Below are 461,373 nucleotides of genomic sequence, written 5' to 3' on the forward strand. Positions count from 1 at the left end.
AAAGGAAGAATCCACTTCGACAACATCAAAATGGGTTGCATATGTTTTCAATTTCTGCTGCCTGGTTTTCGTATCCGGATATAATTTATCGTGATCTCCCCAACCGGTCACACCGACTTGTATTGTCAAACCTTCTCCTCCTTCCGACAATATACGATTTATTATATTGTAATGTAATCGTATCAAGCCATCAACGAAGAGCAATGCCTTGTCATGAAAAAACATTAAATGTCGCAAATTGACGAAAGAAGACATAATAGAACCTTTCAATCAAATCAGAAAGCGATTACTTTCCCAATATAACCCCATTTTTACGTACTTGACGCATTTTTCAAAATAAGCTATATTTGTGTCAAGCAAACAAGATGAGCGGAATAAGAACGATGGCAGCTTGTTAGAAGAGCTAAGAAATTCCGCCCTTCTAACAGACTGCCTTTTTCAATTCATGCACGTCTTATTTGTATTATTACATGCGTTTTCTGTGAAACGTCTTTTAGGAGGATAAGGAATATGCCAAACGGTATTGTAAAGTGGTTCAACGCTGAAAAAGGTTACGGATTCATTCAAGTAGAGGACGGTAACGATGTGTTTGTACATTACTCCGCCATCCAGGAAGAAGGCTTCAAGAATCTTGAAGAAGGTCAGGAAGTATCCTTTGAAGTAATCGAAGGAGAAAGAGGCCCTCAAGCAGCTAACGTAGAAAAAGTCTAATATAATCGTAAGCGGCAATCCAATGGATTGCCGCTTTTTTGTACACACTTCCTTCCATAAGTTGCATCCGTTTGGAAAAGCGCGTATACTCTTCCAATGTCTAAGCTATTTTCACTAGGAGGAGCAGCATTGAATAACGATTTACTATGGATTGTCTTTTCGATTATAAATTTTGTCCTGCTGTTAATCATGTATCGGCTGTTCGGGCGTCTCGGATTGTTCGTATGGGTCGGTATGGCTACAGTATTGGCAAATATTCAGGTGACGAAGACAATCGAGCTGTTTGGTTTAACAGCTACAATGGGAAACATCATATATGGAACCATCTTCTTGGCTTCAGATATACTGAACGAGAATTATGGTAAGAAAATAGCCAGAAAAGCTGTCGGACTAGGCTTTGCTACCCTTATCATCATGACGATCATCATGCAGGTTGTTCTTGTATTCGACCCGGCGCCAAGCGACATTGCGCACTCATCTCTCAGCACGATTTTCGGATTCCTACCTCGAGTCGCACTTGGGAGCCTGATTGCATACGGCATCAGCCAATATGTTGATGTCTGGCTGTATGCATTGCTCAAGCGAATGCTGCCAGATGATAAATATCTTTGGGTGCGAAACAATGGAAGTACGATGCTCAGTCAGCTGCTGGATACGCTCGTCTTTTGCACAATTGCATTTGCAGGGACATATGAAGGCTCGGTATGGATGGAGATATTCATCTCGACGTATTTGTTGAAATTCGTGGTCAGCATCATTTCGACACCGTTTCTTTACGGCGCAAAACGGATGTACAGACAAATCAACGATTAGGGGGAATGGATATTGATCGAGGTATATACGGATGGTGCGACTAGTGGTAATCCAGGGCAAAGCGGTGCAGGTATCGTAATTATAAATGATGGAACACGCCAGACCTACAGCGTACCGCTCGGTATGATGACAAATCATCAAGCCGAGTTTTGGGCCATCATCAGAGCACTGGAAATCTGTCAGAGCGATTACCCCGACGATATCATCTCCTTACGCTCGGATTCCCAAGCGGCAGTACAAGCAATCGATAAGGAACATACGAAGAACAAGGAATTCCAGCCACTATTGGAACAAATCATGCAGCTTAGTCGGCAGTTTCCTTATTTCTTCATTAAATGGATACCAGAAAAACAAAACAAAGCAGCTGATCAGCTTGCCCGGGAAGCAATTCGGCAGAATCAATGATATTGAAGCTGAAATCCTTTTCTCGCAAGCAGATTTTCTGCTTGTTTTTTTGTATGTATCTTATCTTCCCCTATTAAATCGAGCACACTAAGATAGAAGCTGCCGTCAAAGGCATGCTGGAAGCGCAACGTCATTTGCACAGCAAAAATAACCTTCCAATCAGGAGCATTGGCATAATTTTTGCCAAAATAAATGAATTGTACGTCTTCGTCAGTCAGTTTGAATCCTTTTGCCCATAAATCGTCCAGAAAATAGGCCAAGCTATGTTTCGTCAACTTGCAAAACCCCTTTATCAGAATCCGACTATTATTATAGCATTCTTGTTTCCGGTTTCAATGATTTTATGATAATTCTATTTTATTGGATTTATTAGATTTTTCTAACTTGCGCAACATTTCTACTAAGTATTTACAATTCAAAAAGTTAGCATTAAACTAATAAAGCCAATTAGAAAGGGGATGTTAGCGTGAAAAAGCTTATGTATTTGCTAGCGTTAACGGCTATCGTAGCCATCTTTGCAACAGGTTGTTCAAATGCTGATTCACAAAGTAAGTCAGACAGCGGTTCAGAAAAAACAGAAACGACCGATGTCAAAAAGGAACTTCTGCATACGCAAATGGATTTCACAGCAGAATTCAGTCCTAACTATGCACCGATCGCAGCTTATCAAACTGCACTAGCTGACGAAGAGTCCACAGACGATGTTATCAAAACGTCTGCTGAAGCTGCTAAAAAAGCAGCTGATGAAGGTGCTGCAAAGCTTGCAGATTACAAGTTGGAAAGCAATCTTCCAGATGAAGAGAAGGAAGCCTTCACTGCTTCACTTGAGTCTTTGAAAGCATACTTCGAGGAAATTAGTAAAGCAATCGATGCTTCTCAAACAGAGCCTAACTTAGATGCAGCTCAGAAACAATTCGATACTTTCCAGTCCGACTTAGAAGGACTCTATAAAGATGCTGGATTGCAAGTACCAGATATGACAACAGCTCTAAGCTAAAAAAAACGATGCAGATCGCTCTGCATCGTTTTTTTTATAATTGATAGATTTTACTGTATTTCTCAGTTAGATAGCTTACAAGATGATTGGGATTCAATCCTTCACCCGTTACATCCTGCAGCAATTCCAAAGGTTTCTTAGCTTTACCGTATTGATGGATTTGTTCCGTTAACCATTCTTTGATCGGAGCGAAGTCCCCTTTTTCAATCAGACTGTCCGTATCCAAAGACTGCTGCATCTTGGCATGGAACTGCGCTGCGTACATATAACCTAGTGCGTATGAAGGGAAATAACCGAAGTCCCCTCCTGACCAGTGAATATCCTGCAGCACACCTTGGGAATCGCTTTCTGGCACAATACCAAGGTACTCTTCCATTTTACTGTTCCAGATTTCAGGCAGATCTTTCACCTCGATCTCATCTTTGAATAGTGCTTTCTCCAGTTCATAACGGATCATGATATGCAATGCGTACGTCAATTCGTCTGCCTCAATCCGGATGAATGAAGCTTTTACCTCATTCACTGCCTGATAGAATGTCTCAAAATCAATGTCCTGCAGTGATGCAGGCGCATAAGTTTTGAATTCCTCAAAATGGCCTTTCCAGAATGCCTCGCTGCGTGCGACGAAGTTTTCCCAGAATAAAGACTGAGATTCATGAATTCCCATGCTCGTTCCGCTTGCTAAAGGTGTCGAAGCTAATTTTTCCGCTATGTTCTGTTCGTACAGCGCATGACCGCCTTCATGAATCGTACCGAAGACAGCCATCCGGAAATCTTCTTCATCATAACGCGTCGTGATACGGACATCTTTCGGGTTCAATGTGATTTCAAATGGATGAATTGTATCATCCAGTCTTCCAGCTTCAAAGTCATAGCCCATTTTTTCCAGAACAGAAATAGTAAAAGCTTTTTGCTGTTCCTTCGAGAAATGGGTCTGCAGCACACTAGTGTCTGGTTTCACGTTTGACTGTTTGATTTGTTCAAGTAAATTTGTAAGGGATTTACGCAATGCTGGGAACACTTCATCCAGCGTCTCCATTGTCACGCCAGGCTCATACATATCGAGCAGAACGTCATAAGGATGCTGATCAGCATTCCAATAAGAAGCGAATTTCTTTTTGTAGGCAACCAGTTCCTCCAGATATGGCTGAAGCAAATTGAAATCACCTTTTTCTCTTGCTTCTCCCCAAACAGATTCGGCTTTGGACTGAAGCATGATATATGCTTTAAATTCTGCTTCAGGAATTTTCTTGTTTCGATCGTATTCTTTTTCACTCTCAGCTAATGATTTGACCAGAATTTCGTCCTCTGCGATCGGCTTCAGTTCCTCTATCAGTTCTTTCAGTTTGTCAGATGTGGATAGACGATGCGACTGCTGTGATAAATAGCTGATCGCTTCTGCCCGATATTCCATACCAGCTTTCGGTGCTTTCGTCCGCAAGTCCCAATGCATGAGGGCTATTGCTTCTTCATACGCTTTTTGTTCCTTGATCAAGTCCCAATATTGCTGTGTTGCATCTGACATACTATCCGCTCCCTTATTTAGATATGTTTACCGAAATACTGATAATAGTCGGTTTTGATAAAACCATTGAAAAGCTTGCGTTTCTTCGTTGCCTGCTTGCCGTAGAATGTTTCGAAACCTTCGTGAGATGTCAAGATATAACCGCTCCATGAAGGGTTAGCCTTCATGATGGAGCCGAGCTCTTTGTAGGCTTTTTCCACCTCAGGGCGATCTCCCATTCTTTCCCCATAAGGCGGATTCGTTATCATGTAGCCATTATCCTGCTTCGGATTCCAATCTGCCACCTGCATCTGTCTCCAGTTGACTAATTCCCCAAGGCCTGACTCAATACTGTTTGCCTTCGCGATTTCCACCATTTTATGATCGATATCCGAACCTGAAATATGAAGTTCCTGATCATAATTGGCTAAGTCCTCGGCTTCTTCCAGTGCCTTTTCCCAAAGGTCAGATTTCACCCAATGCCAGTTTTCGGCATCAAATTCACGGTTAAATCCAGGTGCAATGTTCTGCCCTATCAGTGCTGCTTCGATAGCAATAGTACCGCTTCCGCAAAACGGGTCGTGAAGCGGGAATTCCGGACGCCAATTCGTCAATAGCACCATTGCGGCTGCAAGTGTTTCCTTGATAGGAGCTTCGCCTTGCCCGACGCGATAGCCACGTTTATGCAAGCCTGTCCCGCTAGTGTCCAGAGTAAGGCTAACCGTATCCTTCAAGATAGCCACTTCAATCCGGTGTCTTGGCCCGGACTCCTCCAGCCAGGAAGCAATACCGTGCTTTTGCTTCAGCCTCTCTACAACAGCCTTCTTTACGATACGCTGACAATCCGGGACACTATATAACGTCGATTTGACGCTTTTTCCGATAACCGGGAATTCTCCATTTTCCTGTATGTACGTTTCCCAAGGTAATGCCTTCGTCTGTTCAAAAAGCTCATCAAAAGTAGTCGCTTTGAATTCCCCAACAAGCACTTTGATACGATCAGCTGTCCGCAGCCACAGATTGCAGCGTGCAATGGCGGACGGATCTGCCTGGAATATTACTTTACCATTGTCTACTTGAACATCTTCATAGCCCAGCTGCTTCACTTCGCGTGCAACGACAGACTCCAATCCCATCGCCGCAGTGGCAATCAGGGTCACTTGCCTTTTCATCATGTAAAACCTCGCTTTTATGTATTAAAAAGCCCTCTCTAGCTGAAACCAGTTAGAAAGGGCTGTTTGTTGTATACAGTGGACCAAATGAATGTTCTGTAAGCCATGTTCTGTACCGATGCACTGCGAGCGGTGGTCAGCCTCGTACAACGGCAGTAATCATCTATCTACAAGCTCATCACTTGTCCCTTTTTAGGTTGAATTCCCATAATCAAGGGTGCCCCTACCAACATTTGGGTTGCTCACTCGTGGGGTTTACCTCGTTCCACTCAGCAAGTTTCCAAGCTGACTACGTCACTGTGGCACTTTCAAGACATGTCAGCCATATCCGAAGACTTAGGCTTTCTGCCTGCCGTTAGCATTGCTGCTACCTTGGCTTATGAATTCGCCAAGCACGAACACTACAAGCATCTCAGCCTGTGTGAGCATGGACTTTCCTCTGCATCACTGCAGCGATTACTCAAACATTCATTTTTAAGTTGCTAACCTATTGTACGCGGTTCGACGTCAATAGTCAAGACCGCCCAGCATCAAACATCATTCTCAGCGAATTTTTTTCCGAAAACGGCCTTCTCCAAATTGGACAGACGTTTAAGGATGTCATAATTCACTTGATGATTTGTCTGAGTCTCTCGCTCACGTACCGGAGCAGCCGGCTGTGGAGCTTGTTCTTTCGGTTGCTGTACAGATCTGGTTGATCTCACAGTGTCGTTTGAGGACTGCTGCTGTCTCAGACGTTCGTTTTCGCTTTTCAGTCGATCGATTTCTTTTTGGAATGTTTCGTAATCCTGAATGATTTTGTCCAAATACTCATCGACTTCATCTTGGTTATAACCACGCATACCTGTTTTAAAATTCTTTTCAAAGATATCTTTTTGTGTCAGTTGGATGTTTGCCAAAGCCATACACAAGTCACCTCATTTATACAATTGTATATATGTCCATTCTTTCAAAATCAGTTGAGATTGTCAATTTTCTTCTCATGTCTGATCCCAATATGAAGGATCATTCATCTGTTCCCTCTCAAGTGTGTCCTGCAAATCCAGCGCAGTTATATAGTAGAGCTCATAATCATGCGCTTCTTGATAGCTGCGTGCTTCTTTGAGGAAGAAGTCGATACTGCCTGTCTGATTTTCGTCATACATGACAAGTGCACCCTCCGTTTTGGACAGCATCCATTTATCTCGTGCTTTGAATTGGTAAGGTCCCTTATAATCACCTTCATATATCGGCTGATAGAAATCAGCAAGCATGATCAGTTCCTGATACTCTTCCTGCAAATCTTCTGACCAGCGTGCGTCCTGATTATCAAAAGGGGGGATGACAGCAAGCTGTATATCATATTCCTCTTCCTTCAGATCAAGTACAACCTGGGCTGCCCAAAGCTCCACACCCGTCTGTCCGGACAGAAGCACCCATTCCAATCCAGTTTCAATCAGACCGATTAGCTTGTCCCGTATGGTTTGCTTGATATAATGCACACGAGGATCACTCATCTTAAAGATTCCCATTTCGTAGTGCTTGTATCCAGTCACATATAAATTCTTCATCTGGGACATGCGCTCCTCTTCTTTTCACTGTTTCTATCTAAACATAAAAGAGCTGGCTGACGCCAGCTCTAATACGGCTATTAGTACCACTTTTTCTGAGTTGGTTTAGGTTTCGGTGCCATTTGCGGCTGCTGCTGTGGCTGAGGCTGCGGCTGGTACATTTGCGGGCTAACCTGCTGCGGCATTGGCATAGGTGCTGGCATCGGCATTGGACCACAGTCATGACAAGGGTTCGGTCTTGGCGGACTATTATGAGTAGGGCTAAGATGTGTCTGCTCCATCGATTTTTCATTGGCAAAAGAAGTCGTATGCGGATACATGTGGACGTTCTTCACCTTATGATGGTTCACCACTGTAGTATGAACTGGGTGTATATGCTCAATTACCTCTTCAGAGTAAGTGTGTTGTACATTGTTGATGACAGGATCGACAATAGTCTTCGTTCCGCAGTGCACTGGACCACAATGTACTGGGCGCGGAGGAGGACAGCAATGTCTTTTACGCATGTTCTTTCCCCTTTCTGTATTGGATTCTCTATAACATATGAAAGGGCGAAAGAACATGTACTATGACAAAAACCTATATTTCAGGCGTTTCGACTGATTAACCTGTCCGTATTTCTTAATGACTCCAAATTTTGAGCCCCGATTCCGAACATGCTGATCCTAAGCTCAAGTTCCAGCTGTTCGAATCGTTCCAGCAGTGCCTCTTTCGAATCCACAGCTTCCGGTAAGATGGAACGACCGTAGCCTGCCATATCAGCTCCTAAAGCTATCGCTTTAGCTGCATCAACGCCAGTCGTGATTCCTCCGCTTGCAATCAGGCAGTCAGGGGCTTTTGGCAATCTGCTCAGCTGCTCGATGCATGTAGCTGTCGGAAGACCCCAATCAAGAAATGCTGACGCAGCTCTTTGCTTTATAGGGTTCTGAGAACGATATTTCTCCACTTCGATCCAAGAAGTCCCTCCTGCTCCCGCTGTATCAATGAATTGCACGCCTGATTCAATCAGCAGGCTGCATGTATCAGGAGCGATCCCAAAGCCCACTTCCTTGATGCCGACCGGTACAGATAATGTATCAGCCACTCTTGCGATTTTAAGCAGAAGGCCGCTGAAGTCTGTATCCCCTTCATCTTGGAAAATTTCCTGCATGCTATTAAGATGGAGCACGATAGCATCTGCACCTGTCAAACTTACGATTTGACCGCATTCCTCAGGTCCATAGCCGTAATTCAGCTGGACAGCACCGATATTTGCGAAGATTGGAATGGTAGGCGCTTCTTCCCGCAGCTGAAAGCTTGCGGCAGCTGCCTTATTTTCCAGCGCCACTCGACTGGAACCAAGCCCTAATGCCCAGCCTTTTTCTTCAGCAGCTCTTGCTAAATTCCGATTTATCTCATGTGCACGGGGCGTGCCGCCGGTCATACTGCTGATCAAAAAAGGTACTTTCACCTGTTTTTGAAGAAATGTGGTGCTAGTATCAATAGTATTGAAGCTGATTTCAGGAAGAGCTTGATGCTCGAATCGGTAAGTTTCAAAGCCGGTTGAAATTCCTTTTCCTTGTACTTGTTCATTCAACGTAATATGTATATGTTCATCCTTACGGTTATGTATAGATCTTTCTTTCATCCTGTTTCCCCCTGGCTCAAAACCTATCCCTGTAATATTGCTTGTGCTGTCAATTTCCCGCTCAAAGTGACCATTGGTGTACCGCCTCCTGGATGTGTCGAACCACCAGCAAACCAAAGACCTTTAATATGAGTATCTTTATTCGGTATCCGGAAAAAGGCTTGCTGGAATTTGTTCGAACTCATCCCATAGATAGCCCCCCGAAAAGCGCGAGTCCGCACCGCTAAATCAGCTGGTGTCTGGAGCTTTTCAAAGATTATATTTTTTGATAAAGCAATCAGACCCTTCTCTTCAAACTGCCGGATAAGCTGTTTTTTATACCATTCTTTCTCATGCAGCTGGTTCATGCCAGTAAGATATGGTGCATTTGCAAGAATGAACAAATTGCTCATATTGGCAGGTGCCTGTTCGGGTTCACTTGCTCCCGAAAAACAAATATAAAGTGTTGGTTCTTCGACATACTGCTTCTTCTTAAAGATCGAAGAAAATTCTTTCTCATAATCGGAAGAAAAGAAAACATTATGATGAGCTAATGCAGCGTAGCGCTTTTTAACACCTAATAGCATCGTAAAGCCCGACAAGGAAGGTTCGAACTTCTTTATTTTATGATCAGGGAAATGCGGCCGCTCAGACTCATCCAATAGTCCGCTGTACAAGCTTAGGGCATCTCCGTTTCCGATAAGCGTATCACAAGCATAGTCACCTTTGGTAGTCGTAACCCCTGTCACGGTACCTCGGCTTGTCTGTATACTGGTCACGTCGGTTTCTTTTTCAATGTGAACACCTAACTCCACAGCCAGCTTTTCAAATGCTTCCACGAGTTTGTATGTGCCGCCTTTAATGCCATACACTCCTTCCCCCGCTTCCAGAAATGCCAGCATGGCAAAGATGGATGGTGCTTGATAAGGAGAGGACCCGACATATGTCGCATACCTGCCGAACAGACGTAATGTATTCGGATGCCGGAAGTATCGTTTTAATAGAGATTGAAACGATTGTATCGGGCGAATTTTAGCAAAATTGCGCAAAAGCTCCGGCTGCAGTTTTTCCTTCAGTAGAAATAGAGGTTTATGAAGAAATGCCCTTTCAGAAATTTGAAACAGCTTCTTGCTTTCAGCAAGAAAAGCAGGATAAGCCCTTGCGTCAGCCTTACTATAGACGGCCAGCTGTTCCTGCATCTTCTCAACGTCTGCTGTCAGCTCGACAATGCTCCCATCAGGAAAAAAATTCTTCCCAATTGGTGTAATTGGGTAGAAGGACAAATAATCTCGGCTGTCCCTTCCTGTATCATGGAATACTTGTTCAAAAATGTGCTTTAGCGTGATTGTACTTGGTCCTAAATCAAAATGGAAACCATCCTGGTTAACCTGTTGAAGCTTGCCGCCAAGTGTTTTATTCTTTTCAAGTATTCTTACATTCCAGCCAGCATGGGCAAGATATATACTGGTCGTTAAACCACCTAATCCGCCCCCGATGATGATAGCACGTTTCATTCGTAATATCTCCTGCCTTTCCATTCATATCCCTCTTTTTGTTTATGAATCCTTACTGCATCCAGAGCAAGCAAAATAAAACAGGTACATGCAATTGGGTAGAGAAAGAATGTATACCAGCTTGTCTTAGCTTGAAAATCAATGAAAAATTTAATGATAGCTCCGATCATATAAGCCAAAGCTGCTGCAAGCGCCGTTTGCTTAGTGCCAATCAATAGAGCAGAAACAAAGCAAACTGTCGGTACAACATATATCAGTGCATATAACACACATATAAATAAAGTAAGGAATATATTGCTTCCCGTCCCCGTGAAAATATTTTTCCGGAATCCGAGCCACACAGAACGGTTAGCCTCGTACATTCGCATACTGGCGAATTTTTCACCGCGCAGCAAAGCGACTGGAAACTGAGACCGTTTCATCAGACGCATAAGTTCGATATCATCCACTATGGCAGATTTGATAGCAGCATGACCGCCAGCATTCTGATAACTTTCCTTGTGAATACAAATGAACGCACCGTGAGCTGCAGTGAATTTAGGATCTTGGGCTTTCGTTACTTGTCGAATTGGTAAGTGGCAAATGACGAGGAAAACCATGAATGGTACAAGCATGCGTTCAAGAAAAGTATGAACACGCTGCCTCGGAAAAGCAGATATCATATGATAACGACCGTCAAGATATGGCTGAAGCAGCACAAGCCCACTTTTCTCCACTGTCACATCCGCATCGAGAAACAGCAGCCAGTCCCCTTCCGCATATTGCCCCAATTGATGACAAGCATAGTTTTTACCTGTCCAGCCCGAAGGCAGCTCCTTGCCTTGAATTAGTTTCAAGTTCTTTAGCTTATGCTGGAATTGCTGCACAATAGCAGCTGTTCCATCCGTTGACTGATCATCCAATACAAGAATTTCTTTTATGTAGTCCTGTTGCGGTATCAGACTCTCAAGTAACTGTCCAATGTTATCTGCTTCATTTCGTGCGGGTACCAGTATGCTCAATGGCTTGACCGCAGGACTTCTTTGCGTGAAGCTTTTCGGAAAAGCGGTGCTGTTATACAGCACCCAAATCAGCTGAAGTAGAAGCAGGAAGTTGATTATTAATAATAGTACAAGCATAACGCATCCCCTTCCTAGCTGATCTGTTCCTGGGACTCCATGCGCAGCTCCCCGATGATCGTCTGTTTATGCTCGTCTGCTTGTTCTTCCAGTAGTTTAGATAAATACATACTGACACTGGAACGTGTCATGCTTTCCCAGTTCTCCTGAATCGGTTTACCGAAGTGCAAGGAAGCAATGGGCTTCTTTTCTTCCCCGAAATGATAATGTAAAGTAACCGGGACGACCGGTACCTGCTTCTGATGCAGCAAATAACCTATTCCCGTCCCAAAAAGATATGGTCGCTGGTCTTGATGCAAAATCTGACCCTGGGGAAACAGCCAAACGCAGCTGCCCGTTTCCAGCAGCTGTGTTGCATATTGAAGGGAAGCGACAACATCGCGAATTCTTGTTTTGTTAATGGAGAAGGCACCGAGCTTGCGAAAGAAGCGATAATTTTCCAGTCCTTCTTGGGCCATCAGCATATAATGATTGCCTCTCAAATGATCTTCCACAACCTGGAAGATTAGCAGTCCATCCCACCAAGAACTGTGATTTGCAATATAAATGACGGGTACTTCTGGTGTCTGGACATGTCCGGTAGCTTCAACACGTTCAAAGTTACGAGGAAGCAAATAATACCGTTGATAAGCAGCGAAAAGTTTAATGAACCATCGCTTTTTTTCTGCTTGAATCAAACACTCTCCTCCCTTCTGTAACAAGAATGAACAGAATGGCCAGACAAGCAACAAGGATGAAACCTTTCTTCAGAGCCAGCAGACCGAAAAACAGGAACATCAATTCCAATAATCGATACGACTGAACTGACGGCTTCACTCCCCTTTGCAATGGAAACACTAATGACAGAATAGCAGCCAGGAAAAACCATGTAATAAAATTCGTTGCCGGAATCCCATAATAAAAACCGCCATTATCCCATTGCCAAAAGTCCCAAGCTAATGCGACAGGATCAAGTATTAAATCAATGAATACGACCCATATACCAGTTTCCAAAGCCCGCAGCCACTTATTTTGCTGTGTACTGATCATAGTGCTGTTAACGATAAAACCAACCCAGGCAATGGCGATTGTAAAGGGTACTCCCAACACATGATACCCGAGCATGGTCGTATATCCGTAATCGCCGAACGGAAATCCTGTATAAACACTTAGTGCTTCAATGAGCAGTGTAGTAACACCGATGATTAACAGAACAGCGGTCGTTTTGATCTTTTTCGTGTTATGGAAGAAATATGCTTTGCTTTCTGCCAGAACGGATGCCGTATAAAGAATCATAAAAATACTATTAGCAAAGTAGAGCCATTCCGGCAGCTCCCAGAATAAAAGAAGCACCAGTCCTATAAACAGCCAAACAGCAAAGATACGATACATCATGTAATCGATTCCTTTTTCCTCGCCTTTTTGGCAGCTTTGTAAAGTGCTAGTTTACGTGACTGCGGTACATATGCACGCTTATGGAATACATCATAATCATTTTCCTTGATTGCATCCATGATTGCTGCATAATAGCTGCTTGCCAAGGTGATTGCAAATGCACTCGATTCGGGATACGTATTCAAACCTTCCAGACCCTCTTCAAACCAATTGTCAGCAGTAGTTATCAAGTCATCAATCACCTGATTGAACGAAAACGATAGTTCCTGGGCATAAAACGCTTCTTCTGTATAGTCATAGGCTGACATGATAGACAGCGGAACATATCGTCGACCGCGCTCCAAGTCCTCTCCGATATCCCGCAGGATATTGACAATTTGCATTGCCTTACCAAGCTTGATTCCTGCTTGAACAATTTGCTCTGACGGGTAATCATGCAATACCGGCAGCAGCATTTCGCCGACAGATCCGGCTACGTGGTAGCAATAGTTTTCCAGCTGTTCAAATGTTTTGTAATGCGTATGCTCCTCATCCATGCGCTGACCCTTTATCTGGGTGAAGAACGGCGCTGGTTCCAGATTTGGAAAAGTGTCGAACAGCCAGCGAAGGGAAGGCCAGATAAAATGCCCTTCCGCTTGGCTGAGATGGTGAAAGTTCCACTCCAGCTCGTCCAGCGTATAAGCGCTGTTTTCAGGTTCATCCATGCTGTCATCAATCATCCGGCAGAAAGTATAAATAACAAAAACAGCTTCCTTACGCGGAGAAGGAAGCTCGCGAAAAGCTTGATAAAAGCTCGCGGAGTGCTGCTTCATCGCCTTCTCACACGCCTTTGCGTACGGTTTCTTGAGCATAGTCTCCCACCTCACTCTTTATTAGGTCACTTAAATTCTTCGCTCCTTGCATGACGATCGGTACACCTCCGCCTGGATGGACAGAAGCGCCGACAGCATAAAGTCCTTCAATATCGAATGGTTTGTTCTGCGGGCGGAAGCCTCCTGATTGAAGCAGGTTCGGAGCTATTCCAAAGCTCCCTCCTTGATACAGCCCAGCTTGACTTGCATCGGCCGGGGTCCTTACCTTCAGCCATTCAATTGATCCCAACAATTCTGGCAGCAGCGTCTGCTCTGCTTTGTGAAGAACACGTTCAACGAGTAAGTCTTGCTGCTGATCCCAATTGATATGGTCGCCGGATGGAACTGGGACTAGGAAATATAATGCCGATTTTCCGGCAGGAGCACATGACGGATCTATTGAACACGGATTGAATACATAAAAGGACGGGTCATCTGGGATAGTCCTGGACTCAAAAATAGCTTTCATATTTAGCTGGAACTGTTCAGGTAGCACAAATTGATGTGTTTGCAGCTCTTCCCATTTTCGATTGGTACCTGCATAAATGAGCAGGCAGCCACTGGAGGCAGCAGGCTGCTTTTTCTTTTTTGCTTTATTATCATCAAGTAAAGAATGAATGGCAGGAAAGTCACCGTTGAACACTACATTATCAAAAGGCTGGTATACTCCGTCCATCTCGATACCGCTTACTCGTTTCCCATTCTTCCGGATTTTTTCCACTTTCGAATTGTATTCAATAGTGACACCGCGTTTTTCACAATAAGAAACCAACGTTTCGATCAGTCCCGCATAGCCTCCTTTCACATACCAGATACCGTGCTCATGCTCGCTATAAGAAATGAGGCCATAAATTGCAGGAGTCGTATAAGGAGAACCTCCTATATACAAGGATTGGAGTGCATAAGCATCTTGCAGCTTCGGTTCAGTGAAATAATCACTGATAAAAGAATGAACATTACGGTAAGCTTTTGATTTATAAAGGAAACGCAGGTTGCTTGTCGTAAAGAAACGTAACCTGTTCGAAAAGCCCCGCTCCAAAAATTGACTCACCCCAAATCGGTATACGTTTTTCATATCGCGCATGAATTGATCAAATTGTGGCGCAGAATTTGGAAACTTCTCCAGTAATTCTTCTTTCTGCTTTGTAGGATCGGCATATTTTGTATACGCAGTACCATCCGCGTAATGAATCCGGTAAAGCGGATCACATTTAATCAGCTCAAGATCCTTCTGGGGAATAGCGCATGACTCCAATACACTGCGAATCATATCGGGCAGAAGGACAATTGTCGGACCTTGGTCGATTCGGAACATGCCGTCAGTTTCGTACTGCATACGCCCACCGGGATTCGACTGCTGTTCAAAGATCGTAACCTCATGTCCCTGTCTTTCCAGAAGCAGTGCAGTTGTTAGCCCACCGATACCTGCACCGATAATTGCCGTTCTCACATCGGCACCTTCTTCCGAGAGAAATTTATCATCCGATAAGTTTTCACTCCATTATTTTTCTCCACTAGATCGGCACTGATCTTTGCTGACTGAAAAATGGTTGGCAGTCCGCTGCCCGGATGCGTTCCTCCACCAACAAGGTAACAATGGGATAGCTCTTTCACTTGATTATGAGGTCGGTTGTACATCATTTGATCAAGTGAATGAGCAAGATTAAATACTGCTCCATGCTGAATATTCATCGCTTCCCAATCTGACGGGGAGATACAATGCTCTGTTTCAATCAGAGCCTCTATATTCTCAATACCGGTTTCACGAGCAAGGATATCCAGCATTTTCTGCCGTATACGAGGACTTGCTTCGTTCCAATCAATGTCAGCCTCCGTATTCGGCACTGGCATCAGCAAATATGCTGTAGACTTTCCAGCAGGTGCCGTTGTCGGATCAAGTTTCGTCGGATAGTGAATGTAGACGGACGGATCCTTTGAAAGAACGAACTGTTCTGTCATCTCTTCTACATTCTTTTTGTAGTCATCTGCAAAGACAACCATATGATGAGGAAGGTCGACTTCTTGCTTCAAACCTAGATAAAGCATGAAGGTTGAGCAGGAATATTTTTTATTCTCCGTTTTCTTCCGGAATTTCTTCTTCCACCTACCATCAAATAAATGATGCATGCTATAACTGTAATCCGCATTGATAATTACTTCGTCAGCATGTACGACATGACCATCTTCCAGACGAATACCTGTTGCCCGTTTGCCTTCTGTAAGAACTTGAGCAACAGGTTTTCCGGTATGGACAATGCCTCCGTACTCCTCAATCACCTGCCGCATCGCTTCACAAATTCGATTTACGCCACCTATGGGATGGTACAAACCGAACTTATGCTCAAGATAAGAAAGTATCGTGAATGTACCAGGACACTTCCAGGGTGACATTCCTAAGTATTTTGCTTGGAAGGTAAAAGCATATTTTAATCGTTCATCATTAAAATAGGTAGAAAGCTTACTATATACTGTCTGAAACATATCCAGTTTCGGCAGCGCATGCAGCACGTCCTTAGTCAGATACGTGCGTTTATGTACGAAAGGACGGCGCAGAAGTTTTTCCACTCTGTCGAACTTCTCCCCCTCTTTTTCCATGAACTGAATGAATCCTTCGCTTTCGCCAGGAAAGACCCGCTCGATTTCATCCAGCATATCTTGTCTGTCGACTCGCGGTGTAAAAGTGACGTCCCCAAACCGAAGCGTATATAATGGATCTAGTCGATGCAGCTGAACGTAATCGTTAAGATTTCGATCCGCTTCCTCGAAAAGCTCCTCCAGAAGCTGAGGCATCATGAAGAAGGTCGCACCAAGATCAAATTGGAACTCGCCTTGCTTCAAACGTGAAGTCCGGCCGCCAATCACATCATTTTTCTCATATATTTCTACGTTATACCCTTTGGCTGCAAGCAGCATCCCAGCTGTCAGCCCCCCAGGACCAGCTCCGATAACTGCTACTTTTTTCTTAGTCAACGGTCAGACCTCCATTTCAATAGTCCCCTTTACCCCGTTCGCCTTATGAAGAAACCTATCGAACGATAAATAAAAAAAAGAAAAAAGGACCCAAAATGTAAAAACACTTTGGGTCCTTGAATCAATGTTGATTGTTACTGCGCAGCTTTTTCGTCAGAGTAGAGATCTTCTGGCTGGAATGAAAACGGTAGCAGCTCTTCCATAGTAACTGTCTTTGAAACGCCATTCATGTTCGAAATGTGGATGACAGCATCCTGCGGGAAGAATTCAGCCATTACCTGGCGGCACGATCCGCATGGCGGAACTGGACGTTCTGTATTCGCAACAACTGCGATTTCAGAGAACTCCCTTTCGCCGTTTGCAATTGCTTGGAAAATTGCTGTTCGTTCAGCACAGCATGTAACTGGATAAGCAGCATTTTCGATATTGCATCCTTGATAAACTTTTCCTGCCTTTGTCAGTACTGCAGCACCTACTCCAAATTTAGAATAAGGTATATATGCCCGTTCTCTTGCTTCTTTAGCCAGATTAATCAATTCTTCTTTCGTCATTGTTTTCTCCCTCTCCGTTGTATCCTTCAATTCGGTCCAAATCTTCATCTAGCAATTGGATGACGTAGCCGATTGATTGATGATAATCCATATATCGTTCTGACTTGATGTCTATGTAATAACTATGCAGAATGATTAAATGGACATTTTCTTCTGTAGACTGTACCTGCTGCGGATGCACACTGACCTCGCGCTGCTGGACAAATTCCTCCGCAGCCTGATGCCACTTCCTAAGCAGCAGATACATTGGTTCTGTTTCCTTCTTGACCATCTCAAAAAAAGCTTTATCATGCTTTTCGCTTGGAGGCTCATGCGTAAGGAAGCGCTCTTTCAAACGTGCCATCAAGTCGGATAGCTGCTTATTATATATCTGTAATGTAGTCAATATAACCCCTTCTCTGCTTATCGTGTTGTTCTATTATACAAGCAGTCAGGCTAATTTACCATGCTCATGATCCCATTTATCATGCTTTTTATCCAGCTGGGACTCTGCTTGGAGCACTCGTTCAATAAGAGGCTGTTTTAACGTCGTCCTGGAACGGTTCGCCTGTACGGTGAGTCTTTGGTCCAATTTCCGATATGCGCCAGTCAGCTGGAACAGAGCCAGCTGCAATTCTTCTTTGGTCACACCATTTTGCTTGTTCATCCGTATGCCCCCTTTTTCCTTACTGTTTCTGCCCATTTAAGACTTCTCCTGCACAGTTGACAAAACAACAAAAAATACGGGCACATTCGCATGATTCAGAGCTGTTTCGCTCATCCTAACTATAAAGGAGGGTGAAAGATGAAAAAGCAGGAAAGAAAGACATCGACTGGCCAGAAACGGCCGACAGCCCGCACTGCCGGCGACGGGTATGATAAAAAGCTTGATGGACCAAACCGTCCTTCCATATAAGTGTAAAAAGCAAAGCGGTCAATTGATCGCTTTGCTTTTTTTCTTGATCAATGCCGCAATCTTCATCAATCGCCTCTTCCAATAAAAGACGGTTCCGGTTGGACGATGACGCTTTTTTTTCTCAGGGGTCAGCCAACTTCGTTTGATGCCCCCATATCTGTACCAGTCCGTACGAATAATATCTTTGTGTGTAATGACTGGATAGCACGCTCGTAGTGGACAACTGCCGATTGTTCTAAATCTGCCATAGCGCTCATAATCATCTCGAGACCCCGTGTAAGGAACGCGTTTGGCAAATTGTACAAATGCGGGATAAAGCTGGTCGTCAAAAAGGAGCTGGCTCAACTTCTTCCCCATCTGTATTCGCTCATCCACACTTGTAAAATGGTGAGCATACAGTCCGTACAACTCCCCATCCATTGTCGGGAAGAACACAGTATTCAAACGAAAAAAATCTTGAAGCTGATATGGCCAGCGGCGGAAGACATGCTTTTTATAGAACGGCTGGACGATGACAGGCGAGCCGATGACATGCTGTTCGTTGACGATAAGGCAGTACAGCAGCTGCTGCATGTCACCTTCTTTTATGAATTGCTTCCACGTTTCTTCCATAAAAGCAGACACACGAAAATGATGAAGATGTGCAATCATGTCAATTTGTCCTTTTTTATGTGACTCATACAACAGCAACTGCGGATAAGCATCAGAGAAGATGAGCCAATTGGCACGTTCGTAAAGAGAAAAAAGCTGTTTTCTTATGCGTGCTGACAGTAAGTCCTGAAACATATCCAAATGTAAATCTGTCATATTCCAGCCAGCGTTCCTAGAAACCATGGAAGCCAGGAATGCCCACTTTATCTCTGGATTCCGTTCATAAAAAGCTTGATAAGCCATCGTTCTTCGGATATTATCTAAGTTTGCAGCGGCTGTTTTCTCTTCGATGGAAGAAAGCAATTGTGCTATGTCAGTAATTGTCATCGAATTGCCCCTTTTTTCAGTTGAGTTACAGACACAAAGTGAAGTATTCTAAGGATTATGGTATGATCATTCCTATAGTGGGGGGAGAAACCGTGCAATATCCTAACGGGAAAAAGATCATCAGACAAACTGCTGCATCGAGGCTCACACAGCCTGTCGACTTCGGCAACAGAGGGATGACTTTAGAGGAAGATATCAATGAGACGAACGAGTATTATCTCGCTCAGCAAAAGGCTATCATCCACAAAAAACCTACCCCAGTGCAGATTGTCCAGGTCGACTATCCAAAACGAAGTGCAGCGGTCATTAAAGAAGCGTATTTCAAACAAGCATCCACTACGGATTATAATGGCGTATATCGCGGAAAATATGTAGACTTCGAAGCCAAGGTCACAAAAAACAAGACTAGTTTCCCGCTCTCCAATTTCCACGAGCACCAGATTTCCCACATGGAGCATGTATGCAGCCATGGGGCTATCTGCTTCGTCATTATGCGTTTTTCCGCACATAATCAAACATTTTTTTTCGAAGCAGAGAAACTTTTTCCGTGGTGGAAACGTCAATATGATGGAGGCAGAAAATCCATTCCCTACGAAGTGATTTGTGAGCAAGGATTTCTGATTCCAATGAAGTATCAGGCAAAGGTCGATTACTTACACATTATCGACCAGCTTCATTTTAGAACGGAGGAAGAGGAGTAATGGCAGAAAAGGGCCAATCTCGTGCATCAAGAAGAAAACAGAAAAAGAAGAAAAAACCTATTTGGAAGAAAATATTACTTACGATTGTATTAATAGGTGTATTATGTGTTGTCGCAGGTGGTAGTGTATTTGCTTACTACGCTGCTACAGCTCCTAAGCTGGACGAAGAAAAACTATCTGACCCTGCTTCCAATATTGTCTATGACATGAATGGCGATGAATTTGCGGAATTAGGTTCGGAAAACAGACGAAAAGTAACCTATGACGATCTGCCGCAGCAGCTGATCGACGCAGTAACTGCAACAGAGGATTCCAGATTCTTCGAACATAACGGAATCGATATAATCCGTACTGGTGGCGCGCTTGTCTCCAACTTTAAGAATGGATTCGGCGCTGAAGGCGGAAGTACGATCGACCAGCAGGTCATTAAACGTTCCTTCCTATCCCCAGAGAAAACAGTAAAACGTAAAATGCAGGAATGGTGGCTTGCCTTCCAGCTTGACCGTCAATACTCCAAGGAAGAAATCCTTGAGATGTATTTGAATAAAGTATTCTACGGCCAATATGCATACGGAGTGGCTACAGCTGCAGAAACGTATTTTGGTAAAGAGGATCTAAATGATCTTACACTGCCGGAAACAGCCTTACTAGCTGGTCTGCCGCAGCGTCCTACTGCTTACAACCCATTTGAAAACCCTGATCTTGCTCAGGAACGTATGAACACCGTGCTTGATTTGATGGTACAGCATGAGAAGATCACCCAGGCTGAAGCAGACGAAGCGAAAAAGACGAAAGTCGAAGATTTACTTACTGAAAAGCAGCCGCAATCTAATAAGTACGGAGCCTTCCTGGATCAAGTGCAAAAAGAGCTCAGTGAACGCTTTGAAGATACAGACCTAAACCTTGATGGGATGAAGATTTACACAACTCTGGATCCAGATGCACAAGAGACTGTGGAAAACGCTTTAAGTGATGAAAGCGGCATTTCATGGGTAGATGATAATCTTCAAGCTGGAATCACGCTGCTCGATACAAAGAGCAGTGCTATCCGTGCGATTGGCGGAAATAAAAATAATGAGCTTGGCGGGTTTAACTACGCAATACAAGGATCCAATCAGCCAGGTTCGAGTATGAAGCCGATAATTGATTATGCTCCCGCTATTGAAAATGGCGTGTATACATCTACTTATGAGCAAATTAATGATGAACCAATAACTATTGAAGAAGCTGGGGATTGGAAACCAAATAACTATGATGACCAATTCCATGGTTGGATGAGCGCAAGAACAGCGTTAGCAAAATCATATAATATTCCAGCCATTAAAACTTTCCAGGCAGTCGGTCTTGATAAAGCGAAGGAATTTGCCAATGGCCTTGGTTTGGAGTTTAAAGACGATACCATTCATTACTCTGATAGTATCGGCGGTTCTTCTGAATTTAGACCTATTGATTTAGCCGGTGCATATGCTGCATTTGGTAATGAAGGTATCTATACAGAACCGTACTCTATCAGTAAGATTGAATTCAGCGATGGCAGTACGTTGGATATGAAGCCTGAATCTGAAGCTGCAATGAGTGAATCTACTGCTTATATGGTGACTGACATGATGCGTTCTGTTATGACAGAAGGTACAGGGACATTAGCTAATGTTGCAGGCCTCGATATTGCAGGAAAAACTGGTACAACAAATAAAGATGGTCAAGAAGGCAGCCCTGACTCATGGATGAATGGATTGACCACAAACTACACGCTTTCCATCTGGACTGGTACACCGAATGATACTGTGATTGCAGGCGGCAGTGCCGGTACAAATGTCGCAAAATACTTGTTCAAGCAAATCATGACAGAAGTCCATGAAGGTAAGGACACGGAAAGCTTTAAAAAACCCAGCAGCGTAGTGGAGGCGAAAGTCGAAAGAGGCTCTCGCCCTGCTGCTTCTCCTAGTGCTGGCACCCCCTCTTCTGAAATCCTGACGGAATTATTCCTGAAGGGTAATCTTCCTGGTGCTACATCAGAAAGATATGAAGAAAAAGAAATAGCTCCGGTTACCGGACTTTCTGCAAGCTATGATGAAGCAAGCAACAGCATTAATATCAGCTGGAACTACGATGGCGATGCAAACTTCAGTGTAAGTGCCGATCCAAGCGGCTCTACATCCACATCTGACACTTCAGCGGTAATTGATAACGTTCAAGCTGGACAAACCTACAACATTGCAGTTACAGCATCAGTTGATGGTGAGACTAGTGAGGCAAAATCAACTTCTGTCACCGTCCCAGGTGGAGAAGAAAACGCAGAAGAAGAAGAAGAAAATCCTGCTGAAAATGCTGAGGATCAGCAAGATCAGAACAATGAAGATCAGCAAAATGAGGACGAGCAGAACCAAGATCAGAATGATGAACAGAATCAAGACCAAAACGCCGATGAAAACAATGACCAGAACAATGGTAACGGTAACGGAAATGAGAATAACAACGGCAACGGTAATAATAATGGAAATTCTGATCAAGGCGGGGAATCAGGCAATACCGAGGAAGAAGAAAACCCTAATGAAGGCGGTCAGGAAACTGATCCCGGCGGAGATGCTGAATCGGAAACTGATCAAGGTAATACAAACGAGCAGCAATAACAAAATATCAAACAAAAAAAGACAGTCACTTCAATTTGGAGTGACTGTCTTTTAATTTGCTTCGGCCTTTAGACGTTTCTTGCCTTCTCGGCAAATATCGTTCAAGGGACATGCCAGGCAGTTAGGGTTTCTTGCTTTACAATGATAGCGTCCGAAAAAAATCATGCGGTGATGTGTATCGCTCCACTCATCACGTGGTACCTTTTTCATCAATGTGTTTTCTACTTCGGTTACATTGTCCTTCCAGCGGCAAAAACCGAGCCGTTTGGATACACGCTCAACGTGGGTATCTACAGCAATGGCAGGCTCGTTGAAAGCAACCGATGCTACCACATTGGCTGTCTTGCGCCCTACTCCAGCTAGCTTGACTAATTCATCACGTGTGTCTGGTACAATTCCATCATATTGATCAAGCAGCGTCTGACAAAGCTTCTGGATATTCTTCGCCTTGTTGCGATAAAGACCGATAGAACGAATATCATGCTGCAGCTCTTCAAGTGGAACAGCTAGATAGTCTTCCGGTGTCTTATATTTTTCGAACAGATCTTTCGTTACTTTATTGACAAGGTTATCGGTACACTGCGCAGACAGCAGTACGGCGATCACCAGCTCGAATGGATTACGGTGGACCAGTTCACATGCTGCTTCCGGGAACATGTCTCGCATCACATCCAATGCTCGTCGTATCTGTGTTTTGTTCAGCATTGTATGCTTTTCCTCCTCAATCTTCTTCCAGCCAGTTATAGTAAATACTTACATCGCGGGCTGGTGCTTGCTGCTCTGAACGTACTGCAGCTGCTGTAGGCCGCTGGTTCTCATGAAATGATTTACTTTCCTTGCGAGCCTGGTCTACGGATCGGATACCTTTACGCTTCCATTCACGCAAAATACGATCTATATAGCGGAAATTCAATTTACTCATCAGTACTGCTTCTCGCAAAGCAGCTTTAATGAGGGATGGCGGCTGCATGTCTTCATCGAGCCATAATGTGACCGTTTCGATTTCAAAAGGTGACAATGGACGGCCGAATTCCTGCTCAAAAAGAATGAATATTGCAGCCTCTTCTTCTTTGTCTGTATTCTTTTCAGGTTCAGGATACACGGTTTCTGCAAACGCGAGATGCCATAATCCGTTCAGACTGTAAGCTTGGCTTCGCACATTTTCTTCCTGCACATCTTCAATCTGCAGCATATTACGCTGAACCAGCTTGCGTAAAACTAAGGCTACATCTCTTTCGGAAAGCGTTACTTTTTTGGCAAGTTGATCTGTAGTCGGAAACATGATACCTTGCTGCTGGAAAAAGCAAATATGCAAAATGACCATCATTTCCGTTTCATTCAAGCCAAGGGATACATATCTATTCATCAAAATACCGGGAAAGGAAAATGGATTTCCCAGCATTCGTTGGTAATTCAAGTCGTTATTCATCTGGGTTCTCCTTCCATTAATAGGACAATCCCTCGTCATTCGACAAGGGATCGTCAGGTAATCTATTTATTATGGGTATAGACGGTTCAAAAGACGTGGGAATGGTATAGTTTCGCGAACGTGCTCCACTCCGGAAAGCCAAGCAACTGTCCGCTCCAGACCAAGACCAAAGCCTGAGTGTGGTACACTGCCGTACTTGCGTAATTCCAAGTACCAGTTGTACGCATCGCTAGTCAGATTATGTTCTTCGTAGCGTTTTTCCATCAATTCAAGATCATCGATACGCTGAGATCCGCCGATGATTTCGCCATAGCCTTCTGGAGCAATTAAATCTGCACAAAGCACGACATCTTCCCGATTCGGATCTGGCTTCATGTAGAATGCTTTGATTGCAGCTGGGTAATGCGTGATGAATACTGGCTTGTCGAAGCTTTCAGCAATCGCAGTCTCATGCGGTGCTCCGAAATCTTCGCCCCACTCAATATCATCAAACCCTTTTTCCTTCAGTAATTCGATAGCTTTGTCGTACGTGATGCGCGGGAATGGCGCGGTAACTTTAGCCAATTTCTCTGTATCGCGTCCAAGGATTTCAAGGTCCAGTTTGCAGTTCTTCAGTACAGAAGCAACTAGGTGGCTGATGTAGTTCTCCTGGATTTCCAAGCTTTCTTCATGTTCAACGAAAGCCATTTCCGGCTCAATCATCCAAAATTCGATCAAATGACGTCTAGTTTTGGATTTTTCTGCACGGAATGTCGGACCAAAGGAGAATACTTTGTTGAATGCCATTGCAGCTGCTTCCATGTAAAGCTGTCCGCTTTGTGATAGATATGCTTCTTCGTCGAAGTATTTTGTATGGAACAATTCCGTCGTACCTTCTGCAGAGGAACCTGTCAGAATTGGCGGATCGATTTTCGTATAGCCATTTTCATGGAAGTATTCATACGTTGCACGGATGATTTCATTACGGATTTTCATCACCGCATGCTGTTTTTGGGAACGAAGCCACAGATGGCGGTTGTCCATCAAGAATTCAGTTCCATGCTCTTTTGGTGTGATCGGGTAATCTGTTGCTGCATGGATTACTTCCACATCACTGACCTGGATTTCATAACCGAAGGAAGAACGGCTGTCCTCTACTACTTTTCCTGTAACATAAAGGGATGTTTCCTGTGTCATGTTCTTGGCTGTCTGGAACACTTCCTCAGATACGTCGCTTTTCACGACGACACCTTGTACAAATCCAGTTCCGTCACGCAGCTGTAAAAATGCAATTTTACCGCTGGAACGTTTATTGCGGAGCCACGCTCCGATTGTTACTTCTTCTCCTACATGCTCACTAAGCTTTGCGATAGTTGTCTTCAAAAAGAACCCTCCATTGTCTGTCCTACATATGTAGTTGTATTATTGATATTGGTTAGATAGAGCATAGCTTTCCAGCTGCTCGGTACCATCTAGTGTGTAATAACTGTAGCCGAGGCGATCCTGTCCATCGCGGAATGTAAATTCCCATGCTGGTGCATCATCGTACAATCCAAGCCGGACATCATCCAATTGACAGTCCGCTCCGCACGCTGACTGCCAGCTAGTTTCTGCTTGCTGTTCATCAGCAGTATCTGTTGTATAAATGATCTGCTTAGGATCCTTCTCGCCCTTTTTGACATAAGCGATAGCATCTTCTCCATCAGCTTGCTTGCCTTTGACGACATGATGCACATGTTCGCCATTGAAACGTGTCACTTCATCTGCGGTTTCTAGATCCGTATTATCAAGTGCAAAGTCCTCTGAAGCTTCAAAGCCCTCTGTTCGTGCATTTTGTGCTGTGCTATAAACGTATATACCGCAGCCGAGGACAATGATCAAAACTGCTAAAGCACTGAAAATTGTGATCTTTGCCCATTTAGGTACGGTAAATCGTGAATATCGCCGTATCATGATCTTCCTCATCCAATGCTAATCCGAACATTAAGTCCTTCTCTTTCAGTGTACGGTTCAGTGAGTCAACCAGCTTGTACAGGTCGCTGCTGTATTGTACACGTACAGTGGACAATGTCTCCATCTTATTATTTTCCATCATCGTTACCTCCGAGCAATTCATTTACATGATTTGTTACTCATAGAGATGGCTTTCTGCAGCAAACTAATGTATGTTGAGAAGCAATCCAATTCTTATTATACCAGTTGTACTGGTGTAATTCTAAGACGAGTTCAAAGTTTTTTCAACAAAAATCTTCCTTCTCCCCAGCAGTTGTGCGTCCTAGTGGCGCACTTTTTTTATAGCCATTCCTCTGCTAGCTCCAAAAGTTCAGCTGTACTCTTATAATGTGTAGGTACATCTGGTATCGAAGCCGTGAAGTAACTGCCATATCTTGTCTTCATCATCCTGTCATCACAAACGAACACAATCCCTCTATCACTGGATGACCGAATCAGCCTGCCGAATCCTTGCTTGAAGCGGATGACTGCATTAGGTAATGCAAGCTCCATAAAGGCATTCTTTCCTTCTGCCTTCAATTTGGCTGCCTTTGCTTCATAAATTGGATGATCTGGAGGCTGGAATGGCAGCCTTACAATGACGAGACAGCTTAAATCTTCACCAGGAATATCGACGCCTTCCCAGAATGAACTGGTTCCGAACAGGATGGCCTTCTTATTGCTTTGGAAATTCTTTTTCAGCCGATCACGACTGCCGCTCGTAATACCTTGGGCGATCAAAGTATAATCCTGATCCTCTGTCAGTTCCTTCACAAGTCCATAAGCTTTTTTCAGCATATCATAGGAAGTGAACAATACTAGCATCCGCCCATCCGTAATGGCAGCAAGGCTCAGAATCGATTCACAAACCGCATAAATGAAAGGATAGTTATCCTTGCCTCGGACATCCGGAAAATCATTTGGGACAAGCAGCTGTACTTGCTCCTGATAAGAATAAGGAGAATCGAAACGTCTTGTTACGGTTTGTTCATCCAAGCCTAGCTGTTCCTGAATGAAAGCAAACGATTGCTTCATTGTTAAAGTTGCACTTGTGAGCACAACACTCTTCTTTTCCGAAAAGAAATGTTCCAGTAGCAAATCTGCAATTTCTAATGGTTCACTGTACAAGTAAACAGCGTTGCGCGCGCCGTACATATCGACTTCTATCCATTTCACTTCCTCATCGTCATACATAAGGAACATCCGTTCAATCGCATCAATGATAGTCTGCAGCTGATCCACTGCATTCCGAATGGAATCAGCAATCTTTTTATCCCCCTGCTTATCAGCGGATTTTGTCAGCTGAAGCAAATGGTGGATACAGTCTCGCACACCAAATAATAATCTGTTGCTCATTTCAGCTATTACTAGGACCTGCTTTGTCTGCCGAACATCCTCGAGCCGCAGCTGTAATCTGCCGATGTCGTTGGTTCCGAGCTTCTTTTTATGCTGGGACAAGACAAAATCATGGATGTAGCGGAACATGTCATCTGCTTCTTCTTTCGTCTGATCCCATAAACTTTGCCAAATCAGCATCTCTGCTTGTGTATTTGGAAGCTCATCCGTTGCTGTCTCATATACTTTATTCGCATGAGACAGCATGTGGTGGATGCTGACGTAATCCAATGCCAATCCAAAATGCTTCGCGGCTGTCGCCTCGAAATGATGTGCCTCATCGATAATGGCTCGCTGATACGATGGTAGGAGCTGGTATTCTTCTTGCATATCACTGCAAAGCAGCGCATGGTTCGTCACGATCACATCTGCCTGCCATGCTGCTTTTTTTGCCCGCTGATAAAACGAACGGGAAAACCATGGCGAAAATGGATCTTGCGTATCCTCTGCATCCGCAGACATATGCAGGAAAAACCGCTTCCCGCTGGAAGGCAGATTCACTTCATCAATATCACCAGTTTCAGTCATTGTCAGCCATACAAGTAAAATCGCTTTTGTAAGTACGATATCATAATTATCATTTGCTGTTTGCTGAAGCTCTGATTCGAAGCGGCTGAGACTTAAATAATGCTGCTTTCCCTTCAGCAGTGCAGCTTTAAAGGAAAACGGCAGAATACGCTGTAAAAGCGGAATTTCCTTGTCCATCAATTGTGCCTGCAGCTGCGTCAAATGAGTGCTGATAACGATCCGACTCTTTTCTTTTACTGCTGTGTATACTGCTGGCATAAGATAAGCAAGTGATTTTCCAGTACCCGTTTCTGCTTCCAGGAGAGCGTGTTTATTTGATTGGAAAACATCAAAGATCTGTTCACTCATCTCCAGCTGACTTTTTCTCGGCTCATAGCCCTTCATTCCCTCTGAAAGCCAGCCACTCTTTTGATACAGCTGATCCGCTATCTCACCGAAAGACTGGGTAATAACAGATACAGTATCATTTTCTTCCTGGACTTTCCGAAATGCCAGCCCTCGATAAACCTCAAGCCCATCGTCTTGTGTATCCTCGAATGCAAGTTCCTCCAAACGGTACTCAAGTAAGCCGCGTAAATCGCTCTTCAATGAGCGTTCGAGTGTTAGTAGATGAGAAATTGTCTCATAAGGCAGCTTTCCTAGCTCATCAAGAAGAGACAGCAGGAGTTCTGCCGTTACAAGCGTATCGGACAGCGCACGGTGAGGCTGATCATGTTCAAAAGAAAGGTGCTCACTAAGAACGCTTAATTTGTAGCTCGGTGCCGTTGGCAGTAGGATACGCGCCAACTCGACCGTATCCAGCACTGGGCGCTGGATTGGAGTAAGTCCCGCCTCTTCCAGAGCGCTGTTCAGAAACCGCAAATCAAAATTCGCATTATGAGCGACCACATAGCTATCTTTGAAGAAAGCAGAAATCTCTTCTGCTACATCTTCAAATTGCGGAGCACCAGCTACATCTTCATCCGTAATACCTGTCAGTTGGGAGATGAAAGGTGGAATCGGCATACCGGGATCCAGCATCGTCTGAAATTGATCTGTGATCACACGTCCTTGGATGACGACAATCCCGACCTCTATGATTTTATCGCCATTCGACGGCGCATGTCCTGTTGTTTCAAGATCCACCACTACAAATTTTTCCATACTCCACCCTCCATACTGCTTAGAAAAGAAAGACTCTTATCACAGATAAGAGTCTTATCGTACGATTCTTTTATGCCGTTACATCATAACAGTAAGCGGCGGTTCTTCCTCGATGATTTCCTGAATTGTATTATCTTCGTTCATCAGGGCGATCTTTGGCTTGAAGTCAGCCAGTTCTTCTTCAGATAGCATGGCATAGGAAACGATGATAACTACATCATCTTTTTGTACAAGACGTGCAGCTGCACCGTTTAGGCAGATGACACCGCTATGCCGCTCACCGGGGATGACATATGTTTCGAGACGAGCTCCATTATTATTGTTCACAATCTGCACTTTTTCATGAGGAAGTATGCCTACTTGTTCCAGAATGTGCGTATCGATCGTAATACTGCCAACATAATTCAAGTTTGCTTCCGTGACACGAGCACGATGTATCTTCGCCTTCATCATTGTGCGAAACATCTTATTATCCCCCTATATTAAAAACGGTCCATGATGGAGCCATCAGCTTCTAATACTAGATTGTCGATCAATCTTGCCTTGTCGAAATAGACAGCTGCAGCAATGATGATACGTGCATCTATTTCCCTGACAGGCTTCAAGGCCGGATATGACAAAATTTCAACGTAGTCTATTCTACCACTTGTTTGGCTGTTTATAAATTCTTTTACTGCAGATGCTACTTTTTCAGGATCCTTTGTTCCATCTTGGATGCTTTGTTTAGCTTGCTGCAGTGCGCGGTGAATAGCTGGAGCTTCTTGTCTCTCTTTCTCTGATAAATAGACGTTGCGGCTGCTTTTCGCTAATCCGTCTGCCTCGCGTACAGTCGGTACCGGAACCACTTCCAGCGGGAAATTAAGGTCGTGCACCAAAGCTTGTACAACTGCTACTTGCTGTGCATCCTTCAGCCCGAAATACGCTCTGTCCGGCTGAATTAAATGGAAAAGCTTCGATAAGACAGTAACCACACCATCAAAATGACCGGGTCTTGATCTGCCGCAGAGCACGTCTACTCTGTCAGCAACATGTAGTTTGATTGTACTGCTGCCTGGATACATGTCCGCTGCTTCTGGCATGAAGACGATATCGACGCCTTCTGCTTCCGCGATAGCCTGATCACGGACTGCATCTCGCGGATAAGTCTCAAAATCCTCGCCCTCACCAAATTGCAGCGGATTTACGAAAATGCTAAGCACGGTAATATCGTTCTCCGCCTTAGAGCGCTTCATCAAGGATTGATGCCCTTCATGCAAAAAGCCCATCGTCGCCACATAGCCAACTGATTTCTGCTCTTTCGCAAGCTGTGCCCTTTCTTGCTCTAACGCTTCTAGTGTCGAAATGATCTTCATATTCATTCTCCTAGTTTAGGTAATGCTGCTTCGTCCATTGTGAAGCTCTGATCGTCATTTGGAAAAATACTATTCCTTACATTTTCCCGATAAGTGGTGAAGACATCTGTGATAGTCTCGTTCAGGTCCGCATAGCTTACAGCAAATTTCGGCAGTCGATCTACTCCGTACCGGCTTACATCATGGAAAACGAGAACTTGGCCGTCAACATCGACACCAGCTCCTATTCCGATGACCGGGATGGAAATATCTTTAGCAATAAGCGCTGCTAACTGCTTCGGAACGCATTCCAGTACAACGGCAATCGCTCCGGCTGCTTCAACTTTGCGTGCATCCTCCAGCAGCTGTTTTGCTGTCTGTTCGTTTTTCCCTTGTACTTTATATCCACCGAGTATATGGACTGACTGCGGTGTCAGACCAAGATGACCGACAACCGGAATACCGCCTGTTGCTAATGCCTTGATGCTGTCTAGGATGACCTGATTTGCTCCTTCCAGCTTCAAAGCCTGTGCTCCGGTTTCCTGGAAGATGCGTTTCGCTTGCGGTATAGTTGCCTCAACCGATACATGATAAGTCATAAATGGCATATCTACTACAACAAACGTATCGTTTCCGCCGCGAGTGACGGCTTTTCCATGATGAATCATATCCTCCACTGTTACCGGGATGGTGGAGTCATATCCGAGTACGACCATACCTAATGAGTCGCCGACAAGGAGCATATCGATACCTGCCTGCTGCGCCAATTTTGCCGTTGGATAATCATAGGCAGTGACCATCGTAATTTTCTCGTTGTTTTCTTTCATCTTCTGAAAATCGAGTCTTGTTTTCATTTCGTTACTCCTCTCTCCATTCCAATTCAGCTGAATACAAACGCTGTGTACTGCCATCATCATTTTCAAGGATAAGCTCGCCGTCTTCCCCGATTCCCTTGAAAACTGCATAAAAGACAGTTGATGGAGTAGTTGCTTTCACACGGTGCCCGAGTCGTAAAGCATACTGCATCCATTCGTTCCTGATGATGTGGAAACCTTTTTTTATGTATAGCGAATAGACATCCTCGAACTCTTTCCAAATCAGATGAATGAGCTCTTGCCGCTTCCATTCCTTATCTGTCTCGATACGCAATGATGTTGCTTTATCGTGGATATCCGGCGCTATTTCCGCCGCAGTCTGATTGATGTTGATTCCGATACCCAGTACGATATGCTGAATATAATCCTGCTCTGCCTGCATCTCGGTCAGTATTCCAGCGAGCTTCTTGCCGCCCAGATAGATATCATTCGGCCATTTAATGCTAGCATCAATATCGTTCTGGCGGAATACGCGTGTGATGGCAACTGCTGCAGCCAACGTCAGCTGTGCTGCTTCCCGGGGTCCGAATTCAGGCCGGATGATTAAACTCATCCATATACCGGTTCCGGCTGGTGAATGCCAACTGCGTCCTTTTGTTCCCTTACCGCTTGTCTGCTGATCAGCGATGACAACAGTACCGTGAACTGCACCTTGATCCGCCAAAGATTTCGCCAAAACTTGGGTAGAATCAAGCTCTTCTTCAAAGATGATCTTGCGTCCGATCCATTCCGTATCCAGCTTCCAGTTCAGCGTATTTTTGCTGAGTTTGTCCGGCGATCGCTTAACTTGGTATCCTTTACGAGGAACAGCATCTATTTCATAGCCGTCTGCTTCCAACGCTTTCATATGCTTCCAGACTGCTGCCCTTGAGATACCGAGCTGTTCGGATAGGTTCTGGCCAGAAACATACGACGTCTTATGTTCCTGGAGAATTCTTATAAGACGATTACGTGTCGTGTCCATGGTAGACCCACTCCTTCAGCTGTTCTTTATCATTTGGCACCCTGTTTTCCACCACAGCTTTCTCCGCAGCGAGCAGCAGATCACGGATCCAGCTTCCTTTCTTTCTTTCTGGGAACCAGCTGATCAAGTCTGAACCGGAAATAGCCAATTCCGAACTATTTCGAATCGGAAGTGAATTTCTCAAAGTTGATAACTCATCCTGAATATCTATTTCCTTATAAATTTTCACAAGACGGCAGTAGCCAGTATCCAGATGAACTGGCAACTGATATACCGCCCATGCATCCAGGTCGCTTTGCAGTATGCGCACCAAATTTTGAGCGTCTTGTTTAACAGCATTGGAGAGCTTCCACTCTTTTACCCAATCAAGCACTGGCCTTGTGCTTAATAAAGAACAAAGCGCGACCCATTCTGCTAAACTGCCGAGAGGCACCATTTTGTTGGAAAGCTCACCCATTAGCTCAGGGTGATCCTTAAAAATCGGCATTGCTTCCCATAATCCCGAATCCTGCAGGAGCTGCACAGCTGTCTTCACATGTTTGCCGCGGCATAATTTCTCCATTTCAATCGCTATACGTTCAATTGCAATTCGTGCTAACCACAGACGCTGGTCCTCCATCACTTTTCGTGCATCATAATCCAATTTGTACCCTAGCTGAGAAACAAACCGGACACCGCGCATCATACGCAGAGGGTCTTCTTGAAAACGATCAAAGGCTTTGCCTACCGTAACAAGCTCCTTCTTTTCGATAGCGCTCCTGCCATCGAAAGGATCCACTAACTCCCCTGTTCTGGCCATCGCAATCGCATTAACTGTATAATCACGACGTGCAAGATCAGCTGTTACATCCGTCACAAAGTTCACGCTATCAGGATGCCGGTAATCAGAATATGCGCCTTCTGTTCGGAAGGTTGTAATTTCGAAGCTTTCCTGCTCAAAGCGCACAAGAACAGTTCCATGTTCGATACCAATTGGTATGACTTTATCAAAGACTTTTATTACCTGATCCGGCGTAGCTGATGTAGCAATATCCAAATCGCCGACAGCTTTTCCGATAAGGTAATCCCTCACCGCTCCTCCGACCAGATATGCTTCATAACCATGCTGTTCGAGTTGCTGTATGACCCGGAAGGCTTTTTCAAATATCTTCATTGCAAAACCTCTTCATATATTGCTTCGTATTGAGCAACAATTTGATCAGAATGGAAGTTTTCCGCAGCATAATGAATGGATGCTTCGGAAAATTGCTGCCACAGCTTTTCATTTGTCAGCAAATCCATTGCAAAGGAACCCATTTGCTCTACATCTCCCAGCTGCGTTATAAAACCATTCTTACCGTGCTGGATAACTTCTGGTATGCCGCCGACATCTGTTCCGATACACGGCACCCCACAGGCCATTGCTTCTAAAAGAACCAAACCAAAGCTCTCTTTTTCAGAAGGAAGCAGCATGATGTCCGCCATATTTAACAGGGCAGCAACATTATTACGCTTACCTAAGAAAAGTACTTTATCTTCAAGACCGCGCTGCTGCACATCTCGCAGAATATCTGAATACTCGGGTCCGTCCCCAATCAGCATCAGCTTGGCATCCAGCTTCTCCTGTACATACGAAAAAACCTGTACAACATCCTGTACACGTTTCACTTTACGGAAATTGCTTATATGTACGAGTACTTTATCATCTTCCTTGATACCGAATTGCTGCCTTATGTCACGCACATCAGCCGGACGATACACTTCTTCATCGACAAAGTTGTAGACAACGTCGATTGCGCTAGTGACATCAAGCATTTCTCTTGTTTGCTTTACGAGACTTTGTGATACCGCTGTGACGACATCACTCTCTTCAATTGCATGAATGATCATTTTGCGCAGTCCATTATCAATTCCAAGCACCGTAATATCCGTTCCGTGCAGGGTTGTGACAATCTTTACATCCCGCTTGGCAATTGCCTTAGCTAAAATCGCACATATAGCATGCGGAACAGCATAATGGACATGCAGAATATCGAGCTGTTCTTCGTCGATTACTTCAGCCATTTTATTAGCCAGCACCAAATCGTATGGCGGGTATTGGAAGACAGGATAATGACTCATCTCGACTTCATGGAAAAATACATTCGGAAGCAGCATATCCAGCCGGAAAGGGACACTGGATGTAATGAAATGAATGTCATGTCCCTTTTTAGCTAGTTTTTTCCCGAGTTCTGTTGCAATGACGCCCGATCCGCCAAGCGTCGGATAACAAGTGATACCGATTTTCAGCTTTTTCATAGCTCCGGCTCACGATCGCGTATGATCTTGCGCCAATCGAAATCTCCACGGTCCAATCCGCGAATAAATATTTCGGCCGCTGCCAGATTGGTTGCCAGCGGAATACGATGCACATCACATAAGCGCATTAGTGCACTTACATCAGGTTCATGCGGCTGGGCAGTGAGTGGATCCCTGAAAAAGATAATCAGATCCATTTGATTCGTTGCGATCCTTGCACCAATCTGCTGATCGCCTCCAAGCGGGCCCGATTGGAACAATTCCACAGGTAATCCTGTTGCTTCTTTGATGCGAGTGCCTGTCGTGCCTGTAGCATACAGGGTATGTTTCTTCAGCATTTCTTTATATGCGACCGTAAAACGGACCATCTCAGGTTTTTTCTTATCATGGGCAATTAAAGCAATATGCATGTCTATCGCCTCATTCCAATATATTTTCTAATCCGTATGCTAGTATGTCCATCTTCATGACACGGTCCACTGCCAGCTCTACACCTGACATAAAGGATGCGCGGTTGAAACTATCATGTTTAACTGTGAATTGCTCGCCTGGTGCACCGAAAATAACTTCTTGGTGTGCAACGAGTCCAGGGAGACGGACACTATGAATCCTCATGCCGTCCACATCTGCACCACGTGCTCCAGCTATCGTCTCTTTCTCATCCGGATGTCCTTGTTTTGCTGGTTCACGTACTTTCTGGATCAGCTGAGCTGTTTTCACAGCCGTACCGCTTGGGGCATCCAGTTTTTGATCATGATGCTTTTCAATAATTTCTACTGTTGGGAAGTATTTTGCTGCTTGCTTGGCGAATTGCATCATAAGTACTGCCCCAATTGCGAAGTTTGGTGCAATAATTGCTCCTATACCTTTTTCTTCACTAAGCTTCCCTAGCTCTTCTACTTGTTCTTCCGTAAAACCAGAAGTACCGACTACCGGACGCACACCATGTTCAATAGCGAGCTTCATATGTTTGTAGCCTGTTTCCGGAATGGTCAAGTCGATAAGTACATCTGCCTCTACTTCATCTAAACACGCCTCAGCATCTTCGTAAATGACCGCATCGCTCGCTGGCAATCCTTCGATATCACTGATCCGCTTTCCTCCGTTTTTTCGGTCAATTGCTGCCACTAGCTCAAAATGAGCCGTCCGATCGACAAGCTGCAATGCTTCTGATCCCATTCTGCCTCTTGGTCCCGCTACAATAATTTTAATCGTATCTTTAGTCATTATGTATGTCCTCCTGTGTCTTCTTCGTCCATCTGTCTTTATCCCTTGTTTCGAATTTCGTCATCGATTTTTCGAATGCTTCCGATAGATCGATATTCAAGGAATTAGCAAAGCATGTCATCACGAATATAATATCTCCGAGTTCATCTGCTACTGTATTAGCTTCTTCACTAGCTTTTTTCGGCTTTTCTCCATATGTATGGTTCACTTCCCTTGCAAGCTCTCCTACTTCTTCCGTCATTCTGGCAAGCATGCTGAGCGGTGAAAAATAACCTTCTTTAAATTGGGAAATATAAGCGTCGACACGTGCTTGTATTTCCTTTGTCGTATATGTAGTATTCATTCGCGATCTTCCTTTCGCTATATCATTACCATGTTAGCTTAAAAATACGGCATTTGACAAATGTTTTTACCTATCTGACAGATTTGTAGGGATAAGGATAGTTGTCTATAATATAGAAGGAATTGTCATCTTAGGAGGTAGATTATGTTCAGACTGCGTATAAAGAACATCCTGTTCATTCTGTTAGGCGCGGCTATCTTTTCGTTCGGTATCGTCCATTTCAATATCGCCAATAAACTTGGGGAAGGCGGATTCACCGGGATAACGCTTATTTTACTATTCGAATTCGATTGGGATCCAGCAATTATGAACCTGGTGCTGAATATTCCATTGTTCCTGATCGGCTGGAAGTTCCTTGGCCGGACAACTTTCGTTTATACAATCATCGGGACAGTGGCAGTTTCCTTGTTCCTGCGTTTATTCCAGACATATTCGTTTAATATTGACTTAGGTAACGATTTGCTGATTGCTTCACTTTTAGCTGGTGTATTCATAGGAGTCGGTCTCGGTATCATCTTCCGCTTCGGCGGTACAACCGGAGGAGTCGACATCATTGCCCGACTTGCTAACAAGTATGCCGGCTGGACGATGGGACGGACGATGTTTCTCTTTGATGCCGTTGTTATTGTTACATCGGTTCTTACCTATCTTGATCTGATCCGCGGTATGTATACACTCGTTGCTGTCTTCGTTGGCGCTAGAGTCATCGACTTTATCCAAGAAGGCGCCTACTCGGCAAGAGGTGCAACTATCATTTCGAGTCAGAGTGCAGATATAGCCAATCAGATACTAAAGCAAATGGACCGGGGTGTAACGGTCCTTGATGGCAGAGGAAGCTTCACAGGCGAAAAACGCGATGTGCTTTATTGTGTCGTCGCCCGGAACGAAATTGTCCGACTGAAAGCGATTATCACCTCAGTCGATCCACATGCCTTTGTCGCCCTTAGCGAGGTGCATGATGTCATGGGAGAAGGATTTACACTGGATGAAAATAAAAAACCGTATAATACCGACTGACGTTTTGCATGCATTTTGATACTTGAATTGGTAAAGTGGAGAAGAATAAACGAGAGAGGTGAGATCGTGGAACTTACTGGAAAGAAAATACTATCGTTTGTCAGTGATGATTTCGAGGATCTGGAATTGTGGTATCCAATACTTCGGCTGCGCGAAGCAGGAGCGGAAGTGTATTTAGCTGGTGAGTCAGCAAATACTGTTTATAAAGGAAAGTATGGGGTTCCAGCAACTTCTGATTTGACGTTTGATGAAGTTGATCCGAATCAATATGATGCCTTGCTCGTCCCTGGCGGATGGTCACCGGATAAACTTCGCCGCTATCACAGTGTATTGGAAGTCACCCGTCATTTCCACACACATAAGAAAGCAATCGGTCAAATCTGCCATGCCGGGTGGGTGCTTATCTCTGCCGGCATATTGGAAGGTGTAAATGTCACTAGTACTCCTGGAATAAAAGACGACATGACGAATGCAGGAGCGATATGGCATGATGAAGCTGTTGTCGTAGACGGTCATATTGTCAGCAGCAGACGGCCGCCTGATCTGCCCGACTACCTCCGAGAGTTGATCAAGGTCATACAAGCACAATAAAAAAGGCATCCCTCGGGATGCCTTTTGTTAATCTTCGTTATTGCTGACAAAGAACATAAGGATGAAGCGTACAAGCTCGGCTACAGCTACTAGAGCTGCCGCAACGTAAGTCATTGCTGCCGCGTTCAAAACCTTTTTAGTTGAGCGCTCTTCATCGTTCCGGATGATTCCTGTTGAAACCAATTGTGTCATTGCACGGTTAGAAGCATTGAACTCAACCGGCAGAGTAACAACCTGGAACAATACCGCGATAGCAAAGAACGCAATACCAAGTCCGACGAATTGAAGGGATCCAAAGATAGCACCTGCTATGATAAGGAACATGGAAAGGTTGCTGCCCCATGCAGCTGCCGGAGCAAGAGCTGTACGGAACTTCAGGAATCCGTATCCTTCTGCGTGCTGAATTGCGTGTCCAACCTCGTGGGCGGAAACCGCTGCTGCAGCCATGCTGTGACCATGGTAGTTGTCAGTGGATAAACGAACTACTTTATGACGCGGGTCATAGTGATCAGATAACATACCGCGTGTTTCTTCAATTTGCACATCATATATTCCATTATCATCTAAAATCTTTCTTGCGACCTGTGCACCTGTCATTAGAGATGACGTTTCTACTTTCGAATACTTCTTATACGTGCTTTTTACCTTCGATTGAGCCCATAAAGGGATAATCAGAAGAAGTGCTATATAGATTATATAAGCACCTAGTGACATATACATTCCTCCATAAAAATATTTGGAACTTATTAAGGTCAATTTTAGTCAAAAATTCGAAAAAAATCAACTATTAGGATCGTTGTTCACACTTTTGTCATTTTCAGCTCGATACTTCTTATAACCAACATAAACAAGTGTTCCTACAATGCTTGCACTAATACCAAGTATTCCCCAGAATCGTCCTGTTCCATAACTGTTTTTATCAGGTACGGTAACACTGTACAAATATGCAGGCAGTGCTTCGAACTGTTGATCAAACGTTTGACCTGTTTTGTCGGAAGATGACGACAGAGCCTCTGTATGCGGCTGCAGAAGTAGTTCAGCAAGATTGGCAAGTACAAAAAAAGAGGCTGTCAGAACAATGACGAGAAGCAGCTTTTTCATAAGCATCCCCTCTTTTTTAAATGTTCCTACAGCCTATGCTTAAAAACGTATTTGTATGTCGGTATGTGCCTTATTTGTTTAGATTTCGTAAAGAAGATTTCCGCTGCGTGGCTATGTATCCAACCAGGATGGAAACGATACTGAGCCAGAAAGTGAAATAGCCGATATTATCGCTATAATCCATCAAGTTGCCGTAAATAGGCATCATGTCGAATACATAATCGATGATATCATTATGTAATACGACGATGGCAGCTACAGCAAGATGCCGTAACTTCACTCGGTAAAGCGGTGCATACAAAAGACCTTGAATCGCCATTCCCAAATGAGAGGCAATCAGCATATACCCCTGCCAGGAAAGTGACCCTGCTACGGCTATGGTGAGCAAATTCATGACGACCGCCCATATACCGTATTTGAATAATGAAACAACTGCCAGCGCTTCGATATAGCCATTTTGTCTTCCAATCAGGTATAACCCAAGGAAGATAGTGAAGAAGAGACTGGCTGTCGGGCTATCCGGTACAAAGGGAAGGAAAATCGCCGGTGTAATCTCAAGCTGCCAGCCATACCATATGTACCCATAGATCGTCCCAATAAGATTAATGATAAACAATATCAGCATGCTGTAACGGTGAAATAGAAGACGATACATTCTGTGTATTTCCTTTCATGGAGTATTTTCTTTTATGTATTCCAGCCTGCTTCTTAATAAGCAGTCACTTTATTTTAGCAGAATCTCTCTTCTCTATTGGAATTTTCAACTAGAAAGATAAAAAAATAGATGCGCTGTTATAGCGCATCCAGTTAAATATGTTCAATTGTGTCTTCAGCTTCTTCTTTCAATTGTCGCATCGCCTTACTTAATAACCGGAATTTATCTTCGTCTCTCTTATCAAGAGCTAAATCAATTGCTTCTTGCAGCTTCTTCTTCTTGTATTGATGGTGTGACGCATCAAGAAGTTTCGCTGCCAGCTGCCGGTCTTCTTTCGTCACATAATGATCTTCCGGCAAGAAAGGATTGTCTTCCAGCACTGCGACATATTCCATACTTTGATGGGAATTCTTGAAATTGAGTTGAATATAGACAGGGTCTTTCTTGTTCATGCGAATATCATGGAATGATTTCTCTGCATCGGTTGTAACGATGTTGTCCTTGTAGAAACGGAACGGCACTTCTTCAGAACAATGGGCGGATATGATGATTCCTCTGGGACTGAATCTTGCTTCACGGATGAAATGCACATTATCAAGAAACGAATCATGATTGATCAAGTAGTTCAAGATCCAGACACTTTCCCTGCGCTTCAATTGGTAATTATCTAAGAACCAGCGAATGAACGTCTTCTTATCCTGCATGGTAACGGAAATATTCATATGTGCCCCCTCCCAGAAAGCGAAATGATTTCAATTCAATGCATTTATTGAGACAAGAGCCGGTTGATATTCTCCTCTACTTCGATATCTGATGGCTCCAGGCGAAGATACTCTTTTAGTATTTCGACAGCCTCTTGCATCCTCCCTTCTTCCAATAGGAAATATCCGTATTCTTTTAGAAAATCGCTATCATCTTTGAAGTTAGTATATGCTTCCCCATATGCCTTTAATGCCTCATCAAACATTTCAGTTTCATTATAGGCACGCGCAAGCTCCCAACGGTACGCTGCATCTTCTTCATCTGTCTCCAGGATATGCGTCAATAATTCGATGATAGCCTCGTGGTCTTCATCCAGCTTGAAATTCTCAATCAAATAGAGAATCGCTTCTTTATAACCCGGGTCGAGTGCAATTGCATGACGAATAAGGAAATAGCTGCGATCATTTTTGCCAAGCTGTCTTGCAAGACGGCCAGCAGTGAAATAGAGCTTCTGGTTATACTCATCCAATGACAATCCTTTTTCTGCCGTTTCGAATGCCTTCTCCATCAAGCCCTCTTCTTCATAGGCCTTGGCAAGATACTCATAGACAGACAGATAATCCGCTTCCTCTTTAAGAAGTTTCTCCCATGTACTGATAGCAATATCATATCTGGCTAGCTTGAAGGCCGTGAACCCAAAACTGAACAGCTGTTCCACATCATCGACATCGGTTTCCTGGTAATAAGTCAATGCTTTCTCGAATTCACCTGTAGCAGCATAAGCTTCTGCGAGGCGAAGGGCGATATCGATATCACCCATGGCAGTCTGCTTTTCGTAGACTTTTTCATAATAAGTGATTGCTTTCAAGTAGGATGCAGTCGATAAAGCAAGCTCTCCTAATGCCAAATCAATGACAGGTTCAGATGGGTCGAATCGTTTTGCTGCCAGCAGTTTTTGCTCAGCGACTTCAAATAAACCTTGTGCCTCATACAAATCAGCAAGCTGCATTTGAGCTGGGATAAAATAGTCCTCATCCTCCACAATCTGATCAAGCTTATCAATTGCTTCCTGGTCTTCATTCAGATCAATGAAAAGTTCAGCAAGCATCATCTTAAGCTCCATTTCATCCGGGAACATTTGCTCGAGCTGAAGCAGGACTGCTTTTGCTTCTTCATGCATGCCCCACTGCATATATAATTCTGCTATCGTGAATTTCTCTTCCTCATTGGCAGCCGGTAAATAAGCCTCTAATGTATCCACCGCTTCTTGTGGCTGATCATTCTCCATATAAGATATTGCTTTTCTAATTTCTTCCATTTTCCACACTTCCTTCTATTTACACGCCTCTCGGCTTATCGATCTGTCTTCAGTGTAACCTAAAGCAATAGCTTTAGAACAGCAAAAAAGTCTGATTCCCGTTTGGGAATCAGACATAATCAATCCTGCAGCGCACGTAGATCCGCAAAAAATGATGGGTAAGAGATATTGATGCTGTCAGCATCACTTAGTACTGTCTCCCCTTTTGCAATCAAACTGGCAATAGCAATCATCATACCGATTCGGTGATCACCGAAAGAATCAGCAGTTGCACCCGTAAGGGATTGATTTCCAGAAATTTTCATTCCATCAGGTGTCGATTCCACTTCAGCACCAAAACTCCGCAGTGTAGCTGCTATCGCCTCGATTCGATCGGTTTCCTTGAAACGAAGTTCCTCCGCATCCTTGATGATTGTTTCCCCATCAGCCTGTGTTGCCAGTAATGCCAAGATAGGCAGCTCATCGATAAGCCGGGGAATGATGTTTCCGCCAATCTCTGTACCTTTCAAAGGACGATATCGTATTGTGATATCTCCGATTCGCTCACCAGCTTGAATGTCATGCTCTATGATTTCCATATCGGCACCCATTTGCTGCAGCACATCCAAAATGCCAGTACGTGTTTCGTTCAAACCGGTATTCGTTAGTATGATTTCACTGCCTGGAACAAGACATGCAGCAACAAGGAAGAAAGCAGCCGAGGATATATCTCCGGGAACATAGACATCCGTTCCAATGAGCTGCTGACCGCCTTGAACTTTGACAGTCGTACCTGTTACATCAATACTTGCTCCAAAGCTTTTCAGCATCTGTTCGGTATGATCCCTCGTCTTGACATCTTCCGAAATCTGTGTTTCGCCGTCTGCCAATAAACCTGCAAGCAGCAAAGCTGATTTCACTTGTGCACTTTTTACTGGGGTGTGGTATGTAAGAGCTGAGAGATTTTGTCCGTCAATGGCCAGCGGCAAATATTTCCCTTGCTCACGCCCATTTATTTTTGCCCCCATCTGTCGCAAAGGAATCACAACACGATCCATCGGTCGTTTAGTAAGTGATGCATCCCCGTATGCTGTTATATGAAATGGCAAGGCTGCAAAAACACCAAGCAATAGGCGCGCCGTTGTTCCAGAATTACCAAAGTAAATCGGAACAGTCGGTTCTGTAAAGCTGTCTTTCCCTGCGCTATCGATGATAACCGTGTCCCCATCCTGTTCAATCGAGACACCAAGCGCTCGAAAAGCATCTATCGTCCGAAGACAATCTTCTCCAGTCAAGAAATGACGGACAGTAGTTTTTCCTTTGGACAAAGCACCGAAAATGATGCTTCGGTGGGAAACCGATTTATCGCCTGGTACGGTAATAGAACCAGAAAGTCCCTTTGCTGTAGGTTTGAGTCGTACATCTGTCACTGCTTCCACCTTCAATCTTCTATCTTTACTTCATATCCAAAAACTTCCAGCACACCTTTTGCCTTCAGCTGGATTTTCTGCTCTGAAAAGCTGAGGCGAAGAACACCCGTCAGTCCTTCGCGCAGCTCAAGTATTTGGATATTCACAATACTCAAACCAGCGTCAGCGACAATGGTGAGAACTTTCTGCAAAGCTCCGGGCTGGTCAGTAATATCGACATACAAATCGTAATACCCTGGGATTGCACCTTTTTTCCGAGGTTCTAAACCGTCCCGATATTGCTTCGCCTCTTCCAGGTAGGTATGAATCTGCTGTCCCTGATCTTCTGCCAAAAGCTTTCGAAAAGCCTGCATTTCCTCAATCCAATCGTCAAGCAGGACCCCCATCTTCTCTTTGTTCTGAAAGAAAATGTCCTGCCACATCCCCGGATTGCTCGAGGCAATCCGGGTGATATCACGGAATCCGCCTGCAGCGAGTTTAGGAAGGAAGCTATGTTTCGCTTCCCATTTCTTTGCCTGCTGTACCAGTGCAGATGCAATCAAATGAGGAAAATGAGAAACAACTCCGGTCATCTCATCATGCTCTTCTGCCGATAACGTGATAAAACTACTTTTCGTACCATCAAGCAAGTTCTCCAACCGCTTGATATCACTTTCTCTAGCCCGCTGAACAGGTGTCAAAACATATATGGCATTCTCAAACAAATGCGCTTTTGAAGACTCTATTCCGTGTTTATGGGAACCTGCCATCGGGTGGCCGCCGACGAAGTATACTTTGTTGGACTGAAGGGACGCAGCCTGCTGGAAGATCGGACCCTTAACTGATGAAACATCGGTTACAAGCACATCTTTTTCCAGTTTCATACTATCAAGCTCCTTAAGTAGCTCGACAGACTTGGAAACTGGTGCAGCAAGTATAATGATATCTGCCTTGCGTGCAGCTTCTTGGAAAGAAGACGACGCTTCATCGATGATCTCATGCTTTAGGGCATACTCCAACGTACTTTCCCTTTGATCTACTCCGATAAGATGAACTTGCTTGTGCGTTTGGATATTACGAGCAAGTGAGCCGCCGATCAAACCAAGTCCCGCGATTACGACCGTCTCCATCTTAGCTTTCTTTCACGCTAGTCAGGAATTGATTAAGTAACACAGTGAATTCCGTCATATCTTGTTCATTACCAATTGTGATTCGGACACTGTTCGGAATACCGAGAGCGTCGCCGGAACGAATGATAAACCCTTTGGAAAGCATATGCTGGAAGACAGTATCTCCGCTAACAGGCAGATCGTATATCAAGACGAAGTTTGTATGTGACTCATAATATTTGATTTGGTGAGCATCACAGAATGCCAGGAAGTTATGCTTCACTTGGTTATTCTTAGCGATGGAATCCTTGATGAATTCTTGATCATCAAGTGCCACAATTGCTGCCTTTTGTGCAATTGTCGTATTATTGAACGGACTTCTTACTACGTTAATCTTATGAATAACTTCCGGATGACCGATTCCGTAACCAACGCGCAATGCAGCTAAGCCATACGCTTTAGAGAAAGTGCGCAGTGTGATCAAATTCGGGTATTCACTCAAAGCAGCTAGTGTATCAAAATAGTCATCTGTTTCCAGAAACTCGACATAAGCCTCATCCGCTACTACCAGAACCTCTTTTGGAACTTGACGAAGGAAGTTTTCAAAGTCTGCTTTGGCAATATGGTTTCCTGTTGGATTGTTAGGTGTACATAGCCAAACAATTCCTGTTTTCTCGTCGATTGCTTCTAGCATTGCTGGAAGGTCGTGGAACCCGTTCTTTGTTTCAATTGCCCGGACTTCTGCCCCTTCAATCAAAGCATGATGCGGGTATTGCGAAAAAGAAGGATGTGCCATTACCGTGTTAAGGCCAGGCGCAAGGAATGTGCGGCAAAGCATCATAATGATTTCATCAGAACCCGCTCCGAGAACGATTTGATCTAAGCCTACGCCAAAGCGCTCTGCCAATTTCTCTTTCAATGCTGTACCATATCCATCAGGATAGATCTCTTGTTCATCTGCGAATGTCGGCAAAGCCTCTTTTACTTTAGCTGAAAAACCGTAGGGATTTTCATTGGATGCGAGTTTTACGATGCGGTCCAATCCAAATTCCTTCCGAACCTCTTCCATCGGTTTTCCTGGTTTGTAAGCTGTCAATTCATTCAAAATCTGTTTTGCTCTCATTGATGCTCCTCCTTTAAGTCGGGACGTAATTTGATTGCTTCCTCATGATAAACATGATGAATGTCCTTCTGTGCCAAGTCAGTCCGTGCTGTCAGCATCACACGAATGCATTTAGGCAGCCCGCCTTCGATTGCCAGCTCCTGCATACACATGACAGGTACATATGTCCAGTCATCACGAAAGACGCGCAATGCTTTTGCCGGAAATGTTTTTGTCAAATCGGGAGTAGCCGAAATGAGTACTTGGACAACATCCTCCGGGTCTATCGCATTCTTCGAGACTATTTCATCCAGCATAGCTGCAGTTGCTTCGATAATTTGTTTCTCATCATTCTCAGCTACAGTTGTTGCTCCTCTAAAACCTCGTATCATGCTCTGCTCATCCTCTCAAGGAATGATCTAACAGCGTCATGAAGCGTATCATGATCGATTTTTTCAGTCACCGGTTCTCCGATTTCACGAAGCAGCACCATGTGTACTTCTTTGTTCTCCGATTTTTTATCCATTTGCATTCTCTTAACGAGTCTTTCGGGAGAAAGATCAGGCAATTGCAACGGATAATCGTTTCGTTCCATCCAGCTGCGGAATTCCTCTAAACGCAAATCAGCTCCGAATCGTTTCTCACTCAACTCCAAAGCAAACAGCATACCAATTGCGACAGCTTCTCCATGAGTGAATGTGCCGTAGCCTGCTTCAGCTTCAATTGCATGTCCGAGTGTATGACCGAGATTCAAAAACTTGCGCAGGTCATTTTCTTTTTCATCTGCCTCAACGATCTTCGTTTTCACACGTATTCCATAAGATAAATCCTGAATAAGCAGTTCCTGATTTTCTTTGTCTAGTTTTTCACGTTCCAGCAGCTGACTAAGAAAGGCAGCGTTTCCGATATAAGCTTCCTTGATTAGCTCAGCATAGCCGCTTCGCACTTCTTTTTCTGGTAGTGTGGTAATAGTGTCTACATCGTAGACGACAGCAACTGGAGGATAGAAGCTTCCAATAAGATTTTTTCCAGTTTCATGGTTGATCGCAACCTTACCTCCGACACTCGAATCATGGGCAAGGATTGTTGTCGGCAGCTGAACGAAGTCGATGCCTCGCATATATGTACTTGCCACAAACCCAGCTAAGTCACCAATAACTCCTCCGCCCAAGGCTAGGACCAGGGCCTTTCGGTCAAGCTCAGCCTCGAACATACTATCCAATATGTCGAAATATACATCCTTACTTTTAGCCGCTTCCCCTGGCTCGATGATTTTCTTTGTTATCCTAGCATCTGGCAAGAGCGAAGATACATAATCATCCAGATAATGAGGTGCTATACTAGTATCGGTTACAACAAATACATTTTGATAGGACTTAGGCAGGAACTCAGACAATTTATGCCTGATTCCCGCACCTATAGAAACTTTGTAACTTGACTGACTTGCCTTTACTGTTATCTGTTCCATCAGAACACCCGGATTTCTTCCCGGTAGTTTTTGATTGCTTCCTGAAGCTTTGGAAACTGATCATTCGGGAACTGTTCCAAAATCGCCTTTGCTATCTCGAATGCCACTACATGCTCCATTACAAGAGCTGCAGCCGGAACGGCACAGCTATCGGAACGTTCGATACTGGCATTGAACGGCTCCTTAGTCTCTATATCCACGCTCTGAAGCGGTTTATAAAGAGTCGGGATTGGTTTCATGACACCTTTGACAACGAGTGGCATACCAGTTGTCATGCCGCCCTCCAGTCCGCCAAGACGATTCGTTTTGCGGTAATAGCCATTTTCTTTATCCCATGCAATTTCGTCATGTACTTGACTTCCTGGAAGTCTTGCTGCTTCAAAGCCGATTCCGAATTCCACACCTTTGAATGCATTGATGCTCGCGACAGCACCTGCAATACGTCCATCAAGTTTACGGTCATAGTGCACGTAAGATCCAATACCTGCTGGCAGTCCTTCTACAAAGACCTCCACGACACCGCCGATAGAATCTCCGTCTTTCTTTGCTTGATCAATCGCATTTACCATCTGTTCTGAAGCCTGTGGATCAAGGCAACGTACAGATGATGCTTTTGAAATACTATTTCTTTCTTCATATGTATAATCTGGGAATTCAACTGCTTTAATGCCCGCTATCTCTTTTGTATAGCCAACAATATTTATATCCAATTCTGCAAGAAGCTTTTTAGCTACTGCACCAGCTGCCACGCGTGCTGCTGTTTCACGAGCAGATGAACGCTCCAATACATTTCGCATGTCGCGATGGCCGTATTTCAAGGCACCGTTTAAATCCGCGTGTCCGGGTCTTGGACGTGAGACGATTCGACGCACAGCTTGCGGATCTTCCACTGGGTCCTCACCCATTACATCTACCCAGTGCTTAAAATCATCATTATGTATGACAAGTGCGATAGGAGATCCTAGTGTATATCCATGACGGACACCACCTACAATGTCGACCAAATCTTTTTCAATCTGCATTCGCTTGCCCCGGCCATGACCTTTCTGCCTCTCAAGCAAGGATGCGTTGATATCATCGGTAGTCAACGGTAAATAGGAAGGAACACCTTCTACAATTGTTGTAAGCTGTTTACCATGTGATTCACCTGCAGTTAAGTAGCGCATGTATATTCCTCCGTTGTCTCTGTTCTTTGTAATTTTATTTACTATAACATAACTTGTTTCTTAAGTGGGAACAATTCTGACAATATTTTCGAGCAGTAACTTATCGTTATTTTCGGCTGCGCTCCTCGAATACGTGACGCAATGTGCCGAGACGGGCTTCCGCTTTTTTAGAGGCAGCTTCCACGGTATAACCGTCTTCCAACAATTCCTTCATAAGGACAATTTTCTTGATCATATAATAATCGAACCGCCTTGTCGTATTCGTCTTTTCCTCTACGCTATCGATATAACCTTTATCTTCCCAGTATCTAAGCTTTCGAATCGGAATATCAGTGATTTTAGCTGCGTCTCCAATAGTTACCGCCATCTGCCGCAGCAGTTTATAATCAATTTCATCCATTCAAAATTTTGCCCCCTCCATGCAGCTTTAGCATCATTATACGTCATTTAATCCATTTGACAACTTTTGAAGATAATATATAATTATTGGAGATTAGTTACAAAAGGAGTACGAACATGATTGTCAATTCAAAAATTCATCGCGTTCTTTGCAGCGCTGTCACTGCTGCCATAATGACCGCCATTATTTCTTTTACATTAACAGCAGTGAATTCAGGATTACAAGCTTTCCAATTATCAAACTGGCTGCGTGCTTGGATCATTGCTTTTACTTTAGTATTCGCCATCTCTTTCTTTCTTCCGGCATTCGTCAATCGACATGTGTCGAAGATAATACGGATTAAAGAATAAGAAAACAGACTAGGAAGTGTCCTAGTCTGTTTTTTGTTTTTGATAGAAAAATGTGTCGACCGCTCCCAAGCCATAGATGCCGGGATTGAATATTTGTTCGGTACTGCCGACAAAGAGATAACTATCAGATGCCAAGGATTTACTGAATTTATGGTATATATCTGCCTTCGCTTCTTCTGTGAAGTAAATAAGTACATTCCGGCAAATGATTAAATCGTAATTCGTATCATAAGCATCGGCCAGCAGATTATGCTGCTTGAATTGAATATGCTGCTTTAATTCGTCTTTTATTTGGAATACGGATCCGTCTTGATTGAAATAAGCGGATTTGATAGCTGCTGGCATTTCTTTCAATGCCCTTTCATTATACTTTCCGAGCTTAGCGGTATCCAGCACACGCTGATCTAAGTCGGTTGCATGGATGGTGTACGAAGTTCCCTTAGCGTAACGATCAAGAAGGATTGCTAATGTATATGGTTCTTCACCGGTAGAGCAAGCGGCACTCCATATTTTCAGCGGCTTCTTTTTCTTGAGCAGTTCGGGTAATATCCGTCGCTCCAACACTTCCCAGCGCTGATAGTTACGGTAGAATTCAGAGACATTAATGGTCATGCGATCAAGGAACTCATCCATCAAAGCAGCGTCATCCTTAATTGCCTGGAAATATGCCTTAAAATCTTTAAAGCCTCTCTTTTCACGAAGCGTCGTCAAACGCCTCAGCATCTGCGCTTCTTTATATTGTGATAAATCGATACCCGTATGTGCTTTGATTTGCTGTACAAAGTAATCATAATCTGTTGCCACGTCATGTTCCCCTGTCTATATGTATCTAGTTCTATTTTACTGTATAAAGACGATTGTTGGTAGAAGAAAATAAAAAAAATGCAGGCATGTACGCCTGCATTTTTCATTTATTCATATAGCCATTTCGCTGTTGCTTGTTCATATGAAACCAGTTCATCGGCTTTAAACATATTTGCGATTTCCCGTTCAGCACTTTCTGCGCTGTCAGAACCATGGATAAGGTTACGGCTCATCTCGACTGCATAATCGCCTCTGATAGTCCCTGGCGCTGCATCTGTTGGTTTAGTTGCCCCAATCATACTTCTCGTCAGTGCGACAGCATCCTTGCCTTCCCAAACCATTGCAAATACCGGACCGGATGTAATATAGCTGATCAAAGAACCGAAGAAGGGTTTGCTTTCATGTTCTATGTAATGCGTCTTTGCTTGCTCTTCTGTTACAACCATTATCTTACCTGCCAGAAGCTTCAAGCCCTTCTTTTCAAATCTTGTTACGATTTCCCCAATCAATCCACGTTGTACGCCATCCGGCTTAACCATCAAAAATGTTTTTTCCATACTAAATACAGCTCCCTTTTCTGAACTTTACTGTCATCATACCAGTTATGTAAGCGTTTTACAATCAGGAGCTGCGCTTACCTATATGTCTAGCAATTTGTTTCAGTGTATTGCGATCTCTTGTTGGCGGCAATTTATCCAATTCCTGATATGCTTTCTGTAAGTAGCGGTCACTGATTTCCAACGATCGCTTGATGCTGTCTGAATCTTTTATGTGCTGGATAAATGGCTGCAAAGTTTCCTGATCCAAGGCTTCCGGATTGCGAAAGACCTGTGTAAGCCGTTCTTTGAAGAAACGATCTTCGCATGCAAGCAAAGCAGGAAGTGTCATATTCCCCTGCAGTAAATCACCGCCAGCAGGCTTGCCCAAATCAGCTTCAGATGCAGTGAAATCGAGCACATCATCGATGATCTGATAACTCATACCCACATAATAACCGTACCGATACAATGCACGCTCATGCTGAAGTGATGCACCGGATGCAATTGCACCAAGCCGTGCACTGGCTGCAATAAGTATCGCTGTCTTACGGCGTATACGCCGGAGGTAATCTTTCAAGTGCTGCTCAATCCGGTATTTATCCCGAATCTGTTCCACTTCACCGATACAAAGCTCGACAATCGTGTGCGCAAGAATCTGGTGCGCCCTTGGCTCTTCCAGCTTAGAAAGGTACTCCAGGGAACGAGCGAAGATATAATCACCCGCATACATGGCCACCTTATTGTCCCATTTCGCCTTTACGGTCGGTTTCCCACGTCGGAGTTCCGCATCGTCAATGACATCATCGTGAACAAGCGAAGCCATATGAATCAATTCGAGTGCGACGGCCACGGTTTGGATCCGAGGCAGTTCATACGTTCCGAACTTACCGCTCAGCAAAACGAAAACCGGTCGGATCCGCTTGCCTCCGGCTCGGAGAAGCTGTACCGACGCATCCTCCAGGACAGGATGCTCCGCGCGAATCGTGTTTGTCATCGCATCCTCGATTCTGTCCAAATCCTTTTTTAAATATGAGTAGATCATCGGTAATTTCATTCACGTCACCTTCATCCGTCCAGACATTTTACCAGTCAGTCCCTTACCGCCGGCTTTTCTCCCATATGCATAGCTGCTACGCCGCCTGTATATGTCTTAATCTTCACATTCGTCAGTCCAGCTTGCTGGAATAGCCCGCGAAGTTCCTTCTTGCCTGGGAAATCCTTTGCAGATTCCTGCAGCCAGCTGTATTCATCATAACTCTTCGCCAGAAGCTTACCTAATACTGGCATGATTCGTTTGAAATAAAAATAATATACTTGTTTGAAACCGAACATCGTCGGCTGTGATGTTTCCAGGCAAACCACTTTGCCACCAGGTTTGACCACCCGATACATCTCCTTCAATACTTGGAGATAATCAGGGACATTACGCAGGCCGAAGCCGATGGTCACGAAATCAAAAGAATTATCCTCAAACGGCAGCTCCATTGCATTTCCCCATGTGAACGATAGCTGATCGATTGATTTTTCCGTGTTTTTCTTTTCTGCTACTGAAAGCATATTCTTGCTGAAGTCAAGACCTGTCACTTGCCCTTTCGGACCAACAGCCTTAGCAAGCGAAAAGGACCAGTCACCAGTTCCACAGCAAACATCCAATGCTGTATCTCCTGGCTGTACCTGCATTTTCTTCATCACACTCCGTCTCCAAGCACGGTGACGCCTGAAGGAAATGACAGAGTTCATAAAATCATAGCGGTCATATATCTTTTCGAAAACGTGGTGTACACGCTGTTCTTTCGTTTCTTGTGCCATAATTACCCTTCTTCCAGAAATAACTCTTCCTGCCGATTCCCCTGAAGCAGCAGCTTGCGGGATAACTTTGCAAAGACCGGCGGCAGTATATCCAGTCTAGCTAGAAGCCGATCTTTAGCAGCTTCTATCTCCTGATGTATCGCTTCCATCACAGTCAGTCCGCTCTTTTCCGTTTCTAGAATTGCAGCAAGCTTTGAAAGCAAGGACGTCTGTTTCTTTTCCCTGGCCTCCTGCTGTAGTCTGCTAATCAGGAAATACTCATTCAGCGGCTCAAGTATTGCTGTATCCATATAACGGGAAGCTGCAGTTCGGAACAAGCTGCTTTCCAGCCGTCCTAGCTTTGTAAAGAACGCTTCCGTTGCAGTCGTATCATAATGCAATGACATTTTCTGTTCGTTGATTTCTTTAATGCTGGTTGCCAGCAGCGCCACCATATCAATTTCTTCCAGACCGGCAAGAATCTGATAATACAGCGCACTATAATAATTACCAGCCAATACAGTCAGCTGTCGGTTTTTCCGTTCATCAGCTGTCTCGTCAGATTTAGTGGTTACGATCACTTTATCGTGTGTGTCCAGCGCCATCTGGATTAGCATGATTGTGATCACGTAGTCTGTCTGCTGCTTATCGGGCAGGTTCGTTTGACCAAATAGCGTCTGCAGTATCAGCAGCTTATTTTCGTCCAAGAATGGCGCTTCCGTATTCTTGTCCAGATAAGTCTGCTGCATGCGCTTCTCTATTTTATTTCGTAATGTGTGTAGCTCTTCCATGGATGCATAGGACAAAACAATCACCTGCGCCCTTTTTCGTATTTCAAACTGTATAAAAAGTATTATAGCATAGCAAGTCCTATTTCGTCTTGTCTGCAAGCTTGTCAAATAAAAATGAGGGACACCTGATGTATTCAGGCATCCCTCATCACAGCCCATATGTAATTACTTCACGTTATCCTTAAGGGCCTTGCCGGCTTTAAACGCTGGCACTTTGCTCGCCGGGATTTCGATTTCTTTCCCAGTCTGCGGGTTACGGCCTTTACGTGCAGCACGCTCGCGTACTTCGAAGTTACCGAAACCGATCAATTGTACTTTGTCACCTTGTTTAAGAGAATCCATGATTGAATCGAAAACTGCGTCAACAGCTTTCGTAGCATCCTTTTTAGAAAGATCGCTTTTCTCAGCAACAGTATTGATAAGATCTGTTTTGTTCATCATTACACCTCCCTGACATTACCTTGAACAGTAAAGACAATAGCATTTGCTATCATTTGTTCACTATAAAGATAGGTTTTATACCTATCAATACCGCTCACGGAGCGATATCAACGCTTATAATATACGACTTAGCGTCATAATTCAACACAAAACGCCAGAAAACCTTAAATTTATCGCATTTCAGCATATTTTTTTGACAAAAAAATAAAGCGGCTCATTTGCCGCTCATAGAATGATCGCTATCAATCCGCCCGATCCTTCGTTAATGATTCTTTCCAATGTTTCTTTCAATTTATATCTGGCATTTTCCGGCATCAAACTGATTTTGCCTTGAATTCCTTCTCTTACAATGCTGTTGAGGGAACGGCCGAAGATGTCTGAATCCCAGATGGAAAGCGGGTCTTCCTCGAAGTCCTGCATCAAGTATCGAACCAGCTCTTCGCTCTGCTTCTCTGTTCCGATAATCGGTGCAAATTCGGAATGAACATCTACTTTGATCATATGGATACTCGGCGCAACAGCCTTCAGACGAACTCCGAAGCGAGAGCCTTGGCGGATGATTTCAGGTTCATCCAAAGCCATATCCTGAAGACTAGGTGCCGCGATACCATAGCCTGTCTGTTTTACCATATGCAGCGCATCGGATACTTGATCATACTCACGTTTCGCATGGGAGAAATCCTGCATCAGCTGCAGCAGGTGATCTTTTCCGCGAATTTCTTCCCCGACAATTTCCTTCAGTACTTGATCGTACAAAGCATCCGGAGCATGTAAATCGATTTCTGCTACTCCTTCGCCCAGTTCCATTCCAGCAAGATTTGCTCTTTCGATATAATCATATTCATCAAAGTACCCCACAACACGATCAACATCACGAAGCCGTTTGATATCCTTGACTGTTTCCTGGATGGCTACTTGATAATTGGAACGAAGCCAGTGGTCTTCTTTCAGCACCATCACCCAGCTCGGCAAATTGACGTTCACTTCCAGGACCGGGAATTCATACAGCGACTCCCGAAGCACATTATATACATCATGTTCCGTCATGCTTTCTACACTCATCGCGAGTACTGGGATATCATATTTTTCACTCAATTCCTGACGGAGCAGCTCGGTGTTTTGGTTATGCGGTGTTACCGAATTGATCACCATGATGAACGGCTTGCCAACTTCCTTCAGCTCAGATACGACTCGTTCTTCCGGCTCCACATAGTCAGTTCGCGGAATTTCGCCGATCGAACCGTCTGTCGTCACAACGACACCAATGGTGCTATGCTCCTGAATCACTTTGCGGGTTCCGATCTCAGCAGCATCATGGAATGGGATAGGCTCCTCATACCATGGCGTGTTGATCATACGCGGCCCATTTTCATCTTCAAACCCTTTTGCACCTGCCACTGTATATCCTACACAATCGACGACCCGGACACTTACTTCCAGACCTTCGTCCACTTGAAGGGAGACAGCGTTGTTCGGAACGAATTTCGGTTCTGTCGTCATGATCGTCCGACCAGCTGCACTTTGCGGCAGTTCATCTTGGGCTCGGGCCCGCTCTGCTTCATCCTCCATGTTAGGCAGGACAACCAATTCCATGAACTTCTTGATAAAAGTCGATTTCCCTGTTCGGACAGCCCCTACCACCCCAAGGTAGATATCGCCGTTTGTCCGTTTCGAGATATCCTTAAAAATATCTACTCTTTCCAAAAGATCCCCTCCCGATCTACTTTCGATGCATGGACAGTCTTAGCTACATACACTAGCAGTTTATGATGTTGTCCTATCCAAATATGCTAGAAATAATGGATTCCTTGCCTGCTGGCATCAAAGGGCGGTTTTGCAGGAAAGGACGAACAGCATATTGCCCTCTGCGGATAATCTATGCCCTGCAGTCGGGGATCATACCAATAAAAAAAGAAGAAGCAGACGCTTCTTCTTGAAATAGACTAAATTATACCCAAGGCAACCTAGAAAAATATGCTGGTGCGAGTTAGTTTATGCGTAAAGGGCAAGGAATGGTAAGTTGTTCTGCCCAATTGCTGCTGTTAGTTTTTGAATAATTTGCTTAGCGTGTTCATATCAGTCGGCATATTGTTACCGATGATGGCTTTGACGATTTTATCTTCTTTCGCCTGTGTAAGCGGCTTGCCTGCCATTGCAGCCAATTGCTTCACTAAACCACGCACTGTTGCTTCGTCTTGGAAATTCGCACTTTTAACAGAGTTGGCTACCTTGTAGATATCATCAGCCTTCACATTCGATTTTTTCTGAATCTGATCAATCAAGTTCTTTTGAAAGTCTGCCACGTTCATTCCTCCTTGCAGTTTAGCTACGAAACAGTATATGCAAGGAGAGAAAAAATGTTAGCGGGCATTCAATACATCTTGAAGATCATCCATTTCATGTTTTGGCAAACGTGTCATAAGCTGATCAACAATGTCCTTGGCTTTTGCACCATGGAAGAGGACTTGATTGATTCCCTGGGTGATTGGCATATCGACACCAGCCTTGTCAGCAAGCTCAGCCACAGCTTCGGTCGTTCGGACACCCTCTACAGCCATACCCATTTGGGCGAGCGCTTCATCCAATGTCATACCTTTACCGAGCATATTACCAGTACGCCAGTTACGGCTATGGACACTCGTACAAGTCACAATGAGATCCCCCATGCCGGATAAGCCAATGAATGTGAGAGGATTTGCTCCTAGCTTTGTTCCAAGGCGGGCAATTTCTGCGAGACCCCTTGTGATCAATGCTGCTTTCGCATTATCCCCATAACCCAGGCCATCGGAAATACCTGCTCCAAGGGCAATGATATTCTTCAAGGACCCGCCAAGTTCCACGCCGACCATGTCCGTGATGGTGTAAACGCGGAAGTATTCATTCATGAACAGCTCTTGGACCTTCTTCGCTTCTTCCATTTCGACAGAAGAGGCACTTAGCGTCGTCGGCTGTCTTTTCGCTACTTCCTCTGCATGGCTTGGACCGGACAAGACAACGACTGGACGATGTGTGACATGCTCCAGTTCTTCTTCGATCATCTGGGAGACGCGTTTACTAGTTTTTGGTTCAATTCCCTTCGTAGCATGCGCAATAACGGCTTCAGCAGGAATGTGTCCCGCAAGCTTCGCAGCCACTTCGCGCGTTGCTTTTGCAGGTACGACGAGGATCACAGCAGCTGCATCATGTACAGCCTCTTCTATATCTGCATAAGCAGTAATAGCCTCAGGAAGTGTCACTCCAGGCAGGTATTTCTCATTCTGGCGCTTCTCGTTAATTTCAGCAACCTGATTCGGATTATGAGACCAGAGTCTCACATCATGTCCATTGTCCGCCAAAACCATGGCAAGGGCGGTTCCCCAGCTGCCGGCACCGAGTACTGCTGCTATCTGTTGTGTCATAAAAATCCTCCTCGTCCCTGTTTATGATCTTCTTCTAGGGAAAATCTTTATTGGTGTACCAGTGAATCCGAATGCTTCTCTGATTCTATTCTCAAGGAATCGAACATAAGAGAAGTGCATCAGTTCCGGATCATTGACGAATACAGCAAACGCTGGCGGCTTGACTGCCACTTGCGTAGCATAAAGCACTTTCAGACGCTGGCCTTTGTATGTCGGAGCTGGATTCATTGCCAAGGCATCCATGATAACGTCGTTCAGAACATTTGTCTGAATACGTTTCGCATGATTTTCACTTGCTGTCAGAATTGCAGGCAATAGTGTATGGATCCGTTTTTTCGTCTTAGCAGACAAGAAGACGATTGGTGCATAATCCAAGTAAAGGAAATGCGCGCGAATTTCGTCTGTGAATTCCTTCATCTTCTTCTCATCGGATTCAACCGTATCCCATTTATTGACGACGATAACGATTGCTTTACCAGCATCATGCGCATATCCGGCAATTTTCTTATCTTGTTCGATGATGCCCTCTTCTGCATTAATAAGTACGAGGACTACATCGGATCGCTCAATCGCTTTTAATGCACGGAGGATACTGTATCGTTCAGTTGTCTCATATACTTTTCCGCGTTTACGCATACCTGCGGTGTCGATGATGACAAAGTCTTGTCCTTCTCTTGTGAAGGATGAATCGACTGCATCACGCGTCGTTCCTGCAACGTCACTTACAATTACACGTTCTTGATTAAGCAGTGCATTCACTAGGGACGATTTCCCGACATTCGGTCTGCCAATCAAGCTGAAATGAATTGTTTCTTCATCTTCCTGCATCTCGGCACGCTCAGGGAAATGCTGGACAGTTGCGTCAAGCAAATCACCCAGCCCTAAACCATGTGTACCAGAGATTGGGAATGGTTCGCCAAAGCCAAGGCTGTAAAACTCATAAATCTGATCTCGCATTTCCGGGTTGTCCACTTTATTGACAGCCAGTACAACAGGCTTATTGGAACGGAATAGAATCTTCGCTACTTCTTCATCCGCTCCCGTGATACCTTCGCGCCCGTTCACCATGAAAATGATGACATCTGCTTCTGCAATGGCAAGTTCTGCCTGCTCACGGATTTCCACTAGAAATGGTGCATCTCCGATTTCGATACCGCCGGTGTCAATTATGTTAAACGGCTGGTTCAGCCATTCAGCTTCCGTATAGATTCTGTCACGTGTCACACCAGGTGTATCTTCCACAATGGAGATCCTTTCCCCGGCCAGACGGTTGAATATTGTTGATTTTCCTACGTTTGGTCTGCCTACAATGGCAACTACTGATTTCCTCATGAAAGGAACATCCTTTCCTACTTTCCTTTATGTGCTGGTTCTTCTGTTGCAACCTAACTGTTTTATTCTAGCAAAAGCGCCATAGGGAAACAATATTTTTCGACATCATGTTCGTCCGGGAGTCCATTTCGACTTATTTCGCAGATACTTTCTCAGCATACCAAGCAGTTTTGCTGAGATTATTAACAGCAGTATCGTTCCCAGTACATCCATTGCTTTAAAGCTGCCAGCATCTTGCTGCAGACCATAAATATCCAATAATAACAGATAAATGACTTCTCCGATAGCAAAGCCCAAGCAGCTAATGCCAAGCTGTAAATGGAAATTCCGAGTCAGATAGAGGACAAGGGCAAATAATGTCAATGAAAACAAAAGGATACGCGGAATAAGCAGTGCGACGGGATTTGTCAGTTCCCAAAGCAGCATTCCCGCATAAGCAATTCCTACACAAATGCTCCCAAATGTCCCCCTTCCAACTCGCTTACTGGAAAAAATGAATAGGTAGCCAATGACAGCAAGCAGAAAAACGGTAGCAAAAATTCGATGTCCAGCAAAATTAACGGAAAAACCAGATAATGAAATGGTAAGCAATATAGCGAATGCAAAAAGTGTCCGAGCCAATGAATGACGCATGAAAAAGGTTACCAAGATCCAGCTGATCCATGTAGCCCAATAAAAGTAAAACCCGTCCATTTTTCACTCCTCCTTGTATCAGCATTATGACAAGTGAGGAGAAAAACTATACACGGATGACAAAAAAAGACCAAGGCTGTCCTTTGGGGACAGCCTTGGTCTTTTAAGATTATTGCTTATACTTATTCAATTTGTCACCGAGAATATCTCCAAGCTGGAAGCCGGAATGCTCTTCTTCTTTTTCGTATTCCTTGATGACAGCATCGTTTTCATCTTGTTCTAATTCCTTGATGCTCAAGCTCATGCGTTTTTCGCTTTCGTTGACATCAAGAACTTTCACTTGCACTGTTTGACCTGGCTCAAGTACTTCCTGCGGCGTACCGATATGACGGTTAGCAATTTGGGAAATGTGGACAAGGCCCTCAACACCAGGGAATACTTCAACAAATGCACCGAAGCTTACCAAGCGCTTTACTTCGCCTTCCAGTACATCCCCTGCTTGTGCTCGATCACTGATGTTCTCCCAAGGTCCTGGGAGTGTCTCTTTCAGGGATAGGCTGATGCGCTCGTTTTCTTTGTCGACGCCAAGGACTTTGACTTTGATTTCTTGACCTTCTGTCACGACATCAGATGCCTTTTCCACATGCTCATGTGAAAGCTGGGAAATGTGTACGAGACCGTCAATTCCGCCGCCAATGCTGACGAAGACGCCAAAGTCAGTCAAACGCTGTACTGTACCGTCAATTACTTGGCCAGCTTCTAGGCTGTCAAGCACTTCCTGTTTCTTGGAAGCTTCCTCTTCCTCGGCTACCGCACGGTGAGATAGGATGACACGGTTCTGTTCGCGATCAAGCTCGACCACTTTCAGCGTAAGCGGTTTTCCTTTGTACCCTTCAAACTCTTCCACAAAATATGTTTCCACGAGAGAAGCAGGGATGAATCCGCGAAGGCCGACATCTACAACAAGACCGCCTTTGACGACTTCCTTGACTTCAGCTTCGAAGACTTCTCCGGATTCGAATTTCGCTTCCAGGTCATCCCATGCAAGCTCAGCAGTGACTGCACGCTTGGATAGAACGACTTCTTCGTCATCTACTTTTTTCACTTTAAGTGTCAACTCTTCACCTTCACTCACTGCATCAGCAGCACGCTCAACATGAAGACTGGATAATTCGCTGATTGGCAGGATACCTTCCACTTTGTAGCCAATGTCTACCAAAGCTTGTTTATCTTCCACTTTCACCACTTTACCGGTTACAGTATCGCCTACAGACAATTCCTTGAAATCCGTAGCTTGCTCATTCATTTCATCCATCAAAGAGACCTCCTTCAGTTTACGAGACAAAACATTAGTAAAAAAACATAGAAATGTCCTTTTTTCTAACTTCTAACATTTGATGATATTTGTCAAGTGATAGGGCATCTATCCGACATGCTTATTCATTAGAAGTTGTATTTCATCCATGATCACCTGTGATACTTCTTTAGCCGGCGCTTTACGCTCTCTCAGCTCTTCCATATCAATTGGCGGTCCATAGATTACTTTCAATGCTTTTACCCCTTTATAGGAGCCAATAATCGCACAAGGTACAACTTTCGCTTCCGAGCGCATGGCAAAGAAACCTATTCCAGGAAGGGGCTCCCCTAGCTTACCGTCCTTACTTCTAGTTCCTTCTGGGAACAAACCCATCGTCTTGCCTTCGGCTAATATGTCCAATCCTACACGAAGTGCTCCACGATCCTGCATGCCCCGCTTCACTGGAAAAACATTCAAGTTCTTCATAAGCCAGCCAAGCGGCTTAGGCTTGAAAAGCTCACTTTTTCCCATGAAGGCGATGTCACGCGGACAAGTAATACCAAGTATAGGCGGATCGAAATTGGAGATATGATTGGAACAGACCAGAACAGGTCCTTCTTTAGGAACATGTTCCTTGCCATATACTTTTATACGAAACATCGGGTAAAATGCAGCACTAAGGATCATTTTACCTATGGTATATAATGACATAATCCCTACTCCTTATCTTCCGAGAGCCTCGTGTACGGCTTTAAGGATTTTTTCTACAACACCATCAATCGATAGTGCAGTTGTATCGATTTCAACAGCGTCTTCCGCTTTGACTAATGGAGATGCTTCCCTTTCAGAATCGAGCTTGTCACGAAGACGAATTTCCTCTTTCAGCTGTTCCAGATCTGCCTCGAATCCTTTGGCGATATTTTCTTTATAACGGCGCTCTGCACGTTCCTCTACAGAAGCGATCATGAAAATCTTCACTTCAGCATCCGGAAGGACTCGAGTCCCAATATCACGGCCATCCATGACAATACCATTATCGGCTGCAAGTTTCTGCTGTCGTCTCACCATTTCTTCGCGTACAAGCGGATGCTTAGCGACAATGGAAACATTATTTGTCACTTCATTCGAGCGGATTGCTTCGGTTACATCTTTACTATTTACAAGTACTTTTTGACCTTCTTCATGCTGCATCAAAACAATGTCAATTCCTTGCAGCAAGGATAGTAAAGCTTCCTCTGATTCCAAATCAGCTCCAGCTTCAAGTGCAGTCAGTGTAAGCGCTCGGTACATGGCACCAGTATCCACATATACAAATTGCAATTTTTTAGCTACTAATTTGGATACCGTACTCTTGCCTGCAGCTGCAGGTCCATCAATTGCGATAGCGATAGTTTTCGTCATTCAATTCAATCCTTTTTCTCATCATAATCGGAAATAAAACCTAATAAAGCATAACACAGGAAAGCGGCTTGGTCTATTTGAAGTCTACCTGATTCGAACCCCTTTTTTCCGCTGTTCCCGCTGACGCTCAAAGCAGAAACGGATGATTGCTTGTCTGTCCCGTTCCTGGATTTCATCGAACTGAATGCTAGCGATTATTTTGCCGGATTTCTCATTACGGACGATTCGAATGATATTTCCTGAGGCTGTCAGAAAAGCAGGACCCTCTTTCTGCAGAGAGTAGGCAATATACAGCGTTACGCTCATCCCCTCCTTGAATCCATGCTTCTCAGGCAGCAGCAAAGACAGCCCCCCTCCGCTTATATCAAGTGTAATGGATGAAATCGGGGGTATACCAGCTTCGTTGCTGTGAAGAGCCACATCCGTACTCGTCATAATTCGCACATATTGGCGGCGCTGAATCTTCCGGATAGTATCTTCCTTCGGCATTGATAGTTTCAATGCCGGAACTTTCAGCATTTCTCTGCCCATTATTGATGTTCCGAATGTAAATGCATTCTCGTCTTCTGTCACATATAATGCTCTAAAAGCAGTACCGACTGGAAAAATATCTGTCCGTTTTGTCTGTTCGTTAACCGGATAATCGATATAAATCGCATCTTCTTCCAAATCGATTACTTTGGCCCGATATCGAAGCCATTCGTCCCGATTTAATGTATCTGTTTTCTCTAATACTAAAGTACTACCGATTTTCAGCAAGCACCTCGCCTCTTCCCTTGAATCGTTCTTTCTTCCTATTATTACAAAAATATTCAAAAAGGGGAAGGCTGTTTGCCATTCCCCTTTACGTACTTTGCAGAAAACGTGCTTCTGTTGTTGTTTGTTTCTCGATTTCTTCTTCTTTTCCTGTATTGGCATTTACATAAATTCGGTAAGTTTCGTCATTCCTAGTACCCATTATTTCATAGACGAGTGTTTCTTCATGGGTATCGTTCTCGATCAAAGCAAGATGAGTCTCCTGAACCTTAACATTTTGATTGAGTTTTTCCGTTGCTTGATCTTCTGTAAGCTTTGGTTTCTGTAAATCACGCTTATGGTGATTCATAAAATAGTCACGGGCATTATAGCCTAGAATATCTCCATTATCGAGTGCTACTTTCACTTGCACAATATCTGCATATATACGAACGTCGTTTTGGACAGGTACAAAGAAGAAGATACCGACAGAATCATACTGGCTGCTCTGCACCATTTCCATATCCGCCAGTTTCTGCTCTTCCAAGAAGTCCTGTGCCTTTTGCTGGGCATCGTGCAATCCCAGTTTCGGCTCCTCCCGATCCCGCTGCATCATTAGTGTAAGAATGTGACCGCCTTTTTGACTGATATCTGCATAGCCGCTTTCGCCATCCTTTTGATAGGAGAGACTATATAGAGGTACATCAGAACCTTTACCTGATTTTCCGCCTTCTATGCCGCTTATCGTATTCAAATCAAAAGCTTTTGCAGCAACTGTCTTTGCTTGTTTTTGATTGATTCGTTCACCGGTCACGCCTTCAAATTTATGCTCTTCGTTGGAGGCTGGCAATGCACCGTTATTGAAATCTTTTTCGTCAGAAAATCCTCCTGAGGTATCATCTACATTTTTAAAGCTTGAAATGATGGTATTATCTGAATGATCTGGTTCATCATCTGATAACGCAAGCTCCACATCAGTCCAGTGCAGGTTATCTCCCAGAACTGTATTTTGGACATTCCGCAGCTCATTTTTAATTTGCCCCGCATTATCATGCAGCTTCTCCAAGCGCTGCATTTCTTCTTCAGACAATGGTTCCTTGTCCAAATCCCGGACAGCTGTTTTGTACGTAAAATCACCAATGTTCGTTAAAAATTTCTCTGTTTTTTCAAATGGTAGTAGTGCTAATGGAAGCTGGCCGACGTCTGTATGTGCTTCAGATGATAAACGCCAGATTTCCGCTAATTGTGGGGAAAGGGAATCTCTGGAGTTCATTGCCAGTGTCGCTCCGATCTTATCGTGCAGCGTATCAATCCGGTACGTCAGCTCGTGGAAAGAACGCTGATAATTATTTTCTGCTTGCATCTTGATATCATTCTTTTCCTGGCGTTCATTATAGCCCCAAAAAGCTGTTCCTGTGAGTGCCAAAGCCAGAACGCCGATAATAACCCATTTGTACATCCTTCGCTCTCCTTTCTACATACAGAAAATGTGTTCACCGATCGTTTTAATCTGAGGTCTGCCCCAAATCCATGGCGAAGTTGCCGTGTTTGGGTTGAAGTAATAAATGGCTCCTCCGGAAGGATCCCAGCCGTTTATTGCATCCAATACTGCTTGTTCCGCTGTTTCATCAGGTGTCAGCCATATTTGGCCATCTGCAACAGCTGTGAAAGCTCTCGGTTCGAAAATGACACCAGAGATGGTGTTAGGGAAAGAAGGATCTTCCACCCTGTTCAGAATGACTGCTGCTACTGCTACTTGCCCAACATACGGTTCTCCTCGCGCTTCTCCATGGACAGCATTAGCCATTAGTTTAATATCATTCTGAGAATACCCATTTGGAACATTGACTGCAGACGTAGTTGGAGCATTAGCATTAGTATTGCCTCCGCCTCCGCCTCCATTACCACGCTTCTTCACCTGATTTTCCTGCGGTGTTCCACCATAATAAGTGAATGTATTACCTTCTTGAATCTGACGCATAACGAAGGCTTTGTCGTACTTCGTCATGGAAACTAGCTTGTCTTTCGCCTGCTGGCCTGCAACACCGTCAATCTCCATTCCGAATTCATATTGAAAATTACGTAGTGCCCAGTACGTGCTCCACCCGAAAACACCATCAATTGTTTTATTGTAGTATCCTGCATATTGTAAGCGAGCTTGCAGTTCCACTACGTCGTCACCTGTGGCTCCATGCTGGATCACCTGATCGGAAAAGGCTTTAGTCTCTACAGGTGCCGATAGGATTGCGCCTATCAATATCAGACCGGCACATAACAATTTGCAAAGCCGAAACTTTTTACTTTCCATCTGTCTTTTTCCTCCAACCTAACTATGATCTGATACCGATAGCTTTCTTCTCGTGTGCTCATATTATGCAACAAAAAAAGAGCCAGGCAGATTCACTGCCTGACTCTTTTATTTCGTTGTATGTATCTGTTCAATAGGATGCTGAATTGCTGATCGCACTTTACGAAGTCCGATTATCCAAAGGATGATCATGAAGGGAACCAGTACGTAAATCCAGTTGAATGTAACAATCAGTAAAATATAATCGTATAATCCGTGCAGCAAAAACGGGATCAGCATCGCTCCGAAAATACGCAAACGAGGATGATAACTGCCGAATTTAGCTCTTCCGAGATAATATCCCATCAGCACTCCAAAAAGAGCATGGGAAGAAACCGGGAAGAGCGCCCGAGTGAAAGCATAGTCTACCCCATGCGCAAATAAGTAGAGTACATTCTCCACCGTAGCAAAGCCCAAGCTGATACTGACACCATAAATGATCCCATCATATACCGAATCCATCTCAGTGTGCCGGAAAGCTGTGTACAGGAAGATGAACCATTTGAAGAACTCTTCCATGAATCCGACAGTGAAAAATGAGTAAACGATCGGATGCGTGCTTAATCCTTCGGCTTTCATCGCATATTGGATGAACATGATAGGAAAAACAAGCAGAGCGCCATATAGGAAAGTCCGCAGTACCATGCTGAGCGGCTCGGGCTCCAGACGATCCTTCAAATAGAAGAAGGTGAGAAGCGCGAGGGCTGGCGCAATAGCTGCGGAAAGGATGGTAAGCATGATAGCACCTCTTCCAACTAACAATCTTCCCTTATCGTACCATGTGGTCTATTTTTTTGGAATATGTTACTGGAAAGAACCAGGAAATAATTCCTGCGGTCTATATAAGCCTGTCGGTCTGATCCGATGCCAAAGCAACAGCAAGCTCGATTCGGGCTTTCTTACTATCTTGATCCTTTCCTAACAGAACACCAGCCTTATACAGATCATAGGCACTTCCCTCATAATCATATGTCGTATAGACATTACCTTCTTCAGAAGCAGTCGTTAGAATGATTTTGATACCATCCTGTAAGGCTTGAAGGATTTCTTCTTTCATTTTTGGAGCTACTTGTCCTCGCCCAACGCCCTCTAAGACAATGCCTTTTACCCCTGCTTCACGCGCTGCTTTAAGAAATTTGCCGTCCGCCTGCAGATAGCACTTGATAATATCCACGTCAGGAAGCCTGCTTTTCAGCTCATACGTATTCCGTTTGACCGGTTTTTGATAGAGATACACTTTATCATTGTCAATAATACCTAAATATCCGAACCCGAAAGCATTGAAGCCTTGGATATTGGAGGCATGCTCTTTTTTAACATATTTTGCTGGGAAAATACGCTCATTGAAGACAACAACAGTTCCGCAATCCAACAATTGGTCATCAAAAGCTGTCAGAACAGCGTGGCGCAGGTTGATGAACACATCAGAACCAAGTTCGTGGATAGCACGCTGTGAACCTGTGACGACAACTGGACGGGCATCCGCTATGGTCAAATCAAGGAAATAAGCCGTTTCCTCCAGCGAATCTGTGCCATGTGTGACAACAACCCCTTGGACTTGCGGATCCTTTAGCTGCTGTTCGATTATTTCTTTTAATGACAGCAGGTCATCAAACGTAATGTGCATACTCGGTTTCTGAAGTGCACTTACCACTTTGACTTCGATATGATCCGGCAGATCAATTTGGCTGCGCAGTTCCTCACCCGTCATTTCACCGGATGCAAGTTTTCCGCTTTCTTCATTCGGAACACTGGCAATTGTGCCGCCAGTAGTGATCAATACAACTTTCCCTTTTTTCATCTATTTTCTTCCTTTCAGTTACGCGAAGCAATTGATTGGGCAATCTGTCCACCATGGAAACGTCCATTTTCGATGAATACTTCGTTATTATTATTCCCAGCTGCGATTACTCCCGCAATGAAAATACCCGGTACGTTCGACTCCATCGTTTCCGGATCATAGTCAGGCTTTCCTGTTTCTGGATGAATGGAGATACCCATGCTTTGCAGTAGCTTCAGATCGGGCCGGTACCCAGTCATCGCAAAAACGAAATCAGCGTCGACCGATTGAGTCTCGCCTTCTGCTTCATAAATAACCTGTGTATCGGTGATCTCTTTAATATGTGCATTGAATCTATGGTCGATGTATCCATTACGAGCCAATGATTCGTATTCTGGCAGGATCCAAGGCTTTACACTTTTGGAATATGTACTGCCGCGATAGAGTGCTGTAATATTCGCACCTGCTTTATGAAGTTCTAACACAGCATCGACGGCGGAATTTTTCCCGCCAATTACCGTCACATTTTTACCGAAATAAGGATGAGCTTCTTTAAAATAATGGAATACGTGCGGCTGATTCTCACCAGGCACATTCATCAAGTAAGGCTGATCGTAGTATCCGGTTGCTACAATAACATAATCTGCTTTATAGTGTTTTTCTTCCTCCTTTATCGTCTTCGTAGTTAACGTAAAGTCATGAACACTTCCAGACACTTGCATCACTCGCTCGAAAGTATGTATACGCAAATTCTGTCGCTGAGCAACTGTTCGATAATAAGCCAGCGCCTGGTTCCTGACAGGTTTCTTCATTTCGGTAACAAATGCTATATCGCCTACCTCCAGCCGTTCACTGGAGCTGAAGAAGGTCTGGTGGGTAGGATAGTTATAAATTGAATTTACGACATTGCCTTTTTCGATAAGAAGCGGTTCGATACCAACTTTTTGCAGCTCAATTGCTGCGGATAATCCGCATGGACCGGCTCCTATAATGATTGCTTGTTCTTTTTGCATTGTACTGCTCCTTTCTATCCCTCTTCCCGAGAAAAGAGAAAGCTCTTATCCTTTTTGTTTCAGGATAAGAGCATAATTTCCATTATGATTAGATCCAGCCTCTGAATCTGGATGCTTCCGCCATTTTCCGGACACCTACCATGTATGCAGCCAGTCGCATATCGACCCGTCTAGTTTGTGCAGTCTGGTATACATTTTGGAACCCTTTCAGCATCACTTTCTCTAATCTTTCTTCTACTTCCTGCTCCGTCCAATAAAAGCCCTGATTGTTCTGCACCCATTCAAAATAGGAGACCGTCACACCGCCTGCCGATGCAAGCACATCCGGAACTATCAAGATACCGCGTTCGGTCAAGATCTTGGTCGCTTCAAACGTTGTCGGTCCATTTGCAGCTTCAATCACAATCTGAGCTTTAATTTTATGTGCATTGTCTTTGGTAATTTGGTTTTCTACCGCAGCTGGTACAAGTATATCGCAATCAAGCTCCAATAATTCCTGGTTGGAAATTGTAGACTTGAACAAGTTGGTCACTGTTCCGAAACTGTCCCGTCGATCAAGCAAATAGTCGATATCCAGGCCATCCGGGTCATGAAGCGCCCCGTAAGCATCTGAAATACCGATTACCTTAGCGCCAGCTTCGTGCATGAATTTAGCTAGGTAACTGCCAGCATTTCCGAAGCCTTGAATGACAACACGTGCTCCTTCGATTCTGATGCCTCGCTGCTTGGCAGCTTCCTTCAAGCAGATTGTCACGCCTTTAGCTGTAGCTGTTTCCCTGCCATGTGAACCTCCCAATACAATCGGCTTTCCGGTGATGAACCCTGGATTGTTGAATTCATCCATCCTGCTGTATTCGTCCATCATCCATGCCATTATCTGAGAGTTGGTCATCACATCCGGTGCTGGTATGTCCTTCGTCGGACCGACAATCTGACTGATTGCCCGTACATATCCACGGCTGACACCTTCCAGCTCCCGAAAACTCATTTCACGGGGATCACAGATGATACCGCCTTTACCGCCTCCATAAGGTAAGTCGACGATACCCGCTTTCAGACTCATCCAAATGGACAATGCTTTTACTTCATTCTCGCTCACTTCCGGATGGAAACGAACGCCACCCTTGGTTGGACCAACTGCATCGTTATGCTGAGCCCTGTACCCTGTGAATATCTTCGTACTGCCATCGTCCATTCGAACTGGAATACGGACTGTCATTAACCGCACTGGTTCTTTCAGTAATTCATAGACTTCCTCGGGATAGCCAAGTTTCTGCAAAGCCGTTTGTACGACCCTCTGTGTCGATTCTAATACGTCCCTATGCTTGTTGTTGGTAGATTCCGCAGCGTTGTCGGCCACTGTTCTGTACCTCCTAAATGTTTCCCCATCTTGTTTAGCGATATTACCACATCGAATCTTCACCTCCATTCTAACAAAAAAGCAGCCAGATGGATAATGAGAAACGTGTATTTAATCAAAAATCAAAAAGATACCGGCGGATGCTCCGGTATCTTCGGCAACTTATGCAAAATACGTGCAGATCTGCCGTATTGCATCCTTATCGAAAATCTTTTTGCCGTATTCATTCAGCCGAACCGAGGTAACAATACTCGGGTTAGCGAATTCCGACATGACTGCAATCAAGTTTTCCCGCGCTGCAGGATGGAGCAGCGTTCGAATTTCCATATAGTAAAGATCGTTCATAAAGTACACAGCGGCATCTTCAATGCCGATTTGGTCCAGCTGACGTGAAACGCTGATGATGTCCTCAAAATCTGTGAATGAGAAGATAAGCTCCCTGCTTTCGTCAAGTGTCACTTTCATCTCGATATAATCCTCTTCTTCTTCGAAGTCTTCCGTCTGTGGATACTGTGTTACGATGATCTGCATCCCTTGTGCTTGAAGAATATGCACTTGAACAAGAAGTGTGCCTTCCAATTCGAAGCCCAATTCATCGCTTGCTTCATACATCATATCGTGAAAAAGCTGATGAACGCCTGGAAGATCATGCCACAGATCTTCTTTAGTCAAGCCTCTCTCGATTAAATCGTCGAAGGTAAGAAAGATCTTGAATTGATTTAATGAAACGCGCTCTAACTTCATCACTTTTCCCCCTTGGATGCCATTCTAGATATAGATAGCATATGATTCGCTTTATGTTTTGTACGCGGCACTCTCCCAATGGGAGCGTCCATTTTCGTGATAGTTTACAACCTCGAACAGAAAGGATTTGTACGTATAGTTAGTATATTAATCTTTGAGTTAAAAATACCCTTGTTGTCCAAACTGAAAACGGACTAAAATAGGGCTGGTATCGACAGCGGCACATCTGCGTACAACAGAATAAATCCTATTACTGCCAGCACGATGACCGTCAGGAGGATGAACCTGGCAATACCTCCATTCCAGCGCAGGCGGAAGCTTGTCCGCTGCCCGTCATGGACTGTCCGGCGTGGGGGTAAATTAAGAACATCGATACGCTGAACTGCTGGTTCCGATTCTTCTTGATCGGGTTTAAATTCCTCGGCACCCTGAGTCTGTGTCACGGATGCCACCAGCTCCTCCAGATTCTGATCCTTCTCTTCTGTCTTTGCCATGAAGTGTCCATCCTTCCATTTCCGTTTTACTGCTGCAGGAGGTGATACAGCTGCTCCCGCCAGCCAGTACGTTCCGGCTGTGCATTCATCAAACCTGCCTGCCATTCCGCAAGGGTATCACCGCAATTATCGCAGCATCTGCCTTTTGCTGGGCGCACTTCAGACTGAAAGTCAGCAAAAAGCACTTGGCGTCTGCATGTATCTGTATAAACCCATTCCTTCATACGCTGCAGCTGCTTCAGCTTATGCCTTTTCCTGTCTCCAACAAACTTCTCTATCTGGTTAAGGAATTCCTTCCAGGCATTTGCCTTATAATGCAGATGATTTCCCTTAACTATATCATGTTTCTCCATTTGATAAAGTAAAAATCGCCATTGCGTCTCACTAATCGGAATATGCTGGATGAGCAGCTCGTAAGATGGAAGTTCTGTCTGACCTGCTTTTACGCGCTGATAAAGGAAACGCAGCATTTGCTGAATCGAAGCTTGCTCTGGAAGGTCCTGCTCAATCAGATGGATGGGTATTTGCCAATCGCCTGGACTATAAAGAACAACACTTACACTTTCCTCGCCATCACGTCCCGCTCTGCCGACCTCCTGAATGAAAGATTCCTTATCACTTGGCAAATGATAATGAACGATCAGACGAACATCTTCTTTATCCACTCCCATACCAAATGCACTCGTACAGCAGATGATTTGCAGCTGGCCGGCAAGGAACTGCTGCTGGATCAATATCCTGTCTTCATTCTCCATGCCTCCGTGATAGTACGCACACGGCATGTCCGGCATATTTGCCCGAATGATAGCTGCCGTACTTTCGGCCATATTTCGACTTGAAAAATAAATGATTGTCGGAGCTTGAATCTTTCTCAGCAAAGCTAGCATCGTTTCATTCTTTTCCTGCTGGTCCTGTACTTCCTTGACGAAGTAAGAGATATTTTCCCGATCCATCGGATAGATATGTTTATCCATGTCCAAATCCCCAAGCAAATGCTGAATATCCGCTTGGACTTCTGGAGTAGCAGTTCCCGTCAATGCAAGTACTGGCGGACTGCCCAGGTTTCGGATCACTTCTGCCAAGCGAAGGTAATCCGTCCGGAATTCCTGCCCCCACTGCGAAATACAATGGGCTTCATCCACTACAAACATTTGTATATGCAGTGTCTGCAGACGATTAATCAGGAATTCGTTTTGCAGCATCTCCGGAGAAACATACAGCAGATCGTAATGCTGAAGTTTCCGCATGATCTGCTGCTTGTCTTCAAAATCGAGAAAACTATTCAGTGCAGCCACTCGCTTGAAACCTCTGGCACGCAGCTGTTTCACTTGATCTTCCATCAGAGACAGGAGGGGAGAAACAACAATGACTTGTCCGCTCCGCATGAAAGCAGGCAGCTGATAACAGATAGATTTCCCCGTTCCTGTCGGCAAAACTCCCAATGTATGATGGTTTTCTAGGACACTGCCTAGTATTTCCTCCTGCCCAGTACGGAACTGATCGTAGCCATAGAACTTCTGCAATGCCTTTTGCAAATCTGCTTTCATGCTTTCACCTCCTGTTCTTTCCGTAATGCTAATGCCAATCTGATCTGAAAATAATCATATTTCCCTTCCAGCAAAGCATGTATTTGTTTTAGTTTGTTTGTACCAGCCTGCATAGCGCTCGCTAAAATGATACTAGCATCGTTATCGGAAATGAATTTACTGGAAAGTGCTTCTCCATCTATCCAAGTGATTTCCACAATATGATCTTTAATTGTGTTCTCTGACAAACCTCTGACTAAAGCGATCTGTTCTACTGACATACCACGTTCAAGCATTGTCCGAGTCTTTTGCGCAGTAGTTGTGATGGAACGGATCTGCTGCTGCGTTCTATCCATGAGTGCAGCAAGATATGGATAGGCTGCCCCATCGCTGTCAGCATGCTGTAAAAAATGGTGGACAGTCGATGTCTGATATAGGAGCACATCTGTTTCATGCACGTGATATTTTTCTGCCAGCTGAACAGTAGTCAAGCCGATATGATGGTAGCCGGTCAATCGGTCAACGAATAAATCTGCCTGTATTTGCGGCAGTTTCCCGAGCAATCCATATAGCTCCTTATATACTCCGTTTCGCCAATCGTCCAAGTGATGCTGTTCCTGTCGATACAACTGCTTTATCCAATGTTGGATAGCTGGATTATCCGTTACAGGTATATACTGCTTCTCCTCTTTCGCTTGATTGGAAAGCAGCTGAACGAGCAGAAGCAGCCGATATAAGAATGGCTCTGTTTGAGTCTGATAGGTCATACCATTGAAATATGGCAGATTTTTTAGTATATCTTGGCTTTCTTCCTGCATGGCATTCTCGGCCACCTGGTCGAAAAACTGTCTGGATAGCTTCGGATAGATGCCAAACAGATGGGTAAGACCGTACATATGGGCATCCTGCAATGTTTGGGCGGAACGCTTGCCTTGCAGAAGATGATAGATGGACGCCGAACTCCGTTCATGCCTGATGGGCTGAGCGGCATGTATGATGATAGAAGCCAGAAGCATGGCAATCAACCTTTCTGTAAGCTTGTATTCCGTTTCGGGACGCGCTACACTTAGTATAAAGCAAGAAGCAGCTTTGTTGAAAGCGGAAGGGGGAAAGCGGGATGGCAATGTATACATATGTCGATCAGGATACTTGTATCGCCTGCGGTACATGCGGAGCTGTCGCGCCCGATGTATACGATTATGATGATGAAGGTCTGGCATTTGTCCTGCTCGACCGCAATACTGGTACCTTTGCTGTACCGGAGGAATTGCAGGAAGATGTAACAGAGGCATTTGAAGAGTGTCCGACCGAGTCGATTAAACTAAGTGATTTGATTATCGCAAAAGAAGCATTATCCCATATATGAAGAACCACTTCCCTTTAAGAGGAAGTGGTTCTTTTTCCTTCTGCAGGAATCCACTTACTGAACAGCTTTCGCAGAACAGGGTACAAAATGAAAAAGAAAATTCCATTACCGATTGCATGCATCGTATCGAAACTTATGCCCGCAAGATAGTACGCCAGAAAATGTTCCATTATGAATACATTCGGCAGTGATATCAATAAGCCGTACACGTATCCTGCCAAGACGCTGGCAGTTGTCATGACAATCAGTGGCGGCTCTTTCCACAGCTTGCCTATCAGTCCGAACATCAGACCGATTAATCCCCAAGCCACTATCTGCCACAATGTCCATAACCCCATACCCAAGATCATATTGGATAAAAGCGTGGACAAAACAGCAATAATGACACCTGCAGCTGGACCCAGCAAAAGCGAACAAATGATGATAACACTCGTCATCGGCTGCATGTTCGGCAGAAACGGAAACAGCACATTCGCATATATCCTGCCTACCGCTGCAAGTGCCGTCAGCATTGCCAGCAGCGTCAGCTTACGTGTGGTAAACATTAAGTTGCTTGAAGATCGAAGACAACATCGTCGCCGTCTTTCAATTCAAGCTCATTCGCTCCGACTTGTGACATTTCCCCATTAACCGTGAAAAGCCAGTATTTATTGGCATTTTCATCCTGGGAATGACCATCAATTGCCGTGATGAATCCACCATCTTCCTCGATTTCAAAGTTCTCTTTCATTACATCCAATAGATTGTCGCCTTCCCCGAAGCTGACTTCCTTGGATGAGATCTCTTCTCCATCTTCAGATAAGGTGATAGTGACCTGCTGTTCGGTCTTCTGCTCTGCCTGCTGGTTTTGCTGCGGCTGTTCGGTAGTCCCGCAGCCAGCCAGTATGCCTGCTGCCAGCAATAAGGCAGATAACATATGTAGTGCTTTTTTCATAAAAAAATCCTCCCTTTTAATAAAGGAAAGAGCATCAGAAGCTGCCGCTCCAACCGCTCAGTCCTCGAAGCGGTGAAACACAAGCACACAGGGCAGGTCTGCTGACTGATACCTTCATCTACTAAGAACCCTTCCCATCCATTAGGACAGTGGATATGTTCTTTTCGGCGGTAATCACAGCTGCGAGGACAGTCACGGAATCACACCGTGTTCCCTATCAAGTCTGTTCGACACCTTGTACGCTTTGATTCAGCTTATTTTATCATATTATGTCAGGTTTGTATCCTGAGGGAGACGAATAGTAAAAGTTGTTCCCTCACGCAGTTTACTCGTCACTTTGATAGTACCATTGTGAGCTTGAATGATATTTTTAGCGATAGCAAGTCCTAAGCCATTTCCGGTTTTAGCGGTTTTTCTTGTTCTAGATTTGTCAGCCTTGTAGAATCGTTCGAATACAAAAGGCAAATCTTCTTCCGGTATCCCGCTCCCCGAGTCTTTGACGATTATAACAAGCTGATCTTTATCGTCGGATACCAATACCTGTACAGCACCTGCATGCTCTGTATGGGTGATGGCATTATCAATCAAATTCGTCAGTACTTGCTCCAGTGCATCAGGCGCAAAATGATAGGTGCGTTTATCCACTGCATTGACGAGCCCAAGTTTGATTTCCCTTTCATCGGCCAAGCCTTGGAACTTACGGACAATCCGCTCCAGGAAAGGATTTATTTCTACATCTTCCATCACGAGATTTGTATCGCCTGCTTCCATCCGAGCAAGGTCAAGCAGCTGATTGACAAGTCTTCCGATTCGCAAAGATTCATCGTGGATGATTTGAGCCAGCTCGTTTTTTGCTTCGACTGTATCGGCGATATCATCGATGATTGCTTCACTATAGCCTTGCAGTAAGGAAATCGGAGTGCGCAGTTCATGCGTGATATTCGTTATAAAATCTTCGCGAAGCTTATTCAATCTTCGTTCCTGTGTCATATCCCGAACGACAGCGACCGCACCGCGAATAGCTGCATCATCATAAAGGGGCGTTGCTATAATCACCCATTCGCGTCCCTGGATCGTCACCTCTCGTGTAACCTCCGATGCAGTTGAGACAACACTTTCCATGATTTCAAGCCAGACACCTGGCACTTCATGAAATGTTTCGCCATTCTCAAACTGCCAATCATGGATAAATGCTTCAGCCGGCGGATTCGTCACGGTTAGTTCACCCTGCCGATTGATCATGACGACGCCATCCACCATGGCATTTACAACACGGGCAAGATGCTCTTTTTCCTGGCTTAGTGCGTTGATATTGAATTCCAGCTGTTTACCCATCTTGTTCAAAGCAGTTGCTAGCATGCCTATCTCGTCATGTGTAACGACAGGCACTTCTGTCCCGAATTCACCTCTGGCGACGTTCAGTGCTGCATCCTGCATTTTAATCAGTGGTTTCGTGATTCTGGATGATAGGAAAAAGGCAAACACGGTTGTCAGCACGAATGCGATCCCTGCTCCTAAGAGGATGATCTGTGTCGTCTGATTACCTGTCTCTTTTACGACAGATAGTGATTGATAGACATAAACCGCACCAGAACCATCCTGCAGCGGTGTACCGACAACGATTACACTTCTATCGGTATTAGGCAAGATAAGCTGTTTGGAAACATCTTCTCCTTCTGTTACAGCTTTATTTAATGTATCATCATTCAGCAGCCATTGCTGGTTAACATCAGGCAATGGCTCCGCCTCATCTGGATTTGATATCCAAAGCTCATCATTCTGTAGGATAGCTATGCGGGAATTCGGATCCTGCACACGTTCTGCAGTATCGTAGACGGTATTTCGGTCATCAATTTCTTCCAGTAAAATAGACACCTTCGTAGCTGTCTGCATGAGGCTTTCTTCGGCCTCTTCAATATGGAAATTACCAAAAAACTCCAACAGAAGGAATGTAAGCAGACCAAGGACGACTGACACAAGTACCAGGATAGTCAGCCATAACTTGTTAACAACACTTCCCCACAGCATCAGCTTTTATCCGCTTCGAATTTGTATCCGACACCCCACACTGTCACAATCATGCTAGCAGCTTCTTCTGAAACCTTGCTTAATTTTTCACGTAACCTTTTGACATGTGTATCTACTGTACGCAAGTCTCCGAAGAACTCATATTTCCAAACCTGTTTGAGCAGCTCTTCTCGGCCGTACACTTTATCTGGTGTCGAAGCAAGGAAGTGCAGCAATTCATATTCCTTTGGTGTCAATGTAACTTCCGAATTATCCGCCGTCACACGGTGGGCATCCTTATCGATAGTAAGATGAGAGAATACAAGCAAATCCTTCGCTTTTGCATCGGTATGCAAATATTTAGTCGTGGAAGACCGTCTCAATAGTGCTTTTACACGCAGGACGACTTCACGAGGGCTGAAAGGTTTCACGATATAATCATCCGCACCGACTTCAAAGCCTTCTACTCGGTCAGCTTCTTCCCCCTTGGCTGTCAGCATGATGATCGGCGTGCCTTTTTCTTTGCGGATCTCCTGACAAACCTCTATTCCATCCTTGCCGGGCATCATGACATCCAATAGGATTACATCATAGTCTGTCTCGTTTGCCATTTGAAGCCCCTGGTCTCCGTCAGCTGCTTCATCAAGCGTGTAGCCTTCCTTCTCCAGATACATGCGCACGAGTCTGCGGATTCTTTCTTCATCGTCTACTACAAGAATATGTGCTTCTGTTTCCATGGTCCTTCCCCTTTTCTCTTTTTATGTTAAGCATACGCGTGTAATCCTACGATAAGCAAATTTACTGCCAGCAAATTGAACATGATGATACAAAAGCCGATCACTGCGAGCCATGCTGATCGTATGCCCTGCCAGCCTCTCAGCATACGTATGTGTAAATAAGCAGCATAAAAAAGCCACGTAATCAGCGCCCATACTTCTTTTGGATCCCAGCCCCAAAAGCGATCCCATGCCTGCTGGGCCCAGATCATCGCAAAGATAAGCGCACCAAGTGTGAAGATAGGAAAACCGACTGCTACAGAACGATAGCCGATATCATCCAGCATATCCTTAGGCATTCTGCGCACTAGCGGCTGCAGTGCTGCTCCGATTCTCCTTTTAGTAAAGAGACAAATGAGAACATAAAGTACACAACCAGCGAGCAAGGACAAGCAGATTGTATTTAGCTTCATTGCCGCATTTTCACCGCGCAGCCAGTCGGGAACAGATATACCGATCGGAAATGGTGAGGATATCGTATCATTTGGAACAAAGACAGGCGGCAGCTGATAGATGATGCTTGCCTCTGCTGTCGTCACACTAGCAGTATATCCGAATGTTCGGAAAAGAATAGCGAGCAGCATGTAGCCTGCAACTGATAATATAACTACGATTATGCTTTCAATCAGCCATACCCTCTTATGCTGTTTGTCTTGATTCGTTTCATGCAGGATATAAAGAAAACCAGCGAAAAAGCTGACAGCAAGTACGGCTTCCCCTAGTGCAGCCGTTGTTACATGAATATACAGCCAATGACTTTGCAGCGAAGGCACAAGCGGTGCTACTTCCCGCGGAAACATGGCTGCACATCCAATGATCAGTATACTGATCACCAATGCCGTTACCGCTAAAATCGGGTAGCGGTAATACCGATACATAATCAGCAGAACCAATATGAGCATCATGCCAAAGAAGGTCATGAATTCAAATAAATTGCTTACCGGTGCATGTCCGCTGTACACCCATCGAAGGATGAAAAAGCCGAGCTGTGCAATCCATCCGGCAGCAGTGACAGACCAAGCAATCCGCTCAATAAGGTCATGCCTATGCTTTGCCGCTGACCATGTGAATAAGATGATACCAAGCAGGTAACTGATAAAAGCAGCTTCCAGCAAATGACCGCTAATGATAGATAACTTTTCCATCAGCTGCTCTCTCCTTTATCATAATTGTCGAAGATACTATCCAATTCTCTTTCAAAGGAGGACGCATGCTTATTCGTATGTCCTGCAATAAGATAGGAGCCATCAGGTTGTCTTTGAAGCCAGATCCTGCGATGCTGCCAATAAAGTCCCTGGACAAGACCAATCATGAAAATGAGTCCTCCGAGCAGGAATACTGGTAAAGTCAAATCGCGTTTCACGGACAATCCAGTTACATTATGCGTATCATAATCCACTGCACGTACGTTGTATTTGTTCGTTTCTGTCTCCGAAACAACCTCATCAATTGCTATGAAAAGTCTTTGCGTATTATCGCCTTCTGAAATATCAAAAACGAATGCAGGATTTCGAGGGTATTTAGATGCAGTAGTCATTTTGTCCCTGTCCAATTGATAGTCCGGATAATAATCAACTAATGTTGCTTGAAGACCGTTATCAAGCGTATAATTCGCTTGGGGATTATCGGTATCGACTTTAAAATCAGCTGATGTACCTTCTTCATTTTCAGCGCGGAGAGTCAAACTGCTGAATTCATTCAGCTGATAGCCTGATTGATAGATCGTAAACCCAGCTGCTTTGACTGGATGATTCACGGACACCTTCAATTGTGTCAATACCTTCAAACCAGGAGTATCGCCGGCAATATGATCCTCACCTTCGTAAACAATGATATCTGTTGTGAAGCTTTTCGGAATCGACCTGCCTTCTTGTTCGATAGCAGCTTTGAACTTTGGATCATCCTTATCGTATGTATCGACATTGAATTGTTCATTTTTGATAAACAATGATTGATCGGTATCGGGTACTACCGCTGTTTCACCATCCCTTATCCATACAAATTCATCTTGATAAAAATAAGGAAACAGCCTAAGGAAAGCTGCCAGCAGCACTAGGAGCAGCCCGATATGATTCACATATGGACCCCACCTGGCAAACCTGTTTTTTTCAGCCAGATAATCCTGTCCATCTTGGCGGATACGATAACGTCTTGCCCGTATTTGCTTTAACAAGATCTCTTGATCACTGATTTCCATATTCCGAACATACACTTGACTTATCAGGAAATGTTTTTTGCGCTTCACTGGCTGCAGCTTCAATGCACGGTACAAAGGGAAAAACCGGTCGATACTGGCAATCAGGATACTTGCACCAAGCATCCCGAGGAGCGTCATATACCACCATGAGCTGTATAACTGATCAAAACCGAATGCATAATACAGACTCCCGAAGTTGCCATATTCTGATTCGTAAAATTCCTGAGCCAGTCTATCAATAGGTATGTATGCCCGCTGCGGAAGAATGGTGCCGAGCGCCGTTGCAAGCAAAGTCAGGAAGAGGATATACATACCGTTCCGCACAGATGCGAAAAAACGCCAAACCTTATCGATCATTGTCTGGTTGCTCTGCTGGGAGCGGCGGTCTGCATTTTCATAGCGCATGTCCATTTTTTCGTTTACGTAGCTTCCGCAATGGTCGCACTTTTCGTTTTCATGCTTACATTTAGAACATTTCTGCACAAACATCGCCTCTTTTCTCAAGGCACAATCTCATCTAAATATTCCTCCAGCCGCTCCGTTTCCAACGGCCCATAAACAGTCCTGCTGACTGTTCCATCTGCTGAGATGAAAAACGTAGCCGGCAGTGCATCTACTCCATATGCTTCCATCACTTGTCCATTATCCTGCAAAATTGGAAAAGTAAGATCATACTGCTTTCGGAAACGATCAATGACAACGCTGCTTTCGTCCACATTGACAGCAGCAAGAATCACATCTTTGTTTTCATATGTATGGGATGCCTCTTCGAACAAAGGCATTTCCTGCTTGCAAGGCTCGCAATAAGTTGCCCAAAAATTGACTAGGACACCTTTGCCGCGCATATCAGATAGTTTGAACTCTTGGCCACTCTGCATATCCGTCAGCGTGAATTCAGGTGCCTGTTGTCCTGCTTCCACCTTTTCTGCCTTTCCTTCTCCCAACAGCTGCCAGCACGCTGTCAAAACAAGGCCAGCCAGTAAGACAAGCACAGTCAGACGTACAATGAAACGCCTCTTACGAATAGGTGTCATGTATCCTCACCTCTTTGCCAAGTATAGCACGTCTTCCAGCCTGCAATTTTGACAAATTATTTACTTTTTTCTTTGTATTCCATTTTGAACCGATGTACTTCTTCCGGGGTCAGCTTACGATATGCACCCGGCTGAAGCCCTTCAAGTGTTAAGAAACCATATCTTTCTCGCTTTAGTTTCTGAACAGGAAATTGAATTCTTTCCATCATTTTTCTCACCTGACGATTGCGCCCTTCATGCAGGATAATTTGAACAAGGCTTGTATTCTTCTTTCTGTCAGCACTCATCAGCTTCGCATAAACAGCTTTGCATTTATGTCCGTCAATCATAATGCCGCGTTTCAGCTGTTTTAACTCATCCGGGCTAGGTATGCCTTTGACTTTGGCAACATACACTTTGTCGATCTTCTGGCTTGGATGCATGAGCATATTGGCAAACTCTCCGTCATTCGTCAGAAGCAGCAAACCTGATGTGTCATAATCAAGACGGCCAATTGGATAGACTCTTTCCAATACTTCCGGCATCAAATCGAGCACTACTTTCCGGTCTTTCTCATCCTGCACGCTTGAAATGACGCCGCGTGGTTTGTAAAGCATATAATAGACAGACTTTTCCTTTTCAAGCGGTATTCCATTTACTTCTACAGTGTCTCTATCGGTCACTTTGATACCAAGTTCCTTCACAACCTTGCCATTGACCTTGACTTTGCCTTCCAAAATCATCGTCTCGGCTTTTCTTCTTGATGTAATCCCGCTGTGGGCAATTACTTTCTGCAGGCGTTCTGCTTGTTTATCCATTTACTGATCCTCACTTTTTATCATCAGGAACAAAAGAAAGAGCGTTAACGGTTGTCAACGCCTCTCATGCTCCGAATATAATCGTTACTACTATTATTGATGCCATTATACCAATAACATCAGCCAACAGTCCAACTTTTAATGCATCTCCCATCTTACGGATACCAACGGCACCAAAATAGACAGTCAGCACATAAAAGGTGGTATCCGTACTTCCCTGAAGCACGGAAGCCAATCTGCCAATGAAAGAGTCCGGACCATGGGTTGCAATCAGTTCTGTTGTCATTCCGAGTGCTGCTGTTCCGCTGATCGGCCTTACGAGTGCCAGCGGGACGATATCAGCAGGCATTCCGATAAAGCTCAAAAAAGGTGTAATCAGACCGATAATGGCATCCAATGCACCAGAAGCCCGAAGAATCGCAATCGAGACTAGCATTCCGAGCAGAAAAGGGAGTATCGAGATAGCCAAACCGATACCTTCCTTGCCACCATCCACAAACAGTTCGTAAGTAGGGAGTCGTTTCGCAGTCGCGATAGTTAGTACAACAAGAATGAGACAAGGAATGATCCACATACTGGCGGTAGTAAGCAGACTCATAAATGCCGCTCCTTCCGTCTCCTGATTTCATAAAAGAGCCTATCAATCAGAATGGCTCCAATGAAAGAGATGATAGAAGCCAGTAAGGTAGCGCTGACAATCTCGGTCGGTGATTGCGAATCATATTTCATCCGCACAGCAAGCACAGTCGTTGGAATCAGCGTCAAACTGGATGTGTTGATAGCCAGGAAGGTTATCATCGAACGGCTCGCTTTGGGACTGCCGCTTAGCTTCTTCATCTCTTCCATCGCTTTTATTCCCATTGGTGTCGCTGCATTCCCCAAACCAAAGAAATTAGCAGTCAGGTTGGACAGGATATATCCCATTGCCGGGTGATCCTTCGGAATGTCTGGAAACAACCTGGCAATGAACGGCTTGGACAGCCGTACCAGACCTTTTAAAAGTCCGGCGGCTTCTGCTATCTTCGTCATGCCGAGCCAAAACACCATCACGCTGATCAAACTGATGGCAAGTACGACTGCATCATCTGCACTTTTGAATATTGCCTTATTCACTTCATCCATCGTCCCATTGATCATGGCATAAATAATACCGCCGATCGCCATGATTGCCCATATATAATTCACCATAAGCGGACACCCGCCAGATCGTCAAACACTTGCTTTGTCTTACCGGCCAGTGTCGGTTTCTCTGGAACTGCGAAAATTGGCACTGTACCGATTTTCTTTTCATTCAGATAATAAATATCCGCACCGATCTGCTGGTTTTCCTTTTGCTTGTCCGGTTTCAGAAGCTGTGTATTCGTATGCGCTTGTTTCTTTTCCTGTTCGGAAAGCGGATAGATTAGAGATGTGCCTGTCCCAGACTGTTTCAGCTTGGTAAGCTCAAATTCATCGAATCCCCATTCAAAAAGATTCATATGATCCCGCCAATCATCCGGGTCATTTATCGTAACAACCACCAGTTCCATTCCATCTTTTTCAGCGGTACTCACAAGTGTCCGACCTGCCTTTTTCGTATAACCTGTCTTACCGCCGGTAGAGTATTCGTAATAACGCGTGAGCATTTTATTTTTGTTTCCCCAGGCATACATCTTGGTATCTGCTTTATATGTTTTCGTTCCGCTGATCTTACGGAATGTCTCATTTTGCATCGCATACTTCGTCAATAACGCCATGTCATAAGCGGAACTGTGATGTGTCTCTGTATCCAGGCCGTGCGGATTATCAAAATGGGAATCCTGCATGCCAAGCCATGCCGCTTTCTCATTCATCAAGTGGGTAAACCCTTCTTCACTGCCGCCCACATGTTCAGCTATGGCTACGGCTGCGTCATTTCCGGATCGAAGCATGAGCCCATAAACAAGATCTTTTAACGGGATTTCCTCTCCTTCCTCTAGATAAATAGAGGATCCCTCCGTATATACAGCATTTTTGCTGATATGGACCTCTTCATCCATCTTTCCAGATTCTATCGCGATAATAGCAGTCATGATTTTTGTGATACTGGCGATTCTTTTCGGCTCAGATGCGTTTTTTTCATATAAAACCCTGCCAGTAGAAAGCTCCATCAGAATTGCTGCATCTGCAGATACGCCAGGTTTTGACGCCGCTTGCCCTGGCAGGAGCATCGCACAGAGGATTATGGCAGTCATTACAACCAGAACGCGCTTGAACATGTTTCAAACCCTCCCTTAATCATCTATCATCAGTGTATGCACAGAAGACAAGCTTATGAATAAGTGAAAAACCCCTATCCTTATTTGGATAGGGGTTTTTCTTAAAATGGTGCCCAGTTCACTTGCTTGGCAGTTTGGAATCTTTGGGCCACATTCGCCCAATTGACGACGTTCCACCAATTTTCCACGTACTTCTTTTTCTCTGTTTTATACTGCAGATAATAGGCATGCTCCCACATATCCAAGACTAATAAAGGAATAGTATCTGCCAAACTGAAGTGCTGATGCTTTTCAAGCGTCTGAATAGCTAGGTGGTGCGACCTGGGCTCCCAAACTAGAGTGGCCCAGCCGACCCCTTCCACACTGTCAGCAGCCTTTGAGAACATTTCCTTGAACCTCTGGAAGGAACCAAAGTCTCTCTGGATCTGCTGCGCCAGCTGTCCGGAAGGTTCTCCGCCGCCATTAGGCGACATATTGTACCAGAAAATCGTGTGGAGGAAATGACCAGAACCATGGAAGGATTGCTCTCTTAAATAATGCTTATAGTCCGAGCTGGTTTTGTTCCCCCGATTCAGGTAAAGCATTTCTTCTGCTTTATTCAGACCATCAACATAGGATTGGTGGTGTTTTGTATAATGCAGTTGCATGATTTCCCTGCTGATGTGCGGCTCCAGTGCATCAAAGCGGTAAGGAAGCGGCGGAAGCCTGTGCTGCCCCCAGCTGACACTATTCTGGCGGCTGGCTTGCCCTACCCGGGCTGCAATCCTCTCTGCATCCTGACGAAACTGCAATACTGCTTCCTGTGCAATAGTTTCGGAGTCTAAAAGCGTATGCTGCAAATTATGCTGCAGCTCACGAAGGTCGGCTTCCCATTCCTGTATTGAAGTCTCCCCCACATGTACTTGCATTGCCTTGCTCCATTCCAGCAATGCTTCCAGATAATTTCTGTTGTTCAAGATCACTCACCTCGCCCTAGCATATGTGCCCATTCAGCTAAGGGAATCTTGTCAATTCGATTCGGCAGGGAAATCTTCGAAGAACAGGTCTGCGGCTCCTTCCGGGTCATCGGTTCCTTCCGGCAGAGGAGGCAGATCATCCAATGTATGCAAACCAAAGTAAGCAAGGAAAGCAAGTGTCGTAACATATAAAATCGGTCTGCCTATACCTTCCTTACGTCCGCTTTCTTCTATGAAACCTCTGGCAACAAGTGTTTGAATCGGCCTCTCGCTTTTAACCCCGCGCACTTCCTCGACCTCGACTCTTGTGATTGGCTGTTTATAGGCAATGATAGCAAGCGTCTCGAGCGCCGCTTGAGATAATTTGCTGTTTTGCGGCGAATCCAGCAGTTTCCGATGATAAGCTGCGTGCTCTGATTTGGTTGTCAGATGGTAGGCACCTTTCATTTCCATGATGGATAAACCGCGATCTGGTGATTCGTAGGCTTCCCTCAGAGATGCTAATTCCTTTTCAACTTCTTTTTCTCCTATTTCCAATGCATGCATGAGCTGTTTTTTTGTCAACCCTTCATCTCCAGCTGCAAACAATAGCCCTTCCAAAATACTGTTATACGGTACTTCCATCGTGCATCCCCATTTCAAATACGATTAACTCATCAAAATGCCGTTTTTGCTTACAGAAAATCTGCTGTTTTTTCATCAATTCCAATATAGCCATAAAGGTAACGACGATGTGCTGCTTCGTCCGTTCCGGAAATAATTCGAAGAAATCGACCCCTTCTTTTCTGGCTTTAACAGATTGCAGCACTTCTCCCATCCGATCCTCCAGCATAATTTCTGCGCGCTGAATTTTCGTATCGAGCGGCTGACTCCATTCCCTTCTGCGGAAAACACGCTGCAAGGCAGCTACCATATCATAAACAGTAACTTCACCTGGCTCGAGCGGTTTCAGTTCCGGCTTGTCCGGAAGCGGAGCTGGCGGCCGAGTATAAAGCTTGTCAGCAGACCGCTCTTTCTCTTTTAAATCTTCTGCTGCTTCCTTGAACTTACGATATTCGATCAAGCGGTTCATCAGCTCATCCCGTGGGTCTTCTTCCTCCATCGCTGATTCTTCATCAAGTGTTGCTTGATTCGGCAAAAGCAGCTGGCTTTTCATAGCCAGAAGCGTTGCCGCCATCACCAAATATTCACTGGCAATGTTCAATTCTAATTGCTGCATCGTATGTATATAGTTCATATATTGCTCGGTGATCACAGCCACCGGTATATCATAAATATCGATTTCGTATTGATTAATCAAATGCAGGAGCAGATCGAGCGGGCCTTCAAATCCATCCAGTTTCACACTGTATCCTTGCACAAAATCTCCTCCTTCCGAAAAAAGTTCACTACCGCCCATACCCAGACTAACTTTCCGTCATACCTTATACCGTAAGATAAATGTTCAGACATCTGGCTTTTATCTGAGTCTTAACTTATAAAGGAGGAATTTCACCATGGGTAGCTACGGCGGAGGATTTGCTTTGATCGTTGTGCTTTTCATTCTTCTAATTATCGTAGGTGCTGCTTGGCTATAAGCCGAGCGCACAAAGAAAACCAGCCCTCTTAGGAGGCTGGTTTTTATTTTAAGCTTCTGTTTCGCATTTCTCAAGGAAATTCTTTGTTTCATCCGTCGCAGTGACTTGATGCATCGGCGAATACATATTACGTAATTCACAAACCATCTGTTTGCCGATGCCATTGCCCCGGTGAGATGGATCGACCGAAATATGCTGCACGATAGCCTTATCCTCATCGATTACGACTCCCAGCGCCCCGAGGATATCATCTTCATCTTTCCAAAGAAACAAGTGCCAATTCGGATTGTTATTGTATTCCTGAATTGTCTGCTGCAATTTTTTCACTTCTTTTACATCGGGCATGAAAGATAAAAGTCCCATTGCGATTTTTTCCATTGACTTCTTGTATCGTATTAGCATAATAACCCCTCATTAAGAAAATAACCTTCTGGCCATAGAGAGAAGAAAAAGCAAACTAGCCCCCATCATGATCCAGAAAAGCACCTTCTCTTGTTTGTCACTATCCTGCAACTGTTTTTCAACTCCTGCCGTACGTAGTCTTATTTAAAACCTATCTACGTTTTTTGTCAACTTTACTTCCTGTATTTCTCCCATATACTTTCTGCCGGACTACAACAAGGAAATTCCATGATAGTTTCTCCTACATTCCATACTCCATACAAAGGATAGAAGCAGAATCTGGCGAGAGTGAGGGTTTATGTGGTAGAATCATCACGAGTACATACTCACTTCAATTTAGGAGGACAAGCAAATGGCTAAAAAAGGTTACATCCTGATGCTGGATGGCGATAAAATTGAATTCGAATTATATCCGGAGGAAGCACCAAACACAGTAGCGAACTTCGAGAAGCTCGCAAATTCCGGTTTCTATAATGGCGTAACGTTCCACCGTGTCATCCCAGGCTTCGTAAGCCAAGGCGGCGACCCGACTGGCACTGGTGCCGGCGGCAGCGGTACGACAATCAAATGTGAAACAGAAGGAAATCCCCATAAGCATGAAGCCGGCAGCTTGAGCATGGCGCACGCTGGTAAAGATACAGGCTCCAGCCAGTTCTTTATCGTGCACGAGCCACAGCCGCATTTGAACGGTGTTCATACTGTATTCGGAAAAGTAACTTCAGGTCTTGAAGTTGCTCGTAACATGAGAAACGGCGACACAATGGAAACTGTAGAAGTTTTCGACGAAGAATAAAAAAAAATCCTGTATGCATGATGCATACAGGGTTTTTTTATTCATAAGAAAGATCCAGCCTTGTCAATTCCTCGGCTTCTTCTCTTCTGACAACTAGTCTGTCAACTCCATCTTCCACAAAGACAACAGCAGGTCTGCCAAAGCGGTTATAGTTGTTTGCCATCGCATAGCCATATGCTCCAGTACTGAAAACCGCAAGCAAGTCTCCAGCCTCTGCTTTTGGCAGATCAATATCCCAAATAAGCATATCACCTGATTCACAGCACTTACCTGCAATGGAAACTGTTTCTATTGCTTCCTCATCTGCGCGGTTAGCGATTTTCGCTTCATATACAGCTTTATAAAGTGCAGGACGTAGATTATCCGTCATTCCGCCATCGACAGAAACATATTTGCGCACACCAGGAATCTCTTTTACTGAACCGATTGTATAAAGTGTAACTGCCGCATTCCCTACAATCGATCTCCCTGGCTCAATCCAAATTTCCGGCATGTCGATTGACACTTCATCGGCTGCTGCTTTGATTCGTGTTACCAGTGCATGGATATAATCAGACAATGGAAGCGGTTCGTCGTTTTCCGTATAACGGATACCAAAGCCGCCGCCCACATTAAGTACTGCAGGTGCATATCCATAATCAGTCTGCCAAGCTTTTATGAGCTCAAACAGTCTGTCTACTGCCATCAGGAAACCGTCAGTTTCAAAGATCTGGGAACCGATATGACAATGCAGCCCCTTCATTCTGATCACTTCGCTATCCTTTACTCTGCGAAACGCTTCTTCAGCTTGTCCATTACTGATATCAAAGCCAAACTTCGAATCCTCATTGCCAGTCAAGATATAATCATGTGTATGTGCTTCGATGCCTGGTGTGACGCGCAGCAGGATATCCATCTGCTTTCCTTGTTCCTTCAATACTGCTTCCAATAAGGCAATTTCATGGAAGTTATCCACAACCACACAGCCAATATCATGTTCAACAGCCATGGAAAGTTCTTCATAGCTCTTGTTATTGCCATGCAGATGGATTTTCTCAGTCGGAAAATCGGCTTTCAAAGCAGTATGCAGCTCGCCGCGGGAAACCACATCCAAACTGAGTTTCTCCTGCTTCGCTACCTGCACCATCGCAACTGAAGAAAAAGCCTTACTGGCATATGCTACTTGCGCTTTGACCCCCAATGTTTCAAACGCTTCGACAAATGCCTTGGCATTGTTTCGGATAATACCAACATCATATACGAATAAGGGTGTACCATATTTTTTAGCTAATGTGACGGCATCCACTCCGCCTATTTCCAAAATGTGCTGATCATTGATAACAAAAGGATGCTGCATAAAATAACCTCCAAACAACGGCTTCATCGGATAAGCATAAAAACGAAAGCCCATCTTTCCGCATAGGAAGAAGATGAGCTTTCGCATCACACGCTACACTACCCGTACTGTCGTAAAAAATAGATAGAGTAAACGTACCATATTCTCATTTTTCTAGCAACTAAGAATTCGGCGCCCTAGTTTTATCAGGAGAATTGGTAATGGTTGGACGATATTTTGTAAGCGGAACCGGTGTACGGTATGCAATTTCTAACAGTGCTTTCAAATTGAAAGGAATGAACGGCCACATATATGGCGTATTAAGTGATTTGGTGCTTACAAGAATCAATATAGCCAATGTGATACTGATGACGAACCCTGGAACCCCGAATATAGCAGTTGCAACCAGGAAAAAGATTCTCGTTATTTTGTTTGATACGCTGAGCTCAAAGCTAGGCGTTACAAAGGAACCGACAGCAGAAACCGCTACATAAAGGATTACTTCGGGTGTGAACAACCCTACATTGATGGCTATCTCCCCGATCAGGATAGCTGCGATTAGACCCATTGCCGTAGAAAGCGGGGTCGGAGTATGGATCGCAGCAAGTCTGAGGAATTCAATACCAAGATCCGCTAGCAGTATTTGCAGGAATAATGGTATATGTCCATCATCTTTATTGGGACCGATAAAATCAATGCTTTGCGGCAGCAATTCCGGATGAACCGTGATCAGATACCAAAACGGCAGGAGGAATAGTGAAACAAAGATACCTATCAGTCGGACCCAGCGTATGAAGGTTCCTGGTGCTGGTGATTCCCTGTATTCCTCAGCATGCTGCAAATGGGAAAAATAAGTTGCAGGTGTGATGATGACACTTGGTGACGTATCAACAATGATAAGCACGTGTCCCTCAAAAAGATGGACGGCGCCAATATCTGGTCTCTCAGTATATCTGACAAGCGGAAACGGTCTATTTCCTTGCTTTACGAGATACTCTTCCACTGATTTATCCGACATTGGAAGTCCATCGATTTCGATTTCCTTCAATTCTTTTTTTATCAGCTTCACTAAATTAGGGTCAGCAACGTCCTCGATATAAGCGATACAAATATCTGTCTTCGATCTTTCTCCTACTTGCATCATTTCCAGCCGAAGCCGTTCGTCACGAATCCTTCTGCGTGTTAAAGCAGTGTTGATAATGATATTTTCCGTATACCCGTCACGAGGACCACGAATGACTTTCTCCGTGTCGGGCTCTTCGGGCTGTCTTCCTGGATAGGATCTTGTATCGACAACAAAAGCAAAGTCACAGCCGTCGATGAATACAACGATCAAACCTGATAAGAACTGATCGACACAATCATCAATGCTTTCAGTCCGCTTCACTTGCATGTGTACCAGTCGGTTTTCGATGATTTCAGGGATTTTGTTCGTGTTTTTTTCGTCATCATTGATACTCATCAATTTAGAAAGTACACGCTGCACAACTTCAGCATCTGCAAGACCGGTAGTATAGTAAATCTCTACTTTTTTCTTGAGAATGATCAAGGTACGATGACCGACGTCGAAGGAGACACCTACACCTACACGTTCCTTCATAAACTCATTTACGTCATCGACCTTAGACGGAATGGGCATTTTTTGTTCATCTGCCATTTCTGCTTCCCTCCCTTTCTAGAATGAGGCGGATCGCTTGTTCTGTTATTGGGGAGCCAATCTCGATTGCGTCTTTCCCATGCATTTTCCCGATATCTCCGATCGCGACTACTAAAGGGAGATCAAGCTGGTCAAGCAGATATACCGTATCGCCATTAATACGTCCGATTTCCTCTGTAATGACGCCTTCCTTATCGACGCCGAATGGCTGTAAATCCCCATCCTGGTCGATGGAAAAGCTGACGCGGCTCCACTCCCGGTTCTGCGTATGAGATGCAACCGCCAAGGCACCAATCACATCAATTTCCGCATCATCTATAATCGATTGAAGCAGCAATTCACCACTGCCTACACCCGGTACACCTCCATCATCAAGCAGGACATAAACCGGTTCGACTTCAGCAGCATGGATGGCATCGATTATGGCTTTCGCATCCACTGTCATCGGATTATCAGCCAAGTAAGATAAAGACGTTCCGCCTATTTTACCAGCTAGGTAATCGATTGTGCGTTTTGCATAAGCGTCTCCGTCTGTAATCAGTATTACTCTCTTCATAAAGGGCTCATCCCCTTGGTTTAAAGAATACAGACACTAGAAACCCGAAAAGAATCGCAGCAGCAATACCCGCGGATGTCAGCTGAAACATGCCTAGTGCAATGCCCCAAAAACCATGTTTGTCAGCTTGTTCCATTGCACCATGAAGTAAAGAGTGGCCGAAACTGGTGATAGGGACCGAAGCACCGGCACCTGCGAATGAAATCAGATTATCATACAGATCAAACCCATCCAGCACACAGCCTAGTACGACGAAGGTACTCATCACATGTCCAGCATCCAATTTAGCAACATCCAAAAGCAGCTGACCCACAACACAAATTAATCCGCCGACTACAAATGCCCAAAAAAAGTCCATGCTTATCCCTCCTCCCTTACGAGAACGACACTATGTGCAATTGCTGGTATGGATTCCTTCTGCCGCAGCAATGTCGGGTTCATTAATGCACCCGTTGCAGTCACCAGTATCCGTTTATAAGTTCCCTTCCGCATCTCATCCAGAAGATGGCTATACGTTACAATAGCAGAACAAGCCGTACCGCTTCCGCCAGCGAGCATTCCTTGATCGCTGTTATAAAGCAAATTGCCGCAATCTTTATGTACGGCATCAATGTTTATTCCATCACTGCGGAGCATATCTTTCAAAATAGGCGAACCGACACTCGACAAGTCACCAGTCACGATCAAATCATAATCCGCAGGTGTAGTGCCAAAATCACTAAAATGTCGTTTGATTGTGTCATATGCTGCCGGAACCATTGCGCTTCCAAGGTCGAATGCATTTGTTGCACCAAAATCGACTACCTTGCCAATAGTTGCCCCTTCAATTCGGATTTCGCTCTTTTCACGGCTTATCAGCGCACAACCAGCTCCAGTTGCTGTACTCGTTGATGTAGCAGGTTTCTGATTGCCATATTCAGTCGGGAAACGGAATTGCCGCTCCGCTGTTGCATTATGGCTGCAGACAGCTGTCAAAATGCGGTCTGCTACGCCTGCATCGACCAATTGGGACGCTACCGCCAGCGTTTCCATACTAGTGGAACAGGCTCCGAACATACCGAGGTAGCTCATATCCAAATCACGTGCTGTATAGTTAGCACTCACATTTTGGTTTAAAAGATCACCAGCGATGAACATATCAATATGCTGCTGCTTCAAACCAGCTTTCTCCAGCGTTATTTGTATAGCATCCTGCAGAAGCTTTCTTTCTGCCATTTCCCAGTTATCTTCTCCGCAGTAAAGATTATCGTAGGATTTATCAAAGGAGCTTCCTAAAGGACCTCTCGCTTCCTTCGGTCCTACACTTGTTCCTGTTTCCTGAATATAAACCCGCTGGTTCAGCGTCCAGGACTGCTTGCCTGTTTTCACCATTTTCCTTATCCCCCGATCAGCTGGCTGAATACATACCGGATGATTCCGACGATATAAGCCGACGTAACCCCGAATACAATAACACTGCCAGCAAGTTTGAACATATTGGAACCTACTCCAAGCACATACCCTTCCGATTTATATTCCAAGGCAGCACTGGTCACGGCATTGGCGAATCCGGTTACCGGAACCGCTGATCCTGCGCCGGCGAATTGTGCGATTCGGTCATAGACCCCGATCCCTGTCAATATCGCAGATATAAGTATCAGTGTTGTGACAGTGGGCGTTCCGGCCTCCTGCTGGGACATATCAAAAACTTGCATGTAAAATTTAGTCAGCAGTTCTCCAATAAGACAGATAAAACCGCCGACAAAGAAAGCTTTCAAACAATTTCTCACATAGGGGACTTTCGGATAATACGTTTTCGCTGTATTGCTGTAATTTTCTTTCTTGAACTTGGAATCCATGATGTCACCTCTTTGATTAATAGGAAAGTAAAAGCCATTGGAACAAGGATCCGGTGATTTTCCCCAGGACGATTGCCATGAAGAACCAGATAAGACTGCCATCCAGACCAATTCGTCTAGTCAGTATTGGAAATACATTCAATACTTCTGTCAGAGCCGCAGCAAGCATTCCGACGAATATTCCATGCAAAAGACCCCACAGCGTGATCAGCAGAATCGGCGCATGAAAATGGAAATAGTGGAAAGAAAGAATCGTTCCGGCAAAAGCACCGGCAGTTACACCTGCTTCATAAGAAATCAGGAAATGATGGGTTTTACTTAGCTGCACCAACCTTGGAATAATACCTAGTACAGTCAAAAATGCGACAAATCCTGCTCCAGTTGCTAGCCCGGCACTGAGTCCGATCACCAATTCAACTATGGCGATCCACATGCTGCTGTTCCAATTCGTTTTCGTGATAAGCTACATAAACATCCATATCACGCTGATATTTGTGCATCTCCACCTCAAGCGGGCTAGGCTCTTCATTCAAACGTTTTTTGAATACATGGTTGAAAAAGAGAATCATCCCAACTCCGATGCCAATGCTGTACGGAATTTGCAGCCATAGCGGATGCACAAGCCTTTCCCCTGTCAATAAGAAATGGATTTGCTGCTGCACCGGCTCCATCGCAACATCAAAATGGAAATTCATGATCGTCATTGCCGATCCTATGAACAAAAGCAGCCAGATAAGAATGACGAGCGGCCATACAATGCGTTTTGTTGTATGCTGGACATGGACAATGGTCTGTTCAGCACCGATCAGCTGCAGTTCATGCTCAGGGAATAGCTTCATCAGCTGCTGGAAGACCGAGAAGCAATCGAGGACAACAATATTGCTGTCTTTCTTCGTAATCCGGTGGATCACCGTGTCAAGCATGCGCTCCTTATAGTCTCCAGCATTTGCGATATGTGCGATATCTTTGAGCTTGATCACAGATTCTGGATCAGTAGTGATTTTCCGGATGAACCGGATATATACAATAGCTGGCATAATGCACCTCTCCTCCTATGAAGAAGGGTTTCTGTACTTAGTATGGGAAAAGCGAAGGAAAACATGCTGGTAATTACAGGCAATAAAAAAAGCTTCTGCACGAGGTGCAAAAGCTACTTCTCCAGCTGCTCTTTGATGGCAGCCAATATTTTCTTTTCAAGCCGGGAAACCTGGACTTGGGAAATTCCAAGCCGTTCGGATACTTCCGATTGCGTCTGATCTTTGTAAAATCGCAAATATACGATAAGACGCTCTCTTTCACCAAGTGATTGTATCGCTTCTTGCAAGGCAAGCTTATCGAACCAGTTATCATCTTGTTCGGCAATCTGATCCAATAAGGTGATTGGATCTCCATCATTTTCGAAAACAGTCTCATGAATTGAATGAGGCAGCTTTGCAGCCTCTTCCGCATGGATGATATCCTCCGGCTCCAACTCCAGTTCCTTGGCAATTTCCTGGATGGTCGGTACTCGATTGAGTGTTTTTGTCATTTCTTCTTTTTTCTTTCTTACTTTATTAGCTGTTTCTTTCAGCGAACGGCTAACCTTCAGACTGCCATCGTCTCGAATGAAGCGCTGAATCTCACCGATAATCATCGGAACCGCATATGTCGAAAATCGAACGTCATATGACAAATCAAATTTATCAATCGATTTGATTAATCCGATACAGCCGATCTGGAACAAATCATCCGGATCATAGCCGCGATTTATAAAACGCTGGACGACAGACCAGACGAGCCGAACATTTCTTTCAACAAGGATGTCCCTTGCTTCTTTATCACCATTCTGACTTAACTGGATGTATGTTTTTACTTGCTTATCGGTCAATTGCTCTTTTGCCTTCTGCTGTTTTAAATATACATCCATCTGCCCCACCTACTGACTCATGGCTTTGCTTCGATTGAACTGCTTATTCATCGTTACTGTTGTGCCTTCACCTTCAGTAGAATGCACATACACATGATCCATGAAATTTTCCATGATGGTAAAACCCATACCGGAGCGTTCCAGATCTGGCTTTGATGTGTAAAGGGGTTCCATTGCTTCATCGACATCCGGAATACCGACGCCTTCATCCTGGATAATCAATTCCACTTCATCATCAGATAATGTACAAATTATTGTAATCATCTGATCTGGATCTGAATTATAGCCATGGATGATGGAATTAGTTACAGCTTCAGATACGACTGTTTTGATTTCGGTAAGCTCGTCCATTGTCGGGTCCAGCTGAGATACGAAGGATGCAACTGTTACACGGGCAAAAGCTTCGTTCCTGCTTTGACTTGAAAAAGAGAACCGCATCATATTCGTGTTCATGATAATACCACCCCGAAAGTTTCCAGCGCATAGCGCTCATTTTCTTCAAATCGGATAATCTTGAATAGCCCGGATAGCTGAAACAGTCTGTCTACAGCCGGTGTCAGACTGCAGACGACCATTTCCCTTCCTTCTGCTTTCAATTCTTTATATCTGCCGAGAATAACACCTAGACCCGAGCTATCCATAAATGAAAGAGATTCCAAATTCAGGACCATATGCTTGATTCCAGGCTGCTGCAGGGCAAGCTGCCAGCTTTCCTTTAATTCGCTCGCAGTGTGATGATCGAGCTCCCCGTTTAGACGTGCCAGCAAGATGGATTCCTTCAATTCATAATCAACTGTCAACCCCATAGCTTTTCTCCTCCCTTGTCTGCATATAGATTTCTGCAGAAAAAGGCGAATACCTTTCGAGTGACAAAATTAGAAGAAACTCGTAGGTCTTAGTCAGAATCAGCGGAATTTCACCACATCATCAAAGCTGCGTTTGATCAGCAGCCAATAGCTCGCCTTTGGTACGTCTTCTTTCATGATAAGAGGCGTTGAAGAAATACGTTTTCCATCAGCCTTTACTTCCAGCACACCTACTTGTTCCCCTGCTTTCAGAGGAAGGGAGAGCTCTGGTTTATATACGATTTTCGTCGACAATTCTCCAAGATTTTCTCCTTTTTTGACAAGCAGCGATACAGGTGCAGCTGTTACAACTGGAACGTCCTTATCGCGAGCCTTCAGCATATCAAGCTTGGCCACAGTCTGATCCTGTTTGTAAAGCTGCTTTACTGTGTATTGGTTAAAGCCATAATCGAGCAGCTGAGACACTTCATTATTACGCTGTTTTGGAGTCTCGGCACCCATTACGACCGCGATCACCCTCATCCCATCCTTCTTTGCAGTTGCGGTTAGACAATATCTTGCTTCTCTCGTGAAGCCGGTTTTCAAGCCGTCGACTCCAGGATAGAATTTCACGAGCTTGTTCGTATTGACGAGCCAGAATGGATCGTCAGAATCCTTGCGCAGATAATCTTCATAAATACTTGTGAATTCAGTGATTTCTTCATGTCCAAGCAATGCTCTGGCCATCAATGCCATATCCTTAGCTGTCGAATAGTGATCTTCTGCAGGAAGACCGGTAGCATTTTGGAACTTCGTATGAGTCAGTCCGAGTTCTCTTGCCTTCTCGTTCATTTTTTGGACGAATCCATCCTCGGTACCTGCAATCTTCTCCGCCAATGCCACACTTGCATCGTTACCTGATGCAACAGCTACACCTTTTAAGAGATCCTTCACTGTCATTTCTTCTCCAGGTTCAAGGAAAATTTGTGAGCCGCCCATGCTCGCTGCGTACTCACTCGCTCTGACTTTTTCATCATATCGAAGCTTGCCAGCTTCGATTTCTTCCATAATCAAAAGCATCGTCATGATCTTCGTCATACTGGCAGGAGGGAGTTGTTCCTCCATATTCTCACCAGCCAGGACACGACCGGTATCTCGTTCAATCAAGATTGATGATTTAGCTGTCTTCTCCTCTTGTTTTGCAGCGAAAGTCTGTGGCGGCAACGCCATAAGACTGATAACGAACGCGATCAGCAAACTTACTAGACTCATTTTTTTCATTTAAGGTTCCTCCGTTTACGGTAATACAGTTAGAATCTCCCAAATGAAATGATTTATTAATAATTTGTACACAAAAAAAGCAGCCCTTCAAAAGGACTGCTTTAACATTAGGAAATGACGTCGTAAATCAGTTCCATTTTTTCTGGCTGCGCTGCATTGATTGTATATGAAGCCAAGACTTTACTTACAGAATCAGCAGCTTGTGCATCACGTGCATGCAGGATTGCTATCGTTTCGCCTTGCTCAACAGCATCTCCTTGCTTTTTCTTCAGGGTGATACCAACTGCGTGATCGATGTCATCGTCTTTTGTTGCACGGCCAGCCCCTAGGTACATCGCTGCGGTTCCGATTCCTTCAGCATCGATACTGTGAACGAAGCCAGCAGCAGGTGCTTTGACCTCAATATGATGATCCGCCTGAGGGAGAAGCTCCGGATTATCGACAAGCGCTGTATCGCCGCCCTGAGCCCCAATGAACGTACGGAAAGCTGCTAGTGCAGTTCCGTTATCCAAGCAGGCTTCCAGATGCGTACGTGCTTCCTCGTAGCTTGAGAACTTATTAGCCAAAAGCGCCATATGAGCTGCCAATTCAACGGAAATTTCACGTAGATCTGTTATCTTCTCGCCGCTTAATACTTGGATTGCTTCTTTTACTTCGTTGCTGTTTCCGACCTCAAAACCGAGCGGCTGGTTCATATCCGTAATGACTGCTACAGTCTGTCGACCGAGGTTCTTCCCGATTTTAACCATTGTTTCCGCCAATTTTTTGGAGTCATCCAATGATTTCATGAAAGCACCAGATCCTGTTTTCACGTCCAGGACGATCGCTTCCGCACCAGATGCCAGCTTTTTGCTCATGATGGAACTAGCGATTAGCGGAATCGCGTTAACCGTGCCTGTAACATCACGCAGCGCATATAGCTTTTTATCAGCGGGTGCCAAGTTGCCCGTCTGACCCGCAACCGCAAGTTTGTTTTCATTCACCAATCCCATGAATTGCTCGCGGCTCAAATCAATTGAGAAGCCTTCGAAGGATTCAAGTTTATCTAATGTCCCGCCAGTGTGACCCAAACCGCGGCCTGACATTTTCGCAACTGGAATTCCGATGCTAGCGACTAGCGGCCCAGTAATCAAGGTGATTTTGTCTCCTACACCGCCTGTGCTATGTTTATCGACCTTTTTACCTTCGATGCTGCTAAGGTCAAATGTTTCACCGGAATTGGCCATCTCTTCTGTCAGCCAAGCTGTTTCTTCTTCTGTCATGCCATTAAAATAGACAGTCATCAAGAAGGCAGAGGCCTGATAGTCAGGAATGTCTCCTTTTGTATAACCATGGACGAAAAAGGCTACCTCTTCTTTGGAGAGCGTGCCGCCGTCTCTTTTCTTTGTAATTAAATCAACCATTCTCATATCCGTTCACCTGCTTTATTTTATTGGAAGCTGCTTGACAATTTCTTTTACGAAACGAAGAAAATCTTCCCTTACTTGACTCGTTGTCTCCATTACTTCATCATGTGTAAGCGGTTGATCTAAGATACCAGCTGCCATATTGGAGATACAGGAGATACCCAAGACTTCCATTTTTGCATGACTTGCAACAATAACTTCCGGAACCGTAGACATACCCACAGCGTCCCCGCCCCAAACACGGAGCATCCGCACTTCGGCACCTGTTTCATAAGAAGGACCTGTGTTGCCGACATAAACGCCTTCCTTCACTCCAAGACCGATTTTAGCAGCTACTTCACGCGCATAGCCAAGTAGCTCTTTGCTGTAGACAGAAGACATATCCGGGAAACGGGCTCCAAGCTCTTCGTCGTTTGGTCCAATAAGCGGATTTGTTCCCATATTGTTGATATGATCCGTGATCAGCATCAAATCGCCCGGCTCGAAGCTTTCGTTGATTCCGCCGGCTGCATTGGTGACAATCAATGCTTGTACACCAAGAGCCTTCATCACACGGACAGGTAAAGTTACTAGCTCCATCGGATACCCTTCATAGAAGTGGAAGCGGCCTTGCATAGCAATTACATCCTGCCCTTCCAGCTTGCCAATGACAAGCTGTCCTTTATGTCCGCTGACCGTCGATACTGGGAACCCTGGAATATCACCATAAGGTACGACCGTCGTTTCTGTGATTTCATCAGCCAGTACTCCAAGCCCTGATCCAAGAATGAGACCTATCTTAGGTGTGGCAGTCAATTTCTCTTTAATATAATCTGCTGCCTGTTTGATTGCTTCTGCCTGCATGTTCATTTCCCCTTTTTCAATGCTTGTAAAAAGCTTGTTCCGTGCTCTGGCATTTCGATACCGAAATTATCTGCTATCGTTGCAGCGATATCTGCAAATGTATTGCGCAGTTCCAATTCCTCACCTTGATCCGCTCCAGTGTGGTAAGCAATCAATGGCACATATTCCCGTGTGTGGTCTGTCCCAGGGGCAACAGGGTCATTACCATGATCAGCTGTAATAATAAGCAAATCGTCTTCTTTCAGTTTATCAAGTACTTCCGGAAGCCGTTTATCATAATCCTCAAGCGCCTGTGCGTAGCCCTCCGGGTCGCGGCGATGACCGTATTTTGCATCGAAATCGACCAGGTTCAGGAAGCTGATGCCTGTAAAGTCTTCATCCATACTTTCGACAATCTTCGTCATACCATCATCATTGTCCTTTGTACGGACGGACTTTGTCACGCCTTCGCCATCGTAAATATCGGAAATCTTTCCTAATGCAATGACATCGAATTTCGCATCCTGCAAACTATTCATCGTCGTTCTGCCAAAAGGCTTCAAAGCATAATCATGGCGGTTCGAAGTACGTTCAAAAGCGCCTGGTTTACCGATGAATGGACGAGCGATGATACGTCCTACCATATAGGGATCATCCAATGTCATTTCACGAGCGATCTCACAGATTTTGTACAGCTCATCTAGCGGGATGATATCTTCATGGGCAGCGATTTGCAAAACGGAATCAGCAGACGTATATACAATCATATCGCCCGTTTCCATATGCTGTTCACCGAGCTCATCCAATATCTCCGTACCGGAAGCTGGTTTATTTCCGATGATACCGCGACCAGTCCGCTGCTTCAGTTCATCAAGCAGCGCATCTGGAAAACCATCCGGGAACGTGCGGAAAGGCTGATCTATACGAAGGCCCATGATTTCCCAGTGTCCAGTCATTGTATCCTTGCCATTTGATGCTTCCTGCATTTTTGTATAGAAAGCTTTTGGCTGTTTGGCAGCTTGTATACCTTCTACTTCTCGAATGTTGCCAAGACCAAGTGCTGCCATATTCGGCATTTGCAATCCGCCGCGGTGAGAAGCGATGTGGCCGAGCGTATCCGCTCCTTTATCACCGAAAGCTTCCGCATCCGGTGCTTCCCCGATGCCGACAGAATCCATTACTATAAGAAATACGCGTTTAAAATCCAAGTTAAATGCCTCCTAGTTTATTGCTCAAGCCCGAGGATGATGTGTTTTGTAAATATCCTTCAGTCTTGTTTTTGTCACATGCGTGTAAATCTGTGTCGTACTGATATCTGCGTGACCGAGCATTTCTTGAACAGCACGCAAATCAGCCCCATTCTCCAACAGATGCGTCGCAAATGAATGGCGCAGTGTGTGAGGGGTGATTTCTTTCTGTATCCCAGCTTCCCGGGCTATCTGTTTCAATACTTTCCAAAATCCTTGTCGCGATAATGGGTTTCCATGATGATTCACAAACAAGATGTCGCTTGCTTTGGACTTCAGCAGCATTTTACGGGACCGGTTTAAATAGTCTTCCAGTCTCGCCTTGGCCATATCCCCAAGCGGGACGATCCGTTCCTTTGATCCTTTCCCGAAACAGCGGACAAAGCCCATTTCCAGATGAAGATCATCCAGTTCCAATGCCAATAGCTCTGAAACCCGCAGACCTGTTGCGTAAAGTGTTTCCAGCATCGCACGATTCCGGATCGTCAATATATCTGTTCCTGGACATGTGAGCAGCTTGTCTACTTCATCGGAAGAAAGTATCTTCGGCAGCTTCCGTTCTTTCTTCGGTGTATCGATATGTATGCTCGGATCTTCCTTCAGTCCGTATTCGCGCAGCATAAATTGATGGAAGAGTCGAATGCTGGATAATGTACGTGCTATCGTCGCAGCTGATTTCCCCTCATCATGCAGCCAGCGCAAATAAGCAGTCAGCTTGGCACGAGTCACTTGTGCCCACTCTTTCACTTCATTTTCCTGGAGATATCTTGCATATGTACGCAGATCTCGGGCGTAGGATTGCAGTGTATTCTCCGAAAGACCCCGTTCGATCTGCAGATAATGGATAAAATCATCCAGCGCTTCTTGCATGTATCCTACTCTCCTAACCGGAAAAATAACGTCATCCTATCCACTAGACTTTCCTGCTCCATTGCTGCTACTTTCACTGCATTACCCTCTGGAGGGTCATAACGGTGATAGCTCTCGTATTCACTATGGATGAATCGCAATCCAAAATAGAAGAATGCGGAGCAGGCTACAAATACGAGCAGAAGCTTACAAGTGTCGAAGACGAACCGCTTCATGTACATTTCCCCTTTCTTGAGACTTGTCTTTGTAACAGACTATGCCAAAGAAAGCGGAATTTATACGTACAGGATAACGTTACCTCATTCCCGTTGTTTTGTAAATTGGTTAGTGAAACGAAAGAAAGCCTTTTCCATATACTTGGAAAGGCTTCATCTGCTTATGATGTTCGATTCACTTGCACAGCGGCTGCTTCGAGCTCTTCTTCCTTCTCACTAGCCTGACAGACGCGGCAGATACCGTGGAATGTAAGCCGGTGATCTTTTACTTTGAATCCCCAATCACTCTGGACAATCTTCTCTACGTCCTCCAGCAAGTCTTCATCAATCTCCTCAACGGATCCGCATTCCATACAGACAAGGTGGTGATGGAAGTGCGTTGCCCCTTCTTTGCGAAGGTCATAGCGGGAAACGCCGTCCCCGAAGTTTATTTTATCAACAATTTTCAATTCTGATAATAATTCCAGTGTACGGTATACAGTAGCCAAACCGATTTCCGGTGCCTTTTCCTTTACGAGGAGGTAGACGTCTTCAGCGCTTAAATGGTCCTCTTCTCGCTCCAGCAGCACACGTACCGTCGCTTCCCGCTGCGGTGTCAGCTTGTAGCTCTGCGCATGTAATTGCTTCTTTATGCGTTCAATGCGGTGTTCCAAGTGAATTCCTCCCTCGTAATCCCACACTTATTATATACTGATTGCGAAAAAGGTGTCAAATTGTAATTATTATAAACAGCTAATTATAATCATTCTTATTAGTTTCACTCACAGCAAATCATTTACAAGCATTGACAGAAGCGGGTTTGCAAGGAAAGTTTCAATGATGGATGCTGCAGCAGACCCTGCAATAAGCATCAGGAAAATGGTACTGTATTGGAAAAAATAGCGTCTTAATGATAATGGTGACCGTTTGGCAATGAGCTTACGCAAAAGTGTAACAGAAAATAGCATCGCGCTAGTGCCAGCTATGAGATAAAGCGGAATGACTACTAAATTCTGCGGAGCAACAGCTGCTGCTGCAAGCATCAGGCCTTTCCACCCCAGCTGATTGACAAGGAATCCTACACTGAATCCCATCATCAGTCCTTTGCTGAACAGCAGCATCCAGATGATCGGTATCCCGATGATGGAAAGCCCAAGTACATACAGGAACAGCAGAAACTTGAGATGAGCGAGAAAACTCGACTGGAGGATCTCCTGCTTGCTGATCACCTGTCCTTGCTGAAGCTGTGCGAAGAATCGTTCCAAATAGTAAAACAAATCTTCCTTTTGCGTAAAGTTCATGCTGTTGACAACAATCGCACCGAATATGATTCCAATCAGGAATAGTACAAGCATGAACAAGTAGCTTGTTGCATGCTGTTTTACATGATGAAAGAGAATAAACTCCCGCTGTTTCATCTTATCTGCCTCCGTATTCTAGTCTAGTTACTAGAATCTATGACGGAAGCTTGTCTGATAGAACTGTTAGTTACTAGCGCGTTTCAAGCGGAGATGCAGCAAAGCATACATAGTTTTCGCATCATGAATCCGCTCCTCTTTTACAAGTTCCTCCGCTTCTTCCAGCGTCAGTTCCATCAGCTCGACAAATTCGTCCTCATCACCAGCTACCTTTTCAGTAAGGAGCTCGAGATTATCAGCTTCGTATACATGAAGCAATTCATCGGCAAAGCCGGGAGATGTATAGAAGGAGCCAAGTTTTTTCAATTTTTGAGTTGTATAGCCTGTCTCTTCTTCAAGCTCTCTTACTGCCGTCACTTCCGGTTCTTCACCAGGCTCCAGCTTGCCTGCCGGAATTTCAATTATCGATTTTTCCAGCGCTTTTCGGTATTGCTCGACAAATATGATTTTTCCTTCTTTTGTTATCGGAATGATAGCTACAGCGCCAGGATGCTTAACCAATTCCCGTTTGGAAGTATTCCCGTCCGGCAAGGAAACTGTATCCACTCTCAAGGAAATCACCTTTCCTTCATAGATGGAGGATGTATCGATTGTCTTTTCTTCGAATTTCTTCATTATGTACACTCCTTTATATCGCTTCTTCCATCTTACCATAGCTTGACCAGGACACATAAGTTGTCTGCTGAACTGCTTACGCTTACACTAAATACGTAGGAAAAAAAGGAAGGTGGGACTATATGATGCAGAAAAGACGAGTAGGCACTTCTGATCTTCAAGTTTCTGAAATCTCATTCGGGACGATGAGCATCGGTACAGACGAACAGCAAGGAATACGGCTGCTTCACGAAGCGCATGATTTAGGTATCAATTATTTCGACACAGCAGATTTATATGATCAAGGCAAAAATGAAGAGATTGTCGGTAAAGCTTTCAAAGGCAGACGAGACAAAGTGGTTCTTGCCAGCAAAGTCGGAAACCGGCTTGATCCCGGAGGCGAGTCGTGGCATTGGGATGCGAGCAAGGAATATATTATTTCGCAGATCAAAGAAAGCCTTCGCAGGTTACAAACGGATTATTTAGACCTCTATCAGCTTCATGGCGGAACGATGGAGGATGATATTGACGAGACAATTGATGCATTCGAAACGCTGAAAAAAGAAGGACTCATCCGCTATTACGGTATTTCTTCCATTCGACCGAATGTCATCCGTGAATATGTCAAACGGTCGAATATCATCAGCGTCATGATGCAGTACAGCTTGCTGGACAGAAGGCCAGAGGAACAAGTACTTGATTTACTGGCAGATAATGAAATCAGTGTATTTGCGCGCGGCAGTGTTGCTAAAGGCATGCTGAGTGACAAAGCCAGTGAAAAGGTAAAACAAAAAGGAGCAGATGGCTATTTGACTCACACATACGACGAGCTGCTGGCTGCCAGCGAAAAACTGCGTGTGCTGGCTGAGCAGGAGGATACTTCCGTCACCTCTCTAGTTGTGCGTTATGTTCTTCAGCATCCTGCTTTGGCTAGTGCCGTTATGGGAGCAAGTTCATTGGATCAGGTAAAGCAGAATGCCGCACTCTCCACTGTTCCATTATCTCATGAAACTTACGATTTGCTTCAGCAAGTCACCCGATCAATTCAGTATACGAGCCACCGATAAAGAAAAGCCGGAAGTCAGCAGGAATCTCCCCTGCTAGCTTCCGGTTCTTCATCTAGAAAATCAGTATGTGTCAGATGTGCCTGCGGAATCAATGCATTCAAAAATCCTTCTTTACTGGATAGACGGAACACATTATTACTGAAATCCAGCTTCACTTCCTCGGCGAAATATACCTCCTGCTGCTTATCCACCAATGCCGGTATTGTCTCGCTCTCCACCTCGATGTCCCTAGAGCGCGGTTTTTCAGCAAGTCGGACTGTCGGAATGCCATTCGATTTACATCCTACTCCTACCGTATCAAAGTATAAAACCAGGTATCGATGTGCCTCTTCCCGCAATGCTTGTACTTTTTCCCAGGCTGTGTCTGTGATCGTTAATTTCATGTTATGCTCCTCCTTATTTCTTGTTGAATTGACCGCCGAGCAATTTCTCTGCCACTCCCGGCACCAGCTGATACACCTTACTTCCGATGCCCATCCAGCCAGGCAGATTGATTTCACGCTTGTTCTTCCCGATACTTGAGATGACTTTACGAGCTACTTTATCAGGCTGCAGCATATAACGGGCGCTCGCCTGGCGATATCTTCCGCTCGGATCAGCTGTATCAAAAAAGTTTGTATCCATCGGTCCTAGATTAACAGTCGTCACATGGATCCCATATGGCTTCAGCTCCTGGCGCAGTCCATTACTGAAGCCGATGATGCTGTGTTTACTTGCACCGTATACTGCAGCTTTTGGCGTGACTACTTTACCAGCCATCGAACCGATCATGATTACATGTCCTGCTCCCTGCTTCAGCATACCTGGCAGTATGGCTGCTGAAGCCTCCATAGCTGCCAGGGAATTGACTCGCATCGTCGTTTCTATCTGTATTGGATCTGTATCTTTAAAGAGACGGAAATACCCCACTCCCGCATTATTGATCAATACATCAATATGCTGATTCTCCCTTACAATCTGCTGCAAGGCAGTACGCCATTCTTCAGGGTCATTCAGATCCGCCCTGTAAATCGTACTATTTATCTGGAATCGCTCTTTCAGCTCAATAGCTAACTGCTTTAGCTTTTCCTCGGATCTTGCAACAAGCAGCAATTGATAGCCGGCAGCCGCAGCTTCAACGGCCAGTTCCCTTCCAAGGCCGCTTGAGGCTCCTGTTATCAACAGGCTTTTCTTACTTGCTCCCATATGCAGTACCTCTTTCTGTTTACCCTTCTTACAGGATGATTATGTACGGAAAGCAAACCGGATGGCACTTTCCATCAAGTCAGGCAGCTTGCCAAAACTATAGGTTACTTCAAGCCGCTCTGTCCACTGATGTGCATCCTTACCGTATGGTCCTAAATGAAGCACTGGCATTTGCAGCCCTTCCATCAAGTCAGCTGGCAAAGTGAAGCCTTTCTGCTGCAGCGGCATGTTAGATATTAAATCCTGAATCGCCGTACGCGATGTAGGCTTGCCAATGAAACTTGAATCTGAAAGACCCGGGAAAAACTGTACTTCTTTCAAATCAGCCGAAAAGGTCGCTTTTGCCTCTGATTGGATATTAGAAATCAATTGCCTTACATATGGATCTTTTTTAGAGGAAACCGCAGGATAAAATGGCGGGCTGTAAAAAAGAACGATGACAGGTGCCAGATCATGACACATGCTAACCAGCTCTTTCACAAGCTTAGTCGAAAAATCCCGGTCACCTTCCTTACGCGTCGTTACGAGCCTGTTTTGTCTTCTTTCCACTTCCGCCTTCCCGAACCGTTTGACCGCATGCGCATAAAGTTCTTCATAAAACATAGTCTTAATTTGGAATGCTATTGGCTGAAAAGCACTCGATTTAACCGCAGAAAGATTTGCTTTCTGTTGATAATGTGTCTCTATTTTCCTAGCAGCTCGCTCCATTGCTTGCTTTAATTTCATATTGATCTCTTGAATGGATTGTTCTAAAAACAGTACGTTGTACATCGTGACTGCAGATACAGGCGTCTGCACAGAATATGCTTCTTTCAAATCGCGCAGCATCAAGCTAACTGGCGGCGGAGTCACTTCTCCGTCCACTTCTTCTATGAAGGATTCCTGAAGCTCCAATTCCTGTGACAAATAACTGATCATAAGATTAGCATTCAAACCACCAAACGGTTCACCAACATGCGTTTCCTTACCATAGCAAAAGAAACCTGGTAGCACTTTTCCTATGGATCCGCTATACATATAATTACCTGTATCACCTGGGTATTTGCTGAACACAGGTTCTCCGTTCATGCATAATTTGTATACCAGCTCCTCCGTTATCTGCAGCTGCTGCAAAATTTCAAGGGCGCGCAGCATTCCGGCAGAATTCACTTCTTCGTCGGGCACAGTCAACAATAGGATATTTCCGTCGAACGCAGCATCCATCGCGCGTTCCAGCATAGAAAGATGGATTGCCAGACCAGCTTTCATATCCATCGTTCCTCTGCCAAAAAGCCATTCTCCCTGCTGCATTTCCTTTTTTATATAAGAAGGCAGTTCCACTTCATCATTCAAATAAGCCGCAGTCAGGTCATGCACCTTTGTGGCAAGATGCTGGTAGGTGCCAAAGTCCTCTGTTCCGACGACATCAAAGTGACTGAGCAAGATAATAGTATCTTTTTTGTCAGATTTCTTAACTAATGCTGTGAGGAGCTGACGGCCGTCCTTCAGCGGATGAAGCTGCAAATGAGCTGGGTTCTGCTGGAAATAAAGCTTTTGTTCCAGAAGGGCATGAACATGCTCAGGAAAACGGATTTCTTCTGGAGAACCTGTAATACTCTCAATTTCAACAAGCTCTGCCAGTAGTGCTATTAATTCGTCCTTCGATTGCCACTGTTTCATGCATGCACGTCCTTTCAAATTGACTTTTGCCAGTTTTTCTCGCACAATTCAACTATACGTCCAAGTTCGGGGTGAAACCATGTCTACCAAAATATTTGCACATCGCGGTGCCAGCAAATATGCACCGGAAAATACGATGGCCGCTTTTCGGCTGGCAGAACTGATGCAGGCTGATGGCATCGAAACCGATGTGCAGCTGACGAAAGACCAAATACCAGTCATCATTCATGATGAAAGCATCAATCGCACGACCAATAAACGTGGTTTGATTCGGAAGCTTACATATGAAGAATTGCTCCAGGCGGATGCTGGAGCTTGGTTCTCACGCGACTATGCTGGTGAAAGAATCATATCATTAGATGTGTTTCTGCAATGGATCAAAAAGACTCCTATGCTACTCAATCTGGAGCTGAAAACGAATAAGTATCCATACCCTGGTATCGAGGAGATCGTCTTGCAGCGCCTTTCGGATCATGGAATGAAAGACAGGACGATCATATCAAGCTTTAACGCGGATACTATCCGTCGTATATCTGATCTGGATGATGGTATAGATACAGGCTTTCTTACTTCAAGGCGCCCCCGTCAGCTTTTTTCATTGATGGAAGAAATCGGAGCGAAAGCCTTACACCCAAAATACCGTTTGCTGAACAAGAAACTTATTCAAGAGTGCGAGCAGCATAATGTACCGATTCGGGTATATACAGTCAACCAGCCAGTTTATATACTACGTGCTCTTGAAGCGAAATGTGATGTTATCATCTCGGATGTGCCAGATCGTGCACTAGAATTGCAAAAGGGCTATATCACTAGTTAATCAAACAATCGGAGGTCCTACAATGGCTACACCTAAATTATTTCAACCAATCACATACAAAAACTGTACCTTTAAAAATCGCATTGTCGTCTCCCCGATGTGCATGTACAGCGTCGAAGAAAAAGATGGCAAAGTCACCCCTTTCCATATCACCCATTATGAAAGCAGGGCGATTGGGCAAGCTGGACTTGTTTTCTTGGAGTCTACGGCTGTTACACCAGAAGGAAGAATTTCTGATCAGGATCTTGGCATCTGGTCTGATGAACATATAGAAGGACTTCGCACCATCAGTGAAAGAATTCAAGCGCATGGCAGCAAAAGCGGCATCCAGCTTGGTCATGCCGGCAGAAAATCAAGAGCGGAAGATCCAATTGTCGCACCAAGTAATTTGCCATGGGATGGTGAATCCGTCGCACCGGAAGCTTTGACAGAAGAAAAGATAAACGAATTGGTCGATTCTTATCGTAAGGCTGCAATTCGTGCGAAGGAAGCAGGATTCGATGTGATTGAGATCCATGCTGCTCATGGCTATTTGATCAATCAGTTTCTATCTCCACTTACAAACAAGCGAATTGATGCCTATGGCGGAGCCCGTGAAAATCGGTACCGTTTTCTCCGAGAAGTACTCGATGCGGTCAAACAGGTTTGGGATGGTCCATTGTTCGTCCGTATTTCAGCGGATGAATATGCAGAAGGCGGAAACGGTATAAATGATTTCATTTACTACAGCATTGAAATGAAACGACAAGGTGTCGATTTAATCGATTGCAGCACAGGGGGAGTCGTTCCAGAGGGTCCATCCACTGTGTATCCGGGCTATCAAGTAGTTCATGCAGAACGGATACGGAAGCATGCTCTTGTCGATACTGCAGCTGTCGGCTTGATTACAAACGGACAAATGGCTGAGGAGATATTGCAAAATGAACGCGCCGATCTTGTCTTCATTGCGCGCGCTATGCTGCGAAATCCTTATTGGCCGCTCGAAGCTGCCGAACAGCTGAATTATAGATTGGAAGCACCAGCCATGTATAAACGAGGCTGGTAACTGCAGGAGGCTTTTATTATGGAATTACATTTTCTTGGAACAGGTGCAGGATTGCCGTCAAAAGATCGGAATGTGACGAGCATCTGTCTGTCAATGCCACAGGAGCGGCAAGCAGTTTGGATGTTCGATTGCGGCGAGGCCACCCAGCATCAGCTGCTTTACTCACCGTTAAAGCCGGGTAAAATCGAAAAAATCTTCATCACCCACATGCATGGGGATCATATATATGGATTGCCTGGTTTGTTATCAACCCGTTCGTTCCAGAAGTCCGACCTGCAGCTGGAAGTCTACGGCCCGCAAGGCATCAGGGAATTTATCGAAGTCTCCTTGCGTGTCAGCGGAAGTAATGTGGCAAGTTCCCTCATCATCCACGAGATTGAACCCGGGCGAATTTTCGAGGATGAAGGCTGGACAGTCGATGCCGTTAAGCTTTCCCACGGTATTCCATGTCTCGGATATATTGTGGAGGAAAAAGCCGTGCAAGGAGAACTTAAAGTGGACAAGCTCAGACAAATGGGCATCTCCCCCGGGCCGATTTATCGCCAAATCAAAGATCAGGAAATCACTGACTTGCCTGATGGGCAGCAAATCAAAAGATCGGATGTTGTCGGTCCGGATAAGCCAGGCAGGAAAATAGTTATTTTAGGTGACACAACCTATCTGCCAGAGCTTAAGGACTCTGTGGAAGATGCTGATATTCTCGTTCATGAGGCAACCTTTTCAGCAGATGAACCGGAAATGGCGAAGGCTTACGGGCACTCTACAGCTATACAAGCAGCAAGCTTGGCCAGAGATGCAAATGTGAAAAAATTAATCCTGACGCATATATCTGCACGATATCATCAAGACGATGCACAGATATTGGCAGAACAAGCTCGGACTGTTTTTCTGAAAACAGAGCTAGCAGAAGATATGCGCGTTTTCGATATACCAAAAAATAGCAGCGATTCATAAGAATCGCTGCTATTTTGTATAGTCATCAAGAAAATCCTTTTGAAAGCTTGTCCTCATGCTATCTGACGACGATGAGTGTAAAGTACGGAATGGATTTTTCCCAAACTTTGCTGTCAGCTGGTCGATAACTTGATATAGCCCCTCTTTTGATGCTTCTTTTTCATATGTGAACAAATCTAGCTGTTTCCCGACTTCTTTCTTCTCTGCCACATCAAATACACTGACCCCTAACAGACGGATTGGTTCCCCGTTCCAATGCTTCTGCAGCAAGGACTGCGCATGACTGAATACCTCATTCGCCGACTCCATGAAATTTGGGAGTTTCATACTGCGCGTGATCGTCTTACGATCATGATAACGGATCATCAGCTGAATACCTTTTGCGATTGCTTCCTTCCTATGCATCCGTTTTTCCACACTTTTGGACAAATCCAGCAGAAGTTTATCCAATTCTTTATCATCTGTCGTATCGTGCGGAAGCGTCTGCGAGCTCCCGATGCTTTTGAAGCTGTGCACTGCTTCTGGATCGACCGGTCTGTCATCCAAGCCATTGGCCCGATTAGCCAGCCTCTCCCCGTTTACACCGAAAACACGTTTCAACTGGTAGATGTCCTTTTGAGCTAAGTCACCAATCGTCTTAATACCGAGTGAGCGCATCTTCTCTGCAGTCTTCTCTCCGACCCCGTGCATTTCTTCGATTGGAAGCGGCCATAGCAGCTCAGGTATATCACGCTTTCGCAATACTGTGATACCAAGCGGCTTCTTCATGTCCGAAGCCATCTTTGCTAGAAATTTGTTCGGAGCGATCCCGATACTGCAAGGTAGATCCAGCTCTTTCATGATACGTTTCTGAAGCGATTGGGCGATCTCCAACGAAGATCCCAAATGGGCACAATCCGTCACATCCATATATCCTTCATCTATGGAAACCGGTTGAATGACTGGCGTAACTTCCTGCAGGATTTTGAACATTTCACTGGATGCTTTCCGATACCGTTCAAAGTTTGGGCGCAGCACGAGCAATTCCGGACATAGGCGTCTAGCTTCCCAAAGTGTCATCGTCGTACGAACACCCCTCTTCCTCGCTTCATAGCTGCTGGTTACGACGATACCTTTCCGCTCGGCAGGATTTCCGCAGATTGCAAGCGGTTTTCCACGGAGTGATGGATCGAATGCCATTTCAACCGAAGCATAAAAACTATTCATATCCACATGGAAAATCGCCCTTCCTTTTGGCTGCATGCTGTCCCTCCTCTCAATGCGAACTGTCGTTCTTATTATAACATGTTTGCATATAAAATAGGAGGCATGAGCCTCCTATTATCAACTGTTCGCTACCTCACGGATGATGCTAGCAACCATTTCAGCTGTTTTAACCAATTCGCTTACTGGTATGCGTTCATTAGTCGTATGAATTTCTTCATAGCCGACAGACAGATTGACAGTCGGGATACCGAAGCCGGCAATCACGTTTGCATCACTGCCGCCGCCGCTTCTTGTAAGGTTACTGTCACGGCCGATGCTTTTCGCAGCTGTGCGAGCTACTTCAACGACTCGGTCGCCAGCTTTTTGTTTGTAGCCTGGATACTCAACTTTGATTTCTACTTCCGCACGTGCACCCATACTTTCAGCTGTTTGTTCAAATGCCTGCTTCATCTTCTGCACTTGCGCTTCCATTTTGCTTGCTTCAAGCGACCTAGCTTCTGCCAGAATTTCGACATAATCACAAACAATATTCGTCTGTTTGCCTCCAGCGAATCTGCCTATATTCGCAGTAGTTTCATCATCGATTCTACCAAGCGGCATTTTAGAAATTGCTTTGGCAGCTACAGTGATGGCTGAAATCCCTTTTTCAGGCGCTACACCTGCATGCGCAGTCTTGCCATATACTTTCGCAAGCACAGAGGCACGAGTTGGTGCTGCAACAACGATGTCACCAACTGGGCCATCACTATCAATGGCATACCCAAACGAAGCAGTGAGCAGGGATGAATCAAGCGCGCGGCTTCCAATAAGACCAGCTTCCTCACCTGCTGTTATCACGAATTGAACAGTGCCATGCGGCAACTCCTGTTCCTTATAAACTTTGATTGTTTCAAGAATAGCAGCGAGTCCAGCTTTATCATCAGCACCGAGAATCGTTGTTCCGTCACTCGTAATGTACCCGTCTTTGATCTGTGGTTTGATACCTTGACCGGGAACCACTGTATCCATATGAGAAGTAAAATAGATCGTTTCAGCGGATTCGACATTCCCTTTCCAGGTACAAACCAAGTTATTTGCTCCATGGCCGGTTTTCGTCATTGAGTCATCTTCTTGCACTTGTACACCTAGTTCAGTGAATTTTCTTTTCAACACTTCAGCAATCTCTTTCTCGTTACCTGTCTCCGAGTCAACTTGAACCAATTCAAAGAACTCTTCAACTAAACGATTTTCATTTATTTTTATCATGATTATGTACTCCTATTCTATCTATTGGTTTCTCCTTGTCCCCTTACCCGCTTCCCTGTACAATGGACATAAACAGATAAGGGGGCTCCATTCCATTGGCCAAGCATAATAAAAAAAGATCCAAACAAAATATCGCAATGAAATTCATGGTTTACTTGATGATATTCACGATGCTTATTTCCACTCTCGCAATCACCCTGAGCTATTTTGTCTTCTAGGAGACAAAATAGCTCCATCTTCTATCCCAATTTCTTCAAATGACTTCCAGCCTGTCATTATTCTTACCTTCGTCCCGACAGGAACCTGTTTATACAATTCTTCAACATCTTCGTTTCGCATCCGTATACAGCCTGCTGAGACTCGGCTGCCGATGGACTCCGGTCTATTCGTCCCATGAATTCCGAAAGTACGACCTTGCGTATCATTAGCGTTAAAACCGATCCATCTGCTTCCTAGCGGGTTGTCTTTGTCTCCGCCAGCAATTCCTTTTCGGGAGTAGCCAGGGTATTCCGTTTTGAACAAAGTGAGAAATATCCCTTCCGGTGTCGACTCCGGCTTCTTTCCAGTAGCTACCGGATAAACCTTGATTACTTCCCCATTATCCAAAAAAGCAAGCTGGTTTGTTGTTTTATTAACAATGATTAGCGGCCTTCCCGGCATAGGATTCTCACCGAATGGCCATAACGGAGACAAAATTGACAGACAGGTGAAAGCTATTAGCAACGTGCGCATAAGCACATCCCCTTTTCAAATGGTGATGTGCTTATTGTTGCTCCTTCTGTCTATTTCTATGTTGCACATCGCTTTCTTTGAACGATTGTTTCAGCTCCAGGTAATTCTCCATTTCATACAACAACTGTAACAAGTGGGCACGCGTTTCGAATTCCTCTCTTGTCTTAGGGAGGGGATCCTCATCAAAAGACTGCCGTAATGACTCGAGTTCTTCCAGGAACAAGACTGCTGTATTACCCGGGTGCACGGAATCAGCAAGACCGGAAAAGAAATGAGCCAGCTGCCCACACTGGGAATAAGACGTCTCCGGAAGCCTGCTGATTAGCGGCAGGATTCTTTTCAATATGGCAAATTGCTTCGTACGCATCTCAAAGTAATCATAATACGGATGCTCTGACCTGAGCACATGATTCTCCACATCCCTGCCGACTAGCTGGTTTGCTTCCTTCAGTACCTTTTCGGTCTGAGTGATTTCTTCTCCTGACCACGACTGGTCACCATCACGCAGATACAAAGCAATCTCTTCTAAGATCTTCGTAAAATTACGCTCCAGAATAATCTGCTTCCGACGGATCGTTGCTTCCAGGCTGGGCATATACAAGTTCACAATGAGAGCCACGCCTATTCCGACTGTTATGAGTATAATCTCATTGATGATCAAATCCAGCGTGATATTATGGGAATTGTATAAGTGCAAAATGATAACAGCACTTGAGACGATTCCAGGCGAGACTCGCACCATGACAGTGACCGGAATGAAGACAAGCAGCAGAATGCCTATGCTGATCGGGTGGAAGCCGATTGTCTCGAATATGACGAATGAGAGTACGATTGCCAGCAGACAGGCGGCCACTCGATGCCAAGCGGCCAGAAAAGATTTCTTCCTTGTTACTTGGGTACACAAAATCGTCAGGATACCTGCTGAAACACTGTTTTCCAGCTGCAGAAGCTCCGCTATCCATATCGCAAGCGGTGTTCCTACGGCCGTCTTAATCGTTCGGTAACCTATTCTCACAATGGTACTCCTCATCAAAAGTGATCAAAAGCAGAATAGCCCCTCATCCAGATGGATGGGGACTTTTTCTGTCAAACTTCTTTACAATGCTCATCGAACAATGATTGCAGTTTATTGACTACCTCCATTGGCTCATGACCTTCGATGTCATGACGTTCGATCATTGTAACGATTTCGCCGTCCTTCAAGAAAGCAAATGACGGAGAGCTTGGCGGAAAGCCAGTGAAATATTCCCTTGCTCTTTCAGTCGCTTCTTTATCTTGACCTGCGAAAACTGTCACAAGCTGATCAGGGCGTTTGTCATAATGCAGACTATGCGCAGCTGCCGGGCGAGCAATTCCGCCGGCACATCCGCAAACGCTGTTGATCATTACAAGTGTCGTCCCGGAGTTCTTAAGTGTGGAATCCACTTCTTCCGGTGTAGTTAATTCCGTATATCCTGCATCGGTAAGATCCTTCCTAGCAGTTGTTACGATATCATTCATATACATTCTGAAATCTGCCATCGGTATTCCTCCTTTTACACTGTTTTAAGTGTATCAGCAATTTCAGTCTCTTTCAATTTCTATGACCTTCTCAGTAAACCGGCATCGTTGACTCGGATACGTTCTCCAGAATCTCTTTCACTCTAGCCATGAATTGTCCGCAAATGAGCCCATCAAGAACACGATGATCCAAGCTGAGACACAGATTCACCATATCCCGGGCAGCGAACATATCATTGATGATGACTGGTCGCTTTACAATCGATTCCACTTGCAATATCGCTGCTTGCGGATAATTGATGATCCCCATGCTTTGGACTGAACCAAAGGAGCCAGTATTGTTCACCGTAAACGTTCCTCCTTGCATGTCAGCAGCTGTCAGTTTGCCTGTACGAGCTTTCTTGGCAAGGTTTGTAATTTGTTTTGCGATACCTTTTACGCTTAGATCATCTGCCGATTGAATAACCGGAACAAACAATTCCTGGTCTTTCGCTACTGCAATGGAAATATTGACTTCGTCGTGCTGGATGATTTTATCGCCAGCCCATGAGCTATTCAGCTGCGGGAATTCTTTTAGCGCCTGCGCGACAGCTTTTACGAAGAAACTGAAGAAAGTAAGTGAATATCCTTCTTTTTCTTTAAAGGTATCCTTCACCTTATTACGGTAGGCAACCAGATCGGTAACATCTACTTCCACCATCATCCATGCATGCGGAATTTCAGTTGCTGCTTTAACCATATTGTTTGCGATGGCTTTTCTAACACCTGTAACTGGTATGGATTTACCAGCAGCATCTGTTTGTGTCACTTGTGCTGATTCAGTTGTCTGCTCACGAACAGATGATGGAGCCTCTGCAGCTGCTGTTTGCTTCTGCTCTTGTTTTTGCGGCTTTTCACCGGAGGCAATGATTGCTTCGACGTCCTTACGGGTGATTCGTCCGCCTTTTCCGCTGCCTGTAATTGCTGTAAGGTCTAGTTCATTTTCTTGCGCAAGCCGCATGACCGCAGGCGAATAACGTGATTTCATCGCAGTATCAGCAGAAGTGTTGCTGATTGTTGATTCTTCTGCTGAAGGAACTGGATCTGCTGTTGCTTCCTTTTTATCCCCTGCTTCTTCTGTTTCGATTGTACAAATCAGAGCCCCTACTTCGACCGTATCACCTTCAGATGCAATCAATTCTTTGATTACACCCGTGAAGCTGCTGGGGATTTCTGCATTGACTTTATCTGTCATTACTTCTGCAATGGCATCATATTTACTTACTTGGTCGCCTGGTTTGACAAGCCAAGTATTGATCGTTCCTTCTGTAACACTTTCACCAAGCTTTGGCATTGTTATTTTTTCTATCGTCATCATTACACCTCGTTTAGAATTCCGCTAATTCCCGCATGGCTGCTTCCACTTTTGCAGGATTGACCATGAAGTATTTCTCTGTACTAGGCGCATAAGGCATCGCTGGCACATCCGGTGCCGCCAGTCGCTGAATCGGAGCATCCAAATCGAAGAGGCAATTTTCTCCGATGATAGCTGCAACTTCTCCAATGATCGATCCTTCTTTGTTATCTTCTGTTATCAGCAAAACTTTCCCAGTCTTGGAAGCTGCCTCGATGATTGCCTCTTTATCAAGTGGATATATGGTACGCAAATCGAGGATATGTGCTTCTATACCTTCTGCAGCAAGCTTTTCGGCTGCCTGCAGTGCGAAATGAACACATAACCCGTACGTGATAACGGTAATATCGGAACCCTCGCGTTTCACATCTGCTTTTCCGATCGGCAGTGTGTAAGGATCAGCGGGCACTTCACCCTTGATAAGACGATAAGCACGTTTATGCTCAAAGAACAATACTGGATCCGGGTCTTGGATAGCTGCTTTCAAAAGACCTTTTGCATCATAAGGCGTCGAAGGCATCACAATTTTCAATCCAGGCTGGTTTGCGAAAACCGCCTCTACGGATTGGGAATGATACAAAGCACCATGTACACCTCCACCATATGGAGCACGTATCGTAACCGGACACGTCCAATCATTGTTAGATCGATAACGGATTTTCGCTGCTTCTGAGACGATTTGGTTAACTGCCGGCATGATGAAATCAGCGAACTGCATTTCAGCAATCGGCTTTAACCCATACATAGCAGCACCTACTGCAACACCGGCTATTGCCGATTCAGCTAGCGGTGTATCCAATGCGCGGTCTGCCCCGAATGTATCATATAAGCCATCTGTAGCTCGGAACACACCGCCTTTTTTTCCGACATCTTCTCCTAATACGAATACTTTTTCATCTGCTTCCATTTCTTCACGCATCGCCTGCGTAATTGCCTGGATATAGGACATTACTGGCATTGTTTCTCCCCCTTAATCGGCATACACATGAAGCAATGCGGATTCCGGTTCCGGATCTTCAGCATGCTCAGCATAGTCTGTTGCTTCATTTACGATTTGTTTGATTTCTTCTTCCATTTGGTTTTCCAATTCTTCCGTCAGCACGCCAACTTCACGAAGATACGCACCGAATGTCAGCAAGCCATCTTTTTTGCGTTCTGCCTCGACTTCTTGCTTTTCACGGTATGTCATATCATCGTCATCACTGGAATGCGGTGTAAGACGGTATCCCACTGTTTCGATGAGCGTCGGTCCTTCCCCATTCAGTGCACGCTCACGCGCTTCTTTCACTGTTTGATAAACAGCTAAAGGATCATTTCCGTCAATCGTGTATCCAGGCATGCCATATCCTTGAGCACGGTCGGACACATTGACGCAGCCGAGCTGTTTTTCCTGCGGAACACTGATGGCATATTTATTGTTTTGAACCATCGTTATGACTGGTAATTTATGAACACCTGCAAAGTTCAAACCTTCGTGGAAATCACCTTGGTTTGAAGAACCCTCACCTAATGTCACAAAGCTGACGAGCTGTTTCTTCTCCATTTTGGCAGCTAGCGCAAAACCGACAGCATGCGGCACCTGTGTTGTCACTGGTGAAGAACCAGTGACGATTCGAGAAGATTTTTTCCCGAAATGCCCAGGCATCTGACGACCGCCTGAGTTAGGGTCTTCGGCTTTCGCAAACGCGGAAAGCATCAAATCCTTTGCAGTCATACCAAATGGCATTACCAATCCTAAGTCGCGGTAATAGGGCAAAAGATAATCAATCTCCCTATCCAGCGCCATTGCAGCACCAACCTGTGCAGCTTCCTGTCCTTGACAAGAGATAACAAACGGTATTTTACCGGCTCTGTTCAAGAGCCACATACGTTCATCCACTCTTCTTGCCAGGAGCATCCATCTATACATTTCCAATACTTTTTCGTCTGATATTCCAAGAGAAGCATGTCTTGTTTCTGACATCGCCGCTCCCCCTTTCTTCAATATCTTAGCCATGGATTTGCTCTCCATCGACCGCAAGTGCCGCTTCTCCAATAATTTCCGAGAGTGTCGGATGCGGATGGATCGTCTGACCAATTTCCCAAGGTGTCGCATCAAGCAGTTTGGCAAGCGCAGCTTCTGAAATCATGTCAGTCACGTGTGGACCAATCATGTGAACACCAAGCAAATCGTTCGTCTTTTCATCGGCGATTATCTTAACAAAGCCTTCTGTCTCACCATATACCAAAGCTTTTCCGATAGCTTGGAAACTCATTTTCCCAGTCTTGACACTATGACCTTCTGCTTTCGCTTGTGCCTCTGTCAATCCGACGCTTGCCGTTTCTGGAAAGCTATAGACACAAGCCGGAACCATGCTGTAATCCAAGCTTTCCGTCTGAACACCTGCAATATGCTCAACCGCAATCATGCCCTCCCTGGAGGCAACATGTGCCAGCTGCATACCGCCAATCACATCACCGATTGCATAAATATGGGATTCATTCGTTTGGTAAAAATTATTTGTCTGGATAAACCCTTGCTCTGATAACTGGATATCGGTATTTTTGAGCCCGATGTCCCCGACATTTGCTGTACGGCCAACAGAGACGAGAATTTTATCAGACACAAAAACTTGCTCTTCCCCATTCATCTGTGCTGTGACTGTCACGCTGCTGTCACCAGCTTCAGCACTCTCCACTTGCACATTCGTATGGATTACGATGCCTCGCTTTTTAAGCTGCTTAAACATTTCCTTGCTGATCTGTTCGTCCTCTGTTGGAAGAATACGGTCCTGATACTCGAGTATGGTAACCTTTGTACCGAGATCATGAAGCATCGATGCCCACTCGATCCCGATTACACCTCCGCCGATAATTGTCATGCTTTCCGGAAGTTCCTGCAGCGCCAACGCGCCTTCAGAACTAAGGATTTTTGATTCATCAAAATCGATACCCGGTAAGGAACGCGGAGAGGAACCTGTCGCAACGACTACGTTTTTCGGAAGTAGAATTTCATTTTCACTGCCGTCAGCAAATTCCACAGAAATCGTTCCTGCCGTTGGAGAGAAGATGGAAGGTCCGAGAATACGGCCGTATCCTTGGAAGACGTCAATTTTCCCTTTTTTCATCAAATGCTGAACCCCGCGATGCAGCTGATCGATGATTTTTTCTTTTCTTTGCTGTACCCCTGAAAAGTCCAGACGCACATCTGATGTTTGTATACCGAAAGCTGCTGCTTCCTTTGTCTGCCGGTAGACTTCAGCCGAACGGAGCAATGCCTTGGATGGGATGCATCCTCTATGCAAGCAAGTTCCGCCAAGCTCTGCTTTTTCCACTATTGCTGTTTTTAACCCTAACTGGGAAGCACGGATGGCGGCCACGTAACCGCCCGTACCGCCTCCTAAGATGACAATGTCATATTCTCTTACCATTGTTTCTGCCTCCTATACGACATAAACTTTCGCCGCTTCTTCTTTTCGCATGACACGAAGCGCGCCTTCTGTCAGGGCACGAAGCTCGTTTTCGCCTGGATACACAAGCACATCGGCAATCCAGCTCACCCGATCCTTCATCATCAAGATGAACAGCTCGTCATGTGCAAGACCTCCAGTCACTGCAATGGCATCTACTTCCCCTGAGAGAACAACGCTCATTGCCCCGACCTCTTTCGCTGTTTGATACACCATGCCTTCAAAAATCATCTTTGCCTCTTTATCACCTTTTTTGATCCTGTCAGCGATAAGTCTTCCATCATTTGTACCGAGGTAACCCATGAATCCGCCCTTGGTCGTCAGCATTTTCATCAGCTGATCCTTTGTGTAGGAACCGCTCAGCGCCAGCTCTATTAAATCTCCGGCAGGAACTGTCCCTGCCCGTTCAGGCGTATAAGGCCCTTCCCCGCTCAAACCATTGTTCACATCGATCACGCGTCCATGATGATGCGCACCGACAGTAATGCCGCCACCAAGGTGAACGACAATAATATTCGATTCCTCGTAGCTCTTATCTTTGGCAGCTGCCGCTTTTCGTGCAATAGCCTTATGGTTCAATGCATGGAAGATGCTCTTTCTCTCCACACCAGGCAAACCGGAAAGCCGTGCCAGCGGATCCAATTCATCAACCACGACAGGATCGGTGATGAAAGCCGGTATCTGAAGGCTGCTTGCGATTTCATAAGCAATCAATCCTCCCAAATTGGAGGCATGTTCACCATTATAGCCCGTTTTAAGATCAGCAAGCATCGCTTCGTTCACACGGTATGTACCGCCCTCAAGCGGACGGAGCAGTCCGCCGCGTGCACAGACCGCAGTTAGCTTGGACACGTTAATACCTTCGAAATCCAATGCATCCAAGATGATTTGTTTCCGAAATTGGTACTGATCCATTACTCTTTCATATCCGCCGATATCTTCTAAATCATGGCGGATCACTCGTTCAAAAATGTTATGCTCGTCATCAAACACACCGATTTTCGTAGAAGTAGAACCTGGATTAATAGCTAAAATACGGTTTTCTGCTTTCTGCACGCGGTTTCCCCCTCGTTTTTATCTTCTGCTTAAAGTATGATGACCGTTACGCAGGAATTGGCTTCTGGATCTGCGCATTGTTTCAATTCTTTCTTCAGCCATTCTATCAGCAGCAATACTAGTCGGAATGTCATCACGCTTAGCGATTTCGAATACGCGCTGCAAGCTGTCATAAATTGTCTCTACTTTACGAAGCGCACGCTCTCTGTTATAGCCATGCAATTCGTCCTCAACGTTGATAACACCGCCAGAGTTGATCACATAATCTGGTGCGTACACAATGCCGCGTTCGAATAGGATCTGTCCATGATGTTCTTCTTTCAGCTGGTTGTTCGCAGCTCCAGCTACTACTTTCGCTTTCAATACACGCAATGTATCATCATTGATTACTGCGCCTAGAGCACAAGGAGCAAAGATATCACATTCGACACCATAAATATCATCAGGATCTACCGCTGTTGCTCCGAATGTTTCTACTGCTTTTTGTACGGCTTCCTTGTTAATGTCAGTAACAATCAGCTTGGCACCTTCTGCATGGAGATGCTCACACAAAGCATAAGCAACATTCCCAATACCTTGGACAGCAATTGTTTTTCCTTCCAAGCTGTCATCACCAAATGCTTCTTTAGCAGATGCCTTGATTCCTTTGTATACGCCATAAGCTGTTACTGGCGACGGGTTGCCTGAAGATCCAGATTCTGCAGAGATACCTGTTACGAAATCCGTTTCAGTATGGATAAGTTCCATATCCTCTACTGTAGTACCAACATCCTCTGCTGTAATGTAGCGTCCATTCAAAGATTGTACGTAACGTCCGAATGCACGGAACATCGCTTCGTTCTTGTCTTTTTTCGGATCCCCGATAATAACCGTTTTTCCTCCGCCAAGATTCAGTCCAGCTGCAGCATTTTTGTACGTCATGCCTTTTGCCAGACGAAGTGCATCAACGATTGCCTCTTCTTCAGTTGCATAAGTCCACATTCTAGTACCGCCAAGAGCCGGACCGAGAGTTGTATCATGAATTGCGATGATCGCTTTCAAACCGGATTCTTTGTCCTGGCAAAGGACTAGCTGTTCGTAATCGTATTGTTCCAACGTTTCAAAGATCTTCATCTTAGTTCCTCCTAGGCAAGTGATGCTGCCGCTATCGCGAAGCATATTGCATAATATTTACTAGTGCTGTCGTCCGCTCGAGATGTAAGGATGACAGGTGAATTTGTTCCGATAAGTAAAGAAGCACTTACGGCTCCTGCTGTATAAGTGAATGATTTGTAAAGCATATTTCCGCTTTCGATTTCCGGTACCATTAGGATGTCTGCATCTCCCGCAACAGGTGAATCTATTTTCTTGATGGCAGCAGATTGGGCAGATAATGCACTATCGAGTGCGAGAGGCCCGTCAATCTGGCAATCCTTAATCTGTCCGCGCTGCTGCATGACAGATAGCAGCGCCGCATCAGTTGTCGCCGGCATGGCCGAGTTCACCTTTTCCGTAGCGGCAAGTGCGGCGATCTTCGGTTCTGCGTGGAGCATCTTAACATAGATAGATACGGCATTATCCAAAATCTTCTTCTTTATCTCCAGCGATGGCGCGATATTTATACCTGCATCCGTCAGGAAAAGCAATTTATGATAAGAAGGAATATCGAAAATGGCGAGCTGGGACAGGATGCTCCCTGGTTTAAGCGTCGTTTTATCTTTCAATATCTTACCTGCCAGCACGTCAGTACTGACAATTCCTTTCATCAGCAAATCCGCTTTGCCTGATTTCCAGGCTTCTATTGCCATATCTGCGGCTCTGTCTGCAGATGATGCATGAATACACGTGATTTCCTCTTCTGTCAGCTGTTCTTCCTTTATATACTGCTTTAGCCGGTCAATATCTCCATACAGCAGAAACGTTGCCAGCTGCTGATCGGTCGCTTTTTTTACTGCCTTAAGAATGGAAGGGTCGTCCGCAGCTGCGATTGCAATCGAAAATCCTTGCTTCGCAGCTGCCATTTTTTCAAGAGCGGTAAACTTATGCATCGTATTCTTCCTTCCCCCATTATGAAAAATCTTGCATGCCACTTCTATCAAAATCATATTTATCCATCTTATAGTATAGATTACGAATCGACACTCCAAGCTGATCTGCCGTCGCTTTTTTGTTAAAGTCGTTCGCCCGCAAAGCAGATTCAATCAGCTTCTTCTCCAAGTTCTCCACCTGTTCCTGTAACGTGCCCGCTAAGGATTGCTGATCCAAGGAAGACATCTGCAGATGCTTCGGAAGGATAACATGTTCCGTCTTCTCCATAAATGTCATCGCTTGGGCTATGGTTGTTTCCAGCTCTTTTACATTATGGAACCATTTCTTGTCTTTCAATACGTCTATTGATGCTTCAGAAACAGATTGAACCGAACATTGCAGCAGCTGATTCTGCTTGTGGACAATTGTGGATAACAATCCTTCGAAATCTTTCATCCGTTCGACTAAAGCCGGAATATAGATTGTTATACGCTTCAGTCTTTCAAAAAAAGGCTCATAAAATCTCTTTTCAAATACTGCGCGTTCTAAAGGATGACGAGCACTGACTATTATCCTGACGTCCACTTTTTTTGATTTACCGGAAGTGCGCTGCAGTTTACCTGTAGCCATGAAATCCGAGAGCTTCTCCTGAATACGAAGCGGCATACCATCAACATCATCAAGAAACAGCGTACCGCCGTCACTTTTTTCTATCATTCCAGTAGAGTGACTGTTGCGCAGAGATCCGAAAAGCTGTTTTTCCAAACTCTCTTCATCACCGACTGTACAATCGATACGGATAAACGGCCGATGACGTCGTTTGCTTTCATTATGAATGATAGCTGCAAACATACCCTTGCCTACACCGGCATCTCCACGCAAAAGACAAGGCGCATCCGCATTGACAGCGAATTTGACTTGTTCAAGTGTTACCTGCATCGTTTCCGAATCAGATATGACATCCTTCAGTGTGTACTTGTTTTCCAAACTGCGGATAATCTTCCGGGCCCGCTGCACTTCATCCTGCAGTTCATGCAGCTCCGAGATATCGTGCAGGACCCCCACGCTCCCGCGCAGTTTCCCATCAACAATGATTGGTGCCGCATTGACCATCATTTCCTTACCATGCTTACCGACACGCATCCGGGCACCCGTAGCTGGTCTGCGTGTCCGAAGAACCTGCATATGCAAGCTCTCCCCTTCCATGATGTCTGTCACTGCCGGTTTTCCGACAATCTGTTCAGGAGTATATCCTGTCAGACGCGTATAGGCAGGATTAACAATCAAACCAATGCCATTTTCATCTACGACACTGATTGCCTCCTGCGAGGAGTCGATGATAGCTTCCAGCATTGACTTCACTTCTCTAACATCAGTAAGCTTTTCTGCCAAAGCAACGATATCGACCGTTCTCTTCATAACTGTAAAAGCACCGGTTACTTCCTCTTGATCATTTTCCATCGGAGCACAGGTATAGACAATTTCAATACCGGAAGGGAGTCTTAGCTGTTCATCCACATAACGTTCCCTTTTCCGAATGGTTTCTGGCAGCTTGGAATCTGGCATAACAGTTGCTATCGGTTTCCCCAACAATTGACTCTTCTTGCTGCCAAGCAGTTTTTCAGCTGCTTCGTTTATATATATAATTTCGTCCTGGCGATTGACGCACAAGACCCCCTCATGCAAGTACTCCAGCGTTTTACTGCGAAACTGCTGGTTATTATATGTAGAAGTATTCTCTGTCTCTTCTTGAGTTGCGAATGCTAGTATCAGCTGTGCACTTTGTCCGGATATGATCTCCGCCTTGCAGGTAGTCGGTTCAAGATAATCCGCTAATCTCTCTGATGTTTCCAGCACAAAGTCGACATGATCAAGCGCTTCCGCTATCACGTCTTTCCAAAGAGGGATATCTAATCGCTCAGCTTGATATTTCACAATGGCGCTAGGCTGTTTGACTAGCATCCCGATTATCCGGAAGCCTTTTTTTCGTTGGAACAGCTTGATGAATTGGACTGCTTCTTCTCCGGCCCCAACAACGAGTAAATGTTTCAATATGATCACATCCTGCAAAGTTTTGCACATATATAGACTAAACTAGTCTGCAGAAATTAGCAATAATAAGATTTTTGGCATGCAAGGAGTGGCTTTTTATCCGAAGTTATAACTAAATCATACCCCTGACGCAGTCTTTTATTCCGTCAAAAGACCCCAAATATATCCGCGTACTTTTGCGTATTTCGTATTGCAAAGAATTTCATTTATGTATTTCTTTGTTTCATTCGTCCAACGAAGCAAAATCCCGACGCTATTAAAGGATCACCATACCTTGCATAGGCGAAACTTTTAAAGCATTCGTCCTTTGAGCGTCATACAATAGCTTCTTTTATTCTGCAGTATGGAGTAGGTATGGTATTGCCGATATCGCAGTAGTGACCTACAGCTACCACTGATTCTGTATAAATAGATTATTGAGCTGGCAAAAAAAGAATGGCCGAAGAAGGTTTTAGCAACCAAGCAAACAGTAATTCTTGGGGTTTTCGGAGAATTGAAGTAAAAAGAAGAAATAGAAAGCCCTTTCAAAAGATTGAAAGCACTATTAGATAATTGCAATTAAGTTACCTGAAAACACGAACGAAAGAGCAACCCGACTCCAGCTCTACAGAGATAAAGTAAAAAATCCGAACAACGCCAAAGAAGACGCTGTCCGGATTTTTTAATTCTGGAAAAATGCTTGATACAAAGATTGCACTGCTTCATTAATCTGACGTGCTTTGACACCGAACATCAAGGATACTTCAGAAGAGCCTTGGTTGATCATTTCGATGTTTATATTCGCATCACTAAACGCCTTCGTCGCAGTACTTGAAACGCCAATTGTCTCAATCATACCTTGTCCGACAATCATGATCATCGCCAGATCACGATCAATCGATACTTGATCTGCTTTGAGTTCCTCTTTAAGACGACGGACAACTACCGCTTCTTTGTCTGGAGGCAGCTGACTTTCACGCAGAATGACACTCATATCATCGATACCAGATGGCGCATGCTCGAAGGAAATATTTTCTTCTTCAAGTATTTGCAGCAGTTTCCTTCCGAACCCTAGCTCGCGGTTCATTAAGTATTTGCTGATATAGATACTCAAGAAGCCTGTATCACTGGCGATTCCGATTACTGGATTACCGGACACTTTCCTTTCGGCAACTATCATCGTACCAGGCGCAGATGGATTGTTTGTATTTTTCACACATACTGGTATTTTAGCTTGGAAAGCAGGAATCAGCGCTTCATCATGGAAAACTGAAAAACCTGCATAAGACAACTCTCGCATTTCCCGGTATGTCAACGTGTTGATCTCTTTTGGATTATCGACGATATTCGGATTTACACTGTACACGCTATCCACGTCGGTGAAGTTTTCATATAAGGAAGCTTTCACTCCCGCACTTACGATAGAACCAGTAATATCCGACCCGCCTCTTGGGAATGTTGCAAGCTTCCCTTCTTTTGTGTAGCCGAAGAAACCTGGAATGACAAGCACTCCATCACGGTCACGAAGCTTGTATAAAAGCTCAAAGCTCTCATCCAATATTCGAGCACCGCCTAACTCTTCTCTCACTAACAAACCAGCTTCTTGGGGATTCACATAAGCTGCTTGCACTCCTAATTTATTGAGATAAGCACTGAATACTTTGGCAAGAGAATCTTCACCCGTTGCCTTCAACGCATCCATTGTATTAACTGCAGGTATCGAATCAGCCAGGATTCCTTTTAACTGATCCTCTATCTGCTCGATCAAGTTATTATCCAGCTCCAATTCCTCAACGATGACCCGGAAACGCGACAGCACCTTTTCTACCTGTGTACTGACGTCTTCCCCTTTGCTATGTGCTTCTCCTATTGCAATAAGTAAGTCCGTCACCTTCGTATCAGCTTTGTCGCGTTTACCTGGCGCAGAAACGACAATGAATTTCCGCTCCTGATCAGCTTTCACGATTTGTGCTACTTTGCGGAGCTGTTCCGCACTTGCTACTGAACTACCACCAAATTTTGCTACCTTCATGTGTCTCTCTCCATTACGCTTTTTCTTTACTTAGGTAAAATAGTATCACAGAGTTTCTTCCGCTGGCTAGGTGAAAGACATAATTTTGAGAAAAAAGTGACGACATTAGTTTACATAATAATAATACCGTTAACTGTTGTCGTCACTAAAGATAGAAATCCAGCAATTCTAAGGTAAAGAATTACAAAATGACATACTCTATATCAAGCAATATGGATATCTTCTCCAACTGAGAAGCAATGTGCCCGATCGCCAGCGCGCAATGATGTGTCGGAGCTTCCTTGAACCATCTGGTCATATACGCATCTGGATGCTCATCGAAGCTGATATGCGTCTGCGTATTTCCAATTTGCATGATTGGACCATCTATTGCTTTTCCTTCACTGATGATGAATCTGACTTTCCCTTCAACTGTCTGGGTGACATTTAATGTTGTAATCGGACCAGCTTTCACTTTTGCCTCTACTGCCACTCCAGTTCCCTGCTTTCCATGATAAAGACCCATTCCGCGCAATATAGGCTTATCCTTTGCTATAGCAATATGGAACGGACCATCATGCCCCAGCAGGATCGTTCCTTCTGCATAGTCCGTGAGCACAATTTCGGCAAAACTTCCTCCCGCATCGAGTAAGTCGCAGATTTTCATTGCTATATTTGTCTTCAAATCCCCTTCTCCAGCACATGGTATATGCTTGGCTGTCAGAAGACTGTTCCCAACAATCATTCCTGCCTGTAACGCTTCTTCCGAACTTCCTGGCGCACCGTGATAATAGTAAGTCAAAGCATCCAAGTTTCTTTGATCAGCAAGCCCCTCCTCCGCTGCAGCTACTTGAGCCGCCCAATTCAATTGGTTTTCTGTGGGCTTCTTGGCAATCGGATCACTGTGCGAATCATCACTGATTGTAAACACATTTTCTATTTCGGCCCTTTTAGCCTCCACTTCTTTATCCGACACTTGCTCTAACTGCTCTTTCAAATCGCCAATTTCCAATACGTCTACATGAATGCCAAGCTGTGCCTGCAGCATTGTAAAATCAATATACATATCAAGCATACCGCTGTATGTGTTTCCGAGAAAACCGAAGTTACTATATTGCAGGCTGCGCTTCACAGATGCAGCCATCGTCCACTCCTTGATTTGTTTCCAAGCAGCGATTGCCTCCGGTTCCTCAGCTGTCACTTCATTTGCTTTGGAAACAGATGGAGTCTTCCAAAGCCCAAGCAAACCATTCACAACATGGTACGGAATGTTTGCACGGTGAAAAGCATTCGCGAATTCAGGCACTGGGCAAGCGCCGCAATGCGCAAGCCATTCCTCAGTAGACGTCTCTGCATAATTGATTTGACGAGTCGGCTGGAGATTCAGGAAAATGACAGGCGCAGAACAAATTCGATGAATCGGCAGGATGGAAGCACTCGTACAATACGTTGCTGCATGGCAGAAAATAAGGTCCACCTGATTCACTTGAAAATATTCTCCTGCCGTCCTGCCAGCTTGCTCAGAATCTACCAAACCGAAATTGCATACATCTGCCCATTGCTCGATTTGTTCGCTTACATGCTGGTTATACCCGAGCAAACGTTCCTTCAATGACGGAAACTGACCCCAATAAGCCTTTAATCCTACCGAATATAATCCAATTCTTGCTTTCCTCATGCATTCTCCTCCTAATGGTCGTAGATATTAAACTTGCCAGCTATTAATGATTCCGCTTTCAAAATACATCGCCAGCTCATTGAGCCAGCTGACCTTTTCCTCATTAGGATTCGGGATAGGTTTTTCTTAGAAAATCCACCGAATCTCCAATCAAGTCTCTTAAAACATCCTCATCAATATCTGCTGTTTTATTAATATACACACATGCCTTCCCAGTCTTATGCTTACCAAGCTTCTGCAAGTGCGCTTCCCTATCAGGTTCACCAGGAGCCAGATACAAACTAATATTGGCCTTTCTCGGTGAAAACCCAACAAGCGGGGCGTCACCTTCGTGTCCGGTTGCATAACGGTAGTGATAAGAACCAAAACCAATAATGCTCGGTCCCCACATTTTGGCTTCAAAGCCTGTTGTGTCTGTAAAAATATCCAGCAGCTTATAAGCATCTTCTCTTTTTTTAGGATTCTCTACAGCTTCGATGAAATCTAGCACGCTATTGTCTGTTTCCTTTGTTTTTAATTCATATCCCAATTGTTTGTCCTCCTCTATTTTTTATTTTATAAGTAATGGCGTTAGTATTTAATTTGTCTCCTTTTTACTTTTGATGATCTTCCTTTTGAACTGTTAGAGCCGTGGCAATAAAGAATCTATACATATGCGGAACGTTGTGCTCTCTGTTCTTATCTTATTTCCTTGGAATTTATATTTTCCTGCAACAAGCGCTTTTCATCACTATCTTATATAAATCCTCCATTAACACGCAATGTGTGCAATGGCTTTTCCAATCCCCGATGCAGAGGCAGTAATAAGAGCTTTTTTACCTTTCAATCCTAAATCCATGTTCAGCCTCCTCCTTTTGTGTTAGATCCATGTTATACGCTATAGCTTGAGAAGCAAGGGATAGGCTATTCCAATGGTTTTAAGTCCTTATATGTATAAAAGCCGGAGATCTAGTCCCCGGCTATTGTTCTTAATATACATCCTTCCATTCATCGATATTCGATTTATCAAATTTGAATGGGTCTCCAAGCATGATTTGTGTGCCTTCTCCATCCTCGACGACCTCCACTTCACCAAGATCACGTAAATCTACTTTCTCTCCTAGTTCACCAGAGATGTTGCCTTCACCCAATTCATAAGCAGCGTAAGCAGCACCCTTCCCTACATCGATCGGATTCCACAAATACATCCAAGGGCTGACTCCGCTTTCAATGTAGGTCGCCATTTCACTCGGCAAGCCAAGGCCGGTCAAAGCGATTTCGCCTTCCAAACCTTTGTCTGTAAGCACTTTACCTGCTGCAGCAATACCAACAGTCGTTGGTGCGATGATTGCCTTCAAATCAGGATAAGATTTAAGCAACGCTTCTGTTTCAGATACACTTTTATCACGCAAATCGTCTCCGTAAGCTACTTTTACAAGCTCAATATCTTTATATTCATCTTTCTCAAGTTCCTTCTTCATCCACTCGATCCATGTATTCTGGTTCGTAGCCTGGCTCGTTGCGCTTAGAACTGCGATCTGGCCTTCGCCGCCGATCATTTCAGAAACTGCTTCGATTTGTACGCGGCCAATCCGTTCCGGGTTAGCTTGGTTCACATGGATATCACGACTGGCAGCGTTGACTGCTGAATCGACGGACAAAACTTTGATTCCTTGATCCTTTGCCTTTTTCAATGCCGGCTCCAATGCATCTGGATCATTCCCCGCTACCGCGATGACATCCACCTTTTGCGTGATAAGCTGTTCAATAATCTGAATTTGGCCTTCCGCAGTTGGCTGATCTGGTGAGCGCAGAATTACTTCTCCGCCTAATTCCTCGATTGTGCTTTCAAATCCGTCCAGCATTTTCTCACCATATGGATTTCCTGTATTTTTAAATACGAAAGCATATTTCTTTGGTCCATCGTCTGACCCTCCACCAGATGCACCACTTGATTCTGGTGCTCCTTGGCTGCAGGCAGCCAGCAAACATACTAATAGCATCATAGCGATCCATTTGCTCCACTTTTTCATCTCGGTCTCCCCTTCTTATCTATTAGTATCAGCAAGCGCTGGAATACTCACTTCTTTTTCATCATCCCGCCTAGCTTCGGAATGGCAACTGACAGGATGAGCAATGCTCCTACAATGATCAAAAACATTTGACTTGGAAGATTGATAAGCCCAAGTCCATATTGTAAATAGCCGATGATGAAGACGGCTATGACGACACCGAGCACCCGCCCTTTGCCTCCTGCCGTACTTACACCGCCAAGTGCCGCCATTGCAATGATATCCAATTCATACATGGTAGCAATGTTCGGCCGCGTACTGCCCATCCTTGATGTAAGGAATATTGCCGTCACTGCAGCCAGCAACCCTGCCAGCATAAAGACGATCACCTTGACCTTATCTACTTTGATACCAGAAAAAAGGCTGGCGGTCGGATTGTTTCCGATAGCAAAAACCTTTCTTCCAAAAGTCGTCTTGTGCAGTACGATACCGAATAGTAGAGCCAACGCTGCGAATACAATCAGCAGAAACGGTATTCCGAAAACATAACCCCATCCAAAGAATCCGAACCATTCAGGAAAACCTCCTGCTGCTTGGTCTTCCAAAATGATGTAAGCAATTCCCCGGTAAAGGATCATGGTACCGAGTGTAACGATAACTGCCGAAAGCTCTTTGAATTTCACGATCAAAAGTCCATTGACCAGGCCGCATATAGCTCCCGTTGCCAGACAGGCAATGATGGCAACTTCCATCGGCAGACCTGCACTTGTGTAAAGCGTGGCCATGACGACTGATGATAAGGCAACAGTTGAACCTACAGAAATATCGATATCCCGCATGATCATAATCATCGCCATCGGAAAGACGATTAACGCCTTATCGAGGAAAACCATCGTCCCATCCCGCAGACTCGGATAATTCAGGAAGTAAGGTGACAGATTGCTTCCAAGCAGGAGCACTGCAACCAAAATGACTAAAAGCATCCACTCCCATTGGAAGAAAAGACGTTTCCAGGAGAACGGCAGATTCGTTTCCAGAGTACGAGGTTGATATGTTTGTTTCTTTTGTTCCATCAGCCAGCCCTCCTAAGCAGATGAGTTCGTTCGACACGGCGTTTCACGATGGCATTTACGATAACCGCTAGCAGGATGATAAGCCCTTGGATGCCGTTCTGCCAAAACGGTGACACATTCAAAAGCGGCAGCGCATTGTTCAAAATACCTAATAATATTGCTCCGAGCAGAACACCAGCGAGCTTACCAGAGCCGCCAGCGATGCTGACACCACCCAGAATACATGCAGCAATGACTGTTAGCTCATAACCCGAGGCTGTATCTCCTTGGGCCGAGGCAAACTTGGATACCCACAACACACCACAGAGTCCAGATAATCCTCCCATGATGGTATAAACCAGGAATAAGATACGTCCTTGTTTAATACCGCTCACAGCAGCAGATTGCGGATTACTGCCGACCGCATAGATTTGCCGACCAGTACTTGTGTAATTGAGAAAATAAAAGAATACGAGGCAGAAGATCGCCGCAATCCAGATCAAATGATTCAGTCCAAGGAAAGTTCCGGTTGCAATTTCAACAAAGCCTTCCGACATTTGATAAGAGCTAACCCACTCTCCATCACTCACCAAAAACGTAAGACCCCGAAAGATGTTCATCAATGCTAGTGTTGCTATGATTGGCAGCAATCCGACTTTTGCAATCAGCAATCCGATGACCATTCCGCAGAAAGCACCAATTATGGTGCCTATAAGAAGGCAAAGGAACGGGTTTACAGAAGGATTAGCTGCCACAAGCTGCGCAGTCAGCATACCGGAAAGCGCAATAACAGCTCCTATCGACAAATCGATTCCCCTTGTGATCAGAACGATCATCATGCCAAGCGCGAGGATGACAAGGATTGACGTATTGGTCGCCATGTCAAGGATGTTTTCTCCCGTCAAAAAAGAAGGATTGCGTAACTGTACCCCGATACATAAAATGACGATGAAGAATAACAGTCCGAGCTCCCGGAATTGATAAAACAGTGCCAGCGGATTTTTCTTCTCCAATTCTAAATTCTCTGTTTTGATTTCCATTGTGACCCCTCCTTCTTTAACCGCTTTTCTCCTGTACTTGCTCTTCGCCCATTGCTGCTTCCAAAATCATCTCCTGCGTAATTCCCCTGTTAACGAAGTCGGCTGCAATCCTGCCTTCTTTCATTACTAAGATCCGATCGCTCATACCAAGGATCTCAGGCATTTCAGAAGAAACGAATAGAACCGCATAACCTGCCTCTGCCAGCTGCTGGACAATTTCATATATGGCTGCCTTTGCTCCGATATCGACACCTTTCGTCGGTTCGTCCAGCAAAATCACTTTCAAGTCCTTTGTCAGCAGTTTCGCTACAGCTACCTTCTGCTGATTGCCTCCCGAAAGGGAACTAACCAAGTCAAAGATACTCGTGGCCTTGATATGCACTTTTTCACCGAATTCTTTGGCCTGCTGTTTCTCCTTATCACTGTGGATCCACGTAAAGGTCGATAAATCAGTTAAATTGGCTAGTGTTATATTCTTTTCAATACTCCAATCCACAAGGAGACCTTGATCCAATCGATCTTCTGCCAAGTAGCCGATGCCATTTTTCATAGCTTCCTGGGGATTTCTAATGCGTATCGGACTGCCGCTCAATAAAATTTCTCCCTTATCAAAGGCTGTTATGCCGAATATAGCCTGGCATACTTCTGTTCTCCCAGCCCCAACCAGACCAGTCATACCGAGTATCTCGCCGCTTCTGATAGAGAAGCTGATATCATCGAATTCACCTAGCTTAGACAAGTTCTTCACTTCCAAAACTGTCTCTCCTGCGCTCGTCTTCTTATCAGGGAAAATCTGATTGATTTCCCTGCCGACCATCGCGACAATCAATTTTTCATTCGAAATGTCTTCTACATCCCAAGTGCCGATATAATTGCTGTCGCGCAGCACTGTCACACGGCTGGCGAGTCGATACATATCCTCGAAACGGTGTGAAATGAAGATGACAGAAGTGCCTTCATCCCGCAGCTTTTCGGTAATACGATACAGCTCTTCACTTTCTCTAGCCGTCAGTGCTGCTGTTGGTTCATCCATGATGATTATTTTCGCCTTTGTACTTATCGCCTTAGCTATCTCGACAATTTGCTGCTGTGCCACGCTTAGCGTATTCATTTGAGCTTTAGGGTCCAAGCTGCTGCCCAACTCACGCAACAGCTGCCGCGCTTGCTTATGCATCTCCCGCCAATTCAGCGTCTTCCATGCAGGGTGCCTGATTTCATGATTCATAAAGATATTTTCGGTTACAGACAAGTCAGGATAACTTGTCACATGCTGATAAATTGCCGCAATTCCTTGCTGTTGAGCTTGTTTAGGATTCTGAAAAGACACTTGCTCGCCCTCCAAAAGAATCTCGCCTTCTGTTGGTTGATGGACGCCAGTGATGATTTTGATGAAAGTGGATTTTCCCGCACCATTTTCACCCATCAAGGCGTGGATTTCACCCCTCTTCAGCTGGAATTGCATATCGTTCAGAGCCTTCACACCAGGAAAGGCTTTTGATATCCCTTTCATTTCAAGTACATATTCACTTGTCATTTCTTGACCTCCTTCACTGCTGAATGCGCTTACATAAAGAGTATGAAAAAAGTCCCGCTTCGAGAAGGGGACGTCTTTCGGAATAGGAGGTTATTCTTCTGTTATTGTCTTATCGACGCAAGCGTCGATATTCAGAAGGAGCAAATCCTGTATGTTTCTTAAACAGTTTGCTGAAATATTTGTGATCATGGTATCCGACAGAATCAGCGATTGTCGTCACTTTATCATCTGTATCCTCCAACCTGCGTTTGGCAAGCTCAAGCCGCTGTTTAGTGACATACTGCAATACAGTTTCTTTCGTGTGCTTTTTGAAATAGGCACAAAAGTAGGTTGGATTCATATAGACATGTGCTGCTACTTGTTCAATCGTTATCGCTTCTTGCACATGTTGATGGATGAACGCTTTCGCCTGCTCCACAGCAGCGCGATCTGAATGTTTATCCAATTTTGTACACATGCCTGCCAGATCTCTAGTCCAATTTTCAAATCCTTGAAGCACTTCCGGTGCTGATAAAGCTTGGTTCGTGTTCCTCCCTAATTTCTGCAGCATTCGGTTAACGTCATTGACTGGCAAGCGCTTGCTGACATCATGCAGCATTTCGATACCCGCTGATTGTAGGATTGCTATTACCGACTCAAGCGACTCAGCTGCGGAGAGTCCTTCTTTTAACTGTCTTAAAGCAGTATCCAAATCATCGAATACAAACTGCTTAAAAGCAAAACGCAGTGTATGCAAGATATTCTGGATGTTCACATTAATGGTTTCTGTATATGGAACTTCTGCAGAAACAGGCTGGAGTTTTATCTCCATTTGCTCTGCTTCCATCGCCGCAGGAAGCAATTCCAATTCGTGCAGTATCTGTCCTGGTGAAGCTGTTACATTGAAAAAGGAACGATGAGACAAAGTCCGAACAAGATGATCGATAATTTTAGATGTATGTCCCTCCGCTGTATGTACAAGTAAACCAAAGCTTTGTTCCTGATCCCACCACCACCAAAAGGAAGGAGCCGACCATTGGTTTGACAGCTCTGCATTCAATATCCGGACAAACGCACTAAGCTCCTGATGGAATCGAACAGGGTCTCGTTTCACTTTTTGCTGATGGAAGTTTTGAAGCTGTAATCGGCACGTGTAATACGTTCCTGACGGGAAAATCTCAGTCCACTGTGTGTCTGCCAAGCTGCTTTCGCCCGAAAGTGCTCGGAGCAGCTGAAGCTGCTCTTGTTTCTGACTTTCCCGTTCTAGCTCTTGTTCCATTTCTTGCTTTTTAACATATAGCAGCTGCAGCCGATCTTGCAGCTGCTTCCTATCGATTGGTTTCAAAAGATAATCAGCAACTTGATTCCGTAATGCTTGCTGCACATACTGAAAATCATCGAAACCGCTCAAAACAAGAAATTCTCCTGTGTAGCCTGCCTCTTTTAACTCTGTAATCAGCGTTAATCCATCCATGATCGGCATCTTGATATCTGTCAAAATGACTTCAGCTGCCTTCCCATGTTTCCAGCCATCCAACGCCTCTTGCCCATTGGCATATGTACCAATGATGGTGCATTGCGGCTGATCATTGATGAACCGCTCTAGCCCCATACGGATTCGATATTCATCTTCCACGATCATGATTTGCAAATTATGCATCGAGACTTCCCCTTTCCGAAACATGGCGAAATGGCAAGTAAAGCCTTACAGTTGCACCCTTTTGATTGTTCTCCAATGAGACACCGTAGTCGTTTCCATACAGCATCTTGATTCGATTGGCAACATTGCTTAACCCATAGTGCGCAGATTTTGACGTTATACCTGGTTCCAGACTAAGTTCTTCTTCGAGCTCTGCTTTGACTGCCGGATCGAAGCCTGGCCCATCATCGTTTATTGTCAAAATGAGCATATCAGGTGTTTGATTCATCTTGATATCAATATGAATAGCAGTCTTGGTTTCCAGGCCATATTTAATGCTGTTCTCTACAATCGGCTGAAGTATGAATTTTGGAACCTGCACAGAAGCTGAGATGTCAGGATAATTCGTCTTCCAAGTGAGCCTGTCATAAAAACGGAACTGCTGGATGGACAGGAAATCCTCGACATGCCTCATTTCATCGACAAGTGATACAAATTTGACGCCATTATCCAAAGAATACCGCAGCATTCTGCCAAGCGTCGTTATAATATCGATGACCTCTTCCTGCTCTCCAGCTTCTACCGCGTAATTGATCGTTTCCAGTGTATTGAAAATAAAATGTGGATTGATCTGTGTTTGGAGCGCATACAATTCAGCTTCCTGCTGTTTAAGTTTGATCATATAATTCTTCTGGATCAAATCACGTATTTCCATAACCATATGATTATAACTTTCTGTCAGCCTGCCAACCTCATCCTGTTTCGTAACCGGCAGCGTTTGCTGAAACTTTCCGCTTTGGACGCTGCGCATGTTATCCATCAGCCGCTTAATAGGCTGTGAGACATTATAGGCAACAAATGTATACAAACACACACTGAATAAAATGAATAGAAGAAAAAGAACAATCGATATGGTGCGTGTTTGCTGCTGTTTGGCAAACAGCTTTTCTGTGGGTATTTCATAAATCAAAGCATAATCCTGCTGTATGGCTGGAGTGATGCCGATTAGTTTTCCATCCTGCAGAAAGCTTCCGTTATCTATCGGATAAAGATCCTTCGGAACAATTTGATCGCTTTTCTCCCTTTTCGAATCATAAGCTATTCTTCCGGATTCCTGTTCCAAAAGCATGATTCTGGCAGCGTTTTGTTCTTTAATCGTACCTGTGATGCGATCGACAAACGCTACATCCAACGCAAGAAACATCGTACCCAGATAAGCTTGGTTATCACGATCCTGCAGCGGCACTCCAATTAACAGATAATCAGCATTATTCTCGAAGACAAGATTTGTATCCTGCGGAAGAAGAATCATACTTCCTTTTTCAAGCTCTAAGCTTTGGCCATAAACAGCTGCTTCACTTTTAGAAAAACCGCTATAACTTTTGGCTGCGGCTGCGAAAACCCTGTTTTTAGAGAAGACGAAAACCCCGAGCAAATCAGAAGAACTGCTATGAAGGAAACTGCTGGATAGATAACGTTCCATCATGTATTGCTCCTGCATTGCTTCTGCATGGGACTGGAAACTATCCTCTCTCAATATTTCTATCATCTGCTGTGATTGATAAAGTCTTTCGGGCATATTCGCAACATCCTGTACATTACGGTCAATCTGCTGACTTGCCTGCTCAAGCATTTGCGGTACGAGCGCCCCGATTTGTTCTTCTGCTGCATGTGTATATGCTGTGTAGATAAAAAAACCGAGCAGTGCGACTGGTATGATGGTAAGCAATGTATAAGAAAGCAGCAGTTTATGCATTAATGACAGATTACGGATTTTCTCTTTAAAAATCATATTGATCCACATTCTCCGCCGTAAAGTCTATCGGTTCCCCCATAATGATCTGCTCTCCCTTTACTTGAATCCTGCCTACACCGTCAATGAGCATGCCGTCTTCAATTACCGCATCCTCTTGCATCAGCTTCGCAATCATGACGGTCAAGTAACCGAGTTTCTTCGGACTCCACATGGTGATTCCTTGGACATTGCCTTCTTTCAAGTGTTCATTCATGTCACGCGGGGATGCCAAACCGACGATAGCGATATCATTTGATAAATTTTCTTCCTTCAAAACGGCCGCTGCTGCTGGAGGACCAAGAGAAGCGATCCCAATTATGCCCTTCAAATCTGGATAGGCTTTCACTACTCGTTTAGATTCCTGGTATGCTGTGACAGGACTATCATTCGTATACGCTACTTCTCGAAGAATCAGATTCGGATAATAGGCTCGATTATGCTGCTTGATCCAATGCAGCCATTCTTCTTGATTGAGCGAAGACTGTGAACCAGAAAGAACGATATACTCGCCTTCTTCCCCGATTTGAGCAGCTAGGCTGTCCAGCAAATGCTCACCTAACATTTCTGCATCTACCATGTTGATAAAATAGTCCCTGGCTTCGGGATGAGCATCCGCATCCCAAGTCAGAACCGTTATACCTTGCCGTCTGGCTTCTGCCAATACAGGTGTCAATCTATCTGGATCTATGACACTTACTGCCAAAACGTCAACATCTTGTTTTATGAATGTACGGATGATTTCTTCTTGCTGAGCAGGATCAGCTGTTGCTGGTCCTTTAAAATGAACAGTAGCACCAGAGGACTTCGCCGCTTCCTCCACTCCCTGTTGTACAGCCTGGAAATAAGGAATTTCCTTCACTTTCGGCACAATGGCAATATCGATTTGTTCCGTTTGTTCCGTTTGTTCCGTTTGCTCCGGATGCGGCTCTGACGGCGTTTCCTGCACATAGAGTATTTCCTTTTTATTGCAAGCGCTTACAAAAATCAACAGAATAAGCAGGACGAGCGATTTCTTTTGCATAGTACCATCCTTAGCAACCCCGCAAAGCTTACCTTGCGGGGTCAGTTGATTAGTTCACAGCCTGGAACTCCATGTTCTGTTTTTCAAAATAGCTTTTAGTAGCAGAATCGATTCCTGCATCCGTGTAGACTTTTGAAATCCGCCCAAGTTCGGTAATAGTCGCAAAAGCCCTCTTCCCGAATTTACTTGAATCAGCTAACAAAATTGTTTTGCCTGCGATCTCGATCATCTTTTTCTTTACGATAGCCTGCTGTTCATTCGAGTCACTCAGACCATGTTCGAGATGCACGCTTTTACAGGAAAGAAAGGTTTTATCCACATAATAAGTTGTCAATGACCTTTCTGTCAGCGGACCTACGAAGGATAAAGATTTCGATAGCAGCTGTCCGCCGAGCGAAATGACTCGTATTTGGTCCTTTAAACTGCAAGCAAGCGCCACCTTGATACTATTGGTTATGATCGTCAGTGGCATATTTGGCAATTCCTTTGCCATATACCATGCTGTTGTACTGGCATCCAGTATGATCCGCTCTCCAGTCTGAATTTCGGAAACTGCTGCTTTGGCAATTGCCTGCTTTTCCTGCATACGCATCACTTCACGCGCTTCATGGGCAATCTCGGTTGCCCCTTCCTCGATGCGTACTGCTCCGCCATGACTGCGATGCAGCAGCTGTTCCCTTTCCAGCTTCTCAAGGTCACGCCGTATCGTCTCCTCGGTTACATGAAAAAGAGAACTGAGTTCGGTAACTCTAACACTGGCCCGCTCGTTGACCAGTTCTACGATCTTCCTTTGTCTTTCTGCAACTAACATCCCTTTTCCTGCCTTTATCACGTTTTGATTATAGTGTAGCATAATCTAACGTGTTACCGCTGAGCCATTTCGTTTCTTTCGTACTCCTGGACATGCTGCAGCCAAGCCGTCCCGCGCGGTACTTGCATTTCCTGGCAGAAATAATCCCATACTGCGCCAAATGGATAACTTTTCAGCTCTTCCATCAGCATAAGTCTTTCTGTGAATTGTCCCTTCTCTTGATATTCTTTCAGCTCTGCATGCGGTGTAAGCAATGCATAAAGAAGAGCTTTCTGCATATTGCGGGTACCAATTACCCAAGCAGCAACACGATTGATACTGGCGTCAAAGAAATCAAGCCCGATCCGTATTGTATCCAGCGTGTTATTGCGAACCAGCTCATGGGCAATCTCCTTCAGCTCGTCATCAAACGTCACTACATGGTCGCTGTCCCAGCGTACCGGACGTGATACATGCAAAGCAATTTTATCTGTAAATGGAAGCGTACCGCTGAGCTTGTTCGAAACCATTTCCGTCGGATGATAATGCCCAGTATCCATCAGCAAATGTTTGCCGCGAGTCAAAGCGTAACCCATGTAAAATTCATGAGAGCCGACAACATAGGACTCCGAGCCGATGCCGAACAGCTTGCTTTCTACAGCATCGATATTGTATTTTTCATCAATTTCGACAGCAAAAATCTGATCGAGTGAGCGCTTCAGGCGTTCTCTTGGTGTTAGCCGATCACTTGGTACGTCCTTATAGCCATCTGGGATCCAGATATTCGTAAGGCTGGCTGAACCAAGCTCTTTTCCGAAATACTCCCCGATACGGCGTGATGCGATGCAGTGCTCTATCCAAAATTGGCGGATTTCTTCAGCCGGATGGGCTAGGGTTAGACCATCGGCCGCTTTTTCATGGGAAAAGATCGTCGGATTGAAATCCAGTCCTAAATCATGCTGCTTTGCCCACTCTACCCAGTTCCGGAAATGTTCCGGCTTAATTTCATTACGCTCCACGTGCTGACCGTTTGTTTCCGCGTAAATTGCGTGCAAATTGATACGATGCTTGCCTGGAATGAGACGTAATGCCATTTCAAGGTCTGCGCGCAGTTCTTCCGGCGTTGTAGCTTTTCCAGGATAATTACCTGTCACATCGATTCCGCCTGACAGCTCATTCTGCTGCACTTCGAACCCGCCGATATCATCTCCCTGCCAGCAATGGATACTGATTGGTACCGTTTTCAATTTGTTCAATGCAGCTTCTACGTCGACACCTAATGCCTCGTACATCGATTTTGCCAGTTCATACGCTTTAATTACTGTCATATGTTTTCCTCCTCAATCTAAATGAAATACTTCGTTCACCGTTTCACTGACCGGACTATGATCAGGGTTCGTCTGCATGATATCCCGCATATATGTCCACCATCGCTGACACACTTCTGTTTGGGCTATGCTAGCATGCTTTTCTTCTGATTCTGCTTCCAAATAGGCGAATAACATAGCAGTTGGTTCATGCAGGAAGATACTGTAGTTGCTGACACCATGCTCCTTCAAAACCTGCTCCATTTCTGGCCATAGCTTATCATGACGTTCTTTGTATTCATCGAATTTATCCCGGTAAACATACATCACACTAGCTTTTCGAATCATGTATTGTCCTCCTTTTTTCCCCGGTTACATCACGACCGTCTGGCAAGAAAGTCTCGACTGGAAAGGATTCACGGATAAGCTGTCGGCCAGCATCCAAAGAATCCAGCTCACCTGCGGCTATCATCTGTACAATCAAATTCCCAAGAGCTGTCGCTTCTGTAGGACCAGCAACTACTTGTAATCCGCTGTAATCTGCTGTCAGCTGATTCAGCACATTATTCTGTGACCCTCCGCCGACTATGTGCAGAGTTTGAATGCTTTCTCCTGTCAGAGCTTCCAACTCCTTCAAAGCTTCGCTGTAAGCAATAGCCAGATTATGGAACACTGTCAGGCTGAGCTCTCCGATACTTACAGGTACAAATTGATCCGTTTCTCGGCAATAGTCCTGGATTTCCTCAATCATGTTGTCTGGCTTTAGAAATCTTGCATCATTCAAGTTGACTGAAGCTATCTGTTTCAGGTTAGTCTGCTTTGCTTCCTCAACCATCTCACCAAAATTATAATCAACCGGATATACTCTTCTGATTTCCTGTATCACCCACATGCCGATGATATTTTTCAAGTACCGATACGTGTTGTTAATGCCCCATTCATTCGTAAAATTCTTCTCTAAACTCCTGTCCTCCAGGATCGGCTGTTTTCGCTCAGTCCCAATCAGTGACCAGGTGCCGCTGCTAAGATATGCCCATCGTTCCCCACTAGCAGGCACCCCGGCGATTGCAGAGGCTGTATCATGCGACCCTATAGCAATAACAGTACAAACAGGAAGGTCATATTGTTCTTTTAGAGTGGCGCTGAGATCACCGATAATTGTGCCGGCTTCAATGAGAGGAGCAAACTGTTCAGAGTGGAAACCTGTTAAAGCAAGCAAATCTGTATTGTAATCCTTCGTAAGCGGCTGTAACAGCTGCATTGTAGAAGCATTGGTCGCTTCCATCACTTTTTTCCCGGTAAGTCTGTAGTTCAGATAATCCGGAACAAGCAAAATCGTTTCTGTTTTTTGAATCAGCTCTTCACTTTCTGTGAAGAGCTGATATATTGTGTTGAAGGGCTGAAACTGGATGCCTGTTTTTCGGTAGATTTCATTTTTTGATACCTCTTCCCACACCTGTTCCATCACACCATCTGTCCGGGAATCCCGGTAAGCGATCACATCACGCAATCGCTCACCATTCTCCCCTAGCAACACGTAGTCCACTGCCCATGTATCAATTCCGAGCGTACATGTGGCGATACCTTGCTGCTTTGCTATTTCCAACCCTCTTAAAATCTGTTCTTCCAGATGATCAATATCCCAGCAGAGGTGGTCTCCTTGTTTCTGATAGCCATTCGCAAAACGGTGGATCTCTTGGATGACGAGCTTTCCGTCTTTTAGTTCAGCAGAGACCAGCCGCCCGCTTGACGCACCGATATCAACCGCAATATGCATGCGATATCCCCCTATCTAGTGAAGGCAGCCGGTACGCCGCCGTCCACTGTTATCATGCAGCCAGTTGTTTTTTGCGCTGCATCTGAGGCGAAGAAAGCAATGGATTCCGCGATATCACTTGGATAAATATTCACACCAAGTGTCGTCCGTTTACGATAATGCTCTTCCAATTCATCTGGTGAAATATTATAAGCAGCTGCCCGTTCCTCACGCCATTTAGAACCCCAGATCGCAGACCCCTGCAGCACAGCATCAGGAAGGACACCGTTTACCCGAATCCCATAGCTGCCGCCTTCTGCAGCAATACATCTAGCCAAATGCATTTCCATTGCTTTCACTGCACTGTAAGCCGCTGCATTCTTGCCGGCATAAACAGAGTTTTTCGATCCGACAAATACCATACTTCCGCCAATACCTTGCTGTTTCATCAATCGGAAGGCTTCACGGGCAACGAGGAAATATCCTGTACCTAATACATCCATATTAAGCTGCCATTCTTTTAATGTCGTTTCATCGAATGGGCTGCTTGTAGCAAGACCTGCATTATTGACGATGTGATCTACTCCGCCAAATTGTCGAACCGCTTTCTCGAACGCTTCAGTGATAGCAGTTTCATCGGTTACATCCATTTTGACCGCTATTGCACGTCCCGCTCCATATGTTTCATTTAGCTCTTGAGCGACCTTTTCTGCACCTTCAAGATTGATATCGGTCACAACCGCATGAGCACCACCCTCCAGGAAGACGCGCAATGTTGCACTGCCGATACCGCCGGCACCGCCTGTGACGAGAACGACTGAGCGGCTGAACCTTGCTTCAGGTGGTGCCAAGGACAGCTTATACAGCTCCAATGGCCAGTACTCCACAGCAAACGATTCTGCTTCAGACAAGGAAACAAAGTCACCGAGTGCTGTTGCTCCTTTCATCACTGCAATTGCACGATGATACAAAGCAGCACTGATATCAGCAGCTTTCTTGTCCTTGCCTGTCGTCACCATCCCTACACCCGGAATGAGCACAACTCTAGGTACAGCTTCGAACATCACATCTCCCTCAGAAGCGAGGCGATTGAAATAATCCTGGTATTCTTTCGCGAAGTTTTGGATGCCTTCTTCTACTTTTCGAAGCAATGTCTCAGCATCCTCAGCAGATGGATCGAATGCAATGTACAAAGGCGTACGCTTTGTATGTACAAGATGATCCGGACACGCCGCTCCTATCTGACTCAGCTGCTGTGCTTGTTCGCTGTTCACGAATTCGAGCACATCTTCGCTATCGTCGAAGCTTAGAATCATTTTCTTTTCTCCGCTCACTGCACCTCTGATGACTGGCATCACTTTCGTAATAAGCTGTTGTCGTTTTTGTTTATCCAAAGCGGCAACCTTCTCTCCGCCAAAAGCTTTTGTTTCCGATTGCTTTTGTCGAATATAGCTTTCTGCTTCATTAATGACAGCAATCGTCCGATCATAACTCTCTTTCGCTGTCTCTCCCCAAACGACCAAGCCATGCTTTTCCATCAGAACAAGTTCTGCCTGCGGGTTTGCTGCAACTGCTTCTGCAATCATTTTAGACAAAGTGAATCCTGGCCGGATATAAGGAACCCAGACGAATCGCCCACCGAATATTTCTTTCGCGATTTCCTCTCCATTATCTGCACAGCATAGACTGATGATGCTGTCAGGATGTGTATGGTCAACATGCTTGAATGGCAGGAACGCATGCAGCAGTGTTTCAATAGAAGCACGCGGATGACTAGCATCAATCATGCATTGACTTAAATAAGCAACCATTTCTTCATCAGACATCGAATCCCTTTCAATCAATGGGCGAATATCCTCCATCCGCAAACCGGTGAAATTATGCGCGCCCATGGATGCTAAATCAGAACCGCTTCCTTTCACATACATAACTTCTATCGGACGTCCGCGGAAGTCCTCGATCGTAGTTTTCATGGATGTATTTCCGCCACCCCAGTTACAGACAGAACGATCACTTCCAATTAAATTCGATCTATATACGAGTTCATCGAGCCCTTCGACCTGATTTGCATTAGATTCATTCCATTTATTCTGTACCAACTTTACCACTCCTTCTACAATTGATGAAGCGCTTTCAAATTATGAATTCATTATATAACAGATTTACTTCCGTGTGTGTATTTATCTTTATTTTTATTTGTTTATTTTTGTTTTGCTAATTTCTCGCATGACGCCGTCTCTCTTCTACGCTTCCATACCGCTCTTCCTGAATTTCCTCCAATGATTTTCCTCTTGTTTCTGGTGCCATGATTAAACCAACGACGGCTGCGATAACTAGGAATCCAATCATAATCAAACCAGCTGCCTGGAATCCAAGAGAACTAATCATTAAAGGAACAACAAGAGAAATCAATCCAACCGCTATCCGTGCCAGTGCAAAGATGAAACCTTGTGCCTTTGCCCGGTAACGTGTATGGAACAGCTCTCCAGCCCAAAGGCCATAAAATGCCTGTGCCCCGAATCCAGCTGCAATCCCCCAAAGAACGACAAATGTGAACAGCTCAAACATGCCCATACCGCCAAACGTAAGAACCAGCCAAGCAGCGATGCCCATACCCGCTCCGATTCCATAAAGAAGCTTACGATTTACCCGGTCACCGAGCTTGATGAAGACGAAATAAGTCGCTGCCACAGTTAACGTCCAAAGGAAGCCTTGCAATAAGTTGGCCTGTGATGCAGATAAGCCGCCGACTGTTTCGTAAATATAAGGCATGAAATAGCCCATGACCCCCGCAACAAGATTCCAGAAAACATAAATACCAACAAGCAGTACAATCGCTTTTAGATTTGCTTTAACGGTAAACAATTGCTTCCACGAAACATCCTGCTTACCTGTTTCTTTGCGACTCTTTTCTTTTTCTTCCGTCCAGATTGTCGACTCATTGATCTGCTGCTGCATGATCCATGTTATGAGAGCCACGACAAAGAGCTGTGCAAAGATGATTCTGCTGCCAAGCAAACCTAAAGGCGCCAGCAAAACTGACAGAAACAGCGTAATCGCAGGACCAATTGACCAAGCAAATTGTCCCCAGCCGACACGAGCCGCCCTCTCTCCCTTGGGAGCTTCTTCCGCTATGTATGTCCAAGCAGCTGGAATTGCCGCTCCGACAGCGATTCCTGTCACAACATAACCTACAAGCAGCATCGGGAAATTAAATGAAAAAGTAATCATCAAAATCCCCAGCATGTACACAAGCAAATCATACTTATAAATAAACTTCCTGCCGAACTTGTCCACTAAGATACCGCCAAGAAAAGCCCCAATCGCCGATCCAAAGCCATTGGCACTCAATGCACCTAGCAGACCCAGCTTTGCATCATTCAAATTCAGGTACTCCATCCATAAAGTCAAACCACCAGCTCCAGCAACAATTGAACCAGCCTCCAAATAGTTGGACATCGCAACTGTAATTGTAGCCTTTAAACTTCCTTGTTTTGCTGCCACTGTTCATTCCCTCCTATACATTGCAGCGGTAGTTAAAACCGCTCTTTTTATAAAGCGCTTACATATCGCCTTATGACAGGATTATACACTAAATTCTTTTGTTTGTGTTTATCTATCTTTATTTATTTTGTTTCATTACAAAAAACCAATCCAAATACAGATAATAATATAGTCAGTTTACATAATTATATTATGATTAACTAACAACATGAAAAAGCTTGCATTATCAATAACCTGATAATGCAAGCTTTTTCTTCTCCAAATACTAACGAGATTACTTTTGTGGTTAGAACATCCTTACGAAGATTACTCCAGCCAAGATCATAAGAAGACCAACTATCTGTATGATATCAATCTGAGCTTTATAAGAACCCATCAATCCCAATCGCTGAATCAGCAAACTTCCAGCAATTTGTCCAAAGAGAACTAAAACAACAGTCTGCCCTGTCCCCACTTGACCTACTAAGTAAATGTTAATTAATACATATGCTGCTCCTAAAAATCCACCTAGCCAGACCCACCACGAGGCTTTTTGCTTTATTGGATTTTTTATCCCTGCAAAAGTGCGTTCTTTCAAGGCGACTACAATAATCAAAGTAAGTGCACCAATGAAAAAGGAGACAAAAGCAGCTTGTATAGAGGAATGCAGAACAATGCCAAGCTGCCCATTTATCGCTACCTGAGTTGACATCAGCATTCCTGATGCTATTCCGACTAGACGCCAGATCCACAGATTCAGATTTTTTTCTTTCTTCTTTTCCCCTCTTGATCTGAACTCCTGTATGGCAATAGCAAAAAACACACCAATTATGACTAAAGCTATACCTATTATCCGATACATATCAAATGGTTCCTTCATAGAATGGAACCATCCAAAATTATCGATCAGCATACCCATAATAATTTGTCCTAAGATAGGCATAATGGCTGTTTGTACACTGCCCAATTTAGGGAAAAGCAAAATGTTGACAGTAAGAAAAATTACTCCGAGCACACCGCCGAGCCAAATCCAAACCGGCTGCTGGGAAATGAATCCCCATGATATTCCAAGCGGTGAACCTGTTATCAAAGTTATAACGGCCAAAGATAGAGCCCCAATCACGAATGAGATCATGGAAGCCAAATACGGAGAAATAACAAACTTCCTCAATTGCGAATTCACAGCTGTTTGAAATGACAATCCTGTACCAATTAGAATCCCTATTAATGCAGTAATCATAGAATAAAACTCCTCGAAAAAATTATTTTATCACTTTTTCTGACAAAATAAGGAGGAGGTAATGAATTATAATACTTGTTGTTCTTCGTATGTATCTTCCTCTCCTTGATGATAGTCCTATTGTATACCCTTGGAATGGCTGTTAGTCAACTATTCCAAAAGGAATAACCAAAATAAAAACGCCTCCCTTTATCGGCGATCGATAAACAGAAGCGTTAACACTTTAAAATATAGTATTTATAGCTAAAGCAAAGCCGTTTTCGGTCTATTTGGATTACGATCGATCTATTTCAGCTTCAACTGGCACGATGCTCAAGCCGCAGTCGATCTGCTACCATTGCTATGAATTCAGAATTCGTCGGCTTCGCTTTTGAGATGCTGACAGTGTATCCGAACAGGGAGGAGATGGAATCCATGTTTCCGCGGTTCCAGGCTACTTCGATAGCATGGCGGATTGCTCTTTCCACTCGGGAAGCTGTTGTATTATATGTTTTGGCAATGTCCGGATAAAGAACCTTCGTAATCGAACCGAGCAAGTCAATATCATTATAGACCATTGTGATTGCTTCACGCAGGTACATATAACCCTTGATGTGTGCCGGCACACCGATTTCATGGATGATATTGGTAATGCTTGCTTCCAAATTCGGTTTTTTATCACGTTTTTTCTCTTTTGTGACACGAATCGGACTTGAATCATAACTTCCGCCATGTCCGCTTACCTGACGGATCTGTGCTGCCAGGTTCTCAAGATCGAAGGGCTTAAGGATGAAATAAGCAGCACCGAGATCCACAGCCTTCTTTGTCACTTCTTCTTGACCGAAAGCCGTTAACATGATCACATGCGGCATCGGCGCGGATGTTCTTTCCCTCAATGTACGAAGAACAGCCAGTCCATCGACATGCGGCATGATGATGTCGAGTACGACGACATCAGGCTGGATATCTTCCAGCATATCTAAACAATCTTTTCCATTATAAGCTGTTCCAATTACCTCTATATCGGATTGGTCTTCAAAGTATTCCTCCATAAGCTGCACAAGTTCTCGATTGTCATCGACCAAAACTGCTTTTATCTTATCCATTCCCAGCTTCCTCCCTTAATATCCCTTATGATTCCACGTTATAGTTTCGACACATCAAGGTCAATTCCTGCCAAATTGAAAAAAACCTCACTTTTATTTCCAAAGTATGAAATACCGCCCATCATTCGACAGCATACGACGCAGAGTGTTCCGAACAGGTGTTTCTTGTCTTTACAGTATACCGTATGACTTGAAAAAGAAAAAGACAATCCTATTCGAAAACGAACAGGAATTGCCTTTTTCAGCTTGCTTTTTTATTACTTTTGTAAATGTCGATGCCTGCTTCCTGCAGCATCCATTCAATATGGACACCATAACCGGACGTCGGATCATTAACGAATACGTGCGTAACTGCTCCAATAAGCTTACCATCCTGAATGATCGGGCTTCCACTCATTCCTTGCACGATTCCACCTGTTTTAGCAAGCAGACGTTTGTCTGTAACTTTGATGATCATACCTTTTGTTGCAGGATGATCCTGTGGTACGCTATTGACGATTTCCACGTCGAATTCTTCAATCTTCTCGCCATCGACTACAGTTCGGATAACTGCTGGTCCTTTCTTTACGTCCTCGCTAAAAGCAATTGGAAGTGCTTTTTCCTCTTCATTTTGACGCATATCACTTTCCAATTTGCCGAAAATACCAAAAGGGCTATTCTTCGTGATGGTTCCGATATAATTGCGGTTCATGCTGAATTCAGCGAGTTTTTCCCCAGGTTTGCCATTGTTTCCTTTTTGAATGCTTGTTACATTAGATCTGACGATTGTACCGTCATGAATCTCAATAGGCTTTTGTGTATCCATATCCGATATGACATGGCCTAATGCACCATAGTTCTTCGATGCAGGATCATAGAAGGTCATCGTACCAATACCGGCTGCTGAATCACGGATATAGAGACCCATTCGGTACTGTTTGTCTTTATCATCCAGCGCGGGATTAAGCTCAGTAGTCAAAACTTGGCTGCCGCGTTTCACTTCAATGCTGACAGGCTTACCTTCTTTGCCAGCTTTTTCGATCAGCGGAGCAACTTCTTCCATCCTGTGGATTTCCTTCTCATCGATCTTCAACAGAATATCCCCAGTATAGATAGCCGCATCTTCTCCAGGAGATACACTTGCTTCGGCGGTTCTTACTTGGTGGTGACCGACTACAAGAACACCTAATGTATGAAGCTTGACTCCTACTGAATGTCCTCCAGGTACAATGCGGATATCTGACAATACATCAACAGATACCTTTTTTACAGGTATACTTCCTACCGTGTAGACGAGATCTTGTTTGCCTGTTGACTGGCCCTTAAAGGCATCTTGATCAATGGCTTCTATAGCCTTACCGTCACCAAAGGCTGGAAGAGCATCAGAAGGATCGTTATTTGAAAACAAAGTCATTGTTTTGGGTATGCTCAAAAAGGACTGTACTGGCTTTGTCAATGGTGCGGCTAATACTAGAGCCAGCAGACAAAGACCAATGGCGATGCGCAGTGCTGCTACCTTATTCTTCATTTTCTCATCTCCTAGAAGTCCTACCCCACAGCAGTTCATGCTTGTTTATGTACTTCTAGTTTGACTTTTACAGAGGCTTTTTAAACCCAGAAAACATCAGAAAAAGCGCCTATCTTTTCCTTTATTTAAAACGAAAAATCCTGCCATGTATGGCAGGATTATGATTGTTTGTATTGGCCGGCAAGCGTTATCAGTTCTCTTGCATGCTCTTTGGTCTTTTCTGTAAGCACTGTTCCGGTCATCATTCGGCTGATTTCTTCGACAGCAGTGTCTTGACCGAGCTCAGTCACTGACGTATGCGTGCTGTTGTTTTCTACATGCTTTTCAATTAATAAATGCGTATCCGCCATGGAAGCTACCTGCGGCAAATGCGTAATACACAATACCTGAGAACCAACAGAGATACCGTAAATCTTCTCCCCTATCGCCTGGGCAACACGCCCGCTGACACCTGTATCCACTTCATCAAAAATGACACTCGTCACACCTTGATGTCTGGAGAAAATACGCTTCAGAGCTAGCATGATACGGGATAATTCCCCTCCTGAAGCTACTTTGTGCAGCTCCTTCAATGGTTCTCCCGGGTTGGTAGAGATATGGAATGTAATCGCGTCAAAGCCATCTGCTGTCAATTGGACAGGCATGCCATTCAATTCTGGATCACCAGACCTACCAGCCTTTAACTGTACGTCGACATGGAAACGCGCTTTCTCTAAATACAGATCCTTCAGTTCATCATGAATTGCGTCTGTTAACTGGACAGCTGCTTGTACACGCAGGTCATGAAGCTGTTTTGCCTCTAGCATTGTGTCTTCACCAAGATCGGCAATCTGCTGCTCCAGCTGATGAATGTGGGAGTCACGATTTTGAATCTGATCGATTTCATCCTCGATATTTGCTGCATATTCCAGGATTTCTTCGACCGATTGTCCATATTTCTTTTTCAATCGGTTTATTTCATTCAAGCGCATTTCAATTTCATTCAAGCGTTCCGGGTTGTAAGAAAGCGAATCAAGCTGACTGCTCAGCTGGAATGTGAGATCCTCCATCAGATAATATTGTTCACTGATCATCTGATAATGCTTCTGGATATCTTCATCATAAGAACTAGCCGATTCAAGACTAGCCAAAGCATGCCCAACCCAGTCCAAACCCTTTTGCTCTCCGTATAGCGCATTATATGCATCATGAAGGGCTTGATAAATACGTTCATAATTCATTAGCTTTGTACGCTCTTCAGTAAGCTGTTCATCTTCACCAGGCTGAAGTGCTGCTTCTTTCAATTCATTGTATTGAAATTTCAGCAGATCAAGACGCTGGGCCATTTCCTGTTCATTCGTATTCCATTCTTTATAGCGTTTTTTCAATTTTTGAAGTTCTTTGAATTGAAGCGTATAGGCTTCCTTTGCCTTGCCGATTGCTTCTGCATCATATAAATCCAAAAGCTCGATATGCTTTTCAGCATCCATCAAGGATTGGGTTTCGTGCTGGGTATGGATATCGATCAATGATTTGCCGAATTCACGCAATATAGCCAAAGTCACCAGCTTGCCATTTACACGGCAAATACTTTTTCCGCTTGTCGTCATTGTACGTTCCATAACAACCATTCCATCATCAATATCCACACCAAATTGGGCACCTACCGCATAAATAGGGTGATCGGGTGAGTCAATGATAAAAAGACCTTCCAGCTCTGCTTTTTTCTGGCCGTGGCGGATGAATTCAACCGATCCTCTTCCGCCGCTAAGCAGCTGGACTGCATCAATGACAATAGACTTACCTGCTCCCGTTTCTCCAGTCAGCACAGTAAGCCCTTCTTTAAAATGTATCCGTATGTGGTCAATAATTGCAAAATCCTTAATCGAAAGTTCTGTAAGCATGGTATCCCCTCATTTCACTTCCGTTTACAGCATGGCCAGCAGTTTGTCTTTCACAAATTCTGTATCAGCTTCTGTACGGCAAATGATCAGAATCGTGTCATCCCCACTGATCGTACCGAGAATCTCATCCCAATCCAGATTATCCAAAAGAACTGCAAGTGCATTCCCATTACCAGGAAGTGTTTTAAGTACAATAAAATGACTTGTCGTATCGATACTTACAAAAGCATCCATGATAAGCCGCTTGAGTTTTTCAAGCGGATTGAACCGATTGTCAGCAGGCAAGCTGTATTTGTAAGCTCCCTCGAAGGTTGGAACTTTGACAAGGTGCAGTTCCTTGATATCACGGGACACAGTAGCCTGTGTCACATTGAAACCTAAATCCTTCAGATGGTCAACAAGCTCATCCTGTGTTTCAATATCGTTGTTTGTGATCAACTCGCGAATTTTGATATGTCGTTGAATTTTACTCATTGTCTTCCTCCATCGCTTCCTCCGACACGCCTTTCTTCGCGGATAGTTGCTGATGCGCATCGTCGACGACTGCTCTAATTGCCTCTGTATCAGGGAATTCATCTGCAGTATCCTTTTCCAAAGCTAAGTGAGCCAGGAATTCGATATTACCGTCCCCGCCAGTTATTGGTGAAAAAGTCAGTCCTTCATACTGAAAACCGAGCGATTCACTGAATTTCAATGTATCCTCCAGTACTTCTAAATGCACTTTCCGATCTCGTACGATTCCTTTTCTGCCTACTTGCTCACGACCTGCTTCGAACTGTGGTTTAATCAACGCGACAACATCGCTGCCTGGCGCTAGAATACCCTTCAATGCAGGCAAAATCAATCGCAGGGAAATGAAAGAAACATCAATTGACGCGAAATTCGGCAGTCCTTCTGTCAGCATATCTGGTGTGACATAACGGAAATTCGTTCTCTCCATTACTACGACACGCGGATCATTCCGCAACTTCCAGTCAAGCTGATTATATCCGACATCAATCGCATAGCTGCGCGCAGCACCGCGCTGCAAAGCACAATCAGTGAAACCGCCCGTCGAGGAACCGATATCAACCATTGTCCGGCCTTCGACGCTGATTGCGAAATAATCCAAAGCCTTCTCCAGCTTCAATCCGCCTCGTCCTACATACGGAATCACTTTGCCTTTGACAGTTAAGTCAGCTGTTTCGTCAACTTTCATACCAGGTTTATCAAGACGGTCCTGGCCAGAATATACGAGTCCAGCCATGATCGTCCTTTTTGCTTTTTCTCTAGTTTCAATAAGTCCTCTCTCCACGAGGAGAACATCCAATCTCACTTTTGCCATTCACTCAAGCCCTTTGCTCTTCATTCATTCTTACAATTTTACGGAGTCTGTCGATTGCATTTTCCTTCGTTAATCCGACTTCCTCCATTTGTTCAGGAACACTGCCATGTTCAACAAAGTAGTCAGGTATACCCATTCGTCTGACAGAAGAAGCATTGTAGCCATTCTCCTCAGCAAATTCCATCACACCACTGCCGAAACCGCCTTTAAGTGCAGCTTCTTCAACAGTCAGGATCGGTAAATGCGAAGCGAAAATCTCATGAAGCATTGCCTCGTCCATCGGTTTGATGAAACGGGCGTTCACGACGCGTACAGAAATACCATCAGCGGCGAGTGATTCACTTGCCTCCATTGCCAGTGGGATTGTTGTCCCAAATGTCAGGATAACCGCATCCGTTCCTTCTCTTAGCACTTCCCAGCTTCCGATAGGCAATGCATGAGTTGTGTCATCTACTGGAACACCAAGTGCATTTCCGCGTGGGTAGCGCAAGGCTATCGGCCCTTCTTCATGCGCCAAAGCAGTATGGACCATATGCTGTGCTTCATTCTCATCTTTTGGCATCATAATGGTGAAGTTCGGCATTGCTCGCAGGAACGATATGTCGTATACACCCTGATGCGTCTCCCCATCCGCTCCAACAAAACCAGCACGGTCGATTCCGACAAAAACATTCAGGTTTTGTCTTGCAATGTCATGAAGCAGTTGGTCATATGCCCGCTGCAGGAAAGTGGAGTAAATGGCAAGGAAAGGTTTTACACCTTGTGTCGCCATTCCAGCTGCCATTGTTGTGGCGTGCTGCTCCGCTATTCCGACATCAAAAAGACGATCCGGCATTTCTTTCTTGAAGTTTTCCAGCTTGGAACCAAGAATCATAGCGGGAGTAATGACTGCAATCCTTTTATCCGTACGTGCTTTATCAAGGACGGCTTCACTGATCACCTTACTCCAAGCAGGAGCTGTAGCGGAGCTTTTGATTTTTTCACCGGATTCAATCTTGTATGGGCCGACTCCATGCCAATTATCTATTTTATCACTTTCAGCAGGATGATACCCTTTCCCTTTTTGGGTAACAACATGGATGATTTTCGGTCCTTTTGTTTTCTTGGCGTAATTTATCGCTTCTTCAAGGTCTTGGAAGTTATGGCCATCAACAGGTCCGAAATAGGTGAACCCCAGTTCCTCGAAGAACATGCCGGGAACCATGAAATACTTCATGCTATCTTTCATCCGTTCTGCAGCATTAGCCAGCTTGCCGCCCACAGCAGGAATCTTTTTAAGCAGCGTTTCCATTTCATCCTTCGCCCGCTTGTACTTCCCTGCACTGCGCATTCTGCCGAGAACATGATGCAGTGCACCAACGTTATTCGCGATAGACATTTCGTTATCATTAAGGATGACAGTAATGTTCTTTTTTTCATCACCTATATTGTTCAGCGCTTCCAATGCCATTCCGCCTGTGAGAGCACCATCTCCAATAACCGGTACGACCTCATAATCCTCATCCATCAAATCCCTTGCTGCAGCCATACCCATTGCAGCAGAAAGTGATGTAGAGCTATGCCCTGTCTCCCATACATCGTGCTCACTCTCAATCCGTTTCGGGAAGCCGCACATGCCTTTATATTGGCGTAGTGTTTCAAAGTCAGCTGTTCTGCCGGTCAGTATCTTGTGAATGTATGCTTGATGCCCTACATCCCAGATAAATTTATCCTGCGGACTGTTGAATGCTTTATGCAGAGCTAGTGTGAGTTCCACGACACCAAGATTCGCACCTAGATGTCCCCCTGTGACGGACAGCTTCTCAATCAGAAATGTCCGGATGGAAGCTGCAAGTTCATTTAGCTCCTCATTTGACATTTCCTTCAAGAATGCCGGGTTCTTAATTGCTGTTAAATCCATATAACCTTCCCCTTTTGTCACCGGCTTGATCAGCCTGACAGCATAGTATGAATAGGTACATTTCTGCGCCGGACGAAGAAATCAATCCTGTAGGTTTATACCCTGTTTCTATCTCCCCTACATCAATATCAGACATTTTCTGCACTTCGGCTGTGCAGGAGCCTATTTAAAAAGAGCCGCTAGCACATATGTGATAACGGCGTTTTCTATGTTCGTACGTATCAGTTCTGTCCTATATTCCTAGTAGCAATATATCACAGTTGGCTAGCTGCTTACAATCAATAACAGTCAGCTCGTCCTTCTGCTTAGATATACGGTAAGCTCATGCAATCTGGAATCCTTGATATCTGCTTGCTCCAGACACTGGTGAGCCAAGCTGACGTATTTGTCCATCTGCGCCTTTGCTCCGTCAAGGCCTAGCAGCTTTGGATACGTGCTCTTCTTATTTTCTTCGTCACTGCCGACTGGTTTTCCGAGGACAGATGAGTCACCTGTAACATCCAAAATGTCATCCTGCACCTGGAAAATCAGGCCGATATAGGTACCAAACTGTTTCATCAGCTCAAGTTTTTCAGGTTTTACCCCGGCTAAATAGGCTCCGGCAACAATCGCATATGTTAATAACTTACCCGTTTTTAAATTATGTATTTGCTCTAATTCATGAAGCGTACTTTCTTTATCTTCCGCTTCCATATCCAATGCTTGTCCAGCAATCATGCCAGTTGGCCCAGCAGCTTCGGATAAATAAGACATCAGATATACCTTTTCCTCTGGCTGTAACCCTGCAGCTTGCCCGATGACAGAAAAACTTCTTGTAAGAAGTGCATCACCTGCAAGAATCGCTGTTGCTTCCCCAAATTTCTTATGATTCGTAAGCTGTCCACGACGGTAATCATCGTCATCCATTGCAGGCAGATCATCATGAATCAACGAGTAGGTGTGCACCATTTCAAGCGCAGCAGCGGCTGGAAGGACTTTATCGCCATGTCCGCCGAAGGATTCAAATGCTGCACGCATAAGAATTGGACGCAGCCGCTTGCCTCCAGCCCGCATGCTATATAAAACAGATTGCGCTAGAGAGTCTGGTAGCATGTTATCTTTTTCGAGCAAGTTCATCATGTACTCGTTTAAGTGGTGCTGCTCTGCTTTCAAATAATCCTGCAACGATTCATTCACTTATTCTTCCTCCTGTACAGTGAATGGCTCGGTTTCGCCGGCATTATTCACGATTTCCACCATCTGCTTCTCGACTTGTTCGAGCTTATCGCCACAAATTTTGGAAAGCTTCATACCTTCCTGGTAATAGCCGATCGCCTGTTCAAGCTGGACATCCCCCTGCTCCAGCTTGCTCACAATTTCCTCCAACTGCTGCATTGCTTCTTCAAAGCTCTGTTTTTTCTCCTCAGCCATTTGTATCCTCCTTCACTTCCTTGACGATACAATCTATTGTGCCGTCCTCCAGATGGATTTGCACATCATCGCCTTTATTAACCTGATTCACGCTCTTTAGAAGGGTATCTTGTTTATACGAGATACTATATCCTCTCTTCATCGTTTCCAATGGGTTCAATAAAGAAAGCTTATTGATCTGATGCAGAAACTTCTGTTGTTCGCTTTCATGCCTTTTTCCCATCGCTTGCTTCAGCCTGGCTTGCAGGGCAGTAAGCTGCTGTCCGTAGTTCTGTGCCTGTTTTCCTGGATGAACAAGTGAAAGCCTATTAACCAAAGTAGTAAATTGCTGCTGTCGCGCTGATACCGCAGTCGTACCTGCTCTGCTTAGACGATCGGAAAGCTTGTCCAGCTCTATCTCCTTCTGCCTGAGAAGCTGCTCAGGATACCGGAATGCATAGGAACCTCGAAGTTTTGCCAATCTGTTTGCTTCTTGGGTGTAGCCTTGACGGACAACATAATGCATCCTGTTTGAGAGCTGTGCTAAGCGGTGCAGCAATTCTTCTCGGGCTGGCACAGCCAATTCAGCTGCACCGGTCGGGGTAGCTGCTCTGACATCGGCAACGAAATCACTGATGGTAAAGTCCGTTTCATGCCCGACTGCGGAAATTATCGGAATACTCACACGATGGATAGCGCGTGCGACGATTTCCTCATTAAAGCTCCAAAGCTCTTCGATCGAGCCGCCGCCTCTACCGATGATCAGCACGTCAAAGTCATGCTCTTCTGCATAAGAGAGAGCTTGTACAAGCGACGGAGCTGATCGATCACCTTGTACCGATACAGGGAGAACCGTCACTTTAACAATTGGATACCGCCTTTTGATTGTCGTCAAAATATCCCTTACGGCTGCACCAGTCGGGGAAGTAATGACTCCAATATGCTCCGGATAAGCTGGGAGCGGTTTCTTGTGAGCAGTAGAAAATAAACCTTCTCTTTCCAGCTTCTCTTTCAGCTGTTCATAAGCTTGATACAGCGCTCCCACTCCATCTGGCTCCATATGCTGAATATAGAGCTGATATTGGCCCTGCGGCTCATATAAGCCAATTTCTCCTCGGATCAAAACGGTCATTCCGTTTTCCGGAACAAATTTCATTCCTTTGTTCTGACTTGCAAACATGACAGATTGTATCCGTGCTCCATCATCTTTCAATGTCATATACATATGACCGCGACTGTGGTGCTTGAAGTTTGATATTTCAGCTCTTAGCCAAATATCCTTCAAATGTTTGTCCGTTTCCAGCTTCCGCTTCATATAGCGGGTCAGGGCAGTCACGGTCAGATAACGGTCATCACTCATACTTTACCTGCTCCTTACACTACCGCTGCTGCTTGGCGTCTTGCTGCTTTGATTGTATTAAGCATCAGCATCGTGATCGTCATTGGACCTACACCGCCCGGCACTGGTGTAATAATAGAGGCAACTTCCTTCGCATGTTCGAAATCGACATCTCCTGTCAGCTTGCCTGCTGCATTCCTGTTCACACCTACATCGATGACGATGGCGCCTTCTTTGATATCTTCTGCTTTAATCATATGCTCACGTCCTACTGCCACAACAAGGATATCTGCTTGTTTTGTGAAGCTTCTAAGATCCGGTGTGCGTGAATGCGTATGAATCACAGTAGCATGCTCATTCAAAAGCAGCTGCCCGATCGGCTTGCCGACAATATTGCTTCTGCCGACGATGACAGCAGTTTTACCTGCAATCTCAACATCCTTCGACTTCAGCATTTGGATGATTCCGTATGGTGTACATGGATAGTATGTATCTTCTCCAAGCATCATTTTGCCAACATTGGCAGGATGGAAGCCATCTACATCTTTTTCTGGATCAATGCTGTCGATAACTGCTTGTTCATCGATATGTGCCGGAAGAGGCAATTGGACTAGAATGCCGTTCACATTCGTATCCAAATTCAAACGCTGAATAAGATCCAGCAGCTCCGTCTGCGTTGTAGAACTTGGCAGTTCAATCAAATCAGAACTGATACCGATTTCGGCTGATGCTTTTTCTTTCCCTTTTACATAAGATCTGGAGGCAGGATCGTCTCCAACTAAGACAACGGTCAGATGAGGCAGAATATCTTGTTCTTTCAGTGCTGCTGCTTCTTGTTTCAGTTCTTCCCGAATCGTTGCTGCAAGTTCTTTTCCGTAGATTAATTCTGCTGTCATACTCATCCGCTCCCTTATTTTTTGATTATTCTAGATAGTACGCCGTTAACGAATTTGCCTGATTTCTCATCTCCGAATAGATTTGAAATCTCGATGGCTTCGTTGATGACTACGCCTTGTGGTACATCTGAATGATGCAGAAGTTCATATACTGCGATACGCAATGCTGTCTTTTCCACACTCGCTAGCCGATCGAATGACCAATTCTCTAAATGCTCGGCAATTTTTGCATCGATTTCAGCTTTATGCTCGATTACGCCATTAATAAGACTAGCCAAAAAAGCATTCTGCAAAGGCTCTCCTAATACATTTTCCACAGCCTCTTCTGGCTGAATATCGTTCATGTCCATCTGGAAGAGGACTTGGAAGGCAGTTTCCCGTGCCGTACGTCGTTTCATATTCTATCTCCTTTTAACTCATCTCATCAAATCATAACATGATATATAGGCTTAAATCTATCTTTGAACAAAAGAAAAGACCTCAGGGCCGAACCAGCCAAGGTCTTTTCCAGCGAAACAGTCTATTCGACAGTGTCCGCTTTTAGATCGAGTTGTATACCTACTATATGGACATTGATCTCTTTGGTCGCAAGTGCCGTCATCGTCTGCAGCGCCTGACGGATATGCTGCTGAATGTCTTTGGCTACCTCGGGCATCCTGCAATCGGCACTAACAGTAATAAAGACGTCGATTGCCACTCCTTGTTCCGTGAGTTCAACCTTGATACCTTTACCATGTGCCTTCTTGCCGAGCTTTTCCGCCACACCAGTGGCAAAGCCGCCCCTCATTGCCATAACGCCCTTCACTTCACTTGCTGCAATTCCGGCAATTACCTCAATCACAGCAGGTGAAAGCATGACGTTGCCAAGTGCTCCCTTATGACCGATCGATACGAAGGATTGCTCTTGCAAAGATCTCACATCCTTTAGGTTATTTACTCCATGATTGTGTAATTTTCAAGGAAGTTCGTGTTGAAATCCCCTTCTACAAACACCGGGTGCTCCATCATACGTGAATGGAACGGAATCGTTGTATGCACACCTTCGACAGCAAATTCACTCAAAGCGCGCTTCATTCTGGAAACTGCTTCTTCACGTGTTTTGCCGAACGCGATCAGCTTCGCCACCATACTGTCATAGAATGGCGGAATAGAATAGCCCTGATAAGCTGCTCCGTCCACACGTACACCGAAACCGCCTGGTGCAAGGTAAAGATCGATTTTACCTGGTGAAGGCATGAAGTTCTTGAATGGATTCTCTGCGTTGATACGGCACTCGATAGCCCATCCGTTGAATGTGATATCTTCCTGCGCATAACGTAACGGCTCATTGTTGGCAATATGAATCTGTTCCTTGATAAGATCCACGCCTGTCACAAGCTCGGTTACGGGATGCTCCACTTGGATACGTGTATTCATTTCCATGAAATAGAATGTATGATCTTTACGATCAAAAATGAATTCGATTGTACCAGCACCAGAATAATCAACCGCAAGAGCTGCTTTCACTGCTGCTTCACCCATTTTCGCTCGGATTTCCGGTGAAACTGCTGGAGAAGGAGATTCTTCGATCAGCTTCTGCATACGACGCTGTACCGTACAATCACGTTCCCCAAGATGGATAGCATTGCCATGGTTATCCGCAAGCACCTGGATTTCCACATGACGGAAATCTTCTATGTACTTCTCTAAGTAGACACCAGGGTTTCCGAAAGCTGTAGCTGCTTCCTGCTGCGTTACACTGATTCCTTTTACAAGTTCTTCTTCCGTACGGGCGATTCGGATACCTTTACCGCCTCCGCCAGCTGTCGCTTTGATGATGACTGGATAGCCAATCTGTTCTGCGACTTTCTTACCTTCTTCTGCGTCTGCAACGATACCGTTTGAACCGGGCACTACTGGAACACCAGCTTCCCGCATCGTTTCACGAGCAACGTCCTTTGTTCCCATCTTGTTGATGGCATACGCACTAGGACCAACGAATGTAATGTTGCATTCGGCACATAGCTCTGCAAAATCTGGGTTCTCTGCTAAAAATCCATATCCAGGATGGATTGCATCGACACCAGTCAGCGTCGCTACGCTAATGATATTCGAGAAATTCAAGTAACTTTCTTTACTTGCTGCCGGACCGACACAATACGCTTCATCCGCCAGCTGTACATGTAATGCTTCTCTGTCTGCTTCCGAATAGATTGCGACGGTTTCTATATCCATCTCTTTGCAGGCACGGATAATCCGGACAGCAATCTCACCTCGGTTGGCAATCAATAATTTCTTAATCACAACGAGTCAACCCCTTAGTTAGCCTTCACTCTGAACAGAGGTTGTCCATATTCAACAAGCTCTCCGTTTTCCACTAGTACTTCTACGATTTCACCAGATACGTCTGCAGTGATTTCATTGAATAGTTTCATCGCTTCCACGATACATACAACTGTGTCTTTCTCCACTCGCTCACCGACGCTTACGAAAACATCAGAATCAGGATTTGGTTTGCTGTAGAAAGTACCGACCATCAATGATGTGATTTCGTAATCATAATTCTTTGCAGCTGCTTCTGGAGCTTGCGCTGCTGGCTCAGGCTGCGCAGCTGATACTGGTGCCTGCGGAGCACTTACGGCCGGCTGAACTGGCGCTGGTGCCGCTGCAACTTGTACAACTTCTTTGTTTTTGCGAAGGGAGACTTTTTCACCTTCAGTTTCATAATCGAATTCATCTATTGAAGATTGATCAATTAAGGTAATAAGTTCTTTCAATTCTTCTAATTTAAGCATATTGGCACTCCTTTACAATGGTCCTGCAAAATGATTCCTACAGATTTAATCACTAACATATTTTACGCAAACGTTAAAAAAATCGCAACACCTACGATTAATCGGGGAGTATCAGCTGCTCGAAGCATGCTGTGTTTTCTCATTCTGTAGGGCAGAATAGAAGCCTTTTTGCTCCATCAGCTCATGATGGCTCCCTTGTTCTTTTATTTTGCCATCCTGCAGCACAAATATCTTGTCAGCCTGTTCGATTGTATTAAGGCGATGCGCCACTACAATACTTGTACGCCCCTCCATCAACACTTTCATCGCTTGCTGGATCCTGAGTTCTGTAATCGTATCGATACTGGATGTTGCCTCATCCAGCAAGAGGATATCGGGATCCTTCAATAACGCTTTGGCAATGGACAGCAGCTGACGCTGCCCGTGACTAAGGCCGCCGCCATCCTGCCCCACTACCGTTTCATATCCTTCCGGTAGTCTGGTAATGAACCGGTGAGCATTGGCTGCTTTGGCTGCTTCTATCACTTGATCATCTGTAGCTTCCAATTTACCATAGCGGATATTCTCAAGGATAGTACCTTTGAACAAGAAATCCTGCTGCAAGACAACCCCGATTCGATTACGGTAGCTGTTAAAATCCAGCTCAGGAAGCGGGTTATCATCTATTGTAACCTGCCCTTGATCAGGCTGATAAAAACCAGCAATCAAGTTCATGATTGTTGTTTTCCCAGATCCAGTTGGGCCGACGAAAGCTGCCATTTGCCCCGACTGAACAGAGAAACTGATATCCTTTAGGGCAGGTTCTCCTTCATACGTGAATGTCACATTCTCGAAGCGTATGTCTCCTCGAAGTTTAGATACTGTTTGTTTCGCCGTTTCTTCGTGTTCTTCCTGCTCGTCCAAAATCCCAAAAACCCGTTCTGCACCGGCAAGCGCCGAGAACAAGGAATTAAATTGGTTCGCCAAGTCATTCAACGGCCGAGTGAATTGCCTTGAGTATTCCAGGAAGATGACAATCGTCCCTACAGTTATACCCGCACGTCCATGCCCAATCAGGAGAGCACCAACGCCGGCAATGACCGCAAAACTAATGTTATTCAGCATATTCATCCACTTAGGAATGAAGCCGGAAAAAGTTTGAGCCCAGAATCCTGCGTGCTGCAGTTGTTCTGTTTTATTGCGAAAGATACCCGTCACTTTGCTTTCTTGAGCATATGCTTTAATGACTGCCTGGCCGGATATACTTTCTTCTGCAAAACCGTTCACACGGCTGACAGCTTGCTGCTGTGTTCTGAAAGCATGCCGGGTTCGGTTTGTGATCCATTTGATGCCGATGAACATGATTGGTACAACGAGCAGCGTGATGATCGTAAGTACCGGGCTAAGCATGACCATGACAGCCAGTATACCGATAAAGGTAATGATACTGGATACGATCTGAACCAACGACGTATTCAGCGTCGTCGAAATATTATCCACATCATTCGTCATCCGGCTCATCAGCTCTCCGTGCTGCCGCTTATCAAAGAAAGCAAGCTTCAATTTCTGCAGATGGACAAAAAGATCCTGCCTAATCGAGTACACAGCTGTTTGCGAGATGGTGATCATCCAGTAGCCTTGCAAAAATGTCATGACAGCAACAGTGAAATAAATCAGCAACAGCCAGCTCAATTGGTGCAGAAGATATCCTGCCGTATAATCCCTACTTACAAATCTGTCAACGATATGCCCCAGAATGACAGGACCAACCAACGCCAGAATAGAGCTTACAATAATCATACCGAGCGTACTGAAAAGCAGACGTCTCTCGTGAAGCATGTATTGCCAAATTCTTAGCAGAGTATCTTTAGGATTTTCTACTTTTGCTTTCTGTTTACGAGCGTTTGCATTATATGCCGGCCGTTTATATCGGAACGCTTCCGATAACTTTTTCATAATGTCGCCTCCCTCTGCTGCTGGGAAGCCCGAATCGCACGGAACAGTTCTGATTGCTCCAAAAGCTCATCTGCTGTGCCATATGCAGTTCGCTTTCCTTCTTCTACGATTAAGATCCGATCACACTGCATCGCTGTACTTAGCTTCTGTGTGACAAGTACCGTCGTACATTGGTAGCGCTTTAGCACCTCCAATAGTTTGCGTTCTGTCTGCAAATCCAGAGCGCTTGTACTATCATCCAATAGAAGAAGTGACGGCTGTAACAGCAATGCTCTCGCAATCGTAAGCCGCTGTTTTTGTCCGCCCGAAAGATTGATTCCATTTTGCCCGAGTCTTGTATCCAGCTTATCTGGCAATTTGTTAATCGTGTCATAAATTTGCGCATCCTTTGCAGCACGTATAATTGCTTCATCGCTTGCATCAGGTACTCCCCAGGCGATATTCTCCCGGATTGTACCAGAAAATAATTGGACATCCTGGGAAACGAAACCGACTTGTCGGCGAAAAGACCTGCTGTTCAAACTAGATAAAGGTGTGTCGTCTGCCAATACTCTTCCGTTGTCAGGTTCGTATAAACCAATCATAAGATGCAATAAAGTTGATTTGCCGGAGCCTGTTTCCCCTAATATAGCGACACGTTCACCAGGATTGATTTTCATCGTGAAATCTTCAATGACCGGTACTTTACCATTTGGATATCTGTAGCTTACCTGCTCTAAGTCTATCTTTCCGCGATAAGTTTCAGATGTCGTCTCTCCATTATCTGAAGGAGGATCCAATTCCAGAATTGCAGCAATTCGTGTGCTGGATGCTTTTGCCCGTGCATAAAACGTAATCAGCATGCCGACAACACTCAATGCTCCTGTAATCCTTGTTGCATAGTTAACGATCGCAACTATATCGCCGACATTCGTTTGCTGCTGTATGCCGCCAATATATAAAATGGCCAAAATAGCAATATTCATCACCAAAGTGAGCAAAGGTACCGACAATTCCGTATAACGAAATGCTTTCAGCATATTCTGACGCAGCTCATTGCTAGCCTGCTCAAAGCGATTTTGTTCATGCTCCTCTCGGGCAAAAATCCTGATAAGCCGGAGCCCGACAAGGTTTTCACGCATCACATGATTAACTTTATCCACACCGCGCTGCACAGTCCCGAAATAACGGATGCTCCGTTTCATGATGAAATGCAGAAAAATCAGCAGTATAGGAATGACAATCAGTAGTATAAGTGCAATCCTGGCATTCACTACAAATGCCATAACGGTTCCTCCGATAATCAGGAAAGGTGCCCTGATCATGAAACGGAAGAACATGACAATAGTAAGCTGAATTTGGTTGACATCATTTGTCAGTCTGGTTAAGAGTGTACTGGTGCCAAAATGCTGGATATCCTGAAGCTCCGCCTGCTGAACCTTTTCATACATCTGATCCCGCAGCTCTTTTCCAACACTTTGACCAAGATGATCGGCAAAGAAAATATTGATGATTCCAGCTCCGAATCCTATAATTGCAATGGCCACCATTCCCAGGCCTAGCTCGATTACAAGTCCATTATTGCCAGCGGCAATGCCGTCATCAATGAGCTTTTGCAAAAGAAATGGCTGCACAAGTTCAACGGAAAGCTCCATCATGATAAAAACCAATGAAGTTACGATTATGAGCCAATAAGGTTTAAGATAACTGAATACTGTCTTCACTGCTTACGCCTTCTCCCTGCTTATGTATAGCCTGCTGCTAATCATACCCTAGCATACCACCACTCTAAACAAAATCGTACAAAACACCCTCCTATAGAAAAAGGAGCATTCCATGAATGCTCCTCCCCGGTTATTTCTGCGGAATGTATTTTACATCCACGTTGGCACCTGCGAATTCATCTGCAGCCATCTGCATGATGCTATTGGCTTCTTGTGCTGTCATTTTGTCGGCTTTTACGGTAACCTGTACATGTCCATCTTCTGCTCGGACAAGCACTTCCTCATAGCCTTTCTCTGCAATGATTGATTCTTCCAGGATGGACTCTTTCGATGCGAATTGCTCCATCAGTTCGATTTGACTGACCGCTTCATTCTTTTCTTCTGTGCTTGTGGAAGAGCTGGCAACAATTTCTTCAAGTCTCGTTTTTGCTTCGCTTCGCTGATCCATTGTCTGCATCCGGATGCTGGCAAATAGTTCATCGACATTAGCCGGTTCAGTCGTTACATCGGCTTCTCCTTCTTCTTTGGAACCAGTTTCCCCAGAGTCGCCGGCTGTTGTGCTTGTCCCATTTTCATCCGCTTTATCATTTATAAAAGCCAGTTCGTCCCCGTTCGGAGAAGTCATATAATAGACACTCAATACGATCAGCAAGCTCAGCATCGTCAATAGCCATACTGTTTGTTTTTTCAACATCCCAATTCCCCCTTAATTTTTCGGCATGACCGAAATTCGATGTGTCGGTACATCCAGCACTCGTGATACAGCTTCCACAACCCATTCCTGAACTGTCGCTTGTTCTGTCCCCTTTGCAACAACAAGCACCCCTCTCACTTCTGGCTTTCTTGTTTCCACCAGCAGCGGCACTTCTTGATCTCCTTGTCTGACGAGCACTACCTGCTGTTCCTCATTTTCATCCTCCACTACCCGTTCGCCGCCGTTTTGGTCGGTTTCTTCGGATGTCTGCTGGCCGATGATCAGATTCTTTTCATAAATCTTCTGATGGGTGCTGTTCAGATTGACCATTACTTCCACTTCGGAAACACCTTTGATTTTTTCCAGCAGGCCGACCAGGTCTTGCTCGTATGCTGCTTCCAAATCTGTAGTCGAAGCCGAAGAAGCGTCGTTTTCTTTCTTTGCGAAAGTCTCTTCTGTTTCTGCTGCTGTTTCATTTTGAATCTGCTTGGTGTTTTGTCCATCTGGCTCCTTCTGTTCCGTGAATAAGCCGCTTACGAGTAAAAGCAAAGCACCTAGCAGTCCGACAATGACCAAATATCCAAGCTTTGTCGGTTTCTTATTCTGGGAATCTTTCAGCTTCCACTGTTCGGAAAGCTTGTCTAGTAATTTCTTCATCCTGTCCCCCCTTTTTGGGTGACCTCAAGCGGCAGATCTTCAAGCTCCCAGATTTCGGCCAGATGGGATTTCACTCTCTCCATGTCCTCGGTCTGTTCATTTGCTTCGATAGGACGGGAACTGTCGATGACGACGTCGCTGATTTCTCCTTCCGGTAATCCCTGGTCGGTATTCTGCACCGTTACTTGGATGGAATCGATTGCTTCGGTCGTTTCCTCATCCTCTCCCTCCTTAAAGGCCACTGCGATGTCTGTAATTTGCATATGAAACTTCTCTTGCAGCGTTGGATTTGCTTGGTCCTTCAATTGGACAGCCATCTGTTCCTCAATATATGCGCGCTGTACGGAATCTATTTCACTTTTCTTCTCTTCTATTGAATTTTCTATCGAGGGGGCGTCTGTCAAAGCAGCAAAGCCTTCCATTGCTTCTTGCACCGCTCTCGTTGAATCTACCTGGAATAATGCGAAAACTGGTTTAAGGAATAACAGGAGCAGCATGAGCCCCATGACCAGCTTGACGTATTTGCGGATATCGGTATCTGGTAAAACCATATCCAGTACAAAAGCGAGAAGGATGAACAGAATGATCTGCATCACCCATGATTGCAAGGCTTCCAAGTGACCAGCTCCTATCTCAGCATTAATGTGACATTGCTCGAAGCCACAATGATGACAATGGCAATGAAGAACATGAACGCGACTACGAGCAGACAAGCGAATATATAAAGGATATACTTACTCATCACTTGCATCGATTTGATGATCGGACCGTCACCTAGCGGCTGCAGCAAGGCTGCGGCAATTTTGTAGATAAGTGCGATAGCAAGAATCTTGATTGCCGGAAACAACGAGATTGCCAAAACGATCAGCACCCCGACAATCCCGATTGCGTTCTTCAGAAGCAGTGAAGCACTAAGCACAGTATCAGTAGCATCGGTGAACATACGGCCAATGACAGGTATGAAGTTTCCGGTAACGAATTTGGCTGTCTTCATCGCTACACCGTCCTGTACCGCTGTAACGGCACCCTGGACGGAGATGACACCAAGAAAGACAGAAAAGAAAATACCCAACAGCCATAATCCGATGTTTTTCAATAAATCGGCAAGCTGGGTTACTGGATACTCTTTGTTGATTGTACTGACTAGATGCAAGAGAGCACTCATGAGGAATAATGGGATGATTATCTTTGCGATCAATAGCCCGCTGGCGTGGATAAGGAAAACAATGATAGGATGAAAGAAAGCGACGGCAGATAAACTTCCAAACGAAGCCATCAATCCAAGCAGCAGCGGAATCAAAGCCAGCATGAAATCACTCATACCATTGATAGCTTCCATTGCGTAATTCACTGACAAACGGAAGCTGTTCAAAAGAAGTGTCAGAAGAACCATACATACGATCAAATAAGCGACTTTGCTGATTGAACCTTTATTGAATGCGGTTTGGATTGTCTGGAGGATGCTGCTGAATAGAGTTAAAAGAATCAAGATACCAAGCAGCTTTCCATTGAGCAGCAGCTCATACAGCAGATATTCAAAAAGCCCTTTCAACCATGATTGGATGGAGATATCTCCTTGCTGCTTGATAAAATCAACGAAAGAGCCTTTCTCCAGTTCCGGTATAAACTGGCCGTACTTGTCTGATAAAAGCTCCCAATAACCCGTGAGTTCTTCAGTCGGCAGACTGTCGAATGCTGTGATCGCAGCCTCCTGTTCTTCTGCTTGGCCTGTCTCAGCAAAAGCAGCTGATGGAAGTGCAAGAACACCAAACAAAGCAAAAAGAAATACCAAGCAGCGTTTCAACGTATCCAGCTCCTTATCCGCCCGGCATGAAACTCATGATTGTCTCGATGACCGCTGTCAGAATCGGTATGGCCACCGTTATGATAATGATTTTTCCGGCAAGCTCTATTTTTGCAGCGATTGCTGATAACCCGGCATCTCGTGTTAGATGCGCACCAAATTCCGTGATATAAGCAATGCCGATGATTTTCAAGATCGTTTTGATATAAAGACCTTCCACATTTGCCCGTTCACCCAGCTGTTCAATCAGAAGCAGAATGCCAGTAATCTTTTGCAGGATGAACAGGAAAATGATGATGCCCGTCACCACGACAACAAAAAATGCAATCGATGAATTTTGTTCTTTTACAATTAAGGCAAGCAAACTTGCTACAATGCCAATGGATACGATTATAATGATATCCATCTTAATCGCCTCATCCCTGGAATAAAAACACCGACTTGATCTGCTGGAACAGTTCCGATAATTTGCCCAAGACGATGAGCAGTACCAGGATGAAACCCATCAGTGTCGTGAATTGTGCAATCTCTTCCTTTCCCATTTGCTTCAGTACAGTATGAATGATTGCGACGATCATCCCGATACCTGCGATTTGAAATAGAATCATTGCTTCTCCGAGCATAGCGGACTCCTTTCCTACCTCGTTCAGATAAGCAGTAGTACGATCAGCAAACCTGTCAGGAATCCAAGGTTACGGATCATTTTTCCATAACGCTGACTCGCTTCTTCTGATTCCTCCAGCTCCCGTTCCAGGTGGGTTCTGGCCAGCTGGATATGCTTTTGCTGCTGTTCAAAGTCGTGCTGGCCAAGTGTACGGCCGAATTGCAGCCAAACATCCTTTTCAGCGGGTTTCAGTGCTGTTGTACCTATCCAAGCCTCTGTCGTCTCTTCCCAGCAGTCATACAGACCTGCCGGATGCAGCTGCAGCTTATCAGATAAAGATCGAAAAAAGGAAGCTGCCGGATGCGGAACCTGTTTGGCCAGATTTTCGCTTGTTTCAATGATGCTTGTCTGACTGTAGAGTATTTCTGCCTCCATCACCTGCAGACTGCTGATCAGCTGGCGGATTTGCTTTGGTCGCTGCTGCAGTTTGCGGGACAGCTCGAAACCTACCCAAGTTGCGGCAATAAGCACAAGTATTGCTCCTAGCCACTTCATGCGTTTGCACCTGCCGGGCTAGCTGTTTCCAACAAAGCTTGTACTACGCCAGGAGACATGCCCTTCTTCAAAATGACGATGCGTTCGAATACTTTCTGTTCGAATAAGGGCTTTAAAGAAGGACGTTGACGGATGGAATCCAAGCTGTCACCGTGAACACTGCATACGATCCTCACACCTGCATGCAAGGCTTCCTGCAATGCCTGGACATCCCGCTCGCTTCCAATCTCGTCCGCCACTATTACATCCGGGGACATCGATCGGATCAGCATCATTAAACCCTCTGCTTTCGGACAGGCATCCATGATATCCGTCCTTTTTCCAAGATCATGCTGCGGTATGCCATTGATGCTTCCTCCAATTTCAGAGCGTTCGTCAACGACTGCAGTCTTCAACGCCGGATATTGCTGCCAGCCTGTAGATAGAGAACGGACTATATCACGAAGAATGGTCGTTTTACCAGACTTCGGCGGTCCTATGATAAGCGTATGGCGACAAGTGCCGTCAGGCTTGTACAAGGAAGACATGATTTTTCCCGCTGCTCCTGGTCTTGCTTTGGCAATTCTTATATTGAAGGAGGATATATGCTTAAGAGCTTTTACGACACCGCCCTCTGTATTGACCTGCCCACTCAATCCGACGCGATGCCCTCCTGCAATGGTGATATAACCTTCTCGCAATTCATTTTCAAGTGCATATAAGGAAAAATCACTCAATTGATTCAGCATGAACCGAGCATCTGCAGCCTCCATTAGCGAAGCTTCAATCCATTCAGTTCCGTCATCGAAGCACAACTCAAGCTGCTGATTCGTCCGGCAGCGAATTTCCTGCAGCTTGTCCCATCGTCTCCCTACTTTTTCTGACAAGAGAGCTTGTAAAGGCGGTCGAAACAATTTCTGGATTTCCTTCATTCTGCTCACCTCTAACTTCGATTGGACACGTTGTCCATACTGTAATGTATGTGCCTCTGAATGGTTTATGCCACAAAAAAAGAGCCCCTTCCCATGTTGGGAAGAGGCCCTCTCGCTGTCTTATGCACGTGAAACGTATTTTCCATCTGATGTGTTGATGATAAGTACATCGCCTTCGTTGATGAAGAAAGGTACTTGCACGCTCAAACCAGTTTCTACGATAGCTGGTTTCGTACCGCCGCTTGCAGTATCACCTTTGATACCTGGTTCTGTTTCTACAACTTTCAATTCTACGTTATTCGGAAGATCTACACCAAGTGTTTCACCACCGAAAGTCATAACACTGATTTCCATGTTCTCTTTCAGGAATTTCAGCTCATATTCGATCTGCGCTGTGGAAAGTTCCAGCTGATCGTATGTGTCGGTGTCCATGAAAGTATGTGTTTCACCAGAAGCATAAAGATATTGCATCTTTTTATGTTCGATATGTGCACGAGAAACTTTCTCTCCAGCACGGAATGTTTTTTCCTGGATGTTACCATTACGCAAATTACGCAGCTTAGAACGTACGAATGCCGCACCCTTACCTGGTTTTACGTGCTGGAAATCGATAACCTGCCACAGGCCATTATCTACTTCGATTGTTAGGCCCGTACGAAAATCGTTTACTGAAATCATTGTTTTCCTCCTTCGAAAAACGGCTGTTACAAAGTAATTAAATCTTTAGTGGAGAACGTCAGGCGTTCACTGCCATCAGCTGTCAGCACGAGATCATCCTCAATTCGGCATCCGCCTACTTCCGGTATGTAGATCCCCGGCTCTACTGTAACAACCATTCCCGGCTTCAATACCGTATCGGAACGGAAGGATAGAGCTGGCGATTCGTGTACATCCATACCGAGCCCATGTCCGGTTGAATGTCCGAAGTACTGACCGTAGCCTTTTTCGGAGATATAGTCTCGTGTGAGCGCATCGGCTTCTTTACCAGTAATACCCGGTTTCACGCCTGCAACTCCTCGAAGATTCGCCTCTAGTACTATATCATAAATTTCACGTAATTTGTCACTTATCTCACCTACTGCAAAAGTTCGGGTGATATCCGAGCAATATCCATTGTAAAGGGCACCGTAATCCAGCGTGACCAATTCGCCCTTTTGAATCTCCTTATCTGATGCTACACCATGCGGCAATGCGGAACGGTATCCGGAAGCGACGATCGTATCGAAACTGGATTGTGTCGCGCCCTGCTTGCGCATAAAGAACTCAAGCTCGTTGGAAACTTCGATCTCCTTCATGCCTGGCTTCACGAAAGTAAGGATATGTGTATAAGCTGCATCGGCAATCTCGGCAGCGGTCTTCATGATAGCAAGCTCTGCCTCTGATTTGATCAGACGCAGCTCCTCAATCAAGCCTGATGCAGGAATGAGGTCTGCATGTACAGCATTCTGAAACTGCTGGTACAGTGCGAAAGTAACATCTTCATGCTCAAATCCAGCTTGCTGAGCACCTTCTTTAAGAAGCTGTGCAGCAGCTTCCTGAATGATGGACTGTTTATGCTCGATGATCTCAAAATCAGGAGCTTGTTCTGTTGCCTGCTCAATATAACGGAAATCAGTGAGGAACAGCTGCTTCGATTTAGTGATGATAAGAAGGCCTGCACTTCCGGTAAAGCCTGATATGTATCGGCGGTTCTGTGCACTCGTTACGATGAATGCGTCCAAGTTCTTCTTTTCCATTAAGGCACGTAATTTCTCTAATTTCTCCATCTGTTTCTTCCTCTCCCTTTATTTCTCCAGCAGCGCTAAAGCCGCATATCGGTATCCTTTAATACCTAAACCGACGATCTGACCCTTACACACGGATGCCAGCATCGAATGATGACGGAATTCCTCCCGCGTATGGATATTCGATATATGCACTTCCAGTACCGGAATAGGGACACTTGCAATCGCATCCCTGATCGCGATGCTTGTATGTGTATATGCTGCGGCATTCAGGATGATTCCGCTGCACGTACGGCCTGCCTCCTGGATCTTATCGACCATCGCACCTTCATGATTGGACTGAAAGTCTTCCAGTTCGTACCCGAAACTGTCTGTCACCTTCTTCACTTCAGCAACTACATCAGCCAGCGTATGGCTTCCATAAATTCCAGGCTCCCTCGTTCCGAGCAAATTTAAATTAGGTCCATTGATCAACATTAAGCGATTCACAATCTTCATCCTTTGGTTACATTATTTTAACTTTCACATAGTGTAACATAAGACGGAAGCTTTGTGATTGAAAATTCGAAATGCTTAATTATCCTGGTATGCTTCGCTTTGCTGGTATTCGAAGCTGATGCTGTATCCGATAAATACAGCATAAAGCAAATACAAGCACATTGTCGTGATATTTGCATTCCGATCTGCTTGGAATGCACTATCCACGCCATGGATAATCGGGGCCAGCACCAACTGGACAAGAACCCAGAGCACCACACCGAAAATTAAGCTGGGGATGATTCCTTGCTGTTTCTTCAAGAACAGGAAATACAAGTAGGCAATCAAGATGGATAGAATACCGACTATGAAAATGCTGATCAGCTCAGCCACCCAAGTGTCAGCCCAAGGCATCCAAACCCATGAACGGAGGACGAAATCCGCCACAGACAAGTCGGTAAAATGAAAGAAGTACGCTACCCATGCGATGGCTGACCAAAGCACGCCGCCGACGAATCCGGTAGCGACGGCACTTCTATTAAAACGTGATGCGGTTTTACGGTTTTGCTGCATAAAATTCACCTCAATACGTAGCATGCCTTAACCAAACGATTTTAATCACAGATGCCATCTAGTGTTATCTGTATTTTTTTAGTAAAATAGAAGGAAATCGAAACGAGGCTGGTGAAATAATGTCAGATAAACAAACCAATACCTATGGCGGGCAAGCCGTCATTGAAGGTGTCATGTTTGCGGGAAAAAACAGCTTCGTTACTGCCGTTCGCAGAAATGACGAGAGCATAGACTACTTAACCGTCGAACGCCAAGACAATCCGAAATTATCCAAGTTGAAAAAGATACCTATACTGCGAGGAATCGCAGCGATCATACACGCTAGCGCCAATGGCACGAAGCATCTGAACTTTTCTTCAGAACGTTACGGGGTCAATCCTGAGGACGATGCACAGATAGTTCCAGAGGAGAAAAAATCAAAGCTGGCAATGATCATTGGTATCGGTGCCGTTGGTGTACTATCCTTTATCTTCGGGAAATTAATATTCACACTGACTCCTGCACTCGTCGCGGATTTCTTCGACAAGTGGCTTCCTTCCAGATTCGAACAAGTTGCACTGGAAGGTTTCCTGAAGCTTATCCTGCTTCTTGCCTATGTTTATCTCGTTTCCCTGACACCATTGATCAGGCGTGTATTCCAATATCACGGCGCTGAACATAAGGTGATCAACTGTTACGAAAACGGTCTGCCGCTTACGGTAGAGAATGTACAAAAGCAATCCAGGCTTCATTATCGATGCGGATCAAGCTTTATGCTGTTCACTGTCATAGTCGGTGTGATTGTGTATATGTTCGTTGCCACAGATCCGCTATGGTGGCGTATGGTGAACCGTATCCTGCTTCTGCCGCTTGTTATCGGTCTGTCCTTCGAGGTACTTCAGCTGACGAATAAGGTTCGTGATATCCCTGTTCTTCGCTTCCTTGGCTATCCAGGCCTATGGCTGCAGCTGGTCACGACAAAAGAGCCAAAGGATGATCAAGTGGAAGTTGCCCTGGCTTCTTTCAAAAAAGTGCTTGAAAATGATTCTGTACAGGTGAATAGTGGTATAAAGATAGTAAGATAACGAAACCATGTCACCATCAAGGCATGGAAAGGAGGAAAATGGGTTGCGTAGATCTGGGTCTTCCATCATCGTGTTTGTTTTGATTGGTCTTGCTGTCATCGGTGTCAGCATGCAGCTCGTGACAAATCCAGGAGCATTCTTCCAAAACGTGCTCGTTTGGATTGGAGGTGCCGTCCTCTTTGGTGCATTACTCTACTTCATTCTTACACGCTTGCGTGGCCGCTCCGCTGCAGGCGGCAGTGGCAGCAGCAGTGATATGCAGAAATATAAGAAAGCAGTAAAGCAGTCCAAGCAGAAATACAAGCAGCCAAAAGCCCGCCCTGTCAACAAACCAGCTAAACCAGCAGCTAGTATCAAAAAAGTTTCCGCTGCCAGAAAAAAACGTCCGGTAAAGGATCGCTCACGCGGTCCGCAGCTTCGTGTCATCGAAGGAAACAAACAGAAACGCAAAAAGTCGAGCATCTGATGCCCGACTTTTTTTATGGCCAGCGTTTTAGAAAGTGCTCTGCTTTCTCCCTGCCGACTGCTATTAGCTTCTCCTTTTCCAAAGCTGATATATCGAAATCGGCCATTCCGATACCTTCTACCGGAATGAAGATGATGTCCCTTGCTGTTTCCTGATTTATATGACGCATATCATGCGCTACCTTCATCGTCTTAAAAAGCGCATAAAACAGATCAAAAGATTGATGAACTTTCTGGACCGGAATTTTTTGTACTGCTTCACTCAGCTTCATTCCCAGGATAGGCCGCCTCAATAGACGCTCCTCCCCTTCCAGTGTCCAAAGCGGGAAGTTGCTCAGCACTCCGCCGTCGAGCAGCAGACTTCTTTTCCGATTGTTATAGAGAAGTTTTGCCGGCATGAATATGTACGGAATACCTGCACTCATCCTAATAGCCCGGGCTACCGGGAAACTTCCGCCATCGATTCCATATGTCTCGTTCAAATCATCCGGAAAAACGATTAATCTGCCTAACGTTACATCTGCTGCGATCACTTTCAATGTTCGAGGCTTCAAATCATGAAAAGTATACACTTGTTTTCTTGCCAATGCCTCATAAAGCCAGCGTTCCAATGCATTTCCTTTGTACAGTCCCATTTTGAAATATAGCGTTAGCCAATTAGCAAAAGGAATATATCTTGTAAGCTTAATAGGATCGGTGAATTTACTGATATCCGTTTCTTGAAGCAATGCTTCCATTTCTTCCCCGCTGTAACCAGCTGCCAGCAAGCCGGCGACAATAGCACCAGCAGAGGTGCCAGCCACATTCTCAAACTCGTATTTCTCCTTCTCCACAGCCTGTATAGCACCGATGAATGCAAAAGCCTTCACCCCGCCGCCTGAGAAAACACCGTCTATTTTCATAAGCACGCTCCATGATGACTTTTTATTATACCTAATCAGGAAAGTGCTTTTTTAGAACAAAAAAACCATCCAAATTGGATGGTTTCTGTTAAGACTTCTGTTTTTGCTGTATTTTGATCAATGCTTCTTTCCGTTCATTATCTTCCTGGAAGTACTGAACAAGATTACCGATCCGCTCGATTGAATTCCAGCTCATATGATGCTCGATACCTTCTACATCCTGATAAATATTCTCTTCCTCGACACCGATGATTCGCAGGAAGTCTTCCAAGAGTTCATGCCGATAGACAAGCCGTTTGCCGACCTGCTCTCCTTTATCAGTAAGAATCAAGCCACGGTACTTTTCATATTTCAGATATTCATCCTTGTCCAGCTTCTGCACCATTTTCGTAACAGAAGACGGATGTACCTGCAGATTCTCTGCTATATCGGACACACGGGCATATCCCTTTTTCTCCATTAATATGTAAATTTGTTCAATATAATCTTCCATGCTCGGTGTAGGCATAAAACTCCTCCATTCAATCCACTGCAACTTCTACATCTTAATATGATACACCTTTTCCAGCGGACAAACAAGCCAACAAAGTTGAAGTGGGTCAAAAGTGTTACACTTATATGAACAGCTATAAAAAATCTTTGAAAATAAGCGCCTGCTTGCTATAATGTAAGTTGGAGTATCAGCAGATGGGGGAAATGACATGGAAGCAGTACTAGTTATTGGAGTTGCACTGATTGTATTCATCGCATATAGTGTAATCCGCTATTTCATTCAGAAGAAACACCTGAAAACTCTTACAGAGGAAGAATTCAAAGCTGGATACCGTAAAGCGCAGCTGATTGATGTACGTGAGCCGAAAGAATTCGACGGCGGACACATCCTAGGTGCACGGAATATCCCACTTACCCAGCTTCGCTACCGTTTGGCTGAAATCCGCAAGGACAAGCCTGTTTATATGTATGACCAAAACGGTACACGTACTGTACGTACTGCAGCAATGCTGCATAAAAAAGGCTATCAGGATCTTAATCAGCTTAAAGGCGGTTTCAAAGCCTGGAGCGGTAAGATCAAACGTAAAGGTGATTAAAAGAGCTTTGCACATTATGTGTGCAAAGCTCTTTTTTCATTCTGGAATATAGCGTAGAATCGGCTTTCTGGCGGCAGTCGTTTCATCCATTCTGCTGACGACTGTTGTATGCGGCGCCTCTTGTACAATTTCTGGGTTATGTTCTGCATCTGCAGCAATTTCCAGCATCGTATCAATGAAACTATCCAATGTTTCTTTAGCTTCTGTTTCGGTTGGCTCGATCATCAGTGCTTCCTCTACATTGAGCGGGAAGTAAATAGTCGGCGGATGGTACCCGAAATCAAGCAATCGTTTCGCAATATCAAGCGTACGGACACCCAGCTTTTTCTGTCTGCGCCCGGAAAGAACGAATTCATGCTTACAATGCTGTGTGTATGGCAGATCGAATGCTTCACTCAAGCGACGCATCATGTAATTCGCATTCAGGACCGCATATTCACTTACACGTTTCAGTCCTTCTGGTCCCAGCGTCCGGATATACGTGTACGCACGTACGTTGATACCGAAGTTTCCGTAATATGGCTTCACTCGTCCGATAGAATCTGGACGATCTTCGTCAAGGATGATTTCTTCCCCTTGTCTGCGGACAACCGGCTTCGGCAGGAATGCTGCAAGCTCCTCCGAAACGCCGACAGGACCCGATCCTGGTCCCCCGCCGCCATGCGGGCCGGTGAATGTTTTATGCAAATTCAAGTGCACAACATCAAAGCCCATATCTCCAGGTCTTGTATAACCCATGATGGCATTCAGATTTGCACCATCATAATACAATTTGCCGCCTGCTTCATGGACAATCTTGGCCATTTCCAAAATATCCTTTTCGAACAGACCGAGTGTATTCGGATTCGTAAGCATCAGCGCTGCTGTATCTTCTCCAACGACGCGACGCAAATCCTCCAAGTCAACTAGTCCTTCATCATTTGATTTAACTGTTACTGATTCGAATCCAGCAACAGTTGCCGAAGCAGGGTTTGTTCCATGCGCCGAATCCGGCACGATAACCTTCGTACGCTGCGTCTCGCCATTTTTCTCATGCAAGGCACGGATCATCATCAGTCCAGTCCATTCTCCATGAGCTCCTGCTGCAGGCTGCAAACTAACCTCGTGCATACCGGTAATTTCCTTCAGCTGCTCTTGCAGATCGAACATAAGCTCCAGTGCACCTTGTGCCGTTTTCGGATCTTGATACGGATGAACGTGGCTGAATCCATCCATTCTGATGACATCTTCATTGATTTTCGGATTATACTTCATCGTACAAGAGCCGAGCGGATAGAATCCGGAATCAACGCCATAATTTCTTCTTGAAAGGGCTGTGTAATGCCGGATGATCTGCAGCTCGCTCAATTCTGGAAGCGCTGCTGGTTCGCTTCGAATATATTCTGACTCGAAAACTTCTGAAAGATCCGTTTCCGGAACATCCAGCGGCGGCAAGCTGTATCCTGTCCTGCCTGCTTTCGTTTGTTCGAATAACAATGGGAAATCAGTATTGTTTTGCATGGACTGCCGCCACCTCTCTTACAAATGTATCAATCTGTTCTTTTGTGCGCTGCTCCGTCACAGCTACAAGTATGTGGTTCTTCAAACGATCATCAATCCGTCCCAAGTGATACCCCCCGATAAACCCTTGTGTAACCAGATGATCATTCAGTGCATCCGCATCATCTTCTACTTTAATTACTAATTCATTAAAGAAGGCGCCTTGGAAGATGACTTGCAACCCGTGTGCTTCAAGCTGCTTTTTCATATAAAGTGCTTTTTGGATATTCAAGTGAGCCATCTCAGCTACACCTTTTTTACCTAATGCACTCATGGCAACTGAAGAAGCCAAAGCATTCAATGCCTGATTGGAGCAAATATTCGATGTCGCCTTGTCTCGGCGGATATGCTGCTCACGTGCTTGGAGTGTCAGAACGAAACCACGTCTACCTTCCTCATCTTTCGTCTGTCCGACAAGTCTTCCTGGCAGCTTGCGCATTAATTTCGCTGAGCTTGCGAAATAGCCGCAGTGAGGACCGCCGAACTGTGCCGGGATACCGAATACTTGTGTATCCCCAACAACAATATCTGCACCGAAGCTGCCTGGCGGAGTCAAGAATCCTAAAGCCAACGGATTGCTGGAGACAACCATCATCGCTTTCGGCTGTGCATCAATGATTTTGCGAATAGCAGCTAACGGTTCGACCTGTCCGAAGAAATTCGGATATTGCACGATGACACTAGCCGTATCCTCATCTACTGCTTCTTCCAGTGCTTCTAAATCGGTCAATCCATCCTTATGAGGAACTGTGACAATTTCCAAATGCTGTCCTCTTCCATAAGAATCGATCACTTGTCGAGATTCTGGATGAACCGCTTCTGATACAATGATTTTCTTCTTCCGCGTATGGCCAGCGCTTAATGTCGCTGCTTCTGCAAGTGCTGTTCCGCCATCATACATGGAGCTATTCGCAACATCCATTCCAGTCAGCTCAGCAATCATCGTCTGGAACTCAAAGATTGCCTGCAGTTCTCCTTGGGAAATTTCAGGCTGATACGGCGTATAAGCTGTATAGAATTCAGATCTGGATATAACATGATCCACAATTGAAGGAATGTAATGATCGTACACACCAGCTCCAAGGAAGGAAGCATGTGTTTTCATCGTCACGTTACGACTTGCCAAAGCTGCCAGTTCAGCTTTCAATTCCCCTTCACTTTTCGGCTCCTTGATCTGGAGCGGTCCCTTCAAGCGAACTTCCTCGGGGATATCAGAGAACAGTTCCTCCGTGTCTTTCACGCCTATCGTTTGAAGCATTTCTTCTTTGTCTTGCTCTGTCATCGGTAAGTACCTGAAATCCATGCTGTATCCTCCCTCTATTTCCGTTTATAGAATGGTGTTGCAACTACCTTGGCTTGCAGCCGTTTCTTTCGTATCTGCACTTCAACCAGACTGCCTTCTTCGACAGCATCCGCTTGTACGAGTGCAAGGCCGATATAACTGTCCAGTGTCGGTGACTTTGTTCCTGTCGTAACCTCACCGATTTGTTCGTCACCACTGAAAATTGGATAACCATGGCGCGGTATCCCTTTTTCCTGCATTTCAATGCCGACGAGCTTCCGATTCGCTCCGTTCTCTTTTTGCTTCTTCAAGGTTTCTTTTCCGATGAAGTCGGCAGACTTATTCGTTTTCACTGCAAATCCAATACCTGCCTCGATCGGCGTAATGTCCTTCGACAACTCATTGCCATACAGCGGCAGATTCGCTTCAAAGCGTAAGGTGTCCCTTGCACCCAATCCAACTGGCTGAAGATTGTATGCTTGACCATTTTCCAGCAAAAGTTCCCAGACAGCTTGCCCGCTTGCAGCCGGTCCGTAGATTTCAAAGCCATCTTCGCCAGTGTAGCCTGTGCGTGAGATTAGGAAATCTCCTTCCGCCCCTTCCAGCTGCACTGGATAAGCGAATCGGAAAAATGAAATTTCCGACAATTTTTCATCTGTCAGCTTCTGCAGTATTTGCTCTGCATGAGGTCCTTGCAGGGCAACTTGCATATAAGCATCTGATTGATCTTCGATACTGACACCATCTCGTTTATGAGAAAGCAGCCACTCCAAGTCCTTTGCTGTATTGCTGGCATTCACAACTAGCAGATAACGGTTCTCTTCCAGCATATAAACGATTAAATCGTCTACTGTTCCGCCATTTTCATAACACATGACACTGTATTGCGCTTTATTCGGAACGAGCAATTCAATGTCATTTGTCAGGACAAACTGCAGAAAGTCTTTGCTAGCTGGCCCTTCAACCAGAATCTCACCCATATGGGAAACATCGAACAAACCGGCCGCCTGCCGCACTGCATGATGTTCTTCCTGGATGCTGCTGAAATGGACTGGCAGTTCCCATCCCCCGAAATCGATCGTCTTGCTGTTTGCCTCGTAAGCAGGATAAAGCGGGGTTCTTCTCAACTCACTCATCATCTTGCTCCTCTCTTATGTACCTCGCAACAAAAAACAGAGCCACCTCGAAAAAGCTTTGAGGGGCTCTGTCCATTTACCAGAAAGTTTCTTATCGTCCTTGGACCATAGTTGCTTCTTGGGTGGCTTCTACTATGGAAGCACTCTCCAGAGTTGCGTCGTGCTGGAGTTCTTTTGCCTGAGAGATTCACTCAATATTTGCTCCTTCGGCGCCGCTGTACAGCGGTCTCTCCTCCAACATTCACTCGCGGTTTATGAAATTGGAAAACGCGGGCATACTAACAGACAATCAACCTATAAAAAAGCAAAATCCAAACATTTTAATAAAAAATATTGATAATGTCTGGTTTCAGCCTCATTATAACATAACATTTTTACAATGTGTCTACCTTTTTAAGCTTTTTAAACGAAACTCCGAAGAATAAGGAGATGAAATCACAATGCGGGTGCATATAAAAGATGATAAACCTTTCCTCGACATGATGGATGATAAATTGCAGCATGAAGGAGAAACAGCATCATGGGAGCATTTCAAGATGGCTTATACAGCCGCCAAGGAAACAAATATCGATACATTTACCGGGTTGGTTGCACCTGGCTATCTGCCGCATATGACCTTCCATCCCCATCAGCTGGAAGCAAGCCGGCGAGTTGTGGAAGAAATGAATGGACGCGCCATCCTGGCTGATGAAGTTGGTCTGGGGAAAACGATTGAAGCGGGTCTCGTATTGAAAGAATTGATGATTCGAGGCTTGGTGAAAAAGGTACTTCTGCTCGTGCCGGCATCTTTAGTGAACCAATGGGTGAACGAATTGAACTCAAAATTTCATATTCCTGCAGCCTCCCAGCGAAAGCAATATGTATGGGAACATTATGATGTGATCGTCTCCTCCATCGACTTGGCAAAGCGCTCTCCTCACCGGGAGATCATTTTGGAGCAGGACTATGATTTCGTGCTTATCGATGAGGCACATAAACTGAAAAACAACCGGACAAAGAACTATGCTTTCATCCAATCGCTCAAAAAGAAATATTGTCTGCTGCTGACTGCAACACCTGTCCAAAACAAGCTAAGTGATATTTACAATCTTGTATCCTTGCTAAAGCCTGGCTACCTTGGCAGCTACAAGCAATTCAAAGATACATATGGAGATGACCGCAGAGATGCAGAAGAGCATCATTACTTGAAGGAGCTTATCCGAAAAGTGATGGTCCGCAACCGACGGGAAGAAACGGGACTTCAATGGACAAAGCGGAAAGTGGAGACAATTTGGATTGATTTTACCGAACAAGAGCGGCAGGTATATGAAAATATGCAAGATTCCACCAGTGCTGCAGCAACCTTTGCAAAAATAACCCTGCTCCGCGAGCTGTGCAGCTCCAGGGAAGCAGCATATTTGTCCATGAAAAAGATGGTCGAGGAAAATCCGGAAACAAGTAATGTGTATTTGCCTGTTATGAAAGAGATTGAAAAGCTGCCGCAGCATAGCAAGGCACTGAAAGTGGTAGAGCTGATCAAGGCTGCTCCTCCAGGAGAAAAGTTCATCATCTTTACCGAGTACCGGGCTACGCAATTTTACTTGCAATGGACGCTCAAGCAGCACGACATATCCTCCGTTCCTTTCCGAGGCGGCTTCAAGGCCGGTAAAAAGGATTGGATGCGCGAGCTGTTCGAAAAGCATGCACAAGTTCTGATTGCAACCGAAGCTGGCGGCGAAGGTATCAACCTCCAATTTTGCAGCAATATGATCAATTATGATTTGCCATGGAATCCAATGCGGCTGGAGCAGCGCATCGGCAGGATCCATCGTTTTGGTCAGCAGAAGGATGTGCAAATCTATAATTTCGCCGTACGGAACACGCTTGAAGCACACATATTGGAATTGCTTTATAAGAAAATCAACTTATTCGAGCGGGTAATCGGCAATCTCGATCATATCCTTGCCGAACTGCAGGTTTCCGATGTGGAAAAAGAGATTAAGCGGATATTCGCCGATTCTCGTTCCGAAGGAGAAATAAAAGTAAAGCTGGATAATTTGACTGCGGTAATCACCGAGACGGGTGAACAGCTGGAAAGGGCTAAATTACATGGATAGACAAACACTCCACCAGTTTCTGCGGAAATTTTTCCTATCAAACGGCTGTCAGCTTCTAGAGGAAAAAGAGGGGCTGCTTCGGTTCCTTTTGACTCCAGAACTGGATGAAGAATTGATGAATCGGCCGTTTTATTGGCGCTATAAGAAAAGACTTGGCCAAGAAGGCGATCCCATGGAGCTCACCCTTCTGACCGACCCAAACGAGACAGCTGAGAAAGCAGAGCATATTCATTTCGGCAGCCCTCGCCTGCACAAGATTTTCCGTCTGATCCGCGACTCCGCCCAAGTAGCTCGTCTTTATGAAAAGGTAGATACAGCTTCCCGGACACCGCTGTACCCGTGGCTAATCCGCAACATGAGCGTCCACTTTTCCGGTAAACGCAAACGTACGGAAACACATTCTGTTGGATTACAGTTACTGAATGGCCAGCTCGCAACCGATTGGATGGAGAACTTCTCTCAGGTGGAATTCAGACAGCAAATCAGCGATCAATGCTATTGCCTCTCCCCTATCATCCGATACCAAAGCGGCTACCAGCGGATAAGCAGCTATATGCATACCTATCTGGATACTATCGATGACAGCTGGGTGAAGGAGACAAAAGAGACACTTAAACAAGAAGAAAATTTACTGGCGCATTTTTTCGATCAAAGCGCTCAGGAAGAGCTCGAAGAAGAAATCCGCGAAGAAAGAGCTGCACTATATAAGAACGAGCTGGATGCAGTGCATAAAAGACTAGTCCCATCCATTCAAATGGAGACAATCAATGCCGGCATCTTCTATCTATCTGAAGAAACCGCACAAAAACTGCTCCATAAAAAAGAGGCCTGAATCATGTTCAGGCCTCTTACTTTTTACGACTACGGAAGAACAGCTTGAAAGCAAATGGCAGAACACCAAACCACTTTCCGTGCAGCTGGTGTTTTTCTTTTTCCTTCTGTTTCTTCTCCTGCTTCGGTGCATCCATCTTTTTCACCAGCTCCTGGGTTACGAATCGGAAATAATCATTGGAAGACATGTGCTTAGCCCCCTCTACTTTTACTAGTAGCGTGACCAATTTCATTTCGTTCCATACAACATACGTGAAGTTCTCTTTCTTAATTAGCAGAAATGAATTTTGTGCTCCAATGAACTGATGTTTCCTGTATTTTTTCAATATGACCGCTGCCATGACTTTGTAGTATTGTAACTGCAAAGGAGGTGATATAAGTGCTGGATAGCCCTTCAGTTTTTGCGGCTAGTTTGATGGAAGAAGCGATACAGCAGCAGGCGTCAGACATTCATTTCACACCGGAAGAAGATGAAACAAGCGTATTCATACGGATACACGGAAAGCGTGTCCTGCATAGTCGCTTATCGACTCCGAGTTTTCGCAAGCTGATTGCTTACTATAAATTTGTCAGCGGTATGGATATCGGAGAGATGCAAAAACCTCAGGATGGGGCAATGCCATTTTCGTATAAGGGACAAAAGCAATATTCTCTTCGTCTATCTACCCTGCCGCTGAAACAAACAGAAAGCTTGGCAATTCGTATACTTCCCCAAAGTGATGCACCCTTGCTCGACCAGTTGTTTTTATTTCCGTTCCAAATAAGTTCATTGCGGCAACTATTGCTGGAAAGTACAGGAATTCTCCTGTTCACAGGTCCGACAGGCAGCGGGAAAACGACGACAATGTATAGCATCCTGCAGGATTTATTGCGAATCAAAGCATGTCAGGCTATCACATTGGAGGATCCGATTGAGAAACGAATGGAAAACATGCTGCAGGTGCAAGTGAATGAGAAGGCAGGCCTTACGTATCAAGCAGGATTAAAAGCAGCGCTGCGGCATGATCCAGATGTGCTGATGATCGGAGAAATCCGCGATGAATCCACAGCCCGCTTCGCCTTCGAAACGGCAAGGACTGGACATCTTGTCATCAGCACGCTGCATGCCAAAAATGCAGCAGGTGCTATTCACCGCTTGAAGGAAATGGGAATTCCAATAGCTGACTTGCATCATACGTTAATTGGTGTCGCTTCGTTGGAACTTCTTCCTATCACAACGCCCCATCCTTCACGTGCGGCCATTATGGAGCTGGCCGACTCTTCACAAATCAGCCGCATGCTGAAAACTAATAAAACATCTTTCCTGACATTCGCAAAACTTAGGAGGAAAGCCTATGCATATGGTTTTATCACGAAAGAAAATTATCAACTTCAAGAAGGAAGACAAACTGTCTATGGAACAGCAGATGCTTTTCCTCCAACAGCTTCATCGACTCAGAACACAAGGATATGATATGGCTCGCTCGCTGGATTTCCTTCACTGGCAGCCGCAATGGCGAACGGCTACACAGACTCTACAGGAAGATCTTAAGCAAGGTTTGCGACTGGACGAAGCCTTTTCACACGCTCGTTTTTCATCGTTAATCGTCATTCACTTTTATGTGGCACATCATGACGGAAACTTGGAAGATGCATTGGCAAGAAGCTACACTACTATGCAAAAACAAATGCAGCAGCTTGCTAAGTTCAAGAAAGTCACCCGTTACCCCATTTTTCTTCTATTGAGTATTCTGCTGCTGCTTCTTTTTGTTAAGCTTTATGTCTATCCTTCTTTTCTATCTCTTTTTGCTTATTCCGCAGAATCAGCAAACCTTCTCCGCTTTTTCTCCAATCTGGTGAATTTACTTTTGTATGCAAGCTTACTCCTCGGTGTGATAGGAATCAGTCTATATTTCCTTCAAGGATCCTTTAAGAAACGCTGGCCATCCGCAAAGAAACGCTATTACTTGGAGCGCATACCTGTTATTCACAAAATAGCCCGCACAAGGACAAGCTTCCAGTTCGCCATTCAGCTTGGTAATCTTCTTTCAGCGGGACTTTCCCTGTATGAAAGTCTCCAGCTTTTATCAAAACAGCAATATCATGACATGCTTCAATTGTACAGCAGTGTCTTACTATACCAGCTGACCTCAGGTAATACATTGAAGGAATGTCTGCCAAGTTTTCCACTGCTTGATGCCCAGCTTCAGAGTATTTTGGTGAAAGAAAATGATGTTTCATCACAATCGAAAGATTTGCTGATGTATGCAGAGATCATGACAACTAAAATGGAAGATCGAACAAAAACTGCCCTCTATCTGCTCCAGCCTATTCTGCTTTGCATCATGGCACTATGCATCATTATTGTCTATCTATCTTTGCTTCTCCCTATGTTTCAGATGGTTCATACACTTTAGAAAGAGGTTAACTGATGCGAAATGAAAAAGGATTCACATTAATAGAAATGCTTATAGTTTTGCTTGTTATCTCCGTGTTGATGATTCTTGTCGTGCCGAACTTAGCTGATAAAAATGACCGGGTCCAAACGCAGGGCTGTGAGGCACTATTAAAATTAGCTGAAAGCCAAGTACAAACGTATAAGATAGACAACGGGACCGCCCCAACCTCGATTGCACAGCTCCAAGATGGCTACTTGACTGAAACAACATGTCAGGGTGGTAAGCGTTCCTTGGTACTAAGCCCTGGAGGCGAGGTTTCTTTAACGAATGCATCAGGTTCATAAACAAAAAGGTTTCAGTTTGCTTGAATTGATTATAGTACTCGGCCTCGCTTCTTTACTGATTAGCATCGGAACAGGTGTGTATTCCCACTTACTTGTAGAAGCAGAAGCAAAACAATTCAAAAATCGGCTGGAACAAGATTTGCTTTATTTGCAGCAATACACGCAATTCGACAGGTCAGCTAAGCTATACCTAGATAATGGTAAATATGAAATCTATTCAAGCAGATTGAAGAAAGTTCTGTTAGTCCAGGAAATACCTGAAGGCTACGCGATCAATATATATCCCAGTGCATTGTCATTCGGGTTCAATCAAACAGGTACAGCACTTGCTCCTGGCAATTTCACTATACGTACTCCTGCTGGAACCGATAAGCTTGTATTTCCGCTTGGGAAAGGAAGAGGGCGCTATGAAGACAGCAGATAATCAAAATGGTTTTCTGCTTCTGGAAGCATTGTTCAGTTTCGCGATGTTTCTGCTGCTATGTACGCTTCTGCTTCCGTTATGGATTGACGTGAAAAAGGAACATTACATTCAGGAAAAACGTACGTTTTATTATAGTCTTCTCCAAAATGAACTCGCAAAAGCCGAACCAAAAGATCAGTATTTTAGAGACGATAAGCTATTTATCGCATTAAGATTCAGTATCGAGGATGGACTCAAAAAAGGCTGCATTGACCTAAGAGGAGAAGGGCGAAAGGAGAATCGCTGCCTATATGGTTATCTCGAATAATAAAGGTTTCACGCTTCTTGAAGCAATAATTGCATTGGGCATATTGATTCTGATTCTCGTTTCAGTCCCTCCCCTTCTGACTCCCTTGGTTCAAGACACAAAATCAGAAGCTGTGTCTGTCAGGCAGGCACTTCACTTCATATCAATGGAAGTGCACAAAGGCGTCGCTGTAAATACCGCGGAAGATAAGCTTTACATTCAGGATCAGCAAGGTCGAACAGCAGTTTTTGAGCAATATAAAGATATGATTCGAAGACAAGTTGATGAGAAAGGACATGAAATCTACTTGCACCATATTGAGGATTTAGAATTCATCCAGGATGACAGCTCGATTGTCATAACTGTCAAAGGAAAAGAGGGATTGTCATATGAGAAGTGGATTGATATGGAATGAACAAGGGTTCCTTCACCCATTCCTCTTGTTTCTGACAGCTTTCTTTCTGCTCCTACTCACTTCAGGCAGTATGCTTCTTCAAACGAAAGTACAATCGACTGACATGCTTTTCGAACAGTATAAATTAGAGCAAGCTGCATCACTCGCTTTCAAAACAGTTGAAAACCACTATCTTCCGAATCTAAAACCAGATGACGATGATCAAACCATTAAAATCCATAACAAAGCTTTGGATGCTCATATCACGATTAATAGAGAAGAACAACACCTACTTGTACGATACGAAATCAATACAGATGGAAGCCTGGAGTCGGTCACTTATTATAAAAAATATCCTTCTTGATGTATAAGATACGAAATCTCGTGCAAAATAGTCTATGTACGATGGGCTATAGCCAAGTGGTAAGGCAGCGGGTTTTGGTCCCGTTATCGTTGGTTCGAACCCAGCTAGCCCAGTAAGAAGATCCCGCCAAAATGGCGGGATCTTCTTTTATATAAGGAAAGGATTCTTCGCCTGTTCTTCCCCTATCGTCGTTTTTGGACCATGACCCGGGTACACTTCATAGAAGTCAGGCAGTGACAATAATTGATCGGTAATACTTTGCATCAAGGTCGGCAGATCACCTCGATAAAGATCTGTTCGTCCAATGCCACGCTGAAACAGCGCATCACCGACGATTGCATACTTTTCTTTATGGAAGACAAGGCTCACACTTCCAGGAGAATGCCCTGGTGTATGACGTACTTCAAATTCGAAATGTCCAAACCCCATATTACCTGGCTTTAGATTCTCATCCGCATCTCTCGCTGTTATCTGCTTGACCGGAAACATTTTTGAACCATTCTTACCTGGATCACCTAGCCAATCAGCTTCCTCTTCATGCAGATACACAGGAATATGATAAATGTCCCGCGCATCATCGACCGCTCCGATATGATCGAAATGAGCATGTGTCAGGAGAATTGCCTGCGGTCGCAGTTCTTTCTGTTTGATCCATTCAATCAGTTTGACGCTATCTCCGCCTGGGTCAACAATCAGGCAGTCGTTCTTTGATTCCAGTATGTAACAATTTGTTCCCATCGGTCCAAGACTTAATGTATGTATTTTCATTTTATTCATCTGCTCCTCCCTGCGATTTCTTTTAAAAAAGGCTCGACAAGCATATATGTGTGTACTACTATATAGTATGTATTTGCCAAGCATTCTTTACCACAAGTATAGCAGGTAACCAACTATTTTGCTCATGGGAGGGCAAGCAAGTGATTCTTTCGATCATCTTGTTTTTTATTGCATTTCTTTGTGTTTGCACACTAATTACAGAATGTAAAAAAAGACAAGTGAAACAGGCGATCTTCACATTTATTTCTGTGGTCGTCATCACATTAGTTTCTATTACGAACTTATTATAATTCATTAAAAAAGGATCGCTACTTATGCAGCGATCCTTTTGTTAACTTGCTTTTTCCTTACCTTCTTGGAAATCGTAGAACCGGAGCAAGTCACCATAGATAATCCGATCGGAGTAATTCAGTTCTTTCGTTACTTGTTCCTGAATCGGTTCACAGACGCTTTCTATCTGTTCACCGGTCTCACCGGATATCTCTGCTTCTTCTCCTTCTATATTGTCAGCTGGCTCACCCGTCAGCCTGTCGTAGCACATATCATTGGTGAACACATACTCATCACTGATGAAATCTCCATTTCGCAAGGCAGTGAAGTCTTTGCGGTCTTCTGCGAACACATCATTCCCAAATTGGATATCATGTTCAGCTTCGATTCCCAACAAACTCAGGATCGTTGGTTTTACATCAATTTGACCTGCTACTTTTTCCATCACCTGTCCCTTTCCGTCACCCGGAATGTGGATGAAGAACGGAACGCGCTGGTTCTGCACTTGCTGATATGGTGTGATGTCTTTGCCCAAGTATTGGCTCATCGCTTTATTATGATATTCACTGATGCCATAGTGATCTCCCATCATCACGATGATGGAATCTTCATATTCACCGGATTCCTTCAGCTGCTCAAAGAATTTCTGTACTGCTTCGTCTGTGTAGCGCGCTGTTTGGAAATACTTATTCAGTGTCTGGGAGTTGGAGTCAAACTGATCAATAGTCGCTTCTTCTTCTGGCAAATCGAACGGATGGTGGTTCGTCAAGGTGATGAACTTCGAATAATACGGTTTATCCATTTCCTGAAGGTATGGAATCGACTGTTCGAAGAATGGTTTATCCATCAAGCCCCATCCAACTGTATTTTGGTCTTCTCCTTCGGTGATGACGTCATAGCTGTTTTCATCATAGAAGGTGTCATAGCCCAGGCTGTCATACATGACATCACGATTCCAGAAGCTGGAGTTGTTCGAATGGAATACCGCTGTTGTGTAATCGCTTTGTCCTAAAATTTCAGGTGTTCCGTTGTATTCATTCTGACCGTGAGTGAAAAATACTGCTCCCCGAGGTAACGGATATAAGGAGTTTTCAACTAAGAATTCAGAGTCAGATGTTTTGCCCTGTTCTGTCTGATGATAGAAATTCTCGAAGTAATACGTGTCTTTGTCTTCTGTCAGGCTGTTGAGGAATGGTGTGACTTCTTCCCCGTTCAGCTCATTGTTGATCAGGAAGCTCTGCATGGATTCAAGGGAGATGAAAATGACATTCTTTCCTTCTGCCTGCCCGAATTTAGCTGACTTCTCTGTTTCCACTTCTTCATTTACATAAGAAAGAATCTCAGGAAGCTCATTTCCGTCCGCAAACACGCGCTGTGCTTCCGTCTTTGATTGCATGACTGCATCATATACATGGAAGTTGAACAAACCGATATTCTTGACCAGATATTCCCGGTCAAATCCGCGTGTAAACAGCTGCGGGCGTTCTGCTTCCGCAAGTCCGATGTTTATTACGACAACCGCGGCTATAGCCGCCATTGTTGATACTTTCTTTCTGCGAAGGTATTCAACCGTCATTGTTTCTTTAAAACGATAGCTGAGGAACCAGATGATAGCCAAATCCAAGAACAGCAGAATGTCCTGTGGATAAATGAGGCTTAATACACTGCCGCCAAGGTCAGCGGCATTGCTTCCTTGCATGAGGACCGGCACTGTAAGGAAATCACTGAAGTGTCGGTAAAAAATCAAGTTGATGTACAAGATGATAGAACCCACGAGGCTGATGATCCGGATATACCGCATCTGCCATTTTCGTGAGAATAAAACGCTGAGACCAAAAGCTAAAAAGGCACTGACAAACGGATTCAGCAGCAGAATGAATTCCTGCATCGCATTATCCAAGCTGATGTTGAATAAGAAACGATAAATGATATACGTCTTCAGTCCAAACAAAACTGTCGCCAAAATATATAATGGTGCAGTGAATGTTCGTTTCAAGTAAAAATCCTCCTCATTATAGAACCAAGCGTAAAACAGATGGCAGCAACTTGCGCTGCTGCCATGCACGCATTTCTTTATTTATTTTGCGGGCTCTTCCAAGTGCTGTTTGACTAAGTAAGCAGCACCGTAGACACCTGCATCATTGCCGAGCTGTGCCGGCACGATTTCACATTCATATGTTGTACGCGGCAGGGCAGCTTTCACGAACGCTTCCCTGATAGGTTCCATCAAAGCATCCCCTGCTTTGGATACGCCTCCCCCGATGATGATGCGGGAAGGGTTGGTAAGGATAGCAGCGTTAGCTAACGTTTTTGCCAGGACGCTGGTGGATCTGTCCACAATCTTTTGCGCTTCTGCATCATTTTCGGCAGCCAGCTCGAAGACGTCTTTGGAAGAAACGCGACCGTTTTCTGCAAACCTTCTTCCCAAGCCGCTCTCTGGATGCGCAGCAGCAGCCTCTGTTGCCAAACGGCTGATACCTGTCGCAGAGGAGATAGTTTCTAAACAGCCTTTTCGCCCGCAATTGCACGGGGCACCATTCTCTTCGACGGTGACATGGCCGATTTCTCCTGCCGTACCATTTATTCCATTCACGATATGGCCATTAGCAATGATACCTGCTCCAACACCAGTGCCAAGTGTGATGGCAATGATATTATCCTGCTGTGCACCTGCACCTTTCCACACTTCGCCGAGCGCAGCCAAGTTAGCATCATTGTCGATGAAAACAGGCAATCCGGATAGTACGCCAAGCTCAGCAGAAAGAGGGAAATCACGCCAGCCGACATTGACTGCTTCTGCGATGACACCGTTACGCGGGACAACGAACCCTGGTGCTCCTACACCGATGCCTTGGATTGTTTCCTTTGCAATGCCACGTTCTGTTAGCTTTGCCTGGATTGTTTCCCAGATCTGCTTCGGTATGTGCAGACCTTGCTCATATTTATCCGTCTTGATCTCCCATTTTTCAACTAGTTCGCTCGTTCCATCGATGATGGCGAGCTTAATTGTTGTGCCGCCGATATCGACACCGACCAATAGTCCGTCCTTACTCATTGTTTCCCGCTCCTTCTCGACTATCCGATAAAGCACTTATCTCTTTTCTAAGAATCAAATTTGCTTGTCCATATTCCTCTAATGACAATAGGTTATTGTCATACAGCTCCCGCAGCTCTTCCAGCATCATCGTCAAATCGAGCTTGCGGTCTCCGATGTATACGAAAATACCATACGTCTTCAATAGCTGCATCACATCATAAACCGTTTTCATACACATCACCTAAGTTATTATAACAACCTTCACGTAAAATTGAAAATGATTTAAGACTACGTTCACACCTTCTTAACAATATGCCTTAATGTAAAAAAAATAACCTGAAGCCGGTTGACTTCAGGTCAATTCTTTACAATTAAAACATATCGCTCTTCAAATAAGCATCCAGCAAAGTATAAGTAGCAGTCAAAGCACTTTCATGTGTGCGTTCAAATGCATGGGATGCAGCAATACCAGGTCCGATAAGACCGTGGCGGATATCGTATCCTGCACGTATCGCGGCTGATGCATCCGATCCGTAGTATGGATATATATCCAGCTTATATGGCAGACCATTGGATTGAGCGAGCTCTGCAAGCTGTTCTCTCAATGCATAATGGTAAGGTCCGCTTGAATCTTTTACACAGATGGATACATCATATTCTGTGGTGGCTTGACCGTCTCCGATCGCTCCCATATCGACTGCGATATATTCCACTACCTCCGATGGAATGCTTGAATTTCCTCCATAACCAATCTCCTCATTATTAGAAATAAGCATATGTGTGGTGTATGGCAGCTGGAGGTTTTCTTCCTTCAGTCCTCTTAGCAATTCAAGCAGAATTGCGACACTTGCCTTGTCATCCAAATGTCTTGATTTAATGAATCCTGAGTCAGTACGAACAAAACGCGGATCGAACGACACGAAATCTCCTACACGAATCCCGAGAGCTTCCGTTTCGTCACGAGATGTTGTTTGTTCATCGATGCGGACCTCGATGTTCTTCTCGTCCCGTTTTGCTTCTCCAGCTTCCTTATAAACATGAACAGATGTTTGATGCATCAGTATTGTGCCAGTGAAGGCATTATCTTTGCTATGTATCGTACAATATTCCCCTTCGACACTGTTCCAGCGGAATCCCCCAATCATTGCCAAGGACAATGTACCATCTGCTTTTATCCCTCTGACCATGGCGCCTAATGTGTCAACATGCGCAGTCAGCAGTCGGTGGTGAGCTGTATCTTTACCTGGTACCGTAATAAGCAGACTGCCTTTATTCGTCACCTTTGAATGGTATCCAAGTGAATCTGCCACACTGCGGCAAAAGTCAATCGCCTGTTCCGTATAACCTGAAGGACTTGGTATATGCACTAGATTTTCCAATGTTTCTGATATTCGATCAATTCGCTTCATTCGTATCCCCTCTTTCATAACATATCGGTCTATTACATAGTATCAATTAGCGAGAGTTTGTCCAATGAGGAGGAAAACAAATGCGAAAATGGCTTATACTTGGATGCGTCTTTTTTTCCATCGTCCTGATCTCCACTTATATTATTCGTATGCAGCAGCCGCAGCCTGTCATTCAGCACTTTCCGCTTGATGGCTCTGCTGCTTTTATCGATACATCGACTTCCATGAAGAAAGTCGATTTCCGGCGCATCCATTGGCGTCTGACAAGCACACTCGATACCGAAGCATACTTACGGCAAGATGTCGGCCTCTTATACGAAAATGGCCGATTGGTTGGTGTAATGAATAAATGGCAGCACCCCGCCAGCCGGCTTACACAGGAGAAGACACATAGACTTCAGCCGAATAAACAGCTTGATGCAGTTTCTTTTCATTTTGCTGAACTACATAAGGATCAAATTACCAGCACATTTAAAATATCCGGTGTTCGCTCCTACACATCTGGTGCACATGAACTTTTCTCATTTCCAAAAAATGAAAAAGAAATACAGTCCCGTCAGATCGCGAAAACAGAAACGAGTCGGACACTTCAGCAAGTCTGGAACAATGCGAAACAACAATTATCCATTCCAGCAAGTCAATATACCGAGTTACCACTCACCGCTCTTCCGACAGCCGACTTAACGAAAATCCCTGGACTTTCAGAAGATAAGGAAAGACAGGAAATTATCAGCCGGCTATGGGAAGGACTGTATCGAAATTATATACTGCCGATTGGTCCAGCAGTGGAAAAAAGCACAGCAGCTACGTATATCCCGCTTTTGCTGTTTGATAAATCAGGAAAGCATCTGCGCGTCCTCTATCAGGATGAGACAGGTCAGCACAGAGAACTGCTGCAATATTATTGAGAGAGATTCTGTTGGAGCTGTTCATACTGGCTGTTATCAGGCTTAAGCTCGACTGCTCTCTTTGCATGCTTCATAGCTTCCTCCAATTTTCCTTCTGCCTGGAGGACAAGCGCCAAATTATAATGAGCAGCATGATCCTCCGGGGTTAATGTCACCAGTCGCTCATAGTCCTTTGCACTTTTATCCATGTCACCAGTCTTGTAGTAAGCTAAACCGCGATTGAATAAAAGCATCGGTTCATATGCAGATTCCCCTTCGCTCAAAGCTAGGGTCGCATCGGAAATCACAGAAGAATAATCGTTTTGTCTTAGTGCATCTTCCACGTTAAGTACGTGACGCAGTGCATCATTTACTGGTCCAGTAAATCCATACCAAATGAGACCAGCAATAAATGCAATGGACAAAAGTGTACCGCCAATGCGCGCTCTTGTATTTCTTTTACCAGACAAGCCAACGAGCAAAGCACTGGCAAAGCCTCCTGCCAAGCCGCCGAGATGCGCGAATACATCAATCACATGACTAGCAGAGAAACTGATGACTAAGTTAATAAGCAGGATGACGATCAAAACGTTCCCGATCGTACGCCAGAACAGTTTCGGATAAACAACACCAAAATATATCAGCGCTCCAAACAACCCGAAAATCGCACCTGATGCTCCTGCACTAAGACTATCTGAGAAAGCAAAGCTTCCCAGCCCGCCTATGATTCCTCCTAAAATGTAGATGAAGAAGAAACGACGATGACCGAATATCTGCTCTGTCAGTGTACCGAGATAATATAATGACAGCATATTTGTCAAAAGATGCAAGGCCCCGATATGTAAAAACATCGAGGAGATGATTCGCCACCATTCATTTTCGGCTAGAATCAATGGATTGTATTTCGCTCCGAGCTCAATAAGCACTGCAGAGTCAGTCGAGCCTCCAAGCAGTGTTTCCAAGAGGAACATTACGACACAAATTCCGATAAGTATATAGACCAAAAGCGGCTTTTTTCGATGAAAGACGGCTTGGTCTGCCTGCTGCTGCTGAACAAGCAAGCTGCGGAGTCTGCTCTTCTCCACCTCTAGCTCATGTTCATCAGCAGAAGTCAAAGAAATCTTGTCATCAAGCTTCAAATGACGAAATAGCTTCTCCGACTCTTTTTCATATGAGCTGCCATCTAAATAATAAAGCTGCATCGGGATAGGACGCTTACTTTTGATAATCATAGGTTTTTTTAGCTTCGACCAATCATCCGCAGGTTCCTGTTCACCAAAATAGACATTATAGATACGCGTCTTCCTGGCGAACAATCCTTTGCTCATATTCTGTATCTGATTCGCCGTTTTCAAAATATCCTGTTTTAAATGATTTGCCCAAGTAAAGGTTCTATAATTAAGTTTCACAACATGGGTGATACCATTCTGCTTCTTCTCGAGCCAACAAACTCTTAAGTCGTCTTCAGCTCTCACTAATGTAAAACCATGAACGGCTAACAAATGATTGATCATCTTATAATAGGCCGTTTCTTCGTTGTAGGTCATACCTCTCCCCCTCTTGCCTACAGTTTATCAAAAAAGTCATGGAAAAACGCCCAGTTTACACTGAGCGTTTAAATAAAATCGGGAGCATACGGGAACGTAGGGGCTCAAATCCCATTGAAAGCCGTATAAGACCTTTGCGAAGAACCGTTACGGCTAAAAGTGCATTCAGCACTCGATACCGCTCTCGTATCAAAAATACGACACTTGCTGCCAACGTTAACGTTGTGATGAGGGATTTCCACATCTGCACTCTTCCTTTCCTCTGGGATAAGCCTAGTTTAACCCTAAGCCGAATACTCCTATTCGGTTATAACAGAAAACCATCATCTGTCAAAAGATGGTCCACCGGAAGATCTAATGGTCCAACTGGCAGTGACTGCTTAATCTGCCGGCTGCTTGCAAGAGACAACGACTTATGTTGATAATCGGTTAGATAACGATCATAATATCCGCCGCCATAACCAATCCTATAACCTAATGTATCGAAAAGAAGGCCGGGCACTATCAGAAGATCCAGTTCATCCTTCGAAGCTGGTTCGCAACGTTCGGCGATCGGTTCTTTAATGCCAAACGCTCCGTCCGTTAATTGATTGTAGCTTTCGATGTGGTAAAACTGCATACCTCGGTTTTCAATAGTAAGTGGGACACATATTCTCTTCTTCTCGAGCCATGCTTGCTGGATAAGCTTGGTTGTATCCCACTCATGCGGCAGGGCCATTGTCAGGCCGATGCTTTTTGCATCTTTCCAGATGGAAGAAGCAAAGAGGAGGTCTGCAAGCCGATGCTCAACATGCAGCTTATCTGTAAGCGGCATTTCCTTCAGCAAACGAAGTCCTTCCTGTCGAAGTTTTTCTTTTTCTCCCATCTTCCCTGCCTCCTTATTATGTAAAAAAACTCCCGCCAAATGAAGGGGGAGTCTTTTAGTCGAGCTTATTTTGTTTCGCGGTGCAGCGTATACTTTTTCAAGCGTGGGCTATATTTTCTAAGCTCCATGCGTTCTGGATGTTTACGCTTATTTTTTGTTGTAATGTAGTTACGATCTCCTGTTTCTGTGCAGGCGAGAGTAATGTTTACACGCATGTATAATCCCTCCCAACAATCTTAAATAAGTGTATGAAAACTTAACGATCTTCAGACCATCTAATAATAGCAGAATTATGTAAGGTAAGCAACCGTTAACGATAACTATTTCAGAAGAAAAGTGAAAATTGTCGAAAACTATATATCCTGCATCTGCTTGATATGGTATAACTAGGTTAGCAATAAGTAGGAGGTTTATACTAACATGTTAATTGCTGCTATCGCTTTTGTTGCAGCCGGTATCATTTTATGGATTTTCTCTTTTTTCATGCAAGATAAATTCAAACAACTGGATCAACAAATTGAACAATTGACCCTTTCGACTATGCAAGAAACATATACGTTGAATAAGAAAGTCAAGATTCTGGAAGAAGAGCTGCTGCCGACTGTGCAGCATGAGCCCAAACAAAATAAGGCGTCACAAAAACCCGCTATCTTTCAGCAAATTTTGAAGCTTCAGCAGCAAGGATATTCCATCAAGGAAATTGCCACGCAGACAAGTCTGGCTGAGGAAGATGTATACCGCATAGCTAAACAGGCAGGAGTTCAGCTATGAAGCAAGTGATCCGAGGGTTCGCAACTGCTCTTCTCTTAGCAGGCATTTGTATGCTTGCGTTTCACTTTACTGAAAATCCTAAAACGGAAGAAACAGCAACAGCTTCAGCTGCAGTCGAAACGGTAAAGCCTAGTATAGATAACATGAAAAAAGAGCTTGAAGAAAACGACTACCATGTGCTGACTAAAAAAGACTATGATCAGCTTAAGGATGCACAAGAGAAAACACCGGAACAGCCAGAAAAAGAAGAGCAAAAAACATTTACTCTTAAGCTGGAAACTGGCATGACTAGCGAAGACGTAGCATCTGCACTTCAAAAAGCCAGTATTATCGAGGATGCATCCGCATTCCGTACGTATTTGGACATTACAGAAGCAAGTGAATCACTGCAAGTCGGCAACTATCAATTAAGTTCCGATATGGGATACGATGACATTGCTAAATTGATGACAAAATAAGAAGCAGCGGCATATGCCGCTGCTTCTTATTTATTTAAATCAACTGCAGTACCTTTAACAAGATATAGGATACTTTCTCCAATATTCGTTATATGGTCTCCTACACGCTCAACAAAGCGCCCAACAAAGACAAGCTGCATCGTCTGTTGATGTTTCCCAGACTGCGCCTTACGCTCATCCAGCATGTCACGGAATAGTTCACCGTACATACTGTCTACCACATTATCCAAATCAGCCAACTTTTTCGCTTTAGTGATATCTTCTTCTTCAAAGGCTTGTACAGCACTATGAATCATTTTACTGACAACTTCCTGCATATCACGGATTGCCGGTGGAATGTCATACGGGCTTAATACATTCAATCGGTTTACGCTTTTCGCGATATTTTTTGCATGGTCACCCATCCGCTCCAAGTCGGAAGATACACGAAGGAAAGCAACCAAGCGTCGCAAATCTGTCGCAACAGGCTGCTGCATCGCAATTAATTGGATCGTAGCTTCATTTATTTCCTGATCGCGTTCATTCAATAAATCATCATTTTCAATTACTTTATAAGCTAGATCACTGTCTCGCTCATATAATGCGTCTATAGCTTGCTTCAAAGCTGTGTCTACTTCATATGCAAAAGAAATAATTGATTTCTGGATTGATTCCAAATCTGCTGAAAATTGCTCTCTCGCTACCATACGTTCTCCTCCAATACGTAATTAACCGAAACGTCCGCTAATATAATCTTCAGTCCGCTTATCTTCCGGGTTAGAGAATATCTTACCCGTTTCTGCTGACTCCACAACACGACCATGCAGGAAGAAGGCTGTTTTATCTGAAATACGGGAAGCCTGCTGCATATTATGTGTCACGATGACGATACAATACTTTTTCTTAAGCTCCGTCATAAGCTCCTCAATTTTCAAAGTGGAAATCGGATCCAATGCAGATGTTGGTTCATCCATCAAGACGACATCCGGTTTCGTTGCAAGCGCACGCGCAATACACAAACGCTGCTGCTGACCACCGGAAAGACCCATTGCAGAAGACTTTAGGCGATCCTTTACTTCATCCCAAAGCGCAACATCCTTCAAAGTTGTTTCTACGATTTCATCCAATTCACTTTTCTTCTTAATACCGTGAATTTTTGGTCCATACACTATATTATCGTAAATTGACTGCGGGAAAGGGTTACCTTTTTGGAAAATCATCCCTACTTTACGACGTAAATCCACCAAGTCAACTCTGGAATCAAGAATGTTTTTGTTCTTGTAATTAATTTCACCAGTCATACGGACACCTGGCTCCATATTGATCATTAGATTAAGTGTCTTGATGAAAGTGGATTTACCACAACCGGATGGACCGATAATAGCATAAATCTCATTATTCAACGCTTCCAGGCTAACATCCTTCAATGCATGGAAGTCGTCATACCATAGGTTCAAATCATTCACTTGGAAAATTGTCTCTTTCTCTGCTGCCACTTGCATAGCTGTCGTTCCTCCTACCCGAATCTACCGGAAATATATTCTTCTGTTTTCGTTTCAGAAGGATTAGTGAAGATTTTTTTCGTATCATCGTATTCTACGACATCCCCATTTAAGAAGAAGGCGGTCTTATCAGATACACGAGATGCCTGTGACATGTTATGTGTAACGATAACAATACTATAATCTTCTTTCAGCTGAAGGATAAGTTCTTCAATCTTGGAATTGGATACTGGATCAAGCGCAGATGCAGGTTCATCCAATAGGAGAATCTGCGGTTGCATTGCCAACGTACGTGCGATACACAGACGCTGCTGCTGACCACCGGATAAAGACAAAGCTGATTGATGCAGACGGTCTTTCACTTCATCCCATAAAGCAGCCTTGCGCAAGCTTTCCTCAACAATTTCGTCTAGGACCTTCTTATTTTTCTGACCATTGTATTTCAATGCATGTGTAATGTTGTTGTAGATGGATTTAGGGAATGGGTTCGGTTTTTGGAACACCATGCCGATTTCAGAACGCAATGCAACAACATTGATATCATCACGAAGAATATTGATTCCGTCATAAATGATCTCACCTTCTGCTCGGCTGGAAGGGATCAAGTCATTCATCCGATTGATGGAGCGGATGAACGTAGATTTTCCACAGCCGGAAGGTCCGATTAGTGCTGTTACTGCGTTCTTTTCGATACCCATATTTGCCCGTTTCACCGCTTCATTATTACCGTAGAAAATGCTGAGATCCTTTACATCAAGTACGACTTCTTTCTTGGAAGCTCTTGTAGTGGATGCAGCCATATCATCTTCTGTTTTCGTTTCTGTTGGTTTATCTGCTGTATAGTTCATGTCACGAACTCCTCTCTTCATCATTTACCTGCTGTTAGCTTCTTATGGATGACACTGCCCAACCATCTAGCGAGGAGATTGAACACAAGTACAGCAATGACTAGAACCGCTGATGCTCCATTAGCTACTTCACGTACATCTGGAATAAGTCCTTGTGTATTAACAGACCAGATGTGAACGGCAAGTGTTTCAGCTGGTCGGAAAATGTTCAGCGGAGAATTCTCTGCGAATGGATTCCAGTTTCCATAATCAAGTGTCGGTGTTGAAAGGCCTGCTGTATAAAGCAATGCCGCTGCTTCTCCAAATACACGGCCGGAAGCTAGAATTGCACCTGTTAGAATACCTGGGAAAGCATAGGGAAGTATAACTGTCTTAATTGTATGCCATCTTGTAATACCTAAAGCTAAGCTCGCTTCTTTCTGTTCTTTCGGTACGCTCCGGATCGCATCCTCTGTTACTCGCACCATTACTGGAATATTAAAGATAGTAAGTGCCAAAGCACCGCCGATGATTGTGTAGCCCCAGCCAGTGATGTTTACAAAGATCAAAAGACCAAACAAACCTACGACGATAGAAGGTAAAGAAGCCAGCATCTCGATACACGTACGGATAAAATTCGTGATTTTGCCTGGTTTTGCGTATTCTGCCATGTAAATCCCGCCACATACCCCTAGTGGTACTGTGATGACCATTGTGATAAACAGGATATACAAGGAGTTGAATAATTGGTCACGGATACCGCCGCCAGCTTGATAGGAGCTGGAAGGAGACGTCAAGAAATCCCATGTCACCTGTGGCAATCCATTAGATAATATGAAATAGAATAGGTAAAGCAGCAATGCAACCATGATTGCTGCGATCGTGTAAAATACACCTGTTGCGATACGATCTGTGATTCTGCTGTTCATTAGATTTTCCTCCTACCGGACAAGTAACGGACAATAAAGATAAATACGAACGAAATGATCAGCAAGATGAGACCCATAGACCAAAGTGTATTATTCTCAATGCTGCCATATGTCGTATGTCCGATATTCAATGTAACAATTGTTGTCAATGTTCCAGCTGTGTCAAAAATGCTGCCCGGAATATCTCGTGTATTACCGATAACCATTTGTACAGCCAATGCTTCGCCGAATGCACGTGCCATTCCCAATACGATGGCTGTAAGCAGTGATGGTAATGCTGCCGGAATCAATACTTTACGAATTGTCTGCCAGCGTGTCGCGCCTAGCGCAAGTGAACCTTGCCGTAAGCTGTTCGGCAATGAGCGCATGGCATCTGTTGCTATAGTAGTAACCGTAGGGAGAATCATAACTGTAAGGACGATGACACCTGCAAACAAACTAAACCCGATACCTGGAAAATGATCTCTCAATAATGGCACTAGGACAACTAGTCCGATGAAACCATATACTACAGAAGGTATACCTACTAATAATTCAATAACCGGCTGCAGTACTTTTTTACCAAATTTCGGTGCGATTTCAGACATGAATATCGCTGCCCCGATGCCTAGTGGTGCTGCAATTAGAGCTGATAGGAAAGTAACGGCTAATGAGCCGAAAATAAATGGAAATATACCGAATGATGCATTCTCGCCACCTGTTGGGTTCCAGTTCGCACTAGTTAAATATGCGATTGGATTAATATTATTGACAGTAAATGACTGAAGTCCTTTTTGCGCAAGGAAAACAGTAACTGCAATGGTAGCAGCAATCATAATTACTGCACATATAGTAACGAGGGAACGTCCGCGTACTTCGTCCCACCGTCTGTTTTTCTTAGTTAGTATCAGCCGTTCTTCAGCTGATGGAGATACTGATGCTTTTGCCAACTTCTACAACTCCTCATGAAAACAGCGGAAAGGAACACCCTAAAAAAGGCCTCCCGCTGTCTGTGATAGCTAATTTATAACCACAGTAAGGTAAATGCAGTATGTCACTGCATCTACCTTATGTTTTAGATATTATTTTTCAGTAATGTTTCCTTCTGCGTCGCGTTCAACCTTCATGTCAGTCATTGGAACGTAGCCTTGTTCAGGTACGATTGTAGTTTGAACTTCGTCGCTTAGCATATAATCTAGGAATTCTTTCGCTAGGCCTTCAGGCTCTCCGTTTGTATAAGAGTGCTGATAAGCCCAGATTGGGAAGTCACCAGATCCGATTGTTTCGTTTGTAGCTTCAACACCATCGATTTTAGCTTTTACGATAGTATCGTCATCGAAGTAAGATAGTGCCAAGTAGCCAATTGCTCCATCTGTATCAGCAACGATTTGCTTAACAGTGTTGGAAGAATCCTCTGTAATACCTTCTGCCGGCGTTTCGCCATCAAGTGCGTATTTCACGAAAGTATCACGTGTACCAGAAGAATCAGGACGGTTAACAAGTGTGATTTCTTGATCTTCTCCGCCTACTTCAGACCAGTTCGTAACCTTACCAGTGAAGATATCGATTAGCTGCTGTTTTGTAAGATCATCTACACCTGCTTTAGGGTTGATAGCTGCAGTCATACCAACTACTGCTACTTGATGATCAACAAGAGTTCCAGCGTCAATGCCTTCTTTCTCTTCAGCGAATACATCAGAGTTACCGATGTCGATAGAACCTTCCTGAACTTGGCTTAGTCCAGCACCTGAACCACCTGCTTGAACTTGAATGTCTGCATCAGCGTTATCAGCTTTGTATTGTTCAGCTGCTGCTGCTACTAGAGGCTGCATCGCACTGGAACCTGCTACAACGATGGAAGTTTCAGAAGCTTCTCCGCCGCCGCTATTGCTGTTCCCGCTTGTGTTTCCTTCTGTTTCTTCGCCGCCAGCGTTACCGCCACATGCTGCAAGTACACCGATAACTAGTGCGAACATTGCAAGCAATACAGATAGTTTCATCTTCTTCATGTTTAATTTTCCCCCTAAGTGATTCGATTAGTTCATTTGCCTTACAAGTACAATATTAACTTGTCTCTATTAAGGAAAAATAAACGGAATGTAAAGGTTGTGTAAATTTAAGTATTAATTTGTTGAAAAAAAAAGAACCACCCCGTTTATTGGAGTGGTTCTTTGGGTATAATTATTATTCGTTTTTGTCTTCATCGTCCGGAGCTGTATGCTCATAATAGTATTCAAGTGCGCGGTTGGCTATATTGTAGGTAATAGGATATTGTCCACCGCCATTAATTACGCCAGTGTTTGGCACCATGATAGCGAAGGCAATATCAGGGTTCTCAGAATCTGCATATCCAATCAATGTAAGGTTTTCTAATTCTGTGCCATTGATACTAGTCTGAGCCGTACCTGTCTTACCGGAAATATCATAAGTCTTTGCTTTCTCACTCAAATGACTATAGGCAGTTCCGTTTTGCGTCTGAAACACCATCTTGAACCCTTTTTTTACTTGTTCGATTTGTTCATCAGTTGCCGTTATTTTATTCAGTACTTCGGGTGACTTTGTTTCAGCTAATGGACCTAGTTTATCCTTCTCATTCGAAGGTTCATGAATCTCACTTACAAAATGCGGTTTTATACGATATCCGCCATTTGCGATGGTAGAAACATATTGGGCCAGCTGCATAGTTGTGTACGTGTCGAACTGCCCAATCGAGAAGTCAAGCAGGTTACCCGCCTGTCCTGTTGTACCAACGTAACCAGTTGATTCAGATGGCAAATCAATACCTGTTTCAACACCTAAACCTACTTGGTTATAATAGTTCCGTAATTTCCGGAATGCATCATGATCGAAATTTACAGATTGATTCGCCTTGTAATTATATTCTCCCCCGATTCGCAATGCTACATTGAACATATAAACGTTGGAAGACATTTGCAATGCCTGTAAATCATTGATTGACCCCATATTCTTATAAGAAGATTTTACTGGAGTACCTTTAATCTTCATCGGTGTATCATAGAATCTGTCTCCCATATCGATAACACCTTCTTGATAACCCGCAAGCAATGTCGCTCCCTTAACAGTGGAACCAACTGCATTTGCGCTGAAGACGGTATTCATATCAGCAGATTCATACTTATTATCTTCCCGGTTATAATGCTGACCGCTTGCGGCGTAAATTTCACCTGTATTCGGATTAAGCATTACCGCCATTGCATCTTCCATATAGCGATTTGCACCAGGATGCTTGTTTATTGCACCTTTTAACTCTTCACGCACAATCTTGTCCAGTTCTTTCTGGAAGTCCATATTGATGGACAATTGAAGATCCTGACCGCGCTGCCCTTCAGAGATTACCTCCTGGGACACGATGTTGTTGCTGTTATCCGTTACGTAGCGGACACGCTTTTTGTCACCTTTCAGGAGACTTTCATATTCCTTCTCAAGTCCGCTCGTACCAATCCGGTCATTAAGCTGGTAGTTGCGGGACTTGTAATAATCCTCTTCCCCTTCTGGGATACCGGTTTTGATGCCGCCAAGGATGCCGCTTAGAGAACCATCATACGGATAATAACGCTCCCAATCGGTTGCAACATTGATGCCGGACAATTCGCCCATGTTTTCGGCTATCGTCGCATATTCCTCTTCGGTGACATTTTTATTCTTGATTACATGCGGCACAAGCTCTGTAGCGCTGTCGATTTCACGTTTGATAGCGATAATTTGTTTGGCATGATCATCACTCTCAAGTTCTTTATAGTCATCCTCCGTTATCCGATCTAAAGTAAGATCGTAAACTTCTGAGTCATCAAGGGTCTCTTTTTCTGAAGCAGTGATCCTGCCGTTTGCTTCGTCTGAGTTCAATACGTACCAATACTCTTTGTACTCACGCTCGGTAATCTTGTCGATTGCCTTATCATCCATCTTGATGATATCGGCAAGCTTAGTGGCAATCTCCAAACGTTTTTCAGAAGAATCTCCGTTTTTTGGCGGAGTATATGTGATCGAATAGACTGGCTCATTCCCGACAATCACATTTCCTTCGCTATCATAAATCATTCCGCGCGGAACAGAAATTTCAGCGATATCATTTGTCGTCTCTTCCAATACTGCCTGGTGCTCTTCCCCTTTGATTATCTGCACAACTCCGAGCTGCAGAATCAAGGCTGAGAACAGCAGGAAAACAATCGCAAACAAAATATTGAGACGGAAAGGAAGCAGTGCACGCTTCTTCTTCCTTTTTTTAGACATAATGTTCCCCCATTCTTACATACTGGTCCCATTATATCATCATCCTCGATCCGCTTCTACTATAGAATGTCAGCGATTGTCGTCTCCTGCAATTTCATTTTTCGGAAGCTTCTTAACCGAAGCAGCTGGTGCGAAGCTCTTGATATGCCTCGTGAAAAAGTAGATGAAAAATGGTCCTGTTCCAAGAATGAACATCAGGTAAGGAATGGAAGCATCTGCCCAGATCCCTACCCCGATAAGCAAAAGCACAACAGATACAATCCTGCCTATGTTTGTTGCTGCATCGCTAAGGACTATATACTCCACCCGCAGTTTTGCAGCATCCCTCGCCTTACCGATCACATCATACGAAAGGGACAAATAAGGCACATAGAGAATCGGATAGAAAACACCGATGATAGCAGCATAAATCAGCAAAGTAGTAAAATTAAGCTCAACCAATAGAAGCACGACACTAAGTGAAAGCGCAACACCACTAAGGAAGATAGCCGTCTTTCTTTGCCGGCTTTTAATATAACGGGTTGCTATATAATAGAAGATAAACGAAAATGCGGAATAGACAAGATTAAACGTACCAAGCGAAAGCTCACTATTTGTAACGATAAAAACCCAGACGGAGATGATGAATGTATAGATACCTTCTCTCACACCTTGGAACACATGTGCAAGCACTGTATTGCGCCAAGCCGCATCATGTTTGACTTCCTTCCATGCTTGCATCAGCCCGAATTTACCTTCTGCTCCTCTTCTTTTGATACCTGCTGTACATATGACGGCCAAAAGGAACAAAAAGAACGATACAGCGAAAATCAGTGTGTAGCCATGAGAATTATTCATTCTGGTAATGATATAACCGGCAACAAACGGACCGATCATACCTGTTAAAGATTGCAATAGTCCTGATACACCATTGAAAAAGTCTCTTGTTTCTGGTTCTGTCACTTCGAAAGTAAGCACAGAATAAGCCAGCCAGTACATCCCATAGCCTATTCCAAGCACCGCCCCAAGAAGCAAGTTATAAGAAGCTGCTTTTTCCCCCGTGAATAAAACAAGAAGGAAAAACACACTAAGGAAAAATACCCCTATGCGGAGTATGATGACTCGGTCGATTCGTTTTGCCCAGCTCCCAGATAATGTGAAGAGAATTGTTTGAGCAACATAAATCGCTAAATTGTACACCGCAATATTGATTAGATCATTGGTCTGTTTCCATAAGTAAATATTGACGAACGTATTCGACAGAAAGATACCGAGAGAGTAAAGGGCCCCGATAATTAGCAGCACATGCAGCTCTTTCCTGGCAGAATCCGCGGTAAATAAGTTCGGCTTCATAATGCCATCTCCTTTTACTGCTACTTAGTATCTGCCATCCGAAAAGAGATATGCACAAAAAAAAGACACCAGCTAAAAGCTGATATCTTTTTGAATAACCGTCTTATTTTGCTTCTCTGTAAAGACGCTCTACTTCATCCCAGTTTACAACGTTCCAGAAAGCACTGATGTAATCAGGACGTTTGTTTTGATATTTCAAGTAGTATGCATGCTCCCATACATCAAGGCCAAGAATTGGTGTCTTGCCTTCCATTACAGGGTTGTCTTGGTTTGGAGTAGATACGATATCTACTTCACCGTTTTCTACAATAAGCCAAGCCCAGCCAGAACCGAAACGGCCTGCTGCTGCAGCTGCGAATTCTTCTTTGAATTTATCTAGTGTACCGTATTTGTTTGCAATGGCACTAGCTACTTCGCCAGTTGGCTCACCGCCGCCATTTGGAGAAAGAAGCTTCCAGAATAGGCTGTGGTTGTAATGGCCGCCACCATTGTTGCGTACAGCTGTCTGTACGTCAGAAGGAAGTTCGTTAACACCTGCAACAAGCTCTTCCAAGGATTTGCTTTCCAAGTCAGCTTTTCCTGCGATTGCGTCGTTTAGCTTCGTCACATATGTGTTGTGATGTTTTGTGTGGTGGATGTTCATTGTTTCCTTATCGATATGAGGCTCAAGTGCGTCGTATGCATAAGGCAATTCTGGTAGTTCAAATTTAGCCATGATTATTCCTCCTTAAATGATATGTAATTCAAAGGTGATTACCTTTTCGTAAAGCGTACCAAAGCTTGTCTGAAACGGCAAGCATTTTGCTTCAAGAGCCTTGTATATTCTTCCCAGCTTCCTGTTTTTAACGCACAAAAAAACAGCCATTCATCTGAACAGCTGTTTAGGAGTGGCTCGGGACGGAATCGAACCGCCGACACACGGATTTTCAGTCCGTTGCTCTACCGACTGAGCTACCGAGCCAAGATATGGCGGAGGAAGAGGGATTCGAACCCCCGCGAGCCGTTAAGCTCCTGTCGGTTTTCAAGACCGATCCCTTCAGCCAAACTTGGGTATTCCTCCGCGATGTTTCATATTAAATTCTTGTAAATGGTGGACCCTGCAGGACTCGAACCTGCGACCGATCGGTTATGAGCCGATAGCTCTAACCAACTGAGCTAAGGGTCCGGTTTAAGTATGAAAGGGCGATTGATGGGGATTGAACCCACGAATGCCGGAGCCACAATCCGGTGCGTTAACCACTTCGCCACAACCGCCATGACTTAAATGAAATTATATGGTAGCGGCGGAGGGGATCGAACCCCCGACCTCACGGGTATGAACCGTACGCTCTAGCCAGCTGAGCTACACCGCCATGGCTCCACAGGCAGGATTCGAACCTGCGACCGATCGGTTAACAGCCGATAGCTCTACCACTGAGCTACTGTGGAATAATGTGATAAGTTATGTATTCGCAACTACTTTACTTATTAGCGACGTTATATAATTTATCATGCATTTAAAAACTTGTCAATTGTTTTTACATAAGTTTTTATTATGTTTTTTAGTTCTTGTTAACTGACAGGAATACTATAGCATGTCTGCTCATATTTGTGCAAGCAAAAAATAAAAGACAGGAGATTATTCCTCCTGTCTACTCACCTAAAATCAGCTGGGCTATATTCACAGAGTGATCGCCGATCCGCTCCAGATTACTGATAATATCTACGAATACTATTCCCGCGGAACCGGCGCATTTCCCTTCATTCAGACGAATAAGATGCGACTTCCGGTAAGCACGTTCCATTTTATCAATTTTATCTTCTTTTTGAAGGACTGCCAGCGCTGTTTCCCTATCCTGCTTGTCCAATGCCTCGAGGGCCTGTTTCACTGTCATGATCGTTAAATCAAACATGCTGTTCAGTTCTTGCTGTGCTTCTCTCGTCAGCTTAATGTTACTTGAAATTTGAAAATCGACGAACTCGACAACATTCTCAAAATGGTCTCCGATACGTTCGATATCCCGAATTGCATCCAGGAGAGCTGCGTGCATGATACTCTCTTCCTCAGATAACGTGTTAGTGGAAATCTTCGAAAGATAATCGGTGATCTCCCGATCCTTTCGGTTCACTTCCTTTTCCAGCTGCATAGCCAAATCAGCGAACTGCCTTTCATGATTATTCGCATATGTACTTGCTTGTTCCAATCCATCTACCGCAAGTCTGCCCATATGCAGCACCTCCAGCTTCGCTTGCTCCAATGCAAGAACAGGAGATTGCTGAATGAATAACGGATCAAGATGGTTATTCAATGCCATCGGCTTCTCTTCCTCACCAGGAATTATTTTTGTGATAAGCCAGACGAATGAACCGAGAAACGGGAGCAAAAGTAATGTGCTCGCAACGTTATAGAATCCATGCGCGCTTGCGATTGTCAGCTTATCATTCAGTTCGAATGCCTGCTGCATCCACGCTACAATATCTACAAATAAAGGCAAAATCAAGAGAAAAGCAACCATACCAATGGCATTGAACATAACATGACTGAGCGCAGCCCGTTTTGCCTGAACTGTGGCACCAATCGCGGCAAGCATAGCCGTTAGAGTCGTCCCCAGATTATCTCCGAGGAGAACAGGCATAGCTCCCTTCAAATCGATTCCATTCTGTGCATAGAGCTCCTGCAGGATCGCAACTGTAGCGCCACTGCTTTGCACTACAATAGTTGTGAATGTCCCGATCGCAACTCCGGTTATCGGATTCGAGTGCATACTTGCAGCTAACGACTGGAATGCTTCCATGTCCAGGACAGGATGCAGCCCCTCGCCTATCAAAGTCAGTCCGTAGAATATACCCCCGGCTCCAAATAACACTTTCCCAATTTGCTGTGTACGCTGATTGACAAAGAAATAAATCAGGAACGCTCCAAGCGCCATGATCGGCAGGCCGAATTTAATCAAATCGATTCCGATAAAAAACGCCGTCAAAGTCGTTCCGATATTCGCTCCCATGAGGACAGAAACAGCCTGTCTTAATGTGAGATAACCGGCGTTGACCAGTCCGACAACTAGTATGCTAGTTGCAGTGCTGCTTTGGATAAGAACTGTTACGACAAGGCCTGACAGCACTCCCACAAGCGGATGGACAGTGAATCTGTGCATGGCTAGCTGCAGCTGTTTGCCATAAGCCCGCTGCAGCCCATCCCCAAGATAACGGATAGAAAAGAGAAACAGGCCCAAACCGCCGATAAATTCAAAGATGATAAATTCCCAATTAGACAAAGCAAGCATTCCTTCCCTTCACATTGTTTCCTACTCAATTATTGAATTTGTCAGAAGGCTTGTAAAGGTCTTGTATGGAAATTTACAATTTATTTAGCTGTTTTTGTAAATTATTCTGTATTCTCTTCCAGTTTCTCTACCATAATCCTTGCGCCGGTTACATTTGTTACTTTAATTCGGCTTCCTCGATCCAGCCATTTTCCATCTGTGATAGCACTTAACTCACGGCCATCCACCCGCACTGTGCCCGAGGGACGCATCGGGGTTATCGCTTCTCCCTCTTGTCCTACAAGGGCAGCGTACGTCTCATTCATCGAGTTATATCCCTTTTCGGAACTCAGTGTATCAAGCAAAGCTATTTTCCCCCACATATCCCGTTTTGGGAATGCCTTTAGGAAAACGAAGGAACCAACTGCTCCGACAATGACTCCAATAATTGCATAGATACCTGCTGTCCAATTCGGTGCTGTGAATCCAACTGTTAAAAGCATCGTCAGTAAACCGATGACGCTGAGCGTACCGTCATTCAAAAGTTTTCCGTCGATTACGATCAATAGCATCCCGATAAAATACAACGGAAGCATATACCATATAGCGGAGGGATCCAAATAACTTATAAAGAATGTACTGATAAAGCCTGCCCCTAATAAAAAGAGGATACCTTTGGTTTTCACTAAAATTTCACCTATAAGAAACATCGTACCGAGTCCAGTCATGAAGACCGGGATCCAATTATAATCAAGCATGCACATACTCCTTTCTCCTACTATCTATATACGAGCAAAGATCCTTTTTGTTTCATCCTAAAGGTATTTTCCTTCCTATGCCTAATACTTAACATACAAGTACCCAGAGCGGAGGAGAATATATGTGGAAACGGATCGGTATTTTTCTGTTTTGCTGTGCGTTATTCATGAGCATTTGGAAGGATCTCACAATAGGCAGTCCGGTACCTGCCACACCGGCAGAACCAAACGTGGAGGAGCCGGTACAAGATAAAAAGCAGGAATCGACGCAAGAGACGTTTCAGCCAGTGCTTCTGCAGGTAAAACAAGGAGACACACTACTTTCTGTAGCAAATGAGTTGAACAATAACGACTTGCGCGTTACGATGGAACAGGTGATCGTGGATTTCGAGGAATTGAATCCCGGGAAGGATCCGTATGCACTGGATGCAGGATCTGCCTATTATTTCCCCCATTATCTTAGATGAAGATTTTATTAAAGTTGAGCCTAGTTACTTCTAATTTAGCAGTATTAGCATTATAATGGGAAAATATAAGGATATATCCCTGTTTTCCTCGCGATAATCAAAGGAGCGATATATAAATGGCATTAATACACAGACAAGATACCCGTCAGGTCAATGTTGGCAACATCACGATCGGCGGTAAAAACGAGGTTGTCATCCAGTCTATGACAACAACAAAAACGCATGATGTGGAAGCTACTGTAGCGGAAATACTGCGTCTTGAGGAAGCAGGCTGCCAAGTAGTGCGGGTAGCATGTCCGGATCAGCGTGCAGCTGATGCGATTCCTGAAATCAAAAAACGCATCAATATCCCACTAGTTGTAGATATTCATTTCAACTATAAATTGGCTCTGGCAGCAATTGAGGGCGGAGCGGACAAAATCAGGATCAACCCTGGTAACATTGGAAAACGGGAGAAAGTCGAAGCTGTCGTAAACGCAGCCAAAGCCAAAGGTATCCCGATTCGTATCGGTGTTAACGCCGGTTCCCTGGAGCGTCATATCCTAGAAAAATATGGCTACCCAACTGCTGATGGAATGGTAGAAAGTGCATTGCATCATATTAAGATTCTCGAAGAGCTTGATTTCCACGATATCATCGTTTCCCTTAAGGCATCTGATGTATCATTGGCTATCGAAGCATATGAAAAAGCGGCTGAAGTAATTCCTTATCCGCTGCACCTTGGTATTACAGAATCCGGAACACTATTTGCCGGTACGGTGAAAAGTGCTGCCGGTTTGGGAGCTATCTTAAGCAAAGGTATCGGAAGTACGATGCGTATCTCCTTAAGTGCAGATCCAGTTGAAGAAGTTAAAGTAGCTCGTGAGCTTCTTAAAATATTCAACCTTTCATCCAATGCTGCTACTCTAATCTCCTGCCCTACTTGCGGCCGTATTGAGATTGACTTGATCAGTATTGCAAATGAAGTCGAAGAGTACATCAGCACTATTAAAGCACCAATCAAAGTAGCTGTACTCGGTTGTGCAGTAAACGGTCCTGGTGAGGCTCGTGAAGCGGATATCGGCATTGCTGGTGCACGTGGAGAGGGTCTTCTGTTCCGCCATGGTGAAATCATCCGTAAAGTACCTGAGGAAACAATGGTAGATGAACTGAAAATTGAAATTGATAAGCTTGCTGAAGAATATTTCGCTGAACAAGCAGCAAAAGAAAAAGAAGCAGCTGAAGCATAAGAAAAAGCTGACTCCAGAAGGAGTCAGCTTTTTTTATACATAAGGTGCTGTAAATAAAGAGATGACAATTGCTATAATACTTATGATCAAGGCGATATTCCCTAATACATCTGCGCCCTTTCTCTTTGCCAATACGCCAAAGACGATACCAGCTGCTCCGACAAGAATCGGTGCAAAAAAGAAAGACGCAACAGATAAGATCAAGGCGATATAGCCAAACATTTTTTCGGAATCAGTCGTTTGCTGACCGCCTTCTTTTTCAGAGCGTCGATAACGTTCTTCGGAAGGAGAAATCTCTGCTGCCGTCTCGACATCACGTTTACTGTTTACATCCTGATCAAATTGTTCCTTATCCATGTGAAACCTCCTTATCTGGGGTAAGGTATGGTTCTATTTTGTGTGGATCCGGCATAAACTTACCAGGTAGATAAAGGAATTAGCACGCTTCATCCACATCTTAGAGCTGGAGGTTTCAAATGAATTTCATTGTTCATAAACTAGTGCTGAATAAGCTGCGAAATTTGACCGTTGACGAAATCCTGGAGCAAAGTCAAGAATACCAAGTGCCTCTTACACCCCTGCAAGCATCCCAGATAGTTCAATTTTTGCGGCAGAACAAGTTAGATCCATTTAAGGAATCTGATCGACTGCAGATGCTAAAAGCACTCGCACAGATCACCGATACACAAACCGCCCAAAAAACCCATCAAATCTTTCTGCAGCTGGCAAAAGAACACGGCATCAAATTGTAAAAATACCCCGAAGCAGCACATGCTGCTTCGGGGTATTTCATTAAGCCATGATATTTTCTTTTAAATTCGGATTAAAGCTGTTGTTCATGAGCATATCGATTTCATGCGCATACGGTGCTTTCTTGTTCTTTTTATCTTCTCCAACGAATGGCGTTTCCAGTATCTTCGGCAGCTGCTGGAGCTGGTCATGATGAACAATATACCGCAAAGCATCGAAGCCGATATGACCAAATCCAATATTCTCATGACGGTCTTTTCTGGCTCCTCGTTCATTTTTACTGTCGTTGACATGGAGAACTTTCAACCTGTCCAGACCAATCACTCTGTCGAATTGATCCAATACACCATCGAAATCATTCACGATATCGTAGCCTGCATCATGCGTATGGCAAGTATCGAAGCAGATGGAAAGCTTGTCATTATGTGTGACGCCATCGATGATACGTGCCAATTCCTCAAAGTTGGATCCTACTTCAGATCCTTTTCCAGCCATTGTTTCCAAGGCAATCTGAACATTCTGGTCCTTTACGAGTACTTCATTCAGACCCTCAATAATCTTTTGGATACCCGCCGCGACTCCTTCGCCAACATGCGCACCTGGGTGCAACACAATCTGCTTCGCTCCAATAGCTTCTGTCCGTTCTATTTCACTGCGGAGGAAGTTCACACCCAATTCGAATGTCTCCGGCTTGATCGAGTTGCCGACATTAATGATATAAGGAGCGTGTACAACGATATCTGTAATGCCATGCTCTTTCATATGCACCCGGCCAGCTTCTATATTAAGCTCCTCAATCGCTTTTCTTCTTGTGTTTTGCGGTGCCCCTGTGTAAATCATCATGGCGTTAGCGCCATAAGAATAAGCTTCTTCACTTGATCCCAAGAGCATTTTCTTACCACTCATACTAACATGTGATCCAATTATCATAAATCCACTTTCTCCTTACTTTCGCTTAAAACGATCTTGTCGGTCCAGCTTCTTCTTGATTTTATTTTTCTGATACTGCATTTTCCGTTTGTAGCCCGGTTTTACTTTCTTCGGTTTACGTACTTGCTTCCAAGCTTGGGATTCATTATCAGATTCAGTTTTCTTACGTGTAACCCGTTCGTTCCACGCTTTCAGTTCTTTCCATTCTCCATTGGCAATGTCATAGGTCGTAAATTCAAGACCTTTCTTATCCAGTTTCTGAATCAGTTCTAAGTCATAATCATTATACAGACTGATTGCAGTCCCTTCCATACCAGCACGTGCAGTTCTTCCTACACGGTGTACATAGAATGGTTCTTCTTTCGGAAGCTGGGCGTTAATGACATGGCTGACACCTTTGATGTCGATGCCGCGTGCGGCCAAATCCGTCGCAACAAGATACTGGAAACGCAGTTCCTGAATATCGCGAAGTACGCGTTTTCGTTCCCTAGGTGTAAGTCCGCCGTGAAGAAGACCGACCTGCAAGCCTTTATCCGTAAGCTCTGCTGCAAGGACATTGGCTGCGTCCTTTCCATTCACGAAAATAATGGCCATGTATGGCTGGATGACACTAGCTATTTTCATGATCATTTCTGCTTCATCACGGTGCCGCATCGGAACTAAGCGATGCTCCATCGTTTCTGGAGATAGATGACCGCCAATTTCAAAGTGCTTTGGATTTTCCAAGTACTTTTTCAAGAACGGCTGCAAACGCTCTGGAATTGTCGCTGAGAAGACAAGCAGTTGTACATCCTGACGCATACGTGTCAAAATCTGATCTACCTCTTTAATAAAGCCTAAATCAAGCATCAAATCTGCTTCATCAAGAACAAAGCTGGTAGCTGGATATAAGTCCAGTGCCTGCTCCTCCATCAGATCCAGGATTCTTCCTGGGGTACCGATGACGATCTGCGGCTGTGTTTTCAATTTCTCGATTGATCTTTTCTTGTCTGTTCCGCCAATGAATAGCTTCGCATGCCAATCATTCTCTTTACCGGCAAGTTTTATGAAATGACGGGCTTCCTCATAAATCTGGATAGCAAGTTCGCGTGTCGGTGCTGTGACAACGAATTGTGCATGCTGCTCGGCTTCCTTCAATTTACTGAACAACGGGATCAAATAAGAATGTGTCTTACCAGATCCAGTATGAGATTGGCCGATAACACTGTCGCCCCGCAGAACTGCCGGGATGACTTTTTCCTGGATCGGTGTTGGGTTGGCAAAGCCTAGTTTATCAATCGCTTCATTGACTGTTGGCTGAAGCGCGTATTGTTTAAATTGGTGATTTTTCATGTGTAACTCCTTTTGGTCATTCTGTTCCTTTTATATTATAGAGGACTTTGTCATATTTTGCACGATTACTCGAAGATAATAAACAATCTTTGTCATATTCCTTAATAGCCTTTATAATGGAGAAGACCCAGAAATAGATGTCCCGTGCAAACGGAGAAGGGGGAAACACAGCGAATGAACGTAATTAAAATAGCGCCACGAGGTTACTGCTACGGTGTGGTAGATGCCATGGTGATAGCGCAGAATGCCGTACGGGATGAGAATCTTCCCCGGCCGATCTATATTCTCGGCATGATCGTGCATAATGCCCATGTGACCAATGCATTTGAAACGGAAGGCGTCATCACACTCGATGGTTCGGACCGAATGGAGCTTTTAGAACAAATAGACAGCGGTACCGTTGTATTCACTGCTCATGGTGTCTCTCCTGAAGTGAAACAGCGCGCACATGAAAAAGGTCTGACTGTCCTTGATGCTACATGCCCGGATGTGACACGTACACATGATCTGATCCGCGAAAAAGTAGCAGAAGGCTATGAAGTCGTCTATATCGGTAAAAAAGGACACCCGGAACCAGAAGGTGCTATCGGCGTCGCTCCTGGTAAAGTTCACCTTGTCCAGACCGAAGAAGACGTCCAAGCACTTGAATTGGATGCACCGAAACTTATTGTTACCAATCAGACGACAATGAGTCAGTGGGACGTCTACGATGTCATGCAGCTTGTGAAAGAGAAATTCCCGCAAACAGAAATGATTCAAGAAATTTGCATGGCGACACAGGTGCGCCAGGAAGCAGTTGCCGAACAGGCGAAAGATGCTGATCTTACACTGGTTGTCGGCGATCCGCGAAGCAACAACTCCAATCGCCTCGCACAAGTATCTCAAGAGATTGCTGGTACGAAAGCATACCGTATCGAAGATCTTTCCCAGTTGAAGCTGGAATGGCTGGAGGGAGTCGAAACAGTTGCTATTACTGCTGGTGCCTCTACTCCTACTCCTGTGACAAAGGAAGTTATCAATTTTATCGAGAAATTTGATCCAGCGAACCTGGAAGATGTGAAGCTGGAATTCAATGTTGATCCGAAGAAGATCCTTCCGAAGGTAAAAGTTAAGAAAGCGTAAGAAAACCGAGTCCGGCTGGACTCGGTTTTTTATATAGCTTGAAATGGATCCGTGTTTACTTGCGACACACGTATTGGCACATTTGTAAATGCAGGCTGTAGATAATCAGCCACTTTTTGCTTCATAATCTTCTCTGCATAATGACCGGGATCAATAAGACAAAGACCCGCTAGCATTGCATCCTGTGTTTCATGAAAAGTTAAATCACCTGTTATATATACATCAGCTTGCTGCATTGCCTGATCAATATAATCCCGGCCGCTTCCTCCGAGTACAGCTACTGTTTCTACTGAGGCAGAAGCATCACCCGTGAATCGTATATGCTGGACATCATACCGCTGTTTCACCAGTTGAGCCAATTCCTGCAAGGTCATGGGAGAAGGCAGTTTACCGGTTCTTCCTAATCCATAAGCCTTCCCTTTCATTTCAACAGGGTAAACATCGTAAGCGACTTCCTCATAAGGATGTGCTTCTATCATAGCAGCTACTGCCTTACTTATATTCTCTTCAGGCACAAGCATTTCGATACGAACCTCTTCTACGCGTTCTATTTCTCCTGCTTGACCGATGAATGGCTGTGCTTCCGCATTCGGCTGAAAATACCCGCTGCCTTCTGAAACAAAACTGACCTTCTCATAGTTACCTACGTTTCCGGCTCCGTTCGTATGCAATGCATCCTTCACGTTTTGTTCATGTGTTTTCGGAACAAACACAATCAATTTTTTGAAAATTTGATGTCCCAAAGGAAGGAACACGCGCTTTTGTTCAAGCCCCAATGCATCTGCCATCAAATCATTGACACCACCTTCAACAATGTCGAGATTCGTATGCGCTGCATACACAGTTATATCATGCTTCAGAAGCTTCTGAATGACGCGTCCTTTAGGAGTGTCGATATCCAATTTCTTTGGAGGTGCAAATAATAATGGGTGATGTGCAATAATCAGATTGGCATTATGCATGATAGCCTCGTCTACAACGGCTTCGGTTACATCCAATGTCGTCAGCACACCCGAAACAGCTTGATCAAGCGTTCCCACTTGCAACCCGACATTATCCCACTTTTCTGCAAGCGAAGGCGGGCACCATGACTCGAAATACGCAATCACGTCTGCTATACGCTTCTGCTTATCAGTCATTTAATTCCTCCTCCAGCCATCTAAGCTCTGTTTTGAAAGATGCAAGCTTAGCTTCATCAACTTGCTGAGCATGCTGCATGTTCGCCACATTACGCTCCAGCTTCCGCTTGTAGTCCAGCCATTTTGCCCGGAAAGCTTCATTTTTTTCCTTCAATAAGACAGGACCAAACAAAAGCTCCTTCTCACGTACATCTGCATCCTCGTGATAAATACTCTTTCCCTCACGAACAGCTACCAACACCTCATAAATATGGCCGGCTTCTTCTAAGATTTGTTCCTTCTGCAGGATGAATCCATTTTTCTGGAACCATTTGCGCAGAGCTCTGGCATCTATATTGGGCTGAACAATAAGCTGTTCTACACGACCAAGCTTTTCTTTGCCTTGTTCTAAAATTGATGCAATCAATGGACCGCCCATACCTGCGACAACGACTTGTTTTACCTCGTCTGGTTGAACAACTGCAAGTCCATCTCCTTTTCGTACATCTATTTGATCTGTTAAGCCTTGTAGCTTCACCTGTTTCTGAGCACTGCGATATGGTCCCTCATTAATTTCTCCTGCTACAGCTTTGCTGGATGGATCCTGCAAACATACATAGCAAGGTAGATAAGCATGATCAGATCCAACATCGACAAAATGCGCAGATTTCGGCAAATGGGCAGCGACTGCTGAAAGCCGCTCTGACAATGATAAAACGTTCATTATATCCAACTCCTTTGTCAAATATACGTGTTTTTTGTAAAAAATCCTCCCACACTTTTTGCTGAGAGAATTTGCATTCGGCTTTCAATTTTTGTAAAATGTATGTATTCCTAAGGGCAATAAGAAAGCCCAGCCACATGCGGTTACACACATGATAGCTGAGCGAAAGCCTTCTTATTCCAGGAAATCTTTCAAGCGTTTGCTACGGCTTGGATGGCGAAGCTTGCGCAATGCTTTAGCTTCGATTTGACGGATACGCTCTCTGGTTACGCCGAATACCCGGCCGACTTCTTCAAGTGTTCTTGTTCTTCCGTCATCAAGTCCGAAACGCAGACGAAGCACATTCTCTTCCCGGTCAGTTAATGTATCAAGTACATCTTCCAACTGTTCTTTCAGCAATTCGTATGCTGCATGGTCAGAAGGAGAAGTTGCTTCCTGATCCTCAATAAAGTCCCCAAGATGGGAGTCATCTTCCTCACCAATTGGTGTTTCAAGGGATACAGGTTCTTGAGCAATTTTCAAGATTTCACGTACTTTTTCCGGTGTAAGCTCCATCTCTTCACCAATCTCTTCTGGAGACGGCTCACGCCCTAGATCCTGCAGGAGCTGACGCTGCACACGGATCAACTTATTGATCGTTTCGACCATATGCACAGGAATACGAATTGTACGCGCTTGGTCAGCAATTGCACGAGTGATTGCCTGACGGATCCACCAAGTAGCATACGTACTGAATTTGAAACCTTTACGATAATCAAATTTTTCAACTGCTTTAATGAGACCCATGTTACCTTCCTGGATTAAATCCAAGAACAGCATTCCACGTCCTACATAACGTTTTGCAATACTTACTACTAGACGTAAGTTCGCTTCCGCCAATCGGCGTTTTGCCACTTCATCTCCAGCTTCGATACGTTCAGCCAGCGCAATTTCCTCTTTTGCTGACAATAAATCGACGCGGCCAATTTCTTTCAAGTACATGCGGACAGGGTCATTGATCTTGATGCCCAGTGGTACACTTAGGTCATTCAAGTCGAATTCTTCCTCTTTCGCAATTTGTTTCATATTCGGGTCCTGGTCGGATTCACCAATCACTTCCACATTTTGTTCGTTCAAGTGCTCGTAGATCTCATCCATCTGATCGGAATCCAATTCAAAGCTTGCAAGACGCTCACTTACCTCTTCATAAGCAAGGACTCCACGCTTTTTACCCATTTCAACAAGGAGTTCTTTTGCTTGCTCCAATGTCATTTCAGTCTCATTCACTTTAGAACCTGCTGGCTTATTCTCTGCCATAAGTCCTCCTCCTTCCAAAACATCAAGCTATCTATTGTTACAGAGAACTTTTTAAAGTTCTTCGTATTTCCATGATTTTCATGGCTATCTGTGCTGCCCGAATGGGATCATTTTCCTGTTCGGCTTGCCTCTGTTCGGCCAGCAGCTGGCTAATATCCGTCTTATTCACTTGCTCGCGTTTAATGGTGCGGATATAATCGCTGATTTCCTGATCACTGATATCCTCGACTACCGGCAGCATAGCTGCCTGGATGACCAGCTGCTGCAAGGAAGGATCCTCCAGCGATGATACGAACTGGCTCACATCCGCATCATTGCCCTCTTCGTAAAAAGCATACAGATGAGTGGCGATCACCTGGACCTGATCCGTTATAAATGAAGCCCCTAACTCTTCTTGCACTTTATCCGCAATTGCCGCTGTTCTAAGCATATGCGCCAACAGCTGTTTTTCTGCCGTCTGAAAAGCAGTTGGTATTTTTTTTTCATAATTTCGACGGGATTGCTGCTTTGGAGCCGGTGCTTTAGCCGAATTGCTGGCTCCTCTCTTGCTTTCCCGTTTACGGAGTCTGGGCTCAAGATCGGCGACAAGCGTATCCAAGGAAAGGTCCATTGCGTTAGACAGCTCCCGCAGATAGTGTTCCCGTTCTACAGAGCTTTCAATCTGCGCAATCTCATCCAATACTTTTTCTACATACTGCAGGCGATCTCCTTCAAGTGAAAGGTTGAAGTCCTGCTTCAAGTAGTGCATCATGAAGGACATAGCCGTCAGTGCTGCATCGATGATGGATCGTTTGAACTTCTCTGCTCCATGCTCACGGATGTAGTCATCTGGATCCAAACCGTCCCGAAGCATAGCAACACGCACATGATTGCCAGTTTTTTGCAGTATTTGCAAAGCTCGGTAAGTCGCTTCAAACCCCGCCTTATCGCCGTCATAACAAATGACAACCTGCTCTGCATACCGCTTTAAAAGCCTTGCCTGGGTCTCTGTCAGAGATGTCCCAAGCGTTGCAACCCCGTTTCTGACACCTGCTTGATGCGCTGCAATCACATCATTGTAACCCTCGAATACAACGACCTGACCCGTCTTACGAATTTCACTTCTGGCTAAGTCGAAATTGAACAGCATTCTTCCTTTTTGGAAAAGCTCACTTTCGGAACTGTTCAAGTACTTCGGTTCCTGACCTCCACCTAGTGTACGGCCACCGAAGCCTACTGTCTTACCGAGATGGTTCCGTATCGGGAAAATAACGCGCCCCCGGAAGCGATCCTGAGGCTTATTTTCTTTATCGGTTGAAAAAAGACCTGTATGAAGCAGTTCTTGCGGCTTGTATCCTTTTCCTTCAAGGAATTTTACAGTAAAGTCTCTGCTGTTTGGTGCAAAGCCTAGCTGGAAGGTGTCAATCGTCTCATCCGTCAAACCGCGGCCGAGAAGATATTCATAACCAGTCTTACCTTCTTTCGTGTTGCGCAGCAAGTTATGGTAGAGCTTGACGACCCATTCGTTCGCCTCAAGTGCAGTCTGCTCTTCCCTGGATTGCCCGCGTTCCTGCTGTGCTGCTACAGAAGCAGGCACCTCTGTCCCGCTTCTCTCTGCAAGCTTTTGAACAGCCTGGGAAAAGGAAAGGCCTTCTAATTCCATTAGAAAGGTAAATACATTTCCTCCCTTTCCACAACCGAAACAATGAAAAATCTGCTTTTCCTGGGTCACGGAGAATGATGGTGATTTTTCACCATGGAATGGACAAAGCCCGAAGTAGTTCCGGCCTTGTTTCTTTAATTGGACATGCTCGCCGACCACATCGACGATATCATTTGACTTGCGGACTTCCTCGACTATTTCTTCTGGTATTGCACCAGCCATTTCACATCACCAACCTATATAATTCAACAACTTCCGTCTGATTCCTGCATTTTTCGACAAAAAGACGAAAAAATAGTAAGGAATCTTCTTCTGTCGGCAGCTGTCAGCTTGGAAGGTCCCTTAATTCGTTTGCCCTGTCGTTGATTTTGGATTCGCATATGCTTTCTTAGAAGGATCTCATCGGCATCGTCCTCCGTAATCAGCTCTCCGCGAGGTGTGATGACTGTTACGTCCTTGGCTGTGAGCAAAGTAGCCAAAGCTAGGTCTTGAGTTACAACACAAGCTCCAGACGTTATATGGTTCAGAATATACCAATCCACCGCCTGATCCACTGGATCAAGAACCACCCAGGAGGCATCTGAATCACTGCTCAGATGATTGATTGTGGTTACGAATCGGACAGGAACGTGATAGGCTGCACATGCAGAAACAATCTCCTTCTTGACAGGACAGCTATCTGCATCCACATAGACAATAGGGTTATGTGATTTCATGTCTCACTAATTCTACAATAAAATGCGGAATCCTTCCTTTTTCGTAAAATTTTTATAAAGCTTTTTACCTCAAGGGTTACCAATTAAACTTTTTTCATACTAACAACATTTTTTCACAAAAACTAATTATAATACAAAGTATTTAAAAAAGCCATTATTTTAACTGGCGTTCAGGAAGCCTTTGATTGCTTCGGCAGACTGCTGTTTCTTGGTAATTTACCAAAGAATAACGAAGCAAAAGGCACAAAGCGATGACAGAGATAAATGATCAAAAAACAAAGTCCCATTACAGCGAGATAACGGAGCATTATCTATATATGAAATAAATAGTTGCTGTATGCAGGGATTGTTCTGGTTACATAATCCAGAATGAGCGGATGCAGCAGATAGTAACCGAAGGAATAGCTCGCAATTTGCTGTAATCTGGCTAATGTTGACGGCGAAAGCTTGTCTGCCAAAGATTCAGTAATCCGGAATATGCTGTAACAGCCTGTTATAAGGAAAACATAATTTACACTCTCATATAAAATGTTGTTCCATTCAAATGCACCGAGAGTTCCGGAGAAATAATAATAAACCGCTATGGCTGATCCTGCTATACCACTGATCAGCAGCCATCCCCAGGTAGTCCAGCGTCTGCTTTTCGCTTTTTCCCTATCATAGTGTATGCCTATCCATCCTCCGAGCAATAACGTACCCATTAATTGCAGAAATAACGGAAAAGGGCTCAATGGCACGAACGTCTGCAGGGCAATATAGCCTAATTGCAGCAAGCCGCCGAACACAAACATATATTTTCTAAAGATAGCAACTTTATGATCCAGCCAAATCAGCAAAGGCAAAACGACATATATTTGAACAATGAGAAATATAAAGTGCAGCTGATAGTAGCTTTCTCCAAAGAGTATCCGCTTGGCGATAGCTGCTGGATGGAGATCTCCAAAGCCGAGAATCACTTTATGCACTTCGTACACAAGAGCCCAAATGATGTAAGGAATCAGGATAAAGCTGACTCGCTTCTTGTAATAATCTTTCCATAAGGACTTTGTCAGTTTTTTGTGCTTGTATTGATAAAAGAAAACCAGACCGGTAATAGCTATAAACAACCCTGCTTCTATCCGGATGATCCTATTCAAAAAATGATATTTCTCGTACGCATCGCCTGCAAATGGAAGAACTGTTGCATATGCACCTGTCACATGGACGAGCACGACAAGTGACATTGCCAAGAGTCTCATCAGATAGATCGATTGGATCTGCTGTTGTTTTTTCATGTTAGGTCTCCTTGTAGACGTCATTTACGAAACAGAAGAGGCAACAACAGATGCCTGCCGTTACCTCTTCTGTTTTTATCGTAAAGATTTTACCGGAGGACCGTCAACATGATAAACAGAATCTTAACACTAACTTTGTATTAACTTAATCCTGTTGGTTGCGGACAGTCAAGATACTATTGGCAGTTTCTTCAACTGCTTTATTGGAAACATCAATTACACGACAGCCGATACGTTCGGCAATCTTATCAAAATGTTCCAGTTCATGATTGATTCGGTCGATATTGGCATAGCTCGCTTGATCCCCCAGACCGAGCGCTTTTAGACGTTCCTTGCGGATATCGTTTAGCTTCTCTGGACTGATGCGTAGACCGATACATTTAGAAGGATCCACTTGGAAAAGTTCCCGAGGCGGATCTACTTCCGGGACAATCGGTACATTGGCGACTTTCAGACGTTTATGCGCCAGATACTGTGATAATGGCGTTTTGGATGTGCGCGATACACCAATGAGTACAATATCAGCCCTTGCAATACCACGTGGATCACGTCCATCGTCATAACGAACCGCAAATTCGATCGCTTCAATTCTGCGGAAATAATCTTCATCAAGACGATGGACAAGGCCTGGCTGAAGCTTTGGTTTCTGATGGAACATATCAGCCATCGCATCCATAAGCGGACCCATCAGGTCGATGCAAGGTATACCGTGCCTTTGTGCTTCGCTAGTAAGGAAAGCCCGGAAATCCGGATTGACCATCGTGAAGGCGATGATTGATGGACGTTCGTTTGCTTGTTTCAGCGTTTCTTCCAATATAGCTGTGTTCTCTACGTAGGGAACTCGCTGCAAAGCAAACGGCTCTTCCAAATTAAACTGACTTAATGCTGCTTTAACGACTAGCTCTGCTGTTTCCCCTACAGAATCTGATACAACATAGACGATAGGTTTCTCCATCGGTTCCCCTCCTGGATATATTTACATAAGTTCATTTCGAGCAAGTTCCACAAAAGCCTTTGTGATCGTTGTCTTTGTAATACGTCCAACTACTTTGGCACCTGCCTCAGTTGATCTTTCTATGACCGGAAGACTGTCGATTTGTTTATCAATCAACCGATTGGCCGCTTCCACCAGCAATTCATCCGGATAACAAACGGCTACGTTCGGCATCCTCGTCATGATGATATGAACTGGAATTTCCTGCAGTACCTGATTGCCGATACTTGCTCGCAGCAGATCCTTACGAGAAACGACTCCAACGAGATTGTTGTCTTGATCGACTGCAAAAAGCGTTCCGACATCACTCAGGAACATTGCACTGATCGCGTCATAAGCTGAATCATCCTCTTTGACGACAATCGGCATCGATTGGAAGGTCTCTACTTTGTATTTCATCAGTTTTTCTGTAATGATTTCTGAACCTGTTTTACCCGTATAGAAGTAACCAACACGCGGTCTTGCATCCAGGAAACCTACCATTGTCAGGATCGCCAAATCCGGACGCAAAGTCGCCCGTGTCAGATTAAGCCGCTCCGCGATCTGTTCTCCTGTAATCGGACCCGCTTCTTTCACAATCGCGATAATCTGCTGTTGTCTTTTAGACAAATCCATGTTCATCACCTCTATCCAAGAACTGCCCTCATTGGACCTGTTTCCACTGTACTTTTGTCACATCTGCATAGCTGAGAATCAGTGCAGCCAATTGGTTCAATAATGATAAGCGGTTCGTTTTTAATTTTTCATCCTCTGCCATGACCATTGTATGGTCGAAGAATGCATGGATAGTGTCAGCGAACGCTGCCAGCGTATCCAGAGCTTCTTTCGCTTGACGGTTGCTTGCAGCTTCCATATAAGCTTTTTTGTTCTCATCGAGCTTGCTGTAGAGCTGCTTCTCGTATTCATTTTCGAATAACGCTTCCTCTACCCCATGATCAGCACCTTTTTTAGCAAGGTTGATGACGCGTCCCAATGCTTCCTGAGTTGGTTTGAAGCTCTCATCCTGACGCAATACTTGCAATGTTTTCGCTTTAGCAAGTGTGTACGGATAGTTACCGATTTGTACAGAAAGAACGGCTTCCACAACATCATGAGAGATACCTTCTTCTTTCAGCAATTGAGAAGCACGCTGGTGGAAGAAATTGCGAATATCTTCTGTATAGGTATCCTTTTCAACAGTCGGCAAAGCTTGCTGCTCAAACAATTCCACTGTGCGATCGACTATCTCTTCTACCGTGATCTGCCAGTCTGTCTTCAACAGCATTTGGATGATACCAATTGCCTGACGGCGTAAACCATAAGGATCCTGTGAACCAGTCGGAACATTGCCGATTACCATGCTTCCAACGATTGTGTCCAGTTTATCGGCAATGCTGACAATCGTACCTTCCACAGACTCAGGAAGCTCTCCATGAGAGGAAAGCGGCATATACTGTTCGCGAATTGCTTGGGCTACTTCTTCAGCTTCGCCGAAGTGGCGTGCATATTTCTCACCCATGATACCTTGAAGTTCAGTGAATTCGTTCACCATATTCGTCACAAGGTCAAATTTGGCGATGCTTGCAGCGCGCTCTGCTCGAGCTGACGTTTCCGAATCGATAGCTGCAGCTTCACTAATCATCTTCGCAATCTTCGTTACTCGGTCCACTTTATCCTGCAAGGTACCGAGTTCTACTTGATACACCATTTTAGACAGCTTTTCTTGCGCTTTCTCAATCGGCTGCGCTTTATCCTCCGCATAGAAGAATTCGGCATCCTGAAGTCTGGCACGAAGCACCTTTTCGTTTCCGCGTGCTACATTCTCCAAATGATCGCTGTTTCCGTTACGTACACCGATGAAATGCGGTAACAGCTGCCCAGACGTGTCTGTAACTGGGAAGTAACGCTGATGTTCCTTCATGCTCGTAATCAGCACTTCTTGCGGCAAATCCAGGAAGCTGGCAGCAAAATCGCCATGGAATACAGTCGGGTATTCCACCAAATACAGCACTTCCTCCAAAAGATCTTCATCAATTGGAATTTGCCAGCCGTTTGCAGTTTCCAATTGACGAATACCATCGATGATCATCTGTTGACGCTTCTCCTGATCCACAATAACAAATTGCTCTTCCAGTACAGATGCATAAACAGAAGGATTATCAATTGTAGCTGTTTTTCCAAGGAATCGATGACCGTAAGTAAGATTTGATGATGCTGTTCCCGCTATCTCCATTGGAATGACCGCTTCACCATACAATGCTACGATCCAGCGAATTGGTCGTGCATAACGCAAGCTGCCGGATCCCCAGCGCATATTCTTAGGGAAATGCAGACTGAGCAGCACATCTTTGAAAGCTGGAAGCAAGTCTGTAGCATGCTGACCTTTGACAAACTTCTTCACAAAGATATATTCTGTTCCATCCACGTCTTTCGTATAGATATCATCAACTGAAGCACCTTGACCGCGCGTGAAACCTTGTGCTGCCTTCGACCATTGTCCTGCTTCATCTTTTGCGATTCGAAGTGCAGGTCCTTTCACTTCTTCTTCGATGTCAGGCTGCTTATCGGAAAGTGCTAGGATTGAAACAGCCACACGTCTCGGTGTTGCTTGTACAAGTACCTTTTCAAAGGAGAGACCCAGCTCATTCAGCCATGCTGTCGTTTTGGTTTCTAACTGCTCAATCGTGCCAGGCAAAAACCGTGCTGGCATTTCTTCTAAGCCAATTTCGAAAAGTACATCCTTATTTTGCATGCTCATCCGCTCCTTCTTTCAGCATTGGGAAGCCAAGTCGTTCCCGTTCTGCTACATAGCTCTTCGCAATGGATCTGGCCAAGTTACGTACTCTGCCGATATAACCAGTTCGCTCTGTCACTGAGATGGCGCCTTTGGCATCGAGCAAGTTGAATGTGTGGGAACATTTCAACACGTAATCATACGCAGGGAAGACAAGCCCTTGATCCATGATCCGCTTCGCTTCTTTTTCGTACATATCAAACAGCTGGAACAGCATGTCTGTATCAGATTCTTTAAAAGTATATGTGCTATGCTCAAACTCCGGCTGCTTGAAGATATCAGCTACTGTAACGCCATCTGTCCATTCGAGCTCGAAAACATTCTCTTTATCTTGAATGTAAGAAGCAAGTCGTTCCAGACCATATGTAATCTCAACGGAAACGGGTTTTGCTTCCAAGCCGCCGATTTGCTGGAAATACGTGAACTGCGTGATTTCCATACCATCAAGCCAAACCTCCCAGCCAAGTCCAGCGGCACCAAGTGTCGGGTTCTCCCAGTTATCCTCAACAAAACGGATATCATGCTTCAATGGATCGATGCCCAACTTGCGAAGAGAGTCCAAGTATAGTTCCTGGATATTGTCTGGTGAAGGCTTCATGATCACCTGGAATTGATGATGCTGGTATAAACGGTTCGGGTTTTCCCCGTATCGGCCATCAGCTGGGCGTCGGGAAGGCTCTACATAAGCTACGTTCCACGGTTCAGGTCCAAGGCTGCGCAATAAAGTCATAGGGCTCATTGTTCCTGCCCCTTTTTCTACATCATACGCCTGCATCAATAGACAGCCCTGGTCTGACCAATGCTTTTGTAACGTCAAAATCATATTTTGGATATTCATCGGATTCCCTCCATCTTCTTTTCATCAACGTCTGGATGGACAAAGAAAAATCCCGTCCTTATGCTGCTTAAACAGCATAGGGACGGGATTACCGCGGTTCCACCCTAATTGCTCCCAAATGGAAGCCACTCTTTTTTCCTTTTGCTCCAAAGCGCCTTCTCCGTCTGTCTTTGTTCTGGCTCCCACTATCCCAGATTCGCTATGCAAAGGACCGGACGGATACTACTCTTCTTCAACGCAAGCCGTCGATTTTGTTACTATCATACTAAATGGCCGCACTAATTGTCAACAAACCTTTATTGAAGTTTATCTAATTGTGCAAGGAACTTCTTGCTTTTCAGGAAATAACCACCGTACCGATCATAATAAGTATCAAGCAGCTCGTTTAGAAGCCGTTTAGTTTCTGGCTTCACCGAAATATTGCCAATCCTGGAAATATCGATACTCGAAAATAGCTGCAGAAGCTTCGTTACTTTTTCTGATAATACATATGCATCCGGGTCAAGATGCATACAGCGTCTGCAAAGCATACCGCCTTCCGGTACGGAAAACCGGAAAGGCAGCTCCGTATTTCCGCAATTAACGCATTGATGCACTGTCGGCGCAAAACCACCGCGGCGGAACATCTTCAATTCATAAATGATTCGCAAAACATCTGCATCCTTGCCGTCATTGATCCACTCCATCACCTGCAGCAGCTGGCGGAATAAATCAGGATCAGGCTTATTATTATCTGTCAGCTTGTCTGTCATTTCCGCTATATAAGACGCATAAGCTGTTTTGACGATATCTTCACGGATCGACCGGAAGCTTTGCAGAGGTTCTCCTTGCTGCATGGCTCCCATGCCCGAGCCAAGCTGTACTAGAAATGACCCAAAGATGAATGGCTGCGCAATGGCAGCCATCCTGCTTTTCGGTTTCTTTGCACCTCTTGCCATCACAGCGATCTTGCCGCGATCTTCTGTGAATATGGTAATGATTTTATGTGTTTCCCCATAATCCTGTGTGCGCAGGATTATTCCTTCTACGTTTTGGAGCAACGCTCTCTCCCCAGTCCAGTTGCTTACATTTTAGATTGAAGCCGATTATAAGTCGGGAGCTCAATGATGTTATTTTGCTCCGGAGGTAATAGTGAATTGTACATTGTTTCGATTTCTTTCATCAATAAGTAGGTTTCGATACTCCCGGTCTTGCTAAAGATTTGCCAATGGAAATCAATCACAGGAAGTCCACCTTTCTATGCTTTTTTTAAGAAATGAATATACAAAACATTCTCCTAGTTAGGATGACACCTTCTCCTCAATCCATGTGCTTCAAATATTACCAGCTATCAATATTCTTCACGGCTGAAACCGTAATCATTGAGCTGCGCTTGCTTATTACGCCAATCAGGCTGTACTTTAACCCAAAGTTCGAGAAATACCTTACTGCCAAGCAGCATCTCTATATCTCTACGCGCCAGCTTACCGACTTGTTTGAGCATACTGCCCTGCTTTCCGATGATGATCCCTTTTTGGGATTTTCGTTCCGTGATGATCGTAGCTTGGATAAATACCTTCTCCGTCGTGCTGTGGCGATTCTCGATTGCTTCAATGACAACAGCGATCGAATGCGGTATCTCCTCCCGTGTCAAATGCAGTACCTTCTCACGAATGAGCTCACTTATAACGAAGCGCTCCGGGTGATCCGTCACTTGGTCTTCCGGGTAATATTGCGGCCCCTCTGGCAGATAACCTTTTAACGTTTCAAGTAAATGCGCCGTATTATTGCCTTCCAGCGCACTGATTGGGACAATTTCTGTGAAGTCCAACTTGTCCTTATACAGCTCGATAAGTTCGAGCAGCTTATCCGGATGGACCTTATCAATTTTATTCAGTACCAGGAAAACTGGGTTGTTGACTTTCTGCAGTCGTTCAAGGATGAATTGATCCCCTCTGCCATAGCCTTCCTCGGCATTGACCATGAACATGACAGCGTCCACTTCATTCATTGTGTTCTCTGCTGTCTTCACCATAAAATCTCCGAGCTTATGCTTCGGTTTGTGGATACCAGGCGTATCAATAAAGATGAATTGTGCATCATCCTGCGTGAGCACCCCTTGAATCCGGTTACGCGTCGTCTGCGGCTTATCACTCATAATAGAGATCTTCTGACCGACAAAACGATTTAATAAAGTTGATTTCCCAACATTGGGTCTCCCGATGATGGAAATGAAACCTGAGCGAAATTCTTTCTCCATGCTGTTATATTCCTCCAAGTACTAGTACGACAAAAACCTCGAGTACTATAAAAATGTTGTATCTCTATCTTACTACAAATCCCCCGCCACTTCACCCATTCGACAAAAGGGGTTAAAAAAAACCAAAAGCGGAGAAGACCGGTTAGAAACGAAGTGGTAAGTGAGAAGGCCCGGAGGAAGGTGAACTCTCCTTCCGCAGGGACTTATCGCTTACAACGCAGTTTCTGGTCTTCGCAGCTAGACGGCTATCCAAAAGCGGAAAAGGCCGTTTAGAAACGGAGGAATAAGTGAGAAGGCCCGGAGGGAGGTGAACTCTCCTTCCGCAGGGACTTATCGCTTATGGCGCAGTTTCTGGCCTTTGCAGCTAGATGAAATCAAAAGCGGAAAAGGCCGTTTAGAAACGAAGAAGTAAGGGAGAAAGCCCAGAGCAAGGCGTTATTTCCTTGCGCAGGGACTTATCACTTATGGCGCAGTTTCTGGCCTTCGCAGCTAGACGAAATAAAAGCGGAGGGAACCGTTAAGAAACGAAGTGGTAAGCAAGGGAGCCCAGAGTGGGTGATTTCCCCACGGCAGGATTCATTGCTTACAACGCAGTTTCTGGTTCCCGCAGCTAGACGACGCTCCAATGGAGTAAAAAACCGCCCATCTACATGGACGGTTTTCCTCACAATACAGAAATGATTTCCGGAACGAAAACGACAAGACCGACACAAATGGCAGTGATAGCCGCAATGAGGACGGCACCTGCTGCAATATCCTTGATGAGACCTGCTGCCTTGCTTTGTTCGGGCGATAGGTGATCCATCATAAGTTCGACGACTGTATTAATCATTTCCGTCACAATGACGAAACCGATACTTAAAAGGATAGCCGCCCATTCCGCTGGGTCGATCCGGAGAATCAAGCCTGTTATCAGCGCGATGATTGCTGCGATTGTATGAATACGGAAATTCCTCTCCTCGAGGAAAGTCCAGCGTATCCCATTCCACGCATAGCGGAATCCGATGCCAGACTTAGTTTTCTTCCCGTTTGAGTCCGAAGCCATTCAAAATCTCCTCTTGTCGACCGAACATCTTCTTCTCATCTGCCTCATTCATATGATCATATCCTAAAAGATGCAGGAAGCCATGCAAAGCGAGAAAACCAAGTTCCCTATCCACACTGTGCTGATACTCTTCTGCCTGTTCTTTTGCTTTGTCGACAGAGATGATGATATCACCGTAAACAATCGGGATTTCTTCTCCGATTATTTGCTGTTCGCCTTCCCCTTCTTCTTGCATGGCAAAGGAGATGACGTCTGTCGGTACATCCTTTTGACGATAATTACGATTGATCACCTGTATTTCAGCATTGTCCACAAATGTGATGGACATCTCCGCTTCTTCTGTTATTTTCTCTGCTTCCGCTGCGTATTGGATAAGCCGATCAATCAAATCTACATAATCTGCTGTCACGCTATTCGTTTTATCATGGAAATCAATATGCATTAGTTTGCCTCCTTCACTTTTTCTTCATCCGGGTATTCGATCCGGGAATGAAATATTCCCGTAAGCGCCTGACAAATCGCTTCTTTGATTACTTGCAAATCCTGTAAAGTCAACGGCGCACAATCCAGTTGGCCATCCATTAGCTTATCCTTGATGATATTATCTACCAAGGTGCCGATTTTTTCCTGAGTCGGCTCTTTCATGGATCGAACTGCTGCTTCGACAGAATCACAAATCGATAGGACCGCTGTCTCTTTCGTTGAAGGCTTTGGACCTGGATAGCGATAAGTTTCTTCCTTTACGTCTTTATTATATTCCTTTTCCTTGTAGTAAAAAAACTTCAAAAGCGATGTCCCATGATGCTGTTTGGCCATATCAACAATTTCCTTAGGAAAATGGTTGTTTTGCAGCATTTGTGCCCCATCAAATGGATGGCGAATGATAATTTCAGCACTTTGCCGCGGGGATAACTTGTCATGTGGATTCTTTCGACCCATTTGGTTTTCAATGAAAAGCTGCGGCTGTCGTGTTTTGCCAAGATCATGGTAATATGCACCGACTCTGGCTAGCAGGCCATCTGCTCCGATTGCTTCACATGCAGCTTCACACAAATTAGCTACCATGATGCTGTGATGATATGTCCCAGGAGCATCAGTAAGGATCTTTTTCAGTAATGGGTGATTCGGTTTCGATAATGCTAAAAGCTTCGTTTCGGAAAGGACACCGAATCCAGCTTCGACGAACGGCAGAATACCAGCTACAAGTACGACTGACAATATAGCAGACAAAACGGCAAAACCTACATAAAGCAGCACCGCATCCCAAGCATATTTTTCGAATGCGAAGAATAAGAATAACAATACACTAATCACTTGCACACTTGCCAGCAAAAGAAGCGCTTTTGCCATCGCTGCTTTATCCTTTACATTTCGAATGGAATAGACGGCTGCCAGCTGGGCGAACAGGAAGTAAAGTGTCGCCTCCATGTTTAAAGATCCAGGTATTTCATCGTTCAAAATGATCCCAGCCAATATACTGTACACGATGGCATATCCGATAGCGAACCGTTCGCTCAGTAAATGCCTGAACAAAACTGCCGCAAACGCAGCAGGAAGCAGTAAATAATAATGCTGATCAGTTGTTCCAAGAGCACTGACCAACTTCAACAATAGGGCAGACATACAAATAAGCAAAAACGAAAACAAAAGGACAGACTTACTCGGTCTAGTCCGTTTTTTTAATGTATGTATTGTTTCATATGCCAGAACACCGGTTAAAAGAGCCACGAATAGTACCAGACCGACAAGCGGCAGGACATTCCTAGTATTGTTTAATAGACCTACGAGCTTCAGTTCTTCATAAACATCGTTCGTGATCGTCTGTCCTTCCTGGACGATGATCTGGCCTGCACGAATCATGACAGGTGCTACGCTCTGCTGGGCTTCTGCTCTTGCTGAGGCTGTATCCTGTGCGTCAAAGGATGCATTCTGTACAATAGCAAAGTTAGTCAGCGAACGGAGTGCTTGCTTAGCGCCAGCAGACACATCTGCATAACCGATTCTTTCTCCCATCTCTTCCTTCGTCTGCTGTACTTCATCGCGTTTTACCCCATCTTCAAGATATCCAGTCATCGTGTCGACGAATACTTTTTCACTGATTTCTCTTTCGTCTGACGGTATTTGGAGCAGCTGTTCCAGCTGTCTGTCCGTCAAATCTTCCTTAACAGATTCGGAAAGCAGATCCTTGACTGACTCGACTCTTTGGTCGATAGGCTGATCGGCTTCATCTGCTTGTCCGATTGCAGAGAAAATCTCTTCAACCGCATCTGTTTTCGCTTCTGTTATTTCAGAGGATACAGTATAGCGGTCATCTATTTGCTGGCTGGCTTCCTGTCTTTGTCTTTCCGTCTGGGCTTCATTCTCGATGGTAATCGGTGAACGGATCGTTTCTTTTGCTGCATCATAAATCTGGACGTCATAATTCTTCGTTGTCACATTGGAAGCTGTCGTAACAAAGAAGAAGCACCCGAGCAATATTGCTCCAATCAAAATGAATGCACGTTCACCAGCTTCTGATTTCCTTCTAAACAGTTCCCTGAACTTCTTTCTAGCCACTCTCTGCCCTCCTATCCGCTTAAACCGAAAAAGACCCGAAGCCGGGCCTCTTTCCTTTTTATTCTGATTCGTAAGCTTCGATAATTCGTTGCACAAGCGGGTGACGCACTACGTCTGTCTGCTTTAAGTAGGTAAAATAGATACCTTTTACATTACTGAGCTTTGTCTCAATAGAACGCAGACCAGATAGAGCACCTTTCGGCAAGTCGATCTGAGTCAAATCGCCTGTGATGACCATCTTGGACCCGAAACCGAGTCTTGTAAGGAACATCTTCATCTGGGCGTTTGTTGTGTTTTGGGCTTCATCTAGGATAACGAAAGCATCATCCAGTGTACGTCCGCGCATATAAGCAAGCGGAGCGATTTCGATCGTTCCACGCTCAATCAGACGAGTCGTCTGTTCTAAGCCGAGTACATCATGCAAGGCATCGTACAACGGGCGCAAATACGGATCTACCTTTTCCTTCAAGTCTCCTGGAAGGAATCCTAAGCTTTCGCCTGCTTCCACTGCCGGCCGTGTCAAAATGATACGCTTTACGATACCTTTTTTCAAAGCATTGACGGCCATTACAACTGCCAAATAGGTTTTACCTGTACCGGCAGGTCCAATACCAAAGACCAAGTCATTGGACTTGATACCATTGATATAATTCCGCTGGCCGAGTGTTTTGACACGAATTGACTTGCCTTTTGCATTTTTCGTTATTTCATCATCAAATAATGTTTCGAATTGATCCAGTTTATCTTTTTTGGCTAACTCAATAGCGTACACCACATCGCGTTCTCCAATCGGAATGCCGCGCCGAATGACAGCAGCCAACGCTTGCAGCAGCTCCTCTGTCGTGCGGACTTCTTCTTCTGGTCCAGTTACGCGAACTTCTTCCCCACGCGTGACAATGGAAACACGGAAATGTTCTTCGATCTGCTTCAGATGGCGATCCTCCGTGCCGAACAGAGCTAATGTTTCATTAGTATCTTTTAATTGCAAATTCACACGTTTTACGTCTTCGGGCATAATCAATCTCCTTGAGATATAGGTTGAGATATTGCGATATCTTCATTTACTTGAAAGTATAAGATTAATTTAACTTTACCATTCTCGACAGTCTCATGTAAAATTTTTTGAGAAATAATGTCAGCATCAGCACCAACTTGGAGCTGTAAATCCTGTTTGGCTAATTTTTCAGCCTGTTTACTCGCTTCCTCTTTTGTCCGTTTCACTTGTTTCGTGACCCGTTCGTATTCTGTAGTTTTACTCATCCCGATCGGCAGCTCCCAGCGGAGGAACCGGAGATGGCGTACAGCAGTCTGTTCCTGGGAATCCTTGAACTCAGTTTCCCCGAACCCCCAAACCGGAAACTGGAAATTGTCTCCAATCCGAATTGCATATTTATTTTCCTGTTTACCGCTAAGAACAGTATATGTTTCTTCCAGCGGAACTGCTGCAGACACATTATACCACGTCCGTGCGATGACATTACCAGTCGCTGCAACATGCTTACGTGTATCTTTCTGCTTTGTCTTATCCTTTTGATCCTTGTCAATAGGAGGAGGTTCATTCCCGATCAAACCGGAAACGAGCACATCTCCAGGCTCTACGTAATCATGCACCCCAACTTGCGGCACTCCTTCTGATACAAACATGTCGACGATAACACCTTTTTTCTTTGCCACAAGGTGCCGAGGTCCTGGTTGTGCTTCTTCTTTAACGATTGTTTTCGGTACACCTTCCAATGCATAGGTTGTCCCTTTCTCTTGCACTCCTATCCATAGAAGATCCGGAATATCCTGTAACAAACGCTGCTGGATATCAACTGGAGCGCCAAGCGTCAGCTTGAAGGCACCTAAACGCACGCCGTACTCATCCAGCTGTGTTTCGATTTGATGCTCTAACTCCGGGCTTACGCCTTTCACTTCAATTTTCCAGACTGTATTGGAGAGAAAGAAAATAGACAGGATGCTGATGGCTATACCGAGCAGCAACGGTTTCTTATGCAGCAATGCAGTGAAGAGGAAAGGAAACCCATGCTTGCTGCGGAACTGAATTTTGTAGCCTGTCCCTCTTCGCTGCATGCGAAGCTTGCTTATATCCTGCTTCCTTATCTTCGCTTCACATGTCTGACTGTCTTTTTTGATGATATCCCAGACAAGAACCTTCTCCTGTACAAGCTGATTAAAAAATAGCTCCGGTCTGTCCCCTTTTATCAGTACGGTCACATATCCAGTAAAATAAATATCCTGTGTGTGCTTCTTCATACGTACCTCCCCGATCCGCTTGCCTTATGATTCAATGAATTTGAATTCCTTCATTTTGCCTTCGAGCAGGATTTCCTCTGGAAGCATGACTTTCAGTACGAATGATTCCCCTGTTATCCGGAGGAAACCTGTGTTGAGACGCAGCCTAAGTTCGTTATCAGAAAAAAGCACAAGCCCTCTGTGATTTTCGATATATGCATGAAAATGGCCGATTGTCGTAATGCGAGGGAGTTCAAGCACCACATCAGCAGGCATATCCAAATGCTCGGTGAACCAATTTCCGATCCGCTGCTGCCATTTTTTCATTTCCATCAGCTCCCCTCTGCACATTCTATGTTGCTAAAAGGCAAGTGAGAACAGTCTGATGCACGAAAAAAGCGAGCCCATTATTGGACTCGCTTGTTGAAAGCGCGATGCGGTTTTTTCGCACGTGGTTCTCCGAGTATCTCAGACCAGAGAACCTGTTCTGCTAATTGTCTGCTAGTAGGCCGTTTCAGCTTGATTGGCTTAGCTAGAGGTTGATCTCTATTATCCTGACGACGGACAGAGGAGGCACTACGCACTTCCAGAGCTTGCTGAATTGCCTCAGTCGTCTGCTTTCTATATTCCTCTGCTTTCTGCTCGGCTTGAATCAGTTCTGGTGCTTTAACTGGCCTCTGTTTCTGCTGACGATTTTCTCTGCTTGCACGAGGCTGCTTTTCCTGCCAGTTCTTGACCGGAGGCTGCGTGCGTCGGGGATCGTTATCTTGATCTCCTTTTTTACCTGCGGAGTTAAAAAAGAAAGCAATGGCAGCAATTGCTAACGGCACGAGAAATTGCAAAATGTCAAACATGCACCTGCCACCTTTCTAAAACTTAACGTTCTTCCTCGTCATTATTTGACAAGTCACCAATGCTGTCTCGCATTGTTGTATCTGCATTGATGTTCTGGTAGTTCATATAATCCATCACGCCCATGTTACCTGAACGCAGTGCTTCAGCAAGAGCAAGCGGAACATCCGCTTCTGCTTCTACTACCTTGGCACGCATTTCTTGTACGCGGGCTAAGTTTTCCTGCTCCTGTGCTACAGCCATCGCACGACGTTCCTCAGCTTTGGCTTGGGCGATATTCTTATCTGCCTCTGCCTGATCCGTTTGAAGCATCGCCCCAATGTTTTTACCGATATCAATGTCTGCGATATCGATGGACAGAATTTCAAATGCCGTACCGGAATCCAAACCGCGTTCTAACACATTGTGTGAGATTTTGTCCGGGTTTTCCAATACATTTTTATGGTTGGTCGAGCTACCGATGGTACTGACAATTCCTTCCCCTACACGCGCGATGATGGTATCCTCTCCGGCACCACCCACAAGTCGATCGATGTTGGCACGCACGGTGATACGAGCTTTCGCCTTCACTTCGATACCATCAATCGCCACACCTGAAATGAACGGTGTTTCAATCACTTTCGGATTGACACTCATTTGCACAGCTTCCAATACATCACGACCAGCTAGATCAATTGCTGCTGAGCGTTCAAATGGTAATTCGATATTCGCACGGTGTGCTGCAATAAGTGCATTGACGACGCGGTCGACATTACCTCCTGCCAGATAATGACTCTCCAGCTGGTTTGTATCAACCTTCAAGCCTGCTTTATGGGCTTTAATCAATGGATTGATGACACGTGATGGGATAACACGTCTTAAACGCATCCCTACCAATGTGAAGATGCTGATACGGACACCTGCTGCCAGGGCACTGATCCATAATGCAACTGGTACGAAAGTGAATAAAATAATCAATGCAATCAAAATGACTGCAGCAATAATAATCGGTACTAGTATATCTTGATTCATTCTGTTTCCTCCTTGTTCGTCACAGGACTGACGATGATTTTCGTGCCTTCTGTACGGATAACAACTATTCCCGATCCTTTGGCAACATACCTGCCTTCAGTGATGACATCCATTACCCTGCCATCAATATCGGCTGTACCTGACGGGCGCAAAGGTGTTTTCGCTACACCACGTTTACCAATCAGGACTGTCAAGCTAGGAAGCGTATCCGGCTTGAGTGTTTCCTGGAGTATCATCGGCTTGAACATTCCTTTTTCAAATCCGACAATGCGAATGACATATACAACAGCCAAAACGGTGACCACGAATGCAATACTTACACTCATCATCATATCGGTTCTATCTGCCGCCATAGAAAAAAGCGCCCATAGTAACCCGATCATACCAAGTATGCCCATTATGCCTCCAGGTACGAATAATTCCAAGACAAGTAAAATGATGGCTGCAGTCAAAAGCAGAATATCCGTATTGGTTGCTAGTCCTGCCGCAATGTGACCGTAAAGAAAGATCCCTCCAGCAATGATTCCAAGTATCCCACCCGCTCCAAAGCCGGGTGTGAACATCTCGACAGCCAATCCAGCAAAAGCTATGGAAAGCAGGATTGTCACAAGAACCGGAGAAGTGATCCACGTCTGCATTGTTTCGCCGAAGCTGTGCATCGCTGTTTGAAGACTTGGAAGTGTGATATATTGCAGCATAGAAATCCTCCTGACCCCGACTGGTTTCGTTTACAGTTGTTATGTACGTTAACATATACGCTTGGATAAAGAAAAGGTTTCATATGTAAATAAACTTTCGTAAAAAAGCAGAAAACCCAATCATTCATGATTGGGTTTTCCTTTTAGATATTCATATAACTATCAGTTAAGACAAGTGCTTATTCACGATTTTATTAACTAAAGAACCATCGGTTTTGCCTTTAACTTTCGGCATAACAGCGCTCATGACTGAGCCCATGTCTTTCTTGGAAGTAGCTCCTACCTCCGTGATGGTCTGTTTAATAATGTCTTCAAGTTCTTCTTCCGAAAGCTGTTCGGGCATATAATCTTTCAGGACTTGAAGCTCCGCTTCAAGCTTCTGAGCAAGATCATCGCGTCCAGCTTCTTGGAATTCTTGGAGGGAATCTTTTCGTTGTTTTACCTCACGAGATAAAACGGTAAGTTCTTCATCTTCTGACAGCGTGTCATTTCCAGTACGAATTGCTTCATTCTGCAGGGCAGCTTTCACCATACGGATTACGCTGAGCGTTTCTTTATCCCTTGCTTTCATGGCAGTCTTCATATCCTGGTTCAGACGTTCTGTTAATGACATATCTCTTTGCACCCTCTTTGCTTACTTACGCTTTCTAGCCGCCTCAGATTTTTTCTTGCGACGTACACTAGGTTTTTCGTAAAATTCACGCTTACGGTATTCAGATAGAGTACCGCTTTTAGAAACAGTGCGCTTAAAGCGACGAAGAGCATCTTCAAGAGACTCGTTTTTGCGAACGCGAGTAGTGTTTGACATGCTAATTTCCCTCCCTCCGAAGCATACAACAATGTGCTAACTCATATGCACTGCTGCATATGTCTTTGCTCATTATAATATAATGCTAAATCCTGGTCAATAGAAAGGTGCATAATCACGCACATTTCATAATTACTTCTTAATAATCGCTGCTTCCAGCAACGCCTGCGATGATCTGAACACCTGCGCTGGCACCGATGCGAGTAGCACCTGCTTCGATCATAGCCAGTGTAGCTTCGCGGTCACGCACACCGCCGGAGGCCTTTACACCGATGTCCGGGCCGACTGTCTTACGCATCAATTTGATATCTTCCACTGTTGCACCACCGCCGGAAAAACCAGTGGAAGTTTTAACGAAATCAGCTCCGGCTTTTACAGCAAGCTCACAAGCTGTTACTTTTTCTTCATCAGTCAATAATGAAGTCTCGATAATCACTTTCGTCAGTACACCTGCTGCTGCTTCCACAACTGCACGAATGTCAGACTCAACAGTCACTAAGTCGCCTGATTTCAAAGCACCGACATTGATGACCATATCGATCTCACCAGCACCTTTTTCAATAGCATCCTTTGTTTCCAAAGCTTTTACCGCGCTAGTCGAAGCGCCAAGAGGGAATCCGATAACAGTACATACTTTCACATCTGTACCTTTAAGCTGTTCTGCACAATGAGAAACCCAGTACGGATTTACACAAACAGAAGCGAATTTATGGGTTGCCGCTTCCTCAACAATTACATCGATTTGTTCCTTTGTAGCATCAGGCTTTAAAAGTGTGTGATCAATATATGCAGCGATATTTTCCAAGAGAAATTACTCCTTTTATAGTCAAGTTAGATAGTTACACTTGCTTCCTCATCATCCATTACCCGGACGAATTGGCCTTCATTATACGGATAGCCAGCCTTAGTCAGCTTAACACGGACAATCTTACCGATCATGTCCGGTGTTGCCTCGAATTTCACTTTCAAATAGTTATCCGTATAGCCGACATATAATGTGTCGGATTCGTTTTCATCAAAAAGCTCTTCCGGAATGACTTCCAATACTTCATTTTCGAATTGAGAAGCATATTCTTTCGCTTGCTGATCCGATAGTGTAATGAGACGGTGGACACGCTCATTCTTTGTCTCGTCGTCCACTTGGTCTGCCATACGTGCAGCAGGTGTTCCTGTACGCTTGGAATAAGGGAACACATGGAGCTCGCTATAACCGATTTCTTGAATGAAACGATATGTTTCCATGAATTCCTCTTCTGTCTCACCTGGGAAGCCGACAATCACATCACTCGTAATGGCAAGGTTAGGCAAAGCTTTCTTCACTTTATCGATTTTACTGCGGTAAAAGTCTGAAGAATACTTGCGGCGCATGCGTTTTAAAACGGAATCAGATCCAGATTGAAGCGGGATATGCAAATGACGCACGATTTTCTCAGACTCATCCAGCACCTGAATGACCTCATCCGTAATCTGGCTTGCCTCAATGGAGGAAATACGGATTCGTTTCAATCCACGTACATTCGCCTCCAATTCCCGCAGCAATTTAGCAAAATTGTAATCCTGCATATCCTCGCCGTATCCTGCTGTATGAATCCCTGTAAGGACGATTTCCTTGTAACCAGCGTCCACAAGCTGCTGAGCCTGCTTCATGACGTCCTCAGGGTTACGGGAACGCAGCAATCCGCGGGACCAAGGAATGATACAGAAAGTGCAGAAGTTGTTGCAGCCTTCCTGGATTTTCAACGATGCACGCGTACGGTCGGTGAAGGCTGGTACATCCATTTCCTCGAAGACACGGTTTTTCATGATGTTCGAAACTCCGTTGATCGGTTCCTTCTTCACCTTGAATTCCTCGATATGCTCAATCATCTTGTCCCGGCCCTGGGTACCAACTACAATGTCCACTCCCGGAATCTCCATGATTTCACCAGGTGACGTTTGCGCATAACATCCGGTTACACAAATGACGCCCTCAGGATTTTTACGTACTGCCCGGCGAATGACTTGGCGGCTTTTTTTATCTCCAGTATTCGTAACCGTGCAAGTGTTGATAACATACACGTCTGACTGGTGATCAAAATCCACCCTTTCATAGCCTTGGGCTTTGAACTTCTGCCAAATACCTTCCGTCTCATAATGGTTCACTTTACAACCTAATGTGTGGAATGCCACTGTAGGCATGGTAAAACACCTCATTCTTCAAAATGGTACGATAGACTAGCCAACATATACAATGGAGCGGTCTCTGTGCGCAAAATTCGAGGTCCGAGCCTGATAGGTGCAAAACCCGCATTTTGAAGCGCATCAGCTTCTGATTCACTGAATCCGCCCTCTGGTCCGATTACGACAAGCACATTGTCTGATGGGGAAATGTGCTGGAAAACAGATCGAAGCGGTTCTGCCTTCAATCCTTTTGCCGCTTCTTCGTAAGCGAACAATTTGTGCTTGTATGTATCGCTGCTATCAAGCAGCATTTGGAAGGATTGCACATCCTCTATTGCTGGTATTATCAAACGGCTGGACTGCTCGGCAGCTTCTTTGGCAATCTTTTCAAGGCGCTGCCGTTTTTTGTCCTTCTTTTTCTCGTCCCATTTTACAACGGAACGAGCAGCTTGGAAAGGAGCAAATGCTGCTGCACCCAATTCCGTTCCTTTCTGCACGATCCATTCCAGTTTGTCACCCTTGGGAAGCCCTTGGGCAATCGTCACTGATACTGGCATTTCAGTATCCATATCGACTTTTTCAACTACGGAGACAGTAACATGATCTGACACCAATTCGTCAATCTCACATTTTGCAGCATGCCCATCCGGATGGACACAGATGATATTATCGCCTGTTTTCATCCGCATCACGCGATTGATATGATGGGCGTCCTGTCCATTCAACGTAATGCGGGTATCCTGCCAATTGGCAGCTTCTACGAAATAGCGTTGCATATGCTCACCTCTGCCTTAATTCTTCTTTGCAATGATGGCAACCCAATCTTCCATTTCATTGACTTCAACAATATCGAAACCAGTTTTTATCAAGGCTTCTTTTACGTCGCCTTTCTTCTGGCTGATAATGCCGCTCGTAATGAACAGACCACCTGGTTTGATCAATTTGTACGCGTCATCTGTGAATTTCAAAATGATTTCAGCAAGGATATTCGAGACGATAACGTCCGCTTCCACCTCAACGCCTTCGAGCAAATTATTCGCACTGGCCGTAATGCGGTCCGCAGCTTGATTCAGCTCTGCATTGACCTTGGTACTGTTTACCGCCACATCATCGAGGTCGAATGCATGTACATGCTCAGCACCGAGCAGTACGGCAGCGATGCTCAGTACACCAGAACCAGAACCAACATCAATGACAACGTCGCCTTTAGTTATATAACGTTCGATTGCCTGTACGCTAAGTACCGTCGTCGGGTGAGTTCCTGTACCAAAAGCCATGCCAGGATCAAGTTCCATGATCACTTCATCACTTGCTACCGGTGTGTACTCTTCCCATGTAGGTATGATGGTGAACTTTTCGGAGATCTTCACCGGTTTGTAATATTTCTTCCAAGCGGTAGACCAATCCTCTTCATCTACCTCACTGACTGTCACGTCGTTTGCACCAATATCAATCTGATATTCTTTCAGATTTGTGATCGCTGCTTTGATCTCATTCACCGATTCATTCAAAAAGCTGTTAAGAGGCAAATATGCTTTCACAAAGATGCCTTCTGCTGGATAATCTTTTGGATCCAGCGCATAGATTTCACCGAACGTCGTTTTATGATCTTTGACCAAGTCCTCTGGATCCTGGATTACAACACCGCTGGCACCTGCTTCATGCAGGATATTCGAAATTGGCTCAATCGCTTCATTCGTAGTATGGATACATAGCTCCGCCCATTTCACGTACACGTCACTCCTTTTATTAAGACTCACCTTTGAACGCACGTCTCATACGTGTGAAAATATTGTCATGCTGTTCGTCGGTTGGGTCATTACCGCTTATATCGTTGAGCTCACGCAATAGCTCCTTCTGACGATCCGATAAATTCGTAGGTGTTACAACACGAATTTTCACATGTTGGTCTCCTTGACCATACCCGCGCACATTCGGTGATCCTTTGCCTTTCAAACGGAATGTACGTCCTGTTTGCGTACCTGCTGGAACTTTAAGATTCACTGCGCCATGAACCGTCGGCACTTCAATTTCATCACCAAGTGCTGCTTGAGCAAATGTAATCGGCATTTCACAATAAATATTATCGCCTTCACGGTCAAAGAACTCATGGCTGCGTACTTGAATGACAACATAAAGATCTCCTGGAGGTCCTCCATTGACACCCGCTTCTCCTTTACCGGATACACGGATTTGCTGGCCATCGTCAATACCTGCCGGGACTTTGATATGGATTTTGTTGCGTTTACGTACACGGCCGGAACCACTGCAAGTCTTACATTTATCTGGAATGATCTTACCTGTTCCATTACATGTATTACATACGCGACGGTTCACAACACGGCCAAATGGTGTATTTTGTTCGACATTAAGCTGTCCGCTTCCGTTACAATGCGTACAAGTCTTCGGCTTGGTGCCTGGTTTGGCTCCTGAACCGTGACAAGTATCACATTCCTCTTCTTTCGGAATCTCAATATCTGTTTCCTTACCAAAAATAGCTTCCTCGAAGCTGAGCGTCATACTGTATTGCAGATCTGCGCCTTGACGTGGTGCGTTCGGATCGCTGCGGCGTCCGCCGCCGCCAAAGAACATATCGAAAATGTCGCCAAAACCGCCAAAATCCTGCGCTCCAGCTCCCCCGAAACCTTGGCTCTGCGGGCCTGCGTGGCCAAATTGATCATACTGGGTACGCTTTTGTTCATTGCCGAGTACTTCATAGGCTTCCTTTGCCTCTTTGAACTTATCGGCTGCATCTTCCGCCTTATTCACATCTGGGTGGTATTGGCGCGCAAGTTTGCGATATGCTTTTTTAATTTCTTCCTTCGAGGCATCTTTCCCGACGCCAAGCACATCGTAGTAATCCCGCTTACTCACTGACAATCACTCTCCCGACTCTCTCTTATACATAAATTTTATCATACCATTAAGCCCTATACGCAGCAAACACTGTAAACATGTAACAAGTCAAAGCTGCTCGGAAAGCGGCTTTGACTTGTCGGGTGAAACTAGCTTTTACTTATTGTCTTTGTCGTCGTTTACTTCTTCGAAATCAGCATCTACGACATCATCGTCTGCTTTTTCTCCGCCTTGCGCTTGCTGTGCTTGCTGAGCCTGTGCTGCTTGCTCATACAATTTGACAGACAATGCTTGAACTTGTTCGGAAAGCGCATCTTTTTTAGTTCTGATATCTTCAATATCAGAACCTTCCAACGCTTTCTTCAGTTCCTCTTTAGCTGCTTCTGCTTTTTGTTTGTCTTCTTCAGAAACATTTTCAGCAAGATCTTTCAAAGTTTTATCTGTTTGGAATACAAGCTGATCAGCTTCGTTGCGAAGATCTACTTCTTCGCGGCGTTTTTTATCTTCTTCAGCATTATCTTCCGCTTCTTTCACCATTTTTTCTACTTCTTCATCAGAAAGACCTGAAGAAGATTTGATTGTAATGGATTGTTCTTTATTTGTGCCAAGATCTTTCGCACGAACATTAACGATACCATTTGAGTCGATATCAAAGGTAACTTCGATTTGCGGAACACCACGTGGTGCTGGCGGGATATCCGACAGTTGGAAACGGCCAAGCGTCTTGTTGTAAGCTGCCATTTCACGTTCACCTTGAAGGACGTGGATATCTACAGAAGGCTGGTTGTCCGCTGCTGTAGAGAATGTTTGGGACGCGCTTGTCGGAATTGTCGTATTGCGCTCGATCAATTTGGTGAACACGCCGCCCATTGTTTCGATACCAAGGGAAAGTGGAGTAACGTCAAGAAGTACGACGTCTTTCACATCACCTTGAAGGACACCACCCTGGATTGCTGCACCGAGTGCAACTACTTCATCCGGGTTAACGCCTTTGGAAGGATCTTTGCCAGTTTCCTTTTTGATTGCTTCCACTACAGCCGGAATACGTGTAGAACCACCGACTAGGATAACTTTATCAATTTCGCTTGCAGAAAGATCAGCATCGCGAAGAGCTTGACGAGTAGGTCCCATTGTACGCTCAACCAAATCAGCAGAAAGCTCATCGAATTTCGCACGTGATAGAGAAAGCTCCAAGTGAAGCGGACCTTCTGCACCAGCCGTGATGAACGGAAGGGAAATCTGTGTTTGCGTTACGCCTGAAAGATCTTTCTTCGCTTTTTCAGCTGCATCTTTCAAACGCTGCATTGCCATTTTATCTTTGGAAAGATCAATGCCGTTCTCTTTTTTGAATTCCGCTACAAGATGATCGATGATCACCTGGTCGAAATCGTCACCGCCAAGACGGTTATCACCCGCAGTGGAAACTACTTCGAATGTACCATCGCCGATATCAAGGATGGAAACGTCGAATGTACCGCCGCCAAGGTCATAAACAAGGATTGTTTGATCTTCTTCTGTATTGATACCGTAAGCAAGCGCAGCTGCTGTCGGTTCGTTGATAATACGCTCGACTTCAAGACCTGCAATTTTACCAGCATCTTTCGTTGCTTGGCGTTCTGCATCGTTGAAGTATGCTGGAACTGTGATAACAGCTTTATCAACCGTTTCGCCTAGATAATCTTCAGCGAAAGATTTAATGTACTGCAGGATGATAGCAGAAATTTCTTGAGGCGTGTAAGACTTACCTTCGATTTCTACTTTATAATCCGTACCCATATGACGTTTGATGGATTGGATTGTGTTCGGGTTCGTGATCGCCTGACGCTTCGCCACTTCACCGATTTGTCTTTCTCCATTTTTGAATGCTACAACGGATGGAGTTGTGCGGTTACCTTCAGGGTTCGGGATAACGCGAGCTTCTCCACCTTCCATTACGGACACACAAGAGTTTGTTGTACCTAAGTCAATACCAATGATTTTACCCATTTTGTATTTTTCCTCCTCTACAGCATATGTAGTGCTTTATTGATTCACTTGGACCATAGCCGGTCGAATGACACGGTCTTTCAGCTTATAGCCCTTTTGCAATTCCTGTACGACAGTATTTGGTTCGTATTCATCATTTTCCACCTGCATGACAGCTTGGTGCAGATGAGGATCGAATGGCTGTCCTACAGTTTCGATCGTTTCGATACCTTGCTTGTCGAATGCATCTAATAATTGACGATGCACCATGCGGATACCATCGACAAAACCTTTGTTCGCTTCTTCGTCCTGAACAGTCTGAAGGGCGCGATCCAGGTTGTCGACAACAGGGAGCAAGGCTTCCGCCAAATCCTGAGATCTATATTTGCTGGCAGCTTCCTTTTCCTTCTGTGTACGCTTGCGGAAATTGTCATACTCAGCCTGCAAGCGCAGCAGACGGTCGTACATCTCGTTTTTTTCTTGTTCGAGCTGTGCTAGTTGCTCGCTGCCTTCATCGTTAGTTTCGGATTCCTCAGCTGGGGCTGCATCAACCACTTCTGTTTCAACAGCTTCCTGCTCTTCGGTTTCATTCACTTTTTCTTTTTCATTTGCCATGATGGTCACCTCCTGAAAAGCATTGCTTATATGAAAGGCTTGCTGTATAGCAAGCCATATTCAACTCATTTCTGCCAGTCCTGATAGGCGCTGGTCAGTTTGCCAGATAAAACATTCATCAACGACATTACCCGGGAATACTCCATTCTGGTCGGACCCAGCAAGGCGACGGTTCCCATGTGTAAGCCATCCGCTGTGTAACTCGCAGTGACAAAGCTGCAATCCTGCATCGCATCCAGCTTGTTCTCTGTGCCGATGGATACATGCAGACCATTTTGCTCTCCTTTGAGAAGACGCGCAATCGTCTCGCCTTCTTCTTCAATCATCGTATAAAGGCTTCGCAGCTTATTCAAGTCCTGAAAATCGGGCTGCATCAATATGTTTGTCTTACCGCCGAAATAGAGCTTGAGCGGCTGTTCCGTTTCCATGAAGGAGCGCAGATAAGCGAACATCGTATCAAAATGGGCGGTATGCTGCTTGAGCAGCTCCTGCACTTCAGACTTCAGTCTGCCAGGCACCATCATAAGCGGTACACCAGCTAAACGGTCATTCAGGATATTCACTACCTTTTCCATCTCAGCATGATCCATCCCATCTGGTATCCGGAAAGATTTATGCTCTACATGCCCTGTGTCTGTCACTAGAATCATGACAGCACTAAAATCGGACAACGTAAGAATCTGAATATGCTTGAGCTTCGTCTCCAGCATTTCCGGTCCCAATATGATACTTGTGTAGTTGGTAAGCTCTGAAAGCAGTGCCGCGGATTGCTGTACGACTTCTTCCATCTGACGTATGTTCGTCGAAAATGTCTGTTTGATTGCTGACGTATCCTGCCGCGTCAAATGAAACGGTGTCAGTAGATGATCCACGTAGAAGCGATAGCCCCTTTCGGAAGGTATTCTTCCGGATGAGGTATGCGTCTTCTCGATCAAGCCAAGCTGCTCCAACTCAGCCATATCATTACGAATCGTTGCGGCACTATAGGCAACGTCCTGCTTATTGGAGATAGCACGCGAACCAATCGGCTGCGCCGTTTCAATGAAATCATCGACTATGACCTGAAGGATACGCAGCTGTCTTTCTGTCAGCATGATCATCACCTCGATTAGCACTCGTTAATAGGGAGTGCTAAATATACATATAAGGTAACAAAGCCTAGAAAAATTGTCAATTCGAAACGCTTGCCGGTTCTTCTTCTAAAAGGAACTCTTGGAATACATCGTTTCCGAACAAAAATCCATCTTCAGTCATAGCAACGTGTTCAGCATCTTCAATGAGCCATCCTTTACTAATCAGCAGATCCAGAGGCTTACGGTAAACCTCAGTAAGCTCGATACCGAATTTGTCACGGAAGCTCGCTTTGTTCACTCCTGATTTCTTGCGAAGACCAAGGAAAAGCTCTTCCTCGATACGCTCTTTACGGCCAATCGGCTCCTCATGCAGAACCGGTATACCATTTTCATTCGCTTGCTTCAGATAAGCAGGAAGCGGACGGATATTGATAACGCGGCGTCCTGGCAAGTACCCATGTGCACCTGCACCAAGTCCATAGTAGAAATCATTATTCCAGTATGCAAGATTATGCTGGCTTTCCTTACCAGGAAGCGCAAAATTGCTCACTTCATATTGTTCTCTGCCATGTGCCTTCATTTGATCGCGCAGCAGATTGTACATATTAGCTTCCAATTCTTCCGGCGCCTTTTTCAATGTACCCTTTTTATACCGCTGATAAAAGACCGTCTTAGGCTCAATCTGAAGCGAATAAGAAGAATAATGCGGCAGATCGAACTGCAAGGCTTCTTCCACAGTATGCCCAAACTGCTCCAATGTTTGTCCCGGCAGCGCATAAATCAAGTCGATGCTGATATTGTCAAAGCCAGCCTGTTTCAATAGATCAAGACTTTCATATACATGCTTGACGCGGTGAACACGGCCGATCGCTTCGAGAAGTTTATCATCAAACACTTGAACGCCAAGGGAGATTCGATCTACCCCGTAATGCTTAAGCAGCTTTGCCTTCTCTAAGGATAGATCCCCGGGATTTGCTTCGAATGTATATTCTCTAGCTGCATGAACATCAAATGCGCTGTCAACACTCTTCAGCACATGCTCCAGCTGCTGCATATTCAAAGCGGTTGGTGTTCCGCCACCTACAAAGATCGTATTCATTTGCTGTCTGTTTGGAATGTAATGCTCCATTTCCTTCCGTAATGCTTCTACATATTCATCTGCACTATCTTCCCGATAGAAAAACTTCGTGAAGTCGCAGTAATGACAAAGCTGTTCACAGAAAGGTATATGGATATAAGCGGATTTCACTTCGTTCATCATGCTGCCTCCTTCCGCAATGACAAACCCTTGTCTGATAAGGACAAGGGTTGTCTGTTTTTTATTCGTCGTCCATCTGCAGGATGGCCATGAATGCTTCCTGTGGAACTTCCACGGAACCGACCATCTTCATCCGTTTCTTACCTTCTTTTTGCTTTTCAAGTAATTTACGTTTACGTGATATATCTCCTCCATAACACTTGGACAAGACATTCTTACGCATCGCTTTAATATTGGAACGGGCAACAATCTTGTTCCCGATTGCAGCCTGGACTGGTACTTCGAACTGCTGACGCGGGATTAACGCCTTCAGCTTTTCTACTATTGCTTTACCACGGTCGAAAGCAAAATCACGGTGTACGATGAAGGATAGAGCATCTATCGTGTCGCCATTCAAAAGAATATCCATCTTCTGCAGATCGGATGCCTTGTAACCTACCAGTTCATAATCGAAGCTAGCATACCCCTTTGTTTGGGATTTCAGCTGATCGAAGAAGTCATACACGATTTCAGAAAGCGGGATTTCATAAACTACATTTACACGGACATCGTCCAAGTATTGCATGTCCTGGAAATCACCGCGTTTTTTCTGGCATAGCTCCATGACTGTACCAACGTAATCATTCGGTACCATGATTGTCGCTTTTACGTATGGCTCTTGCACTTCCGTACGTGATTGTGCATCTGGCAAAGCCGCCGGGTTATCGACACGCACTTCGCTGCCATCATTCATGACGACATTGTAGATAACACTTGGTGCTGTCGTGATCAAATCAATATTGAACTCTCGTTCGATACGTTCCTGGATGATCTCCATGTGCAATAGACCAAGGAAGCCACAACGGAATCCGAAACCTAGCGCCTGGGAAGTCTCCGCTTCATATTGCAGGGAACTATCGTTCAGCTCCAGTCTTTCCAGTGCTTCACGCAAGTCATTGTAGTTGCTCGCATCAACCGGGAACAATCCGCAATAAACCATCGGATTCAAGCGGCGATAGCCGGGCAGTGCCTCACTGGCTGGATTATTGGCTAATGTAATGGTATCCCCTACTCGCGTATCACTTACATTTTTAATAGAGGCAGTCAAATAACCAACGTCACCGACGACTAGCTCGTCCTTTTTAACTGGCGCCGGATTAAAAACACCGACCTCATTGACTTCAAATTCCTTGCCTGTAGCCATCATGTGGATTTTGTCGCCTACTTTTACAGAACCCTCTTTGATACACGTATACGCGACAACACCGCGATAGGAATCATACAAAGAATCAAAGATCAGACCTTTTAACGGCGCATCCTCATTCCCTTTCGGCGGCGGGATCCGGTCGACAATCGCTTCTAAAATCTCTTCTATACCAATTCCTGCTTTAGCGGATGCCAGAATAGCATCACTCGCATCAATGCCAATGACATCCTCGATTTCCTGCTTTACCCTTTCTGGGTCGGCACTCGGTAGATCTATTTTATTGATAACCGGGATGATTTCCAAGTCATTATCCATCGCCAAGTATACATTGGCCAATGTTTGAGCTTCGATACCCTGAGCTGCATCCACTACGAGGATGGCACCTTCACAGGCTGCCAAACTCCGGGATACCTCATATGTAAAATCGACATGTCCCGGTGTATCTATCAAATGGAAAATATATTTCTCGCCATTTTCCCGTTCGTATTCAAGTTGCACTGCATTCAGCTTGATAGTGATGCCGCGCTCCCTTTCCAGATCCATTGCATCCAAATACTGCGCCTTCATTTCACGCGCAGTAAGAGCCTTCGTCTTCTCGAGAATACGGTCAGCCAGTGTAGACTTCCCGTGATCGATGTGGGCAATGATCGAGAAATTCCGCACATGCTGCTGATTTCGTCTGTTTGTCTCTACCAATCAAAATCACTCCTAAATTGTCCGAAGCTGCCTCCATAAGAAGCAGCCGTAACAATAACTAGCATTGATTATAGCAATTGCGCCCTGTTTATTCAATGTTTTTAAGCGCTTTTGCTTCAGCCGAACAAAGCGTTGGAAAGCTGTTCGATCGCTGTGATGATAACTGAACAGATACCTGTGAACAGACTTCCAAGACCGCTTGCCAGCTGCTGTACGATGGAGCTGTCTGCCCCTTCATCCGAAACTGGTGCAGTATTTTCGAACACAGGCTCTTCTTTCGTACCATCAAATGAAGCAGATGCAGTCAGCTTTCCTTCCTGCAGTTCTGCAGCAGGGGGCTGTTCTATTTGCTGTGCATCCTCTTTTTCCATTCCTATCAAAATACCGCCAAAGAACAACGTGAGCATCGTGAGAACAATTACTACATATTTCATCCTGCTTGGCCTCCTTGAACTTTTTCTGCTTCCCAGTAATAATCCGCAAATATCTCTGCAAAAAGTTCCGCCGTCCGCGTCGCTTCCTCCAGTGTATTCTCCGCCCCCCCTATTTCCAGGAGAGCTGCTTTGTCAGATACATCCTGATTATAAACACCGTCGACTCCAGCGCCTTGTTTCGTGATGACACCACGACTCAAGCCTGGGTATTCGGCTTCAATCTTCTTGTGCAGATCCGTTGCCAGCTTCAAGTTCTTTTCAAATTCCTTATTCTCTGCGCCGACGACGAAGACGACTTTTGCATATGTTTTACCTTCGATCTCCTTGGTTGTGTCTTTCCGTTTCAAGCTGTCCCGATGAATATCGAAAACGAAAGAAACATCCTTGTTTTCTGCTACAGCAGCTTCCACCACTCCTCTTGAGGCATCGTAGGATTGATGATAAGCCATGCCATTTTCATTCAAAATAGCTCCTATATCAGTCTGGTCAGCTATTGTCCCGATACCCAGCTCTTCCAGCCGCTTTGCCATTGCTTCTCCAGCATCGGTAACGTTAGAATTTTTGTTATAAGCGTTATCTTCCTGCTGCGCATCCAAAGAAGGCAGATAGGACTCCTGATTATGTGTATGATAGATATAAACAACATCTTTTTCCCCTGTGGAAGGTGCAGGTTCCTCGCCTTTTTGTTCCTGACTATCTTCCGTCGGGTTTTGCTCTTCTTTCTCTGGCGGAGCCTTTTCTTCCTTCTCTTGTACAGGCTCTTCTTCGATAATATGATCCGGCTGCGCCGACTCAATCGGAAGGTTCGTATAGTTTGTCCCTTCTCCAGCAATGACAATCTGGTTTTCATATAATGAGAATCCTGGTATTTCGGAGCCGAGCAGAGTCCTCGGATCATCCGGTTTAATGGTTGTCAGCATTTGCATAAGAATGGCAGATATCTGTATAGATGGAGCTTCTTCTGGTCTAACACTTTCGAAAACCTTATTTTCGTTTCCGAGTATATGCAAATATATGCTGCTGTCAAGCTGTCTTGTCCAATCTGTAATGGCTTGTGAGGACAGCCGGTACGCCGGCCCAGCAGAAGTTAGCGCCGCTATACCGGTCAATAGAAAAAGGATGGAGCCGACAAGGATAAGTGTCCGCTTATATATGAACAGTACGCCTGAACGCTTTCGCTTAAAGCTGTTCTTCTTTTTTCCCAAGAAAGAAGCTCCTCTCTTTTTGAATCTAGTTGAACTCTACTAGAATCTATGAGAGAGAAGCTCGAGGTAGAACCTCTGAAAGAAATCAGCGTGTGTAATCCGAGAGATTCGCCGGATTGACCTTTTCGTGCAGAGCGCCATTAATGCCAGCTGCTATGACATGGGCCATATCTGCAATAAAACCATCCACTTCCTTCGGTGTTACCATAAGATTATGCCCAAGAGGAGTCAGCACTTCATGGATCAACTGACGCTTCTCCCCTTCACTGAGACCGCCAACCATCCCGAAGACTGCCTGACGCTGTTCCTCACTTGGTAAATCTTCTTCTGTTAGTTCCTTTTTTCCAAAACGCATCCCTGCCGGCACAAGTGCTTTTGACGGCTTGTCTTTTTCTTTCCATTCTCTCCCAAAATGCTTGAAGAGATAATCGATTGTATCACTCGTAATGGTGACCGCATCGACGACGGTTGGAACGCCAATACTGAAAACAGGAATACCAAGCGTATCTTTGCTCAGCTCTTTCCTTTTGTTGCCAACACCTGAGCCTGGATGGATACCTGTGTCGGATAATTGGATTGTGCTATTTACACGACTGACCGAACGAGCCGCCAAAGCATCTACTGCTATGACGAAGTCCGGCTTCGTTTTTTCAATTATTCCGTGGATAAGGGTGCTAGTCTCAATACCAGTAGTTCCCATCACACCAGGTGATACCGCACTGACCGGCCGATAGCCTTCCTCCACTGATTCAGGCTGCAGCTTGAATAAATGGTTGGTAACCATGATCTTCTCAATCACTTCCGGTCCCAAAGCATCCGGTGTCACATTCCAGTTTCCAAGTCCGACAATTAAACCTGTCGCATTAGTAGGAATATTGTTTTCAGTCAGCATTTGTTCCAGTTCTTTCGCAAGTACAAGTGCTGTCTCCTCTTCCTGTTTCGTGTCCTGATTCTTTACTGCCTCGGTATGAATCGTAATATATATGCCTGGTTTCTTTCCGATCTGTCTAGCGCCTTCTTCATTTACTTGTACATAATTGACGGTGATACCTTCTGTCTTTTTCTCTGTTACCGAAATACCTGCTGCTGTCCCCTGCTTCTGTTCACTCGATGTATAAAGATCCTTTGCTTCGATAGCCAAGTCCGTCCGTACTTGCAGCTGCTTGATCAAAATCATCCCTCCACTTTTCACAAATGTCAGCATTAGCATAAGCAGATTAACAGCAAATCATACGAAAAGTGACACCATCAGTGAAAAGAATTGTTGAAAACATCGCTCTGCTTTGGTACAATGGCTTTTGTTGTAAGATGAAATGTGCCGGAGGTGAATCAAACATGGCAAATATTAAATCAGCGATTAAACGCGTTCGTGTAAACAACGATGCTCGTCTAAGAAACCAAGCTTTGAAAAGCGATTTGCGTACTGCAGTGAAACACGTGGAAACTGCTGTTTCCAACAACGATGCTGCTACTGCTAAAACAGCTCTTCTAACAGCTTCAAGCAAAATTGATAAAGCTGCACAAAGTGGTGTCATCCACCGCAACAAAGCTAACCGTCAGAAGTCTAACTTGACTAAAAAAGTTAACGCTCTTGGCGCATAATATGCTTTAGAAGAACGATTCCTTAAGGGAATCGTTTTTTAATAGAAAAAAGCCCGGCGGTTTATTAAACCATCCGGGCTTTTTTTCGTATTGTTACTATCTGCTGAAGCAGCAGTTCAAAGGCAAGGTTCTTTTCCATACGTCCCTGCTTCAAATCTGCATCCGTTTCAGCGGCTAAGAACAGAATATGTTTCAATTCTTCTTCCGAGAAGTTTGCTTCCCGCTTCAATGCAAGCTTGATCACGAATGGATGAACCTTCGTTACTTCTGCCATCTTTGCTTGATTGTATCCTTTATGCTTGAGAAGCTTGACATGTAAAATCGTCCGGAATTGGGATGCAAGCAATGCTATCAATGCAATCGGCTCTTCCTTAAGCTTGATCAGATCATGAAAGATGTAAATCGCCTTCGCTAAGTCACCTGCCATCAAGCTGTCAACCAGCTTTAATCCAGAGCTTGTCTGCTGATGGGAAACAAGTGATTCTGCCATCTCCAAGGTTACCGTACTTCCCTCTCCTGCATAAAGTGCAAGCTTTTCGATCTCTCCGCGCAGCATAGAAAGATCTGTTCCAGCCTCCTGGATGAGCAAATCAGCTACTGCATCCTCCAGCACAATTTGATGCTCTTTGCTTAACGTGACGATCCAATCCGACAAATCCCACTCTTTTACCGGCAGACAAGCCACAGCTTGCCCTGTCTTTTTGATGCTCTTGATGATTTTCTTCCGCTCATCCACCTTCTCATATGGAGCTAATAAAACGAGTGTCGTCCAAGCTGCTGGATTCTCTACATACTGCTCCAGGCTTTCCAAACGATGATCCACTGCCGACTTATCCGGCTTCGCTTTCAGGAAGAAAGGGTTGTAAGCGAGAATTAATTTTTGTTCGCTGAAAAAAGGATATTCCTCCGCATCCGCAATAACTTCCTGGATTGGGGTTTCCTCCAAATCGTAGACGGAAACATTCGTTCCATCGGAAAGGGCGAATTGTTTCTCTATTTTTTCCTTTATATCCTGCATGAAATAGGACTCGGTGCCATATAGTAAGTATATAGGTGAAAAATCCTTTTTCTTGATTGCTTTTAAAGCGTCAGTATATGACATGTTCTCACTCCTACGTAATCCTATTGTTTATCGTATCGGCAAATAGGAATTAACGCAAGGTGGAACAGAGGAGAACAATAATACGTTCCCCCCCAATCTATATGAACGCTCTTGTTAGCCAGCTCCGGAGGCTGTAACGCGAAGCGGTGTTTTCTTACCTCTAGGTTATCCTTAATCATGCAAGTTATTGGTGACAACTCTTGCTAATCGAGGTAAGTACCTGCTGCCTGTGGTAAGTTCGTTTGCCTCATTTATAACTACCGTATCTTATGGGAGGAACGGGCTAAATGTGCCTGTCTTCCCTGAGAAGGCATAGACGACCGCCCCATCCGTATCTGTACGCCAGATACGGATGTTTTGTTGTGACAATGCATCCACAACCTCTGGTGACGGATGGCCATATCTGTTGTTCCGGCCAGCCGAAACCAGCGCTGTCTCCGGCTTCACATGCTGAAGAAATGCTGGATCAGTCGAGGTATTGCTGCCATGATGTCCGACCTTCAGTACATCCGCTCGTAAAGTCGGATAACTCCGGATGATTTCCTTTTCCTCCTCTTTGCCTATATCACCCGTAAAAAGCCAGCTCTTCCCGCCCAGCACCGTATACATGACAAGCGAATTCTTGTTGGGATCCTTTTTATCACGTGAAGGAGCCAGCAGCTGGATTTCCCAGCCAGGAAGATGGATCATCTCTCCAGCTGTCCAAGGTATTATCTTTATATCCGAATCCCAAAGTTTTGCTTTTGAACGGTCAAAATAGACAGAAGTACGTACCCAATCCACATGAAATTCCTCTGTAAGCTTACCAATACTTCCAATATGATCATGATCCGAATGCGAAGCAAAGATGCCATGAACTTTGGCAATTCCCCGCTCATACAAATATGGTTTGATTACCTGCTTGAAATTCTTATCAGTCGGCTTAAAGTCCATTCCGACACTGCCAGCTGCATCAATTAGATAAACACCTCTGCGATAAGGTAATTCGATGACAAATGCATCTCCTTGCCCGATATCGAGCATCGTGACATATCCTGTACTGCTCGTATAAGGCAGCAGCGATGCAGCAAGCGGAATTGCTGTAAGTAAAGCACCATAACAAAGAGCAATCCTTCGCCTGCCTTTCTCCCACGCTGAGCAAAATAGAACAAGAATCAGAAAATAAACTATAGAGATACCAATTGGAAGCTTGCCTGTTACCCAAGGATAAAAAGCTGCACCATCTACCCATTCAATAAATCGGATCACTAATTCATTTAGAAAACGAAAACACTCTCCTAGAAGAGCAGCAAACTGCGGCAAAGGGTATAGCAGGATACTGATTAACAGCAAAAGAGGAATAGCAATAAACGTATAGAACGGAATGGCAAAGAGATTCATTAAAACAGACAATGGATTCAAGAAGTAGAATTGGGAGACCTGCAGAGGAAGGATGACAAGCTGGCTTAAAAGGCTTGTTTCCAGCAGCGCACTTATAAAAGAGCCAGTGTAAAGGCGGGCCGATAAAAGCAATGCCAAGCTGACAAGAAACGAAAATTGAAAACCAATATGGTATAGATAATGCGGGTCGAGGACAAGTAAAAGTAAGAAAACGATACTGATGCTATCGATGATAGGCAGCCTAATGCGAAAGCGCATCAGCACCATGATGAGCATCACCATTAAAGCAGAACGCCAAACCGACGGTTCCCCGCCTGCAAATACGGGATAAACAGCCAAAAAGACAAATAAAAACCAATAGGTCTTTTCTATCGTAAGAATCTGGAGTTTTGTGAAGAGGAAGAAGAGGATTGCCGAAAATAATGCGATATGCATGCCGCTGATGGCAAGGATATGCGACAAGCTCCAGCGATTGAAAAGCTCCACCGTCTCCTCATCCAAATTGCTGTCTTCCCCAGCAATCATCGCCTGCACCCATGCAGCGGTATGAGAATCAAGGTTCTTATCTGCTTTTTCTAAAAACACTGTTCTTGCCTTTAACAGCTGATTGAATCGTGATGTTCCAGTACAAGAGATATCCTGGAGATTTTGAAGTTCTATTTCGTAAAAAATACCTTGCTGCCGTGAATAACGCTTAAAATCAAATTGTCCTTGGTTAGTAGCTGGATCAGGCTGGCTAATTCTGCCTTTGATGACACATTTAGCACCTGCAGATAAACCAGTTAATACTTCATTAGCTTCTTGTTTGAAATAGGTCACTTGGATAGAAGGGGAACCAGAAGGATCTTCTGCAGTGAATTGAATCCGCTCATTTGTTTCGGAGATATCTGATATAGCGGAGATGAGCTGAATTGGCTTATCCAGCGGCAATTCAGGGGGAGTTTTTTGGCCGAGGATACTGTTGCCGAAAAATAACAGTGAAGCAAGCGAGGACAGAATCAGGAGTGTAAATTGGATTCGCCTTGTGTAATACATTAGGCATAGCCAAGCAACTATTAGCAGCAAGATGGAGAAATGCAAGGAATGCGCCAGCATCCCGCCAAGGGCTGCCAGCGCGACAATATGCCATCTTCCGATCATATCCGTTCTTTGGTTGGAAGTTGATAACGAGAAGCAGCTTCTTCAGCAAGCTGCTGACTTTCGGTATCGTCCAGCTGCTTGAGCTTCTCCACTACTTTTTCCATCAGGTTTTGAGTTTCCTGCGGCTTCGTATCCACTACAACTGCATCAAGCTCTACCTGTTCCGTCTTGACACCTGCTTCAGCAAAAAGATCAATCGCATAAGGATGATTTTTGTAATCATTCGCATAATAGACCGTTTTGATACCAGCTTGAATTAAGGCTTTACAGCATTGCAAGCACGGAAAATGTGTAACGTAAATTTCAGCTCCTTCGGTTGGTACTCCGAATTTCGCACATTGTAAGAGGGCATTCATTTCTGCGTGTACTGTCCGCACGCAATGACCATCGATTACGTAGCAACCTTCATCGACGCAGTGCTTGCTGCCAGTGACACTGCCATTATAACCGCCGGCGATGATCCGTTTATCTCGGACTACAGTCGCACCAACCATCAGACGCTGACAGGTGCTGCGCAATGCCAGCAAGTGGCTTTGCGCCATAAAGTATTGATTCCATGCGATTCGTTCCATGACGCTTCGCCACCTTTCCTTTTCTAGAGTAAGTGTACAATCCCCCTTCTCATCCGTCAACAGCTCTACAAGCTGATCTGTTCCTTCATGTTCTCTAATGATTTCTCTCCGATGCCGGGTACTTCTGTAAGCTGCTCAATAGAAGTGAAAGGACCGTTTTCCTCCCTGAAAGCAACGATAGCCTGTGCTTTTGCTTCCCCAATGCCGTTCAACTCCGTCAGTTCCTCGCTGTCTGCTTGGTTGATATTGATTTTGTCCGATGAAGCATTCGTCCCCGCAGATTGAGCAGGTAAATCCCCTCCTTCTCCGATAGCCGCAACATAAATAACCTGTTCATCAGCCACACGCTGGGCCAGATTGATACTCCTCGCCTCCGCTTTATCTGTCAGCCCGCCAGCTGCATCTATCGCCTGTTCCACACGGCTGTCTGGAGCAAGCTCGTATACTCCGGGGTTCTGCACCTCTCCTTTTATATCTACTACAAACTTCGTGTGATCAGGTGCCGGCTCTTTTTCAGCTGGTGTTTCTGCAAGCAACAACTGATTCTCAGAAGGGTTTTCAGCTTCTTCAAGCTGCTTAACAGCAGCATCACCCTTAGGCTCCCGGATCCATATGACTAAAACCACACATACTGCAGCAGCGAGTATGATAGCCCAACTATATTGTTTGACGATTTGCACCATACATCTCCTTTCATATTCTATATCGTTAAAGCATAAGTTTGATAACAGCGTAAATGGGCAACAAGCAGAAACTGAGCATAGGAGGAGTTTAGAATGACGAAATGGGGAATAATCGGAGTTGGAAATATGGGAGGTATGCTGCTGGAGACGTGGGTAAACTCCGGTTCAATCAACCAGGAAGACATTATGATTTTAAACCGTTCTGCTGAAAAAGCTGCGAAGTGGAAAGAAGCTTATCCATCCATCCATGTGGCTGATTCCATAAGCCACATTGCGGAATATGCTGATATTTTGTTTCTCTGTGTTCGGCCGCCTCACTTGCCTGGTGTCTGTCACGAGCTTCACCCTATATTAAAGCCGGATCAAGTACTAGTCTCCATAACTAGTCCGTATTCTATTGAAGACCTCGAAGTTCTTGTACCATGTCAGGTAGCACGGGCCATCCCAAGTATTACGAACAGAGCTGCAGCGGGAACGACTTTGCTGACATTCGGAACAAGCCTGTTAAATCGTAATAAAGCCGCGCTGATCGATTTAGTCAGCAGCTATTCTAATCCACTTTATATTCCAGAGGATATAACGAGAGTAGCTTCAGATATTGTTTCCTGCGGACCGGCTTTCTTCAGCTACCTTGCGCAGCGATTTATCGATGGCGCAGTGGAGGAAACGGCAATCAGCAAAGAACAAGCCACTCATTTAACTTCGGAGATGCTGATCGGACTCGGAACTCTATTGGCAAACGGGCACTATACATTGGATGAACTGATAAAAAAGGTTTGTGTGAAAGGCGGTATTACAGGAGAAGGAATCGCAGTACTGGAAAAGGAAACAACTGAACAGTTTCCTCAATTATTCCGAGCAACTCATCGCAAATTCCGGGAAGAAAAGGAAGCAATTCAGAAGGGATTGTACAACTAACATTTCGACACATACTCCGCTTTTCCTGCATAAAAAAACCAGGTAGCAGCATTATGCCTCCTGGTTTTTCAAACATGCAAAGAATAGTCGATCTGCTTCTTCCAGTTGCTCTGTCCGTTCTATATCAAAATCACCGTATACCCCTGACACCTGGAAGCCTGCTTCCTCAAGCCAGGAGATATACGTTTCAATGGAATATGTACGCTGATGATGATATTCATCAAAACGATCGTATTTATCCGAGTCAGTTTCTTTTGTAAAGAAACTGAGGTCGTGGAATACCTCTCCTTTCTCTTCGCCGGTTTCACAGAACCACGTGTAAGAAAGGTCATCATGAATCTCAGCAAAAACCTCACCGGCCAAGTCCTCTTCCATATGCCGTATGCTATGGACATCGAACAGGAAAACACCGCCAGGAGCAAGCATCTGCCATATCCTGGAGAAAGCTTGCTTTACATCTTCCGGTGACGTTATATAGTTGACCACATCAAACATACTGATTGCAGCATCCGCTTTAATCGACTCCAGCTCCCGCAAATCCTGCTGTATCCAGCGCACTTGCTGATTCGTATCACGGGAAGCAGCATAGGCAAGCATATTTTCAGATTGATCAATCCCTGTCATTTGATAGCCTGCGTTTGCAAGCTGTCTGGTGACATATCCTGTTCCACAGCCTAAATCTGCTATCTCTTTGATCTCGATCTGGGCATGCTTTTGGAATATTTGCTGCATGAATCGCTGCCACGGCTCATAAGGCGCATCCTGCATCAGACGTTCATATACGGCGGCAAGCCGCTCGTATGCGGCCATCAGCTTTCTTGGGAGAATACCGGTTCCACTTGCGGCGCATCTCCCCACAGGCGTTCTAAATTATAATATCTGCGTTCATCGATGTGGAATACATGGCAAACTACGTCTCCAAGATCGACAAGCACCCATCTTGACTGCTCCAATCCTTCCAAACGCTTCACTTCCACGCCAGCTTCTTCGGCTTTCTCTTTTATTCTTCTGGCGATAGCTTGCACTTGGCGTTCGCTCGTTCCATGACAAATCATGAAGTAATCAGCAATCAAGGAGACCTCTTTCATTTCCAAAAGGACAACGTCTTCCCCTCTTACCGCATCTGCAGCATTTGCTGCTATTTGTGCTAAATCAATAGTTTCCATTTATGTGTTACCTCCAGTAGAGTTTAATAAATCATTATAAGCATGGAACGTGTCCGGGTATACTTTCCGGTTTAACGAGACGAGCATATTGATCGTATTCCGGGAAGCCATCCAGCACGCCTTATCCAAATTCTTCTCACTAATTTTACGTACATCATCCACGCCGGGAAAAGCACGGCCTGGTTCAATATAATCTGCAAGAAATACTACTTTATCAAGTACGGACATACCAACACATCCAGTTGTGTGTACCGTGATGCTATGCAGTATCTCCGGGTCGCTAATACCGACTTCGCGCTTTACCATCAGCGCTCCTACCGGACCATGCCATAATTCATGGTGATAATCCAGCAAGTCTTTCGGCAGCTGTTCTGATAAGATCCAGCGTTTCATTTCCTCAAGTGGCCGATACTTCGCGTAGTCATGAAAAATAGCAGCCAGTTCTGCTTTTTTTTCATCTGCACCATACTGTTTGGCCAGTCTGATGCTTGTATCCATTACACGGATAGTATGATCATACCGTGGTTTCTTTAATTGTTTTTCAACGATCGCCAATGCCTTATCTCTCTGCATACAGCTTTTGCTCCTTTATTATATCGAACACTGCGCCTGAAATAAGATAGTGTACTGGAGCTCCCTGTTCGACTCGTTCCCGGATCATGCTCGATGATATTTCAAGCTCCGGTATATCGACATAAGTGACAGGATAAGTTGTCACCAGCTCATATCCAGGCCGGCCGACGCCTACGAATGTCAGCATCTCAATTAAATCATCGATACGATGCCACGTGTGCAGACTCTCGACCAGATCAGCACCGATGATGAAATGGAATGCAGTATTCGGGTGCATTTCCTGCAACAGCTTTATTGTATCAAATGTATAGGATTTACCTAAACGATCCACCTCAATCGGATCCATACGGAAAATAGGATTATCCGCAATAGCCGCCTGCACCATCTCGAGACGCAGAACCGCATCGGTATGGGACTTTTCTTTATGCGGTGCTTCGTGGGCAGGAATGAACCAGACTTCATCCAGTCCAAGTCTGTGCTGAACTTCCTGCGCAATGAACAAATGTCCGAGATGGGGCGGATCGAATGTCCCCCCCAATAATCCGACTTTTTTCATGTCTTACTCCTTTACGGCAGCTTGATCTGTTTATTATCTTCTGATTCTCTATAAAGGACGATTGTACTGCCGATGATTTGAACGATAGAGGCACCTGTCCCCTCTTCGATTGCTGCAGCAACGTCCTCTTTCTCATCCAGACAATTCTGAAGCAAACTTACTTTGATCAATTCCCTTTTTTCCAATGCTTCGCCGATTTGGACGAGCATGTTATCGTTCACACCGATTTTCCCTACCTGGAAAATTGGTTTCAAATGATGCGCTTGTGCGCGAAGATATCTTTTCTGTTTACCTGTTAACATATTATGCCTCCGTTAATCTTTGTTCCAGCTGATTCAATAAGTCCCCGATCATGACTTGCTGTGCCGACCAGATTTCAAATGCGTACTGTGCTTGATATAAAAGCATGCTATGGCCATGATGAATAATGGCTCCCTGCTGTTTGGCACTGCGAAGCAGCATCGTTTCAATCGGTTTATAGACGATATCACTAACTACCGCATTAGGCTTCAAGTTGGCTAATGACATGATCTGCTCTTGATCATGCGGGCTCATTCCCACACTGGACGTGTGGATGATAATGTCGTAGCTGCCCAATTTCTGTTGCGCTTCCTCGTAAGACAGAATCTCGGTAATGGTTTCCGGTTCCTGTAATTGAAGCAGCTGCTCAGCTTTGGAAACAGTGCGATTGGCGATATCGATATAGCGGAAACCCTTAGCAACCAGTGCCCGGTATATGCCGCGAGCTGCTCCTCCTGCGCCAAGCATAAGCACATGCAAGGAGTCTTTCGAGAGGATCACTTGTTCCAATGCACGCACATAGCCCGCTCCATCCGTATTATACCCGATCCATTTGCCGTTCTTTCGTACTGCGGTATTCACAGCCCCGATTTTCGCTGCATCTGGATCGAGCTCATCAAGGAATGGAATGATGCGCTGTTTATATGGAACCGTAATATTGAAGCCATCAATCCCGCTTTGCATTAATGCAGTAATTTTTTCATCAAAAACACCTGGTTCGATCGGATATAGCTTGTATTCTCCTTCGATACCAGCCTGTTCCATGAATTGTGTGTGTATCCATGGTGATAAAGAATGCTCCACTGGATGGCCGATCAGGCCTAACTTCAATATTCTCATTTTCTCGTTCCCCCTTAGATTAATGATCTGCGGATCGTTGCCGGCACTCCTTCTGGTGTATGGACTGTAATTGAAGCAGGTTCACCTGACAGCGTTATCCATCCTAGTCCTGGAATGACGATATCCGTTTTTTGATCTTTTATCCTGAATGTTGATTTCCGGAAAGATGGAAAGTTCTCAAGCTGCTCCTTATATGGAGGTGTGAGCAATTCTCCTTTTTGACGCTCATAAAGCGAATCCGCATTCTCAAGCTTCGTACGATGGATATCAAGCGCATTAGAGAAATAGCAGACAAATGGCTGTCTTTCCCCTTTTTCGAAATCGATGCGTGCCAAACCACCAATAAATAAGGTCTGCATATCGTTCAACTGGAAGATACGAGCTTTGATTTCTTTATTAGGTGTGATGGTTTTTAAGTCTTTTTCCGTCACATAATGAGCAATCTGCTGGCGGTTGACAATTCCCGGTGTATCGTAAAGGGAGCTTGTATCATCCAGCGGGATATCAATAAATCCAAGTGTTGTGCCAGGATAATATGAAGTGGTGATTGCATCATTTATGCCTGTAGAATGTTTAATCAAAGCATTGATGAACGTAGATTTGCCGACATTCGTACTGCCGACCACGTATACATCTTGTCCATCGCGCAAATCCTGGATGCTATCTTCCAGCTCCGCCATTCCGATACCCCGTTTTGCGGAAATCAAATGCACATCCGCCACCTGGATACCATATTCTTTAGCTGCCCCGCGCAGCCACTGTTTCACACGTTCGTGGTTTGTCGATTTCGAAAGAAGGTCCACTTTATTTCCAACAAGGATAATCGGTTTGTCTCCTACAAGCCGCTTGATGCTGGAAATGAAACTCCCATTGAAATCGAATATATCCACCAGTTTAATGACAATACCATCTTTGTTATTGATTTCGCTGATCAACGTAAAGAAGTCATCGTCCGTCACTGCAACATCCTGGACTTCATTGTAATGCTTGAGCCGGAAGCAGCGCTTACAGATGACCTCATCATTTTTCCCTAGTGCTGAAGCAGGGATATAACCGGGCAAGGATGCGTCTTCTGTTTGAATCGGCGCTCCGCAGCCTTGGCAAATCAATTCTTCCACATTCATTCCTCCCATGTGATCTTTCCTTTTCTTCTGAAATAGTTGAGTATCCGTCGTTCGATCATCCGATTGATTCTGGTGATTTTTCCGTCTGTATTGACGATTGGCACCACAACTATCGTATAGAAACCAGCCAGATTGCCTCCTAATACATCTGTAAGGAGCTGATCACCAATCATTACAATCTCGCCCTTCTCGAGGTTCATCTGCTTGACAGCCTGCTTGAAGGCACGTCCCAGCGGCTTTCTTGCGCTATAGACGAAAGGAATCTCTAAGGGTTCAGAAAACAGTTTCACTCGTTGCTCATTATTATTAGATATAATCGTAATTTTAATATCATGTGCGCGCATTTCCTTGAACCAATTGGTCACTTCCGGCGTAGCATCTGCAACATCCCATGCAACAAGGGTATTATCCAGATCCGTAATGATACCTTTGATTCCTTGCGCTTTCAATTTCTCTGGCTTTATATCAAAAATGCTTTTCACATGCTCGTTCGGCAAGAACTTCTTTAGCATTGTGGATTTCCTCCGATCTCGTACACTTCAACAGTTACTTACCCATCATAAGACATTTTTGCTACGGTTTCAAAAAAATCTTTCATTGTTCCTCTTTTTTTCGACCTTTCTTTATGCCATAGGCAAGAAATCAGAAGCAAAACCTTTCGACAAATCTCTACATTCTCCTTCTTGTGGATAACTATGTCCACATAACCAACCGCAATATGAATCAATTCTGTATATTTATAAACACTTTATCTACAGGTTATGAACAGTTTTATGTAGATAACTATCGTCTTGTCCCTCTATTTTTTTCGTGATACATTATTAATAACTTATTCAACTCCCCAACCCACGTACAGAAGATCTGCAAGATAGTAAGATATCTCCAATCAGGAGGAATGCAAGATGGAACATCTGTCTGATGAATTGCTGATCGAATCTTACCACAAGGCGAACGAACTCCACTTGAGCCAAGAGTTTATTCATCTAATAGAGAAAGAAATCCAGTCACGGGGCTTATCGCATAAGATCCGTTATACCAGCTAAACATCGTCTCCCTCAGTCTTGCCGCTACGGCAAGGCTTTTTTCTTTCTAAAAGGGAGCTGTGTCTGTTGCAGTGTATGGTTAAATTACTTTACAATTGGGTATAAGGATTTTTTAGCACTTATTTAAAATAGAAGAAGTTTTTAAGAGCCGAAATCAAAGAGGAGGACTGCCATAATATGATCGTTGCCATTCTGATGCCATTTATAATTGCTATGTGCATCCCATTCTTCGCGAAATTCAAATACAGGATACATACCGGATATGCGGTGTTCGCTACATCGCTCTCCATCTTCCTATACTTTCTCGTTCTGCTTGTCAGCGGGGAAACGGATACACTGTATCGTTACAGCTGGATACCGTCTCTTGGACTCAATTTAACATTCTATACTGATGGACTGGCTCTTTTCTTTGCTTTGCTGATTAGCGGTATCGGTGCTCTTGTAGCATTTTATTCCATCTATTATCTTAACCGAGAGGAACGGCTAGGGTCCTTCTATGTTTATCTGCTTCTGTTCATGGGAGCGATGATCGGCATTGTCACTTCAGATAACATTTATGCCCTTTACACCTTCTGGGAGCTCACATCTGTATCTTCTTTCCTTTTGATCAGTTTCTGGTTCACTAGAAAAGCTTCCACAGACGGCGCTCTGAAATCCATGCTGATCACATTCCTAGGTGGATTCGCGTTACTCGGTGCATTGGTGCTTCTACACTTGGTTACAGGGTCTACGAGTATCCGTGAGATATTGACACAGGGAGACCTTATCCTTGCAAGTGATTGGTTCCCGATGATTATTGTGCTGCTGCTATTGGCTGCCTGTACGAAATCGGCCCAGTTTCCATTCCATATCTGGCTGCCAGATGCGATGGAAGCTCCGACACCGGTTAGTGCATACTTGCACTCCGCTACAATGGTTAAAGCCGGTCTATTCCTTTTGCTCCGCTTTACTCCTGTATTTAAAGAAAGCGAAGCATTTTTCATTACAGTATCTATAATCGGTCTCGTCACTTTGTTCTGGGGGTCTTATATGGCTGTCAGGCAGACAGATCTCAAGGGGATATTAGCTTATTCCACCATCAGTCAGCTTGGCATGATTATGGCGATGATCGGCTACGGAACAGAAGCAGCCATCTTTGCTGCTATATTCCATATTCTCAATCACGCAACATTTAAAGGAAGTTTGTTCATGGCTGTCGGTATTATAGACCATGAAACAGGGACCCGGGATATCCGAAAGCTCGGCGGACTTTGGAAGCTCATGCCAGTTACAGGAATAATCAGCATACTCGCATCTTTCTCTATGGCTGGTGTGCCGCTGCCAATTCTAAACGGTTTTTATAGTAAAGAGGAGTTCTTTTCAAGCTCCTGGGATTTGGCAGCCGACCGTACATTCGGAACAGACTTTGCAGCTGTACTAGCTACTATCGTACCGTATGCAGCTGTTGCAGGCAGTATCTTCACATTTGTGTACAGCATGTACTTCTACTTTCGTACATTTACGGGGAATGCAGAGAAAGCCACCGCTGAAAAAGCCCATGATCCGAAATTCGGGATGCTGGCAACACCTGTCCTGCTCGTTTTGGGAGTTCTATTGATAAGTATTTTCCCGAACTGGTTCAGCCGTCATTTGCTTCAGCCAGCAGCGAATGCTGTATATGGAGAGACAATGAAAGAACATTCCATCCATTTCTGGCATGGTTTTGTGCCACCATTTATCATGTCTCTGATCGTGGTTGTATTAGGTATCGTATTTTATGTCACCCGGAAATATTGGATGGCTCTATACAACATCCTGCCAGGAAAGTTATCTGGAAATATCGTCTATGCATCGCTTCTGTCAGCTAGTGAAAAACAAACAAAAAGATTGAATGACCGAATCGTAAGTGGCTCTATCCGACAATATAATGCAATCATTATAAGTGTTATCTCGATTGTAACCTTACTGATTTTGTTCGGAACGGACTCCTTTGATTTGCGACATATTGATTCTTCGCCCGTCTCGCTTCCTCAAAGCCTGCCAGAGCTGGCCGTTGCATTTATCATGATCGCTGCAGCCTTTGGAAGCACTGTATCACAGAAAAAACTGACTGCCGTCATCATCTTGGGCGTTGTAGGATACGGGCTGTCCATTTTGTTTGTCTTGTTCCGAGCACCAGATCTTGCACTGACACAGCTTAGTATCGAGACAATCACTGTCGTTCTGTTCTTGCTATGCTTCCGTCATTTACCTGAAATGAGACAAGAAAAAAAAGAAAAGGCATCCAAGAAAATCATCAATATCATCATCGCCTCTCTTTGCGGTCTTATGATGATGCTGGTAGGCTTGGCTGCTTACAGTCAGCGCCTCTTCCCTAGCATCTCGGATTACTTTATCAAGTATTCCTACAAACTGGGAGGCGGCGATAATATCGTCAATGTCATCCTTGTCGATTTCCGTGGATTGGATACATTATTTGAAATCACTGTACTGGCTATTGCTGCTTTGGGAATCTTTTCCCTGATCAAACTGCGTCAAAAAGGAGGGGATCGCTGATGGAAATTATCATGATTGTACTTGCCGGCATCCTCTTCGGATTTGCGGTTTACAACATGTTGCAGAAGCAGCTCCTCCGAATCATCATCGGGACTGCCCTTCTGTCACACGCTGCCCACCTGTTCATCTTGACGATGGGCAAGTTGAAGCGTGGTGCCGCTCCTGTTCTTACTGATGGGACGGAGAATTATACCGATCCGCTGCCGCAAGCACTGATACTGACGTCCATCGTTATCAGTTTTGGTGTCACCAGCCTGCTTCTTGTCCTGGCTTATCGGGCAGTAAAAACGAACGGCACGGATAATATGGAAGAATTAAGAGGTAATGATCATGACTAATTTTGCTATTTTACCAATATTGATTCCATTCTTAGCTGGTATACTCCTGGCATTCATCCATAACCGGATTCTGCTCACAAGACGATTGGCAATGCTTCTTGCAATCGTCCATCTGATCACAATGGGATTGCTTCTTTACAGAGTCCTACTTGATGGCAGTATTGTTCTGGAAGCAGGAGATTGGATCGCTCCATACGGTATCATCCTTGTACTGGATCCTTTGAGTACTTTACTTGTTCTGACCACTTCCATCATTCTTCTAGCTGTCGTCTGGTATGCACCAGCGTCCGTTTCGGAGGAACAGGAAGGCTTCTATTTTTATACCTTTGTATTTTTACTTGTAACGGGGGTATCAGGTGCTTTTGTAACAGGGGATTTGTTCAACCTGTTCGTATTCTTTGAAGTCCTGCTGATGGCATCTTATGCCTTGATTACACATGGAGGAAAGAAAGTACAGCTGCGTGAATCTATCAAGTACGTCCTGATCAATTTGTTTTCTTCCATGTTATTTGTTACCGCTGTTTCCTACATATATGCTGTGCTGGGTACAGTGAATATGGCGCAGCTGGCTGAACGGGCAGCTGCCTCTGATCAGCCAGGCATAATCACGACGGTTGCCATACTGCTGTTCTTTGTCTTTGCGACCAAGGGTGCTGCATTTCCGCTCTATTACTGGATGCCGCACTCCTACATCGTTCCAAACCCAGTCGTGTCAGCTTTATTTGGAGCACTTTTAACGAAGGTCGGTGTGTATTCCCTCATCCGTACATTTACGCTCATCTTCCATCAGCAGCCTGAAATAATGGATCAGCTGTTCATATGGGTCGGAAATCTGACTATGCTGCTCGGCGTAATTGGGGCCTTGGCATCCCGTAATATCAAATTGATTGTTGCTTATAATATCATTCCTGCTATCGGGTTCATGCTGGTTGGAATCGGGATTTTCAATCATGATGGTCTGAGCGGAAGCATCTATTATTTGCTGCAGGATATGATTATAAAGGCAGCGCTATTCCTGCTGGCTGGTACGATTGCAGCAGCCGCCGGCACCTCGGACATCAATAAAATGGGCGGAATGATCCGTTCACACCCTGTCCTTGGCTGGATGTTCTTCCTTGCCGGTCTTGTACTCGCAGGTGTTCCGCCATTCAGCGGGTTCATCGGAAAGCTGCTTTTGGTAAGAGGTGCCTTCGAAAAAGGCGAAACAGTTACTGTTGTCATTATGCTTCTCACGAGCTTACTTATATTGCTTTCGATCGTTAGAGCTTTTATCTCCATTTTCTGGGGGGAAGGCGAAGCAAAAACAAAACAAACACGTCACAGTACACGTCGGCTATTGCCAGCTGGATTTTTGATGCTATTCACTGTATTCCTAGGTGTTGGAGCAGAAGCAATTCTGCCGACCGTTCAGCTGATTGCCGACTATCTGCTTCATCCACAGGAATATATCGATCTCGTATTGAAGGGGGGACGTTAGATGGCTTTTCAAGTCTGTATAAACCTATTGATTGCCTTCATGTGGATGTTCCTCGGAGAGTCATATAGTATTGCCGGATTCGTAACAGGTTACATCGTTGGTATCGCCTTATTATTCCTGCTGCGCCGCTTCCTTAAAGGTCCGTTCTATTTATGGCGAGGATACAAGATTTTGGTCCTGGCGCTGATTTTTATCAAAGAGCTGATCCTTTCTAATTTCGAAATCACAAAACTTGTCTATGCAAGGCGCCTAGATATAAACCCCGGTATCTTTACACTCGAGACAGAACTAAAAACAGATTGGGAAATTACCTTATTAGCAACTCTGATTACACTAACTCCCGGAACTGTCACCATGGCCGTTTCACCTGATAAAAAGGAGCTCTATATCCATGCCATGGATATCGTTGACATGAAAGACGCTGTGCATGCCATCAAAAATAGCTTTGAGAAGCACATCATGGAGGTGACACGATGAGCGCACTGCAAAATAATTTTGCTGATATTATTCAGATAGTCTCTATCATTTGCCTGATAGCTCTAAGTGTCTCTATCCTCTTATTAATCATTCGTGTAATGAAAGGACCGACAAATGCTGACCGTGCAGTCGCTTTGGATGCCATAGGTGTAAATATAATGGCTTTCGCTTCCTTGCTTGCTATCATCCTAATTACACCTAACTTCAATGATATCGTATTGTTGATCGGAATCCTGCTATTTATAGGAACAGTAGCAATTGCAATCTATTTGGAAAAGGGTGATTTAATTGATACAGAAGACGATTGAAATCATCCTGAATATCTTTGTAATCGTATTTCTGTCAGGCGGTACATTTATCATGTTCACGGCATCTGTAGGTATTCTGCGCTTCCCTGATATTTATACAAGGCTTCACGCAGCGAGTAAAGGTTCTACACTGGGTGTTGCCGGAATTCTTATCGGTGCTTTTATCTTCCACTACACCGAGTACGGAATCATAAGCGGAAAATTAATCCTTGGTGTTCTGTTCATCTTTCTCACAGCCCCTGTCGCAAGTCATCTGATATCCAGAGCTGCTCACCTTCGCGGAGCAAAACCATACGGAACGTTGAAGGATCAATACCAGGAAGCAATCGATAGAGAGAAGCGAAGACAAAAACAACAACGAAAATCGAAGTGAATGCCCTTGGGCATTCACTTTTTCTTTTTCTTCTGGACAGACACGTTCAGAGACTCCTTCACATAAAGTGAGTGTATAGGCAATCTTTGAGAGTGTACAGGAGGTGCAATGAAGTGAGTATTATTGGTGCTATCGGACTTCTAGTAAAGGAAGCAATGTTTTTCGTTTCCTATGTAAAGAACCATGCATTCCCTCAGCCTCTCCCACCCGAGGAAGAAGCATTGCATATCGAAAGGATGCAGCAAGGGGATGAAACAAGCCGTAACAAGTTAATTGAACATAACCTGCGTCTGGTTGCTCACATCGTAAAGAAATTCGAAAACACTGGCGAAGATTCGGAGGATCTCATTTCCATCGGTACAATCGGACTGATTAAAGGAATCGAAAGCTATTCGAGTGATAAAGGCACAAAACTCGCTACATACGCAGCTAGGTGTATCGAAAATGAAATCCTTATGCATCTACGGGCCTTGAAGAAGACCAAGAAGGATATTTCCCTGCATGATCCCATAGGTCAGGATAAAGAAGGTAACGAAATCAGCCTTATCGACATTCTCCAAGCAGACAATGAAGATATCATTGAGTATATCCAGTTGAATATGGAAGTCGAGAAGATAAAGGAATATATCGGTATCCTGGATGGACGTGAAAAAGAAGTAATAGTCAGTCGCTATGGACTTAATAACGAAGAAGATATGACACAGCGTGAAATTGCAAAAAAATTAAATATTTCCCGCAGCTACGTTTCCCGCATCGAAAAACGTGCACTGATGAAAATTTTCCATGAATACTACCGACAGCATCGCACATAAAAGCATATGCTATCTGTACCTTACTATTCTGTTAAGAAGGAGGTTACCAATATGTATGCGAACAGCTACTCACCCAGTCATTATCAGCAGCGAACAAGCACCGGCGTGCTTATTGCTGCCTTCCTTGTCCTGCTTATTGTAGGAGGAGCTTATGCTTGGGAGAATATATGGGATTAAAAAACACTCCGGTTTTTACCGGAGTGTTTAGCTTTCTAATTGTTTTTTCCATCTTTCTATTGCAAACCAGATCAGTATGCTTGTAATTACGCATCCGCCAGTCATAGCAAACAGGATATCTGCTTTGTCTGTAGGTGCCAAATAAACATTGATAACCGAACCAATGTATAAATAACTGCCAAGAATCAGAAGCGCCAATGCAAAACGACGATAATCTGCAATCTTGTCAATCAACTGCTGTTGTCTTTTATTCATCTTGTCGCCTCCTCTTCCAATCTAGCAACATTGTAACACAAAAAAAGACAGCAATTACCTGGTAATTGCTGTCATAAGTGTTAGTAGCGTTCAACCATTTTCATGATCAATGTCGCTGCATTGCGAGCAGCTTGGTCAAGGAAAGCATCAAATGATACAGACGATTCCTTGCCTGCAATATCAGACAACGCCCGTACAATGACAAAAGGTGTTCCATAGTGATACGACACCTGAGCCACTGCAGCAGCCTCCATCTCCGCTGCCAGCATAGCTGGGAACTTGTCCCGGACAAATGCTACACGTTCTGGATCAGACATAAAACTATCACCGGTCGCAATAAGACCGATTTCAGCGTTCGTATCAGGGAATTGATCAATAACACTCTTGGCTAGCTGAACCAGCTCCTGATCTGCCTGGAAAGCTGGCGGCATTTGCGGTACTTGACCATAAACATAGTCGAATGCTGTTACGTCCACGTCATGGTGAACGACCGAATCAGAGATGACAATATCCCCTACTTCCAGATTCGAAGCAAATCCGCCCGCTGAACCAGTGTTGATGATTGCTTCCGGTGCATATCGTTCAATCAGCATAGATGCAGCGAGTGCTGCATTCACTTTTCCGATTCCCGATTTAAGCAGGACAACTGGTTTATCAGATAGTGTGCCTTCTGTAATTTCATACCCTGCTACAATGACCTCTTTTTTGTATGCCATTGTTTCTTTCAGTAATGCTACTTCTTCATCCATTGCTCCAATGATCCCGATTGTCATTCTGCCTGCTCCTTTAACTCTTCCTATCGTTTTCTTTCAGTACTTCCACTTTTGTTGCCTGCCAGCCTTTTCCATCCACCCAGCTGGCAAATACACGGAATGTCTCTTCTGAATCAGTTGCAGAGACTGTTGCAATGACATCATTACCGCCATTGCCGTTGTTCTCTACCCACCAAGCTGTCATCGAGGCTGGATCCAATCCAACTGCTCCTCCAACGGCCTGCATCATTTCATTCCAGTCCTGCGTGCCTTTTTCAAAGGTTGTCGTATGAGTCCCGGACTGCTCGGTGCCTACCGGCTCCCAGTCCTTCGAATACGCTTCCTTCACATTATCATCTGAAGGTTCAGCTTCTTTTTTGTCTTCCTTTTCTTTCTCATCGTCATCCTGCTTCTCTTCATCAGCTTTCTCTGTATCTTCGCCATTGCTAGAATCGTTATTGCCTTGGAGTTGTTCTGCGATGGATTTTTGATTCTGTTCGTCAGCTGTTTGATTTTCCATTGCCGGTTTATCATTCAAAACTGCTACGAGCAGCACGACGACTAGGGCGACACCAGCAATTGCCAGGACAACACTAAGCCACTTCCTAGGTTTTCTGCGTCTGTTTCTATTATTCAATCTGGAAAAATCCTGATTATCATCCGCCATGCTCATCCCTCCTCATTGGTCTCTATTATACTATGAACTGAGGCGAAGCCAAAGTCATATTATAAGCTCTTTTTCTTTTGATGATTTTGTTGAAGCATCTCTAATTTTGACATACCGGAAGGATTCTGTGCATATATATCTAACTATATAAATTAGAAAAGCAGGTAGGACTACTTTGATCAGTCATCATGATTCCTGTGGAAGAGGAGGAAGATAAACGTGATGAAAGTGACAAGAATGGATACGAACCTTTGGGGGCACGAATCGTTCGAGTATGTCGGCTACGACAAGGAAGCCGAGACCTTCTCTATCTTCTTACCGGAAGAATGCTGTTTGTCTTTCACTAGTGTGAAAGAACAAGTTGTCTTTTCATTTCTGCTGGCACTCGACAAAGAAAGTTTTATCCTGCAAAAGCTTATACCCTTTTTCCCGTTCGAGAAATCATCTGCAGAGTCAATTCATCAGGCTCAATAATAAAAGCTGCTTCCATATCATTCGGAAGCAGCTTTTGTTTTATGTCTATTCTACTTTAGTAATTTTGACTTGAATGTCGCCACCTGGTGTGGAGACACTTAATTCTTCACCGACTTCATGGCCAATCAGGCTTTTTGCAATCGGAGAATCGTTTGAGATTTTACCTTCGAACGGATCTGCTTCTGCACTTCCGACGATAGTATAGCTTTCTTCTTCCCCGTCAGGCAGTTCGATGAAGGTAACTGTTTTACCCATTCCAACCATATCAGGATTATCTGTATCACTTTCGATAATCACTGCATTGCGGATCATGTTTTCTGTTGTAGCGATTTTGGATTCGACGAATGCTTGCTCGTCTTTTGCCGCATCATATTCGGAGTTCTCGGACAAGTCACCGAAGCCTCGCGCGATTTTAATACGCTCGACAACCTCTTGACGACGAGTTGTTTTTAGATACTCCAACTCCTCCTCAAGCTTCGCCAAACCTTCATTTGTCATGTAATATTGTTTTTCTGTAGCCAATTCAACCACCCCTTGAGCTCTAAAAGATTCTTTCCCTTTGCTTCACTTCTATAGCGTTTTCATGCATATTCCATACTATGGCAGATTCCTGCCGAAAATTCAATACTTATCTGTACGAGTCACGTAGTGCGGCCGGAGAGAATCGTTTCGATCTTCGCAGACATCAAATCGATGGCTACGTGGTTTTCTCCGCCTTCTGGAATGATAATATCTGCATACCGCTTTGTTGGTTCGATGAATTGCAAATGCATCGGACGTACTACATTCACATACTGCTCGATAACTGAATCAATTGTCCGTCCGCGTTCCTTAATATCACGCAGCAAACGGCGGATAATCCGTAGATCTGCATCTGTATCAACGAACACCTTTATATCCATCATATCACGCAGTCGCTCGTCCTCGAGGATCAGTATTCCTTCCAGAATGATAACGTCCTTCGGTTCAACTGGTATTGTCTCTTCAGAACGTGTATGGATCTTGTAATCATAGATCGGCTTCTCTATCGCCTGCTGCTCACCAAGTGCCTGTAAATGCTGCATTAGCAATTCATTATCGAAGGCGAATGGATGATCATAGTTCGTATTGAGACGTTTTTCGAACGGAAGATGAGATTGATCTTTGTAATACGAGTCTTGCTCGATCACTAGAATTGTCTTATCTGTAAACCGTTTGTAGATGGATCTTGTAACAGACGTCTTCCCTGATCCGGATCCTCCTGCAACACCGATAATGATAGGTTTCTTTGCCATTGCTCCTACTCCTCTTCCTACTGCCTCGTTCATTTCTTCTTCACACTGACAGCTACTCCATCGCCTACCGGCAGGATCGTCGTGTGGAACGCTTCATGCTGGAATAACCAGTCGTTATATTTTCGGATCTTCTTTGCGATATTAGCTTTGCGTGGTGTAGCTTCACTATCGTCCGCCACATACCCTTTGAATAGAACATTGTCACTGACAATGACACCTCGCTCACTGAGCATCTCGCTATAAGCTTCGAAGAAACGTTGATATTGCCCTTTGGCTGCATCGATGAAGACAAAATCGTACGGGGCATGCGCTTTTATTTTGTCTTCCAAATCGAATGCATCGCCTTTAAGGATCAAAATATCATCCTGAGCGCCTTGCGCTTGGATATGGGTGACGGCCTGATCGTAACGTACGTCATCACGTTCGACGGTCACGATGCTGACATCTGGTTTCGCGTGACGCATCATTAGAGCTGAATACCCGATTGCTGTCCCGATTTCCAATATTTTGTCTGGCTGATGAAGCCGAATCAGCTGCATCAAAAATTGTATCCCAAGCGGCTCCATTATCGGTACACGGTCTTCTGCAGCAAGCTCCTCCAATTTCTTAGCCCATTCAGGAGAAGACTCCACATACTCCTCCAAGTAACCCATTATTGCTTGTAACATATTAATTCCTCACTTTACCTGCTTACTCATCCAAGTGCATATGCTTCTCAATCAATTCTTCATGTTCATCGAATGTCCGTGCATAATAAATTTCTCCATCGTCCCCGGCGAGGAAATACAAATAATCGGATTCTTCCGGCTGGACCACGGCTTCGAGCGCATTCTCTGAGAAGTTGCTTATCGGGCCGACAGGAAGCCCTTTTATTTGATATGTATTGTAAGGTGAATCCACTTCCAAATCCTTGTAATACACGCGAGATTTATGCTCTCCTAATGCATACAGCACAGTAGGATCCGTCTGCAGCCTCATATCGTCTGCCAGACGGTTATAAAAGATTCCGGCAATCTTTTTCCGCTCATCTTCATTCCTTGCTTCGTTCTCGACAAGCGAAGCGAATGTCAACGCTTCATGCACGCTCAATTCCTTTTGTTTGAATCCATCCAAATATGGTGAAATAATCTGCTGAGACTTATCCAGCATCATATGAACCACCTTATCTACAGTGATGTCATCAGAGGATGTAAAGTTATAAGTAGCCGCAAATAAGTATCCTTCAAGCGGATAACGTATATCTTTATTCAAAATATCCTCCGTCAGAAAATCCGGATATTCACTAATGAGCTGTTTGATATAAGCTTCATCTTTCATCTTATCCAGGAAAGCCTGCTGGTCTATTCCTAATGACCCAGACAGGATTACGCTGATCTCCTCGATATCGGATCCTTCCGGAACTGCAGCAGATGCAGAGGGGGTATTCCCCGCCTCTGGATCGTTCAATTCATCGACGACCTGCTGCATGGACATGGAAGGGGAAAGCTCATAGTTTCCCGCGCGGAAGTTGGCTTCACCAGAAAACTTCACATACAGCCTGAAGATGAAAGCATTTTTAATCAGACCTTGCTCCTCCAGGGATTTACCGATTGAGCTAGCAGTAGCTCCCATAGGAACTTCGACAACCTGTGTTGTATCATTGTCTGAATCGACAGCTTTCATACTGGCATTCACGTAGATAAAGGTTCCGAGTGCACCAATCAATAGAAGTACGATTATTACGGATATGATCATTAAAACTATTTTCCGCACGACGCTTGCTTCCTCCATTCTTCTGTCCCGATTCTGTTGAAAAAGATCATCATTCGAGGCAGTCAAGCTATCTTTCCTCCTTTATCCGCCTTATTATACAACAAACGTCAAGCGGGTCTCCACCCGTCCGACAATTTATGCGGATAAAGCTGCAAGAAAAAATCCTCTCTGCCTTATCGGAAAGAGAGGACTGCCTATTACAAATTAGATGCCGTCTTCCTCATCAGTAAGTGTATTCAGCATTTCTTCGACCATTTCCCATTCTTCCTCTGTGTCGATCTGGAATAATGTCAGATCCTTGTCATCGCCTTTTTCTTCGTAGCGGAAAGCGAACACTTCGACTTCATCGTCCGCATCAGCTTGTTCAGCCGGTACGACCGCAATATATGAGTGTCCTGTTTCATCCACGTCAAAATTGAACAAGACTTCGAATAAATGTTCTTCCCCGTTTTCGTCCGGGATGATGATACGTTCTTTTTCTTCCAATGCCATTTGGCTACACTCCTTATTGTTTCGAATCCAGAAAGCCCTGAAGAATCATGACTGCTGCCATCTTATCGATTACTTTCTTGCGTTTTTTACGGCTGAGGTCGGCTTCAAGCAGTACTCGTTCTGCTGCCATCGTCGTCAGACGCTCGTCCCAAAGCACTGTTTCGATCTTGAATTCCTCATTGATCCATTGGGAGAAGACTTGTGAAGCCTCTCCCCTGGGACCGATTGTACCATTCATGTTCTTCGGCAAGCCAATGACAGCTCTCTGTACACCATGCTGCTGAATGATCTGCTCCAATTCATTCTTTGCTGTTTCAAAATCTGCTTCATTCCAATGTATTGTAGTCAGACCCTGGGCCGTCCAGCCAAGTCCATCGCTGATTGCCACACCGATCGTTTTCGATCCGACATCCAATCCCATCGTCTTTAGTATGTCAGTCATGATTTATTCTGTTCCAAATAAAATTTTACCAGTTGCTCCACAATCTCATCCCGCTCCATGCGGCGGATCAGGTTTCTGGCATCTTTATGCCGGGGAATATAAGCTGGGTCCCCAGACAGCAGATAGCCGACAATCTGATTAATCGGATTGTATCCTTTTTCCCGCAATGCTTCGTATACGGACATTAGTACTTCCCGGACATTCTCGTCCATCGGTTCTTCCGGAAAGTTGAATTTCATCGTTTTATCCATCGAACTCAAGTGAAGCCACCTCGCTTAAATTGCCAGTCTTTTTTTCAGTATATACTTTTCTGTCGGATTTGGAAAATCAAAGCTGCTCTTCGACATAAACTGCCGCATATGCAAGTGCATCCGGAACCTGCTCCGGATTCTTACCGCCAGCCTGCGCCATATCCGGACGGCCGCCACCACCGCCGCCGCAGCGTTTGGCAGTTTCTTTAATCAGGTTACCTGCATGCAGACCGCGTCCGATCAAGTCCTTGGATACACCAGCAGCTAGCTGTACCTTGCCTTCAGCTGTTGCTGCCAGAAGGATAACACCGCTATCAAGCTTTTGTTTCAGATCATCGACCATACCGCGTAGCTGGTTCATATCTGCTACATCCACTTGTTCTGCAAGCACTTTAACACCTTTTACTTCTTTTACTTTATCCAATATGTTGCCAGCTTCGAGCTGGGACAGTTTGCTGCGCAGGCTGTCGCGCTCACGCTGAACTTCCTTAAGATCCGCGAATAACGCTTCAATTCGGGAAGGTACTTGTTCGTTTGATGTTTTTAGTTCTGCTGCAGCTTGTGAAAGAATCTGCTGCTGCTGCTGCGTGAACCGGTAAGCTTCTTTTGAAGTGACTGCCTCGATTCGGCGCGTGCCAGCACCAATACCGCTTTCGGAAACAATCTTGAATAGGCCGATTTGGGACGTGTTTCGAACATGCACACCGCCACATAGCTCCAGGCTGTAATCACCGATTTGAACAACTCGTACAACATCACCGTATTTCTCACCGAACAGCGCCATCGCGCCCATCTCTTTCGCATCGCTTAAGCTTTGATAAGATGTGCTGACAGCAAGCTCATCCCAGATTTTTTCGTTGACGGTTTCCTCTATCTTTTCCAATTCTTCTTTTGTTACCGCATTGAAATGAGAGAAGTCGAATCGAAGACGATCAGGCGCAACTAAAGATCCTGCCTGATTGACATGTGTACCTAATACATCCTTTAGAGCCTGATGCAATAGATGCGTCGCAGTATGGTTCTTTACTACGTGCTGACGTCTGCTTGTATCAACCTTTGCATGGACGATTTCCTTCACTTGAATCTGTCCTTGCTTCACAACTGCTTGATGCAGATTTTGTCCTTTTGGCGCTTTCTTGACTGCTTGTACGAATACTGTCGCTGTCTCCGTCGTCACCCAGCCCTCATCGGCTACTTGCCCGCCGCTTTCTGCGTAGAATGGCGTTTCTTCCAGGATGAAGAAAATTTCGTCTCCCTCAACCGCTACATCAGCAAGCTGCTTATCTTTTACGATCGCAAGGATAGCTGTATCTGTTTCTGTACGATCATAACCGACATAGGTGCTTTCTGCTTCCACTTCCTGCAAAACGCTATCCTGCACGTGCATGCTGTTCACTTTCTGGCGTGCATCACGCGCACGTTCACGCTGCTGCTTCATTTCTTCTTCGAAACCTGCTTCATCGATTGTGAAGCCTTCTTCACTGACATATTCCTCTGTCAGCTCTTTCGGGAAGCCATACGTATCATAGAGACGGAATACTTCGGTTCCAGGGAAGACATTGCTACCTTTCTCCTTTTCTTCTGCTACGATCCGGTTCAGGATAGTCAGACCATCCGCAAGCGTTTCATGGAAACGCTCTTCTTCTGTCTGAATGACTGTCTCGATAAATTCACGTTTTTCGAGTATTTGCGGGTAGAAGGCATCCATGATATCACCAACGACCGGTACTAGCTGTTTCATGAACGGCTTTTCAATACCAATGTTCTTTGCATAGCGTACTGCGCGACGGATCAGACGGCGGAGTACATAGCCGCGGCCTTCGTTGGAAGGAAGCGCGCCATCACTGATAGCGAAGGATACAGTACGGATATGATCGGCAATAACTTTGAATGCCGTATCGTCTGCTGCTGTCTCACCATACGCTTTTGTCGCAAACGTCGCTGTCTTCTCGATGATTGGCATGAAAAGATCTGTTTCGAAGTTCGTTTTCGTATCCTGAATGACACAAACCATACGCTCCAGTCCCATCCCTGTATCGATGTTCTGTTTCGGAAGCGGTGTGTATGTGTGATCCGGATTATGATTGAATTGACTGAATACAAGGTTCCAGATTTCCAGATAGCGCTCGTTTTCACCGCCTGGATAAAGCTCTGGATCAGATGAATCGTTGCCGTATTCTTCTCCGCGATCATAGAAAATCTCAGAGTTCGGACCACTCGGGCCTTCTCCGATGTCCCAGAAGTTTTCTTCTGTACGGATGATTCGCTCTTCCGGCAATTTAACAAGATCACGCCACATTTGATACGCTTCTTCATCTTCCGGATGAACCGTTACAGATAGACGTTCCGGATCAAAACCAATCCACTTTTTATCTGTTAGGAACTCCCATGCCCAAAGGATTGCTTCCTTCTTGAAATAGTCTCCGATCGAGAAGTTTCCAAGCATTTCGAAAAACGTATGATGGCGGGCAGTGAAGCCTACATTCTCAATATCATTTGTACGGATGCTTTTCTGTGCATTCACGATACGCGGATTCTCTGGCACAACTCGCCCATCAAAATATTTCTTCAGCGTTGCAACGCCACTGTTGATCCATAGCAACGAAGGATCTTCTATCGGCACAAGTGAAGCACTTGGCTCGACACTATGTCCTTTCTCCTTGAAGAAATCGAGGAATTTCTGTCTTACTTCAGCAGACGTTAATCTTTCCATAAAAATGCCTCCTTTATTATGTAAACACACAAAAAACTCCCGATCCTGCCATATGCAGGGACGAGAGTATGATCGCGGTACCACCCTGATTATAGACCGGAAAATGGTCTATCACCTTTAGACGCGGATAACGGTGCGCAGCCGATAAGGATTAACTTAGAGCTCCGGTATAGCTTTCCATCACACTTTTATGGAGATTCTTCCAGCCAAGGAATCTCCTCTCTTAATAAAAGGACGTCATGTACTTGTACCTTCATCGCTTTTCGCTATAAATCTAAGCGTTAGTATAGATAAAAAAGCGGATTTTGTCAAACATCCGTCTCCTTTGCTGTATCCAGGCAGGCTTTGATTATCGTCAGACAAGGAACAGCAGCGATCATACCGATTATACCCCCAAGTTCCCCGCCGACAAGTAAAGCAAAAATGATCAGAAGCGGATGGATATGGATGCTTTTTCCGACGATGAAGGGAGAAAGCAGGTTCCCTTCAATCAATTGAATGATAAAAACCATTATTCCAGCAAGGAGAGCCGTTTTCGGGCTGATAGTTATTCCGACGAGTATAGCAGGAACTGCCCCAATGATCGGACCGAAGTATGGGATGATGTTCGTTGCTCCTACCAATAAAGCGAGCACCAAGGAATATGGCAGTTTGATCAGCGTGAATGCAGTCCAAGTCAGAAGACTGACAATGCAGCTCACAAGCAGGACTCCGCGAATATAGTAGCCTAGATTATTATCTATACGCAGCACTAAGCCTTTAACTCTGCTGCGGTAACGGCGTGGCAGAAGCGAGAGACCAGCATTGCCTATTTTATCCGTATCTTTCAGCATATAAAATACGATGACTGGTGTAACGACAAGAAAAATGACTACTTGCGGCAGCTTATTCCATATATGCAAGAGATCTTTTAGAAACCCTTCTGCGCGCTGTTCCAAGCCACGTAAAACAGCGTCCATTTGATCATGCACAGTTTCCGGCAGGAACGCTGTCCGTTCATACATGAATTGCACATAATGATCATAGCGCTGTGTCAATGCCGGCAAATTATGACTGAATTCCTTTACCTGACTGATCAATACCGGGAAGCCTTTGTACAGCAGGAATCCTGTAAGACCAAAAAACAGCGTATATATAACCAAAATGGACAGCCAGCGCGGCAGTCGCCACGACGCAAGAAAATCGATGATCGGATGAAGCAAATAAGCAATCAAACCTGCAATGATGAAAGGCAGGAATAGTCCGCCTAAAAACAGGAGGAACGAACGATAAAATGGGTATAGCTTGATCAGCAGAAAACAAAGCAGCAAGGCGACGACTATCGTCACCATCCAAAGAAGAACACGATAAAGACGGGATGCCTCTTTCATATTACTAGAATGATGCGCCGTCGCATTTCCGTTCTTCATCTGTGAACAAATCATCAAGGGAACTCAACGAGCCATCTTCCTCTACTTGATGCAGGGAGAGCATCTCATCTTTATACGACAATTCAATAAAACAGCCCCAGCAATAATATTGTTCCGGTCCTATCTTTCCGATATCTTTGCTGCTGCAATTCGGACATTTCAACATGTTGGATCACTCCAAATCCTTTTTACATGTTAGAATGTCCAATTATTTCCTTGTATATACTACATGAAATCGTATGGAGAGATATCTTCCTGCTCTGCTTCTGCCTCACGCAGCATCCGATCGATGTCATCCCCCGCTTCGTGGAAGCCACCCAGATGTTCCACGAGGGAAGTATAGCGCTGGTTCGTATCTTCTGTTTGAATTCCTTGCAGAAATGCCTGTTTTTCCCCAACTAGAATCAAAGAACGCTGTGCCCTCGTAATCCCGGTGTACAACAGATTTTTGCGGAGCATTCTGCGATATCCTGGCACGACAGGCAAAATAACGATTGGAAATTCACTGCCCTGGGATTTATGGATCGAGATACAATACGCATGCATCAAATTCGATAAATCCTTGCTTTCGTAGACGACTTCCTTCTCCTCGAATGCAACGACAAGCTGCTCCTTCTGCTCGACATTCTCTTCTTCGCGGAACAAAGCGACAACTTCTCCAATGTCTCCATTGAAGACACCTTCCTCCGGATCATTGACAAGCTGGATGACCTTGTCACCCTTTCGGAAAATAACGTCTTTTGCTGCCATCTCCCGCTTCTCCTTGTCCTTGGGATTGACCAGCTGCTGCAGCTGCTTATTCAATTCATGAATACCTGCCTGCGAACGATACATCGGAGCCAGGAGCTGGACATCACGCATATCCCAGCCTTTTTCGACGGCACGGCCAACAATCTGAGTGATGACATCGACCACTTGATGCTCCCGGCAAGGAATGAAGTTGAAATCCTTGTCCTTTTCCAGTTGTTCTTGTGATAATGTCCCGTTCTTGATAGCATGGGCAATCGTGATGATTTTGGAGCCTTCTTTCTGTCGATACACATCTTTGAGCATCACACACGGTACAGCCTCTGAACGAAGTAAATCCGACAGTACCTGCCCAGGACCAACTGAAGGCAACTGATCTTCATCTCCGACAAGCAGTACTTGCATATCATCCGGAATAGCTTTGAACAATCTGTTTGCCAGCCAAATATCGACCATGGAAAATTCATCGACGATCAGCAGCCTTCCAGCTAGCGGATTATCTTCATCCCGCTCGAATGAGTCGTTACCGTCCCAACCCAACAACCGGTGGATCGTGCTGGCCGGAATATTCGTTGACTCATGCATCCGCTTAGCCGCACGTCCGGTTGGAGCAGTCAAGACGAATGGATAACTCTCATCCTTATCTTTATAGTCCTTTGGATCAAGCGAAAGTTCGTGTATTTCCGCATACGCTTTGATGAATCCTTTGATAACCGTCGTTTTACCTGTTCCAGGTCCCCCGGTCAAGATCATCACCTTCGATTGCAGCGCTTGCTCGATTGCTTCGAACTGTTCTTTCCCGTAACTGATCGTTTCCGCTTCCTCAAGCTTGCCAATTATCTTCAGGAGCTCTGCCTGAACAATTTCCGTCTCAGTAACTTTTTCCGATAAGCGCTGCATATGGCTGCAAAAACCAGTTTCCGCAAAGTAAAGCATCGGATGGTAAACACGATCTTCCTGTTTGACAACCTTTTTCTGTGCATGCAAAACACCAAGCTGTTCTTCGATTTGTTCCGCACTAATACCGAATTGCGCACTGCGCAGGAGGACTGCGGCCTGTTTTAGCACTTCATCATTCGGCAAATAAACATGACCTGCCTGCATGCTGTCTTGCAACACCATCAAGCATGCGGCTTGTAGCCGGCTGTCATGGTCCATCGCCAGGTTATTCTTACGAGCAGCTTCATCCGCCCGGTGGAATCCAAATCCCTCAATATCAAATACATATTGGTACGGATCCTTCTCCAATACTTTGATTGCTTCATCCCGGTATACTTTATAGATTTTCTGTGCAAGCTTCAGCCCGATGCCGTACTTCGACAGATGCACCATCACGTGGTCGAAGCCTTGATGTGTACGAAGGTCGTGGAGGAAGCGCTCCTTCTTCTCATCGTTCAGTCCTTGGATACCATCCAGCAAATCCGGATTCGATAGAACATCCGCTATCGTATTTTCACCCAGCTTCGCTACAATTCTCTCCGCAATCCGTTTTCCAATTCCATAAAACAGATCACTGGATAGGTATTGGATGAGCCCGTCCTTCGTTTCGGGTACATACCGCTTGTATTCCGTCACTTCATACTGTTCACCGAATCGTTTATGACTGACCATCGAACCATAAAACAGATAAGGCTCGCCTTGGTCCAGTTCTCCGATATATCCTTTGATGACGATATCCTTTTCTGCGATCGTCTCGTTGGTTTCCAATACCTTGATCCGGATAATGGAAAACTGTTCTTCTTCTTTCCGGAAAATCGTATGCAATAATTCACCTTTCACAAAGCCTTTTGGGCTCTCGGCAGTCTCCCCATATTCCATACGCCTGTGCTCCTTACTCTTCGTTCTCGATTTGCTCCATAATCAGTTCTATTTGCGCCTTTCCGTGCATGGCCATCTCATGATCGGGCTGTGCTTCGAGCGCTTTATCCATATATGCGAGCGCTTGTTCAAACTGCTGCTGATACAGATACGCGACACCTACATTATAAAGGGCATCACTATGCTTTGGACTCCATTCCAGCAGGTCAAGCAGCACTTGTTGTGCGGTATCGATTTCCCCTGCGGTTGCAAGTGCCAATCCGTACTGGAAAACGATAGCAGCATCGCGATCCTCAAGCTCTGCGGCACGCTGCAAATAAGGAAGTGCAAGCTTTTCCTGTCCAGACTGCTGTAAGGACATACCAAGGAGATAATGAACATCCCCTTCATCCAGGCCGAGCTTCACTGCTTCCATCAGTTGCTGAATTGCTTTCTCATACATTTCACCAGTGTAATACATACTCCCCAGACCGTAATAAGCAGTTGCAGCTTTCTCATCAAGCTCAATGGCACGGCGGAAGAAGCGTTCCGCTTTCTCTAAATCATTCATCCGCATCAGCAAATTGCCAAAATTGACATATCCAACTGGATCTTTTGGGTTTTCTTCGATAGCTATATTAAAATGCTTGGCAGCTCCCTCTAAATCCTGCTTCTGCAAAGCTTCTATTCCTGATTTAATATGATCCATTCTTTCACTCCTCTATGTAAGGGAAACCCTTGCCATAAGACAAGGGTTTCTGTTTTAACCGACGTATTCAAGCTGTTGTTCGTTCTTGATGATATCATCGATCGTACCGCCGCCAAGACATACATCCTCATCATAGAAGACGACTGCTTGTCCTGGTGTTATTGCGCGCTGCGGTTCATGGAAATCGACGCGTACTTTGTTTTCACCGATCGGTGTTACCGTCACTTTGCTGTCTTTTTGACGGTAACGGAATTTAGCCGTTACCGTAATCGGTTCTGCTAGTTCTGTTTCGGAAACCCAGCTCATATCAGTAGCAATCAAGGCATCGGAGTACAGACTGTCATGATCGAAGCCTTGTTCTACATAAAGAACGTTTTCTTTCAGGTTCTTTCCGACAACGAACCATGGTTCGCCTTCGCCGCCGATACCAAGACCTTGACGCTGTCCGATTGTATAATACATGAGACCGTCATGTTTCCCTTTCACAACCCCATCCAATGTGGACATGACACCAGGCTGTGCAGGCAGGTACTCGCTTAAGAAGCTTTTGAAATTACGTTCTCCAATGAAGCAGATACCAGTGGAATCTTTCTTCGTCGCAGTTGCAAGATTGTTCTCAGCTGCAATACGGCGCACTTCTTTCTTGTCCATTCCGCCTAGCGGGAACATAACTTTAGAAAGCGTTGATTCTGTCAGCTGGTTTAGGAAATATGTTTGATCCTTGTTTTCATCCATGCCGCGGAGCATGACTGTCTTGCCATCACGCTGTTCTACTTGAGCATAATGACCTGTAGCTAAATAGTCAGCTCCAAGAGACATAGCATGATCCATGAAAGCTTTGAATTTGATTTCTTTGTTGCACATTACATCTGGGTTAGGCGTACGGCCAGCTTTGTATTCATCAAGAAAGTATGTGAATACTTTATCCCAATACTGCTTTTCGAAGTTCACCCCGTAATATGGAATACCAATTTGGTTAGCAACTTTTTTAACATCTTCGAAATCTTCTGTAGCGGTACAGAAGCCATTTTCATCCGTATCATCCCAGTTTTTCATGAAGATGCCGACTACGTCGTACCCTTGCTGTTTGAGCAAAAGGGCAGCAACGGAAGAATCGACACCGCCGCTCATACCGACGACAACACGAATATCTTTGTTTTCTTTCATCTTTGTCACTCCTTTCCTTTTGTTAGACGTTTTATAATAGCAGCGACTGTCTGGGCAGCCTCTGCGACGGATTCAGCTGTGTTGCCATATCCGAAACTGAAACGGATACTGTTTGTAACACGGTCATCTTCACCGTACATCGTTTTCAGAACATGCGACGGATCGACGGAGCCTGCTGTACACGCACTGCCGCTGGATACAGTAACACCGGATAAATCGAAGTTCATCAGCAGAGATTCTACATTCGTCCCCGGAAAACTGATATTGACTATTCCAGCGGAACGCTGACCTGCCTCTCCATTAATGAAAAAGTCGATTCCTGAAAGCTTCAATTCAGAAATGAACGTATCTTGAAGCAGCTGATACGCTGCTTTACGTTCCGTTCTTTTTTGCATTGCCAATTCTGCTGCTTTGCCAAAACCGACGATGGAGGCGACATTTTCTGTTCCCGCACGGCGTTTGCGCTCCTGCTCCCCGCCATAGGTGATTGGCTTGATACGAACACCATCGGCTGCATACAAAGCGCCTATTCCCTTTGGTCCGTTGATTTTATGCGCCGAAACACTCAAAAGATCAACTCCGAGCGTATGGACATCAATCTCCTCGGTTCCATAGGCTTGGACAGCATCTGTATGGAAATAAGCAGGATGGGATTGTAGCAGATCACCAATCGCTTGGATTGGCTGCATGACACCTGTTTCATTATTGATCATCATCACAGAGACAAGTATCGTGTCCGGTCGTAGTGCTGCTTGCAGATCGGCAAGCTTAATTGCTCCAGACGCATCAGCAGGCAGATATGTCACCTCGAAGCCTTGACTTTCCAGATAGTTGGCTGCATGTAGTGTAGCATGATGCTCGATTGCAGTCGTAATAATATGCTTACCTTGTTCACGGCAAGCATTCGCCACACCGATGAGTGCCATATTATCCGCCTCTGTGCCTCCGCTCGTGAAGATGATCTGTTTATCTGTTGCACCGATACTTGCTGCAACCTTCTCACGTGCAACATCCACGATATGGCGTGCTTCCCTTCCGAATGCATGAACACTGGACGGATTGCCGAATGTGCTCTCCATGACCGGAATCATCGCCTGGATGACATCCGGGTGCATTGGAGATGTTGCCGCGTGATCAAGATAGATTGGTTTCATAACTGCTTGCCTCCATTAAATATAGAACATATACGGATCCTGGCTCTCATCATCTCCATGACGGCATAGATCCTCTAAAGTTGTCGTATCCAATACATCCCTGACGGCATCGCGGATGCGCAGCCAAAGCTGCTGCTTAGCCGGCTCCTCCTCTTCGATCCCCTCAACAGGTGTGATCGGACCTTCCAGCGTACGGATGATATCGCCGGCCGTAATCTCTGATGGGGCTGATGCGAGCATATAGCCGCCCTTGGCGCCACGGATACTTTTGACCAGACAGGCATTCCTAAGCGGTGCAGCGAGCTGCTCCAAATAATGCTCGGACAATTTATTTTCAGTCGCAATGGTCTTCAAGGAGACTGGTCCTTCTCCATAATGCTTTCCTAATGCGATCATGATAGTTAATCCATATCGTCCTTTAGTCGATATTTTCATCTCTTAAAACTCCTCATAACTGCCTCAGTAATGTTCGGATTTCAAAACAATAACGATTATTATACCAGAAAATATTATAACATGGATAGCAAGTGGCTTGCATTTTCCCCGGTCGCTGGATACGCTAAGACAAGCAGACACAGGATGGAGGAATAAATATGGCCAGACAACCATTAGCATATCGCATGCGGCCGAAGGATATCAGCCAGATCATCGGCCAAAAACATCTCGTCGGTGAAGGTAAGATGATCCGGCGGATGGTGGAGGCGGACCGTTTGAGTTCGATGATCCTTTACGGTCCTCCAGGTACGGGGAAAACGTCGATGGCCATCGCGCTTGCTTCCAGCGTCCAGATTCGGTACAAGCTGCTGAATGCGGTAGTGGACAAGAAAAAGGATATGGAAATCGCGGTAGAAGAAGCGAAGATGAGCGGCCAGCTCGTTCTCATACTGGATGAAGTTCATCGTCTTGATAAAGCGAAGCAGGATTTCCTTCTTCCGCATGTCGAGAGTAATTTGATTACATTGATCGGGTGCACAACGAGTAATCCCTATCATTCTATAAATCCGGCAATCCGAAGCAGATCTCATCTGTTCGAACTGAACAGTCTGGAACCGGCGGATGTAAAAGAGGCACTCGGGCGCGCAGTGGATGATCCTGACCAAGGGCTTGGCAGCATGCAGCTGGATATAACGAAAGAAGCATTAGAGCATTTTGCAAGTGCATCAGGAGGAGATTTGCGGGCAGCATTGAATGGGCTGGAGCTTGCCGCTTACTCTACACCGGCACAAGATGGGACTGTCCACATTGATTTGGAAGTAGCAGAAGCTTGCATGCAAAAGAAAAGCTTTTCTCATGATAAAGACGGTGATGCCCATTATGATGTACTGAGTGCTTTTCAGAAATCTATTCGCGGCAGCGACGTAAATGCAGCTTTACATTATCTGGCTCGTTTGATTGAAGCAGGAGATCTCGACAGCATCGGCCGCCGGATGATTGTGTGTGCCTATGAAGATATCGGACTCGCCAATCCGCAAGCCGGCCCCAGAGCTTTAGCAGCAGTAGAGGCAGCTGAACGCGTAGGCTTCCCGGAAGCACGTATTCCTTTGGCTAATGCAATCGTAGAACTCTGTTTATCTCCTAAATCAAACAGCGCGTACAAAGGCATCAATGCTGCGCTGTCGGATATACGTTCAGGCAAAGTCGGCGAGGTTCCTGCTCATTTGAAAGATGCCCATTATCAAGGGGCAAAACACATGGGCCGCGGAATCGGATACCAATACCCGCATGATTATCCAGGAGCTTGGGTAGAGCAGCAATACTTACCTGACCTTCTTAAGAACAGAAGGTATTACGAACCAACTGACACCGGTAAGTTTGAACAAGCTCTCAAACAGGTCTATGAACGCGTAACAAAAAGAAAATAAGGTTACAGGTATACGGGCAGCAGTCTGTGGCAACAATGGGGCTAACAGTTTTTATTACTTTCTATGTTTGTAGATTAACAGATAAGAAATGGAGTGTTAGCCCATATGGTTAAAGTAAGACAAGACGCATGGAGTCATGAAGACGACTTATTGCTGGCCGAAACTGTGCTTCGGCATATTCGGGAAGGTAGCACTCAGCTGAAAGCCTTCGATGAAGTCGGAGACAAACTGAATCGCACCTCGGCAGCTTGCGGCTTCCGCTGGAACGCCGAGATTCGCAACCGCTACGAACAGGCTGTTGCTATAGCCAAGCGCCAGCGCAAGGAGAAAAAGCGCGCAGAACAACGAGCGCAGAAACCAGCTGCTGCACCAATTTATCAGCCTGCACCGGTAATGTCTGCAATAGAAACACAACAGGCTTTCCCAATTACAATGGATGAAGAAACAGCCCGTTTCGAAGCAGAGATTGCACAAGAGACATTCATTGTCGGTGAACATACTGAAAGTGAAACCGAAATCGACAGCAGCCAGCAAGCGGATGAGCTGAACCTATCTCAAGTAATCAGCTATTTGCAATCAATGGAGCAAGGTTATCAAACTAGTGAAACGAATCGGCATACCATTCATCAGCTGGAAGCAGAGGCCCATAGTCTCCGACAGGTAAATGCACAGCTTACAGAAGAATGCGAGAGCTTAAAAAATCAGCTGAAAACGATGAAAGCTGATTATCAGGTGCTTATCCAGATCATGGATCGTGCTAGGAAAATGGTTATCTTCGACGACCAAGATTCCTTCGCACCCCCAGCTTTCCGGATGGACAAAAACGGCAACTTGGAACAAGTAGCAAAATAAAAAGCAGCACATACCCCAGTAGGGTGTGTGCTGCTTTGTTCATTTTTTAACGGAAAATAGCAATCCCGATCGTGCCGTCCTATTGAAGTTTTGAACCCGCTCTCCGCAGGTGGGTGCCCTGATTCGCACTTTATGCGTCCACTCTATGGAGGCTTGCATGCCGCACGAAGACTTTCGGACTCCCGTACTTCATTGTAATCGGTCAAAACATATGAAGAACGTACACATCAGGATTGCTATTTGTTTATGGAACTATATTAGCATGGATAAACAGAGTTTTCAACTGGAAAGTCTGCCTATTATGCTTCCTGCCCTGCTGATTTTTTTTGGATATCCAAATACAGTTCATCCAGCTGCTTTTTGCTTACTGGATCTGGAGCATCTGTCAATGGATCGGTCGCAGAAGCAGTTTTCGGGAATAGGATTGTATCCCGAAGGTTCGTGCTGTTGGATAGCAGCATGATGAAACGGTCATAACCAAGTGCAATTCCGCCGTGCGGAGGAGCTCCTGATTCCAAAGCATCCAGCAGGAATCCGAATTGTTCCTGTGCTTCTTCCTTCGTGAAGCCAAGAACCTCGAACATCCGGTTTTGCAGATCCATTTGGTAGATACGCTGCGAGCCGCCTCCCAGTTCATAGCCATTAAGGACAATGTCATACGCTTCTGCTTTGACAGAAGAAGGATCTGTTTCCAGCTTATCGATATCTGCTGCCGCTGGCATCGTGAATGGATGATGTGCTGCATAATAACGGCCTTCTTCTTCGTCGTATTCGAATAAAGGCCAATCTGTCACCCAAAGGAAGTTGAACTTAGTTTCATCGATAAGTCCAAGCTCACGACCAAGTTTATTCCGTAATGCTCCTAAGCTATCAAAGACTACTTTCGTCTTATCTGCAACAAATACCAGCAAGTCGCCCGCTTCAGCAGAAAGAACCTCTTTCAGCTGGCTCTGAACAGTTTCGTCAAGGAATTTCGCAATTGGTCCTTTCAAAGAACCGTCGGCTTCTGCTTTGACCCATGCAAGTCCTTTCGCACCATATATCTTAACAAAGTCAGTCAACGCATCGATATCTTTACGAGAGAAGTTCGCCGCCTGTCCTTTCACGTTGATTGCACTGACGCGGCCGCCGTTTTGGATTGCATCTTGGAATACTTTGAAGTCAGCAGACTTCACTGCTTCTCGTACATCTACCAATTCAAGCCCAAAACGTGTATCTGGCTTATCAGAACCGAAGCGTTCCATTGCTTCTGCGTAAGGCAGGCGCGGGAATGGCACTTGAACTTCAACGTCCTTCACTTCTTTCATGACACGCTTCATCATACGTTCTGTCATGCCGATGATATCTTCTGTGGACATGAACGAAGTCTCGATATCGATTTGAGTGAACTCCGGCTGACGGTCCGCACGCAAATCTTCATCACGGAAACAGCGAGCGATCTGATAATACTTCTCGAAGCCTGAAATCATGAGCAGCTGTTTGAATAACTGCGGAGATTGCGGAAGCGCATAGAACTCACCTGGGTGCACACGGCTTGGTACAAGATAGTCGCGCGCTCCTTCTGGTGTGCTTTTTGTCAGCATCGGCGTTTCCATCTCGTAGAATTCTTCCTCGTTCAAGAAATTGCGGATCGCTTGCGTTGCCTGATGGCGAAGACGGAATGTCTCCTGCAGCGGTTTTCTCCGCAAATCCAGATAGCGGTATTTCAAGCGGACATCCTCGGATGCATCCACATCATCCTCGATTTGGAATGCCGGACTCTTCGCTTTGTTCAAGATACTGATTTCTTCTGCAACAACTTCGATTTCTCCAGTTGCCATATTTGGATTTTTTGTAGCATCTTCGCGCTCTACAACTTTACCAGTAACACTCACAACGAATTCAGAGCGGATTTGTTCAGCAGTTTCTAATGCTTCTTTGGATACATCAGGGTTGAAAACGACTTGCACGATTCCGGAACGATCCCGGATATCAGCAAAAATCAATCCGCCCAGGTCACGCCGTTTCTGTACCCACCCTTTGATTGTTACTGTCTCGCCTGCATGGCTCGTTCGCAGCAGGCCTGCCTTTTGTCTTTCACTCATCCGCTTTTCCTCCATCCAGCTGTTGTTTGATTGTATCAACAGCTTCCTTGATTGCTACTTCAGTCTGCTGTCCTTCCTGCATATTACGCAAGGAGATGACGCCTTTTTCGAGCTCATCTTCACCGAGAACAACAACAAACTTCGCCTGCTGGCGATCAGCAGCTTTGAACTGGCCCTTCATTTTCTTGCCAAGGTAATCCTTATCTGTTGTCACACCAGCTAAGCGCAGCTGATATGTCAGTCTTGCTGCTTCTTTTTGGACAGCTTCTTCACCAAGTGCTACGACGTAAACATCTGTTCCAGTCTTAACAGGCAATTCGATACCTTCTGCCTCTAATGCAAACAATAGACGTTCAATACTTAGTGCATAGCCGATACCTGGTGTGGATGGACCGCCAACTTCTTCGACAAGACCATTATAACGGCCACCGCCCGTAAGCGTCGTAAGGGCACCGAAGCCTTCTGCATTACTCATGATTTCAAATGCTGTATGGTTGTAATAATCCAGGCCTCTGACAAGATTCGGATCTACTTCATAAGGAATGCCGATTGCATCCAAGTTTGCTTTAACAGCGTCAAAGTATGCTTTGGATTCGTCATTAAGAAAATCATGGATGGATGGTGCGCTTTTTACTTTCGGGTGCTCCCGATCCTTCTTACAATCAAGAATACGCAATGGGTTCTTTACCAGGCGATTCTGACAGTCACTGCAGAGCTCTTCTTTGACAGGTGTGAAATGATCAATCAAAGCTGTGCGGTGTGCATCACGGCTTTCTTTGTCTCCGAGCGTGTTGATGATCAGTTTCAATGATTTCAAACCTAACTGCTGATAGCCGCTCATAGCCAAGCTGATTACTTCCGCATCGATTGCCGGATCTTCACTTCCCAAGGCTTCGACGCCGAATTGAACGAACTGGCGCATGCGACCTTGCTGCGGTCGCTCGTAGCGGAACATCGGTCCATAATAAAATAGCTTCGTCGGTTGTTCCGGCTGACCGTATAGCTTGTTTTGCACAAAAGCGCGAACGACGGATGCCGTTCCTTCTGGTCTAAGCGTCAAGCTGCGGTCCCCTTTATCCTTGAATGTGTACATTTCTTTCTGAACAATATCCGTTGTTTCCCCTACACCGCGAAGGAACAACTCCGTGTGTTCGAAAATCGGCACCCTGATTTCTTTGTAGTTGAATCTGCTTGCCAGATCTGTCAGTACTTTTTCAGCATACTGCCACTTTTCTGATGTTCCAGGTAAGATATCCTGTGTACCTCTTGGCGCTTTCATATCCATGTGATAAACCTCCTCGACTAATGACCCAATCCCCGGATTCCAAAAATAACGACAAAAAACCCCCGTCCCTTATAACACAAGGGACGGGAGTTTTTCCCGCGTTGCCACCCTAGTTGGATACAGCTGTATCCCACCTTGGTCAGTTAACGCCTGCTACGTCACTGTCTACTGCGTTGTTCGACAGTGATCCTAAGGAATGTCTTTCAGTTCGAAGCTGTGCCAGGCGCTTACAGCCAATGACGCCTGATCTCTGTTCACAGTGATTTCGACTTACTCTTTCCCTCATCGGATTTCCGGTTTCTTTAGATTGTAATAATAGTACATGTTTGTAAGAAAGATTGTCAAGATTGTTTTAGTCGTTCTTGTAATTTTTTTCGTTCCATACTGTTTGGTGATCCTGTGAAGTTCGGTATAACCGGATCGTCGATCATAGAAGCTGGCTCACCTCGAAGCCGGACAGCATCCAGCCGGGATGCGGCGAATACATGCTGCTGTGCATCACTGCTACGCAAGCTGATCACACCTTTTTCGGATTTTTTCTCAACTAGTATTCTCGATTCAACCATTCTTTATACAAAAAAACAAGAAAGCATTATGCTTCCTTGTTCGGTCGATCTGCACTGTCCAAGATAATGGTAATCGGGCCTTCATTAATGAGCTGTACGTCCATATGCGCACCGAATTCCCCAGTTTCCACGTGAATGCCTGCTTCGATAAGCTTTTGATTAAATTGTTCATAAAGCTTAATGGCAATATCCGGCTTTGCTGCGTCAGTGAAGCTGGGCCGGCGTCCCTTCCGTGTATCAGCATACAATGTGAATTGGGAAATAGATAGAACTTCCCCGCCGATTTGAAGGAGCGACTCATTCATCTTACCGTCAGCATCTTCGAAGACGCGAAGGTGAATCAGCTTGTTCACGATATAATCAAGATCCGCCTCCGTATCCTCATGTGTGATGCCTACAAGCAGCATGAAGCCTTTGCCAATTTTTCCGATAACCTCTTCACGTACAGTGACGCTGGCTTCTTTTGCAAGCTGTGCTACTACTTTCATCTCTTGCGCCTCATTTCTCTATTGCAGCATTCTCGTAACTGTATAAATATCTTTAATTTGTTTGATCCGCTCTACGATTTTCCGTAGATGACCGATATTATGAATCAAAATTGTCAGATGGATTGTTGCCAGCTTATTCCGGTCGGACTTGCCATCGACAGCAGTAATTTGTGTGCGGGTCTCATTGACAGCTTGCAGTACTTCATTCATCAATCCATGTCTATCAAAGGCGGTTATCTCCAGGTCCACATGATATTGCTTGGAAATGGTAGCATTGTTTTCCCAGTCGACATGTAGCTTACGCGTTTGTGCATCTTCTGTCTGCATATTCGGACAGTCGGAACGATGGACAGAGACTCCCCTTCCCTTCGTTATATAGCCGATAATTTCGTCACCTGGTACAGGGTTGCAGCATTTGGAAAGACGGACAAGCATATTATCCACACCCTCTACACGCACCCCGGAATCCCGCTTGCGGCTTGAGGCAGCGGATTTGGACGCACTTGCCATCTTCGCTGTTTCAATCGTCTTCTCCATCACTTCTTCTTTTTCGTACTGACGGCGCAGGCTCTCAGTTAGTCTAGTCGTAATCTGCGCTGCTGTGATACCTTGATAACCGACAGCTGCATACATATCTTCCTCGGACGTGAAGTTGAATTTCTCGACTACCTTGCGAAGGTTATCCGGTGTAAATACAAGCTTCATATCGAAGCCAGACTGTTTTACTTCTTCTTCCACTAGCTCCTTGCCTTTAGCTACATTCTCTTCGCGGCGCTGCTTCTTGAAGAACTGTTTTATTTTATTACGTGCATGAGTTGTCTGGGCAAGCTTGACCCAGTCCTGAGAAGGCCCGTAAGAGTGCTTGGAAGTCATCATCTCCACAATATCGCCATTTTTCAGTTTATACTCAAGCGGCTCCATCTTACCGTTGATCTTGGCGCCAACTGTATGATTGCCTACTTCTGTATGAACTCGATAAGCGAAATCAATCGGAACGGAACCTGAAGGAAGTTCGATAACATCACCTTTTGGTGTGAACACATAAACCATGTCACTAAAAAGGTCGAGTTTAAGTGATTCCATGAACTCCTCCGCATTTTCGGATTCATTCTGGAAATCAAGAATCTCACGGAACCATGTCAGCTTTTCTTCAAATGATTTCTTCTGCGTGCTCGTGTTTAGCTGTTTGCCTTCTTTATACGCCCAATGGGCTGCGATACCGTATTCTGCTATCTCATGCATTTCTTCCGTACGGATCTGTACCTCGAGCGGATCGCCCTTTGGCCCGATGACAGTCGTATGCAAAGATTGGTAAAGGTTAAGCTTTGGCATCGCAATATAATCCTTGAATCTGCCCGGCATCGGTTTCCAGCATGTATGAATTACGCCAAGAACGGCATAACAGTCTTTGATGCTTTTCACAATGACTCGAACCGCAAGCAGGTCATAGATTTCATTGAACTGCTTATGCTGATACTCCATCTTCCGATAAATACTGTACAAGTGTTTCGGCCGTCCGAATATATCAGCATCGATGTTTATATCACTAAGCTGACTGCGGATCTGATCCATCACGTCACCGATGTAGCTTTCCCGTTCATCGCGCTTTTGCTTCATAAGGTGGACGATTCGATAATACTGCTGAGGATTCATATAGCGAAGTGCGGTATCCTCGAGTTCCCACTTGATCGTACTGATTCCGAGTCTGTGTGCAAGCGGTGCAAAGATTTCAAGTGTCTCATTAGAAATCCGGCGCTGCTTTTCAGGTGACAGATGCTTCAGTGTACGCATATTATGCAAACGGTCAGCAAGCTTAATCAGAATGACCCGAATATCCTTTGCCATTGCAACGAACATCTTCCGGTGATTTTCAGCTTGCTGTGCCTGTTTTGATTTGTATTTAATTTTTCCAAGCTTGGAAACGCCATCTACGAGCATTGCTACTTCGGCATTAAAAGCTGCTTCCAACTCTTCGACCGTTACAGGTGTATCCTCTACTACATCGTGCAGGAAGCCGCCTGCAATCGTTTCGGCATCGAGTTCCAGATGAACAAGAATTCCGGCCACTTGAACAGGATGAATGATATAAGCTTCACCGGAACGGCGGAATTGTCCTTCATGCGCTTTTTCGGCGAACTCATACGCTTTCCGGATAAAATCGATATGCTCGTCCGACAGATATCGTGCTGCTTCTTGTATGACCTCTTCGGCCGTGAGAACTTTTTCCTTTGGCATCTCTTTAGTTAAACTCCTTCTCATCGTCTGCATAAGCGACGAGGGTTCTGAACTGTCACATGTTATTTTTATAAGCTTAACAAATATCCAATCTATTCGACAAGTATCTGTTTCTTAAAATGAAACAAAGAGTGCCCCGAATGAGGCACTCCTGTTCTGTTCGATATTATTCGTAGCTAGTCAATGTAAGTACTTCATAGCCATCCAGCTTATCTCTGCCGTCTAGATATGACAATTCCACGAAGAACGCACAACCGACAACAATACCGCCTAATTCCTCAACAAGCTTGATTGTTGCTTCGATTGTACCGCCAGTTGCCAGCAAGTCATCCGTAATAAGGACGCGCTGACCTGGCTTGATAGCATCTTTATGGATTGTAAGTACATTCTCACCATACTCAAGTCCATAAGCGACTTTGATAACTTCACGAGGAAGCTTGCCTTCCTTACGGACAGGGGCAAAGCCGATATCCAGCGCATACGATACCGGGCAGCCTACGATGAAGCCGCGCGCTTCTGGACCAACGATCAAGTCCACATTTTTATCTTTAGCGAATTCCACGATTTCATTTACCGCTGATTTATAAGCCGGACCATTATCCATCAAAGTAGTGATATCCTTGAATCGGATACCTGGTTTCGGCCAGTCCTCTACGACTGTAATATATTTTTTATAATCCATTTACTGCTTCCTCCTCGATAACTTCCCCGCGTTCAAGTACGCGTTCCAGCCACGCTTTCAATTCTTTATAGCCGGAATAATATAAGATCTTCTCGACTTCTATCGCTTCCTTCAATCCCTGGTAGACCTCAGAGTCAGCCAGATCACGTTTGGAAGGATTTGGGTTGATTGAAATTTGATCCTCATCTAGTTTAACAAATTCCAGCTCAAAAAACACGTCGGAAATAAACTTGGTCCTTTCAGGACTCCAGCCTCGGCTGTTTTTCAGATAATCCACTAGCTGGCTGTACATCATAGTCTTCTGCTTTAGCAGAATCGCATAGAATACTTTGAATTGATCACGATCTGGAAAACCTTGTAAGTAGGCATTCTCTTTCACATCATAGCACGCATAAATCAAATCTGGCTGTATATGCTGCAAGACATACGTGACATCCGTCATACGTCGAGGCAGATCAGCGAATATGACAGCCCTGATATTGCCTGCCGCATTTGCAAGACCTTCTGTTTCAAAATCCAAAACACGAATCTGATCAGACAGCCAGCTTAAATCCGTATTCGGCCGGAATCGCACGACAGCTGTCTCTTCTTCGTTTTTAATATGAACAGCCTTCTTCAGCTGCTTGCTGCCTCTATGATCAAATAGCTGCCAAGAGCGAATTGCGACATCTTCAATCAAGATTTGCGGTTTTTGTCTGCCATTCCATTCATTGATAGACAATTCTCCGACAACTTCCAGATCATCTGCCGGAGTGAGGAATGGGTAAAGATCTCCCTGACCAAAGCATACACCGTCTAACTGTACGCTTTCCTCTGCAAATACGAACTTGAGATGGTTTTTATTTGCTCCGATGAGCTTTACTTCCCGCATTGGTGAAGTAAGCTTCACAAGCGGCTTTGGATTTTGCATTCCAAAAGGAGAGAGCTGAGCCATGTCCCGGATCAAATCGATTGAAACATCTTCAACTGTAACCGACAAGTCGATCGCAAGCGTTTGTTTGAAATCTTCCGCTGAAAGCGATTCTGCTGCCATTTGATTCAAAGCTTTTCGCAGTTTATCCAATTGTTCCAGCTCTAATGTCATCCCGGCCGCTTGGGCATGTCCCCCGAAAGCGACGAAGTGATCCCGAACCTGCATACAGTGGTGGAACAAATCAAAAGCATCAATACTGCGGGCAGAACCTTTCGCCGTACCTTTTTCCGGATGAATCGCCAGCACAATCGCCGGCCGGTCGAAGGTTCTGACCAGTTTCGAGGCCACAATCCCAAGTACACCTTCGTTCCAGCCTTCCTTTGCAACGATGATGACATGGCTGCTGTCTTCCTCTGACTGTTCTCTGACCATTGCTTCCGCTTCTTTTGCTATTTTGGCAACGATATTTTGTCGCTCTGTGTTGAGAGATTGGATTTCCTCTGCCATTTCAGCGGCTTCCTCGTACGAAGCTGCCAACAGCAATTCGACAGCGAGGTCAGCATCCTGCAACCGTCCAACTGCATTGATACGCGGCCCGATTTTGAAGCCGATATCTTCTTCTGTTACAACGCCGTCTAGTCCGCAGCTATCTCTCAGAGCACGGATTCCAGGTCTTGTCGACGACGCAATTGCCTTTAGCCCCTCGGCAGCCAGCACCCTGTTCTCATCAACAAGCGGCACCAAATCAGCTATTGTTCCGATCACAACAAGGTCAAGCAGCTGTTTTGGGAAATAGCCGAGTAAATAATGAGCCAGCTTAAAAGCGACACCTACTCCTGCAAGCTCATGGAAAGGATAATCCGGCGAACATTTCGGATGTACCACTGCGACAGCTTCCGGGACAGCTTCCTGCACTTCATGGTGATCAGTGATGATAAGATCGATTCCAATTTGTTTCGCTACTTCTGCTTCGTGGATCGCAGCAATACCTGTATCCACTGTCACAATCAACTGATAGCCATTTTCCTTTGCGGCGCGGAAAGCTGCTTCGTTCGGACCATACCCTTCCGTAAAGCGGTTAGGAATATAATAATCACAGTCCGCTCCAAGCTCCCGTAATGCTTCCAATAAAACAACAGTGGATGAAACACCATCTGCATCATAATCTCCGAAAACCAGAATTTTTTCACCCTGCTCCACTGCAGCACGGATCCGTTCCGCTGCAACATCTATATCAGAAATAAGTTCCGGGCTGTGTAGGTCCTCTAGAGACGGATGAAGGAACCGTTTTGCAGCCTCAACTGACGTGATTCCGCGCTGTATGAGCAGCTGCTCTACTAGCGGAGAAACACCCAAGCCCATAGGCTCGTGAGCTGAAGGGCGGCTGCTATTATCCTTCCATCTCATTCTGCTTTCTAACATAAAAAAAGACCCCCTAACCAAGCTATTATACTAGAGCCTGGTCGAGGGAGCAATCGGTTATTGTCTGTATTCATCTCTAATTCGTTCGGATGTTGGGTAGGTATTTGTTGTCGGATCGGAAATATTTGTCGTTGGTCTTTCGAATTCTTCATGTCCTTGTTCCGCACGTTTTTCTTGAAGTTCTGTTATTTCAGCTGCTTTTTTATCATTATCCTTACGTAAAGCGCGTACTTCCCTATTTAATTTGAACATACGCAACCCTCCTACAGATGCTGTAATTAAGACGCCCATCAAAACGGAGAACAGAATGATCAGGATTAGCGGAGCAGAGCCTGTACCGAATAGATAGTCCACCTGCACGCTGTCTACGTTGATAACTGCGAATACTGCAATAAGTACTGCAAAGATGACTGCTAGAATGATATACCATTGTGCCTTCATTTACTGGCTCCTTTCTAATGGTGCTACTCTTTACATTCCCCATTCCCCAAAAAATAACCCCCGTATTTACTACGGGGGTTAGCCAATCAGACTTGCGGTCCTTCCACTTTCTTTTTCTCTTCATGGATGATTGGATTTTTTTCAATATTTCTGCCGCGCCAAACGAGCCATAGCTGTGAAGCAATGAATAGGGAAGAATATGTCCCCGCTGCCAGCCCAATTATAAGCGCAATAGAGAAGTTAGCAATCGACGCAGCACCGAAGAGCCACAGAATAATCGCTGCAACTATTACAGTCAAAACAGTGTTCACACTTCGCACAAGTGTCTGCAGCAAGCTGTCATTTACGATTTTGGCCAGCTCATCGAACGTTTTGACTTTCCGTTTGATACGGATATTCTCTTTGATCCGGTCAAAGGTCACTATCGTATCGTTGATCGAATAACCGATGATAGTCAGAATTGCTGCTATGATCGTAATGTCGAATTCCAGTCTGGTGATACTGAATATCGCCAAAATGAAGAAGGCGTCATGCAGCAAGGCCAAGATGGCTGTTACAGCAAACTTAAATTCAAATCGGATCGTCGCATACAGGATGATACCTATGGAAGCAAAGATGACAGCGTATAATCCATTTTCCGCTAGTTCTTTTCCGATTATAGGCGATACTGTACTGATACTCGGTGCATCTCCATATTCATCTTGAATACTGCTCTTCAACTCATTTTCCTCGTTTTTTGTGAGCGTATCCTCTAGTCGGACGGAGGCATGTTTGCCATCAGCCGACAGCTGCGTTTCCCTCGACTCGAAGCCGAAGTCATCCATCTTCTGCTCTACTTGTTCTGTCGTAAGAGCCTGATTTGAATCGAATTCCACACGAGATCCGCTCGTGAAGTCGATACCAAGATTCAGCTTGAATACACTCAAGCAGATGATCCCGGCAATCGTCAGCGCGATAGAGAAAGCAAAATAAGCTTTTCTATGCTTCACTAGATTCAGCTTCAAACCATAGAATGTGACTTCACGTTCCTCTTTATCATTGAGTTTGCGAATATTTCTTTTCGAAACTCCGAACCAGCCTGGTTTCTTGTCAAACGCACGGCTTTTCACCAACAAGCTGAGCAATGCCCGTGACCCATACACAGCTGTAATGAAGCTCAATAGAATACTGATGATTAGTGTCGTTGCGAACCCTTTGATGGAGCTCGTACCGAATATGAACAGCACGATACCTGCAATCATTGTAGTCAAGTTGGCATCTGTAATTGTAGCCAATGAGTTTTTGTTACCCGCTTTGTAGGCGGCTTTTAGAGACTTACCGGTTTTCAGTTCATCTTTTATCCGTTCGTAAGTGATGATATTGGCATCAACAGCCATCCCCACACCTAGGATTAATGCTGCAATTCCTGGCAGCGTCAGCACTACACCAAGTAAATCAAACACAAGTATGTTCAAATAAGCAAAAATTGCCAAAGTAATGGAAGCAATTAAACCAGGAAGTCTGTAGTACACAATCATGAACAACAGAATAAGCGCGAAGGCAATATACCCTGCAAGCATAGTCTGATCAAGTGCTTCCTGTCCGAATTGAGCACCAACTGAGTTTGAGTACACTTCCTCCATCTTCACTGGAAGTGACCCAGCATTCAGCAGGTCTGCAAGCTCTTGTGCACTTTCTACTGTGAAGTTACCTTCAATCTGAACTGATTTACTGTTGATAGTCTGAGAAACTGCAGGAGCAGAAATGAACTTTTGTTCATTCTCAGGCTTTTGTGCTTCCTCTTCATAAGAGTCGCCATCTTCATAATCCAGCCAGATGACCAGACGGTTGTCCGGGAATGCACGCTGAGAAAGCTCACTTGTCACTTCGCCGAATTTGGAAGCGTCTTTCATATCGACCGTAACAAGCGGCTGATTCGTTTGTGGATCAAACGCCTGCTTCGCACTGCCCGCCTCAATATCCGTACCATTCAGATATTCTTTATCTGCTGTGTCACGGAATGATAGATTAGCAGTAGTCGACAGCATCTCACGAGCCTGTTCCTGATCCTTCACACCAGCAAGCTGGACTCGAATCCTGTTTGGCTGCTCGATATCAATGCTTGTCTCACTGACACCTAGGGAATCGACACGCTCCGTTAATGCCTGTGCTGTGGCATTCAGCGTTGCCGTATTTACCTCGTCCCCTTCTTCCAGCGGACTTACTTCATATAGCACTTCGAAACCGCCCTGCAGATCGAGTCCTAAGTTTAAATCGTTTGCGATTCCTTTAATCGTCGTTCCCATCGCACCCAAAAGCAATAGGACGATCAAGAAGAAGGCAACAATTCTGCCTCTTTTCACCATGATGCAACTGCCTCCCATTTTCCGTTCAACGGAAACCTAATATGATGCAGAGTTTTTCTGCAATAAAAGTACATACATATGTACGTGCTGTGCTTGTCCCTCAAATACTCACATAGTATAGAGAACATAAGCCGGCACTGTCAACATTACCCGAATCAGGATTGACCATTGATAGCAGCAATGGATGCCATCAGATCCTCATCTTCTCCATACACTGACATTGTCAAATAACCCATATAAACCGATACATTCAACTGCATAATATCAGCCACTACTTCATATAGACGTTTTGGTTTGTCTTTCTCTTTTTTCCATACCTTTTTTTCCATACAGTTCCAGATATCCGCAGCAGAGGCTTTATCGTAGCCAAGCAAATGAAATTCTTCCTTCTTGCTAATCACTGCAGGCATCACTTCCGACTTCCATTCGTTCACCGTCTTTGTTTCGTACACGTTTCTACCTCCTAAAACAACTTGCCTTTGTTCTGTTCAGGCTTGTCATGCTTGGCCATATCTCATGCATACATTTAATTGTAGCCGAAAAACTAACATTTGAGAAGGCAGGTTGTCGATGTGACAAAGCAGACTTTCCTAAAAGGGGCACTCATACTGATTGCCGCCAGCTTGATCACCCGCTTCCTAGGATTCGTGAACCGGATTGTCGTTGCACGTGTCATGGGGGGAGAAGGGATTGGTCTATACATGATGGCCATGCCTACGTTGTTCCTGGCAACTGCCATTACCCAGTTCGGTCTGCCTACTGCTATTTCTAAACGGGTAGCAGAAGCAGACGTGCGTGGAGACAACGAACAAATAAAAAAAATCGTTGTTGTTTCGCTAACCGTAACACTCAGTATCAGCATTGCATTTGTCGGTCTTCTTTACTTTGCAGCTCCATATCTTGCAGATAAGCTGCTGAAAGATGCGCGTGTCATCTACCCAATGCTGGCAATCGGACCAGTTATACCGATATTGGCTGTGGCATCAGTACTTCGGGGGTATTTTCAGGGGAAACAGAATATGAAGCCGCAGAGCTTTTCACAAGTGATCGAACAGATAGTCCGAATCAGCTGCACAGTCTTCCTCGTAAAGTTCTTTCTGCCTTATGGGGTTGAATTTGCAGCTTTAGGGGCAATGATTTCAGTTTTAATCGGCGAATTCATTTCTTTGCTCTACATGCTGTATCAATTCAAACGAAAAAAGACCGTAAAAATACGATCTCAATTCGTCACAGCTTTAAAGGGCGGCAAGCAGACTTTGGAGCGACTGTTCTCGATTGCCTTACCTGCCACTGGCAGCAGGCTTGTTGCCAGCGGAACCCACTTTCTAGAGCCGATACTTACAGCACAAAGCCTTGCTTTGGCTGGGGTCGGAACGGCAATGGCCACAAGGCAGTACGGAGAACTTACCGGTTACGCACTCCCCCTATTGTTTTTACCGACTTTCATTACGAATTCTCTTGCAACAGCTTTGCTTCCTTCTATCAGCGAGGCAAATGAACAAAATCGACATCAATTCGTACATTATCGGATTCACCAGGCAATTCGACTCAGCTTTGCTTCAGGTGCGATTGCAACGGTAATTCTGACAGTATTTGCAGGACCGATCCTCCATTATATGTATGGAAGTGAAAGTGCAGAGCGATTCATTCTTCTCATGGCACCTTTTTATATTATGATGTATATCCAAATGCCGCTCAGTACTGCACTGCAAGCACTCGATGCAGCTAAGTCTGCGATGTGGAATACAATCATCGGTGCAGGCGTCAAAATCATCTTGCTTGTCTCTTTGGCATCCAATGCCAAGTTCGGAATTATCGGGGTTGCTATCAGTATGATTGTCACAGTTGTTTTAATAACTCTATTGCATTTGATTTCACTAGCACGAGTTGCAGGTTTTAGGCTATCTGTGAAGGAAATCGGTCAAATGCTAGGTCTGCTGGGAATAACAGCTTTTACTGCACACTTGTTGAAAGGGATATTCACTAGTTCACTATATAACCTTCCAACATTTCTATTTTTACTTTTGATTCTAACCATCCTCTATTTATTGTTCATGCTCAGTTTCGGCTTTATAACGAGAGCGGAAGTAGAGCAGTTTCTGTCCAGAAAGAAACGTTGATTCCTATCAGCGTTCATCTTTTCGGTCAATATACCAGTTATGATCTTGGTCGAGTGTACAATACGATATACGACCAATATCAGGATGGCCATGACGCTTCATCTCGCCGCGGAGCCAAGAAGCAGTTTTACCGATATACTCCAATGCTTTTTGCTGAATCTCGCCGTCGATGATCAGCGGCTGAACGAAACCGCTGCTGCCGTCATCTGTATCTTGTTTTTCAAATACAGATAATTCACCGGAAGTTTCCAGGATCGCAAAATCAACATCTTGTACACTTTTCGTTCCTTTTTCTCTCAGTTGCTGCTGAAGATCAGAAAAGCTGTAACGCTGTTTGCGCATCTCATGCTCATCTATCTTGCCGCGGGAAATAATGACTGACGGCTTCCCTTCCATAAAATCACGCATCTTAGGAAACTTTAGAGAAAGTAATGCTGTCCCTCTCTGTATAACCAGTAGTATCACCATCGGCACGATAAAATGAAGCAAGTGACTGCTTGGGTCTTCGATGGAGAAAACGGCTATTTCCGCCAGCATCAAATAGACGACCAAATCAATGATGCTCAATTCGCCTATCTCTCGTTTTCCCATAAGACGGAAAATGATAACAATGACAATATAAGAAAGAATTGTTCTGCCTATGATTGACCATTCCAGTGTATCAAGCAACATGACCACCTCCTTTTTGCTTATTTTGTGTTAGAGCAATGGTTCTATTCGTTCTTAATTTGGTTGGACGAGCATACAGTAGCCATATAGACATGCTGGAGGGATCTTTGTGAAAAAGAATGTACAAGCGATATTGTATGGCTGGATAACCGTCTTTGCACTGCTGCTATTCATAAGTTTCACACTAGCATTATTGCTTCGCTTCACGGAAATGGGGGAAGGAATGCTTGACTGGACTACCCTCGGAGCTGGAGTACTCAGTTTATTCATCGGTGGTTTCATCGCAGGGGTGAAAGGCGAAGATAAGGGCTGGATGCTTGGCGGCATGACCGCACTCGGCTTTTCCCTTTTCATCCTTCTCTATCAGTATCTAGGCTATCAGGTAGGTTTTTCTGGAACACAGCTGCTGACACATGGCGGGTTTCTAGCAGCCGCCCTGGTCGGTGGTATGATCGGAGTCAACATTAAAACGAGCACATAAAAAAGACAGGAGAGAAATCTCCTGTCTTTGTCTTTTACACTTCTGAAGGTTTAACGTCACGGATCGCATTACGATCGAACGTCAATTTACTGCCGTCATCCGTAGTCAGGACTACAGATGCCTCGTCTATAGCATGCACCTTACCATGTAAACCACCGATGGTAACGATGCTGTCTCCTTTTTTCAAGCTAGACTGCATTTCTCTAACCTGTTTCTGACGCTTCTGCTGCGGACGAATCAACAGGAAGTAGAAGATGACAAACATTAATACGATCAGTATTAAACTTTGAATATTCATTCACTGCTCCCCCTTTCTAGAAATTCTTCGCGTTCGGCTTGTTGAAACCATAGCTTTCGAAGAATTCATCTCGAAAATCGCCAAGTCGATCCTCTTTGATCGCCTCTCTGACTTTCCTCATCAATTCTATCAGAAAATGCAAGTTATGGTAAGTAGTAAGCCTAAATCCGAATGTTTCGTTACATTTGATAAGATGGCGAATGTAAGCGCGTGAATAATTCTTACATACCTTACAATCACAATTCTCATCAATCGGACCGAAATCACGAGCATATTGCGCATTACGGACAACAAGACGGCCATTGGATGTCATACATGTTCCATTACGTGCAATACGAGTCGGAAGCACACAATCAAACATATCGATACCGCGGATCGCACCGTCTATCAAGGAATCTGGTGAACCAACACCCATCAAGTAACGCGGTTTATCCTGTGGCAGCCACGGAGTGGTAAATTCAAGCACACGGTTCATGACGTCCTTCGGTTCGCCGACAGACAGACCGCCGACAGCATAGCCTGGGAAGTCCATACTGACAAGATCTTGCGCACTCTGTTTACGAAGGTCTTCAAACTCACCGCCCTGTACAATTCCAAATAGTCCTTGCACATCCGGTCGAGCATGCGCAGTTAAGCAGCGCTCTGCCCAACGGCTTGTCCGCTCTACAGATGCCTTCATATAATCATATGTCGCTGGATACGGCGGACATTCATCGAATGCCATCATAATATCACTGCCAAGCGCATTCTGGATCTCCATTGCTTTTTCAGGGGAAAGGAATAGCTTCTCTCCGCTGATATGATTACGGAAATGAACGCCTTCTTCCTGAATATCTCGAAGATCACTCAGACTGAATACCTGGAAGCCGCCAGAATCTGTCAGAATAGCACCATCCCAGTTCATGAATTTATGCAATCCGCCTGCTTCTCGGATAATCTCATGTCCCGGACGGAGCCAAAGGTGATAGGTGTTTGATAGAATAATATTCGCGTTAAGTTCGGTTAATTCCTCCGGACTCATTGTCTTTACCGTTGCCAATGTTCCTACTGGCATGAATGTTGGCGTTTCAAAGCTCCCGTGGGGTGTATGTACGATACCGAGCCTAGCGCCTGTCTGCTTATCTTGTTTAATGAATTCATAACGAATTGCCATATTATAGTAGTTCCCTTTCTATTATCAATCTATACGAGCAGCATTGCATCGCCAAAGCTGAAGAAACGATAGCGTTCTTCTACAGCAGTCCGGTACGCATCGAGGATGAAATCCCGACCTGCAAATGCACTGACAAGCATGATCAATGTGGATTTCGGCAAATGGAAATTAGTGATCAAGCCGTCAATAGCTCGATATGTGAAGCCAGGATAAATGAAAATATCCGTCCAGCCGCTTGCTGCCACGAATTTTCCATCATGATCACGTGTGATTGTTTCCAAAGTACGAGTGGATGTAGTCCCGACTGAGATGATCCGTCCGCCGTTTGCACGGATCCGTGTAAGCTGATCTGCTGTTTCCTGTGACATTTGATAGAATTCAGCATGCATTTCATGCTCCTCAATCGATTCCACACTAACAGGGCGGAAAGTTCCCAACCCAACATGAAGTGTGATGAACGCGATTTCCACACCTTTTTCCTGGAGATTCGCAAGCAGCTCCTTCGTAAAGTGCAGGCCTGCTGTCGGTGCTGCAGCTGATCCTTGTTCTTTGGCATAAACAGTCTGATAGCGCTCCTGATCAGGCAGCTGTTCCTTGATATAAGGCGGTAAAGGCATTTCACCAAGCTGCTCAAGGACTTCATAGAAAATGCCGTCATAATGGAATTCTACAATACGGCCACCATGCTCCAGCAATTCCTTACATACTGCTGTTAGTTTTCCGTCACCAAAGCTAAGCTCTGTGCCGACTTTGACTTTCTTGGCCGGTTTGACCAGCACCTCCCAGCTGTCACCTTCTATCTGCTTCAGTAAGAGAATCTCTACTTTTGCCTGTGTGTCCTTCTTGATACCATACAATCGTGCCGGAAGCACACGTGTATCATTCAGTACAAGACAGTCTCCTGCCTTTAAATAGTCACCGATGTCAGCGAAGTGACGGTGTTCCATTGTCTTCTCTTCCTTATTTAACACAAGCAGCCTCGACGCTGTCCGATCCTGAAGCGGCGTCTGGGCGATTAGTTCTTCTGGTAAATGAAAATCGTAATCCTGTATATCCATACCTGTTAACTCCTAGTCTGTATCAGCGAAATTTGTTGAATAGGAACAAGATGAGCGACAGTACGATACTTACTACAATCGATGTTACGATCGGAAAGTAGACTGTCGTGTTCCCTTTCTTAAAAACGATATCTCCTGGCAGTCTGCCAATAAACGACATGATAATGCCGATTATAATACACACAACGCCTATAAGAATAAAGATTTTTCCAATGCCGGTCAAGCCCCTGGCACCTCCCGGTTGAAATGGACATAGGCAAGCGGAGTTACAACCCGTCCGCGCGGTGTTCGCTGGATAAATCCAATTTGCAGCAAATACGGTTCATATACATCCTCAATCGTCTGGGATTCTTCCCCGATTGTTGCACTGATCGTATCTAGTCCGACAGGGCCTCCGCGGAATTGATCCATGATAGTCGTCAGCAGCTTATGATCGATATGATCAAGGCCTTTTTCATCTACCTGCAGCTGATTAAGCGCTGCATGGGTCGTCTCCTGCGTGATATAGTCTTCCCCTTTGACCTGGGATATATCGCGCACCCGTTTCAAGAGCCGATTGGCAATCCTGGGTGTTCCCCTTGAACGCAATGCTACCTCGTTGGCAGCAGAAGGTTCAATCTCGACATCGAAAATTACCGCTGTCCGCTCGACAATGCTCGCCAAATCTTCTGTATTATAGAATTCAAGGCGACTCAGTACACCAAAACGATCTCTTAATGGTGCAGATAATAATCCAGCTCTCGTCGTCGCGCCAACCAATGTGAATGGCGGCAAATCGAGACGCACGCTTCTAGCACTCGGTCCGGTTCCGATCACAATGTCCAAAAAGAAATCTTCCATAGCAGGATAGAGTATCTCCTCGACCGCTCTTGGCAAACGATGGATTTCATCTATGAACAGCACATCGCCTGCTTCAAGTGAGCTAAGAATCGCTGCCAGGTCACCCGCTTTTTCAATTGCCGGTCCGCTTGTTGCCCGGAAAGACACGCCCATTTCATTGGCAATGATCGACGCCATCGTTGTTTTCCCCAGACCTGGTGGTCCATAGAGCAATACATGGTCAAGCGGCTCATCCCGCATCTTAGCTGCCTCTATGAAGATTGCCAGATTTTCCTTTGCTTTATGCTGGCCGATGTATTGCTTTAAGGTGGACGGGCGCAGACTGAGCTCGATCACTTCGTCTTCCTGTTTCAATTCGTTCGTTATCATGCGATCTTCCATCTTCGCACTCCTTTATTTCTTTTGACTTAACAAAGCCAAGCCTTTCTTGATCAAGTGATCCGCACTGTCGCTGTCTTCTTTTTTCAGCTGCGGCAATACAGCTTTGATCTCCCGCTCCTGGTATCCAAGAGCCCGCATTGCGTCTTCTGCATCAGCTAATGCAAGGCGTTTCTTAGATGTATTGCTTTCTGTCCCTGCAGATGCTTCGATTGCAGTAAGCGATACCATATATACAAGCTTACCCTTCAAATCGAGCACCATCTGACGTGCGGTCTTCTTACCGACACCCTGGAAGCTAGTCAGGAACTTATCATCTTCCCGTTCGATTGCTGCAACAAATTCCTCGACATTGACCCCTGCTAAAATCTGAAGGGCATTTTTAGGTCCGATACCAGATACCCCTAGCAGTTTTTGAAACAAAAACTTGTCCTCTGTATTTTTAAACCCGAACAAAGTCTGGGCATCCTCCCGTACATAATGATATGTATGGACAAGCGCCTCCTTGCCTTCTTCCATTTGGAATTGGAAAGGATTCGGGCAGATGATCTCATAACCTACACCGTGTGCCTCTACAAGCACCGCTTCGTCTGTAATTCCAGTAATATTTCCTTTTACATACGCTATCATGCTGTTTCTCTCCTACCTGAATCAATAACTAGCTTCTATTTTACCACACAAGCGTATGTTCGTATAAGGTTAATGGCGAAAAACAAGAAAAGGACCTCCCTCTCTTGAGGGACGACCCTTTCAACTTGGCATCGGTGCTATATCGTTTTTGGAACGGAATGCTTCCAGTACATCTTCATAGACTTCTCTGGATTGAATCTTGATCCCATCTTCAAGTTCTTCCGCTTGATGGCTTTCCAGCTTGCCCTTATTTATCTGATAAAACGATTGGATTGCCTGCTGGTCAATCGGTCTGCCTTCGAATATCGTCAGTTTCCCTTTGTAAATACCGAAATATCCATTCTTCTTTAATGAAGGAGAGATATCCATTACTTCTTGCTTAAATACAACCAAACCTTCTTTCTGGGAAACAAGCTGCCAATCATGATAGGTTGACCAGAAATCTTCCATTGCATAGATTTTCTCTTGATGGGTTACCTCTGTCTGCTTGCCATCTATATATTGACGCTGCAGTACGACCTTTACTTCTACTGGATCCGCAGCTTGCGCTGTTATACTCGGAACGAATAAAAGGAAAAGCAAACAAAAGACTAAGAATCTCCTCATGATCTTCCACCCCTATTCCGTTGCTTTTGCCTTCATTTTTTCCTGTCAGCGCTTCTTTATCCGTTTTTTTGAAAAAAAATGATTTGACCGACACTTTTTTGGTTTTCTTTTCGATTATATGTGGTAAAGGATTAGAAAGTTAAACAAAGGCGGGATAAAAGTGAGAAACACTACGCAGCAAAAGTACCTCCACTACGTGGAAGCGAAAAGCGAAGCAAACATGGCGAGCGTTTTCTCAGAAGAAAAAGCGACCTTGATACTTAGAAATCACATTCAGCACGCAGGTCTGTCCAAAGCAGAAGTACTTGCTATGGAAGATAAGTATCGCCAGGATATGCACCGCATTTTCGAGGAACATGGTATATTATAAATGAAAGCCCCTTCAACGGAAAAAGGGGCTTTTTTTATTTTACTTATTTTCTTGTTCATCTCCCGGCAAATCTTGGGCAGGTGTAGGCTCATAGAAATCGGCGAGCGGCTGCTGCACACCGTACGGATCTCTGTATTCCGGCTGTTGTTGCGTAAATTCCGGTGCTGCCGGAAAAGGAATATCCGGACCGCAACAAGAGCGCATCGTCGCTGGTGGATAGGAATAAGGTGCTGCTTGGTTTTGTGGGTTATAAGGTACTCCCATCTGCTGGCCTGGCTGGCCTCCTTGCATTCCCCAGTCACCCTGCATCTGCTGACCTGACTGACCTGACTGACCTCCTTGCATATTCCAGTCACCCTGCATTTGCTGGCCTGACTGACCTCCTTGCATTCCCCAGTCACCCTGCATTTGCTGGCCCGGCTGACCTCCTTGCATTCCCCAGTCGCCCTGCATTTGCTGGCCTGACTGGCCTCCTTGCATTCCCCAGTCACCCTGCATCTGCTGATCCGGCTGGCCTCCTTGCATTCCCCAGTCACCCTGCATCTGCTGACCCGGCTGACCTCCTTGCATTCCCCAGTCACCCTGCATCTGCTGACCTGACTGGCCTCCTTGCATTCCCCAATCACCCTGCATTTGCTGACCTGACTGGCCTCCTTGCATTCCCCAATCACCCTGCATTTGCTGGCCTGGCTGGCCTCCTTGCATATTCCAGTCTCCTTGCATCTGCTGGCCTCCTTGCATATTCCACCCTCCATGCATCGGCGTACCACCGTATCCTGGCTGCTGTATCAGCCAGCTACCGTGCTGTGGCTGCTGCCAGGCACCTTGATGGGGTTGATAAGATGGAAAGCCCTGCATCTGCTGACCTGGCTGCATTTGTGTAATCGGTTGAGTAGGAAGAGCCCCCATGTACGCTTGCTGCTGCGGCAGATTAGGAATGGAACCTCCACCTTGACCCGGCATAGAGATTTGCGGCATCTGCGGCATAATAGGATATGGAGTAGCAGACATGTCATCCTCTTGGATAGGCGGTGTATTATGGAACGTTGGAGCTGGTGTTTGTTGTCCTGCGTTTACAGGAGGAGTACCTCCTTCAGCTTCAGAGCGCAAGACCGCTTCCGTAGCTACTGCTTTTGCTGTAGACGGTATTTTGAGTTTCATTCCTGGCACCGCAAGCTCCGGCTCACGGATATGCCCATTCAATTCTCGTAATTCATCAAAGCTAACACCGTATTTTCTTGCGATACTCCACATGGTATCGCCTTTCTGTACAATATGAATCTTCAAAACTGAAACTCCCCTTTCATGAACTCACGCACTACTTCACCATCTTATGCATCAAATTCAAAAAGGTTGAAATAGAAAAAGCCGGCACGCTAAAAATTCGCTCCGGCTTTTTTCTCATATTGATGAATCGGGTAGCTTCCAAGTACCGTCAGACTGCAGCCCAATGCTGTAAGTTCCTGCTGGACGCCTTTAAAGAGTATATCCTCCGCTTCACATGTAACATCCATGATGAAAAAGTAATTTCCCAGTCCAGTTTTCATCGGTCTGGATTCAATCTTCGACATATTGATCTTCCGCCAAGCAAATGCTGCCAATACTTGATGCAGTGCACCTGCGTAGTCACTAGGAAGCGTTACGTACAAAGACGTTTTTCTGTTACTTCCTGAAACGATTGTTTCAGGAACCTTCGCTGCAGGGTCTGCCAAGATAAAGAAGCGTGTGTGATTATTTGCATAGTCATGGATATCTTCTTGTAAAATCGTCAGACCGAATTCTTTCGCAGCCAGTTCATTGCCGATAGCAGCGGCAGCCTCCTCCATTCCAGCAACCATCTCAGCCGCTGTACCAGTGGAGGAAGTAGCATGGGTAACTGCTAGCGGGAGCTTCGTATGCAAAAACTGATGACATTGTGCAATCGCATGACTATGGGAGTATACCGCTTCAATTTCACTTAACTCCATGACATCCTTTGTCAGTAAATGCTGTCTTATCGGAATGACAATCTCTCCGACAATCGGCAGTTTTGCTTGATGGATCAGATAATCCATCGTTATTGGCACCGTACCTTCAATCGTATTCTCGACTGGAACGACACAATAATCCATTTCCCCGTTTGTGACAGCATCCATACATTGCGGAATCGTCGCATAGCTATATGCTTCTTCACCAGGGAATAACGCATCTACTGCCATTTTCGTGAATGTTCCCTTTGGTCCTAGATAACTGATCTTCATATTCCTCTGCTCCCTTGCCTAAGCTTCCGAACTCAAAATCTCTACTTTATCTACATATGCTAAAGCTCTCAGTTCATCCAGCAGCGACTGGATATCGGTATGCATGCCAGCCGTATTCAATGATATGGTTACGTTGGCTCTTCCTTGCAGAGGTATCGTCTGGTGAATTGTCAGGATGTTTCCACCTGATCTAGCTACGATAGCCAATAGCTCAGACAGCGTACCAGTCCGATCCTCTAAGTGGAAGAATAGGGTAATCATCCGCTGCTTCACCATGGCGCGGAACGGGAATACCGCATCCCGATATTTATAAAACACACTGCGGGAAAGGTCAACCTGCTGCACTGCATCGAAAACAGAAGCAACTTTTTTTCGCTCCAGCAGTTCCTTTGCCTGTAATGTTTTTTTCATCGATTCCGGCAGTACATCACTGCGTACGAGGTAAAATTGTTCTTCCTTCTCTGCCATGCTATCCCCACCTTGGCTCACACAGAATCAATCTATAAATTCAAACTCAAGTTCCAATAGACGGATTATATCGCCGTCTTTGGCTCCTCGCTTGCGTAATGCTTCATCTACGCCCATCGCGCGCATCTGTCTAGAAAAACGTCTTGCAGCTTCATCTCGATTGAAGTCCGTCATCTTGAACAGCTTCTCGATCGTTTCTCCATACAAGACGAATGCTCCATCCGGATCGCGAGTGATTTCGAATGGTTTCTCGGATTCCTCGAAACGATACACAACACGCTCTGTCTGTTCCTCGACTGGCTTTTCGGTTTTCGGAATCTGATCCAGTTTGTCTGCAATTGCGTACAGCACATCCTGAAGACCATCTCGTGTAATCGCTGAAATCGGGAATACGTCAATATCTGCTGGTACCTTCTCTTTGAAAACGACCAGGTTTTCTTCTGCTTCCGGAATATCCATCTTGTTTGCGATGATGATTTGCGGTCGAGTTGTCAGGTCCTCATTATATTTCTTGAGTTCCTCATTTATCGTCACATAGTCATCGTACGGATCGCGACCTTCAGTCGAAGCCATGTCGATTACGTGGACAATAACACGAGTACGCTCTACATGGCGCAGAAACTGATGTCCCAGTCCAATCCCTTCATGTGCTCCTTCGATCAATCCTGGCAAGTCAGCAAGTACGAAGCTGCGCTGGTCTTGCGTTTCCACAACGCCCAGGTTAGGAGCAAGCGTCGTAAAATGATAATCCGCAATTTTCGGTTTTGCTGCACTAACGACAGATATGAATGTGGATTTACCTACACTCGGGAAGCCGACTAGACCGACATCCGCGATCAACTTCAGCTCAATCTGCAGATTTCGCTCCACACCTGGTTCACCATTTTCGGCAAAGTCAGGAGCAGGGTTACGCGGTGTAGCAAACCGTGAATTTCCACGACCGCCGCGGCCGCCTTTCGCTATAACTGCTTCTTGTTCATGTTTCGTCAAATCCGCAATTACTTCTCCCGTATCTTCGTCACGAACAAGCGTACCTGGTGGTACTGGCAAGATGAGCGGCTCTGAATTTTTTCCGTGCTGCCCTTTACTCATACCATTTTCACCGCGTTTTGCTTTGAAATGGCGCTGATAACGGAAATCCATTAATGTGTTCAAACCTTCGTCAACCTTGAAAATGACATCTCCGCCATTTCCTCCGTCTCCGCCTGCTGGACCTCCAAGCGGAACATATTTCTCTCTGCGGTAAGCAACTAAACCGTTACCGCCATCGCCTGCTTTTACAAATACTTTGACCTGATCTACAAACATGGTTTCACCTCATATATTGCACGCCAGTACGATGGTACAGCGTGATTTCTTCTCTGGCAATGATTCGATTTTCACTTCCCGGACACATTCCTTCTGGCCGATCAATTGTAAATTATCCCAGCCAGTAAACGTTCCGACAAATGACATTTCTATGACCGGCTCTTCCTGCCGCGTCTTTACATGGAGCAAGCCTTCATACAATTCCATCTCTTGTGCACTTTCACTTAATGCATCCACTACTGTTTCTAAGTTTTCTCGAATCCTCTTGTCATATTCCCAAATCTTCGGTATAGGCTCGTCCACTTGGAATTTAATCCGAAACTGAGAGTAGGTCCAGTTGAAAGAGAGAATCCAGACAAAAGTCTCTGGAATGTTCAGATTGGAGAGCTTTCGCTCCTCATCTGCCAAGTGAATGGCTTCCTCGATTTTTTCCTGTACCTTTTCATCCTTACCTAATTTAGAATAGCTATGTAGGAGTTGGAGCCGATTCATCCATTCATGGCGTGTAAATCCTAACAGCGTCATCACTTCATGATATTCCAACCGTATTCCTCCTTTACGAAAAAGAAGTGGAGAGGGCAACTCCTTTTTCATACTCAACAATATGTGGTGCAATAGATGTGGATTAGAAAAAAAGACTCTAACCCGAAGGCTAGAGTCTCTCTTCAAACATTAAGCTTCTTGAGCTACCGGATATACGCTGACCTTTTTACGGTTACGGCCATAGCGTTCGAATTTAACAACACCATCGATCTTAGAGAACAATGTGTCGTCTCCTCCTTTTCCAACGTTTGTTCCTGGGTAGATTTTCGTACCGCGTTGACGGTAAAGAATGGATCCGCCAGTTACAAACTGACCATCAGCGCGTTTTGCGCCTAGGCGTTTGGATTCAGAGTCACGTCCGTTTTTGGAGCTACCAACACCCTTTTTGGATGCGAAAAACTGCAAATCTAAACGTAGCATAGTGGTGCACCTCCTTATTGTTCGATGATTCTTATATGCTTGCCATAGTCCTGTTCAATCGTTTGGAGCGAGACGAGCATGCCTTCCAGCAGAAGAGACGCTTTATCAAGCTGCTCCTCAGACAATTGATCGGGAAGTACTACATGTAGATACCCACCGTCGCCGCCCTGCTCTACCTCTGGCTCAAACTCACCGAGAACGAAAAGGCTGTTCACTGCTCCAAAGCTTACTGCCGAAACAGCTGCACACACAAGATCATAGCCATAAGGGCCGCTCTCCGCATGTCCGCTAAGCTCAAAGCTGTGAATATCTTCATCGACACGGTTTATTGTAACAGTTATCATGGTTCGCCTTACGCGTTGATTTTGCCGATTGTCAATTTAGTGTAAGGTTGACGATGGCCTTGTTTGCGTTTGTAGTTTTTCTTCGCTTTAAACTTGATCACGTTGATCTTTTTAGCGCGGCCTTGCTTCTCAACAGTTGCAGTAACCGTCGCACCTTCAACGAATGGAGCACCGATTTTAACATCGTCGCCACCAACTACCAATACTTTGTCAAAAGTAACTTCCGCACCGTTCTCTCCGTCCAATTTCTCAACGTAGATAGTTTGTCCTTCTGTTACTTTAACTTGTTTTCCACCAGTTTCAATAATTGCGTACATGTAACGCACCTCCTCTTAAACTCAGACTCGCCATCACAGGCGCTCGTAAGCTTGAAACCTGATCTGCGCGGTTGTAGCACGGGTGCTAACCTCGTGTAACATACTGATGTTATCATACTTCAAAAAAGATTGTCAAGACTATCTAACCCATCTCTTCTTACAGTTTCCATATCTGTCTCCGTAAGTTTGAGTTCATTTGTATCCTGGAAATTCACAAATACGGCTTCATAGGCAGGATTGCTGCCTGTCAGCTTAAGAAAATGATTGATCTGTTCCTTTCTGCCTGAGAGAAGATATGTCTTGTCTGCTGACAGACTAATGATTTCCCGTTCAAGCTGAAAACATTTCGTCTCAAAGGATAAACTTCTGAGGATCGGAGCTTGCAGCTGTTCCATTAAGGACGGCCGTTCTCGTTTCCGCGACATTTCCAAAAGGCCGAGCTTCGTAAATCCATAGACTTCCGTCCGCTGTGTATCCTGCTGGAGTGCTTGCCGAAAAGTTTGCAAAACAGCGCGCTGTTGATCCGGCCGTTTCATGGATACAAAATCTATCAGTATGATCCCTGACAGATTGCGCAATTGAATTTCCCGGGCAATTGCCTTTGCCGCCAGCTGATTGACCATGACAGCTGTCTGGTTCTTATCCGAATGACCTGTGTAGCCGCCACTGTTTACATCAATGACCGTCATTGCTTCTGTTTGATCGATATGCAAGGTGATGCCTCTGTCAATACTCGTAATCGGCGAAACCAGACGGTCCCAAAGTACAGACAGTGGCTGAGGCAGGAGTGTTTCTGCCTCTCGTTCCCACCTGATCTTCTCGCTAAGCTCTGGATACTGCTGGCGAAGCTGTCTCGCTTCGAACCCATCATCTACCACGACCTCACCTAAAGTTCCTGGTGGAAAGCGACGGAGCAGCTGATCCGGAATAAGAGCATCTCGGTAAATAACCGCAGGCGGATTAGCTTTCTGTGTTGAAAAAGCACGCCACTTATCTCGAAGACGCTCCAGTTCTTCTAATAAAACTTCTTCTGATAATCTATCTGCTTCTGTACGTACAATGACACCTTCTCCTGGTGTCAGGAGATCCGTCATCTGTGCTTTCCATTTAGCTGCTCTCTCTTCCGACAATTTCTTAGATACAGCTACGTAGTTCCCATCCGGCAAATAAACGAGGCCGGTCCCCGGAATAGTGATAATAGCGGAAAGCTTCGCCCCTTTTGTACCATAGGCGTCTTTTTGTACTTGAACGTAAAGAGCCTGTCCCTCCTGTATTACCTGCTCGATACGGAGCGATTGATCTTGTTTGCATGCTGGAACTTCCTCACGCTGCAAAAATCCTTGCCGGTCTTCACCATAATCGACGAAGGCCGCCTGCAGGCCGTGATCCACATGCCGTATAATTCCTTTATAAATGCTTCCAACTTTCGAGCCCATACCCGGCCGATCCAAGAACACTTCCTGCACTTGGCCGCGCTGCACTGTTAAAGCTGCTTTTTCTGTTCCTTTGAAAAACATATATAATGATAGCATTGCTTTCCTCACTGTCTGTTTTGTTGCAGAATATCCGCCACTGTACAATGTGCCTGCTTCCGCTTGAAGTACATATCACTGCATTGCTGTTCGTCCAATAATGCATTTTTCCCCTTCACTACAATTATATGCCGCCTGTTTCTCCTGTATTGTGACAGTACATCCAGGAGAGCTGTTTCCGATGTAGCAAAAATCGGCGTGCTGATCCCAGCATTCGTCCCGTATGTAGCACGCTGCAGCAGGAAACGCAGAAAGACATAATAGCGTCGTTTCCATTCTAGCCGATTTTCCCACAATAGAAAACAGAGAAGGCTGACTGTACTCAATGTAAATGGCATGGCCATGCACACATACAGAAGAACAGCTGTACCGATCATCCAGCTGACAAGGATAAGAGTGGTATGAGCCTTCCGGTAGGGCATTTGCAAGGACAGTAATAATCCAATCAGTTTACCGCCATCAAGCGGCCAAATAGGCAGCAGGTTAAAAAGAAGAATGGTCGTATTATACATATAAGCTGTCTCCAGTACGGATTGCGGTATAGATATAGCAGAAAGGCTGTATAGCGCCGCATACAGAATTAGGTGGACAGCTGGTCCTGAAAGAATCACGATTGCTTCTTCCAGAGCCCTTCGATTTCCTTGTTCGTCGGTTTCCATCACACCGCCGAAAACCCATAGCATGATACGGCGGATACGCCAGCGAAAATGACGTGCCGCCAAATAATGTCCCATTTCATGCAGCAGTACTATGATGAATAGAATAAGTACTTCCATAAGCATCCCGGTCAATACAGCAAGCAGCAGGAAACCCCAGAATACCGGATGTAAGTGAATCGGCGGCAGCCAATTATGGCGCGTCAACTTCTGCCTCCTGGATCGGATTCAAATACTTATTCCCCTGCTGCAAGGCAAAATAGACAGACTGGGCATTTTCTGCATTCGGTACAAATTCACCTATCTTTTCATTGGCCCCGATTCTCTGGTATTGATTCACCTCAATAGCATGCAAATGGCCGTAGATACTTTTGCTTTTATCTGCATGCTGGAGAATGATGGTCTTACCTGTATCTTGATCATTCCCTGCGAAAATGACGATCCCTTCGTCAACTGCTACCACATCGGATTGCTGCGATGATTCGATTAGAATACCCTCTTTTGATTCTTCAAATGGCTGCACGACGGTTCCATTCACCGGCATCGCCTGTGCTTCTACAGTATCAGTACTATCACCACCAGGGCTTAGTGCCACTGGATCGCCGAATCTTTCCTGATACCAGCTATTCACAGTAGCGAAAGGAAACTCTTCCGTCAATGCTGTCAGTACTGTTGCCTTTGTTTTTTCGATAATCGGATGGTCAGCTTGCAGGTAGATGGCCGTACCAAAGAACAGACTGGCAGATACGATCAGCCGCAACATGAATCGAGAAGCAAATTTCGAATTATCCTGCGAATTCGGCGGATCATATTTTGGATGCGGCGGGAACCCATGAGATTCTTCTTCATCCACTGGAAATGATCTAACTGTATTTGCCATGCCTTTCTGAATTTGTTCCCCTTTCAGACGTTTACGTTCAGCAATTCCTTTCCGTACCGAATGCAGATTCTTGCCCATAATAAGAACCCCTCTCCCCTTCTTTGTACAAGTCTATGAAGAAAGAGGACGAGTTATTAAAACAAGAGAAAAAAGCCTCCCAATAAGGGAGGCGATACATTACTTCGGTCTAGCAGCTAAAAGGAAACGATGCTGCCGAACGTTTAAATAACCATTTTTCTCTATAAAAAGATGCATCTCGAACAAAGCATCTCGATAAGCATCCACTGTGAATTGCGCACTTGCCAAGGAATAGCCTTCAAATAGTAGATGACTGCTCCTATGTCATAAAAACGCATGGACGGAAATGCTTCTGCCGACTCTAGTATGGTAAACTGATCTTCCAGTTCCTCGACAGCTGTCTGCAGACTCCAATTTTCGAAATCCGGGTTGAGCGGCGCTCCCAGGAGTTGATTGAGTTCTTTACAATCAGTACCTCCTACTTGTTGCGTAAGGAAAATGGCGTTTTGTTTCAGCACTCTCCATACTTCGCTTACATCGTAAGATTCATGTTTGTTCAGTATAACCTCAAATGATTCATCCAAGAATGGCAATTGGTCATCTTCCTTTATTTGGACGACATCTACTCCTAATGGTGAAAGTCTGTTTCTGGCGATTGGTACATTCGGCGGATAGCTCTCTGTCGCCACGGTGTACTCCGGAAGCGGCAGCAGCTTAGACAGAAACTCTCCCCCGCCGGTTCCCATATCAAGTGCACTCCCGGCACCGTAAAGATATTTCCGTGCTTTACTGCCATAGGACCATGGCAAAAGTTCATATTGAACTCGGCCTGTATCCTCGACATAAGAAAAATCCCATCCTGTGAAGGCTTTGACGCTGTCTTCCAATAACAAATTAAATAACTCCATCGTTCTCCTCCTTTACTTGTGGGCTAGCGTTCAAGTAAATCAGGGAGGAGAGCGTATATTGTAGCTGCCCCTTTAAGTTATGGATGATACTCCTTGTTCATAGTCATCCTCCTTTTTCCTAATTATAACAAAAAAAGACCAGCAATTTGCTGATCTTCATTGATAATGCATTTTCGGAACAGGCAGCTGCCATTTCCGATGGAAGGAAAAAATACGCAGGAAAATGATGGCTGCAAACAAAGCATAAAGCAAAATGGGATGATCAGAAGCTCCAAGCCCAATGACAAGTCCCGCCAACGCAGCCCAAGTTCCGTAGATTTCCGCTTTGAACACATATGGCTTCCTGCCGGCCAGTACATCTCGAAGTATGCCGCCTCCGCTTCCCGTCAGGAATGCAGCAACCATTATGGCAAGCAGACTATGATCAAGACTAGCAGCATGCAGCGCTCCTTGTATGGCAAATGCCGCCAAACCTATTGCATCAGCATACAAACCTGCCTTTTTCCATGAATAGCTCATCAGCTTTGGGAAAATCAAAATGATGGTAATGGAAATAAGTGAAATATAAAATAAAGTCGTTTGGGACCATAAATAAGAGACTGGCAATCCGATTAATAAATTACGAATCGCTCCTCCGCCAAATGCAGTCACAAAACCTAATATATAAACGCCGAACACATCATACTTCTCGTCCATGGCGACGAGGGCACCACTTATTGCGAAAGCAGCAGTACCGATAATACTGAAAATATCCCATGTCATATTGTACATTCCCCTTGTTTGTAATGGAAATAAAAAAAACTCGTAACTCTTACCAGAGCTACGAGTTTACCATAAGTTCATTTACTTTTGGAAAAAAGTTTTTTCAACCGGCTGAACATGCCTTTTTCACTCTCAAAGCTCATAAGCGGCACTGACTCACCTAGAATGCGTCGTGCGATATTGCGATAAGCAATACTCGCTTTCGTATTCGGTTGAAAAGCAACCGGCTCCCCGTGATTGGCAGCTTTGATAACCTCTTCATCGTCTGCAACAATACCGAGCAAGTCGATCGACAGTACTTGGACAATTTCATCCACTTCCAGCATGTCGCCTTCTTGCACCATATGGTTACGGATCCGGTTGACGATCAATTTAGGAGGTTCGATATCCTCCTGCTCCAGCAAGCCGATAATGCGGTCCGCATCACGTACACTCGGTTTTTCCGGTGTGGTGACGACAATCGCTTTATCCGCTCCTGCTACAGCATTTTTATAGCCCTGTTCGATACCGGCCGGACAATCAATGATGATGTAATCGAATTCCGGCTTCAGCTCGGCTACGATTTTTTCCATCCCATCGGGTGTCAAGTCCGTTTTATCGCTTGTTTGGGCAGCTGGCAGTAAGTAAAGATGATCGAAACGCTTGTCTTTGATCAACGCCTGTTTCAGCGCACATCTGCCGACAATTACATCGATGATGTCATAGATGATTCTATTTTCAAGGCCCATCACAACATCAAGATTCCGCAGACCGATATCCGTATCAATCAAACATACTTTTTTCTCCATCAGTGCAAGCGCTGTTCCCAGATTGGCAGAAGTAGTCGTCTTTCCTACTCCTCCCTTACCGGATGTAATAACGATTGCTTCACCCATTTAACATTCTCCTCTCGAAACTGCTGATGCCCGGACGTTTGCGGATTACTGCCTGCAAACGGTCAATGATAATCTTTTCCTGTTCATCATCGATATGTCCGCATTCCATATAAACACCATCTGTCTCATGATCGGGCGCGCGGCTGATATAATCCGCTATCCGAAGCTGAGTCGGATTCATATAGGAAGCAGCGATGACAGCATCAGCGTTGCCTTCCTTGCCCGCATGCGCTATCCCGAGCAGATTCCCCATGACGAAAATATTTCCGGTAGCTGTCACACAGCCTCCGGGATTCACATCACCAAGCAGCAGTAAGTCACCCTTTACTTCCAGAACCTGACCAGAACGGACGACGCGGCTGACAGCCTTCACTTCCGCTTCTTCCTTCCACTCAGTCGCCGCTTGTTTCGTAATGACATCAGAATGGATGGATTCTATTTTTAATCGCTGTTTACTCGTAATCATCTTACGGAGGGTTTCCTCCTGCTCCTTGTACAAATACCTGTTACCTAATTGAATATGTACACCAACAAGGTGATCAGCCGAATCAATACGATTAGCAGCAAGCTTCTCTTCCAATTCCTTCAGCAATTCCTCGAAAGAGCAGGCATCATCCATATGCAAGGACAACCCTTCCCGGGTACCTTTTATCGTGATAATCTGTTTGTTTCCAATCAAGATGGTCACCTCCGTTCCTCGTCTGATTTTCTTCTCTATAAGCTAGTCGTTCTTCTAAGCTGCGAATCGGACCATTTCTGCAGAGGCTTGTGGAAAATCAGATACAAGATTACAAGCATGATAAGGTTGGCGCCAAGCGTCGGCAAGAGGCGGTGCAATAAATATGTACCGAATCCCAGCGGCGTGATGCCAATTAAATGATAGATAAAATAGCCGATTATATCGGCGAAAACAATCGACAGCATCCCCAGCACTGCAGCTACAAGGATATTCCCATGCAGCACTCTGCGCAGTTCCAGGATCAAGTAGATGCTGAATCCATATGTGAACATATAAACACCAAGCATATCTGTATAGACAATATCCTTCAGAAGCCCGAAAATAAGTGCATATAACAGACTGTAATACGAATTATCCAAGTCATAAAGCATCGCGATCAGTACAAGGAACAAAAGACTCCAATGTGGAATCAGCCAAGTGTCACCGCCAATGAACTGCTCTGGCAGCATGGCGGTGGCAACTCCTTCAAAACAAACGATCAAAAGCATAATCAGGGGCAAGTATAGCTTTTTCATCACAGACCCTCATCTCCGTTACTTGACGAGGCGTCTTCAGATGCAGCATCTACCACAATCACCTTTTCAATGTCATACAAGTCAGCTGTTGGTTTGACATGGACAGTTTGAGACAAACCATATTGGTCCAATTCAACAGAATCAACTTCCCCAATCGGAAGTCCTTTCGGGAATACACCACCCAGGCCAGAGGATAGAACTGTAGAACCTTTCTTCACTTCCAGTTCAGGTTTCACACCTGTAAACAGCAACATACCATCTTTCTCATCATAGCCTTCGATCAAGCCGAAGATTGTATCCTGTTTTTCACCGTCTTCGTTCTCTCCACCAGATATCTGAGCAGAAATACGGTTAGTCTCGTTGAACCCACTCAACAATTGTACGGAAGAAGTACTGCGGCTGACGTCCTCGATTTTTCCAATCATGCCACTGGCTGTCATGACAGCCATGTTCGTCTCGATGCCATCGTCAGATCCCTTATCAATCGTCAGCTGGTCAAACCAGCCTTCTGGACTGCGTACGATGACATCAGCTGGAATGGGATCGTAATCCATCGATGTGTACTGATTGAAAGAATCATTGGTTGCTTTCAGGTCGTCGTACTGCTTTTCCAATTCCTGATAGCGGAATTGCAAGCCTTTGTAATCGTCTACTTTCGATTTAAGCACCTGATTTTCTTCGTAGGTGTTCTTAAGATTTTTAATATTCGTCACTACCGTAGAGGTGAACTGTGCAGGTTTGGAGAAGATATTCTGCACAAACCCTACGGTATCACTGATTATTTGTTCTGGTAATGTCTGGCTGCTCCGATCCCTGGTTGAAAAACCAATCAATCCGACTAGGATGATGATCGCAATCAGGAATAAGAACATCCTTTTTTTCTTAAAGAAATTCATAATTCACCCAACTTAATTTTTAGTAGCTTTGGAAAACACATGTGGATGCGAACGGAAATGCTCGATGAATTCAAGTGATTTACCTGTACCGATTGCTACACTGTCAAGCGGATTTTCCGCAACGAACACCGGCATTTTAGTTTCTTCGCTGATAACGCTGTCCAAGTTGCGAAGCAATGCGCCGCCACCAGAAAGAACAATACCGCGATCCATAATATCAGCAGCCAATTCAGGCGGTGTTTTTTCAAGTGTAAGTTTCACAGCATCCACAATCGCACTGACTGTGTCGGCTAAAGCTCCTGAGATTTCCTTCGCGCTCACACTGATTGTTTTCGGAAGACCAGTCAGCAAATCGCGTCCGCGAATTTCTGTTTCTTCATCTGCCTCCGGTACACCAGCATGACCAAGATCCATCTTCAATTGCTCTGCAGAACGTTCCCCGATCATCAAGTTGTACGTTTTGCGGATGTAATGGATGATTGCTTCATCCATATCGTCTCCGGCTGTACGGATCGATTGGCTTGTAACAATACCACCTAAGCTGATGATTGCGACTTCTGTCGTACCGCCGCCGATATCAACGATCATACTTCCAGTCGGTTCCCATACAGGAAGACCAGCACCGATTGCAGCAGCGAAAGGCTCAGCAATTGGGAAAGCATCCTTTGCACCTGCTTGTTTTGTTGCGTCGATAACCGCGCGTTCCTCAACCATTGTGATACCTGATGGCACACAAACCATTACGTTAGGCTTCTTTGCGAATGAAGAGCGATTACGCTGTGCCTGTTTGATGTAATACTTCATCATTGTCGCTGTTGTATCGTAATCCGCGATGACGCCATCCTTCATCGGACGGATGACACGGATATTTCCTGGTGTTCTGCCAATCATATTACGAGCGTCGCCGCCAACTGCCTCTACCTGGCCTGTTTCTACATTTGTCGCCACGACAGAAGGCTCACGGACGACTACGCCTTTTCCTTTTACAAAAACCAATGTATTTGCTGTGCCCAAGTCGATGCCCAGGTCTTGTGAAAAACTGAATTTCGCCACAATTAATTCTCCTTTTCCGAGTCCGTTCGTGTTTCAGCAAAGCTGTTACTCAGCAGTGCATACTTTTCATATATTGTCTCATTATGTTGTACTTTATCATATCAGATATTAAATCCAATAGACATCGTTGCAAGGTAATAAAGCATACCATCAGAAGAAGCGCCAGCTAGTAAGGTGTACCATGCTAGGCGCTTCTCTACAAAGCTAGTTCCAATTATACGAGAAAACCAAAAAAATAGATAGTAATTACAAGTATCCTTTTTCCTTCAATGAAATAAACTTTCGGTCACCAATGACAAGATGATCCAAAAGCTCGATCCCGATCATCTTCCCACACTCCAGCAATCGCTTTGTCACATGGATATCCTCCTGTGAGGGGGAAGGATCACCAGAGGGATGATTATGAGCACATATAATGCTGGCAGCAGAACGACGGACAGCTTCGCGGAATATCTCGCGGGGATGGACGATGGAGGCGTTGAGGCTGCCAATGAAGATCGTCTGACGATGGATGATATGATTCTTCGTATTGAGAAATAAGACGACAAAATGCTCCTGGCTTAGATTGCGCATTTCTTCCATTACATAATCTGCCCCGTCCTTTGGGCTTCGGATCGTGTAACGTTCTGCCGGCTTGTATCGATACAGCCTTTGCCCAAGTTCGATTGCAGCCAAAATAAGCACTCCTTTTGCAGTACCAATTCCTTTAATAGCTGTCAGCTCCTCAATGGTCGCATCACGCAGGAGCTGCAAACCTTCAAAATGCATCAAAAGCCGCTGCGCAAGCAATGTGACAGACTCGTCCTTGGTTCCGCTTCCTAATAGGATGGCGAATAATTCTGCATTGGACAAATGCGCAGGTCCTAGCTCCAGCAGCCTTTCCCGTGGACGATCCTCCTTTGGTACCGATTTTATCGCCATTTCAGTATGCAGCAAAAAACCGCCTTCCTTCTGACTCGGATTCCTGTGTGGCTGACAGGTTACGAGAAGCTTATCGGAAGACGGCGCACTATTCAAATGGCTAAATAGAAATTTTAATAAGTTTCTCTATAGGATAATGAAGTAATTAGATCAAGAAAATCAAGTTCATTGACCTTCAGCTGCTAGAGTGGCAGCTTCATGCCATACCGGCAGCAGCATACTAGCTGTAAATGTCCCTTGCTCCATAGCGCTGACTGCTTCATCAGATACTGCTTTGACACTCTTCGCTTCTGCAGGGATTTTCTCCTGCCATGCTTTCCAAAGAGCCGCATCCTGGTTATCCCCTGCTGCAAGCAAAACAGCCAGCTCGTCCAGCCAAGCACTGCTGGCAGCCTCGACTCCAGGGTCCCATTGCTTCACATAGCTTTCATATCCTTGCGCCTGCAGCTGGGAGCCAAGTGTGTCAGCTTCTTCCTGCGAACCTGCCATACCTGTCAACAAGAAGAACTGGCCGTTCTTTTCCCATAATACTGCCGGGATCCCTGCATCAGCATATTTTTGTACAACATCCTGCCCGATATCTTCTTGATTATAGACGCCGCCCTGCACAACGTAAGCTGTCAGATCACCAAACGCTCCCGCGTTAGCAGCGGCTTCCTTTGTCGCGATCGGGGCCGCCACACCGCTTGTCTCCGATTCAATACCTGCTGTATAACGTAGCAGCAGGAATCCTAACACAACTCCTATGAGCGCAGCACCAAGTGCAGCTGCAGCCAGCTTCTTCGCAAAAGGAGACAAAGATACTGCATTTTTCTCTGATTTCTTCTTATTCAGCTGATCCAATACAGGAACATCCTTTTCGACCGTTGCCGCCGCTTCTTCGTCATAAAGTGTGTAGCTTCCCTCACCGATCATCTCTTCTTTTGACTGCTGCTGTTGTTTCTTCGGCTTCTTACCGCCAATCTTGACGGAAAACCCCTTTTTCTCTTCCATCCTGGCACCTCTTTTATGATTGATTGGCTCAACTCTAGCACAGCTAGTAATAGAAGTAAGAGAAATGCTGTCGAGACAAAAAAAGAGTGTTCGACAGGATGAACCTATCAAACACGCTTTTCTACGAATTAAGATGCAGGATTATAAAATACCCGTAAAGATATCGTTGCAATATAGCTGTTTTCCGAAGCATTTGTCACGTCGATTTGTTCTATTTTATTCACAAAGTGATGTAAAGATTAATTGACTATACCAACACACAAATGTTTCACCGTGAAAATATGAAAATAGTGCTGCAGCTAAAATATATGGACCAAAAGGAATTAATTGGTTCCTCTTTATAACATTTATATAAAGAAGGAAAATACTAATTATGGCACCTAATATTGATGCAAATACAAAGGTAAGCAGAATGCCTTTCCAGCCAAGTATATAGCCTAGCAGTACAAATAATTTTAAGTCTCCACCACCCATACCACCACGGCTTAATAGAATGACAAGGAAAAGTAGGATAAACGCAAAGAATGATCCGATTATGGAGTCCCACCATGGATCCAATGGAGTAATAAATCGAAGAATGATGAATAGAGGGAGGAAAAATAGAAGGACTTTATTTGGAATGAGTAGAAATCGCATATCCGTCACAAATAAAATTGCACCGATTGATACCAATAGAAGAGCCAAACCGAGATCCCATCCTATACCGAACAAATAAAAGCTATAACCAAAAAGCAGACCGGTTGCAAGCTCATTCAAAGGATAGATAAGTGAAATATTCTGTTTACAGTTTCGACATTTACCATGTAATATAAGAAAGGAAATGATAGGTATCAGATCATATGGTTTAATTTGCTGCTTACAGTCCGGACAAATTGAACGTTCTGCCTTAAACATTCTCTCCTCAAGTATTCTCATACCCACAACATTGTAGAATGACCCGAACAAAGCTCCTAGAACAACGAAATAAATCAAGAAAAAAACTGACATGGATCCACTCCTTTACAGAGATTACATGATAAATCACTTTCTAAGCATTTCTGTGCCTCCTTTAATAATTTATTAGACTGCTCGCATATAACTTCCAATAAATTGTACCAAACTCTATTTAAAGGTTTTTAGATTAAGCTCAAATTTTACATTAATTACACAACTTACGTAGAGCCAATCTTAGTAACAGAGAACATAAATCCCTACATCAGTAAATCGCTTGCATTCTTATCAAATAGAAAAGACCTATCCCCCAGGGATAGGTCTTTCCTATATCCTTCTTACTCCACTACAAACTCAAAATCAGCAGTGAACTTCACATCTTTACCGATCAATACGCCGCCGGTTTCAAGTGCTGCGTTGTAAGTCAGTCCGTATGCTTCACGGTTGATTTTTCCTTCCACTTCGAAGCCGGCGATTGTGCTGCCGTCCATTGGGTTTTTGGAAGTGCCGTTATATTCTACTTTGAATGTTTCTTCGTTCGTTACGTCTTTAATTGTGAAGTCTCCAGTGATTTCGAATTCATCATCGGATAATTTCTTCACGGATTTGCTTTTGAAAGTCATGGCAGGATAGTTCGCTGCGTCGAAGAAGTCTCCGGATTGCAGGTGGCCGTCGCGGTCCGCGTTGCCTGTGTTGATTGTAGCTGCTTGGATTGTTGCTGTAACGGATGAGTTATCCATATCATTCAAGTCTCCGCTGAATTGTACGTCGAAGTCTTCGAATTTCCCCTTTGCTTTGGAAACCATCATATGTTTCACCGTAAATGAGATGCTGCTGTGTGCTTTATCCAATTTCAAAACTGCCATGTTTGTTCCTCCTCAGTGGTATTCCTTTATTAAGTTACTTTACGTAAGTAACTATATATTAATCACTTCGTTACGTCAAGCATTACTTTATAAAAAAACATTCCTTTTACGAAGGAATGTTTTCAGGCTTTTGATTCAGTTCATGGTAGATGCTTACTCGATTCCGCCCTTTTTGTTTGGCACCGACGTACATCGCGCGATCTGCATGCCTGACCAATTCCAAGTCATCTTCACTATTCTCCGGATAAGATGCTACACCAACACTGACTGTCATATTCAGTGAAACTGTCTGACCAGAATCTAATGTATTTTTTGTTTGGAAAGGCTGGGCAGTAATACTGCGCCATAGTGTATCTGCTACCTCAGCTGCTTGAGCGGAACTGCTTCCTGGTAAAATGACTGCAAATTCTTCTCCGCCATACCGTGCCAGCACTGCTTCCCCTTCCACAGCTTTTTCTAATCTGTCAGCAACCTCTCGAAGAATGTCATTTCCAGCTTCATGTCCATACGTATCATTCACTTGTTTGAAATGATCCAAATCCATCATGATCAACGATACAGGACTTTCAGGCGCACCCTCCTGAAATAGCTCCTTGAGTGCATCATCAAAGTAACGGTAGTTATATAAACCGGTTAATGCACATCGTTCACTGATCTGCTTTGTTTGTTCATAATGCTGTGCATTGAGCAGGCTTACAGCCATGAAATTCGCCAGCAGCTCAATCAGCATGAATTGATACTTCTCATAGATGTTCCGTTGTTCAGACAAAAGAACAAGGATACCTATTATTTCATTATCACGTTCTATCGGCAAACACATAAGACTTTCGCTATCGATTGGTGCTGTAACTTTCCATTTGTCAGCCCATTGTTTTCGTTTCCCATAGCGGACACCGGTGCCTTTTTTCCATACGAAACCAGCTATTCCTTCGCCTTTTTTCTTCCAATCACCTTGGTTGTAGAAGGAGCGCTTTTTCGGATCATACAATCGGATTAATTTCAGCTCCTCGCCATCTGTTACATCATACAGATAGGCTTGATCAGCCGGAACGAGCGATACTATCCGTTCCATAAACAGATCCAATGTCTCTTTCACATTTAGTTGGGCCGTTAATTCGTGCCCCACTTCACTGACATTACGAAGATGTTCATTCATACTGCTGCTTCTGTAATAGAGACGCAATATATAGGATGTACTCACAATTGAAAAACCAATAAAGACAACCGCGACTCCACCAATCTGATGATAAAGAACGTGCAGAAGCAATGCAGCCGGCAGGATGTAGATAGTCGTCATGAACTCCCAGAAAAAACTGCGTTCAAAAAACTTATCTCTCTTTCCGTAGATATATCTTCTTGTCAGCGTTATCAGGATATGGTTCATCATGAACAGTGTCATGGAGTATGCAAGAATGCCAATGATATGCAATGGTGTTTCCAATGCTTGAGCAGCGTCTCCCGGGAGGTCGAATAAACGATATACTCCCGCAGCAGATACACTCATAAGGAAGAACATTAGGTAATTCAGTGGTATGCGAAATAGGTCTTGTTTAGTCATACGCACTTGCAGCAGCACAATTGTGACACTGATGGAGGTAATGATCAGTTCCAAGAACAAACCAAAATTCAAATAAATGACAAGCGTAATACCGTTGAGGAAAAAGACTGGAATTTGGTTTATCATGATCGGAAAAAGCGCCACAATAATCGCCAATGCGGTGAATGCTCCTAAATCAAGCCAGTTCAAATCATCCAAATTTGTCTGTCGATAGATTAGAAAAAGGGAAGCCGGCCAAATGATAGCCCAAGCTACCCAGATCCATCGTTTCTTGCTGCTATTAACCATCTAGCTTCTTCCTTCCTATTACCCGCACAAAAATATTCAGATAATTTAAACTACCACATTTTTCTAATTTGAACAATATAGTTTCTGACTTGGTATATAAAATGCAGGGAACCTGTGACAAAATAGATTGTGTCTGTTTGGTAGTCTCCATAAATCTGCTTTACCCACTCCTGCCAATCGGCAACAACTTCCACTGCCGGAAATGCTTCTGACAAAGTCTCCAAATTTGCTGCACGTGGATGATCGAAAGTAGTCAAAGCAATGTTAGGTGTAATTTCTTGAAGCTGCTGTATCATTTGTGCAAACGGCTTGTCCTGAAAAGCACTGAACATGACTTCTATTTTCTCATTCGGGTAATTTTCCCTAACCGTTTCAATGAAAGCAGTCATACCTTCTGCATTGTGAGCTCCGTCCAGGATGATTGTAGGTGCGTTTTCCACACGTTCAAATCTACCTGGAAGCTGCACCTGGCTTATAGCTTCCTTCACTTTACCCGAATCTAGCGAGATTCCCTTCTCCTGCAGCAAACGACATGCCTCGGTCGCAAGCGCAGCATTCACTCGTTGATGAGCGCCTTTCATCTGTGGATCTATATGAAGCCGATCAGCATCCTTGGCGTCTATCCAAGTAATCTTTACACCTGCTCTATTCGCCTGGTTCTCTATAACTGCTCTTGCCTCAACTTGTGTTACTGCACTGACGATTGGAGCTCCCACTTTGATAATACCTGCCTTTTCCTCAGCAATCTTTTCAATCGTATCCCCAAGGAAACGTTGATGGTCCAGGCCGACATTGGTAATAATGCTGAGTAAAGGCTGACGCAGCACATTCGTCGCGTCACCACGTCCGCCCATACCTGCTTCTATCACACTAATATCAGCATGCTTTGCAAGGTAGGAAAAAGCGATACATACGTGAATTTCGAATTCACTCGGATGATTGTCCTGCTGGTCCATCTCTTCTATAGTAGAAAGTAGTGCATTACATTCCGCGATGAACTCCTTCTCACTTATCCATTGGCCATCTACTTGAATGCTCTCCAGGAATCCGCCAGGGGTTGGGGAAATGAAACTGCCTGCTTTATATCCGTTATATGTAAGTGCTTGGGCTAGATAAGTCGACGTCGATCCTTTGCCATTCGTTCCAGCTATATGTATACTTTTCATTCGACGTTCGGGATTGCCTGATGCCTGCAGCAGCTGCTGCACCCGATGCAGTCCCGGTTTGATGCCAAGATGTCTGCGGCTGGCTAAAAAAGCTTCCGCTTGTGCTAGGTTTGCAAACATAAAGCATCTCCTTCCATGTATAATTGACTATTATATCAAACTAGTTTGTGCTGCCACTATAGAAATAATTTCTTCATTTGTTGGGCATCACCTAAAGAAAGGAACTACAGTTATGGCTACACCGAAACTTGGCTGGGTCATTTATAACGGCCATCTTGGCGGTAAGAAGTTTCTCGATTTTGCGGAATGGATACAGCGCGCTGCCAATGCCCAGAATATTGACATGAAAATCATTAAAAATAATGCGTTGCTAGGTATGGTTGGAGCAGACAACAGCCTGCTTAAGGAAGAACAGCAGCTGCCGGACTTTGTCGTTTTCAGCGACAAGGATATTCCGCTTGCTCAGCAGCTTGAAGCAATGGGAATTCCACTATATAATTCCAGCAAATCGATCGCCGTATGTGACAATAAGATCCTTATGTATCAAGCATTAGCTGAAGCAAGCATTAGAATACCAAAAACGATTATCGCACCGAAAATTTTCCCTGGTACAATGCCAATACAATTGGATTCTTTTGAACCTGCAATGAAGGAACTTGGCTTTCCAATGGTCGTTAAGGAAGCTTTCGGGTCCTTCGGAGAACAAGTATATCTGATTCATAATAAAGAGGCATTACATCAGAAAATCACCGAAATTGGCACTAACCCATTCGTCTTACAGGAATATATCCAAACAAGCCACGGCAGAGATATACGAATCAATATCGTCGGCGGCAAGATTGTCGCTTCCATGATTCGTACATCGGAGACGGATTTTAGAGCCAATGTTTCACGCGGAGGCAGTATGCAGCAGTATACACCAACAGAAAAAGAGTCCGAGCTTGCTATTGCAGCTGCCACAGCCGTTGGAACTGATTTCGCCGGGGTAGATTTGCTATTTGGTCCCGGAGGAGAACCGCTTGTATGTGAAGTGAATTCCAATGCGCATATTCGTTCTATCTACGACTGTACAGGTGTAGATGTAACGGAATCAATCATCTCTTACATTAAAGAGGTGCTTTCATGAGAGGTTGGCTGATATACGATCGAGTGAATGCAGAACGTAATTCGACTTTTATTGATTGGTTCCTTGAGGAAAGTGATTTGCTGAACATAGATTTACAGGTCATCTACACAGACGACATTCATGTGGTACTCCAAAATGGACAAGTAGTTGTACATACAAAAGAAACACAGGAGCCCCCAGACTTCAGTATCGTGCGGACTATCGATCCGTTGTTGACCGCACAGCTGGAGCAAGCGGGTATTGCCTGCTTTAATAATAACGAGATTGCAGCTCTTACTAACGACAAAATTAAAACTCATCTCGAACTTGCAAAACTGGATATCCCGATGGTGGACATGCACTTTCAGACTAATGCCCCTCTACCTCAGCCGCCGCTAGACTTTCCTTTTGTATGGAAAACAGCCAGTGGCCGTGGCGGAAAAGAAGTTCATTTAGTTGAAAATGAAGCACAGTATAACGATTTACAGCTGCAATATACAGTTCAGTCTGTCCTCATGCAGCAGTTAGCACCAAGACCAGGAAAAGATGTACGTGTTTTTGTGATCGGAAAGGAAATCATAGCTGCTGTACTCCGCAGCAGTAAGCAGGATTTCCGAGCAAACTATACTCTGGGAGGAAGCGCTTCTCTTTATACATTGAATACATCAGAGCAAAAGCTTGTCCAACGCATTGTCGATCATTACGACTTTGGCTTTGTCGGCATCGATTTTCTATTCGATGAAAATGGTGGCTTATTGTTCAATGAGATTGAGGATGTTGTCGGAAGCAGAACATTAAGTGCAGTAAGCGATCTGAATATCGTCCGACTTTATTTGGAATATATACAGCAGCGTATGGAGGGATGACGTTGTATGCGATAATAGGTTATTTTGACGGCTTAACCGAAAATAACATAGTGAAGTTGTGGGAAGAATTGCGTGAAAAAGAAATCACTGATTATCCTTTTCGGCGTAAGGGACACTGCCCCCACCTTACCTTCTCATCCTTCACTGAACTTAGCCCAGGTTTGTCACAAAAGATTGAGCGGTTACGAATTTCTACGAAGCCCTTACCTTACGTTTTAGACTATTTGGCAGCTTTATGAGAAGTGATTCGTTTCTGCTGCTTCCCGATCCGAGCAGCGCATTAACAGAGTTACACCGGGAAATCTGTAACTTGCAAGCTGTACCTTCTCTTTACACACTGGAAAATTGGATTCCGCATATGACAATTGCCAACCATCTTAACCCAGATCAACAGTCAGCTGTTCAGCAGCTGGCACAGCAGAGGATGTATCCTTTTTCAGGAACCTTGACCAAATTAGCAATTATACAAATTACTGAACGAGAAGTAATTGAATTACAGATCTTTTCATTATAGGAAGCTGCTTGCTAGTAAAGCAGTCCCTCATACACTCAATTGTCTTAATGTTTTGAAAATGATTGTTTGATCTGATTTAATTAGCCTAATAGATAACAGCCTGCAGGAGGTAATAGAAGTGATAGTTGAATTGAAGGATGTTTCTCTTAAAAGAGGCGGTAACTGGATTTTAAAAGATTTGAACTGGAAGGTGGAAAGGGGGCAAAATTGGGTATTATTAGGTCTGAATGGCTCTGGCAAAACATCTCTGTTGAGTTTACTGAATGCCTACACCTTCCCCACTACCGGGAATATGCGTGTTCTGGGGATGGAATTTGGAAAGACTTATCTTGCCGAAAAACTGCGGATACAAATTGGCTTTGTTTCCTCTTCTCTTCAGCAAAAATTCGACTCTAGTTATAATGCTTTTGAAGTTGTACTTAGCGGTGCTTTTGCATCCATCGGACTCTATGAAACACCTACAGATGAAATGAGAACAAGAGCCGCACAGCTGCTGCATGATCTGGGCTGTTTCGCTTATGCAAATAGACGATACGAAACACTTTCACTTGGAGAAAAACAGCGTGTTTTAATTGCCAGAGCCTTAATGGCCGATCCGCCTCTGCTCATATTAGATGAACCCGCCAACGGATTGGACTTTTTAGCACGTGAGTCATTATTGGAATCCATTGAAAGAATCAGTAAGAAACCTGATGCACCTACTATTATCTATGTAACGCATCATATTGAAGAGATATTGCCTATATTTGATCAAACACTTCTGCTTAAGGACGGGAAAGTATTTGCCTCTGGATGTACATCTAACATGATTTCCAATGAACGGCTTTCAGATTTCTTCGGGATTCCAGTCAACGTAATGTGGGACCAGAGCCGTCCAGTACTTTCTAGGGCGTATATGGCAAATAAGTAGAGTTGGCTAATCATTAGAGTGAAAATATGCTCTTGCTATATCCGGTAATCTTGGATTAGTCCCTTAAGATACTTCAATGACTAAATATTCGACTAGTAAAAAAGCTGCTGATAAGCGGTTTTTTTTATGCATGTAATTGCAGTTGAGTAATAACACTAACCACACCCAAAAATATATTTGCATTTACCTAATACTCCTCTATTGCCTTCTCTTCCAACAAAGAGCTACCCCTTTTTTATCTTAAAATGATAATCGCATATACATTTTATATGCATTATGAATAGGTTGGACTGTAGAGTTTCTTATAAGGAGGAATAATAATGCCACGTTTCTGTATTTTCCCGGGATATAACTGGTGCGGTCCCGGCTGCAGCGGCCCTGGCGCTCCCGTAAATAGGGTAGATGCTGCATGTAAACAGCATGATATATGCTATCGAAAACATGGTAATCGATGTGAATGCGACCAGATGTTTTTGAAACGGCTTCGTCCTTTAATCAATTCTCGTACACAAGAAGGACGACATGCACAAACTATCTATAACTATATGAAACTTCAAACAGCTATAACGTGTAGGAGATATAGAAAGTAACATCTATTTGAAAAGAAGTCAGAAGCATATTAGAAAAAAGAATGCTGCATATAGCATTCTTTTCCATTGGCACAAAAGTATAGTTTCTATGAGGTAAACCCAAACGTATCAGCATGCTAAAGCAATTTATTCTGATGCACATACACCGCTGCCTGCGTGCGATCATTCACTTGCAGTTTTGCCAGCGTATTACTCACATGTGTTTTAACTGTTTTGATGCCTATGTAAAGCTTATCTGCAATTTCCTGGTTCGTCATTCCTTGGCCGATACAGCATAATACTTCGAATTCTCTTTCGGTCAATTGATCATGCAGGAGCTGTTTTTTTTGGCGAAAGCTGTTCATTACTTTCGCTGCAACAGCTGCTTCCATTACCGTTTCACCCATGGCTGCTTTCCTGATGGCTTCAGCAATTTGTTCAGCTGTTGAAGTTTTCAACATATAACTGAATGCACCTGCCTCCAAGGCTGGAAACACCTGTTCATCATCATAGAAGCTAGTGAGAATGATAATTTTAGCAGCAGATCCCGCTGCCATTATTTCTTTAGTGGCCTCTATCCCTGTACCATCTTCCATGATCAAATCCATAAGTACGACATCTGGCTTCTCCGTTAGAACCAAGTGGATGCCTTCCCGGCCGCTGCTCGCTTGGCCAATGATATTGAAACCATCTTCTGTTTCTAAGTACGCTATCAGTCCTTTTCTTACGATATCATGATCATCTATGACTGCTATATTTATCATCCTGCCTACTCCTTCACTTAGTTGGTATTCGGAGACCTATTTGTGTACCAACACCTACGCTCGCCCGCAGCATAAATGTTCCTCCTAATTCTTCGCAGCGTTCTTGCATGGTCCTTAACCCAAGCGATGTTTTACGCTGCTGCATAGCTGCTGTATCGAAGCCTTTTCCATTGTCCTGGATAGTAACTGCCACATCCATTCCTCTTGTCAGCAACTCGACCGTCACTTCACTCGCTTCAGCATGACGCAGTGTATTCGACAAAGCTTCCTGAATGATACGAAACAGATGCTCTTCCACCGATTTCGACAACTGCATCGTATCTTCAATATGTATATGAAAAACAAGTTGGGTACGTTGTTTCAACTCATCGATCAGCTTCCTCACTCCGCTGCTTAAAGAGTCACCAGAAAGATGAACAGGTCGCAAATGCAAAAGCAATGCACGCATTTCTGTCTGAGCCTGCTGCGCAATTTGTGAAACTTCTGCGAATTTGTCCCTGGCAGCTTCCGAATTTTTATCAAATAGCTTCATGCCTGCTTTTGACATCATCGTAAGCGCAAATAATTGCTGGCTGACCGCATCATGTAAATCCCTTGCAAGGCGCTGGCGCTCTTCCATTGCAGCTGCTCGATGTGCACCCTCGGCAAGCTCTGCCTTTTCATCAGCCAAACGCTGAAGTGATTTGACCTGCGTATGCATCTTATCTGTCAATTCATTTAAATCCTTACCTATCCGAGCAATTTCATCGTTGCTGTTGTCTACAATCTTCGCCTGATAATTTCCATTGGCAACCATTGTAATAAACAAAGATATATAATCCATTCGATCCTTTATTTCTTTGCTGTCTTGAAATCCAACAAATATGGATGTAAGGAAATGAAACATGATATATAGGAGCAAAAATGTAAAGATTGCTTGTACACTAAGCCACATCGGCTCCAGCAAAACGTACATAGACAGCAGGACGCCAAGAAGCAGAATTGCATTCAGGAACATTGTGCGTATGTTTGTTTTGATATACGAGTATCGAATACTATTAAGTTTTTTCAGCATCACTGCCACCTCATATCCGGTCCACTCTTATTTGTCCAGCCTTATAATCGATAAAAATATCCAGCTTGCGGGTTGCATCTGCATATCCGGGGGTTTCGTAATACGTTCGTCGATTTATGCCTTCTGAAAGTTCTCCAAAAACATTTATCTCTCCAGCCTTAATCAAAGCTTCCAAGCGGAATTCCACATTATCGGGGAGAATGATCCGTACTTCCCCGGCCCAGCCTTTAAGATGAAATGGTATTTCGTCGTTCGGTATAAAGGCTTTTGTAAAGTCCACATAATACTCGCCTACCGCATTCTTCACCTGGGTAGGTTCAACTGTCCAGCCCTCACTATCAAACCGGTGCTCTCCCACTGCATAATTATGATAGTTTTTATAAGCTCTTTTGCCCTTCTTCTTTTGACTTCCAGTTTCCCATTCCATATTCACTCCAGCTTGACGCCTCTTCCCCTTCTTGCCTGAGCGAAGCAGACTGAATCCAAAGTAAATGATAAGAAGCGGCCAAAGCTTGAAAATATCATTAAATTCAAATGTAAGTACTTCAAACCGATCAAGGATCAGCAGTCCGCCAAACAGTATGCAGAATATACCAAACCAGAATCCACCTTCGCCCCTTAAGAAATCAATCAATAATTTCAGCCCTAATAACAGGATGAATACAGGGTATAGATAATGCCAGCTTTGGCTGTAATTCCAGTCAATTGCACCAATGTTAGATAAAATTAGCACCAGACCGATCACTATTATTGCGATAGCAAAAAGATTGCTCCATAAACGTTTCATAATAACCCACCTGCTTATACCGTTTCTTGTTGTTCTACCTTATTATAACTGTTAAATGCAGTAAGTTGTTTATTTCGCAGACATAAAATTCCAGTAATCATCACGAGTATTCCTCCGGTTATACAAAGAACTTGAATACTAATTCCCATTCCAAGCAGTGCTGATGTAACCATATAAGACACTGGTATCAAGCCAGTCGAAGCAAGTGCCATAATGCTCATTACCCTGCCGATCATCCGCCGATCGGTTGTTTGCTGCAGCATAGTTGAAATCGGGATATTGGTAAATTGCAGACATACACCAATAACGAATATAGCTGCAGCCGAAGACCAGAAATGAAGCGCAGAACCGTATAGGATGAAAAATGCACTCATGATGATCAAGCTGAATATCACTGTATGACCTGGACTTTTAAGATTTTTCAATAATACAAGACTAAGAGCAGCAGTAAGAGATCCAATTCCCAATGCACCTTCCAAAATTGTCAGACCTAGCGCATTTGTCTGGAAAACGTCCTTTGCCAGCAAAGCTACAGATAAAGAGACAGGACCTGTCAGGAAAAAATTGATAAAGAAACTTACTGTCATAATTGTACGGATCAGTGGATTATGTTTAACATAGTGAAAACCTGCTTTTACGTTTTCTAATGGGGATTTTCTTTCTTCTGCAGTTGCCTCGTCCTTAGAAGAGATTCGCAGCAAGGATATAGATAACGTGGCTGCACATAACATGACAACAGCAAGAGTGAATACTGCTGAAAAGCCACCTAACACAATGAGACTTCCACCAATTGCCGGGCCCAGAATAGGACTGATCATATTCGTCATCTGTACCATGGCATTCCCTTGCTGCAAGTTTTCCGGTTTAAGTACTTCCGGCAATAACGATCCTGCCGCCGGGTAAGAAAAAGCATCCGAAACACCGAAAAGCGCGGAGAGTACAAGTAAGTGCCAAGGCTGCAGTACATCTGTCAGCAACAGTCCGATGACAATACCTACCAACACTGCCCTGGAGCCGTCCGATAGCAGCAGGATTATCTTCTTTGAAAAACGATCGGCAGTTATACCGCCAATAACAATGAATAATAGCCGAGGAACCGAGGCTGCAAAAAAGAGCATTCCAAAATAAAAGCGATTTTCCGTGATGGACAGCATCAGCCACTCCGCTCCCATTAAGTACACATAATAACCTGGAGCAGAAAATAACATACTGATAAAAACGAGTCTAAAATTGCGATTCCGAAACAGCTGCCATTTGCTTACTGTTGCTTCTTCTACCATTCTCCCAACCTTCTTTCCATTTGTTACCTTAAGTATAAACGACTGGAAATAACAAGAAAACATCCTGGGGAATGGACTTGTATCCGCCTTAAGACGGAGTCCCTTTTCTGACAGATTCTATTGCATATCGAAGTGTTGCCGCTTGTAAGAAATCTTTTATAGTAAAATAAATGAATACCCATATCTTTATAGAAGTTAAAAACGTATTAGCAATAAAAGGGGTGAATATATGGCGCAGCCCAAACAAATAGATCGTCAATCACAGATAGAGGAAACTATGGAGAAGTTAACGCATTACTGTTTGTATCTAACGAAGAATAAATGGGATAGCGAAGAAATAACGCAAGAGGCAGTCTTAAAGACGCTGACGAACTATCCTGAAGAAACTTTTCCGCCCCCGGTCAGTCTATTGAAAAAGATTGCTTATCACGCCTGGATAGACAGAATACGTAAACAAAAGAAAGAAGAGCTTGTGCCTGAAATTCAGGATGAAACGCCAGCTGTAAGACAGGACAATGAACAGCAAATGGAACAATTGCGAAAGCTCACTCCAAAGCAGTTGATTGTGTTTGTTTTAAAGGAAGCTTTTCATTTTCAATCTGCCGAAATTGCAGATCTGCTTGAACTAAAAGAATCAGCTGTAAAAGCGCTCCTGCATCGAGGACGCATGAATATTCAAGCGGAGACGATGCATCCCCTCGTCCAGAGCTCGTGGGATAATGTAAAACAGGAAGAGTTTTTTGAGCTGGTAGAATTGTCTCTCAACAAAGGTGATCCAGCAGATATTATTCGAATTCTTCCTAGGTTGTTTCATATCTCCAAGCCCTACCTTCAAACAAATACGAATCCATACATGGCTGCAGCCTGAGGTTGCAGTTATTTTTTTTGCCCGTATCGTATGTCATTCTGGATTCGTTCTAATTATGAAGAACGAAAGGAGAGTGTAAGCAATGACAGCAATACCTTATGTAGTGGAGCAATCGAATATGGGAGAACGATCCTATGATATTTATTCCAGACTGTTAAAGGATCGGATCATTATGGCCAGTGAGGAAATTAATGATAGTATGGCAAATGCTATTGTGGCACAGCTGTTATTCTTAGCTGCAGATGATCCTGAGAAAGACATTTCACTGTACATCAACAGTCCTGGTGGTTCGATATCCGCAGGTTTTTCTATACTGGATACAATGCAGTTTATCAAACCGGATGTGCAAACGATTTGCACAGGCATGGCTGCTTCTTTTGGTGCAATGCTGCTGCTTGCAGGCACTCCTGGGAAAAGATATGCACTGCCAAATAGTGAGATCATGATTCATCAGCCGCTTGGTGGAGCCAGAGGTCAAGCAGCTGATATTGAAATCACTGCCAAGAGGATAATCAAACAAAGACAGCATATCAACCAGATGATTGCAGATTTTACCGGCCAGCCGATTGAGAAGGTAGCTGCCGATACCGACAGGGATTATTTTATGAGTGCAAAGGAAGCGAAGGATTATGGTATCATTGACCAGGTGCTACTGAGGAAGTAAAGATCAATGGGAAAGAAGGCTTCCATTCTTCCCCAGGTATACACATCAAATAATAATAAGACCTGAGTCATTATAGCTCAGGTCTTTTTTGCTGTATCATGGATCAACTGCCAGACATACTTTTATCTTGGTCATCAATATTTTTCTCTTTCGGCAAGTAGTTCAAAGTGAAGCCGACAAGGCTGAATATGGCACTCAAAATAATAGTTGGATTCTTAAACCATTCTGCGCTCTGGATGATCATGTCTCCATTTTGCAGGATTAAGCCCAGAATCTGCCCAAACACCAGCAGTGTACCGCATGCCAGGAATGCTACAAGAAATAGTTTAAACAACAGTTCTGCAAGCTTACGCATCTATACCAACTCCTATCCCTTTTATACTGGTAATATCTCCATGCCGATCAGCCAGCCGATTCCTACTATTGGCAGCATGTAATATACGATTAATGGTATGAAAGTTTTTTCCGGTCTTGCTCCTGCTAGTCCGGAGGCAATGAATATCGATCCTGAAGCTGGAGGTGAGGCCCCTTCAGTTGAAGAGAAGGCCAGTATGGCTACTACTGCCACCAATGGGTCTACTCCGGCAGAAGTTAAAGCAGAGAATGATACTAAACCAACTGCTGTAAGCGTGGCTGTAGAGGATAGCGGTCCTGCTACTAATGTAACCAATATACCTACCATAAGGACCATCAGCCATTTTGGTATATCAAGAGAAGAAGTAATTTGACTAAGATCATTCGCAAGTCCTAATTGCGAGAGGACTTCACTGGCTGCTACTGCGAATAACATGAGCGCGCCAATCGTCGTAAACTGAGGTATAGCAGATGATAACATCCGTGACCAATTCACAAGCGAACCAGGTGTTTTGTTCCAGCCGATGATCAAACTTATAATCATGATAAGTATAGGTATCCAAGTAATCAATGAAATCTGATCCATTGCCTCTGGTCCAATATTAGGGTTGTTTTCTATCGCTTCCGCAAGCGGACCAACAGTGACAAGTATAGGAATCAACGCACCGAAGAATATAAAAATGGATTTCCATCCTTGTTTAAGAGCTTCCCTGAACCCAACGATATCCTCTGATGGAAGAGCCTTGATACCATTTTTCTTAACGAGCAAGAATACTAAAATCATCCGGTAAATAACTTGGTAAGCACCACCGATCAAAAGAGCAATATACAAGTCACCCTCGGCAACCACTGCTCCTATCGGTGCAAATCCAAGCATGATGAACATGGAAGAATTCGGTGGCAATGCAGCGCCTAAACCGCCATTACCAGCCAGGATAGTCGCTGTCGTCTCACGGCTCCATCCGGATCTAATCATCCATTGTGCAGTAATTGATCCAGTTGTAGCGGTATTGGCTGAATTGGATCCTGAAAGAGCGCCAAGAATAGCAGAACCTACCGTACTCATGTAGGCTGCACCACCTGGCAGCTTTCCTATGAGTGAGTTGAATATACGTAAAAGAGCTTGAATCAAGTTGAGCTGATCAACTAAGAAAGCCATGAAAACAAAGGCAACAGCAGCGTATAATACTTCATAAGTAGAGGCAAATACTAAACCTTCCCAAAATAATCTTGGAGCCTCAGTTCCTCCAAACAAAACAGTGGCAACGAATCCTAGAAACATCGCTTCACCCATGTTGCGCTTTACTATTACATTCCAGATGATAATAACTGCTATAAACACAACCAGTGCGATAAAACCCGTCATTTGGTCTCCCTCCCCTTTGGTCTCTGTTTTTTAAAACGCTTACATTCTAAGTGTGATATACTTCGTTTTCCTTCATTAGCAACGCAAGGACTTCTTCCCAAGTGTCTGGCTTTTTTCCTTTATATTTTTCGGAAATATTTAAATCAGCTAGACGTTCCAATTTCTTCTGTGCAGCAATCGACATACTCGCATCTAAATTCGATTCCTGCAGCATCTCGATTGAACCGCTCAATTCCACTGCTCGTCTTTGCGCGTGAAGTGCACTTCCTGTTACAAGCCGATTCATTGTTTCAATAAAAGTCTTGGCATTCATTGTTTCGTTAATAGAACGAATGGCCGGTTCTTCTACTCCATATGTCTTAGCCGCTTCTAAAAATTCAACCATCAAACCAACGACACCTTTCATATAGATGCTTCTTATAAGTTTAAGAGCTGAAGCATCTCCAGGATTATCACTTATTTTAGTGATTTGCATGCCGTATCCCGCTAAATTTTTTATAAATGAATCTGTCCCGTTTCCACTTGCCGAGATTGGTACCTTATGTTTATAAACAGGTAATGGCCCTAGCATCGCTGCATCTACAAACAAAGAGCCTCCACCCTCTACTACACTGGCCACCTGTTTCTTAATTTCTGGTGTCGCAGCAGATACATCTACATAAATCAAATCATCCTTAAAGCTATCGGTTAGTGATTGTGCTGCTTCTAACGTCTTGTTGGCAGGTACTGCAGCAATAACAATTGTACATATATCCAATACTTCATTAGTACTTGCCAGCAGCTCTACATTTGCTTTGGAAGCTCTCTCTCTTATACGTTCGGAAAGATTCGATTCATCTAAAAGTGGATCAAATGCATAGAATCTATCAATGCCTTCACTATGCAGTCCGGATGCCATTTCATAAGCAGCTTCTCCAAACCCGACAAAACCTAACTTCATATCTCTCAACCCCTATTCTTGGTATTGTTTCATCTTACTTTCCAGCCATTTCGGTGCTAAAGACTTTGGATCAGGGTATTCCTGATAAGAATACTGGACAATTGCTTCCAGGCGTTTTTTTTCATAAGACAATTTTTCTGACGCCTTCATAAGTACTTCGTCAATTTTATCGACTGGTACGATAACTACACCATCATCATCCGCTACAACTAAATCACCTGGCGCAACACGGACACCCCCGCAAGAGATGACTTCATTTATCTCCCCTGGACCATCTTTGAAAGGACCATTCGGATTAAACCCCTTACTGTATATAGGAAATTTCAGCTCTTCCAGTGCTTTTTTATCTCTTACAAGTCCATCAATCACAATACCTTCTACTCCAATGGCTTGGGCTGAACTAGCCATAAGTTCTCCTAAGTAAGCATTATTTGTGTGTCCTTTTCCATCGACTACCAATACAAGTCCCTTCCTTGCCGAATAGATAGCTTCATGCAGAAATAAATTATCTCCGGGTCTTAAGCTCACTGTCATAGCTGTTCCTACAAATTCCATACCAGAGCTTACTGGTTTGATGCGGTAATCCATCGAACCTGTACAGCCCATCACATCGGCAAGAAGTGTTGTATTCAACTTTTTTGCTCGCTCGATCAGTTCATTTGGTAATAACGATACACTTTCCATATCTAAGCTCCCCCTCCGTAACGAATATTACTTAAATTAAAATTAAGGTAATATATATTACTCCGATAACGCGATCATACCATTCTATCCCATTTTGGTAAAGCGCTTTCACGAAAAAACATTCAAAATAAAATGAGTTACCGCACAATTAACGTTTTGTGTGGTAACTCATTTTTGTAAGGATTTCATTGATTTTATCAAGTCTAGGCTTGGTTCTTTCAGGATAATTAATAGCTAAAGCACTTAGAATGTAGTCTACGATGAAAATGGCTGACACTATGGAATTATGAGAAGCTGCACTCGCTGAAGAACAAGGTAAAATCAAATCAGCATACTTTGTCATTGGAGAAGAATAACCATCGGTAATCAGAATGATTTCAGTACCACAGGACTTAGCTACTTCTAACATATTTGCGATTCGTTCAGCATACCGCGGATAGCTCACGGCTATTATTAAATCCGACGAAGTAAGACTGACGGATTCATCAACCCATTCACTTTTATCCGCATCAATATACCTGCAATTCCCTAAAATCCTGTTTATCCCAAATGATATGTATTCTCCTACCGGTCTTCCGCTCCGCACACTTGTACATATAATATTATCTGATGCCGCTATCTTTTCTATTATTTCCTGTAAAGTACTCTCAGCTATATTGTCTAAGGAATATTGGATATTTTCTAATTGCAATTCAGCATGCTGCTGCAAAAGATCGCTTTTATCGGCATCCTTCAAATTGGCCTCTAACCTAGTTTGAGGAGCAGCTTTATGCTTCATGTTTGCTTGAAGTTCCCTCTGTAGTTCTGAAAAGCCGGAATAGCCAACTGCTGCCGAAAATCTCATTATAGTAGCTGTACTTGTTCCTACAGTTGAAGCTAATTTGTCAACAGTAAGAAATGCAACTTCCATGGGATGCTGTACAACATAATCAGCAATTCTCCGCTGTGCTTCTGTTAGTTCGAATGCTTTGGTTTGCAATCTATGAATTAGGTCTTCCAATGTATCACCTGCTCCTGATGAGATATGACATGAGTTCTTCCTACGTCAACCGTCAATTATGAATCCTACCTGTATGATAACACTTATAAAAAAATTCCCAAAGCAGGATTCCGCTTGAGTAGTTTTATTTCATACTAAGTTAACGGTACATCGCAGGCTTCCCTAATTAAATCCCCAACAATAAGCAGTCCACTCCAAACTGGGAGGATGCCAATTTGGAGCTGACTTTTTAAGAAACCAGTTTTAATCCTACTGCTGCCCCCAATACCATGGCAATAAACAAAATCCTTTTCCAATCCTTTGATTCATTAAAGAATAACATCCCCACAATCGCTCCGCCAGAAGCACCAATTCCTGTCCACACGGCATAGGCTGTGCCCATAGGCAGGCTTTCCATCGCTATAGAAAGAAAGAGAAAGCTAGCACCGAATCCAAGAATCAGGAAGACTGCTGGTTTCCAGCTTTTATCCTCATGCAGTTTATTTATCATTGCTACACCAAACATTTCAAACAGTCCTGCTAAAATTAAAAATGTCCACGCCATTACTGTTCTGCCCCCTCTGCTTCATGACTCTTCGTTACTAGTTTCAATCCAATGACCCCTGCAAGTAATAAAGCTACAAGCAAGAACTTATTAAGAACGAATGGCTGCTCAAAGAAGAGAATTTCCGAGAAAAAGGTACCTGCTGTTCCAAGTCCTACAAATACAGCATAAACCGTCCCGACAGGTATATAGCGCCCAGCCCTAATCATCAGATAAAAGCTAACCACGATCGCTATTATAGTTCCAATCCATTCCAAGACACCACTTGCATGCTTTAATCCAATAACCCATAAGACTTCAAAAACTGCCGCAATGATTACCATGAACCAATGTTTGTTCAATTCTTCCACCTCCGAATTTTAGTTTGTCCATGAAAAGAAAAAAGCCTGGGAGTAACTGTTAAACAGTTTCTCCCAGGCTTTTATCCTTCCGTGACACAGTGAATACTGTGAGTTTTCTCTCGGACCAGACCAACCAAGCTGCGGAACCCTAGAAAACATTTAGCAATATTCAATTCACTACATTGTATAAGGTCTTACTTAAGAAATCAAGTCATAATTGAATCAAATGGACAGGTCAGTTAATAGAGTATATTACCCTATTCTAACTTGGAGACAGGGAAAGTATAATCATAATAAGATGCTAAAAAATGAAAAATTTGGGGGAATCAAGATGGTGAAATCAGTTCTTTTAGATGAGAAATTCAAAAGTAGAGAATTAAGTAATTTACTCCGATGGCATAATGAACCGAGTAAGTGGTCTATAGATACTACTAGTTCCCAATTAGTTTTAGAAACCGATGAGGAAACTGATTTCTGGCAAAAAACACATTATGGCTTTGAAAATGATAACGGGCATTTTCTATATATAAAAACAAATAAGAACTTTAGAATGACCACAAAAGTTAAAGCTATGCCAAATTCAAAGTATGACCATGCAGGATTAATGATTCGCCACTCAAAAAACACCTGGGTTAAAACCTCCTTAGAATATATAACACCTAATTTGAGTAAGCTTGGCGCAGTAGTTACAAATAGAGGGTATTCCGATTGGTCAACACAATATGTAAAGGATAAAGAGATTGACTTATACTTACGTTTATCGAGGATCAATCTAAATTGTTATGTCGACTTTTCCTGGGATGGCGAAGAATGGATGCAAATGCGCATCGCTCATTTAGATCTTCCAGATGATTCCCCCATTGCAGCTGGATTATTTGCATGCAGCCCCCAAGGTAAGGATCAGACTGTGCGTTTTGATTTTCTAGCTATAGAAGAGCTTTCTGACCCAAACGAAGCTTACTTATAATAAATGTCAACCATGCTGCCATAGTGCAGCTTTTTCAATGAGAATACACACGGAGAACGTTAAATAAGCCGTTTCCTAAATAGGAAGCGGCTTATTTTTGAAGTCACTAAAATCATAATTCATGATTTCAACTAGTTTTAAATTCTCTATTCTGATTTCCCAATTTCAAAATACAGCAATTCCTGATTCTTTATATTGCTGCACAATAGCGCTTTTATGTTCCCAATCCCTCATAAAGGTTCCTGCAAGCCGCACCATGAGAGACGGCTAAAACAACTTCCTTATCTTCTTCCATGATTTTTTGGCAGGTGACAGCAATTCTTTCTTGCTGAGACTTCCTTTCATGAAGACATAAAAAAAGAACGCTTCGAATACTTCTTAGTTTCAAATCGTTCTTTTTATATACATTCATTAGCTTGTCAACTCTTGCAGCTGTGTTTGAGGCAAGCTATATCCGGATGTCTTTATTTTTACCTTGGAGAATCTCTATTGAGGACACAGTTTGATTTGCATTTTGACTCAGCCCAAAATTATGTGCCCGGTATTTCTATTTATCTATAAGGAAGCTTTTTAAGGTATCAAAAGTAATATGCTCATCACACCCATTCACCATAAGCGTGATTTCATCACCATCCTTAACATTCAAATCCATCACTCTCATGAGCTTCTTTCCATCACTGGACATCCCGTTTTTAGAAAGGATTACATCACTAGTAAAGGAACATGCTTTATCAACAAATATTGCAGTGTTCCTTGCCTGTAATCCTCGGTGAAGTTTTACTGTTATTTTAGTGACCAGCATAAGTTACACCTTCCTCAGGAACTTTTCGTAAGTTTCATCACTACCTGTACTAGCTTCATATCAAAATAGGATGTCCCAGAGCAGTACAACGGGACATCCTTAAGATTAAAAGTTACAAATGTTACAACGTACTGTTGTCGATAACAAAGCGATACTTTACATCTGAAGCCAGAACTCGTTGATAGGCTTCGTCGATTTGGTCAGCTGCTATCACTTCAATTTCCGGAGCAATATTATGTTCTGCACAGAAATCCAACATTTCTTGTGTCTCGCGGATTCCTCCTATCAAGGAACCTGCAAACGAGCGACGATGACCGATGAGAGACTGTACGTTTAATGACAACGGATCAGCTGGAGCGCCGACATTAATCATAGTGCCATCAAGATTTAGTAAGGAGAGATATGCATTCAGATCGATCTTTGCACTAACTGTGTTAATAATTAAGTCAAAAGATCCCGCAAGTTTGTCGAATGTTTCTGGATCACTTGTGGCATAGTAGTTGCTCGCACCAAATTGCAGACCATCTTCTTTTTTCTTCAATGATTGTGATAGAACAGTCACTTCTGCACCCATTGCATGTGCAATTTTGACAGCCATATGGCCTAGACCACCTAAACCAACGACCGCAATTTTTTTACCTGGTCCAGCTCCCCAGTGATTTAGTGGAGAAAATGTCGTGATACCAGCGCAAAGCAACGGAGCAGCAGCATCAAGTTCAATATTATCAGGGATACTTACAACGAATTCTTCCGTTACAACGATGTGGGAAGAATAGCCTCCCTGTGTAGGTTCCCCATATTTATCCACGCCAGCGTAAGTTGGGATATTTCCTTTATGGCAATATTGCTCTTCCCCTTTTACGCAATTTTCACATTCTCCGCATGAGTCAACCATGCATCCGACGCCTACTCTGTCACCGATCTTATATTTAGTAACTTCTGAACCGACATCTGTAACGATCCCTGCGATTTCATGTCCAGGTACAAGCGGATAGTTTACTGGTCCCCACTCTCCATGAGCAGTATGTATGTCAGAGTGGCAAATTCCGGCAAACTTGATTTCGATTAAAACGTCATGTAAATCAAGATCACGTCTTTCAATTTCAGCAGCTCTAAAGGGTTTGTCTGGACCGTCAACAGCGCGTGCTTTAGCGATAACCATTTAGAAATCCTCCAATAAAGTTTATAGTTTCAGAGAATAACATGGACAGACTTTATCCTTTCTTCTCTTGTAAACAATTGTAATCTTTAGAGTCAACTCTAAGTCAAGCATCTGAGTAAATATTTTCATCACTTTATATATATTCAACCCTCCTTCACTTTGACGTTCATGAAATCCTGTGATAGAATCCTTCCTATTCATAGAGTGAACTCGAGGTCTATATATTTATGGAAAAGGAGAGCTACGATGAAGACATATACGATCAGTGAAGCGGCAAAGGAATTAAATGTTACAGCATACACCTTGCGTTACTATGACAAGGAAGGATTGATGCCTTTTGTTGAACGTACAGCAAGTGGCCAGCGTCTATTTAAAGAATCCGATATTGCAGATTTAAATATCATTGAATGCTTGAAATCAACTGGTATGCCGATAAAGGAAATAAAGACCTTCATTGATTGGTGTACAGATGGAGATGTTACGTTGCAGCAGAGATTTGACATGTTTATGGAACGAAAATCCGTGGTGGAAAAACAAATGGAAGAATTAAAAGAAACAATGAAACTCATCGAGCATAAATGCTTTTATTACAAAACTGCCTTAGAAGCTGGAACGGAAGATATACATAAAAACGACAAAATTGAAATTCCAGCTGCTCCTTAATAGAACGAGCCGTCCGTATTGTTAAATACAGATGGCTCTTTTTTATATAACTAATGCTCCCTTCTGACATCATAAAACTTAAGAGCAAAAACAGATTAAACAAATGCTCTCTTAAAAATATGAAATCCTCTCTCTTGCTTTAGAGCTGACTCTAGGGTGTAGACTCAACGTATTCACAAAGGAGGAATAAAGAATTCACAGTCGGACCAACCAGCCAGCCTTGGTAAGGTATGGATTAGACACTAACTAGATAAACAGGCTGTCGGAAAGACCTCGACAGCTTGTATTTTCTCTTCAACCCTCAGACTTTTTCCACCGAATCCTCCCTAAGTCTCTTTATATCTTCTCTAGGTGAAAAACCAAACATCCGGGCATATTCGCGGGTGAATTGAGATTGACTTTCATATCCCACTCGGAAAGCCGCTTCCGCTATATCCGGTAACTCAGCTAATAACAAACGCCTGGCTTCCTGCAACCTCAACTGCTTTTGAAACTGAATCGGACTCATTGAAGTTACTTCTTTAAAATGCCGATGAAGAGAAGAGATACTCATATTCGCTATCTCCGCTAAACCTTCTATTCGGAAAGATTTATCAAAGTCAGAAATGATATATTCAATTACATTACTAATTCGGACAGCATTGCTGCCTTCTAAAGCCATTTGTTCAAGTGCGTCCCCATTTGGTCCCTGCAAAACCCAGTACAGTATTTCCTTCTTACATAATGGAGCGAGTATCGGGATATGCTTCGGGCTGTCTAACAAACTAGCTAGCCTAATTACCGCATCTAACAAAGAGGAGTCTGAATTACCGATAAACATGGCTCGTTTTGTATCACGTTTCTTCCCGGATTTTGTGTCTGTTTCATTAAGGATCTCTAAGATTTCTTTTGGTGTAAATTCAAGTTTGAGGGCCAAATAGGGATAATCATTTGATGCATGAATGACTTGCCCTGTTACTGGCAGCTCTACAGATGCCACGATATAATTGCCTGATCCATATCTAAAGCATTCTTCCCCCAGCCACACCTCTTTTTCTCCTTGGACAATAATGCAAAAAGAAGTTTCGTTAACTCTAGCTATAGGTTCGCTGATCAAGGATTCGCGGATGAGAAATAACGATTCGATAGAAGTAGCATGAACACCATCTTGACCGGTTTGTCTGCTGATAAGTCTGCTCAGTACTTGCTGCTTTTCAGAATCCTTACTCATGTCTTATTTGCAATCCCTTCTATTTTAGATGTGTTCATTTTAATTGATATTTTTTTACTTTGAAAGGCTTTTGAGAGGATCAGGCAAAAACTTGATATGAATGGGTTTCATGTTTAATTAGTCTATATGAGACAATCTAAGAGACAGTAATGAACAAAATATAAAAGGAGGATTATATAAATGGAATATATAAAACTAGGAAATACGGGTTTGGATGTCTCTAGATTCTGTCTCGGGTGTATGAGTTTTGGTGAAGCAGAAAAGTGGATTCATCAGTGGGTTCTTAACGAAGAGCAAAGTCGCACTATCATAAAAAAAGCTCTTGATCTTGGAATCAATTTTTTTGATACAGCTAATGTGTATTCGATGGGAACCAGTGAAGAATTCCTAGGTCGTGCTTTAAAGGATTATGCCAATCGCGACGAAGTTGTGTTAGCAACAAAGGTTCACGGACGTATGCATAAAGGTCCAAACGGTGCAGGGCTTTCCCGAAAAGCCATCATGAGTGAAATTGATAAAAGCCTTAAAAGAGTCGGCACAGATTATATAGACCTTTATATCATCCATCGCTGGGACTACAATACCCCTATCGAAGAAACAATGGAAGCATTGCACGATGTCGTGAAAGCTGGAAAAGCAAGATATATCGGTGCTTCTGCCATGTACGCTTGGCAATTCCAAAAAGCATTACACGTAGCAGAGAAAAATAATTGGACACGCTTTGTATCGATGCAGAATCACTACAACCTCTTATACCGTGAAGAAGAACGGGAAATGCTTCCTCTCTGCAAAGAAGAAAAAATAGGAGTGACTCCTTACAGCCCGCTTGCCTCCGGAAGATTGACACGTGATTGGGCAGAAACAACATATCGCTCCAAAACGGACCAAATCCAAAAATCCAAATATGATGCAACTGCTGATGCAGACAGATTGGTGGCAGAACGAGTAGCCTCACTGGCAGAGAAACATAGTGTTCCTCGTATCCACATTGCGCTGGCTTGGCTGCTTTCAAAAGAAAACATTACAGCCCCGATTATCGGTGCTACGAAAATATCCCATCTTGAAGATGCTGTAGGTTCTTTATCACTTAAGCTAACAGCTGCAGATATCGCCTTTCTCGAAGAACCTTATGTACCACATTCCATAGTTGGGCCTAACTAAATATTTATTAAAGCAGCAATCCAATCTTATAAAATAGGAGATTGGATTGCTTTTATTTTAAATAAATAAAAGATGGGGAATGGAATATGTAAAGTTTCCCTCAATTAGAAATAAAGGTTTGAGGTAATCAAATAAAGGGCAAAGTATTAAGGTTGGGGGGAAGGCAAGAAATGCGCTTAAATGAAAAGAAATTAATCTACAGAGAGCTTGCCAATCTAATGCATGATTTCGAAAGATGTCCAGATGAATCTATAAAAAAACATATAAACCAAGACATAGCACTTTTAAAAGAAGCAATTCAATATAAAGCAAAAAAATAACTCTCCATTTATATTAAACGAAAAATGGAGAGTTTCTTTCTGTCTTACTTCAATATATATCGATCTACGGCAGCTTTTAAAGAATGCGTAGTTTTAACATCAAAACCAATTCCTAATTGCGTTGCAGTCTGCGCTATTTCAGGTCTTATTCCAGATAAAATAGTTTCTACTCCCAGAAGCTTCAAAGAGTTGACTATATTAAATATACGGTGAGCAACCATTGTATCGATAATTACCACACCTGACATGTCAATGAATAAGTAACCTACTCCCAATTTCGCACATTGCGATAGAACATTATCCATCATATACTTAGCCCTGTTTGTATCAATATCACCTACAAGGGGAAGCAGTGCAACTTCTGGAGTCAATGAAATAACTGGGGTACTAAGCTCCAGGATCATCGCTTGCTGTGCAGCCAGCTTGAATTCAGCCTGTTTTGCATTCTCTCTAGTAAACCAAACAATGATTTGATTAAAAGCACTTGTAATCTTTCTCGTATAACTAAGTGTTTCCTTACCGCATAAATCATGTTCTGCCACAAAGTCTTCCAATAGCTCCAAATATAATGATTCCGTTCTATTGAATTCATCAATAATATCATCTATCGATGTATTTAAATGCTGCTCATCTTTTGATATCTCCACTATCCATTCCTCGAATAGCTCGTAAGATAGAGGATTTTCCGGATCAAATAACTCACAGAAACGGGTATGGAAACCTTTATTTTGTTCTTTTAATACATCAATAACTGCTTGATCATCAGAACCATAAACCCCCTCTGTTTTTTTAAGTCCTGCAAACCAAGCATCATTCAATTTATCTATATTATCGCAAAGAAAGTTATATAATTCTTTATCTGCAGCTACTTGCAGTTTTTTCTCATTTGCCATAGAAACGTCTCCCTGATTTTTATATGTACGACACTTCATTCTATCATTTGTCACAGCAATTGCCTATTATACTCTAATAGATACACTTATTAGATAACCAAAAGCCATTCTCCACTCTTAATTTCGTCACAAAATTACGCAGAACTATCCATTAATCTCGTGTAGAACCAAATAATCCAAACTATTCCAAAGTGATTTCCTCACTTTTCCGGATTTTAGCTTACGCAATTTATGCTTGCTACTTCCTGTCATCCTTCACTATCGATAAGATCATAATAGTACTTAAAATTAATATCGTGCCTATCCACTCGGCTAATCCAAATGGAATATGAAACCATAAGATAGAAAGAAATGTTGCAGACAATGGTTCCACAGAAGCCAGCAGACTCACTTTGTATGCTGCAATGTATGTTGTACCTTCCAGATAGAAATAAAAAGCAACAATTGTACCGAAAATGATGACAAATAGCACAGCTGCTAGAGAAGATAATGTCCAATCCCCTTGTACCTTCCATGATGGATGTATGAAGCTGAAACTAACACACAAACACATAGAAAGGAGCAGCGTAATTGCGTGCTCCTTTCTTCTCATATTTATAAAAAAACGGTTAACTAAACACGTGATAACGTCCACGCGGCACAATCATAGGAGACTTAGACACCGGATCTTCAATAACAGTACAGTCAAGTTCGAATATCTCTTTGATCAATTCATCTGTAATGATATCAGATGGCCGTCCTTCTGCTATTAGTTCTCCTTTACGCAGTGCAAAGATATAATCTGCATAGCGAGCAGCTAGATTGATATCATGAAGAACCATCACAATCGTCGTCCCAAATCTTCTATTTAGATCGGTAAGCAAGTCCAGAATCTCAACTTGATACGTGATATCGAGAAACGTTGTTGGTTCATCCAGGAACAATATATCTGTCTGCTGAGCCAATGCCATAGCAATCCAAACGCGCTGTCTTTGGCCGCCTGACAATTCATCTATATGTCTATTGGCAAGCTCAGTGATTCCCATCATGTCCATTGCTTCCTCGACCGCTTGATAATCCTTTTCCGACCATCCGCTTAACAATGATTGATGCGGGAATCTGCCTCTGCCGACTAAGTCAGCTACTGAAATACCTTCCGGTGCAATCGGTGACTGAGGCAGCACGCCTAATACTTTTGCGAGTTTCTTTGGAGGGATCTTGTGAATTGATTTTCCGTCTAAAATGACTTCTCCTGCTATTGGCTTGATCAGTCTTGCCATCGTCTTTAGCAATGTCGATTTGCCGCATGCGTTAGGCCCAATAATGACGTTAATCTGATTGTTGGGAATTTCTACATCAATCCCATGGAGAATCTTTTTATTTTCATAACCTGCAGCAATTTGCTCCGTTTGGAGTTTGTGATTTGATTTCATCATAAATATCCCTTCCGATTCATCCTAATTAGTAAATAAAGCAGATAAGGTGCCCCAACCAATCCTGTTATTATACCAACTGGATATCTGACCTCAAAAGCAAATTGCCCTATCAAATCTGCTCCAAGAACCAGGTTGATGCCAATAAGACCAGCAGGCAGAACGTTTGAAAACCCGGTTCCCACTAATCTTTTTGCAATCGGTCCTGAAAGGAAAGCTACGAATGCTATTGGGCCTGTAGTAGCAGTTGCAAAAGCAATCATAAGAACAGCACCGACTATGAAAAGCAGTCTTATTTTGTTTGTACTCAGTCCAAGTGATAGCGCTGACTCTTCCCCAAGCTCCAATATGTCTAAATGCTTTCCTAAAACAATTAAAAGTGGAGCGAAAATCACTACTGTACAAATAAGCGGATATAATGTCTCCATCTTAGCTCCATTCAGGCTCCCGCTTAGCCAACGAAGTGCAGCAGACAAATCTTGTTGACTTCCAACCATTAATAAATAGGAAATGACAGCACTAAGAGCAGCTTGAATACCAATTCCTATCAAGATAAGCCTGCCAATGGAGAAATGACTGCCTGATGACAGCAGGTAAATGAGTAAGACAGTAACTAGTCCCGCTATTACTGAAGCTAAAGAAACAACTGTGTTGCTCGTTTGCAAAATAAGTATACTGAACAAAGCTGCAGCACTTGAACCAGTTGTAATTCCCAGTACATCCGGATTGGCCAGTGGATTACGCAGCATTGTTTGGAATATATGTCCTCCCATTCCAAAAGCCAGGCCTGCAAAAAGACCTGCTATCATCCTGGGGAGCCTTATCGTATTAACGGCAAAATAAGCACCTGGGATTCTCTCACCCATTAGCACTTGAAAAACCTCTGTAATCGGGTATATTGTATTACCCAATAGAAGCATGGCCATACAAAGTCCAACAGCAAGTGCTGCAAGCAGGATGTTAATGATCAGCCATTTTCTGAATCGACGTTTTCTGCCTTGTTTAATAATAGTAGTTGAGCTATTTATCATAGTGACCGCACTTTCAGTTTAGTTGCGAGCAGTATCAATACAGGAGCACCAATAAAAGCAGTAATAATCCCGGCTTCCACTTCACCAGGACTCCCTATTAATCTGCCAAGTACATCAGCAATTGTTAGTATAGCTGCCCCCGAAATAGCTGACATGGGGATGATAAGGCGTAGATCAGGCCCAAAGATGAGCCGCATCAAATGCGTCGCCAGCAGACCAATAAACCCAATAGGACCAGCTAATGCTGTTACCGCACCGCACAAGATGACGCCGGTAAAAGCTGAAACCAATGTCAGCAATCCCGTGCGGACTCCTTGTCCAGTTGCAATTTCGTCTCCAAGCAGCAAAGCATTAAGTGAGGGTGCCATTATGAATGCCAGCAGGATCCCGGAAACCAAAAAAGGTAAAAATATTACGATGAAATCCCAATTTGCAGCACCCACACTACCCACTTGCCAAAACCTGAACTGATCCATCACAAAAGATCTAGGCAGCATGATAGCACTGATCAGGGAAGATAGTATAGCACTGGTTGCTGCGCCAGCCAGTACAAGCTTAAGAGGCGTATTGCCAGTACGCCCCATTGAACCAATTCCATATACGATGATAGCCGTAAGGATTGCTCCCAATATAGAAAGCCAAATATACTGACCAGCTGTACTGATATTAAAAAATGCTATACCTAATACGACAAATAACGATGCACCTGTATTAACCCCTAGTATACTGGGATCCGCCAGTGGATTGCGGGTCACCGCTTGCATGAGAGCGCCAGACACACCTAGCGCTCCCCCGCAAAGCAAACTAAATACCGTTCGCGGTATCCTTTCACTGACAACAGCTGCAGCGTAAGAATCCGAGCTGAATAATAACAACCCTGCCATTAAGTCATCCATCGTCACAGATCTTGATCCGAAAACCAGTGAAGCTACTACACTTACACACAGCAGTAGGAAGAAGAAGAACATGATGATTGCATAGTAGCTACGTTTATGTCCCACTGGTCTTTTTGCTACATTACTGTTCATTGTTACTTAACGCATCATCGATCTGAGTAACATAATTATCGATGGTATACTCGATTGCAAGCGGATTTGGAGTTCCCGCTGCTGCTAGATCGGAGTTATTAGCGATAAATACGACAGAACCGTTTTGAATCGCTTTAATTTGTCCTAGACGTGCATCATTTTTAACTGCTTCGTACGTACTGTCATCACCGTATCCAATTATGATATCTGCGTCATTTAGGACGTCTGCATTCTCCGCACTCAAGTTTAGCGAGTAGGCAGCATCATCTTCGATCAATTCAGAGATACTTTCCGGATATTCCATTCCCAACTCTTCTAAGAAAGCAACTCGGGAATCAGCTGGTGTATATAGATGGAACTCGGATAAATCTGTTGCTGTGAAGTTGACCCAAGCAACTTTTTTACCTTTGATTTCAGGATGTTCATTTACTTTTTCTTCAATTGTACTCTCGGTATCAGCAATAAGCTGCTCGCCTTCTTCTTCCATTCCCATACCTTTTGCGTTCATCGTAACTTGATCACGCCAAGACGTCGTCCAAGGAGAAGTCGGGTAAGCAACCACAGGCGCAATTTCGCTTAATGTATTATAATCCTCTTCTGTCAAACCTGAATAAGCCGCAAGAATGACATCTGGAGCTGAGTCTGCAATAGCCTCAAAATCCAGTCCATCTGTATCTTGAAAGACATTAGGATCACTTTCGCCTAATTCTTCTAATTTCTCGGCAGTCCAAGGAAGGAGACCGCTGTCATCTTGCACACCGAAGTTGGCTGCGGAAAAACCTACTGGCACCACACCAAGTGCAAGCGCAACATCCTGGTTACCCCATTGAACAGTTGCTACTCGCTCAGGCTTAGATTCGATAACCGTTTCCCCGAAAGCGTGCTTAATCGTGATCGGATAACCTTCAGTGGAAGCAGAATCTCCGCCGGATGAATTACTTCCTTCAGAATTTTCCTCCGTATTTGACTGACTTGAACACGCTGAAAGTACTAATAGGAACAATGCAGAAAAGATTGCTAGTTTTAATATCGATTTATGCTTTTTGACCATTTGTTATTTCTCCCCTTATTTATGTAAGATATCTATTTGTGCTGAACTGTATCGCTTAAGTTAGGAACTCTCTTCAAGAATCAGTATGTAATGGGTAACCCTTTCTAATTGATATTGGTTCTCATTATCAATATACAATTAGTTATATTAATTAATCAAGGCTTTTTTACTACTTTTTAGACTATTTGGTGAAAATTGACGTATTATGTTTTCACCTTGATAAATTTCCGCTTTCATTCATTGAAAAAAGAGCCACTTGTAGTGACTCTTTCGGCCTTGTCTATTTAATTTCATTGAGCATTTTTTAATTCGGTTTCTTTTTCTCTTCTTTTCCGACCCATAATTACTGCCAATACGGTCAGAACTGCTAAAGCTGTAAAACATACAACCGTTCCTACTGAAATCCCTTTACTGAATGTCGAACCTATCAGAATGATTCCCAGCCCTGCAATCCCGACAATTGTCGTCGCAGGAAACAGCTTCATTCTGAAATGCGGCATTTCTGCATATTCTGGACGCAATTTCAGCTGCGCTGCACAAATACTAAGCCATAGCAGCAGCATAGTGAAGCCAGGAATTGTCATCATCGTTCCAATGATACTTTCAGGCGCAAAATAAGCAAGTCCTGCACCTACCAACAATAGCACACCATTTAAAGATATAGCGTTGATCGGTGCACCTGATTTTAAAGTCTTCGTTAAAAGTTTTGGTGCTTCACCTTTTTCAGCCAGTGAAAACATCGTTCTGGAAGTGGCAAACATACCAGAGTTAGCAGCAGATAGAACTGCGGTCAAAAGTATGAAATTCATAACGTGCGCAACGCCTGGTATGCCGATAGCATCCATGACTTGAATGAATGGACTTTCTGTTCCAGCGACCTGGTTCCAAGGAATTAGTCCCGCAATGATTGTAATTGGCAGAATGTAAAACAGCAATACTCGCCAAACGACGCCTTTGATTACTTTAGGCAATACCTTCTTCACATCTTTTGTTTCAGAAATCGCTACCCCGATTAACTCAGATCCCCCGAAGGAAAACATGACTATCAAGCAGGCAGCAAATACTCCTTGCATGCCATTCGGGAAGAAGCCGCCATGGCCGAATAGATGCTGTGTTGGTGTGTCTGGGGCAAAATCCGTCAAACCTAGCAGCACTGCACCGCCTAATAGTATAAATAGTACAAGAGCAATAATCTTAATACTAGCAAACCAAAATTCCATTTCTCCGTAGAATTTAACTTGTAAGCTGTTTATTCCAATGATAAGCGCTGCACAGATTGCACTTAACAGCCAAAGCGGCGTATCAGAAAACCAAAACTGCAAGAATGAGCCTGCCGCTAATATTTCTACTACCGTGACAAGTGTCCAGTTAATCCAGTACAGCCATCCAACGATAAAGGATATATGAAAACCAAATGCCTTATGAACTAAGTGCTGCACATTATGATTCGGATACACGACGGCCATTTCAGCTAAAGCAACCATAACTATCAGCAGCAGGGCCCCGCCCAACAAGTAAGAAACGACTACACCAGGTCCCGCAATCCCTAATGTCTCACCACTTCCTTTGAAAATACCGGTACCGATCATACCCGCTAATGCTAAAAACTGTACGTGCCTAGGTAAAAGCTCTTTCCGCAAACCATTCTGACTCATCTTCTTCTCCTCTTTCTATATCAAATCCTGTTCTGATTAATTTTGTATAATAATAATCATCATCCATGGTTAACCACCTCCTTAACTGTCCAACCAAACAAAAAATCCCTGCTGAAATGTATCAGCAGGGACGTGATTTACGCGGTACCACCCTAATTATCGACATATTAACTATATCAATCTCTCATTTAAGATAACGGCTATAAACCGTCTTCCCCTCGCCAGCCGGTTCGAAGAAGAAAGCTCCTGGATCGTAATTCATGCTGTTCTTTGTACTGACTCGCACCATCCGTCAGCTCTCTGTATCAGGGAGAACATACACTACTTCAATTCATTCATTGCTTGTTATTTAGCTATTTAAAACAAAAAATCCCTGCTGAAGTTTATCAGCAGGGACGTGATTTTACGCGGTACCACCCTAATTATCGACATATACGCTATGTCAATATCTCATTCCTCATAACGGCTATAAACCGTCTTCTTATCGCCAACCGGTTCGAAGAAGAAAGCTCCTGGATCGTAATTCATGCTGTTCTTTGCACTGACTCGCACCATCCGTCAGCTCTCTGTGTCAGGGAGAACATACACTACTTCAATCCATTCATCACTTATCATTATATTTAGCTTTTAAAACAAAAAAATCCCTGCTGAAGTATATCAGCAGGGACGTGATTTTACGCGGTACCACCCTAATTATTGACACAGCTACTATGTCAATCTCTCATTTCATCATAACGGCTCTTCACCGTCTTCCCCTCACCAACCGGTTCGAAGAAGATGCTCCTGGACTGTAATTCATGCTGCTCTTTGTACTGACTTGCACCAACCGTCAGCTCTCTTTAACAGGGAGAACACACATTACTGTAATCCGTTCAACGCTCAATTATTAATATAATGAGTATCCTACAGGAAACATTACAAAAAATCAACATTTTTTTGTTATTTTATTTCATTCAGCTCACATATAATCCAAAGACAATACTCATTAGCGTAACAGCAATAGTTACCTTGTATGATTTTATCCGCTTAATCATTGAGCTTCCCAATACATTTTGAATAGAAAAGATGACCTCACTAAACAATAATCCTACAAGCAAAAAATGCACCGGACCAGTTTGTGTTATAATAGAAGTATCTTTGAAGGGAGATTGTTAATTTGCTTAAAGGCGGAGATAGTGTATTCTATCCTTTTCACGGAACAGGGACCATAGAATCAACAGAATTTATGAGGGAAAGAGAATATTTCAAGATATTCTTTCCTTATAAAAAGTTACATGTGTTTGTACCGAGTCAAAGCGAAAACCAGAATGGTCTACGCCCAATCATTTCTTTAGAACAATTAGAGCAAGTAAAATTAGATTTCTATGACAATGGTGTTCCTTTGCCTTCTTCAGTAAGTGAACGATCTAAAGTCTTGGACAGTAAGATGAAATTAGGTACTACGTTAGAAATCAGTCAGATAATAAGAGATCTAATGCACTTCCATACAACAGATGGTCGTTTATCTCAATCAGACAAAAAAGTATATAAAAATGCAGAAGAGTTTCTTATTGGAGAGATTCAAGAAATAAAGAATATTTCATATGATCAAGCCTCTTCTGATGTAAAAACTTTAGTTGAAGAACGTTTTAATATTGATGCACCTAATTTTAGGTGACATCTTGTATCAATGTAATTCCCTCAATTACATTAAAATCACTAAAAAGGACCTCCACGGATAATCCGTGGAGGTCCTTTTTTAATCAACGAATATACGGAATATCTTTGTATTAGCGCAATTTTTAATTTCAGCCTTCTTAACTGATGCCTAGCCACCCTCAAAAGCTACCCCTTTTTACTCCATACTTTGTGCCATACGTTGATCCCAGCTTTATACTGGTTATTTTTTCATGTTAGGATGCTCATTCATTTGGGTATAAGTTGATAGCAAAAGTCTGACAAGAACTTCTGCATGACAAAAAAAACAGGAGGTACCCTCCCATTACAGCTTTAATCGAATATTTCATCAGTAATTTCACATTTATACTTGGATACACATGGGATCACATCAAGCTTGTTGGTTTAGCAATTATCATCGCTATCGTGATCGGTGTACCATTAGGTATTTATTGTTCCGTCAATAAATACGCAGCCTCCACCATTCTCCAAATTGCTTCTATCATGATGACTATTCCAAGTCTCGCTTTATTTGGAATCATGATTCCAGTTCTTTCACTCATCAACGAAGGAATCGGTACGTTGCCAGCTATTATCGCTCTTGTACTGTACTCACAGCTGCCGATTATCCGGAATACGTACACTGCGATCAGCAATGTCGATCCCGATATACGCGATGCAGCAAAAGGGATTGGTCTGACAACCTTTCAACGCCTTTATAAGGTAGAGCTCCCAAATGCCATGCCTTTGATCATGGCTGGTATCCGTACTGCAACGGTACTGAATATCGGTGTCGGTGCCATTGCTACGCTAATCGGCGCAGGAGGCCTTGGCGGCATCATCTATCAAGGGATTCTGCGTACCAATAACACAATGATCCTTGCAGGTGCAATCGCGGTTGCTGTTTTGGCATTGATTGCTGATTTGTTCTTGCGCTTGATCGAAAATCTATTTACGCCAAAGGGTGTAAAAAAATAATAAGGGTGAGAATATGATACATTTCAACGATGTGACAAAAATATACAATGGCAACGTCAAAGCAATCGAAAATATGAATTTTACAGTTGAGCAAGGCGAACTGGTCATCATGCTAGGTCCTTCCGGCTGCGGTAAAACAACTTTACTTCGTATGGTGAACCAGCTGGAGAGTATTACAGACGGTGATATCATGCTCAATGGCAAGAGCGTCCGACATTCCAATAAAATAGAGATGCGTCGGAACATCGGTTATGTCATTCAATCGAATGGCTTGTTTCCGAATATGAATATTGAGGATAACGCCATGATTGTTCCTAACCTTCTCGGCTGGGACCGCAAAAAGATGCGCGACCGTTTCAATACATTAATGGAGCTGGTCGGTCTGAATCCTGACCAATATCGCAAACGATTTCCGCATGAGCTTTCCGGAGGTCAGCAGCAGCGTGTTGGTGTAGCCCGTGCATTAGCTGCCGATCCACCGGTCATGTTGATGGATGAACCTTTCGGTGCACTGGATCCGATTATCCGCACCCATCTTCAAGAGGAATTCCTGCAAATTCAAAAAGAGCTAAAGAAAACGATCCTGTTTGTCAGCCATGACATTGACGAAGCGGTCAAGATGGCAGATAAAATCGCCCTGCTTAAAGGCGGCAAGATGATGCAATACGCGGAGCCGGCCAAAATGCTGAACAAACCAGCCAACAGCTTTGTTGCTGAATTCGTCGGGCAAGACCGTGTGCTTAAAAGCATGAGTCTATACACAGTGAAAGACTTGGCAAACGCTTTGTCACTAAAACCAGTCTTTGAATCTCCTGACTTTCAAAATATCAATGAGAACCTCTCCTTGCGAGTGGCTATATCGAAGCTTTTAAATCAAGAAGCAGATCAGCTGATTGTAGAAACTGACAATGGTACAAGCAAAGGAAGTATCACTTTGGACTTGATCGAGCAGTTCCTGCACCGTGAGATCAAGGAGAGCGTCTGAGGGGGCTGTAATCATGGAACGGACAAACAAAACAATTGCCTTGATTATCAAGGTTGTCTTCTGGGCCCTGCTCATTGCCTTTTTTGTGTGGGCTTTCACCAATAATATGTTTAGCAAAATAGCTGAACAGCCAGATACCTTCTTACGTCTGCTTGGAGAGCATGTCACAATCGTGCTGCTTTCTGGTGCTGCCGCTGTGCTGCTTGCAGTACCGCTAGGTATTTTTGTGACCAGACCTAAATTCCGCAAATCAGAATGGCTGATTGTAGGAATTGCCAATCTTGGACAAACAATCCCGAGTCTGGCAGTGCTTGCCTTAGCTATGGGCTTTCTAGGGATTGGAATCAGTGCAGCTGTCGTTGCCCTTTTCGTTTATTCCCTGCTGCCAATTTTGCAGAATACGATTGCTGGCCTGGATTCCGTTAATGATGACATGATCGATGCAGCAAAAGGGATGGGTCTGACAAATGCTCAAATCCTTTGGAAGATCGAGCTGCCGAATGCACTCACTTCGATTATTGCAGGCGTACGGACAGCATTGGTCATCAATATCGGAACCGCTGCACTTGCTTATTTAGTCGGTGCAGGAGGTCTCGGCGTGTGGATTTTCACTGGTATCCGTCTATTTGACAATGCCTTCCTGATGTCTGGAGCGGTACCTGTCACCTTGCTTGCCATCCTAATTGATTACTTGTTCAAATGGCTGCAATTTGCTTTGGTCCCAAAAGGTCTCCGTCTAGCCAAAAAAGCACAAAATGCGTAAAGAAAGGATACCAGAGTTTATGAAAAAACGATTATCCCTATTTGCCTTATTAGCAGCTTTATTGCTTGTTCTAAGCTCCTGTAGTCCCGGCGGGAAAAATATCACTGTCGGAGCTAAGACCTTTACCGAGCAGCTGCTTCTAGCCAAGATGACAACCTTCATATTGGAGGATAACGGGTATAACGTGGAAGAAATCCAGAATCTCGGTTCTTCAGCGATGCGCCAAGCAATTGAAACGCAGCAAGTAGATATGACTTGGGAATATGTAGGTACTGCGCTAGTATCCTATCTAGGTGTGGATCCGGTCGTCGATAAAAATGAAGCGATGAAAACCATTCAAGAGCTGGATAAGGAAAACGGTGTAGCCTGGACAAACTTGACCGATGCCAATAACGTCTATGTACTGGCAATGAAACAAGAGAAAGCGGATGAGCTGGGCATTGATACAATCAGTGATTTGGCTGCTTATGTGAAGGATAACCCAGATGAACTCAGCTTTGGGATGGAAACCGAATTCGCTAATCGTCAGGATGGGATGCCGGGTTTGGAGGAGCATTACGGCTTCCAGGTTCCTGATACCAACATCCGGGAAATGGAGATTGGTCTTTACTATTCCGCGCTTAATAATGATGAAATCGATGTGACCGAAGGGTTTTCCACCGATCCGCAAATCAAATCACTAGAATTAAAGATTCTTGAAGATGATCAGGAATTCTTCCCGTCTTACAATCTGGCTGCCTCCATCAATCAAGACACTTTGGATGAGCACCCCGAATTAACAAAGTTACTTGAGCCGCTCCAGAATGCATTGACCGCGGATTCCTTACGGGAATTGAACTATCAAGTGGATATTGAACAAAAAAGTGTAGAACGTGTAGCCAAGGACTTCCTTGAGGCGAATAATTTACTCAAAGACTAGTATTAAGTACGGCGTGTCATTGACATGTATATCAACTGAAACAAGTGAATGATAAAACAAAAAGGTCTGCGTTCTGTATAGAACGCAGACCTTTTACACTTCTATTTGTCACATAGATTCGAAACATTAGAACCTGACTTAAAAATCTATTGAAACAAGCATATTAGCTTGCAGAGCTATCCCGAGCTTTCTTCCAATCTTCTCGCAGCAGTGCATATACAGTTGCATCATACGTTTTGCCACCATGATAATAATAACTGCGCAAAAGCCCTTCTCGCTTGAAACCATGCTTCTCCACAAGGGATGCTGATGCCGTATTCTCTGGGTAGACCATAGCCCCAACACGCAGCAGGTCGAGTTGTTCAAAGCAATAACCCAGAACTGCTTTCATTGCTTCACTAGCAAATCCTTTCTTCCAATGGTCCGGATGCAATTCGTACCCGATTTCCGCTCGTCGGTTGCTGCGGTTTACTTGATGCAGACCGATTGTTCCAAGAAATCGTCCTGCTTCCTTACAATACATGCCCCACCGAATTACCCGTCCCTCTTGCAAGCCGCATCGGAAAGAGGAAATAACCCGCTCTGCTTCTTCAATGGATTGGAGCGGCTCCATGCCGTAGAACTTCGTTACACTGCGGTCGGACAAAGCAGCAAATACGTATGGAGCATCCTGCATCTTCACTTCATCCAATACTATCCGTTCGGTTTCTAGCTTCTGGAATGTCAGCATTGTATTCCTCTCCTTATGTAAAAAAGACGCACTAGCAAAATTCTAGTGCGTCTTGTGGTGTGTTTAGCCTTTTAGTTCGTTGATGCGCTGCTGTACGCGTGCGCGTTTATCTTCATAATCTGCTTGCTTAGCACGTTCCTCTTCGACGATCTTTTCTGGTGCCTTGCTGATGAAGCCTTGGTTGGAAAGCTTCTTCACAACACGATCGACTTCTTTTGTCCATTTGTCGAGTTCTTTCTCCAAGCGTTCGATTTCTTTAGAGATATCGATCAAGCCTTCAAGCGGCAAGTAAAGCTCTACGCCAGTAAGAACAGCTGACATCGCTTTATCTGGTGCTTGAATACTTGTTGCAATCGTCAGCTCACTTGGATTACAGAAGCGTTCGATATAGTGCTGCTGCGCCTTAAGTTCTGCTTCGATTGTATTGTCTTCTGCTTGGATAAGCAGCTGGATTTGTTTGGACATCGGTGTATCCACTTCTGCACGGATGTTACGAACAGAGCGGATGATGCTAACCAAACGTTTCATCTCTTCTGCTGCTTGTTCATCATGCAAATCTTTGTTGACTGTCGGCCAAGCAGCAACCGTGATGGATTCCCCTTCATGCGGAAGCTGCTGCCAGATTTCCTCAGTAATGAATGGCATGAATGGATGCAGCATGCGCATTGTCTGATCCAGTACATGTGCAAGCACAGAACGTGTCATTTGCTTCGCAGCCTCATCTTCGCCATACAGCGGAAGCTTCGCCATTTCGATATACCAGTCACATACATCATCCCAGATGAAGTTGTACAAATGACGTCCAGCTTCTCCGAATTCATATTTCTCTGCATTATATGTGACAGCTTCAATTGTTTCGTTCAGGCGAGTAAGAATCCATTTATCTGCAAGACTCTTCTCTTTGGACAAATCAATGTCGCTGTACTGTAAGCCTTCCATATTCATCAAAGCGAATCGGGAAGCGTTCCAGATTTTGTTGGCAAAGTTCCAAGTAGACTCAACTTTCTCCCACTGGAAGCGCAGATCCTGACCTGGTGATGAACCAGTAGATAGGAAGTAGCGCAAGGAGTCTGCACCATACTTCTCGATAACATCCATCGGATCAACACCGTTGCCAAGTGATTTACTCATCTTACGACCTTCTCCGTCACGTACAAGACCGTGAATGAGTACATCCTTGAATGGACGTTCGCCTGTGAACTCTTTGGATTGGAAGATCATCCGGCTTACCCAGAAGGCAATGATATCATATCCTGTTACGAGTACATCAGTCGGGAAGTAGCGTTTAAAATCAGCTGCTTCCGTGTTCGGCCAATCCATTGTGGAAAACGGCCATAATGCGGAAGAGAACCATGTATCAAGTACGTCTTGATCTTGCTCCCAGTTCTCGATGTCTGCTGGCGCTTCTTTGCCAACATACACTTCGCCTGTTTCTTTATGATACCAAGCCGGAATACGATGTCCCCACCATAGCTGACGGGAAACACACCAGTCACGGATGTTTTCCATCCAGTATGAATAGGTTCTTTCGAATCGTTCTGGTACGAAGTTGATTTTGTCTTCGCCTGCTTGCAATTCCAAAGCTTGTTTCGCTAACGGCTCCATGTTTACGAACCATTGTGTGGATAGATAAGGTTCTACCACTGCACCGCTGCGCTCGGAATGACCAACGCTATGCATATGATCTTCGATTTTGAATAGGATGCCTTGTTCCTGCAGATCCTTCACGATTTGCTTACGTGCTTCAAAACGATCTAAGCCATTATATTTTCCAGCATTTTCATTCATGCTGCCATCCTCATTCATAACAAGGATGCGTTCAAGATTGTGGCGGTTACCTACTTCAAAGTCATTCGGGTCATGCGCAGGAGTGATTTTCACAGCTCCGGAACCGAATTCCATGTCAACATAATCATCGGCCACAATCGGAATTTCACGATTTACTTCCGGCAGGATGACCGTTTTACCGATCAAGTGCTGGTAGCGCTCATCATCCGGATGTACAGCTACTGCCGTATCCCCTAGGAATGTTTCTGGACGAGTAGTCGCTATTTCGATATGTCCTGTTCCATCAGCAAGCGGGTAACGCATATGATAGAAGTGTCCTTGTACGTCCTTATGGATTACTTCAATATCAGAAAGAGCCGTTTTAGCTGCCGGATCCCAGTTGATGATATACTCGCCACGGTAAAGCAAACCTTTTTCATACAATGTAACGAATACTTCCTTAACTGCTTCAGATAACCCTTCATCCAATGTGAATCGCTCACGTGAATAGTCAAGACCAAGTCCCATCTTCGACCATTGCTTGCGGATGAAGTTTGCATATTCTTCTTTCCATTCCCAGCTCTTCTCTAAGAAGCCTTCGCGGCCAAGATCGTAGCGGTTGATGCCCTGTTCGCGCAGTTTCGCATCTACTTTTGCCTGTGTCGCGATACCGGCATGGTCCATTCCTGGAAGCCAAAGCACATCATAGCCTTGCATACGTTTCATACGTGTCAGGATATCTTGTAATGTTGTATCCCAAGCGTGCCCTAAGTGCAGCTTACCTGTTACGTTTGGCGGCGGAATGACGATTGAATATGGCTCTTTGCTTTCATCCCCGGTTGCTTCGAAATATTTGCCATCAAGCCAGAATTGGTAGCGGCCTGCTTCGATGCTGGCCGGATCGTATTTGGATGGCAGTGAGTTCGTTTCTTGTGATTTGTCTGTTGTCATGCCTGGTTCCTCCTTCAATGCTTTTGGTGACATATAAAAACCCTTCTCATCCAAAAGGACGAAAAGGGTTAGTTTCCGTGGTACCACCTTCATTTACGACACTACTTATACGTGTCGCACACTCGAGGGAGATAACGGCTCTTCACCGGCTCCCCCTACTGACTAAAAAGTCACATTCGGGGTCGCTGCATACAGGGCGACCTTCTACTGCAGGTATCCGGGAAACTTCCACCAGTTTGCTTCCCTCTCTAGTATGGACCCTTACACTATACTCTTCCCTGTCAAAGCATTTGTATCATGTATAGCTTATTGTATCCACTTGACAGTAAAAAAGTCAATGAAGAGGCATATTTTTTTCAAAAAAGGGGAAACGCCTAGCTTTTCCCGTTCATATACTGCTTATAGGAGGGATGACAATGAGTAAATTCAACCGCAACAACATGCCGGGGTTCCTCAAGTATTGGGTCAATGTCACCGAGAAGGCGGTAATTCCACTGATCGTCTTCCAGTTCATCAGAACGCTCTTGTTTCCATCGATTTTGGATATCCTTATACTTGGCGGCTTGATTGCCCTTTACTTCAGCTTCCAGACAAAATCAATCTAATCAAGCCTCTGCGCCTTCCTGTTCTTCCTGATCACGCAGATCCTGAAAATAGGATTGTGCCTGGAGAGCCTGTATCAGTTGCCGATGCGTCTGGGTCAATTCCAATACGACAGCAGGGGTATCCGCCTTTTGCGGAGCACTTACATACTCTCTGACCTGCTGCAAATACCGGCCCGGATGAAGCAAATGCAGCATGAACAGGCTCTCTTCATTTTTTTTCATTTGCCGATGCTCTTCATACGTATGCAAATAAAATGGTGCATTTATTACATTGCTATCGACGAAACGCCATTCTTCCTTATAGTAAGCAGCCAGGTCCAAGCTAGGATTGCCGAGCTTGGTCTTTTCCCAATTCAGCAAATGCAGCGGACTGCCATCCTGTACATGGGAAGGTCGTAAGCTGCCATGCAAAACACTATGCTCCATCTCGGGATCTGCTTTAAGATCTGCATCATAATGGTCATACCATTTATCCAGCATTGCAGACACATGCTCCAAATCCTTATAATGCGTGCAAACGAGCAAGGGCACAACCCCCATGTATGTTTGGGATTCGAAACGCTCCACCAAACCGAGCAGCTCCTCTCTGTCCTGCTGGAGCTTTTCTTTTTGCTTCCGAATGGCCAATGCATACGCTTCATAATCTATTGGATACCGTTTGCTGGAGGAGGCATGTATCTTCCCAAGAGTAGTGAACAGCATCTCATAAGGATGATCTGGTTCATCTGTTCGATGCCGCTCCAGCCACGGCATCAGATAATACACTTCCCCTTCATCCACCACATAGAAATTCTCCTGCAATGTTTGATAGACCGGCGGAACACCTTCCCGATAAAAATTATGCTTGCCTTGGACGACCATCAGCCAGCGGTCGAGCCGCTCCGGATGGAGGGATGACCTTTTTAAAGCAAAAGCCGCCTGGTGCGTTTGCACTTTAGACAGGCGGCTGGTAATAGCTTGAACCGAGGCTGGCGTGATGCCATAGGCAGCTAGTATTCGATCGATATTTTCCATCTAGCACACCCCGTTCATTTTTATTAATTCTTTCTTGGACGACGCTGCGGAATGACTAGCAGCTGACCTTCCGATACTGTTTCTTCCTCCAGATTATTGGAGCTGGCAATTGTACTGACAGGCACATCATATCGATTCGCAATCTTCTCCAATGTGTCCCGCTCCTGAACGATGCAGACACGGACCTTCGTATATGTTTCTTCCCTAGCACCAAACATGTGGACAAGGAAATTGCTGCTGTCACTGCGCTCGGCTGCTGCTTCTTTTGTTTCTGTCACTTCGTCTGCTTCAGCCACTTCCTGCAAATCCTCCGGCTGCAGTTCCTGATTGATTGGGACTGACTGCAGAGATACGTCGTTATAAGCATCCTCGTATGATTCTTCCGTATCAATCTCTTCTGCAGTTATATCTGCTTGCGGCACTTCCGTAGGCTCGACTGGCTTACTGCCGAAAAACTCACTGAATGTCTTCGTCTCTTTATATTTCCATCTGTCATCCTCTTCTGGGGTCAAAAGAGGAGGTGCTTCGAATCTGATTGGCTCAGGAGGCGCTTCTTCTGGTTGCTTTGCTTGATACGTAAAGGTGAAATCCGGTGCTTCGGCTGGTTCTTCATGAGGCAGTTCCCGATCCAGATAATATACGTCATCATCCTGATCAAGCGCCTGTCGGAAATCAGCCGCTTGATAAGCATCCTCCAGCTCATCCGGTAGCACGAAGAATTCTTCTGGCAGCTTGCCAGCTGCTGGAATCTGATAGTCATTTTGTACGTACTGTTGTTCTTCTGATTTATAGACTGCTTCTTCGCGTGATTGCGGAGCTGTCCTCTCCGCTTGAATATTAACCCTTGGTGATGCAGGTGCTCGCTCTTGTGCATAAGCCTGAGGTTCTTCCTGTTCCTCCTCATCAGCAGGACGATGTTCTGTATAATCTGCTGGAGCAGCTGAAGCCTCCAGTACTGTTTCTGCCTGTGATGGCGTTTGTTCTGTATAATGCTGTGCAAATGAGATGCTTTGCTCCTCTGTCTTCTGATCGCGGGTTTCTGCTCTTAATTCAGCTTCTATCTCATTTTCCGTATATTCCTTAGAAAACTCATAGCCCTGCGCTTTGGCTTCTTTTTCCTCACGAGCCTCTGCTTGCGCTTCTGGCTCTTTCGACTCCACATATTCTTGAGCAAACTGGTAGCTCTGCTTCTCAATATCTTGTTCCTCACGTGCTTCTGCTTTTGCTCCTACCTCAGTCGACTCCACATATTCTTGAGCAAATTGGTAGCTCTGCTTCTCAATATCTTGTTCCTCACGTGCTTCTGCTTGCGCTTCTACCTCTGTTGACTCCACATATTCTTGAGCAAATTGGTAGCTCTGCTTCTCAATATCTTGTTCCTCACGTGCTTCTGCTTGCGCTTCTACCTCTGTTGACTCCACATATTCCTGAGCAAACTGGTAGCTCTGCACCTCAGCATTTTGTTCTTCACGTGCTTCTGCTTGCGCTTCTACCTCTGTTGACTCCACATTTCCCTTAGCAAACTTATACCCTTGCACCTCAGGCTCCTGATTGTTACTGCTATCTGCTTCTGTTTCCTCTCGATTCACTTCTATTTCTTCTTCCCCTGCATACTCCTCTTGAGAGAACTGATACCCTTGTTCCTCGATTTTCTGTTCCGCGGAAACATCTGCTTCTGTTTCCTCTCGATTCACTTCTACCTCTTCTTCCGCTGCATTTACATCTTGAGAGAACTGATACCCTGGCTCCTCCGTACCATGTTCTTCTCTTGCATCTGCTGTTGATTCTTCCAGCTTACTTACAGCTGGTTCTTCTTTCGCAAACTGATAGCCTTGCTGCTCATATTCCTGATCATCACGTGCTTGGGCTTCGATCTGATTTGCAATTTCGTCTGTATAAGATTTTGCCTGTTCTCCTTGCGGGAATGCTGCAGGAGGGAAATAAGGCTGCTGCGGTGCTTGTGGCTGCGATTGTCTTCTCTCTTCCAAGACACCGTAAATGGCAACCGTCGCATGCAGTTCAAGCACATTACTGCCAGGAACTTCATAATCAAAGTTGTCAATTGTGACATACACGTCATTCAGCTGCTTGATACGATTTTTCGGAACAGATATTTCAACCGGGAAACGATGATAAAATGTATTCGTTCCTGCTTCCTGTTTCTCGACGTTTTCCATTTCTCTTGTACCAGGGCTGACAGCGACTGCACTTCCTTCGACAACCTCCTGAAGAGGGTAATATTCACCTGTAAGTTCGATGACACCTCGAACAGAAATTTCATGCTCAAACTCCTGGATACTGATCTCCGGCTCCAATGCGATTCCAATTAAATCTTGCAGCTGTGCGTCGGCACGGAAACTGAGTGATTCTTGTATATCAAACATAAAAGGTGTTGTCTCATTTGAAGACATGTGGAATCCTCCTTCCAAGATTTAAGCGTTCCTCTGTACTAAAACCTATGCTTACGCCCAATCACATATGTAAAGAAAATCCTTTGTCCTCATGAAAAAAAGCCCAAGCATATGCTTGGGCTTTTACGTTTAAGATGCTGCTATTTTCTTGAATGCCTGTCTTGCTGCTTCGATTGTAGCTTCAATATCTTCATCCGTATGAGCAGCTGATAAGAACAACCCCTCGAATTGAGAAGGAGGCAGGAAGATGCCAGCTTCGATCATTTCCCGATAGTACGTGGAGAAGTGATCCAAATTGGATGTCTTCGCTGTGTCAAAGTTGATGACAGGAGTATCCGTAAAGAAGACACCCACCATCGAACCGGCACGATTCACTTGTAACGGAATTCCGAATTCCTCTGCAGCTGCTTTGTATCCTTCTGCAAGACGGTCAGCGTGCGCATTGATGCGCTCATACGCCGCTTTATCCATTGCTGCCAATGTTTCGTAACCAGCAGTCATCGCAAGCGGATTTCCTGAAAGTGTTCCTGCTTGGTAAATATCACCCGCTGGAGCAACACGATCCATGATTTCCTTACGGCCGCCATAAGCACCGACAGGAAGACCACCGCCGATGATTTTACCAAGGCAAGTCAAGTCTGGTTCAACGCCGAAGTGACCTTGCGCAGAATGATAGCCGACTCGGAAACCAGTCATGACTTCATCGAAAATGAGCAAAGCGCCATGCTGCTTTGTGATATCACGAAGTCCTTCAAGGAATCCTGGCTGAGGTGGGACAACACCCATATTCCCGCAGACTGGCTCAGCAATAACAGCTGCAATATCATCTCCATACTGTTCAAAAGCATATTGAACGCTTTCCAAATCATTGTACGGTACGGTAATCGTATTACGGGCAATTGTTTCCGGTACACCTGGGCTATCAGGAAGTCCTAGTGTCGCCACACCAGAACCTGCTTTGATCAAGAGGGAATCTCCATGCCCATGATAGCTGCCGACGAATTTCAGGATCTTGTCACGTCCAGTGAATCCACGTGCCAAACGAAGGGCACTCATTGTCGCTTCTGTACCGGAGTTGACCATGCGAACGATATCCATCGATGGAATCCGCTCTTTCACCAAAGCTGCCATCTTGTTCTCCATCACAGTCGGCGCACCGAAGCTTGTCCCTTTCTCCGTGATTTTCTTCAGACCTTCTACAACTCGGTCATCGGCATGTCCCAAAATGAGAGGTCCCCAGCTTAGGACATAGTCGATGTACGTATTGCCATCGATATCTGTAATTTTTGAACCCTTACCGCTATCCATGAAAATAGGATCCATCCCTACGGAACGGAATGCACGAACCGGGGAGTTAACTCCGCCTGGCATATGCTGTTTCGCTTCTTCGAATGCTGCTATCGACTTTTCAAAGCTTTTCATCTGAATTCCTCCTCGTTCAGTTATCTTCCTTCAGCCATCTTGCCACATCTTTCGCAAAGTAAGTCATGATCAAATCAGCACCCGCACGTTTCATACCGATCATTTTTTCCATAACAATTGCTTTCTCATCGATCCAGCCGTTCAAAGCAGCAGCTTTTACCATGCTGTATTCGCCGCTGACATTGTATGCAACAATCGGAGCATTGAATTGATTACGCACATCACGGATGATATCCAAGTAAGCAAGAGCTGGTTTCACGATAAGGAAGTCTGCATTTTCTTCGATATCAGATGTTGCTTCGCGCAGTGCTTCTCTTCTGTTTGAAGGATCCATTTGATACGTTTTGCGGTCCCCGAATTGCGGCGCGCCTTCAGCTGCTTCGCGGAAAGGACCGTAAAAAGCAGAGGCGTATTTGACAGAATAAGCCATAATCGGAATGTTCGTAAAGCCGGCTTCATCCAGTCCCTTGCGGATGGCTTGTACATAGCCGTCCATCATATTAGAAGGGGCAATGATATCAGCTCCTGCTTTTGCCTGGCTCACTGCAGTATCTACTAAATAGCCTAATGATTCATCATTATCGATTATTCCGTCATGCACGATGCCGCAGTGTCCATGGGATGTATATTCGCAAAGGCAAGTATCAGCAATCAAAAGAAGCTCAGGGACTTCCTGTTTAGTCTGGCTGATTGCACGCTGTACGATGCCGTGGTCATGAAAAGCACCAGTTCCGACTTCATCTTTTTCAGCAGGTATACCGAAAAACAGCACCGATTTGATGCCTAATTCGCTTACTTCCTTCATTTCAGCTGATAAATTATCTAAAGACAGCTGGAATACACCTGGCATGGAGGAAACTTCATTACGTACATTTTCGCCCTCAACAACGAAAACTGGGTAAATCAAGTCATCCACTGTTACTTCTGTTTCTCTTACTAATGCCCGCATGTTAGCTGATGTACGCAAACGGCGGTGGCGTTTGAATTCTGCCATTGTCATTCACCTGTCCTTTGTTCATAGTAATGTAATAACGCATCGATCATTGCTTCTGCCGTGTACTGAGCAGGCAGCAAAATATTCCGGAAGCCATGCCGCTTGGCAGCTTCCTCTGTTGTCGGTCCAATAACGAGACAAGGTTTATCCAACTGATCCTTTTCCACTTCAGGCTGGGAAATAAAAGAAAGAAAGGCCTTGATCGACGATGGACTTGTAAACGTCAATACTTCCGGTTTGTCCTTTTGCAGGACCATATTCAGAAGCTCTTGGTTACATCTCTCTTCTACCGTATCATAGACGACCATTTTCTCGAAGTCATAGCCATTCTGTCTCAATCCGTTTGCTAATGCCGGCCTTGATAAATTCCCTTGTATCAGCAGTATCCGGCTAGAAGGATCATATATTGCGCTGAAAGTTTCCGCTAAGCAATCTGCAGTATAAGCAGCCGGTACTAAATCTGCCTTCCTGCCAAGCACTCTTTCTACAGCCTCAGCAGTCTTTTGTCCGACTGCAGCAATATGGCAATGCTTCCAGTTCTCCATATTGGAATACTTGCTCACCAGTGCATGGAAGTGCTCTACTCCATTCATGCTGGAGAAGAACAGCCAGTCAAAGCGATAAGCTTTCTGGCTAAGCATTTGATTTTCCGTATTTGTTCTCGTTCGAAATGTCAGTAAAGGCACCATAATTGGTCTCGCGCCTGCTTGATCAAGCTGTTCAGCTAATTGGACAGCCTGCTGCTTCGGGCGCGTTACGAGCACCTTCACGGCCGGCAGCCGGCTCAATTGGATTCCGACTCCTGAATCGCTTTGGTGATGATGTCCTGCGCGCCTTGTTCCTGCATCCTTTCAGCGGCAAGCTTACCGACTTCCTGTGGATCAGCTCCACGCACTTCTTCTTTGAATACTTGTTTCCCGTCAGCAGAAGCTATCAAAGCTGTCAAGACAACATCGTCTTCTTCCATATGGGCTACTCCGGCAATCGGTACTTGGCAGCTTCCATTCATCAAATAAAGGAAAGTACGTTCAGCAGCTACCGTCTGCTGCGTGTAAGAATCGTTGATCTTCGCCAAAAGCTCAATTAATTCCATATCTGTATCACGGCACTCGATGGCAAGTGCGCCTTGGCCGATAGCTGGCAGGCAAAGGTCTGTTTCAAGGAATTCAGTAACGATATCATCACTCCATCCCATCCGCTTCAAACCAGCAGCAGCTAGAACAATTGCATCAAAATCTTCGTTTTCTAGCTTTTTCAGGCGCGTGTCGATGTTTCCGCGTATTGGTTTGATTTCTATATCCGGTCGAATCGCAAGAATCTGTGATGCGCGACGCAGGCTGCTTGTTCCGACAATCGCACCCTCCGGCAATTCTCTCAAGGAAACGTTATTCTTTGAAATAAATGCATCCCGGTAGTCCTCCCGAACTGGAACACTTGCAATCGTCAGACCGACAGGAAGCTCGGATGGCATATCCTTCATACTATGTACGGCCATATCGATTTCCTCGTCATACATAGCTTGCTCTATTTCCTTGACGAACAACCCTTTTCCTCCAACCTTTGAAAGTGTAACGTCCAGGATTTTGTCTCCCTTTGTTTCGATTTTCTTGATTTCGAATTCATATGGCGCTCCAGCTTGTTTCAATTGCTCGATAACCCACTTTGTCTGTGTGAGTGCCAAATTACTTTTTCTTGAACCAACGATAATTTTTCGCATTGCTCTCCTCCTAAGGAACTTCAGATTTACCCAGTAAAATGAAATGATGAATACGTGCTAAGCAAGAAGAAATTGATGATGAGGATCAGAAAGGCTGCAATAGTATATATTGCCAGCCCTTTCCCTCTGACACCTCTTGCCAAACGCAGGAACAGATAAACTGCATAGACGGCAAGCACCGTCAGCGAACCGATTGTCTTCCAATCATACCAATAGAAAACGGCTGTTGTCGTATAAGCCCATACAATCCCCATCACAATGGATAGCAATAATAAAGGCGTCCCGATTGTGATGGAAGTGAAGATATATGTTTCTAGCTTGCCCAATTCACCAAGCCTTGTCCACCATCTATATCCTTTTTTCCGCTTCAGAAGCTGGAATTGAAATAAGTACATAACAGCGAAGACAAAGGACAGGGTGAAAAATCCATACGCCAGAATAGCCAGCGTAATATGTGCGATCAGCACTTCATCCATAAAAGGAATCGTCTGCGTCCATTGCCGCTCATAAGCTGAGCTTGCAATATATAATAACATCATAAAAAAGCCGACCACATTCAAGAAGAAGGTGAGAAAATCGACTTTGTAGATGCGGTTGATGAATAAGGAAAGCGACACGAGGACCCATGCATAGAAGTATAACCCTTCATAAACGTCCTTTACCGGCAATCCGGCATGTGCAATCATTTCCTGCAATAAAAAAAGGCTCTGGAAGAACCATACCAAAGTAAGCAAACGGAAGGCGAAAACATTCGCCTTCCGATTCTTTTGTATAAAATCGATAAAATAGCTGAAAATGCTGGCTGCATATAGAAGTAAAATGATTTCGTAAAGATAAGCGGGTACCTGCATCTATAAGCCCTTCTTTTTATCTGGTTGTGGAAGCACTTGGGACAGACTGAAGCTTATGTGACTCTGTGCGCTCCAGTTTGATAAGATTATTCTGTTTATCCAGCACCGCTTTTTCGATTCCAAAGATCTCTGCGAACTGCTGAATCAGTTCTTCACTGTTCTCGCGGCCGGCAAGCTCTTTCGCCTGCGTAATCGGCTGTTTGAGCAGCTGATTGATGATACTTTTCGTATGCTTGTTCAGCACTCGCATATCACGTTCGCTAAGGTCAGGCAGCTTCCGTTCCAAACTCTTCATAGTCTCAGCCTGGATAGATGCTGCTTTACGGCGAAGCTCAGAGATGACTGGTACAACACCTAATGTCTGCAGCCATACTTTAAAATCTACGATGCCGCCTTCGATCATGATTTCGATTTTCTCAACCGCTTCCTGACGTGCAGCCAGGTTTGCATCGACAACATCCTGCAAGTCATCGATATCATATAAGAACGTGCTTTCCAATTCATCCACGTCTGGATTAATATCACGCGGCACAGCAATATCGACTAAGAATAATGGCTGGCCTTTGCGTTCCTTGTGAACGGCTTGAAGCATTTCCTTATCGAGTACATATCCTGGTGCACCAGTAGAGCTGATGACAATATCTGCATCATGCAAAGCACTGTCCAGTTCATCCCAACCAGCAGCTTTGCCATTGAACAAAGCTGCCAGCTGTTCTGCTTTTTCTTTCGTCCGATTGACTACCGTAACATCTTTGACGCCTGAACCGTGCAAATTCTTTGCAGCCAGTTCCCCCATTTTACCAGCGCCTAGGATGACGATTCGTTTAGAAGAGATATCACCGAAGATCTTCTTGGACAACTCAACCGCTGCATAGCTGACAGAGACAGCATTTTCTCCGATTCCTGTCTCTGTATGCGCACGTTTCGCTACGGTAACAGCCTGTTTGAACAATTCATTATAAATCGTTCCGGATGTATGCAGCTCCTGTGCTTTTTGGAAAGCCCGTTTCAGCTGACCAAGGATCTGAGTTTCCCCTACAACCATGGAGTCCAGTCCGCTTGCTACCTTGAACAGATGCTCCACAGCTCTTTCGTCCTCGTGAAATGTAAGATAAGATGCAATCTCGTCTTTTTCGATGCCGAACCATTCAGACAAGAATTTCTTTATATAATAGCGGCCAGTATGCATCTGGTCGACCACTGCATAGATCTCCGTACGGTTGCATGTCGAAACAATAACGTTCTCGAGCATGCTTTTCTGGTTGGAGAGTGCTTGCATCGCTAAGCCAAGCTCTTCTTCCTTGAAACTTAGTTTTTCTCTTATTTCAATCGGGGCTGTGCGATAATTGATTCCAGCAACTAACATGTACATTCCCTTTTTCCCCCTTGAAAACCTGTCGCTCTTACTAGTATAACACTATGGTATTTCTGTCCTATTCAAATTTGTGAACAGAATCGTAAACAATTGTGTTAGGATAGAGTGTGTGTTTATTTGAATGTTTGTGAATGATTTCATAAGTACATATAACAAGTTAACACAGCTAGTCATGATAATCAACGATTTAATCTTATTTAATAATAATTATTATGTGGAGAGATGTTATGACGAAGAAAAACGCTTTTGCGGGATTCCTTTTACTAGGAATCGGAGCTTATTTCCTGTTACGCCAGTTACGAGTACCCTTGTTTGTTGACTTTTATTCGTGGCCGACTTTATTAATCATCATTGGCGCCGCACTATTATTGCATGCTTATCTTACGAAAGATCATAAAAACTTATTCGCCGGATACTTTATTCTAGGCTTGGGTATTCATTTCCATGGACTGAGGCACTACAGCTTCTGGACCGATAGTTGGGGAGCTTATCCCTTCTTAGCCGGCGCTGCTTTGTTCATTTCGGCACTTAAAACGAAAAAAGGTTATGTATGGGCAATCTTGCTGCTTGCTCTCGGCGTTTTTGCCATTGCAGCACCTCAGCAGCCTGCCTGGTTTGGATGGCTCGATAGGACAGCAGGCTTTATTAGTAATTATTGGCCTGTTCTGCTCATCCTCGCTGGTGCTTATCTTCTTTTCCGAAAAAAATAACCGTACAAGCCTAGGCTTGTACGGTTATTTTTCATAGGAATTGTTTCAATACTCCCCATGCTTCCTCTTTTCCTTCACCTGTTTCAGAGGAAAATGGAAGGATGATATCTTCTTGTAACAGCTGCAATTTATCTGCAGCCCGCTTGATATGCTGTACACGTTTCCCTTTCGGAATCTTATCCAGCTTCGTTGCCACTACAATAACCGGCAATTCATAATGCTTCAAGAAATCATACATCGTGACATCATCCTTCGTCGGTTCATGCCGAATATCGACAAGCAGTACAACCGCCTTCAGGTTTTCACGCTCCGTGAAGTATTCCTCCAGCATTTTGCCCCAAGCATTACGTTCCTTCTTCGAGACTTTGGCATAGCCATAGCCTGGCACATCCACGAAATGGAAGCGATCATTGATTTTATAAAAATTCAATGTCTGCGTCTTCCCCGGCTTCTGGGATGTGCGGACCAAGTTCTTCCGGTTGATCATCTTATTGATAAAAGATGATTTTCCTACATTCGAGCGGCCTGCTAAAGCAATCTCCGGCATATGTGTCTCCGGATATTGCTTTTTCGATACCGCGCTGATTACTATTTCTGCTTCAGTTACTTTCATGTTTATCTTCCACCAATGCGTATTTTAATACCTCATCAAGATGGCTGACTTTAATAAACGTCATGTCTTGCTTGATTGTATCCGGTATCTCTTCCAAATCCCTGTCATTATCAGCTGGGAAGAGGATTGTTGTAATACCTGCCCGGTGAGCACTCAAGCTCTTCTCCTTCAGTCCGCCGATCGGCAGGACACGTCCGCGAAGGGTGATTTCACCTGTCATCCCGACTTCCTTCCGTACCGGTCTGCCAGTCAGTGCACTCGTCAAGGCAGTGGCAATCGTAATACCGGCAGATGGACCATCCTTCGGTGTTGCTCCTTCCGGCACATGGATATGGATATCATAGTGCTCATGGAACGATGGATCAACGCCGAGTTCTTCGGCATTGGAACGGATATAGCTGAATGCAGCCTGAGCTGATTCCTTCATAACATCGCCTAGCTTCCCGGTAAGGGTCAGTTTCCCTTTACCTGGAGACAAGGAGACTTCTATTGATAATGTATCTCCGCCAGCAGTCGTATAAGCAAGACCTGTCGCTGCGCCAACTTGATTCTCCTCTTCCATTAAACCATACCGGAACCGTGGACGTCCAAGCAATTCTTCCACTTTCTTCGCGCTTACTGTCACCCGTTTCTTATCTTCGGAAACGATGATACGAGCAACTTTACGGCAAACTGCTGCCAGCTGCCGCTCCAAACCGCGTACCCCAGCTTCTCTTGTATAACGACGGACGATATGCTCCAGTGCTTCATCCTTCACGAGAATGTTGCCTTTCTTCAAGCCATTTTCTTTGATCTGCTTCGGCAGCAGATGTTCCTTGGCAATATGCAGTTTTTCCACTTCTGTATAACCAGCAATGCTGATGATCTCCATCCGGTCTAGAAGCGGTCCTGGAATTGAGCCTAAGTTATTCGCTGTTGCAATGAACATGACATTGGAAAGATCGTACGTCTCTTCGATGAAATGATCACTGAAGGAGCTGTTTTGTTCCGGATCAAGCACTTCGAGCATAGCTGATGATGGATCGCCTCGGAAGTCATTGGACATCTTATCGATTTCATCAAGAAGAAAGATTGGATTCGTCGTTCCAGCCCGGCGCATGCCTTGCATAATTCGTCCTGGCATCGCGCCGACATATGTCCGGCGATGTCCCCGGATTTCCGCTTCATCTCGCACGCCGCCCAATGAAATACGGACAAATTTCCGATTGATTGCTTTAGCAATGCTTGTAGCCAAGGATGTCTTCCCGACCCCTGGAGGCCCAGCAAGGCACAGAATCGGACCTTTCAAGGAATTAGTCAGTTTTTGAACGGCCAAATATTCCAATATCCGTTCCTTCACTTTATCCAGTCCGTAATGATCCTCGTTCAGTGTCTCTTCAGCATGAGGAATATCCAGATTATCTTCTGTCTGCTTCTTCCAAGGCAAAGCAATCAGCCATTCCAAATAGTTGCGAATAACAGAGCTTTCTGCAGAGCTCTGCGGTACACGCTCATAGCGGCGCAATTCCTTTTCAGCGACTTCCTTCATATGATCTGTCATATCGGAGGCTTCGATATCAGCCCGGAACTGCTCAATCTCTCCGGACTTGCCATCACGATCACCAAGCTCCTTCTGAATCGCCTTCATTTGCTCGCGCAAATAATATTCCTTCTGCGTCTTCTCAACGGATTGTTTGACACGGAGGCCGATTTTCTTCTCAAGATCCAGCACTTCCCGCTCATTCGTAATGATTGTGATGATATGACGCAAACGTTCTTTCACATCTTGCATCTCAAGAATCTCCTGCTTGTCATCCAATCGCAGTGTTAGATGAGAGGTTATCATGTCTGCCATGCGTCCCGGTTCCGTAATATCCGTCAAGGTAGCAAACGTCTCTTGACCAATTTTCTTTGAAACCTTTATGTATTGCTCAAACTGCTCCAAAAGCGCACGCATCAATGCTTCTTCCTCATTTTTCGTACCATGCATGTCTGGTCTTTCTTCGATTTCAACCATGAACTGCTTGTCATCCTCCAGGAAGCGGATGATTTCAGCACGGTATAATCCTTCTACCAATACACGCATCGTCCCATTCGGAAGCTTCATCATCTGATTGACTTTTGCTACCGTACCTATATGATGGATTTCCTCTTTCTTAGGTTCATCCAAATCCACTTCTTTTTGCGCAGCCAAAAAGATTGTTTCTCCTTCAAGCATCGCTCGTTCCAATGCATGAACGGATTTTTCCCTGCCTACATCCAAATGTAGAACCATCGTCGGAAAAATTAGCAAACCCCTTAAGGGTAAAAGAGGCGTTACCAGTGTCTTCTCTTTTTCCATCGTGACACCTCCAAATGTCTGTCTTCTTCAGTTCTTCTTAAAGTATATACACAACCACAGTACTGTACCCATACTTTGTGAAAATCAAGAAAAAAATCCCTTGCCACCAACTGTAACAAGGGATTTGCTGTACATGATCATCTGCTTGTCAGATAGAGATTATGCACTCTCTTTCGGAGATTGCTGATTCTCATCTGTTACGGTACCATCATGCAGTACAAACTTCGGACGGCCATTCTCAAGCAGTACTGTATCTTTTGTTATGATGCATTGCTTGATATCATCACGGGATGGAAGCTCATACATAACGTCAAGCATGATACCTTCCATGATGGAGCGCAGACCCCGTGCACCAGTTTTGCGTTCGATAGCCAATTTGGCAATCTCACTAAGTGCATCTTCCTCGATAACCAATTCAACCTGGTCCATCTGGAAGAGCTTCTGATATTGTTTCACCAATGCATTTTTAGGTTTAGTCAAAATTTCAACCAAAGCTTCCTCATCAAGCGGCTCCAGGCTGCCGATAACAGGCAGACGGCCGATGAACTCTGGAATCAAACCGAATTTCAATAGATCCTCCGGCAATACTTTGGAAAGATACTCGCCTTTATCAAGTGTTTGGTTGCCTTCATTAGCACCAAAACCGATAACCTTGTTGCCAAGACGGCGTTTGATGATTTGCTCGATTCCATCGAAGGCACCACCACAGATGAATAGGACATTAGTCGTATCAATTTGGATGAATTCTTGATGCGGATGCTTACGGCCGCCTTGTGGCGGAACGCTTGCCACCGTACCTTCCAGGATTTTAAGAAGTGCCTGCTGCACACCTTCACCGGAAACATCACGAGTGATGGATGGGTTTTCGGATTTACGTGCTACTTTATCGATTTCATCAATGTAGATGATACCTTTTTCAGCTTTTTCAACATCGTAGTCAGCAGCTTGAATCAATTTAAGCAAGATGTTTTCTACATCTTCCCCAACATAACCAGCTTCTGTTAAAGAAGTTGCATCCGCAATCGCGAATGGTACGTTCAGGATACGCGCCAATGTTTGAGCTAGTAATGTCTTACCACTACCAGTCGGTCCGATCATGGCAATATTACTCTTAGACAATTCCACATCATCTGAACTCTTACCGGAATTGATACGCTTGTAGTGGTTGTAAACCGCTACAGCAAGATTTTTCTTCGCTTTATCCTGTCCGATGACGTAATCGTTTAGGATATCGCGGATTTCCTGTGGCTTCGGAATTTCTTTGAACTCAACTTCTTCTTCGTTTCCAAGTTCTTCTTCCACGATTTCAGTGCACAAATCGATGCACTCATCACATATATAGACGCCTGGTCCGGCTACTAATTTACGTACTTGGTCTTGGCTTTTGCCGCAGAAGGAGCATTTAAGCTGCCCTTTTTCTTCATTAAATTTAAACATCATTTCACCCCTCGAATGTAATATCTATATATGATATCTCGAAAGATCAAACACATTCTGGATGCGCCCAGCCTTCCTTTAGCCAATCATATCAGATAACAGCAGTATTAAAAAGCAAAACACTTTTTCCAACAGTATTAGCTAAATGAACGCAGGTAAACCCTGCAAAGGAAGATTTCTCTCCGAATCAATTTGGCAAATCCTGCATACGCGAAAAAAGAGGTACGTTTTATTATGGAGTTTTTTTTGTAAAAGTCAAATCATATGTATGTAGTATATGTAAACGAAAAAGCCGTTCATGCACGTAATTCCACAGAAGGGTTAACAATACCTTCTGAAAATACGTTTTATTTTTTAGAAAAACAAGGCACAGTGATTGCTGCCTTGTTTTTCTATTATGTCTTATGCAGTTTTGCTGTTGTCTACCAATACATCGATAGCTTTTTGGAACTTCAGATCATCTTTGATAGCGTCTGTGTTGCCGCCAAGCATTTGAGTCAATTGCTCTTTGTCTGTTTGGTACATTTCAGCCATTTTTTCAAGCTCAGCGTTAACGTCTTCGTCAGTTACTTCAACGTTTTCAGCTTGCGCGATCGCTTCAAGTGTCAAGTTCGTTTTCACACGTTTGCCAGCATCTTCTTTCATTTGCTCGCGAAGTGCAGCTTCGTCCTGACCGGAGAACTGAGAGTACATTTCAAGAGTCATGCCTTGCATTTGAAGGCGTTGTTCGAATTCACGAACCATGCGATCCAGCTCTGTATCTACCATTGCATCTGGAACGTCAACTTTCGCGTTATCAGTAGCAAGGTTGATCAGCTGCTCACGTTTGTTGTTTTCCGCTGCATTTGTTTTTTCTTCTTGCAGACGGTTTTTCGTTTTTTCACGAAGCGCATCCAAAGATTCTACTTCTTCGTCTACGTCTTTTGCGAATTCATCATCAAGCTCAGGAAGTTCCTTTGCTTTGATTTCATGGATTTTCACTTTGAAGACTGCTTCTTTACCAGCAAGCTCCGCAGCATGATATTCTTCAGGGAATGTCACGTTGATATCGGACTCACTGCCGGATTCTTTACCTACTAGCTGTTCTTCGAATCCAGGGATGAAGCTGCCAGAACCGATTTCCAAGGAATGGTTTTCTGCTTTGCCGCCTTCGAATGCTTCGCCATCAACGAAACCTTCGAAATCGATAACGACTGTGTCGCCTTCTGCTGCAGTACCTTCTTCTTTGACAACCAATTCAGCTTGTCTGTTGCGAAGTGCATCGATTTCTTTTTCAACATCTTCGTCAGTCACAGTAGTATCTTCTGCTTCTACTTCAAGACCTTTGTAGTCGCCAAGCTCTACTTCTGGTTTAACAGTTACAGTAGCTTTGAAGATAAGCTCTTTGCCTTGTTCGATCTGCTCAAGATCTACATCCGGCTGTGCAACAGGCTCGATGCCAGTCTCTTCAACAGCGTTCATGTAAGCACCTGGAAGAACGATATCAATCGCATCTTGGTACAAAGATTCTACACCGAAGCGTTGTTCGAAGATTTTACGTGGTACTCTTCCTTTACGGAAACCTGGTACCTGAACTTGTTTAACTACTTTTTGAAACGCTTGATCAAGCGCTGCGTCCAATTCCTCAGGAGATAGGGTGATTGTTAAGATACCCTCGTTCTTGCCTTCTGTTCTTTCGAATTTTGCTGACATAATATTCCCTCCAACATCTATCGTTTGTTACATGTTAATCGTTCTCAATTCTAGCATAATATAAGTTATTAACTAGTACTGGTTTACAACCATCTTATTATAACATATTCATAGTCGCTTTCAACACTAACGATACGAACTCTGTCATTCCTCGGCGACAGTCAGATATTTCGCTTCCAATGTAATGATCTCTTCCATCATGGAAGCGATTCTCTGTGCTTCCTCCTCGGTAACAGCAGGCTGATCGATTTGCAGATAACTGCTTGCCAGCTTCTGCAGCGCAGCAGCCAGAACTGCACCGTCTTCTTCTGATGGAACCATTGGATATCGTACATACATATAACGTTGCAATAGCTTATACACCAGGTCGTAAAGTGATGGATTCTGCTGCTCAAGAAGATGCAAATGCTGCAGTACCTGTTCCATCCCTTCCGATTTATCGACCGTTGCCAGCTTTTCCGGGACAACTGTCATCGTTTCTTTCATCTTATGTATCGTGACTGGGAATTCGATTTCCTGCTTGACTAGCCACTCCAGTACGGCAGTCTGTACAACCGGATCTGATTCCTCATCAAGCAGGAATGCTTCCATCTTCTGTACATGCGGACTGACATCAAACGAATGGCATTTCTGGATGAGCTGCCATTGCAGGGCAACATCCTGGTCTTTGCGTGCTTTTTCGAAATTATGTATAAGCTGATCTGCAGTCGTTTGACTTTTATCTTCTGCCATTTTACGGCTTACCTTCTGCAGCTGGTCAAACGATGTCTTAAGCGGCGCCGGTATTTTCTCTGTTGCATACACCTCGTCCAGCAGCTCCACTACTTCGTCGTAGCGCCCAAGCTGGAACAGCAGTGTCAAATGAATATGTAAGTATTGCAGGTAATCCTTATCCCTGGCAGCCAGTAGCTGCAAGGACATCTCTTCCGCCTCTTCATGTCTGCCCAGCTCCATTAAACATATCAGGCGCCCTGTCAGAATTTCCGGCTGACGGTAACCATAATCGAGGAGCTGTTCAAACTTCCCAATCGCATCGGTATAATTCTTCTCCTGCAGCTCCTTCATCCCTTCCCGCTCCAGCCGCGTCTTCAGACCCGGGAACAGGACAACATTATTCTCTTTATCCATCGGCAACATCCTCATTAGATTTTCAGTTAGAGACCCAATAACAGCTATACCCTTAAATGTAACAAAGAAAACGCAGATTGCAACTTAAAAATGGCAAAAAGCTGTGAATCCATGCATCCACAGCCTCTTAATACTATTCCCTACTTTTCTTTGGGATCCTCAGACCGAGGTCTTCTGAAGGGTATAACATTGTCCATGCGGAGAGGTGTAGCATCGTCTTCCTCTTCTTCATCGAGAAAATCAAACAACCGCTGCTGCATATCACCCAGCTCAGAGGCCGTACCACTTTCATCACCTTCCAGGTCATAGATATTGCGCTTGATCTGAAGGTAAAATTCCTTCAAGGGCTTATCTGTATATTGACTCAGAAGCCGATCAGATAATGTATATTCCTGTTGCAGTTCCAGGTCATAGATGCGGACCATGAAGTATTTCCCGAAAGGAACGGATCCAATAAACCGATAACGTTTCGTCTCATCTAAATACATAGGCCACCTCCAACAAAAGTGTAGCATGTATCGACTCCCATATGCATATTTTCTCCATAATATACAGAAAACTTACATTTAATTAACTATATATAATCAAGGTGACTACCTAGAAGGAGCGGCTCCGTTCGTCCGCTGTACCTGTAACAAGAACCCCTCTTCCGGTATAAGATTCTACATGATTACCACGCAGGTATGCACCAGTTATAGGTGACTGCTCATCACCTTTCAGCCTTATCGCTGAGGCATAATTTCCGCCGCCGCAGATGGTGTTCTGTATGACCAGGAAATTCTTGATAGGGTTGCTGCGCCCAGTAGGACGGTTCTTGCTGTCCGTGTCATTTCTGCCGTCTACATGATTTGGATGAATAGCAATCCCACCACCGCATGATTCTATTCGATTATTGTAAAGAACAACATTCCGCCATGAATAAGCACGGACAGCCCATTGGAGCGTTTCCTTCATTACATTGTCTGTCACGAAAATACGTTCATGCCATCTGTCTGCTGTTGCAGAGTGTGATCCAATTGCCCTTCCCCAGCTTCCTTTTGTCTCAGACGGCCCAAAACTATTGTGATGAACCCAAATATCCTGACATGTTGTTTGGTCGAACACAGATCCTCCCCACGGGAAAACCCTGCGTGCTTTAGCTAAATCAAGCTGAATTGCTTCACTGTATGTGCGCTTTCCCCCACGGTCATCATAGCCGAGGAACTGACAATGGCGCACTTCGATATGACGTACAGCATTCAATTCGATTGCATGCCCTCCGCCATGCTCCACCAGCCGCAGCTGTTCGATAATCACATTCTCCGCATGCGCCAGCACAAAGCTAGTGCCGCCACGGTAGGCTGGGTAGTTTGTATCCCACGTTCCGCCTCGAATGATCAGATTGCCATTGCCGCGATAAGCACGCATTCGATTCCGCCTGCGTAAATTCAGCAGCATCGGTCCATGATGCTTTTTTCGGAATATAGAATTATCATCCGCCTCAAAGAACGTGTTTGGCTTGAGACGTAAAGGACGGCGCAGTGTGTAAAGTCCTGGTGGAAAGACAATATGTATGCCCTTCTTTCGATCAGCCAAGTTCAACAGCTGCTGAATACCTTTTGCATCATCATGTCTTCCATCCGCTCTGACCAGCGGGTGATCGGTTGCTACTATTGTATAAGCTGACTTTAACTTTTCATCTAAATGATTGCTTGTTCGGCTTATGTCTCGAAGCTTTTCTGCCAGTTGACTGAATACAGCTGGTAACTTCTGTTCCTTATCCATCCTGCCGCCTCCTTTTCGTGAGTATTTTACCCATTAACCGAATTGGAAACAGCTTAATCATATCGAGAGCAACTTTATGGCAATACCGCAAATGAACGAACAGGAAATCCTGACGCTTTTCCTGCTTTCGGAACGATATTAAAGATGAACGCACCTTTTTCTGGCAGCTGATCCAAGTTCGTCAGCAGCTCCACTTGATAGGAATCCTGTTCCAGCACATAATATTCACCAAGCAACGCACCGTTTTTCTGAAAATCGACTGCAGCATCCGTATCAAATGTCTCATGTCCTACCGCTTTGATATTACGTTCTTCATACAGGAATTTCAGACTATCCAGTGACCAGCCAGGGGAATGACTGTTTCCCTGTTCATCTTTATTATCCATCTGTTGCTGGTTTGGCCAGCGTGTGCTCCAGTCCGTGCGTAAAGCAACAAACGTGTCTGGCTCAATCTTGCCATATTCTGACTCAAACGCGAGAATATCATCCACAGACAATGAATAGTCATGATCTGCAGCAGCTTCTTTGGATTTATCAATTACAACAAGCGGTAATACCAATTCTTTCAGATCGAGTTCTTCTAAATATCGTGTATCCCGCACAAAGTGGATCGGTGCATCCAGATGCGTACCGTATTGTCCCGGAAAAGTAAAGCTCTGGGCGAAGAAGCCATCATCATGGGAGAATAGTGTTTCGAACTTTGCAGAATTGAATGCCGAGAAATGCGGAGACTCAGGACCAAATGTATGCGTCAGATCTACCCACTTCTTTTCTCTTAATACTTCCAACGCTTTATTCAATTCGTTTGACATAAACTATCACCTCATATAAATAGTTTAAGAGAACACAAAAAACCTCTCCTAAATAAGAAGAGGTTTGCTACATTATGTAGTCCGATTCTTATCTAGTCTGGAATTAGCACAGTACATATAGTCTGTTGCTGAGGCTTCATTGGGCCAGTCCCTCCACCTCTCTTGATAAGAGAATATTCTGTTAACTAATACTATATAGTAAAACCACTTAACAGTTCAAGAAAATTAACTATAGCTAGTTATATATTTGGCGACTGCTAACATTGCTCGAGCCCACTATCCTCTTTGATGTTCATAACAATAGACCTTCCCGCTAAATCGATTGTGATTAGCCTTGCAGAAGGCCTCTACCTTTTTAGAGACTGCGACATTACAGATGTAACATTTGGCATTGGTAGACTGTACAGCAGATGTCTCTTTATGTTTCTTCTGTTTCAACGCTTCAATATGCTCTTTTCTAATATTAGGATCCTTTATGTTCTTTTCACTTAATATACTGTGCATACGTGAAATATCTTCATCAGATAATATAGGAGAATTGCTCTGCACTCTTAAAACATTCATTTTTCTGTTTATGTACTCCGATAATTCCGTATCATAAACGATGAGATCATTCGATTGAACTTTTCTCAGTTCTTCATTCACTTTAAACGTACATCTTCTAGTAAATGAGACAATGGAAACAATATTCGTTTCCTCTTCTAGTGATAGAATCGATTTTAGTGCTTGGACATGTCCATAATTTTGATGGAAAGGATTCATCATCGGAAACTTTCCATTCACACTCCACTTCTCTCTATTTCGATCACCATATATTGTTCCGGCGTAATTTTTTGTTTCAACTACAAATATTGCCCTAGAAGTAAAAATGACGTGATCAATTTGTGAATATCCTGATTTAGCACGAGAATTAGGGATTAATACGTCACTTAAATAACGGCTGTCCTTAGGAAGTTGATCAAGCTGTATATTGATTTTATACTCTCCAAGTTCGCCAATTCTGGTTGAATTTATTTTAGGTTTCTTTGCTTTTGGTTCAGTTTTAGGCTTTTCCAATTTTACATTTGATTTCTGTGACTTAGAACTTTTACCAAACAACTTTTGAAACAGTTTAATCAGCCTCTTTTCAATTACCACATTCAATCTGCAGTTATAAAAAATATAATTATTATTATAGGATAACCTTACCATAGTTTAAATGTAATAATATGTATTAAATTAGATAAATAAAAAAAGGAACACCTTATAATAAGGTTATTCCCTTTTTCACAATTCATGTTAACCCATATAAACGCTATCACACGTCCCAGCCTGCGGCTCATAAAAACAATGGTCTTTAAATTGACCCGCAAACGGCTGGCCATACCATGTTGGAGGACATGGTGCATATGGATTAAAGTACCAAAGTGCATACGCAGCAGGCTGTTGTCTCCAGGACTTCAAATTCCTTTCTGCCAATCTTCTTTCCTGTTCACGCGCTCGCTGGTAAAACACATTTCCTTTTTGAACAGCTTCAAATGAGAAATTCCCGCCTTGTACTTGGAAGATAACATCATTGATCGATCTTACATCTGCAAAATCCAAACAGTCAGCAACCGCACGATTTACAATGACATTCCCAACAAACAGCATTCCCAGCTGCCCTTCCCCTTCGGCTTCAGCACGCATCATTCTAGCCATCAAGTCGATATCAGAACTATTGTATTGTACTCTTGCCATGTTATCACCCCACATACAGCATATGAAAAAGACCCGCTTTCATGTCATTGTATTAGAGGAGGGCTTAGTCATATGTGTGGAAGATCCATTTTTTTAGATACAATCAATTATGTTCTGCTGCAAAAAAGGCTTCCAGCCACGTATCAGCCATCAGTCTATTACCGGCGTCCGTCATATGCACACCGTCTGTTGTCAAATCCGTTTGCGCTGTTTGCAAAAAGGCGGTATGAGTCGGGACGAGTGTCGCGCCATACTTTGCAGCCAACTCCCTTACAATTTCTACATAAGGAATCAACATTTGATTTCCTTTTGATTCGTTATTTTCCTCGATAATGGTCGGCTCCATAAGGTAGAGCTCCGCACCAGTATGTTTTGTTCCAGCCAGGATCTTATCGAAAACTTCTCTGAATTCACCCGGATAAACCTGTTCCATTTTAGGCTGATCCAGCTGTCTCCATACGTCATTGATTCCAATTGAAATAGAAATTAAGTCAGGCTTTAACGAGAGCACATCTTCCTCCCATCTAGCCGCCAAATCGGTAACTCGATTGCCTCCTACTCCTCTATTGACGATTTCAACCTCTTTTTTCTGCATCAGTTCATCCTGAATCATTTTTACATAACCATCGCCTATGTCTTGAGGATCCTCGAACCTTCCGCATTCGGTTATACTGTCTCCGATAAAAACCCATTTTTGACTCATCTAGAAACCTCCTTTTTAAATACCAGCGTGCTTACCTGTTTTTTATCCAGTCAGTCGGGCTGCATCCTTTACTTTTCTTAAAAATTTGACTGAAATATTGCGGGTTATTTCCATATCCTAATTGCTCTGCAAGTTCGAAAACTTTGATATCCTTCTGACTACCCATAATTTCTACTGCTTTATCAATTTTGCTTTTCATTACATAAGCAGAAAATTTCTCTCCTACTTCTTTTTTGAATAATTTCCCTAAGTAATCTGTGTTCATATATAAGACTTCATTGGCTATCCATTGCAAGGATAGATCAGGGTTTTCGATATTCTCTCTTATGCTGGCAATTATTTTATTTACGACGGCAGAATAGCTGGTAGATTTTTCTGCGTGGCTGCCAGTCATTTTTTCCTTATTCTCTTCCGCCAGTTCTTGGACGACTTCTTCTAAAGCTTCATGGATATCTTCTTCGCTAGATGGCTTCAGCAGGTAATGCTTCACACCAAATCGCATCGCTTTTTGCGCATATTCAAATTCGTTATAACCGGAAAGCAGTATCCATTTGATCAAAGGAGAGATTTTTCTCCCTTGTTCGATTAATCCCATTCCATCCAGACCAGGCATGGTGATATCGGTAATCACGATGTCTGGCGTCTGTTCTTTAATAAAGTCCAACGCTTCCAATCCATTTCTGGCGGTACCATGTAAGACAGTTCCCTGCTGTTCCCATTCTACAATAGAAGATATTCCTTCCAGAAGCATCGGCTCATCATCTACCAGCAGAACTTTGAACACTATCACTTCCTCCTTCATAAGGAATCTTCAGCAAGATTTTCGTTCCCGCGTTTGGCTCACTCAACACTTGAATTCCGTATAGCGGACCAAACAAGATTTTTAATCGATTATCTATATTTCTGATGCCCAAGCCCGTGCCTTTTGGCCGGTAATGCCCGCTTACTAGTTTATTAATGAGTTCCTTTTCCATTCCAGGTCCGTCATCTGTTACAGAAATAAACGTATTTTCCCCTTCCTCTACTGCTTCAATTGTTATCGTACAAACACCAATAATCTCCTGCAAGCCATATCTTATTGCATTTTCAACCAAAGGCTGAAGACTGAATTTAGGTACCTTGCAAGAGAGAAGATAGTCAGGTATATCGGTGTGAAAACGCAGACGTTCCTGAAAACGATACGATTGAATCGTGATATAGTGATTCACAATTTCCAGTTCATCAGCAAGCGGAATGAGAGCTTCTTTGGTTTCCAATGACGATCGTAAAATAAAGCCAAGTGACGTTGCCATACGTGACGTCTCCTGATGTTTACCTAGTCTTGCCGACCAATTGATCGATTCCAATGTGTTATATAAAAAATGAGGATTAATTTGTGCTTGGAGTGTTTTGAATTCAGCGTCTTTGATCACGAGCTGCTTCTTATAATTTTCTTCAATCAATGAATGGATCTGGTTCATCATTTTATTGAAGTTTTCATGCATCTGACCTGCTTCATCCTTTGAGAACCTTACGTGACTTTCCACCTTAAAGTCCTCGACCTCCCCTTTTTGCACTCTTTTCATCTTTCTATTCAATGCCTCGATCGGATTGGTAATTCCTTTAATGAAGCGAATGCCAAGAAACAGAAGTATCACAAATAACAGAAGATAGATCGTTAATACTGTGCTTTTCACCAACTTTACTGCCTGGAATAATTGATTGTAGGGAGAGGCTATCATATACGTCCAGTTTGTATAAGCAGCTGAAGAATACGTCACAAAATATCTATCAGCATCATAATTCACTACCTGATATCCATCGCTTCCTTGCACATTGGCCATTAAAAACGTTTCCTTCTTCGTCGTTTCCTGCGGGAAGATAACTTCCCCATCTGAATCGGAGATCAGCAGCTGCATCTCTTTTTCAACCAGACTTCTTTCAAAAGAAGAGACAATATCCTGCATATCAAATCGCACAACGATCATGCCCAGTCTCTCGAACGAAAGGTCTGGATAAGCATTTACTTCCCGTGCCACGACAAATGATTTGTCGTTTTTATCAGGCGCAAACCATTCAGCTCCTCCATCTTTTTGATTCGTCCCTTGTTTATATTGAAGCAGCCGCTCATTCCCGATTGTGATGACACGGTTTCCTGCACTATAGCCTCGGTCTGTCGTATCGTACAGCTGAATGGAATCTATCGAATCTTCGAAGGCACCTAACTCAACGAGCCTCTTTTTAATCGTGACTCCGATTAGATATGCCTCATAATCATCGTCCGTTTCTTTTAGATTGTAGAGATAAGACTGCAGGTAAGGATCAGTAGCTAATCTATATGAAAACCCTTTCATTTTTTCGATCTCGTTTTCGATCAAAGCAGACGATACCTTCAATGACTGCGCAGACTGACGATGGATCTCATCATTGTATGCAACGAGGGCATATTGCAGGAGGACCAATCCACCTATGCTAAAAGAAATAAGAATGAGAGAGAGTAAGCAAACTAGTTTATATTTCATTTTCAGATTGGAAAATAAGCTTTTGAGTTTTTTCATGCTGCCACTCCCTCTCAAATATCCAAGCTAAGAATTCACTATTAACAATGTAATTTCTCTACACTTGAAATGATATCCTCTATATTTTCGAGTAACTTCACATCATATCTTCTAATCTATAAAACCGTTTTGCATTATGGAAATAAACATTTTCCTTCTCACCAGCAGATAATTGACTTGTCACTGTATCCTCAAACAGCTGGACAACCTCTGAGTAAGAAGCAGATTTTAAGCATACTGGCCAATCGCTGCCGAATAAGATCCGATTTGGACCGAAGACCTCTAAAACGAGCTCTGCATAAGGAGAAATACTTTCAGTTGTCCAGCTGGAACCGACTTTTTCCGGAACAAGACCAGACACCTTACACATGATATTAGGGTATTCCGCAATTTTCCGCATATGACTGGCCCACGGCTCCATTTGTCCGGTATCGATAAGAGGTTTTGCTATATGGTCTATAACACAGTGTATATGAGGCAGCTTTTTTAGCAGCTCAATAATTGCAGGTAAATGTCTTGGGTTTGCCTGTAAATCAATCGGAAAACCCTCGTCGGCTAACTTTCTAAGGTTATGGATCACCGTATTTTGTAACAGCCACTCTGAAGGCAAATCTTGAATCATTGGCCGTATTCCTACAAAGTAAGGATCTTTTTTATAGGCAGCGAAAGTATCTACAGCATGGGCATCATTCAATTCAACCCAGCCTACAACTCCGATTACTTCTTTTCTTGTATTAGCTATATCCAACAGAAACTCATTTTCTTCTATTGTGGGTGAAGCTTGCACAGCTATCGTTTTGTTTATGTTTTGTTCATGTAGAATTAGCCCTAAATCTTCAGGTAAATAAGAGCGGCTCCTGCTGCCTGGTCCGTAATCAACTTCAGCATGCGTTTTATGCCAGAAATGTTGGTGAGCATCTATGATCATATATCTGCTCTCCTTTCATTAGTGACCTCGAAATGCCAGACAAACACCATGACTTAGCTCATGGTGTTTGTCGCAAATCAGATATCTTATCCAATCAATAAGGACTCTGCTCCATCTATAAATATTTCCGTTCCTGTAATATGACTAGATTCATCAGAAGCTAAAAACTTCACCAAATCCGCTACTTCCTCAGGCTTACCAGATCGTTTATCCAATGGTTTGCTTCCTTCCGGAAATTCAACCGGCACTTTGATTTCATCCAAATCAGGAGATCGTTTTATCGACTCACTGAAATTTGTTTCTATTCCGCCGGGGCAGATGACATTTACACGGATATGGTATTTTGCCAGCTCCAATGCGGCCATTTTAGCGAATGCTGCTTGTGCTGCTTTAGAGGTGGAGTAAGCTGAGAATCCGGCTTGAGAAAAGACTCTGTTTCCACTGACGGAGCTTGTAATGATGATGCTCCCGCCTTGCTGCTTCATGTAAGGAATAGCTGCTTTCACGAGGAAGAATGTACCGTTCAAATTGATGCTGAGAACCTGGCTCCAGTTGTCCACACTCATCGACTCAATCGATGATGTCTCACCAACTATTCCGGCATTGGCGAATACTGCATCGATCCTTCCCCACTGCTCCATCATTGTTTTAGCAGCTGCCTCAACTTGATTGTAGTCGGACATATTACAGGGGATGGTAATTACCTCGAATTTCTTTTCTTCCATCTCCGATTTAACTTCTCGCAATTTTGCTTCATTCACATCCAGCAGGCAAACCCGGAAACCGGCATCGGCAAGCTTCAGCGCAGCTGCCTTTCCGATTCCAGAGGCTCCGCCAGAAATGATGGCCGTCTTCTCCACCAACATATCCTCCATTCAAGCAAACCGTTTTTATAGATCTATCAATTCTTTTATGTTCACTGCATTTCCTGATTTTAAGGAATGATTACCTGCAATGCCGGTCATAATGGACATTGCTCCGTCTATGTGAGAAGCTGCACGGTTGAATGGGTCTGGGTTTGGATTACCGAATAAATCTTCCAGCAGCAGCGTATCTCCTCCGCCGTGTCCTCCGATTCCACTATCCACCTGTACCTCATATGGAACATCGAACATAGGACTGACAACGATTGATAATTGCTCCAGCTGTCCTTCCTCTGCCTTGCTCCCTCCCGAATTCACATAGGACTTCTCTATAATGCGCGCATCGATCCTCCCTTTTGTTCCATTAAAGGAGACGATAAAACCTTCCCACGGCAAGTAGGCATTCAAACTGTATGTCAGGATTGCTTTACTTTTATAGTTCACCAGCACAGCCAAAGTATCCTCGATACTTATTCCATCTCCAAATACGCTTTGATCCCTTTGATAGCCATCTTCTTTCTCCGCATCAAGGTACATCGCTTTCAGATGTTCATTGTTTTCCAAGTCAAGAGCGAATGGATCGTTTTTTGCTTGTTCACTTTGATAAGCTCGCTGATAGAACTTTGTTTCTCCTCTTTGTTCGGCATTTTCCCTTCCGTAGAAAAGCAGATCGCCAGAAGCATACACACGCTCAGGCGTTGTATCCAGCCAGAAGTTCACCAAGTCAAAGTGGTGAGTAGACTTGTGAACGAGCAGGCCGCCGCTATTTCGTTTGTCGCGATGCCATCGACGGAAATAATCGGCACCATGCGTCGTATCGAGTGCCCATTCAAAATGTACCGAATTTACTTTCCCTATGACACCAGAGCTTAGCAATTCCTTTATTTTTGTATTATGCGGGGCATATCGGTAGTTGAATGTCACCCGGACTTCTCTTCCTGTCCGTTCTATAGCATCCAAGATCTCCTGACACTTATTTTCATCCGTCGTCATTGGTTTCTCGGTAATAACATCGCAACCAAGCTCCAATGCCTTGAGGATATACGTGTGATGCGTTCGATCGATAGTCGTGACAATGACAATATCGGGCTTTTCCTGCTGAATCATCTTTTCAAAATCTGCCGCAGGATACGACGGTATTGCAGCATGCTGATACCTTTCTTCCAGCAGCTTGTTTGCGTAAGCCGTCCTTGTTTCGTTTATGTCACAAAAAGCAGCTAGTTCACATGTATCTTTAAAATCCCTTGCCATAGCTCCATAATAAAATTCCGCCCGGCCGCCTGTTCCCACGAGCACATACCTTTTCATAGCATAACCTCCCATTGTTGTGATCTCAGTTCGCTGGGACAGAGTTGATGTCCCTGGCCAGGAGTTTGGATGATCTCTTTTCTGTCCTCTCAAATGCCTTAGCAGCTGGCATCATCACGATCAATGCAAGAATACTGAAGCTGAAAAATAACGCCAGACCCTGGAAATACCATAAAATTGAACCTACTCCAATCGTTCCGATCAACATGACAAACGTTTGACTTGGGTTCAGCATCATGATGAAGAAAGAACGCTTCACGATTTGAAACGGCTTCATATCATAATGCACAAGCATCGGAAATGCATATAAACTTGCAGAAAAAGCAATAGATGTGACAATGAGGTACGGAATCGTGAAGTACAAAGCAGCGTTCGCAGCAGAAGTGATGAAGAGGAAGTCCAGATAGAGGATATATCCTAACAGCACAAAGATATATCCCAGCTTATTGCTGTTCATGAACTCCCTTTTATACGTTTGTAAAAAAGTCCGAAAAATAGGAAAGTCCGTTTTTCCTTGCAGCCATTGGTGCATCACATGCAGCAGGGCAGTGGTAGCGGGGAAAACTCCGAAGACCACAAGCCCCGGCAGCAAGAAAACGAGCCATAGAATATTTGCATACGCCATTCTTGTAATCCATTCAAGACCTTTATTTATAGCAACCATAAAAGCTCCTCCTCTCTATCCTTTTAGACCTGTCGTACTGATCCCTTCCACAACATAGCGCTGGAAGATGAAGAAGATAACAAACACTGGTACGAGTGTGACAATCGACATGGCGAACATCGCTCCCCAGTTGGATACCGTTTCATTGCTCAAGAACATATTCAGCGCCATCGAGACTGTATATTTTTCTGGACTATTCAAATAGAGAACTGGCCCAAGCAAGTTATCCCAAGTCCAATAGAAAGTGAAAATTGCAGTTGTTGCTAAAGCAGGAACGATAAGCGGCAATATTACTTTATAAAAGATCTGGAATGTATTTGCCCCATCGATTGTCGCTGCCTCATCCAGTTCCCTCGGTATCGTTCGGATGAATTGGACGAGCAAGAAAATGAAGAATGGATGTCCAAAGAATGCTGGTACAACTAATGGTTTCAATGAATTCAGCCAGCCAAGCTCAGAGAAAATGATGTACTGTGGAATCATGACGACTTCATACGGCAGCATCAATGTAACGAGCATGATCATGAACCAAAACCCTCGTCCGACGAACTTAAGTCTGGCAAAGCCATATGCAATCAGTGAACAAGAAATCAAATGACCAAGCAGCATCCAGATAACAAAAACAAGCGTATTTTTTATGAACGTACCAAACCCGTATCCTCCAAATCCTTCCCACCCTTGCGCGTAATTCAGTAACGTAAAGGGATTCGGAATAAGTGATCCAGCTGTAATAAAAATATCGCCACTCTCTTTGAAAGAGCTGACAAACAGCCAAATGACCGGGTAAAGCAATAGGATGGCAAAGCCTCCAACAAGAATGTGATAGAGATAATAACGAGGTCGTTTTTTAGTCATTCTACTTCCCCTCCGACTCGTAATGCACCCAATACTTGGACGTCAAGAAGATGATTCCTGTCAAAATGGCTACAATAAGCAGCATGACCCAAGCCATCGCCGACGCATAGCCCATATTGAAGTACTCAAATCCTTGCTTGAACAAGTACAGAGAATAAAGAAGTGTACCATCCAATGGACCACCAGTCCCTTTGGAAATGATGAAGGCAGGAACAAAGGTCATAAAAGCAGAGATTGTCTGCATGATGATGTTGAACAGCAAAACAGGACTAAGCATAGGCAATGTGATACGGAAGAATTTCTGGAAGAAGTTTGCCCCATCCACACTGGCTGCTTCATAAAAGCTTGCCGGAATGGATTTCAAACCAGCCAGGAAGATCAGCATCGATGACCCAAACTGCCAGATGGAAAGAAAAATCAGCATCCACAATGCCGCTGTTGGTTCACCAAACCAACGAATCGAATCAATCCCCATACTCTTAAGAGCTAAATTCACGATTCCATCATCACCAAAGATATTGCGCCACATGATTGCGACTGCAACACTTCCGCCGATAAGGGAAGGCAAATAATAGAGCGTCCGGTACCAGCCGACAGCTCGTGATCCGACATTCAACAGCATGGCCACCAGTAAGGCAAAAGCAAGCCGCAATGGGACGCCAGCGAATACGTAAATGATGGTGACTTTCAATGAATTGATATAGCGAGGGTCTTCTGTGAACATTTTTATATAGTTCTCAAAGCCGATCCATTTTGGGGCATCAAATAAACCGTACTCTGTAAATGAAAAATATAAGGAAGCTAGCATGGGTACGATCGTAAAGGCTAAAAAGCCGATGATGAACGGTCCAATGAAAAGATATCCCCACAGATTGCTTCTTAGACGTGAGCTCAATGACTTTACTCCTCTCCTTTTGCAGGTGTAATCAAAACGACAGCTGCTCAGCTGCCGTCTTGACTATCTTTTCTCCTATTGTCCAAGCATGCCTTCTGCTTGCGTTCTGAAGCTTTCAGCAGCTTCTTCAGGAGCAAGCTGACCATAACTGATTTGTTCTGCTAACGTTTCTAGTAATTCAATGACCTCTCCGGCACCAGCTGGATCTGGAGCTCCCATTGGAGAACTGTTTGTTTCAGCCCATTCCACATATTCAAAGACTTGCTTCTGTGCTTCAGAAACTTCATCTTTCAATGCATCTTTTACTTCAGAAGACCCTGGCACACCACGGTCACCGAGAATCAATTTATTCGCTTCTACATCGTTCATAAAGAAATCCAAGAAGTCAGCAGCAGCTTCTTTCTGCTCGGAGTTTTGTGACACAGAGAAGAACATACCAGGCTTCAAATAAAGACCATCAGAGGTTCCAGGGCCGGGCATTGGCGCGATCTCCAGTGGCTTCTCTGCCACCTGCTTCAATCCTACAAACTGGTTGGACCATTGGAAGATTCCTATTGCTTCTCCCTTAACTACTGGGTCATCTTCTATCCCTGTAATCTGCGCAAGAGTATCCGGCGTCGGAGTAGCTCCTTTTTCCACTTGCTCTGCGATCATGCTCCAGTAATCCACGAATAATTTATCGTCCTCATAACCTAAGCCGCTGCCATCCTCTGCATACAGACGAGCGCCTTGACTGCGAAGGTAGTAATCGAAGAATACATCAGGTCTTAGATGTGTATCGAAATATACTCCTTGTGCAACAGCCTTGTCAGACATGCTCTTATAATCTTCCCACGTCCAGTCTTCCGGAATTTCACTTCCAAGACCCAGTTCTTCCAATAGCTCAGGATTGTAATGGAATCCAACCGCGTTTACTCCCGTGTTCATTCCATAGATACCGTCATCTATTTTTCCGCCATTCACATAATCCTCCGTCATATTACTCGTGTCGATTTGATCACCTAAAAACGGAGTCAAATCGGCTAATTTATTACCTTGCGCATATTGTGCAAGGTAGGAAACGTCCATTTGAACGATATCCGGCAATTCATTCGCTGCCGCTTGAGGAGAAAGCTTCTGCCAATAATCATCCCAGCTCGCATACTCCGCATCGATCTGCACATTAGGATTTTGTTCCTCATACATCTCAATAACCTTCGTCGTATAATCATTTCGCGGCTGATCTCCCCACCACGCAATCCGCAGCTTCACCTTCCCGTCATCCGAACCAGAGCTGCTTTCTTCATTGCTGCAAGCAGCAAGCAATAAAACCAAAATCATTCCAAAAACCAACAGAAGCGATTTTCTTTTCATATCCAATCCCCCCAGGCTTAATGTAAGCGATTACATTAATGATTTTACCAAAAGGATGGGAATAGAGGATATATAGAAAACAGGGGTAAATGTTTAAAAAAACGTGTAAAACACTTTCTCAGAATCGATAATATCGTATTCTTTTTTTCCATCAGTATAAAAAGGGAATTCTGCAACGGAACTTCTTAGATGTTATTTTAGATATTGTCACTTTACATCACACTTCTTTAATACAAAAAAACTCCGAGCTAATTAGAAGCCTCGAAGTATTTTGCCTATCGTGCATGTTCATTTCTCACCCGTGGTTTAGTCAGCTTTTGAAAACGATAGTATAGAAATGCTGCGGCGATAATGCCAATAAATGCCACAACACAATCGAACATAAATATATGTGCCATATCTCCGTTCTTAGCAATTAATCCAGTTGCTACAGGTAAAACAACGCTTGCTACACTAGAAGCAGTGGAAACAAACCCTGTAACAATCCCCTTTCTCTTCCAGAAAAACTGCGTCATCATTGAAATAGCGAGCTGTAAGATTCCAGCTGTTGAGAATCCTAGGAAAAAGCAAGTTATACTTAAAACAAGTGGAATGTGGACGCTAAGAATAACAATGACAGCAATCAAAGTAATCATTGGATAAAGTAGGATCACCGTAACAGGTTTTAGAATTTTTTTCAACAGAATAGTTAATAAGAGAACTGAAATTAGTGAACCGATACTATAATAGCTCAGCAACTGAACCGAATTGGAAGCAGACATCCCAGCAACTTCTTCTCCGTAACTAGGTAACCAAATTTGTGAAACTGTCAATAATGCGGTTGATGTAAAACCTATAACAATAAGCGCAAGCCCTTCTTTCCAAAATTCAGGTTCAGTTAAGAACTGACTTACTTGAGAATCATCTTCCTCCCTTGCTTGTCCGGATTGAGACTTCGGAATAGCAAAAAATAAAAAAATCATATTCACAATGTAAATAATTGCTGGTATGAAAAAGGAAAACCCATAAAATATATTATTTTCGGATAGAAGCAGGATGATAAATGGCAGAAATGTAGCACCCAGCGATACAAACCCTTTTATCATGACACTTGCTGAGCTAGCGGATTTCGGAAACATCTCAGTGAGAGCTGGATATGTACCAGCATCCATAGCAGAGTTTGAAATACCTGCAAATAAAGCTAAGACAATCGCTATCTCATAATTAGGTGAAAATGGAATTCCCACCAAAAAGATGACCATTGCAACTGCGGAAACAATAATTAAAGGTTTCCTACCGAACTTATCCGACAATGCCCCTGCAATGCTGTAAGTTATCAATCTTCCTATACCTATCGCAGCGATCAAATAACTGACACCTGTAGCATCTGTATCCAATTGATTTGTTAAAGAAGACATATTTGAAGCTAGGATAATATTTACCATACCTAATAAAAAGTAATTAATATACATCCCAAACGCCGATATAAAGTACTGATACTTCATTAGTTTCCCCCTACAATGTAAAACATCCTGCAATTGTTCTCCCCATAGAAAAATACAGTGTAAAAAAGTAAAAGCTATTTTATACTCCTTAAAATAGAATCCTCAAAAAAACTAAGAAAAACATGGAGTAATCTCCTGTTTTTCTTAGTTCCGATCCTTCATTCATTAATTAGATGCGAACTATAGCATTCACACTATAAAACGATAAAGCAATCCTATTTAGAGGTTTTATCTTCACATTTACATGTACTTAAAGGTACTTTTTATTCAAACATAATTTTTTTAATTTCATCTTTAGGCATTTCTTCACCAGTAAATAGTTTGAATCCTAATGCACCTTGTCCTAGCATCATACCCAAACCATTGATGATAGTTGCACCAGCTTCTTCTGCTTGAGCTAATAATTTAGATTTCGCTGGATTATAAACAACGTCTGTCACAATTAAGTCTTTACGTAATACGTCTAAATTATCATCCAATATACTTAAGTGATCTAAAGGTTTCATCCCTAAACTTGTACCATTTGCCAGTATTGCACTTTCTGCTACTTCCCGGCGAAAGGCATCTTTATCCTCTAGTGGAAATATATTTGCTTTTACATTATAATCCTTCATGTCATTGTTGATTTTCTCAGCATTCAATTCAGCTTGGTGGAAATACTGATCATTGCGTGCAAAGATACTAATCTCTGAAATCCCTGCAAGTGCCAATTCAACTGCAATTGGTGTTGCCGCACCACCTGACCCTACTAGTGTTACCTTTTTCCCTTGTAAATCGACTCCGTGTTCTTTAAGGTTGTTTACATAACCTTTTCCATCAGTGTTATAACCAATTAATTTTCCATCTCTATTGACGACCGTATTGACAGCTCCAATATACTTAGCACTCTCATCTAATTCATCTAGATATTTAATAACTTCCATTTTATTTGGCATCGATACATTGAAACCAGCCACATCAAGAGCTTTCATCCCTTCTACAGCTTTTTCCAACGTTTCATTGCCCACTTCAAATGCAAGATATGCGTAATTTAAACCTTTTAATGTATATCCTAAATTATGCATTCTCGGTGATAAACTGTGTCCGATTGGTGTAGCAAGTAATCCAACTAATTTTGTTTTTCCATCAATTTTTTCTAAGTTTTTTTCCAAGTTTTCCATATTAAAATCTCCCTTATAAATTATCTATAAAAAGTTTCATTTATATTGAATAACCTTACTTCACAATCAAATAAGTAAGAATAACCATACAACTTACTGGGTTTAACTAATTACTTCTAAAACATTTCTTAACTGGTCAACAGGAATTTGACCTGGCGCAGATGCTTCTATACCAGCACCAAATGTACAAGCTGAACCAAATACTGAACCAGCTAATCGACTAACAAGGCCTGTACCAGACATGGACATAGTAATGAACGGTCGATCCGCATACATTGTTTTCATTGCATTAGTCGCTTCTAATAAAATTAGAACATCCTCTGCACTTTGGGGCATAACAGCGATTTTCGGTATATCAGCACCAAACTCTTGCATTTTGCGAAGACGATAGATTATCTCTTCTTTAGGTGGAGTCTTATGAAAATCATGATTACACATGATGACATAAACACCATTTTCCTTCGCTAACTTCACTGTTGCTTTTACTTCGGATTCTGCAAAAAACAATTCAACATCAACAAGATCTATTTGCTTCGTTTGAATAGCTGTGTGCAGCAATTCAAAATAATAACGATCTGAAATTTCTTTATTGCCACCTTCTTTAAAACTTCTAAAAGTGAAAAGAAGAAGTGTATCTGGCAAAGCCTGTCTAAGTTTTGTAATCATATTTGAAACAGCCTCTAAGCTTTCAACAAGCTCATAGCAATCTACTCGCCACTCAACAATATCCGGCTTCGATAATTTTACTGTTTCAACTTCTTGAAGTATTTGTTCTTCTTTAGTCGCTACTAGTGGAACAATAATTTTTGGAGTACCTTCTCCAATTGTGGTGTTTTTAATTGTTACTGTATTCACTAAGTGATCCTCCTACTAAAATCTTTATTTCTAGATATTTTTAATCCTATTAAATCTAGAACGTTTGCTATTTAATGACTCAACTTTTCCTTGTTAATAGATTAAATCGATACATCACTACCAGTGCAGCCAAAATCTCTACTACAGCAATGGCCACCTCAAGCCAGATAATCGCAGTGATGCTAGTCGTATTTGCCATCATACCTGTTAAAGCCGGTAAAGAAATAACTGCGATACTTCCCGATGTTGATATGATCCCCGTCATCGTGCCTTTCTTCTGCCAGAATAATTGAGTGATCACCGTAATGGCTAACTGTAGTACTCCAGAGATAGATAAACCGACAAAGAAAGAACTGATGATTGCTACACTCAATGAATTTACTGACAATAGAACTATCAAAGAAATAACTGTAATAATCGGGTATACAACCATAATTGTCACAGGACGAATCTTTTTCAGTGCAATAGCTAGCAAGATAACCGATACAAATGCTCCTGTACTATAATAGCTAAGCATTGTGACGGATTGGGTATCAGTCATACCTAATACTTCTTGTCCTAAAGTAGGCAGCCACAATGGCGCGATCATGATCAGTCCTAAAGAGGTAAAACCGAAGATGATAAGAGCAAGACCTTCCACCCAAAATTTCGGCTGAGATAGAAATGCGTTTTCCTCAGACTGTTTCACGCTTCCTTTAACAGATTCTTCATTTTTATGGTTCGGAAATCGTGCAATAAGGATTAAGATCAACGCAACTATTGTTACAATTGCAGGAATATAGAATGAAAATTTATAGCTTATATTATTGGTAGCTAAAAAAGTAATAAGTATTGGAAGAAGGATTGCCCCAACAGAATTAGATGCTTTTGCTAAAACATTAGCTGTGCCTGCAGATTTTGGAAAAGACTCAGTAAGCGCTGGATACGTACCTGAATCCATCGCTGAGTTTGCAATTCCCATCAAGACGGCTAAAACAAAGGCTATTTGATAATTAGGTGCCATAGGAAATCCGATTAAGAATATAGCCATTAAGATACTTGAAAAAGCAACTAACGGTTTTCTGCCTAATTTGTCTGATAGATATCCGTTTAAAGCGTAAGTAAGAAGCTTCCCAATCCCGAAAGCAGATAAAAGAAGACTAATTCCTGAAGTACTTGTATTTAATTGTTCTGTTAAACTGCTCATATTTGATGCAAATATTATATTAACCATGCCTAAAATGAAAAAGTTAAGATACATTCCGCCAGCAGCTGTTATATATGGACTTTTCATAAAAAATCCTCCATCCCCTCTATAAAAAAATAAACATTAAATTAGTATATTTGTACGCCCCTTCAACCTTTTCATCTATCACTTCCTCTCAATAAACACTGATTAATTAATTCCTTGGATGTGTGTCATCAGTAACCACTTCATATATATTGGGCTTTAACTTTAAGATTTTAATTAGTTCTCCATACAATCATGCGGTTACATAACGCAGATTGGTATATCGTTCTACTAAATGTGTAAGGTACTTCACACATTTGGACTTTGCATTAGATTGGAACTATCGTCACAGTGACAATTACAACCGTATCTATACCACATCGTTTAATTTAGTATATCGTTCTACTAATAGTGCAAGTTACCTCACATATTTGACCTTCGTATTAGATTGGAACTATCGTCACAGTGACCCGCCACAACTGTATATATACCGCATCTTTTATTTGGTATATCGTTCTACTATATGCGTAAAATAACTCAACTCACTCATTGGCTTCTCAATATATGGAGATCATAGTGACAACTACAGCAGGGTCTATACCGCATTTTAATTTAGTATATCGTTCTACCAAAAGGCAAAGTAACTCAAGCATTGGCTCCTCAATATATGGAGATTATAGTGACAACTACAGCAGGGCCATTTTAATTTGGTATATCGTTCTACTAATTGTGCAATGTAATTCACACATTTGGCCTTCGCATTAGATTGGGGACATAGTGACAACTCTTGCAGTCATAGTAATATGTTCAAAATCTTCCATGTTGAATATCCTTTAACATATGCTGCAACAAGTTATTTCTTTTATAACACTTTTTTAAGTTATTACTTAAAAAAGTGCATATTGGCATTGAAATTATAAGGTGCCGTATTTACGTATACCTCATCATATTGAAAAGTACATTAAAACTTTTTTACCCTATCTATTCCACTTATTTTTCTATTAATCTGCGCAGAAAATAAACTAAAATAAGTGCGCCTCAGCCATTATACTGCTACACTAATATTGTGTCAAACCTATGACTTCACTTTATTACAATTGTGATTTTTTTCACAATGCACTTGACAGGTATCAATAACATAAATATTGTTTTCAGACTTTCGTTAAATTATAAATATAGAGGACATAACTCATACATAGAAAGAATAAAAGTTACTGCAAAAAATCTTAACCTATCCTGCGATGAAATGGCCCGTTATTGTAGGTTATATGAAAAAAAGGTACTATAAAGAGAGAAACATTATTGGAGAAATCCTGCGTCTTATCAAAAGGAAAAATAATATGAAATGCATGATTTGCGACAATTAGTTTTCTTTTAAGAAATTAAAATTCTATTCAAGATGGTGATTCAACAATGAAACATCCTAAAAAGAAGCGAGTCACATTACAAGAGGTCGCAAAGCATGCTGGAGTATCAACTGCCACCGCCTCCCTTGTTGTTCGTAACAATCCCAGAATATCTGATAAAACGCGAAAAATAGTGATGAATTCAATGAAAGAATTAGGATATGTATACGACAGAGTCGCTGCAAATCTAAGGTCACAAAGCTCTAATACAGTGGGTGTGATTATCACCGATATCTCAAATAAGTTCATTTCTGAATTTTTGGTAGGTGTACACGAAACACTAGAAGAAGTTGGATATACGGTGTTATTGGGAACGTCTTTTGATTCTCTTGCCAAGCAAGACCATCTCCTTTCTACCATGTTGGAACATAGAGTCGGTGGTTTAATTCTCGATCCTGTCTCAGGGAGTAATGCAGAAACAGTTAATCGGTTAAACCAGATGAACACACCAATGGTTCTTGCTGTCAGAGAATTACCGGAAGTTAAAAGTGACTATGTTGGCATAAACTATAGGAAAGGGTCCCTGATGGCTACTAATCACTTAATAGATAAGGGACATAAAAGGATCGCGTTTTTAGGAGGCGTTCGAACATCCTCGACCTGGATCGAACGTATGGACGGATATCAGTATGCTCATGATAACGCCGGATTGATTATAGACAATGACTTAGTTGTAGACAGTCCTCCTACCCGAGAAGGCGGGTTAGAGGCTGTATTACAAGTTCTTCGTAATCCTGATCCTCCAACAGCTATTTTTTGTTTCAATGATTTAGTTGCCTTCGGAGTAATGCAAGGGTTAAGAAAGGAAGGTTTTAACCCCGGGCAGGACATAGATATTGTAGGATTTGATAATATTCCTGAATCAGATGTCTATCATCCCCCATTAACTACGGTCTCATCATTTCCTAGGCTTACGGGTGTAGAAGCCGCAAAGCTTTTACACCAGCAGATGTCCAATGATAGCCACGAGCAGCAGCGGGTGATTCTAGAGCCAGAGTTGATTGTTCGAGAATCTGCGTAATGTGATTCATAGTAAGATGACTGGCTATCTCTTGGGACATGCTACTCTGCACCTTCTTTTAGTTTTGAACTGATTTTAGCCATTCAGCAATGTTACTAAAAGGACTTGATTCAAAATAACGTTATTACGTAAATAAGGCGCTAGAATCCTTTCTATTAGGAATTCTAGCGCCTTTTATATTCTGTTACTTATACTAAAAACAGAATATCACCACTTTTATTCTTACGCAAAGATACATATAGGAGAGTATATACGCTCGGTTGTTTAACTAATCTGGTACAAGGATCCTTCAACAATAGAAAAAGCGCTAAAACCTTTATCTTCCAGGTTTTTAGCGCTTTTCTCTTTAGCGTCCCAAGAGGGATTCGAACCCCCGACCCACAGCTTAGAAGGCTGTTGCTCTATCCAGCTGAGCTATTGGGACATGGAGCGGGTGAAGGGAATCGAACCCTCGACATCAGCTTGGAAGGCTGAGGTTTTACCACTAAACTACACCCGCGTGTTTCTTTTATGTATGCTGTCCTCTCTTAAGGACAAGATTTATTCTACATGATATTCAATGTATAGTCAACAGTTTTTTTGAAATTAAGAAATTGCTCCGGTTTCCCGGAGCAATACTCCTTAATAATACGGGCGGATCATTAGGTAAACGATGACGCCTGTAAGGCTGACATAAAGCCATAATGGCATTGTCCAGCGGGCAATCTTTCGGTGCCTTGGCACGTCCATATTCCAAGCACGTGTAATCGATGCAAGGGCCAGTGGTACAATGACTGCTGCCAGCACGATGTGCGTGATCAGGATAAAGAAATATATCGGACGTACGATACCTTCGCCTCCGAAACTTGTATCTCCTGATAGATAGTGATAAGCCACATAAGATATCAGGAATAGTGTTGTTGTGACAAAAGCTGAATAGATGAAACGCTTATGCCAGATAATATTCTTCTTCATGATGAAGATCAGTGCCAACAGCAGGAAGATGAACGTAAAGCTGTTGAAGATAGCGTTCAGCATTGGCAGGATGTGTACGTCGAACAGGTCAAAGCCTTCGACAGGCGGTAAGCCGCTCAGTACGACAACCAGTCCATCAATGATGATGGTCAGCCAAATAACTAGCGGACGATAATTGCGTTTTTTATGATTTGGTTTGTAACCGAAATCGGCTTCATTCATACTAAATCACCTCAATTCATTCAAACACTAGTATAACGTATGTGTGAGGTGATTCGGCAATAAAAACGTTACAAATTTTTGTCCGGACTTAATTGAAGGTGACGGATTTCTCCAGTTCCGGTACTTCTTCACCACCCAATGTATAGTATCGAATCGTTGCAATTCCATCTTCGTAGGACAAAATGCAATAAGTCGGATATGGCGACTGCTTCGGCAATCGGATGCTGCCTGGATTGATATAAAGCCTGCCGTCGATTACGTCCGCTCTCGCCACATGTGAATGACCGTAGCAAACAATTTTCGCATCTTTCTCAGCTGCCAGCTTTTCCAAAAGACGTAGACTCGATTTCACTCCATAAAGATGACCATGCGTAATAAGAATCGGCAGTTCAGATGCTGTCAACTCCTCCACTTCTGGATAAGCACTGTCATAATCACAGTTTCCAGCGACTCGATAATAGCCTTCCATCTCTGGGGCATCGAAAGGCAATTCAGAATCACCACAGTGAATATATGCTGCAACTTCATCCTCATGTCGCCGCTTCAGCTTGCTTACTTCTGCTGTCAATCCATGGCTATCGCTCGTTATCAGTATCTTCATCCTATCTCCTCACTTCGCTTGGTCATTCAGCCATTTTTCCAAGTGAACCATCGCCTGTTTCCGGTGGCTAATCTGATTCTTCTCTTCCGGCTTTAGCTCGGCCATCGTTTTATCATAGCCTTCTGGCTGAAAGACGGGATCGTAGCCAAAGCCATGTTCGCCGCTTGGTTCTTCCGTGATCGTACCTTCCACATGGCCTCTCGCATAGAATGTTTCCTCACCCGGCTGTGCAAGTGCCAATACACAAACGAATCGAGCCGTACGCTTCCCTTTCGGTACATCTTTCAGCTCTTCCAGGACTTTATCCATATTTGCTTGATCACTTTTTTCTTCGCCGGCATAACGAGCTGAGTAGACGCCCGGGCGACCTTCGAGTGCATCAATTTCCAGACCAGAATCATCTGCAAGTACAGGAACTTGCAAGTGGCCTGCCATTGTTTCTGCCTTCAGCGCTGCATTTTCTTCGAATGTCGTGCCTGTTTCTTCGATATCATCGAATTGCTCTGATAATTCATCAAGTCCGTAAGCTGTAATATCGTATTCTCCTAAAAAGGCTTTGAATTCCTTCAGTTTTCCTGCGTTTTTTGTTGCGATGATGATTTTATCCATTGTAATCACTCCATTCAAATCTTATGTATGTCTAATACCCTAGATAGTACCTAAATATTAATATGTATGTAAAAAGGCGAGCTTCTATTAAAGTATAGCTCGCCTTTCAACGTTTTTCAAAGATCAGCTAAAACGGGACTCAACAAAATGCATATTCATATTTGCCGCCACTCTTGCACCGTCAGCTGCTGCCAGCAAAAGAGAAGAAGGTGCTTGATTTACATATTCACCAGCGGCATAGATATGCGGCACGCTTGTTTGTCCGAATTCGTTCACCATCAGTCTGCCTTGTTCATCAAATGAGCACCCCAAACCGGCAGCCAGTCTGTCTTTTCGGACGAATTCCGGGACAACAAAGCCACCTGTCCTTTTCATTCGATTATCGTTTTCAAAGACAACTTCTTTTAGGATCCCATTCTCTCCAATAAGATCCACTATCTTTGCCTCCTCGATTATTACACCATGCTTTTCGAACAAAGAAAAAGTATTTTGATCAAGTTCATATCCATTCGATGCAATGACAAGATCCCCTGTCCAGTTCAGCAGCAATTTCCCCATATGGCGAATACCAGACTCTGTTTCAGCAAACAGAATCAGCGGCTCATCTTTTCGTTCATACCCGTCGCAATATGGGCAGGAGAAAATGCTCTTACCATAAAATGAAGCAATGGAAGGGATTGCCGGGAAAGACTCTTTAATACCAGTCGCCAGTAAAGCCTTTTTTATTAAGTAAGGGCTGTCATGTGTTTCTATCACAAAACTAGCTGCGTCCTCTTGCTTGATTCGAGTCACTTCAGCTGAAACAAATGTGACATTCGGATATTTTGCCAGATCACGTCTGGCTTCTTCCCTGAATTGAGCTGGTGTGATACCATCTCTCGTTAAGAATCCATGAGATTCTTGAGTCACCTGGTTACGGTTGGTATCATTATCAAAAATAATCACATTCTTTCTGGCTCTCACAAGTTGAAGCGCTGCACTCATCCCTGCTGCACCGCCGCCAACTATACCGCAATCCCATTTTTCCATTGTCCACACTCCTTCGCAGATTTAAAAGACTTATAATATCTATGATTGTATGAAAGAAAAAACAGCTTTTATTTGCTGCTTTTACCCTCTAGCAATGACGCTATAGTTGTCTGACGAAGCTCCTGCTCCATCTGCTCCTCTGCTTTTTCCATTACTCGCTTCACGACACAAGCAGGCTCATCATGCAAGCTGCATTCAAAGATCGAGGCTTTCCCTTCTATCGCTTGGATAATATCAAAAAAGGAGAGTTGCTGCCATCCGTTTCTGAGCTTATATCCACCATTTGCTCCCGAAGAAGATGTAATAAGGCCTTCTTTCACCAGCTTGGTGAGTATCTTAGACAAATAAGTCGGTGAAACCTGCTGATGATCGGCAAGCTGCTGTACTCCGATCGGCTGCTGACTCGCTCCTTCTTTGGCTAAATAGAGCATCGTATGCAGAGCGTAATTCGTCGCTTTGGTGAATTTCATTTGCCGCACTCCAATCATAGACTTTACGTATCTATGATAACCACTTAGACTTTACCTGTCAAACGATAACTGCTTATCGATTTCCCGATCACGATGAGATGATTAACAACCAAATCGATAATGTTTGCAACCAACAATTGATACGAAATCCCCCTGCAGGATGGTACTATTACCCCAGCCTGCTTCTTAGTTGCTCCACTTCTTCTGATGGAACATCTTTTGTTCCCTCTTGGATAATCCGGTCATTAAAATATGTATCCCCCCAACTGATATCAACAGAAAGCATCCTTTTCCCTGCAATAAAAAAGCCCGGTCATTTGACCGGGCTTTCTCATTTTACAATTTTTCTGCTGGCACGTACTGTTCTCTTGAGACTGGCTCAGCATATGCTTCACCGTGCTCGTTGAACACTTCTTCCACACCTTCTACTTTCACGGAAACAGCTTCGACCTCTTCAAGCTCTGTCAAGCTCATGACAAGTGTTTCCATAAGCTGATCTGTGATCGCGGCTTCATCCACGTTGCTCAACACTTCTGTGTTGAATTCCAGGTTTAGCACGCCATCTTTCAGTGTTGGCTCTGAAGCTAGTGCAGAGCCTGTGTTGAAGACGTTCGACAAATTGCTGTCCATGGCTGGTCCATCAATCAATGCATTCACGATCTCTTCATAGCTGTTTTCTGCATTGCTGTTCATTCGCTCAGTGACCGGCACTTCATAAGGTGTGCCATCTACTGCTTCTGCCGGGAAGTAGAGCGTGACAGATTGGCTGTTCACCGTAGTGATGCCATTATCCATCAAGTTGATGCCATCCGCACGAGAATAGCTTTTCCCGATAGGTGTTCCATCAACCGGCATTTTTGCCAGGTCTTGTCCTTCTACGCGGATAGCTACATTTTTCACATTCTCAAACTGTGTCAATGTGTACGTGATGGATTCAAGAATCTTCTTCTCACTGGCTGCTTCGTATTCGTTGAATTCCTTTGAGAAGTCAACGATCAGTGTGCCGTCTTTCTGTGCATCAATTCCATTGATGGTTGTTCCTGCTGGCAATACTGCTTGGAAGCCGTTAGGAAGCATGTCCGTCACTGGACCATCCTTCACGAGGTATTCCAATGTTTCTTTGGCTACTTCATTTGTCTGCGGCAGTTCAAATGTCATCGGTACGACCATTCCATTGGCATCCATCAGAAACAGCTGACGTTTTGCAGTAGCGGATTCGCCTTCTTTAGCACCCTCTTCAGGCTTTTCTTCCTCACCCTCTGCTGGTGCTTCTCCTTCAGCCGGTGTTTCTCCTTCGGCTGGTGCTTCTGCTGCGCCAGGCTCAAGCGCATTTTTCTCCAGCTCGTCCACATAAGTTGTATCCTGCGGCACGTCCACTTCATCCACAGCCTGTTCTCCTTTCAAGGAGCATCCGGCCAATAAAATGGAAAGGCCTATTACGCTAGTGAAAAGACCTGCAATCTTTTTGTTCATACGCACTTCTTCCCCCTTGATGGTTTGTACTATCATGTATACGAGCCATCAAAGGTTTTAGACCATCTTTATTTAAATAGACTGTTTGCTGCCGAGCTGGATCCTTCCGACTTCATTAACTGGGCGCTGCAGCCACATATTTGCTATCTTCATGAAAAGATGCGTATCTCCTGATGCATAGAATTGATGATTAACAGGACGATCTCCTTCATACAGCTTCCGTTTGAAGCCTAAAATTGCACTTACTTCACGAGCTGTCTCGTCGCCAGAGCTGATTACTTCCACCGATTCACCGACCACTTCTTCAATCACTGGTTTGATGATCGGATAATGCGTGCATCCTAGAATGAGTGTGTCCATCTCTTTCCAATCCTTTAATGGAGTTAATGCGTCTTGGACGACCTGTCGAGCCAATGGGCCGGACACAACACCTTTTTCCACCATCGGAACGAATGTTGGACAAGCGAGCCCTTCGATTTCTAGATCACTATTGATATTTTTAAGTGCCTTACGGTACGCATGGCTGCGAATCGTTCCTTCTGTTCCGAGTACACCGATATGATTTGTTTTAGTCGTCTTGATAGCTGCGCGTGCGCCTGGCTCAATAACACCGACAACCGGTATATCAAGCTTCTGCTTCAGCTCTTCCAATGTAAAAGCAGTCGCTGTATTGCAGGCGATGACGAGCATCTTGATGTTCTTTTCCAGGAGGAAATTCACCATGTCCCATGTAAATTCCACCACTTCTTCTTCCGGTCTAGGACCGTAAGGACAGCGCAGTGTATCCCCGACATAGATGAGGTTTTCCTTCGGCAGCTGACGCATCAGCTCCCTTGCAACGGTCAAGCCGCCTACTCCTGAATCAATGACACCAATCGGATAATCCACGTTTATCTCCTCTTTTTCTTCTCTGTTTTAGCCTCTAGCTGTTCGTAATCATTCATTTTACCGTGTAACTTATGTAAGAGCAACTGCAGCTGGTCTGCCTCTTCCAAAGAAAAAGTTTCCAGCAGCTCTTGCAGATATGCTTGACGCTTTTTGATCACTTCCGAGATGATCAGTTCTCCCTTTTCCAGGATATGCACTCGTACGATGCGCCGGTCCTTTTCATCACGCACGCGTTTCACAAGCTCATTCTTCTCGAGCCTGTCTACGATATCAGTCGTCGTACTGATTGCAAGCCTGATTGTCTGGGAAAGGTCGCCAGTCGTCATATCTCCTTTGTCCGCCAGCCATTGCAGCGCGACGAACTGCGGTGCCGTAATCGGATACTGCAGGAGGATCTCACGTCCTTTTTGCTTGATGATTGCGGCAATATGTCGCAGCTCTTTTTCGATCGCTGCAATTCTTTCAGCTGTCAGTGTGTCGTGCACCATTCATTCCTCCTGCTATTCTTCCGATAGTTTATTCCTGCGCAAATATTTTGCAAGTTGTTTTTTAAATTGTAAGGAAACCATGATATACAGTGTGTCACCTGCTTTGATGACGGTCTGTCCGTTTGGTGAGATTATCTCACCGCTCCGGAGTATAGCATTGATCAACGTCGTCTCAGGAAAGCTGAGATCCTCCAGCCGTTTGCCGGAAATCTCATTAAGTTCCGTTGGTTTATATTCTACCATCTCGAGATTGTTCCGTCCTATACTGATCAATTCAAGTGTCTCAATTTCATTCGTTGTCGGCGGTTCCACCAATTTAAGCTTGGCCGCAAGTGCCGTGACCGTCGAGCCCTGCAGAACAGTTGATAAGAGGACGACGAAGAAAACGGCATTAAAGATGAGCTGACTATTTTCGATACCTGCAATGAGCGGGAAGAGTGCCAGCACGATTGGTACGGCACCTTTCAGGCCTGCCCAGGAAATGAACAGCTTCTCTTTTGCAGAATACTTGAAACGAATCAGCGACAGGAACGTTGCGAGCGGCCGTGCCAAGAAAATCAGTACGAGCGACAGCAAGAATCCTTTGATCATCAGACTCGGTGTAAACAATTCGGAAGGGAAAACAAACAACCCAAGCAAGACGAACATACAAATCTGCATAAGCCAGCCAAAACCCTCATTGAACCGAATAATGGAACGACGATACGTGATTTCAGCATTCCCGATATAAAGGGCGCTGACATAAACCGCCAATAGTCCAGAAGCATGAATAATAGATGTTAATCCGTAGCTCACCAAAGCGAATGAGAGCGCGAATAGCGGATAAAGACCGCTTGTATCGAGATTGATTCGATTGATCGCTGTGACAGCTATGAATCCGATCAGCAGTCCCATCGCTGCTCCTGCTCCCATTTCCCATATAAAGCTGCCGATCATGGAAAGCACGCTCGAGCCATGGCCGCTGATGAGTTCAATACAAGTGATTGTCAGGAACATAGCCATCGGATCATTCGTACCTGATTCAGCCTCTAATGTCGCAGCAAGCTTTTCTTTGACATTCTGCCCTTTCAAGACAGAGAAAACTGCAGCTGCATCCGTCGAACCAACGATCGATCCAATCAAAACAGATTCAAGCCATGTCAAATCGAAGATATAGTGCGCAGCAACAGCGACGATTGCCGCTGTCAGCAGCACCCCTACTGTCGCCATGGTGATTGCCGGAGCAATTGCCGGCTTCATCGAATGCCAATTCGCATGAAGACCACCTTCAAATAAAATGACAATCAGCGCAAAGATACCAATTGCCTCTGCCAAATGGGCATTATCAAAATAAACAAGTCCAAACCCATCACTTCCGACAATCATTCCGACCGCGATGAACAAAACAAGTGCCGGGACACCCAGCCTCGTCGAAAACTTCGTCACCACTACACTTACAACAAGCAGCAGCGCGAAGAGAAAAATGAATTGATTCGTTACCATATAATCGTGCATGAACATCCCCCTACAAGGTGTCGATCGATATCTGACTTTTCTATCCTATCCTTAATGATACAGTTAAAAACGCTGTACTGCATGTAATTAGCCCTCGCCAGAGCTGACCATATCAAAAAACCGACTCATGAGAGTCGGCTTTTTACTACTATTTATTTGAACAAAGAACTGAATGTATACGATCGAAACAACTCAGAGAAGGAGGAAAGCGGTAATTCATGATAAGGTATGGTTTTGCACCCATTGATGCTGACCATTATGCAGTTCTGAACATCATCGTAGCGGCTGACAACCGTATTCCCCTTCTTCATCGCCCACTTCTCAAAATCCGCTGGCGGAGAGCTTCCAAGCTTCGCTGCCTGAAATTGTGCAATGCTGCACTCCGCCCCGCTATAATATGCAGCTACTTCGGTGAGCGTCAAGTGATGCATCTCGGCGAACGGCATCATCACAATCTCATCATCTTCATCAGCCATATAATATTCCCCTGCTTCGGTCACCCGAACGAAAGCTTCTCGAACATCCCTGTAAATCTGCTGCTGCAAACTCGGCAGCGACGAAATGACTGGAGCGACAGACGGACTTTTCACAATTTCCATGGAAAACCCTCCTTTTCTGAACAGTTTCGACAGTTTTGGAGGGATACCTGCTTTTGTAAGAAAAATCCGAATTAAGATCCGTGATATAAAATGATACATTATCAATCAACCATAACTTTATAAATTGAAAATACCGGCACTCAATTCATTAGCCCCATATAGCCCATTGCATTCCAATTGCGAAGCCAAGCGGTATGGATACCCACATCGTGACAATAGCAAAAACACGGAGTTGCTCAGAGGGAATTTTAATTGAGGTTACCAATCCAAATATGATGCCAATAGCCCATATCACTAATATTACAAAAAACTCTGGGGCTACGTACTTTTGGTCGGTAGGATTTTCACCGATCGTACCTGCAGCACAAAAATCAGCAATGAAAAAAGCAAAGAAACTGCTTATAACAGCATTTATGAGAAACACTTTCCTATTTCCATTCATATTATGCCTCCTCAGTAAATGGTCCGAAACGCTCTGCTTCTCTCTTACACTTTTACCACAAACAGCCAATTCGTTGAGCAGTTTCGACAAATAACGAAGAAACCTGCAGCCATCAAAAAAACCGGCACGTTAGCCGGTTTTAATATAGAGGGGAAAACAATATGTAGTTATTCTCCTCCTCCGCCCCCACCGCCATCAGAGCCTCCACCATCATAGGAAGGACTGCTTGGACCGGAATCATAGGACTGGGAACTTATATCTGTGTCGTGGTATCGTTTGTGATTGCTATCATTGTCTGAATCCGCGCCCATCAATGGCGTATGCGTATATAAGGCCGAGTTTCCATCGCTATCTGATTTACTCTTGGATTGGGCGTGATTTTTAGATTGCATGTGACCTTGATCTTCATCTCGCTTCTTCTTACGGATCGCTATTAAAGCAATTACTACAGCTGCTATCAATACAATAATTACGCCTATAAAGATATTAATTGCAATACTATTGTCGATCGTTATTTCATTCATTAGTACTTCACTCCCTAAAAAGAAATAAATAGCAGTTCCTACCAGATAAAATTTTCTTGAATTTACAGGATAACATAAATTCATTTTCTTTAACCCCTACAGTAAAAAAGTGATATGTTTCTCACTATAATTCTATCTGGTCCTGAGCAATAAAATCCAAATTAAAAAGAACTTCCTTTTTAGAAAGTTCTTAATAGAAGACTAAAATTGTATTTAACTACTGTTTATTTACTGCAAATGCATACTTCTTATTTAATAAATAAGGGCGGTAATACCCGTTGATTGTAGACATTGGAAGTACTTCCGGATGAAGCTGAATACCCAATGTTTGGATCATATACTCTCTGCGTTGTTGGATTCTTCCCCATAGTTCTGGATAGCGTTCGGACAACTCTGCACGTAGTTTTTCGTCCGCTAGAACAATACCATCTTCCGCATTCGCTCCGCCGTATCCTGGAATACTAGGGATAATATCCATCTGGAACATCATGCCGCTGGCAAGTTGGATTTCTGAATTGGGATACATAGGAGAAGACATCCATTCTTCACCAGCCGTCAAATGACCCGGGTTAAGCTTCCATCCATATCTTGATTTAGGCAGGACAGATTCAATTAATTCATACATCTCCCCACCTGTCATACCAATTCTCACATTCTCATACCAAGCAACACTTGCTGCGTAATAAGGCTTAGCAACTGCATCTATATAATCAGATACATCCGCAGGCAGTTCTTCAGCAGATGATACAACATAGGCAGATCGGTTGGTAAGACCCCCTCTGTATCCTACAGTGACTGTAAACTTATCACCTACTTCTACTTTCTTTGCTCTTGGAGCCACTACTGCGTTCGTAAAGCGATCACCCGTAGCACAAATCGTCTGGACATTATTCGGCTGCCCATAGGCAGCTAGTCCATCTGCAAGCTCCATCTCTGTTTTTCCAGGTTCTAATTGATTTAGCACTCGCAAAATTCGGGACGATGCAAGTGAAGCTCCAAATTCATAGTGAGCGATTTCATTTGCATTCATTAAACTACGAGCACCCGTACCTGGATGAATGAATAATGAAGTGGCATTTAAAACACTGCCGGAATCTTTCACTAACTCATTTACAGCGTTAACTATAAAATACGGCGTATCAAACAGCTGCTGATTGTCTTCATAAGAACTCGTAAACATTTTCCATCCTGCAATACCAACACGCATACCTTCTTTAATACCTGCAGATGCAATAAGTTCTGCAAATGTCTTATCAGTAGGCATCGGCTGATTCGGCAGTGAAAAGTATGGTACAAGGATAGCATCTGCTTCTATACGGCTGTATTGGTTCATTCGAAGAGATTCATTACCTAATAATAAATAAGCCCGCCCATTGCTATGTAAAACCAAGAGCGCTTCCTCAAACCTTGGTTCGAAACCTGTTAGATACCCAAAGTTAGTGCCGTGTTCACGGTCGCCATATACAAGAAGAACGTCTAGTTCTGCGTCATTCATCTGCTCAATCATTTTCTCTTTGTGAAGCTGCATCGTTTCATCAATCAGATCCACTGGTGTCTCTGCCGTTGTATCGGCAGGTGCAGGTACTTCTTTATAGCTGATTCTCTCTATATAGTTCATCATGACAATCTCCTTCGTTTATGCATCTTAATAACATTGTAAGCGATTTACACAAGTATGCGTTAGTAATTCAGCAAATGTTTTATGTTCAAAACTTTTTTTACAAAGACAAAAAACCGACCATTACAGTCGGTTTTAATAGCCGTCACAGCAAGCCAGTACTCTCTATCCGCTTACAACAGCTATGTCAGTCAACAGGCAGAGCTCGTGCCTGTCAGAGCTTCAGTTCCCCCATGCGAAGGAGCTCCACTACAGCCTGAGACCGTCCCTTTACTCCCAGTTTCTGCATCGTATTTGATATGTGGTTCCGCACTGTTTTTTCTGAAATAAACAGATCTTGCGCGATTTCCTTGGTTGTCTTATCTTGAACCAATAGTTCAAAGACTTCTTTTTCTCGTTTGGTGAGTAATTGTTTTGGCCTGTAGTCATTATCCTTCAAAAGTTAACCCCTCCTTGCTCTCTTCAGGGTTGCTGCGTCAGGTATTTATTTAGTCCATGTAGCTTATGTAAACCAAAGACGGAGCGTGAACGGAATTCGCGAATTGTTAACGATTGTTGGCGGAGGAGTTACGGTATTGGGTATTTAAATTTCATAAACGAACTATCCATGAAGAGGCCACTTGATCTCAGATGGGTTAATTAACTCTCGATTTGCAGCGTCTTGCTTACAAACCATGTAAAGTCTCTTATTGTTAAGTCTCTTGCGAAATTTTAAGTACAAAAATCCACTCTTATTAGAGAAGAATCAAATATAGATAATTGAAGCAGAAATAGAGGATTAATATTTGTAAGCAACAGATCCATTCTTTGAAAGTGAAGCTTCTTTTTACGACGAACTAATGCAAAGTACAGATGCGAATAATAACGAATAAAACAAAATTAAAAGGCATAAGACCGGCACAATACCTGACTCATGCCTAGAGCGTTGCCAAATGATTTTTTGGGGTCATTTAGCCTATTGTAGGCTCTTAAAAGACATTAATCTTCGTAGTACTTGTCATAAAGATCCGGGTATTTGTTTTTAAATTTCTTAACTTTCACGTCATCAACTGTAACAACGTTTAATACATCGGAGCTCACATATACGATTGATTCATTATTATGAAAGGTTAAGGGACTATGACGGTATACGATTAACCCTTTCTAAATGAAACGCAACAGTTAAGTTATATACACGCCATAAAAATGAAGTAACCAATCGGTTCAAGGAACTGCTAGATATAGATATACTGGATGGAACTGTTTTATCAAGACTAAAAATGAAATAATATAGATAAAATAAGGGTTCAAACATATTAGACATATATAATACATATGACCCTTATTGTGTAAGTCACTGCTTCTCATAAGGTAGTAGAAGTGACTTCTTCTTTCCCTTCATTAATCTTGTCTTTATTAAATTGCTGTTTTACTCTTTTTCTAACAAATAACATAATAAGAATCGCCATTGTTAACTCTGCTATCGGCATCGACAGCCATATTCCATTTACTCCTAAAAATTTCGGTAAAACAAGTAAATATACAAAAAATAATACGTAGCTTCTGCAGACGGTAATAAGAGTTGCAAACCATACTTTCCCCACTGATTGGAAATATGTCATATAGACGAAGCTGATTCCAATAAATAGATAACCAATGAAGAATAAGCGAATGCCGTTAACAGCTATGTCAATAATGCTTTGATCGTTAATCCCAAATAAACTAACTAACATAGGAGCAAAGGCGAAGCCGATAACAAATAATAGTAACCCGAGTGCTATTGCCGTTGTTTCTCCTAATTTAATTGTATCGCGCATTTGTACTTTTTTTTGTGCACCTTGATAATAGCTAATCATTGGCTGCATCGCAGTCTCTATACCAAAAAACGCCAAGAACATGAAACCGTGTAAATAGTTGATAACTGAGAAAGCTGTGACCCCTTCTGTTCCTAATGCTGCAACAACGCTTAAGTTGTACCCTACAACTAAAACAAATGCTCCGGATTCTGCTAATAGACTAGGTAAACCTATTGCTAAAATTCGTCTGATTAATTGCTTAGACCAATTAAATTCCAATTTATTTAATACTACTTGTTTTTTAAAGAAGTGCGGGATAAAAATTGCAACTCCAACAGCTCCTCCGATTACTGTCGCTAATCCTGCCCCGAATACTCCTAAGTCAAATATGAAAATAAAAATGTAATTCAACAATATATTAACAATGGACGTTACCCCTAACGAAACCATTCCTAGCACTGGTCTACCGTCATTACGGATGAAAACCCCAAACAGCTGCTGTAAACCTAAAATCCACCCTAACGAGAACAAGATGCGTAAATACTCTATTGTTGGTGTAATTGTATCTTCATTAGCTCCAAGCCATGTTGCTACTGTGTTTATATTTAGATAACCAACAACGCTAATCACACCAAGCAACCCAATAAAAATTGCAAGTGCCAATGTAAAACTGCTTCGTGATTTTTGTATATCACCTTCGCCAACAGCTGTTGAAAAGTATGTCGCTCCACCAATGCCTATCCATAGACTAATGGCGAGAATGACTGTAAAAATTGGTGCTGCTAGATTAACACCTGCTAAACCGAATTCTCCAACGCCACGTCCTACAAAAATACCATCTAACAGCATATTTACTGACATGAGTAGCATGCCGATAACTGCTGGGAAAAAGAAATGAAAGAAAACCTTTTTAACCGGTTTATTCATGAGCTCTTGCTGCATTGTTTCCATGATTTGTCCTCCTAAAATAACGTAGCCTTTAAGGTGTCATCACACTTAAAGGCTACTGATTGAATAATTTAATGCTTATACTGCTTCTCAGCATTCATCATGCCAAAAGGTCCAACATAAGCTCCGGTTTGTTCTGTTAAGCAAGCATCTATTGTCTCTTTATCCGCAACACCGCTTTTATACAGATCAATAGCAACCTGTGTTAACGTATTTCGAAATGCATCAAAGACAAACTGCTCATTTGCTTTTTTTAGTAATAGTGGTGTAAGTGACATTCCTTTACACCAGCACATTGTTTTTTTTAGTACCGTCTGAGATGTATTGATTTTCGGCATGACCTCGACAACATCTGCCTCCCAATTCGCATTAGAAAATCGGCACGCTACAATATTACTTGAAGAATTCATCACTTTATTCGAAACAGGACCTGTCACGGTTGTGATAAAAACCGTATTAGAATATGCACATTGTAATACTTGCTTGTAAAATGCTTTATTTTCTTCCGATGTCACGATAATATCTTTGTTTTGTACAGCTTCCGTAGCATCCTCAATAAAAAAGACTCTATTGAAAGCATCTATTGTTTTGCTATGGTTGCCGTAGTAGTCTTGAAAGAACTTACTTGCATTAGCTAGCTCTTTCTCTAACTGAATAAATGTCTGTTCATCTGGTACATAAAGATATATGCTATCACCAAAATAAGCAGCTCGAAATGCAAGGTGAACAAGATAAGGATGTTTTGTAAAAAAGGTAACTTCATGGTTAAAATTATTCATCTTTACTTTTCCCAGCTAGCATTTATTCCATCATTAAAGAACGCATAGTCCTCCACATTATCAAATTCCAAGTTGTCTAATAGATTTGCACTATGAAACACCTTTTTTGCTCGTGGTTTACGGTCATGCTCGAAATAATAGAATGCATCTTCGTAATCGTGATCACGCAGCATTTTTGCTAAATACATTGCATCTTCAAAAGCTAGCGTTGTTCCCATTCCTGCATTGGGATCCGCTGTATGCAATGCGTCACCGATTAAAACAATACGTCCATGTGAGTAGTTCTCCATTAAATCGATACGATAGAGTTGCTTTGCAATAATATGATCCGTTGCTTGGATTAAATGCTGAATTGGCATTTCCCAACCTTCAAAGCGTGCCGCTAAATCAGCCTTCAACTGCTCTAATGGCTTTCCTTCAAATATCTTTTTTGCAACTTTGCGCGGCTCTGTGGTAATAAGAGACCATGAAATTTCCGTATCAGTTGGGTGATGTTTTGACACGAAGAAATTAAAGTTATCATGGAAATACATCAGTGATGTCTCTGTCGTGAAGTACTTCTTTAACGCCCCTAACTTTTCTGTTTCAATCATACCGTACACACCAGTTTTCCCAAGATATTTTAACGGGTTTGACGGGAACGGGAATAATAGCTCCCGCGTCTTCGAACGCACGCCATCAGCACCGATTAAAATTGACCCGACTTCTTCTGTACCATCTTCGAAAGTCACATGTACACTTTGCTCGTTTTGTGTAAATCCTTTTAGGCGCTTACCAAACTGGATGTCAATACCTAACTCCATCGCTTTTTTATATAACACATCGATTAAATGGAAACGTGCAATGTTGATTAAATGCGGCATTCCTTCTAATTCTTGTTCTTCTCCCATTTCTTCAAATAATGGCTTATTGTTTTGATCAAGTACCGCAAAATCAACTATTTGATGACTGTTTTGTTTGATTTCTTCCCCTAGTCCTAATAGCTCCAGCATTTGTACACCACTTGGGTGAATTACAAAATGTCCACCTACTTTGCCATACGCTTCCGCTTGCTCATAAACCACACTTTCGATATTTGCCTTTTTCAAAAATAACGACATAGCTAAACCGGCAATGCCTCCACCAATAATGATTACTTTGTCCTTCATATCAATCACTCCCTTCGAAGACACAATATCACTATTCGGACGAACGGTCAATTATTTAATTTAAAAAACAAATAAATTCAAGTTTCATAAAATAAATAATTGGACAATCATTCTATTAATTAGCATATTATGTTACAATGAGCTAAAATTAAGAAAAAACAGTTGGAGGAAGTATGAGCAGACCAACAGGAGTAAATAGCGAAGACACAAAACAATTTATTGTAGATGTCGCAACAAAGATATTTGAACTTAAAGGTTATAGTTCCACATCGATGGCAGACATCAAAAATGAAACGAACTTTAGTAAAGGCACTATTTATTATCACTTTAAAAATAAAGAAGAATTGTACTTATATTGTATCCAGCGGGTATCTAACGAATTTATTCGTAACTGGGAGATTACTTCTAAAAATGAGAAGTCCGCTGAAAAGAAATTATATATTTGGGCTAACTTAAATAATATAATGCTGCAAAAGCCTATAATGAATACGGTTCATGAATATTTCATTTCCACAAATAAAGACAATTACGATGCCGTAGTTGAACTTTATGAGCCTGAATTTCGAATCGTGAACCGTATTTTAGAGGACGGAATCAATAGTGGCGAATTTAAAAAAGACTTACAAATCGATGAAGTATCCGTACTTATATATAATTTCATCACTTCCTTAACAAATGCAGAATTATATGGCTATCGTTCAAATCAAGAGCAAAAAAATCTGTACAAGGCAGCAATTGATTTAATCTTACCAGGACTTAAAAATTAAAAGGATGTGTTGATTTAACTCAACACATCCTTTTAGTCCTTGATTGACTATTATCATAGCTAATATGATTAACCTGCCATATTATAAGGGTGAGAACCTTGTTCTCCTCATAACTCTTTGTAGACATCTCCATAAGCAATTTTCAGCTGCTCTCTTAATTGCTTATTTACTTGTTCCAGCTTTTGATTTTTTCTTTTTAGGGAGGCAATGAGGGCATCCTTATTACTATCATTCATATCTCGCCAACTTGTTTTGAGGTGGGTGCATTTGATTGTTGCAACCTTAATGTTTTAATGCTTTCACGAATATCTAAATTATTGTATAGAGTTGCTTTCGATACATGAGATTCATTTGATACACTGTTAGAATTGATAACCCTATTTGATCTTATTAGCCTTTTATTGCTTCATCTACCTTTTGGTACGTAGCTGCTTTTCGTTGAGCATGAATATACTTCAAATGAGCATTACGGTCGTATTTAGTCATTTGTTACACCTTGTTTTTGTTTTATACTTCCACTTCGTCCAAAGATTATATTTCCTAGTTTAATAGTATTATAGATATCCTTGAGTCTATCTAAATTCTTCTGGTTTTTTTGTGCTATTTCCTCACGTCCATACTGTTTGGCTACTTCTACCATCTTTGAAGTAGATTGTATGTGAATTTCATACTTTGCTACATCCATCTCTGAAAGACCTACCGCCAGGTCTTTACAAGGACTTCCACCATTATATGTTAAGCAAGGAGGCTCCTCAGCATAAGGGCACTTTCCGTTCAATATTGCTCTACATGATCCGTAAGGATTGTCTATTGCTGTTAACTTGTGGTTTAGCCAAAGAAACTGCCCCAGTGACGGTTTTAATATTACTGAGATACAAGAAATTGACATTAATCAGTCGGCAGCAACAACTATATATAATTTTCAACCGGTCACCATTACTAAAAATTCAAAGATAAAGATTGAAGGTAATGTCTATTTTTTTCTTCCTCATACACCTGCTGCTGAAGCAAATGGTATCGTCCAATTGTCTCTTATTGAAGCAAGTGAACCATTTATTATCTATCAAGTGGAACAAGGCTTCCGAGCAAAGAATATAGATGAGACCTATGAACAATATGAGACATTGGAATTACTATGGATGTCTGATGTTGAACCGGGCACTTACAACTTTTCAATTAGAGCTGGCGCGGAGGACCCACCATTTTTTATAGAAAGTAGAACCCTTATATTAACTGTGTTCACAGAAAGGTGATCATTTTCCAATGAGTTTTATTATGAATGAGTAAATAACCACACTTATTCTCTCCTTTATCCGATTATAGGAGTAAAGGGAATTTATATTCTGAGTATGTATTGGCGAGGCAGCAGATTGTTGATGGGTTAACTCTTTTCGTGGCGCTTGAACTTGATTAAGATGAGGATATAAATTATGAATTTACGCCTAACAATCCACTGCTACACAAATATACTCAAGGTGAACTCGATGTATTTGAGGAGATATTCAAGAAGGATACAACTGCAATGTTTGGTGAATGATTAAAACCCTCCGATTAAGGAGGGTTTGTTTTTTTACATCTTCTTAACTAACGAAGGAAATCCTTTAGTTAATTTAATTGGTTCATGAGTAATAGATCTATAATACAGACGCCAATCGATTTACCCTATTGAGGTCATACTTGTAAGCAGTTAGATTCAGATCTTTCACAAGAGTTTCATAGAATAATTTACCATGTATTAGTAACTCTTTTACCACTAACTTTTTATCTACTGTTACAGTCTGATGATCGAATTGGATTTGAATGTTAGTACCTTTGTCTTTCATCGCTATTTCTACCGGTTGCCCTGGAAAAAGGCACTTACCTTCACCGGATTCCAAGCATTTTTCTAAAGTATTAAATATAAATGCCCAAAGCATGGGAAGGTCATCCCAATACTCGACACCCAGATACTCTTTATACTGATATTTAAATGAAATTCCCCCTCAAGACTTAAGAGGTTATCGTTCAGTAGCTCGCCTATGTTTGTTTTTACAAACTCAACACATCTATCTTTATAGTTTTCAAAGAAACAAACGTAGTCTTCAGGTTTTAAAGAGGCATTTTCTAAACTCTCAATTGGTTTAGTTACTATAAATTGTTTAATTTGTAGCATTAATTTACTCCTAATATTTTGGATAAAGTTGTTTCATATACCCTTTGGATATTCCGAGAACATAAGTAACGCCGTCAACCTTCGCTTCAACTTGATCAGTTGTATTCATTGATTTCTTCCCTAGTGTAAAACTATGTTTCTTGGCTATTGCAAGGACTATATTTTTAACTTCGTTTACACTTAAATCCGGATCCAAGAAAGTCTGCGTTTTTTTAGTGCTTCCATCCCAATATTTTGGATGATGTCTAGTTAGTATATGTTCCATATCCTTTTTATCTACAGTATATGATCTTCCCTTAACAGTATACTTTCCCGATCTATAATTTTATGACTACTCAAGAAACTGAAACAGCTACTATTGAGGAAGAAACTACTATTGACTGGGGTACTCCAGTAACTGAAATTGCAAATGGCGACGGATCAGAAACCGAAAAATTTGATCAAGTATCTTCACTTGCTATGGACTACTCTCCTACTGATGAAGAGCTTGAAACTTTTGGTGATGACATTGTAAATGAGTACAAAAATGGCACTTATCTTTCTGACATTACAAACCACGAATATATGTTAAAAAACATTTTCAAAGCACAGGTCGTCGATAGTGCGTTTGAAGATAGCGAACAAGAACCATTAGACTCATTCGCCTTTGATTTCTTACAGAACTCTAAATACACGTATAGAGGCGTGATGCTGTAGACAGTCAGTCTGTTCAAAGTAACGAGAAGCAAATGGATGATGGCTCAAATTAATTGATCCAGTTAGCCCATTACAATTAGGTAGTGGGCATTTTTATTATTGGATAGTAAAAATAGTGATTCTTTTGTATTATTAAATGGAAATGTTTTACTTGGGTTTCAAATACTTTGGAGGGGTGCGAATGCTATTCACTTTTGAAGGTGAGATGATTTATAGTCATGCTTATAAAAAGAAAAGGAAAGCCAGTAAGGGTTTTATTAAGTTGTATAAAGTAGTTAAAGATATTGTTGATAACAATAATGAAATAATGATGGAAGTCATTTTTGGAAACTTTGGAAGCTTATTTAATTCAGAGTACGGACTACTAATAGCGGCTAAAGACAGACTTCTTTTTGTAGCAGACAAATACAATGATCATATTCAGAAATAAAAAAGCCATCTGTAGATACGCACACCCTTAGTGACTCTATTTCGTTTATAGTAAACGGATCAACTTTAGAATTTAAAAACGTATCAGAAGGAAATGCACATACAATGGTTGCCTATTTGAAGAAGCGAGTTGCAGAAAAGGATAACACTCTAAACAATAATCACAGTATACATATGCTCTAGTAGACCTACAGATGACATCATTGAAGAAATTAGGAAATACAAGGAACTTTATGATGAAGGAATATTGACAGAAGATGAATTTGCAGCAAAGAAAAAGCAATTACTTAACATTTAAAGGAGAAGAAAATGTACAAAGAAAAGTTTTATCACTCACCTTGGTTTATTGGTTTGTTATTTGCCTTCTGGCCGATTGGAATACCTCCACTTATTGCTATTGTACTTATAATCAATAGACATAAAGTTATCAGTAAACACAACACTTTAATGAAAACTTATGACATTGAAAATATAATCGTCGACAATGAAAAACTTTCTAACTTAAAAGAGGATATAAAAAAACTATCTCACGAGAAGCAATTATTGGCTAATATTATTGAGTCATATAAGCCAATCTCAGACTTAGTGTTAATGAAGGATGAATTAAAAGAAAATATCAAGAAAATCGAATCGCAGCAGCAACTTGAGTACGATAAATTAAAAGAAATTAAGAGTGAGATTGGTTTATTTGAAGACGAACTTACAATGCATAGTTTTGGAGTTTTTAAGTCTCCATTTGACTTAGGAAATTCAGAAGCATACAAAGTTAAACTCAATGAAACAATTGCCAGACAAAAAGCTCTTATTAAAGAAAAACGTGCTACATATCACAACTTAGACTGGACAATTGGAGATGACCGTAAAAGAGGTAGAGAATTCATATTAGACACTATCAAACTGACCCTTCGAGCTTTTAACAATGAATGTGATAACATCATTAATAGAGTCAAGTTCAACAATGTTGAAGCTAGTGAAAATAAGATCCAAAAAGTCTATCAAGACCTTAATAAATTAACGGATATGCAGACCGTTGCAATTAGTCCAAAATATATGGATTTAAAAATAGAACAACTACATCTTAAATACGGCTATGAGCTAATGAAGCAACAAGAAAAAGAAGAACAAATGGAAATAAGAGAACAAATGAGAGAAGAAGCTAAAGCTCTTAAGGAATTGGAAAAGGCACAACAAAAAGTTGAAAAAGAAGAAAAACACTTCGAACAAGCCATCGAAAAATTAAAATTGCAATTAAATGAAGACGCTCAAAGAAATAACCAAAAACTATTGGATAAATTGGCCGAACTAGAAGGACAGTTAGAAGAAACTAAAAAGAACAAGGAAGATGTTCTATTCCGAGTACAGAATACTCGCGCTGGCTATGTATACATTATCTCTAACATTGGATCGTTCGGTGAAAATGTCTATAAAATTGGTATGACTAGACGGTTAGAGCCACTAGATAGAGTACGTGAATTAGGCGACGCATCAGTTCCTTTTTTGTTTGATGTTCACGGTATGATCTTTAGTGATGATGCTCCGAGCTTAGAGAAAGCTTTACACAAAGCTTTTGAGAAACGGAGGGTGAACAGAATTAATGAACGGAAGGAATTCTTTAGAGTTAGCTTAGATGAGATTGAAAAAGTAGTAACTGAAAACCATAATAAAACAGTTACATTTACAAAGACAGCCGCTGCTGAGGATTATAGACAGACTGTCGAGTTAGAGAAGCAGAAAGAGTTAGTCGTCTCTTAAATTTAATATATATTATTTATTTCAGTTTAGAGGCTGATTCATTGTCAGCCTTTTTTCAATTATAGTTTCTTATATTACATGAAACCATTGCACTGAATACTCGTATTATTTGTATATAATTAAACGCGAAAGAAGGATTGTCATTTGAAAAAGCTTATCTTCTCCCTCACTCTGTTTCTCGTTATCTTTATGAGCGCATGTTCTAACGCATCTTCCGGATCCAAAGAGATTACACCGGATGATGTTGTAGTAGCCTTCCAGGACGCCGGCCTTCATGCTGAGAATCCTTCTGAAATGACGAAGGATGACTATGGTGTCGGTCCTATGAAGTCCAAAGAAGGTGTTCGTGTAACTGTTCCTCAGGTCTGCAGCGATTGTAATGCTCGTATTATTAGCTATGAAGCTGAAGCTGATTTAGATGAGATGAAGGAATACTATGACTCCATGGGTGAAGAAAGTGCCATGTTATTCTCCTGGACTGCAAAGCACAAGAACATACTGGTACAGGTTAATGGCGATATGGAGGAAGAAGAATTCAATAAGTACAAAGAGGCTTTGGAAAGTCTTTAAGAGGAGAGCAAGTATGCTCTCTTCTTTTATTTGTAAAGATACTAAATTTCTTAATCAACCTTATTACTATCATCTGACTAGGAAGTGGTTTATGCTTAGTTTACGTCTTTAAAAGGGGATTAGTTGATTATGAAGGATGAATTAAAGTACATTGGGGATAAAATCAGGGCTAATAAAGAAATAATTGCAGACTCTGTTATTGACTCCTTAGATGAGAATTTAAAAACGGAGTTGAAAATTCTATCCTTTCCAAACGACAAGTTACATGCTTTTAATGTTGATTTAATTAATAACATAGGTGCTTTATTATTTGTTGAAGAGGACCCATATGAGGTTCAACAAAATTTACTTAACTGGGCTAAAAATGCAGCTGAATTTGCTACCCAAAAGAATATCTCTCTAACAGCAACTTTACAGTTTGTCTCTAGCTTCCGATCAGTTATCTGGGAGATCTTCACTGAAGAATTGGTACAGCGACATTTTGCTGCTATAACCATGCTAGATGTTTCAAAAATAATCGATCCTATGCTTGAAAAGATTAGTTTCGCTATAGGAGAAGAATATGAATTATATAACAAAAAAATGATGGACATTGCTTATAGTGCATTAGAGGAGCTTTCAGTTCCAGTTGTTCCTATTTACGAAGGTGTAGCAGTTCTTCCTATTATCGGAGAAATAGATACCTATAGGGCCAAGCTGATCATGGAGACTGCATTAGAGCAAGGCAACCATCTGCAATTAGATTGTTTGATCATTGATGTATCAGGTGTACTCATGATTGATACAATGGTAGCTGATCAGATTTTCAATATTGTTAAAACACTTAAGTTAAGTGGTATTACTACTATCATCACGGGTATTAGACCAGAAATTGCGCAAACGATGGTTTCATTAGGTCTAGATTTTAAATCGATTACTACTTTTTCTAATTTAAGACAAGCTCTTTTACATTTAGGTTATGGGAAAATAAGAGATTAAACTGTTTTCCTTTCTAGCTATGTACAGAATCAGGAATGAATTTAAGCTAATATTAAGAACCTATAAGATCCAAAACAATTTAGAGGGCCAACTCGGACCCTCTTCTTTTTTTGCAATATGATGTAACCGTTCATTACACCACCCCGCTCCCCTTCCCAACATCTTGGAAATCCCCTTTAACCCAGTTGTTTCTAATTATGTAAGGGTACAAGTATTGAATTGTTCGCAAATGGTCTGCACCGTATTCGATATGTGGTTCCGCACTGTTTTTTCTGAAATAAACAGATCTTGCGCGATTTCCTTGGTTGTCTTATCTTGAACCAATAGTTCAAAGACTTCTTTTTCTCGTTTGGTGAGTAATTGTTTTGGCCTGTAGTCATTATCCTTCAAAAGTTAACCCCTCCTTGCTCTCTTCAGGGTTGCTGCGTCAGGTATTTATTTAGTCCATGTAGCTTATGTAAACCAGAGACGGAGCGTGAACGGAATTCGCGAATTGTTAACGATTGTTGGCGGAGGAGTTACGGTATTGAGTATTTAAATTTCATAAACGAACTATCCATGAAGAGGTCACTTGATCTCAGAAGGGTTAATTAAACCGGACACAATAATTACACATATATGAGGTAGGATGTGTAAGATAATTTCTGGTCTTGTGTTAAAGGAGAATACTATGAAAAGACTTAAATTTTGGTTGTTAGCTATCGTTTTCCCATTTGTTATTATAAACGGCATTATCTTGTATAACATTATTAATATAAATCTAAGTGATTTAAATGGAGAAGGACGTATTGTTTCAACAATCAATTCACCTGACAATAGCTATGTTGCAGAGATTCGATTGATAGACAAAAACGGCAATGCTACAACACCAATACAACAAACAGTTAGCATTTCCGCTATAAATGCAGACTATAACCTGTTAAGTGAAGAAACAGTATATTGGGAAATACACGCTGAAAGCGAAACGCCAAAAGTAAGCTGGTTAGATGATGATAGTTTAAACGTCAATGGCATTATAATAGACATACTAAAGCCGGAGACATATTACAATTGGCAAAACCAGTAAGAATTCATATAAGATAAGAGTGAAATATTATGAGATAACAGCTATATTTGTATGCTGCTATTATTTTTTTCGTTCTGATTATATGCAGATATGAACGCTGAGTTTAATTTTTTGGAGTTAATCGTATCAAACACAGTATACATGTACGTTGCGAATGATAAAAAGAGTAAGAAAACGTCAACCACGGGGTTTGGCGTTTTTTTATGCTCTTGGCCAATTTATTTATTTTATACTTTGATTCTGTTATTATTCTGGAATTTGAGGAATTTATATGAAATCATTCTATCTTACGTTAAAATAAAGAGGATAATGGAGGTTTACAAAAAATGAATGCGAATAAGATAATTTTATACTTCTGGCTAGTAGTAATTGCAATTATTTCCTATTTCACAGGTGAACTTGCCACCTTTATGATGTTGTATTTAATCTTAATTGCTTTACATGCAATACATTCAACACTTATAGATTTTTATAACGACTGGAAAAGTAGTAGATATTAAAAGAACCTAAGTACTACTTTTGATCCCCACAAAGTGCGAAATAACAGCTATCTTTGTATGCTGTTATTATTTTTCTTTTTGATGAGTAGGATTATTATGTAGTTATGAACGTTGAATTTAATTTTGCTTAATAATCTCTGTTGAAATGAATTGGGCTGAGATGGGTGACGGGGGTATTGTGGGCGGGTCATTTCCGTAGGTTTCTCAGCTTCAAGACCGGCATCCTGGAAAGCTGCTACAACATCATCAGGTGTAAACTCTTTAGATCCAGATGACGCGTTAGAACATGGGCTGACGAAGAAAAACAAATACCCGGATCTTTATGACAAGTACCACGAAGATTAATGTTTTTTAAGAGCCTACAATGGGCTAAGTGCCCCCCCAAAAAGTTTCTTTAAGCCAGGCACCAGGTCACACGACTGGCTGAAAGCGTTTAACTATCAATATAAGAATGTCTTTATTACGGGTAACTGGAAGAATAAGTTTGGTTTGCTACTGTCCTTCCAGGATGGATCTCCTGCAGGGATATTGGAGTTCATGAGGCTTGGAGACAAGAAGAGACTTTATGATGAGTATCGGCAGCACGTATCAAAGGAAACAAAGGACTTCATATATATGTATCCTGGACTTCAAGGAACAGTTAAGTATCGGAACCTCACTAGCAAGGGGTATTTACGGATATCTTCCTTTGAAAAAGGGATTGTTTAATCCCCTTAATTGGGGATTTTTATGTTTAAAAACATAAAAAAGGACTTTCCTGTGTTGCTAGAAAGCCCTCTGACGCATTTATTTACACTTTTATGTACTATCCCCCTATATTAGATCCTTAAATTTTGGAGAATTTCTTCATTAGTCTTGGAAGTTTCCTCATTGTCTCTCCCGAGAGCTCAATGAGCGATATTATCTATATCACCTATATCTACTCTCCCAGGTCTCTTATTGTCCATGTACTTCACTTTTACCATATATTCATTTTTACTCTCCCGTGGAAAACTTCCTGTATATATAATGGGTACGGGGTAAGAATTCCTTCTTTTTTGAGCCACTTAAAAAAAAGTCTCTTTATCCATGTAACGCTTGCTAGGTGTCGATATTTGTACGAAAAAAGCTGTGATTAATGATTTTAACTTGACAAAATAATTTATTTATGCTAAAATTTACTTTTATATTTTTAATGTATATAATAGGATTCTCCTGGCCAGGGGAATCCTATTTTTTTTGTTCTAAATAAAGGAGTGTGTTTGTATGAAGAAAGATGAGTCAAGTGTAACTTCGTTAATATCAGCTTTCGGCAGATCCTACCATAGTCAATTTGATACCCCTAAAATCTTTAATGATTATATAGCTAAAGACTTAATTTCTGATAAAGAATTCAATAACATCAAAGAGAATATGGTTCAAGGCATACATTTCTTCGACGAAGATATCGCACAAAAATTCGAGGGAAATACAGAAGAAATATTAAAATGGATTACACAAGTCCAACTTTCTCCTATAACCTTATCACGTGCTGCGTATTGCGAAAAAGTATTACTTAATGAGGTAGCGTTAGGATTAAGACAATATGTCATACTTGGCGCTGGATTAGATACTTTCAGTTTCCGGCATCCAGAATTGGAAAACAGCTTAGAAATATTCGAAATTGATCATCCCACTACACAGGAATTTAAAAAGCAAAGATTGGACGAGGCTAATTTAAAAATCCCAAGTAATCTTCATTTTGTTTCTATGGACTTTACCAAAAAGTTGTCCTATCAAAACCTAATAGGTAAAGGATTTGAAAACAAAAAGACGTTCTTTAGTCTTTTAGGTGTTTCCTACTATTTAACTAAAGAGGAAGTTAAAAGCTTAATAGATTATATATTCACCAAGGTTCCACCAGGAAGTTCGATCGTTCTTGATTATGCAGACGAAAAACTATTCGAAGAAAAAGGAACCTCTAATAGAGTTGAAAATATGGTGAAAATGGCATCAATAGGCGGGGAACCAATGAAATCATGTTTTTCTTACTTTGAAATCGAAAAAGTGTTAGAGAAATCAGGCTTACTCATTTATGAACATTTATCACCTGATAAAATTAATGAATTGTATTTTAACAATCGAGAAGATTACCTATCAGCCTTTGAGACCATTCATTACATTCATGCTGTAAAAAAATAAAACACATCAAAACATGCACTTTGAATCTATATTTGAATTAGCCTACCTTTCTATGGTACTTCGTGGGGCTTTACTGCTTTTATCCAGTGAATAGTATTATAGATATACAAGCTTCAAACTATAAGGGATAGAAACTATGAGCGTATTCGAGTTATACCGGAATACGTTTATTTTTTATTATTTTTTCTGTTTAACCACTCCCTCACTGTGGTACCTAATAAGACAAATCGCATATGTACATAATAATTTCAGATGAAGATAGTTAGCGGTAATTTCTAATAAAAGGAGTATTAATTATACCACTTATAACTTCCATTCCTCTCGCTCTTAGATTATTCTTAAAGTAGTACACAACATAAAAGGGGACATCAGTATGAAAGACGAATTGAGATATATAGGGGAGAAGATACAGAAGAACCAGGATATTATTGCCGAGTCTGTACTTCTAAACCTCGATTCGACATTAAATAAAGAGCTTCGTATCTTATCTCTTCCGAAAGAGCAATTATCCAAATTCAATGCTAGACTTGTATCTAATATCGGTGCCATCCTTTTTGCTGAAGATAACAAAGAAGAAGTGGAAAGAAACTTTTTGGCTTGGGGATCGTGGGCCGGACAAGCGGCTACGGAGATGAATGTTTCCTTGACTGCTACGTTGCAATATGTTTCCAGCTTCCGCAGTGTTATTTGGGATATATTCACGGTTGAACTGGAGGAGCGGCATTTTGCTGCGATTACCATGCTAGATGTATCAAAAATCATCGATCCAATGCTGGAGGTAGTCAGCTTCGAAATTGGAAGACAGTTTGAGAAACATAATAAGAAGATGGTTAGCATTGCCTATAGTGCGCTGGAAGAATTGTCAGTGCCGGTAGTTCCGATTTATGAAGGATTAGCTGTTATACCCATTGTCGGCGAGATCGACACACATCGGGCCAAATTGATCATGGAGACTGCATTGACACAAGGCAATGCTTTGGAATTGGATTACCTAGTCTTGGATGTTTCTGGCGTATTGATGATCGATACGATGGTGGCCAATCAGATTGTTCAAATTGTTCAATCCCTTCGTGTAAGCGGGATTAAAACCATCATTACGGGAATCCGTCCAGAAATCGCACAGACGATGGTCTCACTTGGTTTAGATTTCAAGTCGATAACTACAGTATCGAATCTAAAAAATGCCTTGTATCATCTAGGATACGGTAAATTGAAATAAATCATCAAAAAAGAGCTGGTCCTTGTGATCAGCTCTTCTTCTCTTTACTTCTCCCTGCTATATATATTCTTTACTGCTTCATCAATTTCATCACGTGACATTCGCAAGGCCTTGGCTGAAGTATCGTAACCTATTTCTTCCTTACCTTCGGCCAGCCCTTTGAATATCCCTTCAGCAAACGCAACGACTGGTTCCCCAAATGTATGGATGCCTACTCCTCCAAGATCTGTGTTTACAGCTGGCGGAGCCACTTCAATCACTTCTACTTCAGTTTTAGCTAGCTGCAAGCGCAGACTCATTGTGAAGGAATGCAATGCGGCTTTTGTTGCTGAATAGATTGGTGCTATGGCCATTGGCGTGAACGCAAGACCTGAGGTCACATTTATAATGGCTGCTTTCTTCCCGCTGGAAGCAAAGAACGGTGCAAACAGCATGGATAGATGGAAAGGCGCCTCGATATTGGCGGATATTTCTTTATTGAAATATGCCCAGTCATTCACCACATCTGTTTCTAAAACATTGAAGCGCTGCTGGATTCCTGCATTATTGACTAGTACATTTACATTTGGATGCTCTTGTTTTACCCATTCAAATAGCGCAGTACGTTCGGATTCAACCGTAACATCACATACACGCGTAATCAGTTCCGGATGCTTGTCTCTGGCTTCCTGCAGCTTGCTTTCTCTTCTGCCGCATACAATACTTCATTGCCCGCCTGCAAAAAACGTTCCGCAAAAGCAAAGCCAATACCGGATGCTCCGCCGGTAATCAATATTTTATTACCCTGTAAATCCATATAAAGGACCTCCTGTTGCTAATATAACTACCCCATAGCATTCCCTCTCTTTGTAACGCATAACCACTGCGTATAATGATTGTCTTCTCTTTTGGGTATAGTAAAACCAAATTAATAGAAACGGAGTGCTTGACATGTCTGTGGAACCAATTGTGATTGATAGCATCATTAATGGAAAAAAGCATAAAGCTGAAAAACAAGCTCCCAGAGAAAACCCGGCAAATCCTAAAGAAGTTGTTGGCTACGCCCCGCTTAATACGAAAGACGAAACAATCCAGGCAATCGATGCCGCTGATCAAGCGTTCACCGAGTGGCGGCAATCTTCATTCGAGGATCGAATCACGCGCATGCGCCGAGCTATCCAAAAGATACAAGATAACACATCCGACATCGCAGCTCTCCTATCCAGGGAACATGGGAAGGCATTATATGATGCGAAGGGCGAAATCGCAGTGTCCCTGATGTGGATGGAGTTTGCCTGTGATAATGTCATGGAAGTACTAAAAGATGAAGTGAACGAGCATGACGTCGGTAAAACAATCATTGCTCGTGATGCAATCGGGGTGATCAGCGCTATTTCTCCTTGGAACTATCCGATTTCGCTCTCAACTATCAAGATTGCGCCTGCCTTACTAGCAGGCAATACGATGGTCCTGAAGCCAAGCCCTCTTGCTCCACTGGCAGTCAGCAGAGTTGCCGAGATAATTGCAGGCGAGTTTCCACCAGGCGTTTTGAATCTTGTGCATGGCGAAGCTGAAGTTGGCGTCGAACTGACTTCCAACCCGAAAGTAGCTAAGATTGCATTCACTGGCGGAACAGAAACAGCAAAGCACATTATGAAAGCAGCGGCCGATACAATCAAGCATATGACATTGGAGCTTGGCGGCAATGACGCTGCCGTGGTACTGGAAGACTTTGATGTGAATGATGAAAAAGCAATGCGCCGGATTGTCATTTCGAACTTCCTGACGGCAGGCCAGATTTGTATGATTGCCAAACGTGTTTACGTACATGAGTCTATTTTCGAAGCGTTTATTGAAAAATATCGGGAAGCTGCTGATAAGTGGATTCGCGTTGGTAATCCCTTCGCCGAAGACGTTACGATTGGTCCGGTAAATAATAAAAAGCAGATGGAATTTGTCCAGGGTCTGATTGATGACAGCAAACAAAAAGGGGCTGAAGTCATCAAACTCGGCAAAATAATGGATGAAGACCTATTCAAACAAGGATACTTTATGCAGCCAACGCTTGTACTTGGTGCGGATTATGATGATCCGATTGTCGAACAAGAACAGTTTGGACCGACTGTCCCCATCTTACCATTCAAGGATGATGAGCATGCGATTCATCTTGCCAACAAAAGCATCTATGGCCTGACTAGTTCGGTTTGGGGCAAGCAAGAGCATGCGGTTAAAGTAGCCAAGCGGATTCAAGCTGGAACGACGATGATCAATACTGCTGCCATCCAAGGCTTGGACGTCCGCTTTCCATTTGGCGGCGTAAAACAATCCGGTATTGGCCGCGAGTATGGCAAAGAAGGTTTGCTTGCATACGCCGAAACACACGTCATCAATATGCCGAATGCATTGGATCTTCCTTATATACCAGAATAAAAAAGCAGGGCATCTATCCGATGCCCTGCTTTTTGCCCTTGTGAAACGATATCTTCCCTCTTATTATAAATATAATGCAGCTAGAAGGAGTTATCGTACATCATGAGAAAAATAAACCATATTGTTTGGCTGACCATTGTACTGCTGTTAATCAGTGGCTGCGGTGTAATCCAAACAGAACAGACCGATACGAAATCCAAACCCACGATCACGTCAGGTACAACTGACAAAGTAGAAGTTTCATTAATCCGAATAGTGGATGGTGACACAATCAAAGTGAACTACAACGGACAGGAAGAAACTGTCCGCTACTTGCTTGTAGATACTCCTGAGACGAAAGCGCCGAACAAATGTGTTCAGCCCTATGGAAAGGATGCCAGCAAACGTAATCAAGAACTAGTGGCGGATGCTGACAAACTGGAGCTGGAATTCGATGTTGGTTCAAGAACGGACAAGTATGGTCGTTTACTTGCCTATGTATATGCTGATGGAGTGAGCGTGCAGCAGACATTACTGGAAGAAGGATTGGCACGTGTAGCTTATGTGTACCCGCCAAATACAAGATACCTTGACAATTTCGAGAAAGCACAAGCAACTGCTAAAAAAGATGCTGAGGCAGTTTGGGATCAAAATGGCTATGTGACAGATCGCGGATTCGACGGCTGTGCCACTAGTCAGGACACTTCAGAAACACCAGTAGACAGCTCATCAAATGAACCGACTCAATCAACACAGTTTGCCAATTGTACGGAACTGAGAAAAACATATCCAGACGGTGTACCAAGCACTCACCCTGCCTACCAACGTAAGTTTGACCGGGATAAGGATGATTATGCTTGTGAATAATAAATGGACGATTAAACAGCACTTATAATTTCACGCAGACTCTAACAAATGACAGCACATAACTTTTTTGTTTATAGTGTAGAAGAAACCACATAAAAGGGGCATACATCATGAGTAAAACAACGCACTGGAAAGAAAATTGGCTGCAGCATCGCAATGTATTAATCCAACTGATTGACCGAATCGAAGATGGCCATCTGGATTTTAAACCATGGGAAGATGCAATGACGCTTCGCGAACTGGTACTTCATGTAGCTGGCTCGAGCAATATGTTCGTAAATATGGTGAAAACGGAAGCTATGACACCTCCGGATCTCCCTGAAGTACATACGATGGAAGATCTTAAGCAAGCTGTTAAGCAATTTACAGATGAAACAGCTCAAGCCTTTGACACTATCACTGATGAAGAACTGGCATTAGAAAACGAAGCGAAGATACCGGGTATGCAAGGTAAGAAGGAACTTTATCTTCAAGCTATGTATGATCATGAACTGCATCACAAAGGACAGTTGTTCATTTATGCTCGTTTAGTCGAGGCAACAGACCTTCCCTTCTTCCGCTAAGTAATAAGATAACCTTGCAGCATTTTAGCTGTAAGGTTATTTTAATTTACCTAGTATAATTTTCCTTATTTTTATCAATTTTTTACAGAAAACTGCTATACAACAGATTCTCTTCGATATATAATCTTCTAAACACATCTTAGAAAACTATAAATGAGGGATGGATATTGGCGTATGTGATCATGCGTGAAGAGAAGGATGACATTCGCTGCCTGAAAGAGACAGGCAGTACGATGTGCAAGTTATTCGATACGTTGGAGGAAGCTGAATTGATGAAAAAGCAGCTGATCTCCGAAACTGCTTCCCATATTCACTGGTTTATTGTTGAAATGTAACTGCTGAATCTAATTCAGGTAAGCAGTCGGAATCGCTTCTTCAGAACTTCCGTCTTCTTGCCTGTTTATTTTATACACAGCAGCACCTTTCCGAGAGCAAACAGCACGGCTCAGCTGTTCATTCACAAAATGCAAGGCAGCATAATCATCCATTCCATAACCTTCTTTCATACTTCCTTCACCGACAGCTTCAAAGTAACTTGGTCTGCGTTTCGCTTCTCCATCAAAATGAGGGCAAACACTGCCTGATAGAAAACCAAGTCCATTTAATGTATAGAGCGGCCCGTTCAAAGAGTCGGTGAGCCCCTCTTCAAACCAGCAATTGGCCCCTGCACTTAGTCCTGCCAAGATAACTCCCTTCTGATAAGCTTCAGCTAATAAATTATCCAGCTTCCATTCACGCCACAGTACGAGCATATTTCGGGTGCTTCCCCCTCCGACATACAGGATATCCTGCTCCATTACAAAATCACGCAAACTTAGAAACGACGGCTCGAATAAAGATAGATGTCTAGGCTTTCATGGCAGTTGATGAAAAGCCTTATAAAAACGTTGAATATAACCCTCACTATCTCCACTGGCTGTTGGAATGAAACAAACACGCGGCTCGTCTTTAGCGCTTTGAGAAAGTATATATCGATCAAGAGCCAAGTTATCCGGGTCCATTGAAAAACCGCCGCCGCCAAGAGCGATAATCTGTCTTTTCATCGTATTTTCCTCCTTATCATGCAATATACCCTGGCCAACAGCAAGGCAAGGGAAACCTCAGCTATATAGGTAGGGTACGTTTAGTTAACCCGTAGATGTATTTTCAATATAATGGGAAATAAATCATTGCGAAACTAATGGCATTAGTTTATAGTTTAACTAATATCATTAGTTTGGAGGATGATTTTATGCGTATACAAAAACAAAGCAATCTATACCAACTCACTTTTATGCCAAGACTATTCCCGGTGAACTGTTATTTAATTGAAGAAGAAGACGGACTAACATTGGTCGATGCAGCTCTAGCATCTTCAGCATCTTCTATTCTCTCGGCAGCCCGTACGATTGGTAAACCGATAACAAAAATCGTATTAACTCATGCCCATTCAGATCATATTGGCGCTTTAGACAGCTTGAAAGATGCTTTACCTGATGCAGAAGTCATGTTATCTCAGATGGAGTGGGATATACTTCAAAACGAAAAGAAAATGGAAGCTGGCCATGCCATCAAGGGCGGTTACCCAAAAAATATTAAGACTAAGCCAGATAGGTTCTTAAGCGATGGTGATCGTGTCGGGTCACTTGAAGTGATAGCAGCGCCAGGGCACACACCAGGTATGCTGGCATTGTTCGACCATCGAGATGGTGCCCTTCTTGTGGGAGACGCGTTTCAGCTTCGAGGCGGAATAGCAGTATCCGGTGATTTAAGATGGCAGTTTCCATTTCCCAGCTGGGCTACCTGGCATAAACAAATCTCCGTTCAAACTGCTAAGAAGCTAGCCGACTTAGAACCTAAAATCTTAGCTGTTGGACATGGAGATTTGCTTCATGAACCGTTGGCGCATATGCAACAAGCTATTCTGCGTGCCGAAAAAGGAGAAAGAATACATGCCTAGAATGCAGCTTACGAAAACAATGATTATCGACACCGCTCTATCCTTAGCAGAACAACAAGGATACGAAGCAGTCACAATGGCAAATATCGCCCGCTCCTTATCTATTAAGCCGCCTTCTTTGTATAATCACTTCAAAAACTTAGAAGAAATCAAGCATGAAATGGCTGAAATGGCTCAAATTCAACTGTATGACGCTTTAAAAGGAACAGAACAAACAGCACAGCCATTATTGTCACTAGCAAAGGCCTATGTCCATTTCGGTTCGTCTCATCCAGGTCTGTATGCCTCCTCCCTGCCAGGCGGAACCGGAGAAGTTGGTGAAAAGCTTGTACAGCTTATAGCTGATGGTTTAACAGCATTCTCATTAGATGAAACAGAAGAAATCCATGCTATCAGAGGATTTCGCAGCATGCTGCACGGCTTCATTGATTTAAATAAACATGCTGGATTTAAACTTGATGTTGATTTGGAGAGATCACTTGAACATATGGTTGGAATATTTGAACGAGGTATAAAATCATAAACAAAGCCACCAGATAATGATCTGGTGGCTTTTATTTTAGTAGTTCGTGTCACTTCCAAAGAAGTTCTTGAACGACTGGATATTCGTCGCACGGTTCATCTCGGCGATGGATGTTGTCAACGGAATACCTTTCGGGCAGACCTGAACACAGTTCTGAGAGTTACCGCAGCTGCCGATACCGCCTTCACCCATCAATGCTTCCAGACGTTCCCCTTTGTTCATTGCACCAGTTGGATGGGCATTGAACAAACGAACCTGGGAAATCGGTGCTGGGCCGATGAAATCTGATTTATCGTTTACGTTCGGGCATGCTTCCAAACACACGCCGCAAGTCATGCATTTGGAAAGCTCATATGCCCATTGGCGTTTCTTCTCTGGCATACGCGGACCAGGTCCTAGATCGTACGTACCATCAATCGGTACCCAAGCTTTGACTTTTTTCAGGCTGTCGAACATTTGAGAGCGGTCCACAGCCAAATCACGGATGATTGGGAACGTAGACATTGGCTCTAGACGAATTGGCTGCTCCAGTTTATCGATAAGTGCCGCACAAGACTGTCTTGGCGTACCGTTGATAACCATGGAACATGCTCCGCAAACCTCTTCCAGACAGTTCATATCCCAATAGATAGGGGTCGTTTCCTTGCCTTCCGCATTCACCGGGTTTCTCCGGATCTCCATCAAAGCAGAGATGACGTTCATATTCTCCCTGTATGGTACGTGGAAGGTTTCTTCATAAGGGGCGCTACTCGGATCATTCTGACGTGTCACAATAATTGTTATCGTCTCTTGCTTCGTTTTCGTCGCTTCCATTATGCTTTTGCCTCCTTCGCTTTCGCTTGGCTGTAGTCACGTTTTCTCGGCACGATATAGGAAGTGTCTACTTCTTCATAATAGATGTCTGGTGAGTTGGAAGATTCATCATATCTAGCCATTGTAGTCTTCAAGAATTCTTCATCGTTACGTTCTGGGAACTCTGGTTTGTAATGGGCGCCCCGGCTTTCATTCCGCATATACGCTCCAATTGTCATAACACGAGCTAAATGCAGCATGTTTTTCAGCTGGCGGGTGAACATAACACCTTGGTTGCTCCAAAGGGATGTATCATGGATGTTGATATTGTTCCAGCGCTCTTGCAGCTCCTGCAATTTGTCATCCGTTTTCAGCAATTTGCTGTTTTCACGAACTACTGTCACGTTATCCGTCATCCATTCGCCTAGCTCACGATGCAGCTTGTATGCATTTTCTTTCCCGTCCATCTTTATCATCTTATCGAAGTTTGCCTGCTCTTTTGCAAGTGCATCATCGAATAATTTGCTGGAGATGTCAGCAGCATGCTTATCCAGTCCGTCGATATATTTGATTGCATTCGGTCCGGCAACCATTCCGCCGTATATTGCGGACAGAAGGGAGTTCGCACCAAGACGGTTTGCACCATGCTGGGAGTAATCACATTCTCCAGCTGCAAAGATTCCCGGAATGTTTGTCATCTGATCATCACTGATCCAAAGACCGCCCATAGAATAATGGACTGCCGGGAAGATCTTCATTGGAACCTTACGTGGATCATCACCAGCGAATTTTTCATAAATTTCAATGATACCGCCCAGTTTGACATCCAGCTCTTTTGGATCCTTATGGGAAAGATCAAGATAAACCATGTTCTCGCCGTTGATACCAAGCTTTTGGTTAACACATACATCGAAGATTTCACGCGTTGCAATATCACGTGGTACCAAGTTTCCGTACGCTGGGTATTTCTCTTCAAGGAAGTACCAAGGCTCACCATCTTTGTACGTCCAAACACGACCGCCTTCTCCGCGAGCGGATTCACTCATGAGACGGAGCTTATCGTCACCAGGTATGGCTGTAGGATGAATCTGAATGAACTCTCCATTCGCATAAATTGCGCCTTGCTCATACAAAGCTCCAGCAGCAGAACCCGTGTTGATGATGGAGTTCGTCGATTTTCCGAAGATGATACCAGGACCGCCTGTCGCCATGATGACTGCATCTGCCCTTAACGCGCGCAATTCATGGGATTGGATATTCTGTGTCAGGATACCGCGTCCGACACCTTCCTCATCAATGATGGCATGAACGAATTCCCAGCCTTCATATTTTGTTACCAGACCTGCTGTTTCAAAGCGTCTCACCTGCTCATCAAGTGCATAAAGCAGCTGTTGACCAGTCGTTGCACCAGCATAAGCTGTCCGGTGATATTGCGTACCCCCGAAACGACGGAAATCAAGCAGTCCCTCTGGTGTCCGGTTGAACATAACTCCCATCCGGTCGAGCATATGGATTATACTTGGTGCTGCATCGCACATTCCTTTTACAGGACCTTGGTTGGCAAGGAAATCGCCACCGTAAACCGTATCATCGAAATGCTCCCAAGTGGAGTCACCCTCCCCCTTCGTATTGACCGCTCCGTTGATGCCTCCCTGTGCACAAACGGAGTGGGAGCGTTTTACCGGAACAATGGATAATAAATCTACATGAACGCCGGCTTCTGCTGCTTTGATGGTTGCCATCAAGCCTGCAAGACCCCCGCCGACAACAACTATATTTCGTTTACTCATTTCTTTAAGTCCCCTCTCTTAAAGCCGCTATCTTATACGCCCATACCGAATGCCAGCAAAGAGCGTATCCCCAAATACGTTACGCCTAGGAACACAAGCAGCGTCGCATATGTTGCAATTCGCTGGGAACGCGGAGAAACAGTGATTCCCCATGTAACCAGGAAGCTCCATAAGCCGTTCGCGAAATGGAACGTTGTGGAAATGACGCCAATCAAGTAGAACCAGAAGAAGAATGGCTGTGTCAAAATCGCTTCCATGAAATCGAAATCAATTGATTCTTGCGTGAAGATCGTGATAACGCGAGTCTGATACACATGCCATGCGATGAATATCAGTGTCACGATACCAGTGATCCGCTGCAGCAGAAACATCAGGTTTCGGAAGTATCCATATCTTCTCGTATTGTTCTTGCCTGTCAGTACGATGTACACACCGAGAATGGCATGATACAGGATCGGTATGTAGATGACGACCCATTCCAGCACGAATCGGAATGGAAGATTGTGCATGAAACCGGCAGCAGTATTGAAGCTGCCGCTTCCGTATGCAGCAAAGTGGTTAATGACCAAGTGCTGGATAAGGAAGATTCCGATTGGAAGCACTCCTAACAACGAATGAAGCCTGCGGTAGAAAAACTCTCGATTCTCGTTCATACGTACCCCCTCAGTAGCTCTCTGAATTAACAGAATGATTGCGTTTTCATATTCGATTAAAAATAAAACCGATTGAAAACTGAATCCGTTCTTAACAATATTATTGTATAACTATCAAATTTAGGCGTCAAGAAAACGCTTTAAAAAATTTACTAATCTCTTTTTTTATTTTATATAAATCAATCGATTAACGATGAATTTTGTCAGTTTCATAAACATTGTCAATTCAGCCAAAAGACATTGGCAGTTTACCTAGTTTTCATGGTAAAGTGAGTAAAGATACTTTGTAATTGCAACCAGGCGGGAAAGGAAGACATGCATGCAAAAGAAAATGCAAGAATTCGACAAGGATTATATGGAACAGCTCATCACTCATGGTGCCGGTCACGATATATTGCGTTTTGTCAGTTTACCAGACTTATTAGGTGAGGACGCTTCCTCCATCCTTTATGTGATGGGAAAAAAACTGGCACGAAAAGTAAACCCGACATCCATGGAACAAGTTGAGGACTTCTTCATCCAGATGGGCTGGGGGAACTTGAGCCTTATCAAACAGAAACGACAAGAAATGACATTCGAACTCTCTGGAGCACCAGTCTTACATAGATGGAAGGTCGGAGTCGGAAAAGAATACCGAATGGAAGCAGGCTTCCTCGCTGCAAGCATCGAGCAGATCAAGGAACTTGCCTGTGAATGTGTAGACGAAAATGTACCTAAAAAAGAACATGTTCAATTCAATGTGTACTTTGCTAAGGAAGATTGATGGATACAACATATAATGGAGAATGACGTGTGTTTCTTGCACGTCATTTTTAATGCTTTTCTCGCTTTATACAGGCTGTTTAGAACTATCTATTCAAGTACTTCCTTCCAGCTGTCCATTGATAATAAAAGAACAATACATAAAATCTAGCACGCTCGTATTCTATAAATTCACGATGAAACACAGGATATTCTTTTAATAAGATGTCGTTCTGGTTACCCCACTCCGGATGACGTAAAAAGAAGTTCAAGCTGCACCAATAGATTAGTCCCCTTTCAGGAAGATTACCTCTTCCCAGATGATATACAGCTCCTGCAATTTCCATCCAATGCGTATTCCAGTCTGCTAAATCCAACTCCTCCATCATTGTGTTATGTGCTATCATTCGCTGCAATTCCGTATTAGGAAACGGCTTCATTAAACGAAGTGCTAAAAGTTCATCTACCGTTTTTGTCCATCTTTCCCGAACAACAGTCCGTACAAGCTGTCGATGATATGACGTGGTCATGGTAATATATTTATCATCCTTCATATATCTCCTCATTTCATTTGGTCTAACATTATTGTTACATTTAAACAATAAATTTATTAACTATGTACTTATTTATCTGGAAATAACTTTAAACATACATGTCATATTAGGTGCATAATCTTTAAAATCATACCTTTTATGACATGCTTCATTTCGTTTTGAAGCAAATAATCCTATAAAGGCTTTGTCCTGGGCATTCTCTTGGAGGATTTTTTGGACTTGTGTTCAGCAGGGGATTGGTAATTAATGTTAAATTGAGTATAGCATAGATCACAAAGTATCAAACAATAATTGCTCACAACAAAACCAGGCCTATCTTAGGCCTGGTTTTCATCTTGCTATTCTTCTGCAACTTCCTCAGGATTATTCAAATGGTTCAAAATAACTTGAGCGGTCGGTGCCGGAATTCCTAGCTTAGTAATTTCTTCTACGCTTGCTTCTTGAATTGCTGTCACTGATTTAAAGTGACGCATGAGCAGTCTTCTGCGCTTCTCGCCGACTCCTGGAATATCGTCCAGCTTCGATTTGATCGCACTCTTCCCGCGCAGCTGGCGATGGAAGCTGATGGCGAAACGGTGCACTTCATCCTGGATACGCTGCACCAAATAGAAATCTTGGGCGTTCCGTTCGAAATCTACAACGACTGGCGGTGTTCCGTACAGCAATTCACTTGTCCTGTGCTTGTCATCCTTAGCAAGGCCGCAAACTGGTATATCAAGTCCAAGTTCGTCCTCCAGCACTTCGATTGCTGCGCTCATTTGTCCTTTTCCGCCGTCAATGACAATCAGGTCAGGCAAAGGCAAATTATCCTGCAGCACCCGCTTATATCGCCTGCGAATGACTTCTCGCATCGTATCGTAATCATCAGGACCTTTTACATCACGTATCTTGTACTTGCGATATTCCTTCTTATCCGGACGGCCATCGGTAAAGACGATCATTGCAGATACCGGATCGCTTCCTTGGATATTGGAGTTATCGAATGCTTCGATACGGTGCGGTGTCGCTATATTGAGCTTCTCTCCGAGAGATTCAACCGCCTTGATTGTCCGGTCCTCATCACGCTCGATAAGTGAGAATTTCTCCTTGATGGCGATTTTCGCATTCTTTCCTGCAAGCTCGACAAGCTCTTTCTTTCGGCCGCGATATGGAATGGCTACATCCGTTTCCAAAAGCTGCTGCAATCCCTCAACGTTTGTACCGATCGGGACGAGCACTTGCTTTGGCAGCAAATGGTTTTGGTGCAGATAGAAACGCCCGACAAAAGTAAGGAATGTTTCCTCGGGTTCATCGAAGAACGGGAACATACTTACATCGCGTTCGATCAGCTTGCCTTGGCGGATGAAGAATACTTGCACACACATCCAGCCTTTGTCGTATGCGAAGCCGAAAACATCGCGGTCTGTCTGATCCGTCAATGTCATCTTCTGCTGCTCCATGACAGATTCAATATGCTGGATTTGGTCGCGCAGCTCTTTCGCACGCTCGAAATCGAGCTCTTCAGCTGCTTCCTGCATCTTCTGCTGTAAATCCTTCTTGATCTGATGGTGTCCCCCGTTTAAGAATGTCGTGATATTCTGTACGATATTACGGTTCGTCTCCTGCGAGACAGGATAAACACAAGGACCAAGACATTGGTGCATGTGGTAATACAAGCAGACGCGGTCCGGCATCGTATTACATTTGCGCAGCGGGTATAGTCTGTCCAGCAGCTTCTTTGTCTCCCGTGCAGCGATTACGTTCGGATATGGTCCGAAGTACTTGCCTTTATCTTTTTTCACTTTTCGTGTCACCAGCAAACGCGGCTGTTCTTCTGCTGTGATTTTCAAATATGGATATGTTTTATCATCCTTCAGGAGGATGTTATATTTAGGGTCATATTTCTTGATTAGGTTCATTTCAAGAATGAGTGCTTCAATTTCGGAGGAGGTAACAATATATTCGAAATCCACAATTTCCGCGACGAGTCGCTGTGTCTTGCGGTCGTGCGCACCGGTGAAATAGGATCTGACCCGGTTGCGGAGGAGCTTGGACTTTCCGACATAAATGACCGTCCCATTTTTATCCTTCATCAAATAACAGCCAGGCTGCGGCGGCAGAACAGCGAGTTTATCCGTTATCGTCTTGTTCATTCGCTTTCCCCTTTTTCTAGTGCTTTACATAAAGGAACCCTTGCTACAAGGTTGTAACAAGGGATCTCATGTCTATTGCTTACGCGTGTTTGTTAACAAGCTCAACAAGAGCTTCTTTTGGCTGGTAACCAATTACTTGATCCACAACTTCGCCATCTTTGAAAAGAAGCAATGTCGGGATGCTCATTACGCCGAATTTACCAGCAGTAGCTTGGTTTTCATCTACGTCAAGTTTCACGATTTTAACTTTATCGCTCATTTCTCCGTCGATTTCTTCCAATACAGGTGCGATCATTTTACAAGGTCCGCACCAAGTTGCCCAAAAGTCAGCAAGGACAAGTCCTTGGCTTGTTTCTGTATTAAAGTTTGAATCAGTTGCATTTACAATTGCCATATTACATTCCTCCTAAATAAAAGCTTTCATCGAGTATAGCACTGCTGAAGTCCGTAACGCTACTAGTTTGCTTAGAAGCGTTCATTCCTAAACATCGCACTAAATACTTGCTCCTATAACATAAGATAATCCCACTGAAATAACAAGCGAAATAAATCCGACCGCACGGTTATCATTAGCGATTTCCGTGTCGATTTTGTACGTCGGCGTCAGGAATTCGAAAATAAAATAGCCTATCAGCAGCATAACAAAACCAATGGAACTCCACATGATGCTCTGGAGGATACCATCATTATGTTCATAGGAGAAGCGAAGCACGTTCGCTATACCGAACATCTTACCGCCTGTTGCCATTGCAACAGATAAATTACCCCGGCGGATTTCTTCCCAGTTCTTATAGGAAGTCACCAGCTCAAAAATAGCCATAAACACGATGATGCTCAGTACTGCTACGCTATAGCGCGCAGCTGTCAGGACGATCGTATTTTCCCAAAATGACTCCATAACCCCGTACTCCCCGCTGTTTACTGAAATTCAAGCACGGTTACACCGGTTCCGCCTTCATTCATGCCCCCAGAACGATAATTCTTCACTGCTCGGTGGCGTTTGGCAAATTCCTGCACACCTGTACGCAGGGCACCCGTTCCTTTACCATGGATGATCGATACATGAGGATATCCAGCTAGAAGCGCATCATCCACATACTTCTCGACGCGGCGCAGTGCATCCTCGTAGCGTTCCCCTCGCAAATCCAGTTCTGTGCTCACATGATAGGCGGAGCCTTTTACTGTTGCAACCGGCTTTTCTTTTAATACGTCCTGTCTCTTTACGAATTCGATGTCTTTTCGTTTCGCTTTTATTTTCATAATTCCAATTTGGAGCAAATATTCTTTGTCACTTACCTTCTCGACAACTGTTCCTTTTTGACCCAATGTCAAAAGAAGGACTTCATCCCCAGGCATAAGCTGCTTGTTTTCCTTCGTTTGCGGTGCTGCTTTTGTGCCCTTTTTCGCAAGCTCCGGTGAAGCGCCTTCCAGTCGTTTGCGGGCTTCGATGATTTCATGCTCTTTTACACTGGCTTGATTTTTCATTGTGCGAAGAGAAGCAACAATCTCTTCAGCTTCTTCCCTAGCCTGCTCGACAGCCTTAGCAGCCTTTTCTTCAGCCTTTTGGTACAAGCGTTCACGCTTGGCATCGAATTCCTGCCACTGCTTCTCCAACTCACGCTTCAGCGTTTCTGCTTCTTCAAGCTGTGCTCGAGCTGTTTCATAATCGTGCTCCGCTTCTCTGCGGGATGTTTCCAGTGAAGCGATCATGTTTTCTACGCTCTTCGAATCGGTACCGATCAATTCCTTGGCACTATCAATGATGGATTCCTTCAAGCCAAGTCGTCTGGAAATCTCGAATGCATTACTGCGGCCAGGAACACCGATCAGCAAGCGATATGTCGGTCTTAGTGTTTCCACATCGAACTCCACGCTCGCATTCACCACGCGGTCGCGGTTGTAGCCGTATGCCTTGAGCTCAGGATAATGTGTCGTCGCAACAACAGAAGCGCCGCGTTTGATCGTCTCATCAAGTATGCTCATCGCCAGTGCCGCACCTTCCTGCGGATCCGTACCGGCACCGAGCTCATCAAATAGTACAAGTGACTGATGATCGACTTGCTTCAGGATATCAACGATATTGACCATATGAGAGCTGAACGTACTCAAGCTCTGTTCAATGGATTGTTCATCACCGATATCTGCGAACACTTCCGTGAAGACTGCCATTTCACCGCCATCAAGCGCTGGCACCTGAAGACCTGATTGGGCCATCAGTGTAAATAACCCAATCGTTTTGATCGTAACGGTCTTACCACCAGTATTCGGACCAGTGATGACAATGGTAGAGTAATCTTCTCCAAGATCGATATCATTTGCCACTACCTGCTCTGGATCAATCAGCGGATGTCTAGCCTGCTTTAAATGAATGATACCTTTGTCATTCATTTTAGGCATAGAGCATCGCATAACTGCACCTAGCTTGGCACGTGCTGCAATGAAATCGATTTGACCAAGGATTTCGATATTCGCCAGCAAAATTGCTTCATCCTCGGCAACTCGCATACTAATTTCCTTGAGGATCCGTTCAATTTCCGCCTTTTCCTGTGCCCTTGCTTCTTGCAGCTGGTTGTTCAAATCCACTACCGCTTGTGGTTCCATGAATAAAGTCTGCCCAGAGGAAGACTGGTCATGGACGATACCGCCGATTGCCCCGCGGTATTCTTGTTTGACAGGCAGCACATAGCGGTCATTCCGGATTGTGATGATGGAATCTGACAGCATCTTGCTTTTCGATCTAGTATACGATTCAAGCTTTTCCCGCACTCGGCTTTCGTTCGTACGGATGCGGGAACGGATACCGCGGAGTCGTTCGGAGGCGCCATCCATTACTCGACCATGATCATCGATTGCACTCTTGATATGACGTTCCAAATCACTCAATGAAACAAGCTGATCAACAAGACTGCGAATGATCGGTATCTCCGGTTCTTCCAGCTCTTCGATGAAATGTTTCAAGTTCTTACCGCCATAAATCGTACTGGCAATATCAAGGCATTCGTTCGCATTTAAAATACCGCCGATCACAGCACGCTTGACGCTTGCATGGATATCATAAATGCCGCCAAGCGGTATACCGCCGCGAAGCCGGATGACAGAAGCTGCTTCATCCGTTTCAGCCTGTAGCTGTTCTACTTCTGCAAGCTCCGTCGCCGGCTCTATTTTCATGACTCTTTTTTTGCCAAGTGACGATGCTGCTTGTTCACTTAGCTTCTGTATGATTTTATCGAATTCCAGTACACGGAATATTCGTTTATTCATGTTTTCCCCCCACTTTTTACGCTGTTAGCTGCGCTTAAAAAGCTCCATCAATTGCTGCTTGGACCAGGTGTTGATGACCGTCTCTGGTTTGAGCCAGCCTTTACGAGCCATCGCCACACCGACTTCCATGAATGATAATGTTGCATAACTATGCGCATCGGTATTAACAGCAATCTTTACGCCAAGCTCTTGGGCTTTTTTCAAATATGTCCATGATAAATCCAGCCGGTTAGGGTTGGCGTTCAGCTCGATGACCGTACCTGTCTCCGCAGCCTTTTCGATGAGCCAGTCCGGATCTGCTGCATAGCCGGCTCTTCTTCCGATCAGACGGCCGGTTGGGTGAGCGATGACATTCACATTCGGATGCTCAAGCGCTGCTGTCAGACGTTCTTTGATTTGATCGGCTGATTGCGAGAAGCTGGAGTGAATTGCACCAATGACATAATCCATCTCTTGCAGGAAGTCATCGTCAAAATCCAAACGAGCATCTGGCAGAATATCCATTTCAACGCCAGCAAATATGTGAAAGTCAGGATACAACGCATTGATGCGCTCTATTTCTTCCCTTTGTTTGCGCAGCCGTTTCTCATCCAGACCATTAGCCACTTTAAGATACTTCGAGTGATCCGTTATTGCTATATAAGAGTAACCAAGCTCCATCGCCTGCTTAGCCATTTGCTCTATCGATTGGGCACCATCACTCCAAGTTGAGTGCATATGCAAATCTCCCTGGATATCTGATAGCTGAACAAGCGGTATTTCTTGTTTGAAGCTATCCAGTTCGCCTTGTGCTTCCCTTACTTCAGGAGGAATAAAGGACAAACCGAAGTGACCGAAAAATTCCTTTTCAGATTGGAAGGTAGTTAATTCCCCTGTTTCTACATTCTCAACACCGTATTCACTGATGCGCTCCCCACGTTTTTTCGCCAGCTGACGCAGCGCTACATTATGGTCGGCAGAGCCCGTGAAATGGTGAAGCGTCGTTGCAAAGGCTGCTGGTTCGATCATCCGGAAGTCTACATTGATGTCGTAGCCTTCTTCCAAGGTAACGGATACTTTCGTGTCACCTTTGGCGATGACTTCTTTCAAGTTGTCTATCGTAAGCAGCTGCTCTTGAACAGTTTTTGGATCGTTGGTTGCAATGATGAAATCCAAATCCTTCACTGTTTCCTGCATCCGCCGCAGGCTGCCTGCACGGGCAAACTGTTCGATTCCTTCTAATGATTCGAGGAAGGACTCGATTCGTTCCGCTAGCGGCAGCATCATTGCAATTGGAATACGTTCTGGTCTGGATCCGACATTTGCAAGGCCATCGAGTATCTTTTCAGCAGATTTCTTGCCGAACCCGCTTAACGATGCGACTTTACCCGATTCCACAGCTTCTTTCAAGCTAGCCGCATCGATAACGCCAAGCTCCTGATACAGCTTAGCCAGCTTTTTGCCTCCAAGACCCGGCAGATCAAGGAGCGGCACCAGCCCTTCTGGAACTTCCTCCTGCAGCTGACGTAATGTATCAGACTGTTCGTCTTTGATATATTCCTCTATAACCGCCGCCGTACCCTTTCCGATTCCGTTCAGCGACGTGAAATCCTCAATTTCATCTATGGATTGGTCATTTGCTTCCAATGCCGCTGCAGCTTTCCGGTAAGCGGACACCTTGAATGTATTTTCCCCTTTTAGCTCAAGATAAATTGCAATTGTCTCAAGCAGTTTGACTACGTCCTTTTTATTGATAGCCATACCTCTCATCCTTTCAAAACAAGGTAGAAAACCCTTGCGCACGATGCCGCAAGGGTTAAGCATTTCATCCCATCAATTCAGTGGGTAATTTATTTGCAACATGATTCAGCCATAGATCCTTGATCTCACCAGAAATATATGGTGTATGTTCCACGATCCATGCTGCGAGTATTGACCTGTCCAGCGCTTCCTGCACTGATGTGATCGGCAGCAATACCGATAGATACAATATCACGAATACGAGCAGATAGATTTCAACGAAGCCGAGAACGCCGCCGAGTAGCTTATTCACAGAGCGCAAAATCGGCAAGTCTGCAATGAAATCCAGCATGGATCCGATGATATGCAGGATGATTTTCGTCGCAAAGAACAAAATTGCGAACGCAATTGCATTGTAAAATACCTGATCGAGCGGTACTGCTCCGAATATATCGGACCAAGCGCTATCGGAAGATATATCCGGATACGGAATCCAAAGTTCGAGCTTTGGTGCGAGCTGATCATAATATATAGCTGCAACTATGAATGATACGACAAAGCTTGCTAAATGGAACAGCTGCATGATGAAGCCACGCTTTAAGCCGACGAGTACGCCGAACAGGAGCATGGCGATGATAAGTAAATCAATCATTATCCTTTCTAGCCTCTTTCCTTGTAATAGAGCCTAGCAATTGTGCATACTCTTCTTTCAGTTTTAAATAATCGTTAGTTGTATTCACAGCCGTCAGGACGGCCAATTTCGCGGTATCAAGATTCGGATTTGCTTGATGGATCTCCGACATCTTCTGATCGACAAGGCTTGCCACCATCCGCATGCGATGAGCTGGCTCTTGTCCGACGATTGTATAGGACCGGTTATGTATCTCAACCGTAACACGTGTTTTATCAGATTGGGACACGTTATCTCCCCTCACTTCTCTTATAATACTAGTCTTTATAGTAACATGAAGGTGTCGATTTAGGAAACTATTCTGTATAGACAAACGGCGTGCTATACTAATTGTCAGATTGGAGAGATGAACGTGGGACAAATTGTTTTACAATTGCCGCTGGACACAATCCAGCAGATGAAAGCAACTTACAGCCGTAATGAGAAACCAGCACCTCCAGGAGCCATCTTTTCGGCGAAGACACCTAGCTGTGCCATTACCGCTTACAAATCCGGAAAAGTACTCTTCCAGGGTAAAGCACCAGAAGCGGAGGCCGACAAATGGGGAAGTGCACCAGCTGGTCCGAAAAAACCAGTCCCGAAATCAGGTGTCAAAGATCTCAAACATCCTGCTCCAAAAGGAACCGCAGGCCCGAAACCAAGTGTCAATGATCACAGATACGCCCCTGCCCCGGCCTTATTCGCTTCTTCCCATATCGGTTCAGATGAAGCAGGCACGGGTGACTTCTTCGGGCCGATTACGGTTGCGAGTGTGTATGTAGACCAAAGTCAATTCGCCCTACTGAAAGAGCTCGGCGTCAAAGACTCCAAGCTTTTAAAGGATGATGCAATCCAGCGAATCGCCAAGGATCTGATGCATGTTGACCTTCCTTATTCCCTGCTCGTCATGCGCAATGAAAGATACAATCAACTCCAGCAGCGCGGCTGGTCCCAAGGGAAGATGAAAACGATGCTGCATCATCACGCCATACAGAAACTGCTGGCCAAAATTGCCCCGACCAAGCCAGAGGGAATCTTGATTGACCAATTCCAGCTGCCATCAACTTATATCAAACACCTTGCTACAGAAGGGGAGAGGCTTCAGCAGAACGTGAGCTTTATGACAAAGGCAGAAAGCCATTCACTTGCCGTTGCTGCTGCATCAATTATTTCCCGAGCTAGCTTTGTTAGGGAAATGGATAAACTGTCCAAACAGGCAGGCTTCACGATTCCAAAAGGAGCCAGCGCTGCTGTCGATCAAGCCGCAGGACGCCTTATCCGTACACACGGCCGACAGGCATTGCCTGTGTTTACGAAAATGCATTTTGCTAATAGTGCAAAAGCAGAAAAGTATATCTAACGGCCGTATCCGCGGCGGCTGTTTGATTTCCTTGTCCGAACAAGCCTGCCCGCAGGCTGTTTTCGGATCCATTTGATATATTTGGAAAGTTTCTCATCCGCTCGCAAGTCTTCGATACTAGGCAGCCTTGCAGCAAGCTCCTCATTTGTATATAAAGCATGGATTTGCTTATGGCATGGAATACATATCATGGCTGTATCCAGAAATGTGCCTCCCATTTCCTTCGGGATCAGATGATGCTCTGTCAAGGTGACCTCGTCCCTGCCGCAGAGCGCACATCTGCCTGTTTGCTGTTTCGCCATCTCTATCCCCTCGCTTACTACCAGTATAGACAGGAATTATGCCTTTTAACGTTATAATTCCCGATAATAGTGAAGCGACACTTGCGTTTCCCCCATGATTTATTCACCCAATGAAAAAAGGATAGCTAGAATCTCACGATTCTGCTATCCCTTTAACTTAGCTTCTCAATTCTGCTTCGTGCTTCTCTTTCACAGCTTCAATGATGCTGTTATAAGATGCTTCTACTTCTTCATCTGTCAGCGTGCGTGTCGGATCCTGGTAAAGCACCGTGTAGGCAATTGACTTCTTGCCTGCTTCCATGTGCTCGCCTTGATACACATCGAAGATCTGCACTTGCTGAACAAGCTCTCCGCCTGCTTCCTGGATTGTGCGCTGGATGTCGCCTGCATGTGCTGCTTCATCCACAACTAGTGCGATATCCCTTGTAACGGAAGGATGACGCGGAATCGTGCGGAAGCTTGGTACTTCTTCATACTGATCCATCAAATAAGCGATGTCCAAATCGAACACATATGTTTCCTTAAGATCAAAAGCTTTTTGAACTGTCGGGTGCAGCTGGCCGACTACGCCGACAACTTTGCCGTTAAGGGAAACTTTTGCCGTACGTCCTGGATGGTAGCCAACAACCTCTGATTGCTGGAATACAGGTTCAAGATCAAGCTGTGTAAAGATTCCTTCCACGATTCCTTTCGCTACATAAAAATCGACAGGTTTCTTCTCCTGCTGCCACGGCTGTTCCATCCAAGTACCAGTTAAAGCACCAGCAAGACGAGCTGTTTCGTTCGGCTGCTCGGTAATCTGTTCTTCTTTGGACAGGAATACACGGCCAAATTCGAAGTAGCCTAGGTTCTCTTGCTTACGAGCCACGTTATAGGAAAGTGTATCAACAAGCTCTGGAATAATGCTAAGGCGCAAATGACTGTGATCTTCACTCATCGGCATTTTCAATTTAACAGGGTACACTGTCTGTTCCAATACATCAGGACTTACAAGCATTTCTGTGCGCGCTTTGCTTGTAAGCGAGTATGTGATGGTTTCCATCAGTCCGGCACCTTGCAAGTACTGCTTCAGCTGACGTTTCAAATATTGTTTTGTCGTCAGCTTACCTGCGAAGGCTTCACCTTCTGGCAATGTATAAGGAATATTATCATAACCGTAAATACGAGCGATTTCCTCCAGCATATCCTCGAACAAGCTGATGTCCCCGCGTCTTGTTGGTACAGACACAGTGAACTGACTGTTGTCTTGTTCAAAACCGAACTGCAATCTTGTCAGGATGGACGCGATTTCTTCATTAGAAATTGTTGTGCCTAGGCGATTATTCACACTTGCTGTATCGATCTTGACTTGCTTCTCTTCACGATCCAGCTCGTCGAATGCCACAATACCCTGTGCAATCTTGCCGCCAGCATACTCAGCAAGAAGACGAGCTGCATATGCACCTGCTCGTTCCACACGATTTGGGTCGATGCCTTTTTCATAGCGTGCACTCGCTTCACTGCGCAAGTTATGATGCTTGCTGGAGCGGCGGATAGCACGTGCATCGAAATATGCCGCCTCAAGCAATACCGTTTTCGTATCTACGGAAACCTCGGAGTTTGCGCCACCCATCACACCAGCGAGCGCGATTGGCTCAGCACCGTTTGTAATGACAATTTCATCACCCTTTAAAGTGCGCTCCTGATCATCTAGTGTTTGGATTGTTTCGCCCTCTTTTGCAGTTCGAACTACGATTTCCTTTGTTGCCACTTTGTCATAATCAAACGCGTGTAGCGGCTGTCCGTAAACGAGCAGTACATAGTTCGTAATATCTACAACATTATTGATTGGACGAATGCCTGCTGCTATTAAGTAATTGCGCATCCAAAGCGGTGAAGGAGCAATTGTAACGTCTTCAATGACGAACGCGCCGTAATATGGGTTAAGCTCGCCATCTTCCACTTTCACTGATACAAGGTCAGCTGCCTTGCTGCCGCTTGTCGGATACGTCTCTTCCGGCTGCTTGACTTCCTTATCAAGGATAGCTGCCACTTCATAAGCAACGCCCAGCATGCTCATTGCATCAGCACGGTTTGGAGTCAATCCAAGCTCCAAGATGACATCATCCAAGTTAAGCAGTTCTGCTACTGGCGTACCAACTTCCGTTTCTTCCGGGAAAACAAAGATTCCTTCTGCGAATTCCTTCGGTACGAATTTCTCATCGATTCCAAGCTCCTGCAGTGAGCAGACCATACCGTTCGATTCCACTCCGCGAAGCTTGGCTTTTTTGATTTTTACGCCGCCTGGAAGACGTGCTCCTGGCAATGCTGCAGCAATCTTTTGTCCTTGAGCGACATTCGGAGCACCGCAGATGATCTGGTATGTCTCTGTGCCAACATTGATTTGGCAAAGATTCAGTTTGTCAGCATTAGGATGCTGTTCACAGCTCTCCACGTATCCCACAACAACATTCGTGCTTTCTGGTGCCACGCGTTCAATACTTTCTACTTCAATTCCGGAGCGCGTGATTCTTTCAGCCAGCTCCTCCGGGGTAATATTATCTATGTCTACATATTGCTTCAGCCAATTCAAAGATACATACATCGTTTTTGCCTCCCGTTATGCCTTATGGTATTGCGATAGGAATCGTACATCATTTGTATAGAAGTGACGGATATCATCAACACCGTACCTAAGCATTGCAATCCGCTCAACACCCATACCGAATGCGAAGCCTGAATATTCTTCCGGATCATAGCCGCTCATGCGCAGTACATTGGAATGCACCATACCAGCACCTAGGATTTCGATCCAGCCAGTATGCTTACACACGTTACAGCCTTTACCGTCACAAACCTTACATGTTACATCGACCTCAACAGAGGGCTCTGTGAACGGGAAGAAGCTTGGACGCAATCGGATTTCGCGGTCGGCTCCGAACAATTTACGGGAGAATTCCAGCAGAACACCTTTCAAGTCACTCATGCGTACATTTTTGTCGACTAGCAGTCCTTCGATTTGGGTGAACTGATGGGAATGCGTTGCATCATCTGTATCACGTCGGTACACAATACCTGGGCAAATCATTTTGATTGCTTTGTTGCCGTCGTATTCACGCATCGTACGCGCTTGAACCGGAGAAGTCTGCGTGCGTAAAAGCAAGTTATCTGTAACATAGAAGCTGTCCTGCATATCCCGTGCAGGGTGGTCCTGCGGCAGGTTCAATGCTTCAAAGTTGAAATAATCCGTTTCCACTTCCGGACCTTCTTTTATCTCAAATCCCATCCCGAGGAAAAGATCTTCCACTTCTTCAATGATGCTAGTCAAAAGATGAGGCCCGCCTGTTTTGACAGGTCGTCCTGGCAATGTGACATCGATTGCCTCTTTTTGAAGCTGTTCATTCAGTGCTGCTTCTTCCAGCAGATTCTTTTTATTATCTAACGCAGTCGCAATTGCCTCACGGACTTTGTTTGCCAATTCACCAATAACCGGACGTTCTTCAGGAGAAAGTTTTCCCATTCCGCGAAGTACTTCTGTAATCGGACCTTTTTTCCCTAAATAAGCGACACGTACATCCTGCAAGCTCTGCAGGTTGTCTGCTTGCTGTACTTTCTCGATGGCTTCTGCTTGTAATGCTACGAGCTTTTCTCTCATGCTTTTGCCTCCTATGATTTTTGAGCATAAAAAAAGCCCCTCCCTCCGAAAAGGGACGAGCTTTCATTCGCGGTACCACCCTTGTTGGTATACATGTATACCCAACTTGAAGCTTGATAACGGATTTAGCAATCCGGATACACCTTTACTTGTCATCGACAAGGTCCCGGTGCCTGCTCCAGAGTGAAGGTTCATCCGCTGCCGCAACCGGCATGCTCTCAGTCTTAGGCATGCCTTCCTGTTGTTGCGATCCGCAGGGATTACTGACTCTTTCCACGCATCTCAATATTAATCTTGTTTCATTATAGAAAATACCGGAACTTCTTGCAACCCGCTTTTACCTATTTACCGTGTGATATAGCAAAATACCCGCAGCAATACTCACATTCAGTGATTCTGCTTTACCGAAAATGGGGATCTTTACAGCCATATCGCTCTGGGCGATCAGCCGTTTGTCGATTCCTGCCCCTTCATTACCGACGAGTAATGCCGTTTTTTTCGGTGCAGTCAAATCTCTGTAATCGACAGCACCTTCTAATGCTGCTGCCCACACGGTATACCCGCTTTCCTGCAGTTCCGGCAATAGAAGTGCCAAATCGGCAGTTAGTACCGGTAAATGGAAGATAGAGCCTTGCGTAGCACGGATAACCTTGTCATTATACCGATCAGCCGAACCCTCTCCCAAGTAAACAGCATCATACCCGGCTGCATCTGCCGTACGAATGATGGTACCTAAATTACCGGGATCCTGGACAGCATCCAATAGAAGGATACGATTGTGCCGTTTCAGTTTCTTATCCTGCATCTGTACCACTGCTGCAATCCCTTGCGGTGTTTCCGTCTCCGTAATGGCTTTGAAAACATGGTCCGATACACGCACTGGCTCCAATTCCGATGCCCATTCCGGCTGTTCCGTTTCCTCACGCAATATAAGCTGGTCAATCGTCCAGCCAGCTTTGATTGCTTCTTCTGTAAGATGGAATCCCTCTACCAGGAATGTATTCGATTTTGTCCGTTCTTTCTTCCTTTTTAATTTCTGCCACTGTTTCACCTGGGCATTTTGAGTTGATGTAATCAACGCACGTTCACTTCCTCTTTCTTGACATATCCTCTATCATACATAGTTTTACGAACAGAGGTCAAACTATAAAAAAGTTTAGGAGGTGCTCATGCATGGATTTAGATATCCGACGTGCTATCTTGGCCAATATCAAGGACAACAATGAGGAACAGCTGCAAGCGACGATCACAGATTCCATCGATGGAAGAGAAGTTCTTCTGCCTGGATTAGGAGTTTTATTCGAATTGATCTGGAAAAACGCAGGCGATCAGGAGAAGCAGGAAATGGTTGATGCACTAGCTAAGGGCGTCCAAACACAAGGATAAAACTCTGCTGAAATAGGTCTTGTACCCCTGGTTCTTTTGAGCTACAATTGGACTAACAATATGTGACAGGAGATATGTTTTTTGGATACATCTTATCTGCTTTCCACACTTAGTCCGACGATGCTCGCATCTTATCAGCAACGGGTAGCCTTTTCGCCGACATCAAGTTCCAGTCATTCTTTCAGCGAGCTGCTTATGCA

486 protein-coding genes, 9 tRNA genes, 2 other RNA genes, 7 pseudogenes, 4 riboswitches and 7 other annotated features (2 of these 515 cut by a window edge) are annotated in these 461,373 nt (G+C 44.0%); of the genes and pseudogenes, 96 read left to right on the forward strand and 408 right to left on the reverse strand.

Annotated features, from left to right (window positions below; genetic code table 11):
- Positions 1-129, reverse strand: partial view of a DUF72 domain-containing protein gene (locus tag ABXS78_RS09085; protein ID WP_366249789.1) — the beginning only. The gene continues 735 nt to the left of window position 1, outside the view; 129 of the gene's 864 nt are visible here — the first part of the coding sequence; its start codon is at positions 127-129; the stop codon falls past the left edge of the window.
- Between the two features lie 381 nt (positions 130-510).
- Between ABXS78_RS09085 and ABXS78_RS09090 the strand changes: the two genes are divergently transcribed.
- From ABXS78_RS09090 to ABXS78_RS09100, 3 genes are all read left to right on the forward strand, one after another.
- Complete coding sequence (locus tag ABXS78_RS09090) at positions 511-711, forward strand: cold-shock protein (protein ID WP_038560820.1); 201 nt, start codon at positions 511-513, stop codon at positions 709-711.
- A 129-nt stretch (positions 712-840) separates the two neighbouring features.
- Positions 841-1,524 carry a queuosine precursor transporter gene (locus ABXS78_RS09095; protein ID WP_366249790.1) on the forward strand — a complete coding sequence of 228 codons (684 nt, stop codon included), beginning with the start codon at positions 841-843 and terminating at the stop codon, positions 1,522-1,524.
- Between the two features lie 12 nt (positions 1,525-1,536).
- Positions 1,537-1,929 carry a ribonuclease HI family protein gene (locus ABXS78_RS09100; protein ID WP_366249791.1) on the forward strand — a complete coding sequence of 131 codons (393 nt, stop codon included), beginning with the start codon at positions 1,537-1,539 and terminating at the stop codon, positions 1,927-1,929.
- On the opposite strand, the gene ABXS78_RS09105 is transcribed toward ABXS78_RS09100, so the two are convergent.
- Positions 1,923-2,204 (reverse strand): DUF6123 family protein, encoded by a 282-nt coding sequence (locus ABXS78_RS09105; protein ID WP_366249792.1) that lies wholly within the window; start codon positions 2,202-2,204, stop codon positions 1,923-1,925. The genes ABXS78_RS09100 and ABXS78_RS09105 overlap by 7 nt on opposite strands.
- A 191-nt stretch (positions 2,205-2,395) precedes the next feature.
- Between ABXS78_RS09105 and ABXS78_RS09110 the strand changes: the two genes are divergently transcribed.
- On the forward strand, positions 2,396-2,926 hold the full coding sequence (locus ABXS78_RS09110; RefSeq protein WP_366249793.1) for a hypothetical protein: 531 nt from the start codon (positions 2,396-2,398) through the stop codon (positions 2,924-2,926).
- Between the two features lie 34 nt (positions 2,927-2,960).
- Here the strand turns inward: ABXS78_RS09110 and ABXS78_RS09115 are convergent, their stop codons facing one another.
- The 17 genes from ABXS78_RS09115 to ABXS78_RS09195 all read right to left on the reverse strand — a co-directional run bounded on the left by ABXS78_RS09115 (position 2,961) and on the right by ABXS78_RS09195 (position 17,782).
- Complete coding sequence (locus ABXS78_RS09115) at positions 2,961-4,451, reverse strand: carboxypeptidase M32 (protein ID WP_366249794.1); 1,491 nt, start codon at positions 4,449-4,451, stop codon at positions 2,961-2,963.
- A 17-nt stretch (positions 4,452-4,468) separates the two neighbouring features.
- Complete coding sequence (locus ABXS78_RS09120; RefSeq protein WP_366249908.1) at positions 4,469-5,602, reverse strand: class I SAM-dependent RNA methyltransferase; 1,134 nt, start codon at positions 5,600-5,602, stop codon at positions 4,469-4,471.
- Between the two features lie 94 nt (positions 5,603-5,696).
- Positions 5,697-6,070: RNase P RNA component class B (gene rnpB / locus ABXS78_RS09125), an RNA gene on the reverse strand.
- Between the two features lie 62 nt (positions 6,071-6,132).
- On the reverse strand, positions 6,133-6,507 hold the full coding sequence (gene gpsB / locus ABXS78_RS09130; protein WP_095222700.1) for a cell division regulator GpsB: 375 nt from the start codon (positions 6,505-6,507) through the stop codon (positions 6,133-6,135).
- Positions 6,508-6,582: 75 nt separating this feature from the next.
- Positions 6,583-7,152: a DUF1273 domain-containing protein gene (locus ABXS78_RS09135; protein WP_366249795.1), complete on the reverse strand. Its 570-nt coding sequence runs from the start codon at positions 7,150-7,152 to the stop codon at positions 6,583-6,585.
- Between the two features lie 80 nt (positions 7,153-7,232).
- Entirely contained in the window at positions 7,233-7,658 is a 426-nt protein-coding gene (locus ABXS78_RS09140; RefSeq protein WP_366249796.1) for a CotD family spore coat protein, read from the reverse strand.
- A gap of 80 nt (positions 7,659-7,738) precedes the next feature.
- Complete coding sequence (gene fni, locus ABXS78_RS09145; protein WP_366249797.1) at positions 7,739-8,779, reverse strand: type 2 isopentenyl-diphosphate Delta-isomerase; 1,041 nt, start codon at positions 8,777-8,779, stop codon at positions 7,739-7,741.
- 23 nt (positions 8,780-8,802) lie between these two features.
- On the reverse strand, positions 8,803-10,272 hold the full coding sequence (crtI, locus tag ABXS78_RS09150; RefSeq protein ID WP_366249798.1) for a phytoene desaturase family protein: 1,470 nt from the start codon (positions 10,270-10,272) through the stop codon (positions 8,803-8,805).
- Entirely contained in the window at positions 10,269-11,390 is a 1,122-nt protein-coding gene (locus tag ABXS78_RS09155) for a glycosyltransferase family A protein (protein ID WP_366249799.1), read from the reverse strand. Before ABXS78_RS09155 ends, crtI (ABXS78_RS09150) begins: the two co-directional genes overlap by 4 nt.
- Positions 11,391-11,404: 14 nt before the next feature.
- Positions 11,405-12,067, reverse strand: a complete 663-nt coding sequence (locus ABXS78_RS09160) for a lysophospholipid acyltransferase family protein (protein WP_366249800.1) — start codon at positions 12,065-12,067, stop codon at positions 11,405-11,407.
- Complete coding sequence (locus tag ABXS78_RS09165) at positions 12,033-12,764, reverse strand: carotenoid biosynthesis protein (protein ID WP_366249801.1); 732 nt, start codon at positions 12,762-12,764, stop codon at positions 12,033-12,035. Before ABXS78_RS09165 ends, ABXS78_RS09160 begins: the two co-directional genes overlap by 35 nt.
- Positions 12,761-13,615: a phytoene/squalene synthase family protein gene (locus ABXS78_RS09170; RefSeq protein WP_366249802.1), complete on the reverse strand. Its 855-nt coding sequence runs from the start codon at positions 13,613-13,615 to the stop codon at positions 12,761-12,763. Before ABXS78_RS09170 ends, ABXS78_RS09165 begins: the two co-directional genes overlap by 4 nt.
- The gene (crtI, locus tag ABXS78_RS09175) at positions 13,584-15,065 is read right to left on the reverse strand and encodes a phytoene desaturase family protein (protein ID WP_366249803.1); all 1,482 of its coding nucleotides are present in this window, start codon (positions 15,063-15,065) and stop codon (positions 13,584-13,586) included. Before crtI (ABXS78_RS09175) ends, ABXS78_RS09170 begins: the two co-directional genes overlap by 32 nt.
- Positions 15,062-16,585: a phytoene desaturase family protein gene (crtI, locus tag ABXS78_RS09180; protein WP_366249804.1), complete on the reverse strand. Its 1,524-nt coding sequence runs from the start codon at positions 16,583-16,585 to the stop codon at positions 15,062-15,064. Before crtI (ABXS78_RS09180) ends, crtI (ABXS78_RS09175) begins: the two co-directional genes overlap by 4 nt.
- A gap of 134 nt (positions 16,586-16,719) precedes the next feature.
- A complete protein-coding gene (locus ABXS78_RS09185; RefSeq protein WP_095222691.1) occupies positions 16,720-17,136 on the reverse strand; it encodes a cytidine deaminase in 417 nt (138 codons plus the stop codon).
- The gene (locus ABXS78_RS09190) at positions 17,114-17,521 is read right to left on the reverse strand and encodes a DUF1798 family protein (protein WP_366249805.1); all 408 of its coding nucleotides are present in this window, start codon (positions 17,519-17,521) and stop codon (positions 17,114-17,116) included. Before ABXS78_RS09190 ends, ABXS78_RS09185 begins: the two co-directional genes overlap by 23 nt.
- A 45-nt stretch (positions 17,522-17,566) precedes the next feature.
- Positions 17,567-17,782 (reverse strand): hypothetical protein, encoded by a 216-nt coding sequence (locus ABXS78_RS09195; RefSeq protein ID WP_366249806.1) that lies wholly within the window; start codon positions 17,780-17,782, stop codon positions 17,567-17,569.
- 138 nt (positions 17,783-17,920) lie between these two features.
- Between ABXS78_RS09195 and ABXS78_RS09200 the strand changes: the two genes are divergently transcribed.
- Complete coding sequence (locus ABXS78_RS09200) at positions 17,921-18,031, forward strand: spore protein (RefSeq protein WP_141234138.1); 111 nt, start codon at positions 17,921-17,923, stop codon at positions 18,029-18,031.
- Positions 18,032-18,049: 18 nt separating this feature from the next.
- Here ABXS78_RS09200 and ABXS78_RS09205 read toward each other — a convergent pair whose 3' ends face one another.
- Positions 18,050-19,009 (reverse strand): DUF2515 family protein, encoded by a 960-nt coding sequence (locus ABXS78_RS09205; RefSeq protein ID WP_366249807.1) that lies wholly within the window; start codon positions 19,007-19,009, stop codon positions 18,050-18,052.
- A 116-nt stretch (positions 19,010-19,125) separates the two neighbouring features.
- On the opposite strand from ABXS78_RS09205, the gene recU reads away from it, so the two are divergent.
- Both recU and ABXS78_RS09215 read left to right on the forward strand, forming a co-directional pair.
- Complete coding sequence (gene recU / locus ABXS78_RS09210) at positions 19,126-19,710, forward strand: Holliday junction resolvase RecU (RefSeq protein WP_366249909.1); 585 nt, start codon at positions 19,126-19,128, stop codon at positions 19,708-19,710.
- Positions 19,710-22,340, forward strand: coding sequence for a PBP1A family penicillin-binding protein (locus ABXS78_RS09215; protein ID WP_366249808.1), 2,631 nt, complete (start codon positions 19,710-19,712; stop codon positions 22,338-22,340). The genes recU and ABXS78_RS09215 overlap by 1 nt, the downstream gene beginning before the upstream one ends.
- Positions 22,341-22,391: 51 nt before the next feature.
- Here the strand turns inward: ABXS78_RS09215 and nth are convergent, their stop codons facing one another.
- The 15 genes from nth to ABXS78_RS09290 all read right to left on the reverse strand — a co-directional run bounded on the left by nth (position 22,392) and on the right by ABXS78_RS09290 (position 35,823).
- Entirely contained in the window at positions 22,392-23,045 is a 654-nt protein-coding gene (gene nth, locus ABXS78_RS09220; RefSeq protein ID WP_366249809.1) for an endonuclease III, read from the reverse strand.
- A gap of 16 nt (positions 23,046-23,061) precedes the next feature.
- A complete protein-coding gene (locus tag ABXS78_RS09225) occupies positions 23,062-23,769 on the reverse strand; it encodes a DnaD domain-containing protein (RefSeq protein WP_366249810.1) in 708 nt (235 codons plus the stop codon).
- A 69-nt stretch (positions 23,770-23,838) separates the two neighbouring features.
- Positions 23,839-25,131: an asparagine--tRNA ligase gene (gene asnS / locus ABXS78_RS09230; RefSeq protein ID WP_095222684.1), complete on the reverse strand. Its 1,293-nt coding sequence runs from the start codon at positions 25,129-25,131 to the stop codon at positions 23,839-23,841.
- 39 nt (positions 25,132-25,170) lie between these two features.
- Complete coding sequence (locus ABXS78_RS09235) at positions 25,171-25,701, reverse strand: DUF5590 domain-containing protein (RefSeq protein ID WP_366249811.1); 531 nt, start codon at positions 25,699-25,701, stop codon at positions 25,171-25,173.
- Positions 25,667-25,840: a YpmA family protein gene (locus tag ABXS78_RS09240; RefSeq protein WP_093728373.1), complete on the reverse strand. Its 174-nt coding sequence runs from the start codon at positions 25,838-25,840 to the stop codon at positions 25,667-25,669. The genes ABXS78_RS09235 and ABXS78_RS09240 overlap by 35 nt, the downstream gene beginning before the upstream one ends.
- Positions 25,841-26,040: 200 nt before the next feature.
- Entirely contained in the window at positions 26,041-28,806 is a 2,766-nt protein-coding gene (gene dinG / locus ABXS78_RS09245) for an ATP-dependent DNA helicase DinG (protein WP_366249812.1), read from the reverse strand.
- Positions 28,807-28,884: 78 nt separating this feature from the next.
- A complete protein-coding gene (gene panD / locus ABXS78_RS09250) occupies positions 28,885-29,271 on the reverse strand; it encodes an aspartate 1-decarboxylase (protein ID WP_038560856.1) in 387 nt (128 codons plus the stop codon).
- A gap of 17 nt (positions 29,272-29,288) precedes the next feature.
- Entirely contained in the window at positions 29,289-30,158 is an 870-nt protein-coding gene (gene panC / locus ABXS78_RS09255; protein WP_366249813.1) for a pantoate--beta-alanine ligase, read from the reverse strand.
- Positions 30,159-30,160: 2 nt separating this feature from the next.
- Complete coding sequence (panB, locus tag ABXS78_RS09260) at positions 30,161-30,991, reverse strand: 3-methyl-2-oxobutanoate hydroxymethyltransferase (RefSeq protein ID WP_366249814.1); 831 nt, start codon at positions 30,989-30,991, stop codon at positions 30,161-30,163.
- 4 nt (positions 30,992-30,995) lie between these two features.
- Positions 30,996-31,976, reverse strand: coding sequence for a biotin--[acetyl-CoA-carboxylase] ligase (locus tag ABXS78_RS09265; protein ID WP_366249815.1), 981 nt, complete (start codon positions 31,974-31,976; stop codon positions 30,996-30,998).
- Positions 31,960-33,129: a CCA tRNA nucleotidyltransferase gene (locus ABXS78_RS09270; RefSeq protein WP_366249816.1), complete on the reverse strand. Its 1,170-nt coding sequence runs from the start codon at positions 33,127-33,129 to the stop codon at positions 31,960-31,962. The genes ABXS78_RS09265 and ABXS78_RS09270 overlap by 17 nt, the downstream gene beginning before the upstream one ends.
- A complete protein-coding gene (gene bshA / locus ABXS78_RS09275) occupies positions 33,126-34,253 on the reverse strand; it encodes an N-acetyl-alpha-D-glucosaminyl L-malate synthase BshA (RefSeq protein ID WP_366249817.1) in 1,128 nt (375 codons plus the stop codon). The genes ABXS78_RS09270 and bshA overlap by 4 nt, the downstream gene beginning before the upstream one ends.
- Positions 34,250-34,663 (reverse strand): methylglyoxal synthase, encoded by a 414-nt coding sequence (gene mgsA, locus ABXS78_RS09280; protein ID WP_093728366.1) that lies wholly within the window; start codon positions 34,661-34,663, stop codon positions 34,250-34,252. Before mgsA ends, bshA begins: the two co-directional genes overlap by 4 nt.
- 10 nt (positions 34,664-34,673) lie before the next feature.
- Entirely contained in the window at positions 34,674-35,480 is an 807-nt protein-coding gene (gene dapB, locus ABXS78_RS09285) for a 4-hydroxy-tetrahydrodipicolinate reductase (RefSeq protein ID WP_366249818.1), read from the reverse strand.
- Positions 35,473-35,823, reverse strand: a complete 351-nt coding sequence (locus ABXS78_RS09290) for a nucleotide pyrophosphohydrolase (protein ID WP_366249819.1) — start codon at positions 35,821-35,823, stop codon at positions 35,473-35,475. The genes dapB and ABXS78_RS09290 overlap by 8 nt, the downstream gene beginning before the upstream one ends.
- 144 nt (positions 35,824-35,967) lie before the next feature.
- Here ABXS78_RS09290 and ABXS78_RS09295 point away from each other — a divergent pair, with 144 nt between their 5' ends.
- The gene (locus tag ABXS78_RS09295) at positions 35,968-36,840 is read left to right on the forward strand and encodes a YitT family protein (protein WP_095222674.1); all 873 of its coding nucleotides are present in this window, start codon (positions 35,968-35,970) and stop codon (positions 36,838-36,840) included.
- A gap of 66 nt (positions 36,841-36,906) precedes the next feature.
- The gene (locus ABXS78_RS09300; protein WP_366249820.1) at positions 36,907-37,431 is read left to right on the forward strand and encodes a type 1 glutamine amidotransferase domain-containing protein; all 525 of its coding nucleotides are present in this window, start codon (positions 36,907-36,909) and stop codon (positions 37,429-37,431) included.
- Positions 37,432-37,458: 27 nt separating this feature from the next.
- On the opposite strand, the gene ABXS78_RS09305 is transcribed toward ABXS78_RS09300, so the two are convergent.
- From ABXS78_RS09305 to ABXS78_RS09360, 12 genes are all read right to left on the reverse strand, one after another.
- Complete coding sequence (locus ABXS78_RS09305) at positions 37,459-38,145, reverse strand: zinc metallopeptidase (RefSeq protein WP_095222671.1); 687 nt, start codon at positions 38,143-38,145, stop codon at positions 37,459-37,461.
- Between the two features lie 66 nt (positions 38,146-38,211).
- The gene (locus ABXS78_RS09310; protein WP_366249821.1) at positions 38,212-38,532 is read right to left on the reverse strand and encodes a sporulation protein YpjB; all 321 of its coding nucleotides are present in this window, start codon (positions 38,530-38,532) and stop codon (positions 38,212-38,214) included.
- A gap of 70 nt (positions 38,533-38,602) precedes the next feature.
- Positions 38,603-39,187 (reverse strand): DUF1405 domain-containing protein, encoded by a 585-nt coding sequence (locus tag ABXS78_RS09315; protein WP_366249822.1) that lies wholly within the window; start codon positions 39,185-39,187, stop codon positions 38,603-38,605.
- Positions 39,188-39,339: 152 nt separating this feature from the next.
- The gene (locus ABXS78_RS09320; protein ID WP_095222668.1) at positions 39,340-39,909 is read right to left on the reverse strand and encodes a ReoY family proteolytic degradation factor; all 570 of its coding nucleotides are present in this window, start codon (positions 39,907-39,909) and stop codon (positions 39,340-39,342) included.
- A 44-nt stretch (positions 39,910-39,953) separates the two neighbouring features.
- Positions 39,954-41,207, reverse strand: coding sequence for a tetratricopeptide repeat protein (locus ABXS78_RS09325; protein WP_366249823.1), 1,254 nt, complete (start codon positions 41,205-41,207; stop codon positions 39,954-39,956).
- Positions 41,208-41,326: 119 nt separating this feature from the next.
- The gene (gene aroA / locus ABXS78_RS09330) at positions 41,327-42,616 is read right to left on the reverse strand and encodes a 3-phosphoshikimate 1-carboxyvinyltransferase (protein ID WP_366249824.1); all 1,290 of its coding nucleotides are present in this window, start codon (positions 42,614-42,616) and stop codon (positions 41,327-41,329) included.
- Between the two features lie 11 nt (positions 42,617-42,627).
- Complete coding sequence (locus ABXS78_RS09335; RefSeq protein ID WP_366249825.1) at positions 42,628-43,725, reverse strand: prephenate dehydrogenase; 1,098 nt, start codon at positions 43,723-43,725, stop codon at positions 42,628-42,630.
- Between the two features lies 1 nt (position 43,726).
- Positions 43,727-44,827 (reverse strand): histidinol-phosphate transaminase, encoded by a 1,101-nt coding sequence (gene hisC / locus ABXS78_RS09340; RefSeq protein ID WP_366249826.1) that lies wholly within the window; start codon positions 44,825-44,827, stop codon positions 43,727-43,729.
- Positions 44,824-45,198: a chorismate mutase gene (gene aroH, locus ABXS78_RS09345; protein WP_366249827.1), complete on the reverse strand. Its 375-nt coding sequence runs from the start codon at positions 45,196-45,198 to the stop codon at positions 44,824-44,826. The genes hisC and aroH overlap by 4 nt, the downstream gene beginning before the upstream one ends.
- Entirely contained in the window at positions 45,195-46,274 is a 1,080-nt protein-coding gene (gene aroB, locus ABXS78_RS09350; RefSeq protein ID WP_366249828.1) for a 3-dehydroquinate synthase, read from the reverse strand. The genes aroH and aroB overlap by 4 nt, the downstream gene beginning before the upstream one ends.
- Positions 46,274-47,440 (reverse strand): chorismate synthase, encoded by a 1,167-nt coding sequence (aroC, locus tag ABXS78_RS09355; RefSeq protein WP_366249830.1) that lies wholly within the window; start codon positions 47,438-47,440, stop codon positions 46,274-46,276. Before aroC ends, aroB begins: the two co-directional genes overlap by 1 nt.
- Positions 47,441-47,546: 106 nt before the next feature.
- Complete coding sequence (locus ABXS78_RS09360) at positions 47,547-47,840, reverse strand: MerR family transcriptional regulator (RefSeq protein WP_366249831.1); 294 nt, start codon at positions 47,838-47,840, stop codon at positions 47,547-47,549.
- Positions 47,841-47,956: 116 nt separating this feature from the next.
- On the opposite strand from ABXS78_RS09360, the gene ABXS78_RS09365 reads away from it, so the two are divergent.
- The gene (locus tag ABXS78_RS09365; protein ID WP_095222660.1) at positions 47,957-48,190 is read left to right on the forward strand and encodes a DUF2798 domain-containing protein; all 234 of its coding nucleotides are present in this window, start codon (positions 47,957-47,959) and stop codon (positions 48,188-48,190) included.
- Positions 48,191-48,211: 21 nt separating this feature from the next.
- On the opposite strand, the gene ABXS78_RS09370 is transcribed toward ABXS78_RS09365, so the two are convergent.
- The 25 genes from ABXS78_RS09370 to ABXS78_RS09490 form a co-directional block, all read right to left on the reverse strand.
- The gene (locus ABXS78_RS09370) at positions 48,212-48,994 is read right to left on the reverse strand and encodes a protein-glutamate O-methyltransferase CheR (RefSeq protein WP_366249833.1); all 783 of its coding nucleotides are present in this window, start codon (positions 48,992-48,994) and stop codon (positions 48,212-48,214) included.
- Between the two features lie 107 nt (positions 48,995-49,101).
- The gene (ndk, locus tag ABXS78_RS09375) at positions 49,102-49,551 is read right to left on the reverse strand and encodes a nucleoside-diphosphate kinase (RefSeq protein WP_366249834.1); all 450 of its coding nucleotides are present in this window, start codon (positions 49,549-49,551) and stop codon (positions 49,102-49,104) included.
- Between the two features lie 64 nt (positions 49,552-49,615).
- On the reverse strand, positions 49,616-50,587 hold the full coding sequence (gene hepT / locus ABXS78_RS09380; RefSeq protein ID WP_366249835.1) for a heptaprenyl diphosphate synthase component II: 972 nt from the start codon (positions 50,585-50,587) through the stop codon (positions 49,616-49,618).
- Between the two features lie 35 nt (positions 50,588-50,622).
- Positions 50,623-51,342, reverse strand: coding sequence for a demethylmenaquinone methyltransferase (gene menG, locus ABXS78_RS09385; protein WP_366249836.1), 720 nt, complete (start codon positions 51,340-51,342; stop codon positions 50,623-50,625).
- A gap of 2 nt (positions 51,343-51,344) precedes the next feature.
- On the reverse strand, positions 51,345-52,127 hold the full coding sequence (locus tag ABXS78_RS09390; RefSeq protein WP_366249837.1) for a heptaprenyl diphosphate synthase component 1: 783 nt from the start codon (positions 52,125-52,127) through the stop codon (positions 51,345-51,347).
- Positions 52,128-52,277: 150 nt separating this feature from the next.
- Positions 52,278-52,550, reverse strand: coding sequence for an HU family DNA-binding protein (locus tag ABXS78_RS09395; RefSeq protein ID WP_095222655.1), 273 nt, complete (start codon positions 52,548-52,550; stop codon positions 52,278-52,280).
- Positions 52,551-52,778: 228 nt separating this feature from the next.
- Complete coding sequence (gene spoIVA, locus ABXS78_RS09400) at positions 52,779-54,257, reverse strand: stage IV sporulation protein A (protein ID WP_095217924.1); 1,479 nt, start codon at positions 54,255-54,257, stop codon at positions 52,779-52,781.
- 338 nt (positions 54,258-54,595) lie between these two features.
- Positions 54,596-54,856 (reverse strand): stage VI sporulation protein F, encoded by a 261-nt coding sequence (locus ABXS78_RS09405; RefSeq protein WP_095222654.1) that lies wholly within the window; start codon positions 54,854-54,856, stop codon positions 54,596-54,598.
- Positions 54,857-54,913: 57 nt separating this feature from the next.
- On the reverse strand, positions 54,914-55,951 hold the full coding sequence (locus ABXS78_RS09410; protein WP_366249838.1) for an NAD(P)H-dependent glycerol-3-phosphate dehydrogenase: 1,038 nt from the start codon (positions 55,949-55,951) through the stop codon (positions 54,914-54,916).
- Positions 55,952-55,972: 21 nt separating this feature from the next.
- Complete coding sequence (der, locus tag ABXS78_RS09415; protein ID WP_095222652.1) at positions 55,973-57,283, reverse strand: ribosome biogenesis GTPase Der; 1,311 nt, start codon at positions 57,281-57,283, stop codon at positions 55,973-55,975.
- Between the two features lie 105 nt (positions 57,284-57,388).
- The gene (locus ABXS78_RS09420; RefSeq protein WP_366249839.1) at positions 57,389-57,976 is read right to left on the reverse strand and encodes a hypothetical protein; all 588 of its coding nucleotides are present in this window, start codon (positions 57,974-57,976) and stop codon (positions 57,389-57,391) included.
- Positions 57,977-58,085: 109 nt separating this feature from the next.
- Entirely contained in the window at positions 58,086-59,231 is a 1,146-nt protein-coding gene (rpsA, locus tag ABXS78_RS09425) for a 30S ribosomal protein S1 (RefSeq protein ID WP_095222650.1), read from the reverse strand.
- Positions 59,232-59,339: 108 nt separating this feature from the next.
- Positions 59,340-59,924: a lysophospholipid acyltransferase family protein gene (locus tag ABXS78_RS09430; protein WP_095222649.1), complete on the reverse strand. Its 585-nt coding sequence runs from the start codon at positions 59,922-59,924 to the stop codon at positions 59,340-59,342.
- Positions 59,925-59,936: 12 nt separating this feature from the next.
- A complete protein-coding gene (gene cmk, locus ABXS78_RS09435; protein ID WP_366249840.1) occupies positions 59,937-60,614 on the reverse strand; it encodes a (d)CMP kinase in 678 nt (225 codons plus the stop codon).
- Positions 60,615-60,698: 84 nt separating this feature from the next.
- A complete protein-coding gene (locus ABXS78_RS09440; RefSeq protein ID WP_366249841.1) occupies positions 60,699-61,373 on the reverse strand; it encodes a PilZ domain-containing protein in 675 nt (224 codons plus the stop codon).
- A gap of 85 nt (positions 61,374-61,458) precedes the next feature.
- The gene (gene ypeB / locus ABXS78_RS09445; RefSeq protein WP_366249842.1) at positions 61,459-62,808 is read right to left on the reverse strand and encodes a germination protein YpeB; all 1,350 of its coding nucleotides are present in this window, start codon (positions 62,806-62,808) and stop codon (positions 61,459-61,461) included.
- A gap of 15 nt (positions 62,809-62,823) precedes the next feature.
- Positions 62,824-63,657 (reverse strand): spore cortex-lytic enzyme, encoded by an 834-nt coding sequence (gene sleB / locus ABXS78_RS09450; protein ID WP_366249843.1) that lies wholly within the window; start codon positions 63,655-63,657, stop codon positions 62,824-62,826.
- A 108-nt stretch (positions 63,658-63,765) separates the two neighbouring features.
- Complete coding sequence (gene prsW / locus ABXS78_RS09455) at positions 63,766-64,434, reverse strand: glutamic-type intramembrane protease PrsW (RefSeq protein ID WP_366249844.1); 669 nt, start codon at positions 64,432-64,434, stop codon at positions 63,766-63,768.
- Between the two features lie 100 nt (positions 64,435-64,534).
- On the reverse strand, positions 64,535-65,497 hold the full coding sequence (locus tag ABXS78_RS09460) for an asparaginase (protein WP_366247063.1): 963 nt from the start codon (positions 65,495-65,497) through the stop codon (positions 64,535-64,537).
- A gap of 14 nt (positions 65,498-65,511) precedes the next feature.
- Positions 65,512-66,489, reverse strand: a complete 978-nt coding sequence (locus ABXS78_RS09465) for a YpdA family putative bacillithiol disulfide reductase (protein ID WP_366247064.1) — start codon at positions 66,487-66,489, stop codon at positions 65,512-65,514.
- A gap of 88 nt (positions 66,490-66,577) precedes the next feature.
- Positions 66,578-67,849, reverse strand: coding sequence for a Glu/Leu/Phe/Val dehydrogenase (locus ABXS78_RS09470; protein ID WP_366247065.1), 1,272 nt, complete (start codon positions 67,847-67,849; stop codon positions 66,578-66,580).
- A gap of 162 nt (positions 67,850-68,011) precedes the next feature.
- Positions 68,012-68,593, reverse strand: a complete 582-nt coding sequence (locus ABXS78_RS09475; RefSeq protein ID WP_095222640.1) for a genetic competence negative regulator — start codon at positions 68,591-68,593, stop codon at positions 68,012-68,014.
- A 194-nt stretch (positions 68,594-68,787) separates the two neighbouring features.
- A complete protein-coding gene (locus ABXS78_RS09480; protein WP_366247066.1) occupies positions 68,788-69,087 on the reverse strand; it encodes a hypothetical protein in 300 nt (99 codons plus the stop codon).
- Positions 69,088-69,113: 26 nt separating this feature from the next.
- A complete protein-coding gene (locus tag ABXS78_RS09485; protein WP_366247067.1) occupies positions 69,114-70,634 on the reverse strand; it encodes an ATP-dependent DNA helicase RecQ in 1,521 nt (506 codons plus the stop codon).
- Entirely contained in the window at positions 70,631-71,629 is a 999-nt protein-coding gene (locus tag ABXS78_RS09490) for a helix-turn-helix domain-containing protein (RefSeq protein WP_366247068.1), read from the reverse strand. The genes ABXS78_RS09485 and ABXS78_RS09490 overlap by 4 nt, the downstream gene beginning before the upstream one ends.
- 101 nt (positions 71,630-71,730) lie before the next feature.
- Between ABXS78_RS09490 and ABXS78_RS09495 the strand changes: the two genes are divergently transcribed.
- The gene (locus ABXS78_RS09495) at positions 71,731-71,979 is read left to right on the forward strand and encodes a ferredoxin (protein WP_095222807.1); all 249 of its coding nucleotides are present in this window, start codon (positions 71,731-71,733) and stop codon (positions 71,977-71,979) included.
- Positions 71,980-71,993: 14 nt separating this feature from the next.
- Here ABXS78_RS09495 and ABXS78_RS09500 read toward each other — a convergent pair whose 3' ends face one another.
- From ABXS78_RS09500 to ABXS78_RS09565, 14 genes are all read right to left on the reverse strand, one after another.
- Entirely contained in the window at positions 71,994-72,524 is a 531-nt protein-coding gene (locus ABXS78_RS09500; RefSeq protein ID WP_366247069.1) for an ECF transporter S component, read from the reverse strand.
- Positions 72,524-72,913: a DUF4430 domain-containing protein gene (locus ABXS78_RS09505; protein ID WP_366247070.1), complete on the reverse strand. Its 390-nt coding sequence runs from the start codon at positions 72,911-72,913 to the stop codon at positions 72,524-72,526. The genes ABXS78_RS09500 and ABXS78_RS09505 overlap by 1 nt, the downstream gene beginning before the upstream one ends.
- A 73-nt stretch (positions 72,914-72,986) precedes the next feature.
- Positions 72,987-73,166, reverse strand: a riboswitch (cobalamin riboswitch).
- Positions 73,167-73,180: 14 nt separating this feature from the next.
- Positions 73,181-74,941, reverse strand: coding sequence for an ATP-binding protein (locus ABXS78_RS09510; RefSeq protein ID WP_366247071.1), 1,761 nt, complete (start codon positions 74,939-74,941; stop codon positions 73,181-73,183).
- Positions 74,941-75,657, reverse strand: coding sequence for a response regulator transcription factor (locus ABXS78_RS09515; RefSeq protein ID WP_095222633.1), 717 nt, complete (start codon positions 75,655-75,657; stop codon positions 74,941-74,943). The genes ABXS78_RS09510 and ABXS78_RS09515 overlap by 1 nt, the downstream gene beginning before the upstream one ends.
- Before the next feature lie 26 nt (positions 75,658-75,683).
- Positions 75,684-76,841 (reverse strand): c-type cytochrome biogenesis protein CcsB, encoded by a 1,158-nt coding sequence (gene ccsB, locus ABXS78_RS09520; RefSeq protein WP_366247072.1) that lies wholly within the window; start codon positions 76,839-76,841, stop codon positions 75,684-75,686.
- Positions 76,841-78,376, reverse strand: coding sequence for a cytochrome c biogenesis protein ResB (locus ABXS78_RS09525; RefSeq protein ID WP_366247073.1), 1,536 nt, complete (start codon positions 78,374-78,376; stop codon positions 76,841-76,843). The genes ccsB and ABXS78_RS09525 overlap by 1 nt, the downstream gene beginning before the upstream one ends.
- A gap of 17 nt (positions 78,377-78,393) precedes the next feature.
- Entirely contained in the window at positions 78,394-78,927 is a 534-nt protein-coding gene (gene resA, locus ABXS78_RS09530; protein WP_366247074.1) for a thiol-disulfide oxidoreductase ResA, read from the reverse strand.
- Positions 78,928-78,983: 56 nt separating this feature from the next.
- Positions 78,984-79,724, reverse strand: a complete 741-nt coding sequence (locus tag ABXS78_RS09535) for a pseudouridine synthase (protein ID WP_366247075.1) — start codon at positions 79,722-79,724, stop codon at positions 78,984-78,986.
- A 64-nt stretch (positions 79,725-79,788) separates the two neighbouring features.
- Positions 79,789-80,322, reverse strand: a complete 534-nt coding sequence (locus ABXS78_RS09540; protein WP_366247076.1) for a spore maturation protein — start codon at positions 80,320-80,322, stop codon at positions 79,789-79,791.
- On the reverse strand, positions 80,319-80,912 hold the full coding sequence (locus ABXS78_RS09545) for a nucleoside recognition domain-containing protein (protein ID WP_366247077.1): 594 nt from the start codon (positions 80,910-80,912) through the stop codon (positions 80,319-80,321). Before ABXS78_RS09545 ends, ABXS78_RS09540 begins: the two co-directional genes overlap by 4 nt.
- Positions 80,906-81,937, reverse strand: coding sequence for a D-alanyl-D-alanine carboxypeptidase family protein (locus tag ABXS78_RS09550; protein ID WP_366249910.1), 1,032 nt, complete (start codon positions 81,935-81,937; stop codon positions 80,906-80,908). Before ABXS78_RS09550 ends, ABXS78_RS09545 begins: the two co-directional genes overlap by 7 nt.
- Before the next feature lie 125 nt (positions 81,938-82,062).
- On the reverse strand, positions 82,063-82,920 hold the full coding sequence (locus ABXS78_RS09555; protein WP_366249911.1) for a superoxide dismutase: 858 nt from the start codon (positions 82,918-82,920) through the stop codon (positions 82,063-82,065).
- 48 nt (positions 82,921-82,968) lie between these two features.
- Positions 82,969-83,541, reverse strand: coding sequence for an SMC-Scp complex subunit ScpB (gene scpB, locus ABXS78_RS09560; protein ID WP_366247078.1), 573 nt, complete (start codon positions 83,539-83,541; stop codon positions 82,969-82,971).
- Positions 83,525-84,277: a segregation/condensation protein A gene (locus ABXS78_RS09565; RefSeq protein ID WP_366247079.1), complete on the reverse strand. Its 753-nt coding sequence runs from the start codon at positions 84,275-84,277 to the stop codon at positions 83,525-83,527. Before ABXS78_RS09565 ends, scpB begins: the two co-directional genes overlap by 17 nt.
- A 136-nt stretch (positions 84,278-84,413) precedes the next feature.
- On the opposite strand from ABXS78_RS09565, the gene ABXS78_RS09570 reads away from it, so the two are divergent.
- The gene (locus ABXS78_RS09570) at positions 84,414-84,494 is read left to right on the forward strand and encodes a YjcZ family sporulation protein (protein WP_038561009.1); all 81 of its coding nucleotides are present in this window, start codon (positions 84,414-84,416) and stop codon (positions 84,492-84,494) included.
- Between the two features lie 48 nt (positions 84,495-84,542).
- Here ABXS78_RS09570 and ABXS78_RS09575 read toward each other — a convergent pair whose 3' ends face one another.
- Positions 84,543-84,896 (reverse strand): GNAT family N-acetyltransferase, encoded by a 354-nt coding sequence (locus ABXS78_RS09575; RefSeq protein ID WP_095217955.1) that lies wholly within the window; start codon positions 84,894-84,896, stop codon positions 84,543-84,545.
- A gap of 352 nt (positions 84,897-85,248) precedes the next feature.
- Between ABXS78_RS09575 and ABXS78_RS09580 the strand changes: the two genes are divergently transcribed.
- The gene (locus tag ABXS78_RS09580; RefSeq protein WP_095222623.1) at positions 85,249-85,689 is read left to right on the forward strand and encodes a peptidylprolyl isomerase; all 441 of its coding nucleotides are present in this window, start codon (positions 85,249-85,251) and stop codon (positions 85,687-85,689) included.
- Between the two features lie 37 nt (positions 85,690-85,726).
- On the opposite strand, the gene lysA is transcribed toward ABXS78_RS09580, so the two are convergent.
- The 20 genes from lysA to ABXS78_RS09680 form a co-directional block, all read right to left on the reverse strand.
- A complete protein-coding gene (gene lysA / locus ABXS78_RS09585; RefSeq protein ID WP_366247080.1) occupies positions 85,727-87,025 on the reverse strand; it encodes a diaminopimelate decarboxylase in 1,299 nt (432 codons plus the stop codon).
- Between the two features lie 160 nt (positions 87,026-87,185).
- Entirely contained in the window at positions 87,186-88,661 is a 1,476-nt protein-coding gene (locus tag ABXS78_RS09590; RefSeq protein ID WP_366247081.1) for a spore germination protein, read from the reverse strand.
- The gene (locus ABXS78_RS09595; RefSeq protein WP_366247082.1) at positions 88,651-89,217 is read right to left on the reverse strand and encodes a stage V sporulation protein AE; all 567 of its coding nucleotides are present in this window, start codon (positions 89,215-89,217) and stop codon (positions 88,651-88,653) included. The genes ABXS78_RS09590 and ABXS78_RS09595 overlap by 11 nt, the downstream gene beginning before the upstream one ends.
- 7 nt (positions 89,218-89,224) lie before the next feature.
- Complete coding sequence (spoVAE, locus tag ABXS78_RS09600) at positions 89,225-89,575, reverse strand: stage V sporulation protein AE (protein WP_095222619.1); 351 nt, start codon at positions 89,573-89,575, stop codon at positions 89,225-89,227.
- A 2-nt stretch (positions 89,576-89,577) separates the two neighbouring features.
- Positions 89,578-90,588, reverse strand: coding sequence for a stage V sporulation protein AD (gene spoVAD, locus ABXS78_RS09605; RefSeq protein ID WP_366247083.1), 1,011 nt, complete (start codon positions 90,586-90,588; stop codon positions 89,578-89,580).
- Positions 90,589-90,593: 5 nt separating this feature from the next.
- Complete coding sequence (gene spoVAC / locus ABXS78_RS09610; RefSeq protein WP_366247084.1) at positions 90,594-91,055, reverse strand: stage V sporulation protein AC; 462 nt, start codon at positions 91,053-91,055, stop codon at positions 90,594-90,596.
- A gap of 16 nt (positions 91,056-91,071) precedes the next feature.
- Positions 91,072-91,488, reverse strand: a complete 417-nt coding sequence (locus tag ABXS78_RS09615) for a stage V sporulation protein AB (RefSeq protein WP_095222616.1) — start codon at positions 91,486-91,488, stop codon at positions 91,072-91,074.
- Positions 91,469-92,092, reverse strand: a complete 624-nt coding sequence (locus tag ABXS78_RS09620; protein ID WP_095222615.1) for a stage V sporulation protein AA — start codon at positions 92,090-92,092, stop codon at positions 91,469-91,471. Before ABXS78_RS09620 ends, ABXS78_RS09615 begins: the two co-directional genes overlap by 20 nt.
- A gap of 113 nt (positions 92,093-92,205) precedes the next feature.
- The gene (gene sigF, locus ABXS78_RS09625) at positions 92,206-92,961 is read right to left on the reverse strand and encodes an RNA polymerase sporulation sigma factor SigF (protein ID WP_366247085.1); all 756 of its coding nucleotides are present in this window, start codon (positions 92,959-92,961) and stop codon (positions 92,206-92,208) included.
- Between the two features lie 9 nt (positions 92,962-92,970).
- Positions 92,971-93,414, reverse strand: coding sequence for an anti-sigma F factor (spoIIAB, locus tag ABXS78_RS09630; RefSeq protein WP_095227002.1), 444 nt, complete (start codon positions 93,412-93,414; stop codon positions 92,971-92,973).
- On the reverse strand, positions 93,411-93,767 hold the full coding sequence (spoIIAA, locus tag ABXS78_RS09635; protein WP_093728299.1) for an anti-sigma F factor antagonist: 357 nt from the start codon (positions 93,765-93,767) through the stop codon (positions 93,411-93,413). The genes spoIIAB and spoIIAA overlap by 4 nt, the downstream gene beginning before the upstream one ends.
- A gap of 99 nt (positions 93,768-93,866) precedes the next feature.
- Complete coding sequence (locus ABXS78_RS09640; protein WP_366247086.1) at positions 93,867-95,027, reverse strand: D-alanyl-D-alanine carboxypeptidase family protein; 1,161 nt, start codon at positions 95,025-95,027, stop codon at positions 93,867-93,869.
- A 107-nt stretch (positions 95,028-95,134) separates the two neighbouring features.
- On the reverse strand, positions 95,135-96,436 hold the full coding sequence (locus ABXS78_RS09645; protein WP_366247087.1) for a pyrimidine-nucleoside phosphorylase: 1,302 nt from the start codon (positions 96,434-96,436) through the stop codon (positions 95,135-95,137).
- Positions 96,437-96,451: 15 nt separating this feature from the next.
- Positions 96,452-97,276, reverse strand: a complete 825-nt coding sequence (locus tag ABXS78_RS09650) for a purine-nucleoside phosphorylase (protein ID WP_366247088.1) — start codon at positions 97,274-97,276, stop codon at positions 96,452-96,454.
- A gap of 2 nt (positions 97,277-97,278) precedes the next feature.
- The gene (gene deoB, locus ABXS78_RS09655) at positions 97,279-98,463 is read right to left on the reverse strand and encodes a phosphopentomutase (RefSeq protein WP_366247089.1); all 1,185 of its coding nucleotides are present in this window, start codon (positions 98,461-98,463) and stop codon (positions 97,279-97,281) included.
- Between the two features lie 24 nt (positions 98,464-98,487).
- A complete protein-coding gene (gene xerD, locus ABXS78_RS09660) occupies positions 98,488-99,372 on the reverse strand; it encodes a site-specific tyrosine recombinase XerD (RefSeq protein ID WP_095222607.1) in 885 nt (294 codons plus the stop codon).
- Between the two features lie 5 nt (positions 99,373-99,377).
- Positions 99,378-99,587 carry a DUF4227 family protein gene (locus tag ABXS78_RS09665; RefSeq protein ID WP_095222606.1) on the reverse strand — a complete coding sequence of 70 codons (210 nt, stop codon included), beginning with the start codon at positions 99,585-99,587 and terminating at the stop codon, positions 99,378-99,380.
- Between the two features lie 161 nt (positions 99,588-99,748).
- Positions 99,749-100,240: a Fur family transcriptional regulator gene (locus ABXS78_RS09670; RefSeq protein WP_095222605.1), complete on the reverse strand. Its 492-nt coding sequence runs from the start codon at positions 100,238-100,240 to the stop codon at positions 99,749-99,751.
- Positions 100,241-100,348: 108 nt separating this feature from the next.
- Positions 100,349-100,984: a stage II sporulation protein M gene (gene spoIIM, locus ABXS78_RS09675; protein ID WP_366247090.1), complete on the reverse strand. Its 636-nt coding sequence runs from the start codon at positions 100,982-100,984 to the stop codon at positions 100,349-100,351.
- 66 nt (positions 100,985-101,050) lie between these two features.
- Positions 101,051-101,599 (reverse strand): NUDIX hydrolase, encoded by a 549-nt coding sequence (locus ABXS78_RS09680; protein ID WP_366247091.1) that lies wholly within the window; start codon positions 101,597-101,599, stop codon positions 101,051-101,053.
- A 125-nt stretch (positions 101,600-101,724) separates the two neighbouring features.
- Between ABXS78_RS09680 and ABXS78_RS09685 the strand changes: the two genes are divergently transcribed.
- Positions 101,725-102,645 (forward strand): aldo/keto reductase, encoded by a 921-nt coding sequence (locus ABXS78_RS09685; protein ID WP_366249912.1) that lies wholly within the window; start codon positions 101,725-101,727, stop codon positions 102,643-102,645.
- Positions 102,646-102,659: 14 nt separating this feature from the next.
- On the opposite strand, the gene ABXS78_RS09690 is transcribed toward ABXS78_RS09685, so the two are convergent.
- The 3 genes from ABXS78_RS09690 to ABXS78_RS09700 are packed head-to-tail and all read right to left on the reverse strand — an operon-like array spanning position 102,660 to position 105,489.
- Positions 102,660-103,028 carry an iron-sulfur cluster biosynthesis family protein gene (locus tag ABXS78_RS09690; protein ID WP_366247092.1) on the reverse strand — a complete coding sequence of 123 codons (369 nt, stop codon included), beginning with the start codon at positions 103,026-103,028 and terminating at the stop codon, positions 102,660-102,662.
- A gap of 13 nt (positions 103,029-103,041) precedes the next feature.
- Positions 103,042-103,830: an SDR family oxidoreductase gene (locus ABXS78_RS09695; RefSeq protein ID WP_366247093.1), complete on the reverse strand. Its 789-nt coding sequence runs from the start codon at positions 103,828-103,830 to the stop codon at positions 103,042-103,044.
- Positions 103,831-103,869: 39 nt separating this feature from the next.
- Positions 103,870-105,489, reverse strand: coding sequence for a M20/M25/M40 family metallo-hydrolase (locus ABXS78_RS09700; RefSeq protein ID WP_366247094.1), 1,620 nt, complete (start codon positions 105,487-105,489; stop codon positions 103,870-103,872).
- Positions 105,490-105,568: 79 nt separating this feature from the next.
- On the opposite strand from ABXS78_RS09700, the gene ABXS78_RS09705 reads away from it, so the two are divergent.
- From ABXS78_RS09705 to rnz, 3 genes are read left to right on the forward strand one after another with little or no spacing between them, the layout of a single operon-like run.
- Positions 105,569-106,306 (forward strand): glycerophosphodiester phosphodiesterase, encoded by a 738-nt coding sequence (locus ABXS78_RS09705; RefSeq protein WP_366247095.1) that lies wholly within the window; start codon positions 105,569-105,571, stop codon positions 106,304-106,306.
- Between the two features lie 22 nt (positions 106,307-106,328).
- A complete protein-coding gene (gene namA / locus ABXS78_RS09710; protein WP_366247096.1) occupies positions 106,329-107,351 on the forward strand; it encodes an NADPH dehydrogenase NamA in 1,023 nt (340 codons plus the stop codon).
- An 18-nt stretch (positions 107,352-107,369) separates the two neighbouring features.
- Entirely contained in the window at positions 107,370-108,305 is a 936-nt protein-coding gene (gene rnz, locus ABXS78_RS09715; RefSeq protein ID WP_366247097.1) for a ribonuclease Z, read from the forward strand.
- Positions 108,306-108,314: 9 nt separating this feature from the next.
- Here rnz and ABXS78_RS09720 read toward each other — a convergent pair whose 3' ends face one another.
- Positions 108,315-109,547 carry a DNA polymerase IV gene (locus ABXS78_RS09720; RefSeq protein ID WP_366247098.1) on the reverse strand — a complete coding sequence of 411 codons (1,233 nt, stop codon included), beginning with the start codon at positions 109,545-109,547 and terminating at the stop codon, positions 108,315-108,317.
- An 81-nt stretch (positions 109,548-109,628) separates the two neighbouring features.
- Positions 109,629-110,756 carry a M20/M25/M40 family metallo-hydrolase gene (locus ABXS78_RS09725; RefSeq protein WP_366247099.1) on the reverse strand — a complete coding sequence of 376 codons (1,128 nt, stop codon included), beginning with the start codon at positions 110,754-110,756 and terminating at the stop codon, positions 109,629-109,631.
- Between the two features lie 158 nt (positions 110,757-110,914).
- Here ABXS78_RS09725 and ABXS78_RS09730 point away from each other — a divergent pair, with 158 nt between their 5' ends.
- Positions 110,915-110,974, forward strand: coding sequence for a hypothetical protein (locus ABXS78_RS09730; protein WP_366249913.1), 60 nt, complete (start codon positions 110,915-110,917; stop codon positions 110,972-110,974).
- On the opposite strand, the gene ABXS78_RS09735 is transcribed toward ABXS78_RS09730, so the two are convergent.
- The 56 genes from ABXS78_RS09735 to ABXS78_RS10010 all read right to left on the reverse strand — a co-directional run bounded on the left by ABXS78_RS09735 (position 110,949) and on the right by ABXS78_RS10010 (position 170,974).
- Complete coding sequence (locus ABXS78_RS09735) at positions 110,949-111,488, reverse strand: L,D-transpeptidase (RefSeq protein WP_366247100.1); 540 nt, start codon at positions 111,486-111,488, stop codon at positions 110,949-110,951. The genes ABXS78_RS09730 and ABXS78_RS09735 overlap by 26 nt on opposite strands.
- Positions 111,489-111,519: 31 nt before the next feature.
- Complete coding sequence (locus tag ABXS78_RS09740; protein ID WP_366249914.1) at positions 111,520-112,506, reverse strand: aromatic acid exporter family protein; 987 nt, start codon at positions 112,504-112,506, stop codon at positions 111,520-111,522.
- A 68-nt stretch (positions 112,507-112,574) separates the two neighbouring features.
- Positions 112,575-113,009: a BrxA/BrxB family bacilliredoxin gene (locus ABXS78_RS09745; RefSeq protein ID WP_095222593.1), complete on the reverse strand. Its 435-nt coding sequence runs from the start codon at positions 113,007-113,009 to the stop codon at positions 112,575-112,577.
- Between the two features lie 70 nt (positions 113,010-113,079).
- A complete protein-coding gene (locus ABXS78_RS09750) occupies positions 113,080-114,342 on the reverse strand; it encodes a dihydrolipoamide acetyltransferase family protein (protein WP_366249915.1) in 1,263 nt (420 codons plus the stop codon).
- 13 nt (positions 114,343-114,355) lie between these two features.
- Complete coding sequence (locus tag ABXS78_RS09755; RefSeq protein ID WP_366247101.1) at positions 114,356-115,339, reverse strand: alpha-ketoacid dehydrogenase subunit beta; 984 nt, start codon at positions 115,337-115,339, stop codon at positions 114,356-114,358.
- 12 nt (positions 115,340-115,351) lie between these two features.
- The gene (locus ABXS78_RS09760; RefSeq protein WP_366249916.1) at positions 115,352-116,344 is read right to left on the reverse strand and encodes a thiamine pyrophosphate-dependent dehydrogenase E1 component subunit alpha; all 993 of its coding nucleotides are present in this window, start codon (positions 116,342-116,344) and stop codon (positions 115,352-115,354) included.
- A 25-nt stretch (positions 116,345-116,369) separates the two neighbouring features.
- Entirely contained in the window at positions 116,370-117,791 is a 1,422-nt protein-coding gene (lpdA, locus tag ABXS78_RS09765) for a dihydrolipoyl dehydrogenase (protein ID WP_366247102.1), read from the reverse strand.
- Positions 117,792-117,803: 12 nt separating this feature from the next.
- Entirely contained in the window at positions 117,804-118,886 is a 1,083-nt protein-coding gene (gene buk, locus ABXS78_RS09770; RefSeq protein ID WP_366247103.1) for a butyrate kinase, read from the reverse strand.
- A gap of 18 nt (positions 118,887-118,904) precedes the next feature.
- The gene (locus ABXS78_RS09775; RefSeq protein WP_366247104.1) at positions 118,905-119,999 is read right to left on the reverse strand and encodes a Glu/Leu/Phe/Val dehydrogenase; all 1,095 of its coding nucleotides are present in this window, start codon (positions 119,997-119,999) and stop codon (positions 118,905-118,907) included.
- Positions 120,000-120,010: 11 nt separating this feature from the next.
- Entirely contained in the window at positions 120,011-120,913 is a 903-nt protein-coding gene (locus tag ABXS78_RS09780) for a phosphate acyltransferase (RefSeq protein WP_366247105.1), read from the reverse strand.
- A gap of 19 nt (positions 120,914-120,932) precedes the next feature.
- On the reverse strand, positions 120,933-122,945 hold the full coding sequence (locus ABXS78_RS09785) for a sigma 54-interacting transcriptional regulator (RefSeq protein WP_366247106.1): 2,013 nt from the start codon (positions 122,943-122,945) through the stop codon (positions 120,933-120,935).
- A 661-nt stretch (positions 122,946-123,606) separates the two neighbouring features.
- On the reverse strand, positions 123,607-124,956 hold the full coding sequence (locus tag ABXS78_RS09790) for an aspartate kinase (RefSeq protein WP_366247107.1): 1,350 nt from the start codon (positions 124,954-124,956) through the stop codon (positions 123,607-123,609).
- Positions 124,957-125,137: 181 nt separating this feature from the next.
- Positions 125,138-126,613 carry an L-fucose/L-arabinose isomerase family protein gene (locus ABXS78_RS09795; protein ID WP_366247108.1) on the reverse strand — a complete coding sequence of 492 codons (1,476 nt, stop codon included), beginning with the start codon at positions 126,611-126,613 and terminating at the stop codon, positions 125,138-125,140.
- 103 nt (positions 126,614-126,716) lie between these two features.
- Positions 126,717-127,142: a DUF1801 domain-containing protein gene (locus tag ABXS78_RS09800; RefSeq protein WP_366247109.1), complete on the reverse strand. Its 426-nt coding sequence runs from the start codon at positions 127,140-127,142 to the stop codon at positions 126,717-126,719.
- Positions 127,143-127,581: 439 nt separating this feature from the next.
- Complete coding sequence (gene rhaS, locus ABXS78_RS09805) at positions 127,582-128,625, reverse strand: rhamnose ABC transporter substrate-binding protein (RefSeq protein ID WP_095222582.1); 1,044 nt, start codon at positions 128,623-128,625, stop codon at positions 127,582-127,584.
- Positions 128,626-128,672: 47 nt separating this feature from the next.
- On the reverse strand, positions 128,673-129,677 hold the full coding sequence (locus tag ABXS78_RS09810; protein ID WP_366247110.1) for an ABC transporter permease: 1,005 nt from the start codon (positions 129,675-129,677) through the stop codon (positions 128,673-128,675).
- Complete coding sequence (locus tag ABXS78_RS09815) at positions 129,677-130,696, reverse strand: ABC transporter permease (RefSeq protein ID WP_366247111.1); 1,020 nt, start codon at positions 130,694-130,696, stop codon at positions 129,677-129,679. The genes ABXS78_RS09810 and ABXS78_RS09815 overlap by 1 nt, the downstream gene beginning before the upstream one ends.
- A 16-nt stretch (positions 130,697-130,712) precedes the next feature.
- Positions 130,713-132,230 carry a sugar ABC transporter ATP-binding protein gene (locus ABXS78_RS09820; protein WP_366247112.1) on the reverse strand — a complete coding sequence of 506 codons (1,518 nt, stop codon included), beginning with the start codon at positions 132,228-132,230 and terminating at the stop codon, positions 130,713-130,715.
- Between the two features lie 109 nt (positions 132,231-132,339).
- Positions 132,340-133,869 (reverse strand): response regulator, encoded by a 1,530-nt coding sequence (locus ABXS78_RS09825; RefSeq protein WP_366247113.1) that lies wholly within the window; start codon positions 133,867-133,869, stop codon positions 132,340-132,342.
- Positions 133,862-135,640 carry a sensor histidine kinase gene (locus ABXS78_RS09830; RefSeq protein WP_366247114.1) on the reverse strand — a complete coding sequence of 593 codons (1,779 nt, stop codon included), beginning with the start codon at positions 135,638-135,640 and terminating at the stop codon, positions 133,862-133,864. Before ABXS78_RS09830 ends, ABXS78_RS09825 begins: the two co-directional genes overlap by 8 nt.
- Complete coding sequence (locus ABXS78_RS09835; RefSeq protein ID WP_366247115.1) at positions 135,630-136,664, reverse strand: autoinducer 2 ABC transporter substrate-binding protein; 1,035 nt, start codon at positions 136,662-136,664, stop codon at positions 135,630-135,632. Before ABXS78_RS09835 ends, ABXS78_RS09830 begins: the two co-directional genes overlap by 11 nt.
- A gap of 49 nt (positions 136,665-136,713) precedes the next feature.
- Positions 136,714-137,475 carry a DeoR/GlpR family DNA-binding transcription regulator gene (locus ABXS78_RS09840; RefSeq protein WP_366247116.1) on the reverse strand — a complete coding sequence of 254 codons (762 nt, stop codon included), beginning with the start codon at positions 137,473-137,475 and terminating at the stop codon, positions 136,714-136,716.
- Positions 137,476-137,528: 53 nt separating this feature from the next.
- Positions 137,529-138,782: an L-rhamnose isomerase gene (gene rhaA / locus ABXS78_RS09845; protein ID WP_366247117.1), complete on the reverse strand. Its 1,254-nt coding sequence runs from the start codon at positions 138,780-138,782 to the stop codon at positions 137,529-137,531.
- A 12-nt stretch (positions 138,783-138,794) separates the two neighbouring features.
- Positions 138,795-139,109 carry an L-rhamnose mutarotase gene (gene rhaM / locus ABXS78_RS09850; RefSeq protein ID WP_366247118.1) on the reverse strand — a complete coding sequence of 105 codons (315 nt, stop codon included), beginning with the start codon at positions 139,107-139,109 and terminating at the stop codon, positions 138,795-138,797.
- Entirely contained in the window at positions 139,093-140,538 is a 1,446-nt protein-coding gene (gene rhaB / locus ABXS78_RS09855) for a rhamnulokinase (protein WP_366247119.1), read from the reverse strand. The genes rhaM and rhaB overlap by 17 nt, the downstream gene beginning before the upstream one ends.
- 11 nt (positions 140,539-140,549) lie before the next feature.
- The gene (locus tag ABXS78_RS09860; RefSeq protein ID WP_366247120.1) at positions 140,550-142,616 is read right to left on the reverse strand and encodes a bifunctional aldolase/short-chain dehydrogenase; all 2,067 of its coding nucleotides are present in this window, start codon (positions 142,614-142,616) and stop codon (positions 140,550-140,552) included.
- Between the two features lie 115 nt (positions 142,617-142,731).
- Entirely contained in the window at positions 142,732-143,976 is a 1,245-nt protein-coding gene (locus ABXS78_RS09865) for an MFS transporter (protein WP_366249917.1), read from the reverse strand.
- Positions 143,977-144,307: 331 nt separating this feature from the next.
- Positions 144,308-145,240: a DMT family transporter gene (locus ABXS78_RS09870; RefSeq protein WP_366247121.1), complete on the reverse strand. Its 933-nt coding sequence runs from the start codon at positions 145,238-145,240 to the stop codon at positions 144,308-144,310.
- A 296-nt stretch (positions 145,241-145,536) separates the two neighbouring features.
- Entirely contained in the window at positions 145,537-146,325 is a 789-nt protein-coding gene (spo0A, locus tag ABXS78_RS09875; protein ID WP_366247122.1) for a sporulation transcription factor Spo0A, read from the reverse strand.
- Between the two features lie 241 nt (positions 146,326-146,566).
- Positions 146,567-147,832, reverse strand: a complete 1,266-nt coding sequence (spoIVB, locus tag ABXS78_RS09880) for a SpoIVB peptidase (protein ID WP_366247123.1) — start codon at positions 147,830-147,832, stop codon at positions 146,567-146,569.
- Between the two features lie 158 nt (positions 147,833-147,990).
- Complete coding sequence (gene recN, locus ABXS78_RS09885) at positions 147,991-149,715, reverse strand: DNA repair protein RecN (RefSeq protein WP_366247124.1); 1,725 nt, start codon at positions 149,713-149,715, stop codon at positions 147,991-147,993.
- Positions 149,716-149,739: 24 nt separating this feature from the next.
- Entirely contained in the window at positions 149,740-150,189 is a 450-nt protein-coding gene (gene argR / locus ABXS78_RS09890; RefSeq protein WP_038561172.1) for a transcriptional regulator ArgR, read from the reverse strand.
- The gene (locus ABXS78_RS09895) at positions 150,182-151,039 is read right to left on the reverse strand and encodes a TlyA family RNA methyltransferase (RefSeq protein ID WP_366247125.1); all 858 of its coding nucleotides are present in this window, start codon (positions 151,037-151,039) and stop codon (positions 150,182-150,184) included. The genes argR and ABXS78_RS09895 overlap by 8 nt, the downstream gene beginning before the upstream one ends.
- Before the next feature lie 4 nt (positions 151,040-151,043).
- Positions 151,044-152,939 carry a 1-deoxy-D-xylulose-5-phosphate synthase gene (dxs, locus tag ABXS78_RS09900; protein ID WP_366247126.1) on the reverse strand — a complete coding sequence of 632 codons (1,896 nt, stop codon included), beginning with the start codon at positions 152,937-152,939 and terminating at the stop codon, positions 151,044-151,046.
- A gap of 288 nt (positions 152,940-153,227) precedes the next feature.
- Positions 153,228-154,115, reverse strand: coding sequence for a polyprenyl synthetase family protein (locus tag ABXS78_RS09905; protein ID WP_366247127.1), 888 nt, complete (start codon positions 154,113-154,115; stop codon positions 153,228-153,230).
- Complete coding sequence (locus tag ABXS78_RS09910; protein WP_366247128.1) at positions 154,116-154,349, reverse strand: exodeoxyribonuclease VII small subunit; 234 nt, start codon at positions 154,347-154,349, stop codon at positions 154,116-154,118.
- On the reverse strand, positions 154,342-155,688 hold the full coding sequence (xseA, locus tag ABXS78_RS09915) for an exodeoxyribonuclease VII large subunit (RefSeq protein ID WP_366247129.1): 1,347 nt from the start codon (positions 155,686-155,688) through the stop codon (positions 154,342-154,344). The genes ABXS78_RS09910 and xseA overlap by 8 nt, the downstream gene beginning before the upstream one ends.
- A gap of 14 nt (positions 155,689-155,702) precedes the next feature.
- Positions 155,703-156,563 carry a bifunctional methylenetetrahydrofolate dehydrogenase/methenyltetrahydrofolate cyclohydrolase FolD gene (gene folD, locus ABXS78_RS09920; RefSeq protein ID WP_366247130.1) on the reverse strand — a complete coding sequence of 287 codons (861 nt, stop codon included), beginning with the start codon at positions 156,561-156,563 and terminating at the stop codon, positions 155,703-155,705.
- 14 nt (positions 156,564-156,577) lie between these two features.
- Positions 156,578-156,961: a transcription antitermination factor NusB gene (gene nusB / locus ABXS78_RS09925; protein ID WP_095222562.1), complete on the reverse strand. Its 384-nt coding sequence runs from the start codon at positions 156,959-156,961 to the stop codon at positions 156,578-156,580.
- A gap of 122 nt (positions 156,962-157,083) precedes the next feature.
- Entirely contained in the window at positions 157,084-157,419 is a 336-nt protein-coding gene (locus tag ABXS78_RS09930) for an Asp23/Gls24 family envelope stress response protein (protein WP_366249918.1), read from the reverse strand.
- A gap of 77 nt (positions 157,420-157,496) precedes the next feature.
- Complete coding sequence (gene accC, locus ABXS78_RS09935) at positions 157,497-158,846, reverse strand: acetyl-CoA carboxylase biotin carboxylase subunit (protein WP_366247131.1); 1,350 nt, start codon at positions 158,844-158,846, stop codon at positions 157,497-157,499.
- A gap of 14 nt (positions 158,847-158,860) precedes the next feature.
- Positions 158,861-159,337: an acetyl-CoA carboxylase biotin carboxyl carrier protein gene (gene accB / locus ABXS78_RS09940; RefSeq protein WP_366247132.1), complete on the reverse strand. Its 477-nt coding sequence runs from the start codon at positions 159,335-159,337 to the stop codon at positions 158,861-158,863.
- 111 nt (positions 159,338-159,448) lie between these two features.
- Positions 159,449-161,275 carry an ABC transporter ATP-binding protein gene (locus ABXS78_RS09945; protein ID WP_366249919.1) on the reverse strand — a complete coding sequence of 609 codons (1,827 nt, stop codon included), beginning with the start codon at positions 161,273-161,275 and terminating at the stop codon, positions 159,449-159,451.
- A complete protein-coding gene (locus tag ABXS78_RS09950) occupies positions 161,269-162,975 on the reverse strand; it encodes an ABC transporter ATP-binding protein (protein ID WP_366247133.1) in 1,707 nt (568 codons plus the stop codon). The genes ABXS78_RS09945 and ABXS78_RS09950 overlap by 7 nt, the downstream gene beginning before the upstream one ends.
- Before the next feature lie 130 nt (positions 162,976-163,105).
- Positions 163,106-163,669: a SpoIIIAH-like family protein gene (locus ABXS78_RS09955; protein ID WP_366247134.1), complete on the reverse strand. Its 564-nt coding sequence runs from the start codon at positions 163,667-163,669 to the stop codon at positions 163,106-163,108.
- A 12-nt stretch (positions 163,670-163,681) separates the two neighbouring features.
- Positions 163,682-164,326 (reverse strand): stage III sporulation protein AG, encoded by a 645-nt coding sequence (spoIIIAG, locus tag ABXS78_RS09960; RefSeq protein WP_366247135.1) that lies wholly within the window; start codon positions 164,324-164,326, stop codon positions 163,682-163,684.
- Positions 164,323-164,943, reverse strand: a complete 621-nt coding sequence (spoIIIAF, locus tag ABXS78_RS09965; protein ID WP_095222555.1) for a stage III sporulation protein AF — start codon at positions 164,941-164,943, stop codon at positions 164,323-164,325. The genes spoIIIAG and spoIIIAF overlap by 4 nt, the downstream gene beginning before the upstream one ends.
- An 11-nt stretch (positions 164,944-164,954) precedes the next feature.
- Positions 164,955-166,130, reverse strand: coding sequence for a stage III sporulation protein AE (spoIIIAE, locus tag ABXS78_RS09970; RefSeq protein ID WP_366247136.1), 1,176 nt, complete (start codon positions 166,128-166,130; stop codon positions 164,955-164,957).
- A 13-nt stretch (positions 166,131-166,143) separates the two neighbouring features.
- Entirely contained in the window at positions 166,144-166,542 is a 399-nt protein-coding gene (gene spoIIIAD, locus ABXS78_RS09975) for a stage III sporulation protein AD (RefSeq protein ID WP_245609722.1), read from the reverse strand.
- A 4-nt stretch (positions 166,543-166,546) separates the two neighbouring features.
- Positions 166,547-166,753 (reverse strand): stage III sporulation protein AC, encoded by a 207-nt coding sequence (gene spoIIIAC / locus ABXS78_RS09980; protein WP_038561221.1) that lies wholly within the window; start codon positions 166,751-166,753, stop codon positions 166,547-166,549.
- A gap of 23 nt (positions 166,754-166,776) precedes the next feature.
- Positions 166,777-167,289, reverse strand: a complete 513-nt coding sequence (gene spoIIIAB, locus ABXS78_RS09985) for a stage III sporulation protein SpoIIIAB (protein WP_366247137.1) — start codon at positions 167,287-167,289, stop codon at positions 166,777-166,779.
- Positions 167,286-168,200, reverse strand: coding sequence for a stage III sporulation protein AA (gene spoIIIAA, locus ABXS78_RS09990; protein ID WP_366247138.1), 915 nt, complete (start codon positions 168,198-168,200; stop codon positions 167,286-167,288). Before spoIIIAA ends, spoIIIAB begins: the two co-directional genes overlap by 4 nt.
- 120 nt (positions 168,201-168,320) lie before the next feature.
- Positions 168,321-168,878, reverse strand: coding sequence for an elongation factor P (gene efp, locus ABXS78_RS09995; RefSeq protein ID WP_095222551.1), 558 nt, complete (start codon positions 168,876-168,878; stop codon positions 168,321-168,323).
- A 26-nt stretch (positions 168,879-168,904) separates the two neighbouring features.
- Entirely contained in the window at positions 168,905-169,966 is a 1,062-nt protein-coding gene (locus tag ABXS78_RS10000; protein WP_095222550.1) for a Xaa-Pro peptidase family protein, read from the reverse strand.
- 18 nt (positions 169,967-169,984) lie between these two features.
- On the reverse strand, positions 169,985-170,413 hold the full coding sequence (gene aroQ, locus ABXS78_RS10005; RefSeq protein ID WP_366247139.1) for a type II 3-dehydroquinate dehydratase: 429 nt from the start codon (positions 170,411-170,413) through the stop codon (positions 169,985-169,987).
- A gap of 84 nt (positions 170,414-170,497) precedes the next feature.
- Entirely contained in the window at positions 170,498-170,974 is a 477-nt protein-coding gene (locus ABXS78_RS10010; protein ID WP_366247140.1) for a YqhR family membrane protein, read from the reverse strand.
- 119 nt (positions 170,975-171,093) lie between these two features.
- Between ABXS78_RS10010 and ABXS78_RS10015 the strand changes: the two genes are divergently transcribed.
- On the forward strand, positions 171,094-172,038 hold the full coding sequence (locus tag ABXS78_RS10015) for a DUF1385 domain-containing protein (RefSeq protein WP_095222547.1): 945 nt from the start codon (positions 171,094-171,096) through the stop codon (positions 172,036-172,038).
- 43 nt (positions 172,039-172,081) lie between these two features.
- A complete protein-coding gene (locus tag ABXS78_RS10020) occupies positions 172,082-172,504 on the forward strand; it encodes an SA1362 family protein (protein WP_366247141.1) in 423 nt (140 codons plus the stop codon).
- 13 nt (positions 172,505-172,517) lie between these two features.
- Here ABXS78_RS10020 and ABXS78_RS10025 read toward each other — a convergent pair whose 3' ends face one another.
- Positions 172,518-173,405, reverse strand: coding sequence for a patatin-like phospholipase family protein (locus tag ABXS78_RS10025; protein ID WP_366247142.1), 888 nt, complete (start codon positions 173,403-173,405; stop codon positions 172,518-172,520).
- A gap of 88 nt (positions 173,406-173,493) precedes the next feature.
- Positions 173,494-173,913, reverse strand: coding sequence for a transcriptional regulator MntR (gene mntR / locus ABXS78_RS10030; RefSeq protein ID WP_095222544.1), 420 nt, complete (start codon positions 173,911-173,913; stop codon positions 173,494-173,496).
- A gap of 193 nt (positions 173,914-174,106) precedes the next feature.
- Here mntR and ABXS78_RS10035 point away from each other — a divergent pair, with 193 nt between their 5' ends.
- Positions 174,107-174,493 carry a rhodanese-like domain-containing protein gene (locus ABXS78_RS10035; protein WP_095222543.1) on the forward strand — a complete coding sequence of 129 codons (387 nt, stop codon included), beginning with the start codon at positions 174,107-174,109 and terminating at the stop codon, positions 174,491-174,493.
- Positions 174,494-174,529: 36 nt separating this feature from the next.
- Here ABXS78_RS10035 and gcvPB read toward each other — a convergent pair whose 3' ends face one another.
- From gcvPB to gcvT, 3 genes are read right to left on the reverse strand one after another with little or no spacing between them, the layout of a single operon-like run.
- Positions 174,530-175,993 (reverse strand): aminomethyl-transferring glycine dehydrogenase subunit GcvPB, encoded by a 1,464-nt coding sequence (gene gcvPB, locus ABXS78_RS10040; protein ID WP_366247143.1) that lies wholly within the window; start codon positions 175,991-175,993, stop codon positions 174,530-174,532.
- On the reverse strand, positions 175,977-177,335 hold the full coding sequence (gene gcvPA, locus ABXS78_RS10045) for an aminomethyl-transferring glycine dehydrogenase subunit GcvPA (protein ID WP_095222541.1): 1,359 nt from the start codon (positions 177,333-177,335) through the stop codon (positions 175,977-175,979). Before gcvPA ends, gcvPB begins: the two co-directional genes overlap by 17 nt.
- Before the next feature lie 14 nt (positions 177,336-177,349).
- Positions 177,350-178,450, reverse strand: a complete 1,101-nt coding sequence (gene gcvT, locus ABXS78_RS10050) for a glycine cleavage system aminomethyltransferase GcvT (RefSeq protein ID WP_366249920.1) — start codon at positions 178,448-178,450, stop codon at positions 177,350-177,352.
- 156 nt (positions 178,451-178,606) lie between these two features.
- A riboswitch (glycine riboswitch) is annotated at positions 178,607-178,695 on the reverse strand.
- Positions 178,696-178,890: 195 nt separating this feature from the next.
- Between gcvT and ABXS78_RS10055 the strand changes: the two genes are divergently transcribed.
- Together ABXS78_RS10055 and ABXS78_RS10060 are read left to right on the forward strand one after the other, a co-directional pair.
- Entirely contained in the window at positions 178,891-180,546 is a 1,656-nt protein-coding gene (locus ABXS78_RS10055; RefSeq protein WP_366247144.1) for an SNF2-related protein, read from the forward strand.
- Positions 180,539-181,378 carry a YqhG family protein gene (locus ABXS78_RS10060; RefSeq protein ID WP_366247145.1) on the forward strand — a complete coding sequence of 280 codons (840 nt, stop codon included), beginning with the start codon at positions 180,539-180,541 and terminating at the stop codon, positions 181,376-181,378. Before ABXS78_RS10055 ends, ABXS78_RS10060 begins: the two co-directional genes overlap by 8 nt.
- Before the next feature lie 16 nt (positions 181,379-181,394).
- Here ABXS78_RS10060 and ABXS78_RS10065 read toward each other — a convergent pair whose 3' ends face one another.
- Positions 181,395-181,565: a YqzE family protein gene (locus ABXS78_RS10065; protein ID WP_084160700.1), complete on the reverse strand. Its 171-nt coding sequence runs from the start codon at positions 181,563-181,565 to the stop codon at positions 181,395-181,397.
- 191 nt (positions 181,566-181,756) lie between these two features.
- Between ABXS78_RS10065 and comGA the strand changes: the two genes are divergently transcribed.
- The 8 genes from comGA (at position 181,757) to ABXS78_RS10105 (ending at position 185,680) form a co-directional block, all read left to right on the forward strand.
- The gene (comGA, locus tag ABXS78_RS10070) at positions 181,757-182,830 is read left to right on the forward strand and encodes a competence type IV pilus ATPase ComGA (protein ID WP_366247146.1); all 1,074 of its coding nucleotides are present in this window, start codon (positions 181,757-181,759) and stop codon (positions 182,828-182,830) included.
- Positions 182,772-183,773, forward strand: a complete 1,002-nt coding sequence (locus tag ABXS78_RS10075) for a type II secretion system F family protein (RefSeq protein ID WP_366247147.1) — start codon at positions 182,772-182,774, stop codon at positions 183,771-183,773. The genes comGA and ABXS78_RS10075 overlap by 59 nt, the downstream gene beginning before the upstream one ends.
- A gap of 14 nt (positions 183,774-183,787) precedes the next feature.
- Complete coding sequence (gene comGC, locus ABXS78_RS10080) at positions 183,788-184,099, forward strand: competence type IV pilus major pilin ComGC (protein ID WP_366247148.1); 312 nt, start codon at positions 183,788-183,790, stop codon at positions 184,097-184,099.
- A complete protein-coding gene (locus tag ABXS78_RS10085; RefSeq protein ID WP_366247149.1) occupies positions 184,083-184,523 on the forward strand; it encodes a prepilin-type N-terminal cleavage/methylation domain-containing protein in 441 nt (146 codons plus the stop codon). The genes comGC and ABXS78_RS10085 overlap by 17 nt, the downstream gene beginning before the upstream one ends.
- Entirely contained in the window at positions 184,507-184,830 is a 324-nt protein-coding gene (locus ABXS78_RS10090; RefSeq protein ID WP_366247150.1) for a hypothetical protein, read from the forward strand. Before ABXS78_RS10085 ends, ABXS78_RS10090 begins: the two co-directional genes overlap by 17 nt.
- Positions 184,814-185,224, forward strand: coding sequence for a competence type IV pilus minor pilin ComGF (comGF, locus tag ABXS78_RS10095; protein WP_366247151.1), 411 nt, complete (start codon positions 184,814-184,816; stop codon positions 185,222-185,224). Before ABXS78_RS10090 ends, comGF begins: the two co-directional genes overlap by 17 nt.
- Positions 185,199-185,567 (forward strand): hypothetical protein, encoded by a 369-nt coding sequence (locus tag ABXS78_RS10100; RefSeq protein WP_366247152.1) that lies wholly within the window; start codon positions 185,199-185,201, stop codon positions 185,565-185,567. Before comGF ends, ABXS78_RS10100 begins: the two co-directional genes overlap by 26 nt.
- Before the next feature lie 42 nt (positions 185,568-185,609).
- A tRNA-Gln gene (locus ABXS78_RS10105) sits at positions 185,610-185,680 on the forward strand.
- Positions 185,681-185,714: 34 nt separating this feature from the next.
- Here ABXS78_RS10105 and ABXS78_RS10110 read toward each other — a convergent pair.
- The 5 genes from ABXS78_RS10110 to ABXS78_RS10130 all read right to left on the reverse strand — a co-directional run bounded on the left by ABXS78_RS10110 (position 185,715) and on the right by ABXS78_RS10130 (position 191,060).
- On the reverse strand, positions 185,715-186,344 hold the full coding sequence (locus tag ABXS78_RS10110; RefSeq protein WP_353615313.1) for an MBL fold metallo-hydrolase: 630 nt from the start codon (positions 186,342-186,344) through the stop codon (positions 185,715-185,717).
- 331 nt (positions 186,345-186,675) lie between these two features.
- Positions 186,676-188,610 (reverse strand): LTA synthase family protein, encoded by a 1,935-nt coding sequence (locus tag ABXS78_RS10115; RefSeq protein ID WP_366247153.1) that lies wholly within the window; start codon positions 188,608-188,610, stop codon positions 186,676-186,678.
- Positions 188,611-188,691: 81 nt separating this feature from the next.
- Positions 188,692-189,669 carry an ROK family glucokinase gene (locus tag ABXS78_RS10120; protein ID WP_095222531.1) on the reverse strand — a complete coding sequence of 326 codons (978 nt, stop codon included), beginning with the start codon at positions 189,667-189,669 and terminating at the stop codon, positions 188,692-188,694.
- On the reverse strand, positions 189,662-189,883 hold the full coding sequence (locus ABXS78_RS10125) for a YqgQ family protein (RefSeq protein ID WP_095218046.1): 222 nt from the start codon (positions 189,881-189,883) through the stop codon (positions 189,662-189,664). Before ABXS78_RS10125 ends, ABXS78_RS10120 begins: the two co-directional genes overlap by 8 nt.
- A gap of 139 nt (positions 189,884-190,022) precedes the next feature.
- Complete coding sequence (locus ABXS78_RS10130) at positions 190,023-191,060, reverse strand: M42 family metallopeptidase (RefSeq protein ID WP_366247154.1); 1,038 nt, start codon at positions 191,058-191,060, stop codon at positions 190,023-190,025.
- Positions 191,061-191,140: 80 nt separating this feature from the next.
- Here ABXS78_RS10130 and ABXS78_RS10135 point away from each other — a divergent pair, with 80 nt between their 5' ends.
- On the forward strand, positions 191,141-191,968 hold the full coding sequence (locus ABXS78_RS10135; RefSeq protein ID WP_366247155.1) for a hypothetical protein: 828 nt from the start codon (positions 191,141-191,143) through the stop codon (positions 191,966-191,968).
- Here the strand turns inward: ABXS78_RS10135 and ABXS78_RS10140 are convergent.
- The 3 genes from ABXS78_RS10140 to rpmG form a co-directional block, all read right to left on the reverse strand.
- Complete coding sequence (locus ABXS78_RS10140) at positions 191,962-193,494, reverse strand: rhomboid family intramembrane serine protease (RefSeq protein ID WP_366247156.1); 1,533 nt, start codon at positions 193,492-193,494, stop codon at positions 191,962-191,964. The two genes, ABXS78_RS10135 and ABXS78_RS10140, sit on opposite strands and share 7 nt — an antisense overlap.
- 307 nt (positions 193,495-193,801) lie before the next feature.
- On the reverse strand, positions 193,802-194,359 hold the full coding sequence (locus tag ABXS78_RS10145; RefSeq protein WP_366247157.1) for a 5-formyltetrahydrofolate cyclo-ligase: 558 nt from the start codon (positions 194,357-194,359) through the stop codon (positions 193,802-193,804).
- Between the two features lie 65 nt (positions 194,360-194,424).
- Positions 194,425-194,574 carry a 50S ribosomal protein L33 gene (gene rpmG / locus ABXS78_RS10150; protein ID WP_038561326.1) on the reverse strand — a complete coding sequence of 50 codons (150 nt, stop codon included), beginning with the start codon at positions 194,572-194,574 and terminating at the stop codon, positions 194,425-194,427.
- 205 nt (positions 194,575-194,779) lie between these two features.
- Here rpmG and ABXS78_RS10155 point away from each other — a divergent pair, with 205 nt between their 5' ends.
- Together ABXS78_RS10155 and ABXS78_RS10160 are read left to right on the forward strand one after the other, a co-directional pair.
- Positions 194,780-195,130 carry a hypothetical protein gene (locus ABXS78_RS10155; protein ID WP_366247158.1) on the forward strand — a complete coding sequence of 117 codons (351 nt, stop codon included), beginning with the start codon at positions 194,780-194,782 and terminating at the stop codon, positions 195,128-195,130.
- Positions 195,127-195,588, forward strand: coding sequence for an endolytic transglycosylase MltG (locus ABXS78_RS10160; RefSeq protein WP_366247159.1), 462 nt, complete (start codon positions 195,127-195,129; stop codon positions 195,586-195,588). The genes ABXS78_RS10155 and ABXS78_RS10160 overlap by 4 nt, the downstream gene beginning before the upstream one ends.
- Positions 195,589-195,614: 26 nt before the next feature.
- Here ABXS78_RS10160 and phoU read toward each other — a convergent pair whose 3' ends face one another.
- The 17 genes from phoU to ABXS78_RS10245 all read right to left on the reverse strand — a co-directional run bounded on the left by phoU (position 195,615) and on the right by ABXS78_RS10245 (position 208,387).
- Entirely contained in the window at positions 195,615-196,274 is a 660-nt protein-coding gene (gene phoU, locus ABXS78_RS10165) for a phosphate signaling complex protein PhoU (protein WP_095222524.1), read from the reverse strand.
- Between the two features lie 21 nt (positions 196,275-196,295).
- Positions 196,296-197,069, reverse strand: coding sequence for a phosphate ABC transporter ATP-binding protein PstB (gene pstB / locus ABXS78_RS10170; RefSeq protein ID WP_366247160.1), 774 nt, complete (start codon positions 197,067-197,069; stop codon positions 196,296-196,298).
- Between the two features lie 14 nt (positions 197,070-197,083).
- Positions 197,084-197,869 (reverse strand): phosphate ABC transporter ATP-binding protein PstB, encoded by a 786-nt coding sequence (pstB, locus tag ABXS78_RS10175; protein ID WP_366249921.1) that lies wholly within the window; start codon positions 197,867-197,869, stop codon positions 197,084-197,086.
- 68 nt (positions 197,870-197,937) lie between these two features.
- Positions 197,938-198,825: a phosphate ABC transporter permease PstA gene (gene pstA / locus ABXS78_RS10180; RefSeq protein WP_095222521.1), complete on the reverse strand. Its 888-nt coding sequence runs from the start codon at positions 198,823-198,825 to the stop codon at positions 197,938-197,940.
- Complete coding sequence (pstC, locus tag ABXS78_RS10185) at positions 198,825-199,754, reverse strand: phosphate ABC transporter permease subunit PstC (protein WP_095222520.1); 930 nt, start codon at positions 199,752-199,754, stop codon at positions 198,825-198,827. Before pstC ends, pstA begins: the two co-directional genes overlap by 1 nt.
- A 132-nt stretch (positions 199,755-199,886) precedes the next feature.
- Positions 199,887-200,813, reverse strand: a complete 927-nt coding sequence (locus ABXS78_RS10190) for a phosphate ABC transporter substrate-binding protein (RefSeq protein WP_095222519.1) — start codon at positions 200,811-200,813, stop codon at positions 199,887-199,889.
- 175 nt (positions 200,814-200,988) lie between these two features.
- A complete protein-coding gene (locus tag ABXS78_RS10195) occupies positions 200,989-203,055 on the reverse strand; it encodes a penicillin-binding protein 2 (protein ID WP_366247161.1) in 2,067 nt (688 codons plus the stop codon).
- A gap of 69 nt (positions 203,056-203,124) precedes the next feature.
- Positions 203,125-204,387: an MFS transporter gene (locus ABXS78_RS10200; protein ID WP_366247162.1), complete on the reverse strand. Its 1,263-nt coding sequence runs from the start codon at positions 204,385-204,387 to the stop codon at positions 203,125-203,127.
- A gap of 103 nt (positions 204,388-204,490) precedes the next feature.
- Positions 204,491-205,102, reverse strand: coding sequence for a superoxide dismutase (locus ABXS78_RS10205; RefSeq protein ID WP_095222516.1), 612 nt, complete (start codon positions 205,100-205,102; stop codon positions 204,491-204,493).
- A 173-nt stretch (positions 205,103-205,275) separates the two neighbouring features.
- Positions 205,276-205,348, reverse strand: a tRNA-Phe gene (locus tag ABXS78_RS10210).
- A 6-nt stretch (positions 205,349-205,354) separates the two neighbouring features.
- Positions 205,355-205,447 (reverse strand) — tRNA-Ser (locus ABXS78_RS10215).
- Positions 205,448-205,475: 28 nt separating this feature from the next.
- A tRNA-Ile gene (locus ABXS78_RS10220) sits at positions 205,476-205,552 on the reverse strand.
- A 16-nt stretch (positions 205,553-205,568) separates the two neighbouring features.
- Positions 205,569-205,641: transfer RNA gene (locus tag ABXS78_RS10225), tRNA-His, on the reverse strand.
- Between the two features lie 21 nt (positions 205,642-205,662).
- Positions 205,663-205,739, reverse strand: a tRNA-Met gene (locus ABXS78_RS10230).
- 1 nt (position 205,740) lies between these two features.
- Positions 205,741-205,815: transfer RNA gene (locus ABXS78_RS10235), tRNA-Asn, on the reverse strand.
- Positions 205,816-206,018: 203 nt separating this feature from the next.
- On the reverse strand, positions 206,019-207,650 hold the full coding sequence (locus ABXS78_RS10240; RefSeq protein ID WP_366247163.1) for a Na/Pi cotransporter family protein: 1,632 nt from the start codon (positions 207,648-207,650) through the stop codon (positions 206,019-206,021).
- A 101-nt stretch (positions 207,651-207,751) separates the two neighbouring features.
- Positions 207,752-208,387, reverse strand: a complete 636-nt coding sequence (locus ABXS78_RS10245; protein WP_366247164.1) for an NfeD family protein — start codon at positions 208,385-208,387, stop codon at positions 207,752-207,754.
- A gap of 122 nt (positions 208,388-208,509) precedes the next feature.
- On the opposite strand from ABXS78_RS10245, the gene ABXS78_RS10250 reads away from it, so the two are divergent.
- Together ABXS78_RS10250 and ispG are read left to right on the forward strand one after the other, a co-directional pair.
- Positions 208,510-208,854 carry a LysM domain-containing protein gene (locus ABXS78_RS10250; protein WP_366247165.1) on the forward strand — a complete coding sequence of 115 codons (345 nt, stop codon included), beginning with the start codon at positions 208,510-208,512 and terminating at the stop codon, positions 208,852-208,854.
- 116 nt (positions 208,855-208,970) lie between these two features.
- A complete protein-coding gene (gene ispG, locus ABXS78_RS10255; protein WP_095222507.1) occupies positions 208,971-210,083 on the forward strand; it encodes a flavodoxin-dependent (E)-4-hydroxy-3-methylbut-2-enyl-diphosphate synthase in 1,113 nt (370 codons plus the stop codon).
- 33 nt (positions 210,084-210,116) lie between these two features.
- On the opposite strand, the gene ABXS78_RS10260 is transcribed toward ispG, so the two are convergent.
- Complete coding sequence (locus ABXS78_RS10260; RefSeq protein ID WP_366247166.1) at positions 210,117-210,440, reverse strand: hypothetical protein; 324 nt, start codon at positions 210,438-210,440, stop codon at positions 210,117-210,119.
- A gap of 119 nt (positions 210,441-210,559) precedes the next feature.
- On the opposite strand from ABXS78_RS10260, the gene ABXS78_RS10265 reads away from it, so the two are divergent.
- On the forward strand, positions 210,560-210,835 hold the full coding sequence (locus tag ABXS78_RS10265; RefSeq protein WP_095222505.1) for a DUF2624 family protein: 276 nt from the start codon (positions 210,560-210,562) through the stop codon (positions 210,833-210,835).
- A 40-nt stretch (positions 210,836-210,875) separates the two neighbouring features.
- Here ABXS78_RS10265 and ABXS78_RS10270 read toward each other — a convergent pair whose 3' ends face one another.
- Together ABXS78_RS10270 and ABXS78_RS10275 are read right to left on the reverse strand one after the other, a co-directional pair.
- A complete protein-coding gene (locus ABXS78_RS10270) occupies positions 210,876-211,763 on the reverse strand; it encodes a deoxyribonuclease IV (RefSeq protein WP_366247167.1) in 888 nt (295 codons plus the stop codon).
- A gap of 15 nt (positions 211,764-211,778) precedes the next feature.
- Positions 211,779-213,095, reverse strand: a complete 1,317-nt coding sequence (locus ABXS78_RS10275) for a DEAD/DEAH box helicase (protein WP_366247168.1) — start codon at positions 213,093-213,095, stop codon at positions 211,779-211,781.
- Positions 213,096-213,269: 174 nt separating this feature from the next.
- On the opposite strand from ABXS78_RS10275, the gene ABXS78_RS10280 reads away from it, so the two are divergent.
- The gene (locus ABXS78_RS10280) at positions 213,270-214,217 is read left to right on the forward strand and encodes a 4-hydroxy-3-methylbut-2-enyl diphosphate reductase (RefSeq protein WP_366247169.1); all 948 of its coding nucleotides are present in this window, start codon (positions 213,270-213,272) and stop codon (positions 214,215-214,217) included.
- Positions 214,218-214,246: 29 nt separating this feature from the next.
- Here ABXS78_RS10280 and ABXS78_RS10285 read toward each other — a convergent pair whose 3' ends face one another.
- The 37 genes and pseudogenes from ABXS78_RS10285 to gpr form a co-directional block, all read right to left on the reverse strand.
- Complete coding sequence (locus tag ABXS78_RS10285) at positions 214,247-215,356, reverse strand: Nif3-like dinuclear metal center hexameric protein (RefSeq protein ID WP_366247170.1); 1,110 nt, start codon at positions 215,354-215,356, stop codon at positions 214,247-214,249.
- Positions 215,349-216,059 (reverse strand): tRNA (adenine(22)-N(1))-methyltransferase TrmK, encoded by a 711-nt coding sequence (locus ABXS78_RS10290; protein ID WP_366247171.1) that lies wholly within the window; start codon positions 216,057-216,059, stop codon positions 215,349-215,351. Before ABXS78_RS10290 ends, ABXS78_RS10285 begins: the two co-directional genes overlap by 8 nt.
- A gap of 174 nt (positions 216,060-216,233) precedes the next feature.
- Positions 216,234-217,355, reverse strand: a complete 1,122-nt coding sequence (rpoD, locus tag ABXS78_RS10295) for an RNA polymerase sigma factor RpoD (RefSeq protein ID WP_038561388.1) — start codon at positions 217,353-217,355, stop codon at positions 216,234-216,236.
- A gap of 37 nt (positions 217,356-217,392) precedes the next feature.
- Positions 217,393-219,219, reverse strand: coding sequence for a DNA primase (gene dnaG, locus ABXS78_RS10300; protein ID WP_366247172.1), 1,827 nt, complete (start codon positions 219,217-219,219; stop codon positions 217,393-217,395).
- Between the two features lie 23 nt (positions 219,220-219,242).
- Positions 219,243-219,713, reverse strand: a complete 471-nt coding sequence (locus ABXS78_RS10305; RefSeq protein WP_095222498.1) for a DUF188 domain-containing protein — start codon at positions 219,711-219,713, stop codon at positions 219,243-219,245.
- Positions 219,714-220,024: 311 nt separating this feature from the next.
- Positions 220,025-220,987 carry an acyltransferase gene (locus tag ABXS78_RS10310; protein ID WP_366247173.1) on the reverse strand — a complete coding sequence of 321 codons (963 nt, stop codon included), beginning with the start codon at positions 220,985-220,987 and terminating at the stop codon, positions 220,025-220,027.
- A 145-nt stretch (positions 220,988-221,132) separates the two neighbouring features.
- Positions 221,133-221,942, reverse strand: a complete 810-nt coding sequence (locus ABXS78_RS10315) for a pyruvate, water dikinase regulatory protein (protein ID WP_366247174.1) — start codon at positions 221,940-221,942, stop codon at positions 221,133-221,135.
- A gap of 21 nt (positions 221,943-221,963) precedes the next feature.
- Positions 221,964-222,596 carry a helix-turn-helix transcriptional regulator gene (locus tag ABXS78_RS10320; protein WP_095222495.1) on the reverse strand — a complete coding sequence of 211 codons (633 nt, stop codon included), beginning with the start codon at positions 222,594-222,596 and terminating at the stop codon, positions 221,964-221,966.
- A 28-nt stretch (positions 222,597-222,624) separates the two neighbouring features.
- A complete protein-coding gene (glyS, locus tag ABXS78_RS10325; protein ID WP_366247175.1) occupies positions 222,625-224,712 on the reverse strand; it encodes a glycine--tRNA ligase subunit beta in 2,088 nt (695 codons plus the stop codon).
- Positions 224,702-225,592 carry a glycine--tRNA ligase subunit alpha gene (gene glyQ / locus ABXS78_RS10330; RefSeq protein ID WP_366247176.1) on the reverse strand — a complete coding sequence of 297 codons (891 nt, stop codon included), beginning with the start codon at positions 225,590-225,592 and terminating at the stop codon, positions 224,702-224,704. Before glyQ ends, glyS begins: the two co-directional genes overlap by 11 nt.
- Before the next feature lie 296 nt (positions 225,593-225,888).
- Positions 225,889-226,632 (reverse strand): DNA repair protein RecO, encoded by a 744-nt coding sequence (gene recO, locus ABXS78_RS10335; protein ID WP_366247177.1) that lies wholly within the window; start codon positions 226,630-226,632, stop codon positions 225,889-225,891.
- Between the two features lie 107 nt (positions 226,633-226,739).
- Positions 226,740-226,814 (reverse strand): annotated as a pseudogene (locus ABXS78_RS10340) (YqzL family protein); the annotation flags it as partial.
- Between the two features lie 108 nt (positions 226,815-226,922).
- Positions 226,923-227,831, reverse strand: coding sequence for a GTPase Era (era, locus tag ABXS78_RS10345; RefSeq protein WP_366247178.1), 909 nt, complete (start codon positions 227,829-227,831; stop codon positions 226,923-226,925).
- Positions 227,832-228,495: 664 nt separating this feature from the next.
- On the reverse strand, positions 228,496-228,876 hold the full coding sequence (locus ABXS78_RS10350) for a diacylglycerol kinase family protein (RefSeq protein WP_366247179.1): 381 nt from the start codon (positions 228,874-228,876) through the stop codon (positions 228,496-228,498).
- On the reverse strand, positions 228,845-229,318 hold the full coding sequence (ybeY, locus tag ABXS78_RS10355) for an rRNA maturation RNase YbeY (protein ID WP_366247180.1): 474 nt from the start codon (positions 229,316-229,318) through the stop codon (positions 228,845-228,847). The genes ABXS78_RS10350 and ybeY overlap by 32 nt, the downstream gene beginning before the upstream one ends.
- Entirely contained in the window at positions 229,318-231,432 is a 2,115-nt protein-coding gene (locus ABXS78_RS10360) for an HDIG domain-containing metalloprotein (protein WP_366247181.1), read from the reverse strand. Before ABXS78_RS10360 ends, ybeY begins: the two co-directional genes overlap by 1 nt.
- A gap of 58 nt (positions 231,433-231,490) precedes the next feature.
- Entirely contained in the window at positions 231,491-232,447 is a 957-nt protein-coding gene (locus tag ABXS78_RS10365; RefSeq protein ID WP_095222486.1) for a PhoH family protein, read from the reverse strand.
- Positions 232,448-232,449: 2 nt separating this feature from the next.
- Complete coding sequence (gene yqfD / locus ABXS78_RS10370; protein ID WP_366247182.1) at positions 232,450-233,688, reverse strand: sporulation protein YqfD; 1,239 nt, start codon at positions 233,686-233,688, stop codon at positions 232,450-232,452.
- Positions 233,689-233,712: 24 nt separating this feature from the next.
- Positions 233,713-233,994, reverse strand: coding sequence for a sporulation protein YqfC (gene yqfC, locus ABXS78_RS10375; RefSeq protein WP_176465689.1), 282 nt, complete (start codon positions 233,992-233,994; stop codon positions 233,713-233,715).
- Between the two features lie 80 nt (positions 233,995-234,074).
- Positions 234,075-234,521, reverse strand: coding sequence for a hypothetical protein (locus tag ABXS78_RS10380; RefSeq protein ID WP_366247183.1), 447 nt, complete (start codon positions 234,519-234,521; stop codon positions 234,075-234,077).
- Between the two features lie 22 nt (positions 234,522-234,543).
- Positions 234,544-235,530: a flotillin-like protein FloA gene (gene floA / locus ABXS78_RS10385; RefSeq protein ID WP_095222482.1), complete on the reverse strand. Its 987-nt coding sequence runs from the start codon at positions 235,528-235,530 to the stop codon at positions 234,544-234,546.
- Positions 235,527-236,228 (reverse strand): NfeD family protein, encoded by a 702-nt coding sequence (locus ABXS78_RS10390; protein WP_366247184.1) that lies wholly within the window; start codon positions 236,226-236,228, stop codon positions 235,527-235,529. The genes floA and ABXS78_RS10390 overlap by 4 nt, the downstream gene beginning before the upstream one ends.
- A 166-nt stretch (positions 236,229-236,394) precedes the next feature.
- On the reverse strand, positions 236,395-236,841 hold the full coding sequence (locus tag ABXS78_RS10395) for a GatB/YqeY domain-containing protein (protein ID WP_095222480.1): 447 nt from the start codon (positions 236,839-236,841) through the stop codon (positions 236,395-236,397).
- Positions 236,842-236,862: 21 nt separating this feature from the next.
- Positions 236,863-237,036 carry a 30S ribosomal protein S21 gene (gene rpsU, locus ABXS78_RS10400; RefSeq protein ID WP_077308578.1) on the reverse strand — a complete coding sequence of 58 codons (174 nt, stop codon included), beginning with the start codon at positions 237,034-237,036 and terminating at the stop codon, positions 236,863-236,865.
- A 139-nt stretch (positions 237,037-237,175) separates the two neighbouring features.
- The gene (gene deoC / locus ABXS78_RS10405; protein ID WP_366247185.1) at positions 237,176-237,841 is read right to left on the reverse strand and encodes a deoxyribose-phosphate aldolase; all 666 of its coding nucleotides are present in this window, start codon (positions 237,839-237,841) and stop codon (positions 237,176-237,178) included.
- Between the two features lie 26 nt (positions 237,842-237,867).
- Positions 237,868-239,214 carry a tRNA (N(6)-L-threonylcarbamoyladenosine(37)-C(2))-methylthiotransferase MtaB gene (mtaB, locus tag ABXS78_RS10410; protein ID WP_095222478.1) on the reverse strand — a complete coding sequence of 449 codons (1,347 nt, stop codon included), beginning with the start codon at positions 239,212-239,214 and terminating at the stop codon, positions 237,868-237,870.
- A gap of 11 nt (positions 239,215-239,225) precedes the next feature.
- Complete coding sequence (locus ABXS78_RS10415; RefSeq protein ID WP_366247186.1) at positions 239,226-239,972, reverse strand: 16S rRNA (uracil(1498)-N(3))-methyltransferase; 747 nt, start codon at positions 239,970-239,972, stop codon at positions 239,226-239,228.
- A gap of 15 nt (positions 239,973-239,987) precedes the next feature.
- Entirely contained in the window at positions 239,988-240,926 is a 939-nt protein-coding gene (prmA, locus tag ABXS78_RS10420) for a 50S ribosomal protein L11 methyltransferase (protein ID WP_366247187.1), read from the reverse strand.
- A gap of 19 nt (positions 240,927-240,945) precedes the next feature.
- Complete coding sequence (gene dnaJ / locus ABXS78_RS10425; RefSeq protein WP_095222475.1) at positions 240,946-242,070, reverse strand: molecular chaperone DnaJ; 1,125 nt, start codon at positions 242,068-242,070, stop codon at positions 240,946-240,948.
- Positions 242,071-242,208: 138 nt separating this feature from the next.
- Positions 242,209-244,038 (reverse strand): molecular chaperone DnaK, encoded by a 1,830-nt coding sequence (gene dnaK, locus ABXS78_RS10430; RefSeq protein ID WP_366247188.1) that lies wholly within the window; start codon positions 244,036-244,038, stop codon positions 242,209-242,211.
- Positions 244,039-244,074: 36 nt separating this feature from the next.
- The gene (gene grpE, locus ABXS78_RS10435; protein WP_366247189.1) at positions 244,075-244,632 is read right to left on the reverse strand and encodes a nucleotide exchange factor GrpE; all 558 of its coding nucleotides are present in this window, start codon (positions 244,630-244,632) and stop codon (positions 244,075-244,077) included.
- Between the two features lie 65 nt (positions 244,633-244,697).
- Positions 244,698-245,726 carry a heat-inducible transcriptional repressor HrcA gene (hrcA, locus tag ABXS78_RS10440; protein ID WP_366247190.1) on the reverse strand — a complete coding sequence of 343 codons (1,029 nt, stop codon included), beginning with the start codon at positions 245,724-245,726 and terminating at the stop codon, positions 244,698-244,700.
- A gap of 76 nt (positions 245,727-245,802) precedes the next feature.
- Positions 245,803-246,963, reverse strand: a complete 1,161-nt coding sequence (gene hemW / locus ABXS78_RS10445) for a radical SAM family heme chaperone HemW (protein WP_366249922.1) — start codon at positions 246,961-246,963, stop codon at positions 245,803-245,805.
- Between the two features lie 61 nt (positions 246,964-247,024).
- The gene (gene lepA, locus ABXS78_RS10450; RefSeq protein ID WP_366247191.1) at positions 247,025-248,845 is read right to left on the reverse strand and encodes a translation elongation factor 4; all 1,821 of its coding nucleotides are present in this window, start codon (positions 248,843-248,845) and stop codon (positions 247,025-247,027) included.
- A 116-nt stretch (positions 248,846-248,961) separates the two neighbouring features.
- Entirely contained in the window at positions 248,962-249,279 is a 318-nt protein-coding gene (locus ABXS78_RS10455; RefSeq protein ID WP_366247192.1) for a hypothetical protein, read from the reverse strand.
- Entirely contained in the window at positions 249,276-250,484 is a 1,209-nt protein-coding gene (locus ABXS78_RS10460) for a stage II sporulation protein P (protein WP_366247193.1), read from the reverse strand. The genes ABXS78_RS10455 and ABXS78_RS10460 overlap by 4 nt, the downstream gene beginning before the upstream one ends.
- An 85-nt stretch (positions 250,485-250,569) precedes the next feature.
- On the reverse strand, positions 250,570-251,655 hold the full coding sequence (gene gpr, locus ABXS78_RS10465) for a GPR endopeptidase (RefSeq protein WP_366247194.1): 1,086 nt from the start codon (positions 251,653-251,655) through the stop codon (positions 250,570-250,572).
- Positions 251,656-251,819: 164 nt separating this feature from the next.
- Between gpr and rpsT the strand changes: the two genes are divergently transcribed.
- Positions 251,820-252,086 carry a 30S ribosomal protein S20 gene (gene rpsT, locus ABXS78_RS10470; RefSeq protein WP_095222467.1) on the forward strand — a complete coding sequence of 89 codons (267 nt, stop codon included), beginning with the start codon at positions 251,820-251,822 and terminating at the stop codon, positions 252,084-252,086.
- Positions 252,087-252,150: 64 nt separating this feature from the next.
- Here rpsT and holA read toward each other — a convergent pair whose 3' ends face one another.
- The 4 genes from holA to ABXS78_RS10490 form a co-directional block, all read right to left on the reverse strand.
- Positions 252,151-253,188, reverse strand: coding sequence for a DNA polymerase III subunit delta (gene holA / locus ABXS78_RS10475; protein ID WP_366247195.1), 1,038 nt, complete (start codon positions 253,186-253,188; stop codon positions 252,151-252,153).
- A 267-nt stretch (positions 253,189-253,455) separates the two neighbouring features.
- The gene (locus ABXS78_RS10480; RefSeq protein WP_366247196.1) at positions 253,456-255,708 is read right to left on the reverse strand and encodes a DNA internalization-related competence protein ComEC/Rec2; all 2,253 of its coding nucleotides are present in this window, start codon (positions 255,706-255,708) and stop codon (positions 253,456-253,458) included.
- Entirely contained in the window at positions 255,705-256,280 is a 576-nt protein-coding gene (locus ABXS78_RS10485) for a ComE operon protein 2 (RefSeq protein WP_366247197.1), read from the reverse strand. Before ABXS78_RS10485 ends, ABXS78_RS10480 begins: the two co-directional genes overlap by 4 nt.
- Positions 256,281-256,345: 65 nt before the next feature.
- Positions 256,346-256,963 (reverse strand): ComEA family DNA-binding protein, encoded by a 618-nt coding sequence (locus ABXS78_RS10490; protein ID WP_366247198.1) that lies wholly within the window; start codon positions 256,961-256,963, stop codon positions 256,346-256,348.
- Between the two features lie 93 nt (positions 256,964-257,056).
- Here ABXS78_RS10490 and comER point away from each other — a divergent pair, with 93 nt between their 5' ends.
- Positions 257,057-257,881 (forward strand): late competence protein ComER, encoded by an 825-nt coding sequence (comER, locus tag ABXS78_RS10495; RefSeq protein ID WP_366247199.1) that lies wholly within the window; start codon positions 257,057-257,059, stop codon positions 257,879-257,881.
- Positions 257,882-257,932: 51 nt separating this feature from the next.
- On the opposite strand, the gene ABXS78_RS10500 is transcribed toward comER, so the two are convergent.
- From ABXS78_RS10500 to ABXS78_RS10535, 8 genes are read right to left on the reverse strand one after another with little or no spacing between them, the layout of a single operon-like run.
- Positions 257,933-258,691, reverse strand: a complete 759-nt coding sequence (locus ABXS78_RS10500; RefSeq protein ID WP_366247200.1) for a class I SAM-dependent methyltransferase — start codon at positions 258,689-258,691, stop codon at positions 257,933-257,935.
- On the reverse strand, positions 258,691-259,047 hold the full coding sequence (gene rsfS / locus ABXS78_RS10505; protein ID WP_095222460.1) for a ribosome silencing factor: 357 nt from the start codon (positions 259,045-259,047) through the stop codon (positions 258,691-258,693). Before rsfS ends, ABXS78_RS10500 begins: the two co-directional genes overlap by 1 nt.
- Positions 259,048-259,620 (reverse strand): bis(5'-nucleosyl)-tetraphosphatase (symmetrical) YqeK, encoded by a 573-nt coding sequence (gene yqeK / locus ABXS78_RS10510; RefSeq protein WP_095222459.1) that lies wholly within the window; start codon positions 259,618-259,620, stop codon positions 259,048-259,050.
- Positions 259,607-260,176, reverse strand: coding sequence for a nicotinate-nucleotide adenylyltransferase (locus ABXS78_RS10515; RefSeq protein ID WP_095222458.1), 570 nt, complete (start codon positions 260,174-260,176; stop codon positions 259,607-259,609). Before ABXS78_RS10515 ends, yqeK begins: the two co-directional genes overlap by 14 nt.
- 11 nt (positions 260,177-260,187) lie before the next feature.
- Positions 260,188-260,478: a ribosome assembly RNA-binding protein YhbY gene (gene yhbY, locus ABXS78_RS10520; RefSeq protein WP_095222457.1), complete on the reverse strand. Its 291-nt coding sequence runs from the start codon at positions 260,476-260,478 to the stop codon at positions 260,188-260,190.
- Position 260,479: 1 nt separating this feature from the next.
- Positions 260,480-261,316 carry a shikimate dehydrogenase gene (gene aroE / locus ABXS78_RS10525; RefSeq protein ID WP_366247201.1) on the reverse strand — a complete coding sequence of 279 codons (837 nt, stop codon included), beginning with the start codon at positions 261,314-261,316 and terminating at the stop codon, positions 260,480-260,482.
- A 14-nt stretch (positions 261,317-261,330) separates the two neighbouring features.
- On the reverse strand, positions 261,331-262,434 hold the full coding sequence (yqeH, locus tag ABXS78_RS10530) for a ribosome biogenesis GTPase YqeH (protein WP_366247202.1): 1,104 nt from the start codon (positions 262,432-262,434) through the stop codon (positions 261,331-261,333).
- A gap of 2 nt (positions 262,435-262,436) precedes the next feature.
- Positions 262,437-262,952 (reverse strand): YqeG family HAD IIIA-type phosphatase, encoded by a 516-nt coding sequence (locus ABXS78_RS10535; protein ID WP_366247203.1) that lies wholly within the window; start codon positions 262,950-262,952, stop codon positions 262,437-262,439.
- Between the two features lie 390 nt (positions 262,953-263,342).
- On the opposite strand from ABXS78_RS10535, the gene ABXS78_RS10540 reads away from it, so the two are divergent.
- The 9 genes from ABXS78_RS10540 (at position 263,343) to ABXS78_RS10580 (ending at position 269,980) form a co-directional block, all read left to right on the forward strand.
- Complete coding sequence (locus ABXS78_RS10540) at positions 263,343-263,483, forward strand: sporulation histidine kinase inhibitor Sda (RefSeq protein ID WP_038561505.1); 141 nt, start codon at positions 263,343-263,345, stop codon at positions 263,481-263,483.
- A 177-nt stretch (positions 263,484-263,660) separates the two neighbouring features.
- Positions 263,661-266,018 (forward strand): hydrogen gas-evolving membrane-bound hydrogenase subunit E, encoded by a 2,358-nt coding sequence (gene mbhE, locus ABXS78_RS10545; RefSeq protein ID WP_366247204.1) that lies wholly within the window; start codon positions 263,661-263,663, stop codon positions 266,016-266,018.
- Positions 266,018-266,356 carry a Na(+)/H(+) antiporter subunit C gene (locus ABXS78_RS10550; RefSeq protein ID WP_366247205.1) on the forward strand — a complete coding sequence of 113 codons (339 nt, stop codon included), beginning with the start codon at positions 266,018-266,020 and terminating at the stop codon, positions 266,354-266,356. The genes mbhE and ABXS78_RS10550 overlap by 1 nt, the downstream gene beginning before the upstream one ends.
- A complete protein-coding gene (locus ABXS78_RS10555; protein ID WP_366247206.1) occupies positions 266,349-267,833 on the forward strand; it encodes a Na+/H+ antiporter subunit D in 1,485 nt (494 codons plus the stop codon). The genes ABXS78_RS10550 and ABXS78_RS10555 overlap by 8 nt, the downstream gene beginning before the upstream one ends.
- The gene (locus ABXS78_RS10560; protein ID WP_366247207.1) at positions 267,834-268,310 is read left to right on the forward strand and encodes a Na+/H+ antiporter subunit E; all 477 of its coding nucleotides are present in this window, start codon (positions 267,834-267,836) and stop codon (positions 268,308-268,310) included.
- Positions 268,307-268,618 (forward strand): monovalent cation/H+ antiporter complex subunit F, encoded by a 312-nt coding sequence (locus tag ABXS78_RS10565; protein ID WP_366247208.1) that lies wholly within the window; start codon positions 268,307-268,309, stop codon positions 268,616-268,618. Before ABXS78_RS10560 ends, ABXS78_RS10565 begins: the two co-directional genes overlap by 4 nt.
- Positions 268,599-268,991, forward strand: a complete 393-nt coding sequence (mnhG, locus tag ABXS78_RS10570; protein WP_366247209.1) for a monovalent cation/H(+) antiporter subunit G — start codon at positions 268,599-268,601, stop codon at positions 268,989-268,991. The genes ABXS78_RS10565 and mnhG overlap by 20 nt, the downstream gene beginning before the upstream one ends.
- Before the next feature lie 113 nt (positions 268,992-269,104).
- Positions 269,105-269,803, forward strand: coding sequence for an RNA polymerase sporulation sigma factor SigK (sigK, locus tag ABXS78_RS10575; RefSeq protein WP_366247210.1), 699 nt, complete (start codon positions 269,105-269,107; stop codon positions 269,801-269,803).
- Positions 269,804-269,854: 51 nt separating this feature from the next.
- Complete coding sequence (locus ABXS78_RS10580; RefSeq protein ID WP_366247211.1) at positions 269,855-269,980, forward strand: hypothetical protein; 126 nt, start codon at positions 269,855-269,857, stop codon at positions 269,978-269,980.
- A gap of 27 nt (positions 269,981-270,007) precedes the next feature.
- Here ABXS78_RS10580 and ABXS78_RS10585 read toward each other — a convergent pair whose 3' ends face one another.
- The 3 genes from ABXS78_RS10585 to ABXS78_RS10595 form a co-directional block, all read right to left on the reverse strand.
- Positions 270,008-270,235, reverse strand: a complete 228-nt coding sequence (locus ABXS78_RS10585; RefSeq protein ID WP_095218166.1) for a YrhC family protein — start codon at positions 270,233-270,235, stop codon at positions 270,008-270,010.
- Positions 270,236-270,315: 80 nt separating this feature from the next.
- Complete coding sequence (mtnN, locus tag ABXS78_RS10590; protein WP_366247212.1) at positions 270,316-271,008, reverse strand: 5'-methylthioadenosine/S-adenosylhomocysteine nucleosidase; 693 nt, start codon at positions 271,006-271,008, stop codon at positions 270,316-270,318.
- A gap of 13 nt (positions 271,009-271,021) precedes the next feature.
- The gene (locus ABXS78_RS10595; RefSeq protein WP_366247213.1) at positions 271,022-271,654 is read right to left on the reverse strand and encodes a YrrS family protein; all 633 of its coding nucleotides are present in this window, start codon (positions 271,652-271,654) and stop codon (positions 271,022-271,024) included.
- A 219-nt stretch (positions 271,655-271,873) separates the two neighbouring features.
- Between ABXS78_RS10595 and ABXS78_RS10600 the strand changes: the two genes are divergently transcribed.
- Positions 271,874-272,128, forward strand: coding sequence for a hypothetical protein (locus ABXS78_RS10600; protein ID WP_366247214.1), 255 nt, complete (start codon positions 271,874-271,876; stop codon positions 272,126-272,128).
- Between the two features lie 45 nt (positions 272,129-272,173).
- On the opposite strand, the gene greA is transcribed toward ABXS78_RS10600, so the two are convergent.
- The 15 genes from greA to ABXS78_RS10675 all read right to left on the reverse strand — a co-directional run bounded on the left by greA (position 272,174) and on the right by ABXS78_RS10675 (position 286,470).
- Positions 272,174-272,650, reverse strand: coding sequence for a transcription elongation factor GreA (gene greA / locus ABXS78_RS10605; protein ID WP_095218169.1), 477 nt, complete (start codon positions 272,648-272,650; stop codon positions 272,174-272,176).
- 119 nt (positions 272,651-272,769) lie between these two features.
- The gene (udk, locus tag ABXS78_RS10610) at positions 272,770-273,402 is read right to left on the reverse strand and encodes a uridine kinase (RefSeq protein ID WP_095222445.1); all 633 of its coding nucleotides are present in this window, start codon (positions 273,400-273,402) and stop codon (positions 272,770-272,772) included.
- A gap of 29 nt (positions 273,403-273,431) precedes the next feature.
- Positions 273,432-274,070: an O-methyltransferase gene (locus ABXS78_RS10615; RefSeq protein ID WP_366247215.1), complete on the reverse strand. Its 639-nt coding sequence runs from the start codon at positions 274,068-274,070 to the stop codon at positions 273,432-273,434.
- Positions 274,071-274,092: 22 nt separating this feature from the next.
- Entirely contained in the window at positions 274,093-275,220 is a 1,128-nt protein-coding gene (gene mltG, locus ABXS78_RS10620) for an endolytic transglycosylase MltG (RefSeq protein ID WP_366247216.1), read from the reverse strand.
- 138 nt (positions 275,221-275,358) lie between these two features.
- Complete coding sequence (locus ABXS78_RS10625) at positions 275,359-275,646, reverse strand: DUF1292 domain-containing protein (protein ID WP_095222443.1); 288 nt, start codon at positions 275,644-275,646, stop codon at positions 275,359-275,361.
- Positions 275,647-275,659: 13 nt separating this feature from the next.
- The gene (ruvX, locus tag ABXS78_RS10630) at positions 275,660-276,088 is read right to left on the reverse strand and encodes a Holliday junction resolvase RuvX (RefSeq protein WP_366247217.1); all 429 of its coding nucleotides are present in this window, start codon (positions 276,086-276,088) and stop codon (positions 275,660-275,662) included.
- Complete coding sequence (locus ABXS78_RS10635; protein ID WP_038561551.1) at positions 276,085-276,348, reverse strand: IreB family regulatory phosphoprotein; 264 nt, start codon at positions 276,346-276,348, stop codon at positions 276,085-276,087. Before ABXS78_RS10635 ends, ruvX begins: the two co-directional genes overlap by 4 nt.
- A gap of 67 nt (positions 276,349-276,415) precedes the next feature.
- Positions 276,416-279,052, reverse strand: coding sequence for an alanine--tRNA ligase (gene alaS, locus ABXS78_RS10640; RefSeq protein WP_366247218.1), 2,637 nt, complete (start codon positions 279,050-279,052; stop codon positions 276,416-276,418).
- A gap of 53 nt (positions 279,053-279,105) precedes the next feature.
- Positions 279,106-279,318 (reverse strand) — a binding site (T-box leader).
- A 42-nt stretch (positions 279,319-279,360) separates the two neighbouring features.
- Positions 279,361-280,461: an AI-2E family transporter gene (locus tag ABXS78_RS10645; RefSeq protein WP_366247219.1), complete on the reverse strand. Its 1,101-nt coding sequence runs from the start codon at positions 280,459-280,461 to the stop codon at positions 279,361-279,363.
- Entirely contained in the window at positions 280,427-280,627 is a 201-nt protein-coding gene (locus ABXS78_RS10650) for a hypothetical protein (RefSeq protein WP_093727763.1), read from the reverse strand. The genes ABXS78_RS10645 and ABXS78_RS10650 overlap by 35 nt, the downstream gene beginning before the upstream one ends.
- 59 nt (positions 280,628-280,686) lie before the next feature.
- Positions 280,687-283,026 carry an ATP-dependent RecD-like DNA helicase gene (locus ABXS78_RS10655; protein WP_366247220.1) on the reverse strand — a complete coding sequence of 780 codons (2,340 nt, stop codon included), beginning with the start codon at positions 283,024-283,026 and terminating at the stop codon, positions 280,687-280,689.
- A gap of 13 nt (positions 283,027-283,039) precedes the next feature.
- Positions 283,040-283,714: a tetratricopeptide repeat protein gene (locus ABXS78_RS10660; RefSeq protein ID WP_366247221.1), complete on the reverse strand. Its 675-nt coding sequence runs from the start codon at positions 283,712-283,714 to the stop codon at positions 283,040-283,042.
- Between the two features lie 54 nt (positions 283,715-283,768).
- Complete coding sequence (gene mnmA, locus ABXS78_RS10665; RefSeq protein ID WP_366247222.1) at positions 283,769-284,881, reverse strand: tRNA 2-thiouridine(34) synthase MnmA; 1,113 nt, start codon at positions 284,879-284,881, stop codon at positions 283,769-283,771.
- Between the two features lie 5 nt (positions 284,882-284,886).
- Positions 284,887-286,035 carry a cysteine desulfurase family protein gene (locus tag ABXS78_RS10670; protein WP_366247223.1) on the reverse strand — a complete coding sequence of 383 codons (1,149 nt, stop codon included), beginning with the start codon at positions 286,033-286,035 and terminating at the stop codon, positions 284,887-284,889.
- Positions 286,036-286,050: 15 nt separating this feature from the next.
- Positions 286,051-286,470, reverse strand: a complete 420-nt coding sequence (locus tag ABXS78_RS10675; RefSeq protein WP_095218180.1) for an Rrf2 family transcriptional regulator — start codon at positions 286,468-286,470, stop codon at positions 286,051-286,053.
- A gap of 158 nt (positions 286,471-286,628) precedes the next feature.
- On the opposite strand from ABXS78_RS10675, the gene ABXS78_RS10680 reads away from it, so the two are divergent.
- Positions 286,629-287,897 (forward strand): replication-associated recombination protein A, encoded by a 1,269-nt coding sequence (locus tag ABXS78_RS10680; protein WP_366247224.1) that lies wholly within the window; start codon positions 286,629-286,631, stop codon positions 287,895-287,897.
- A gap of 105 nt (positions 287,898-288,002) precedes the next feature.
- Complete coding sequence (locus tag ABXS78_RS10685) at positions 288,003-288,749, forward strand: RsfA family transcriptional regulator (protein WP_366247225.1); 747 nt, start codon at positions 288,003-288,005, stop codon at positions 288,747-288,749.
- A gap of 58 nt (positions 288,750-288,807) precedes the next feature.
- Here ABXS78_RS10685 and ssrS read toward each other — a convergent pair.
- From ssrS to ABXS78_RS10740, 11 genes are all read right to left on the reverse strand, one after another.
- A non-coding RNA gene (gene ssrS, locus ABXS78_RS10690) (6S RNA) lies at positions 288,808-288,986 on the reverse strand.
- Between the two features lie 62 nt (positions 288,987-289,048).
- Positions 289,049-290,833, reverse strand: coding sequence for an aspartate--tRNA ligase (aspS, locus tag ABXS78_RS10695; protein ID WP_366247226.1), 1,785 nt, complete (start codon positions 290,831-290,833; stop codon positions 289,049-289,051).
- On the reverse strand, positions 290,826-292,118 hold the full coding sequence (gene hisS, locus ABXS78_RS10700) for a histidine--tRNA ligase (RefSeq protein WP_366247227.1): 1,293 nt from the start codon (positions 292,116-292,118) through the stop codon (positions 290,826-290,828). The genes aspS and hisS overlap by 8 nt, the downstream gene beginning before the upstream one ends.
- A gap of 76 nt (positions 292,119-292,194) precedes the next feature.
- Positions 292,195-292,413: a binding site (T-box leader), on the reverse strand.
- Positions 292,414-292,459: 46 nt separating this feature from the next.
- Positions 292,460-292,630: a hypothetical protein gene (locus tag ABXS78_RS10705; protein ID WP_176465685.1), complete on the reverse strand. Its 171-nt coding sequence runs from the start codon at positions 292,628-292,630 to the stop codon at positions 292,460-292,462.
- A gap of 80 nt (positions 292,631-292,710) precedes the next feature.
- On the reverse strand, positions 292,711-293,172 hold the full coding sequence (gene dtd, locus ABXS78_RS10710) for a D-aminoacyl-tRNA deacylase (protein ID WP_095222430.1): 462 nt from the start codon (positions 293,170-293,172) through the stop codon (positions 292,711-292,713).
- 18 nt (positions 293,173-293,190) lie between these two features.
- Positions 293,191-295,407: a bifunctional (p)ppGpp synthetase/guanosine-3',5'-bis(diphosphate) 3'-pyrophosphohydrolase gene (locus ABXS78_RS10715; protein WP_095222429.1), complete on the reverse strand. Its 2,217-nt coding sequence runs from the start codon at positions 295,405-295,407 to the stop codon at positions 293,191-293,193.
- A 166-nt stretch (positions 295,408-295,573) separates the two neighbouring features.
- Positions 295,574-296,089 (reverse strand): adenine phosphoribosyltransferase, encoded by a 516-nt coding sequence (locus ABXS78_RS10720; protein WP_095222428.1) that lies wholly within the window; start codon positions 296,087-296,089, stop codon positions 295,574-295,576.
- A complete protein-coding gene (gene recJ, locus ABXS78_RS10725) occupies positions 296,079-298,424 on the reverse strand; it encodes a single-stranded-DNA-specific exonuclease RecJ (protein ID WP_366247228.1) in 2,346 nt (781 codons plus the stop codon). The genes ABXS78_RS10720 and recJ overlap by 11 nt, the downstream gene beginning before the upstream one ends.
- A 57-nt stretch (positions 298,425-298,481) precedes the next feature.
- Positions 298,482-298,865, reverse strand: a complete 384-nt coding sequence (locus ABXS78_RS10730; protein ID WP_366247229.1) for a lipopolysaccharide assembly LapA domain-containing protein — start codon at positions 298,863-298,865, stop codon at positions 298,482-298,484.
- Positions 298,866-298,951: 86 nt separating this feature from the next.
- Positions 298,952-301,210 (reverse strand): protein translocase subunit SecDF, encoded by a 2,259-nt coding sequence (gene secDF / locus ABXS78_RS10735; protein ID WP_366247230.1) that lies wholly within the window; start codon positions 301,208-301,210, stop codon positions 298,952-298,954.
- Positions 301,211-301,365: 155 nt separating this feature from the next.
- Complete coding sequence (locus tag ABXS78_RS10740) at positions 301,366-301,662, reverse strand: post-transcriptional regulator (RefSeq protein WP_095222424.1); 297 nt, start codon at positions 301,660-301,662, stop codon at positions 301,366-301,368.
- Positions 301,663-301,782: 120 nt separating this feature from the next.
- Here ABXS78_RS10740 and spoVB point away from each other — a divergent pair, with 120 nt between their 5' ends.
- Positions 301,783-303,330, forward strand: coding sequence for a stage V sporulation protein B (gene spoVB, locus ABXS78_RS10745; protein ID WP_366247231.1), 1,548 nt, complete (start codon positions 301,783-301,785; stop codon positions 303,328-303,330).
- Between the two features lie 6 nt (positions 303,331-303,336).
- Here spoVB and ABXS78_RS10750 read toward each other — a convergent pair whose 3' ends face one another.
- Positions 303,337-304,002: a DUF421 domain-containing protein gene (locus ABXS78_RS10750; RefSeq protein ID WP_366247232.1), complete on the reverse strand. Its 666-nt coding sequence runs from the start codon at positions 304,000-304,002 to the stop codon at positions 303,337-303,339.
- 106 nt (positions 304,003-304,108) lie between these two features.
- On the opposite strand from ABXS78_RS10750, the gene ABXS78_RS10755 reads away from it, so the two are divergent.
- Positions 304,109-304,480, forward strand: a complete 372-nt coding sequence (locus ABXS78_RS10755; protein WP_366247233.1) for a TIGR04086 family membrane protein — start codon at positions 304,109-304,111, stop codon at positions 304,478-304,480.
- 34 nt (positions 304,481-304,514) lie between these two features.
- On the opposite strand, the gene yajC is transcribed toward ABXS78_RS10755, so the two are convergent.
- The 7 genes from yajC to ABXS78_RS10790 form a co-directional block, all read right to left on the reverse strand.
- Positions 304,515-304,778 carry a preprotein translocase subunit YajC gene (gene yajC, locus ABXS78_RS10760; protein WP_038561613.1) on the reverse strand — a complete coding sequence of 88 codons (264 nt, stop codon included), beginning with the start codon at positions 304,776-304,778 and terminating at the stop codon, positions 304,515-304,517.
- Positions 304,779-304,794: 16 nt separating this feature from the next.
- Entirely contained in the window at positions 304,795-305,931 is a 1,137-nt protein-coding gene (gene tgt / locus ABXS78_RS10765) for a tRNA guanosine(34) transglycosylase Tgt (RefSeq protein WP_093727743.1), read from the reverse strand.
- 29 nt (positions 305,932-305,960) lie between these two features.
- Positions 305,961-306,989 (reverse strand): tRNA preQ1(34) S-adenosylmethionine ribosyltransferase-isomerase QueA, encoded by a 1,029-nt coding sequence (gene queA, locus ABXS78_RS10770; protein WP_366247234.1) that lies wholly within the window; start codon positions 306,987-306,989, stop codon positions 305,961-305,963.
- 22 nt (positions 306,990-307,011) lie between these two features.
- Positions 307,012-307,212, reverse strand: coding sequence for a DUF2905 domain-containing protein (locus ABXS78_RS10775; protein WP_095218196.1), 201 nt, complete (start codon positions 307,210-307,212; stop codon positions 307,012-307,014).
- Positions 307,209-308,210 carry a Holliday junction branch migration DNA helicase RuvB gene (gene ruvB / locus ABXS78_RS10780; RefSeq protein ID WP_366247235.1) on the reverse strand — a complete coding sequence of 334 codons (1,002 nt, stop codon included), beginning with the start codon at positions 308,208-308,210 and terminating at the stop codon, positions 307,209-307,211. The genes ABXS78_RS10775 and ruvB overlap by 4 nt, the downstream gene beginning before the upstream one ends.
- A 12-nt stretch (positions 308,211-308,222) precedes the next feature.
- Positions 308,223-308,837: a Holliday junction branch migration protein RuvA gene (gene ruvA / locus ABXS78_RS10785; protein WP_095222418.1), complete on the reverse strand. Its 615-nt coding sequence runs from the start codon at positions 308,835-308,837 to the stop codon at positions 308,223-308,225.
- A gap of 120 nt (positions 308,838-308,957) precedes the next feature.
- The gene (locus ABXS78_RS10790; RefSeq protein ID WP_366247236.1) at positions 308,958-309,443 is read right to left on the reverse strand and encodes a BofC C-terminal domain-containing protein; all 486 of its coding nucleotides are present in this window, start codon (positions 309,441-309,443) and stop codon (positions 308,958-308,960) included.
- 160 nt (positions 309,444-309,603) lie between these two features.
- On the opposite strand from ABXS78_RS10790, the gene ABXS78_RS10795 reads away from it, so the two are divergent.
- Positions 309,604-309,813 carry a hypothetical protein gene (locus ABXS78_RS10795; RefSeq protein ID WP_038561634.1) on the forward strand — a complete coding sequence of 70 codons (210 nt, stop codon included), beginning with the start codon at positions 309,604-309,606 and terminating at the stop codon, positions 309,811-309,813.
- Between the two features lie 39 nt (positions 309,814-309,852).
- Here the strand turns inward: ABXS78_RS10795 and safA are convergent, their stop codons facing one another.
- The 24 genes and pseudogenes from safA to ABXS78_RS10915 all read right to left on the reverse strand — a co-directional run bounded on the left by safA (position 309,853) and on the right by ABXS78_RS10915 (position 331,129).
- A complete protein-coding gene (safA, locus tag ABXS78_RS10800; protein WP_366247237.1) occupies positions 309,853-311,100 on the reverse strand; it encodes a SafA/ExsA family spore coat assembly protein in 1,248 nt (415 codons plus the stop codon).
- An 89-nt stretch (positions 311,101-311,189) separates the two neighbouring features.
- On the reverse strand, positions 311,190-312,053 hold the full coding sequence (gene pheA, locus ABXS78_RS10805; protein WP_366247238.1) for a prephenate dehydratase: 864 nt from the start codon (positions 312,051-312,053) through the stop codon (positions 311,190-311,192).
- An 18-nt stretch (positions 312,054-312,071) separates the two neighbouring features.
- The gene (locus tag ABXS78_RS10810; RefSeq protein WP_038561641.1) at positions 312,072-312,521 is read right to left on the reverse strand and encodes an ACT domain-containing protein; all 450 of its coding nucleotides are present in this window, start codon (positions 312,519-312,521) and stop codon (positions 312,072-312,074) included.
- A gap of 27 nt (positions 312,522-312,548) precedes the next feature.
- Complete coding sequence (obgE, locus tag ABXS78_RS10815) at positions 312,549-313,829, reverse strand: GTPase ObgE (protein ID WP_366247239.1); 1,281 nt, start codon at positions 313,827-313,829, stop codon at positions 312,549-312,551.
- A gap of 9 nt (positions 313,830-313,838) precedes the next feature.
- On the reverse strand, positions 313,839-314,372 hold the full coding sequence (locus ABXS78_RS10820; protein WP_176465681.1) for a Spo0B domain-containing protein: 534 nt from the start codon (positions 314,370-314,372) through the stop codon (positions 313,839-313,841).
- Positions 314,373-314,501: 129 nt separating this feature from the next.
- A complete protein-coding gene (rpmA, locus tag ABXS78_RS10825) occupies positions 314,502-314,792 on the reverse strand; it encodes a 50S ribosomal protein L27 (RefSeq protein WP_038561650.1) in 291 nt (96 codons plus the stop codon).
- Between the two features lie 14 nt (positions 314,793-314,806).
- Complete coding sequence (locus ABXS78_RS10830) at positions 314,807-315,136, reverse strand: ribosomal-processing cysteine protease Prp (protein ID WP_095222411.1); 330 nt, start codon at positions 315,134-315,136, stop codon at positions 314,807-314,809.
- An 8-nt stretch (positions 315,137-315,144) separates the two neighbouring features.
- The gene (gene rplU / locus ABXS78_RS10835) at positions 315,145-315,453 is read right to left on the reverse strand and encodes a 50S ribosomal protein L21 (protein ID WP_038561656.1); all 309 of its coding nucleotides are present in this window, start codon (positions 315,451-315,453) and stop codon (positions 315,145-315,147) included.
- A 13-nt stretch (positions 315,454-315,466) separates the two neighbouring features.
- Positions 315,467-315,536, reverse strand: a sequence feature (ribosomal protein L21 leader region).
- Between the two features lie 36 nt (positions 315,537-315,572).
- A complete protein-coding gene (locus ABXS78_RS10840) occupies positions 315,573-316,985 on the reverse strand; it encodes a ribonuclease E/G (RefSeq protein WP_366247240.1) in 1,413 nt (470 codons plus the stop codon).
- A gap of 8 nt (positions 316,986-316,993) precedes the next feature.
- Positions 316,994-317,848 (reverse strand): M50 family metallopeptidase, encoded by an 855-nt coding sequence (locus tag ABXS78_RS10845; RefSeq protein ID WP_366247241.1) that lies wholly within the window; start codon positions 317,846-317,848, stop codon positions 316,994-316,996.
- Positions 317,835-318,599 carry a M23 family metallopeptidase gene (locus tag ABXS78_RS10850; protein WP_366247242.1) on the reverse strand — a complete coding sequence of 255 codons (765 nt, stop codon included), beginning with the start codon at positions 318,597-318,599 and terminating at the stop codon, positions 317,835-317,837. Before ABXS78_RS10850 ends, ABXS78_RS10845 begins: the two co-directional genes overlap by 14 nt.
- A 99-nt stretch (positions 318,600-318,698) precedes the next feature.
- Positions 318,699-319,447: pseudogene (locus ABXS78_RS10855) on the reverse strand (methyltransferase domain-containing protein).
- Positions 319,448-319,603: 156 nt separating this feature from the next.
- Positions 319,604-320,209 (reverse strand): trimeric intracellular cation channel family protein, encoded by a 606-nt coding sequence (locus ABXS78_RS10860; RefSeq protein WP_366247243.1) that lies wholly within the window; start codon positions 320,207-320,209, stop codon positions 319,604-319,606.
- A gap of 77 nt (positions 320,210-320,286) precedes the next feature.
- Positions 320,287-321,084: a septum site-determining protein MinD gene (gene minD / locus ABXS78_RS10865; protein WP_095222405.1), complete on the reverse strand. Its 798-nt coding sequence runs from the start codon at positions 321,082-321,084 to the stop codon at positions 320,287-320,289.
- Positions 321,077-321,763, reverse strand: a complete 687-nt coding sequence (minC, locus tag ABXS78_RS10870; protein ID WP_095222404.1) for a septum site-determining protein MinC — start codon at positions 321,761-321,763, stop codon at positions 321,077-321,079. The genes minD and minC overlap by 8 nt, the downstream gene beginning before the upstream one ends.
- A 35-nt stretch (positions 321,764-321,798) precedes the next feature.
- Positions 321,799-322,338 carry a rod shape-determining protein MreD gene (gene mreD / locus ABXS78_RS10875; protein ID WP_366247244.1) on the reverse strand — a complete coding sequence of 180 codons (540 nt, stop codon included), beginning with the start codon at positions 322,336-322,338 and terminating at the stop codon, positions 321,799-321,801.
- The gene (gene mreC / locus ABXS78_RS10880; RefSeq protein ID WP_366247245.1) at positions 322,338-323,234 is read right to left on the reverse strand and encodes a rod shape-determining protein MreC; all 897 of its coding nucleotides are present in this window, start codon (positions 323,232-323,234) and stop codon (positions 322,338-322,340) included. Before mreC ends, mreD begins: the two co-directional genes overlap by 1 nt.
- Before the next feature lie 12 nt (positions 323,235-323,246).
- Complete coding sequence (locus ABXS78_RS10885; protein ID WP_366247246.1) at positions 323,247-324,287, reverse strand: rod shape-determining protein; 1,041 nt, start codon at positions 324,285-324,287, stop codon at positions 323,247-323,249.
- A gap of 246 nt (positions 324,288-324,533) precedes the next feature.
- Positions 324,534-325,208 carry a DNA repair protein RadC gene (gene radC, locus ABXS78_RS10890; protein WP_095218269.1) on the reverse strand — a complete coding sequence of 225 codons (675 nt, stop codon included), beginning with the start codon at positions 325,206-325,208 and terminating at the stop codon, positions 324,534-324,536.
- A 165-nt stretch (positions 325,209-325,373) separates the two neighbouring features.
- The gene (locus ABXS78_RS10895; protein WP_366247247.1) at positions 325,374-326,201 is read right to left on the reverse strand and encodes an SPOR domain-containing protein; all 828 of its coding nucleotides are present in this window, start codon (positions 326,199-326,201) and stop codon (positions 325,374-325,376) included.
- A 216-nt stretch (positions 326,202-326,417) separates the two neighbouring features.
- The gene (locus tag ABXS78_RS10900) at positions 326,418-327,188 is read right to left on the reverse strand and encodes a prepilin peptidase (RefSeq protein ID WP_366247248.1); all 771 of its coding nucleotides are present in this window, start codon (positions 327,186-327,188) and stop codon (positions 326,418-326,420) included.
- A gap of 281 nt (positions 327,189-327,469) precedes the next feature.
- Entirely contained in the window at positions 327,470-327,997 is a 528-nt protein-coding gene (locus ABXS78_RS10905; protein ID WP_366247249.1) for a YceI family protein, read from the reverse strand.
- A 106-nt stretch (positions 327,998-328,103) separates the two neighbouring features.
- Positions 328,104-329,843 (reverse strand): sensor domain-containing diguanylate cyclase, encoded by a 1,740-nt coding sequence (locus ABXS78_RS10910; RefSeq protein WP_366247250.1) that lies wholly within the window; start codon positions 329,841-329,843, stop codon positions 328,104-328,106.
- Between the two features lie 50 nt (positions 329,844-329,893).
- Positions 329,894-331,129 carry a folylpolyglutamate synthase/dihydrofolate synthase family protein gene (locus tag ABXS78_RS10915; RefSeq protein WP_366247251.1) on the reverse strand — a complete coding sequence of 412 codons (1,236 nt, stop codon included), beginning with the start codon at positions 331,127-331,129 and terminating at the stop codon, positions 329,894-329,896.
- A 112-nt stretch (positions 331,130-331,241) separates the two neighbouring features.
- On the opposite strand from ABXS78_RS10915, the gene ABXS78_RS10920 reads away from it, so the two are divergent.
- The 5 genes and pseudogenes from ABXS78_RS10920 (at position 331,242) to ABXS78_RS10940 (ending at position 334,994) form a co-directional block, all read left to right on the forward strand.
- On the forward strand, positions 331,242-332,135 hold the full coding sequence (locus ABXS78_RS10920) for a RimK family alpha-L-glutamate ligase (protein ID WP_366247252.1): 894 nt from the start codon (positions 331,242-331,244) through the stop codon (positions 332,133-332,135).
- Positions 332,132-332,980, forward strand: coding sequence for an ATP-grasp domain-containing protein (locus ABXS78_RS10925; RefSeq protein ID WP_366247253.1), 849 nt, complete (start codon positions 332,132-332,134; stop codon positions 332,978-332,980). The genes ABXS78_RS10920 and ABXS78_RS10925 overlap by 4 nt, the downstream gene beginning before the upstream one ends.
- 208 nt (positions 332,981-333,188) lie before the next feature.
- Positions 333,189-333,494: pseudogene (locus ABXS78_RS10930) on the forward strand (2'-5' RNA ligase family protein); the annotation flags it as partial.
- A gap of 118 nt (positions 333,495-333,612) precedes the next feature.
- Positions 333,613-334,404, forward strand: a complete 792-nt coding sequence (locus tag ABXS78_RS10935; RefSeq protein WP_366247254.1) for an ABC transporter ATP-binding protein — start codon at positions 333,613-333,615, stop codon at positions 334,402-334,404.
- Positions 334,405-334,724: 320 nt separating this feature from the next.
- Positions 334,725-334,994, forward strand: coding sequence for a phospholipase (locus ABXS78_RS10940; RefSeq protein ID WP_366247255.1), 270 nt, complete (start codon positions 334,725-334,727; stop codon positions 334,992-334,994).
- Positions 334,995-335,110: 116 nt separating this feature from the next.
- Here the strand turns inward: ABXS78_RS10940 and ABXS78_RS10945 are convergent, their stop codons facing one another.
- The 4 genes from ABXS78_RS10945 to ABXS78_RS10960 are packed head-to-tail and all read right to left on the reverse strand — an operon-like array spanning position 335,111 to position 338,858.
- Entirely contained in the window at positions 335,111-335,737 is a 627-nt protein-coding gene (locus tag ABXS78_RS10945) for a response regulator transcription factor (protein ID WP_366247256.1), read from the reverse strand.
- A 13-nt stretch (positions 335,738-335,750) separates the two neighbouring features.
- Entirely contained in the window at positions 335,751-336,791 is a 1,041-nt protein-coding gene (locus ABXS78_RS10950; protein WP_366247257.1) for a sensor histidine kinase, read from the reverse strand.
- A gap of 10 nt (positions 336,792-336,801) precedes the next feature.
- Complete coding sequence (gene liaF, locus ABXS78_RS10955; protein ID WP_366247258.1) at positions 336,802-337,578, reverse strand: cell wall-active antibiotics response protein LiaF; 777 nt, start codon at positions 337,576-337,578, stop codon at positions 336,802-336,804.
- A gap of 14 nt (positions 337,579-337,592) precedes the next feature.
- On the reverse strand, positions 337,593-338,858 hold the full coding sequence (locus ABXS78_RS10960) for an MFS transporter (RefSeq protein ID WP_366247259.1): 1,266 nt from the start codon (positions 338,856-338,858) through the stop codon (positions 337,593-337,595).
- Between the two features lie 229 nt (positions 338,859-339,087).
- On the opposite strand from ABXS78_RS10960, the gene ABXS78_RS10965 reads away from it, so the two are divergent.
- Entirely contained in the window at positions 339,088-339,726 is a 639-nt protein-coding gene (locus tag ABXS78_RS10965) for a sigma factor-like helix-turn-helix DNA-binding protein (protein ID WP_366247260.1), read from the forward strand.
- An 82-nt stretch (positions 339,727-339,808) separates the two neighbouring features.
- Positions 339,809-340,390, forward strand: coding sequence for an ATP-dependent Clp endopeptidase proteolytic subunit ClpP (gene clpP / locus ABXS78_RS10970; RefSeq protein ID WP_366247261.1), 582 nt, complete (start codon positions 339,809-339,811; stop codon positions 340,388-340,390).
- 103 nt (positions 340,391-340,493) lie between these two features.
- On the opposite strand, the gene ABXS78_RS10975 is transcribed toward clpP, so the two are convergent.
- From ABXS78_RS10975 to ABXS78_RS11005, 7 genes are all read right to left on the reverse strand, one after another.
- Positions 340,494-340,745 carry a hypothetical protein gene (locus ABXS78_RS10975; RefSeq protein WP_366247262.1) on the reverse strand — a complete coding sequence of 84 codons (252 nt, stop codon included), beginning with the start codon at positions 340,743-340,745 and terminating at the stop codon, positions 340,494-340,496.
- 21 nt (positions 340,746-340,766) lie between these two features.
- A complete protein-coding gene (locus ABXS78_RS10980) occupies positions 340,767-342,110 on the reverse strand; it encodes a TRAP transporter large permease subunit (RefSeq protein WP_366247263.1) in 1,344 nt (447 codons plus the stop codon).
- A gap of 46 nt (positions 342,111-342,156) precedes the next feature.
- Positions 342,157-343,050 carry a DUF1932 domain-containing protein gene (locus ABXS78_RS10985; RefSeq protein ID WP_366247264.1) on the reverse strand — a complete coding sequence of 298 codons (894 nt, stop codon included), beginning with the start codon at positions 343,048-343,050 and terminating at the stop codon, positions 342,157-342,159.
- 12 nt (positions 343,051-343,062) lie between these two features.
- Positions 343,063-343,734, reverse strand: a complete 672-nt coding sequence (locus tag ABXS78_RS10990; protein WP_366247265.1) for an RraA family protein — start codon at positions 343,732-343,734, stop codon at positions 343,063-343,065.
- Between the two features lie 148 nt (positions 343,735-343,882).
- Entirely contained in the window at positions 343,883-344,734 is an 852-nt protein-coding gene (locus ABXS78_RS10995) for a MurR/RpiR family transcriptional regulator (RefSeq protein WP_366247266.1), read from the reverse strand.
- A gap of 229 nt (positions 344,735-344,963) precedes the next feature.
- On the reverse strand, positions 344,964-345,278 hold the full coding sequence (locus ABXS78_RS11000) for a multidrug efflux SMR transporter (RefSeq protein ID WP_366247267.1): 315 nt from the start codon (positions 345,276-345,278) through the stop codon (positions 344,964-344,966).
- Positions 345,278-345,619: a multidrug efflux SMR transporter gene (locus ABXS78_RS11005; protein WP_366247268.1), complete on the reverse strand. Its 342-nt coding sequence runs from the start codon at positions 345,617-345,619 to the stop codon at positions 345,278-345,280. The genes ABXS78_RS11000 and ABXS78_RS11005 overlap by 1 nt, the downstream gene beginning before the upstream one ends.
- A 67-nt stretch (positions 345,620-345,686) precedes the next feature.
- Positions 345,687-345,782, reverse strand: a riboswitch (guanidine-I (ykkC/yxkD leader).
- Between the two features lie 168 nt (positions 345,783-345,950).
- On the opposite strand from ABXS78_RS11005, the gene ABXS78_RS11010 reads away from it, so the two are divergent.
- Positions 345,951-346,586, forward strand: a complete 636-nt coding sequence (locus tag ABXS78_RS11010; RefSeq protein WP_366247269.1) for a DUF1349 domain-containing protein — start codon at positions 345,951-345,953, stop codon at positions 346,584-346,586.
- Between the two features lie 547 nt (positions 346,587-347,133).
- On the opposite strand, the gene ABXS78_RS11015 is transcribed toward ABXS78_RS11010, so the two are convergent.
- Entirely contained in the window at positions 347,134-347,388 is a 255-nt protein-coding gene (locus ABXS78_RS11015; protein ID WP_366247270.1) for an HPr family phosphocarrier protein, read from the reverse strand.
- Positions 347,389-347,509: 121 nt separating this feature from the next.
- Positions 347,510-348,550 (reverse strand): NAD(P)-dependent alcohol dehydrogenase, encoded by a 1,041-nt coding sequence (locus tag ABXS78_RS11020; RefSeq protein ID WP_366247271.1) that lies wholly within the window; start codon positions 348,548-348,550, stop codon positions 347,510-347,512.
- A gap of 246 nt (positions 348,551-348,796) precedes the next feature.
- Between ABXS78_RS11020 and ABXS78_RS11025 the strand changes: the two genes are divergently transcribed.
- On the forward strand, positions 348,797-349,213 hold the full coding sequence (locus ABXS78_RS11025) for a MerR family transcriptional regulator (protein WP_366247272.1): 417 nt from the start codon (positions 348,797-348,799) through the stop codon (positions 349,211-349,213).
- Positions 349,214-349,514: 301 nt separating this feature from the next.
- Here ABXS78_RS11025 and ABXS78_RS11030 read toward each other — a convergent pair whose 3' ends face one another.
- On the reverse strand, positions 349,515-350,423 hold the full coding sequence (locus ABXS78_RS11030; protein ID WP_366247273.1) for an AraC family transcriptional regulator: 909 nt from the start codon (positions 350,421-350,423) through the stop codon (positions 349,515-349,517).
- A 180-nt stretch (positions 350,424-350,603) separates the two neighbouring features.
- Between ABXS78_RS11030 and ABXS78_RS11035 the strand changes: the two genes are divergently transcribed.
- Both ABXS78_RS11035 and ABXS78_RS11040 read left to right on the forward strand, forming a co-directional pair.
- Complete coding sequence (locus ABXS78_RS11035; RefSeq protein WP_366247274.1) at positions 350,604-351,584, forward strand: aldo/keto reductase; 981 nt, start codon at positions 350,604-350,606, stop codon at positions 351,582-351,584.
- Between the two features lie 170 nt (positions 351,585-351,754).
- Complete coding sequence (locus ABXS78_RS11040) at positions 351,755-351,904, forward strand: hypothetical protein (RefSeq protein ID WP_366247275.1); 150 nt, start codon at positions 351,755-351,757, stop codon at positions 351,902-351,904.
- A gap of 44 nt (positions 351,905-351,948) precedes the next feature.
- Here ABXS78_RS11040 and ABXS78_RS11045 read toward each other — a convergent pair whose 3' ends face one another.
- The 7 genes from ABXS78_RS11045 to ABXS78_RS11075 form a co-directional block, all read right to left on the reverse strand.
- Positions 351,949-352,797, reverse strand: a complete 849-nt coding sequence (locus ABXS78_RS11045) for an STAS domain-containing protein (RefSeq protein ID WP_366247276.1) — start codon at positions 352,795-352,797, stop codon at positions 351,949-351,951.
- Between the two features lie 238 nt (positions 352,798-353,035).
- On the reverse strand, positions 353,036-353,389 hold the full coding sequence (locus ABXS78_RS11050; protein ID WP_366249923.1) for a DMT family transporter: 354 nt from the start codon (positions 353,387-353,389) through the stop codon (positions 353,036-353,038).
- 16 nt (positions 353,390-353,405) lie between these two features.
- A complete protein-coding gene (locus ABXS78_RS11055; RefSeq protein ID WP_366249924.1) occupies positions 353,406-354,209 on the reverse strand; it encodes an ABC transporter ATP-binding protein in 804 nt (267 codons plus the stop codon).
- A complete protein-coding gene (locus tag ABXS78_RS11060; protein WP_366247277.1) occupies positions 354,209-355,240 on the reverse strand; it encodes an iron chelate uptake ABC transporter family permease subunit in 1,032 nt (343 codons plus the stop codon). Before ABXS78_RS11060 ends, ABXS78_RS11055 begins: the two co-directional genes overlap by 1 nt.
- Positions 355,237-356,208: an iron chelate uptake ABC transporter family permease subunit gene (locus tag ABXS78_RS11065; RefSeq protein WP_366249925.1), complete on the reverse strand. Its 972-nt coding sequence runs from the start codon at positions 356,206-356,208 to the stop codon at positions 355,237-355,239. Before ABXS78_RS11065 ends, ABXS78_RS11060 begins: the two co-directional genes overlap by 4 nt.
- A 49-nt stretch (positions 356,209-356,257) precedes the next feature.
- Entirely contained in the window at positions 356,258-357,319 is a 1,062-nt protein-coding gene (locus ABXS78_RS11070) for an iron-siderophore ABC transporter substrate-binding protein (protein WP_366247278.1), read from the reverse strand.
- Positions 357,320-357,609: 290 nt separating this feature from the next.
- Positions 357,610-358,974, reverse strand: coding sequence for an amino acid permease (locus tag ABXS78_RS11075; protein WP_366247279.1), 1,365 nt, complete (start codon positions 358,972-358,974; stop codon positions 357,610-357,612).
- Positions 358,975-359,097: 123 nt separating this feature from the next.
- Positions 359,098-359,322 (reverse strand) — a binding site (T-box leader).
- Positions 359,323-359,362: 40 nt separating this feature from the next.
- Positions 359,363-359,588: a binding site (T-box leader), on the reverse strand.
- Positions 359,589-359,633: 45 nt separating this feature from the next.
- Positions 359,634-359,859 (reverse strand) — a binding site (T-box leader).
- Between the two features lie 271 nt (positions 359,860-360,130).
- Here ABXS78_RS11075 and ABXS78_RS11080 point away from each other — a divergent pair.
- The 5 genes from ABXS78_RS11080 (at position 360,131) to ABXS78_RS11100 (ending at position 364,275) form a co-directional block, all read left to right on the forward strand.
- On the forward strand, positions 360,131-360,631 hold the full coding sequence (locus ABXS78_RS11080) for a CarD family transcriptional regulator (protein WP_366247280.1): 501 nt from the start codon (positions 360,131-360,133) through the stop codon (positions 360,629-360,631).
- 323 nt (positions 360,632-360,954) lie between these two features.
- Positions 360,955-361,608, forward strand: coding sequence for an ABC transporter permease (locus tag ABXS78_RS11085; RefSeq protein ID WP_095222366.1), 654 nt, complete (start codon positions 360,955-360,957; stop codon positions 361,606-361,608).
- Positions 361,609-361,621: 13 nt separating this feature from the next.
- Complete coding sequence (locus ABXS78_RS11090; protein ID WP_366247281.1) at positions 361,622-362,593, forward strand: ABC transporter ATP-binding protein; 972 nt, start codon at positions 361,622-361,624, stop codon at positions 362,591-362,593.
- 13 nt (positions 362,594-362,606) lie between these two features.
- Entirely contained in the window at positions 362,607-363,356 is a 750-nt protein-coding gene (locus ABXS78_RS11095; RefSeq protein WP_366247282.1) for an ABC transporter permease, read from the forward strand.
- A gap of 19 nt (positions 363,357-363,375) precedes the next feature.
- Positions 363,376-364,275 carry a glycine betaine ABC transporter substrate-binding protein gene (locus ABXS78_RS11100; protein WP_366247283.1) on the forward strand — a complete coding sequence of 300 codons (900 nt, stop codon included), beginning with the start codon at positions 363,376-363,378 and terminating at the stop codon, positions 364,273-364,275.
- A gap of 163 nt (positions 364,276-364,438) precedes the next feature.
- Here ABXS78_RS11100 and ABXS78_RS11105 read toward each other — a convergent pair whose 3' ends face one another.
- Both ABXS78_RS11105 and ABXS78_RS11110 read right to left on the reverse strand, forming a co-directional pair.
- On the reverse strand, positions 364,439-365,005 hold the full coding sequence (locus ABXS78_RS11105; protein WP_095222361.1) for a GNAT family protein: 567 nt from the start codon (positions 365,003-365,005) through the stop codon (positions 364,439-364,441).
- A gap of 63 nt (positions 365,006-365,068) precedes the next feature.
- Positions 365,069-367,723, reverse strand: coding sequence for a valine--tRNA ligase (locus tag ABXS78_RS11110; protein WP_366249926.1), 2,655 nt, complete (start codon positions 367,721-367,723; stop codon positions 365,069-365,071).
- A 51-nt stretch (positions 367,724-367,774) separates the two neighbouring features.
- Positions 367,775-368,017: a binding site (T-box leader), on the reverse strand.
- A gap of 122 nt (positions 368,018-368,139) precedes the next feature.
- On the opposite strand from ABXS78_RS11110, the gene ABXS78_RS11115 reads away from it, so the two are divergent.
- A complete protein-coding gene (locus ABXS78_RS11115) occupies positions 368,140-368,328 on the forward strand; it encodes a hypothetical protein (protein WP_095222360.1) in 189 nt (62 codons plus the stop codon).
- Here the strand turns inward: ABXS78_RS11115 and ABXS78_RS11120 are convergent, their stop codons facing one another.
- The 8 genes from ABXS78_RS11120 to hemA all read right to left on the reverse strand — a co-directional run bounded on the left by ABXS78_RS11120 (position 368,329) and on the right by hemA (position 378,109).
- Positions 368,329-369,342, reverse strand: a complete 1,014-nt coding sequence (locus ABXS78_RS11120; RefSeq protein WP_366247284.1) for a hypothetical protein — start codon at positions 369,340-369,342, stop codon at positions 368,329-368,331.
- A 23-nt stretch (positions 369,343-369,365) separates the two neighbouring features.
- Positions 369,366-371,753, reverse strand: a complete 2,388-nt coding sequence (locus ABXS78_RS11125; RefSeq protein WP_366247285.1) for a LysM peptidoglycan-binding domain-containing protein — start codon at positions 371,751-371,753, stop codon at positions 369,366-369,368.
- A 129-nt stretch (positions 371,754-371,882) separates the two neighbouring features.
- A complete protein-coding gene (hemL, locus tag ABXS78_RS11130; RefSeq protein ID WP_366247286.1) occupies positions 371,883-373,175 on the reverse strand; it encodes a glutamate-1-semialdehyde 2,1-aminomutase in 1,293 nt (430 codons plus the stop codon).
- Between the two features lie 16 nt (positions 373,176-373,191).
- Positions 373,192-374,175 carry a porphobilinogen synthase gene (gene hemB, locus ABXS78_RS11135; RefSeq protein ID WP_095222353.1) on the reverse strand — a complete coding sequence of 328 codons (984 nt, stop codon included), beginning with the start codon at positions 374,173-374,175 and terminating at the stop codon, positions 373,192-373,194.
- Positions 374,172-374,957 (reverse strand): uroporphyrinogen-III synthase, encoded by a 786-nt coding sequence (locus ABXS78_RS11140; RefSeq protein ID WP_366247287.1) that lies wholly within the window; start codon positions 374,955-374,957, stop codon positions 374,172-374,174. The genes hemB and ABXS78_RS11140 overlap by 4 nt, the downstream gene beginning before the upstream one ends.
- On the reverse strand, positions 374,954-375,886 hold the full coding sequence (gene hemC / locus ABXS78_RS11145) for a hydroxymethylbilane synthase (protein WP_095222351.1): 933 nt from the start codon (positions 375,884-375,886) through the stop codon (positions 374,954-374,956). The genes ABXS78_RS11140 and hemC overlap by 4 nt, the downstream gene beginning before the upstream one ends.
- A 26-nt stretch (positions 375,887-375,912) precedes the next feature.
- Positions 375,913-376,737: a cytochrome c biogenesis protein CcsA gene (ccsA, locus tag ABXS78_RS11150; protein ID WP_366247288.1), complete on the reverse strand. Its 825-nt coding sequence runs from the start codon at positions 376,735-376,737 to the stop codon at positions 375,913-375,915.
- A gap of 16 nt (positions 376,738-376,753) precedes the next feature.
- Positions 376,754-378,109 carry a glutamyl-tRNA reductase gene (gene hemA, locus ABXS78_RS11155; protein WP_095222349.1) on the reverse strand — a complete coding sequence of 452 codons (1,356 nt, stop codon included), beginning with the start codon at positions 378,107-378,109 and terminating at the stop codon, positions 376,754-376,756.
- A 230-nt stretch (positions 378,110-378,339) separates the two neighbouring features.
- Between hemA and ABXS78_RS11160 the strand changes: the two genes are divergently transcribed.
- Positions 378,340-378,822: a DUF5668 domain-containing protein gene (locus ABXS78_RS11160; RefSeq protein WP_366247289.1), complete on the forward strand. Its 483-nt coding sequence runs from the start codon at positions 378,340-378,342 to the stop codon at positions 378,820-378,822.
- A 31-nt stretch (positions 378,823-378,853) separates the two neighbouring features.
- On the opposite strand, the gene yihA is transcribed toward ABXS78_RS11160, so the two are convergent.
- The 24 genes from yihA to ABXS78_RS11280 all read right to left on the reverse strand — a co-directional run bounded on the left by yihA (position 378,854) and on the right by ABXS78_RS11280 (position 405,185).
- On the reverse strand, positions 378,854-379,435 hold the full coding sequence (gene yihA, locus ABXS78_RS11165; protein ID WP_366247290.1) for a ribosome biogenesis GTP-binding protein YihA/YsxC: 582 nt from the start codon (positions 379,433-379,435) through the stop codon (positions 378,854-378,856).
- The gene (lon, locus tag ABXS78_RS11170) at positions 379,422-381,755 is read right to left on the reverse strand and encodes an endopeptidase La (protein WP_366247291.1); all 2,334 of its coding nucleotides are present in this window, start codon (positions 381,753-381,755) and stop codon (positions 379,422-379,424) included. The genes yihA and lon overlap by 14 nt, the downstream gene beginning before the upstream one ends.
- A 159-nt stretch (positions 381,756-381,914) precedes the next feature.
- Positions 381,915-383,192, reverse strand: coding sequence for an ATP-dependent protease ATP-binding subunit ClpX (gene clpX / locus ABXS78_RS11175; RefSeq protein WP_095222345.1), 1,278 nt, complete (start codon positions 383,190-383,192; stop codon positions 381,915-381,917).
- A gap of 402 nt (positions 383,193-383,594) precedes the next feature.
- On the reverse strand, positions 383,595-384,884 hold the full coding sequence (gene tig, locus ABXS78_RS11180) for a trigger factor (RefSeq protein ID WP_366247292.1): 1,290 nt from the start codon (positions 384,882-384,884) through the stop codon (positions 383,595-383,597).
- Between the two features lie 144 nt (positions 384,885-385,028).
- The gene (locus tag ABXS78_RS11185; RefSeq protein ID WP_366247293.1) at positions 385,029-386,012 is read right to left on the reverse strand and encodes a DUF3196 family protein; all 984 of its coding nucleotides are present in this window, start codon (positions 386,010-386,012) and stop codon (positions 385,029-385,031) included.
- Positions 386,013-386,152: 140 nt separating this feature from the next.
- A complete protein-coding gene (locus ABXS78_RS11190) occupies positions 386,153-386,500 on the reverse strand; it encodes a hypothetical protein (protein WP_366247294.1) in 348 nt (115 codons plus the stop codon).
- 109 nt (positions 386,501-386,609) lie between these two features.
- Entirely contained in the window at positions 386,610-387,776 is a 1,167-nt protein-coding gene (locus ABXS78_RS11195) for a hypothetical protein (RefSeq protein WP_366247295.1), read from the reverse strand.
- A gap of 74 nt (positions 387,777-387,850) precedes the next feature.
- A complete protein-coding gene (locus ABXS78_RS11200) occupies positions 387,851-388,588 on the reverse strand; it encodes a cyclase family protein (protein WP_366247296.1) in 738 nt (245 codons plus the stop codon).
- 85 nt (positions 388,589-388,673) lie between these two features.
- Positions 388,674-388,760, reverse strand: a riboswitch (SAM riboswitch).
- A gap of 104 nt (positions 388,761-388,864) precedes the next feature.
- Positions 388,865-389,725, reverse strand: coding sequence for a nuclease-related domain-containing protein (locus ABXS78_RS11205; protein ID WP_366247297.1), 861 nt, complete (start codon positions 389,723-389,725; stop codon positions 388,865-388,867).
- Positions 389,726-389,866: 141 nt separating this feature from the next.
- Positions 389,867-390,307, reverse strand: coding sequence for a cell wall hydrolase (locus ABXS78_RS11210; RefSeq protein ID WP_095222339.1), 441 nt, complete (start codon positions 390,305-390,307; stop codon positions 389,867-389,869).
- Between the two features lie 103 nt (positions 390,308-390,410).
- Positions 390,411-391,010 (reverse strand): SGNH/GDSL hydrolase family protein, encoded by a 600-nt coding sequence (locus ABXS78_RS11215; protein ID WP_366247298.1) that lies wholly within the window; start codon positions 391,008-391,010, stop codon positions 390,411-390,413.
- Between the two features lie 31 nt (positions 391,011-391,041).
- Positions 391,042-391,794, reverse strand: a complete 753-nt coding sequence (locus tag ABXS78_RS11220; protein WP_366247299.1) for a response regulator — start codon at positions 391,792-391,794, stop codon at positions 391,042-391,044.
- A complete protein-coding gene (locus ABXS78_RS11225) occupies positions 391,769-393,547 on the reverse strand; it encodes a sensor histidine kinase (protein WP_366247300.1) in 1,779 nt (592 codons plus the stop codon). Before ABXS78_RS11225 ends, ABXS78_RS11220 begins: the two co-directional genes overlap by 26 nt.
- Positions 393,548-393,644: 97 nt before the next feature.
- The gene (locus tag ABXS78_RS11230) at positions 393,645-394,475 is read right to left on the reverse strand and encodes an amidohydrolase family protein (RefSeq protein ID WP_366247301.1); all 831 of its coding nucleotides are present in this window, start codon (positions 394,473-394,475) and stop codon (positions 393,645-393,647) included.
- A gap of 86 nt (positions 394,476-394,561) precedes the next feature.
- Entirely contained in the window at positions 394,562-395,341 is a 780-nt protein-coding gene (locus ABXS78_RS11235; RefSeq protein ID WP_366247302.1) for an SDR family NAD(P)-dependent oxidoreductase, read from the reverse strand.
- 24 nt (positions 395,342-395,365) lie between these two features.
- A complete protein-coding gene (locus ABXS78_RS11240) occupies positions 395,366-396,646 on the reverse strand; it encodes a Gfo/Idh/MocA family oxidoreductase (protein ID WP_366247303.1) in 1,281 nt (426 codons plus the stop codon).
- A gap of 25 nt (positions 396,647-396,671) precedes the next feature.
- Complete coding sequence (locus ABXS78_RS11245) at positions 396,672-397,310, reverse strand: YesL family protein (protein ID WP_366247304.1); 639 nt, start codon at positions 397,308-397,310, stop codon at positions 396,672-396,674.
- Positions 397,311-397,325: 15 nt separating this feature from the next.
- Positions 397,326-398,165 (reverse strand): carbohydrate ABC transporter permease, encoded by an 840-nt coding sequence (locus ABXS78_RS11250; protein WP_366247305.1) that lies wholly within the window; start codon positions 398,163-398,165, stop codon positions 397,326-397,328.
- 1 nt (position 398,166) lies between these two features.
- Positions 398,167-399,060, reverse strand: coding sequence for a sugar ABC transporter permease (locus ABXS78_RS11255; protein ID WP_366247306.1), 894 nt, complete (start codon positions 399,058-399,060; stop codon positions 398,167-398,169).
- 75 nt (positions 399,061-399,135) lie between these two features.
- Positions 399,136-400,413 carry an ABC transporter substrate-binding protein gene (locus tag ABXS78_RS11260; protein ID WP_366247307.1) on the reverse strand — a complete coding sequence of 426 codons (1,278 nt, stop codon included), beginning with the start codon at positions 400,411-400,413 and terminating at the stop codon, positions 399,136-399,138.
- A 275-nt stretch (positions 400,414-400,688) separates the two neighbouring features.
- Entirely contained in the window at positions 400,689-401,897 is a 1,209-nt protein-coding gene (locus ABXS78_RS11265; protein WP_366247308.1) for an MFS transporter, read from the reverse strand.
- 263 nt (positions 401,898-402,160) lie between these two features.
- Positions 402,161-403,057, reverse strand: coding sequence for a quinate/shikimate dehydrogenase (locus ABXS78_RS11270; RefSeq protein WP_366247309.1), 897 nt, complete (start codon positions 403,055-403,057; stop codon positions 402,161-402,163).
- 102 nt (positions 403,058-403,159) lie between these two features.
- Positions 403,160-403,912 carry a type I 3-dehydroquinate dehydratase gene (gene aroD / locus ABXS78_RS11275; protein ID WP_366247310.1) on the reverse strand — a complete coding sequence of 251 codons (753 nt, stop codon included), beginning with the start codon at positions 403,910-403,912 and terminating at the stop codon, positions 403,160-403,162.
- A 79-nt stretch (positions 403,913-403,991) separates the two neighbouring features.
- Positions 403,992-405,185 carry an MFS transporter gene (locus ABXS78_RS11280; RefSeq protein ID WP_366247311.1) on the reverse strand — a complete coding sequence of 398 codons (1,194 nt, stop codon included), beginning with the start codon at positions 405,183-405,185 and terminating at the stop codon, positions 403,992-403,994.
- Positions 405,186-406,535: 1,350 nt separating this feature from the next.
- On the opposite strand from ABXS78_RS11280, the gene ABXS78_RS11285 reads away from it, so the two are divergent.
- A complete protein-coding gene (locus tag ABXS78_RS11285; protein WP_366247312.1) occupies positions 406,536-407,549 on the forward strand; it encodes a LacI family DNA-binding transcriptional regulator in 1,014 nt (337 codons plus the stop codon).
- Positions 407,550-407,899: 350 nt separating this feature from the next.
- Here ABXS78_RS11285 and ABXS78_RS11290 read toward each other — a convergent pair.
- The 16 genes from ABXS78_RS11290 to ABXS78_RS11365 form a co-directional block, all read right to left on the reverse strand.
- Positions 407,900-407,973: transfer RNA gene (locus ABXS78_RS11290), tRNA-Arg, on the reverse strand.
- Between the two features lies 1 nt (position 407,974).
- Positions 407,975-408,048: transfer RNA gene (locus ABXS78_RS11295), tRNA-Gly, on the reverse strand.
- 122 nt (positions 408,049-408,170) lie between these two features.
- Entirely contained in the window at positions 408,171-408,725 is a 555-nt protein-coding gene (locus ABXS78_RS11300) for a DUF420 domain-containing protein (protein ID WP_366247313.1), read from the reverse strand.
- A gap of 88 nt (positions 408,726-408,813) precedes the next feature.
- The gene (locus ABXS78_RS11305) at positions 408,814-409,326 is read right to left on the reverse strand and encodes a metallophosphoesterase (RefSeq protein ID WP_366247314.1); all 513 of its coding nucleotides are present in this window, start codon (positions 409,324-409,326) and stop codon (positions 408,814-408,816) included.
- A 9-nt stretch (positions 409,327-409,335) separates the two neighbouring features.
- Positions 409,336-409,935, reverse strand: a complete 600-nt coding sequence (locus ABXS78_RS11310) for an XTP/dITP diphosphatase (RefSeq protein WP_366247315.1) — start codon at positions 409,933-409,935, stop codon at positions 409,336-409,338.
- Between the two features lie 123 nt (positions 409,936-410,058).
- Positions 410,059-410,964 (reverse strand): NAD(P)/FAD-dependent oxidoreductase, encoded by a 906-nt coding sequence (locus tag ABXS78_RS11315; protein WP_366247316.1) that lies wholly within the window; start codon positions 410,962-410,964, stop codon positions 410,059-410,061.
- 68 nt (positions 410,965-411,032) lie between these two features.
- Positions 411,033-411,434, reverse strand: a complete 402-nt coding sequence (locus ABXS78_RS11320) for an Rrf2 family transcriptional regulator (protein ID WP_366247317.1) — start codon at positions 411,432-411,434, stop codon at positions 411,033-411,035.
- Positions 411,435-411,770: 336 nt separating this feature from the next.
- Positions 411,771-412,907, reverse strand: a complete 1,137-nt coding sequence (locus tag ABXS78_RS11325) for a GerMN domain-containing protein (protein WP_366247318.1) — start codon at positions 412,905-412,907, stop codon at positions 411,771-411,773.
- A gap of 72 nt (positions 412,908-412,979) precedes the next feature.
- The gene (gene racE, locus ABXS78_RS11330; protein WP_366247319.1) at positions 412,980-413,795 is read right to left on the reverse strand and encodes a glutamate racemase; all 816 of its coding nucleotides are present in this window, start codon (positions 413,793-413,795) and stop codon (positions 412,980-412,982) included.
- 2 nt (positions 413,796-413,797) lie between these two features.
- The gene (locus ABXS78_RS11335; protein WP_366247320.1) at positions 413,798-414,283 is read right to left on the reverse strand and encodes a MarR family transcriptional regulator; all 486 of its coding nucleotides are present in this window, start codon (positions 414,281-414,283) and stop codon (positions 413,798-413,800) included.
- A gap of 12 nt (positions 414,284-414,295) precedes the next feature.
- The gene (locus tag ABXS78_RS11340; RefSeq protein ID WP_366247321.1) at positions 414,296-415,777 is read right to left on the reverse strand and encodes a potassium/proton antiporter; all 1,482 of its coding nucleotides are present in this window, start codon (positions 415,775-415,777) and stop codon (positions 414,296-414,298) included.
- A gap of 152 nt (positions 415,778-415,929) precedes the next feature.
- Positions 415,930-416,376, reverse strand: coding sequence for a hypothetical protein (locus ABXS78_RS11345; RefSeq protein ID WP_366247322.1), 447 nt, complete (start codon positions 416,374-416,376; stop codon positions 415,930-415,932).
- A 148-nt stretch (positions 416,377-416,524) separates the two neighbouring features.
- Positions 416,525-416,818, reverse strand: coding sequence for a hypothetical protein (locus ABXS78_RS11350; protein ID WP_366247323.1), 294 nt, complete (start codon positions 416,816-416,818; stop codon positions 416,525-416,527).
- 167 nt (positions 416,819-416,985) lie between these two features.
- The gene (locus tag ABXS78_RS11355) at positions 416,986-417,342 is read right to left on the reverse strand and encodes a hypothetical protein (RefSeq protein WP_366247324.1); all 357 of its coding nucleotides are present in this window, start codon (positions 417,340-417,342) and stop codon (positions 416,986-416,988) included.
- Between the two features lie 217 nt (positions 417,343-417,559).
- Entirely contained in the window at positions 417,560-418,963 is a 1,404-nt protein-coding gene (locus tag ABXS78_RS11360) for an aminopeptidase P family protein (protein ID WP_366247325.1), read from the reverse strand.
- A gap of 211 nt (positions 418,964-419,174) precedes the next feature.
- Complete coding sequence (locus tag ABXS78_RS11365) at positions 419,175-419,399, reverse strand: response regulator transcription factor (RefSeq protein WP_366247326.1); 225 nt, start codon at positions 419,397-419,399, stop codon at positions 419,175-419,177.
- A gap of 625 nt (positions 419,400-420,024) precedes the next feature.
- Between ABXS78_RS11365 and ABXS78_RS11370 the strand changes: the two are divergent.
- Positions 420,025-420,207 (forward strand): annotated as a pseudogene (locus tag ABXS78_RS11370) (hypothetical protein); the annotation flags it as partial.
- Positions 420,208-420,303: 96 nt separating this feature from the next.
- Here ABXS78_RS11370 and ABXS78_RS11375 read toward each other — a convergent pair.
- From ABXS78_RS11375 to ABXS78_RS11385, 3 genes are all read right to left on the reverse strand, one after another.
- Complete coding sequence (locus ABXS78_RS11375) at positions 420,304-421,686, reverse strand: MATE family efflux transporter (RefSeq protein WP_366247327.1); 1,383 nt, start codon at positions 421,684-421,686, stop codon at positions 420,304-420,306.
- A 68-nt stretch (positions 421,687-421,754) separates the two neighbouring features.
- On the reverse strand, positions 421,755-422,462 hold the full coding sequence (locus tag ABXS78_RS11380; protein ID WP_366247328.1) for a 3-hydroxyacyl-CoA dehydrogenase NAD-binding domain-containing protein: 708 nt from the start codon (positions 422,460-422,462) through the stop codon (positions 421,755-421,757).
- 2 nt (positions 422,463-422,464) lie between these two features.
- Positions 422,465-423,610: an NAD(P)/FAD-dependent oxidoreductase gene (locus tag ABXS78_RS11385; RefSeq protein ID WP_366247329.1), complete on the reverse strand. Its 1,146-nt coding sequence runs from the start codon at positions 423,608-423,610 to the stop codon at positions 422,465-422,467.
- A 173-nt stretch (positions 423,611-423,783) separates the two neighbouring features.
- On the opposite strand from ABXS78_RS11385, the gene ABXS78_RS11390 reads away from it, so the two are divergent.
- A complete protein-coding gene (locus ABXS78_RS11390) occupies positions 423,784-424,377 on the forward strand; it encodes a TetR/AcrR family transcriptional regulator (RefSeq protein ID WP_366247330.1) in 594 nt (197 codons plus the stop codon).
- Positions 424,378-424,484: 107 nt separating this feature from the next.
- Here the strand turns inward: ABXS78_RS11390 and ABXS78_RS11395 are convergent.
- Together ABXS78_RS11395 and ABXS78_RS11400 are read right to left on the reverse strand one after the other, a co-directional pair.
- Positions 424,485-424,863: pseudogene (locus tag ABXS78_RS11395) on the reverse strand (DUF6262 family protein).
- Positions 424,856-425,062 (reverse strand): transposase, encoded by a 207-nt coding sequence (locus tag ABXS78_RS11400; RefSeq protein WP_366247331.1) that lies wholly within the window; start codon positions 425,060-425,062, stop codon positions 424,856-424,858. Before ABXS78_RS11400 ends, ABXS78_RS11395 begins: the two are co-directional and overlap by 8 nt.
- Before the next feature lie 118 nt (positions 425,063-425,180).
- On the opposite strand from ABXS78_RS11400, the gene ABXS78_RS11405 reads away from it, so the two are divergent.
- Positions 425,181-425,630, forward strand: a complete 450-nt coding sequence (locus tag ABXS78_RS11405) for a hypothetical protein (protein WP_366247332.1) — start codon at positions 425,181-425,183, stop codon at positions 425,628-425,630.
- Between the two features lie 381 nt (positions 425,631-426,011).
- Here ABXS78_RS11405 and ABXS78_RS11410 read toward each other — a convergent pair whose 3' ends face one another.
- Entirely contained in the window at positions 426,012-426,293 is a 282-nt protein-coding gene (locus tag ABXS78_RS11410) for a hypothetical protein (RefSeq protein WP_366247333.1), read from the reverse strand.
- Positions 426,263-426,529 (reverse strand): hypothetical protein, encoded by a 267-nt coding sequence (locus ABXS78_RS11415; protein ID WP_366247334.1) that lies wholly within the window; start codon positions 426,527-426,529, stop codon positions 426,263-426,265. The genes ABXS78_RS11410 and ABXS78_RS11415 overlap by 31 nt, the downstream gene beginning before the upstream one ends.
- A gap of 327 nt (positions 426,530-426,856) precedes the next feature.
- Between ABXS78_RS11415 and ABXS78_RS11420 the strand changes: the two genes are divergently transcribed.
- The 6 genes from ABXS78_RS11420 (at position 426,857) to ABXS78_RS11445 (ending at position 430,954) form a co-directional block, all read left to right on the forward strand.
- On the forward strand, positions 426,857-427,225 hold the full coding sequence (locus ABXS78_RS11420; protein ID WP_366247335.1) for a hypothetical protein: 369 nt from the start codon (positions 426,857-426,859) through the stop codon (positions 427,223-427,225).
- A gap of 181 nt (positions 427,226-427,406) precedes the next feature.
- Positions 427,407-427,655 (forward strand): hypothetical protein, encoded by a 249-nt coding sequence (locus ABXS78_RS11425; protein WP_366247336.1) that lies wholly within the window; start codon positions 427,407-427,409, stop codon positions 427,653-427,655.
- A 210-nt stretch (positions 427,656-427,865) separates the two neighbouring features.
- Positions 427,866-427,952, forward strand: a complete 87-nt coding sequence (locus ABXS78_RS11430; RefSeq protein WP_366249927.1) for an SHOCT domain-containing protein — start codon at positions 427,866-427,868, stop codon at positions 427,950-427,952.
- A gap of 11 nt (positions 427,953-427,963) precedes the next feature.
- A complete protein-coding gene (locus tag ABXS78_RS11435) occupies positions 427,964-429,406 on the forward strand; it encodes a DUF4041 domain-containing protein (RefSeq protein ID WP_366247337.1) in 1,443 nt (480 codons plus the stop codon).
- Between the two features lie 144 nt (positions 429,407-429,550).
- Positions 429,551-429,976, forward strand: a complete 426-nt coding sequence (locus ABXS78_RS11440; protein ID WP_366247338.1) for a hypothetical protein — start codon at positions 429,551-429,553, stop codon at positions 429,974-429,976.
- A gap of 129 nt (positions 429,977-430,105) precedes the next feature.
- Positions 430,106-430,954: an STAS domain-containing protein gene (locus ABXS78_RS11445; protein ID WP_366247339.1), complete on the forward strand. Its 849-nt coding sequence runs from the start codon at positions 430,106-430,108 to the stop codon at positions 430,952-430,954.
- Positions 430,955-431,149: 195 nt separating this feature from the next.
- On the opposite strand, the gene ABXS78_RS11450 is transcribed toward ABXS78_RS11445, so the two are convergent.
- Complete coding sequence (locus ABXS78_RS11450; protein ID WP_366247340.1) at positions 431,150-431,344, reverse strand: LuxR C-terminal-related transcriptional regulator; 195 nt, start codon at positions 431,342-431,344, stop codon at positions 431,150-431,152.
- A 280-nt stretch (positions 431,345-431,624) separates the two neighbouring features.
- On the opposite strand from ABXS78_RS11450, the gene ABXS78_RS11455 reads away from it, so the two are divergent.
- The 3 genes from ABXS78_RS11455 to ABXS78_RS11465 all read left to right on the forward strand — a co-directional run bounded on the left by ABXS78_RS11455 (position 431,625) and on the right by ABXS78_RS11465 (position 435,899).
- On the forward strand, positions 431,625-432,020 hold the full coding sequence (locus ABXS78_RS11455) for a DUF5412 family protein (protein WP_366247341.1): 396 nt from the start codon (positions 431,625-431,627) through the stop codon (positions 432,018-432,020).
- A 1,745-nt stretch (positions 432,021-433,765) separates the two neighbouring features.
- Positions 433,766-434,680 carry a class I SAM-dependent methyltransferase gene (locus ABXS78_RS11460; RefSeq protein ID WP_366247342.1) on the forward strand — a complete coding sequence of 305 codons (915 nt, stop codon included), beginning with the start codon at positions 433,766-433,768 and terminating at the stop codon, positions 434,678-434,680.
- 373 nt (positions 434,681-435,053) lie between these two features.
- Positions 435,054-435,899 (forward strand): STAS domain-containing protein, encoded by an 846-nt coding sequence (locus ABXS78_RS11465; protein WP_366247343.1) that lies wholly within the window; start codon positions 435,054-435,056, stop codon positions 435,897-435,899.
- 44 nt (positions 435,900-435,943) lie between these two features.
- On the opposite strand, the pseudogene ABXS78_RS11470 reads toward ABXS78_RS11465, so the two are convergent.
- A pseudogene (locus ABXS78_RS11470) lies at positions 435,944-436,695 on the reverse strand (SDR family NAD(P)-dependent oxidoreductase).
- A gap of 134 nt (positions 436,696-436,829) precedes the next feature.
- On the opposite strand from ABXS78_RS11470, the gene ABXS78_RS11475 reads away from it, so the two are divergent.
- From ABXS78_RS11475 to ABXS78_RS11490, 4 genes are all read left to right on the forward strand, one after another.
- Positions 436,830-438,308: an aldehyde dehydrogenase family protein gene (locus ABXS78_RS11475; protein WP_366247344.1), complete on the forward strand. Its 1,479-nt coding sequence runs from the start codon at positions 436,830-436,832 to the stop codon at positions 438,306-438,308.
- 102 nt (positions 438,309-438,410) lie between these two features.
- Positions 438,411-439,154 carry a thermonuclease family protein gene (locus tag ABXS78_RS11480; RefSeq protein ID WP_366247345.1) on the forward strand — a complete coding sequence of 248 codons (744 nt, stop codon included), beginning with the start codon at positions 438,411-438,413 and terminating at the stop codon, positions 439,152-439,154.
- 110 nt (positions 439,155-439,264) lie between these two features.
- Entirely contained in the window at positions 439,265-439,717 is a 453-nt protein-coding gene (locus tag ABXS78_RS11485; RefSeq protein WP_366247346.1) for a DinB family protein, read from the forward strand.
- Between the two features lie 167 nt (positions 439,718-439,884).
- Complete coding sequence (locus ABXS78_RS11490; RefSeq protein ID WP_366247347.1) at positions 439,885-440,052, forward strand: hypothetical protein; 168 nt, start codon at positions 439,885-439,887, stop codon at positions 440,050-440,052.
- Between the two features lie 9 nt (positions 440,053-440,061).
- Here ABXS78_RS11490 and ABXS78_RS11495 read toward each other — a convergent pair.
- Positions 440,062-440,760 (reverse strand): annotated as a pseudogene (locus tag ABXS78_RS11495) (peptidase E).
- A gap of 188 nt (positions 440,761-440,948) precedes the next feature.
- Between ABXS78_RS11495 and ABXS78_RS11500 the strand changes: the two are divergent.
- Together ABXS78_RS11500 and ABXS78_RS11505 are read left to right on the forward strand one after the other, a co-directional pair.
- Entirely contained in the window at positions 440,949-441,656 is a 708-nt protein-coding gene (locus tag ABXS78_RS11500) for an MBL fold metallo-hydrolase (RefSeq protein WP_366247348.1), read from the forward strand.
- Positions 441,649-442,179, forward strand: coding sequence for a TetR/AcrR family transcriptional regulator (locus ABXS78_RS11505; protein ID WP_366247349.1), 531 nt, complete (start codon positions 441,649-441,651; stop codon positions 442,177-442,179). Before ABXS78_RS11500 ends, ABXS78_RS11505 begins: the two co-directional genes overlap by 8 nt.
- 36 nt (positions 442,180-442,215) lie before the next feature.
- On the opposite strand, the gene sdhB is transcribed toward ABXS78_RS11505, so the two are convergent.
- From sdhB to ABXS78_RS11520, 3 genes are read right to left on the reverse strand one after another with little or no spacing between them, the layout of a single operon-like run.
- A complete protein-coding gene (gene sdhB, locus ABXS78_RS11510; RefSeq protein WP_095222229.1) occupies positions 442,216-442,992 on the reverse strand; it encodes a succinate dehydrogenase iron-sulfur subunit in 777 nt (258 codons plus the stop codon).
- Positions 442,992-444,761, reverse strand: coding sequence for a succinate dehydrogenase flavoprotein subunit (gene sdhA / locus ABXS78_RS11515; protein ID WP_366247350.1), 1,770 nt, complete (start codon positions 444,759-444,761; stop codon positions 442,992-442,994). The genes sdhB and sdhA overlap by 1 nt, the downstream gene beginning before the upstream one ends.
- Before the next feature lie 32 nt (positions 444,762-444,793).
- Complete coding sequence (locus tag ABXS78_RS11520) at positions 444,794-445,414, reverse strand: succinate dehydrogenase cytochrome b558 subunit (RefSeq protein WP_366247351.1); 621 nt, start codon at positions 445,412-445,414, stop codon at positions 444,794-444,796.
- A 319-nt stretch (positions 445,415-445,733) separates the two neighbouring features.
- On the opposite strand from ABXS78_RS11520, the gene ABXS78_RS11525 reads away from it, so the two are divergent.
- Positions 445,734-446,177: a YslB family protein gene (locus tag ABXS78_RS11525; protein ID WP_095222226.1), complete on the forward strand. Its 444-nt coding sequence runs from the start codon at positions 445,734-445,736 to the stop codon at positions 446,175-446,177.
- A gap of 85 nt (positions 446,178-446,262) precedes the next feature.
- On the opposite strand, the gene ABXS78_RS11530 is transcribed toward ABXS78_RS11525, so the two are convergent.
- The 8 genes from ABXS78_RS11530 to zapA form a co-directional block, all read right to left on the reverse strand.
- Positions 446,263-446,709, reverse strand: a complete 447-nt coding sequence (locus ABXS78_RS11530; RefSeq protein ID WP_366247352.1) for a YxiJ family protein — start codon at positions 446,707-446,709, stop codon at positions 446,263-446,265.
- Positions 446,710-447,047: 338 nt separating this feature from the next.
- Complete coding sequence (gene uvrC / locus ABXS78_RS11535; protein WP_366247353.1) at positions 447,048-448,841, reverse strand: excinuclease ABC subunit UvrC; 1,794 nt, start codon at positions 448,839-448,841, stop codon at positions 447,048-447,050.
- Positions 448,842-448,920: 79 nt separating this feature from the next.
- Complete coding sequence (gene trxA / locus ABXS78_RS11540) at positions 448,921-449,235, reverse strand: thioredoxin (protein WP_038562082.1); 315 nt, start codon at positions 449,233-449,235, stop codon at positions 448,921-448,923.
- Positions 449,236-449,334: 99 nt separating this feature from the next.
- Positions 449,335-449,739 carry a DUF350 domain-containing protein gene (locus ABXS78_RS11545; RefSeq protein WP_038562084.1) on the reverse strand — a complete coding sequence of 135 codons (405 nt, stop codon included), beginning with the start codon at positions 449,737-449,739 and terminating at the stop codon, positions 449,335-449,337.
- 20 nt (positions 449,740-449,759) lie between these two features.
- Entirely contained in the window at positions 449,760-452,102 is a 2,343-nt protein-coding gene (locus tag ABXS78_RS11550) for an endonuclease MutS2 (RefSeq protein ID WP_366247354.1), read from the reverse strand.
- Positions 452,103-452,126: 24 nt separating this feature from the next.
- Positions 452,127-453,842, reverse strand: a complete 1,716-nt coding sequence (gene polX / locus ABXS78_RS11555) for a DNA polymerase/3'-5' exonuclease PolX (RefSeq protein WP_366247355.1) — start codon at positions 453,840-453,842, stop codon at positions 452,127-452,129.
- A gap of 64 nt (positions 453,843-453,906) precedes the next feature.
- Positions 453,907-454,473 (reverse strand): CvpA family protein, encoded by a 567-nt coding sequence (locus ABXS78_RS11560; protein ID WP_366247356.1) that lies wholly within the window; start codon positions 454,471-454,473, stop codon positions 453,907-453,909.
- On the reverse strand, positions 454,466-454,741 hold the full coding sequence (gene zapA / locus ABXS78_RS11565; RefSeq protein ID WP_038562093.1) for a cell division protein ZapA: 276 nt from the start codon (positions 454,739-454,741) through the stop codon (positions 454,466-454,468). Before zapA ends, ABXS78_RS11560 begins: the two co-directional genes overlap by 8 nt.
- Before the next feature lie 117 nt (positions 454,742-454,858).
- Between zapA and rnhC the strand changes: the two genes are divergently transcribed.
- Positions 454,859-455,851 (forward strand): ribonuclease HIII, encoded by a 993-nt coding sequence (gene rnhC / locus ABXS78_RS11570; RefSeq protein WP_366247357.1) that lies wholly within the window; start codon positions 454,859-454,861, stop codon positions 455,849-455,851.
- Here the strand turns inward: rnhC and ABXS78_RS11575 are convergent.
- The 4 genes from ABXS78_RS11575 to ABXS78_RS11590 form a co-directional block, all read right to left on the reverse strand.
- Entirely contained in the window at positions 455,848-456,153 is a 306-nt protein-coding gene (locus ABXS78_RS11575) for an HNH endonuclease (protein WP_366247358.1), read from the reverse strand. The genes rnhC and ABXS78_RS11575 overlap by 4 nt on opposite strands.
- Positions 456,154-456,310: 157 nt before the next feature.
- On the reverse strand, positions 456,311-458,737 hold the full coding sequence (gene pheT / locus ABXS78_RS11580) for a phenylalanine--tRNA ligase subunit beta (RefSeq protein ID WP_366247359.1): 2,427 nt from the start codon (positions 458,735-458,737) through the stop codon (positions 456,311-456,313).
- A 15-nt stretch (positions 458,738-458,752) separates the two neighbouring features.
- Positions 458,753-459,787, reverse strand: coding sequence for a phenylalanine--tRNA ligase subunit alpha (pheS, locus tag ABXS78_RS11585; protein WP_366247360.1), 1,035 nt, complete (start codon positions 459,785-459,787; stop codon positions 458,753-458,755).
- 337 nt (positions 459,788-460,124) lie between these two features.
- Positions 460,125-460,865, reverse strand: coding sequence for an RNA methyltransferase (locus tag ABXS78_RS11590; protein ID WP_366247361.1), 741 nt, complete (start codon positions 460,863-460,865; stop codon positions 460,125-460,127).
- 95 nt (positions 460,866-460,960) lie between these two features.
- On the opposite strand from ABXS78_RS11590, the gene sspI reads away from it, so the two are divergent.
- Both sspI and ABXS78_RS11600 read left to right on the forward strand, forming a co-directional pair.
- Positions 460,961-461,173, forward strand: coding sequence for a small acid-soluble spore protein SspI (gene sspI / locus ABXS78_RS11595; protein WP_095222213.1), 213 nt, complete (start codon positions 460,961-460,963; stop codon positions 461,171-461,173).
- An 81-nt stretch (positions 461,174-461,254) separates the two neighbouring features.
- Positions 461,255-461,373, forward strand: the beginning of a protein-coding gene (locus tag ABXS78_RS11600) for a lytic transglycosylase domain-containing protein (protein ID WP_366247362.1). The gene runs 499 nt beyond the window's last position; only the first 119 of its 618 coding nucleotides appear in the window; the start codon lies at positions 461,255-461,257; the stop codon falls past the right edge of the window.

This window comes from Terribacillus aidingensis, assembly GCF_040703035.1.
In the GTDB taxonomy this organism is placed as follows: Bacteria; Bacillota; Bacilli; order Bacillales; family Amphibacillaceae; genus Terribacillus.

Excerpts from the sequence above, each read along its gene's own strand:
- ABXS78_RS11435 (WP_366247337.1), top strand. The coding sequence starts at position 427,964 with ATGTACAAAGAAAAGTTTTATCACTCACCTTGGTTTATTGGTTTGTTA.
- ABXS78_RS10415 (WP_366247186.1), bottom strand. The coding sequence starts at position 239,972 with ATGCAACGCTATTTCGTAGAAGCTGCCAATTGGCAGGATACCCGCATT.
- ABXS78_RS10265 (WP_095222505.1), top strand. The coding sequence starts at position 210,560 with ATGAATTTCATTGTTCATAAACTAGTGCTGAATAAGCTGCGAAATTTG.
- ABXS78_RS09680 (WP_366247091.1), bottom strand. The coding sequence starts at position 101,599 with ATGAAGAAATTCGAAGAAAAGACAATCGATACATCCTCCATCTATGAA.
- ABXS78_RS11480 (WP_366247345.1), top strand. The coding sequence starts at position 438,411 with ATGAGAAAAATAAACCATATTGTTTGGCTGACCATTGTACTGCTGTTA.
- rpsA (WP_095222650.1), bottom strand. The coding sequence starts at position 59,231 with ATGGATGAAATGAATGAGCAAGCTACGGATTTCAAGGAATTGTCTGTA.
- ABXS78_RS11050 (WP_366249923.1), bottom strand. The coding sequence starts at position 353,389 with ATGAGAAGAAAGGAGCACGCAATTACGCTGCTCCTTTCTATGTGTTTG.
- ABXS78_RS09775 (WP_366247104.1), bottom strand. The coding sequence starts at position 119,999 with ATGAAGATCTTTGAAACGTTGGAACAATACGATTACGAACAGCTAGTC.
- ABXS78_RS10090 (WP_366247150.1), top strand. The coding sequence starts at position 184,507 with ATGAAGACAGCAGATAATCAAAATGGTTTTCTGCTTCTGGAAGCATTG.
- mnmA (WP_366247222.1), bottom strand. The coding sequence starts at position 284,881 with ATGAAAGAAAACAAAGATATTCGTGTTGTCGTCGGTATGAGCGGCGGT.
- ABXS78_RS11010 (WP_366247269.1), top strand. The coding sequence starts at position 345,951 with ATGGTGAAATCAGTTCTTTTAGATGAGAAATTCAAAAGTAGAGAATTA.
- ABXS78_RS09815 (WP_366247111.1), bottom strand. The coding sequence starts at position 130,696 with ATGGAAATCAAAACAGAGAATTTAGAATTGGAGAAGAAAAATCCGCTG.
- resA (WP_366247074.1), bottom strand. The coding sequence starts at position 78,927 with ATGACACCTATTCGTAAGAGGCGTTTCATTGTACGTCTGACTGTGCTT.
- xerD (WP_095222607.1), bottom strand. The coding sequence starts at position 99,372 with ATGCAAGAAGCGCTGGATGATTTTATCCATTATCTGCAGATCGAACGG.
- spoIIIAC (WP_038561221.1), bottom strand. The coding sequence starts at position 166,753 with ATGCTCGGAGAAGCAATGATTCTATTTCAAATCGCAGGTATCGGGATG.
- ABXS78_RS09955 (WP_366247134.1), bottom strand. The coding sequence starts at position 163,669 with ATGTTGAAAAAACAAACAGTATGGCTATTGACGATGCTGAGCTTGCTG.
- floA (WP_095222482.1), bottom strand. The coding sequence starts at position 235,530 with ATGAATCAAGATATACTAGTACCGATTATTATTGCTGCAGTCATTTTG.
- aroH (WP_366249827.1), bottom strand. The coding sequence starts at position 45,198 with ATGATACGAGGTTTTAGAGGAGCAACAACTGTAGCTGAGAATGATGAG.
- recN (WP_366247124.1), bottom strand. The coding sequence starts at position 149,715 with ATGCTTACAGAACTTTCGATTAAGGATTTTGCAATTATTGACCACATA.
- ABXS78_RS10060 (WP_366247145.1), top strand. The coding sequence starts at position 180,539 with ATGGATAGACAAACACTCCACCAGTTTCTGCGGAAATTTTTCCTATCA.
- ABXS78_RS09705 (WP_366247095.1), top strand. The coding sequence starts at position 105,569 with ATGTCTACCAAAATATTTGCACATCGCGGTGCCAGCAAATATGCACCG.
- ABXS78_RS10065 (WP_084160700.1), bottom strand. The coding sequence starts at position 181,565 with ATGTCTTCCAATGATTATTTCCGATTCGTAACCCAGGAGCTGGTGAAA.
- ABXS78_RS09870 (WP_366247121.1), bottom strand. The coding sequence starts at position 145,240 with ATGATTACTGCATTAATAGGGATTCTAATTGGTACAGGATTGTCATTT.
- ABXS78_RS10350 (WP_366247179.1), bottom strand. The coding sequence starts at position 228,876 with ATGGCTTCGGACTCAAACGGGAAGAAAACTAAGTCTGGCATCGGATTC.
- aroE (WP_366247201.1), bottom strand. The coding sequence starts at position 261,316 with ATGAGAATATTGAAGTTAGGCCTGATCGGCCATCCAGTGGAGCATTCT.
- pstB (WP_366249921.1), bottom strand. The coding sequence starts at position 197,869 with ATGGCTGCATCCACTACAAGAGCTTCCAAGAAAGAAGTCGTACTTGAT.
- spoIIAA (WP_093728299.1), bottom strand. The coding sequence starts at position 93,767 with ATGGGGTTGACAGTTGATTATGAATTGAAGGAATCCATCTTGCTGGCA.
- ABXS78_RS09205 (WP_366249807.1), bottom strand. The coding sequence starts at position 19,009 with ATGACAATTACTGACATAGCACAATTGCTTTCTTCCATCGAAGAGAAA.
- ABXS78_RS11415 (WP_366247334.1), bottom strand. The coding sequence starts at position 426,529 with ATGCTACAAATTAAACAATTTATAGTAACTAAACCAATTGAGAGTTTA.
- ABXS78_RS11040 (WP_366247275.1), top strand. The coding sequence starts at position 351,755 with ATGCGCTTAAATGAAAAGAAATTAATCTACAGAGAGCTTGCCAATCTA.
- ABXS78_RS10285 (WP_366247170.1), bottom strand. The coding sequence starts at position 215,356 with ATGACTGATAAGCAGAAGCGTATAGCAGACGTGATTGCGTATTTCGAG.
- spoVAD (WP_366247083.1), bottom strand. The coding sequence starts at position 90,588 with ATGGTGAAAACAGGCAAGCAGTCCTGGACGCTGAACCAGCGGGTTTAT.
- hemC (WP_095222351.1), bottom strand. The coding sequence starts at position 375,886 with ATGCGAAAAATTATCGTTGGTTCAAGAAAAAGTAATTTGGCACTCACA.
- ABXS78_RS10075 (WP_366247147.1), top strand. The coding sequence starts at position 182,772 with ATGGAACAGCAGATGCTTTTCCTCCAACAGCTTCATCGACTCAGAACA.
- ABXS78_RS10320 (WP_095222495.1), bottom strand. The coding sequence starts at position 222,596 with ATGGATTTGTCTAAAAGACAACAGCAGATTATCGCGATTGTGAAAGAA.
- ccsA (WP_366247288.1), bottom strand. The coding sequence starts at position 376,737 with ATGCAGGTACCCGCTTATCTTTACGAAATCATTTTACTTCTATATGCA.
- clpX (WP_095222345.1), bottom strand. The coding sequence starts at position 383,192 with ATGTTTAAATTTAATGAAGAAAAAGGGCAGCTTAAATGCTCCTTCTGC.
- ABXS78_RS10455 (WP_366247192.1), bottom strand. The coding sequence starts at position 249,279 with ATGAAATATGTAGTAATTGTTCTCACGATGCTCACGTTGTTCTTTGGC.
- ABXS78_RS11230 (WP_366247301.1), bottom strand. The coding sequence starts at position 394,475 with ATGATCATAGATGCTCACCAACATTTCTGGCATAAAACGCATGCTGAA.
- ABXS78_RS09115 (WP_366249794.1), bottom strand. The coding sequence starts at position 4,451 with ATGTCAGATGCAACACAGCAATATTGGGACTTGATCAAGGAACAAAAA.
- spoIIAB (WP_095227002.1), bottom strand. The coding sequence starts at position 93,414 with ATGAACACGAATATGATGCGGTTCTCTTTTTCAAGTCAAAGCAGGAAC.
- rpsT (WP_095222467.1), top strand. The coding sequence starts at position 251,820 with ATGGCAAATATTAAATCAGCGATTAAACGCGTTCGTGTAAACAACGAT.
- ABXS78_RS09265 (WP_366249815.1), bottom strand. The coding sequence starts at position 31,976 with ATGGACACGACACGTAATCGTCTTATAAGAATTCTCCAGGAACATAAG.
- panD (WP_038560856.1), bottom strand. The coding sequence starts at position 29,271 with ATGTTTCGCACAATGATGAAGGCGAAGATACATCGTGCTCGTGTCACG.
- rnhC (WP_366247357.1), top strand. The coding sequence starts at position 454,859 with ATGAACGTGGGACAAATTGTTTTACAATTGCCGCTGGACACAATCCAG.
- ABXS78_RS10145 (WP_366247157.1), bottom strand. The coding sequence starts at position 194,359 with ATGGGAGAAAAAGAAAAACTTCGACAGGAAGGACTTCGTTTGCTGAAG.
- ABXS78_RS11030 (WP_366247273.1), bottom strand. The coding sequence starts at position 350,423 with ATGAGTAAGGATTCTGAAAAGCAGCAAGTACTGAGCAGACTTATCAGC.
- ABXS78_RS10535 (WP_366247203.1), bottom strand. The coding sequence starts at position 262,952 with ATGCTAAAGAAGTTCTTGCCGAACGAGCATGTGAAAAGCATTTTTGAT.
- dnaG (WP_366247172.1), bottom strand. The coding sequence starts at position 219,219 with ATGGCTGGTGCAATACCAGAAGAAATAGTCGAGGAAGTCCGCAAGTCA.
- aroB (WP_366249828.1), bottom strand. The coding sequence starts at position 46,274 with ATGGAACAGATAACAGTAAAGGCAAGTCAGTCAAGTTACAAAGTTTCT.
- ABXS78_RS09910 (WP_366247128.1), bottom strand. The coding sequence starts at position 154,349 with ATGGCTGAGGAGAAAAAACAGAGCTTTGAAGAAGCAATGCAGCAGTTG.
- aroC (WP_366249830.1), bottom strand. The coding sequence starts at position 47,440 with ATGCGCTACTTAACTGCAGGTGAATCACATGGTAAACAGCTTACAACA.
- ABXS78_RS10715 (WP_095222429.1), bottom strand. The coding sequence starts at position 295,407 with ATGCCAAAGGAAAAAGTTCTCACGGCCGAAGAGGTCATACAAGAAGCA.
- ABXS78_RS09305 (WP_095222671.1), bottom strand. The coding sequence starts at position 38,145 with ATGTCACTAGGTGCTTATATAATCTATATAGCACTTCTTCTGATTATC.
- ABXS78_RS09780 (WP_366247105.1), bottom strand. The coding sequence starts at position 120,913 with ATGCATAAGTTTACCGCTCTTGAAAAAATGGCAGCTGCGAAGCAAGGA.
- ABXS78_RS11300 (WP_366247313.1), bottom strand. The coding sequence starts at position 408,725 with ATGAATGAAGCCGATTTCGGTTACAAACCAAATCATAAAAAACGCAAT.
- ABXS78_RS10125 (WP_095218046.1), bottom strand. The coding sequence starts at position 189,883 with ATGAAAACGGTTTATGATGTGATGCAGCTATTGAAGACGTATGGTATT.
- ABXS78_RS10555 (WP_366247206.1), top strand. The coding sequence starts at position 266,349 with ATGACTAATTTTGCTATTTTACCAATATTGATTCCATTCTTAGCTGGT.
- ABXS78_RS10730 (WP_366247229.1), bottom strand. The coding sequence starts at position 298,865 with ATGAAGGCACAATGGTATATCATTCTAGCAGTCATCTTTGCAGTACTT.
- ABXS78_RS10205 (WP_095222516.1), bottom strand. The coding sequence starts at position 205,102 with ATGGCTAAATTTGAACTACCAGAATTGCCTTATGCATACGACGCACTT.
- ABXS78_RS09515 (WP_095222633.1), bottom strand. The coding sequence starts at position 75,657 with ATGGAAACAGAAGCACATATTCTTGTAGTAGACGATGAAGAAAGAATC.
- ABXS78_RS11390 (WP_366247330.1), top strand. The coding sequence starts at position 423,784 with ATGAGCAGACCAACAGGAGTAAATAGCGAAGACACAAAACAATTTATT.
- mreC (WP_366247245.1), bottom strand. The coding sequence starts at position 323,234 with ATGAATTTCTTTAAGAAAAAAAGGATGTTCTTATTCCTGATTGCGATC.
- spoIIIAA (WP_366247138.1), bottom strand. The coding sequence starts at position 168,200 with ATGAAGGAAATCCAGAAATTGTTTCGACCGCCTTTACAAGCTCTCTTG.
- ccsB (WP_366247072.1), bottom strand. The coding sequence starts at position 76,841 with ATGGAAAAGTTATCTATCATTAGCGGTCATTTGCTGGAAGCTGCTTTT.
- spoIIIAG (WP_366247135.1), bottom strand. The coding sequence starts at position 164,326 with ATGAAGAAATTACTAGACAAGCTTTCCGAACAGTGGAAGCTGAAAGAT.
- ABXS78_RS09755 (WP_366247101.1), bottom strand. The coding sequence starts at position 115,339 with ATGCCAGTAATGTCCTATATCCAGGCAATTACGCAGGCGATGCGTGAA.
- glyS (WP_366247175.1), bottom strand. The coding sequence starts at position 224,712 with ATGCAAAATAAGGATGTACTTTTCGAAATTGGCTTAGAAGAAATGCCA.
- ABXS78_RS11525 (WP_095222226.1), top strand. The coding sequence starts at position 445,734 with ATGCAAAAGAAAATGCAAGAATTCGACAAGGATTATATGGAACAGCTC.
- ABXS78_RS09760 (WP_366249916.1), bottom strand. The coding sequence starts at position 116,344 with ATGTCAGAAACAAGACATGCTTCTCTTGGAATATCAGACGAAAAAGTA.
- ABXS78_RS11225 (WP_366247300.1), bottom strand. The coding sequence starts at position 393,547 with ATGAAAAAACTCAAAAGCTTATTTTCCAATCTGAAAATGAAATATAAA.
- ABXS78_RS11485 (WP_366247346.1), top strand. The coding sequence starts at position 439,265 with ATGAGTAAAACAACGCACTGGAAAGAAAATTGGCTGCAGCATCGCAAT.
- ABXS78_RS10120 (WP_095222531.1), bottom strand. The coding sequence starts at position 189,669 with ATGAGTAAGGACGGACTATTGGTCGGTGTCGATATCGGCGGCACAACA.
- ABXS78_RS09140 (WP_366249796.1), bottom strand. The coding sequence starts at position 7,658 with ATGCGTAAAAGACATTGCTGTCCTCCTCCGCGCCCAGTACATTGTGGT.
- ABXS78_RS11120 (WP_366247284.1), bottom strand. The coding sequence starts at position 369,342 with ATGGAAAATATCGATCGAATACTAGCTGCCTATGGCATCACGCCAGCC.
- udk (WP_095222445.1), bottom strand. The coding sequence starts at position 273,402 with ATGGCAAAGAAACCTATCATTATCGGTGTTGCAGGAGGATCCGGATCA.
- ABXS78_RS09840 (WP_366247116.1), bottom strand. The coding sequence starts at position 137,475 with ATGTTAGTTGCAGAAAGACAAAGGAAGATCGTAGAACTGGTCAACGAG.
- ABXS78_RS11045 (WP_366247276.1), bottom strand. The coding sequence starts at position 352,797 with ATGGCAAATGAGAAAAAACTGCAAGTAGCTGCAGATAAAGAATTATAT.
- ABXS78_RS09120 (WP_366249908.1), bottom strand. The coding sequence starts at position 5,602 with ATGAAAAGGCAAGTGACCCTGATTGCCACTGCGGCGATGGGATTGGAG.
- ABXS78_RS09535 (WP_366247075.1), bottom strand. The coding sequence starts at position 79,724 with ATGGATAAACAAGCAGAACGCCTGCAGAAAGTAATTGCCCACAGCGGG.
- ABXS78_RS09240 (WP_093728373.1), bottom strand. The coding sequence starts at position 25,840 with ATGGAAAATAATAAGATGGAGACATTGTCCACTGTACGTGTACAATAC.
- mgsA (WP_093728366.1), bottom strand. The coding sequence starts at position 34,663 with ATGCATATTGCTTTAATTGCCCATGATAAGAAAAAACCTGAGATGGTC.
- ABXS78_RS11015 (WP_366247270.1), bottom strand. The coding sequence starts at position 347,388 with ATGCTGGTCACTAAAATAACAGTAAAACTTCACCGAGGATTACAGGCA.
- ABXS78_RS11285 (WP_366247312.1), top strand. The coding sequence starts at position 406,536 with ATGAAACATCCTAAAAAGAAGCGAGTCACATTACAAGAGGTCGCAAAG.
- ABXS78_RS10135 (WP_366247155.1), top strand. The coding sequence starts at position 191,141 with ATGCGAAAATGGCTTATACTTGGATGCGTCTTTTTTTCCATCGTCCTG.
- ABXS78_RS10025 (WP_366247142.1), bottom strand. The coding sequence starts at position 173,405 with ATGAAAATAGACGGTGTTTTCTCAGGCGGCGGGGTGAAGGCTTTTGCA.
- ABXS78_RS09365 (WP_095222660.1), top strand. The coding sequence starts at position 47,957 with ATGATTGTCAATTCAAAAATTCATCGCGTTCTTTGCAGCGCTGTCACT.
- ABXS78_RS10595 (WP_366247213.1), bottom strand. The coding sequence starts at position 271,654 with ATGGCGGATGATAATCAGGATTTTTCCAGATTGAATAATAGAAACAGA.
- ABXS78_RS10830 (WP_095222411.1), bottom strand. The coding sequence starts at position 315,136 with ATGATAACTGTTACAATAAACCGTGTCGATGAAGATATTCACAGCTTT.
- tig (WP_366247292.1), bottom strand. The coding sequence starts at position 384,884 with ATGTCAGCAAAATTCGAAAGAACAGAAGGCAAGAACGAGGGTATCTTA.
- ABXS78_RS10140 (WP_366247156.1), bottom strand. The coding sequence starts at position 193,494 with ATGACCTACAACGAAGAAACGGCCTATTATAAGATGATCAATCATTTG.
- ABXS78_RS10190 (WP_095222519.1), bottom strand. The coding sequence starts at position 200,813 with ATGAAGAAGATGAAACTATCTGTATTGCTTGCAATGTTCGCACTAGTT.
- ruvA (WP_095222418.1), bottom strand. The coding sequence starts at position 308,837 with ATGATAGCGTATGTAAAAGGAAATATTACTGGAATTACAGACGAAGCG.
- rhaM (WP_366247118.1), bottom strand. The coding sequence starts at position 139,109 with ATGATTCGAAAAGCTAGTGTGATGTATGTTTACCGGGATAAATTCGAT.
- ABXS78_RS09810 (WP_366247110.1), bottom strand. The coding sequence starts at position 129,677 with ATGGAACAAAAGAAACAAACATATCAACCTCGTACTCTGGAAACGAAT.
- menG (WP_366249836.1), bottom strand. The coding sequence starts at position 51,342 with ATGGCACAAGAAACGAAAGAACAGCGTGTACACCACGTTTTCGAAAAG.
- spoVAE (WP_095222619.1), bottom strand. The coding sequence starts at position 89,575 with ATGGACTTTTTTTGGGCATTTGTAGTCGGCGGATTAATTTGTGTTGTG.
- ABXS78_RS10910 (WP_366247250.1), bottom strand. The coding sequence starts at position 329,843 with ATGGTTAATAGCAGCAAGAAACGATGGATCTGGGTAGCTTGGGCTATC.
- dtd (WP_095222430.1), bottom strand. The coding sequence starts at position 293,172 with ATGAAAGTAGTAGCACAGCTTGCAAAAGAAGCCAGCGTCACTGTACGT.
- ABXS78_RS11305 (WP_366247314.1), bottom strand. The coding sequence starts at position 409,326 with ATGAAGATACTGATAACGAGCGATAGCCATGGATTGACAGCAGAAGTA.
- dapB (WP_366249818.1), bottom strand. The coding sequence starts at position 35,480 with ATGACTAAAGATACGATTAAAATTATTGTAGCGGGACCAAGAGGCAGA.
- spoIIIAB (WP_366247137.1), bottom strand. The coding sequence starts at position 167,289 with ATGAAGTGGCTAGGAGCAATACTTGTGCTTATTGCCGCAACTTGGGTA.
- ABXS78_RS10550 (WP_366247205.1), top strand. The coding sequence starts at position 266,018 with ATGGAAATTATCATGATTGTACTTGCCGGCATCCTCTTCGGATTTGCG.
- hemW (WP_366249922.1), bottom strand. The coding sequence starts at position 246,963 with ATGAACGAAGTGAAATCCGCTTATATCCATATACCTTTCTGTGAACAG.
- argR (WP_038561172.1), bottom strand. The coding sequence starts at position 150,189 with ATGAGTAAAATTCAACGACATATCAAAATTCGCGAGTTGATCACAAAC.
- nth (WP_366249809.1), bottom strand. The coding sequence starts at position 23,045 with ATGCTGAACAAAACACAGATACGACGAGCATTGGATGTGATGCGAGAC.
- era (WP_366247178.1), bottom strand. The coding sequence starts at position 227,831 with ATGGAGAAAGAATTTCGCTCAGGTTTCATTTCCATCATCGGGAGACCC.
- aspS (WP_366247226.1), bottom strand. The coding sequence starts at position 290,833 with ATGAGTGAAAGACAAAAGGCAGGCCTGCTGCGAACGAGCCATGCAGGC.
- mbhE (WP_366247204.1), top strand. The coding sequence starts at position 263,661 with ATGATCGTTGCCATTCTGATGCCATTTATAATTGCTATGTGCATCCCA.
- ABXS78_RS09695 (WP_366247093.1), bottom strand. The coding sequence starts at position 103,830 with ATGGGAGCAAGTAAGAAAAGCCTGTTGATAACAGGAGCCTCAAGCGGC.
- ABXS78_RS10245 (WP_366247164.1), bottom strand. The coding sequence starts at position 208,387 with ATGCTTGATTATAATTGGATCCCGGTCTTCATGACTGGACTCGGTACG.
- ABXS78_RS09430 (WP_095222649.1), bottom strand. The coding sequence starts at position 59,924 with ATGTCATTATATACCATAGGTAAAATGATCCTTAGTGCTGCATTTTAC.
- gcvT (WP_366249920.1), bottom strand. The coding sequence starts at position 178,450 with ATGAGTGAGTTGAGAAGAACCCCGCTTTATCCTGCTTACGAGGCAAAC.
- ABXS78_RS11095 (WP_366247282.1), top strand. The coding sequence starts at position 362,607 with ATGGAACGGACAAACAAAACAATTGCCTTGATTATCAAGGTTGTCTTC.
- rpmA (WP_038561650.1), bottom strand. The coding sequence starts at position 314,792 with ATGCTACGTTTAGATTTGCAGTTTTTCGCATCCAAAAAGGGTGTTGGT.
- rhaA (WP_366247117.1), bottom strand. The coding sequence starts at position 138,782 with ATGACAGTAATTAAAGCGTATGAACTGGCAAAATCGATGTACGAGGCA.
- ABXS78_RS10160 (WP_366247159.1), top strand. The coding sequence starts at position 195,127 with ATGAAGCAAGTGATCCGAGGGTTCGCAACTGCTCTTCTCTTAGCAGGC.
- ABXS78_RS10645 (WP_366247219.1), bottom strand. The coding sequence starts at position 280,461 with ATGAAGAACGGAAATGCGACGGCGCATCATTCTAGTAATATGAAAGAG.
- ABXS78_RS10310 (WP_366247173.1), bottom strand. The coding sequence starts at position 220,987 with ATGAAAAAACAACAGCAGATCCAATCGATCTATCTGATGAGACTCTTG.
- ABXS78_RS09295 (WP_095222674.1), top strand. The coding sequence starts at position 35,968 with ATGTTCAGACTGCGTATAAAGAACATCCTGTTCATTCTGTTAGGCGCG.
- ABXS78_RS11125 (WP_366247285.1), bottom strand. The coding sequence starts at position 371,753 with ATGTCTTCAAATGAGACAACACCTTTTATGTTTGATATACAAGAATCA.
- clpP (WP_366247261.1), top strand. The coding sequence starts at position 339,809 with ATGACAGCAATACCTTATGTAGTGGAGCAATCGAATATGGGAGAACGA.
- ABXS78_RS10015 (WP_095222547.1), top strand. The coding sequence starts at position 171,094 with ATGTCAGATAAACAAACCAATACCTATGGCGGGCAAGCCGTCATTGAA.
- radC (WP_095218269.1), bottom strand. The coding sequence starts at position 325,208 with ATGGCGATAAAATCGGTACCAAAGGAGGATCGTCCACGGGAAAGGCTG.
- ABXS78_RS11260 (WP_366247307.1), bottom strand. The coding sequence starts at position 400,413 with ATGAAAAGAAAATCGCTTCTGTTGGTTTTTGGAATGATTTTGGTTTTA.
- phoU (WP_095222524.1), bottom strand. The coding sequence starts at position 196,274 with ATGGTAGCGAGAGAGCAATTTTCAGCAGATTTGGAATCAATCCAGAAA.
- ABXS78_RS11115 (WP_095222360.1), top strand. The coding sequence starts at position 368,140 with ATGAGTAAATTCAACCGCAACAACATGCCGGGGTTCCTCAAGTATTGG.
- glyQ (WP_366247176.1), bottom strand. The coding sequence starts at position 225,592 with ATGAATATCCAAAATATGATTTTGACGTTACAAAAGCATTGGTCAGAC.
- ABXS78_RS09485 (WP_366247067.1), bottom strand. The coding sequence starts at position 70,634 with ATGAAAGCAGATTTGCAAAAGGCATTGCAGAAGTTCTATGGCTACGAT.
- ABXS78_RS09745 (WP_095222593.1), bottom strand. The coding sequence starts at position 113,009 with ATGGCAGATTTCAGAATGTATATGAATGATATCGTAACAACTGCTAGG.
- ABXS78_RS09155 (WP_366249799.1), bottom strand. The coding sequence starts at position 11,390 with ATGCTTGTACTATTATTAATAATCAACTTCCTGCTTCTACTTCAGCTG.
- der (WP_095222652.1), bottom strand. The coding sequence starts at position 57,283 with ATGAGGAAATCAGTAGTTGCCATTGTAGGCAGACCAAACGTAGGAAAA.
- polX (WP_366247355.1), bottom strand. The coding sequence starts at position 453,842 with ATGGCTATCAATAAAAAGGACGTAGTCAAACTGCTTGAGACAATTGCA.
- ABXS78_RS10895 (WP_366247247.1), bottom strand. The coding sequence starts at position 326,201 with ATGGAAGAGAAAAAGGGGTTTTCCGTCAAGATTGGCGGTAAGAAGCCG.
- ABXS78_RS11210 (WP_095222339.1), bottom strand. The coding sequence starts at position 390,307 with ATGGCAAGAGTACAATACAATAGTTCTGATATCGACTTGATGGCTAGA.
- ABXS78_RS09930 (WP_366249918.1), bottom strand. The coding sequence starts at position 157,419 with ATGCTTTCACCTGCTGTGATTGAGGTAATTGCCGGAATTGCAGCAAGT.
- ABXS78_RS09315 (WP_366249822.1), bottom strand. The coding sequence starts at position 39,187 with ATGTATCGTCTTCTATTTCACCGTTACAGCATGCTGATATTGTTTATC.
- ABXS78_RS11310 (WP_366247315.1), bottom strand. The coding sequence starts at position 409,935 with ATGGATAAAATCATCATCGCAACAAAAAACGCAGGAAAACTGAAGGAA.
- ybeY (WP_366247180.1), bottom strand. The coding sequence starts at position 229,318 with ATGCATATTGATTTCCATGATAAAACGAATAGCGTGACAGCAGATTAT.
- ABXS78_RS09135 (WP_366249795.1), bottom strand. The coding sequence starts at position 7,152 with ATGAAGAATTTATATGTGACTGGATACAAGCACTACGAAATGGGAATC.
- ABXS78_RS09650 (WP_366247088.1), bottom strand. The coding sequence starts at position 97,276 with ATGCAGGCAGAAGCAATCAAACAGGCAGCAGATTATATTAAAGAGAAA.
- ABXS78_RS11235 (WP_366247302.1), bottom strand. The coding sequence starts at position 395,341 with ATGTTGGTGGAGAAGACGGCCATCATTTCTGGCGGAGCCTCTGGAATC.
- ABXS78_RS10035 (WP_095222543.1), top strand. The coding sequence starts at position 174,107 with ATGGAAGCAGTACTAGTTATTGGAGTTGCACTGATTGTATTCATCGCA.
- hemL (WP_366247286.1), bottom strand. The coding sequence starts at position 373,175 with ATGAAAAGCTTTGAAAAGTCGATAGCAGCATTCGAAGAAGCGAAACAG.
- ABXS78_RS09165 (WP_366249801.1), bottom strand. The coding sequence starts at position 12,764 with ATGATGTATCGTATCTTTGCTGTTTGGCTGTTTATAGGACTGGTGCTT.
- ABXS78_RS09505 (WP_366247070.1), bottom strand. The coding sequence starts at position 72,913 with ATGAAAAAAGCACTACATATGTTATCTGCCTTATTGCTGGCAGCAGGC.
- rnz (WP_366247097.1), top strand. The coding sequence starts at position 107,370 with ATGGAATTACATTTTCTTGGAACAGGTGCAGGATTGCCGTCAAAAGAT.
- ABXS78_RS09420 (WP_366249839.1), bottom strand. The coding sequence starts at position 57,976 with ATGGACGGGTTTTACTTTTATTGGGCTACATGGATCAGCTGGATCTTG.
- ABXS78_RS10250 (WP_366247165.1), top strand. The coding sequence starts at position 208,510 with ATGTGGAAACGGATCGGTATTTTTCTGTTTTGCTGTGCGTTATTCATG.
- ABXS78_RS11455 (WP_366247341.1), top strand. The coding sequence starts at position 431,625 with ATGAAAAGACTTAAATTTTGGTTGTTAGCTATCGTTTTCCCATTTGTT.
- ABXS78_RS11195 (WP_366247295.1), bottom strand. The coding sequence starts at position 387,776 with ATGGATAAGGAACAGAAGTTACCAGCTGTATTCAGTCAACTGGCAGAA.
- ABXS78_RS10055 (WP_366247144.1), top strand. The coding sequence starts at position 178,891 with ATGCGGGTGCATATAAAAGATGATAAACCTTTCCTCGACATGATGGAT.
- ABXS78_RS09410 (WP_366249838.1), bottom strand. The coding sequence starts at position 55,951 with ATGACACAACAGATAGCAGCAGTACTCGGTGCCGGCAGCTGGGGAACC.
- queA (WP_366247234.1), bottom strand. The coding sequence starts at position 306,989 with ATGGATATACAGGATTACGATTTTCATTTACCAGAAGAACTAATCGCC.
- ABXS78_RS10100 (WP_366247152.1), top strand. The coding sequence starts at position 185,199 with ATGAGAAGTGGATTGATATGGAATGAACAAGGGTTCCTTCACCCATTC.
- ABXS78_RS10680 (WP_366247224.1), top strand. The coding sequence starts at position 286,629 with ATGGCCAGACAACCATTAGCATATCGCATGCGGCCGAAGGATATCAGC.
- ABXS78_RS09270 (WP_366249816.1), bottom strand. The coding sequence starts at position 33,129 with ATGAAGATATTTGAAAAAGCCTTCCGGGTCATACAGCAACTCGAACAG.
- hemB (WP_095222353.1), bottom strand. The coding sequence starts at position 374,175 with ATGACAATGGCAGAATTCAAACGCCACCGCCGTTTGCGTACATCAGCT.
- accB (WP_366247132.1), bottom strand. The coding sequence starts at position 159,337 with ATGCTTAAATTAGAAGAATTGAAAGAACTTATTACCTTAATTGATCAA.
- rsfS (WP_095222460.1), bottom strand. The coding sequence starts at position 259,047 with ATGGAAACTATTGATTTAGCACAAATAGCAGCAAATGCTGCAGATGCG.
- ABXS78_RS09645 (WP_366247087.1), bottom strand. The coding sequence starts at position 96,436 with ATGAGAATGGTTGATTTAATTACAAAGAAAAGAGACGGCGGCACGCTC.
- ABXS78_RS11110 (WP_366249926.1), bottom strand. The coding sequence starts at position 367,723 with ATGACAACAGACAAATCACAAGAAACGAACTCACTGCCATCCAAATAC.
- ABXS78_RS10965 (WP_366247260.1), top strand. The coding sequence starts at position 339,088 with ATGGCGCAGCCCAAACAAATAGATCGTCAATCACAGATAGAGGAAACT.
- scpB (WP_366247078.1), bottom strand. The coding sequence starts at position 83,541 with ATGGAAGTACCGTATAACAGTATTTTGGAAGGGCTATTGTTTGCAGCT.
- ABXS78_RS10085 (WP_366247149.1), top strand. The coding sequence starts at position 184,083 with ATGCATCAGGTTCATAAACAAAAAGGTTTCAGTTTGCTTGAATTGATT.
- ABXS78_RS11350 (WP_366247323.1), bottom strand. The coding sequence starts at position 416,818 with ATGAATGGAAATAGGAAAGTGTTTCTCATAAATGCTGTTATAAGCAGT.
- comGF (WP_366247151.1), top strand. The coding sequence starts at position 184,814 with ATGGTTATCTCGAATAATAAAGGTTTCACGCTTCTTGAAGCAATAATT.
- dnaK (WP_366247188.1), bottom strand. The coding sequence starts at position 244,038 with ATGGGTAAAATCATTGGTATTGACTTAGGTACAACAAACTCTTGTGTG.
- hisS (WP_366247227.1), bottom strand. The coding sequence starts at position 292,118 with ATGGATATGAAAGCGCCAAGAGGTACACAGGATATCTTACCTGGAACA.
- ABXS78_RS10540 (WP_038561505.1), top strand. The coding sequence starts at position 263,343 with ATGGAACATCTGTCTGATGAATTGCTGATCGAATCTTACCACAAGGCG.
- ABXS78_RS11325 (WP_366247318.1), bottom strand. The coding sequence starts at position 412,907 with ATGAACAAAAAGATTGCAGGTCTTTTCACTAGCGTAATAGGCCTTTCC.
- sdhA (WP_366247350.1), bottom strand. The coding sequence starts at position 444,761 with ATGAGTAAACGAAATATAGTTGTTGTCGGCGGGGGTCTTGCAGGCTTG.
- rhaS (WP_095222582.1), bottom strand. The coding sequence starts at position 128,625 with ATGAAAAAGTGGAGCAAATGGATCGCTATGATGCTATTAGTATGTTTG.
- mtnN (WP_366247212.1), bottom strand. The coding sequence starts at position 271,008 with ATGACAATCGGGATCATTGGAGCAATGGATGAAGAAGTAGCATTACTG.
- ABXS78_RS10860 (WP_366247243.1), bottom strand. The coding sequence starts at position 320,209 with ATGACATGGGATATTTTCAGTATTATCGGTACTGCTGCTTTCGCAATA.
- ABXS78_RS09310 (WP_366249821.1), bottom strand. The coding sequence starts at position 38,532 with ATGAAAAAGCTGCTTCTCGTCATTGTTCTGACAGCCTCTTTTTTTGTA.
- ABXS78_RS10580 (WP_366247211.1), top strand. The coding sequence starts at position 269,855 with ATGTATGCGAACAGCTACTCACCCAGTCATTATCAGCAGCGAACAAGC.
- ABXS78_RS10660 (WP_366247221.1), bottom strand. The coding sequence starts at position 283,714 with ATGGATCATATTAAATCAGGAATAGAAGCTTTGCAGAAGCAGGATTTA.
- ABXS78_RS10130 (WP_366247154.1), bottom strand. The coding sequence starts at position 191,060 with ATGAAGCGAATTGATCGAATATCAGAAACATTGGAAAATCTAGTGCAT.
- bshA (WP_366249817.1), bottom strand. The coding sequence starts at position 34,253 with ATGAAAAAGCTGAAAATCGGTATCACTTGTTATCCGACGCTTGGCGGA.
- ABXS78_RS09720 (WP_366247098.1), bottom strand. The coding sequence starts at position 109,547 with ATGCAGCCAAAAGGAAGGGCGATTTTCCATGTGGATATGAATAGTTTT.
- ABXS78_RS11335 (WP_366247320.1), bottom strand. The coding sequence starts at position 414,283 with ATGGTGCACGACACACTGACAGCTGAAAGAATTGCAGCGATCGAAAAA.
- ABXS78_RS10110 (WP_353615313.1), bottom strand. The coding sequence starts at position 186,344 with ATGAATAAAATGAAAATACATACATTAAGTCTTGGACCGATGGGAACA.
- ndk (WP_366249834.1), bottom strand. The coding sequence starts at position 49,551 with ATGGAAAAAACATTTTTGATGGTTAAGCCGGATGGCGTACAACGTGGA.
- ABXS78_RS11215 (WP_366247298.1), bottom strand. The coding sequence starts at position 391,010 with ATGAGTCAAAAATGGGTTTTTATCGGAGACAGTATAACCGAATGCGGA.
- ABXS78_RS10650 (WP_093727763.1), bottom strand. The coding sequence starts at position 280,627 with ATGTTGAAATGTCCGAATTGCAGCAGCAAAGATATCGGAAAGATAGGA.
- ABXS78_RS10940 (WP_366247255.1), top strand. The coding sequence starts at position 334,725 with ATGCCACGTTTCTGTATTTTCCCGGGATATAACTGGTGCGGTCCCGGC.
- uvrC (WP_366247353.1), bottom strand. The coding sequence starts at position 448,841 with ATGAACAAGACGATAACGGATAAACTCGCTGTTCTGCCGCCGCAGCCT.
- ABXS78_RS11385 (WP_366247329.1), bottom strand. The coding sequence starts at position 423,610 with ATGAAGGACAAAGTAATCATTATTGGTGGAGGCATTGCCGGTTTAGCT.
- ABXS78_RS11100 (WP_366247283.1), top strand. The coding sequence starts at position 363,376 with ATGAAAAAACGATTATCCCTATTTGCCTTATTAGCAGCTTTATTGCTT.
- cmk (WP_366249840.1), bottom strand. The coding sequence starts at position 60,614 with ATGACGAAAACTATCGCTATCGCAATTGATGGACCTGCAGCTGCAGGC.
- ABXS78_RS10980 (WP_366247263.1), bottom strand. The coding sequence starts at position 342,110 with ATGACGGGTTTTATCGCACTGGTTGTGTTTATAGCAGTTATTATCATC.
- dinG (WP_366249812.1), bottom strand. The coding sequence starts at position 28,806 with ATGGAAAAATTTGTAGTGGTGGATCTTGAAACAACAGGACATGCGCCG.
- ABXS78_RS09395 (WP_095222655.1), bottom strand. The coding sequence starts at position 52,550 with ATGAACAAAACAGATCTTATCAATACTGTTGCTGAGAAAAGCGATCTT.
- ABXS78_RS11550 (WP_366247354.1), bottom strand. The coding sequence starts at position 452,102 with ATGAATAAACGAATATTCCGTGTACTGGAATTCGATAAAATCATACAG.
- ABXS78_RS09500 (WP_366247069.1), bottom strand. The coding sequence starts at position 72,524 with ATGTTTACCACACGTAAGCTGACGCTGCTGGCAATGCTGACGGCACTT.
- mreD (WP_366247244.1), bottom strand. The coding sequence starts at position 322,338 with ATGAAAAAGCTATACTTGCCCCTGATTATGCTTTTGATCGTTTGTTTT.
- ABXS78_RS09725 (WP_366247099.1), bottom strand. The coding sequence starts at position 110,756 with ATGATAAAAATAAATGAAAATCGTTTAGTTGAAGAGTTCTTTGAATTG.
- yqfC (WP_176465689.1), bottom strand. The coding sequence starts at position 233,994 with ATGAAAAAATGGCAGCAGCGGATCGGAAATTGGTTCACCGAGCATTTG.
- ABXS78_RS11245 (WP_366247304.1), bottom strand. The coding sequence starts at position 397,310 with ATGGTTGCTATAAATAAAGGTCTTGAATGGATTACAAGAATGGCGTAT.
- ABXS78_RS09690 (WP_366247092.1), bottom strand. The coding sequence starts at position 103,028 with ATGAAATTAACGATCACAGACACAGCCTGGGAAAAAGTACAAGCATTG.
- ABXS78_RS11265 (WP_366247308.1), bottom strand. The coding sequence starts at position 401,897 with ATGAAGTATCAGTACTTTATATCGGCGTTTGGGATGTATATTAATTAC.
- xseA (WP_366247129.1), bottom strand. The coding sequence starts at position 155,688 with ATGAGTGATGACCGTTATCTGACCGTGACTGCCCTGACCCGCTATATG.
- fni (WP_366249797.1), bottom strand. The coding sequence starts at position 8,779 with ATGAAAGAAAGATCTATACATAACCGTAAGGATGAACATATACATATT.
- ABXS78_RS09490 (WP_366247068.1), bottom strand. The coding sequence starts at position 71,629 with ATGCTTCTGGCTTCTATCATCATACATGCCGCTCAGCCCATCAGGCAT.
- ABXS78_RS10195 (WP_366247161.1), bottom strand. The coding sequence starts at position 203,055 with ATGTCTAAAAAAAGGAAGAAGAAGCGTGCACTGCTTCCTTTCCGTCTC.
- ABXS78_RS11280 (WP_366247311.1), bottom strand. The coding sequence starts at position 405,185 with ATGAAAAGTCCATATATAACAGCTGCTGGCGGAATGTATCTTAACTTT.
- ruvB (WP_366247235.1), bottom strand. The coding sequence starts at position 308,210 with ATGGAAGATCGCATGATAACGAACGAATTGAAACAGGAAGACGAAGTG.
- ABXS78_RS11420 (WP_366247335.1), top strand. The coding sequence starts at position 426,857 with ATGACTACTCAAGAAACTGAAACAGCTACTATTGAGGAAGAAACTACT.
- sspI (WP_095222213.1), top strand. The coding sequence starts at position 460,961 with ATGGATTTAGATATCCGACGTGCTATCTTGGCCAATATCAAGGACAAC.
- ABXS78_RS11190 (WP_366247294.1), bottom strand. The coding sequence starts at position 386,500 with ATGTATTTAGATGAGACGAAACGTTATCGGTTTATTGGATCCGTTCCT.
- ABXS78_RS09750 (WP_366249915.1), bottom strand. The coding sequence starts at position 114,342 with ATGACGATAGAAAAAATAACAATGCCAAAGCTTGGTGAAAGTGTTACA.
- ABXS78_RS10200 (WP_366247162.1), bottom strand. The coding sequence starts at position 204,387 with ATGAAGCCGAACTTATTTACCGCGGATTCTGCCAGGAAAGAGCTGCAT.
- ABXS78_RS11545 (WP_038562084.1), bottom strand. The coding sequence starts at position 449,739 with ATGGAGTCATTTTGGGAAAATACGATCGTCCTGACAGCTGCGCGCTAT.
- spoIIM (WP_366247090.1), bottom strand. The coding sequence starts at position 100,984 with ATGAAACAGCGGGAGTTTATTCTCTTTCATCATGTAAAACAGCATGCA.
- gpsB (WP_095222700.1), bottom strand. The coding sequence starts at position 6,507 with ATGGCTTTGGCAAACATCCAACTGACACAAAAAGATATCTTTGAAAAG.
- ABXS78_RS11445 (WP_366247339.1), top strand. The coding sequence starts at position 430,106 with ATGAAGGATGAATTAAAGTACATTGGGGATAAAATCAGGGCTAATAAA.
- ABXS78_RS09460 (WP_366247063.1), bottom strand. The coding sequence starts at position 65,497 with ATGAAAAAAGGGAAAGTTGTATTGATCACTACTGGCGGCACAATTGCC.
- lon (WP_366247291.1), bottom strand. The coding sequence starts at position 381,755 with ATGGAAAAAGAGAAGACACTGGTAACGCCTCTTTTACCCTTAAGGGGT.
- ABXS78_RS10380 (WP_366247183.1), bottom strand. The coding sequence starts at position 234,521 with ATGTTTGACATTTTGCAATTTCTCGTGCCGTTAGCAATTGCTGCCATT.
- ABXS78_RS09540 (WP_366247076.1), bottom strand. The coding sequence starts at position 80,322 with ATGAGTCTGCTTACTACCGCCAGTATGTGGATCATTCCTTGTCTCATT.
- ABXS78_RS09090 (WP_038560820.1), top strand. The coding sequence starts at position 511 with ATGCCAAACGGTATTGTAAAGTGGTTCAACGCTGAAAAAGGTTACGGA.
- ABXS78_RS11200 (WP_366247296.1), bottom strand. The coding sequence starts at position 388,588 with ATGTCAAACGAATTGAATAAAGCGTTGGAAGTATTAAGAGAAAAGAAG.
- pheT (WP_366247359.1), bottom strand. The coding sequence starts at position 458,737 with ATGTATGTATCTTTGAATTGGCTGAAGCAATATGTAGACATAGATAAT.
- ABXS78_RS09820 (WP_366247112.1), bottom strand. The coding sequence starts at position 132,230 with ATGACAAGTGAATATGTACTTGAAATGAAAGGGATATCAAAAGCCTTT.
- ABXS78_RS11410 (WP_366247333.1), bottom strand. The coding sequence starts at position 426,293 with ATGCTTTGGGCATTTATATTTAATACTTTAGAAAAATGCTTGGAATCC.
- tgt (WP_093727743.1), bottom strand. The coding sequence starts at position 305,931 with ATGGCAATTCGTTATGAATTCATTAAACAAGATAAGCAGACAGGCGCT.
- ABXS78_RS10915 (WP_366247251.1), bottom strand. The coding sequence starts at position 331,129 with ATGTTTGCAAACCTAGCACAAGCGGAAGCTTTTTTAGCCAGCCGCAGA.
- ABXS78_RS09700 (WP_366247094.1), bottom strand. The coding sequence starts at position 105,489 with ATGAAACAGTGGCAATCGAAGGACGAATTAATAGCACTACTGGCAGAG.
- ABXS78_RS09580 (WP_095222623.1), top strand. The coding sequence starts at position 85,249 with ATGGCTAAAAAAGGTTACATCCTGATGCTGGATGGCGATAAAATTGAA.
- nusB (WP_095222562.1), bottom strand. The coding sequence starts at position 156,961 with ATGAAACGACGTACGGCACGGGAAACTGCCTTCCAAGTCCTCTTCCAG.
- prsW (WP_366249844.1), bottom strand. The coding sequence starts at position 64,434 with ATGCTTACCATCCTTTCCGCAGCTATTGCGCCAGCCCTCGCGCTTCTC.
- comGC (WP_366247148.1), top strand. The coding sequence starts at position 183,788 with ATGCGAAATGAAAAAGGATTCACATTAATAGAAATGCTTATAGTTTTG.
- ABXS78_RS11270 (WP_366247309.1), bottom strand. The coding sequence starts at position 403,057 with ATGGAAAACTTGGAAAAAAACTTAGAAAAAATTGATGGAAAAACAAAA.
- ABXS78_RS11475 (WP_366247344.1), top strand. The coding sequence starts at position 436,830 with ATGTCTGTGGAACCAATTGTGATTGATAGCATCATTAATGGAAAAAAG.
- ABXS78_RS09550 (WP_366249910.1), bottom strand. The coding sequence starts at position 81,937 with ATGACTGCCATAATCCTCTGTGCGATGCTCCTGCCAGGGCAAGCGGCG.
- mntR (WP_095222544.1), bottom strand. The coding sequence starts at position 173,913 with ATGCCTACACCGAGCATGGAAGATTATATTGAACAAATTTACATATTA.
- obgE (WP_366247239.1), bottom strand. The coding sequence starts at position 313,829 with ATGTTTGTAGATCAGGTCAAAGTATTTGTAAAAGCAGGCGATGGCGGT.
- folD (WP_366247130.1), bottom strand. The coding sequence starts at position 156,563 with ATGACAGCAGAATTAATCTACGGAAAAGAACTTGCAGCAACGATTCGG.
- ABXS78_RS11185 (WP_366247293.1), bottom strand. The coding sequence starts at position 386,012 with ATGGATAAAGAGAATAATGTTGTCCTGTTCCCGGGTCTGAAGACGCGG.
- ABXS78_RS10810 (WP_038561641.1), bottom strand. The coding sequence starts at position 312,521 with ATGGCAGAGAAGGAAGAACAATTTTACCTCGTACGCAGTGATGTACTG.
- ABXS78_RS09830 (WP_366247114.1), bottom strand. The coding sequence starts at position 135,640 with ATGATTTTTAAAGAGAAAATCCGTAATCTGTCATTAATGCATAAACTG.
- ABXS78_RS11160 (WP_366247289.1), top strand. The coding sequence starts at position 378,340 with ATGACGAAGAAAAACGCTTTTGCGGGATTCCTTTTACTAGGAATCGGA.
- ABXS78_RS11505 (WP_366247349.1), top strand. The coding sequence starts at position 441,649 with ATGCCTAGAATGCAGCTTACGAAAACAATGATTATCGACACCGCTCTA.
- spoIVB (WP_366247123.1), bottom strand. The coding sequence starts at position 147,832 with ATGAAGAATAAGGTAGCAGCACTGCGCATCGCCATTGGTCTTTGTCTG.
- ABXS78_RS11380 (WP_366247328.1), bottom strand. The coding sequence starts at position 422,462 with ATGAATAATTTTAACCATGAAGTTACCTTTTTTACAAAACATCCTTAT.
- ABXS78_RS09620 (WP_095222615.1), bottom strand. The coding sequence starts at position 92,092 with ATGCCAGCTATTGTATATATCCGGTTCATCCGGAAAATCACTACTGAT.
- hisC (WP_366249826.1), bottom strand. The coding sequence starts at position 44,827 with ATGAGAGCAAAACAGATTTTGAATGAATTGACAGCTTACAAACCAGGA.
- ABXS78_RS10670 (WP_366247223.1), bottom strand. The coding sequence starts at position 286,035 with ATGAAACCAATCTATCTTGATCACGCGGCAACATCTCCAATGCACCCG.
- ABXS78_RS11360 (WP_366247325.1), bottom strand. The coding sequence starts at position 418,963 with ATGATGAACTATATAGAGAGAATCAGCTATAAAGAAGTACCTGCACCT.
- ABXS78_RS10480 (WP_366247196.1), bottom strand. The coding sequence starts at position 255,708 with ATGATCGGAAGATGGCATATTGTCGCGCTGGCAGCCCTTGGCGGGATG.
- ABXS78_RS09360 (WP_366249831.1), bottom strand. The coding sequence starts at position 47,840 with ATGGATGAAATTGATTATAAACTGCTGCGGCAGATGGCGGTAACTATT.
- rplU (WP_038561656.1), bottom strand. The coding sequence starts at position 315,453 with ATGTACGCAATTATTGAAACTGGTGGAAAACAAGTTAAAGTAACAGAA.
- ABXS78_RS10390 (WP_366247184.1), bottom strand. The coding sequence starts at position 236,228 with ATGCTGCAATATATCACACTTCCAAGTCTTCAAACAGCGATGCACAGC.
- dxs (WP_366247126.1), bottom strand. The coding sequence starts at position 152,939 with ATGGATTTAACAGCAATTAAGAACCCGGCATTCTTGAAGGAAATGTCA.
- ABXS78_RS11560 (WP_366247356.1), bottom strand. The coding sequence starts at position 454,473 with ATGATTGATTTACTTATCATCGCCATGCTCCTGTTCGGCGTACTCGTC.
- trxA (WP_038562082.1), bottom strand. The coding sequence starts at position 449,235 with ATGGCAATTGTAAATGCAACTGATTCAAACTTTAATACAGAAACAAGC.
- rpmG (WP_038561326.1), bottom strand. The coding sequence starts at position 194,574 with ATGCGTGTAAACATTACTCTCGCCTGCACAGAAACAGGAGATCGTAAC.
- ABXS78_RS10975 (WP_366247262.1), bottom strand. The coding sequence starts at position 340,745 with ATGCGTAAGCTTGCAGAACTGTTGTTTAAACTATTTCTTGTAGCATTC.
- ABXS78_RS09685 (WP_366249912.1), top strand. The coding sequence starts at position 101,725 with ATGCAGAAAAGACGAGTAGGCACTTCTGATCTTCAAGTTTCTGAAATC.
- ABXS78_RS10905 (WP_366247249.1), bottom strand. The coding sequence starts at position 327,997 with ATGGCAGTTTTGAAATTGGATAAAGCACACAGCAGCATCTCATTTACG.
- ABXS78_RS10675 (WP_095218180.1), bottom strand. The coding sequence starts at position 286,470 with ATGAAAATATCGACTAAAGGACGATATGGATTAACTATCATGATCGCA.
- hrcA (WP_366247190.1), bottom strand. The coding sequence starts at position 245,726 with ATGCTGACAGAAAGACAGCTGCGTATCCTTCAGGTCATAGTCGATGAT.
- ABXS78_RS11530 (WP_366247352.1), bottom strand. The coding sequence starts at position 446,709 with ATGAAGGATGATAAATATATTACCATGACCACGTCATATCATCGACAG.
- yqeK (WP_095222459.1), bottom strand. The coding sequence starts at position 259,620 with ATGCAGAGAGATAAGGCATTGGCGATCGTTGAAAAACAATTAAAGAAA.
- ABXS78_RS09185 (WP_095222691.1), bottom strand. The coding sequence starts at position 17,136 with ATGACGAAAGAAGAATTGATTAATCTGGCTAAAGAAGCAAGAGAACGG.
- ABXS78_RS11575 (WP_366247358.1), bottom strand. The coding sequence starts at position 456,153 with ATGGCGAAACAGCAAACAGGCAGATGTGCGCTCTGCGGCAGGGACGAG.
- lpdA (WP_366247102.1), bottom strand. The coding sequence starts at position 117,791 with ATGGTAAGAGAATATGACATTGTCATCTTAGGAGGCGGTACGGGCGGT.
- pstB (WP_366247160.1), bottom strand. The coding sequence starts at position 197,069 with ATGCAAGTGGCAGCAGAGAAAGAGACAATTTTCCAAGTGAATGATTTG.
- ABXS78_RS11375 (WP_366247327.1), bottom strand. The coding sequence starts at position 421,686 with ATGGAAACAATGCAGCAAGAGCTCATGAATAAACCGGTTAAAAAGGTT.
- liaF (WP_366247258.1), bottom strand. The coding sequence starts at position 337,578 with ATGAAACGTTTATGGAGCAATCTTTTTGCTATCGCAATAATAGTGATC.
- ABXS78_RS09790 (WP_366247107.1), bottom strand. The coding sequence starts at position 124,956 with ATGAAGGTAGCAAAATTTGGTGGTAGTTCAGTAGCAAGTGCGGAACAG.
- comER (WP_366247199.1), top strand. The coding sequence starts at position 257,057 with ATGACGAAATGGGGAATAATCGGAGTTGGAAATATGGGAGGTATGCTG.
- pheA (WP_366247238.1), bottom strand. The coding sequence starts at position 312,053 with ATGAAGATCAGTTATCTAGGACCAAAGGGAACATTCACGAAAATGGCA.
- ABXS78_RS10840 (WP_366247240.1), bottom strand. The coding sequence starts at position 316,985 with ATGCTATCATTATATATGTTTTTCAAAGGAACAGAAAAAGCAGCTTTA.
- ABXS78_RS10585 (WP_095218166.1), bottom strand. The coding sequence starts at position 270,235 with ATGAATAAAAGACAACAGCAGTTGATTGACAAGATTGCAGATTATCGT.
- ABXS78_RS09665 (WP_095222606.1), bottom strand. The coding sequence starts at position 99,587 with ATGAAGCGGTTCGTCTTCGACACTTGTAAGCTTCTGCTCGTATTTGTA.
- ABXS78_RS10000 (WP_095222550.1), bottom strand. The coding sequence starts at position 169,966 with ATGGAGAAATTAGAGAAATTACGTGCCTTAATGGAAAAGAAGAACTTG.
- ABXS78_RS10395 (WP_095222480.1), bottom strand. The coding sequence starts at position 236,841 with ATGTCATTAACAGAACGTCTGAACCAGGATATGAAGACTGCCATGAAA.
- ABXS78_RS09595 (WP_366247082.1), bottom strand. The coding sequence starts at position 89,217 with ATGAAGAGAGTAATACTGATTACAGACGGAGACGCTTATGCAAAACGC.
- ABXS78_RS10490 (WP_366247198.1), bottom strand. The coding sequence starts at position 256,963 with ATGGTGCAAATCGTCAAACAATATAGTTGGGCTATCATACTCGCTGCT.
- ABXS78_RS09320 (WP_095222668.1), bottom strand. The coding sequence starts at position 39,909 with ATGAATATTTCCGTTACCATGCAGGATAAGAAGACGTTCATTCGCTGG.
- ABXS78_RS11020 (WP_366247271.1), bottom strand. The coding sequence starts at position 348,550 with ATGGTTATCGCTAAAGCACGCGCTGTTGACGGTCCAGACAAACCCTTT.
- ABXS78_RS09575 (WP_095217955.1), bottom strand. The coding sequence starts at position 84,896 with ATGCTAATACGATACAAGAAGTCAATGGAAAAAATCGCAATGGGACTT.
- ABXS78_RS11345 (WP_366247322.1), bottom strand. The coding sequence starts at position 416,376 with ATGGAAATTGTGAAAAGTCCGTCTGTCGCTCCAGTCATTTCGTCGCTG.
- ABXS78_RS10500 (WP_366247200.1), bottom strand. The coding sequence starts at position 258,691 with ATGGCCGCATACGAGCGGCTTGCCGCCGTATATGAACGTCTGATGCAG.
- ABXS78_RS09200 (WP_141234138.1), top strand. The coding sequence starts at position 17,921 with ATGAAAAAGCAGGAAAGAAAGACATCGACTGGCCAGAAACGGCCGACA.
- ABXS78_RS11070 (WP_366247278.1), bottom strand. The coding sequence starts at position 357,319 with ATGGTCAAAAAGCATAAATCGATATTAAAACTAGCAATCTTTTCTGCA.
- ABXS78_RS11520 (WP_366247351.1), bottom strand. The coding sequence starts at position 445,414 with ATGAACGAGAATCGAGAGTTTTTCTACCGCAGGCTTCATTCGTTGTTA.
- ABXS78_RS11460 (WP_366247342.1), top strand. The coding sequence starts at position 433,766 with ATGAAGAAAGATGAGTCAAGTGTAACTTCGTTAATATCAGCTTTCGGC.
- ABXS78_RS11000 (WP_366247267.1), bottom strand. The coding sequence starts at position 345,278 with ATGGCGTGGACATTTTTAATTTTAGCAGGACTGTTTGAAATGTTTGGT.
- ABXS78_RS11250 (WP_366247305.1), bottom strand. The coding sequence starts at position 398,165 with ATGACTAAAAAACGACCTCGTTATTATCTCTATCACATTCTTGTTGGA.
- lysA (WP_366247080.1), bottom strand. The coding sequence starts at position 87,025 with ATGCAGCATCCTTTTGTTATCAATGATCAGCACATTTTGGAAATAGGC.
- ABXS78_RS09795 (WP_366247108.1), bottom strand. The coding sequence starts at position 126,613 with ATGAGGAAAGCAAGAATTGGATTATATTCGGTAGGATTAAAGGCTTAT.
- ABXS78_RS09195 (WP_366249806.1), bottom strand. The coding sequence starts at position 17,782 with ATGAACAAGCAAAATGGTGTGACCAAAGAAGAATTGCAGCTGGCTCTG.
- secDF (WP_366247230.1), bottom strand. The coding sequence starts at position 301,210 with ATGGTGAAAAGAGGCAGAATTGTTGCCTTCTTCTTGATCGTCCTATTG.
- ABXS78_RS11320 (WP_366247317.1), bottom strand. The coding sequence starts at position 411,434 with ATGAAATTCACCAAAGCGACGAATTACGCTCTGCATACGATGCTCTAT.
- gcvPA (WP_095222541.1), bottom strand. The coding sequence starts at position 177,335 with ATGGATTTCAGGTACTTACCGATGACAGAGCAAGACAAAGAAGAAATG.
- yihA (WP_366247290.1), bottom strand. The coding sequence starts at position 379,435 with ATGAAAGTAACTGAAGCAGAAATAGTAATCAGCGCGGTATCGAAAAAG.
- ABXS78_RS09290 (WP_366249819.1), bottom strand. The coding sequence starts at position 35,823 with ATGAATACTACATATACGACAAAGGAAATACAAGCACGTGTCGACGCT.
- ABXS78_RS10305 (WP_095222498.1), bottom strand. The coding sequence starts at position 219,713 with ATGAAATCACATAACCCTATTGTCTATGTGGATGCAGATAGCTGTCCT.
- ABXS78_RS09895 (WP_366247125.1), bottom strand. The coding sequence starts at position 151,039 with ATGGCAAAAGTGAGATTGGATGTTCTCCTCGTGGAGAGAGGACTTATT.
- sdhB (WP_095222229.1), bottom strand. The coding sequence starts at position 442,992 with ATGGAAGCGACGAAAACGAAGCAAGAGACGATAACAATTATTGTGACA.
- ABXS78_RS10315 (WP_366247174.1), bottom strand. The coding sequence starts at position 221,942 with ATGGAGAAACCTATCGTCTATGTTGTATCAGATTCTGTAGGGGAAACA.
- ABXS78_RS09545 (WP_366247077.1), bottom strand. The coding sequence starts at position 80,912 with ATGGTGAATTATATATGGGCAATCATGGCGATCGGCGGTATTATTTAT.
- yajC (WP_038561613.1), bottom strand. The coding sequence starts at position 304,778 with ATGAATATTCAAAGTTTAATACTGATCGTATTAATGTTTGTCATCTTC.
- ABXS78_RS10365 (WP_095222486.1), bottom strand. The coding sequence starts at position 232,447 with ATGCCCGAAGACGTAAAACGTGTGAATTTGCAATTAAAAGATACTAAT.
- ABXS78_RS10900 (WP_366247248.1), bottom strand. The coding sequence starts at position 327,188 with ATGTCAGTTTTTTTCTTGATTTATTTCGTTGTTCTAGGAGCTTTGTTC.
- ABXS78_RS09335 (WP_366249825.1), bottom strand. The coding sequence starts at position 43,725 with ATGGAGACGGTCGTAATCGCGGGACTTGGTTTGATCGGCGGCTCACTT.
- ABXS78_RS09570 (WP_038561009.1), top strand. The coding sequence starts at position 84,414 with ATGGGTAGCTACGGCGGAGGATTTGCTTTGATCGTTGTGCTTTTCATT.
- ABXS78_RS10560 (WP_366247207.1), top strand. The coding sequence starts at position 267,834 with ATGGCTTTTCAAGTCTGTATAAACCTATTGATTGCCTTCATGTGGATG.
- ABXS78_RS10720 (WP_095222428.1), bottom strand. The coding sequence starts at position 296,089 with ATGGATTATAAAAAATATATTACAGTCGTAGAGGACTGGCCGAAACCA.
- ABXS78_RS11500 (WP_366247348.1), top strand. The coding sequence starts at position 440,949 with ATGCGTATACAAAAACAAAGCAATCTATACCAACTCACTTTTATGCCA.
- mtaB (WP_095222478.1), bottom strand. The coding sequence starts at position 239,214 with ATGCCTACAGTGGCATTCCACACATTAGGTTGTAAAGTGAACCATTAT.
- panC (WP_366249813.1), bottom strand. The coding sequence starts at position 30,158 with ATGAAGATCATTTCGACACTAGAAGCGTTAGAGCAAGAAAGGGCACAG.
- panB (WP_366249814.1), bottom strand. The coding sequence starts at position 30,991 with ATGAAAACAAGACTCGATTTTCAGAAGATGAAAGAAAACAACGAGAAA.
- ruvX (WP_366247217.1), bottom strand. The coding sequence starts at position 276,088 with ATGACTGACATACTAAAGACGATGGGATTGGATGTCGGATCGAAAACG.
- ABXS78_RS09615 (WP_095222616.1), bottom strand. The coding sequence starts at position 91,488 with ATGTGGATCGCCATAGTTGAATTGGTGATCGGACTCAGTGCCGGGCTA.
- ABXS78_RS10685 (WP_366247225.1), top strand. The coding sequence starts at position 288,003 with ATGGTTAAAGTAAGACAAGACGCATGGAGTCATGAAGACGACTTATTG.
- ABXS78_RS11060 (WP_366247277.1), bottom strand. The coding sequence starts at position 355,240 with ATGATAAATAGCTCAACTACTATTATTAAACAAGGCAGAAAACGTCGA.
- ABXS78_RS11425 (WP_366247336.1), top strand. The coding sequence starts at position 427,407 with ATGCTATTCACTTTTGAAGGTGAGATGATTTATAGTCATGCTTATAAA.
- rpoD (WP_038561388.1), bottom strand. The coding sequence starts at position 217,355 with ATGGCAGAGAATAAGCCAGCAGGTTCTAAAGTGAATGAGACTGAAATG.
- crtI (WP_366249798.1), bottom strand. The coding sequence starts at position 10,272 with ATGAAACGTGCTATCATCATCGGGGGCGGATTAGGTGGTTTAACGACC.
- ABXS78_RS11240 (WP_366247303.1), bottom strand. The coding sequence starts at position 396,646 with ATGAAAAGGTATGTGCTCGTGGGAACAGGCGGCCGGGCGGAATTTTAT.
- sigF (WP_366247085.1), bottom strand. The coding sequence starts at position 92,961 with ATGGATGTATATTTAAAACAGCAGAAGGCAAAAGAGCAATTGACCGAT.
- efp (WP_095222551.1), bottom strand. The coding sequence starts at position 168,878 with ATGATTTCAGTAAACGATTTTCGTACGGGCCTAACAATCGAAGTAGAT.
- ABXS78_RS10945 (WP_366247256.1), bottom strand. The coding sequence starts at position 335,737 with ATGATAAATATAGCAGTCATAGATGATCATGATATCGTAAGAAAAGGA.
- namA (WP_366247096.1), top strand. The coding sequence starts at position 106,329 with ATGGCTACACCTAAATTATTTCAACCAATCACATACAAAAACTGTACC.
- ABXS78_RS10950 (WP_366247257.1), bottom strand. The coding sequence starts at position 336,791 with ATGCTGAAAAAACTTAATAGTATTCGATACTCGTATATCAAAACAAAC.
- hemA (WP_095222349.1), bottom strand. The coding sequence starts at position 378,109 with ATGTACATGTTAGTTGCTGGAATCAATTATCGCACAGCCCCGATTGAA.
- ABXS78_RS11340 (WP_366247321.1), bottom strand. The coding sequence starts at position 415,777 with ATGCACGATTATATGGTAACGAATCAATTCATTTTTCTCTTCGCGCTG.
- yqfD (WP_366247182.1), bottom strand. The coding sequence starts at position 233,688 with ATGAAGAAGCACACACAGGATATTTATTTTACTGGATATGTGACCGTA.
- ABXS78_RS09215 (WP_366249808.1), top strand. The coding sequence starts at position 19,710 with ATGGCAGAAAAGGGCCAATCTCGTGCATCAAGAAGAAAACAGAAAAAG.
- alaS (WP_366247218.1), bottom strand. The coding sequence starts at position 279,052 with ATGGAAAGATTAACGTCTGCTGAAGTAAGACAGAAATTCCTCGATTTC.
- ABXS78_RS09475 (WP_095222640.1), bottom strand. The coding sequence starts at position 68,593 with ATGAAGTTAGAGCGCGTTTCATTAAATCAATTCAAGATCTTTCTTACC.
- ABXS78_RS10920 (WP_366247252.1), top strand. The coding sequence starts at position 331,242 with ATGGCTACACCGAAACTTGGCTGGGTCATTTATAACGGCCATCTTGGC.
- ABXS78_RS10290 (WP_366247171.1), bottom strand. The coding sequence starts at position 216,059 with ATGAACGTTTTATCATTGTCAGAGCGGCTTTCAGCAGTCGCTGCCCAT.
- ABXS78_RS09825 (WP_366247113.1), bottom strand. The coding sequence starts at position 133,869 with ATGCATAATTTGCAAATCATGATCGTGGAAGATGAATATCGAATCCGT.
- ABXS78_RS09510 (WP_366247071.1), bottom strand. The coding sequence starts at position 74,941 with ATGCTGTGGGGAAGTGTTGTTAACAAGTTATGGCTGACTATCCTGGTA.
- ABXS78_RS10260 (WP_366247166.1), bottom strand. The coding sequence starts at position 210,440 with ATGGATAAGGAACAATTTGATCAGGATGTAAACAGTAAACGTGATGTC.
- ABXS78_RS09480 (WP_366247066.1), bottom strand. The coding sequence starts at position 69,087 with ATGGCAAAGACAGAAGAGAAGGATCAGAATCTGGAGGAGCTGGTGGCA.
- ABXS78_RS11065 (WP_366249925.1), bottom strand. The coding sequence starts at position 356,208 with ATGTTCTTCTTCTTCCTACTGCTGTGTGTAAGTGTAGTAGCTTCACTG.
- pheS (WP_366247360.1), bottom strand. The coding sequence starts at position 459,787 with ATGAGAGAAAAGCTCGTAGCATTACAAGCAGAAGCCATCGAGAAAGTA.
- recJ (WP_366247228.1), bottom strand. The coding sequence starts at position 298,424 with ATGTTAGAAAGCAGAATGAGATGGAAGGATAATAGCAGCCGCCCTTCA.
- ABXS78_RS09640 (WP_366247086.1), bottom strand. The coding sequence starts at position 95,027 with ATGAAAAAAATGAGTCTAGTAAGTTTGCTGATCGCGTTCGTTATCAGT.
- rpsU (WP_077308578.1), bottom strand. The coding sequence starts at position 237,036 with ATGTCAAACACTACTCGCGTTCGCAAAAACGAGTCTCTTGAAGATGCT.
- ABXS78_RS10240 (WP_366247163.1), bottom strand. The coding sequence starts at position 207,650 with ATGCTTGCTTTGTCTAATTGGGAATTTATCATCTTTGAATTTATCGGC.
- ABXS78_RS10485 (WP_366247197.1), bottom strand. The coding sequence starts at position 256,280 with ATGGAACGAATCGCATGGAATCAATACTTTATGGCGCAAAGCCACTTG.
- ABXS78_RS10275 (WP_366247168.1), bottom strand. The coding sequence starts at position 213,095 with ATGAAAAATCACCAATTTAAACAATACGCGCTTCAGCCAACAGTCAAT.
- ABXS78_RS10925 (WP_366247253.1), top strand. The coding sequence starts at position 332,132 with ATGAGAGGTTGGCTGATATACGATCGAGTGAATGCAGAACGTAATTCG.
- ABXS78_RS10615 (WP_366247215.1), bottom strand. The coding sequence starts at position 274,070 with ATGTTACAAGCAATAATGGGTTACTTGGAGGAGTATGTGGAGTCTTCT.
- ABXS78_RS09590 (WP_366247081.1), bottom strand. The coding sequence starts at position 88,661 with ATGGCAGATGAACAAAAAATGCCCATTCCGTCTAAGGTCGATGACGTA.
- ABXS78_RS10515 (WP_095222458.1), bottom strand. The coding sequence starts at position 260,176 with ATGAAAAAAGTCGGATTATTGGGGGGGACATTCGATCCGCCCCATCTC.
- ABXS78_RS11090 (WP_366247281.1), top strand. The coding sequence starts at position 361,622 with ATGATACATTTCAACGATGTGACAAAAATATACAATGGCAACGTCAAA.
- grpE (WP_366247189.1), bottom strand. The coding sequence starts at position 244,632 with ATGGCAAATGAAAAAGAAAAAGTGAATGAAACCGAAGAGCAGGAAGCT.
- ABXS78_RS11400 (WP_366247331.1), bottom strand. The coding sequence starts at position 425,062 with ATGGATGTAGCAAAGTATGAAATTCACATACAATCTACTTCAAAGATG.
- ABXS78_RS11465 (WP_366247343.1), top strand. The coding sequence starts at position 435,054 with ATGAAAGACGAATTGAGATATATAGGGGAGAAGATACAGAAGAACCAG.
- ABXS78_RS09170 (WP_366249802.1), bottom strand. The coding sequence starts at position 13,615 with ATGCTCAAGAAACCGTACGCAAAGGCGTGTGAGAAGGCGATGAAGCAG.
- ABXS78_RS11315 (WP_366247316.1), bottom strand. The coding sequence starts at position 410,964 with ATGGAAAAATGGGATTGCGGTATAGTTGGCGGCGGTGCAGCAGGGATG.
- ABXS78_RS10270 (WP_366247167.1), bottom strand. The coding sequence starts at position 211,763 with ATGATAATTGGATCACATGTTAGTATGAGTGGTAAGAAAATGCTCTTG.
- ABXS78_RS10655 (WP_366247220.1), bottom strand. The coding sequence starts at position 283,026 with ATGGAATATGGGGAGACTGCCGAGAGCCCAAAAGGCTTTGTGAAAGGT.
- ABXS78_RS09325 (WP_366249823.1), bottom strand. The coding sequence starts at position 41,207 with ATGGAAGAAATTAGAAAAGCAATATCTTATATGGAGAATGATCAGCCA.
- ABXS78_RS10985 (WP_366247264.1), bottom strand. The coding sequence starts at position 343,050 with ATGAAGTTAGGTTTTGTCGGGTTTGGAGAAGCTGCTTATGAAATGGCA.
- gcvPB (WP_366247143.1), bottom strand. The coding sequence starts at position 175,993 with ATGCAAAACAATACTGATTTCCCATTGTTATTCGAACAAACGAAAGCA.
- ABXS78_RS10960 (WP_366247259.1), bottom strand. The coding sequence starts at position 338,858 with ATGGTAGAAGAAGCAACAGTAAGCAAATGGCAGCTGTTTCGGAATCGC.
- ABXS78_RS10565 (WP_366247208.1), top strand. The coding sequence starts at position 268,307 with ATGAGCGCACTGCAAAATAATTTTGCTGATATTATTCAGATAGTCTCT.
- ABXS78_RS09835 (WP_366247115.1), bottom strand. The coding sequence starts at position 136,664 with ATGCAAAAGAAATCGCTCGTCCTGCTTATTCTGTTGATTTTTGTAAGC.
- yhbY (WP_095222457.1), bottom strand. The coding sequence starts at position 260,478 with ATGTTAACAGGTAAACAGAAAAGATATCTTCGCGCACAAGCGCATCAT.
- ABXS78_RS11025 (WP_366247272.1), top strand. The coding sequence starts at position 348,797 with ATGAAGACATATACGATCAGTGAAGCGGCAAAGGAATTAAATGTTACA.
- ABXS78_RS11105 (WP_095222361.1), bottom strand. The coding sequence starts at position 365,005 with ATGCTGACATTCCAGAAGCTAGAAACCGAACGGATAGTATTGGATGAA.
- ABXS78_RS09225 (WP_366249810.1), bottom strand. The coding sequence starts at position 23,769 with ATGAATAACGACTTGAATTACCAACGAATGCTGGGAAATCCATTTTCC.
- ispG (WP_095222507.1), top strand. The coding sequence starts at position 208,971 with ATGGCATTAATACACAGACAAGATACCCGTCAGGTCAATGTTGGCAAC.
- ABXS78_RS10010 (WP_366247140.1), bottom strand. The coding sequence starts at position 170,974 with ATGCAGCAAAACCGTAAAACCGCATCACGTTTTAATAGAAGTGCCGTC.
- hepT (WP_366249835.1), bottom strand. The coding sequence starts at position 50,587 with ATGAAATTACCGATGATCTACTCATATTTAAAAAAGGATTTGGACAGA.
- pstA (WP_095222521.1), bottom strand. The coding sequence starts at position 198,825 with ATGAACAGCAGAATCACAGATCGTATCGCAACAGGTGTATTTTACACG.
- ABXS78_RS10990 (WP_366247265.1), bottom strand. The coding sequence starts at position 343,734 with ATGGAAAGTGTATCGTTATTACCAAATGAACTGATCGAGCGAGCAAAA.
- ABXS78_RS09865 (WP_366249917.1), bottom strand. The coding sequence starts at position 143,976 with ATGTCCAACTATTTGGAGGCTGGTTCAATTGTTGCTGGAGCTGGTGGT.
- ABXS78_RS09235 (WP_366249811.1), bottom strand. The coding sequence starts at position 25,701 with ATGATACGGCGATATTCACGATTTACCGTACCTAAATGGGCAAAGATC.
- ABXS78_RS11355 (WP_366247324.1), bottom strand. The coding sequence starts at position 417,342 with ATGAATGAAATAACGATCGACAATAGTATTGCAATTAATATCTTTATA.
- ABXS78_RS10625 (WP_095222443.1), bottom strand. The coding sequence starts at position 275,646 with ATGGCATTGGAAGAAAAAGAACGTATCATCATCCCGGACGAAAACGGG.
- ABXS78_RS09465 (WP_366247064.1), bottom strand. The coding sequence starts at position 66,489 with ATGCAAAAAGAACAAGCAATCATTATAGGAGCCGGTCCATGCGGATTA.
- ABXS78_RS10790 (WP_366247236.1), bottom strand. The coding sequence starts at position 309,443 with ATGAGGAGATTCTTAGTCTTTTGTTTGCTTTTCCTTTTATTCGTTCCG.
- spo0A (WP_366247122.1), bottom strand. The coding sequence starts at position 146,325 with ATGGATAAGATAAAAGCAGTTTTGGTCGATGACAATCGAGAACTTGTG.
- ABXS78_RS09735 (WP_366247100.1), bottom strand. The coding sequence starts at position 111,488 with ATGCGCACGTTGCTAATAGCTTTCACCTGTCTGTCAATTTTGTCTCCG.
- sleB (WP_366249843.1), bottom strand. The coding sequence starts at position 63,657 with ATGGAAAGTAAAAAGTTTCGGCTTTGCAAATTGTTATGTGCCGGTCTG.
- ABXS78_RS10750 (WP_366247232.1), bottom strand. The coding sequence starts at position 304,002 with ATGTTGCTTGATACACTGGAATGGTCAATCATAGGCAGAACAATTCTT.
- ABXS78_RS10155 (WP_366247158.1), top strand. The coding sequence starts at position 194,780 with ATGTTAATTGCTGCTATCGCTTTTGTTGCAGCCGGTATCATTTTATGG.
- ABXS78_RS10280 (WP_366247169.1), top strand. The coding sequence starts at position 213,270 with ATGAACGTAATTAAAATAGCGCCACGAGGTTACTGCTACGGTGTGGTA.
- ABXS78_RS10850 (WP_366247242.1), bottom strand. The coding sequence starts at position 318,599 with ATGGGCAAGAATCTGCATTCGGTACGGAAAGGAATTGCTGAACGTAAA.
- rhaB (WP_366247119.1), bottom strand. The coding sequence starts at position 140,538 with ATGCATATTGCGGTTGATATCGGTGCGTCAAGCGGGCGGCTGGTCTCT.
- ABXS78_RS11055 (WP_366249924.1), bottom strand. The coding sequence starts at position 354,209 with ATGAAATCAAATCACAAACTCCAAACGGAGCAAATTGCTGCAGGTTAT.
- spoVAC (WP_366247084.1), bottom strand. The coding sequence starts at position 91,055 with ATGGATTCCAAGTTCAAGAAAGAAAATTACAGCAATACAGCGAAAACG.
- ABXS78_RS11035 (WP_366247274.1), top strand. The coding sequence starts at position 350,604 with ATGGAATATATAAAACTAGGAAATACGGGTTTGGATGTCTCTAGATTC.
- ABXS78_RS09495 (WP_095222807.1), top strand. The coding sequence starts at position 71,731 with ATGGCAATGTATACATATGTCGATCAGGATACTTGTATCGCCTGCGGT.
- holA (WP_366247195.1), bottom strand. The coding sequence starts at position 253,188 with ATGTCATATACTGACGCTTTAAAAGCAATCAAGAAAAAGGATTTTTCA.
- ABXS78_RS11075 (WP_366247279.1), bottom strand. The coding sequence starts at position 358,974 with ATGAGTCAGAATGGTTTGCGGAAAGAGCTTTTACCTAGGCACGTACAG.
- ypeB (WP_366249842.1), bottom strand. The coding sequence starts at position 62,808 with ATGTACAAATGGGTTATTATCGGCGTTCTGGCTTTGGCACTCACAGGA.
- minD (WP_095222405.1), bottom strand. The coding sequence starts at position 321,084 with ATGGGTGAAGCAATCGTTATTACATCCGGTAAGGGAGGAGTAGGAAAG.